384 protein-coding genes, 1 tRNA gene, 31 pseudogenes and 2 riboswitches (2 of these 418 only partly in view) are annotated in these 461,373 nt (G+C 70.0%); of the genes and pseudogenes, 224 read left to right on the top strand and 192 right to left on the bottom strand.

The window, feature by feature from the left end:
• The 5 genes from OG972_RS03350 to OG972_RS03370 all read right to left on the bottom strand — a co-directional run.
• Positions 1–420 carry the 5' portion of a thioesterase II family protein gene (locus tag OG972_RS03350; RefSeq protein ID WP_266978191.1) on the bottom strand. 354 nt of this gene lie to the left of the window's left edge, so the window shows 420 of its 774 coding nt (coding positions 1–420); it begins with the start codon at positions 418–420; the stop codon falls past the left edge of the window.
• Complete coding sequence (locus OG972_RS03355; protein ID WP_266978192.1) at positions 417–7,154, bottom strand: non-ribosomal peptide synthetase; 6,738 nt, start codon at positions 7,152–7,154, stop codon at positions 417–419. The genes OG972_RS03350 and OG972_RS03355 overlap by 4 nt, the downstream gene beginning before the upstream one ends.
• A gap of 80 nt (positions 7,155–7,234) precedes the next feature.
• Positions 7,235–7,912 carry a Crp/Fnr family transcriptional regulator gene (locus OG972_RS03360; RefSeq protein ID WP_266978193.1) on the bottom strand — a complete coding sequence of 226 codons (678 nt, stop codon included), beginning with the start codon at positions 7,910–7,912 and terminating at the stop codon, positions 7,235–7,237.
• A gap of 38 nt (positions 7,913–7,950) precedes the next feature.
• On the bottom strand, positions 7,951–8,835 hold the full coding sequence (locus tag OG972_RS03365; RefSeq protein ID WP_266978194.1) for a DUF6039 family protein: 885 nt from the start codon (positions 8,833–8,835) through the stop codon (positions 7,951–7,953).
• Positions 8,836–8,904: 69 nt separating this feature from the next.
• The gene (locus tag OG972_RS03370) at positions 8,905–10,083 is read right to left on the bottom strand and encodes a cytochrome P450 (RefSeq protein WP_266978195.1); all 1,179 of its coding nucleotides are present in this window, start codon (positions 10,081–10,083) and stop codon (positions 8,905–8,907) included.
• A gap of 156 nt (positions 10,084–10,239) precedes the next feature.
• On the opposite strand from OG972_RS03370, the gene OG972_RS03375 reads away from it, so the two are divergent.
• Positions 10,240–10,497, top strand: a complete 258-nt coding sequence (locus OG972_RS03375; protein WP_266978196.1) for a ferredoxin — start codon at positions 10,240–10,242, stop codon at positions 10,495–10,497.
• Here the strand turns inward: OG972_RS03375 and OG972_RS03380 are convergent.
• The 4 genes from OG972_RS03380 to OG972_RS03395 are packed head-to-tail and all read right to left on the bottom strand — an operon-like array spanning position 10,473 to position 16,594.
• A complete protein-coding gene (locus OG972_RS03380) occupies positions 10,473–11,711 on the bottom strand; it encodes a hydroxymethylglutaryl-CoA synthase family protein (RefSeq protein WP_266978197.1) in 1,239 nt (412 codons plus the stop codon). The genes OG972_RS03375 and OG972_RS03380 overlap by 25 nt on opposite strands.
• Positions 11,708–11,953: an acyl carrier protein gene (locus OG972_RS03385; protein WP_266978198.1), complete on the bottom strand. Its 246-nt coding sequence runs from the start codon at positions 11,951–11,953 to the stop codon at positions 11,708–11,710. Before OG972_RS03385 ends, OG972_RS03380 begins: the two co-directional genes overlap by 4 nt.
• Positions 11,950–12,927 carry an LnmK family bifunctional acyltransferase/decarboxylase gene (locus OG972_RS03390; protein WP_266978199.1) on the bottom strand — a complete coding sequence of 326 codons (978 nt, stop codon included), beginning with the start codon at positions 12,925–12,927 and terminating at the stop codon, positions 11,950–11,952. Before OG972_RS03390 ends, OG972_RS03385 begins: the two co-directional genes overlap by 4 nt.
• On the bottom strand, positions 12,917–16,594 hold the full coding sequence (locus OG972_RS03395; RefSeq protein ID WP_266978200.1) for an alpha/beta fold hydrolase: 3,678 nt from the start codon (positions 16,592–16,594) through the stop codon (positions 12,917–12,919). The genes OG972_RS03390 and OG972_RS03395 overlap by 11 nt, the downstream gene beginning before the upstream one ends.
• 129 nt (positions 16,595–16,723) lie before the next feature.
• Here OG972_RS03395 and OG972_RS03400 point away from each other — a divergent pair, with 129 nt between their 5' ends.
• Complete coding sequence (locus OG972_RS03400) at positions 16,724–17,440, top strand: PIG-L deacetylase family protein (RefSeq protein ID WP_266978201.1); 717 nt, start codon at positions 16,724–16,726, stop codon at positions 17,438–17,440.
• 77 nt (positions 17,441–17,517) lie between these two features.
• On the opposite strand, the gene OG972_RS03405 is transcribed toward OG972_RS03400, so the two are convergent.
• Positions 17,518–18,429 carry a DUF6039 family protein gene (locus OG972_RS03405; RefSeq protein ID WP_266978202.1) on the bottom strand — a complete coding sequence of 304 codons (912 nt, stop codon included), beginning with the start codon at positions 18,427–18,429 and terminating at the stop codon, positions 17,518–17,520.
• Between the two features lie 73 nt (positions 18,430–18,502).
• Positions 18,503–19,048 carry a DUF1697 domain-containing protein gene (locus OG972_RS03410; protein WP_266978203.1) on the bottom strand — a complete coding sequence of 182 codons (546 nt, stop codon included), beginning with the start codon at positions 19,046–19,048 and terminating at the stop codon, positions 18,503–18,505.
• Positions 19,049–19,265: 217 nt separating this feature from the next.
• On the opposite strand from OG972_RS03410, the gene OG972_RS03415 reads away from it, so the two are divergent.
• Positions 19,266–19,904, top strand: a complete 639-nt coding sequence (locus tag OG972_RS03415; protein WP_266978204.1) for a YbhB/YbcL family Raf kinase inhibitor-like protein — start codon at positions 19,266–19,268, stop codon at positions 19,902–19,904.
• 196 nt (positions 19,905–20,100) lie between these two features.
• Here the strand turns inward: OG972_RS03415 and OG972_RS03420 are convergent, their stop codons facing one another.
• The 6 genes and pseudogenes from OG972_RS03420 to OG972_RS03445 all read right to left on the bottom strand — a co-directional run bounded on the left by OG972_RS03420 (position 20,101) and on the right by OG972_RS03445 (position 26,883).
• A complete protein-coding gene (locus OG972_RS03420; protein ID WP_266978205.1) occupies positions 20,101–21,915 on the bottom strand; it encodes an ABC transporter ATP-binding protein in 1,815 nt (604 codons plus the stop codon).
• A 563-nt stretch (positions 21,916–22,478) separates the two neighbouring features.
• Positions 22,479–23,918, bottom strand: coding sequence for an NF041680 family putative transposase (locus tag OG972_RS03425; RefSeq protein WP_266977986.1), 1,440 nt, complete (start codon positions 23,916–23,918; stop codon positions 22,479–22,481).
• A 123-nt stretch (positions 23,919–24,041) separates the two neighbouring features.
• Entirely contained in the window at positions 24,042–24,590 is a 549-nt protein-coding gene (locus OG972_RS03430) for a DUF1062 domain-containing protein (RefSeq protein WP_266978206.1), read from the bottom strand.
• A gap of 211 nt (positions 24,591–24,801) precedes the next feature.
• Positions 24,802–24,957, bottom strand: a pseudogene (locus tag OG972_RS03435) (transposase); the annotation flags it as partial.
• A 139-nt stretch (positions 24,958–25,096) separates the two neighbouring features.
• Positions 25,097–25,759, bottom strand: a complete 663-nt coding sequence (locus tag OG972_RS03440; protein WP_266978207.1) for a response regulator transcription factor — start codon at positions 25,757–25,759, stop codon at positions 25,097–25,099.
• Positions 25,756–26,883, bottom strand: a complete 1,128-nt coding sequence (locus OG972_RS03445; protein WP_266978208.1) for a sensor histidine kinase — start codon at positions 26,881–26,883, stop codon at positions 25,756–25,758. Before OG972_RS03445 ends, OG972_RS03440 begins: the two co-directional genes overlap by 4 nt.
• Before the next feature lie 218 nt (positions 26,884–27,101).
• On the opposite strand from OG972_RS03445, the gene OG972_RS03450 reads away from it, so the two are divergent.
• The 4 genes and pseudogenes from OG972_RS03450 to OG972_RS03465 form a co-directional block, all read left to right on the top strand.
• A complete protein-coding gene (locus tag OG972_RS03450) occupies positions 27,102–27,509 on the top strand; it encodes a DUF6223 family protein (protein WP_266978209.1) in 408 nt (135 codons plus the stop codon).
• 400 nt (positions 27,510–27,909) lie between these two features.
• Positions 27,910–28,035: a hypothetical protein gene (locus tag OG972_RS03455; protein ID WP_266978210.1), complete on the top strand. Its 126-nt coding sequence runs from the start codon at positions 27,910–27,912 to the stop codon at positions 28,033–28,035.
• A gap of 7 nt (positions 28,036–28,042) precedes the next feature.
• Positions 28,043–29,407: a TerD family protein gene (locus OG972_RS03460; protein ID WP_266978211.1), complete on the top strand. Its 1,365-nt coding sequence runs from the start codon at positions 28,043–28,045 to the stop codon at positions 29,405–29,407.
• 128 nt (positions 29,408–29,535) lie between these two features.
• Positions 29,536–29,889 (top strand): annotated as a pseudogene (locus OG972_RS03465) (alkene reductase); the annotation flags it as partial.
• Positions 29,890–30,193: 304 nt separating this feature from the next.
• Here the strand turns inward: OG972_RS03465 and OG972_RS03470 are convergent.
• A pseudogene (locus OG972_RS03470) lies at positions 30,194–30,367 on the bottom strand (IS5/IS1182 family transposase); the annotation flags it as partial.
• Positions 30,368–30,604: 237 nt separating this feature from the next.
• Between OG972_RS03470 and argG the strand changes: the two are divergent.
• Positions 30,605–32,053 (top strand): argininosuccinate synthase, encoded by a 1,449-nt coding sequence (argG, locus tag OG972_RS03475; RefSeq protein WP_266978212.1) that lies wholly within the window; start codon positions 30,605–30,607, stop codon positions 32,051–32,053.
• A 505-nt stretch (positions 32,054–32,558) separates the two neighbouring features.
• On the opposite strand, the gene OG972_RS03485 is transcribed toward argG, so the two are convergent.
• Positions 32,559–33,077, bottom strand: a complete 519-nt coding sequence (locus tag OG972_RS03485; RefSeq protein ID WP_266978213.1) for a hypothetical protein — start codon at positions 33,075–33,077, stop codon at positions 32,559–32,561.
• A 69-nt stretch (positions 33,078–33,146) separates the two neighbouring features.
• Between OG972_RS03485 and OG972_RS03490 the strand changes: the two genes are divergently transcribed.
• The 3 genes from OG972_RS03490 to OG972_RS03500 all read left to right on the top strand — a co-directional run bounded on the left by OG972_RS03490 (position 33,147) and on the right by OG972_RS03500 (position 34,744).
• Positions 33,147–33,344: a hypothetical protein gene (locus OG972_RS03490; RefSeq protein ID WP_266978214.1), complete on the top strand. Its 198-nt coding sequence runs from the start codon at positions 33,147–33,149 to the stop codon at positions 33,342–33,344.
• 261 nt (positions 33,345–33,605) lie between these two features.
• Positions 33,606–33,833, top strand: a complete 228-nt coding sequence (locus OG972_RS03495; RefSeq protein WP_266978215.1) for a hypothetical protein — start codon at positions 33,606–33,608, stop codon at positions 33,831–33,833.
• 254 nt (positions 33,834–34,087) lie between these two features.
• Entirely contained in the window at positions 34,088–34,744 is a 657-nt protein-coding gene (locus OG972_RS03500; RefSeq protein WP_266978216.1) for a flavin reductase family protein, read from the top strand.
• A gap of 317 nt (positions 34,745–35,061) precedes the next feature.
• On the opposite strand, the gene OG972_RS03505 is transcribed toward OG972_RS03500, so the two are convergent.
• The 3 genes and pseudogenes from OG972_RS03505 to OG972_RS03510 all read right to left on the bottom strand — a co-directional run bounded on the left by OG972_RS03505 (position 35,062) and on the right by OG972_RS03510 (position 37,733).
• Complete coding sequence (locus tag OG972_RS03505) at positions 35,062–35,541, bottom strand: lamin tail domain-containing protein (RefSeq protein WP_266978217.1); 480 nt, start codon at positions 35,539–35,541, stop codon at positions 35,062–35,064.
• A gap of 949 nt (positions 35,542–36,490) precedes the next feature.
• Positions 36,491–36,604, bottom strand: a pseudogene (locus tag OG972_RS49540) (DUF6461 domain-containing protein); the annotation flags it as partial.
• Positions 36,605–36,767: 163 nt separating this feature from the next.
• Positions 36,768–37,733 carry a pirin family protein gene (locus OG972_RS03510; protein WP_266978218.1) on the bottom strand — a complete coding sequence of 322 codons (966 nt, stop codon included), beginning with the start codon at positions 37,731–37,733 and terminating at the stop codon, positions 36,768–36,770.
• A gap of 165 nt (positions 37,734–37,898) precedes the next feature.
• Between OG972_RS03510 and OG972_RS03515 the strand changes: the two genes are divergently transcribed.
• Positions 37,899–38,255, top strand: a complete 357-nt coding sequence (locus tag OG972_RS03515; protein WP_266978219.1) for a tetratricopeptide repeat protein — start codon at positions 37,899–37,901, stop codon at positions 38,253–38,255.
• Positions 38,256–38,571: 316 nt separating this feature from the next.
• Entirely contained in the window at positions 38,572–39,135 is a 564-nt protein-coding gene (locus OG972_RS03520; protein WP_266978220.1) for a GNAT family N-acetyltransferase, read from the top strand.
• A gap of 67 nt (positions 39,136–39,202) precedes the next feature.
• Here the strand turns inward: OG972_RS03520 and OG972_RS03525 are convergent, their stop codons facing one another.
• Complete coding sequence (locus tag OG972_RS03525) at positions 39,203–39,976, bottom strand: CbtA family protein (protein ID WP_266978221.1); 774 nt, start codon at positions 39,974–39,976, stop codon at positions 39,203–39,205.
• A gap of 28 nt (positions 39,977–40,004) precedes the next feature.
• A complete protein-coding gene (locus tag OG972_RS03530) occupies positions 40,005–40,223 on the bottom strand; it encodes a CbtB-domain containing protein (protein ID WP_266978222.1) in 219 nt (72 codons plus the stop codon).
• 3 nt (positions 40,224–40,226) lie between these two features.
• A riboswitch (adenosylcobalamin (AdoCbl) riboswitch) is annotated at positions 40,227–40,375 on the bottom strand.
• 126 nt (positions 40,376–40,501) lie between these two features.
• Between OG972_RS03530 and OG972_RS03535 the strand changes: the two genes are divergently transcribed.
• The 3 genes from OG972_RS03535 to OG972_RS03545 all read left to right on the top strand — a co-directional run bounded on the left by OG972_RS03535 (position 40,502) and on the right by OG972_RS03545 (position 42,244).
• Positions 40,502–41,080 (top strand): histidine phosphatase family protein, encoded by a 579-nt coding sequence (locus tag OG972_RS03535; protein WP_266978223.1) that lies wholly within the window; start codon positions 40,502–40,504, stop codon positions 41,078–41,080.
• A gap of 303 nt (positions 41,081–41,383) precedes the next feature.
• Entirely contained in the window at positions 41,384–41,878 is a 495-nt protein-coding gene (locus OG972_RS03540) for an Asp23/Gls24 family envelope stress response protein (protein ID WP_266978224.1), read from the top strand.
• Positions 41,879–42,088: 210 nt separating this feature from the next.
• A complete protein-coding gene (locus OG972_RS03545; RefSeq protein WP_266990254.1) occupies positions 42,089–42,244 on the top strand; it encodes a DUF6131 family protein in 156 nt (51 codons plus the stop codon).
• Positions 42,245–42,402: 158 nt separating this feature from the next.
• Here the strand turns inward: OG972_RS03545 and OG972_RS03550 are convergent, their stop codons facing one another.
• Entirely contained in the window at positions 42,403–43,842 is a 1,440-nt protein-coding gene (locus tag OG972_RS03550; RefSeq protein WP_266978225.1) for an NAD(P)/FAD-dependent oxidoreductase, read from the bottom strand.
• A gap of 117 nt (positions 43,843–43,959) precedes the next feature.
• On the opposite strand from OG972_RS03550, the gene trxA reads away from it, so the two are divergent.
• Positions 43,960–44,331: a thioredoxin gene (trxA, locus tag OG972_RS03555; RefSeq protein ID WP_266978226.1), complete on the top strand. Its 372-nt coding sequence runs from the start codon at positions 43,960–43,962 to the stop codon at positions 44,329–44,331.
• A gap of 74 nt (positions 44,332–44,405) precedes the next feature.
• On the opposite strand, the gene OG972_RS03560 is transcribed toward trxA, so the two are convergent.
• From OG972_RS03560 to OG972_RS03570, 3 genes are all read right to left on the bottom strand, one after another.
• The gene (locus OG972_RS03560) at positions 44,406–45,842 is read right to left on the bottom strand and encodes an aldehyde dehydrogenase family protein (protein WP_266978227.1); all 1,437 of its coding nucleotides are present in this window, start codon (positions 45,840–45,842) and stop codon (positions 44,406–44,408) included.
• A 293-nt stretch (positions 45,843–46,135) separates the two neighbouring features.
• The gene (locus OG972_RS03565; protein ID WP_266978228.1) at positions 46,136–46,441 is read right to left on the bottom strand and encodes a hypothetical protein; all 306 of its coding nucleotides are present in this window, start codon (positions 46,439–46,441) and stop codon (positions 46,136–46,138) included.
• A 56-nt stretch (positions 46,442–46,497) separates the two neighbouring features.
• Entirely contained in the window at positions 46,498–47,520 is a 1,023-nt protein-coding gene (locus tag OG972_RS03570; protein WP_266978229.1) for a LacI family DNA-binding transcriptional regulator, read from the bottom strand.
• 49 nt (positions 47,521–47,569) lie between these two features.
• On the opposite strand from OG972_RS03570, the gene OG972_RS03575 reads away from it, so the two are divergent.
• The 3 genes from OG972_RS03575 (at position 47,570) to OG972_RS03585 (ending at position 50,444) form a co-directional block, all read left to right on the top strand.
• The gene (locus OG972_RS03575; RefSeq protein WP_266978230.1) at positions 47,570–47,788 is read left to right on the top strand and encodes a hypothetical protein; all 219 of its coding nucleotides are present in this window, start codon (positions 47,570–47,572) and stop codon (positions 47,786–47,788) included.
• Positions 47,789–47,926: 138 nt separating this feature from the next.
• Complete coding sequence (locus OG972_RS03580) at positions 47,927–49,444, top strand: flotillin family protein (protein WP_266978231.1); 1,518 nt, start codon at positions 47,927–47,929, stop codon at positions 49,442–49,444.
• Between the two features lie 505 nt (positions 49,445–49,949).
• On the top strand, positions 49,950–50,444 hold the full coding sequence (locus tag OG972_RS03585) for a type II toxin-antitoxin system PemK/MazF family toxin (protein WP_266978232.1): 495 nt from the start codon (positions 49,950–49,952) through the stop codon (positions 50,442–50,444).
• Between the two features lie 98 nt (positions 50,445–50,542).
• On the opposite strand, the gene OG972_RS03590 is transcribed toward OG972_RS03585, so the two are convergent.
• Entirely contained in the window at positions 50,543–51,397 is an 855-nt protein-coding gene (locus OG972_RS03590) for a TIGR02452 family protein (RefSeq protein ID WP_266978233.1), read from the bottom strand.
• 148 nt (positions 51,398–51,545) lie between these two features.
• Between OG972_RS03590 and egtA the strand changes: the two genes are divergently transcribed.
• From egtA to egtD, 4 genes are read left to right on the top strand one after another with little or no spacing between them, the layout of a single operon-like run.
• On the top strand, positions 51,546–52,883 hold the full coding sequence (gene egtA / locus OG972_RS03595) for an ergothioneine biosynthesis glutamate--cysteine ligase EgtA (protein ID WP_266978234.1): 1,338 nt from the start codon (positions 51,546–51,548) through the stop codon (positions 52,881–52,883).
• Complete coding sequence (gene egtB, locus OG972_RS03600) at positions 52,880–54,214, top strand: ergothioneine biosynthesis protein EgtB (RefSeq protein ID WP_266978235.1); 1,335 nt, start codon at positions 52,880–52,882, stop codon at positions 54,212–54,214. Before egtA ends, egtB begins: the two co-directional genes overlap by 4 nt.
• Complete coding sequence (gene egtC / locus OG972_RS03605) at positions 54,214–54,969, top strand: ergothioneine biosynthesis protein EgtC (protein WP_266978236.1); 756 nt, start codon at positions 54,214–54,216, stop codon at positions 54,967–54,969. The genes egtB and egtC overlap by 1 nt, the downstream gene beginning before the upstream one ends.
• Positions 54,966–55,928, top strand: coding sequence for an L-histidine N(alpha)-methyltransferase (gene egtD / locus OG972_RS03610; protein ID WP_266978237.1), 963 nt, complete (start codon positions 54,966–54,968; stop codon positions 55,926–55,928). The genes egtC and egtD overlap by 4 nt, the downstream gene beginning before the upstream one ends.
• On the opposite strand, the gene OG972_RS03615 is transcribed toward egtD, so the two are convergent.
• The 3 genes from OG972_RS03615 to OG972_RS03625 all read right to left on the bottom strand — a co-directional run bounded on the left by OG972_RS03615 (position 55,871) and on the right by OG972_RS03625 (position 59,040).
• A complete protein-coding gene (locus tag OG972_RS03615; RefSeq protein WP_266978238.1) occupies positions 55,871–56,728 on the bottom strand; it encodes a 1-acyl-sn-glycerol-3-phosphate acyltransferase in 858 nt (285 codons plus the stop codon). The two genes, egtD and OG972_RS03615, sit on opposite strands and share 58 nt — an antisense overlap.
• Positions 56,725–57,582 carry a GNAT family N-acetyltransferase gene (locus tag OG972_RS03620; protein WP_266978239.1) on the bottom strand — a complete coding sequence of 286 codons (858 nt, stop codon included), beginning with the start codon at positions 57,580–57,582 and terminating at the stop codon, positions 56,725–56,727. The genes OG972_RS03615 and OG972_RS03620 overlap by 4 nt, the downstream gene beginning before the upstream one ends.
• A 198-nt stretch (positions 57,583–57,780) precedes the next feature.
• Positions 57,781–59,040: an extracellular solute-binding protein gene (locus OG972_RS03625; RefSeq protein ID WP_266978240.1), complete on the bottom strand. Its 1,260-nt coding sequence runs from the start codon at positions 59,038–59,040 to the stop codon at positions 57,781–57,783.
• Positions 59,041–59,239: 199 nt separating this feature from the next.
• Here OG972_RS03625 and OG972_RS03630 point away from each other — a divergent pair, with 199 nt between their 5' ends.
• Entirely contained in the window at positions 59,240–59,455 is a 216-nt protein-coding gene (locus tag OG972_RS03630) for a dodecin (protein ID WP_266978241.1), read from the top strand.
• A 92-nt stretch (positions 59,456–59,547) separates the two neighbouring features.
• Here OG972_RS03630 and OG972_RS03635 read toward each other — a convergent pair whose 3' ends face one another.
• Complete coding sequence (locus OG972_RS03635) at positions 59,548–60,621, bottom strand: hypothetical protein (protein ID WP_266978242.1); 1,074 nt, start codon at positions 60,619–60,621, stop codon at positions 59,548–59,550.
• Positions 60,622–60,875: 254 nt separating this feature from the next.
• Here OG972_RS03635 and OG972_RS03640 point away from each other — a divergent pair, with 254 nt between their 5' ends.
• From OG972_RS03640 to OG972_RS03650, 3 genes are all read left to right on the top strand, one after another.
• Positions 60,876–62,288, top strand: coding sequence for a polysaccharide pyruvyl transferase family protein (locus OG972_RS03640; protein ID WP_266978243.1), 1,413 nt, complete (start codon positions 60,876–60,878; stop codon positions 62,286–62,288).
• A 157-nt stretch (positions 62,289–62,445) separates the two neighbouring features.
• Positions 62,446–64,869 carry an excinuclease ABC subunit UvrA gene (gene uvrA, locus OG972_RS03645; RefSeq protein WP_266978244.1) on the top strand — a complete coding sequence of 808 codons (2,424 nt, stop codon included), beginning with the start codon at positions 62,446–62,448 and terminating at the stop codon, positions 64,867–64,869.
• Positions 64,870–65,412: 543 nt separating this feature from the next.
• On the top strand, positions 65,413–68,601 hold the full coding sequence (locus OG972_RS03650; protein ID WP_266978245.1) for a glycoside hydrolase N-terminal domain-containing protein: 3,189 nt from the start codon (positions 65,413–65,415) through the stop codon (positions 68,599–68,601).
• A 323-nt stretch (positions 68,602–68,924) separates the two neighbouring features.
• Here the strand turns inward: OG972_RS03650 and OG972_RS03655 are convergent, their stop codons facing one another.
• From OG972_RS03655 to OG972_RS03665, 3 genes are read right to left on the bottom strand one after another with little or no spacing between them, the layout of a single operon-like run.
• Positions 68,925–69,671, bottom strand: coding sequence for a succinate dehydrogenase/fumarate reductase iron-sulfur subunit (locus tag OG972_RS03655; protein WP_266978246.1), 747 nt, complete (start codon positions 69,669–69,671; stop codon positions 68,925–68,927).
• On the bottom strand, positions 69,668–71,617 hold the full coding sequence (locus OG972_RS03660) for a fumarate reductase/succinate dehydrogenase flavoprotein subunit (RefSeq protein WP_266978247.1): 1,950 nt from the start codon (positions 71,615–71,617) through the stop codon (positions 69,668–69,670). Before OG972_RS03660 ends, OG972_RS03655 begins: the two co-directional genes overlap by 4 nt.
• A gap of 1 nt (position 71,618) precedes the next feature.
• Positions 71,619–72,326: a succinate dehydrogenase gene (locus OG972_RS03665; protein WP_266978248.1), complete on the bottom strand. Its 708-nt coding sequence runs from the start codon at positions 72,324–72,326 to the stop codon at positions 71,619–71,621.
• Between the two features lie 95 nt (positions 72,327–72,421).
• Between OG972_RS03665 and OG972_RS03670 the strand changes: the two genes are divergently transcribed.
• The gene (locus tag OG972_RS03670; protein WP_266978249.1) at positions 72,422–73,342 is read left to right on the top strand and encodes a LysR family transcriptional regulator; all 921 of its coding nucleotides are present in this window, start codon (positions 72,422–72,424) and stop codon (positions 73,340–73,342) included.
• 28 nt (positions 73,343–73,370) lie between these two features.
• Here OG972_RS03670 and OG972_RS03675 read toward each other — a convergent pair whose 3' ends face one another.
• The 3 genes from OG972_RS03675 to OG972_RS03685 form a co-directional block, all read right to left on the bottom strand.
• On the bottom strand, positions 73,371–75,545 hold the full coding sequence (locus tag OG972_RS03675) for a bifunctional diguanylate cyclase/phosphodiesterase (protein ID WP_266978250.1): 2,175 nt from the start codon (positions 75,543–75,545) through the stop codon (positions 73,371–73,373).
• Positions 75,542–76,360 carry an SAM-dependent methyltransferase gene (locus tag OG972_RS03680; RefSeq protein ID WP_266978251.1) on the bottom strand — a complete coding sequence of 273 codons (819 nt, stop codon included), beginning with the start codon at positions 76,358–76,360 and terminating at the stop codon, positions 75,542–75,544. The genes OG972_RS03675 and OG972_RS03680 overlap by 4 nt, the downstream gene beginning before the upstream one ends.
• Positions 76,361–76,562: 202 nt before the next feature.
• Complete coding sequence (locus tag OG972_RS03685; RefSeq protein ID WP_266978252.1) at positions 76,563–77,540, bottom strand: SCO0930 family lipoprotein; 978 nt, start codon at positions 77,538–77,540, stop codon at positions 76,563–76,565.
• Between the two features lie 546 nt (positions 77,541–78,086).
• Between OG972_RS03685 and OG972_RS03690 the strand changes: the two genes are divergently transcribed.
• The 6 genes from OG972_RS03690 to OG972_RS03715 all read left to right on the top strand — a co-directional run bounded on the left by OG972_RS03690 (position 78,087) and on the right by OG972_RS03715 (position 83,228).
• Positions 78,087–78,218 (top strand): hypothetical protein, encoded by a 132-nt coding sequence (locus tag OG972_RS03690; RefSeq protein WP_266978253.1) that lies wholly within the window; start codon positions 78,087–78,089, stop codon positions 78,216–78,218.
• 15 nt (positions 78,219–78,233) lie between these two features.
• Positions 78,234–78,998 (top strand): DUF4239 domain-containing protein, encoded by a 765-nt coding sequence (locus OG972_RS03695; RefSeq protein WP_266978254.1) that lies wholly within the window; start codon positions 78,234–78,236, stop codon positions 78,996–78,998.
• 184 nt (positions 78,999–79,182) lie between these two features.
• On the top strand, positions 79,183–79,710 hold the full coding sequence (locus OG972_RS03700) for a hypothetical protein (protein ID WP_266978255.1): 528 nt from the start codon (positions 79,183–79,185) through the stop codon (positions 79,708–79,710).
• Between the two features lie 486 nt (positions 79,711–80,196).
• The gene (locus OG972_RS03705; protein ID WP_266978256.1) at positions 80,197–80,622 is read left to right on the top strand and encodes a hypothetical protein; all 426 of its coding nucleotides are present in this window, start codon (positions 80,197–80,199) and stop codon (positions 80,620–80,622) included.
• Positions 80,623–81,025: 403 nt separating this feature from the next.
• The gene (locus OG972_RS03710; protein ID WP_266978257.1) at positions 81,026–82,654 is read left to right on the top strand and encodes a transposase; all 1,629 of its coding nucleotides are present in this window, start codon (positions 81,026–81,028) and stop codon (positions 82,652–82,654) included.
• A gap of 112 nt (positions 82,655–82,766) precedes the next feature.
• Entirely contained in the window at positions 82,767–83,228 is a 462-nt protein-coding gene (locus OG972_RS03715; RefSeq protein ID WP_266978258.1) for a universal stress protein, read from the top strand.
• A 40-nt stretch (positions 83,229–83,268) separates the two neighbouring features.
• Here OG972_RS03715 and OG972_RS03720 read toward each other — a convergent pair whose 3' ends face one another.
• The 4 genes from OG972_RS03720 to OG972_RS03735 form a co-directional block, all read right to left on the bottom strand.
• Complete coding sequence (locus tag OG972_RS03720) at positions 83,269–84,903, bottom strand: substrate-binding domain-containing protein (RefSeq protein ID WP_266978259.1); 1,635 nt, start codon at positions 84,901–84,903, stop codon at positions 83,269–83,271.
• Positions 84,904–84,952: 49 nt separating this feature from the next.
• Entirely contained in the window at positions 84,953–85,873 is a 921-nt protein-coding gene (locus OG972_RS03725; protein WP_266978260.1) for a carbohydrate ABC transporter permease, read from the bottom strand.
• Positions 85,870–86,784, bottom strand: coding sequence for a sugar ABC transporter permease (locus tag OG972_RS03730; protein ID WP_266990256.1), 915 nt, complete (start codon positions 86,782–86,784; stop codon positions 85,870–85,872). Before OG972_RS03730 ends, OG972_RS03725 begins: the two co-directional genes overlap by 4 nt.
• Before the next feature lie 177 nt (positions 86,785–86,961).
• The gene (locus OG972_RS03735) at positions 86,962–88,101 is read right to left on the bottom strand and encodes an ROK family protein (RefSeq protein WP_266978261.1); all 1,140 of its coding nucleotides are present in this window, start codon (positions 88,099–88,101) and stop codon (positions 86,962–86,964) included.
• A gap of 97 nt (positions 88,102–88,198) precedes the next feature.
• On the opposite strand from OG972_RS03735, the gene OG972_RS03740 reads away from it, so the two are divergent.
• Together OG972_RS03740 and OG972_RS03745 are read left to right on the top strand one after the other, a co-directional pair.
• Positions 88,199–91,099, top strand: coding sequence for a glycoside hydrolase domain-containing protein (locus OG972_RS03740; RefSeq protein WP_266978262.1), 2,901 nt, complete (start codon positions 88,199–88,201; stop codon positions 91,097–91,099).
• A 246-nt stretch (positions 91,100–91,345) separates the two neighbouring features.
• Positions 91,346–91,912, top strand: coding sequence for a sigma-70 family RNA polymerase sigma factor (locus OG972_RS03745; RefSeq protein ID WP_266978263.1), 567 nt, complete (start codon positions 91,346–91,348; stop codon positions 91,910–91,912).
• Here the strand turns inward: OG972_RS03745 and OG972_RS03750 are convergent.
• On the bottom strand, positions 91,846–92,043 hold the full coding sequence (locus OG972_RS03750; protein ID WP_266978264.1) for a zf-HC2 domain-containing protein: 198 nt from the start codon (positions 92,041–92,043) through the stop codon (positions 91,846–91,848). The genes OG972_RS03745 and OG972_RS03750 overlap by 67 nt on opposite strands.
• A gap of 124 nt (positions 92,044–92,167) precedes the next feature.
• Here OG972_RS03750 and OG972_RS03755 point away from each other — a divergent pair, with 124 nt between their 5' ends.
• Positions 92,168–92,692 carry a hypothetical protein gene (locus tag OG972_RS03755; RefSeq protein WP_266978265.1) on the top strand — a complete coding sequence of 175 codons (525 nt, stop codon included), beginning with the start codon at positions 92,168–92,170 and terminating at the stop codon, positions 92,690–92,692.
• 22 nt (positions 92,693–92,714) lie between these two features.
• On the opposite strand, the gene OG972_RS03760 is transcribed toward OG972_RS03755, so the two are convergent.
• The 4 genes from OG972_RS03760 to OG972_RS03775 all read right to left on the bottom strand — a co-directional run bounded on the left by OG972_RS03760 (position 92,715) and on the right by OG972_RS03775 (position 96,558).
• Positions 92,715–93,905 carry a sensor histidine kinase gene (locus OG972_RS03760; protein ID WP_266978266.1) on the bottom strand — a complete coding sequence of 397 codons (1,191 nt, stop codon included), beginning with the start codon at positions 93,903–93,905 and terminating at the stop codon, positions 92,715–92,717.
• Positions 93,902–95,383 (bottom strand): cation acetate symporter, encoded by a 1,482-nt coding sequence (locus tag OG972_RS03765; protein ID WP_266978267.1) that lies wholly within the window; start codon positions 95,381–95,383, stop codon positions 93,902–93,904. The genes OG972_RS03760 and OG972_RS03765 overlap by 4 nt, the downstream gene beginning before the upstream one ends.
• Entirely contained in the window at positions 95,380–95,742 is a 363-nt protein-coding gene (locus OG972_RS03770) for a hypothetical protein (protein WP_266978268.1), read from the bottom strand. Before OG972_RS03770 ends, OG972_RS03765 begins: the two co-directional genes overlap by 4 nt.
• Before the next feature lie 63 nt (positions 95,743–95,805).
• On the bottom strand, positions 95,806–96,558 hold the full coding sequence (locus OG972_RS03775; protein ID WP_266978269.1) for a LytTR family DNA-binding domain-containing protein: 753 nt from the start codon (positions 96,556–96,558) through the stop codon (positions 95,806–95,808).
• 72 nt (positions 96,559–96,630) lie between these two features.
• Between OG972_RS03775 and OG972_RS03780 the strand changes: the two genes are divergently transcribed.
• Positions 96,631–97,290: an anti-sigma factor gene (locus OG972_RS03780; protein ID WP_266978270.1), complete on the top strand. Its 660-nt coding sequence runs from the start codon at positions 96,631–96,633 to the stop codon at positions 97,288–97,290.
• 6 nt (positions 97,291–97,296) lie between these two features.
• Here OG972_RS03780 and OG972_RS03785 read toward each other — a convergent pair whose 3' ends face one another.
• From OG972_RS03785 to OG972_RS03825, 9 genes are all read right to left on the bottom strand, one after another.
• Positions 97,297–98,157, bottom strand: coding sequence for an Fpg/Nei family DNA glycosylase (locus tag OG972_RS03785; protein WP_266978271.1), 861 nt, complete (start codon positions 98,155–98,157; stop codon positions 97,297–97,299).
• A 42-nt stretch (positions 98,158–98,199) separates the two neighbouring features.
• The gene (locus OG972_RS03790) at positions 98,200–99,054 is read right to left on the bottom strand and encodes an amidohydrolase (protein ID WP_266978272.1); all 855 of its coding nucleotides are present in this window, start codon (positions 99,052–99,054) and stop codon (positions 98,200–98,202) included.
• A gap of 1 nt (position 99,055) precedes the next feature.
• Positions 99,056–99,367, bottom strand: a complete 312-nt coding sequence (locus OG972_RS03795; protein ID WP_266978273.1) for an L-rhamnose mutarotase — start codon at positions 99,365–99,367, stop codon at positions 99,056–99,058.
• Positions 99,364–100,353: an aldo/keto reductase gene (locus OG972_RS03800; RefSeq protein ID WP_266990258.1), complete on the bottom strand. Its 990-nt coding sequence runs from the start codon at positions 100,351–100,353 to the stop codon at positions 99,364–99,366. Before OG972_RS03800 ends, OG972_RS03795 begins: the two co-directional genes overlap by 4 nt.
• A gap of 124 nt (positions 100,354–100,477) precedes the next feature.
• Positions 100,478–101,884, bottom strand: a complete 1,407-nt coding sequence (locus OG972_RS03805) for a wax ester/triacylglycerol synthase family O-acyltransferase (protein ID WP_266978274.1) — start codon at positions 101,882–101,884, stop codon at positions 100,478–100,480.
• Between the two features lie 160 nt (positions 101,885–102,044).
• A complete protein-coding gene (locus OG972_RS03810; RefSeq protein ID WP_266978275.1) occupies positions 102,045–104,111 on the bottom strand; it encodes a SpoIIE family protein phosphatase in 2,067 nt (688 codons plus the stop codon).
• 109 nt (positions 104,112–104,220) lie between these two features.
• Positions 104,221–104,976, bottom strand: a complete 756-nt coding sequence (locus tag OG972_RS03815; RefSeq protein ID WP_266978276.1) for an FAD:protein FMN transferase — start codon at positions 104,974–104,976, stop codon at positions 104,221–104,223.
• Positions 104,969–105,409, bottom strand: coding sequence for an FMN-binding protein (locus OG972_RS03820; protein WP_266978277.1), 441 nt, complete (start codon positions 105,407–105,409; stop codon positions 104,969–104,971). Before OG972_RS03820 ends, OG972_RS03815 begins: the two co-directional genes overlap by 8 nt.
• Before the next feature lie 23 nt (positions 105,410–105,432).
• Positions 105,433–106,785 (bottom strand): ferredoxin reductase family protein, encoded by a 1,353-nt coding sequence (locus tag OG972_RS03825; RefSeq protein WP_266978278.1) that lies wholly within the window; start codon positions 106,783–106,785, stop codon positions 105,433–105,435.
• 196 nt (positions 106,786–106,981) lie between these two features.
• Here OG972_RS03825 and OG972_RS03830 point away from each other — a divergent pair, with 196 nt between their 5' ends.
• Positions 106,982–107,716: a response regulator transcription factor gene (locus OG972_RS03830; RefSeq protein ID WP_323135844.1), complete on the top strand. Its 735-nt coding sequence runs from the start codon at positions 106,982–106,984 to the stop codon at positions 107,714–107,716.
• The gene (locus OG972_RS03835) at positions 107,713–109,137 is read left to right on the top strand and encodes a cell wall metabolism sensor histidine kinase WalK (RefSeq protein WP_266978279.1); all 1,425 of its coding nucleotides are present in this window, start codon (positions 107,713–107,715) and stop codon (positions 109,135–109,137) included. The genes OG972_RS03830 and OG972_RS03835 overlap by 4 nt, the downstream gene beginning before the upstream one ends.
• 23 nt (positions 109,138–109,160) lie before the next feature.
• On the opposite strand, the gene OG972_RS03840 is transcribed toward OG972_RS03835, so the two are convergent.
• Positions 109,161–109,613, bottom strand: a complete 453-nt coding sequence (locus OG972_RS03840; protein WP_266978280.1) for a hypothetical protein — start codon at positions 109,611–109,613, stop codon at positions 109,161–109,163.
• A 140-nt stretch (positions 109,614–109,753) separates the two neighbouring features.
• On the opposite strand from OG972_RS03840, the gene OG972_RS03845 reads away from it, so the two are divergent.
• From OG972_RS03845 to OG972_RS03855, 3 genes are read left to right on the top strand one after another with little or no spacing between them, the layout of a single operon-like run.
• Positions 109,754–109,969, top strand: coding sequence for a hypothetical protein (locus OG972_RS03845; protein ID WP_266991037.1), 216 nt, complete (start codon positions 109,754–109,756; stop codon positions 109,967–109,969).
• The gene (locus tag OG972_RS03850; RefSeq protein WP_266978281.1) at positions 109,966–110,475 is read left to right on the top strand and encodes a DUF1990 family protein; all 510 of its coding nucleotides are present in this window, start codon (positions 109,966–109,968) and stop codon (positions 110,473–110,475) included. Before OG972_RS03845 ends, OG972_RS03850 begins: the two co-directional genes overlap by 4 nt.
• A 37-nt stretch (positions 110,476–110,512) precedes the next feature.
• Positions 110,513–111,949: a lipase maturation factor family protein gene (locus tag OG972_RS03855; protein WP_266978283.1), complete on the top strand. Its 1,437-nt coding sequence runs from the start codon at positions 110,513–110,515 to the stop codon at positions 111,947–111,949.
• A 153-nt stretch (positions 111,950–112,102) separates the two neighbouring features.
• Here OG972_RS03855 and OG972_RS03860 read toward each other — a convergent pair whose 3' ends face one another.
• The gene (locus OG972_RS03860; protein ID WP_266978285.1) at positions 112,103–112,276 is read right to left on the bottom strand and encodes a hypothetical protein; all 174 of its coding nucleotides are present in this window, start codon (positions 112,274–112,276) and stop codon (positions 112,103–112,105) included.
• Between the two features lie 276 nt (positions 112,277–112,552).
• A complete protein-coding gene (locus OG972_RS03865) occupies positions 112,553–114,040 on the bottom strand; it encodes an SDR family NAD(P)-dependent oxidoreductase (RefSeq protein WP_266978287.1) in 1,488 nt (495 codons plus the stop codon).
• Between the two features lie 405 nt (positions 114,041–114,445).
• Between OG972_RS03865 and OG972_RS03870 the strand changes: the two genes are divergently transcribed.
• The 5 genes from OG972_RS03870 (at position 114,446) to OG972_RS03890 (ending at position 119,547) form a co-directional block, all read left to right on the top strand.
• Complete coding sequence (locus OG972_RS03870; RefSeq protein ID WP_266978289.1) at positions 114,446–115,336, top strand: RNA polymerase sigma factor SigF; 891 nt, start codon at positions 114,446–114,448, stop codon at positions 115,334–115,336.
• 344 nt (positions 115,337–115,680) lie between these two features.
• Positions 115,681–116,934, top strand: a complete 1,254-nt coding sequence (locus OG972_RS03875; protein ID WP_266978291.1) for a PP2C family protein-serine/threonine phosphatase — start codon at positions 115,681–115,683, stop codon at positions 116,932–116,934.
• The gene (locus tag OG972_RS03880; protein ID WP_266978293.1) at positions 116,927–118,552 is read left to right on the top strand and encodes a CHASE3 domain-containing protein; all 1,626 of its coding nucleotides are present in this window, start codon (positions 116,927–116,929) and stop codon (positions 118,550–118,552) included. The genes OG972_RS03875 and OG972_RS03880 overlap by 8 nt, the downstream gene beginning before the upstream one ends.
• On the top strand, positions 118,549–118,992 hold the full coding sequence (locus tag OG972_RS03885; protein WP_266978295.1) for a response regulator: 444 nt from the start codon (positions 118,549–118,551) through the stop codon (positions 118,990–118,992). The genes OG972_RS03880 and OG972_RS03885 overlap by 4 nt, the downstream gene beginning before the upstream one ends.
• A gap of 99 nt (positions 118,993–119,091) precedes the next feature.
• On the top strand, positions 119,092–119,547 hold the full coding sequence (locus OG972_RS03890; RefSeq protein WP_266978297.1) for an ATP-binding protein: 456 nt from the start codon (positions 119,092–119,094) through the stop codon (positions 119,545–119,547).
• A gap of 61 nt (positions 119,548–119,608) precedes the next feature.
• On the opposite strand, the gene OG972_RS03895 is transcribed toward OG972_RS03890, so the two are convergent.
• Complete coding sequence (locus tag OG972_RS03895) at positions 119,609–120,772, bottom strand: PP2C family protein-serine/threonine phosphatase (protein ID WP_266978299.1); 1,164 nt, start codon at positions 120,770–120,772, stop codon at positions 119,609–119,611.
• 80 nt (positions 120,773–120,852) lie between these two features.
• Here OG972_RS03895 and OG972_RS03900 point away from each other — a divergent pair, with 80 nt between their 5' ends.
• On the top strand, positions 120,853–121,365 hold the full coding sequence (locus OG972_RS03900; protein ID WP_266978301.1) for a MarR family winged helix-turn-helix transcriptional regulator: 513 nt from the start codon (positions 120,853–120,855) through the stop codon (positions 121,363–121,365).
• 258 nt (positions 121,366–121,623) lie between these two features.
• The gene (locus OG972_RS03905; RefSeq protein ID WP_266990260.1) at positions 121,624–121,956 is read left to right on the top strand and encodes an STAS domain-containing protein; all 333 of its coding nucleotides are present in this window, start codon (positions 121,624–121,626) and stop codon (positions 121,954–121,956) included.
• 45 nt (positions 121,957–122,001) lie between these two features.
• Here the strand turns inward: OG972_RS03905 and OG972_RS03910 are convergent, their stop codons facing one another.
• Positions 122,002–122,736, bottom strand: coding sequence for a (2Fe-2S)-binding protein (locus OG972_RS03910; protein ID WP_266978303.1), 735 nt, complete (start codon positions 122,734–122,736; stop codon positions 122,002–122,004).
• 210 nt (positions 122,737–122,946) lie between these two features.
• Between OG972_RS03910 and OG972_RS03915 the strand changes: the two genes are divergently transcribed.
• Positions 122,947–124,182: a DMT family transporter gene (locus OG972_RS03915; protein WP_266978305.1), complete on the top strand. Its 1,236-nt coding sequence runs from the start codon at positions 122,947–122,949 to the stop codon at positions 124,180–124,182.
• Here OG972_RS03915 and OG972_RS03920 read toward each other — a convergent pair.
• Positions 124,152–125,453, bottom strand: a complete 1,302-nt coding sequence (locus OG972_RS03920) for a transglycosylase family protein (protein WP_266978306.1) — start codon at positions 125,451–125,453, stop codon at positions 124,152–124,154. The two genes, OG972_RS03915 and OG972_RS03920, sit on opposite strands and share 31 nt — an antisense overlap.
• A 246-nt stretch (positions 125,454–125,699) precedes the next feature.
• On the opposite strand from OG972_RS03920, the pseudogene OG972_RS03925 reads away from it, so the two are divergent.
• The 4 genes and pseudogenes from OG972_RS03925 to OG972_RS03940 all read left to right on the top strand — a co-directional run.
• Positions 125,700–126,347: pseudogene (locus OG972_RS03925) on the top strand (LacI family DNA-binding transcriptional regulator); the annotation flags it as partial.
• Positions 126,348–126,659: 312 nt separating this feature from the next.
• Entirely contained in the window at positions 126,660–128,102 is a 1,443-nt protein-coding gene (gene gndA, locus OG972_RS03930) for an NADP-dependent phosphogluconate dehydrogenase (RefSeq protein ID WP_266978307.1), read from the top strand.
• A gap of 144 nt (positions 128,103–128,246) precedes the next feature.
• On the top strand, positions 128,247–129,320 hold the full coding sequence (locus OG972_RS03935) for a Dyp-type peroxidase (protein WP_266978308.1): 1,074 nt from the start codon (positions 128,247–128,249) through the stop codon (positions 129,318–129,320).
• Complete coding sequence (locus OG972_RS03940) at positions 129,320–130,117, top strand: family 1 encapsulin nanocompartment shell protein (RefSeq protein WP_266978310.1); 798 nt, start codon at positions 129,320–129,322, stop codon at positions 130,115–130,117. The genes OG972_RS03935 and OG972_RS03940 overlap by 1 nt, the downstream gene beginning before the upstream one ends.
• A gap of 28 nt (positions 130,118–130,145) precedes the next feature.
• On the opposite strand, the gene OG972_RS03945 is transcribed toward OG972_RS03940, so the two are convergent.
• Entirely contained in the window at positions 130,146–131,555 is a 1,410-nt protein-coding gene (locus OG972_RS03945) for a M64 family metallopeptidase (protein ID WP_266978311.1), read from the bottom strand.
• 255 nt (positions 131,556–131,810) lie between these two features.
• On the opposite strand from OG972_RS03945, the gene OG972_RS03950 reads away from it, so the two are divergent.
• Together OG972_RS03950 and OG972_RS03955 are read left to right on the top strand one after the other, a co-directional pair.
• The gene (locus tag OG972_RS03950; protein ID WP_266978313.1) at positions 131,811–133,457 is read left to right on the top strand and encodes a CdaR family transcriptional regulator; all 1,647 of its coding nucleotides are present in this window, start codon (positions 131,811–131,813) and stop codon (positions 133,455–133,457) included.
• Positions 133,458–133,563: 106 nt separating this feature from the next.
• Positions 133,564–134,946 (top strand): diaminopimelate decarboxylase, encoded by a 1,383-nt coding sequence (locus OG972_RS03955; protein WP_266978315.1) that lies wholly within the window; start codon positions 133,564–133,566, stop codon positions 134,944–134,946.
• 345 nt (positions 134,947–135,291) lie between these two features.
• Here OG972_RS03955 and OG972_RS03960 read toward each other — a convergent pair whose 3' ends face one another.
• From OG972_RS03960 to OG972_RS03975, 4 genes are all read right to left on the bottom strand, one after another.
• Entirely contained in the window at positions 135,292–135,924 is a 633-nt protein-coding gene (locus OG972_RS03960; protein ID WP_266978317.1) for an aspartate/glutamate racemase family protein, read from the bottom strand.
• Positions 135,924–136,277, bottom strand: a complete 354-nt coding sequence (locus tag OG972_RS03965) for a GNAT family N-acetyltransferase (protein WP_266978319.1) — start codon at positions 136,275–136,277, stop codon at positions 135,924–135,926. Before OG972_RS03965 ends, OG972_RS03960 begins: the two co-directional genes overlap by 1 nt.
• A 27-nt stretch (positions 136,278–136,304) precedes the next feature.
• Entirely contained in the window at positions 136,305–136,730 is a 426-nt protein-coding gene (gene panD / locus OG972_RS03970) for an aspartate 1-decarboxylase (RefSeq protein ID WP_266978321.1), read from the bottom strand.
• A 207-nt stretch (positions 136,731–136,937) separates the two neighbouring features.
• Positions 136,938–137,096: a hypothetical protein gene (locus tag OG972_RS03975; RefSeq protein ID WP_266978323.1), complete on the bottom strand. Its 159-nt coding sequence runs from the start codon at positions 137,094–137,096 to the stop codon at positions 136,938–136,940.
• A 359-nt stretch (positions 137,097–137,455) separates the two neighbouring features.
• Here OG972_RS03975 and OG972_RS03980 point away from each other — a divergent pair, with 359 nt between their 5' ends.
• Positions 137,456–139,144 carry a GAF domain-containing protein gene (locus tag OG972_RS03980; protein WP_266978325.1) on the top strand — a complete coding sequence of 563 codons (1,689 nt, stop codon included), beginning with the start codon at positions 137,456–137,458 and terminating at the stop codon, positions 139,142–139,144.
• Positions 139,145–139,348: 204 nt separating this feature from the next.
• Here OG972_RS03980 and OG972_RS03985 read toward each other — a convergent pair whose 3' ends face one another.
• From OG972_RS03985 to OG972_RS04015, 7 genes and pseudogenes are all read right to left on the bottom strand, one after another.
• On the bottom strand, positions 139,349–139,477 hold the full coding sequence (locus tag OG972_RS03985; RefSeq protein WP_266978327.1) for a hypothetical protein: 129 nt from the start codon (positions 139,475–139,477) through the stop codon (positions 139,349–139,351).
• Positions 139,478–139,571: 94 nt separating this feature from the next.
• Positions 139,572–140,048 (bottom strand): hemerythrin domain-containing protein, encoded by a 477-nt coding sequence (locus tag OG972_RS03990; RefSeq protein WP_266978329.1) that lies wholly within the window; start codon positions 140,046–140,048, stop codon positions 139,572–139,574.
• 100 nt (positions 140,049–140,148) lie between these two features.
• Positions 140,149–140,458, bottom strand: a pseudogene (locus tag OG972_RS03995) (MFS transporter); the annotation flags it as partial.
• A gap of 126 nt (positions 140,459–140,584) precedes the next feature.
• Positions 140,585–141,790 carry a globin domain-containing protein gene (locus tag OG972_RS04000; RefSeq protein ID WP_266978330.1) on the bottom strand — a complete coding sequence of 402 codons (1,206 nt, stop codon included), beginning with the start codon at positions 141,788–141,790 and terminating at the stop codon, positions 140,585–140,587.
• A gap of 266 nt (positions 141,791–142,056) precedes the next feature.
• Positions 142,057–143,655, bottom strand: a complete 1,599-nt coding sequence (locus OG972_RS04005; RefSeq protein ID WP_266978332.1) for an IS200/IS605 family accessory protein TnpB-related protein — start codon at positions 143,653–143,655, stop codon at positions 142,057–142,059.
• A gap of 308 nt (positions 143,656–143,963) precedes the next feature.
• Entirely contained in the window at positions 143,964–144,113 is a 150-nt protein-coding gene (locus OG972_RS04010) for a hypothetical protein (protein ID WP_266978333.1), read from the bottom strand.
• Between the two features lie 220 nt (positions 144,114–144,333).
• Positions 144,334–145,614 carry a NarK/NasA family nitrate transporter gene (locus OG972_RS04015; RefSeq protein ID WP_266978334.1) on the bottom strand — a complete coding sequence of 427 codons (1,281 nt, stop codon included), beginning with the start codon at positions 145,612–145,614 and terminating at the stop codon, positions 144,334–144,336.
• Positions 145,615–145,933: 319 nt separating this feature from the next.
• Here OG972_RS04015 and OG972_RS04020 point away from each other — a divergent pair, with 319 nt between their 5' ends.
• Positions 145,934–146,356 carry a pyridoxamine 5'-phosphate oxidase family protein gene (locus tag OG972_RS04020; protein WP_266978336.1) on the top strand — a complete coding sequence of 141 codons (423 nt, stop codon included), beginning with the start codon at positions 145,934–145,936 and terminating at the stop codon, positions 146,354–146,356.
• A gap of 509 nt (positions 146,357–146,865) precedes the next feature.
• Here the strand turns inward: OG972_RS04020 and OG972_RS04025 are convergent.
• From OG972_RS04025 to OG972_RS04040, 4 genes and pseudogenes are all read right to left on the bottom strand, one after another.
• Positions 146,866–147,881, bottom strand: a pseudogene (locus tag OG972_RS04025) (nitroreductase family protein).
• A gap of 33 nt (positions 147,882–147,914) precedes the next feature.
• Positions 147,915–148,361 carry a hypothetical protein gene (locus tag OG972_RS04030; RefSeq protein ID WP_266978337.1) on the bottom strand — a complete coding sequence of 149 codons (447 nt, stop codon included), beginning with the start codon at positions 148,359–148,361 and terminating at the stop codon, positions 147,915–147,917.
• Positions 148,361–149,179, bottom strand: a complete 819-nt coding sequence (locus tag OG972_RS04035; RefSeq protein WP_266978338.1) for a hypothetical protein — start codon at positions 149,177–149,179, stop codon at positions 148,361–148,363. Before OG972_RS04035 ends, OG972_RS04030 begins: the two co-directional genes overlap by 1 nt.
• Positions 149,160–150,434: a TIGR04053 family radical SAM/SPASM domain-containing protein gene (locus OG972_RS04040; protein ID WP_266978340.1), complete on the bottom strand. Its 1,275-nt coding sequence runs from the start codon at positions 150,432–150,434 to the stop codon at positions 149,160–149,162. The genes OG972_RS04035 and OG972_RS04040 overlap by 20 nt, the downstream gene beginning before the upstream one ends.
• Before the next feature lie 505 nt (positions 150,435–150,939).
• On the opposite strand from OG972_RS04040, the gene OG972_RS04045 reads away from it, so the two are divergent.
• From OG972_RS04045 to OG972_RS04075, 7 genes and pseudogenes are all read left to right on the top strand, one after another.
• Positions 150,940–154,641, top strand: coding sequence for a nitrate reductase subunit alpha (locus OG972_RS04045; protein ID WP_266978341.1), 3,702 nt, complete (start codon positions 150,940–150,942; stop codon positions 154,639–154,641).
• A gap of 1 nt (position 154,642) precedes the next feature.
• Positions 154,643–156,187, top strand: a complete 1,545-nt coding sequence (narH, locus tag OG972_RS04050; protein WP_266978343.1) for a nitrate reductase subunit beta — start codon at positions 154,643–154,645, stop codon at positions 156,185–156,187.
• On the top strand, positions 156,184–156,975 hold the full coding sequence (narJ, locus tag OG972_RS04055) for a nitrate reductase molybdenum cofactor assembly chaperone (protein ID WP_266978345.1): 792 nt from the start codon (positions 156,184–156,186) through the stop codon (positions 156,973–156,975). The genes narH and narJ overlap by 4 nt, the downstream gene beginning before the upstream one ends.
• Entirely contained in the window at positions 156,972–157,754 is a 783-nt protein-coding gene (narI, locus tag OG972_RS04060; RefSeq protein WP_266978347.1) for a respiratory nitrate reductase subunit gamma, read from the top strand. The genes narJ and narI overlap by 4 nt, the downstream gene beginning before the upstream one ends.
• On the top strand, positions 157,751–158,080 hold the full coding sequence (locus tag OG972_RS04065) for a hypothetical protein (protein ID WP_266978349.1): 330 nt from the start codon (positions 157,751–157,753) through the stop codon (positions 158,078–158,080). Before narI ends, OG972_RS04065 begins: the two co-directional genes overlap by 4 nt.
• Positions 158,081–158,147: 67 nt before the next feature.
• A pseudogene (locus tag OG972_RS04070) lies at positions 158,148–158,414 on the top strand (DUF6457 domain-containing protein); the annotation flags it as partial.
• A 277-nt stretch (positions 158,415–158,691) separates the two neighbouring features.
• Positions 158,692–159,036 (top strand): annotated as a pseudogene (locus OG972_RS04075) (polyphosphate kinase 2); the annotation flags it as partial.
• 14 nt (positions 159,037–159,050) lie between these two features.
• Here the strand turns inward: OG972_RS04075 and OG972_RS04080 are convergent.
• The 4 genes from OG972_RS04080 to OG972_RS04095 all read right to left on the bottom strand — a co-directional run bounded on the left by OG972_RS04080 (position 159,051) and on the right by OG972_RS04095 (position 162,663).
• On the bottom strand, positions 159,051–159,920 hold the full coding sequence (locus OG972_RS04080; protein ID WP_266978351.1) for a universal stress protein: 870 nt from the start codon (positions 159,918–159,920) through the stop codon (positions 159,051–159,053).
• A 5-nt stretch (positions 159,921–159,925) separates the two neighbouring features.
• Positions 159,926–160,948, bottom strand: coding sequence for a zinc-dependent alcohol dehydrogenase (locus tag OG972_RS04085; protein WP_266978352.1), 1,023 nt, complete (start codon positions 160,946–160,948; stop codon positions 159,926–159,928).
• A 29-nt stretch (positions 160,949–160,977) separates the two neighbouring features.
• Complete coding sequence (locus tag OG972_RS04090; RefSeq protein ID WP_266978353.1) at positions 160,978–161,880, bottom strand: universal stress protein; 903 nt, start codon at positions 161,878–161,880, stop codon at positions 160,978–160,980.
• Between the two features lie 162 nt (positions 161,881–162,042).
• Complete coding sequence (locus OG972_RS04095; protein ID WP_266978354.1) at positions 162,043–162,663, bottom strand: hypothetical protein; 621 nt, start codon at positions 162,661–162,663, stop codon at positions 162,043–162,045.
• Between the two features lie 245 nt (positions 162,664–162,908).
• Here OG972_RS04095 and OG972_RS04100 point away from each other — a divergent pair, with 245 nt between their 5' ends.
• A complete protein-coding gene (locus tag OG972_RS04100; RefSeq protein WP_266978355.1) occupies positions 162,909–164,627 on the top strand; it encodes a SulP family inorganic anion transporter in 1,719 nt (572 codons plus the stop codon).
• A 152-nt stretch (positions 164,628–164,779) separates the two neighbouring features.
• Here OG972_RS04100 and OG972_RS04105 read toward each other — a convergent pair whose 3' ends face one another.
• Positions 164,780–165,472: a response regulator transcription factor gene (locus tag OG972_RS04105; protein WP_266978356.1), complete on the bottom strand. Its 693-nt coding sequence runs from the start codon at positions 165,470–165,472 to the stop codon at positions 164,780–164,782.
• Between the two features lie 368 nt (positions 165,473–165,840).
• Between OG972_RS04105 and OG972_RS04110 the strand changes: the two genes are divergently transcribed.
• The 4 genes and pseudogenes from OG972_RS04110 to OG972_RS04125 all read left to right on the top strand — a co-directional run bounded on the left by OG972_RS04110 (position 165,841) and on the right by OG972_RS04125 (position 168,243).
• On the top strand, positions 165,841–166,239 hold the full coding sequence (locus OG972_RS04110) for a hypothetical protein (protein ID WP_266978357.1): 399 nt from the start codon (positions 165,841–165,843) through the stop codon (positions 166,237–166,239).
• Positions 166,240–166,434: 195 nt separating this feature from the next.
• Complete coding sequence (locus tag OG972_RS04115; RefSeq protein ID WP_266978359.1) at positions 166,435–167,043, top strand: CBS domain-containing protein; 609 nt, start codon at positions 166,435–166,437, stop codon at positions 167,041–167,043.
• A gap of 45 nt (positions 167,044–167,088) precedes the next feature.
• Positions 167,089–167,445: pseudogene (locus OG972_RS04120) on the top strand (iron-containing alcohol dehydrogenase); the annotation flags it as partial.
• A 345-nt stretch (positions 167,446–167,790) separates the two neighbouring features.
• The gene (locus OG972_RS04125; protein WP_266978360.1) at positions 167,791–168,243 is read left to right on the top strand and encodes a pyridoxamine 5'-phosphate oxidase family protein; all 453 of its coding nucleotides are present in this window, start codon (positions 167,791–167,793) and stop codon (positions 168,241–168,243) included.
• A 138-nt stretch (positions 168,244–168,381) separates the two neighbouring features.
• Here the strand turns inward: OG972_RS04125 and OG972_RS49195 are convergent, their stop codons facing one another.
• From OG972_RS49195 to OG972_RS04165, 8 genes and pseudogenes are all read right to left on the bottom strand, one after another.
• Complete coding sequence (locus tag OG972_RS49195; protein ID WP_323135845.1) at positions 168,382–168,762, bottom strand: universal stress protein; 381 nt, start codon at positions 168,760–168,762, stop codon at positions 168,382–168,384.
• Positions 168,763–169,175: 413 nt separating this feature from the next.
• A pseudogene (locus OG972_RS04135) lies at positions 169,176–169,478 on the bottom strand (pyruvate formate lyase family protein); the annotation flags it as partial.
• Positions 169,479–169,498: 20 nt separating this feature from the next.
• The gene (locus tag OG972_RS04140) at positions 169,499–170,554 is read right to left on the bottom strand and encodes a cytochrome D1 domain-containing protein (RefSeq protein ID WP_266978361.1); all 1,056 of its coding nucleotides are present in this window, start codon (positions 170,552–170,554) and stop codon (positions 169,499–169,501) included.
• A gap of 86 nt (positions 170,555–170,640) precedes the next feature.
• Positions 170,641–171,942 (bottom strand): Dyp-type peroxidase, encoded by a 1,302-nt coding sequence (locus OG972_RS04145; protein ID WP_266978363.1) that lies wholly within the window; start codon positions 171,940–171,942, stop codon positions 170,641–170,643.
• Positions 171,943–172,329: 387 nt separating this feature from the next.
• Positions 172,330–172,458 (bottom strand): annotated as a pseudogene (locus OG972_RS04150) (transcription antitermination factor NusB); the annotation flags it as partial.
• 90 nt (positions 172,459–172,548) lie between these two features.
• Positions 172,549–172,666 (bottom strand): annotated as a pseudogene (locus OG972_RS04155) (IS5/IS1182 family transposase); the annotation flags it as partial.
• A 373-nt stretch (positions 172,667–173,039) separates the two neighbouring features.
• Positions 173,040–173,393: pseudogene (locus OG972_RS04160) on the bottom strand (DUF6114 domain-containing protein); the annotation flags it as partial.
• Positions 173,394–173,588: 195 nt separating this feature from the next.
• On the bottom strand, positions 173,589–174,215 hold the full coding sequence (locus OG972_RS04165; protein WP_266978365.1) for a DUF6230 family protein: 627 nt from the start codon (positions 174,213–174,215) through the stop codon (positions 173,589–173,591).
• A 909-nt stretch (positions 174,216–175,124) separates the two neighbouring features.
• Between OG972_RS04165 and OG972_RS04170 the strand changes: the two genes are divergently transcribed.
• The 4 genes and pseudogenes from OG972_RS04170 to OG972_RS49545 all read left to right on the top strand — a co-directional run.
• Positions 175,125–176,162, top strand: a complete 1,038-nt coding sequence (locus tag OG972_RS04170) for an alpha/beta fold hydrolase (protein WP_266990262.1) — start codon at positions 175,125–175,127, stop codon at positions 176,160–176,162.
• 222 nt (positions 176,163–176,384) lie between these two features.
• Positions 176,385–177,815, top strand: a complete 1,431-nt coding sequence (locus OG972_RS04175) for a selenium-binding protein SBP56-related protein (protein WP_266978367.1) — start codon at positions 176,385–176,387, stop codon at positions 177,813–177,815.
• A gap of 692 nt (positions 177,816–178,507) precedes the next feature.
• Positions 178,508–179,818 carry a preprotein translocase subunit SecY gene (gene secY / locus OG972_RS04180; protein WP_266978369.1) on the top strand — a complete coding sequence of 437 codons (1,311 nt, stop codon included), beginning with the start codon at positions 178,508–178,510 and terminating at the stop codon, positions 179,816–179,818.
• A 102-nt stretch (positions 179,819–179,920) separates the two neighbouring features.
• Positions 179,921–180,457, top strand: a pseudogene (locus OG972_RS49545) (trehalase-like domain-containing protein); the annotation flags it as partial.
• A gap of 371 nt (positions 180,458–180,828) precedes the next feature.
• Here the strand turns inward: OG972_RS49545 and OG972_RS04185 are convergent.
• Positions 180,829–181,830, bottom strand: coding sequence for a helix-turn-helix domain-containing protein (locus OG972_RS04185; protein WP_266978371.1), 1,002 nt, complete (start codon positions 181,828–181,830; stop codon positions 180,829–180,831).
• A gap of 379 nt (positions 181,831–182,209) precedes the next feature.
• Here OG972_RS04185 and OG972_RS04190 point away from each other — a divergent pair, with 379 nt between their 5' ends.
• The 5 genes and pseudogenes from OG972_RS04190 to OG972_RS04210 all read left to right on the top strand — a co-directional run.
• Entirely contained in the window at positions 182,210–182,875 is a 666-nt protein-coding gene (locus tag OG972_RS04190; protein WP_266978373.1) for an HAD-IA family hydrolase, read from the top strand.
• Positions 182,876–182,922: 47 nt separating this feature from the next.
• Positions 182,923–183,039: pseudogene (locus OG972_RS04195) on the top strand (AraC family transcriptional regulator); the annotation flags it as partial.
• A gap of 52 nt (positions 183,040–183,091) precedes the next feature.
• Positions 183,092–183,508 (top strand): VOC family protein, encoded by a 417-nt coding sequence (locus tag OG972_RS04200; protein ID WP_266978375.1) that lies wholly within the window; start codon positions 183,092–183,094, stop codon positions 183,506–183,508.
• Positions 183,509–183,879: 371 nt separating this feature from the next.
• The gene (locus OG972_RS04205) at positions 183,880–186,264 is read left to right on the top strand and encodes an excinuclease ABC subunit UvrA (RefSeq protein WP_266978377.1); all 2,385 of its coding nucleotides are present in this window, start codon (positions 183,880–183,882) and stop codon (positions 186,262–186,264) included.
• Positions 186,265–186,348: 84 nt separating this feature from the next.
• Positions 186,349–186,516, top strand: a pseudogene (locus OG972_RS04210) (VOC family protein); the annotation flags it as partial.
• A gap of 811 nt (positions 186,517–187,327) precedes the next feature.
• Here OG972_RS04210 and OG972_RS04215 read toward each other — a convergent pair.
• A complete protein-coding gene (locus tag OG972_RS04215; protein ID WP_266978379.1) occupies positions 187,328–187,690 on the bottom strand; it encodes a DUF1330 domain-containing protein in 363 nt (120 codons plus the stop codon).
• A 230-nt stretch (positions 187,691–187,920) separates the two neighbouring features.
• On the opposite strand from OG972_RS04215, the gene OG972_RS04220 reads away from it, so the two are divergent.
• Both OG972_RS04220 and OG972_RS04225 read left to right on the top strand, forming a co-directional pair.
• Positions 187,921–188,094 (top strand): SpoIIE family protein phosphatase, encoded by a 174-nt coding sequence (locus OG972_RS04220; RefSeq protein ID WP_266978381.1) that lies wholly within the window; start codon positions 187,921–187,923, stop codon positions 188,092–188,094.
• A gap of 305 nt (positions 188,095–188,399) precedes the next feature.
• Positions 188,400–189,548 (top strand): glutathione-independent formaldehyde dehydrogenase, encoded by a 1,149-nt coding sequence (locus OG972_RS04225; protein ID WP_266978383.1) that lies wholly within the window; start codon positions 188,400–188,402, stop codon positions 189,546–189,548.
• A gap of 659 nt (positions 189,549–190,207) precedes the next feature.
• Here the strand turns inward: OG972_RS04225 and OG972_RS04230 are convergent.
• The 6 genes and pseudogenes from OG972_RS04230 to OG972_RS04255 form a co-directional block, all read right to left on the bottom strand.
• Complete coding sequence (locus OG972_RS04230) at positions 190,208–190,783, bottom strand: hypothetical protein (RefSeq protein WP_266978385.1); 576 nt, start codon at positions 190,781–190,783, stop codon at positions 190,208–190,210.
• Between the two features lie 920 nt (positions 190,784–191,703).
• Positions 191,704–192,831 (bottom strand): annotated as a pseudogene (locus OG972_RS04235) (cytochrome P450); the annotation flags it as partial.
• A gap of 35 nt (positions 192,832–192,866) precedes the next feature.
• A pseudogene (locus tag OG972_RS04240) lies at positions 192,867–193,049 on the bottom strand (ferredoxin); the annotation flags it as partial.
• Positions 193,050–193,221: 172 nt separating this feature from the next.
• Positions 193,222–193,899, bottom strand: coding sequence for a hypothetical protein (locus tag OG972_RS04245; RefSeq protein ID WP_266978387.1), 678 nt, complete (start codon positions 193,897–193,899; stop codon positions 193,222–193,224).
• A 225-nt stretch (positions 193,900–194,124) separates the two neighbouring features.
• A complete protein-coding gene (locus tag OG972_RS04250; protein ID WP_266978389.1) occupies positions 194,125–194,331 on the bottom strand; it encodes a DUF5988 family protein in 207 nt (68 codons plus the stop codon).
• Positions 194,332–194,492: 161 nt separating this feature from the next.
• Positions 194,493–195,584, bottom strand: coding sequence for a PP2C family protein-serine/threonine phosphatase (locus OG972_RS04255; protein WP_266978391.1), 1,092 nt, complete (start codon positions 195,582–195,584; stop codon positions 194,493–194,495).
• Between the two features lie 321 nt (positions 195,585–195,905).
• On the opposite strand from OG972_RS04255, the gene OG972_RS04260 reads away from it, so the two are divergent.
• On the top strand, positions 195,906–196,721 hold the full coding sequence (locus OG972_RS04260; protein ID WP_266978393.1) for a DUF427 domain-containing protein: 816 nt from the start codon (positions 195,906–195,908) through the stop codon (positions 196,719–196,721).
• A gap of 165 nt (positions 196,722–196,886) precedes the next feature.
• On the opposite strand, the gene OG972_RS04265 is transcribed toward OG972_RS04260, so the two are convergent.
• The 16 genes from OG972_RS04265 to OG972_RS04340 all read right to left on the bottom strand — a co-directional run bounded on the left by OG972_RS04265 (position 196,887) and on the right by OG972_RS04340 (position 213,285).
• Positions 196,887–197,081: an antitoxin gene (locus tag OG972_RS04265; protein WP_266978394.1), complete on the bottom strand. Its 195-nt coding sequence runs from the start codon at positions 197,079–197,081 to the stop codon at positions 196,887–196,889.
• Between the two features lie 94 nt (positions 197,082–197,175).
• Positions 197,176–198,273 (bottom strand): hydrogenase expression/formation protein HypE, encoded by a 1,098-nt coding sequence (gene hypE, locus OG972_RS04270; protein WP_323135945.1) that lies wholly within the window; start codon positions 198,271–198,273, stop codon positions 197,176–197,178.
• Between the two features lie 13 nt (positions 198,274–198,286).
• Entirely contained in the window at positions 198,287–199,411 is a 1,125-nt protein-coding gene (hypD, locus tag OG972_RS04275) for a hydrogenase formation protein HypD (RefSeq protein WP_266978395.1), read from the bottom strand.
• Complete coding sequence (locus OG972_RS04280; protein WP_266978397.1) at positions 199,408–199,728, bottom strand: HypC/HybG/HupF family hydrogenase formation chaperone; 321 nt, start codon at positions 199,726–199,728, stop codon at positions 199,408–199,410. Before OG972_RS04280 ends, hypD begins: the two co-directional genes overlap by 4 nt.
• Before the next feature lie 48 nt (positions 199,729–199,776).
• On the bottom strand, positions 199,777–202,182 hold the full coding sequence (gene hypF, locus OG972_RS04285) for a carbamoyltransferase HypF (RefSeq protein WP_266978398.1): 2,406 nt from the start codon (positions 202,180–202,182) through the stop codon (positions 199,777–199,779).
• Positions 202,179–203,099 carry a hydrogenase nickel incorporation protein HypB gene (hypB, locus tag OG972_RS04290; RefSeq protein WP_266978400.1) on the bottom strand — a complete coding sequence of 307 codons (921 nt, stop codon included), beginning with the start codon at positions 203,097–203,099 and terminating at the stop codon, positions 202,179–202,181. The genes hypF and hypB overlap by 4 nt, the downstream gene beginning before the upstream one ends.
• 3 nt (positions 203,100–203,102) lie before the next feature.
• Complete coding sequence (hypA, locus tag OG972_RS04295; protein ID WP_266978402.1) at positions 203,103–203,495, bottom strand: hydrogenase maturation nickel metallochaperone HypA; 393 nt, start codon at positions 203,493–203,495, stop codon at positions 203,103–203,105.
• A 252-nt stretch (positions 203,496–203,747) separates the two neighbouring features.
• Entirely contained in the window at positions 203,748–204,296 is a 549-nt protein-coding gene (locus tag OG972_RS04300) for a hydrogenase maturation protease (protein ID WP_266978404.1), read from the bottom strand.
• Complete coding sequence (locus OG972_RS04305) at positions 204,293–205,741, bottom strand: hypothetical protein (RefSeq protein ID WP_266978405.1); 1,449 nt, start codon at positions 205,739–205,741, stop codon at positions 204,293–204,295. The genes OG972_RS04300 and OG972_RS04305 overlap by 4 nt, the downstream gene beginning before the upstream one ends.
• Positions 205,742–205,805: 64 nt before the next feature.
• Positions 205,806–206,516, bottom strand: coding sequence for a DUF6084 family protein (locus OG972_RS04310; RefSeq protein ID WP_266978407.1), 711 nt, complete (start codon positions 206,514–206,516; stop codon positions 205,806–205,808).
• Complete coding sequence (locus OG972_RS04315) at positions 206,513–207,148, bottom strand: DUF5947 family protein (protein ID WP_266978409.1); 636 nt, start codon at positions 207,146–207,148, stop codon at positions 206,513–206,515. The genes OG972_RS04310 and OG972_RS04315 overlap by 4 nt, the downstream gene beginning before the upstream one ends.
• A 32-nt stretch (positions 207,149–207,180) precedes the next feature.
• The gene (locus OG972_RS04320; RefSeq protein WP_266978411.1) at positions 207,181–207,795 is read right to left on the bottom strand and encodes a hypothetical protein; all 615 of its coding nucleotides are present in this window, start codon (positions 207,793–207,795) and stop codon (positions 207,181–207,183) included.
• The gene (locus OG972_RS04325) at positions 207,792–209,576 is read right to left on the bottom strand and encodes a nickel-dependent hydrogenase large subunit (RefSeq protein WP_266990266.1); all 1,785 of its coding nucleotides are present in this window, start codon (positions 209,574–209,576) and stop codon (positions 207,792–207,794) included. The genes OG972_RS04320 and OG972_RS04325 overlap by 4 nt, the downstream gene beginning before the upstream one ends.
• Positions 209,577–209,688: 112 nt before the next feature.
• Positions 209,689–210,774, bottom strand: coding sequence for a hydrogenase expression protein HypE (locus OG972_RS04330; protein ID WP_266978413.1), 1,086 nt, complete (start codon positions 210,772–210,774; stop codon positions 209,689–209,691).
• A gap of 59 nt (positions 210,775–210,833) precedes the next feature.
• The gene (locus OG972_RS04335) at positions 210,834–212,618 is read right to left on the bottom strand and encodes an enoyl-CoA hydratase-related protein (protein ID WP_266978415.1); all 1,785 of its coding nucleotides are present in this window, start codon (positions 212,616–212,618) and stop codon (positions 210,834–210,836) included.
• Positions 212,619–212,760: 142 nt separating this feature from the next.
• Entirely contained in the window at positions 212,761–213,285 is a 525-nt protein-coding gene (locus OG972_RS04340; protein ID WP_266978417.1) for a DoxX family membrane protein, read from the bottom strand.
• Positions 213,286–213,493: 208 nt separating this feature from the next.
• On the opposite strand from OG972_RS04340, the gene OG972_RS04345 reads away from it, so the two are divergent.
• Together OG972_RS04345 and OG972_RS04350 are read left to right on the top strand one after the other, a co-directional pair.
• Entirely contained in the window at positions 213,494–215,509 is a 2,016-nt protein-coding gene (locus OG972_RS04345) for an NADPH-dependent 2,4-dienoyl-CoA reductase (protein WP_266978419.1), read from the top strand.
• Between the two features lie 28 nt (positions 215,510–215,537).
• Complete coding sequence (locus OG972_RS04350; protein WP_266978420.1) at positions 215,538–216,092, top strand: PadR family transcriptional regulator; 555 nt, start codon at positions 215,538–215,540, stop codon at positions 216,090–216,092.
• Between the two features lie 81 nt (positions 216,093–216,173).
• On the opposite strand, the gene OG972_RS04355 is transcribed toward OG972_RS04350, so the two are convergent.
• On the bottom strand, positions 216,174–217,139 hold the full coding sequence (locus OG972_RS04355) for a hypothetical protein (protein ID WP_266978421.1): 966 nt from the start codon (positions 217,137–217,139) through the stop codon (positions 216,174–216,176).
• The gene (locus tag OG972_RS04360) at positions 217,136–218,002 is read right to left on the bottom strand and encodes a phosphatase PAP2 family protein (protein WP_266978422.1); all 867 of its coding nucleotides are present in this window, start codon (positions 218,000–218,002) and stop codon (positions 217,136–217,138) included. The genes OG972_RS04355 and OG972_RS04360 overlap by 4 nt, the downstream gene beginning before the upstream one ends.
• A 162-nt stretch (positions 218,003–218,164) precedes the next feature.
• On the opposite strand from OG972_RS04360, the gene OG972_RS04365 reads away from it, so the two are divergent.
• From OG972_RS04365 to OG972_RS04375, 3 genes are all read left to right on the top strand, one after another.
• A complete protein-coding gene (locus OG972_RS04365; protein WP_266978423.1) occupies positions 218,165–218,794 on the top strand; it encodes a TetR/AcrR family transcriptional regulator in 630 nt (209 codons plus the stop codon).
• A 297-nt stretch (positions 218,795–219,091) separates the two neighbouring features.
• Positions 219,092–220,105 carry an SPFH domain-containing protein gene (locus tag OG972_RS04370; protein WP_266978424.1) on the top strand — a complete coding sequence of 338 codons (1,014 nt, stop codon included), beginning with the start codon at positions 219,092–219,094 and terminating at the stop codon, positions 220,103–220,105.
• Positions 220,102–221,001, top strand: coding sequence for a hypothetical protein (locus OG972_RS04375; RefSeq protein WP_266978426.1), 900 nt, complete (start codon positions 220,102–220,104; stop codon positions 220,999–221,001). Before OG972_RS04370 ends, OG972_RS04375 begins: the two co-directional genes overlap by 4 nt.
• 282 nt (positions 221,002–221,283) lie before the next feature.
• On the opposite strand, the gene OG972_RS04380 is transcribed toward OG972_RS04375, so the two are convergent.
• Positions 221,284–222,675, bottom strand: coding sequence for an MFS transporter (locus OG972_RS04380; RefSeq protein WP_266978428.1), 1,392 nt, complete (start codon positions 222,673–222,675; stop codon positions 221,284–221,286).
• Positions 222,676–222,762: 87 nt separating this feature from the next.
• Here OG972_RS04380 and OG972_RS04385 point away from each other — a divergent pair, with 87 nt between their 5' ends.
• From OG972_RS04385 to OG972_RS04395, 3 genes are all read left to right on the top strand, one after another.
• The gene (locus tag OG972_RS04385) at positions 222,763–223,392 is read left to right on the top strand and encodes a helix-turn-helix transcriptional regulator (RefSeq protein ID WP_266978430.1); all 630 of its coding nucleotides are present in this window, start codon (positions 222,763–222,765) and stop codon (positions 223,390–223,392) included.
• Between the two features lie 111 nt (positions 223,393–223,503).
• Positions 223,504–224,007: an NUDIX hydrolase gene (locus OG972_RS04390; protein WP_266978431.1), complete on the top strand. Its 504-nt coding sequence runs from the start codon at positions 223,504–223,506 to the stop codon at positions 224,005–224,007.
• Positions 224,008–224,062: 55 nt separating this feature from the next.
• On the top strand, positions 224,063–224,557 hold the full coding sequence (locus OG972_RS04395) for an FBP domain-containing protein (protein WP_266978433.1): 495 nt from the start codon (positions 224,063–224,065) through the stop codon (positions 224,555–224,557).
• A 6-nt stretch (positions 224,558–224,563) separates the two neighbouring features.
• Here OG972_RS04395 and OG972_RS04400 read toward each other — a convergent pair whose 3' ends face one another.
• Positions 224,564–225,859 carry a HAMP domain-containing sensor histidine kinase gene (locus tag OG972_RS04400; protein WP_266978435.1) on the bottom strand — a complete coding sequence of 432 codons (1,296 nt, stop codon included), beginning with the start codon at positions 225,857–225,859 and terminating at the stop codon, positions 224,564–224,566.
• Positions 225,860–226,004: 145 nt separating this feature from the next.
• On the opposite strand from OG972_RS04400, the gene OG972_RS04405 reads away from it, so the two are divergent.
• The 7 genes from OG972_RS04405 to OG972_RS04435 all read left to right on the top strand — a co-directional run bounded on the left by OG972_RS04405 (position 226,005) and on the right by OG972_RS04435 (position 233,512).
• A complete protein-coding gene (locus OG972_RS04405; protein ID WP_266978437.1) occupies positions 226,005–226,610 on the top strand; it encodes a hypothetical protein in 606 nt (201 codons plus the stop codon).
• A gap of 5 nt (positions 226,611–226,615) precedes the next feature.
• Positions 226,616–227,302 carry an ABC transporter ATP-binding protein gene (locus OG972_RS04410; protein ID WP_266978438.1) on the top strand — a complete coding sequence of 229 codons (687 nt, stop codon included), beginning with the start codon at positions 226,616–226,618 and terminating at the stop codon, positions 227,300–227,302.
• A complete protein-coding gene (locus OG972_RS04415; protein ID WP_266978440.1) occupies positions 227,289–227,954 on the top strand; it encodes an ABC transporter ATP-binding protein in 666 nt (221 codons plus the stop codon). The genes OG972_RS04410 and OG972_RS04415 overlap by 14 nt, the downstream gene beginning before the upstream one ends.
• The gene (locus OG972_RS04420) at positions 227,951–230,608 is read left to right on the top strand and encodes an FtsX-like permease family protein (RefSeq protein WP_266978442.1); all 2,658 of its coding nucleotides are present in this window, start codon (positions 227,951–227,953) and stop codon (positions 230,606–230,608) included. Before OG972_RS04415 ends, OG972_RS04420 begins: the two co-directional genes overlap by 4 nt.
• A gap of 29 nt (positions 230,609–230,637) precedes the next feature.
• On the top strand, positions 230,638–231,390 hold the full coding sequence (locus OG972_RS04425) for a response regulator transcription factor (RefSeq protein WP_266978444.1): 753 nt from the start codon (positions 230,638–230,640) through the stop codon (positions 231,388–231,390).
• 92 nt (positions 231,391–231,482) lie between these two features.
• A complete protein-coding gene (locus tag OG972_RS04430; RefSeq protein ID WP_266990268.1) occupies positions 231,483–232,145 on the top strand; it encodes a response regulator transcription factor in 663 nt (220 codons plus the stop codon).
• The gene (locus tag OG972_RS04435) at positions 232,142–233,512 is read left to right on the top strand and encodes a HAMP domain-containing sensor histidine kinase (RefSeq protein ID WP_266978446.1); all 1,371 of its coding nucleotides are present in this window, start codon (positions 232,142–232,144) and stop codon (positions 233,510–233,512) included. Before OG972_RS04430 ends, OG972_RS04435 begins: the two co-directional genes overlap by 4 nt.
• On the opposite strand, the gene OG972_RS04440 is transcribed toward OG972_RS04435, so the two are convergent.
• The 5 genes from OG972_RS04440 to OG972_RS04460 form a co-directional block, all read right to left on the bottom strand.
• Positions 233,493–234,302, bottom strand: coding sequence for a hypothetical protein (locus OG972_RS04440; protein WP_266978448.1), 810 nt, complete (start codon positions 234,300–234,302; stop codon positions 233,493–233,495). The two genes, OG972_RS04435 and OG972_RS04440, sit on opposite strands and share 20 nt — an antisense overlap.
• Before the next feature lie 189 nt (positions 234,303–234,491).
• The gene (locus tag OG972_RS04445) at positions 234,492–235,826 is read right to left on the bottom strand and encodes an amino acid permease (protein WP_266990270.1); all 1,335 of its coding nucleotides are present in this window, start codon (positions 235,824–235,826) and stop codon (positions 234,492–234,494) included.
• 369 nt (positions 235,827–236,195) lie between these two features.
• On the bottom strand, positions 236,196–237,002 hold the full coding sequence (locus tag OG972_RS04450; protein ID WP_266990272.1) for an aminoglycoside phosphotransferase: 807 nt from the start codon (positions 237,000–237,002) through the stop codon (positions 236,196–236,198).
• Between the two features lie 330 nt (positions 237,003–237,332).
• Complete coding sequence (locus OG972_RS04455) at positions 237,333–238,487, bottom strand: radical SAM protein (RefSeq protein WP_266978450.1); 1,155 nt, start codon at positions 238,485–238,487, stop codon at positions 237,333–237,335.
• A 919-nt stretch (positions 238,488–239,406) separates the two neighbouring features.
• Positions 239,407–239,940 carry a hypothetical protein gene (locus tag OG972_RS04460; RefSeq protein ID WP_266978452.1) on the bottom strand — a complete coding sequence of 178 codons (534 nt, stop codon included), beginning with the start codon at positions 239,938–239,940 and terminating at the stop codon, positions 239,407–239,409.
• Between the two features lie 227 nt (positions 239,941–240,167).
• On the opposite strand from OG972_RS04460, the gene OG972_RS04465 reads away from it, so the two are divergent.
• Together OG972_RS04465 and OG972_RS04470 are read left to right on the top strand one after the other, a co-directional pair.
• On the top strand, positions 240,168–241,295 hold the full coding sequence (locus OG972_RS04465) for a helix-turn-helix transcriptional regulator (protein ID WP_266978454.1): 1,128 nt from the start codon (positions 240,168–240,170) through the stop codon (positions 241,293–241,295).
• Between the two features lie 12 nt (positions 241,296–241,307).
• Complete coding sequence (locus tag OG972_RS04470) at positions 241,308–241,889, top strand: HD family hydrolase (protein ID WP_266978456.1); 582 nt, start codon at positions 241,308–241,310, stop codon at positions 241,887–241,889.
• A gap of 322 nt (positions 241,890–242,211) precedes the next feature.
• On the opposite strand, the gene OG972_RS04475 is transcribed toward OG972_RS04470, so the two are convergent.
• Together OG972_RS04475 and OG972_RS49550 are read right to left on the bottom strand one after the other, a co-directional pair.
• Complete coding sequence (locus OG972_RS04475) at positions 242,212–242,727, bottom strand: hypothetical protein (RefSeq protein ID WP_266978458.1); 516 nt, start codon at positions 242,725–242,727, stop codon at positions 242,212–242,214.
• A 663-nt stretch (positions 242,728–243,390) separates the two neighbouring features.
• Positions 243,391–243,801: pseudogene (locus OG972_RS49550) on the bottom strand (transposase); the annotation flags it as partial.
• A gap of 446 nt (positions 243,802–244,247) precedes the next feature.
• Between OG972_RS49550 and OG972_RS04480 the strand changes: the two are divergent.
• Positions 244,248–248,423, top strand: coding sequence for a carboxypeptidase regulatory-like domain-containing protein (locus OG972_RS04480; protein ID WP_266978460.1), 4,176 nt, complete (start codon positions 244,248–244,250; stop codon positions 248,421–248,423).
• A gap of 259 nt (positions 248,424–248,682) precedes the next feature.
• Here OG972_RS04480 and OG972_RS04485 read toward each other — a convergent pair whose 3' ends face one another.
• The 3 genes from OG972_RS04485 to OG972_RS04495 form a co-directional block, all read right to left on the bottom strand.
• Entirely contained in the window at positions 248,683–249,276 is a 594-nt protein-coding gene (locus OG972_RS04485) for a GNAT family N-acetyltransferase (protein WP_266978462.1), read from the bottom strand.
• Between the two features lie 326 nt (positions 249,277–249,602).
• Positions 249,603–249,803: a hypothetical protein gene (locus OG972_RS04490; RefSeq protein ID WP_266978464.1), complete on the bottom strand. Its 201-nt coding sequence runs from the start codon at positions 249,801–249,803 to the stop codon at positions 249,603–249,605.
• A gap of 845 nt (positions 249,804–250,648) precedes the next feature.
• Positions 250,649–251,635, bottom strand: a complete 987-nt coding sequence (locus OG972_RS04495; RefSeq protein WP_266978465.1) for an NAD-dependent epimerase/dehydratase family protein — start codon at positions 251,633–251,635, stop codon at positions 250,649–250,651.
• Between the two features lie 750 nt (positions 251,636–252,385).
• Between OG972_RS04495 and OG972_RS04500 the strand changes: the two genes are divergently transcribed.
• The gene (locus tag OG972_RS04500) at positions 252,386–252,814 is read left to right on the top strand and encodes a lamin tail domain-containing protein (RefSeq protein WP_266990274.1); all 429 of its coding nucleotides are present in this window, start codon (positions 252,386–252,388) and stop codon (positions 252,812–252,814) included.
• A 551-nt stretch (positions 252,815–253,365) separates the two neighbouring features.
• Here OG972_RS04500 and OG972_RS04505 read toward each other — a convergent pair.
• Together OG972_RS04505 and OG972_RS04510 are read right to left on the bottom strand one after the other, a co-directional pair.
• Entirely contained in the window at positions 253,366–253,974 is a 609-nt protein-coding gene (locus OG972_RS04505; protein WP_266978467.1) for an NIPSNAP family protein, read from the bottom strand.
• Between the two features lie 56 nt (positions 253,975–254,030).
• Positions 254,031–254,489 carry a helix-turn-helix domain-containing protein gene (locus OG972_RS04510; RefSeq protein WP_266978469.1) on the bottom strand — a complete coding sequence of 153 codons (459 nt, stop codon included), beginning with the start codon at positions 254,487–254,489 and terminating at the stop codon, positions 254,031–254,033.
• Positions 254,490–254,683: 194 nt separating this feature from the next.
• On the opposite strand from OG972_RS04510, the gene OG972_RS04515 reads away from it, so the two are divergent.
• Positions 254,684–255,640 carry a hypothetical protein gene (locus tag OG972_RS04515; RefSeq protein WP_266978471.1) on the top strand — a complete coding sequence of 319 codons (957 nt, stop codon included), beginning with the start codon at positions 254,684–254,686 and terminating at the stop codon, positions 255,638–255,640.
• 9 nt (positions 255,641–255,649) lie between these two features.
• Here OG972_RS04515 and OG972_RS04520 read toward each other — a convergent pair whose 3' ends face one another.
• Entirely contained in the window at positions 255,650–255,895 is a 246-nt protein-coding gene (locus OG972_RS04520; protein ID WP_266978473.1) for a hypothetical protein, read from the bottom strand.
• A 319-nt stretch (positions 255,896–256,214) separates the two neighbouring features.
• Between OG972_RS04520 and OG972_RS04525 the strand changes: the two genes are divergently transcribed.
• Positions 256,215–256,802, top strand: coding sequence for a histidine phosphatase family protein (locus OG972_RS04525; RefSeq protein WP_266978475.1), 588 nt, complete (start codon positions 256,215–256,217; stop codon positions 256,800–256,802).
• Positions 256,803–256,813: 11 nt separating this feature from the next.
• On the opposite strand, the pseudogene OG972_RS04530 reads toward OG972_RS04525, so the two are convergent.
• A pseudogene (locus OG972_RS04530) lies at positions 256,814–257,290 on the bottom strand (transposase); the annotation flags it as partial.
• Here OG972_RS04530 and OG972_RS04535 point away from each other — a divergent pair.
• The 3 genes from OG972_RS04535 (at position 257,290) to rox (ending at position 262,475) form a co-directional block, all read left to right on the top strand.
• Positions 257,290–258,210, top strand: coding sequence for an IS701 family transposase (locus OG972_RS04535; RefSeq protein ID WP_266990276.1), 921 nt, complete (start codon positions 257,290–257,292; stop codon positions 258,208–258,210). The pseudogene OG972_RS04530 and the gene OG972_RS04535 sit on opposite strands and share 1 nt — an antisense overlap.
• 1,870 nt (positions 258,211–260,080) lie before the next feature.
• Positions 260,081–260,263 (top strand): DUF6480 family protein, encoded by a 183-nt coding sequence (locus tag OG972_RS04540; protein WP_266978477.1) that lies wholly within the window; start codon positions 260,081–260,083, stop codon positions 260,261–260,263.
• 784 nt (positions 260,264–261,047) lie between these two features.
• The gene (gene rox / locus OG972_RS04545; protein ID WP_266978479.1) at positions 261,048–262,475 is read left to right on the top strand and encodes a rifampin monooxygenase; all 1,428 of its coding nucleotides are present in this window, start codon (positions 261,048–261,050) and stop codon (positions 262,473–262,475) included.
• A gap of 639 nt (positions 262,476–263,114) precedes the next feature.
• Here rox and OG972_RS04550 read toward each other — a convergent pair.
• From OG972_RS04550 to OG972_RS04560, 4 genes and pseudogenes are all read right to left on the bottom strand, one after another.
• A complete protein-coding gene (locus tag OG972_RS04550; RefSeq protein WP_266978481.1) occupies positions 263,115–264,509 on the bottom strand; it encodes an FAD-binding oxidoreductase in 1,395 nt (464 codons plus the stop codon).
• A gap of 131 nt (positions 264,510–264,640) precedes the next feature.
• Complete coding sequence (locus OG972_RS04555) at positions 264,641–264,862, bottom strand: PaaX family transcriptional regulator C-terminal domain-containing protein (RefSeq protein WP_266978483.1); 222 nt, start codon at positions 264,860–264,862, stop codon at positions 264,641–264,643.
• A 158-nt stretch (positions 264,863–265,020) separates the two neighbouring features.
• Positions 265,021–265,113, bottom strand: a pseudogene (locus OG972_RS49200) (PaaX family transcriptional regulator); the annotation flags it as partial.
• Positions 265,114–265,140: 27 nt separating this feature from the next.
• On the bottom strand, positions 265,141–265,905 hold the full coding sequence (locus OG972_RS04560; protein WP_266978485.1) for a TetR/AcrR family transcriptional regulator: 765 nt from the start codon (positions 265,903–265,905) through the stop codon (positions 265,141–265,143).
• A 92-nt stretch (positions 265,906–265,997) separates the two neighbouring features.
• On the opposite strand from OG972_RS04560, the gene OG972_RS04565 reads away from it, so the two are divergent.
• Positions 265,998–267,632 (top strand): amidohydrolase, encoded by a 1,635-nt coding sequence (locus tag OG972_RS04565; protein WP_266978487.1) that lies wholly within the window; start codon positions 265,998–266,000, stop codon positions 267,630–267,632.
• 237 nt (positions 267,633–267,869) lie between these two features.
• On the opposite strand, the gene OG972_RS04570 is transcribed toward OG972_RS04565, so the two are convergent.
• Positions 267,870–268,922: a LacI family DNA-binding transcriptional regulator gene (locus tag OG972_RS04570; RefSeq protein ID WP_266978489.1), complete on the bottom strand. Its 1,053-nt coding sequence runs from the start codon at positions 268,920–268,922 to the stop codon at positions 267,870–267,872.
• 130 nt (positions 268,923–269,052) lie between these two features.
• On the opposite strand from OG972_RS04570, the gene OG972_RS04575 reads away from it, so the two are divergent.
• From OG972_RS04575 to OG972_RS04600, 6 genes are all read left to right on the top strand, one after another.
• Positions 269,053–270,696, top strand: coding sequence for an ABC transporter substrate-binding protein (locus OG972_RS04575; protein ID WP_266978491.1), 1,644 nt, complete (start codon positions 269,053–269,055; stop codon positions 270,694–270,696).
• The gene (locus OG972_RS04580) at positions 270,693–271,646 is read left to right on the top strand and encodes an ABC transporter permease (RefSeq protein ID WP_266978493.1); all 954 of its coding nucleotides are present in this window, start codon (positions 270,693–270,695) and stop codon (positions 271,644–271,646) included. Before OG972_RS04575 ends, OG972_RS04580 begins: the two co-directional genes overlap by 4 nt.
• Positions 271,643–272,530, top strand: a complete 888-nt coding sequence (locus tag OG972_RS04585; RefSeq protein ID WP_266978495.1) for an ABC transporter permease — start codon at positions 271,643–271,645, stop codon at positions 272,528–272,530. The genes OG972_RS04580 and OG972_RS04585 overlap by 4 nt, the downstream gene beginning before the upstream one ends.
• A 5-nt stretch (positions 272,531–272,535) precedes the next feature.
• On the top strand, positions 272,536–273,543 hold the full coding sequence (locus OG972_RS04590; protein WP_266978497.1) for an ABC transporter ATP-binding protein: 1,008 nt from the start codon (positions 272,536–272,538) through the stop codon (positions 273,541–273,543).
• The gene (locus OG972_RS04595; protein ID WP_266978498.1) at positions 273,540–274,352 is read left to right on the top strand and encodes an ABC transporter ATP-binding protein; all 813 of its coding nucleotides are present in this window, start codon (positions 273,540–273,542) and stop codon (positions 274,350–274,352) included. The genes OG972_RS04590 and OG972_RS04595 overlap by 4 nt, the downstream gene beginning before the upstream one ends.
• A 440-nt stretch (positions 274,353–274,792) precedes the next feature.
• Positions 274,793–275,050 (top strand): hypothetical protein, encoded by a 258-nt coding sequence (locus OG972_RS04600; protein ID WP_266978499.1) that lies wholly within the window; start codon positions 274,793–274,795, stop codon positions 275,048–275,050.
• A gap of 280 nt (positions 275,051–275,330) precedes the next feature.
• Here OG972_RS04600 and OG972_RS04605 read toward each other — a convergent pair whose 3' ends face one another.
• The 6 genes and pseudogenes from OG972_RS04605 to OG972_RS49555 form a co-directional block, all read right to left on the bottom strand.
• Complete coding sequence (locus tag OG972_RS04605; protein ID WP_266978500.1) at positions 275,331–275,660, bottom strand: hypothetical protein; 330 nt, start codon at positions 275,658–275,660, stop codon at positions 275,331–275,333.
• Between the two features lie 50 nt (positions 275,661–275,710).
• Positions 275,711–277,006 (bottom strand): phosphodiester glycosidase family protein, encoded by a 1,296-nt coding sequence (locus OG972_RS04610; RefSeq protein WP_266978501.1) that lies wholly within the window; start codon positions 277,004–277,006, stop codon positions 275,711–275,713.
• A gap of 431 nt (positions 277,007–277,437) precedes the next feature.
• Positions 277,438–277,702, bottom strand: a pseudogene (locus OG972_RS04615) (RNA polymerase subunit sigma-24); the annotation flags it as partial.
• 12 nt (positions 277,703–277,714) lie between these two features.
• A complete protein-coding gene (locus tag OG972_RS04620) occupies positions 277,715–279,631 on the bottom strand; it encodes a bifunctional serine/threonine-protein kinase/glutamate ABC transporter substrate-binding protein (protein ID WP_266990278.1) in 1,917 nt (638 codons plus the stop codon).
• Between the two features lie 414 nt (positions 279,632–280,045).
• On the bottom strand, positions 280,046–280,375 hold the full coding sequence (locus OG972_RS04625) for a transposase domain-containing protein (RefSeq protein ID WP_353961641.1): 330 nt from the start codon (positions 280,373–280,375) through the stop codon (positions 280,046–280,048).
• Positions 280,272–280,550 carry a transposase domain-containing protein gene (locus OG972_RS49555; RefSeq protein WP_353961642.1) on the bottom strand — a complete coding sequence of 93 codons (279 nt, stop codon included), beginning with the start codon at positions 280,548–280,550 and terminating at the stop codon, positions 280,272–280,274. Before OG972_RS49555 ends, OG972_RS04625 begins: the two co-directional genes overlap by 104 nt.
• 474 nt (positions 280,551–281,024) lie before the next feature.
• Between OG972_RS49555 and OG972_RS04630 the strand changes: the two genes are divergently transcribed.
• Complete coding sequence (locus OG972_RS04630; RefSeq protein ID WP_266978504.1) at positions 281,025–282,314, top strand: histidine kinase; 1,290 nt, start codon at positions 281,025–281,027, stop codon at positions 282,312–282,314.
• A gap of 26 nt (positions 282,315–282,340) precedes the next feature.
• Here the strand turns inward: OG972_RS04630 and OG972_RS04635 are convergent, their stop codons facing one another.
• The gene (locus OG972_RS04635; RefSeq protein WP_266978506.1) at positions 282,341–282,985 is read right to left on the bottom strand and encodes a response regulator transcription factor; all 645 of its coding nucleotides are present in this window, start codon (positions 282,983–282,985) and stop codon (positions 282,341–282,343) included.
• Between the two features lie 94 nt (positions 282,986–283,079).
• Between OG972_RS04635 and OG972_RS04640 the strand changes: the two genes are divergently transcribed.
• A complete protein-coding gene (locus tag OG972_RS04640) occupies positions 283,080–284,771 on the top strand; it encodes an AMP-binding protein (RefSeq protein ID WP_266978508.1) in 1,692 nt (563 codons plus the stop codon).
• Positions 284,772–284,976: 205 nt separating this feature from the next.
• Here the strand turns inward: OG972_RS04640 and OG972_RS04645 are convergent, their stop codons facing one another.
• From OG972_RS04645 to OG972_RS04655, 3 genes are read right to left on the bottom strand one after another with little or no spacing between them, the layout of a single operon-like run.
• Entirely contained in the window at positions 284,977–285,780 is an 804-nt protein-coding gene (locus OG972_RS04645) for an enoyl-CoA hydratase (RefSeq protein ID WP_266978509.1), read from the bottom strand.
• Complete coding sequence (locus tag OG972_RS04650) at positions 285,777–286,841, bottom strand: enoyl-CoA hydratase/isomerase family protein (RefSeq protein WP_266978510.1); 1,065 nt, start codon at positions 286,839–286,841, stop codon at positions 285,777–285,779. Before OG972_RS04650 ends, OG972_RS04645 begins: the two co-directional genes overlap by 4 nt.
• Positions 286,838–287,983: an acyl-CoA dehydrogenase family protein gene (locus OG972_RS04655; protein ID WP_266990280.1), complete on the bottom strand. Its 1,146-nt coding sequence runs from the start codon at positions 287,981–287,983 to the stop codon at positions 286,838–286,840. Before OG972_RS04655 ends, OG972_RS04650 begins: the two co-directional genes overlap by 4 nt.
• Before the next feature lie 287 nt (positions 287,984–288,270).
• Between OG972_RS04655 and OG972_RS04660 the strand changes: the two genes are divergently transcribed.
• Positions 288,271–289,143: a LuxR C-terminal-related transcriptional regulator gene (locus OG972_RS04660; protein WP_323135846.1), complete on the top strand. Its 873-nt coding sequence runs from the start codon at positions 288,271–288,273 to the stop codon at positions 289,141–289,143.
• Between the two features lie 30 nt (positions 289,144–289,173).
• On the opposite strand, the gene OG972_RS04665 is transcribed toward OG972_RS04660, so the two are convergent.
• Positions 289,174–290,100, bottom strand: coding sequence for a LysR family transcriptional regulator (locus OG972_RS04665; RefSeq protein WP_266978512.1), 927 nt, complete (start codon positions 290,098–290,100; stop codon positions 289,174–289,176).
• 100 nt (positions 290,101–290,200) lie between these two features.
• Between OG972_RS04665 and mmsB the strand changes: the two genes are divergently transcribed.
• From mmsB to OG972_RS04700, 7 genes are all read left to right on the top strand, one after another.
• Positions 290,201–291,088: a 3-hydroxyisobutyrate dehydrogenase gene (mmsB, locus tag OG972_RS04670; RefSeq protein WP_266978514.1), complete on the top strand. Its 888-nt coding sequence runs from the start codon at positions 290,201–290,203 to the stop codon at positions 291,086–291,088.
• A gap of 88 nt (positions 291,089–291,176) precedes the next feature.
• On the top strand, positions 291,177–292,562 hold the full coding sequence (locus OG972_RS04675; RefSeq protein ID WP_266978516.1) for an MFS transporter: 1,386 nt from the start codon (positions 291,177–291,179) through the stop codon (positions 292,560–292,562).
• A 33-nt stretch (positions 292,563–292,595) separates the two neighbouring features.
• Positions 292,596–294,089 (top strand): aldehyde dehydrogenase family protein, encoded by a 1,494-nt coding sequence (locus OG972_RS04680; RefSeq protein ID WP_266978518.1) that lies wholly within the window; start codon positions 292,596–292,598, stop codon positions 294,087–294,089.
• Positions 294,090–294,092: 3 nt separating this feature from the next.
• Positions 294,093–295,274, top strand: coding sequence for a CaiB/BaiF CoA-transferase family protein (locus OG972_RS04685; protein WP_266978520.1), 1,182 nt, complete (start codon positions 294,093–294,095; stop codon positions 295,272–295,274).
• Entirely contained in the window at positions 295,271–296,860 is a 1,590-nt protein-coding gene (locus OG972_RS04690) for a methylmalonyl-CoA mutase (protein ID WP_266978522.1), read from the top strand. Before OG972_RS04685 ends, OG972_RS04690 begins: the two co-directional genes overlap by 4 nt.
• A 48-nt stretch (positions 296,861–296,908) precedes the next feature.
• On the top strand, positions 296,909–297,361 hold the full coding sequence (locus OG972_RS04695) for a cobalamin B12-binding domain-containing protein (RefSeq protein ID WP_266978524.1): 453 nt from the start codon (positions 296,909–296,911) through the stop codon (positions 297,359–297,361).
• Entirely contained in the window at positions 297,358–298,152 is a 795-nt protein-coding gene (locus tag OG972_RS04700; protein WP_266978525.1) for an ABC transporter ATP-binding protein, read from the top strand. The genes OG972_RS04695 and OG972_RS04700 overlap by 4 nt, the downstream gene beginning before the upstream one ends.
• Positions 298,153–298,271: 119 nt before the next feature.
• On the opposite strand, the gene OG972_RS04705 is transcribed toward OG972_RS04700, so the two are convergent.
• Complete coding sequence (locus OG972_RS04705) at positions 298,272–300,653, bottom strand: SpoIIE family protein phosphatase (protein ID WP_266978526.1); 2,382 nt, start codon at positions 300,651–300,653, stop codon at positions 298,272–298,274.
• Positions 300,654–301,067: 414 nt separating this feature from the next.
• On the opposite strand from OG972_RS04705, the gene OG972_RS04710 reads away from it, so the two are divergent.
• From OG972_RS04710 to OG972_RS49560, 16 genes and pseudogenes are all read left to right on the top strand, one after another.
• Positions 301,068–301,220: a hypothetical protein gene (locus OG972_RS04710; RefSeq protein WP_266978528.1), complete on the top strand. Its 153-nt coding sequence runs from the start codon at positions 301,068–301,070 to the stop codon at positions 301,218–301,220.
• 343 nt (positions 301,221–301,563) lie between these two features.
• On the top strand, positions 301,564–302,859 hold the full coding sequence (locus OG972_RS04715; RefSeq protein WP_266978530.1) for an MFS transporter: 1,296 nt from the start codon (positions 301,564–301,566) through the stop codon (positions 302,857–302,859).
• Between the two features lie 15 nt (positions 302,860–302,874).
• A complete protein-coding gene (locus OG972_RS04720) occupies positions 302,875–303,159 on the top strand; it encodes a carbohydrate-binding protein (protein ID WP_266978532.1) in 285 nt (94 codons plus the stop codon).
• A 126-nt stretch (positions 303,160–303,285) separates the two neighbouring features.
• Positions 303,286–305,022, top strand: coding sequence for a sigma-54-dependent Fis family transcriptional regulator (locus tag OG972_RS04725; protein ID WP_266978534.1), 1,737 nt, complete (start codon positions 303,286–303,288; stop codon positions 305,020–305,022).
• 71 nt (positions 305,023–305,093) lie between these two features.
• Positions 305,094–306,590: an aldehyde dehydrogenase family protein gene (locus OG972_RS04730; protein WP_323135847.1), complete on the top strand. Its 1,497-nt coding sequence runs from the start codon at positions 305,094–305,096 to the stop codon at positions 306,588–306,590.
• Positions 306,591–306,710: 120 nt separating this feature from the next.
• On the top strand, positions 306,711–307,823 hold the full coding sequence (locus OG972_RS04735) for an NDMA-dependent alcohol dehydrogenase (protein ID WP_266978536.1): 1,113 nt from the start codon (positions 306,711–306,713) through the stop codon (positions 307,821–307,823).
• 88 nt (positions 307,824–307,911) lie between these two features.
• A complete protein-coding gene (gene mftA, locus OG972_RS04740) occupies positions 307,912–308,088 on the top strand; it encodes a mycofactocin precursor MftA (RefSeq protein ID WP_266978538.1) in 177 nt (58 codons plus the stop codon).
• A gap of 14 nt (positions 308,089–308,102) precedes the next feature.
• Positions 308,103–308,405 carry a mycofactocin biosynthesis chaperone MftB gene (gene mftB / locus OG972_RS04745; RefSeq protein WP_266978540.1) on the top strand — a complete coding sequence of 101 codons (303 nt, stop codon included), beginning with the start codon at positions 308,103–308,105 and terminating at the stop codon, positions 308,403–308,405.
• Positions 308,402–309,592 carry a mycofactocin radical SAM maturase gene (gene mftC / locus OG972_RS04750; RefSeq protein ID WP_266978542.1) on the top strand — a complete coding sequence of 397 codons (1,191 nt, stop codon included), beginning with the start codon at positions 308,402–308,404 and terminating at the stop codon, positions 309,590–309,592. The genes mftB and mftC overlap by 4 nt, the downstream gene beginning before the upstream one ends.
• Before the next feature lie 61 nt (positions 309,593–309,653).
• A complete protein-coding gene (gene mftD, locus OG972_RS04755) occupies positions 309,654–310,826 on the top strand; it encodes a pre-mycofactocin synthase MftD (protein WP_266978544.1) in 1,173 nt (390 codons plus the stop codon).
• 36 nt (positions 310,827–310,862) lie between these two features.
• The gene (locus tag OG972_RS04760; RefSeq protein ID WP_266978546.1) at positions 310,863–311,648 is read left to right on the top strand and encodes a mycofactocin-coupled SDR family oxidoreductase; all 786 of its coding nucleotides are present in this window, start codon (positions 310,863–310,865) and stop codon (positions 311,646–311,648) included.
• Entirely contained in the window at positions 311,645–313,027 is a 1,383-nt protein-coding gene (gene mftF, locus OG972_RS04765; protein WP_266978548.1) for a mycofactocin biosynthesis glycosyltransferase MftF, read from the top strand. The genes OG972_RS04760 and mftF overlap by 4 nt, the downstream gene beginning before the upstream one ends.
• Entirely contained in the window at positions 313,024–313,743 is a 720-nt protein-coding gene (mftE, locus tag OG972_RS04770; protein ID WP_266978550.1) for a mycofactocin biosynthesis peptidyl-dipeptidase MftE, read from the top strand. Before mftF ends, mftE begins: the two co-directional genes overlap by 4 nt.
• 246 nt (positions 313,744–313,989) lie before the next feature.
• Positions 313,990–314,808, top strand: coding sequence for a hypothetical protein (locus OG972_RS04775; RefSeq protein WP_266978552.1), 819 nt, complete (start codon positions 313,990–313,992; stop codon positions 314,806–314,808).
• Positions 314,805–315,968 (top strand): FIST signal transduction protein, encoded by a 1,164-nt coding sequence (locus OG972_RS04780; RefSeq protein ID WP_266978554.1) that lies wholly within the window; start codon positions 314,805–314,807, stop codon positions 315,966–315,968. The genes OG972_RS04775 and OG972_RS04780 overlap by 4 nt, the downstream gene beginning before the upstream one ends.
• Before the next feature lie 502 nt (positions 315,969–316,470).
• Positions 316,471–316,803: pseudogene (locus tag OG972_RS49560) on the top strand (cellulose binding domain-containing protein); the annotation flags it as partial.
• 360 nt (positions 316,804–317,163) lie between these two features.
• Here OG972_RS49560 and OG972_RS04785 read toward each other — a convergent pair.
• Both OG972_RS04785 and OG972_RS04790 read right to left on the bottom strand, forming a co-directional pair.
• A tRNA-Pro gene (locus OG972_RS04785) sits at positions 317,164–317,237 on the bottom strand.
• A gap of 50 nt (positions 317,238–317,287) precedes the next feature.
• Entirely contained in the window at positions 317,288–319,912 is a 2,625-nt protein-coding gene (locus OG972_RS04790; RefSeq protein ID WP_266978556.1) for an AAA family ATPase, read from the bottom strand.
• Between the two features lie 107 nt (positions 319,913–320,019).
• Here OG972_RS04790 and OG972_RS04795 point away from each other — a divergent pair, with 107 nt between their 5' ends.
• Both OG972_RS04795 and OG972_RS04800 read left to right on the top strand, forming a co-directional pair.
• Positions 320,020–320,514 carry a DUF309 domain-containing protein gene (locus OG972_RS04795; RefSeq protein ID WP_266978558.1) on the top strand — a complete coding sequence of 165 codons (495 nt, stop codon included), beginning with the start codon at positions 320,020–320,022 and terminating at the stop codon, positions 320,512–320,514.
• Between the two features lie 81 nt (positions 320,515–320,595).
• Positions 320,596–320,982: a hypothetical protein gene (locus OG972_RS04800; RefSeq protein ID WP_266978560.1), complete on the top strand. Its 387-nt coding sequence runs from the start codon at positions 320,596–320,598 to the stop codon at positions 320,980–320,982.
• 12 nt (positions 320,983–320,994) lie between these two features.
• Here the strand turns inward: OG972_RS04800 and OG972_RS04805 are convergent, their stop codons facing one another.
• The 3 genes from OG972_RS04805 to OG972_RS04815 are packed head-to-tail and all read right to left on the bottom strand — an operon-like array spanning position 320,995 to position 325,093.
• Positions 320,995–322,239, bottom strand: a complete 1,245-nt coding sequence (locus OG972_RS04805) for an FAD-dependent oxidoreductase (RefSeq protein WP_266978562.1) — start codon at positions 322,237–322,239, stop codon at positions 320,995–320,997.
• Positions 322,236–323,633, bottom strand: coding sequence for an FAD-dependent oxidoreductase (locus OG972_RS04810; RefSeq protein ID WP_266990285.1), 1,398 nt, complete (start codon positions 323,631–323,633; stop codon positions 322,236–322,238). The genes OG972_RS04805 and OG972_RS04810 overlap by 4 nt, the downstream gene beginning before the upstream one ends.
• A 26-nt stretch (positions 323,634–323,659) precedes the next feature.
• Complete coding sequence (locus tag OG972_RS04815; RefSeq protein WP_266978564.1) at positions 323,660–325,093, bottom strand: FGGY family carbohydrate kinase; 1,434 nt, start codon at positions 325,091–325,093, stop codon at positions 323,660–323,662.
• A 388-nt stretch (positions 325,094–325,481) separates the two neighbouring features.
• Here OG972_RS04815 and OG972_RS04820 point away from each other — a divergent pair, with 388 nt between their 5' ends.
• Together OG972_RS04820 and OG972_RS04825 are read left to right on the top strand one after the other, a co-directional pair.
• A complete protein-coding gene (locus tag OG972_RS04820) occupies positions 325,482–326,489 on the top strand; it encodes a hypothetical protein (RefSeq protein ID WP_266978565.1) in 1,008 nt (335 codons plus the stop codon).
• Between the two features lie 67 nt (positions 326,490–326,556).
• Positions 326,557–328,086, top strand: coding sequence for an amino acid permease (locus tag OG972_RS04825; RefSeq protein ID WP_266978566.1), 1,530 nt, complete (start codon positions 326,557–326,559; stop codon positions 328,084–328,086).
• Between the two features lie 88 nt (positions 328,087–328,174).
• Here the strand turns inward: OG972_RS04825 and OG972_RS04830 are convergent, their stop codons facing one another.
• Complete coding sequence (locus OG972_RS04830) at positions 328,175–328,942, bottom strand: sulfite exporter TauE/SafE family protein (RefSeq protein ID WP_266978567.1); 768 nt, start codon at positions 328,940–328,942, stop codon at positions 328,175–328,177.
• A 559-nt stretch (positions 328,943–329,501) separates the two neighbouring features.
• Between OG972_RS04830 and OG972_RS04835 the strand changes: the two genes are divergently transcribed.
• The 6 genes from OG972_RS04835 to OG972_RS04860 all read left to right on the top strand — a co-directional run bounded on the left by OG972_RS04835 (position 329,502) and on the right by OG972_RS04860 (position 337,027).
• The gene (locus OG972_RS04835) at positions 329,502–330,668 is read left to right on the top strand and encodes a substrate-binding domain-containing protein (protein ID WP_266978568.1); all 1,167 of its coding nucleotides are present in this window, start codon (positions 329,502–329,504) and stop codon (positions 330,666–330,668) included.
• 102 nt (positions 330,669–330,770) lie between these two features.
• Complete coding sequence (locus OG972_RS04840; RefSeq protein WP_266978569.1) at positions 330,771–332,129, top strand: ABC transporter substrate-binding protein; 1,359 nt, start codon at positions 330,771–330,773, stop codon at positions 332,127–332,129.
• A gap of 45 nt (positions 332,130–332,174) precedes the next feature.
• The gene (locus tag OG972_RS04845) at positions 332,175–333,173 is read left to right on the top strand and encodes a carbohydrate ABC transporter permease (RefSeq protein ID WP_266978571.1); all 999 of its coding nucleotides are present in this window, start codon (positions 332,175–332,177) and stop codon (positions 333,171–333,173) included.
• Positions 333,170–334,048 (top strand): carbohydrate ABC transporter permease, encoded by an 879-nt coding sequence (locus OG972_RS04850; RefSeq protein ID WP_266978573.1) that lies wholly within the window; start codon positions 333,170–333,172, stop codon positions 334,046–334,048. The genes OG972_RS04845 and OG972_RS04850 overlap by 4 nt, the downstream gene beginning before the upstream one ends.
• A 46-nt stretch (positions 334,049–334,094) precedes the next feature.
• Positions 334,095–335,144: a hydroxyacid dehydrogenase gene (locus tag OG972_RS04855; RefSeq protein ID WP_266990286.1), complete on the top strand. Its 1,050-nt coding sequence runs from the start codon at positions 334,095–334,097 to the stop codon at positions 335,142–335,144.
• Positions 335,141–337,027, top strand: coding sequence for a DUF2264 domain-containing protein (locus OG972_RS04860; RefSeq protein WP_266978575.1), 1,887 nt, complete (start codon positions 335,141–335,143; stop codon positions 337,025–337,027). The genes OG972_RS04855 and OG972_RS04860 overlap by 4 nt, the downstream gene beginning before the upstream one ends.
• A 46-nt stretch (positions 337,028–337,073) precedes the next feature.
• On the opposite strand, the gene OG972_RS04865 is transcribed toward OG972_RS04860, so the two are convergent.
• The 4 genes from OG972_RS04865 to OG972_RS04880 form a co-directional block, all read right to left on the bottom strand.
• On the bottom strand, positions 337,074–337,706 hold the full coding sequence (locus OG972_RS04865; protein WP_266978577.1) for an LUD domain-containing protein: 633 nt from the start codon (positions 337,704–337,706) through the stop codon (positions 337,074–337,076).
• Complete coding sequence (locus tag OG972_RS04870; RefSeq protein ID WP_266978579.1) at positions 337,703–339,241, bottom strand: LutB/LldF family L-lactate oxidation iron-sulfur protein; 1,539 nt, start codon at positions 339,239–339,241, stop codon at positions 337,703–337,705. The genes OG972_RS04865 and OG972_RS04870 overlap by 4 nt, the downstream gene beginning before the upstream one ends.
• The gene (locus tag OG972_RS04875; RefSeq protein ID WP_266978581.1) at positions 339,238–340,005 is read right to left on the bottom strand and encodes a (Fe-S)-binding protein; all 768 of its coding nucleotides are present in this window, start codon (positions 340,003–340,005) and stop codon (positions 339,238–339,240) included. The genes OG972_RS04870 and OG972_RS04875 overlap by 4 nt, the downstream gene beginning before the upstream one ends.
• Before the next feature lie 137 nt (positions 340,006–340,142).
• Positions 340,143–340,868: a FadR/GntR family transcriptional regulator gene (locus OG972_RS04880; protein WP_266978583.1), complete on the bottom strand. Its 726-nt coding sequence runs from the start codon at positions 340,866–340,868 to the stop codon at positions 340,143–340,145.
• A 76-nt stretch (positions 340,869–340,944) separates the two neighbouring features.
• On the opposite strand from OG972_RS04880, the gene OG972_RS04885 reads away from it, so the two are divergent.
• Positions 340,945–341,097: a hypothetical protein gene (locus OG972_RS04885; protein ID WP_266978585.1), complete on the top strand. Its 153-nt coding sequence runs from the start codon at positions 340,945–340,947 to the stop codon at positions 341,095–341,097.
• Between the two features lie 7 nt (positions 341,098–341,104).
• Here the strand turns inward: OG972_RS04885 and OG972_RS04890 are convergent, their stop codons facing one another.
• From OG972_RS04890 to OG972_RS04900, 3 genes are read right to left on the bottom strand one after another with little or no spacing between them, the layout of a single operon-like run.
• A complete protein-coding gene (locus tag OG972_RS04890) occupies positions 341,105–342,148 on the bottom strand; it encodes a S66 peptidase family protein (RefSeq protein WP_266978587.1) in 1,044 nt (347 codons plus the stop codon).
• A gap of 48 nt (positions 342,149–342,196) precedes the next feature.
• Positions 342,197–342,979: a crotonase/enoyl-CoA hydratase family protein gene (locus tag OG972_RS04895; RefSeq protein ID WP_266978588.1), complete on the bottom strand. Its 783-nt coding sequence runs from the start codon at positions 342,977–342,979 to the stop codon at positions 342,197–342,199.
• On the bottom strand, positions 342,976–343,773 hold the full coding sequence (locus OG972_RS04900) for a class I adenylate-forming enzyme family protein (protein ID WP_266978589.1): 798 nt from the start codon (positions 343,771–343,773) through the stop codon (positions 342,976–342,978). The genes OG972_RS04895 and OG972_RS04900 overlap by 4 nt, the downstream gene beginning before the upstream one ends.
• 78 nt (positions 343,774–343,851) lie before the next feature.
• Between OG972_RS04900 and OG972_RS04905 the strand changes: the two genes are divergently transcribed.
• The gene (locus tag OG972_RS04905) at positions 343,852–344,442 is read left to right on the top strand and encodes a TetR/AcrR family transcriptional regulator (protein WP_266978590.1); all 591 of its coding nucleotides are present in this window, start codon (positions 343,852–343,854) and stop codon (positions 344,440–344,442) included.
• Here the strand turns inward: OG972_RS04905 and OG972_RS04910 are convergent.
• Complete coding sequence (locus OG972_RS04910) at positions 344,433–344,966, bottom strand: GNAT family N-acetyltransferase (RefSeq protein WP_266978591.1); 534 nt, start codon at positions 344,964–344,966, stop codon at positions 344,433–344,435. The two genes, OG972_RS04905 and OG972_RS04910, sit on opposite strands and share 10 nt — an antisense overlap.
• A 114-nt stretch (positions 344,967–345,080) precedes the next feature.
• A complete protein-coding gene (locus OG972_RS04915) occupies positions 345,081–345,311 on the bottom strand; it encodes a hypothetical protein (protein WP_323135848.1) in 231 nt (76 codons plus the stop codon).
• Between the two features lie 222 nt (positions 345,312–345,533).
• Here OG972_RS04915 and OG972_RS04920 point away from each other — a divergent pair, with 222 nt between their 5' ends.
• From OG972_RS04920 to OG972_RS04935, 4 genes are all read left to right on the top strand, one after another.
• Positions 345,534–346,481: a MurR/RpiR family transcriptional regulator gene (locus tag OG972_RS04920; protein ID WP_266978592.1), complete on the top strand. Its 948-nt coding sequence runs from the start codon at positions 345,534–345,536 to the stop codon at positions 346,479–346,481.
• Between the two features lie 225 nt (positions 346,482–346,706).
• Complete coding sequence (locus tag OG972_RS04925; protein WP_266978594.1) at positions 346,707–346,922, top strand: hypothetical protein; 216 nt, start codon at positions 346,707–346,709, stop codon at positions 346,920–346,922.
• 163 nt (positions 346,923–347,085) lie between these two features.
• Positions 347,086–348,867, top strand: coding sequence for a beta-N-acetylglucosaminidase domain-containing protein (locus OG972_RS04930; RefSeq protein WP_266978596.1), 1,782 nt, complete (start codon positions 347,086–347,088; stop codon positions 348,865–348,867).
• A gap of 997 nt (positions 348,868–349,864) precedes the next feature.
• Complete coding sequence (locus OG972_RS04935) at positions 349,865–351,097, top strand: CdaR family transcriptional regulator (protein WP_266978598.1); 1,233 nt, start codon at positions 349,865–349,867, stop codon at positions 351,095–351,097.
• 255 nt (positions 351,098–351,352) lie between these two features.
• On the opposite strand, the gene OG972_RS04940 is transcribed toward OG972_RS04935, so the two are convergent.
• Complete coding sequence (locus OG972_RS04940; protein WP_266978600.1) at positions 351,353–355,297, bottom strand: carboxypeptidase regulatory-like domain-containing protein; 3,945 nt, start codon at positions 355,295–355,297, stop codon at positions 351,353–351,355.
• 94 nt (positions 355,298–355,391) lie between these two features.
• Between OG972_RS04940 and OG972_RS04945 the strand changes: the two genes are divergently transcribed.
• Positions 355,392–355,610, top strand: a complete 219-nt coding sequence (locus OG972_RS04945) for a hypothetical protein (RefSeq protein ID WP_266978602.1) — start codon at positions 355,392–355,394, stop codon at positions 355,608–355,610.
• A 646-nt stretch (positions 355,611–356,256) separates the two neighbouring features.
• Here OG972_RS04945 and OG972_RS04950 read toward each other — a convergent pair.
• From OG972_RS04950 to OG972_RS04965, 4 genes are all read right to left on the bottom strand, one after another.
• Entirely contained in the window at positions 356,257–356,391 is a 135-nt protein-coding gene (locus OG972_RS04950) for a hypothetical protein (protein WP_266978604.1), read from the bottom strand.
• A gap of 704 nt (positions 356,392–357,095) precedes the next feature.
• The gene (locus tag OG972_RS04955; protein WP_266978606.1) at positions 357,096–361,241 is read right to left on the bottom strand and encodes a carboxypeptidase regulatory-like domain-containing protein; all 4,146 of its coding nucleotides are present in this window, start codon (positions 361,239–361,241) and stop codon (positions 357,096–357,098) included.
• Between the two features lie 885 nt (positions 361,242–362,126).
• On the bottom strand, positions 362,127–366,260 hold the full coding sequence (locus OG972_RS04960; protein ID WP_266978608.1) for a carboxypeptidase regulatory-like domain-containing protein: 4,134 nt from the start codon (positions 366,258–366,260) through the stop codon (positions 362,127–362,129).
• Between the two features lie 571 nt (positions 366,261–366,831).
• Positions 366,832–366,966 carry a hypothetical protein gene (locus tag OG972_RS04965; protein ID WP_266978604.1) on the bottom strand — a complete coding sequence of 45 codons (135 nt, stop codon included), beginning with the start codon at positions 366,964–366,966 and terminating at the stop codon, positions 366,832–366,834.
• Positions 366,967–367,673: 707 nt separating this feature from the next.
• Here OG972_RS04965 and OG972_RS04970 point away from each other — a divergent pair.
• Positions 367,674–368,864: an NAD(P)/FAD-dependent oxidoreductase gene (locus OG972_RS04970; protein WP_266978610.1), complete on the top strand. Its 1,191-nt coding sequence runs from the start codon at positions 367,674–367,676 to the stop codon at positions 368,862–368,864.
• Positions 368,865–368,874: 10 nt separating this feature from the next.
• Positions 368,875–369,810, top strand: coding sequence for a sigma-70 family RNA polymerase sigma factor (locus OG972_RS04975; protein ID WP_266978612.1), 936 nt, complete (start codon positions 368,875–368,877; stop codon positions 369,808–369,810).
• Between the two features lie 237 nt (positions 369,811–370,047).
• Here the strand turns inward: OG972_RS04975 and OG972_RS04980 are convergent.
• Positions 370,048–370,239, bottom strand: a pseudogene (locus OG972_RS04980) (integrase); the annotation flags it as partial.
• Between the two features lie 27 nt (positions 370,240–370,266).
• Positions 370,267–371,274: pseudogene (locus OG972_RS04985) on the bottom strand (IS200/IS605 family accessory protein TnpB-related protein); the annotation flags it as partial.
• Positions 371,275–371,394: 120 nt separating this feature from the next.
• On the opposite strand from OG972_RS04985, the gene OG972_RS04990 reads away from it, so the two are divergent.
• The 6 genes from OG972_RS04990 to thiE all read left to right on the top strand — a co-directional run bounded on the left by OG972_RS04990 (position 371,395) and on the right by thiE (position 379,458).
• Entirely contained in the window at positions 371,395–372,861 is a 1,467-nt protein-coding gene (locus tag OG972_RS04990; protein WP_266978614.1) for an SDR family NAD(P)-dependent oxidoreductase, read from the top strand.
• A 161-nt stretch (positions 372,862–373,022) separates the two neighbouring features.
• Positions 373,023–373,568, top strand: a complete 546-nt coding sequence (locus tag OG972_RS04995) for a GNAT family N-acetyltransferase (protein ID WP_266978616.1) — start codon at positions 373,023–373,025, stop codon at positions 373,566–373,568.
• A gap of 287 nt (positions 373,569–373,855) precedes the next feature.
• Positions 373,856–376,294 carry a SpoIIE family protein phosphatase gene (locus tag OG972_RS05000; protein ID WP_266978618.1) on the top strand — a complete coding sequence of 813 codons (2,439 nt, stop codon included), beginning with the start codon at positions 373,856–373,858 and terminating at the stop codon, positions 376,292–376,294.
• A 119-nt stretch (positions 376,295–376,413) separates the two neighbouring features.
• Positions 376,414–376,508, top strand: a riboswitch (TPP riboswitch).
• Positions 376,500–377,906, top strand: coding sequence for a cytosine permease (locus OG972_RS05005; protein WP_266978620.1), 1,407 nt, complete (start codon positions 376,500–376,502; stop codon positions 377,904–377,906). Its footprint overlaps the riboswitch before it by 9 nt.
• A gap of 68 nt (positions 377,907–377,974) precedes the next feature.
• On the top strand, positions 377,975–378,784 hold the full coding sequence (gene thiM, locus OG972_RS05010) for a hydroxyethylthiazole kinase (protein ID WP_266978622.1): 810 nt from the start codon (positions 377,975–377,977) through the stop codon (positions 378,782–378,784).
• Positions 378,781–379,458, top strand: coding sequence for a thiamine phosphate synthase (gene thiE, locus OG972_RS05015; RefSeq protein ID WP_266978624.1), 678 nt, complete (start codon positions 378,781–378,783; stop codon positions 379,456–379,458). The genes thiM and thiE overlap by 4 nt, the downstream gene beginning before the upstream one ends.
• Before the next feature lie 105 nt (positions 379,459–379,563).
• Here the strand turns inward: thiE and OG972_RS05020 are convergent.
• Positions 379,564–379,701, bottom strand: a pseudogene (locus tag OG972_RS05020) (CGNR zinc finger domain-containing protein); the annotation flags it as partial.
• A 450-nt stretch (positions 379,702–380,151) separates the two neighbouring features.
• The gene (locus tag OG972_RS05025; RefSeq protein WP_266978626.1) at positions 380,152–380,574 is read right to left on the bottom strand and encodes a MarR family winged helix-turn-helix transcriptional regulator; all 423 of its coding nucleotides are present in this window, start codon (positions 380,572–380,574) and stop codon (positions 380,152–380,154) included.
• 200 nt (positions 380,575–380,774) lie between these two features.
• On the opposite strand from OG972_RS05025, the gene OG972_RS05030 reads away from it, so the two are divergent.
• From OG972_RS05030 to OG972_RS05040, 3 genes are all read left to right on the top strand, one after another.
• Complete coding sequence (locus OG972_RS05030; RefSeq protein WP_266990287.1) at positions 380,775–382,403, top strand: transposase; 1,629 nt, start codon at positions 380,775–380,777, stop codon at positions 382,401–382,403.
• Between the two features lie 515 nt (positions 382,404–382,918).
• Positions 382,919–383,527: an NAD(P)H:quinone oxidoreductase gene (gene wrbA, locus OG972_RS05035; protein WP_266978628.1), complete on the top strand. Its 609-nt coding sequence runs from the start codon at positions 382,919–382,921 to the stop codon at positions 383,525–383,527.
• Positions 383,528–384,452: 925 nt separating this feature from the next.
• Positions 384,453–385,094 (top strand): Imm21 family immunity protein, encoded by a 642-nt coding sequence (locus OG972_RS05040; RefSeq protein ID WP_266978630.1) that lies wholly within the window; start codon positions 384,453–384,455, stop codon positions 385,092–385,094.
• A 227-nt stretch (positions 385,095–385,321) separates the two neighbouring features.
• Here the strand turns inward: OG972_RS05040 and OG972_RS05045 are convergent, their stop codons facing one another.
• The 4 genes from OG972_RS05045 to OG972_RS05060 form a co-directional block, all read right to left on the bottom strand.
• Positions 385,322–385,966 carry a DsbA family protein gene (locus tag OG972_RS05045; RefSeq protein WP_266978632.1) on the bottom strand — a complete coding sequence of 215 codons (645 nt, stop codon included), beginning with the start codon at positions 385,964–385,966 and terminating at the stop codon, positions 385,322–385,324.
• 131 nt (positions 385,967–386,097) lie between these two features.
• Positions 386,098–386,553, bottom strand: a complete 456-nt coding sequence (locus OG972_RS05050; protein WP_266978634.1) for a hypothetical protein — start codon at positions 386,551–386,553, stop codon at positions 386,098–386,100.
• 80 nt (positions 386,554–386,633) lie between these two features.
• A complete protein-coding gene (locus OG972_RS05055) occupies positions 386,634–387,347 on the bottom strand; it encodes an SDR family NAD(P)-dependent oxidoreductase (RefSeq protein ID WP_266978636.1) in 714 nt (237 codons plus the stop codon).
• 386 nt (positions 387,348–387,733) lie between these two features.
• The gene (locus OG972_RS05060) at positions 387,734–388,036 is read right to left on the bottom strand and encodes a muconolactone Delta-isomerase family protein (RefSeq protein WP_266978638.1); all 303 of its coding nucleotides are present in this window, start codon (positions 388,034–388,036) and stop codon (positions 387,734–387,736) included.
• A gap of 364 nt (positions 388,037–388,400) precedes the next feature.
• Here OG972_RS05060 and OG972_RS05065 point away from each other — a divergent pair, with 364 nt between their 5' ends.
• From OG972_RS05065 to OG972_RS05075, 4 genes and pseudogenes are all read left to right on the top strand, one after another.
• Positions 388,401–389,018: a TetR/AcrR family transcriptional regulator gene (locus OG972_RS05065; RefSeq protein ID WP_266978640.1), complete on the top strand. Its 618-nt coding sequence runs from the start codon at positions 388,401–388,403 to the stop codon at positions 389,016–389,018.
• A gap of 236 nt (positions 389,019–389,254) precedes the next feature.
• On the top strand, positions 389,255–390,286 hold the full coding sequence (locus OG972_RS05070) for a nitronate monooxygenase (protein WP_266978642.1): 1,032 nt from the start codon (positions 389,255–389,257) through the stop codon (positions 390,284–390,286).
• A gap of 165 nt (positions 390,287–390,451) precedes the next feature.
• Positions 390,452–390,520: pseudogene (locus OG972_RS49565) on the top strand (hypothetical protein); the annotation flags it as partial.
• Between the two features lie 82 nt (positions 390,521–390,602).
• The gene (locus tag OG972_RS05075; protein ID WP_266978644.1) at positions 390,603–391,394 is read left to right on the top strand and encodes a helix-turn-helix transcriptional regulator; all 792 of its coding nucleotides are present in this window, start codon (positions 390,603–390,605) and stop codon (positions 391,392–391,394) included.
• Positions 391,395–392,272: 878 nt separating this feature from the next.
• On the opposite strand, the gene OG972_RS05080 is transcribed toward OG972_RS05075, so the two are convergent.
• The 4 genes from OG972_RS05080 to OG972_RS05095 are packed head-to-tail and all read right to left on the bottom strand — an operon-like array spanning position 392,273 to position 399,182.
• Entirely contained in the window at positions 392,273–395,680 is a 3,408-nt protein-coding gene (locus tag OG972_RS05080; protein WP_266978646.1) for a tetratricopeptide repeat-containing protein kinase family protein, read from the bottom strand.
• Positions 395,681–395,699: 19 nt separating this feature from the next.
• A complete protein-coding gene (locus tag OG972_RS05085; protein WP_266978648.1) occupies positions 395,700–396,707 on the bottom strand; it encodes a MoxR family ATPase in 1,008 nt (335 codons plus the stop codon).
• Positions 396,704–398,866, bottom strand: a complete 2,163-nt coding sequence (locus OG972_RS05090; protein WP_266978649.1) for a trypsin-like peptidase domain-containing protein — start codon at positions 398,864–398,866, stop codon at positions 396,704–396,706. The genes OG972_RS05085 and OG972_RS05090 overlap by 4 nt, the downstream gene beginning before the upstream one ends.
• Before the next feature lies 1 nt (position 398,867).
• Positions 398,868–399,182, bottom strand: coding sequence for a trypco2 family protein (locus OG972_RS05095; protein WP_266978650.1), 315 nt, complete (start codon positions 399,180–399,182; stop codon positions 398,868–398,870).
• Positions 399,183–399,306: 124 nt separating this feature from the next.
• Between OG972_RS05095 and OG972_RS05100 the strand changes: the two genes are divergently transcribed.
• From OG972_RS05100 to OG972_RS05110, 3 genes and pseudogenes are all read left to right on the top strand, one after another.
• Entirely contained in the window at positions 399,307–400,875 is a 1,569-nt protein-coding gene (locus OG972_RS05100) for a class I SAM-dependent DNA methyltransferase (protein ID WP_266978651.1), read from the top strand.
• Between the two features lie 238 nt (positions 400,876–401,113).
• Positions 401,114–401,341, top strand: a pseudogene (locus OG972_RS05105) (IS5/IS1182 family transposase); the annotation flags it as partial.
• 58 nt (positions 401,342–401,399) lie between these two features.
• Positions 401,400–401,576, top strand: coding sequence for a hypothetical protein (locus tag OG972_RS05110; protein WP_266991039.1), 177 nt, complete (start codon positions 401,400–401,402; stop codon positions 401,574–401,576).
• Between the two features lie 37 nt (positions 401,577–401,613).
• On the opposite strand, the gene OG972_RS05115 is transcribed toward OG972_RS05110, so the two are convergent.
• Complete coding sequence (locus tag OG972_RS05115) at positions 401,614–402,696, bottom strand: hypothetical protein (protein WP_266978653.1); 1,083 nt, start codon at positions 402,694–402,696, stop codon at positions 401,614–401,616.
• Positions 402,697–402,983: 287 nt separating this feature from the next.
• Here OG972_RS05115 and OG972_RS05120 point away from each other — a divergent pair, with 287 nt between their 5' ends.
• The 5 genes and pseudogenes from OG972_RS05120 to cutA all read left to right on the top strand — a co-directional run bounded on the left by OG972_RS05120 (position 402,984) and on the right by cutA (position 409,196).
• Positions 402,984–403,682: a hypothetical protein gene (locus OG972_RS05120; RefSeq protein WP_265597985.1), complete on the top strand. Its 699-nt coding sequence runs from the start codon at positions 402,984–402,986 to the stop codon at positions 403,680–403,682.
• The gene (locus tag OG972_RS05125; RefSeq protein ID WP_266978657.1) at positions 403,679–405,661 is read left to right on the top strand and encodes a hypothetical protein; all 1,983 of its coding nucleotides are present in this window, start codon (positions 403,679–403,681) and stop codon (positions 405,659–405,661) included. The genes OG972_RS05120 and OG972_RS05125 overlap by 4 nt, the downstream gene beginning before the upstream one ends.
• Before the next feature lie 139 nt (positions 405,662–405,800).
• Positions 405,801–407,771 carry a hypothetical protein gene (locus OG972_RS05130; protein ID WP_266978659.1) on the top strand — a complete coding sequence of 657 codons (1,971 nt, stop codon included), beginning with the start codon at positions 405,801–405,803 and terminating at the stop codon, positions 407,769–407,771.
• Between the two features lie 305 nt (positions 407,772–408,076).
• Positions 408,077–408,280, top strand: a pseudogene (locus OG972_RS05135) (transposase); the annotation flags it as partial.
• 589 nt (positions 408,281–408,869) lie between these two features.
• Positions 408,870–409,196, top strand: coding sequence for a divalent-cation tolerance protein CutA (gene cutA / locus OG972_RS05140; RefSeq protein WP_266978661.1), 327 nt, complete (start codon positions 408,870–408,872; stop codon positions 409,194–409,196).
• A 66-nt stretch (positions 409,197–409,262) separates the two neighbouring features.
• On the opposite strand, the gene OG972_RS05145 is transcribed toward cutA, so the two are convergent.
• Positions 409,263–410,504 (bottom strand): helix-turn-helix transcriptional regulator, encoded by a 1,242-nt coding sequence (locus OG972_RS05145; protein WP_266990288.1) that lies wholly within the window; start codon positions 410,502–410,504, stop codon positions 409,263–409,265.
• 287 nt (positions 410,505–410,791) lie between these two features.
• Here OG972_RS05145 and OG972_RS05150 point away from each other — a divergent pair, with 287 nt between their 5' ends.
• Positions 410,792–411,145: an ATP-binding protein gene (locus OG972_RS05150; protein ID WP_266978663.1), complete on the top strand. Its 354-nt coding sequence runs from the start codon at positions 410,792–410,794 to the stop codon at positions 411,143–411,145.
• 62 nt (positions 411,146–411,207) lie between these two features.
• On the opposite strand, the gene OG972_RS05155 is transcribed toward OG972_RS05150, so the two are convergent.
• Positions 411,208–411,708, bottom strand: a complete 501-nt coding sequence (locus tag OG972_RS05155) for an SAM-dependent methyltransferase (protein WP_266978665.1) — start codon at positions 411,706–411,708, stop codon at positions 411,208–411,210.
• Positions 411,709–411,780: 72 nt separating this feature from the next.
• Positions 411,781–413,169 carry a Tat pathway signal protein gene (locus OG972_RS05160; RefSeq protein ID WP_266978667.1) on the bottom strand — a complete coding sequence of 463 codons (1,389 nt, stop codon included), beginning with the start codon at positions 413,167–413,169 and terminating at the stop codon, positions 411,781–411,783.
• A 261-nt stretch (positions 413,170–413,430) separates the two neighbouring features.
• On the opposite strand from OG972_RS05160, the gene OG972_RS05165 reads away from it, so the two are divergent.
• The 34 genes and pseudogenes from OG972_RS05165 (at position 413,431) to OG972_RS05330 (ending at position 449,712) form a co-directional block, all read left to right on the top strand.
• Positions 413,431–413,856, top strand: a complete 426-nt coding sequence (locus OG972_RS05165) for a DUF6415 family natural product biosynthesis protein (RefSeq protein ID WP_266978669.1) — start codon at positions 413,431–413,433, stop codon at positions 413,854–413,856.
• A 233-nt stretch (positions 413,857–414,089) separates the two neighbouring features.
• Entirely contained in the window at positions 414,090–415,970 is a 1,881-nt protein-coding gene (locus tag OG972_RS05170) for a glycoside hydrolase family 15 protein (RefSeq protein WP_266978671.1), read from the top strand.
• Positions 415,971–416,015: 45 nt separating this feature from the next.
• Positions 416,016–417,536 (top strand): ATP-binding protein, encoded by a 1,521-nt coding sequence (locus OG972_RS05175; protein WP_266978673.1) that lies wholly within the window; start codon positions 416,016–416,018, stop codon positions 417,534–417,536.
• Between the two features lie 75 nt (positions 417,537–417,611).
• Positions 417,612–418,130: a roadblock/LC7 domain-containing protein gene (locus OG972_RS05180; protein ID WP_266978675.1), complete on the top strand. Its 519-nt coding sequence runs from the start codon at positions 417,612–417,614 to the stop codon at positions 418,128–418,130.
• Positions 418,127–418,540 carry a DUF742 domain-containing protein gene (locus OG972_RS05185; RefSeq protein WP_266978677.1) on the top strand — a complete coding sequence of 138 codons (414 nt, stop codon included), beginning with the start codon at positions 418,127–418,129 and terminating at the stop codon, positions 418,538–418,540. Before OG972_RS05180 ends, OG972_RS05185 begins: the two co-directional genes overlap by 4 nt.
• A gap of 52 nt (positions 418,541–418,592) precedes the next feature.
• Positions 418,593–419,222 (top strand): ATP/GTP-binding protein, encoded by a 630-nt coding sequence (locus OG972_RS05190; RefSeq protein ID WP_266978679.1) that lies wholly within the window; start codon positions 418,593–418,595, stop codon positions 419,220–419,222.
• A complete protein-coding gene (locus OG972_RS05195; RefSeq protein WP_266978681.1) occupies positions 419,222–419,863 on the top strand; it encodes a GAF domain-containing protein in 642 nt (213 codons plus the stop codon). The genes OG972_RS05190 and OG972_RS05195 overlap by 1 nt, the downstream gene beginning before the upstream one ends.
• 86 nt (positions 419,864–419,949) lie before the next feature.
• Positions 419,950–421,203: an acyl-CoA dehydrogenase family protein gene (locus OG972_RS05200; protein WP_266978683.1), complete on the top strand. Its 1,254-nt coding sequence runs from the start codon at positions 419,950–419,952 to the stop codon at positions 421,201–421,203.
• A 95-nt stretch (positions 421,204–421,298) separates the two neighbouring features.
• Positions 421,299–421,823 (top strand): DNA-binding protein, encoded by a 525-nt coding sequence (locus OG972_RS05205; protein WP_266978685.1) that lies wholly within the window; start codon positions 421,299–421,301, stop codon positions 421,821–421,823.
• A complete protein-coding gene (locus tag OG972_RS05210; RefSeq protein ID WP_266978687.1) occupies positions 421,820–422,464 on the top strand; it encodes a hypothetical protein in 645 nt (214 codons plus the stop codon). Before OG972_RS05205 ends, OG972_RS05210 begins: the two co-directional genes overlap by 4 nt.
• On the top strand, positions 422,461–423,036 hold the full coding sequence (locus tag OG972_RS05215) for a DUF6624 domain-containing protein (RefSeq protein ID WP_266978689.1): 576 nt from the start codon (positions 422,461–422,463) through the stop codon (positions 423,034–423,036). Before OG972_RS05210 ends, OG972_RS05215 begins: the two co-directional genes overlap by 4 nt.
• A 74-nt stretch (positions 423,037–423,110) precedes the next feature.
• Positions 423,111–423,578 (top strand): DUF6082 family protein, encoded by a 468-nt coding sequence (locus OG972_RS05220; protein ID WP_266978691.1) that lies wholly within the window; start codon positions 423,111–423,113, stop codon positions 423,576–423,578.
• A gap of 126 nt (positions 423,579–423,704) precedes the next feature.
• On the top strand, positions 423,705–423,833 hold the full coding sequence (gene fxlA, locus OG972_RS05225; RefSeq protein ID WP_266978692.1) for an FxLD family lanthipeptide: 129 nt from the start codon (positions 423,705–423,707) through the stop codon (positions 423,831–423,833).
• 121 nt (positions 423,834–423,954) lie between these two features.
• Positions 423,955–424,071: pseudogene (locus OG972_RS05230) on the top strand (FxLD family lanthipeptide); the annotation flags it as partial.
• Positions 424,072–424,154: 83 nt separating this feature from the next.
• Positions 424,155–427,253: a lantibiotic dehydratase gene (locus OG972_RS05235; protein ID WP_266978695.1), complete on the top strand. Its 3,099-nt coding sequence runs from the start codon at positions 424,155–424,157 to the stop codon at positions 427,251–427,253.
• Positions 427,240–428,499 (top strand): lanthionine synthetase C family protein, encoded by a 1,260-nt coding sequence (locus OG972_RS05240; protein ID WP_266978697.1) that lies wholly within the window; start codon positions 427,240–427,242, stop codon positions 428,497–428,499. Before OG972_RS05235 ends, OG972_RS05240 begins: the two co-directional genes overlap by 14 nt.
• A gap of 19 nt (positions 428,500–428,518) precedes the next feature.
• Entirely contained in the window at positions 428,519–430,609 is a 2,091-nt protein-coding gene (gene fxlM, locus OG972_RS05245) for a methyltransferase, FxLD system (protein WP_266978699.1), read from the top strand.
• Position 430,610: 1 nt separating this feature from the next.
• Positions 430,611–431,756 carry a hypothetical protein gene (locus OG972_RS05250; RefSeq protein WP_266978701.1) on the top strand — a complete coding sequence of 382 codons (1,146 nt, stop codon included), beginning with the start codon at positions 430,611–430,613 and terminating at the stop codon, positions 431,754–431,756.
• Positions 431,757–432,136: 380 nt separating this feature from the next.
• Positions 432,137–434,077: an ABC transporter ATP-binding protein gene (locus OG972_RS05255; protein WP_266978702.1), complete on the top strand. Its 1,941-nt coding sequence runs from the start codon at positions 432,137–432,139 to the stop codon at positions 434,075–434,077.
• Positions 434,078–434,166: 89 nt separating this feature from the next.
• Positions 434,167–435,252, top strand: a complete 1,086-nt coding sequence (locus tag OG972_RS05260; protein ID WP_266978703.1) for an NUDIX hydrolase — start codon at positions 434,167–434,169, stop codon at positions 435,250–435,252.
• 178 nt (positions 435,253–435,430) lie between these two features.
• On the top strand, positions 435,431–436,837 hold the full coding sequence (locus OG972_RS05265) for an IS4 family transposase (protein ID WP_266977849.1): 1,407 nt from the start codon (positions 435,431–435,433) through the stop codon (positions 436,835–436,837).
• A 16-nt stretch (positions 436,838–436,853) separates the two neighbouring features.
• Positions 436,854–438,335, top strand: a complete 1,482-nt coding sequence (locus OG972_RS05270; RefSeq protein ID WP_266978704.1) for an NUDIX domain-containing protein — start codon at positions 436,854–436,856, stop codon at positions 438,333–438,335.
• Between the two features lie 59 nt (positions 438,336–438,394).
• Positions 438,395–438,973, top strand: a complete 579-nt coding sequence (locus tag OG972_RS05275) for a class I SAM-dependent methyltransferase (protein WP_266978706.1) — start codon at positions 438,395–438,397, stop codon at positions 438,971–438,973.
• 38 nt (positions 438,974–439,011) lie between these two features.
• Positions 439,012–440,184 carry a bifunctional class I SAM-dependent methyltransferase/NUDIX hydrolase gene (locus tag OG972_RS05280; RefSeq protein ID WP_266978708.1) on the top strand — a complete coding sequence of 391 codons (1,173 nt, stop codon included), beginning with the start codon at positions 439,012–439,014 and terminating at the stop codon, positions 440,182–440,184.
• A gap of 113 nt (positions 440,185–440,297) precedes the next feature.
• Positions 440,298–441,401 (top strand): hypothetical protein, encoded by a 1,104-nt coding sequence (locus OG972_RS05285; RefSeq protein WP_266978710.1) that lies wholly within the window; start codon positions 440,298–440,300, stop codon positions 441,399–441,401.
• Entirely contained in the window at positions 441,388–442,449 is a 1,062-nt protein-coding gene (locus OG972_RS05290; protein WP_266978712.1) for an enolase C-terminal domain-like protein, read from the top strand. The genes OG972_RS05285 and OG972_RS05290 overlap by 14 nt, the downstream gene beginning before the upstream one ends.
• Complete coding sequence (locus tag OG972_RS05295; RefSeq protein WP_266978714.1) at positions 442,449–442,898, top strand: hypothetical protein; 450 nt, start codon at positions 442,449–442,451, stop codon at positions 442,896–442,898. Before OG972_RS05290 ends, OG972_RS05295 begins: the two co-directional genes overlap by 1 nt.
• Entirely contained in the window at positions 442,895–443,596 is a 702-nt protein-coding gene (locus OG972_RS05300) for an HAD family hydrolase (RefSeq protein WP_266978716.1), read from the top strand. Before OG972_RS05295 ends, OG972_RS05300 begins: the two co-directional genes overlap by 4 nt.
• Positions 443,593–444,372: a class I SAM-dependent methyltransferase gene (locus OG972_RS05305; RefSeq protein ID WP_266978718.1), complete on the top strand. Its 780-nt coding sequence runs from the start codon at positions 443,593–443,595 to the stop codon at positions 444,370–444,372. Before OG972_RS05300 ends, OG972_RS05305 begins: the two co-directional genes overlap by 4 nt.
• A gap of 75 nt (positions 444,373–444,447) precedes the next feature.
• Positions 444,448–445,218: a phytanoyl-CoA dioxygenase family protein gene (locus tag OG972_RS05310; protein WP_266978719.1), complete on the top strand. Its 771-nt coding sequence runs from the start codon at positions 444,448–444,450 to the stop codon at positions 445,216–445,218.
• A 14-nt stretch (positions 445,219–445,232) separates the two neighbouring features.
• Positions 445,233–445,886 (top strand): L-threonylcarbamoyladenylate synthase, encoded by a 654-nt coding sequence (locus OG972_RS05315; protein WP_266978721.1) that lies wholly within the window; start codon positions 445,233–445,235, stop codon positions 445,884–445,886.
• Positions 445,876–447,993: a phosphoketolase gene (locus OG972_RS05320; RefSeq protein WP_266978723.1), complete on the top strand. Its 2,118-nt coding sequence runs from the start codon at positions 445,876–445,878 to the stop codon at positions 447,991–447,993. The genes OG972_RS05315 and OG972_RS05320 overlap by 11 nt, the downstream gene beginning before the upstream one ends.
• The gene (locus tag OG972_RS05325) at positions 447,990–448,850 is read left to right on the top strand and encodes a phytanoyl-CoA dioxygenase family protein (RefSeq protein WP_266978725.1); all 861 of its coding nucleotides are present in this window, start codon (positions 447,990–447,992) and stop codon (positions 448,848–448,850) included. The genes OG972_RS05320 and OG972_RS05325 overlap by 4 nt, the downstream gene beginning before the upstream one ends.
• An 88-nt stretch (positions 448,851–448,938) precedes the next feature.
• A complete protein-coding gene (locus OG972_RS05330; protein ID WP_266978726.1) occupies positions 448,939–449,712 on the top strand; it encodes a methyltransferase domain-containing protein in 774 nt (257 codons plus the stop codon).
• Between the two features lie 127 nt (positions 449,713–449,839).
• Here OG972_RS05330 and OG972_RS05335 read toward each other — a convergent pair whose 3' ends face one another.
• Genes OG972_RS05335 through OG972_RS05350 form a run of 4 tightly spaced genes read right to left on the bottom strand, consistent with a single transcriptional unit; the run spans position 449,840 to position 453,497 of the window.
• Positions 449,840–451,276 (bottom strand): amidase family protein, encoded by a 1,437-nt coding sequence (locus OG972_RS05335; protein ID WP_266978728.1) that lies wholly within the window; start codon positions 451,274–451,276, stop codon positions 449,840–449,842.
• Positions 451,273–452,481 carry an MAB_1171c family putative transporter gene (locus tag OG972_RS05340; RefSeq protein ID WP_266978729.1) on the bottom strand — a complete coding sequence of 403 codons (1,209 nt, stop codon included), beginning with the start codon at positions 452,479–452,481 and terminating at the stop codon, positions 451,273–451,275. Before OG972_RS05340 ends, OG972_RS05335 begins: the two co-directional genes overlap by 4 nt.
• Positions 452,478–452,990 carry a hypothetical protein gene (locus OG972_RS05345; RefSeq protein WP_266978730.1) on the bottom strand — a complete coding sequence of 171 codons (513 nt, stop codon included), beginning with the start codon at positions 452,988–452,990 and terminating at the stop codon, positions 452,478–452,480. Before OG972_RS05345 ends, OG972_RS05340 begins: the two co-directional genes overlap by 4 nt.
• 36 nt (positions 452,991–453,026) lie before the next feature.
• Positions 453,027–453,497, bottom strand: coding sequence for an XRE family transcriptional regulator (locus tag OG972_RS05350; RefSeq protein ID WP_266978731.1), 471 nt, complete (start codon positions 453,495–453,497; stop codon positions 453,027–453,029).
• 833 nt (positions 453,498–454,330) lie between these two features.
• Here OG972_RS05350 and OG972_RS05355 point away from each other — a divergent pair.
• The 8 genes from OG972_RS05355 (at position 454,331) to OG972_RS05390 (ending at position 461,184) form a co-directional block, all read left to right on the top strand.
• On the top strand, positions 454,331–455,230 hold the full coding sequence (locus tag OG972_RS05355) for a helix-turn-helix domain-containing protein (RefSeq protein WP_266978732.1): 900 nt from the start codon (positions 454,331–454,333) through the stop codon (positions 455,228–455,230).
• A gap of 2 nt (positions 455,231–455,232) precedes the next feature.
• On the top strand, positions 455,233–455,955 hold the full coding sequence (locus tag OG972_RS05360) for a hypothetical protein (RefSeq protein ID WP_266978734.1): 723 nt from the start codon (positions 455,233–455,235) through the stop codon (positions 455,953–455,955).
• Positions 455,956–456,103: 148 nt separating this feature from the next.
• Positions 456,104–456,745 (top strand): WhiB family transcriptional regulator, encoded by a 642-nt coding sequence (locus OG972_RS05365; protein WP_266978736.1) that lies wholly within the window; start codon positions 456,104–456,106, stop codon positions 456,743–456,745.
• On the top strand, positions 456,742–458,292 hold the full coding sequence (locus OG972_RS05370) for a hypothetical protein (RefSeq protein ID WP_266978737.1): 1,551 nt from the start codon (positions 456,742–456,744) through the stop codon (positions 458,290–458,292). Before OG972_RS05365 ends, OG972_RS05370 begins: the two co-directional genes overlap by 4 nt.
• On the top strand, positions 458,289–458,480 hold the full coding sequence (locus OG972_RS05375) for a hypothetical protein (protein WP_266978739.1): 192 nt from the start codon (positions 458,289–458,291) through the stop codon (positions 458,478–458,480). Before OG972_RS05370 ends, OG972_RS05375 begins: the two co-directional genes overlap by 4 nt.
• 87 nt (positions 458,481–458,567) lie before the next feature.
• Positions 458,568–458,795 (top strand): hypothetical protein, encoded by a 228-nt coding sequence (locus tag OG972_RS05380; protein ID WP_266978741.1) that lies wholly within the window; start codon positions 458,568–458,570, stop codon positions 458,793–458,795.
• Positions 458,796–459,040: 245 nt separating this feature from the next.
• On the top strand, positions 459,041–459,454 hold the full coding sequence (mobC, locus tag OG972_RS05385; RefSeq protein ID WP_266978743.1) for a plasmid mobilization relaxosome protein MobC: 414 nt from the start codon (positions 459,041–459,043) through the stop codon (positions 459,452–459,454).
• On the top strand, positions 459,451–461,184 hold the full coding sequence (locus OG972_RS05390; protein ID WP_266978745.1) for a relaxase/mobilization nuclease domain-containing protein: 1,734 nt from the start codon (positions 459,451–459,453) through the stop codon (positions 461,182–461,184). Before mobC ends, OG972_RS05390 begins: the two co-directional genes overlap by 4 nt.
• 26 nt (positions 461,185–461,210) lie before the next feature.
• Here OG972_RS05390 and OG972_RS05395 read toward each other — a convergent pair whose 3' ends face one another.
• A protein-coding gene (locus OG972_RS05395) for a sugar nucleotide-binding protein (RefSeq protein ID WP_266978747.1) crosses the window boundary here: on the bottom strand, positions 461,211–461,373 show its final stretch. It continues 653 nt past the right edge of the window; only the last 163 of its 816 coding nucleotides appear in the window; its start codon lies off the right edge, out of view; its stop codon occupies positions 461,211–461,213.

Below are 461,373 nucleotides of genomic sequence, written 5' to 3' on the forward strand. Positions count from 1 at the left end.
GAAGTCGCCGTCGGTGAGGGTGTGGCGGGGGGCGTGCCGTGCGGGCAGGTGCGGTGCACGGCGGCCGGAGACGAACAGGCGCAGCGGCGGGCCGGTCCCGCTCTCGCTGAACAACCGGGCCATCTCGTAGGCGACGATCGCGCCGAGGCTGTGCCCGAACAGCGCGAAGGGCCGGTCGGCGTAGGGCCGCAGGGCGTCGAACAGGGGCGGCAGCAGCTCGTCTAGCCGTTCGCAGGGCCGTTCCCTGACCCGGGTCTCCCTGCCGGGGAGGACCGCGGCGAGCACCCCGATCTCCGGGAGCAGGGGGTCCCGCCAGGGGCGGTAGAACAGCGGGCCGCCGCCGGCGTGCGCGAAGCACAGCAGCCGGATCGGCGCCTCCTCGAAACCCGGGCCGGTGGACGCCCAGACACCGGCGTTCATGACTGCCCCGGAACGGACCTGAGCACCGCGTGGCCGAGGGTGCCGGATGCTCCGGTCACATTGACCAGGGCGCGCAGCGGTGCGCCGGGGGCAAGCGGCTCCCAGTCGCGCAGAGTGTCCGCGAGCTGTACTCGTTCGAAGCCGATCAGCGGGCTGAGCGAGGCGGCCCGGACCGTCGGGGCGATCCGGCGGTGCTCGAACTGGAGCAGCACCTTGATGAGCTGGGAGAGCCCGGCCGCGGCCTCCAGGTGCCCGATGCCCGGTTTGACCGTGCCGACGAGCGGGCGGCCACCGGTGCGGAAGATCTCGCCGAGTGCGGTGATCTCGGCGGCGTCGGCGATGCTCGCACCGGCAGCGGCGCACTCGACGTAGCCGATGTCACCGGGGTCGAGTCCGACTCCGTGCAGGGTCTGGCCGATCGAGGCGGTCAGGGCCTCCGCGTTCGCCGAGCCGTAGCGGCCCGCCCCGCCGATGTGCCCGGTCCAGGTGGTCTCGATGATCCCGCGCAGCGGAACGCCACCGGATTCGGCACCGTCGGCCGGCCGGGGGCGCAGCAGGAGTGCGCCGATGCCCTCGCCCGGTATCCACCCGGAGGAGTCGGCCGAGAACGCCCCCGGCACACCGGCGGACCTGAGGAGGCCGCCGTCCTCCAGCAGCGCCAGGTGATAGGGGTGCGAGACGAGGCTGGCGCCGGTGACGACCGCCGCGTCGCACTCGCCCGAGCGCAGACTGCGTACGGCGAGGTGCAGTGCGGTCAGCGAGGAGGAGCAGGAGGTGTCGACGGCGATGCTCGGCCCGGTGAGACCGAAGTGGTGCGAGATCCGGTTCGGGATCTCGGACGCGCTGCCGAAGATCTCCGCCCGTTCGCCGCGCCGCCACGCGTCGGCGCCGGTGTGCTGGTGGTCCTGCCACATCGCCCCGGTGAACACACCGATTCGGGGCGCCGTGGCGCGCAGCGACGCCGCGGTCAGCCCCGCGTCCTCCAGGCATTCCCACACGGCCTGGAGGGTGAGCCTGGTCTGCGGGTCGAGTGTGCGGGCCTCGGTCGGCGAGATATGGAACAGCAGGCTGTCGAAGGCCTCGGTGTCCCGCAGATAGCCCGCGTCGGGTGCGTGCTGTCCCAGGGCCGCGCGGCGCGACGCGGGCGGCGGCCCGATCGCGATGTGTCCGGCGGCCAGGTTGCGCCAGTAGGTGTCGAGGTCGTCGGCGCCGGGAAAACGTCCGGCGGCTCCGAGCACGGCGATGTCGTCCACCGCGCGCGGTGCGTCAGCGGGGCGGGACTCCGTGCGCGGCCGCGTGGTGGCCCGCCCGGACCTGGTGGCCGCCCCGCGGTCCGGGACAGTGGCGGGGTACTGCGGCGCCGCGCCGTGGGATTCGTGGCCGGTGCGGGTGCCGCCGATGAAGGTGTGCAGCAGCCGGTGCCCCTCGTCGAGCCCGAACTCGGCCCGGATGGCGTCGAAGTTCAGCGAGCCGACCGGGCAGAGCCCGATGCCGCAGGTGGCCTGGGCTCCGGTGAGCAACTGGCCGATGTATCCGGCCTCCAACGCCAGGTACAGGTCCGCCTCCTGCCCGTACAGGGGGGTGATGCCGTCCCGCTGGCCGATCAGGAACAGCTCGAAGGCCGCTTTGTCGAAGACCGGCCGGTTGTAGAAGACATGCGCGGTGCGGTCGAAGTCCGGTTCCGGTGTGATCAGTTCCAGTTCGTGCCGGTCCGGCCGGTAGTAGTGGACGCCCCCTTCGACGCCGGTGACACGACCGGGCCGCACCCGCACATAGGCCTGGACGGCGTAGGTGTCGCCGGCCGACGGGTAGAGGTACCGGGGCCGTCCGCCCGTCGTCGTGCGGCGCAGCAGTCCGAGCAACCGGGCCAGGGATTCCGCGGGCAGGGGTGCGGAGTCGAAATCGCGCTGGGTGGACCGCCCGGCGTAGACCTCCTCGGCGAATCCGACGTCGGCGAGGGGGAGCACGCTGCGCGCGGGCGCGTGCCGGGTGGCATGGCCGGCGGATTTGAAGAGCTCCCGGTCCTCGGGCGAGAAGAAGTCCACGGCGGTGGGCCGCTCAAGGGCTTCGGGGATGTCCTGCGGTACGGTTCCGGGCTCCGCCCGAGCCACGGCGGGTTCGTCCGGTGCGTTCGGTGCAGGGGGCGGGGCCGGTTCGTCCTGCGCGGCCGGCGGCGCCACGGCGTCGGCGGCCCCGGGCGTGGCGGACAGATGCCGGGCGATCGATATGCAGGTGGCCTCGGCGAGCAGCACCGCGACCTCGGTCCGCCGGCCGTACCGCTCCTCGATGAGAGCGGATGCCTGCACCATGGTGAACGACGAGGCACCGCTGTCCCACAGGTCGGCGGCCGGGTCCAGCGTGTCGAGCCCGAGGAGTCCGGCGAAGACCTCGGCGATGTCCTCGGCGCGCACCCCTGCCGCGGTGGCGGGGGCGGCCGGCGTTGTCTGTGGCGCGGCGGGCGGCCGGGCGAGCGCCGCACGGTCGAGCTTGCCGTTGGCGGTCGCCGGGAACTCGGTGAGCTGCTCCACGTAGTTGGGCACCATGTAGTCCGGCAGCGTGCGTGCGGCGAAGGCGCGCAGGTCCCGCACCGCGGGCATCGTGCCGTTCGCGGGGATCACATGCGCGACCAGCTTGCTGTCGCCGTTCTGGCTGCGTACGACGACGACCGCGTCGCGTACGTCCGGGTGCAGCCGGAGCCGGTGCTCGATCTCCTCCAGCTCCACCCGGAAGCCCCGGATCTTGACCTGTCCGTCGGAGCGTCCGAGGAAGACCAGGTGACCGTCCGGCCGGTGCAGGGCGCGGTCGCCCGTCCGGTACATCCGCTCTCCCGCACGGGCGGCGAACGGGTCGTCGACGAATCGCTCGGCGGTCAGCTCGGGCCGCCGGTAGTAGCCCTGGCTCAGGCACTCCCCGGCGATGAACAGATCTCCTTCGGTGCCCGGTTCGCAGGGCCGCAACTCCTCGTCGAGGACGTAGTAGCGGGCGTTGTCGATGGGTTTGCCGTAGGGGATGCTCCGCCACTGGGGGTCGACCTCGTCGACCGGGAAGAAGTTCGACCAGACGGTGGCCTCGGTCGCCCCGCCCAGGCTCACGATCCGCGCACCGGGGAACACCGCGCGCACCTCGTCGGGCAGGGACAGCGGGGTGTAGTCGCCGCTGAGGAAGACCAGCCTGAGCGTGCCGGTGCCGGGGTGGTCCGCGTGGGCGGCCATTCTCGGCGCGAGTTGGGCCAGGGTGGTGGGCGCCGAGTTCCAGAAGGTCACAGGTTCCTCGACCAGGGCGCGGAGCAGCAGATCGGGGTCGTGCTGCTGTGCCTCGTCGGCGAGGTAGAGCGCGGCGCCCCGGCCGAGCAGTCCGAGGATGTCGAAGACCGACAGGTCGAAGCCGAGCGAGGTCACACACATGCCGAGGTCGCCGGGGGCGAACTCCCAGGTGCGATAACACCAGTTGAGGAGGTTGAGCACGGCCCGGTGGGTCACCGCGACACCTTTGGGGCGGCCGCTGCTGCCCGAGGTGAAGATGACATAGGCCGTGTCGGAGGGTGTGGCGTGGGCCGGTGGGTCGGTGCGTTCGCGGATGTCCGCGGCGAGCGTGGTCACGTCGACGGTGGTGACCGGGCTCTCCGCGGGCCACCGGCGCTGTTCCGGGCCGGCCACGAGCACGATTGCGACGGCGGCGTCGGCCCGTATGGATTCGGCCCGTTCGGGCGGCAGTTGGGGCTCGATCGGCACATAGGTGCCGCCTGCCTTGAGTACGCCGAACACCGCGGCCACCAGGTCGGGTGTTCTGGGCAGGGCGATGCCCACCGCCGTCCCCGGACCGACTCCGAGGTCCCGCAGCCGCCAGGCGATCCGGTTCGCCCGCCGGTTCAGCTCCCCGTACGTCATGGGCGGCCCCATGCGCCGGCGGACCGCTTCCGCGTCGGGCCGCCTGCGGGCCTGGTCCTCGAAGAGGCGGTGGACCGGGTGCGCGGCGGGGAAGTCGACGGCGGTGTCGTTCACCTCGCGTACGACGGGGTGAAGCGCCTGTGTGCGGTCCGGGACGTCACCGATGCGGGCGACCAGGTCACCGAAGGCTGCGAAGGCCTCGGCGAGCGCCTGCGGGTCGAAGGCCGAGGAGGCCACGTCCCAGCAGTAGTGCAGCCGGTCGCCGTCCACGGTCACGATGCAGTCGAGTGCCACCCCGGGAGTGCTGGTCAGTCCGGGACCGGGGGTGACGCCCGCGGGCAGGGCCGTTCCGGTCACGTCGTATGCGCTGGTGAGGACGACGGGGAGGGTGGGCGCGGGCCGGGTACGGACGCCGCGCAGGCCGGTCAGCGCAGAGGCGGTGTCCGCCGCGGTGTCCTCGTCGAGGATCCGCTGGTAGTGCGCGGCCCGCTCGTGCGACGGGAGGCGCGGTTCGGCCGGCAGCAGGCTCAGGGCCGTGTGTTCGGCGGGCCTCGGCGCCTGCGGCCAGCGGACCACTTCCAGCGGGTACGGGTCGGGGAGGAGTCCGGTGAGCGCCTCGGTGAGCGCGCCGAGCAGGACCGGGTCGCCCCGTAGCCCTTCGTCCCGCAGGGTCGCGGCGGCGGCGCGCCAGCCGGTGCGGACCCCTTCCAGACGGGTCCGCGGCCCACCGGTGTCCAGCGGTGCGGGTCCCGGCGGGAGTGCGGCGGCGCGGGCCCGCCAGTGCTCCTCGGCCCGGGTGTCGCGGGCCGGGGGCGGCTGCGGGGCGGGGGGTGTGTCGGGGTCCGGAGGTTCCGCGCCGTGCAGCAGACGCATCAGCCGGCGTCCGATGAGCTGGATGCTCAGCCCGTCCGCGGCGAGCAGGTCGACGGCGAGGTGCAGCACGGCGGGGCCGCCGTCCTCCCCGCCGGTGATCCGCAGGTCCCACAGCGGCCACCGGCCGGGCTGGAAGGGACGGGCGGTCATCTCCTGCGGCAGCCGCTGTGCCGCTTCGGCCGGCAGCACCGGGATGTGCAGGCTCCGGGGTGTGTGGGCACGTATGCGCAGCTTCCCGCCGGGTGTCACGTCCGTACGGAGCGCATCGGTGGATTCCACCAGCCGTAACCAGGCCGTCTCCAGCCGTTCCGGGTCGAAGCTGTCGAGGCGGAAGCTCTGGTAGACCTGGCAGCCCTCCCGGGCTCCCGCGAGCCGGTCGACGAGATAGCCCTGTTGCAGCTCGTTGAGGGCTCGCTCCTCGGCCTCCTCGGGATCGGCCAGCGCCACCAGCGCGCCCATGAAGTCCGCGAACAGTGTCCGGCCCGCGCCGGGCGCGAACAGCTCGGGCACCAGGTCCCAGCGCACCCGGAGCGAGCCGTCCTCCTCCCACATCTGGTGGTCGAGGGCGACGCCGGAGGTCTGGCCGACCGCGTACGACACCTGCCGGCCGAATCCCTCGTCGTGCCGCTTCGGCCGCAGATCGAGCATGCTGGTGAAAACGACCGGGAGCCGGGGGGCCGCGCTGCCGCGACGGCCGGTCCCGACCGCCCTGATCACCTCGATGCCCGAAGCCGAGGAGTGCCCGAACCCCTCCCACAGGCCGCGGTGCGTCGCCGCCGCCGACTCCGCGAGCGGCCGGGCGGGGTCGGGCCGCACCGGCAGCAGCATGGTCGAGGTGAGCGGCGCCACCAGTTCCGCGGTGGCCGCAGGGAGACGGACCCGGTCGCTGGTGGTCAGTACGAGCAGGAACTCCGGCCCGCCGCCCGCCCGTTGCAGTGCCTCGCCGAAGACGGTGAGGACCAGCGAGGTGGGCGACACCTCCCAGGCCGCGGCCTTTTTGCGCAGGGCCTGCCACTGCTCGGGGGCGAGGGTGGCCCCGAGCGGTTCGCGGCGGTGGCAGGACAGTTCCCCGCCGGAGGGCGGCCGGTCCGCCGCCAGAACGTCCGGGGCCGCGGGGATCTCGCGCAGCCGGGTGGTCCAGTAGTCGACATCTGCGGCGAACTCCGCTGTCCCGCGGTGTTCCTCCAGGGCCCATGCACAGTCCTGGGCGCTGATCCCGGCGACGGGCAGTTCCGTGCCGGGGGCGTGGTAGCACCTCCCCCAGTGATCGAGCAGGAGTTCCAGGCCGTAGCCGTCGGTCACCAGACCGTCGATGCTGAGGTGGACGACATCCAGGCCACCCGGTCCGTGGGACACCTCGATCGCGAACAGGGGCGCCATGTCGGGCGGGTAGCAGCGGTGGGACATCCGGTTCCGCACCGACGCCACATGGGCGTCGAAGTCCGCGCGGGAGCCGGAGCGCCGGTCGTGCGCCGTGATGTCCCATGTCCCGCCGTCACCGATGCGCTGACGGGTCCCGGCCACCACGACGCGCAGCATTGCGTGATGGCCGAGGACCGTGCGCCAGGCGTTCCGCAGCCGGTCCACATCGGTGTCCGCGAGCGTGAACTCGCGGTAGTGGTGGCAGCCGACGGTGTCTGGGCTCAGCTGCGGGTGCTTGCCGACCACGTACGACTGCTGGACCGAGGTGAGCGGGAACTCCTCGGCCCCGCCCGGTCTGCCCGGCGGGCGGGCCGGGACGTCCAGCTGTCTGATCCCGCCGGCGCGGCCCGGTGGTGCCCCCGGCCCGCCGGCGACCGCCCCGGCCAGCGCGGCCACGGTGGATGACCGGTCGAGCCGGTCGAGGGGCAGATCGACCCCGTACCGGTCATGGATCTCCAGCAGCAGCCGGGCAGCCATGATGGAGCTCAGGCCGATGCTCTCCAGCACATCGGTCTCCTCGATCCCGGACCGGTCCGTCAGCTCCTCCAGCATTCCGATGATTCCTGCCGTGACTCCGGCGGACGTTTCCTCACCGGCGGATATCCGTACGTGTGGCACCGAATTTCCCTTCATCAGACTGAGATGCCCACATAGTTCGCCAGTCGCTTCTCGTCGACGACGATGAATCCATTGCGGTCGAAGTTGAGTAAGCCGACCGCACCGAATCCCTTCAGGAAGAATCCGACCCTGGACCGGGTAGTCCCCACCATCTCGGACAGTTCTTCCTGGGTGAGCCGTTCGGAGATGCACAGGCCCTGCGGGTGCCGCCTGCCGAACTTGCGGCCGAGCTGCAGCAGTGCGGTAGCCAGTCGCAGCTTGCTGTCCATGGTCGCGAAACCGAGGATCACCTGCTGCTGTTCGGCCATCTGATTGACCAGGTACCGGATGAAGGCCTCCAGAAGTCCCTCCTCGCCCAGGGCGGCAAGGAATCTGCCGGCCGGCACTCTTCGGAGCACCGTGTCCTTCATCGCGCTCGCGGTGGCCTGCTGCTCGGGTTCGAGCAGGCAGCCCTCACCGAATATCTCGTCGGGGCCGTGCACGGACAGCAGGCAGACCTTTCCGTCCGGGGAGAACATCATCTGGTTCACCCGGCCGCTTTCCACGAAGTACACATGGGAATCGGCCTGCCCGCTGTTGTAGATGTTGGATCTACGCCGCACCCTGATCGGTGTGGCACCAATGCACTCACGGCGACAGATCGCGCCGATCTGGTCGGTAAGACACTTGTGTTCCGCGACGCTCAGGGCCATTACTCCCCCGTACTCCCCAATCCATCGGCCGACACGGGTCAGAAATCGGGATGCCACTGTTGTGGCGTCATCGCGGTGTCCACGAGGGTGCCCGGGAGGAACATCCGAGCCCAGGTGCCACCACCCTTTTCGGTGGAAATCAGTTCACGGAAGTACAGATCACGTACGTCCTCGTTCCGTACGTGCATTTCCAGCAGCCGGAAGTACGAGTCCATGGACCGCATGTGAATCAGCCAGTGCAGGTGGTCGGCGGGCCCGAAGGCCCCCTCGTACACGAATACCGACACGTCGTCACCGACATGACTGTTGATCGATTCGGCGACCTCCCGGGCGAACTGCCTTCCCTCGGAGCGCAGGTCGTAGTCGAGCACTCCGGTGCGGTGGATCAGCACACCGCAGTTGGCGGAGTTCAGCAGCCGGTCGAGCGGGATCGTGGTCTGCTGGTAGGCGGGGGGCAGGCCGGTGATGCGTTCGGTGCCCTGGAAGACGGCGGTCTGCTTGGCCAGGTCGCCTTCCGCGCTGGTGTTGTACATGCCCCAGAACTGGGGCAGCATGACGCGGTCCTTGACACTGCCGGGCACGAAGAGACGGCTCCACGGCTCGGGTCCGGTCGCCGCGGTCCGCATGATCCGCTCGTAGTCGCCCATCGAGCGCAGGTGGATCATCCAGTGCAGGCGCCCCTGCACACCGAACGTCTCGTCGTACACGAACGCGGTCGCCGTCCCGGGGTTGCCCTTGTTGATCGCCTCCGTGAGCTGGCGGGCGAACAGGTGGGCCTCGGTGGCGAGTCCGGCAGCGATCACCGCGGTGCGTTCGACGACGACTCCGGCATTCGCGGACTGAAGTACGTCATCGCCTGCGGCAGCCGCCTGGTGCAGGGCGGTGCGGTCGGTCGAGTCCTGGGTGTTCGGGGCTATCGACACTTTTCTGACTCCTTCCGTACGTCGTTGTACTGCGGGACAGATGCGGCAGGAACCGGGCCGGCCTGCTCGTTACCAGGTAACGGGCAGGCGGTGGACGCCGTAGACGAACATGTCTCCACGGAACGGAACCTCCTCGATCGATGTGGCCACCTTCAGATCGGGCAGCCTCCGGAACAAGGTGTTGAGCGCGATCTCCAGTTGTGCGCGTGCGAGCAGTTGCCCCGGGCACTGGTGCGGCCCGAAGCCGAAGCCGAGGTGCTCCCTTGCCCCCCGGTGCATGTCCCACCGGTCGGGGTCGGCGAACACCGACTCGTCACGGTTGGCCGAGCCGAGGACCACCAGCACGCCCTCGCCCGCCCTGATCAGTTCTCCACCTACCCGCACGTCCTCGGTCGCCACGCGCCGGGCACCGTAATCGGTGACGGTCTGGTGGCGTACGAGCTCCTCGATGGCGTCGTCCATGAGGGACGGGTCGGCCTTCAACTCGGCGAGCTGCTCCGGGTGCTGGAGCAGCACCAGCGTGCTCACACCGATCTGGCTGGCCACCGTCTCGTACCCGGCGACCATCAGCAGGGTGGCGATGCCGATGACCTCCTCGCGGCTGACCTCGGCCCCCTCGCGGCGTTCCAGGATGCGGCTGAGCAGATCGCCCGTGGGGTGTGCCTCCTTGCTGCTGACGAGCTCTTCCAGGAACGACCTGAGCTTGGTGCGCACCGTCATCCGCTCGGCTGTGCTGATGCTCTGGTCGCCGATCATGTTGGTGGTCTCGTAGAAGAACTCCCGGTGCTCGTCGGGGACGCCGAGCAGTTCCGTGATGATCACGAACGGCAGCGGCAGCGCGAAGGATTCGATCAGGTCGGCCGGCGAGCCCTTGGCGATCATCTCGTCGAGCAGCCGGTCGACGATCCGCTGGATCATCGGGCGCAGCTCCTGGACCCGCTTCAGCCTGAACTCCGGCACCAGCAGGCCGCGCAGCCTGGTCTGGTCCGGCGGGTCCATCCTGATGAACGTTCCGGGCCCCGGCGGACGGGACGTCAGCCGGGCCGGGAATCCCGGTCGGGTGAAGTCGGAGCTGAACCGGGTGTCGCGCAGTACGGTGCAGGCATCTTCGTACTTGGTGATCAGCCAGACCATGCTGTCGTCGAAGTCCAGCCGCACCCGCGAGATGGACGGCCGGCGGCGTAGTTCGGCGAGCTCTGGTGCGGGGTCGAAGGGGCACGTTCGGTTCATCGGGTAGGAATCCGGCACGACCGTTGTCACCTCTCCCAGGCGTATCTGAGACAGTGCGCAGCCTGACCCGGGTGGAAACCCGCCAGCCACTCAAGATTGAGCACTTTGTTCGGGTCTCGAAAACCTGCTCAATCCTGTTCAGCGGAGGCTCGACAGGATGCCTAGCCTGGCCGCATGCGTATACACGTGGATCAGGAGAGCTGCGTCGGAGCAGGCCGCTGCGCATGGGCGGCCCCGGAGGTGTTCGACCAGGACGAGGACGGTTTTGTGGTACTCCTCGACCCCGGCCCGCCGACGGAACTGGCTGACCGGGTCTACGAGGCCGTCACGATGTGCCCCGCCCGTGCCATCGATCTGGACGAGACGGCCGGGCAGGACGGAACGGATGGGGCGGACGGGCCTCGGTCTCAGTCGTCCGGCAGCCAGGCGTAGGTGCGGTGGTAGTCCTCGACACCCGTGAGGACGAGCATGTTCCTGTCGCCCATCGCCCTGCGGGCCAGCGGGCCGTAGCGGTCCAGGTCCGTGGTGCGGTGGGCGACGGGCGTCAGGCAGCGGGAGTTCTCGGCGAGCAGCGCCTCGTATTCCACGAAGCTCAACTCCACGCGTTCGCGAAGCCGTTCACCGATGTGCAGCGCGGCCAGTTCGGCTGCGGCGCCCGGTGCGAGGACTCCGCTGAAGAATTCCGAGGCGCAGCCCGAGCCGTACGAGAACAGCCCGACCCGCATGTCCGCCGTGTCCACGGCACAGTCGATGAGGCTGCACAGGGCCAGATAGACCGAGGCGGAGCAGAGGTTGCCGACCTGGCGCGGGTAGACGAGGGACGGGATCACCCGGCGTTCGAAGTCCTCGGCGATCTCGGGCTGCGCCGCGTCCGTGTTGTCCCGCATCAGCTTGCGGTGGGCAGCCCTGACCATGCCGGCGAACGGGGTGTGCATGGCCAGCTGACCGAAGGTCTTGCGCAGGTCGACCGACTCCACCTTGGAGGTGTAGTCGCGGTAGGAGTTCGTCAGGCAGTCGAGGTAGGCGAACAGGGAGCGGTCGGAGTCGGCGATGTCGAACTCCGGCCCGGGGCGGGCCGAGTCGAGCGTCTCGTAGCCGTAGGTACCGAAAGCGCCGAGGTCCAGCCGGAGTATCCGCGGTTCGTCACTGATCAGTACGGCGGCCGCGCCCGCGCCGGTGGCAGGTTCGGCGTACTCGGCGCGGGCGTCCACCAGTGCCACGTCGCTGCCGATGACGAGAGCCTTGCCGCCGGGCGAGGCGGCGGAGGCAAGATAGCCGGCGCAGAGCTGGAGCGCGGCGGTGGCCGCGTAGCAGGCCTGTTTGACCTCCACCATGCGGCAGTTGCGGCTGAGTCCCAGTTGCTCGTGCACATAGGAGCTCACCGACTTGCTGTAGTCCACGCCCGATTCGGTGGAGACGATCAGTATCTCGATGCGTGATCTGGCCTCGTCGTCGAGGGCCCTCACCAGCGGCGCGGCGGCGTTGACCGCATTGGTCACCGTGTCCTCGATCGGCAGGTTCACTGCCCGCTCGTCCATCAGCAGGTTCCCGAGCCGCTTGGGGTCGAGACCCCGCCCCTCGAACAGTACGGGGACCGGGATCCGGGCGGGTCCGCAGTACACATTGAGTGCCTCGATGCCGATCACTGCTGCCTCACCTTCCAGAGAAATCCGACGAGCGCGCCGATGTCCGGGATGTCACTGAACTCCGCCATCGGCCGGTCGATGCCCAGCCGGTCCTGGAGGGAGATGATGATCTCCACACGGTCGACCGAGTCGGCCCCCAGGTCCCGCAGATGCGCCGCGTCGGTGATCCGCTCGGGGGCGACGCTCGGCAGGATGTCCGTGATCGCCTCATGGACGAGGCTCCGCATCTCGTCCCTGGTCACTGTGTTCCCTCCGCCGTGACGTGCAGGGTGCTGACGGCGATGACCTGGCCGGTGCCGGTGTTCTCCAGCACCACGGTCACGATCTCGTCGTGGGGTGCGCCCGGCCGGACCCAGCCGGTGACCTCGACGGCCAGTTCGGCTTCGGGGTCCGCGTTGCCGAGGTAGCACATCCGCTGGTCGAGGACCGTACGGCCCATGAAGTCGTGGACGTCCCGGCCGAGCCCGCGCCAGTGGCGCAGCAGGGCCCAGTCGGTGATGGAGAAATAGGAGGCGAAGTACAGCAGCCCGACTCCGTTGATGTCACGGGTGGCGTCGACCGCGTACGTCAGCCGGGTGGGCCCGGTCGGCAGCCGCCCGGGGGGCTCCCCGTCGAGGAAGGTCCGGTTCGTCCGGGCGTTGCGGTAGTCGGCTCTCGGTGAGTGAGGGGCGGGCAGCCGGGGCAGTTCGGCGTAATGGAAGTCGGGGGGCGAGGAGCGCACCAGGTCCTCGTTGCTGCCGGTGCGCCCCCGACTGATCCAGCGGTTGAAGTTCTCGACGTACAGGCAGTCCTCGTCCTTGCCCGCGTAGAACGCCTCGGGGTCGAACGGGCCCTCGTCCACCGGGGTGTCGCTGTCCTGCCTGCGCACGGTGTGCAGGGCGAGCACCGATTCACTTCCGTAGTTGAACAGACCGGAGGTCACCCGCAGCCGGTCGCCGAAGTTCAGGGCGCCCACATGGAAGCGGCGCCCGGCCCGGATCCGGAAGTAGTAGAACGACAGATAGGCGGGCTCACCCTGCCGGTTCCTGGCGGCGAACACATCGACTCCGCACAGGGCGCTCACCGCCTCCCAGGTCCAGTCCCCCAGTTGCCCCACGAACAGACCGGTGCCGCACATGCCCGGGGCCACGGTGACATCCCGGCTGACCGTGCTGCGGTCCAGAATGCGCGGCGACGCCCAGCCCGGAAGTCCCGGCGTGCCCGTCTCATCCTTCATCTGCGCTGCCTTTGCGTCCGGCGACGGTGAGGAACCCGTGCAGTACGGCGTTGAGTGCCGCGGCACAGGTCACCGCCGGGAAGTGGCCCGCGTCACGGATTTCGTGGAAGCGGGAGCCGGGGATCGCCGCATGGAGCCGGCGGCCGGTCGCGATCGGGACGACGGTGTCCCAGTGTCCGTGCACGATCTGGACCGGAGCGGCGATGTCGGCCAGTCGGGGCCCGAGGTCGGGCGTTGCCGCGAACACATCGAGGTAGCGCAGCCCGCTGTAGGGGTCCATGCTCTCGGAGCGCAGCAGGTGGGCGCGGTGCGCCTCGCGCTCGCGGCGCAGCCGGCGTGAACCACTGCCCTCGGCGGCGTACGAGAGGTCCCGGTCGGCGACCACGTCGAGCCGGTTGATCTCGCCCTCGCGGTTGTTGAGGGTGGCCGAGCTGCCGATCAGTGTCAGTGACGCGGTGTCGTCGGGGAGTTCGAGTGCGAAGGTGAGGGCCACCAGCCCGCCGAACGAGGACCCGGCCACGTGCACCGGTCCGGTGACGCCGAGCCGGCGGACGGCGGACAGGTCCGTCCTGGCCATGCCGGGCAGGCTCAGTTCGGAGCCCACGGTCGACGCCCCGACACCGGGGTGGTGGACGCACATCACGGTGTACCGGTCGGCCAGCGCGGCGAACTGTTCCGCGAACACTCCGGCACCGATGTTGAACGGTGTCATCAGCAGGAGCGCGGGTCCCGAGCCGGCGATGAACACCTCGACATCGGCGTCCCCGATCCGCAGCAGCTCACGTCGTACGTCCGGCTGCCGCTCACGGAGCACGGCACCGTTGTCGTCCCCGGGCGCGTATCCCTCTTCCAGCTCCTGCTGGATGTCCTCGGGAACGGCTTCGCGCGGATGGAAGCCGCCCTCGCCGTCCACCGCCATCAGCTCCGGCACAGGCGTGGTCGAGGTGGCCAGGGCGACGAGTGCGTCGGCCGCGGCGTCGAGTCGGGCCGTCGGCAGCTCCGGGGGCACCGCGAAACGCACGAGCCGGTCACCGTCGTCGCCGGGTACGGGTCCGGCCCTGACGCCCGTCTCCCGGTAGATCCAGACGAGAGCGGAGACGACCCGGTTGCCGTGGTTGCTCAGCTGTGCCAGTTTCCCCAGGTCGAGAAGGACTTGGTGGCCGTGGCCCGGGTCGAGGACGGGCAGCCCGGCGTCGGACAGCCGGGCGCCGAGCCGGGCCACCGCAGCGGTCCGCCGTGCCACCCGCGCGGCGGACGCCCCGAGGTCCGTAAGCGCCGCGCACACGATCCGGCGGGCGCCGAGGCTCAGCCCCTCGCCGTACAGCAGGACCTGTTCGTCGATCCGTCCGGCCAGGGCGGCGTCGCGGCAGGCCAGCAGGGCACCGTAGGGAACACCGTGTTCCGCGGGCAGGGACAGCACCGCGACATCGGCGGTGCCGAGCAGGGCGGTGAGGCTCGCGGGCACGTCCTCGGCTCCGGCGGAGCACTCCAGCAGCCGGGTGGCGTCGAGCACCGCCACCCTGTCCGGCGGCGCCGCGGCGAGCGCGGCCCGCAGCTGTTCCGGGCCGTCCCCGGGTGCGGGCGTCACGCGTATGTACGGTCGGGGTCCGGGCAGGCAGCGGCCCAGCGCGGCGAATGCGGCCGAGCGCGAGGCGAACAGGGCGATATGGGGCTGCGGAATCCAGTCCGGGGGCGTCTCACCGACGGCGCGCGCCGCGAGCTCCGCCATCCGCTGAGCGTCCCCGCCGTCGCCGTCGTACCACCAGGCACCGGCCGCGAGATCAAGGCCGGGGAAGCCCGCCGGGAGCAGTGCGGTGTTGTGATGGTGTGCGGCGAGCAGCCGTTCGCGTTCGGCCACCGGGCCGGGCACGGGATCCTCGGCACGCACGCTCCGCGGACGGCGTTGCGGATCCGGGTCCGTCTGCTGGGCGGGGGCCGTGGTCCCGGTGGCGGCGGGAGTGAGCCGGGGGTCGGCGATCATCAGGATCACATCGGACACGGACGTGGGTTCCTCGTCGGCCGGACGGCACAGGTAGATGGGGGTGTTGAGCGGCCGGAACTTGTTCTTGAACTGGAAGTTCCCCTCACCGAAGATCCCGGCGGACCGGAGCTCGCTGAGGCCCTGCTCGACCTCCGGCTCGCTGGTCGCCGAATCGGCGATGCCCACTCCGAAGCTGGCACCGAAGCTGAAGATGTCGCAGCCCTCCGCGACCAGTTGCCCGATGATCCGTACGATCGCCAGGTCGAGTCCGCCGAGCGGCATCCCGGGCGGATAGAACTCCAGGTCGAGCAGGTATCCGTTGGCGGCGGGCAGATCGGTGACGATCACGACATTGACCAGCTCGTCATCGAGATAGGTCAGGAACGGGCGGTAGCGCGGGGCCAGTTGTCCGGACCGGATCTCCTCCTTGACCACGGAGACGTACGGATTGGTCATCTGTTTGTTGCCGGTCCAGGACTCGATCATCGATGCGATCCGGCCGTCGGTGGCGGGATCGCTGCCGCTGCGGTATTCGACGGTGCGCCACTCCCCCAGCCGTTCGGCGCGCCGGACGAGATAGCGCAGGCGGGACATGGGCCCGCCGCCCAGGCTGAACGAACCGAGGTTCTCGAGCCGTTGGACCGCGCCGAACGGCGTGGCGGTGAGCGGGACACCGCCCGCTTCGGCGAGCGGGATCAGCGCGAGGAAGTTGGCCTTCAGCCCGTTCTTCCGCGCGTAGGCCACATATTCGGCCGCGAGCGGGGCGAAGTTCTCGTCGCTGCCGACGTAGCTCCAGGCGAAGAGGTTTCCGTCCCGTTCGGAGAAGTTGAAGTAAGCCGACCTGCGGGAACCGAGGAAAGCCAGGGGGGCGATGTCCCGTCCGGCGAGCCCGCTCTCCACCGCATGCCGTGTGTGGAGATCTTCCAGGACAGCGGCCAGGGCGGGCTGGTCCATGAGTTCGCGTTTGACGAGGACGGCCGGCTCGCCGTCGGCCGCCGGGCGGACCTCGTCCAGCGGCTGCGGTGGCCTGCCCGCCGGTCCGCCACCGGCGCCGTCGGCCGCGCCGAGGGTGACCAGACCGTACCCGTCGGCCAGGTGAGCGGCGAGTCCGGCCACCGACGGCTGATCGAACAGCAGCGTCTTGGGCAGCGAGCCGAGGCGTTTCTCCAGGACGCTGATCATCCGGAGCATGTCGAACGAGGTGAACCCGTTGTCGGCGAAGGCGGCGTCCCGGTCGAACGCCCGGCCGGTGACCTCGGCGGCCAGCGCCGCCAGTTCCTCCGCGAGATCTCCGTCCGCAGCGCCGGATCCGGTACCGGTCGGCTCCTCGGCGCGATGGCCGGCGCGGGGCCCGGGCTCGGTCACCGTTGCCGCCACCGGTCCGTCCGGCGACCCGTCCGGCGGCCCGGTCTCCGGTGCGCTCGGCCCACCGGTCCCGGCGTCCCGCGCCGCCACCGTCTCAGCGAACAGCTTCGCCAGCAGTGTGACGGTGTCGTGGTCGTACGCCTCGGCCGCCTGCAACTCGACCCCGAGGTCCTGGCTGAGCGAGCGGACCAGCTCCATCCGCAGGATGGAATCGACACCGAGGTCGTCGAACGGCGCACCATCAGCGATGTCCCCCGCCGGCACTCCGATCACATCGGCGAGCCGGTCACGGACCAGGGTGGTCAGTTCCGTCGGCTTCATCGGCCACCTCCAGGGCCCGACAGTAACGACGGCGATCCGCACCGCCTGCCCAAATCTGAGCAGAGAGCGCGACCGACGGGTCGATTACATGGACCGTCGCACCACCCACACCCAGGGATGGAGAACACCATGGCCGACACTCTCGAACCGATGCCCGACGACTGGAGCAGGGCGCTCGCGGTGGTCGCCCACCCGGACGACATGGAGTTCGGCTCCTCGGGCGCCGTCGCGGCCTGGACCGCCTCCGGAAAGAGCGTGGCGTATGTACTCGTCACCCACGGAGAGGCTGGCATCGACAGCATGAGCCCCGCCGAGTCCGCGAAGGTGCGGGCCGACGAGCAACTGGCCAGTGCGCGGATCGTCGGCGCGGCACCGGTAGAGTTCCTCGACCACCCCGACGGGTCCGTCGAGCACGGGCTGCCACTGCGCCGCGACATCGCCGCCGCGATCCGTCGGCACCGGCCGGAGCTGGTGATCACCTGCAACCACCACGACCGGGCCATCGGCGGTGGCTGGAACATGGCCGATCACCGCAACACCGGGCGAGCGGTCCTGGATGCCGTGGGGGACGCGGGGAACCGCTGGATCTTCCCGGACCTCGACCTCGAACCGTGGGCGGGGGTCCGTTATGTGGCCATCGCCTCGTCGCCCGTTCCGACCCATGCGGCGGATGTCGGTGGCCATCTCGACAGCGCGGTGGCCTCGGTGGAGGCGCACGCCGCGTATCTGGCGGCGCTGGGACCGCGGTTCGCCGACGTACGGGGGCCGCTCACCGGATATCTCACCGCGACCGGGGCCCGTGCCGGACTCGAGTCCGCGGTGCCTTTCGAGCTTCTTGTGCGCTGAGCGGTTCGGCCGCCCGACCAGCGCCGTGGGCCCGTACACCGAGGTGTACGGGCCCACGGGGCTCGGCCGACGCCCGCTCAGCGCAGCGGTGTGGTGCGCTGATGCGGAATCAGCAGGGTGTCCTTGATGCTCGCCGGACGGAACAGCCGGTCCCACTTGCCGCCGCCCTTGCTCGGGTGCAGGCGCTCGGCACCGTACACCTCCTCGGCGGTACGGCTGGAACGGTCGAACTCCGCCAGTGCTCGGTAGTCCTCCAGGGTGCGCAGGTGGATCAGCCAGTGGATACGGTCCTGCTGGCCGAAGGTCTCCTCGTACAGCAGCGAGGTGACCCGTCCGGCCAGCTCCCGGTTCACATGGCCCTGCCAGTTGAACGCGAACTGGCGTCCCTCTTCACGGAATTCGTAGAGCACCTCCGCGCTGCGCATGACGATCGCACCCGCGTTGGCCGAGTTCAGCTGGAGCTCGGCCGGCTGGCTCAGCTGCGCCCCGGCGGGCGGAACGAACGTGCCGGTGTCCTCATGGGAGTGGTCGTCGTGGATCAGTCCGTGCTGGCCGAGCATGATCCGCTCCTGGAGCGAACCGTAGGTGAACATCCGCTCCCAGTTGCCGCCTCCCTTGGCCTCCGGCAGACGGTCCTCGTTGGTCGCGATGTCGAGGTACTTGTCGTCGTGCTCGACCATGTCGAGGAGCTTGCTGTAGTCGTTGGGTGCCTTCATCTGGATCAGCCAGTGAAGGCGGTCGCGGGTGCCGAACACCTCCTCGTAGCAGAAAGTGGTGCAGACGCCGAGCTGCGCCTTGTTGATGTGGTCCAGCAGGTCGACGCTCCACTGCCGGCCCTCGGTCGAGAACTCGTATGCGAGCTGACCGGTCCGGTGGATGATCATCCCTGCGTTGGCCGAGTGCAGGAGTTCCTCGATGGGGAGCGAGGTCTGGTCCAGAGCGGTCGGCGTCGGGCCGGTCACGCTCGGGGTGGGTTCGGTGACGGTCATGGGTAGCTGCCCTCTCGTCGGCTGAACCTGTTCTAGGCGATGGGCGGCCTTGAGAACCGCCCAGTATTGAGCGTCAGGACGCGCCCTTCCTGGCCGCGTCGAGAATTTTCACCACGGTGTGGAAGTAGCGCGTCGTCGCGTCGCGGCCCAACGCGCGTTCCTGAAAACCCTTGGCCGCGGGTGCCTTGCCGTTGATCAGATACCAGACGACAAAGGCGTCGTACGCAGTGCTGCCTATGATCTCCATGTCCTTCTTCGGGGAGATCAGCGGCAGAGCCAGGTCCGGATCGATCCGCTCGGTCGTGAACACCACGCAGCAGCGCATGTCGTGGGTGACCGTGACGTCCTTGAACGGGTCGAGCGCGATCAGCGCCTCCAGTTCCGGGACCGTACGCAGACAGACCGCGACCTCGTAGCCGAGCGTCCCTCTGAGATGGTCACCGATCTGAGCACTGAGCACGGCACGGTCGGTCTCGTCGGACTCGAAGAAGACGTTCCCGCTCTGGATGTAGCTGCGCACGGAGTCGAATCCCATGTCCGTGAACAGGCTGCGCAAGTACTCCATCTTCACCGAACGGCCCGGCACATTCATCCCGCGCAAGAACGCGATGTACAGCAAAATCCAACCACCTGTCCGCAAGAAAGGGGGAACCTCGGCGTGCGCCCGACAGCGTAGCGGTGACGGACGGACCCCGCCGGGGAGACGCGTACGACGGTGTACGGCCCCGCGCACGGTGCGCCTCGGGGCGCCGCTCAACTTTGGGCAGCGGGGAGCCCCGGCTTCCGGCAGGCTGCGCGGCGCAACGGACTCACGCCGGAAAGGACCAGACGTGCGCTTGAAACGGACGATCACCGCCCTGGCGGTCGCGGCCACCACCTCCCTCGTCACCACGTTCGCCGTGGCCCAGCCCTCCACCGGGGCACGGCATCACCAGGACGATGTCCTCACGGTGGCTCAGCGCCCGGCGCTGCCCGCGTCCCTCCCGAAGTTCTCCGTGACCCTGCCCGACATTCCGCCGGGCGGGACCTTCGGGCAGGAGAACCTGCTCGACTGGGGTGGCTGCACCGGCGGGAACAAGTCGCCCGCGATCCGGTGGTCCGGCGCGCCGGCCGGGACCAAAAGCTATCTGATCTCGCTGTTCGACCTGGACTCCAAGACCTCCAGTGGATTCTGGCACTGGTCCGTCTGGAACATCCCGGCCGGCACGACGTCGCTGCCCGAAGGCGCCGGAATGCCGGGCAATCCGGGTCTGCCCGCTCCCTCGGTGCTCGGCAGGACCGACTTCGGGATGACCGGCTACGGCGGGGCGTGCCCGCCGCCCGGGGACACTGCGCACCGCTATGTGTTCACCGTGGCCGCGCTCGACACTGCCGACATCCAGGTTCCGCCGGACCTGCCGATGGCCGCTGTCAATGTCGTCATGCAGGAGCACGCGTTGGCGGCGGGATACCGCACCGTACTGACCGGGCTCTGACGGTCCCCGCCCAGCGAGCCCGACGAAGGGCCGGGACGACACGTCCCGGCCCCCGTCGTGCGCACGGTCCCCGCGTGCGAGTGGATTTCCGGTCCGTCGAGGCAGCGGGTCAGTCCCCGGCGGCGTCGGGAGAGACGGCCGCTTCACCCTTCTGGGAAGCCGGCACGGTGCACCGCGGAGGCCACCGGGCTCGCGTTCAGTGCAGGTCGGCCTGCGGCGCGGGAGTGCCGTCGAGGAAGCCGCCCGACTGGTGCTGCCACAGCTTCGCGTAGGCGCCGTCCGACGCGAGCAGTTCCTGATGCGTGCCCTGCTCGACGATCCGTCCGCGGTCCAGGACTACGAGCCGGTCCATGGAGGCGACCGTGCTCAGCCGGTGCGCCACCACGAGCGCCGTGCGCCCATCCATGAGCCGCCACAGCGCCTTCTGGACGAGAATCTCGCTCTCGGAGTCCAGGGCGCTGGTCGCCTCGTCGAGCAGCAGGATCGGCGCGTCGCGCAGGATCGCCCTGGCGAGGGCGACCCGCTGGCGCTGTCCGCCGGACAGCTTGAGCCCGCGCTCGCCCACCATGGTGTCGAAGCCGTCCGGCAGCGCGTCGGCGAACTCCGTGACGTGCGCCGCCTCGGCCGCGCGGCGGATCTCGGCGTCGGTGGCGTCCGGCCGGGCGAAGGCGATGTTGTCCCGCAGCGTGCGGTGGAACATCGCCGGGTCCTGCGGCACGTAGGAGATCAGGCTGCGCACATCGGCCTGACGCAGCGTGCTGATGTCCTGACCGCCGATCAGGATTCGGCCGGCGTCGATGTCCGTCATCCGCAGCAGCAGCCGGGTGAGCGTGGTCTTGCCACCGCCGGACCGGCCGACGAGGCCGATCCTCGCACCGCTGTGCACGGCCAGGTCGAGGCGCTCGAAGAGCGGTTCCGCACCCGCGTGGGCGAAGGTCACCTGCTCGAAGCGGACATCGGCGGCCCGGGACAGCAGCGGCTCCGGCGACGACGGATCGAGCACGGTCGGCGGCGTCAGGAGCAGTTCGGTGAACTGCGCGGCCTCCGTCATCGAGCTCTCCAGGCGGCGGTAGATCTGGTTGAACTCGAACATGATCCGCGTGGCGTTGGTGTAGTACGTGAAGGCGACAACGACCGCCTCCACGCCGTGCGCACCCCCGCCGAGAGTAACCGCGAGCAGCAGGCCCATCGCGTTGGTCAGCACGGACATCGGCGCGACCAGCGTGTCAATGCGCAGGTTGCCGTAGTCCCACGAACGCAACGACAGCCGCCGCGACTCCGCGACGCGGGACCGGTGCTCGGCGGCCTCGCGTTCCTCGGCGGCGAACGCCCGAACCGTGTCCATGTTCATCAGGCTGTCGGCGACGTGGCCCGACACCCGGGCGATCGCCTCCTCGCGCTGGTCGACGAGCGACTGGCGGCGACGGATGAGGGGCGCCACACACAGCGCCGTCAGCGCGATCATCGCCAACAGACCGACAACGAGCAGCGGTTCGTAGCGCCACAGCACCACCGACCCGAACACCAGCGGCACGAAGCTTCCCACGACCGAGAACGTCAGCGTGTCGACGAACTCCTCGAAGCGGGAGGCGAAGCTCAGGACCCGTTTGGTCAGCGACCCGGCGAAGTTGTCGTGGAAGAACGCGGTGTCCTTGGCGAACAGTTCGTCCATGCCGATCACGTACAGGTGCTCGATGCCGAGGGCATCGAGGCGGTTCAGGAAGTGCAGGCCGATACGCCACAGCGTCTCCGCGAGGAGCAGCACTCCCGCGAAGGCAAGGACGTAGGGCAGCATCGAGCCGATGGTGGTGTCGGCGTCGCCGGCGATTCGGCCGACGAGCTTCGCGACGACCAGCGGCGCGATGTAGGCAATGCCGATGTTGCCCAGCGCCGGCAACAGCATCGCGGGCACCGTCAGCCGCCGGAGCCTGGCCAACTCCCGTCCGTAGTAACGAAGTGCGAGGAGCACCGAGCCCCTGCCCGGCGCTTCGCGCGATTCAGGCGATCCCATACCAACCCTGTGTGGTCGTGCGGCAGCCCGCCTCGTACATCTGCGGGGTGAAGCCGTTGCCTCAGTGGCCGCGCGGAGCTTCTGTTCGAATAAGTGCGTCGCTCGTGTCCTCGTGCGACAGGCGGGGCACGGCGGCAGGGCCCCCGCGCAGCTCGTGGCGACGCTGACGTGCGAGTACGGGGAGGCCGGGCCCGGAACCTCAGTGTCCCGCGACAGTGCCCGCGGAGTCCAAGCGTTTTTCTCAGCCGGCGGCAACCCCGCCCTTGGCGCTGTGCTGTCCGCGGGAAGTCGCGAGTGACGGCAATCAGGTTCGGGCGGGAGACCGCGCGCAGGGAGTCCTGTTCCTTGACGGAGCCACCGACCGTGTTGTCCCGTGCTCAAGCATGATGCCGCTTGCTGACGAGGAGACTGCTGGACGACGCCTCCTCGTGAGCTTCGTCTCCCCTCACTCTTTTCCGGACCAGCAACTGAATGGCGGTGGACGACGGCGGACAGGGTTCAGGGCCTGTCCGGCGGATCTTGCCGGACAGGCCCCTGGTCCCGAGGAGGGCTCAGCTTGATCTTTAAGGCTGCTGCTCGGCCCCGCCGCGTCTAGGCATATCCGTTTTGCGCTGTTTCTTGCCGACTGGGTGGCGGGGTGCGGGGGTGGAGGTGCGGCCCTTGGGGCGGCCTGGGCCGGGGTGGGAGGCTTTCGGCGCGCGGGCCGGGGTGCCCAGGATCCGCCGGATGCGGGGATAGCCGCGCCGGACCCGGCCGGGGGTGAGCCGATCCGGTGTCAGGGGCTTTTCCCAGGGGCGCCGGAGGTCCTCGGTCAGGGGGCGGGCGAGACGGAGTTGCGCGTAGGCGGCGAGGATCAGCCACACCCACCGGTCGGCCTGTTCGGGGGTGCGCAGGCGGGGTCGGGTCAGGCCGAGGGTCTGCTTGAAGAAGCGGAAAGTGTGCTCGATATCGAACCGTCGAAGGAAGATCCGCCAGAGGCGGTCGACGTCGTGCGCGGTGGCGTCGGGGTCGCTGTGCCACAGCCATAGCGGCTTGGGGGCGCGGTTGCCGGGCAGGTGCTCGACCGCCAGATGGACCAACGTTCCCTCGACGAGGGGGAGTTCGCCTTCGTGGTGGGCCCAGGAGCCGCGCCGGTCCAGCTTGGGGTGCAGGCGGCCCCAGCAGCGGGCGAGGACCTGGCCGAAGCGGTCGTGGACGCCGGCCGACTCCTGGACCGGGGCCGGGTGGGCGGCGGGGTCGGCGAGGCGGAACTCCGCTCCATGTCGGGGCGGGCGCCCGGGGTTCGTTCCGCGGCGCTTGCCGGCCGGGGCGCGCATCACCCGGTCGGCGCGGATGCGGCCCAGCAGCCGCACCGGCTCCTCGCGCAGCAGCCAGGTCAGGCGCACGAGGTCGTAGCCGGAGTCCAGGACGAACAGCACCGGCAAGTCGCCCGGTCGCCACTGCCCGGCCCGCTCCAGGCGGGCGACAAGGTCGCGGATCTGGGCGGCGGTGACCTCGGTGGGATCGTCCTCGGGCCCCAATCGCACCGCGTCCAGCGGCCCGGTCCACGAGGAGCGGCCGCCGCCGAGGGCCGCCGCGACCTGGTAGGGCCAGCCCGGGATGGTCTGACGCACCCCGTCGCACCGGCACGGACGGTGGCAGTGCAGCCGCTGGGGCGAACACTCGGCATCCGGACGCGGCCACGGAGTGACGTCCAGCGCGATGGACAGCTGCCCGTCCGCCCCGCGCGGCAGTACGAGCCCCGCCAGGGCCATCCGAAGCCGGGACACGTTGATGTGCCCCTGGGCCAGCGCGTCGTACATCGCTCCGTGCCCGCGCCGATGCACCCCCGACAGCGAGAGTTCCGGCAGGGACGTCACCGGCCCGTCGGCGCACAGCACCGCGTCCATGAGCTCGAACAGAGCATCCGCCCGCAACGTCAGGCACTCGTACAGCTCACGGCGAAACCGGGACAACCCGGCCAGGGCCTCGACGCGCACGGCGCCGTCTTGCAGACTGTCCATCACGGCCTTTGGTTGATCAACGTGTCTCTTGGCGGAAACACATGATCAAGCAGAGGCCGCCCAGCTGTCAGGCGAACGACAAACCCCACCAAGAAATGATCTTGGTGGGGTTTAAAGCCAAGCTCAGCGCTTGAGCATGAAGGTGAAGTCGCCGGAGAGCTTGCCGCTCAGCCGGACTGCCGAAACGAGCTTCCCCTCCGTGATCAGTCTCTCGACCTCGGCCCGCGAAAGACCGCATCCTTCAGCGATCAGTCGCACCGGCCGGACAGGGATCCGCGCCTCAAAGCGGACCGAGACGTCGATCACCTCGCGGTCCAGGTGATCCGATCCGCCGGTGTCGAGGCGCCAGGCGTTGTCCCAGTCGAGGGCGATGCGATTACGGCGCCGCACGACCGGATCCTGGAGCAGCGCAGCTGCCAGACCAGGGTCGTTGTCATGCAGCCGGTCCAGCAGCTCAGGCCGTACGGAGCGCACATTCATCCGCTCCAGGACCGTGAGCTTTGCCGTGTCCCCGCAAGCGGTACAGAGCACGAGGAGCCAGGCGTCGAGGAGCTTGTGGTGTGCGTTGACGCGAAATTTACCGTTTGCCCGGAAGCGCTCGGACGCGCACGCGTGGCAACGGCGGAGAACGGTCGGCAGGCAGGTGGGCATGACCACCCAGTTATTGAGCACAGAAGTACACCGGTTTCAGTGAGAAGTCCGCAGCAAAAAGGAGCACGGCGCACATGCGCGACGCGCGACACATCAGCTCTCGGGAGGTCTCACAGGGTGTACAACGGCACGTCCTTGCCTGGACAACTTGGTTCGGTAGCACGGTAATGGCGCACAGCGGCGCTGCTCCACTGGTTTTCGAGCGCCTCACCGTCAGGTTCCATGCGGCGGATCACGGACGAAGCCGGAGCCGGATCGCGGCGACGGTGACGGTGCCGTGGAAGACGTAGGCCCGCTCGTCGTACCTCGTGGCCACGGCCCGGAAGTTCTTGAGCCTGTCGATCGTCCGCTCGACCTCGCTCCTACGCTTGTAGATCGTCTCGAAGCCGGCGGGCGTCCCTGCGCGTGTCGCCACCAGTCGCTGTCCCAGAAGCGCATGTCCCTTGTTCAGGGCGGCGTTGAGGCTGACCTGTTGATCTGCACGCCCTAGGATCGTCGGCGGGCAGGCCCGACCGGGACCGTGGATGTCAGGAGTTGCGCGGGGCTACCAGGCCGGACTCGTAGGCGAGGACGACGAGCTGAGCGCGGTCACGGGCTCGGAGCTTGGCCATGGCCCGGTTGATGTGGGTTTTTGCGGTCATCGGGCTGATCACCATACGGTCGGCGATCTGGTCGTTGGACAGGCCCTGCGCGACCAGGGTGACGGCCTCGCGTTCGCGGTTGGTCAGCTCTTCCAGCCCCGTGTCGGTGCCGGCGTTGAGCGGCTGGGTGACGAACCTGTTGATGAGCTTTCGGGTGATCGAGGGTGCGAGCAGGGCGTCGCCGCGCGCGGCGACGCGTACGGCGTGCAGGAAGTCTTCCGGCACGATGTCCTTGACAAGGAATCCGGCAGCGCCGGAGCGCAGCGCGTTGAAGACGTATTCGTCCAAGCCGTAGTTGGTCAGGATGACCACATGTACCCCGGCCAGGGCCGGGTCCGCGGCGATGCGCCGGGTCGCCTCAATGCCGTCGACGACCGGCATCTGGATGTCGATGAGAGCGACGTCGGGCAGGTGTTCCAGGGCCAGGGCCAGGCCCTCCTTCCCGTCGGCGGCCTCGGCCACCACCTCGATGTCGTCTTCGAGGTCGAGGAGCGCGCGGAATCCGCTGCGAATGAGCGGCTGGTCGTCGACCAGCAGGACACGGATCATGAGGTCCGGTCCACGGGGAGTTCCGCCTGGACGGTGAAGCCGCCCTCGCCCCGGGGTTCGGCGCGCAGCCGGCCGCCGAGGGCGGTGATTCGTTCGCGCATCCCGAGCAGCCCGACGCCGGGCACCGGGGCAGTGTCCGGCCTCGCCTTGCCGTCGTCGTCGATGCGTATCGCGAGGGCGTCCGGACGGCAATCGATCCGGACCGACGCCGTGGTGGCGTCCGCATGACGGGCGATGTTGGTGAGCGACTCCTGAACGATCCGGTATACGGTCCGGTCCACCGCGGCCGGCACGTCGTGTTGCTGTCCCTCGATCGTCAGCGTTGTGTCCAGGCCGAACGTACGCGCCCGTTGCACCAGTTCCGGGACGTGGTCGAGCCCACGCGGCGGGGTCGTGTCGTCGTCGCGCAGCGCCTGAAGGGTCGCGCGCAACTCCCGGCTCGCCTCACGTCCGGCCTCCTGGATCGCCAGCAGGGCTTCCGGCACCTCCTCTCCCCGCCTGCGGGCCACGTGCACGGCGACTTCAGCCTGCACTTTGATGACCGAGATCTGATGGGTGAGCGAATCGTGCAACTCCCGTGCAATACGGAGCCGCTCCTCGTCGGCGCGGCGCCGCGCGGTCTCCTCCCGGGTTCGCTCGGCCTCCTCCGCCCGCCACTCGGCCTGCCGCAGGGCCTCACCCGCGGCGCCGGCCGCGATCAGCCAGGCCAGCTCCAAGGCGCCTCGGGCCTGCGCGAACGCCTCGCCCGTATCGTGCAGGCCCGAGGCCAGGGCCGCGAGCGGGAGCACGGCCAGCATGGCCACGCTCGCCGCCACCGTGATGATGCGGTGTCCCGCCCGTACAGCCGCGTACACCGCGAACAGGTACGCGACAGCAGGCACATCGAAACCGGCCGCCTGGTAACCGACCGCGCACAACCCAGTGGCGGTCAGGACGGCAACCGGAGCCCGGCGGCGCGCGACCAACGCCAGCCCGCCGACCGTCAGCAGCGCATACCCGAGCAAGTCGAAGGTCGTGGCAGGACGTTGCCCGGACAGCCCGGTGACCAGCAGCGCCGCCGCCACGCCGACAGCGACGACCCAGTCTCCGACACGGGCCCGGACAGCGGACTCACCTGCACTCATGCGCGCACCCTAGCTGGCTGCCGCCGCAGGCGAGTCCCCCTTGTTGACGAGCCGCCCGCTACCGCACACGCAGTACCTACGCGCCTCCTGCGACGTCCGCGGTAGCCGGATGAGGCATCGGTGGCAGCACGAAGTGTCTGCGTCCGCCGGACGACCGAGGGCGGGTCCGGCAGACATGCTCAGGCAACACCCAGTGGTAAGAGGAGAAGGAGCACTCCATGTCGGTCACATCTGCGCTTGCGGCACCGGCGGCCGCGCACGCCTCCGTCCAGCCGATCGCCGCCAGTGTCTACACCATGACCCCTGGGCGCCTGGGCGCCGCCATGGCCGCGCTCATCGGGCTGACCGGCCTTGTCATCGGGGGGCTGGCGCTGGCCCGTTCCGTCGGTCGTATCAGCACCGGCAACGCGCGAAGCAGGGCCCTTGTTGCCCTGGTGGCGAGTCTGATCAGCCTGGCCCTCGGTGCGCTGGTCGTAGCCACCGCCGACGGTGGGCTCGGCACCGGCAACGGGCTGGGCGGGGGCATCGTTGCTCTGCTGGTGGGACTGATCGGCACGGTCCTCGGTGGGCTGGCTCTGGCCCGCTCCCGCCGTACCGCCGTAGCGGCTGACCAGCCGACCGGCTGACCGCGGCGAGCATGAGCGCCCGTTCGGGTCTGCCTGTGGACCGCGAGCGTGCCGTACGCGCCCACCCCAGCCTCATGCCCGGGTAGCTGCCCTCACGGCCGTGAGGTAGCCGGCCCAGCTGTCCTGTGCCAGTGCCGCCCACTGGAGCAGCGGTGTTCCTGTGGGTCTCGAAGAGGTCGCTGAGGATGATCGGCGGGAGCTCTACCGGCCATGCTGACGGCGAACTGCGAGCGGTGATCCCGGCGGGTCGCAACCAAGAGGCACAGCGCGCCGGACCGGTGGCTGCCAGGCCGGCTCGGATGACGGCGAGTTCCCCCTCGGTGCCCTGTGGCATGATCCGTTCGCAGGACCAATATGCCGAGCAACAGGCCGAATTCGTCCCAGTGATGATGGAGGAGATGTGAGCGGACAGCTCCGCTGGCACGAGTCGATATCCAGCAACGATGAGGGCGGCGCACGCGCCGAGGCCGCGGCACGCCCGCCGGCCCCGCGCATGTTCGGCTCCGTACTGGGCGGACAGGGGTAGGCGCGCGATGGGGGGAATCATCAAGGGAGGCAACTCCTTCGTACCATCCGTGCCGCTGCGGGTCGTCGTCCGGCACGGACTGGACGTCTCCGCCTTGCTCCTGACGGAGCGCGGACGTGTCCGGGGGGACGGGGATGTCGTATTCCACAGTGCGCCGGTCCATCCTTCGGGCTCCGTACGGCTGGTCGGGGGTGAGGACGGCACGGAGTGGTTGGAGGTCGGTCTCACCGCGATCGAGGAAGACATCGTTCGCCTCCTCGTGGTCGCGTCGACGGAGAACGGCTGCGTGCGGGACGCGGACGGGCCGTCGGTGGAGGCGTTCGCGCCGGACGGTACGTCCGTCGCCCGGTACGACGTGACCGACGGTGGCGGCGAGACGGCCATGGTGATGGCGGAGTTCTACCGGCGGGCGGGGGGATGGAAGTTCCGCGCGGTGGGCCAGGGGTACCTGGACGGCCTCGCCGGTCTGGCGGCGGACCATGGCGTGGACGTGGCCGGGGACGAGCCGGGTCCGGAAACGATTCACACACCTGTGCCCGCGCCTGTGGCTGTGCCCGCGCCGATGTCGGCGCCGGCCCCTGGGACGGTGCCCGCACCCGCGGCGGTGGTTCCTCAGCCCTTGGTGTCGGGCGCGGGCGACCCATGGATGGACTGGTCGTTCGGCCCGGTCTTCGAGCCGTACACCGAGACCGGCCGGGACAACGATGTGATCACCGTGGACGGGCTCCCGCCGGGACCGGTCGTCGTCGAGCTCAACGTCGAAGGTGACGGGTACACGGGCCTGTGGACCCTCGACCGGCGCAACAAGCAGAAGGACAACATCGTCAACAGCACCGAGGAGAACTTCCGGGGGCGGCTGCTCGCGGAAGTGCCCGAGCGGGAGCCCCTGCGCCTGCGGTTGCAGGCGGAAGGGCCCTGGCGGGTACGTGTGCTGCCGCTGGCCGCGGCTCAGCGGCTGACGGAGGAACAGTTGGAGTACAGAGGGCCCGACGTCCTGCTGCACACGCAGGGAGTGGCCGACCTCGCCATCCACTACCGAGGCGACGACAACCTCATCGTCCACCTCTACGAACTGGCGGGACACGAGGACTCCACGAGCCTGCCCAGGGGGGAGAACGTCGTCAACGAGATCGGCAAGCGGCGGGAGACCGTGCCGCTTCCCGAGGGGCCGGTCATCATTCAGCTGGAGATGGCGGATGGTCCATGGCGGGCGCGGCTGAAGCGGCTGCAACCTCACAGCCGACCAGTCACCGCCGCACCCGTCCCGCGAACAGCGCCGCTCCAGGTCGCGGACGGCGGTTCGACCGGTGGCGTGGCAAAGGTGTCCGAGAACCGCAAGGTGCAGAAGTGGGCCTGGCGGGGAAAACGGTGAGCCCGTGGAGCGTCCCGGCATCGCGTTGCGGCTTGTGGCCCCCGTGACGGGACCGTCGGGAACCTTGCCGGGGTACGCATCTCGACGAGCTGGGCGTGCTTTCGGAGCTTGCCTCGGATCAGGGCGTGGAGACCGGCGCACCGTACGCGGCGCTCGTCGCCACTCTGGCCGATCGCGGCCTCGCCTATCTCCACGTGGGCTTCGCCGACCCGGACTCCCCCGTCCACCAGGACATCCGCAAGCAGTGGCCGGGCACGCTCATCGCCAACCCCGTCCTGCCCACCGACCAGATTCCTGCCGACGGCGGCGAGCACGAAGCCGGGCGCCTGCTGGCGGCCGACGCCGACCTCATCGCCCTTGGCCGCCCCTTCCTCGCCAACCCCGACCTGGTCGAACGCCTCCGCACCGGCAGCCCCGTCAACCTTGTCCGGGACAAGTACCTGATGTACGTGGGCGGGGAGACCGGCTACATGGACTACCCCCTTCGGCTCGTAACGCCGCCTCGTGCCCCCCCGTTGAGGCCGTCCCCGGAAGGGCTCGGCGCTGTAACCCACGAGGGTCTGCCCCGGATCCCCAAGCACCGCCACGGCATGACCAACGCATCGTGCCTGTCGGCGAACGGTTCAGGCCGGAGGCGGTCGCGGGAGGCGATGCCGGCGATGCGTCGCAGGCGGCCTGGTGCGCCTCGGCGTTGCCGGGCTGCCCCGGCCCGCCGGGAGAGGCCTGGACACGGCGCGCCGGGCCTACCTCTTCACCTTTGGGTGGGCAAACTGGGTCCAGGTCGGGTCATGGCCGCAGCCGCAGCCGGATTGCGGCCACGGTGACCGCTCCGTGGAAGACGCAGGCGCGCTCGCCGTAGCGCGTGGCCACGGCGTGGAAGTTCTTGAGTCGGTTGATGGTGTGCTCAACTGCGGTGCGGTGCTTGCAGGTCTCCTTGTTGAAACCGGTGGGCCGACCACCTTTGCGCCGCGGCGATCCTGCTCGCCGCCCACCAGGGCGCCTGTGCAGCGCCGGCCTCGCCCTCGGCGCGGCCTTGCCCGACGGGCGCCTCGCCGCCGCCGAGCAGGTCGACCCGGCACTGTCGGCGCCGCCGCCCGCAGCGTCCTGGACCTCCTCGGTGGAACACTGTGCGAGGTTCACACCGACTTCAGGGAATGTCGTTTTGCATAATCATGCGGATTAATACATACTCTTCCCATGTCTAAGGTTCTCACCTCCCTGCCCACCGGCGAGCGCGTCGGCATCGCCTTCTCGGGCGGCCTCGACACCTCCGTCGCGGTCGCGTGGATGCGCGACAAGGGTGCCGTCCCGTGCACCTACACCGCCGACATCGGCCAGTACGACGAGCCCGACATCGCCTCGGTGCCCGGCCGCGCGAAGACCTACGGTGCCGAGATCGCGCGCCTGGTCGACTGCCGAGCGGCGCTGGTCGAGGAGGGCCTGGCCGCGCTCGCCTGCGGCGCGTTCCACATCCGCTCGGGCGGCCGTGCCTACTTCAACACCACGCCGCTCGGCCGTGCCGTCACCGGCACCCTGCTGGTCCGGGCGATGCTCGAGGACGACGTACAGATCTGGGGCGACGGCTCGACGTTCAAGGGCAACGACATCGAGCGGTTCTACCGTTACGGCCTGCTCGCCAACCCCCACCTGCGCATCTACAAGCCGTGGCTCGACGCCGACTTCGTCTCCGAGCTGGGCGGCCGCAAGGAGATGTCGGAGTGGCTGGTCGCCCACGGGCTGCCGTACCGCGACAGCACCGAGAAGGCGTACTCGACCGACGCCAACATCTGGGGCGCCACTCACGAGGCCAAGACGCTGGAGCACCTCGACACCGGTGTGGAGACCGTGGAACCGATCATGGGCGTGCGGTTCTGGGACCCCTCGGTCGAGATCGCCGCCGAGGACGTGACGATCGGCTTCGACCAGGGCCGCCCGGTGACGATCAACGGTAAGGAGTTCACCTCCCCGGTCGACCTGGTGATGGAGGCGAACGCGATCGGCGGCCGCCACGGCCTCGGGATGTCGGACCAGATCGAGAACCGGATCATCGAGGCGAAGAGCCGCGGCATCTACGAGGCGCCCGGCATGGCACTGCTGCACGCCGCGTACGAGCGCCTCGTCAACGCGATCCACAACGAGGACACCCTCGCCCACTACCACAACGAGGGACGGCGCCTCGGGCGGCTGATGTACGAGGGCCGCTGGCTGGACCCGCAGGCGCTGATGGTCCGCGAGTCGCTGCAGCGCTGGGTCGGCTCGGCGGTCACCGGCGAGGTGACCCTGCGACTGCGTCGCGGTGAGGACTACTCGATCCTGGACACCACTGGCCCGGCGTTCAGCTACCACCCGGACAAGCTTTCGATGGAGCGTACCGAGGACTCGGCGTTCGGCCCGGTGGACCGGATCGGCCAGCTCACCATGCGCAACCTCGACATCGCCGACTCGCGCGCCAGGCTCGAGCAGTACGCCGGCCTCGGCATCGTCGGCACGGCCCACCCCGAGCTGATCGGCGCCGCCCAGGCGGCGGCGACCGGCCTGATCGGCACCATGCCGGAGGGCGGCGCCGAGGCCATCGCCTCCCGCGGCGAGGTCTCCGAAGACGACGAGCTGCTGGACCGCGCCGCGATGGAGTTCGGCACCGACTGACCGGTGCGTCGGCCCGCTCCGGGCGGGGAGCGGAGCAGCCGAACCCGGTCGCAGCCGGGAGGCCGGGGCCTCGGGCGGTTCGACGCACTGCGTGCGAACCGCCCGAGGGCCCGAGCCGCTGTGCCGTATGGGCCAGCAGCCCGCGTTCGCCCGCGCCCAGGCGGCCCACAGCTCCGTGAGGAGCTCCGGGACACAGCCACGGCGACCCATTCGTGGGGCCGACCACCGCGCCACTGGACCCATCCCGGGTCATCCAGCAGGAGCCGGGCGTCGTCGAGCCAGGCGCGGCGCAGGAACTCGATCACATCGAGGTCGCTGTAGGCGATGCCGAGGATGCGGGTCTCGCCGGGCGTCCGTAGGGAGACGCGGCGGCCATCTCGGAGCTGGGCCGGTGGAGGGTCATGGGCGCACTCATCTCTCCACCGTGCCCCGGGCCCGACCGCGGCGCCACCGCCGGTGACGATGGCGCCGCGCGCGCCCGCTCAGACGGTCTCACGAGTTCCTTCTACTCCTCGATATCGCCGATGGCGACGCGGAGGTCATGCAAGCCCTCCAGGATCGCGATGACCGATGCCTCCGTCCGGTCGAGAGCTCGTCGGGTGGCCCGAATGTCACTGCGCTCGAAATAGAGCTGGGCGCTGAGTGCGTCCGTAGCCGCCACGACGGCCGCCCAGGACGCCGCCCGGTGAGGAGGCCCCTCTCTCTCGGGCCCCATGAGCTGCACCGCGGTGAGCTGCAACCGGTTCGCCAGCACGACGGACGAAACCTGTGAGTCGGGTCCTGCCTGCTCCGTCCATCCGAGCAGCGCTTCGGCGACGTCCTGCAGCGGATGCCCGCCCATGCCGGTCGAGGCGGTGATTTCCAATTCTGTTTTGGCCAGCAGGGCGCCCAGCAGTCGCTGCCGGTCCTCGGCCTGCGGGCCCTCGGGCCACACGTCCGGATCCAGTACTGGTTCAGCCCCCAGGGCGACGAGGGCTGCGTAGATCTGCTCGGCACTCACCGGGTGCACGCTTCTGATACTCACGTCCTCAGCTTCACTGCACGAAGGCGGCAGCGCACGCACCGCTCGCCGGTCTCTGTCGAGGACATCGCGATGGTGCCCGCACCGCGGAGCGCCGACTGCTGCGGGATCACCAGCGACGACGCGACCCTCTTCCTCATCGAGTGGCGCGGGGGCACCGCCGGCCACCTCATCACCATCGGCCGAGCTGATATCCGCAGGTTCGTTCTCGCGCGGGCCGTCATTCACCTCAGCGGTGGACGTGGCCGGCATGCCCTCCGTCGGGCCTAATTCGCCACTTTCGGCTGCGACTACGTCCCCCTTGAAGGAGTTGAACGACAAGTCCAGGCGAGCGCAGCGCCCGGACGCCGGGGGCCCTCGTCGACGCCGCCCCCGCTGGGTTGCTGCTGCCGGGTGAGTCCACATCAAGTCCCGCCCTCATCGAGGCGGTAGGTCGATCGTCGGCTGCCGAACCCCTGTCCAGCACGTGAAGCCCGTTGCCCACACTGCCGCCGGGCATACTGACGACCGCGGTGTGGAAGCGATCCATGCATGACCGAAAGTGCGAGCCCCCGTACCTCCACGCCGCGGATTACCGTGCTGGGAGTACAGCCCGGTGATCCTCCCTTCCGCCTTGTGGAGATCGACGGAGAGGTCGTGAGAGCGGCAGAGTCGATGACGGACGTGCTCTTCACCGCTGCTGCCGCAGGGATCACGGCTCACGACCCGTCGTTCGTGGTGGCAGCCCGAGCAGACGGCCCGCTTGTCGAAGCAGGGTGAACATCTCCACCGGCTGCCGACGCAGGGACGTGGAACGCTGCGGGAAAGCGCCGAATTCCGCGGCAGAAGGCGTTCGAGGAGAGTTACGAACTCCAGCGCCCCGTCCGGGCCGCAGCGCGCGGAGCACCCGGCGCGCAACGAGGCCGGGGCAGGGAGCGAAGCGGACTGCCCCACCGTGCGGCACGGACCACGTAGCGCCCTGCCCCGCCACACTTCGGCACCTGCCGAAATATCTGGATCCTAGGCTCCGCACCATGAACGCCGCACCTCTCACCACCCTGCCCACCGACACGGCCGCCCCCCGTATAGCGATCGAGCCGAACATTCTGTACTTCGGGACTCCGGTAGTCCTCCTCTCGACAGAGAACCCGGACGGCTCGTCCAACCTCGCTCCCATCTCCTCCGCGTGGGCACTCGATCGGACAGTCGTGCTCGGTCTGGGTCGCGACGGGCAAACCGCACAGAACCTGGGCAGCCGGCCCGACCTCGTGATCAATCTGCCTGCCCCCGCCCTGTGGCCTGCGGTGGAGCGACTGGCACCGCTGACCGGCCGGAATCCGGTACCCGAGACCAAGGCGCAGGGCTGCCGCTACGAGCCGGACAAGTTCACCGCGGCCGGCCTGCACAGCGCGCCCTCCCACACGGTACGGCCGCCTCGCGTTGCCGAATGCCCCCTTCAGCTCGAAGCCCGTGCCGAGCAGGTAAGGCCGGACGCCTCCGGAGACTTCGTCATCGTTGAGGCCGTCGTACGGAAGGTCCACGCCGACCCCCGGATCGTCGTTCCCGGCACCGACCACATCGACCCTGCCGCCTGGAGCCCGCTCATCTACAACTTCCGCCACTACTTCGGACTCGGCCCGGAACTCGGCCACTCCTACCGCACCCGGACCCCCGCACCTACAGAGCAATGAGCCCCGGCGTACTTCTCGGCATCATCTTGGCGTCTGCTGCCGGACTCGGGGCGTGGCACCCGTGACGTGCCCCTCGTCACGGGTGTTGGGCCCTGTGGCGTGCGCACCTTCGCCCCCTCGGGATGCGTACGCCTGGGCCCTGGACCCTCAGACCAGGGCCCAGCAGCCTTTCCCCGGGTGCTGCGACCGTGCACCGTGCCGGGCGGTGGGAAACCGGGGCCCGGGTATACGAGAGCGGCGTGCCACCACCCTCGGTGGGTGGTGGCACGCCGGATCGGAAGGGTTGCACCCCGGGGGCGGAAAAGGTGCATCCTTGGTCAGCGGCGGTAGCCCCAGGAGTGGGTGTCCACGGTGCGGCCGCGGTTGTCGCGCAGGGTCGCCCTGTCGGCGTAGTTGCTCCAGATGTAGTCCCGGCTGCCCTGGTAGACGTCCCGACGGGTGTCACGGCCGAACCCGGTGTGGACCCGGACCGTGGCGCGTCCGGCCAGGCGCACGTCGTCGAAGCGGTACAGATTGCCGCTCCAGTCCGTGAGCGACCATCCGTCCAGGTCGACCGCGCGGCGGCCGGTGTTGGTGACCTCCACCCACTCCCCGTTCAGCGAACGGTTCGACCAGTCGTCACGACCGGGACTGTCGTACTGGATGTCGCCGAGGACAACGTTGGAGTACGACTGGTGACGGCCGTGCCCGTGGCCCTGACCGCCGTCGGCGGCAGCCGGCATCGCCGCCACGGCGACCACGGAACCGGCCGCCACAGCAGTAGCGGCAATACGGCGAACGATACGAGAATCAGACATTGATGTCCCCTCAGACAAGGGCGCCCAGGACCCGATCAAGGGCCATGCTGCGCGGTGCGGATCCCGGCCCCTCAGGCCGAGAACCCACAGCCTGGACCACCTCCCCCACCTCCAGCCGCAACTCCGATTCGCGTTACCAAATCCGGACATTTCCGTAACTTACGCCTGCATTGATCACGCACCCCCGGCGGGGCGTGCCCCTGACCTCGACTGCCGGATCCACGCACCCACCACAGCCGGGAGCAAGCCTTTCCATCTCCCCGCGCACCCCGGCGCACCACCCCGCAAACCCCCATCGAGCACACACGCATCGGTAACAGCCACAACACCACATCATTCAGACACACATAGAGGGGTCGAACGCCCGCCCACACTGCTCGTGGCGGTCGTGGCGCGCATGGTCGTCCCGGGCCGCCGGGCCGGCAGGCGACCACGCCATCGGGGCGGCATGCCTCCGAGCCGAGCGCTTGCGCCACCGCCCTACGGAACGGGCGCGGAGCCGCGCCAGAATCCCGTTGCCACGCACAGCTTCCTCGGCTGCTTGGTGTTCTCGTTCGGCATTGCCACGTCCACGTTCGCGTGTAGGGCACAGCCCGCCTTCGGCCGGCCGCCGGACCTGCGACACCGCGTCGGTCATTGACCGACGCGGCCTGCCCATGAGCGAGCACAGCATCCGGCATGCTTCCCGGAGACCTACCGCCCCCATCCATCAGCGGCCATCACAGGCACGGACCCAGTGAGCGCAAGCGAGGCCGGCGGGCCGTAAGGCGGTCATGCCACGGCATCCAGACGTCGCCTCCGTCCCCTTCGCACAGGACGAGCCCTACGCCCAGGCCCTTGCGAGTCTCGGGCCGCTCTTTCGGGCGGGTCTCACCGGGCCGATCTCGAGCGATGCCGGTGGCGCAGTGGAGTTGTCGAGGACTTCGGCGGTGACGCGCACGCCTGTGAGTTATTCGGCGAGGGCCATCTGTCCCGGGATGCCCAGATCCCCATCCTCTGCGTCAAGGTCGAACCCCACGTGGGCCATGGCGTCAACGAGCGCATCGGGGGTGCCGCCTCGACGCTGCCGTGGCCATCAGACCTGGCCACGGCCGCTGACACAGGCAAGTCGAGCGCGGTCCGTGAGCCGAGCAGCACCATGCACATCCGGCCCCCTCCGCAGATGCAGTCGAGGGGGCCGGCACAGACACTCGACAAGTGACTCGCGGCAGGCGCATCACCGCAGGTCAGCGCACCCGCCCCCGCGGCTTCAGAGCCACCGGCGGGAGCTCGGGTGCGGACAGCCGGTCCCCGTCGTAACCCTTCACCTCGCCGAAGCGGGATGCTTCCATCCAGCCCCTGCGGGCCTCTTCGATTTCCTCGTGGGAACGGCCGATGAAGTTCCACCACATGACGAGCTCCTCCTCGAAGGGCTCGCCCCCGAGGAGCATCAGCCCGGCGTCGGAGTCGGCACGCAGCGGGAGTTCGGTACGGCCGCAGCCGAGGTAGAGCATCGATCCGGGCAGCAGGGGCACGCCGTCGACCTCCGCCTCGCCGGACATGGACAGCACGGCGTACTCGAAGTCCGGATCGAGCGGCAGGCGCGCCTCGGCGCCACGGGTCAGGGCGATGTCGGCGCCGACGATCGGGGTGTAGGCGGTGCCGGGAGAGGTGGCGCCGTCCAGCTCGCCGAGGATCACCGTGGCGGTGAGACCGGGGGCGGTGACGGTCGGCAGGTCGCTGTGATGCTGGAAGTGCGGCTCGACCCGGCGGTGAGCGTCGGGCAGCGCAACCCAGAGCTGGGCGCCGTGCAGAAAGCGAGCGTGCGGCTTCGGGCTCTCCTCGGAGTGGCTGATGGCCCGGCCGGAGGTCATCAGTCCCAGTTCGCGCGGGCGGATCGTCTGCAGGCTCCCCAGGCTGTCGCGGTGAAGCACCTCGCCGTCGTGGAGCCAGCTGACCGTCTGCAGGCCCATGTGGGGGTGGGGCGGCACCTGCATCCCGGGTTCGTCGGCGATGTCGTCGGGGCCGTAGTGATCGACGAAGGCCCAGGCTCCGACCATCCGGCGGCCGAGATTGGGCAGCAGCCTGCGAACCTCGGTGGACTCGCCGAGCTGGACGTGACGCGGGTTGAGGAGTTCACGCACTGGGTCGGCGACGACAAAGCCCCGGCCGCCGCAGACGGAGAGTGCGGCCTGGCGATCGAGATTGCTCATGGCGCTCAACCTATTCCTGTGCCGGCACGGGCGGTCGGTACCCACGCCAAAAGTTTGGTGGAATGTTCAACCATAGTGGCGTGTTGTGGAAGCTGACAGCGGGCTGCGCGAACGACGGGACGCATGGCCCGACGGATCGCCGAAAGCCGCGACCGAGGAGGACAAGTGAACGACACCTATTACGAGTTCGGCACGGCAGCCGACCGCTGGGACCGCGCCCGGATGTTCTTCGAGGCCAAGGAGTACCTGACCGCGGCCCGGATCCTGGGCGGACTGGTCGAGGAGGCCCCGGAGCAGGTCGCGCCGCGGCTGCTGCTGGCCCGCGCCTATTACCACTCGGCGCGCCTCGGCAAGGCCGAGACGGAGCTGCGGGCGGTGCTGCAGCGCGACCCGGTGGAGCACTATGCGCGGCTGATGCTCGGCCGCACCCTGGAGCGGCAGGGCCGGCAGGAGGAGGCGACGCCTCACCTGAGGATGGCGGCGGCGATGTCCGGGGACTTCGGGGAGGACATGGGCAGCTGAGACGGCGGGGCTTCGGGACGGACGCTGTCCGACGGGGAAGCCCTGCCCTCCTTCCTGGCCGCTGTGGGTGCAAGGCGGTGGGCCCGGTCGGCGTACGCATGCCGGCCGGGCCCACCGCTGCGGACGGACCGTGTCCACGTGCATCGGCCGGGGAGGTGCCGGCGGCATCGACCGGGGCCCGTGCCGGCGGAAGGCCGCCGCGTGGTCCTCCGCCCACTGCGCGAAGGTCAGGGCACTGCTGCCCACCCCTTCAGGCAGCAAAAAAACCGATAATTCCGGTGCGCCGAGGCTCGCCGCCGTGATAGTCCGACGGGTCATGGGAGATCTTGTGACACCTCGACTCGTACTCCACCCGTTGAGTCCCGCCGAGGCGGAGAACGTAGTGGCCCGCCGTCCGGGGCCAGGGGCCCTATGGGCACCGGAGTACCCCACCGACGGCGACGCGGCCGGGGCCGGGCATTTCTTGGAGCACTGCGCCGACACCGGCAACCCCCAGCCGTTCGGCGCCTACGAGATCCGCCTCCGCCAGGACGGACACGCCATAGGCGGAGTGGGCTTTCACGGCGCTCCGAACGCGGAGGGTCAGGTGACGATCGGCTACGGCCTGACCCCTGCGGCGCGTGGCAAGGGGTACGCCTCCGAGGCGCTGCGGGCGCTGCTGGAGTTCGCCCGCGACGAGGGCATCGCCGCCGTGAAGGGCGATGCCGACCTCGACAACATCGCGTCCCAGCGCGTCATGGTGGCGGCAGGCATGTGTTTCGTCAGGGCGGACGACCGGGTGAAGCACTTCCTCATCGAATGGTCGGACACGCCGGAGGCGCCGGACACAACGGAGGTGACGTACATGGCTGAAGCCACCGACACCACGGACGCCGTATAAAGGGCAGAACCCGCCGGGCCTCTCCGGCGGGTTCTGCCGTCATACGGCCGACGAGTCGGTCGGCGCCTCAGCTCGCAGCGGCGGCCGCATGGGACGTGGTACCGCCCCCGGACGTCACCGCACCGGTCTTCGGCACCAGCAGCCGCTCGGTCAGATAGCCGAAGACCAGACCGAAGGTGGTCCACAGCGTGGCCTGAACGGCGAGAGTGGCGAGGCGGAACTCCCACAGCAGACTGGCCGGGAAGTCCTTTCCGACCTCATTGAACGAGGGCAGGAAGGCGTAGGCCAGCCCGATGACGAGCACATAGGCGGCGGACGCCGCAATGGACGCGTTCCAGTTGCCGAGGCGGGGAGCCAGCCGCTTGCCGAAGATGACGGCAGCGACGGCCAGCAGCACGCTGAGGGCGACCATCAGGAAGAACAGGGTGGTGCGTTGGCCGATCGTGTCGGGGTTTCCGACAGCCGGCGGATTGGCCGGGTACTTGAGGAACGGCACGACATACACGGTCAGCAGGGCGCCGAACGCGATCAATGCGGCCGTGGCCCTCGGGCCGAACCTGCCGATGCGGCCGAGGGCGTAGCAGAAGACCAGGGCAGCGATGCCGCCGATCGCCACACCGAAGACCAGGACACCGGTGGCGAGACCAGCAGTGGACTGCATGGTGCGGCTGACGAGTTCCTCGCCGCCGCCGTGGTCGTGGCTGTGGGCCTCTTCGAGCGCGATCGCCGCGTCCACCCGGGATTCACCGAGGAAGTAGGCGACGGCAAGAGCGAGCGCGCCCGCGACAAGTCCGGCCAGCATGCCGCGGACGAGCAGGGCTCTGACGGATATGGAGTTCATGAGGGGTTCCCCTGAGGTGCGCAGCGTGTCAGTGGCAGGGGAAACCGAGCAGGTGGCGACCGTCGTGAACCCACTCGTGGACACCTTCGCCGGAGATGACGGCGGTGGCACCCTGCTCGGCGCCGACGAAGTACAGCAGGACGAGCATGAGGATGCCGAAGAAGACCGCCCACGGGGCAATGGCCTTCAGCGAGATGGGGGTGACGGCGGGTGTTGCGACGCTTGCGGGGGCAGCAGTCTGTGCCATGGCAGAACCTCCTGGGGGAACACGCGTCCCGATCGTGGTGCCTGAGACGACAGTGCCGGGTCTGACTTCCCGTACGGGTACGGGTTCACAGTGGCGCGACCGTGCCGGATTCTCACCGGACTTCCATCACACCGTCGTCATGTTCGTCGCGACCATACCGCCTGCGGGCACGCGCCGCCATGGCGCCATCCGCGGGGCCGGGAGACCCGGACGCCATGGTGTGCTTACCCGAGAGGCCACAGTTCAGGGAGTTGACACCGGTGTTGACGGTACAGGTGATGTTGATCTCACCGGCGCTCAATGCGGCGCTGCGTGAAGCCCGTTTCGACGGCGACGCCCCGCTCGACGCGTCCGGTGTCCGGCGGGCGCGTGCGGCCGCGGACGCGGTGCCTGCCGCCGACCGCCGGGTATGCGGCGCGGACGAGCGGTGCGCCGGGACCGCCGAGGCGTTGGGGCTGCGGTCCGAGCCCGAACCGGACCTCCGCGGCTGGGACTTGGGGCGCTGGAGCGGGCAGCGGCTGGCTGAGGTGAGCGAGGCCGAGCCGGAGGCGGTGTCGCACTGGCTGTCCGGCCCCTCGGCGGCACCGCACGGCGGTGAGTCGCTGCTGGACCTGTGTACGCGGGTAGGCGGCTGGCTGGACTCGTTGCATCGGGACGGCGCCGGTGACAGCCGCGTGATCGCCGTGGTCGAACCCGCAGTGGTGCGCGCTGCGATCGTGCATGCGCTGGGCCTTCCGCCGCAGGCGTTCTGGCGGTTGGACGTCGCCCCGTTGACGCTGACCGAACTCAGCGGCCGGTCCGGCCGCTGGAACCTGCGCTGCGGGCGGTCCCTGAGCACCGGAGCCGACGCCCCGTAACCCGGCGTCGGCCTCCACCGCCGGACCGGCCCACCACGCCCGTGACGTCAGATCACAGCATCTCTCCGACGACCGGTCAGTCTGTTCGAGTTCGCCGACGAAGAGACCGAAGCGGTCGTGGAGGCGGAGCCCAGGAAGGCGGGAGGACGAGAAGGGGCAGTCCGCCCACCCGCCCCTCCTCTCCGCGTGGGGCCCGCCCGTGGGTCCGCCCACACACCCGTACCGCACGAGCAATGTGGACAAATGGTACGTAAACTGGCCAAGGCGTTCGAACCCACCTTCTCATCGGAAGGGCGACCGACCATGACCGATCAAACACAGGTGAACCGGCCCGAAACCACCCGCTCGCAATCCGAGGCCACGCACGCAGCAGGACCGCACGGCGGAAACCGCCGAACGGAACCTGGGTCGCGGGGCCGAACCACGATCGCCGACGGCGTGGTGGCGAAGATCGCCGGGCTGGCGGCCCGGGGTGTGCCCGGAGTCCAGGGCATGGGAGGGGGATTCGCCCGCGGTATGGGGGCCGTGCGGGAGCGGGTACCCGGAGCGGGAGGTCAGTCCGTCACCAGCGGTGTCAAGGTCGAGGTCGGCGAGGTCCAGACGGCAGTCGACCTGTCGATCATCGTCGAATACGGATACTCGATCGTCGAGCTCACGGGCGACGTCCGGACCGAAGTGATCGCCGCCATCGAGCGGATGACCGGTCTGGAGGTCGTGGAGGTCAACATCTTGGTGAGCGACGTGAAGCTGCCCGACGAGGAAGAGGAGCAGCAGGTGCCGGAGAGGCGGGTCGCGTAGCGGTTCGCCGGACCGGATCTCGCCTGGTCGAGAAGGCCCATCGGACCGCCTCGTCGGCCCGAAACCCCGGCTGTCACGCGTGACCCACTGCGGTCCCGGCCAGGGATTCCCGGCCTTGGACGGCACTACGGGCCAGAGCGGTCGTCCGCCACACCGAGACACGCCGTCCGGCGCATACTCGAAGGTGGCCCTGAAAGATTGGGGGACGCAATGATCGTCCTCGGAGTCATTTTGCTCGTGATCGGCATGGTGGCCGGAATTTCCATCCTGTGGACCATCGGCGTCGCCCTCGTGCTGATCGGTGCGGTCCTCTGGATTCTCGGTGCTGTCGGCCACGGGATGGGGGGACGGCGCCACTACTGGTGAGAACCGGAAAAAACGCTTCGCCCCGTGAGCTCGCTGGCACTTCGGGGACGTAGTTGCAGCGTGCACCTGCGCGGGACGAAGCACACCGGCGGCGGGTCCCGCCGTCCCTCGGAGGGACGGCGGGACCCGCCGCCGACGCACCGGCTCACCAGCCGTCCTCAGCCGCGGTACGCCTCCAGCAGGCGCAGCCACACCTCGCTGATCGTCGGATAGGCGGGGACCGCGTGCCAGAGCCGGTCGATGGGGACCTCACCCGCAACGGCGACCGTCGCCGAGTGCAGCAGCTCGCCGATGCCGGGGCCGACGAAGGTGACGCCGAGTACGATCTCGCGGTCGAGGTCGACGATCATGCGCGCGCGGCCCCGGTAGCCGTCCGCGTACAGTCCGGAGCCGGCGACGGCGGCGAGGTCGTGGTCGACGGCGCGGACCCGGTGCCCGGCGCGCTCGGCCGCGGCGAGGGTGAGCCCGACGGATGCGGCCTCCGGGTCGGTGAAGACGACCTGGGGGACGGCCGCGTGGTCGGCGGTGGCGGCGTGTGCGCCCCAACGCTCGGTCGACAGCGGCGCGGTGCCCTGCGCTCGGGCGGCGATCGCGGCACCCGCGATGCGGGCCTGGTACTTGCCCTGGTGGGTGAGGAGCGCCCGGTGATTGACGTCGCCGACGGCATAGAGCCAGTTGCTGCCCTCGACGCGGCAGCTGTCGTCAACCTTCAGCCAGGATCCGGGCTTCAGTTCCACCGTCTCCAGGCCGAGGTCGTCGGTGCGCGGGGCACGGCCGGTGGCGAAAAGGATCTCGTCGGTCTCGATGCGCTCGCCGTTGTCCAGTTCCACGGTGACCGGGCCGTCGGGGCCGGCACGCCGCACGGAAGTGGCGGAGACGCCCGTACGGATGTCGGCTCCGGCCTCGGTGAGGGCCTCGGCGACCAGCTCGCCCGCGAACGGCTCCATTTTCGGCAGCAGCCCCTTGCCGCGGATCAGCATCGTCACGTGCGCGCCGAGAGCCTGCCAGACGGTGGCCATCTCCACGCCGACGACTCCCCCGCCGACAATCACCAGTCGGCCCGGCACCTCCTTGGCGCTGGTCGCCTCTCGGCTGGTCCAGGGGCGGGCGTCGGCGACTCCGGGAAGGTCGGGAACGACGGCGCGGCTGCCGGTGCAGACGGCGACGGCGTGCCGGGCGGTCAGCCGGTGTTCGGAGCCGTCGGGGCCCGTGACGGAGACCGCCTTCGTACCGGTCAGGCGTCCCTGACCCCGGTAGAGGTCCGCCCCGATCCTCCCCAGCCAGGCGACCTGTCCGTCGTCCTTCCAGTGCGAGGCGTACTCGTCACGGTGGGTGAGGACGGCCGCCGCGTCCAGGGGGCCCTGGACTGCCGCGCTGAGTCCGGGGACCTTGCGCGCATCGGCGCGGGCCACCACGGGGCGCAGCAGCGCCTTGCTCGGCATGCACGCCCAGTACGAGCACTCGCCGCCGACGAGCTCCGTCTCGACGACCGCCGTGGACAGTCCGGCAGCCCGGGTCCGGTCCGCCACGTTCTCACCCACGGGTCCCGCACCGATCACCACGACGTCGTACACGGCGTTCTCCACAGCATCTGTCATGGGGGACAGTCTGGCCGGGGGTGTGAGCCACGGCCACATGGGCAGGCGGAATAGCGCAGAACCGGACACCGTTGTGCCGGACACGTCCGAACGGGCACAGGAAGAGGTAACGAGAGCATGAGCACCGTAGAGCTCACCAAGGAAAACTTCGATCAGGTCGTCAGCGAGAACGAGTTCATCCTGATCGACTTCTGGGCTTCCTGGTGCGGCCCGTGTCGGCAGTTCGCGCCGGTGTACGACGCGGCGTCCGAGCGCCACGGCGACCTGGTCTTCGCCAAGGTCGACACGGAGGCGCAGCAGGAGCTGGCGGCGGCCTTCGAAATCCGGTCCATTCCGACCCTGATGATCGTCCGGGACAATGTGGCGGTGTTCTCCCAGCCGGGGGCCCTGCCGGAGACGGCGCTCGAGGATGTCATCGGGCAGGCCCGCAAGCTGGACATGGACGAGGTCCGCAAGTCCATCGAGGACCAGCAGAAGGGCGAGAAGTAGGCAGCGCGAGCGAGCGACGCCGAAGGGGTCCGGCCGGTTCGTCGGCCGGACCCCTTCGGCGTGCCCGCCACCGTTTAGAAGGGGTGGCCGGCCGGTTCGCGGCGGACCGTCGTCCAGCGCAGGTCGGTGAAGGCCTCCAGGTTGGCCTCGCCCCCGAAGCGCGCCCCGGTGCCTGACGCGGCGATGCCGCCGAAGGGTGCGACCGCCTCGTCGTTCACCGTCTGGTCGTTGATGTGGGCGATGCCGGTCGGGATCCGGTCGGCGAGTTCCAGGCCGAGGGCTGTGTCGCGGGTGACGATGCCGAGCGACAGCCCGTACGGGCTGTCGGCGGCCAGCGCCGCGGCCTCGTCCAGGGTGTCGAAGGACCGCACGGGGGCGACCGGGCCGAAGACCTCCTCCGCGTATGCGGGCGTCTGGCCGTCGACGTGGGTGAGGACGGTGGGCCGGTAGAACAGGTCGCGGTGGGTGCCGCCCGCCGCGAGCTTCGCGCCCCGTGCGGTGCTCGACTCGACCAGCCGGTGGATCTTGCCGAGCTGGCCGCGGTCGATGACCGGGCCGAGATGGACCTGCTCACGGTGCGGGTCGCCGACCGCCAGCGCGTCCGCCTTCGCGACGAGCCGCTCGACGTACTCGTCGTGCAGCGAGGCGTGGACGAGGTGGCGCCCGGTGGTCATGCAGATCTGGCCCTGGTGGAAGAAGGAGCCCCAGGTCGCCTGGGCCACAGCGCCTTCCAGGTCGGCGTCCTCCAGGACGACGAGGGCGGAGTTGCCGCCGAGCTCGAGGTACACCCGCTTGAGGAGCCGCCCCGCGGCCTCGCCGACGGCGCGGCCCGCCGTGGTGGAGCCGGTGAAGGAGATGACCGGGACGCGAGGTTCGGCGACGAGCGCCTGTCCGGCCTCGGTGCCGCCGGGCAGGACGTGCAGCAGGTTTTCGTCGAGTCCGGCCTCGGCGAAGACCGCGGCGAGTGAGAGTCCGCCGCAGACCGCGGTGCGCGGGTCGGGCTTGAGGAGAACCGCGTTGCCGAGGGCGAGTGCGGGCGCGACGGACCGGATGGACAGAATCAACGGCGCGTTGAACGGGGCGATGACGCCGACGACGCCGACCGGGACCCTGCGGGTGTAGGAGAGCCGCTGGTCCTCGCTGGGCAGGACCTGGCCGGCCGGCCGGGAGGCGAGCGCTGCGGCTTCGTAGCACTCCTGGGCGGCGACGTGGAGCTCGAAGTCGGCCTTTCCGGGGATCGATCCAGACTCCCGCACGAGCCATTCGCGCAGCTCGTCGGCGTGGGCGGTGAACAGGTCACCGGCCCGGCGCAGGACGGCCGCGCGCACGAAGTGCGGGGTACGGGCCCAGGCGGACTGGGCGGCGACCGCGGCCTCGGCGGCTGCCGCGATGTCCTCGGGCGCGGCGAGGGTGACGTGTCCGAGGACCTCGCCGGTGGCGGGCTCGACGACGTCCGACTCACCTCCCGCGAGCGTGCGGGACTGCCAGGCTTTGGGGTCGAGCAGGGACATGAAGACTCTCCAGTCGATCGGTTCGAGGGGTGGTCCCATGCGGTGGGGCGCGCAAAGTGTGCGGCCGCGGCCTCGCGGGACTACGCGATCCGGCGCAGCCGTGCGAGCTGCGTTCGGCCATCGAACGTGATCTCGCCCGGTTGAACGTGCAACATCGTAGTCACGCCGCACCGAACGAAAAGGGAATTGATCGAACTGCTGCTCCCTTTGGCGCGCACGGAACGGTGCGGACGTCACACACAAGCGGGTTGCCCAACTCCAGCCTTGTGCAAAGCAGTTGCCACCATCGGCGGTCAGCTGTCGGCGGTCCGCTCCGAGATCCTGACCGAGAGCCCGATGTCCAGTTCGGCACCGTCGACAAGCAGCGCCTCCACGGTGTGGGTCGCCGGATCGATGTCCGCCACCATGCCTTCCCCTGCGTACCGGGGGTAGCCCGATGCCCCCGTCTCGCCGGTGGCCTCCACAACGGCAGAGCGGATAGGGGCCCCGACGGGCCGGGCATCGGCGGACTCGGAGGCGCCCTTGGCCTTCGGGACCTCAGCAGGGCCTTCGGTGAACTTGGGGACCAGCAGGATCTCGTAACTCTGCGGTTGGCTCATGGTCATGACGCTAAGCAAGCGACGCGCGACGCGCACGTTGCCGCGCTGAACCTGCCTCAGCTGGACTCTCGGGGGATCACCCGCGCCCTCAGCAGATCATGGCGCTCCGGCACGCCTCCCGGATGCCGCACCAGCCGGTCGACGAGGTCCGCCAGCGGCTGCGACGTCGCCAGTTCCATCCGCACACTGCTCAGCCGGGGCCTCAGCAGCCTGCCGAGCAGCAGGTCGTCGGCGCCCACCACGGCCGTCTCGGCCGGTATCTCGATGCCCGCGTCCTGGAGGGCCCGCATCAGGAGCATCGCGTAGGCGTCGTTGTATGCGAACACGGCGTCGAGTCCGAGCGTGCGCCACCGGGCGGCAAGCGCGCCGGCCGACTCCTCGTCGTACCGCAGGGGCAACGGTTCGATGAGGGCTCCGCCATCGGCCGCCACCCGCCGGGCCTCGGACAGCCTCGGTTCGGCGAACAGGGCGAGGCCCGGTTCCTCGGGCATGACGACGCCGATCCGGCGTCGACCGCGTGCCAGCAGATGTCCGGTCACGCAACTGCCGACCTCCCGCTGGTCCATGACCAGGGCGTGGGCGCCGTCCACCGGTTGCGGGCCGAGGGTGATCACCGCCTTGGCGCCGGAGCGTCGCAGTACGGATATGCCCTGCGGGGTGAGCGCGACCCCGCCGGGTGCGATTACGGCGACGGGACGGAGTTCGGCCCAGACCCGGGCGGCGTCGTCGGCGTCCAGACCGAGGCTCCCGTGCTGGACCACGGTGTAGTCGAGGCGGCGCAGCCCGGATTCGAGTTCGTGGAGGAAGCGGTGGTGGAGCGGACCGGCCGGGTGGTCCCCGGTGGGCATCAGCACCGTCCGGGTGTGTCCGGCGCGCAGGCTCCGGGCCGCCGCGTGCGGCACATAGCCGAGTTCGGAGGCCGCCTCCCTGACCCGGCGGCGGGTGGATTCGCTGATCCGGACGGTCGGGTTGTTGTTGAGTACGTACGACACGGTGGCCCGCGAGACTCCGGCGAGCCGCGCCACGTCGGCGCTGGTCGGGACGGGGCCTTCGGTGGGCTGCTTGGGTAACTGGCTCATGGCGTCGGGCAGTCTTCCAGACCGCTTCGAGGTGGGTACGCTCCGGGGCATGGATGACTCGTCGATGGTGGGGCTGCTCGGCAGGGTGACCGGGACCGTGGGGCCGGGGCTGGTCGGTGAGGTGATCGTTCAGATCCGTGGGGGCGCCGAGCACTTCCTCGCCCATCCCGCCCCGCCGGGGGTCCGCATCGAGCCAGGGACGGTGGTGACGGTGATCGAGTATCTGCCGCCGCGCACGGTCTATGTGGCTCCTGCTTACGACAGTTGAGGTGGGTGAAGGACCGGCGTCCGGCGTGCGGCAGTCAAGATTGCGGCAAGGTTGCGCACACCCCTTCTCCGCCGTCGCGCGCAGGAGAAGACTCCCTCTGTTCAGCAGTGCCGACGGGGTACTGCGATAAGGGGGCGCATGCCGATGGTCATCGGCGTCACGGCGGGTCTCGTGCTCGCTGCCATCATTGTGTTGATCGGACTGTTCAAGCTCATGTGGCGGGTGGCCGAGCCGAACGAAGCACTCGTCATCTCCGGTTCCAAGCACAAGACCGAGGGCCTCGGACAGGGCATGGGGTTCCGCATCGTCACCGGGCACGGCACGCTCGTCCTGCCCGGCGTGCAGGCGGTACGGAAGATGTCGCTGGATCTCAACGAAACGGAACTGTCCGTCGATTGCGTCACGCATCAGGGGATTCCGTTGCGGGTGCGCGGTGTTGTCATCTTCAAGGTGGGCGACGACTTCGTGTCGATCGCCAATGCGGCCCGTCGATTCCTCGACCAGCAGAAGATGATGTCGGAGCGGGTGCACAACGTGTTCGCCGGTCATCTCCGCTCCATCGTCGGCGGGTTGACCGTCGAGGACATGATCAGGGACCGGGAGAAGCTCACCGGCCAGACCCGGGCGGCGTGCGGCACCGAGATGGAGAAGCTCGGGCTGATCGTCGACTCGCTGCAGATCCACGAGATCGAGGACCCGACCGGGTACATCAAGAATCTCGCCATGCCACATGCCGCGGCGGTGCAGCGGGACGCACGGATCGCGCAGGCCGAGGCCAACCGGCGGGCCACCGAGGCCGAGCAGCAGGCCGCCGCCCGGATGTCTGAGGCGACCCGCGACAGCGAGATCCTGCAGGCCGGGTATCAGGCCGAGCGGGACAAGGCCGCAGCCAAGTCGCGGCAGGCGGGGCCCCTCGCCGACGCGGCGGCCAGGCAGGAGGTCGTGGTCCAGGAGACCCGGGTCGCCGAACTGGAGGCCCAGCGGCGCGAGCAGCAGCTGCAGGCGGACGTACGGAAGCCCGCGGATGCCCAGGCGTACGAGAAACGGACGCTGGCGGAGGGTGAGCGCGACGCCCGGATCTCCGCCGCCGAGGCGCATGCGAAGGAGACGGAGCTCGCCGCGATCGCCGAGGCCAACCGGGTCAAGACGGCGGCGATCGCGGAGGCCGAGGCCACGAAGGCGCGCGGCGCCGCCGCCGCGTCGGCGACTCGGGCGACCGGTGAGGCGGAGGCAGCGGCGGCGCAGGCCAAGGGACTGGCGCTGGCCGAGTCGACCCGCGCCAAGGGGCTGGCCGAGGCCGAAGCGATCAAGGCACGTGCTGCTGCCCTCGCGGAGAATCAGGAAGCCGTTGTCGCCCAGCAGTTGGCGGAGAAGTGGCCGGAGATCGTCGAGGCGGGCGCGGGTGCCTTCAGCAGTGTGGACCACATGGTGCTGCTGAACGGCGCCGACGGGATGTCGGAGATGTTCGCGAAGGCGCTGACGATGGGTGGCACGGGGCTGGGTCTGGCCCGGCAGCTGCTGTCCACGATGAGCGAGAAGGGCGGGACGCCAGGGTCCTCGGCGCCGGTCAACGGTGTCACGCCCGTCGTGCCGCCGTCGCCGCGCAAGGAGCGCATTCCGGTGACGGGTGATCAGGAGGGAAGCACACCCTCCTGACCGCTCCCGGTAGGTGTGGCCGGTCCTCGTCCGTCAGCCACGGGCGAGGACCGGCCACGGCACCGGGTCCTCGGCATGCGGCGCCCACAGCTCCGCGTCGACCACCCCGTGCCGACGGAGCACCGGCAGACGGGCGCCGCCGGCCTTGGCGCCGCCGGTGGCCGCCGTGGCGGAGGGGGCTCCGGCAGGCGCCCTCCCGGTCCAGTGGGGCAGCTGCGCGAAAGCGGCGGCGGGGTCCGACCCTGAACCTTCGGTTGACGTCGAGACCGGCGAGTATGAAGGCGCTGACGCTCCGACAGGCGCGGCCTGGAGAACGGCGTCACGACCAGTCCGGCGGCCGGGCACCTGCCCCTGCGCCGGGAAAGCCGGGCGCGGGCGTGCGAGCATGACGAGGGTGCAGCGCGCACGTGCGCGGGGCACGCGTCCGACGACCATGGTCACGGACTGCTGTCCGTTCGGCGGGCCCGGTCCACGGAATGCGCCGGGCAGCCCCTACGGTGTTCCGATGACCATCCCTCACCGTTCAGACCGCACGTACCTCTCGGACTCCACCCGCGCCGCCGACGGCTCGGCCGACTTCCCCGAGCGCTCCGGCCCCACCGCGACCGCCGAGGCGAACCCCCACGACGTGGGCCCGGTCCGCACCTCGTACGCCCCCGACCGCGACGGTGATCCCGACCCCGGCGAGATCGTCTGGACCTGGGTGCCCTTCGAGGAGAACGACGGGCGCGGCAAGGACCGCCCGGTGCTGGTAGTGGCCCGGGAGGCGGCAGGCACGCTGCTCGCCGTGCAGCTCTCCAGCAAGCAGCACGACCGGGACCGCGAGTGGGTGGCTCTCGGCGCCGGGCCGTGGGACAGCTCGGGCCGGCCGTCCTGGGTCGATCTGGACCGGGTGCTGCGGGTGCATGAGGACGGTATGCGGCGCGAGGCGTGCGCGCTGGACCGGGACCGGTTCGATCTGGTCGCCGACCGGCTGCGGGAGCGTTACGGCTGGCACTGACCGGCGGGGTCGGGGGGCCGCCCTGCGGCTGACGTTGACCCCTCTGGCTCAACGTCACCGTGTCGGTCGGTGTCCACCCCTCTGGCTCAACGGCAGGGTCAGGGAGTGCCCGGTCCCGACGGCCGCATCTTCTTTTCGAACGCGCGAGCGAATGCGGTACGAGTGGCCGATTCGGGACCGCGGTCGAGGATGCCGAAGACGATCTGCTCGAAATGTCCGGCGAACCGGCCCCCGTCGGTGAGCAGCGCCCGGAAGGCACGGGCCACCTGCGCCGGATCGTTGCGGAACACGCCGCAGCCCCAGGCACCGAGCACCAGCCTGCGGTATCCGCGCACCGTGGCGACCTCCAGCACCCGTTCGGCGCGGGACGCGAGCGCGACGGGGATGCGAGGGGCCTCCTCGGGGGTCCGGCTGCGGATCACTCCGGCGTTGGGTGCGGGCGAGGTGAGGAAGCCCACGGTGTACGGGATGTCCAGCAGACGCCCCCGGTCGTCCCGGAACACCGGTACACCGGGTGAGTGGATGACCCGGTCGGTGTAGAAAGCGCTGCGTTCGGCGCGGTGGTGGGCGTAGTGGTCGGGGGCGCGCAGCAGGGTGGCGTAGAGCGCCGAGCTGCGGCAGAGCGCCTCCTCCTGGGCCTGCGCGCCGTTGAGGTAGCCGCCGCCGGGGTTACGGGCGGAGGCGAAGTTGAGCACGGCGACCTTGCCGGGCCCTTCGCCCGTCATCCGGCGCGCGGCCTGCAGGCTGCTCTCGCCGGTGACCTCGACAACCGTGGCGCGGTCGGAGTCCAGAACGGCGACGGGGACCGGCTCGGGCCCGTACAGCCGGGTCCCGGAGAGCGCGGCGGCCAGAGCACGCTCGATACTGACCTCACGCCCCGCGGGCGTGTGGTAGAGCCCCTCCTCGACGATGGTCTCGGTCTCTCTTGCGATGGCGCGAAGCCGTGCGCTCATCAATACTCCCCCGTGTGGTGCATACGGGGCATGGTCGGTGCTTCCGAGGCCCGGATGCAACCGAATTTCTGTCGCACAGGGGCCCCCTTGTGCGATCTCCTGGCAAGGGTTTGGGTGGTACGGACGCACCGAAGAAGGAGGCCCCGGAATGTCACCGGACGCACCTGTCGGCCACGGTCCGGCCGAGTACAACCGGCCCCTCGGCGAGGGGGAGGCGGAGGATTTACTGCGATGTATCTGCTTCAAGACGGGCCCGCCCCGCACGGTCGGTGTCGAGCTCGAATGGCTCATCCACGACCGTGACCACCCCCGGACGCCGGTCTCTCACGACCGTCTCCACGCGGCTGTCGCCGCTGTACGCGCGCTGCCGCTGAGTGCGGCACTCACCTTCGAACCCGGCGGCCAACTGGAGCTCAGCTCGCGCCCCGCCGACTCTCTGATGGCCTGCGTCGATGCCATGACCACCGATCTGGCCGCCGTACGTGCCGCCCTCGACGCGGAGGACCTCGCACCCGTCGGTTTCGGCGTCGATCCCTGGCATCCGCCGCACCGTCTGCTGCACGAACCCCGCTACGACGCCATGGAGGTCTCGCTCGACCGGTCGGGTACGGCCGGCCGCGCCATGATGTGCACCACCGCATCCGTCCAGGTCTGTCTGGACGCCGGCGAGGAGGAGCCCGGGCCACTGGGCTACGGGCGGCGCTGGCAGCTGTCGCATCTGTTGGGTGCGGTGCTGGTGGCGGCGTTCGCCAACTCGCCGTACCGGCAGGGCCGGCCGACGGGACTGCGGTCCACCCGCCAGTCGATCTGGGCGGATCTCGATCCGGTACGAAGTCTGGCGCCGCCGGGTCATCTGGCCCCGCGGGACGCCTGGGCCACACATGTGCTCGACACCCCCGTGATGTGCATACGGGACGGCGAGGGGCCATGGGCCGTCCCGGAGGATCTGACCTTCCGCGACTGGATCCGTACGGGCGCGCCACGGCCGCCGGTGCGCGCCGATCTCGACTACCACATCAGCACGCTCTTTCCGCCGGTGCGCCCGCGCGGACATCTCGAACTGCGCATGATCGACGCGCAGCCGGGTGACGACGGATGGCTCGTGCCGCTCGCCGTCACCACCGCTCTGTTCGACGACCCGGAGGCCGCCGAGACCGTGTACCGCACCGTGAAACCGCTGGCCGAGACGGCGGGCCCGCAGTCGGCACCGCGCAACCCGCTCTGGACCGGCGCCGCCCGTGACGGCCTGGCCGACCCCGAACTGCGGGCGGTGGCCGATGTCTGCTTCCAGCTGGCCCGCGAAGCGCTGCCCCGGATGGGTGCGAACGATGCCGTGCAGGAGGCGGTGGCGAATTTCCACGACCGTCATGTCGCCCGGGGGCGATGTCCGGCCGACGATCTGTCCGGACTGCTGTCGAGGGAAGCGGTGCATGCGATGCCCGCGGCCACGCTCCGTCCGGAACCGGGAAAGAAGGCAGGCTCATGACGCACTCCCCCACCCCCTCGGCCACCGGCCTGGACACCGAGGCGCTCCGCCGGCGGGCTCTTGCGGCGCTCCTCACCGCCCGGGAACGCACCACGCTCCTCACCGACAGCGTGGACGACCATGAACTGACCGCTCAGCATTCACCCTTGATGTCGCCCTTGGTGTGGGATCTCGCACACATCGGCAACCAGGAGGAGCTGTGGCTGCTGCGGGGCGTCGCCGGGCGGGAGGCGATGCGGCCCGAGATCGACGGGCTGTACGACGCCTTCGAACATCCACGGGCGAGCCGTCCGTCCCTGCCGCTGCTGCCGCCGGCCGAGGCCCGCTCCTACGCGGCGGAGGTACGGGGCCGGGCCCTGGACATCCTCGACAGCACCGCCCTGACCGGTGGCCGCCCGCTCGTGGATGCGGGTTTCGCCTTCGGGATGATCGCCCAGCATGAACAGCAGCACGACGAAACGATGCTGATCACTCATCAGCTGAGGTCGGGTCCGGCCGTACTCACCGCACCGGAACCGCCACGGCCCACCGACGCGGCCTCCCTGCCCGCCGAAGTCCTGGTGACCGGCGGTCCGTTCACCATGGGAACGTCCACCGAACCCTGGGCCCTCGACAATGAGCGGCCCGCCCATGTGCGCGACGTCCCCGCTTTCCTCATCGACACGACACCGGTCACCTGCGGAGCGTACGAGCGCTTCATCGAGGACGGCGGCTACACCGAACGGCGCTGGTGGGCGCCGGAGGGGTGGGCCATGGTTCGCGAGCACGAGCTGACCGCCCCGCTGTTCTGGCACCGGGACGCAGGGCAATGGCTGCGCCGCCGGTTCGGGGTGACCGAGCCGGTGCCCGCCGACGAGCCGGTGCTCCACGTGAGCTGGTACGAGGCGGACGCGTACGCCCGCTGGGCGGGACGCAGACTGCCCACCGAAGTCGAGTGGGAGAAGGCGGCGCGCCACGACCCGGGCTCGGGCCGCTCGCGCCGCTACCCGTGGGGCGACGAGGACCCGACCGCAGACCGTGCCAATCTGGGCCAGCGCCATCTGCGTCCGGCGCAGGCAGGCGCGTACGCTGCGGGCGAATCACCGCTCGGCGTACGCCAGTTGATCGGCGATGTGTGGGAGTGGACGTCGAGCGACTTCCTCCCCTATCCGGGCTTCGCGGCGTTCCCGTACCGGGAGTACTCGGAGGTGTTCTTCGGGCCCGACCACAAGGTCCTGCGCGGTGGTTCGTTCGCCGTGGACGCGGTGGCCTGCCGGGGCACGTTCCGCAACTGGGACCTGCCGGTGCGGCGCCAGATCTTCGCCGGATTCCGTACCGCGAGGGATCTCTGATGTGTCGTCATATTGCTTATGTCGGGCCACCGGTTGCGCTCGGCACTGTGCTGACGCAGCCGTCCCACGCGTTGGTACGGCAGTCCTGGCAGCCCCGGCAGCAGAGGTACGGGACCGTCAACGCGGACGGTTTCGGGGTGGGCTGGTACGCGGACGGCGACCCGGTGCCCGGTCGCTACCGGCGCCAGGGGCCCATCTGGGCCGACCTGTCCTTCGCCGATCTGGCCAGGGTGGTGCGGAGCACGGCGCTGCTGGCCGCCGTGCGCGACGCCACCGAGCCGGGGTCGGACGGCGAGGCGGCAGCCGCGCCGTTCACCTCGGGCCGGCTGCTGTTCAGCCACAACGGCGCGGTGAAGGGCTGGCCCGGATCGCTGGCACCGCTCGCCGCCACGCTGCCCCCGGCCGAACTCCTCACCCTCACCGCCCGCTGCGACTCCGCCCTGGTCTGGGCACTCGTACAGCACCGGATCGCCCAAGGGGACGACATACCGCAGGCCGTCGCCGACACCGTGGGCGAGATCGCGGAGGCGGCGCCCGGTTCGCGGCTGAACCTGCTGCTCACCGACGGCACCACCATCGTGGCGACGGCCTGGGGAGACACCCTCTGGTACCTCACCGAGCCGGGCCGCAGCGCGGTCGTGGCCTCGGAGCCCTACGACGACGATCCGCACTGGCGCACGGTCCCCGACCACACCCTGCTCGTCGCGACCTGCACCGACGTTCTGCTCACCCCGCTCAAGGAGCCCACCGAGTGAGTCCCATTCAGCTGACCCGCACCCTGCCTGCGGACGCGACGGACGCGGCGCTGCGCGCCGATGTGCTGCACGGCCTGGCCAGGCACCCGAAGACCCTGCCGCCCAAGTGGTTCTACGACGCACGCGGCAGTGAGCTGTTCGAGGAGATCACCCGGCTGCCCGAGTACTACCCGACTCGCGCCGAGCGGGAGATCCTGGTCGCCCGCGCGTCCGGGATCGCCGCGGCGTCCGGGGCACAGACCCTGGTCGAACTGGGTTCCGGCTCGTCGGAGAAGACCCGGTATCTGCTGGACGCGCTGCCCGCGCTGCACAGCTATGTGCCGGTCGACGTGAGCGAGAGCGCGCTGCGCGGCGCGGCCGAGACCCTGCTCGCGGAGCGGCCGGACCTGTCGATCCATGCGCTGATCGCCGACTTCACCGATGGGCTCACCCTGCCGGACACACCGGGGCCGCGGCTCGTCGCGTTCCTGGGCGGCACGATCGGCAATCTGCTGCCGGACGAGCGGGCGGTGTTCCTGAAGTCAGTACGGTCGCTGCTCTCGCCCGGCGACGCGCTGCTGCTCGGCACGGATCTGGTGAAGGACGAGGAGACGCTCGTCGCGGCGTACGACGACGCGGCCGGGGTGACGGCGGCGTTCAACAAGAACGTACTGACCGTCGTCGACCGGGAGTTGGGAGCCGACTTCGATCCGGCGGACTTCGACCATGTGGCGCTGTGGGACCCGAAGCGGGAGTGGATCGAGATGCGTCTGCGGGCCCGCAGAGCTCTCACGGTGAAGATCCCGGAATTGGATCTGGTGGTGCCGTTCACGGCAGGTGAGGAACTGCGTACGGAGATCTCGGCAAAGTTCCGAAAGGAGGGGATCCGGGGCGAACTCGCCTCGGCCGGACTCACGTTGACTCAGTGGTGGACGGACTCCGCTGACCGGTTCGCGGTGTCGCTGGCCACGGCGGTCTGAGCGGTACGGGCAAGAGCACGGCGGCCGGGCCGGGTGCCCGCGGGGATCGGCGGCAGGACGCGGATCTCGGCGGTCAGCCCGGCCGCCGTGACCACCCGCCACAGCGAGGCGGCGAGCGGATCGTCACCCACGAACGCGGCGGCGCCGGCCGCGGGCCCGTCCGTCCGCGCCGTGCGGTAGGTGATGCGTACCGGACGGACCTCGGCGTACGCGTCGATCGCCGCCTGGAAGACAGCGGGCCGGAACCGGCCACCGGATCCACGCCCGCACCAGGTGCTGCCTTCGGGGAAAACCACCACCCGTGAGCCGCCGCGCAGTGCCCCCGCGATGGTGCGCACGGTCGTGGGCAGTGCCCGCAGCCGGTCGCGCTCGACGAACAGCGTGCCGCCGAGCGCGGCGAGCGGGCCGAGTACCGGCCAGCCACGGATCTCGCTCTTGGCGAGCATCCGGCCCGGGAACACGGCAGCGACGAGCGGGATGTCCAGCCATGAGATGTGGTTGGCGACGACCAGCGCGCCGGGAGCACCGGCGCGATCCGCCCCGGCCGTCGGCGCAGGGTCGCCGGTCACCTGAATCCGCACGCCGAACGCCCGCACGACCGCGTACGCCCACCACCGGATCAGCCGGTCGCGCTGCCCCGCGCCGAGGAGCAGCACGGGAACGGCGCACAGCACGCCGACGAGCACGAGGGTGCACCCGGCGAGCAGCAGGGCCGTGGCCGGGAGGACGCCGCGCACCGGGCCGTCGTGACCGGCGCAGGTGTGCGGCGTGCAGGGCGCGGTGGGCAGCCAGGCGCTCATGTCAGCGGGGCGAGAGACAGGAAGTGGCGCAGGTAGCGCGGGTCGGTGCGGCGCAGCGACAGCAGGACGTAGAGGTCGGCGACGTTGAAGTCGGGGTCGTGCGCGGGCGCCCCGCAGACCCAGGCGCCGAGACGGAGGTAGCCACGGAGCAGCGGCGGGAGGGCGGCGAGTCCGGTGCGCGCGGGGGTCCTGGCGGCTCGGCCGGCGCTGGTGGCGGCGTGGGGCTGCCAGAGGCGGTGCGGGGTGACCCAGTATTCCTCGGGGGCCAGGTACTTCGCCCGTACGGTGTCCCAGGAGTCGGCGGCCAGTACGCCGCCGTCGGCCAGGGGTATCGAGCAGCAGCCGGCCAGCCAGTTGTGTCCGCTGCGCTCCATATAGCGGGCGAGCCCCGCCCAGATGAGGGCGATGACGGCGCCATCCCGGTGAGCCGGGTGGACGCAGGAGCGGCCCACCTCGATCAGGTCGTCGCGGATCGGTCCGAGCCGGCCGAGATCGAACTCGCTCTCCGCATAGAGACGTCCGGCAACACGGGCCCGGTCGGGCGGCAGGATGCGGTAGGTGGCGATGACGTCGCCGGTCGCCACCTCCCGTACCAGCAGGTGATCGCAGTACGCGTCGAAGGCGTCGCTGTCCAGACCGGGTTCCGGCCCGTCCAGCCGGGCACCGAGTTCACCGGCGAACACCTGGTGGCGCAGCCGCTGGGCGGCCCGCACCTCATCCTGGGTGACGGCGAGGGAGACGCGGTAGAGCGGCGACGCGGGAGCTTCGGACCGTGCCGGGGCGGGCTGCTCCGGCACCAAGGAGGTGGAGGTGAGAGGGCCGACGACGAGCGATGGGGTGGGCAGCGCGTTCATGGCGTTCTCCGGGGACGGATCGGCAAGGGCGGCTGCCGGGCTGCCGCACTGCTGCGCCGGCCCGGCCCCTTACTTCTTCCGTGACCGGCTGGATTCGACATGACCGCTGCGGAGAGCCTGGATGTGCGACGGCTGAATCCCGAGGTGTCGGGCGGTGGATCGGGCGGGACCGACGGTCCGTCCGGCGGCGCGGCCCGGTCAGCTGCCCGCGAGCTCGGCGGTGATCCGCTCCGAAGCGGACTTCGCCTCGGCCAGCGGGTCACCGCCCTGCAGAACGGCCGACATGTAGGGCTTGATCGGGTTCTCGGCCTCGACCGCCGCCCACTGCGGCGAGTTGGGGGTCGCGCGACCGCGCCGGGCGCCCTCGGCCATCGCGGCGGTGCCCTCCTGGCCCTCGATGACATGTGCGAGGCTCGTCTTGTTCGGCACATAGCTCATGGTTCTGGCGAGGTCCGCCTGCCATTTCGCGCCCGCCAGCGCCTCGATCACCTCGATACCGGCCATACCGTTGTCCGCCTTCTCCGGAACGATCAGATCGGAACCGCCGGTGAAAACGGAACCGGGGTTCTTCGCGGTCTTGCCGGGTATCGGAAAATAGCCGATTTTTCCTTTGAGTTCGGGATTCTTCTGCTCGATGAGCTTGGCGCTGCCCGGCACGGAAATGATCTGCGCGACATCCCCCCTGGCGAACACATCGGTCTGCGGAGGGTGCTCTTCGTCGGCGTTCTTCGGGCCGCTGCCGAACGACTGGATTTCCTTGTAGAAGTTCATGCCCTTGATCGCGGCGGGCGTGTCGAGGGATCCCTCCCAGTCGCCGCCTCTGTCGGTGGCCAGATCGCCGCCCTCGTCCCAGATGAACCCGGCGAGTACGTACCAGTTCTGGCCCGCGAGAAAGATGCCCTGATTGCCGTTGCGGTTGAGCAGACGGCTGTCCTCGATCCACTCGTCCCGAGTCTTCGGCGGGCTCTTGATGCCTGCCTGCTCGAAGAGATCCTTGTTGTAGATCACCACACGGTTGGCCGCGTACCAGGGAATGCCGTACTGGACGCCGTCGATGCTGCCGGGATCGGCGAGGCCGGGCAGCCATTCCTCGCTGCCGAGATCGCGCATCGATTCAAGGGTCAGATCGCGCAGTTCGCCGCTCTCCGCGTACTGCGCGACCTGGGTGTTTCCGACCTCGATGACATCCGGGGTGTCGTCCCCCTGCAGGGCCGCGGTGACCTTGGGGCCGATTCCACTCCAGCTCTGAATCTTGAACTCCAGTTCGATGGAAGGGTGTTCCTCTTCGTATGACTTCTTGAAACGTTCCAGGAAATCGGCGGAAACACTGTCCTTCATCAGCCAGATCGTCACCGTCTTGCCGCCGGGGCCACCCAAGCCCGGGAGGTAGCCGCAGCCGCCCAGCGCAACGGTGGAAACAAGCACGGCGGCTCCTGCTGCGAGTACACGGTTCTTCACTGGGTCACCTTCTGCGAAAGGGCACGACGAAATCAGGACCCGGTGTGGGGGACTGCGGGCGGCGCTCGCACGGGCGTGGCTGGATTTTGGTATGGACCAATCATTTGGTCAAGGGCCGTTCACGCCGCATCCCCCAATTCGACCTCTCGCGTACCCGCACCAAGTGGGGCACCGTGGTATGAACGAAAGGGGACAGACGATGTCCAACAACACGTATCGGGTCACCGAAATCGTAGGAACCTCCCACGAGGGCGTCGACGACGCCATCCGCCGGGGCATCGCACGGGCGGCGGAAACGTTGCACAATCTCGACTGGTTCGAGATCACCCAGGTGCGTGGGCAGATCGTGGACGGCCGGATCGAGCACTACCAGGTCGGCCTGAAAGTCGGTTTCCGGCTCGACGAGACCACCTGACCCGGTACGCCGCGGTCAGGTACGCCCGCCGCCTTGGAATCGCACGCACCAGACCGCGTCCACTATCCGATCGAAGGGCACCCGACAGGCGCTCAGCCGATGAGCGCCAGACCGAGCACCAGCAGCACGGCCGCGGCGGCCGCCACCCCCACGGCCCGCAGGATCCGGCGCCGGGACCAGACCGAACAGACCTCGGGGCCGTTCCGCCCGGGGAAGACATAGAAGACATGGTCCTGATCGTCGCGGAGGACGACCTGGGCCAGCCGCAGCAGGCGGAGCTCGGCGCGCCTCGACACCTCGTCCCGTCGTGGAGCGAGTGCGGACTCGACGGCTTTGAGATGCGACGGATCCAGACCATCGGGCAGTGGTGCACCAGCCTCCGTCAAGGTGACGCGTTCCCAGGCGCCGCCGAGTGCGGTCATGCGCCGGACGCGCAGCGGCGGAGGCGGCTCGGGAAGGTTCAGTGAGTCGGGGCGGGTGGTGTAGGCGACCGTGCCTGCGGTGTACAGGGTGACCGTGCCCGTGCCATCGCATTCGTCGTGCCGGGAGGACCCTTCCCCGTCACAGTGTGGGCACTTCACGGCACCCGTACCCCGGCACGTCGTGCACACCTTGAATCCCTTTCCCTCGCAGCCGGGGCAGGCAGTGCCGGGCTTGTGGCACTGGGCACACCTGACGCGCGCGGGGGCCCCCGGAGTCGGGGCCCGCACCTCGCCGGTACGTCGCTTCCCCGTACCGTCGCACCAGGTGCACGGATCGCTGCCCTGGCACTTCGGGCATGCGACGCCCGTCTCGCAACGCAGCGTCCCGCGCGTCGAGCACCGCTTGCACAGGATCCGGCCGCCCACACAGATGCAGGGCGCCACCCGCACCGATCCGCGCAGGACGAACTCCACTGTCTTCGACCGCCCCGGGTCCGTCGGCGGATCGACCGGGCAGTCGCGCAGAGCGCCTTCGTACTCCGGCAGGTGCGAGAGGTCGGGTCTGCCGCCCCTGCGCACCGGCTTCGTGGTGCGGGTCTCGATGGACCGGTCGATGGTGAGGCCGAGCATCGGCACCGGGGTGATGTCCGCACCCTCGCGCCGGATCTGCGCTCCCTGTCCGGGCCGGCCGGTGTGCCGGGCCACCGCCTCGAGCACGTCGTCATCGGACAGCGAGTCGGCCATGATCGTCTCCCGCCTCCCCCGATCGGCGCACCCCTGCGCAGGAGAAGGGTAGGGCGGGCGGCGCGCGCTCTCAAGGGTGCGTCACCTGGGCCGAGTTGGCTATCTGCGAGGTCACGCAGGAACGGTTGGCGCGGAGCCTCCTGGCCGATCCGCGCCCGACGACCGGGTAGCCGGATGGTCACGATCCGCGTTCGCCGAAAAGGTTGTGCTGACCCAGATGGAAACTAAAACCTACGTAAAGCTAACCTTAATTCGTGGCATCTAACGTTACCGATGTGAAGCGAATACTCCTGCGCTCAGGGAAGAGCCCTTACGACGTCGTTCCTGTTGAGCGCGCCCTCCACGAGGACGTGTTCGCAACCAACTCAGGCAACCTGATCTTCAGCGATGCCGCGCACAAGATCCTTGAGACGCCGCGGACCAAGGTGGTCTCCAACGGCATCCGGACCAGGGTCGCCGCCGCCGAGCGGATCAACGAGGAGTACGACGCTTTCGTCATTCCGCTCGCCAATGCCTTCCGGCCGTCCTTCGAGCCCCAGCTCAAGCGGCTGACCCAGCTCATCTCGAAGCTGAAGATCCCGGTCATCGTGCCGGGCGTCGGCGCGCAGACCAGCACCAACTACTCCGCGGACCGGTTGCGGCCCATGGCGCCCACCGTACACGCGTTCGTCTCCGCGGTGCTGGACCACAGCGCTTCCATCGGGGTGCGCGGGGAGTTCACCGAGCGCTACCTGCGGGACATGGGCTTCCGTGACGTGGAGGTCATCGGCTGTCCGTCGATGTTCATGGGCGGCCGTGATCTCTTCATCCGTGAGAACACCCGGCCACTGGGACCCGAGTCGCGGATCGCGATCAACGGATCGCACGACGCCGTGAAGAAGTACAAGCTCGGGCGGATCATCGACCACACCCATGCGCGCTATCCCCATCTGCGCTTCATCGGGCAGAACCTGTCCGATGCCCGCCAGCTGCACTGGCGTGACCTGAGCCACGCGAACGCCGCCGTCACCGACATCCCGACCCACCCCGACCACCCGATGTTCGCGGAGGGCAAGGTCAGGGTCTATATAGACCCCAAGACATGGGTGGACGACCTGCGTGGCTTCGACTTCTCTTTCGGCTCCCGGATCCACGGCAACATCGCGGCGCTGCTCGCCGGAACGCCTGCGACGGTGCTCTGCAGCGACTCCCGGACGTTGGAGCTGTGCCGCTACTTCGACATTCCGCACCGGATGCTCGCCAAGGTGCCCGAGAACGTGGATCCCGCGGAGCTGTACGCCGAGGCGGACTTCGGGCCTCTGATGCGCGGTCACCACGAGCGGTTCGACCGGTTCATGAACTTCCTGGACAAGAACGGCCTGGAGAACACCTTCACCCACGGTGACGGGGGCGCGGCCTTCGAGTCCCGCATGAGCGAGCTGGCCTTCCCGGCGGGCGTCCGCCCCTGGACCGGCAGCGGCGTCTCCGAGATGAGCACTCGCCTCAACTGGCTCCAGTCCCAGATGACCGACCTCACCGACCGGAACACCCTGCTGGAACGGCGCCTCGCGAAGGCCAGCAGGCTGCCCGTCCCGCGCGAGAGCGAGGGGCCCGAGCGGCGGCCGTACCAGCGTGCCCGCCGGGTGATCCCGGGCCCCATCAAGCGGGCGCTGCGCAACGCCCGCTAGCAGGGCTTTCTCGGGCGGTGTTCCCCTCCCTGACCTGAGGGGTACGGAGGGGGACATCGGCGTCGGTGTTGCGGATCCAGGCACCGCCGACGCCTAGAATCCGACTGTTTGTCCCCAGCTGTCGGCCCTGCCCCCATCCGTACGGAGTTCCGCGCGCATGCCCACCCCCCACGATCCGTACGTCCGGGTGCGCGGCGCCCGTGAGCACAATCTGCGGGACGTCCACGTCGACATCCCGCGCGACACCCTCACCGTCTTCACGGGCGTCTCGGGCTCCGGGAAGTCCTCCCTCGCCTTCGGAACGATCTACGCCGAGGCCCAGCGCCGCTACTTCGAGTCCGTCGCCCCGTACGCCCGGCGGCTCATCCACCAAGTCGGCGCGCCGAAGGTCGGCGAGATCACCGGTCTGCCGCCCGCCGTCTCGCTGGAGCAGCGGCGTTCGGCGCCCGGCGCCCGTTCCTCGGTCGGTACGGTCACCACGCTGTCCAACTCGCTGCGGATGCTGTTCTCGCGCGCCGGGGAGTATCCGGCAGGGGCCGAGCGGCTGGACTCCGATGCGTTCTCGCCGAACACCGCCGCCGGGGCCTGCCCCGAGTGCCACGGTCTGGGGCGTATCCACCGCACCGCCGAGGAGCTCCTCGTCCCGGACCCGTCGCTGTCGATCCGGGACGGCGCGATCGCCGCCTGGCCGGGCGCCTGGCAGGGCAAGAACCTGCGCGACGTCCTGGACACGCTGGGCTACGACATCGATCGGCCGTGGCGGGAGTTGGACGCGCAGGACCGGGAGTGGATCCTCTTCACCGACGATCAGCCGGTGGTGACAGTCCACCCGGTGCGGGAAGCGGGCCGGATCCAGCGCCCGTACCAGGGCACGTACATGAGTGCGCGGCGCTATGTGATGCACACCTTCGCGGACTCCAAGAGCCGCACCCTGCGGGCCAAGGCCGAGCGCTTCCTGACCAGCGCCCCCTGTCCGGTCTGTGGCGGCACTCGGCTGCGTCCGGAGGCGATGACCGTCACCTTTGCCGGCCGTACGATCGCCGAGCTCACCTCGCTGCCCCTCGCGGGCCTCGCCGACGTGCTGTCGGCCGCGGGCGGCAATGACACCGCGCGGCTGCTGACGTCGGATCTGCTGGCCCGGATCGGGACGGTGACCGAGCTGGGGCTCGGCTATCTCAGTCTCGACCGCACGGCTCCGACGCTGTCCTCCGGCGAGTTGCAGCGGCTGCGGCTCGCCACCCAGCTGCGCTCGGGACTCTTCGGGGTCGTCTATGTGCTGGACGAGCCGTCGGCCGGTCTGCACCCGGCGGACACCGCGTCGTTGCTCGCGGTCCTCGGCCGGCTGAAGGAGGCCGGGAACTCGGTCTTCGTCGTGGAGCACCAGATGGATGTGGTGCGGCAGGCGGACTGGCTGGTCGACGTGGGTCCGCTGGCCGGCGAGCACGGGGGCATGGTGCTGCACAGCGGGCCCCCGGCCGGACTCGCGGACGTCGCGGAGTCGGCGACGCGGCGGTTCCTCTTCGGCGGGGGTCCGGTGCCTGCCCGGGAGCCGCGTACGCCCTCCGGGTGGCTGAAGCTGATCGGTGTCGACCGGCACAACGTGCGCGGGGTGGACGCCGCGTTCCCGCTCGGGGTGTTCACCGCGGTCACCGGGGTCTCCGGCTCCGGGAAGTCGACTCTGGTCGGTCAGGTGCTCGCCGGGGTCCTCGCCGACCGGCAGGCGTCCGCCACCGCCGGCCTTCCCGCCGCGCAGCCCATGGCCGGCTGCGCATCGGCGCAGGGGCTGGAGGCGGTGGACCGTCTCGTCCAGGTCGACCAGAAGCCGATCGGCCGTACCCCGCGCTCCAATCTGGCCACGTACACCGGGCTCTTCGATGTCGTGCGGAAGCTGTTCACCGAGACCGGCGCGGCGCGCGAACGCGGCTACAGGGCGGGGCGGTTCTCGTTCAATGTGGCGGGCGGGCGGTGCGAGACCTGTCAGGGCGAGGGGTTCGTCTCCGTCGAGCTGCTCTTCCTGCCGAGCACGTACGCGCCCTGCCCGGACTGCCACGGTGCGCGGTACAACCCGCAGACGCTGGAGGTCACCCTGCGCGGGCTGAACATCGCGCAGGTGCTGGATCTCACGGTGGAGTCGGCGGCCGGCTTCTTCGCCGGGACGCCCGCCGCCGAGCGCAGTCTGCGGACACTGCTCGATGTGGGGCTCGGCTATCTGCGGCTGGGGCAGCCGGCGACGGAACTGTCCGGCGGTGAGGCCCAGCGGATCAAGCTCGCCACCGAGCTGCAGCGCACCCGCCGCGGCCACACCCTGTATCTGCTCGACGAACCGACGACAGGGCTGCATCCGGCCGATGTCGAGGTGCTGATGCGACAGTTGCACGGGCTGGTCGACGCGGGCAGCACGGTCGTGGTCGTGGAGCACGACATGGCCGTGGTCGCGGGTGCCGACTGGGTGATCGACCTCGGCCCCGGAGGCGGCGACCGGGGAGGCCGGATCGTCGCGGTGGGGACGCCCGCGGAGGTGGCCGGGGCGGCGGACAGCCGGACCGCGGCGTACCTGGCGGCCGCCCTCAGGTCGGCCTGACAGCCCATCAGGTCCAACTGGCCTGTTTCCACGACTACGGTCCGGCGGAGACGTTCAACACCGCCGTGAACGCTTCGGCGTCCGCGGCCCCCGGCACGTACAGGACCACCGTGACGGCACCTCCGGCACGCTCACCCACTCGGCCACCTCCACACAGACGGTGCCCGGTCCGGCCCGCGGTACGGGCGCCCTGGTGAACGGCGACGTCGAGACCGGTTCGCTCGCTCCCTGGAGCTGTGAGAACGGCGGCGCGGTCGTCTCCAACCCGGCGCACGGCGGCGCGCACGCACTGGCGGCCGCGGCCACCGCGTGGCAGACCGGCGAGCGCAGGCAGACGCTCACCCTGTCCCGGGAGCGGGCGGCTTCCGGGACCAGGACCGACGAAATCAGCCCTCCTGGGGAGGGGGCGACCAGCAGAGACAGTGCCGCACACTCTAGACATCCGATCTGTCATCCGATGAAATGGCCTCGCTCTCGGCGTACGTCGACGCATCTCCCCCATATCTCCATTAAAGAACCGATCAATGGGCCAGGAGGTCTCTCGTGACCAATGAACCCCAACCGCAGAGACGAAGCATCCTCAAGTTCGGCGGTGCCCTCGCCCTCACACCGCTGATCACTCAGCTGACCGGGGGAATCCCTGTGGGACAGGCCGTTGCCGCCGGGGCCGTCGCACCGGCATCCGTCCACTGGCCGACCCTGTCGCGCAAGGCGCTGAAGTATTCGATCCCTGCCACGGACTGGCAGTCGCAGGCCCTGCCGATCGGCAACGGCCGGCTCGGCGCCATGCTCTTCGCCAACCCCTCCGAGGAGCGCGTCCAGTTCAACGAGCAGAGTCTCTGGGGTGGTGTCAACAACTACGACAACGCTCTCGCGGGCAAGCCGGACAGCGCATTCGACACCGGCATGACCGGCTTCGGCTCGTACCGGAACTTCGGTGATGTCGTCGTCACCTTCGCTCGCCGTGCGAAGGTCACGGCCCCGGGGGGACCGTACCGTACCTCCTCGACCGAGGGCGTCGACAAGACGTACGACGGTAACTCGAGCACCAAGTGGTGCATCGAGGCGCCCGGCTCGAAGGTGCAGTGGCAGGTCGAGCTCCCCGACCCCGTCGAGGTCGCGTCCTACCGTCTGACGAGTGCCAACGACGTGCCGCAGCGCGACCCGCAGGAGTGGACGTTCTCCGGTTCCGCCGACGGCGCCACCTGGACCGAGTTGGACAGCCGCGCTCTGGCGACGCCCTTCGAGAGCCGGTACCAGACGAAGGAATTCACCTGTGCCGACACCGCGGCCTACCGCTTCTACCGGTTCGACTTCGTTCCCGAAGCGGGGGTCAGCCACTTCCAGGTGAGCGAGATCGGCCTGTCCGGCGTCGACCTCGACGGGGGCGGCTCGATGTACCTGTCGTCGCCCAGCGGGCACTCCGAGGGATCCGGTCGGGCCACGGACATCTCGAGTTCGATGGACCGCGATCCGGCCACGGTCTGGCGGGTCGACGCCGTCGCACCGGCGGTCGTCTGGCAGGTCGACCTGTCCACCGCAACCGCCGTCACCTCGTACACGCTGACGGCGGCCCCGGACCGCCCGCACGACGACCCCCGGCGATGGGCGTTGGAGGCGTCGCAGGACGGGCAAGCCTGGGTGACCCTCGACACGCAGAACCCCGGCGCGCCTTTTGCCGGCCGCGGCGAGACCCGGACCTTCCGGATCACCAACAGCACGGCCTACCGCACCTACCGGCTCACGTTCACCCCCGGCGAGTCGTCCACCGGCTTCCAGATCGGGGAGGTCGTGCTGGAAGGCAAGGGGTTCGACACACGCATGCAGTCCACGTTCGTCGACTACCAGCGCGCCCTGGACTTCTTCGAGGGTGTCCATGTCACCCGTTTCGGCGCGCCGGGGCGGCGCGTCCTGCGGGAGGCCTTCGCCAGCCGGTCCGCGGACGTCATGGTCTTCCGGTACACGTCGGACAGCGACCGGGGACTCTCCGGAGCGATCTCGCTGACGTCCGGACAGGATCAGGCCCCGACGACCGTCGACGCCGACGCCCGGCGGATCGCCTTCAGCGGTGTCATGGGCAACGGCCTCAAGCACGCGTCCACCGTCCAAGTCGTACACACCGACGGCGACTTCAGCACCGACGGGTCGGTGTTGAAGTTCACCGGCTGCACGACCCTGACCCTGCTCCTCGACGCCCGCACCGACTACAAGCTCGACGCCGCCGCCGGGTGGCGCGGAGCCGATCCGAAGGCGGCCGTCGCCGCAGCGCTCGCCAAGGCGGCCGCCCGGTCCTACGCCGAGATGCGCGACGAGCACACCGCCGAGATACGCGCCCTCATGAACCGCGTCTCCGTCGCCTGGGGCACCTCCGACGACGCCGTCGTCGCCCTGCCGACCAACGCCCGGCTGGCGCGTTACGCGGCGGGCGGGGAGGACCCGACCCTCGAGCAGACGATGTTCGACTTCGGCCGATACCTGCTGATCAGTTCCTCGCGCCCGAAGGGTCTGCCCGCCAACCTCCAGGGTCTCTGGAACGACAGCAACTCGCCGGCGTGGGCCTCCGACTACCACACCAACATCAATGTCCAGATGAACTACTGGGGAGCCGAGACGACGAACCTGCAGGAGTGCCACGAGGCACTCGTCGGGTTCATCAAGCAGGTGGCGGTGCCCAGCCGCGTGGCGACCCGCAACGCCTTCGGCAAGGACACACGCGGCTGGACCGCCCGCACCAGCCAGAGCATCTTCGGCGGCAACGCATGGGAGTGGAACACCGTCGCGAGCGCCTGGTACGCGCAGCACCTTTACGAGCACTGGGCGTTCACCCAGGACCTGGTCTACCTCCGCACCGTCGCCTACCCGATGATCAAGGAGATCTGCGAGTTCTGGGAGGACCAGCTCAAGGAACGCGAGGACGGACTCCTCGTCTCGCCGAACGGCTGGTCCCCCGAGCACGGGCCGCGCGAGGACGGCGTCATGTACGACCAGCAGATCATCTGGGACCTGTTCCAGAACTACCTCGACTGCGAGGCGGCGCTCGAGGTGGATGCCGACTACCGGGCCAAGGTCAAGGACATGCAGGCACGCCTCGCGCCGAACAAGATCGGCCAGTGGGGTCAGCTGCAGGAGTGGCAGGAGGACATCGACAGCCCCACCGACATCCACCGCCACACCTCGCACCTCTTCGCGGTCTACCCGGGCCGCCAAATCACCCCGAAGACGCCAGGCTTCGCGGCCGCCGCCCTCGTCTCGCTCAAAGCGCGGTGCGGCGAGAAGGAAGGCGTCCCGTTCACGGCCGCGACGGTGTCGGGCGACAGCCGCCGCTCGTGGACCTGGCCCTGGCGGGCAGCCCTCTTCGCCCGCCTCGGTGACGGGCACCGCGCCCGGATCATGCTGCGCGGACTGCTGACCTACAACACTCTGCCCAACATGTTCTGCAACCACCCGCCCTTCCAGATGGACGGCAACTTCGGCATCTCCGGCGCCGTGGCGGAGATGCTCCTGCAGAGCCACGACGGCGTCATCCACCTGCTGCCCGCCCTGCCGGACGAATGGAAGGCCAAGGGTTCCTTCACCGGGCTCCGCGCCCGCGGCGGCTACGAAGTCAGCTGTGAATGGCGCGACGGGAAGGTCATGTCCTACAGGATCGTGGCCGACCGGGCGCGGAACCAGGGGAACGTCACCGTGCGGGTGAACGGCGTCGACACAAAGGTGAAGCCGATCAAGCCCTGACGTCGGCCGTCCGCGGACCGAAGCAGCGCGGCACGGGTCGTCGGTACAGCCGGTCTCCTCACCGGCTGTACCGACCGGCATCAGAACAGTCCTGGTGCCGTGACCGGCCATGTTTGCCCCATGAGGAGCGTCGTCCGGTGCGTGCGATCGCAAGGCGGCCGGACGTCCTTGGACGGGGTCTCCCCTGCTCGAACGGAGTTGAGACCTTGGGGAAGAACTACCAGGGCTTTTGGCCAACCCGGAAGGGGGTCCCCCTGGCCCTTAAGGCCTTGGGGGAGTGCGTGCCGGGCGGCGCGACGGGGCAAAGCTTGCCGGGCGGGGCACTAGCGTCGGACCTTCCGGGTCGCCCGCAGCCACTCCTTGTTCATCGCCGAGATCGACGGCAGCGGAATGCCCTTCGGGCAGGCCGTGGCGCACTCCCCGGTGAGCGTGCAGCCACCGAACCCCTCGCTGTCCATCTGCCCGACCATGTCGAGCACCCGGGTCTCGCGCTCGGGGGCGCCCTGCGGCAGGACGCCCAGGTGGTTGATCTTCGCCGAGGTGAAGAGCATCGCCGAGCCGTTGGGGCAGGCCGCGACGCAGGCGCCGCAGCCGATGCACTCGGCGTGCTCGAAGGCGAAGTCGGCGTCCGGCTTGGGCACCGGCGTGGCGTGCGCCTCGGGGGCGGTGCCGGTCGGGGCGGTGATGTAGCCGCCCGCCTGGATGATCCGGTCGAAGGCGGACCGGTCCACGACCAGGTCCTTGACGACCGGGAACGCCGAGGCGCGCCACGGTTCGATGTCGATCGTGTCGCCGTCCTGGAAGGAGCGCATGTGGAGCTGACAGGTGGTGGTGCGTTCCGGGCCGTGCGCGTCGCCGTTGATGACGAGGCTGCACGCGCCGCAGATGCCTTCGCGGCAGTCGTGGTCGAAGGCAACGGGGTCGTCGCCGGCGAGGATGAGCTCCTCGTTGAGAGTGTCGAGCATCTCCAGGAACGACATGTCCTGCGAGATGCCGTCCACCTGGTAGGTGGACATGGCGCCGGGGGCGTCGGCGTTCTTCTGGCGCCAGACGCGCAGGGTGAGCTTCATGCGTAGCTCCGCTGAGTGGGGTGGACGTACTCGAAGACGAGGTCTTCCTTGTGCAGGACGGGGGCGTCGCCGGTGGCCGTGAACTCCCAGGCGGCGGCGTACGAGAACTCCTCGTCCCGGCGGGCGGCTTCGCCGTCCGGGGTCTGCGACTCCTCGCGGAAGTGGCCTCCGCAGGACTCGGCGCGGTGCAGGGCGTCGAGACACATGAGCTCGGCGAGCTCCAAGTAGTCGACGATGCGGTTGGCCTTCTCCAGCGACTGGTTGAACTCCTCGCCGGTGCCGGGGACCTTGATGCGGCGCCAGAACTCCTCGCGGATCTGCGGGATCCGGTCGAGCGCCTTGCGCAGCCCCTCCTCGGTGCGGGCCATCCCGCAGTACTCCCACATGAGTTCGCCGATTTCGCGGTGGAAGGAGTCGGGGGTGCGGTCGCCGTCGACGGCGAGCAGCAGGTTCAGCCGGTCCTCGGTCTCCGCGACGGCTTCTTCCACGGCCGGGTGCGAGGCGTCGACCTCGCCGTGGTGCGGGTTGCGGGCCAGGTAGTCGTTGATGGTCGACGGGAGGACGAAGTAGCCGTCGGCAAGACCCTGCATCAGCGCCGAGGCGCCGAGCCGGTTGGCCCCGTGGTCGGAGAAGTTGGCCTCGCCGATCGCGAACAGGCCGGGGATCGTGGTCTGGAGGTCGTAGTCGACCCAGAGTCCGCCCATCGTGTAGTGCACGGCGGGGTAGATGCGCATCGGGGTCTCGTACGGGTTCTCCGCGGTGATCCGCGCGTACATGTCGAAGAGGTTGCCGTACTTCTCCTCGACCTTCGCCCTGCCCATGCGCTGGATGGCCTCCGCGAAGTCGAGGTAGACCCCCTGTCCGCCGGGGCCGACGCCGCGGCCCTCGTCGCAGACGTTCTTCGCGGCGCGCGAGGCGATGTCGCGTGGCACGAGGTTGCCGAAGGCCGGGTAGATGCGCTCCAGGTAGTAGTCGCGCTCGTCCTCGGGGATCTCGTTGGCCGGTCGGTTGTCACCCTTGGCTTTCGGGACCCAGATCCGGCCGTCGTTGCGCAGCGACTCGCTCATCAGCGTCAGCTTGGACTGGTGGTCGCCGGTGCGCGGGATGCAGGTGGGGTGGATCTGGGTGAAGCACGGGTTGGCGAAGTACGCTCCGCGCCGGTGGGCGCGCCAGATGGCGGTGGCGTTGGAGTTCATGGCATTCGTCGACAGGTAGAAGACGTTGCCGTAGCCGCCGCTGGCCAGCACAACCGCGTCGGCGAAGTACGTGTCGATCTTCCCGGTGACGAGGTCGCGCGCGACGATGCCGCGGGCCTTGCCGTCGACGATGATCAGGTCGAGCATCTCGGTCCGGGCGTGCAGCTCGACGTTGCCCGCGGCGATCTGCCGGGACAGTGCCTGGTAGGCGCCGAGGAGCAGTTGCTGCCCGGTCTGGCCGCGGGCGTAGAACGTGCGGGAGACCTGGACACCGCCGAAGGAGCGGTTGTCGAGGAGGCCGCCGTACTCGCGGGCGAACGGGACGCCCTGCGCGACGCACTGGTCGATGATCTCGACGGAGATCTGGGCGAGCCGGTGGACATTGGACTCGCGGGCGCGGAAGTCGCCGCCCTTGACCGTGTCGTAGAAGAGCCGGTGGATCGAGTCGCCGTCGTTGCGGTAGTTCTTCGCGGCGTTGATGCCGCCCTGGGCAGCTACCGAGTGGGCGCGGCGGGGCGAGTCCTGGAAGCAGAACTGGACGACGTGGTAGCCCTGTTCGGCCAGCGTGGCCCCGGCCGATCCGCCGGCCAGGCCGGTGCCGACGACGATGACGGTGTGCTTGCGGCGGTTGGCCGGGTTGACGAGCTTGGCCTCGAAGCGGCGGGTGTCCCAGCGTTCGGCGACGGGGCCCTCGGGGGCCTTGGTGTCGACGACGGGTGCACCCGTCTCGTAGTGCGAGTAGTCGGTCATGTCAGCTCACGACTCCGGTCATGACGGCGACGGGTACGGAGATGAAGCCCACCGTCAGCACCAGTGCGAGGACGTTGGCGATGGTCTTGAGAACACGGTCGCGGCTCGCCCTGCCCGCGCCGAGGGTCTGCGCGGCGCTCCAGAAACCGTGCTGGACGTGGAGTCCGAGAGCGAGCATGGCGACGATGTAGATGACGTTGCCGTACCAGGTGGAGAAGGTGTCGACGACGTTCTGGTAGGGGTGCCCCGACTGGAAGCCGCCCGAGTGGACGGTGCCGGTGGTCAGGTCGAGGACGTGCCAGACGATGAACAGGGCGAGGATGATCCCGCCCCAGCGCATGGTGCGGGTGGCGTAGCTCGCCCGGGGCTTCTTGTGGACGTACTTGCTGGGCCGCGCCTTGATGTCCCGGCGGCTCAGCTGGTAAGCCGAGGTGGCGTGCGCCACGACGGCGACGACGAGCACCACACGGACGATCCAGAGGGCCCACTCGTAGTGCAGGAAGGGCTCACCCATGACCCGCAGCCAGTGGGCGTAGTGGTTGAACTCCCCCGGCCCGAAGAAGATCTTCAGGTTGCCGATCATGTGGACGACCAGGTAGCCGAGCATGATCAGGCCGCTCACGGCCATGACCGTCTTCTTGCCGACGGACGAGTCCCAGAGCGTACGCGTCATGGACGGCCGTCGGTCCGTCCGTGTTGCCAGTGCCATGGACACGACGCTACGACCGAAGGTGCTCATCGGTCCAAGACATGACGTGGCTCATATCCATAGCCTCTGACTATGGAGCTGGCTAGGCTGGGTGTATGCAGTTTCAGCAGCTCATGTACTTCGTGGCCGTCGCCGAGACACGGCACTTCACCCGCGCCGCGGAGGAGGTGCATGTCTCGCAGCCGTCGCTCTCCCAGCAGATCAGGGCGTTGGAGAACGAGCTGGGGGCGGAGCTGTTCAGCCGGGCCCGCGGCAACATCGCCCTGACCGACGCGGGCGAGGCGCTGCTGCCGCTGGCCCGCCGGATCCTGGCGGATGCCGATACCGCCCGGCACGAGGTGCAGGAGCTGGCCCAGCTGCGCCGGGGCCGGGTCAGGCTCGGGGCGACGCCGAGCCTGTGCACGGGACTGCTGCCCGACGTACTGCGCACGTTCCACGACCAGCACCCGGGGATCCAGCTGCTGCTGGAGGAAGGTGGCTCGCACGACCTCGTACGGGAGCTGGCGCGGGGGGCGCTCGATCTCGCGCTGGTGGTCCTGCCGCTGCCGGCCGCGTCGCCTGCGCTGACCACGGTGGAGCTGCTCCAGGAGGACCTGGTGGTGGTGTCGGCGGCGGGGGCTCCGCGACCGGGGAAGGGCGGAAGCGTGCGGATCGCGGATCTGCAGGGCGAGCCGCTGGTGATGTTCCGGCACGGCTACGACCTGCGGGAGCTGACCGTGGCCGCGTGCCGGGCGGAGGGCTTCGAGCCGTCGTTCACGGTGGAGGGCGGCGAAATGGACGCGGTGCTCGGTTTCGTACGGGCGGGACTGGGCGTGGCGGTGGTGCCGAGCATGGTGGCGGTCCGGGCGGGGCACGACCTGCGGACCACACGGCTCGCCCCGCCGGGACTGCGGCGCACGATCGCGCTGGCGCATCGCAGTGACGTGGCGCCTCCACGGGCGGCGCGGGAGCTCCAACGAGTACTGCTGGCCAGCCGGCCGGACGGGCTCGGGAAATCGAGCCCGTCCGGAGGCTGAGGACGCGGCCGGCGCCGGGCCTCCCCGCTCAGACCGCGTCGGCCAGCAGCAAGGCGTGGATCCGGTCAGGCGCCCCGGGCCGCGCGTAGTACCACCCCTGGGCCGTGTCGCAGCCGAGCTTCCGCAGCTGCTCCGCCTGGGCTCCCGTCTCGACACCCTCCACCGTGACCGCCAGGTCCAGGCTGTGCGCCAGTGAGACGATCCCCTCGACGATCTTCAGATCGACCGGGTCGGCCGGATGCTGCTGCATCCCCCGGGTGAAGGAACGGTCCAGCTTGAGCACGCTCACCGGCAGCCGACGCAGATTGGCCAGGTTCGAGTAGCCCGTACCGAAGTCGTCGAGCGCTATGTCGACGCCCATCTCGGCCAGTTGCCGCAGCGGCTTGAGCAGATCGTCATCGGCTCCGATGAGCGCGGACTCGGTGACCTCCAGGCACAGCGCTCCCGGCTCGAGACCCGAGCGTTCCAGCACGTCGACGGTCTCGGCGACCAGCCGCGGATGGTGCAGCTGGGTCGGCGAGAGATTGACGTTGATCCGCAGGGGACCGCCGTCGCTGTGCCGCTCCTGCCAGAAGTTGGCCTGCCGTACGGACTCCTCCAGCACCCACCGCCCGAGCGGCACGATCAGCCCGGTGTGCTCGGCGAGCGGAATGAATCGGTCCGGCCCGAGCACCCCGTGCTGCGGATGGCACCAGCGCACCAGTGCCTCCGCGCCGTGGACCGTGCCGTCGCCGAGGTGCACGAGCGGCTGGTACTCGATGAAGAACTCGCCGCGTTCCAGGGCGGCGGGCAGCGCGGTGGTCAGCCCGTGCCGGGTGATGGCACGGGCGTCCGCCTCGGCGTCGGCTATTTCGAAGCGGTTGCCGCCCGCCGACTTGGCCCGGTACATCGTGATGTCGGCGCTGCGCAGCACCTCGGCGGCGCTGCGTTCGCCCGCCGGTCCTTCGACGACGCCGATGGAGCCTCGTACGGTCAGTTCGCGGCCGTCGAGCCGGATCGGCGTGGCGAGCACGCCGAGGATCCGGCAGGCCAGTTCGTCGACCTCCGACTCGGTGTGCGGGCCGGTGGTCAGCGCCACGAACTCGTCGCCGCCGAGCCGTGCCACCATCTCGCCCGGCGCGGTCGCACAGCTCTGCAGCCGGTCGGCGACCTCGACGAGCAGCCGGTCCCCTGCCGCGTGGCCCAGGCTGTCGTTGATCGCCTTGAAGCCGTCGAGGTCGAGATAGCAGAGCCCGAAGCGGCTGCCGTCGGCGGCGGAGAGCGCCTTCTCCAGCCGTTCGAAGAACAGCGTGCGGTTGGGCAGGCCGGTGAGCGCGTCGTGGGTGGCCTCGTACCGCAGCCGCAGGTTCAGCAGCCTGCGCTCCGTGGTGTCCTCCATGAGCGCCAGCTGGTACTGCGGCCGGCCCTCGGGGTCGCGGAGCAGCGACACCGTGAGGTTGGTCCACAGGACGGTGCCGTCGTTGCGGTAATACGGCTTCTCGACGCGGTAGTGCTCGCGTTCGCCGCGTACCAGCTCCTCGTAGTACTTCCACACGTGCGGCGAGTCCTCGGGGTGGACCCACTCGTTGACCTTGTGGCTGCGGACATGGTGGTCGAGGCCGCCGAACATCCGGGTCAGCGTGTCATTGACCTCCAGCACATTGCCTTCCAGGTCGGCGATCCCGATGCCGATGGCGGCGTCCTTGAAGACGGCACGGAACCGCGCCTCGGTGGCGTGCAGCGCCTCCTCGGCATTGGAGCGGGCGGTGAGCGCCGAGCGGGCGATGGCCTCCTGTTCGGCCAGGGTCCGCTCGCGCAGCGCCTGGGTGAAGCCGCCCGCCAGAGCGTGCTGCATGCGGGCACAGCGGGCCCTGCTGTCCTCGGTCGACAGGGTCACCGGGCCGTTGCCGCCGCAGTAGAGCACCAGGTACGAGTCGACGACGCCCAGTGTGGAGCTGAGCGCGTCCGGGTCCGTGCAGTGCGCGGCGACGAGCGCGGCTCCCACCTTGTTGGCGGGCGCGGGGTCGAAGGGACGCGCATGCAGGATGTCGTTCAACCTGCGGGCCAGCGGCAGCAGATGCTGTTCGAACTCCGGACGGGTCATGGACGTTGCCGTCGAGGGGAAGATGGCCCGGCTCCAGATGGTGGCGAATCTCCGGAGCCGGTCCTCGGCGCCGTCGGGCTCCGCGTCCGGCGCTCCGGACGCTTGGGCGGGAATGCTCACGCCTTGCGTCCCACTCCGCCGAAGCCCGAGAAGGCATATGGGTCTTCCTGCTCCTGCACCACGGGGGTGTCGGGACGCCAGTTGGGCATGGCCACGAGCCCGGGCTCGACCATCTCGTACCCGTCGAAGAACCGGCTGACCTCGTCGCGCGACCGCATGATCAGCGGGTTGCGGATGTTCCGGTAGACACCGACCGCACCGCCCGCCTCCTCCTGGGTGAGCGGGATGCCCTCGTACGAGGCGTGGGTGATGACGAGCAGGCTGCCGGGGGCGAGTGACTCGCTCAGCTCGGCCACGGCCACCTGCGGTTCGTCGGCGTCCTCGATGAAGTGCAGGACGGCGACGAGCAGCAGCGCCACCGGGCGTTCCAGGTCGAGGAGTTCGCTGACCTCGGGGCTCTTCAGAATCTCCTGCGGGCGGCGCAGATCGCCGGTGGCGATGACCGCGCGGTCGTTTCCTTCGAGTACGGCCTGGCTGTGCGCGACCGCAACGGAATCGTGGTCGACATACGCCACCCGAGCCTCCGGGTCGGCGGCCTGGGCGACTTCGTGGACATTGCCGAAGGTCGGTATGCCGGAACCGATGTCCAGGAACTGAGTGATGCCTTCACTCACCGCATGGCGCACCGCCCTGCGCATAAAGGCGCGATTGGCCTGCATGATCTTGGGGAGCCCCGGCATGAACTCCATGGCCTTGCGGGCCGCTTCCCGGTCCACCTCGAAATTGTGCGACCCGCCCAGATAGAAGTCATACATGCGTGACACGCTCGGCACTGAAATGTCAATGCCTTGCGGTGCCCAGGCGGGACGCTCCATCGATGTCTCCAACAAGTCGCCACGGCGATCCGGCCATGTTCATGGTCAGTGTTGACCAGAGGCTACTGACCGACCGCCAGGAGAGCGAGCGGAAACGGAAATTAGCGGTCCGTTATTGGTCACACACCAGTGGCATGTGCAACCGGCCCGTCGCTAACGGTGACATTCAGCGACGGGCCGGTCCGGAACGGCTGTTGTGGGGCTACTTCGGGGCGCCGACGAGCTTTGCCTCGGGGGACACCGCGTACCATGTGCCCCCGACACCCTGGCCGTTGGTGTCACCCGGTTTCGTGTCACCGGAGAAGGTATAGATGGGCCAGCAATCGATGGCCTGCTGCTTGAGACCGTCGGGGCGATTGAAGGTGACAAAGCCCTTGGTGGTGACGCCCTTCACATCATTCTTGGCCAATGGGGCGACAACCGGCCATTTCGAGAGGCAGGCACCGGTGCAGGCCGACTTCATGGGCCATGCCGTGTCCTTCTTGAACCGGTAGACCGTCATGCCGCGCTTGTCGACGACGATGTCTCCGAGTTTCGGGTCCTTGCGGACCGAAAGCCCCGCGAGATCGGCCTGCTCACCACCGCTCGGACCGTCGGCGTTCACCGCAGCCTTCTTGCCGTCCGGCGCGGAGGCGAACCATGTGCCGCCCACTCCCTGACCATTGGCGTCTCCGGGCTTGGTGTCCTTGGCGTACCGGTACATCGGCCACCCCGCAATGGTGAGTTGCTGCGCGCCGTCCGCACGGGTGACTTTGCCGATCAGTGCTCCATCGGTACCCGCGACGGCCGTGACATTGCCCGCGGGAACAACCGGCCAGACCTTCGCGCAGTCGCCCTCGCAATTCGACTTCGGCGGGCTCGCGGTGTCCTTGTCGAAACGGTAGAGAGTGAATCCCTCGCTGTCCGTCACGACCTTGCCGAGTTTCTTGCTGTCCCACACCGCGAGCTGTCCTGCCTGCTTGGACGTGCTCGCCTGTGCCCGGGAATCGGATCCGTAGTCGCCACCGGAGCCGTATCCGCTGTCGGTGCCGTAGCCGCTGCCCGCCTGACCGGCCGGGCTGGCATTGCCGACGTTCTGGCCGTTGGGCGCATCCGTGCCCTGCTCCTGACCGCACGCCGTCGTCAGCGCCAACAGGGCCGCCGCGGTGACCGCGAGCGAGGCGTTCCGCCAGGTGTTCATGTCAACTCCCGTGATTTTTCCGCCAGTTGTGACGCACGTCCGCGTCGTTCATGGCCCTAGGTACGGGCGACGGGTGCTTCCTTGTTCAACGCGTTCGCAGAAATTTCCCGATCCGCAAACCCTCAGTGCCCCAGGTCCCCTCCATCAGGGGAATCAGGACCGTGGTCCGCGTGCCGTCCCACCGGCCGGAACATGCTCCCCGTCGTGTACGGATCCCTCTTCGGGCGGCTCACCGCAGCCGTCGCACTCAGCTGGCTCCTGACCGCCCCGGTGCCCGCGGTGGCCGACAACTGCTCGTACGCCTCGATCGGGGACGGCGGCAGGAACTCGGCGGTCGCCACATCGGGTGACGGTCATTGCCAGGCGGGCCCGGCGCCCAGGCCGACCCCGCGGCCGACACCCCCACCGTCGGCCCCGCCTCCCCCTCCCCCGCTTCCGCCGCCCCCACCCCCACCGCCTCCGCCACCACCCCCGGCACCGGCGCCCACACCGCCGCCTCCGGAGCCCACCCCCTCGGTACACCCCACGCCACCCCGGCCGAAGCCTGTGGCGATCCCCACCTACCGCAAGGCGCCGCGCAAGGTCCCCCGGCGCGGTCCCTCCCTGGTCACCCTCACGCTGCTGATCACCGCTCCTGCGGTGTTCGCCGTCGCCGTGCTACGTCCCCGCTCCCGCTGACCCACGGAGAAGCCCATGTCGGAATGGCTCGTTCTCACCCTCGCCATGGCCGCGGCCTGCGCCGTCGTGCTCACCATCGCCGTCCTCAACAATCGCCGCGTCGGGGAGGACGACGACCCGTCCGAAACCCCTGACGTCATCGAATACATGACGATGATGATCGGCGTGGTGTACGCCATCGTGCTCGGCCTCGCCATCGCGGGCGTCTGGGAGGGGCGCAGCGCCGCCCAGGAGTACGTCCGCCAGGAGGCCCAGGCACTGCACGAGGTGAACGCCCGCTCGTCGGTCTACCCGGCCGAGGTGCGTACCCGGATCCGCGCCGATGTCGACGCGTACGTCGGTCATGTCGTCCACGACGAGTGGAAGGCGATGGCAGAGCGCGGCAGCCTCACCGACGAGGGCGCAGAACTTCTCGGCCGGGTACGTGCCGACGTCACCGACTACCGACCGAGGAACGACCACGAGGGGCAGGCGTATCAGCCACTCGTCGACCAGGTCGCCGCGGCCGACGACGCGCGCAGCGCCCGCGCCCAGAGCGCCGGCGCCACCATGCCGGGCGTGGTCTGGTTCGGTCTGATCACCGGGGCGCTGGTGACGGTCGGACTGATTTTCACCCTGCAGATCCGCCGAACCTTCCGGGAGCTGCTGCTGGCCGGGCTGTTCAGCGTGCTCATCGCCTTCCTGCTCTTCCTGATCTGGGACTTCGACTCCCCCTTCGGCCGCGGCATCTCGGCCACAGCCGCGCCGTTCCTTGACCTCTTTCCCAACGTGTCGGGCTGACCGGCGCCCTGACGGCCTGACGTCCGGATGGTGCGCCGCCCGGGGGACACCTGTGCCCCATTCGCCGGTCCCCGATCGCGAGCGATATACAGCACTTCTAACGTTTCCTCCATCGAGGTGCATATCTGACACTTTGTGGATATTCGTTCCGCAGTTGCTCCTCGGGGAACCGGAGGATTTCACGATGCGCGCCATAGGTGTCGCACCCGTCGCCCTGCTCGGCGCCGCCGCATTCGCCCTGACCACTCCGGCTGCGTCCGCGTACGCCGTGACGTCAGGGGGCGCGCCGGGCGCGACCGGATACACCGTTGCTCCGTCGGTGATCGCGCCGGCCGGCCAGGTAACCCTGGCCGCCCGGGGGTGCCCAACAACAGCAACGGCCAGCTCGAGCATCTTCGACAGCGTCACTATTCCCAAGGGAGGCAGCGCCTCGGCCACGGTCGAGCGGGATGCAAAACCGGGCGCTTCCTATGAAGTGTCGTTCATTTGCAATACATCGCCGCCCTCCACGGCGGAGATCGGTCTCACGATCTCCGCCGGCACCCCTAGCACAGGCGCCACGGCGCTCGTGCCGAACGGTGTGCAGGGTGATCTCGGCGGCATCGGCCGGATGAACGCCGCGCAACTGGTCGGCGGCACGGCACTGGCCGTGGCCGCGACCACCGGCGCCGTCTTCGTGGTGCGCCGGCGCAACGAGAGGTACAGCCACTGACCGGCGCAGACCGTCGGTGGTACGCCCGTCGCCCCGGGTCCTGGATCAGGACCCGGGGCGACGGGCGTACTGGGCCCGTGGCCGCGTTCGGCCGGCCGGATCACTTGATGACTCATCCACCGAAGACGCACGGGGGACACGCCGCCACCGATTGCCGCGACAGCGGCCCGGGCCGGCTCCGAGCTCAGTTCCGTGGAGCCTGCGTCCGTCGATCGGTCGATCCGACGGGACACCCTTGGGCATGACGAACCCTCACCAGATCCTTGATCCACCCCTTTTTCGGCACTGCTCAACCCCGGTGATCCGACCCACCGGACCCCTGCCCCGCACATCTGACGGAGACGCAGGTCATGGGCAGTCAGAATCCGCTGTCCGCACATTCGCCGATCAGGTGGGCCTTTCCGGCGGCCACCCATTTGCCCGTCCCTGATCGCCGCCGGGCCACCTCGCGCTTACCGTTCCCATCGTCGCAACGAAGGGAGAACCATGGGCCGGGATCACTGGCGCCCCGAGCGGACCAGACCTTCGCCCTGGGGCGCGATCGCCCTGGTGATGCTCACCGGCGTCGCACTGATGCGGAACGGTCCGGAGCTCCTGCCCGGTCCACCGCAGCCCCTTGGCGCAGCCTCGGCAGGTCGCCACCCGGTCTCCGCCGGGGCGCCTGTGGCCGGCGCCGCGGAGACGCCGCGGGCGGGTGCCCCCGCCTCACGCGTGGTCATCCCATCGATCCGGGTCGATGCCCCGCTCGTGGAAGTGGCCCCGGACAGGAACGGCTGCATCGAGGCACCGGCCCCGCAGGACCCGACTCTCGCGGGCCGGAACCGGAACGGGGTCGCACCGGGACGGGTGGGCATGTCGGTTTTCGCCGGCACCACAGCGGGACCGGCGGTCTCCACGGTCTCCGTTCGCTGAAGTAGGGCAGCCGCATCGAGGTGCCCCGCCACGACGACCGGGGCGCGGTGTTCGAGGTCCACGGTGGCAAGGTGTTCTAGAAGCGAGCGGTCGCCGGAGGTGAGCACAGCGACGTGGCCGATGTCGGCCGGAGCGGCATTCCGCGACCGGGCGGACTCCGGTCACGCTCCGCGACCAACCGGTCGCAAGTCGGTCGGTCCACCCCTCTCGACGACATGGGGTGCGAAGGGTTGCGAGCTGCCGTCGGTTTACTGAGCCGAAGTGAGTGGTGGCGTGCGGGAGTGAGTCCTGGCGGTGCATTCGCGGGGGTGGGAACGGGGGTTCTGGGGCCGAATGGGTGACCTTGGTGGCTGCTGCTCGTTGGGTCGGGTGGCAGGTGTCCGGCCCGGTAGGGGGTGATGTGGTGGGTGGTGTGCGGAAGTTGGCCGTGCCCTTCGTGGTGCCCGGGCCCTGCGGGGTGGCGATCCGGGACCGCCTCAAACACCTAACGCCCCAGGACGAGAAGGTGCTGCGCGCGGTCGGCGAGCACCAGGGTGCGCTGGCTTCCGGTGATCTCAAGGCTCGCTGTGCGGACGGTCTGGAGCACAGTGCGGACACGTGGGCGGCGCGTAAGCGGGAGCTGACGGCACTGTCGTCGTCGCGGATCGCGGGTGCGATCACCAAGGCCACGCACGATCAGTGGGCGCTCGCACGCCGTTGCCAGGCAGCGCACATCCAGAACCTGGCAGCCGGGATCAAGACGCTGCGGCACCGCCTGTCCCTCCCGATCGGGACGCCCGGAACGAAGCGGGCGGCGGGCGGTTACCAGTCGAAGGGCGAGTGGTTCCGCAAGTCCCGCCGCCTCGCAGCACTAAAGGCGCGGCACGCTGCTGCTGTCGCCGACTGGCAGGCCGGACGGGTGCGGGTGGTACGGGGCGGTAAACGTCTCCTCAACACCCGCCACCACCTCACCCAGGCCCAACTCACCGAGGACAAGTGGCGGCAACTCTGGGAGGCGGAACGCTGGTTCATCGCTGCCGACGGCGAGTCGGGCAAACGGTTCGGGAACGAGACGATCCGCGTCACCCCGGACGGCGAGGTCAGCATCAAGCTGCCATTCCCGCTCGCGCACCTGGCCAACGCCGGGCACGGCCGGTACGTCCTCACTTCCACCGTGGCGTTCGCGCACCGGGGCGCGGAGTGGGCCGACCGCATCGAAGCGCACCGGGCCGTCGCCTACCGCATCCACCTCGATACGGAGCGCGGCCGCTGGTACCTCACCGCATCCTGGCAACGCCCCGCCGTCAAGACGATCCCACTGGCCGCCGCATGCGCCCGGGGCATGATCGGCGTCGACACCAACGCCGACCACTTCGCCGCCTACCACCTCGATGTCCACGGCAACCCGATCGGCGACCCGCGGCGTTTCCCCTACGACTTGTCCGGGACCACCGCTCACCGCGACGCACAGATCCGCCACGCCCTGACCCGGTTGATCAACTGGGCGATGCGTGTCGGGGTCGCCGCGATCGGCATCGAAGACCTCGACTTCACCACCGAGAAGACCCGGGAGAAGCACGGCCGCCGCAAAAGGTTCCGGCAGCTCATCTCCGGCATCCCGACCGGCAAGCTCAAGGCCCGACTGGTGTCCATGGCCGCCGAACACGGCCTGAGCATGGTCGCGGTCGACCCCGCCTACACCAGCATGTGGGGTGCCCAGCACTGGCAGAAACCGCTGGCCACCCCACGCCGAAAGATGTCCCGTCACGATGCCGCCGGTATCGCGATCGGACGACGCGCCCTTGGGCATCCGGTCCGGCGTCGGACGGCACCGCCCCCACACGACCGGAGTGATCGTGCGGGGCATCGGACCGTCCAGGCCGGACCAGGTCACCGGGGGCGTGAGGGAACCCGCCCACCCACAACGGACCGGCCCCCTGGAGGACCGTCGCCGAGCGGGAAGCGAAAGCGGGAACCCAGCGCATCCAAAACCGCTCGGGATGCGCCCAGTACGCAACAGTGGGTCCAAGACTCACTTACGCACACTGGCTAGGAACGGTTTTGCACCCATTCCAGGGATCGCATGCGCGACAACCGGCGGCTCCGGTCAGGGCAGCGGGCCGCCTGGGCCGGGTGCGGCGCCGGGAGCGGCTAACCTCACTGCCGTGACAGACCAGCAGCCTCACCAGTTCGAACGTGGCACAGACGGTCCAAAAGTGATCGTCGCGGGCCTCGACGGGTCCGACTCCTCGATGCGTGCCGCCGCGTACGCCGCCGGGCTGGCCCGTCGGCAGAACGCCATGCTCGCCCTCGTCTATGTCCAGCCGGTGATGCCCGCGGGCGCCGCGCTCGGCGCACCGGTCGCCGACACGACCGGCGAGGTCGCGGAGGGCCTGGTGAGCGAGATCAGGGCGGCCACGGAGCGGCTCAAGGACATATGGAATGTGCGCTGGGAGTTCCACACCTTCCGCGGTGATCCGTACAACGGCCTGGTCACCGCGGCAGACGAGTTGAAAGCGGATGCCGTCGTGGTGGGCGCGTCGGAGTCGGCGGGACACCGGTTCATCGGATCGGTGGCGATCCGGCTGGTGAAAGCGGGGCGCTGGCCCGTCACCGTCGTTCCGTAGACCGTCGGCTGCGTTGCGGCGGGCCCCGCCTTCCGGACCGTCAGGGGTTCTGCTCGAGGGATTTCTGGTACTGCTTCTTCATCTGGTCCAGGCCCTTGGAGCCCCATTCCGACCAGAACGGCTTCCACTCGCTCATCCTCTTGCGCCCGGCCACGATGTCGTTGATGAGGTCGTTGGCCTCGGTCGACATACGACCGTAGTACTGGGTGTAGGCGTCGGAATAATGGCCGACGGCCGCGTTCGGAATGGCGGTCTCGATCAGCTTCTGCTCGACCCCGTAGATGTCGCGGACGTCGTCGGCGCCATGCGTGCCGGGAAAGAGCGAGGGAGCGAGCACGAAGGGCGATGTCGTCGCCGTGGTCAGGCCGCTGAACAACCCCTCGACCTGCTGCTTGCCCTTCTTGGTGCGCTGCGGGAAGCCCTGCTTGTCGTAGGTGAAGTCGGAGCCTTCCTCTCCGAATTCAAGGAACTCGCGCTCCTTCGAGCCGAACGGCGCCGCGAGGTAGTTGAGCACGTCGAGCAGCATGCGCACACGCTTCTCGCTGCCCTTCTTGATCGCGGTGTACCCGATGGTGCCGAACGCGTGGTAGTGGGCGTTGGCCTTGTGGCCGTCCGCGTCGAAGGGGATGAGGATCTCGGCGGCAAGGGAGGGGTCGTTGGTGCGCGTGTCCTTGCGGGCGCCCGCCGGGTTGGCGTAGACGACCGCGCCGATCGATCCCTGGGCCATCTTCAGATAGGCGTCGGCCATCTTCGGGTCGCCGGGATAGAAGACGCCGGCCTTCTTCAGCTTGCGGACGAAGTTCAGGGCCTCCGCGTACTCGTCCGACTCCATCCAGAAGGTGACCGAACCGTCCTTCTCCCGGGCCCACTTGTTGGGGGATCCGTAACACTGGCTCAGCACGCTGACGGCATTCGAGTAGATCGGCTCGAGCGCCCACACCTTGCCGCCGGTGACCTCCTTGCACTTGGCGAAAAACTCATCGGTGCTGCTCGCGGAGAATCCGTCCGCCTTGTCCCAGATCCTCGGGTTGCCGCCGTACACCTGGCCCAGGGCCGGGTACGGGCTCGGCGCGCCCCAGATCTTTCCGTTGACGACCGCGGTCTTCCAGTGCGCGGGCGTCATCGCGGCGAGGTTCGGATAGTCCCTGACCGCGTCCCCGGAGACGTACTCCGTGATGTCCGCGCATTTGCCCTCCAGCAATTGGGCGATGTGCTGAAGGCCCTGGTTCGGCGGTATCCACATCAGGTCGGGCAGATCGCCGCCCGCGACGATGGCGGGGAACTTCTCCTCGTAGCCGGGGTCGGTGCCGAGTATGGCGGTGAGGTCGATGCCGAGTTCCTTGTTGACCTTCTGCCAGTAGTCGTTGGTGCCCTTGGGGAGCGGCGGCTGGGTCCAGATCTCGGTGAGCAGCGTGACCTTCGAGCCGTCGCCGGGGGTCTTCGCGATGCTCTGGACGAGCTCCTTGGGGTAGGAGAGGAAGCCCGCGGACAGGCCCTTGCTGCTGGGCGCCAGGTCGGGCTTCACCTTGGTGAAGGGGATGTACGACGGAAGCTTCACCTTGGCCGATGCTGCCTCGCCCTTGCCTGCCGTGGACGAGCCGCAGCCGGTGAGGAAGGTGGAGGCCGCACCCGCCGCGACGGCGGTGCTCAGGCCCAGGAAGGTGCGTCGGGACACGCCAGTGATCATGAGGATTCTCCGCGCTGGGGACGAGGGACGGGAAGGGTCAGCCCTTGATGGCGCCGGTGAGCACGCCCTTGGTGAAGTACTTCTGCAGGAACGGGTAGAGCAGCAGAATCGGGATCAGCGCGAGCATGACGACCGCCATGGAGATCGACTGCTGGGGCGGCAGATGGGCCACGCCGAGCTGGTCGGCCGCCATCTGCTTGTTCTGCACCACATAGGTGCGCAGCAGCAGCTGGATGGGCCATTTGCCGGAGTCGTTGAGGTAGAGCATCGCGTTGAAGAAGGCGTTCCAGTACGTCACCGCGTAGAAGAGCCCGACGACGGCGATGACGCCCTTGGAAAGCGGCAGCACGATCCTGGTGAGGATCCGCCAGTCGCCCGCTCCGTCGATCCGGGCGGCATGGTACAGCTCCTCGGGGATGTTCATGAAGAACGCCCTCATCACCACCAGATTGAAGGCGTTGACCAGGCCCGGCAGGATTAGCGCCCAGTACGAGTCGAGCAGTCCGAGCTCCTTGACCAGGACGTACATCGGGATCATGCCGGGGGCGAAGAGCAGGGTGAACAGGACGAGCAGCAGAACGGGCCTGCTGCCGGGGACGCCGCGCTTGCTCAGCGCATAGGCCAGGGCGATGGTCGTCAGCAGGGAGAGCGCCGTGCCGATGCCGGTGATCAGGACGCTGACTGTGACGGCGCGGGTGACCAGTCCGCCCGAGAGGATGGTGCGGTACGCCTGCAGGGTGGGCTCGGTCGGGAAGAGTACGTATCCCCCGGCGGCCGTGACCTCCTCGCGGGAGGCGAGGCTGGTGGAGAGGACGACCAGGAACGGCAGGGTCATCACGGCCACGATGACGGTGAGGACGACGGCTTTGGCAGCCGAGCCCAGCCGGGTCGGTGGCTCCTCCCAGGCGGCCCTGCGGTCGGCGGGCCGGGGCTTCAGCAAGGGCAGTCCGATGGTCATTTGCTGTACACCCCTTGCTCTCCGAATGCATGGGCGAGCCGGTTGGCGCCCCAGATCATCAGTGCGCCGACCACGCCCTTGACCAGGCCGGCGACGGCGCCGATGCCCCAGTCGCCGTAGACCACGCCGTGGTAGTACACGTAGGTGTCGAGGACCTCGGAGGCCCGGGCGCCGACCGCGTCGCGCTGGAGGAGGAACTGCTCGAAGCCGACGGACAGTACGTCGCCGAGGCGCAGTACCAGCAGCATGATCGTGACGCCTCGGACGGCGGGCAGGGTGACGTGCCACATGCGTCGCCAGGGTCCGGCGCCGTCCACGGCAGCCGATTCGTACAGACTCTGGTCGACGTTGGCGAGCGCCGCCAGATAGATGATCATGCCCCAGCCGATGTCCTTCCAGATCACCTGTGCGGTGATCAGCATCGGGAAGGTGCCGGGATCGGTCATCACGTCGAGGGCCGAGAGCCCGTGGTCACGCAGGAAGTTGCTGATGAGTCCCGCGCCGCCGAGCACCTGCTGGAAGAGGGCGACGACCAGCACCCAGGAGATGAAGTGCGGGAGGTAGACGACGCTCTGCACGAACTTCTTCACGCGGCTGCTGACCAGGCTGTTGATGAGCAGCGCGAGGGCCAGCGGGGCGGGGAAGAAGAAGATCAGCTGCAGCGCGGCGAAGGCCAGCGTGTTGCGTACGGACTCCCAGAACGCCGGATCGGAGAAGAGCTCCTGGAAGTTGGCCAGGCCCACCCACGGGCTGCTCTTGAAGCCGATGAACGGCTGGTAGTCCTGGAAGGCAACGATGTTGCCCAGCATCGGCACGTAGAAGAAGACGGCGAAGAAGAGCAGGCCCGGGGCCATCAGGGCGAGCATCACCCAGTTGTTCCGCAGCCGGATCCGCAGCGGTACGCGCCGCAGCGGGGGCCGGCCGGTCTTCGCCCTGGGCGCTGGTGGGGACGCTGCCCGGGGGCTGCGCGTTGTTGCAGGGGATGTCACACGTACTCCCTGGCCTGACGGAACGACGAATTTAGAAACCAACTTTCGGAAAAGAGTGGCCACATCATCGAAGCGTCGGACCGGTACGTCAACAGCCATTCACTCCTGTGGAGTTGGACTTTTCTGCACCGTGTTCTCGATATGTTCCAGTACCAGCCGGGCTGCCCCGATCGCAGTTGACTCCTCGCCGAGCGAGGAGTTCTGGACATGCGGCGTGTTGGGGCAGAGGGCGGCGAGTGACGCGGCGAACGGCTCGCTGAGCAGCGCTCCGGCCCGGGAGATGCCGCCGCCGAGCACGACCAGCTCGGGATCGAGGGCGGCGACATGGGGCGCCAGGCAGGCGGCGAGCGACTCGGCGAAGGCGCGCAGCGCGTACCGTGCGCCGCCGTCCCCGGCCGCCGCAGCCTCGACCACGGCGCGGGCAGCGCTGTCCCGGGTGGGCAGCTCGGCGCCCTGGTGTCCGGCGGCCCAGTCCAGCAGCCGCCGGTAGGCAGCCGACCAGCCGTCCGGGGGCAGCAGTTCGCCCGCGGCGCCGCCGTGGCCCCGGTGCAGCCGACCGTGCAGCCACAGGCCGATGCCGGGGCGGTTGCCCACGTAGAGGTAGATGGCGTCCCGGACCCCGACGGCCACTCCCCCGGCGCATTCGGCGAAGGTCGCCAGCTGGATGTCGTTGCCCACCAGTACTGGGCCCGGGGCGCTGTCCGCGAGCTCGCTCCCGAGGTCGAGTCCGGTCCAGCCGGGCAGCGCGGTGCTCCGCACCACCCGGCCCGCGAGGTCCACCATGCCGCTGGTGCCGATGCCGGTGGCCAGCGGGCGCACCCCGGCGCTCTCCGGCCGGGCCAGGCACGCCTCGATCGCCCCGCGGACGGTGTCCAGCCGTTCCCGGGCGGTCATGGCGGGGGTGACGGCGACCCGTTCCGCGGCGACGGTGCGGCCGAGCAGGTCCACGGCGTGCACCAGCACCTTGTGCGCCCCGATGTCCACGCCGATGACATGTCCCGCCTCGGCCCGGAACCGGAAGCGGCGGGCCGGGCGGCCCACGGAACCGCTGTTGGCCTGCAGCTCCACCAGTCGGCCCTCGCGCAGCAGCTGCGCCGTGAGGTCCTGGGCGGTCGGCCGGGACACCCCGATCAGCCCGGCGAGTTCCGGCACGGTGACCTCGTCGCGTTCGCGCATCACCCGCAGGGCAGCGGCCGTGTTCAGTCGGCGCAGCAGCGAGGCGTCCCCACCCCGGTCCATGGCGTCTCCCTTGACAGCATGATCGTCGGATCTCCATGGTGTCCCATGGCGATTCAGCAACTTACCTAATAAATAGCGCCCTTGAGGGAGTGCGGACATGGGTGAGCAGGGCCATCCCGAGCTGCAGTGCGGGCTCGGTTCGTGGGACAGCGACATGTACGGCAATCACCGGATCCTGGTGCGCGCCCCCTCGGGCGGCCCCGTTCTCGGGGCGGAACTGCCGTGGCGGCGCAGGGATCCGGACCCCGGGGCGGTGGATGTCCTGGTCCTCGCCCCGTCCGGCCGCCGGGTACGGAACACGGTCCGGATCGAGGTGACGGCCGAGCGCGGCCGGATCGCGTTCGAGCCGGTGGAGGGTCCGGGCGACTACGCCGTGCACTATCTGCCGTACGCGCACACGGGCCGTCCCTACTATCCACAGGCCGCCTACCGTCATCCGACGCCGACCGCGGACCCCGACTGGGTGCACCGTTGTGGGCTGCACCGGCCGGACGGGGTCTGGGCGTCGCTGCCGCGCGCGGAGGCGTTCCGGTACGAGGCCGTGAGCACCGTCGACTCCTTCGCCCCGCTGGGGTTCGCGGCCACGGCCGACGAGTGTGCGGCGCTGACCGCTGCGCATCCCGACGAGCCGTTCCTGCTGTTCGGCGAGGACCGCGACCATCCGCTGGGCCGGTACGACCGGCTGCCCGCCCCCTGGGCCCACGCCGTGCCGTCCGCCGCGTTCACGGGTGCGGCGTCGCGCGGCGAGTTCTACGTGCTGCAGGCCGGGGTGTACGCGGTGGAGCCGCTGACGGAGATCCGTACCGAGGTCCGGGGACTGCCGTTCCCGGTCCGGTCGCTCAGTGCGGGCGGCACCGACGCACGCGGGGAGCCGTTCGAGAACCGGATCGATGTCGTCAGGGGGCATGTCCACGCCCTCTGGTTCGGCCTGGACATCCCGGAGGCCGCCGAACCCGGCACGTACGAGGGCGAGATCGCCGTACGCGCCCACGGCACCGGAGAGCGGGTGCTGCCGCTGCGGATCACCGTCGGTCCGCAGACCGTTGCCGACCACGGCGCCGGGGACCCCGCCCGGCTGGCCCGGCTGCGCTGGCTGGACTCGACGCTCGGCCAGGACGACGAGATCGTCCCGCCCTTCACCCCGGTGAAGGTGGCCGGACGCCGCCTGGAGATCCTCGGCCGGGCGGTGGAGATCGGCCCTGCCGGGCTGCCGCAGCGGCTCGCCTCGTCGTTCACCTCCGGGGTGACGGGCACGGACGGTCCGGAACGCGATCTGCTCTCCGGACCGGTCGCGTTCACGGTCGGCCACCCGCTCGACCACGGTCCACTGAGGCTCGACCGGACCGGACCGGCGCGCGTCCGCTGGTCCTGCGGGGCCACCGGCCCAGGTCTCCGGCTGCGCACCGAGGGAGCATTGGAGGCCGACGGCCTTCTCGTCGTACGGACGACTGTCGAGGCGGTCGACGAGCTCGCCCTCGACGTGCGCCTGGACGTGCCAATCCGGGCGGACATCGCCCGGTACGCGATGGGTCTCGGGCTGCCGGGGCAGGTCTGCCCGGAGACGTACGACTGGCAGTGGGACACCCCCGCCCACAACCAGGACGCGCTCTGGCTCGGCTCCCCCGCCGCGGGTGTCCAGCTCTCGCTGCGCGACGAGCACTACGCACGGCCGCTGAACACCAACTACTACCGCGAGAAGCCCCTGGTCACGCCTCGCTCCTGGGCCGGCGACGGCAGCGGCGGGGTCCGGCTGCGCACCGAGGACGGGGCGCGGACGGTGAGCGCGTACAGCGGTCCGCTGCGGATGGCCGCCGGGGAGAGCCGCTGCTTCGAACTGCGGCTGCTGCTCACCCCGTTCAAGCCGATCAGGCCCGGACTCCAGCTCGCCGAGCGCTACTTCCATGCGTACGCCGCCCCCGCCGAGGTCGCCGCGTACGGTGCGAACGTCGTCAACATCCATCACGCCACGCCGCCCAACCCGTACATCAACGACCCGCTGCTGGCCGCCGATGTGCTGCGGGACTACACCACCGAGGCACACCGGCTCGGCATCCGTGTCAAGGTGTACGACACCGTGCGTGAACTGACCCGGCACAACCCTGAGCTGCCCGCCCTCGCCTCCCTGGGCAGCGAGGTCCTGGCGCCGGGGCCCGGCGGCGGACACGCCTGGCTGCGCGAGCATCTGGGTACGGACTACGTCCCCGGCTGGGTGGCGCCCGACGTCACCGATGTGGCTGTCGTGACCTCGGGCGACTCGCGCTGGCACAACTCCTATGTGTGCGGAATCGACCGGCTCCGCCGCCGGATCGGGGTCGACGGACTCTACCTCGACGACGTGGCGTACGACCGGACCACCATGAAGCGGGTCCGCAAGACACTGGCCCGGTCCGGCGACACCGCGCCGCTGATCGATCTGCACTCCTGCAACCAGTACCGGGAGCCGGACGGCTTCGCGTCCAGCGCCAATCTGTACGCGGAGCTGATGCCGTACACCGACCGGCTCTGGCTGGGCGAGCTGTTCGACTACGAGGGGACCGACCCCGCGTACTGGCTGGTGGAGCTCTCCGGGATTCCGTTCGGGCTGATGGGCGAGATGCTGGAGGGTGGCGGCAACCCGTGGCGGGGCCTGGTCTTCGGGATGACGGCGCGCGCCCCGATGACCGATGTCCGGCCGCTGTGGCGGGCCTTCGACGCGTTGCGGCTGCCCGAGGGCGCCTTCACGGGATGGTGGGCGGACGAGCCGCCCGTGGCGACCGGCCGGGCCGATGTCCTTGCCTCCAGCTGGCAGGGACCGGGCGGGACGGCGACCGCGGTCGCTTCGTGGGCATCGACGCCGGTGGAGTGCGTGCTGACCGGCTCCGGCGACCCGGTCGCGGCATACGCACCCGCGATCGAGGGTTTCCAGCCGGAACGCTCGTTCGCGGCGGGCGAGCCGGTCCCGGTCGCGCCGGGCCGGGGGTGGCTGCTGTCCGTACGGCCGGCGCCCGCTCCCCGCTGACCGTCACCGACCCCGCACTCGGCCACGCCGCAGGCCCGGCCGAGTGCGGGATCGCGCGCGCCGCACGTCGCCCGCCCCCTGTCCGTTCAGCGCCCGGCCGACCGTTCACCGCACCATTCGCCGCTCCGTGCGACCGCTCGTCGCACGCCTCGGTGCATCTTCTGTTCGTCGCGGCCTCGATGCGTTCGTATACGGCGCAGGCAGCGGCGAGGCGGCAGGGGCCTCCGCGGGAAAGGGGCGTTCACGATGACCACGACGACCGATGAGCGGGCCCTCGCGGAGTTGCAGCGCGAACACGGTCCCGCGCTCCTCCACTTCCTGCTCGGTCTGACCTTCGGCGACCGGCAGCGCGCCGAGGATCTGCTCCAGGAGACGCTCGTACGCGCCTGGCAGCACCCCGAGGCGTTCGACAGTCCGTACGAATCGATGCGGCCCTGGCTCTTCACGGTCGCCCGGCGGCTGGCGATCGATGCGCGCAGGTCCCGTCAGGCCCGGCCGACGGAGGTCAGCGACCTCGTACTGGAGAGCGCCCCGGGCCGGGAGGACACGGCGGAGGCGACCGTCGCCGCGCTCGATGTCCGCGAGGCGGTCCGGACGCTCAGCCCGGAGCACCGTGCGGTGCTGGTCCAGATCTACTTCCGCGGGCTGAGCGTGGGCGAGACGGCGCAGGTGCTGGGCATACCGGCGGGCACGGTCAAGTCCCGTTCCTACTACGCGCTGCGCCTGCTCTCCCGCAACCTGCCCGGCTACTCCAGCAGGTCCTCCTCGCTCAGCAGGCCGAGCAGGGACACCGTCTCCGCGACCTCCACATAGTCGGCGGCGCATGCGTCGCAGTCCTGCAGATGCTGCGAGACCAGCCGGGCCTCCCCGTCGTTGAGCGCATCGAGCACATACGCGCCGAGCAATTGCCGCATGTGCGGTCCCTCCCCGGGATCGGCGGTCATCGCAACCTCGTGTCTGTGACGGATCGGGTCGGACGGATCCTGTCCTTCTGGCCACGCGGGGCGCGCTCCCCCGGTTCAATGCTGCGTGTGGCCCGGTGCCGAGATGAGGAAGAGGCGAGACGGGATGCGTCCGGAACGTACGGATGGAACCAGTGGGGGCGGGCTGCTGGTCCCGATGGCCTGGATGTACGCCGAGTACATCGCCGATGAACTGCTGCGGACCGGCGACCTGATGGAGCCGTCGACGCTGGAGTACCGCGCGGGGCGCGAGGCGCTCGCCCTGACCATCTTCCTCTCCGACGGGGCGGTGGCCGATGCGCTGCCCGCGACCCGGATGGACGAGCTGCGGCTGCTCACGGCGTACGGGAGTACCTGGCGCCGCTGGGTCTGCGAGCGGCTCGACGCGGCGCCGTCCGCGGTCCCCCCGCCGGACGGCGGCCGGGATGTTCCGGATCCCGATCTGGCGCTGGCCCGGCGTGCCTGGCGGTGGCTGGACGAGACGGAGCTGCTCGCCACCGATCTCGACGCGATCGGGCCACCACCGTGGGAGCCGCTCGGCACCGAGGGCGACGAGGAGTCGGTCCAGGTGTGGACGCCCGCCTGGCAGCTGGGGCTGCCACTGGGGCATCTGGCGATCCATCTGTACTGAGCACGGCGGGTACCTTTGCTCCTCACGAACCGTGCACCCCGGCGCGGTACTTCGGCAGCCGCACCGTGATCTTCATCCCGGCGCCGATGCCCGTCTCGATCACGAGCCCGTAGTCGTCGCCGTACACCTGGCGGAGCCGCTCGTCGACGTTGAGCAGTCCGATGCCGGTGGAGTGTCCTCCTTCGCCGCGCAGGATGTGCCGCAGCCGTTCCGGGTCCATTCCGGTGCCGTCGTCCTCGATGACGACTTCTGCCTCCGAGCCCGCGTCCAGCGCGCTGATGGTGATGCGGCTGCGGGTGACGGCGCCTTCGAGTCCGTGCTTGACGGCGTTCTCGACCAGAGGCTGGAGGCACAGGAACGGCAGGGCGACGGGCAGGACCTCGGGGGCGACCTGGAGGGTGACCGCGAGCCGCTCACCGAAGCGGGCCCGGACGAGGGCCAGATACTGGTCGATGGAGTGCAGTTCGTCGGCGAGGGTGGTGAAGTCGCCGTGGCTGCGGAACGAGTAGCGGGTGAAGTCGGCGAACTCCAGAAGCAGTTCGCGGGCCTGCTCGGGGTCGGTGCGGACGAACGAGGCGATGGCGGCGAGGGAGTTGAAGATGAAGTGCGGGGATATCTGGGCACGCAGGGCCCTGATCTCGGCCTCGATGAGCTGCGTGCGGGACCGGTCGAGTTCGGCGAGCTCCAGTTGTACGCAGACCCAGCGGGCCACCTCTCCGGCTGCCCTGGCCAGGACCGCCGACTCGCGCGGGGCGTAGGCGATCAGGGTGCCGAGGACTCGGTGGTCGACGGTCAACGGCACGGCGACGGCCCAGCGCAGCGGGCAGTCGAGGTCGTCACAGTCGCTGTGGAAGGCGGTGTCGCGGCCGCTGGCGAGAAGCCCCTGCACCTGGTCCATGACGTGTCTGCCGTGGTGGTCGCCCTCGCCGTCCCAGACGAGGACCCGGTCCCGGTCGGTGAGACAGAGCGCGTCGGTGCCGAGCAGGGAACGCAGTCTGCGGGCTGACCTGCGGGCGCTCTCCTCGGTGAGTCCGGCGCGCAGCGGCGGCGCGGCGAGCGAAGCGGTGTGCAGCGTCTCGAAGGTGGCATGCTCGACGGGGGTGCCGACGTCGCTGGGGCGGACGGTGCGGGCCGTGCGGCGGCCGAGCAGGAACCCGGCGCCGAGCAGGAGGAGCACGAACAGGACGAGGACGGCGTACGTGGGCCCTGTCATCGGTGCCTCCCGGGTATCAGGGCCTCCGGCAGATGGAAGCGGGTCATCGCGGCATTCGTGCCGACCGGTATGCGACCGGGAGTGGCGAGCGACACCAGGACCATCGCGAGGAAGCCGACCGGGACCGACCAGACGGCGGGCCAGGCGAGCAGCGTGTGCGGCCAGCCGGGCGGGCGCACCGCACCGCTGACGGTGATCGCGACGGACAGGAACGCGGAGCCGCCGCCGAGCACCAGTCCGGCGATCGCGCCCTGTGGGGTGAGCCGCCGCCACCAGATGCCGAGGACCAGCAGCGGGCAGAAGGACGACGCCGATACGGCGAACGCCATCCCCACGGAGTCCGCCACCGGCACCCGGCTGACCATGAGCGACCCGGCCAGCGGCACACACATGGCGAGAACGGTGGCCAGCCGGAAGTGCCGCACGCCGCGCGAGGGCAGGACGTCCTGCGTGATGACGCCGGCGACAGCCATCGTGAGTCCGGATGCGGTCGACAGGAACGCGGCGAAGGCGCCGCCCGCGATGAGTGCGCCGAGCAGGTCCCCGCCGAGCCCGCCGACGACGCGTGCGGGCAGCAGCAGCACGGCGGCGTCCGCGTCCCCGCCATGGATCAGCTCGGGGGCGTACAGCCTGCCCAGTGCCCCGTACACGGGCGGCAGCAGATAGAACACGCCGATCAGGGCGAGGACGGCGACGGTGGTGCGCCGGGCGTCGCGGCCGTTCGGGCTGGTGTAGAAGCGGACGACGACGTGCGGCAGTCCCATCGTTCCGAGGAACGTCGCGATGATGAGCCCGTAGGTCGCGTACAGCGGATGGTCGGCCCGGAAAACGGACAGCTGCTCGTCGAAGGTGACCCGTGGCCGCCCGTCACCCTGCCAGGCCAGCACCAGGAAGATCGCAGGGACCAGAAGCGCCGTCAGTTTCAGCCAGTACTGGAAGACCTGGACGAAGGTGATGGACCGCATGCCGCCCGCCGCGACGGCGACCACGACGACGGATGCGACGAGCACATCGCCGAGCCAGCCGGGCGCCCCGGTCAGGATCTTCAGGGTGAGCCCGGCACCCTGGAGCTGCGGTACGAGGTAGAGCCAGCCCGCCCCGACGACGAGCACGCTCACCAGCCTGCGCACCTGCCGTGATTCGAGCCGCCCCTCCGCGAAGTCGGGCAGGGTGTACGCCCCCGAGCGGCGCAGCGGCGCGGCGACGAAGACCAGCAGCACCAGATAGCCGGCGGTGTAGCCGACCGGGTACCACAGCATGTCGGGGCCGTGCACGAGCACCAGGCCGGCGATGCCGAGGAAGGAGGCGGCGGAGAGGTACTCGCCGCTGATCGCGGCGGCGTTGAGCCGGGGGCGCACGGTGCGGGAGGCGACGTAGAAGTCCGAGGTGGTACGGGAGATGCGCAGCCCGAAACCGCCGACGAGGACGGTGGCGAGAACGACGGCGGCGACGGCCACCACCGCGTACGTGCGGCTCACTGCGCGGGTCGGCCTTCCACGAGCCGGGCGAAGTCGCGCTCGTTGCGCTCGGCCCGCCGCACGTACCACCAGGCGATCAGGGTCAGCGGCGGGTAGGCGGCGAAGCCGAGGACCGCCCAGACGACGGCGGCGCTGTGCAGGGCGGCGAAGACCAGCGGCAGCGTGCCGGCGACGACGGCGAGAACGGTGAACGCGGTGAGTCCGGCGCGCAGCTGGCTTCGCATCAGCGAGCGGACGTAGGCGCCGCCGAGCGCGGTCTGCTCGTCGATCTCCGACTGGGTGCGGTAGCGGGGCAGCGGGCGCACCCGCCGGGGCTCCCCCGTCACCACTTCACGCCGGGGCGTCGACTCTGCGGACATGGGCCCGGAGTGTACGCAGCCGGGGACCCCTCTGGGAAGCTTTCGGACCTGGGTAGTCCCTGGTCAGCGGCCGGTCTGCCGCATGAGCAGATCACGCAGGGCGCGGGTGTGTCGGCGGCTCACGGCAAGCGACGCGGTGCCGATGCGGACGCTCATGCTGCCCGCGTCGAGCCGCAGTTCGTCGATCCGGCCGAGGGCGACGAGATGGCGGCGGTGAATGCGGACGAAGCCGCGCGAGCGCCAGCGTTCCTCCAGGGTGGTGAGGGGGATCCGGACGAGGTGGCTGCCGCCCGCGGTGTGCAGCCGGGCGTAGTCGCCCTGCGCCTCCGCGTACGCGATGTCGTCGATCGGGATGAACCGGATCACTCCGCCCAGTTCGACGGCTATCTGGTCGGCTGCGGTGTCCTGGAGGGAAGCGGAGCGGTCGCCGACCTGTTCGGCGACGCGGCGGACGGCTTCGGCCAGGCGTTCGCGACGGACAGGCTTGAGGACGTAGTCGACGGCCTTGAGGTCGAAGGCGTGGAGGGCGAACCCTTCGTGGGCGGTGACGAAGACGATGAGCGGGGGCGCTGCGAACCCGGCCAGCAGCTGGGCGACATCGAGTCCGGTGAGGCCCGCCATGTGAATGTCGAGGAAGACGACATCGATGGCGGACGGGTCGTCGGGACCGGCGTCGACGGCGCTGCCGATCCGGCGCAGCGCCTCGGTGGCCCCGGTGGCGCCTTCGGCGCTGCGGATGCGGGGGTCGGCGCGCAGGAGGTAGAGCAGCTCCTCCAGGGCGGGTGCTTCGTCGTCGACGGCGAGTACACGCAGCATGAGGCCGGAGTGTAGAGCGTGTCCGGCGGTGTTGGCTTGAGTGATTCACGGGTGCGTTCCGTACCAGACTGCATGCGCACCCCGGAACCTCATCGCCATGTCGGCGCCTATGCACTGGGCGTGCTGAGCGCTGCCGATGTCTTCCGCTTCGAGGAGCATCTGGCGCAGTGCCCGTTGTGCGAGATCCGGGCGGCGGAGTTCCGCGCGGTGACGGCGGTGCTCGGGGAGTACGCCCGGCAGACGCCGCCGGGGGTGGATCCGGTGGTTCGGGCGGGTCCCGAGCTGGTGCGGCGGGCGGTGGACGCGGTGGTGGCCGGGCGGCGCAGGAGCCGCCGCAGACGTCTCGCGCTGGTGGCCGCCGCGGTGGTCCTGGCGGTGGGCGGGCCGCTCGCGGTGATCGGCGCATCGGCTGGGCCTGCGGGAACGGTGCGGGCGCAGCGATGGGCGGCGACGGACCGGGCCACGGGGATGGCGGCCGTGGTCACGGCCGGGGCGAAGGAGTGGGGCACGGACGTCGGTCTGGAGGTGGCGCGGGTGCCGGAGGCGGGGGTGTGCGCGCTGGTGGCGGTCGGGCGGGACGGCAGCGAGGAGACGGTCACCACGTGGTCGGTGACCGGGCCGGACGAGAAGACGCTGGTGGTGCACGGCGGGGCCGCGTTGCGCCCGGCGGCCATCGACCGTTTCGAGGTGCGTGCCGCGGACGGGCGGCAGCTGCTGGAACTCACCCGCTGAACTGCCCTATTTGAGGAGTCGGGAGAGGCGACGGTCGGCCAGTGGCCTGCCGCCGGTCTGACAGGTCGGGCAGTACTGGAGCGAGAAGTCGCTGAACGAGACCTCCCGGATGGTGTCCCCGCAGACGGGGCACGGTTCGCCCGTGCGGCCGTGGACACGCAGCCCGCTCTTCTTCTCCGCCTTGAGCTTCCCGGCCGCCACTCCGCTGGAGCGTGCGACGGCGTCGCGGAGGGTGGTGCGCAGGGCCGTGTACAGCCGGGTGATGTCGTCGTCGGTGAGGCTCGCGGCGAGCGTGAACGGAGACATCCTCGCGGCGTGCAGGATCTCGTCGCTGTAGGCGTTGCCGATGCCCGCGATCAGGGACTGGTCGCGGAGGGCGCCCTTGATCCGGCGCCGTTCCCCGGCGAGCAGTGCGGCGAACGCGTCCCGGTCGAAGGAGGCGTCGAGCGGGTCGGGTCCGAGGCGGGCGATGCCGGGCACCTCGCCGGGGTCGTGCACGAGGTACACGGCGAGGCGTTTGGTGGTACCTGCCTCGGTGAGGTCGAAGCCGTCCCCGCCGGTGAGTACGGTACGCAGCGCCAGGGGCCCCTTGCCGGGGCGCGGCGGGGCGGCGGGGAAGCTGTCCTTCCAGTGCAGCCAGCCCGCCCGGGCCAGATGGGTGATCAGATGCAGCGGGCCGACGCCGATGTCCAGAAACTTGCCGCGCCGGGCGATGCCGGTGACCGTGCCGCCTTCCAGGGCGGTGAGCGGTGGGTCGTACGTCTTGAGCACACTGACGGCGAGCGGCAGGACGCGGGCGATCTCCTTGCCGGCCAGGTGCTCGTCGAGAAAGACCCGCAGCGCCTCGATCTCCGGTAGTTCGGGCATGGATCCCAGGATGCCGCAGCCCGCTGCGCCCTGCCACCGCCCTCAGAGGCCGTAGGTCCGCTCCGCGGTGGTCGCGAAGACCGCCGACCGCTCGTCCGCGCCCAGTCCGTCGGTGAGGGCGCGTGCGGCGTCGACGACCTCCGTATAACTCGCCGCGAGCCGGCAGACCGGCCAGTCGGAGCCGAACATCAGGCGGTCGGGCCCGAAGGCGTCGAGGACGGTGTCGGCGTACGGGCGGAGATCGTCGACCGTCCAGGAGCGCAGGTCGGCCTCGGTCACCAGGCCGGAGAGTTTGCAGACGGTGTTGGGCCGGTCGGCCAGCGCCCGGACGTCTTCCGCCCAGGGGTGCAGGCTCCGGGTGGCGATGGGCGGCTTGCCCGCATGGTCGAGTACGAAGGTGAGTTCCGGCAGCAGCGCGGCGGCCCTGACGGTTGCGGGCAGCTGGTGGGGCTGGACGACCAGATCGTAGACGAGTCCGGCAGCGGCCACGGCGGACAGTCCGCGCTGCACCTCGGGGCGCAGCAGCCACTCGGGGTCGGGTTCGCCCTGGACCTGGTGGCGGATGGCTACGAGCCGGTCGCCACCGGGGAGTTCGCGCAGGGCGGCGAGGGTGTCGGCAATGCCGGGCGCGGTGAGGTCGGTCCAGCCGACGACGCCCGCGACGAGGTCGTTGCCGTCGGCCAGGGCGAGGAACTCGGGGGTCTCCTCGGGGACGGTGACGGTCTGGACGAGGACCGTGGCGTGCACCCCGGCGGCGCGGGCCTCGGGCTCCAGGTCGGTCAGGGTGAAGGTGCGCCGGAGCGGGGCCAGTTCCTCGCCGTTGATCCACTCCTGGTCGCGCACCGACAGGTCCCACACGTGGTGGTGGGCGTCGACGATCCGTTGCCGGCCCGTCATGTCACAGCTCCCAGGCGACGGGGAGACCGGCTTCGGCGCCGTCCGACGAGTAGTCGTGGGCCACGTCGAGGAGTTCGTCCATCCGGGCCTGCCAGGCGACGTTGACGGGCAACTGCTCGAGCTCGGCGAGGAGCCGGGCGTAGTCCTCGCACTCGATGACGTGGAACAGCTCGGTGCCGCTGCGCCAGATCGTCCAGGAGGTGGCGCCCGCCGCGCGGATCGCCGCGGTGAGCTCCGTGGGAACTTCGCGGTGCGCCGCCTCGTACTCCTCGATCCGGTCGGCGCGGACCTTGGTGTGCAGGGCGATTCTCATGGCCGGTGTCCGTCCTCGGTGAGCAGGCCCTCGGCGCGCAGTTCGTCCCAGAGGGCGTCGGGGATCTCGCGGGAGAGCAGGTCGGCGGCGTCGCGCATCTCGTCGGGCGAGCGGGTGCCGACGAGCACCGTGGCGACGGCGGGGTGGGCGAGCGGGTAGCGCAGGGCGGCGGCGCGCAGCGGTACGCCGTGGCCCTCGGCGACGGCCTTGATGCGCAGGGCCCGGTCGAGAAGGGTCAGCGGGGCGGCCGTGTAGTCGTACGTCGCACCGGGGCGCGGGTCGGCGAGCAGTCCGGAGTTGAAGACTCCGCCGACGACGACGCTGCGGCCGCGTGCGGTCGCCTCGGGCAGCAGCTCGGCGAGCGCGGACTGGTCGAGCAGGGTGTAGCGCCCCGCGCAGAGGACGGTGTCCACGTCGGTGTCGCGGAGGAAGCGGGTGAGCATCGCGGTCTGGTTCATGCCCGCGCCGATGGCTCCGACGACGCCTTCCGAGCGCAGCTTCTCCAGGGCCGGGTAGGCCTCACGGAAGGCGGATTCGGCGTGGTCGTCCGGGTCGTGCAGATAGGCGATGTCGATGCGGTCGAGTCCGAGCCGTTCGAGGCTGTCCTCGATGCTGCGGCGTACCCCGTCGGCGCTGAAGTCCCAGCGGCGGCGGTGGGTGGCGGGCACGGCGAAGCCTTCGGAGAGGCCGTCGAACGAGGCGATCGGGTCGGCCGGGAGGGGGTCGAGCAGCCGGCCGACCTTGGTGGAGACCACGTAGGAGTCGCGCGGCCGGTGACGCAGGGCCGCGCCCAGCCTGCGTTCGGAGAGACCGAGCCCGTAGTGCGGTGCCGTGTCGAAGTAGCGGACGCCCTCGTCCCAGGCGGCGTCCACGGCGGCCGCGGCCTGGGCGGGGTCGACCTCACGGAAGAGATTGCCGATGGTGGCGGCCCCGAAGGACAGCTCGGTCACCTCGACCGCACTGGTTCCCAGCCTGTTTCGCCGCATGCCGCTGCCGCCCTCACCGATGATCGTTAATTCCTGCACAACGAATATTCATCGGATCACTTCGGCGCGTCAACACCCCTGACCCCACGAATTACCGCGCCGCCGCCAAAATCTGTCCGATCTATCAGGACCGTTGGGAGGGTTGACTGGCCGGCAGCAGGGCGAGGAGCTCGCGCAGCTCGTCCTCGGCGCAACGGGCCAGCCGCTCCAGGTCGGAGACCGCCTTGCCGTCGGCCACCAGGCCGATCTGCACCCGGCCGCCGTACGTGGACAGGGCGATGGCCAGTGACTGCCCGCGCGCCAGCGGCGCCATCGGGTAGACGGCGCGCAGCGGGCAGCCGCCCAGCGAGAGCGCCGAGCGTGGCAGGGGCACGCTGGTGACCAGCACGTCGAAGAGCATCCTGGCGGCGCTGCCGGCGAGCGGGGCGCCGAAGCGGTGGGCCAGTGAGGGCAGTTGATCGGCGAGCACCGCGACGGCGCCCGCACCCCGCAGCGGTCCGGCGGCCTTGTTGCGGTCCATGGCGGTGCGGACGATGCGCAGCCGCTCCCAGGGGTCGGACTCGGAGACGGGGAGCCCGAGCAGATAGGCGGAGAGCCGGTTCCCGGAGGCTGCGCCGGTGCCGGGCCTGCGCCGGGAGACCGGCACGAGGGCGCGCGGGTCGGCGACCGGCAGCTGCTCGCCGCGCTCCACCATCCAGCGGCGGAGCGCTCCGGCGACGACGCCGAGCAGGACGTCGTTGGTGGTCCCGCCCGCGACCCGGCGGATCCGGTGGACGGACTCGCCGTCCAACTCCGCGGTGGCCAGCCGCCGGGTGCCGCTGGAGATCGCGGTGAGCGCGGGGGCGCCGCGCAGATCGAGGCGGCTGGCCCGCACGACGGAGGCACCGACCCCGAACGCCCGCGAGAGGTCCTCGATCCGGCCCAGCGCGAATCCGGCCACCTGGCGCGGTCCCGGCATCCACGAGCGGGGCGGGACCGGGCGCGCCCGACGGGCGCTCGCACCGCCGCGTGCGCGGGCTCCGAGGGAGGCGATCTCGTCGAAGATCCCGGCGCCGATGGCGACGGCGCGCATGCCGTCGGCGAGCGCATGGTGCAGCTTGACGAGCACGGCGAAGGGACCCTCGTCGGCGCCGGAGATGACGTACATCTCCCAGGGCGGCAGCCCCCGCTCCAGCGGCCGCTCCATCAGCTCACCGGCGAGCCGGGTGGCCCCGGCCATGAAGCCGCCGTCCGGCGACTCGTCGTCCCGGGGCAGCAGCACGCGCTGGACGTGACGGAAGACGTCGAAGTCCTTGTCGGCGGACCAGGCGGCGCCGCCGACCGGCAGCAGGACGTCCCGTACGCGCATCCGCAGCCGTGGGATCGCCGCGGCGCGGGCGCCGAGCAGCTCCACCACGGCGTCCGCGGTGACGCCCGGCGCCGGGGCGGGCGCCGGCGAGAAGACGGCGAGCGCGCCGAGGTGCATGGGGTGTGCATCGGTTTCGAGGTGCCAGAAAGCCAGATCGAGAGGTGCCAGTAGTTCAGTGCCCAACGGTTCCTCATGTCATCGAAGACAAAGATTGCCGGAGTCAACGACTGCCGCAGTCGCAGTCAATCGCTCGCGATCGGTTACGGTCAAGTACATACATGTTACTTTCTGTTACTGTCGGGTAGTCCGCATCACGCCCGTCGGCGTCAACCCTCGCCACATGTCACTCGCGCCCCGGGACGATGAACTCGCACCACACGCACTTGCCGCTGCCGCGGGACTCCACTCCCCAGGCGTCTGCCAGCCGGTCCACCAGCAACAGCCCACGCCCGGAGACGCCGGACTCCCCCGCGTCACGAGGGCGCGGCAGCGCGCTCGACCGGTCCTCGACATCGACCCGCAGCCGCCGTTCCGGCCCGGCGAGCACCCGGACGGTGACAATCGCCCCGCCGTCGGTGTGCATCAGCGCGTTGGTGATCAGTTCATCGGCGGCCAGCTCGACCTCGTCCGCAAGGTCCTTCGTGCCCCAGGCCCGCACCGCCGCGCGGATCATGTGCCGGGCCGAGCTCAGCGCCTCCGGATCGTTCTGGGCGACATGCTGCTGGAGCCGGCCGCCGGGCTGCGGCGCGTGGGCGGCTTTGCGGCGCAGCAGCAGGACCGCCACGTCGTCCTCGCCGCCCCGCTCGTCGACCGTTTCGCACAGCTGGTCGGCCAGCTTCTGGAGGTCCTGCGACCCGCCCCGGATCACGGAGGTCAGTAGCTGCATGCCCTCGTCGAGATCGGCGCCCGGCAGCTCCACCAGGCCGTCGGTGTACAGCACCATCGTCTGGCCGGGGTCCAGCTCGACGGTGCTGACCGGGTATTCGAGCCGGCCGAACTCGGCCGAGAGCCCCAGCGGCAGCCCTCCCTCGGCGGGCAGCCTGCGGCAGCTGCCGTCGACGTCGCGTACCAGCGGCTCGACATGCCCCGCCCGAACGAGCTGCACCACCCCGGTGGTCAGGTCGACCTCGGCGTAGGTGCAGGTCGCGAAGCGGTCGGTGTCGAGCTCATGGAGGAAGACGGAGGCGCGGGCCATGACGGTGGCCGGGCTGTGCCCCTCGGCGGCGTAGGCGCGCAGGACGATGCGCAGCTGTCCCATGACCGCTGCCGCGTCCGTGTCGTGGCCCTGAACGTCGCCGATGACGGCGCCCACCCGGCCGCCGGGCAGCGGAATGACGTCGTACCAGTCGCCCCCGATGTCCCGCCCGAGCCTCGCCGAGCGGTACCTGACGGCGATCTGCGCGCCCGGCACATCCGGGACCCGGCGCGGCAGCATGGCCTGCTGGAGCCCCTCGGCGAGGTCGTGCTCCTGCTCGTAGAGCATGGCCCGCTGCAGGCTCTGGGCGATGGAGCTGCCGAGGGCGACCAGCAGATTGCGTTCGTCGCCGGTGAAGCCGTCCTTGTCGCCGTAGAGGAGTCCGAGGGCGCCGATGGGGCGGGCCTGGGCGATCAGCGGCAGATAGGCGGCGGAGGTGATGCCGAGGTCACTGATGTGCGGCCACAGGATCGGGTACGAGGCGGCGAAGTCCTCGGCGGACTCGATGAAGCGGGGCGCGAGGGTGCGGACCACTTCACTCATCGGGTACGGCTCGTCCGTACGGGTGTACCGGGTGCCCGGCACGAAGGACCCCTCGGGCCCGTCGGCCACCAGATGGATGCGCCCTGCCTCGATCAACCCCATGACGAGGCTGGTGGCTCCGAGCAGAACCAGCCCCTGGGAGTGCTTGAGCACGTCGATGACGTCCCTGACGGTGCGGGCGTGGGCCAGGGCGGCCGTGGCGCCCTCCACCAGCCTCGTGCGCCGGCGCCGCTCCTCGTCCTGCTCGTGGCGGACGGTGGAATCGGCCAGCTCCTGGGTGGCGTCCCTGACTATGCCGATGATCCGGCGCGGGCGGCCGGTCTCGTCACGGCGGATGAAGCCCTGGGTGTGGGTCCAGCGCATCGTGCCGTCGCGCCGAAGGATCCGGAAGTACGCGCCGTAGTTGCTCTCTCCGCTCTTGAGTGCCTGCGAGACCAGTGCGTCGAGGCGCACCCTCTCGTCCGGCGGCACACGGGGGGAGAGGCTCTCCGGCCGGTTGTCGTATTCATCGGCCCGCAGGTCGAACACGTCGAGCGCGGGCCGGTCCATGTGCATGAGTCCGCTGTCGAGGTCCCAGTCGAAGCTGCCCATACGGTTCAGGGCGAGGCTGAGATCCGGGTGGGCGGGCCAGTCGTCCGGGAGTGACGGGGCACCCGCTACCCGATCGTCCATGTGGGACACTTTGCCATTAATTGTCCGATTCCTCGAACGATCCCGTCCGACGGACGGCAGGGCGAAGCGCTTCCGTGAACAGGTCCGGGCCCACGAGTGGTTGTCGCGGCTACCAGCCGAATCCGCTGGTGCGCCACTCCCGGCCGTCGGGTGTGACGGCGAGCGCCTCGTACCCGTCCAGCGACTCCAGCCAGCCGCGTGCTCCACCGCCCATGGCGAACGCAGCCGTGGCAAAGGCGTCCGTCAGGGTCAGCGCCTGCCCGACCACGGTGATCGACGCGAGGCCCAGGGCCGGTGTACCGGTGTGCGGGTCGAGGATGTGCGCGCCACGTTCGGCCGTTCCGGAGGTGGCGACGGCCAGATCACGCCCGGTCACCACGGTGGCCAGCGCCCCGCGGCGCAGGGGGTGGGCGACACCGATCCGCCAAGGGGCGCCGGGGGCGGCCTCGCCACGCAGTTGGAGGTCGCCGCCGCCGTTCACACAGGTGTTGTGCGCGCCGCTCTCGTACAGCAGCTGCGAGGCGGCCTCGACCGCCCACCCCTTGACCAGCCCGGAGGGATCGAGGACACCGCCGGGTGTGGCACTGAACCAGCCACGGCTGACCCGGGTGACATCGCCGCACAGGTCCAGGACCTCACGGACCTCGGCCGGACACGTGGTGAGCCCGGACTCACCGCGGCCGAGCCGGCTGATGGCACTGTCCGGACGGTAGGTGGAGAACACCGCGTCGACGTGGTGCAGTCCACGCACCGCATCGTCGAGGGCGCGACGGATCGCAGGGGTGGGCCGGTCCCTGATGTCGAAGGAGAACACCGTGCCCATCACGTGCTCGACATGGCGCAGCCCGTACGCGCGATCAGCCACCGGCCCGGTCCAATGCGCTCTGCAGGGACTCCATGTAGCCCTGACTGGTGTAGCTGGCTCCGGAGACGGAGTCGATGTCCGCGCTCTGGGCACCCAGCGCCTCCTGGGTGAGCCGGGGCAGCGCGAACGCGGCGATCTCCTGGTCGCGGCCGTTCTCATCGGGCGCCCGGAGCACCCGCACGGCGGTGAGCTTCCCCTTGACGAGGGTCGCGGCGACCTGCACCGGTCCGTACCGCGTGTCAATCGGATCGCCGTTGAACGTGCCCGTCGCGGTGGTGGCACCGGGCGGAGCACCGGTCGACGTGCGCGGGGAGACCGTGGTCGCCGGGCGCCTGCTCGCGTCGAGGAGACCGGGAGCCTGGTGCGGTTTCAGGGACAGCAGGACCACGACCAGGGCACTGGTACCGGTGGTGGTGAGGACGGCTCGGCGCATGGTGGTTCTCCTCGGGGCACTCGTCAGAACGCGAACGACTCGTGGTGGATGCGGCGGCGCGGCACTCCGGCGTCGCGCAGGGCGCGGATCGCCGCCTCGGTCATGCCGGGCGGACCGCAGAGGTAGACGTCATGCGCGGCCAGGCCGGGGACCAGACGGCTGAGAGCCGGTGCGGACAGGGGGGCATCCCCGTCGACGACGTAGTGGACCGTGGTGCGGCGGTGAGCGGCGATGGCGTCGAGTTCGGCGCGCAGCGCCAGGTCCTCGGTCCGTCGCGCGCGGTAGACGAGGGTCACCGGTCCGGGCAGCGTCTCGAACAGGGTCCGCAGCGGAGTGATGCCGACTCCGCCGGCCAGCAGCAGCACCTGGCGGGCGGTACGACGGCGCGCGGTGAAGCTCCCGTACGGCCCCTCGGCCCAGACCCGGGTGCCGGGTGCGAGACGCGCCAGCGCGGCGCTGTGGACTCCGCCGGCCTTGACGGTGATCCGCAGATGGCGGGGGTGGGCGGGCGCCGAGAGCGAGTACGGGTTGGCGGTCCACCACAGGCCTCGGGTGAGGAAGCGCCAGCGGAAGAACTGCCCCGGCTCGGCCCCCAGCTCGTCCAGGCGCTCTCCGGTGAGGTGTACGGAGACGACGCCGGGGGCTTCGGTGTGGACAGCGGTCACTGTCAGCCGGTGCCTCAGTCCGCGGCGTACCGGGACCACGAACCGGTACCAGACGACCAGGGCGGCGGCGCCCAGGTAGAGGGCGTACCACGCCAGCTGCGCGGGTCGGTTGCCGACGAAGTCGGCGCCGTCGGAGAGCTGGTGTCCGAAGGCGAGGAAGATCGCCAGATAGGTGGCGAAGTGGAGGTAGTGCCAGGTCTCGTAGCTCATCCTGCGGCGGGCGGCGCGGGCGGAGACGGCACCGGTGAGGAGCAGGAGCAGAAAGCCCGCGGTGCCCTTGAGGAGGTCCGGGTAGTGCAGGACCAGGACGGAGGTCTGGCTCACCACGTCCGTATGGGCGCTGACGGAGTAGCCCCAGATGACGAGAAGGGTGTGGGCCAGGACCAGGGAGACGGTCCACCGGCCGCCGGCAGCGTGCAGGCGCGCCAGCCGGTCGGTGCCGATGCTGTGGTCCAGCAGGGGGACACGGGCCATCAGAACCACCAGGACCGCGCACGCATACCCGGCCAGCAGCCCGGTGATGCGCCCGGCGTTGGTCAGCCGGCCCGCCGCGCCGACGACGGCGGACGTGTCGCTCCACCACAGAGCGAGGACTGCTGCGGCCCCCGCGCCGATGACGGCGGACACAAGATGCGGGGCGACGCTGCGCGGCGGGCGGCGGTGACGTGTGCCCTTGCTCGCGTACGGCGAAGCGGGGGCTGTGGTGGTCATGGGGCTCCCCTCGTAACAGACCGCTGGGGCGGTCGACAGCGGCAAGCCTCGCAGCGCATCCTCTGCGTACCTTCTGAATGAGCGGCGGCCGCCCCGGTCCACCGGGATTCCAGAGGGAATGCAGAGGCAACTCAGAGGGAACTCAGAGGCCCCCGGCGGCCCGCCGCCGTCCGCGCCGGGGGATGCTGGACAGATCATGGACAACCACCGCGCACAGCCGCCCCTGCACCGCCCCGACGGAGGCCCGGTGCGGGTGCTGGTCATCGACGACGAACCCGATCTGACCGAGGTGCTGGCCGGAGCACTGACCGGCGAGGGCTGGCAGGTCCGTACGGCCGCGGACGGCGCATCCGCCCTGGCCACGGCGCGCGAGTTCCGGCCGGACGCCGTCGTGCTGGACTGGATGCTGCCCGACATGGACGGGCTGCGCGTGCTGCGGGAGCTGCGCCGCGAGGCCCGTGAGGTGTGCGTGCTGTTCCTGACCGCCCGCGATGCGGTGGAGGACCGTATCGCCGGGATCACGGCGGGCGGCGACGACTACGTGACCAAGCCGTTCAGCCTGGAGGAGGTCCTCGCCCGGCTCCGCGGGCTGCTGCGGCGGGCGGGGATGGCCAGTGCGCCGGGCCGGCACCGGCTGACGGTCGGCGAGCTCACCATGGACGAGGAGGCCAGGGAGGTCCGACGCGGCGGCGCCGTCGTCGAGCTGTCCCGTACCGAGTTCGAGCTGCTGCGCTTCCTGATGCGCAATCCGCGCCGGGTACTGTCCAAGGAACAGATCCTCGACCGGGTCTGGGCATACGATTTCGGCGGCCGCGCCCATGTCGTCGAGCTGTACATCAGCTATCTCCGCAAGAAGATCGACGCGGGCCGCACTCCCATGATCCATACGGTGCGCGGACTGGGGTACGTCCTGAAACCGGATCCGTCATGAGGCGGCCGCCGCCGCACACACTGCGCGGGCAGCTCACCACCGGGCTCGTCCTGCTGCTCGCCGCCGCATGTCTCGCGGTCGGACTCACCACCGCCTTCGCCCTCCAGGGCTTCCTGGTGCGCCGCTTGGACCAGCAACTGACGGCGTCCGGCGGCAGGTTCCCCGCCAGCCTGGAGCACGAAGCCGCGCGGGACGCCGACAACCGCCCCGACTCGCGGGGCCAGGCCGACTCCACCTTCGGCGCCAGACTGCTGAACGGCCGGGTGACCCAGTCCGCCGTGGTCGATGAGCAGAACGTCCGCACGGTGCCGTTGACCGCCGACGACCGGCGCACGCTCGCAGCCGTGCCCGACGACGGGGAGGGCCGGAGCGTACGGCTCTCCGCGCTCGGTGGCTACCGGGTCGCGGCCGTCACCGGCGACGACCGGGACGTGCTGATCACCGGACTGCCACTGCACCCCGTGGAAGAGACCCTGCACCGGCTCGAAGCGGTCGAGGGGGTCGTGTTCGGCGCGGCCCTGCTCGCCACCGGGGTCGCCGGAGCCCTGTGGGTGCGGGTCTCCCTGCGCCCCCTGCGACGCGTCACGAAGCAGGCGGTCGGCGTGGCCCGGCTGCCGCTGGCCAGCGGCGAGGTCGCCATGCCCGACCCGCTGCCCGTCACCGATCCTCGCACCGAGGTCGGGCAGGTCGGCACCGCGTTGAACCGCATGCTCGGACATATCGGGGACGCGCTCGCCCGGCGGCAGGCGAGCGAGGAACGGCTGCGGCACTTCGCCGCCGACGCCAGCCACGAGCTGCGCACACCCGTCGCCAACATCCGTGGCCACGCCGAACTCGCCCTGCGCCACCACGGCCCTGTGCCCGCCGGGGTCCGGCACGCCCTGGAGCGTATTCAGTCGGAGTCCGGGCGGATGAGCCACCTGGTCGACGATCTGCTGCTGCTCGCCCGGCTCGACGCGGGGCGCCCCCTCGACCACGAACCGGTCGATCTGACCCTCCTCGTGCTCGACGCGACCGACGACGCACGGGCCGCGAGCCCCGGCCACCGCTGGCTCCTCGACCTCCCCGAGGAGCCCGTGACCGTCACCGGCGACGCGCACCGTCTCCAGCAGGTGATCGGCAATCTCCTCGCCAACGCCCGGGTACACACCCCGGACGGTACGGAGGTGACGGTGCGGCTCCGGGCAGAGGCCGCCGAGGTCCGGTTGACCGTCACGGACAACGGGCCGGGCATCCCCGACGCGCTGCTGCCGGAGATCTTCGGGCGCTTCGTCCGCACCGACCCCAGCCGCTCAAGGGCCACCGGCAGCACCGGACTCGGCCTGGCCATCGTCCGCGCGGTGGTCACCGCCCACGGCGGCACGGCCGATGTCGTGAGCCGGCCGGGACACACGGCATTCTGGGTGGCCCTCCCGCGCTGACCCAGGATCCTCGCCCGCCCCCGCTATCCCTCGTCGAAGTAGGCGTACGGAGCCACGGACACGCCCTCCGCGACAGCCCGCTCGTCGTCCTCCGAGGCGGCCGGATCGAGATCTCCCGCGCTCAGTGAGTGCATGGACCAGACGGCGAAGCCGACGTGGAAGTCGTGGCCGATGCTGGAGGGGGTGCTCGTGTATCCCTTGGCGTGAAGCTCGGCAACGACGTCATCGAGAAATCGGTGGGTCAGCCGGACGCCGTCGTAGCGGGCTTCGGCATCGTCGATGCCGCCGTGGTGGGCGATCTCCACGAGTTCGACCGTGTCGTCCGCCGCGTAGGTGATCACCAGCGTGGGCGAGGTGGCGTAGACGGCGCGGTCACCACCGGGCCCGTGGTAAGGCTGCCCCACGCGCTCCTCGACCTGGGCACGCGGATCACCGACCTTGACGAGGTCGACGCCGCGTCCGGGAATGATCTCCATGCGGGACATCCTGCCTCCTGCGGCGAGCCTGGTCACCCGCTCCCCCGCTCCCCCGCCGCAGCCGTCTTGAACGCGTTCAAGAAAACCTCTAGGGTCGGCACGGAAAGCTACTTGAACGCGTTCAAGGCGGGGGATGCGGCATGTCCGTACTGGTCGACACGATCGTGATGCTGGGCATGCTGGTCGTCATTCCCGCCGGTCTGCGCCTGACCGGCGCGCCCGAGCTCGACCGGATCCGCCGCCTGCGGCCGCTCTTCGCCGCACCCGGCGCCGACTCCACCCGTACTGCCCCGACCCGCACCGTCCCGTTTCTCACCGACCCATTTCTCACCGATCACGGAGGCAGGACGTCATGAGTACCCTCACGTACCCGGAGGTCGGGGCCACCCGGCTCGGCCCGCTCCCCGACGGCTACCACCATCTCCACCACCGGGTCGCGGTGGGCCGCGGCCGGGCCGACTTCGAGGCAGCGGGCGCGGCCGTCACCGGCTGGCACATGCACCGCACCTCCGGCGCCCGGGTGCGGGCGTCGACGGCCCGCGCGGAGCCCGGGACCTCCGTGCGGGTGTCGATCGGGCTCGGTCCGTTCCGGTTCGCCGCGCCGTGCGAAGTCGTCTGGACCGCGTACGAGAAGGAGCGCATCGGCTTCGCGTACGGGACCCGGCACCGGCACCCCGAGCGCGGCGAGGAGTGCTTCGTGGTGGAGCTGGCGGACGACGGCACGGTGTGGTTCACCGTGCTGGCGTTCTCCCGTCCGGCCCGGTGGTACAGCAGGGTTGCGGGCCCCCTCGTGCCGGTGCTCCAGCGGTGGTACGCACGCCGGCTCGGCACCACGCTGGGACGGATCGTGTCGGAGGGCTGAAGCGCTCAGTCGCTCGGCAGCGTCGATACTGGAAGTGATGGAATGGTTCACCGCAGATGGCTACTGGCTCAGCCGGCTGATCTTCCAGCGGACTCTCGCCTGCATCTATCTGGTCGGGTTTCTCGCCGCCGCCCTCCAGTTCAGGGCGCTGATCGGCGAACGCGGCATGCTGCCCGTGCCCGAGTTCCTGCGGCGAACGGACTGGCGGCTCGCTCCCGGTCTCTTCCGGCTCCACTACTCCGACCGGTTCTTCGCGGCGGTCGCCTGGACCGGCTGCGCGCTCGCGGTCGCGCTGATCGCCGGGGTGGATTCGTACGTTCCGCTCTGGGCGGCAATGCTGCTGTGGCTGCTGCCGTGGGCGTTGTATCTGTCGATCGTCCAGGTCGGCCAGCTCTGGTACGCCTTCGGGTGGGAGTCGCTGCTCCTGGAGACCGGCTTCCTCGCCGTCTTTCTCGGCAACGCGGACACGGCTCCGCCGGTACTCGTGCTGTGGCTGCTGCGCTGGGTGCTGTTCCGGGTCGAGTTCGGCGCGGGGCTGATCAAGATCCGGGGCGACGAGTGCTGGCGCAAGCTGACCTGTCTGTATTTCCACCATGAGACCCAGCCGATGCCGGGACCGCTGAGCTGGTTCTTCCACCGGCTGCCCCGGCCCGTCCACCGGGTGGAGGTGGCGGCCAACCACGTCACCCAACTCCTCGTCCCGGTATTGCTCTTCACCCCGCAGCCGGTGGCGAGTGCGGCCGCGGGGCTGATGATCGTCACCCAGTTGTGGCTGGTCCTCTCCGGGAACTTCGCCTGGCTGAACTGGGTGACCATCGCTCTCGCCCTGTCCGCCGTCGACTGGTCGCTGTTCGTTGCGCAGCCCGCGCAGTCGGCGCCACCGCTCTGGTACGAGGTGGTGGTCATCGCCGTCACCGCACTGGTGGTCGCCCTCAGCTACCGTCCGGCGCGCAATCTGATCTCCCGCCGCCAGGTGATGAACCGCTCGTTCGACCCGTTGCATCTCGTCAACACGTACGGCGCGTTCGGCAGCATCAGCCGGGTCCGGCTCGAGATCGCGGTCGAGGGCACCGACGAGACGGTCCTCCACCCCGACACCGTCTGGCAGGAGTACGGCTTCCGCGGCAAGCCGGGCGATCCGCGGAGGCTGCCGCGCCAGTTCGCTCCCTATCACCTGCGCCTGGACTGGCTGATGTGGTTCGCGGCGCTCTCTCCCGCGTACGCCCATCCCTGGTTCGGACCGTTCCTGGAACGGCTGCTGGAGAACGACCGGGACACACTGCGGCTGCTGCGCCACAACCCGTTCCCCGGCACCCCGCCCACGCACGTCCGCGCCAGGGTCTACCGCTACCGGTACACGACCTGGCGCGAGCTGCGTGCCACCGGGAACTGGTGGCACCGCACCCATGTGCGGGAATTCATCAGACCGGTGACCCTCGCCCCCGCCCGCATCAGCCCGACCATGCCCCCTTGAGGACCCGGACCCCGGGCGCACGTGGACTCCGCCCGGTGCGGTGACCGGGCCGGGACACGCCGGAGCCCCGGACTTCCGTGGTGTCGGAAGGCCGGGGCTCCCTGGCTGACGGGCGTCGCGGACGTCGGGCGGGCGCGCAGCCGGGCCCGTGGCTCAGTCGATGCCGGGCAGGATGTGCGGCTCGGCGAGATCGTCCTCGTAGCCGGCCAGCCGGATCGGTGCGGACCTGGCCCAGACTTCGAGGTTCTGGAGTTTCTCGGGCCGACGGGCCCGCTCTCCCTGTCGCTCTGCCGGTCGCTTCTCTTGCTTCGTCAGTTCTGGTGTCACCGCGCACTCCTTTGTGTCGCGTAACCCCGGGCGTCGCCGACACTCCGGCCTCATTACCGGACATCGACCACCCATGTGGGGCGGGGCAGGAACAGTTCGGTCGCGGTGGCGCCGGGCGTGGGGCGGAACGGCGGCCTGGTTACAAGCCTGTCCCAGGACGGCCCGGGGAGTTTTGTGGATCCCCGGGTGGCGTCCGTTCACCCCAGCCTAACCAAATGAGCGCCATCCCGCTCGATGGAACGTGTGCGCTCAGTCACTTTCGGACAACGGATCGATCTACCAGCCGGCCGGCGCGTAGTCCTTCAGGAAGCAGCCGAACAGGTCCTCGCCCGCTTCGCCGCGCACGATCGGGTCGTAGACCCGGGCAGCGCCGTCGACCAGGTCGAGCGGGGCATGGAAGCCCTCCTCGGCCAGCCGGATCTTGTCGGGGTGCGGGCGCTCGTCGGTGATCCAGCCCGTGTCGACGGCGGTCATCAGGATGCCGTCCTTCTCGAACATCTCCTGGGCGCTGGTGCGGGTGAGCATGTTCAGCGCCGCCTTGGCCATGTTGGTGTGCGGATGGCCCGCGCCCTTGTAGCCGCGACTGAAAACGCCCTCCATCGCGGAGACGTTGACCACATAGGCACGACGCCTGGCTGCCGTCGCGGCCATCGCGGGACGGAGCCGGCTGATCAGGATGAACGGCGCGGTGGAGTTGCAGAGCTGGACCTCGAGCAGCTCGATCGGCTCGACCTCTTCGACCGTCTGGATCCAGCTGTTCGTGTGATGCAGGTCCGGTACGAGACCACCCGCGTCGATCGCGGTGCCCGCGGCGATCCGTTCCAGCGAGGCGGAACCGGTGACCAGGGCCAGTTCAGTGACGTCCTGGGCGCTCAGCCCCTCCGTGCGGGCGGCGGGCAGGGCGGCGACGCGGTCGACCGAGCCGCTGCCGAAGGTGCCGATGACCTCGGCCGCGGGGAGTTCACCCGCGGGCAGCGGTGCGGACTCTGCGCCGAGCAGTTCGCTGTACGCCTGCGGGGAGCGGCGTACCGTCTGCGCGGCGTTGTTGATCAGGATGTCCAGCGGCCCCTCGGCGGCGACCGAGTCGGCGAGGGCGACGACCTGGGCGGGGTCGCGCAGGTCGATGCCGACGATCTTCAGCCGGTGGATCCACTCGTCACTGTCCGGCATCGCCTTGAACCGGCGGATCGCGTCGTTGGGGAAGCGGGTGGTGATGGTGGTGTGCGCGCCGTCTCGCAGCAGCCGCAGCGCGATGTACATGCCAATCTTCGCCCGGCCGCCGGTGAGCAGCGCCCGGCGTCCCGTCAGGTCGGTCCGCGCGTCGCGGCGGTCCCGGTTCTCCTTGGCGCACTGCTGGCAGAGCTGGTGGTAGAAGGCATCCACCTCGACGTACCGGGTCTTGCAGATGTAGCAGGAACGGGGCCGCTGGAGTATCCCGGCGATCTCGGCGCCGGCCGAGGAGGACGGCAGGACACCCTGGGTCTCGTCGTCGATGCGGTCGGCGGATCCGGTGGCGGTGGCCTCGGTGACGGCCTTGTCGTGCGCGGTCTTGGCGGCCCGGCGCTCCTGGCGGCGGCGCTGCTTCACGGTTCGGTAGATGCCGGCGGTGGCGCGGCGCACGGCGATGGCGTCGGGGTGGTCGACCTCGATGCTGTCGAGTTCGTCGAGCACGCTCAGGCAGACGGCCAGCCGCTCCGGGTCGATACCGGGACCGAACTCCTCGATACCGGGAGCGAACTCCGCGCTGTCCTCTGTCACCGTCATTGCCGTTCCTCTGTCAGTCATGCCGCCGGGATTTCTCGGCGGCCCCCGGCGCATCGCCGTAGCGGGCTCACGAGGACCGACTGTCCACGGGGCTGAGGCCCGGCTGCGGGCTTGCGCGAAGCCGCCGCACTTCGGGCCGAACGCCCCGCTCAAGTCTGCCATGTCCGCCGCGCTGCTCCATCCGGGTGCGTGGGGCGGCACAGCGGGCTGCTGGAGGGGACGCCATGGACCCGGGCGACGTCGGCGGTTCGGGGGGCAGGACCCAGGACAGGACCGCACACGCATCGGGGCAACAGTGGGTGCCGTGACCGGGCCGGCGAAAGGAAATCCGGATCTTCGCGCATCACTCAGGGGAAGCGGGGCATGCGCCGTTCGACACATCCGACGAACAGGGAGGGCGACGACATGGTGACCGCTTCGGAGCGGACCAGCGGAGCAGGAACGCTGCACCAGGAGACCGGTGCGCTCACCGGTGCCGGAGCTGCTGAGCTGCCCTGGATCGAGGACACCGGAAAGGTCGCTCCGAAGGATGCGCGCCAGCTTTCCAAGCTCTTCCTCGACAGGCTCCAGGTACTCGAAGAGGGCACGCACGAATACCAGTACGCGCGCAACACCCTCATCGAGATGAATCTCTCGCTGGTGCGCTTCGCCGCGGCCCGGTTCCGAAACCGCGCCGGTGACGACACCGAGGACATCATTCAGGTCGGCACGATCGGTCTGATCAAGGCGATCGACCGGTTCGACCTCTCCCGTGACGTCGAGTTCGCCACATTCGCCGTGCCGTACATCGTCGGCGAGATCAAGCGCTTCTTCCGGGACACCACCTGGTCGGTGCATGTCCCACGCCGGCTCCAGGAGCTGCGTGTCGATCTCGCGAAGGCGAAGGAGCAGCTCTCGGCCGAGCTGGACCGCGACCCCACCGTCAAGGAGCTGGCCGCCCGTCTCGACCTTCCCGAGGAGGAGGTCGTCGAAGGCCTCGTTGCCGCGAACGGCTACTCGGCCGGTTCCCTGGACAGTCCCTCGGCCGACACGGAGTCGAGCAAGGAGCAGCGGTCGTACGCCGAACTCCTCGGTGAGGCCGACCCCGGCATGGAGACGGTCGAGAATCTCCACGCGCTGGCGCCGCTGCTGGAGAAGCTGGACGACCGCGAGCGACGGATCGTGCAGATGCGGTTCGGGCAGGAGATGACGCAGTCCCAGATCGGCGCCGAGCTCGGCGTCTCGCAGATGCATGTCTCGCGGTTGCTGGCGCGGATCGTCCAACAGCTGCGCGTGGGAATGTCCGTGGAGGCCTGACCGCGGTACGGAGCGTGAGAAGAGCATTCGGCCATGGATCTCGCTCCGCTCGCACCGGCCGTGCGTCGCCTGCGTGATGCCGCGGCCGCCTCCGACGGCGCCCGCGCGCACCTGGAGCCGCACGCGGTTCCGGCCGTCCGCGCCGGATCGTCCGTGGAGACGGCAGCGGAACTCACCGTGCTCACCGGGCAGGCTCGTCGTGCCCGCCCGACCGTGGCGTCCCGGCGGCCGATGGACCGCACCGCCGGGTACGTCAACGTGCGACGGCACGACGACAGCACTCGTTCGCATATGCTGCGGGACGACCGGAAACGACCTGCGCCGACCGCGCGAGGGGGTGGAGAGTGTCTGAGCCGCGCGCAAGCGCCTCGGCACATCCTGCGGCCCCCGTCGCCCTCCCGGTACAGCACGGCTCAGGACGTTCCGTATGGAATGTCGACGCCGCGATCCTGCTGGTCGAGGACGACGCCGGTGACGCCCTGCTCGTCGAGGAGATGCTCGCCGACAGCGAGCTGGACTCCGGACTCATCTGGCGCAAGACGCTGGCCGAGGGCCTGACATTCCTGCGGACCGTCAGCACTCCGGTCTGTGTGCTGCTCGATCTGCACCTTCCCGATGTGCACGGACTTCCGGCGGTCACCCAGATCGTGGAGACGGCTCCGGACGCCGCGATCGTCGTACTGACCGGACTCGCGGAGGCCGAGGCGGGCCTCACCGCCGTGGCCACCGGTGCGCAGGACTACCTCGCCAAGGGACGGCTCGATCCTCAGGCACTGTCCCGCGCCATTCGCTACGCCCTCCAGCGCAAGCAGGTCGAGCGGGCCGCTGCCGCGCTGCGCGCCAACCAGCTGATGGCCCGGGAGAACGCCCGTCTGGAGCGCGGGCTGCTGCCCGTGCCGCTGCTGCGCGACCAGAGCTTCGACGCCGTCGCCCGCTACCAGCCGGGCCGGGCGCACGGTCTGCTGAGCGGCGATTTCTACGACGTGGTGCAGACCCCCGACGGCACCGTGCACGCCGTGATCGGCGATGTGTCGGGGCACGGGGCGGCGGAGGCCGCGCTCGGTGTGTGTCTGCGTGTGGCGTGGCGTACAGCGGTGCTGTGCGACACCGATCCGCTGGAACAGATACGGCTCCTGGAAGCGATTCTCGTCGCCGAGCGTTCCGACCCGCATGCCTTCGCGACGGTGACCTCGCTCGTCTTCCCGCCCCACGCCGGGCACGTCAGGGTGGTGCGGGCCGGACACCCGGGGCTTCTGGTGCGGCGCGGCACGGAGGTCGAGTGGGTGGAGCCCGAGGGCGGCATGGCGCTGGGGCTGCTTCCCGGAGCCGGCCAGTGGTCGACGACCGAACTCGCCCTCCCAAGGGACGGCGGTGTCGTGCTCTTCACCGACGGACTCTTCGAGGGGCGCACGGGTCCGGACTCCCGGCTCGGAGAAGAGGGACTGCTCGCCATGGCGCGGCGCCTCGGGGATCTTGCCGCCCGCCCCTTCATCGACGCGCTGGTCGCCGGCGCCACCGAGGGCGCTTCGCCCTACGGCGGCCTCGCCGACGACGTCGCCGTACTGCATCTCGGCTGGAGAAAGACGCCCCATGAGTGACACAGCGACCGGACCGGCTTCGCGCGGGCGGTGGCTCTCGCGCCTGTCGGTCCAGAACTGGGTGCATCTGATCCTGGCCGGTTTCGTGCTGGTCGTCTGCGGATGTCTGGTGGTGGGGGGGCTCGTGCTGTCCCGGATATCGGACCGGACCACCGAACTGGTGGACCGCATCCAGCCGGCCCGCTCCTCCGCCTTCCAGCTGCAGAACGCGCTGCTCGATCAGGAGACCGGCGTCCGCGGGTTCGCGCTCAGCGGCGACAAGACCTTTCTCGAACCCTACGAGGCCGGCAAGCGGGACGAACAGCGGCGGATCGCCCGGGTGCGAGCGGTACTCGGTGACGAACAGCCGTTCAGCAGTGATCTGAACCGGATCGCCGAGGCTTCCGCGCGCTGGCGCGCCTTGAACGCGGAGCCCTTGATCGCTGCGGTCCGGCAGGACGGTCCGGCGGCCGACTCCTCCACCAGGATCCTGGAGAGCAAGCGGGAGTTCGACATCCTGCGCTCGCTGTACGGCACGCAGCAGAAGCATCTCGATGCCGCCCGGGACCGGGCGCGCGCCCAGCTCAACGACGCCCGGACCATACGCGACCGGGCCATGATCGCCCTGGTGATCGGTTTCGCGCTGGCCGTGATCTCGCTCAGCATGCTGTTCAACCGTGTGGTGGGCCGCCCGCTGAGCGTTCTCGCCGCCGACTCGGGGAAAGTGCGGGCCGGCGCATTCCGCCACCGCATAGAGGTGCACGGGCCGTCCGACGTGCGGGCGGTGGCGGCAGCTGTCGAGGACATGCGCAGTCGTCTGGTCTCGGAGCTCGACGAGGCCCAGGAACGCGAATCGCTGCTGGCCCAGCAGACCGAGGAGCTCCGTCGCTCCAACTCCGAACTTGAGCAGTTCGCCTACGTCGCCTCGCACGACCTCCAGGAGCCGCTGCGCAAGGTGGCTTCGTTCTGCCAGCTCCTGGAGAAACGGTACGGCGAGGAGCTGGACTCGCGAGGCAAGCAGTACATCGACTTCGCGGTCGACGGGGCCAAGCGGATGCAGGTGCTCATCAACGATCTGCTCACCTTCTCGCGCGTGGGCCGGGTCCACGACAGCTGGAACTCCGTGGACTTCGACCGCTCGTTGGACCGGGCCGTGGCCAATCTCGCGCTGTCCATCGAGGAGACCGGCACCACCCTCGTCCGGGAGAATCCGCTGCCGCAGGTGACCGGTGACTCGACGACCCTCGCGATGATCTGGCAGAACCTGATCGGGAACGCGGTGAAGTTCCGCCACCCGGAGGTCCCGTGCGTGATCACGGTCGGCTGTGTCCGGGAGGAGGACGAATGGCGTTTCACCGTGCAGGACAACGGCATCGGCATCGCCCCCGAGTTCGCGGAGAAGGTGTTCATCATCTTCCAGCGTCTGCACTCCCGCGACGAGTACGACGGCACGGGCATCGGACTCGCTCTCTGCCGCAAGATCATCGAGTTCCACGGCGGCCGGATCTGGCTGGACCCCGGTTACCGCGAAGGCGCTCGCATCCACTTCTCGCTGCCGGTCAGCCCCGGTACGGCGCGCCACCCGGCGACGGACCCCGCCGCCGCTCCTGGTCCCGAACTCTCCGGAGATGCCCCGTGAACACCCCGGTACAGCCCATCGAAGTCCTTCTCGTGGAGGACGACCCCGGCGACGAGCTCATGACCCGGGAGGCTTTCGAGGACAACAAGATCAGCAACACTCTCCATGTGGCGCGGGACGGTCAGGAGGCCCTGGATTTCCTCTATCGCCGCGGCGACCACGGCGACGCTCCGCGCCCTGACCTGATCCTGCTCGACCTGAACCTGCCCCGGTACGACGGCCGCCAGGTCCTCGAGAAGATCAAGAGCGACCCGGAGCTTGCGCTCATCCCGGTGGTCGTGCTCACCACGTCCTCCGCCGAGGAGGACATCCTGCGCAGCTACAAACTGCATGCCAACGCCTATGTCACCAAGCCGGTCGACCTGGATCAGTTCATCGCGGCCGTGCGCCGGATCGACGAGTTCTTCGTGACGGTCGTACGACTGCCGGGCCGCTCCTGACCACCCTCGTCATTCCCAGGAGTGGGATCTCATGACACGGGTAGATGAACCGCGAAGAAAAGGTCACCGACCTCCCCTGCTGCGCCCTGGCTGGAGCTCATGAACCAACACGCCCTCTCCCGGCCGGACGACCCGCATCCGGGTCACTGGCCCACCGAGGCACTGCACATCGCCGAAGTGTTCGGTGGTGAGCCGGGATGCATCGCACAGGCACGCGCACTGGCCGACCGCTTTCTGATCAGGCTCACCACGGAATGGCTGGCGGTGCTCGGCGAGCACACCCGTAACGACCTGATGCTGGCCGTGAGCGAGTTGGTCACCAACGCCGACCGGTACACCCACGGCCCCTACCTGCTGGAGCTTGAGGGCACCGCGCGGCGGATCAGCGTCACGGTCTACGACAGCAGCACGGCGCTTCCCGTCCTCTTCTCCCCCGACCCGAGCCGCCTCGGCGGTCACGGCATGGAGATAGTCGTTGCCCTGTGCGACCGCCTGACCGCCGAGCGGGTGCCGGTGGGCAAGCGCATCAGGGCCGAGTTCGAACTCAGCAGCTGACCCGGGAGCAGCCCGGCCCCGGTCCTGTGAAGAGCCCTCAGCTCCTGTCCCGCCAGAGCCCCTAAGACCTGCCGAACCAGTCGATGCACAGGACGAGGGCGTCGTCCAGCGTCTCCGAGTCCCGGTATTCGGCCAGCTCACGCAGCACGGCGCGCGGCACGGTCGCTGCCGGCAGCAGCCTGGTCGCCATGAGCGCACGGGTCAGAGCCCGTTCCCCGTACAGCTCCCCCAGCGGCGACGCGGCCTCGTAGACGCCGTCGCTGACCAGGAGCAGCCGGTCCCCGGGCACCACCTGGAACTCCTGGACGGAGTACTGGGACTCCTCGAACATGCCGAGCGGAAGCTCCGCCTCCAAGTCGATGCGGGTGACCGTTCTGCCCCTCAGCCGCCACAGCTGGGGAGAGCCGGCGTCCACGGCGCCCACCCGGCCGGTGGCCAGGTCGAAGTGGAGCAGCAGGGTGGAGACGTGGACACTGCCGCGGTGCAGCCCGTAGATCGCCTGGTCCGCGAGGGATGCCTGGTCGGCGATGCCGATCCCCGCCCGTCTGGCGTTGCGCAGCGCGTTCACGGCGAGGTTGGTGAGCAGGGACGCCCGGATGCCCTCGCCCATGCCGTTGGTCACGGCGACGGTCAGCTCGTCGGTGTCGGCGGACCAGTCGAAGTTGTCGCCGTGGATGGCATAGGCGGGCTCCAGCTGGGCACCGATGGCGTACTCGGCCGCCGTGCAGGCCCGAGCGGGAAGGAGTTGCCACTGCATCTCGGCGGCGAGCGTGAGCCTGCTGACCCGACGCGCCCGGTGGTAGAGGTCGGTGTCCCGTTCCGCGACCAGGATCTCGTGGCCGAGGAGGTCGGCCACGTGAGTCAGCTCGTCCACCGTCCGCGCGGTGGAGCGTTCGCCCGGCAGCCGCACGGTGAGAATGCCGAGCCGCTCCCCCCGCACCGTCACTGGGAGGTGATGATCGAGTGCCTCGTCGTGCCGGAGGGGCTGCTCGCGCGGTTCCTGGCTGCCGAAGGCCCGGCCCTCCGGACTGTTGTACATCGACAGGGGATCGCCGGGGCCCTCGACCGGGTCGACGGGCTTGAGCACGGTCATGCCGTAGTCCGCCAGCAGAAGCTGGACGTGGAGCGCACCGTACTCCCTCCGGAGCGCTTCGCGGACCGTCTCCACCAAGGCGTGCGGTGCCGCTGCCCGCAGCGCTCTTTCGATGTCCGGGCGGGCGTTCACGGTCTCTCGGTCTTCCTTGGAGCGGCGGCGGGGCCGGTTCCGGGCTGACAGACGGGTGCGCAGGGTGAAAGAGTGGACAGATGCCCCGCCCCACCGGTCATCCGCGCCCCCTTGAGCAGGTGTCCGCGGATGTCTGTTCCGCCTCCGAGTTGCTGGAGGTGTTGTGGTCGCGGGGGCAGGAATCGGCGGATCCGGGCACGGTCTCGCCCTCCCAGCTGCGGGCGCTGCTCGTGATCGAGCAGCAGGAGGGCAGCAATCTCCGGTCGCTCGGTGAGGCGCTCGGTTCGCGCCCGCCCTCGGTGAGCCGGCTCTGCGACCGCATGGAGGCCATGGGCCTGATCCGGCGGGAGCCCAGTGCCACCAGCCGCCGGGAGGTCGAGCTCCGGCTGACCAAGCAGGGACGCACCCTGCTGGAAGAGTACCGGGCGATCCGGACCCGGGAGTTCGCCGCGGTCCTGGGACGCATGCCGTCGGCCGCGGTGGCGGCCCTCGCAGAAGGTCTCGCCGCATTCAACACGGCCGCTGCCGAGCGGATCGGCGGGGACGGCGGTCCGACTACCCGGCTGCGCGACGATGTCGCGGAGAGCGCCTAGCTTCATCCGGCCCCTGTCCTGGGCGTAACCGAGCCGCACCCGACGTGGGTGCGGTCGTTGTTGATCAACTGGAAATAGATTGTTACCCAGGGAGAATGTTGTCAAGCGGCAACTATCCCTTTTATCGTTTGGCAGGCAGCCCACGCCGCAAGCCGGGGCGGATCGCGACCGAGCCGTCCGCCCACGACAGTCGTCCCCGTTCACCGAGTGCATCCCGAGGTGCCTTCCGTGCTTCCACCGCCCAGCGGAGACAAAGCCATTCGAATCGTCCCACGCCAGGAGCGGGGAGCCCTGATACTCGCCTTGACGGGCGATCTCGATATCGACAACATCGGCGTTCTCGGTACGGCGCTGGAGAACGCGGCACAGGATGGGCAGGCTCCGGTCGTCGTCGAGCTCTCCGCCGTGTCGTTCGCGGACTCCACGACGGTGAACATGCTGCTCCACGGGCAGTCCTTGCTGGGCCCCCGGATGCGGCTGGCCACGCCGTCCCCGTTCATGGCGCGGCTCATCGGTGTGCTCGGTCTGGACAGCGCGTTGCCGGTCTTCGACACCGTTGCGGAGGCCATCGACCCTCCGCTGCCCACCTGACTCCGGCAACGGCGGACGCCCGCCCCCTCGTGCGCGGTGTTTCGATCACCGGGGGGCGGAGTCCGGTGAGGGTACCGGCCGACGGTCGAGGACACAGTCCCCGCAGAGGCCCCCGCCCGGGCACCGGTAGTAGAGACAGCAGCTGCGTCTGCGGAACGCGGGTGTGTGCGGGGAGCCGGTGGCGCGCAGATCCGGGTGGTCGAAGAGTTCGGCGACCAGGGCCCGGGCCCGTTGCGCGACGTCCGGGCGGTGGTGGGTCCGCGCCCAGGCGATCAGTTCACGGAGCGCTCCGGCCAGGGCCGATCCCGCGTTGCCCCAGAGCAGCCGCGGAGCGAGGTGTCCGTCCTGTCGGATCGCCTCCGCCAGCGGTACGAGATGGCCGAACTGGACGACCTCGCGGATCCGGTCCGCGGTGCCGGGCAGCATGGCGACCGGCTCGTGCCACAGGTCGTCGGGGGCGGGGCGCCGCGGGTCCCAGTGGAGCGTGCCGGGGGACAGATCGGGAAAGCGGCCCGCGACGGCCGCCGGCCCCAGGGCCGTCGACCAGAGACGGGCGGCCAGGCCCAGGTGAGCGACGGACGCGGCAACTCTGCGCTCGGGGGTACGGAGCGCGGCGGCGACCGCGTCGATACGGGCTGTGAGCGATGCCGTCTCCCCCGCGTACAGCCGGGCCAGCGGGCGGTGTGCACCGCCGGGCACCGGTGTGCTGCGCAGAGCGAAGAAGCCGCCCACCGAGGCCACGTCCGACTGCTCCGTGCGCTGTTCCTGCGCGGGTTCCATCAATCACTCCTGGTGACGTCGCGGGCATCCCGGGTCCCACGGCTCGCCGTTCACCGTATCGCTGCGGGATGATCGTCCTGAGGCCCGTCGGGAGGAGGACTACCGTCGGGAGGAGGACACGCGGACCACTGCCGTACTACCAAAGCAGTACGTCGGATCGCAGTCTCAAGGACGACGACTCGGCGGCTTTGAAGGGCCATCGTGGTGCACATGAGTTTCCTCGCACTGTCGGTGCTGCTGTCACTGGTCTCCGCGGTCGCGTATGCGGCCGGGGCAATCGTCCAGGAGCGCGTCGCCACGGCCGGAGACGGCCGCTCGCTCACCCCGCTGCGCAACCGCGTGTGGTGGGTGGCGGTGGCATTGAACGGTGTGGGTGCGGTGCTGCACGTGCTGGCACTGGCGTACGGCCCCCTCAGCCTGGTGCAGCCGCTCGGTGCGCTGACGATCGTCTTCGCCCTGCCGATGGCTGCCCTCTTCGTACGCCGCCAGGCCGGGGCGACTGCCTGGCGCGGCGCGATCATGACGACGGTCGGCCTTGCGGGTCTGCTCGCGCTCACCGGCAGCGGCGAGTCACACACGCTGGACGGGCCGGAGCAGTTCATGCTCGCGACCGTGACGTTCGGTGCGGTGGCGCTGCTCCTCGTGGTTTCGAGGGGCATGCAGAAGCCGGTGGTACGGAGCATGGTGCTGGCCGGGGCGGCGGGTGTCGCGTTCGGTATCGCCTCCGTGTTCACGAAGACGGTGGCGATGGAATGGACGTCGGGTGCCGTGGGCGCGGGACTGCCCTCGCTCGTGGTGATCGCGGCGCTGGCAGGGGCCGGACTGTTGCTGTCCCAGGCCGCGTACCGGGGCGCCGGCCTCACCGCTCCGCTCGCGACGGTGACCGTGGTGAACCCGGTGATCGCGGCGGCGGTCGGCATCACGCTGTTCGGCGAGGAGTTCCGGCACGGCACGGCGGGCACGGTGCTGGCGCTCGCGTGCGGCGTGGTGGCCGCAGGTGGGCTGATCATGCTGACGACGGAGCGGATGAGCGCGGAGCAGCGGATCCAGGGCATCGGCGCGGCTGCGTCGGAGATGGATGCCGGGGTTGCCGCGGAGGACATGGCCGGTGCCACGGAGGACCCGGAGAGTGCCGTCGAGCCCGCTGCCGCGGTGAAGCCCGCCGGTGCGCTGGAGTTCGCGGGGGCACTGGTCGTACATCGGCCACAGGCGGAGCCTGCCTGGGTCACGCCCGCCGTGTCCGGGTCGGCCGCTACCGAATCGATTCCCTCGCTGCTCCCACCGCCGGTGACGCTGGGGGGCCGTCGGGCGGGGCGGGTGGAGTTCGGCCCTGCGCCGCGGCCGCGCACCGGTTCAAGGCGACGCGGCCTGTCGGCCGCCGAGCCTGATGACCCCGCGCAGCCGCTCGGCAGCGTTCAGACGCTGACGCCGCCCGCCCTGAGGTAGGTCACGGGGTCGATGTCGGAGCCGTAACCCGGGCCGGTACGAATCTCGAAGTGCAGGTGCGGTCCGGTGACATTGCCCGTGGAGCCCGAGCGGGCGATGCGCTGACCACCGCTGATGTGCTGGCCCTCGCGCACATGGAGCGCGGACAGGTGCGCGTACTGGCTGTACTTGCCGTTGCTGTGCCGGATGACGATCTGGTAGCCGTACGCTCCCGCCCAGCCCGCCGACACGACCGTGCCGGAGGCAACCGCCTTGACCGAGGTGCCGGTGGGGACGGGGAAGTCGATGCCCGTGTGATACCCACTGGCCCAGGAACCTGCCTGGTGGTACGAGGTGCCGATGCGGGTCGCCGCCACCGGGGCGGTGAGCCCGGAGTGCTTCTCGGCCCGCTCGGTCTTCCTGGGCTGGGGCTTCGCTGCCTGGTGCGGCTTCGGCTCTGTCGTGCGGTGCGGTTTCGCCGCCTGGTGCTGCGGTTCCGCCTGTTCGTGCTTCGGTTCCGCCTGCCGACGCGGCTTCGTCTTCTGCTGTGGTCCGGTGGACGTGCCCGGCTTGAGGCCGGTCCTCGAAGCGGGCTTCGGGGTCCGGGCCACGTCCACGGTGAGCCGCTGGCCGGGGAAGATCAGGTCCGGGTCGTCGCCGACCACCGTGCGGTTGGCCGCGTAAAGATGCTGCCAGCCGCCTCTCACATGCTCGGTCGACGCGATCACGGAGAGCGAGTCGCCACGCGCAACGGTGTACGACTCGCGCTTGCCGGGCACCGTGGTCGGCGTGACGGGCGCGGGTACCTTCTCGGCCTCCGGTATCGCCTTCTTCGGGGTGGGAGTCCCCTTCGACGAGGTGTCGACGGGACCGCCGGTCCGCTCCGCCTGCGGCTTGACGTCGGGGGCGTCACCGCCCCGTGTCAGGCCCGCCCGGGTGGAGCAGGTCGGCCAGGCACCGGGGCCCTGCGCCTCCAGTACCTTCTCCGCGATGGCTATCTGCTGTTCCCTGGTGGCCAGATCGGCGCGCGGCGCGTAGGCAGTGCCGCCGTAGGCCGCCCAGGTCGAGCGGGTGAACTGCAGCCCGCCGAAGTATCCGTTGCCCGAGTTGATGTGCCAGTTTTTGGTGGACTCGCAGGCGGCGACCTTCTCCCAGACATCCGTCGACGCGGCGCCCGCCGAGGCTGCGCTGATGAGCGGGAGCGCGATGCCCGCACCGCCTGCCGTGACCGTCAGCGAGGCACGGTTGATGCGGCTGGGATGGTATTTGCGGTGCCGTCCGTTCGCGGCCATGACTTGGCTCCCCCACTGGCTGTAGGACACGTCGCAAGCGGCCAACTTATGGGCACGCAAAGGGTGATGACAAGGGTTCAGCCGCGAACCCACCTGTCACGCACGGAACGGGTGCACCTCGGATCACAGTTCATCAACAGGGGCGATGCCGGGAGAAGACGCTGGATCCCGCACGCGGGAGAGCGCGCCAGGAAAACAGTGGCACTGCCCTGGCACATGGCGGCGCCCGCACGGACAACTCCATGACAAGGCAGCGCCGACGGGGCACTGATCGTGTCGACCTACGCGGACGACCCACTGCCGGCCATGCTCACGGATGCGGGCCTGCCCGCGGTGCTGTATGCGCGCCCCGCCCGGCCGGTGCGAATCAGCTATGTCGACCTCGCGCACGAGGACGGCGCGCGGCTCGCCGCCGAACACCTGCTGGCGCGGGGCTGCCGCCGTATCGCGACGATCAGCGGGCCGCTCGATCTGCCCGCGGGCCAGGATCGGCTGGCCGGCTTCCGCGACACGATGGCACGCCGCGGACATCCGTGCATCCCCGTCGCCGAGGGACGGTTCACGCAGGAGAGCGGCGAGGCCGCGATGGAGCGACTGCTTGCCGAACACCCGGATCTGGACGGGGTGTTCGCCGCCAATGACGTGATGGCCATGGGTGCTTTCCATGCCCTGCGGGAGCACGGCAGGAGGGTGCCCGAGGTTGTCGCGGTGATCGGGTTCGACGACAGCAGCGCGGCGTCGGCGTGCCGTCCACCGCTGACCACGATCCGACAGCCGGTGGAGGACATGGCTGCGGAGATGGCCCGGCTGCTTCTCGACCGACTCGGCCGGCCGGGCGGAACGGCCACTTCGGTGATCTTCGAACCGGTCCTGGTGGTACGGGACTCGGCGTAGCCGGCCCACGGCACACCCGGCCCATGGCTCCGGGAGGCGAGCCGGAGCGGCGCACGGGTGACACTGCGGGCCCGGCAGCCGGGGCCGCCGACGCGACGACGGGCTCATGCCCGTTGCCCGGACGGCAGAAGAACCTGCCCCGCGCCGAGAATCCCTGTTCCACCGGCCCGGTCCGGCCGGATCCTCACCTGACCGTACGGGCGTTCCACTGCGGCGGCGTGAACGGAACCCGGCGGGGTGAACAGGCCATGCCCGCGTCCCGTATCCATACTGGTCATCCCGGCATCCTCGACAGATTGCAGGAGCACACAGATGAGCGGCACTGCGCAGATCGGCGTCACTGGACTCGCGGTGATGGGCCGCAATCTCGCAAGGAACTTCGCCCGCAACGGCTTCACGGTCGCGGCGCACAATCGTACGTTCGCAAAGACCGATGCCCTGGTCAAGGAGTTCGGCGACGAGGGCACCTTCGTCGCCGCACGCACACCCGAGGAGTTCGTGGCGGCGCTGGAGCGGCCGCGTCGGCTGGTCATCATGGTGAAGGCGGGCGATCCGACCGACGCCGTGATCCAGGAGTTCGCCCCGCTGCTCGAGGAGGGCGACGTCATCATCGACGGTGGCAATGCCCACTTCGAGGACACTCGCCGCCGCGAGAAGGAGCTGCGGGAGCGTGGGATCCACTTCGTCGGTGTCGGTATCTCGGGCGGCGAGGAGGGCGCGCTGAACGGGCCGAGCATCATGCCCGGCGGCTCCACCCAGTCGTACGAATCCCTGGGGCCGCTGCTGGAAAAGATCGCCGCAAAGGCGAAGGACGGCACCCCGTGCACCACGCACATCGGCCCCGACGGCGCCGGGCATTTCGTGAAGATGGTCCACAACGGCATCGAGTACGCGGACATGCAGCTGATCGCCGAGGCGTACGACCTGCTGCGCCGGGTGGCCGGCTACTCCCCCGCGCAGATCGCCGAGACATTCCGCAGCTGGAACACCGGGCGCCTCGACTCGTATCTGATCGAGATCACCGCCGAGGTACTCGCCCATACGGACGAAGCGACGGGGAAGCCTTTCGTCGACATCGTGCAGGACCGCGCCGAGCAGAAGGGCACGGGCCGCTGGACGGTGCAGATCGCGCTGGATCTGGGGGTGCCGGTCTCCGGTATCGCGGAGGCGGTGTTCGCCCGTTCTCTGTCGGGCCACGTGGATCTCCGCGAGGCCGCACGGGAGTTGCCGGGGCCGTCGGCCGTTCCCCTCACCGGGGCAGGGGCGGCAGTCTTCGCCGACCAGGTCGAACAGGCGCTGTACGCCTCCAAGATCGTCTCCTACACGCAGGGGTTCCACCAGATCCGGGCGGGCAGCGAGGCGTACGACTGGAACATCGATCTCGGTGGGGTGGCGGCGATCTGGCGGGCCGGATGCATCATCCGGGCCGCATTCCTGGACCGGATCCGCGCGGCGTACGACGCGCGCCCCGGGCTGGTGAGCCTCCTCTCCGACCAGCAGTTCGCCGCCGAGATCGGCGCGGCGCAGGACGACTGGCGGGCGGTGGTCGCCGAGGCGGCGCGCCAAGGGGTGCCGACGCCCGGGTTCGCCGCCGCGCTCTCGTACTACGACGGGGTGCGCGCCGACCGGCTGCCCGCGGCGCTCACACAGGGGCAGCGGGACTTCTTCGGAGCGCACACCTATCGGCGTACCGACCGTGACGGCTCGTTCCACACGCTCTGGGGCGGCGACCGGTCGGAGGTCTCCACCGGCTGACGGGGGCGGTCGGTCGCCCGGTCGGGTCACCCCGGGGTGCGACGGGGCCGTACGTATGCGTAAGTAGCAGCGAGTACCGTCGGCGTCCCGCACGACCGGGATGCCCCCGCCGAGCTGTCGCCACCACCCACTCGGAGCCTTCGCATGCCCGACGCCGTCCCGGACCCGGCCGCCGCCCAGCCCGTCGTCGCGCCGCTGACCACCGCCGCCCTGATCCTGGTCGCCACGATCGAACCCGGTGGTGAGAGCGCCGTACGCGACGTGCTGCCGGACCTTGCGGCGTTCGCCCGTTCCATCGACTTCCGGGTGCCGGACGCCGGACTGGCCTGTGTGACCGGGTTCGGCTCGGACGCCTGGGACCGGCTGTTCGCGGGGCCCCGGCCGGCCTCGCTCCATCCGTTCCAGGAGCTGCACGGCGCGCGCCACCACGCCCCCGCCACACCGGGCGATCTGCTGCTCCACGTCCGGGGCGAGCGGATGGACGCGTGTTACGAGTGGGCCGCCCGCCTGCTCGACCGGCTCGGCGGAGCGGTGACGGTCGTCGACGAGACGCAGGGGTTCCGGTACTTCGACCACCGGGACCTGCTCGGTTTCGTCGACGGGACGGAGAACCCGGTCGGCGCCGGTGCACGGACGGCGGCGCTGGTGGGCCCCGCAGCCGACCCCGCCTTCGCAGGCGGCAGCTATGTCATCGTCCAGAAGTACCTCCACGACCTGGCGTCCTGGAACACGCTGGGCACGGAGGAGCAGGAGCGCGTCATCGGCCGCACCAAGCAGGACGACGTCGAGCTGCCCGACGACGTCAAACCCCCCAACTCCCATGTCGCGTTGAACACCCTCACCGCGCCGGACGGCACCGCGCGCGAGATCCTGCGCGCCAACATGCCGTTCGGCAGTTTCGAACAGGGCGATTTCGGCACGTACTTCATCGGCTATGCCGCCGATCCGGACGTGACCGAACAGATGCTCCGCAATATGTTCCTCGGAAATCCGCCGGGCACGTACGACCGCATTCTCGACTTCTCGACTGCCGTCACCGGCACCCTCTTCTACGCCCCCAGCGCCGACTTCTTCGACGCCCCGCCGCCGTCCCCCGTCCTGTCCGGGACCGAGTCCCTGTCGCAACCGGCGTCCGCGCCGGTGGCACGGATCACGGTTCCGGCGGATGCGCGGGACGGTTCGCTGCATATCGGCAGCCTGCAAGAAAGCGCCCAGTGATGAACAACCTCCACCGCGAACTCGCCCCCGTCACGGAAGCCGCCTGGGACCAGATCGAGGAGGAGGCCCGGCGCACCTTCAGCCGTCACCTGGCGGGCCGCCGCGTCATCGATGTGACGGATCCGGAGGGACCGTCGTTCTCGGCGGTCGGTGACGGGCATCTGCGGGACATCGACCCGCCGACGCCGGATGTCATCGCCCGGGCCCGTACCTCGGTGCCGGTGATCGAGTGGCGGGTGCCGTTCACGGTGACCCGGGCCGCCGTGGACGATGTGGAGCGCGGCTCCGACGACAGTGACTGGCAGCCCGTCAAGGACGCCGCCCGGACCTGTGCGTTCGCCGAGGACATGGCCGTCATCGACGGGTATGCGGCGGCCGGGATCACTGGCCTGCGCGACGGTTCCTCGCACGCTCCGCTGCCGCTGCCCGCCGATGCGCGCGACTATCCGGCCACGGTGAGCCAGGCGCTGACCCAGCTGCGGCTGGCCGGTGTGGACGGGCCGTACCGGCTGCTGCTCGGCGCCGACGCGTTCACCGAGGCGACCGAGACGTCCGACCACGGCTATCCGGTGGCCACGCATCTCGCTCGGTTGCTGGACGACCAGATCCTCTGGGCGCCCGCCGTCGCGGGCGGTGTGCTGCTGTCCACCCGCGGTGGCGATTTCGAACTGCGCCTGGGCCAGGATCTGTCCATCGGCTATCGGGACCACGACGCGACACACATCCGGCTCTACTTCCACCAGTCGTTCACGTTCCGGATGCTGACGCCTGAAGCCGTGGTCCCGATCATCGCCTGATCGCCGGGGCCGGGTCCGCGGCTGCTGCCTACCGGCGCCCGGCCGCCTCGACGGTCCAGGTGAGCGTGTCGGTGGCCAGGGCGCGGACCGCGGGGTCGCGGATGGCGTCCGTACGGTCCACGGCCTCGGCGGTCACCCGGTGGCCGCGGCCGTCCGCGCGCACGCCGAGCGAGGCCGGGGTGACGGCGGTGCGGCCGCGGGCGGAGACCTTCTCGACACCGTCGACGTACCAGCGCAGATCCGTCCGCGCGAGACCGGCCGCCGGGCCGGACCCGTGTCCTTGGCCACCGGTGCTTCCCAGGCCGGCGAGGGTGACCCGGATCCGCTTGCCGTGCGTGATCGCGACGCTCGTGTCGAGGGTGCTGCTCAGTGCGTTGCCCGCGCGGTAGAACCCGGCGATCATCGCCTCGCGTCCCGGCAGGTTGAACTCGGTGCTGGACAGCTCACGCATGAGCGAGGTCGAGGTCGGCCGGTAGATGCCGAGCGGATAGTAGGCGCTGCCTTCGTACGTGCCGACCGTCGAGCCCGTCGGGTCGCTCTCGCCCAGCCAGCGGTACCACTTGGCGCGCTTCTCGGCGAGCTGCGCGGGGGTGTATGTGGTGGAGTTGGGTCCGTCGGTCTCGCCGCCGGTCCAGGTGCCGAACGAGGGGTAGGTGTACTCGTCGTCCAGGAGGCCCACCGAGTGGCCTATCTCATGAACGGCGATCATGCTCGACTTGGCGTTGTCGGAGGAGAGCGTGGACACGCCGCCGAAGGGGTAACCCTCGGCCTGCAGACCGGAGTAGCCCGCACCACCGTACTTGGTGGAGTTGGCGATGACGACGACGAGGTCGGCGGCGGGCGCCTCGGCCGCGTACGAGGCCACCTTGTCGATGTCGGCACAGACGAGGCGCTCGATGTCCCCGCACCAGAAGTAGCTGGAGAGCGCGGTGTCCTTGACGATGTCGGCGCCGGGGTCGCCGCTGATGCCGGACTCGTTGGAGACGGCGTCGACGGTCCAGACGTTGAACAGGCCCCGGTAGCTCCGGTACGGCTCGACGGCGGTGATGTCGGCCCACTTGGCGGTGGCATCGGCGTGGAAATCGGCCTGCTGGTCGGCCGTGTAGCCGTCACCGATGATCACGACGTCGAGCCGGTCGTCGGTCGAGCCGGTCACTTGCTGCCTGCCGACCGCACCGTCCAGAGCGGCCTCGGCTGCGCTCAGGGACGCGCCCGCGCTCCGGCCGCTCTTCCTGGGTGCGGTGGCCGGGACCTCGACGCTCTTCCCTGCGCCTCCCGGTTCCGGGAAGTACTCGACGCGATGGCTGCCCTTGCCGTCGCCCCCGGTCGGGGCGGCCGCCGCGGGGGCGGCAGCGGCAGCGGTCGCTGCGAGCAGGCCGGCAACGGCAAGCGCCGCCACCGATCCGGTGGTTCGGCGCGTGGCCGGGCGTATGCGCATGTACAACTCCTTGAGGGGCTCCGACGTCGAGCGGACGCGCAACGGTGCGCGATCAGCTGCTAATCAGCGAATTAAATCGACTTAGGTCGACGCTTAACCTAGGGGTGGAAGAAGCACGGAACAAGACCCGGAAACCGAGCGGCCGGTGATCGAATCCGGTCAATCGCCGCTCATGGAGACCGGATCGGCACCCCTCGCCGACCGGGCACCGGGCGTACTCCTGCCATCGGCCGGTCGCTCGTATGCTCGGTTCCCATGACGAGGCGCGACGTGCCCGAGCCTGAGCGGGAGCCGCAATCCGGGGTCACGCTCCGCGAGATCCTGGCGTTCGACGACAGCGGCACACTCCGCCTGTTGCTCGCGCCCGCCGACCACGTCGTCGGCGTCCGCGGTGTGGCCGTCGGTGACGAAGGGCAGGCACAGCCACTCGACCGGCGCATCGTGCTGGCCGTCGGCCCGCCGGCCTCCTCCGCCTCTGCGGCGGGCCCGATCCGTGAGGCCGCCCGCCGCGGCGCCTGCGCCGTAGTGCTCCGCGATACGGAAGGGGTGCCCACGGCGCCCGAAGTACTGGCCGCCGCCGAGGAGTCGGGCATCGCCCTGCTCGCCCGTGCGGCCTGGGCCGACTGGACCGACACCGCGACCCTGCTGCGTTCCGCGCTCTCCTACGCCGAGGCAGGCCGGACCGGGGAGACGGCCACCACGGGGGACACGTCAGCCGGCGGGCTGGCAGCCCTCGCCTCGGCCATCGCCGAGAACACCGGGGGCTCCATCACCATCGAGGACACCCGCTTCCGGGTGCTGGCCCACTCCGCCACCCGCCCCGAGGCCGACGGGGTCCGCCGGTCCACGATTCTCGGCGGCAGGGTTCCCCAGTGGCGGGTCGCCGAACTCCGGCGCAGCGGAATCCTCCGTGCCTTGTGGACCTCCCGGGACGTCATCCACCGGGCCGCCGAAGGCGACAGCCCCGAGCGTCTGATCATCGCGGTCCGCAGCGGCTCCGAAGTCCTCGGCTCCATCTGGGCGGCCAGGGACGGGCGCGCGCTCTCCGCGCAAGCAGCGGATGCGCTGCGGCGCGGAGCGGAGGCCGCCGCCCCTCACCTGGTGCAGCACCGGCTGCGCGAGAGCGGGGCCGTGCGCCGGAGGAACCATGCGCTGAGCGGTCTGCTGTACGGGCGTGGGGACCGGCGCACCCACGCCTGGTCGCTGGGGCTGCCACCGGACGCGCCGTGCGCAGTCCTGGTGGCCGAACGTGACGGCACGGCAGGGGCGTCGGCCGACCGCGTCCTGGATGTACTCGCCCTGCAGGCATCCTCGTACCACCCCTCGGCGCGCGTGCTGCGCGAGAGGGACCGACTGCTGGTACTGCTGCCCGTCGAGCGCGGCGAGGACAGGGAAGTGCTGTGTCTTGCACGTGAGTTGGACGCACTCGCCGTGTCGATGCCCGGCTCCGCCCCGGTCCGGGTCGGGGCGGGTCCCGTCGTACCCACCGCCCTGCGGGCCGCCGCCTCCTGCGAGGAGGCGGCGCTGGTCGTACGGGTGCTGCGCAACCGCGCCGTGGACGGCAGGGAGCCTGAGCCCCTGCGGTACGCCGGGGCGGCCGAAGTCGGTGCCTCCCTGGACGTCCTGCGGGTCCTGGACGCCGTACGGCCGGTCTGGGAAGCGGGCAGCGGGCCGGTGCACGACCTCGTACGGTCCGACCTGGCGACCGGGGGCGAGCTGGTCCGCTCACTCGCCGCCTACTTCGACGCGTCGGGCGACGTCGGCCGGGCCGCCCAGAAGCTCGTCCTGCACCCCAACACCCTGCGGTACCGGCTGCGCCGCGCCCGGGAGCGGTACGGCATCGATCTCGACGACCCCGACACCCGGCTGCTCATCACCCTCGCCGTCCGGCTGAGCGGCTAGGTTTGTCCCTGATTCGTACGGTCGTTGGACCCGCGGCCAAGGTCCGGCGCCGATCCTGTTCTGCTCGACAGAGACCTGTGGGGCCCCCATCACCGACTCTCGCCGTATGCCTCTCACCACGCCCGCTCCGGGCCCTTCGTCCTCCGCGCGTGTCGCCGCCGCGGTCCGCCACGCCGTCGGCACCGGGCTGCTCGGCGAGGGCCGGCCCGTCGCCGGGTTCATCGACACCGACGGGGTGCGCCACTCGGTCGCCGCCCTCCATGGCGCGTTCACCGACACGCCCGCCACCGTGCTGCACACCTTCGCCGCCAAGGCCGCGTCCCTCGTCCCCGTGCTGAGGCTGCTCGCCGACTGCGGCATGGGATGCGAGGTCGCCAGCCCCGGTGAGCTGAGGCTCGCCCTCGACGCCGGTTTCGCACCTTCGACGATCGTCCTCGACTCCCCCGCCAAGACGCGCGACGAGATCCGTCAGGCGCTCGCGCTCGGTGTGGCACTCAATGCCGACGGCCTCGACGAGGTGCGGCGCATCGCCTCGCTCCGGCCCCGGAACTCGGTCTCCGTCATTGGGCTGCGCATCAACCCACAGGTGGGCGGAGGCTCCATCAGCGCGATGAGCACTGCGACGCCGACCTCCAAGTTCGGCGTGGCGCTGCACGACCCCGGCGCGCGCGAGAGTGTCGTCCGGGCATTCGCCGAACACGCCTGGCTGACCCGCCTGCATGCCCATGTCGGCTCCCAGGGCTGTTCGTTGGACCTGATCGCGACCGGGGTCGCGGAGACGTACCGACTCGCCGAGGAGATCAACGAGACCCTCGGTGCCCGGCAGATCACCAGCATCGACCTCGGCGGCGGACTGCCCGTCAACTTCGAGGACGACTCCGTACGGCCCACCTTTAGCGCCTATGTGGCGGCGCTGCGCGCAGCGGCGCCGGGGCTCTTCGACGGCCGGTACGGGCTGGTCACGGAGTTCGGCCGGTCGCTGCTCGCGAAGAACGGCTTCATCGGGGCGCTGGTGGAGTACACGAAGGACGCGGGCTCCCGCCGTATCGCGCTCACCCACGCGGGCGCGCAGATCGCCACCCGTACCGTCTTCATGCCCGAGTCCTGGCCGCTGCGGGTCGGGGCGTTCGACACCGAGGGGCGTCCCAAGGACGGTCCGCCGCTGGTCCAGGACATCGCGGGACCGTGCTGTTTCGCCGGGGACGTCGTCGCGCACGCCCGGGAACTACCCGAACTGCGGGAGGGTGACTTCGTGGTGCTGTACGACACCGGCGCGTACTACTTCTCGACCCCCTGGTCGTACAACAGTCTGCCGAGGCCCGCCGTATACGGTTTCAGCACGGCCGGCGCCGGGAGCGACAGCTCGGGCGAGGAGACCGTGCGATTCGCGCCGGTGCGTGACGCCCAGTCGTTGGAGTCGATCGCCGAGGAGAGCGGGGCGGGACACGCCGACTCCCTCCTCGGAATCGGCCCCTGTCACACCGAGTAGCCGTCCGGCCCTGACTCGTCATCCGGCGGGGTGGGGCGTGGGCTCCGGCTCCGGTACCGGTTCAGGGTTGGGCGACGGCGGCTGGGGAATCGGGTCCGGCGACGGACCGGGCGGCACCGGACCGGGTACCGGCGGGGCAGGTGTCGGCTCCGGCAGCGGCGAGGGCGGTCCGGGCAGAGGTCCGGGTGTCGGCGCCGGCGGCACGGGGTCGGGATACGGGTTGGTCATCTCGGGCTCCAAAGTGCGGGCAGATCTCCTGTCCACCGTCTCCCGGAGCAGCTGCCCGCGCCTGCCGAGACCATACGTCCGGGTTCCGTGCCACCGGACGAGAACCCGTACGGCGGGTCAGTGCGCCGCCGCGGCCGCGGCGGCGAGCCCGGGCCGGGGACTGGAGAGGATCGGGATCCGCGTGACCGTCCGGGTGACGGCATCGGCCATGGACGCCTGGGCCAGCACGATCACATCGGCGTCCGCCACCCGGTCGGCGGCAGCGGCCACCAGCTCCAGATAGCCGTCACGGTCGCCGGCTTCGAACCGCGCCCACGCCCCCTCGACCAGCACCGTACGGATGTCCGCGGCCCGATCACCCGCCTCCTCGGCCAGCAGGGCCAGGGTCGGTGCCAGGGTGTCCGCAAGCGCGGCGAGGACCACGACGCGGCCGCGGCCGACGGCGTCCGCCGCCATCGGCCGGTCGACCCGCAGGACAGGGACGCCGAGCGCCGCCGCGGCGGACTCGGCGACCCCGCCGATCGTCGAACAGGTACAGAGCACGGCGCTCGCGCCTTCGGCGACGGCGCCCGCGAGCAGGGCCTGGATCTCCCCCTGCACCGCTTCGGGCCCCGCATCCCGGGCTCGGGCGAGCAGATCCTCGTACACGAGGTGGCGCAGGGCGAGACCGGGGTGATCGGTGTCGCGCAGCGCCTCGAAGACCGGAACGTGGACCGGGGAGGTGTGCAGAAGCGCGAGTGTCCCGGGCATCAGGACAGCTCCGGGTGGGTCTCCAGCTGTTCCTTCGCCCGCTCCACCAGCTCGGCCGGGGCCACGGGGGCCTGGTCGGGGTGGTTCTGGGCCCACTTCGCCGCGTACGAGCAGAGCGGGACGACAGGCACGCCCTCGCGGTCCGCCATGGCGTAGAACTCCTGGGCCAGGGCTCCGGCGTAGCCCTTGCCCCTGTGCTCCGGTTCGACGACGGTGTGCACGGCGACGAGTGCCGCGGGGGCGCCGTCCATCACGAAATACGCGATGACTCCGGCGGCCACGTCGTCGACGAGAGCGAGCAGATTGCCGTTCTCCCGGTCGTCGAAGAATTCGAGCCCGGTGTTCTCAGCCATGACGGGGACTCCCTGGCGGTGGAACGGTCAGTTGGTGGCGGGCACGGCGTACGGGCTGCGCTCGGTGGCGGTGCCCGGCACGGGCGCGGAGGCATCGGCGCCGAGCGCGACGATCCGGTTATCCGCGTCGACGTGGACGATGCTCGGGGTCAGCGTGCGGGCCTCGGCGTCGTCGACCTGTGCGTAGCTGATCAGGATCACGAGGTCGCCGGGGTGGACGAGGTGGGCGGCGGCGCCATTGATACCGATGACGCCGGAGCCGCGTTCGCCCTCGATGACGTACGTCTCCAGTCGGGCACCGTTGTCGATGTCGACGATGTGCACGAGCTCGCCGGGCAGAAGATCCGCGGCTTCCATGAGTGCGGCATCCACGGTGACGGAACCGACGTAGTGCAGGTCGGCCTGAGTCACGGTGGCACGATGGATCTTGGACTTGAACATGGTACGCATCATTGAGGCACTCCCGGATCTAAGCTCCCTGCCTGCATTTTTGCAGGTCAAGGGCGGTTTCCTTACCCTAGTCGCGTTTCCGGTCAGCTTCCCCGGGGTTCCCAAGGACTGATGCTGACCAATTGCCGACTTTCCTGACGCACCGTCAGGTGGGGTCGGAGGTCATCCGCGGACTGCCAGCGTCCGTCCCACCGCGAGGACGGCGCCAGCCTACGCGACCACCGGGACAGGGCGATCGTGCCGCCCGTAGGTGGCGAAGAAGTTCTTCGGCAGCTGGGCCCCGCCCGGGCGCCCGGCTCGGATGGAGCCGCGCTCCTGTGCGCCGCACAGCCCCAGCGGCGAGGCGGCCGGCTCGACCGCACCCTGCACGCGATCGCCGACACCCCCCTCACGACCGCCTGCCTGGCCCGCAACGAGCCCGGCGGCGCCCCCTGGACACTGCACTTGAGCACTGCGGGACAGGATGTCACCCGACTCTCCCTTGTACGACGTCGGCCCGGGCGCCCTGAACTACGGCTCTGATCCACGTCACAGCCGAGGTCATCGGGCCCGGCCAGGGGACGATCACCCATCCGCCCACCCTTCCTGAGACCTGCCCTCGCCGCTCTCCAGGGTGCCGTCGAACGGGTTCGGCTCGTCGGGCATCCTTGGGGTGGGCCAGCGAGACGGTTAAGGGAGCTGTGGTGGACGAGCGCGCGCAGGATTCGCGTGAGGTGGAGACATCCGGGATGTCTCCACAACTGCGGCTGGATGCACTGCTGGAGGACCTGCAGCAGCAGGTGACGCAGGTTCGGGGGGCCCGGGACCGGGTCCACACGCTGCTGGACGCGGTGCTGGCGGTCGGCTCCGACCTGGACCTGGAGGTGGTGCTGCACCGCATCGTGGAGTCGGCGGTCACCCTGGTCGACGCCCAATACGGGGCGCTCGGCGTCCTGGGCGAGGAAGGCACGATCAAGCAGTTCGTCACGGTCGGCATGGACGAGAAGGCCATCGCCCGGATCGGGCACTACCCGCGCGGCGAGGGCATCCTCGGGCAGCTCATCCGTCACCCGGAACCGCTGCGCCTGGCGAACCTGGCCCAGCATCCAGCGTCCGTCGGCTTCCCGTCCGGGCATCCGCCGATGACCAGCTTCCTCGGCGCCCCCATCCGGGTCCGCGACCAGGTCTTCGGCAACCTGTACCTGACCAACAAGCAGAGCGGAGCGGAGTTCGACACCGACGACGAGGCGGTGCTGCGGACCCTGGCCGCGGCGGCCGGTGTGGCGATCGACAACGCCCGGCTGTACGAGGATGCGGACCGCCGACAGCGGTGGCTGGCGGCCAGCAACGAGCTGACGCGTAGCCTGCTGTCCGGTGCGGAGCCCGCCGCCGTGCTGGAGTCTGTCACGGCCACCGTGCGGGAGATGGCCGGTGCGGACCTGGTCACCTTGGCGGTGCCGGTCGGTGACCGCGGCGAGTTGGCCATCGAGGCCGCCTCGGGAGCGTTGGCCGAGGAGGTCCGCGGGCTGGTGCTGCCCGCCGCGGCGCTGGCTGCGAAGGTCTTCACGTCCGGGGAGAGGATCGCCAGTGATGCCGTGAGCGCCGACCCGCGCGCCGAGGGCGGCAGCGCCTCGGTGGTGGAGCTGGGGCCGGCGTTCTTCGTACCGCTCGGCACCCGGGAGCACGTCCGCGGGGTACTGCAGGTGGCGAACGTACCGGGCAGCGCTTTCTTCACGGACGCCGTTGTCGACATGGTCACCGGGTTCGGCAACCAGGCTGCGTTGGCCTTGGACGTCGCTGAGCACCGGCGGGACACGGAGCGCATGCTCGTGCTCAATGACCGCGACAGGATTGCCCGAGACCTGCATGACCTGGTCATCCAGCGGCTGTTCGCCGGCGCGCTGTCGCTGCAGTCCACGCTGGGCCGAGTGGCCGACCGGCCGCAGGTCGGCGAGCGGATCCAGCGGGTTGTGAACGACCTGGATGACACCATCAAGATCATCCGTTCCACCATCTACGGCCTACGCGAGCACGATCAGACCCGTCGCGGCAGCGGGCTGCGCGCCCAGCTGGTGGCGGCCACTGAACGGGCCACCGAATCGCTTGCCTTTGCCCCGGCACTACGCATGACCGGGTTGCTGGACACGGCCGTGTCCGCCGAACAGGCCGAACAGTTGCTGGCCGTGCTCGGCGAGGCCCTGTCCAACGCCGCTCGGCACGCGCACGCCACCACCGTCGACGTCAGCGTCGATGTCACCGGCGCCGCCCTGCAGCTGCGCGTGGCCGACAACGGCCGCGGGATCGACCCGGCGGTCACCCGCCGCAGCGGTCTGGCCAACCTCTGCAGGCGCGCGGAGGAGATGGGCGGCACGTTCAACCTGTCTTCGAACGAACCGAGTGGCACCGTCGTCGAGTGGGTCGTCCCGCTGGCTGTGTAACTTTTCCGTGGATGTCGCTTCGACGTGAGTTCAGGAGTCACCTGCGTCGGTTCCGCATGAATCAATGTCGGTGGTGAGAATTGATGTCCCCCGATTTGGAGCGCAGGGCTCGTGGAGCTCATCGCGAGCCTGCGGTTCGGAAAAGAGCCCGCCACACCTCAGTACCCGGGGGACCACGAACGGGCGCACCACCTTGTCGTGCAATCAGCGGTCCCGGTAGAAGTCGTCCGCCTGCCGGCCGCCGGTTCTGTGCAGCGAGCGGTCGTTCGAGACCTGTGCGCGGGTGAGGAACCAGCGGGTGCGCACCAGGGCGTCCGTCAGTTCGTTGCCCATACCCGCGTGGCCCGGATTGGGGCCGGTCTACGTGCTCACAGTGATGTCTCTCCTGAGGAAGACACTGTTGTGCACCCCCTGGAGGCGGTTTTGATCAGTCCGTGGCACCGGCCGGGAGGAGGGTGCCCACGCGGGCGCGGACTGCCTCAACGGCTTCCCATTCCTCGGTGCTGAGGTTGGCCAGGGCAGCCGGGAAGACGCCGTCCTGCTCCTTGAGGATGTGGTTGCGCAGCAGGTCGAGGGTCTCGATCAGGCGCTCCGGCCAGGTGGGATCGGCCAGGAACGGTCCCTCGGCCTCGGCCAGCACGGCCTCGATGCGGCGGTGCTCGGCCTCCAGCGCGGCGATCTTCTCGGAGAACTCGGCGACCAGGGCGGGGAACAGGCCGTGCTCCTCGACCTGGGTGTGCGGACCGAGCACGGTAGCGATCTCCCGGGCCAGCTCCGCCATGCGCGTGACCTCGCCGTTGCGGCGGGCCTCACGTACGTGGCTGATGAGGTTGACGACCCTCTCGTGCTCCATGGTCAACTCGTCGATGGTTTCCAGCGCCTGGCAACCGCAGTACTCGCACATGGTGTGGTTTTCTCCTGCTTCAGTTGGTCAGTGCGGCGGGGGCGCGGTGGGTGAGGGCCCGGCGGACGCCGCTGCCGGTGAAGGCCAGCGCGGCGGCCGGGGCCAGGGCGACGCCCAGGACGCGAACCGGGCCGATGCGGTCCGACAGCCAGCCGCCCACCGGACGCATCGCCACGGCCAGCAGCACGAACCCGGCCATGCGGTTGGCCGCGTCGGCCTGGGTGCGGCCGTAGCCGGTCTTCAGGTAGGTGGGCAGGTGGACGGAGAAGGCGACGTAGCCGCCGAATGCGACCGCGTACAGTGCGCACGCCTGCCAGGTGATACCCAGCTTGCACGTGGCAGCGGGCGAGCGGCTCGGCGGGCACCATGCGGCCGGGCACGTCGCGCAGCACCAGCGCGGCCATGACCGCGCAGGTGCTGCCCGCATCCAACCGCGGATGCGGGCAGCTCACTGCGTCGCCGAACGTCACCGGCCCTGATTCCCCGTCTTGTGGGCCTTGATTGTGTGCTTCCTGCCGCCTCGGCGGTCGGACGTTTCAGCCCTCGGCGTGGGCCAGCCACAGGTCGGGGCCGAAGACCTCGTAGCGGATACGGCGCGCGGGGATACCGGCCTGGAGCAGTTGGGTGCGGACGGCGCGCATGAAGGGGAGCGAGCCGCACAGGTACACGTCGGCGTCGGCGGGCAGGTCAAGGCCGTCGAGGTCCATCAGGCCCGTGCGGGAACCGGGTTCCTCAGCTGCGTCCTGTTCGTACCAGAACTCTGCCCGTGCATCGGGCAGTTGCTCCACGAGACGGCGGGTGTCGGCGCGCAGGGCGTGGTCGGCCGGGGTGCGGTCGGCGTGCAGGACATGGACCGGACGGGCGGAGCCGGTGGCCGCGAGGTGTTCGAGCATGGCGACCATGGGGGTGCAGCCGATGCCGGCGGATGCCAACACGAGCGGGGTGTCGGCGTCGTCGAGGACCACGTCTCCGAACGAGGCTGACAGGGTGAGTTCGCCGCCGGTCCGGACGGTGCGGTGCAGTTGGTTGGAGACCTCGCCCTCGGGTGCCTCGGCAACGCTTGCCACCCGCTTGACGGTGATGCGCCGCAGCCGGTCGCCGGGGGCGTTGGACAGGCTGTACTGGCGGGTCTGGTGAATGCCGTCGGGCATGAGGACCCTGACGCTGACGTACTGGCCGGCGCGGGCCGGAGGCACGGGGCCGTCGTCGGCCGGGCGCAGCAGGAAGGATGCCACGTCCGGGCTCTCCTCCCGCCGCTCCACGACGTTCCATTGCCGCCACGGGTGCCGGGGGTCGACCTGGGCTTCCTGGTAGAGCCGGGCCTCCTGGGCGATGAGGGCGCCGGCCATCAGCCAGTACACCTCGTCCCAGGCGGCGGCCACCTCCGGGGTGACGGCCTCGCCGAGCACGTCGCCGATGGCGCGGAAGAGGTACTTGTGGACGATCGTGTACTGGTCCTCGGTGACGCCGAGCGCGGCGTGCTTGTGCGCGATCCGGGCAAGCAGCGCGTCGGGGCGGGTGTCGGGGTCGGCCAGCAGCGCCTGGGCGAAGGACGCGATGGACCCAGCCAGGGCTCGTCGCTGCTCGCCGCTGGCCTGGTTACCGCGGTTGAACAGCCCGTCCAGCAGCTCGGGCTGCTCGGCGAACATGGTGCCGTAGAAACGCGCTGTGATCTCGTCCAGCGCCCCGCCGACGGCAGGCAGGGTGGCGCGAATGACAGCGGCCGACTCGGGCGAAAGCATGGCTCTCCTTTGCAATGCGGGCACATAGAGGGACGGCGCTCACCGTCACAGCCGCGGTCCGTGATGCGGATCTGACCGGCACATCGATCGTGCCGGTGGCGCCGTGATCTCGAATAGGGCCGAACTTCCCTGAGGACAGGGCCCATCGGGCCGGTCCGTGTGAGGCCCGTCACTGCCTCCGGGCGGCCTACTGGCACGCCCGATTCAGAGATGTCGGGCCTGACTTTCCGAGCGGGTCACCAGCGATGGGAGGAAGCAAACCGTTCCTATGGACTGAGCGGGAGTGAGTCCTGTTGCCAGAACCCAGGCTCAGCCGCGTGTCCCGAACGGTGCTGGGCACGCTGGTCACCCGCGTTCGCTCCGCGTCCGGGCGGCACGCATCTCGTGCGTGGTCCGGGAATGCGGGGGCGGGGTCCCTCACGCCCTGGGGCATTCGGTCCGGCCTGGGCGGTCCGATGCCCGTACCCATCGCTCTGGTGGGTACGGGGCGGTGCCGTCCGTCGCCGGATCGGGTGCCCGAGGGCGCGCCTGCCGATCGCCACGGCGGCGGCGTCGTGGCGAGTGGTCTTCCTGGTGCTGGTGGTCAGGGGCTGCTGCCAGTGCTGGGCGCCCCACCGGGAGGTGTAGGCCGGATCCACCGCGACGAGCGCGATGCCCTGCTCGGCAGCCATCGATGCGAGTCGGGCCTTCAGCCGGGCGGTGGGGAAGCGGGAGATCAGCCGACGGAAGCGCTTGTTGCGGCCGTGTTTCTCCCGGGACGTGCCGTCGGTGAAGTCGAGGTTTTCGATGGCGATCGCAGCGGCCCCGCAGCGGCGGGTGTGGTGGAGCAGCCGGGTCAGGGCGTGGCGGATCTGCGCGTCCCGATGCTGCGTGCTGCCGGTCAGGTCGTAGAAGAACCGTCGGGGTTCGCCGACCGGGTTGCCATGGACGTCGAGCTGCCAGGCGGCGAGGTGGTCGTCGTTCATGTCGACGGCGACCACACCCCGGGCCAGGGCCGCCTCCAGCGGCAGCACGGGGGCAGGGGTGTGCTGCCAGGAGGCGGTCACGTACCAGCGGCCGCGGACCGGGTCGTGGTGGATGCGGTAGGCCACCGCCCGGTTCGCGGTGATCCGGTCCGCCCACTCCGCGCTCCGGTGCTGGAACCGGACGGCCGCGTCCAGCACGTACCGGTCGTGCGGGGCGTTGGCCAGGTGGGCGAGCGCGGCCGGGAGCCGGACCGAGACCCGCCCGGCGTCGGTGACGCGGATGGTCTCGTTGCCGAAACGTTTACCGGACTCCCCGTCCGCCGTCAGGAACATCCGCGCCGCCTGCCACCGCTCCCGCCACCCTTGCGCGTCCAGTCCCGCCTCGTCCAGGTGGTGGCGCAGGCGGGCGAGCCGTTTGCCGCCGCGGAGCACGTGAACGCGGCCTGCCGACCAGTCCTCCTCCAGCCGCGCCAGCCGGTCCTGGAGGGTGTGCAGGCGGCGGGACTTGGCGTGCCACTCCACCCGCGACCCGTACCCGCGCGGCAGCCTGGCCCGCTTGTCGGCCCTGGCGCCGAGCGGGCGGCCCAGCCGTGCCTCGATCGAGGCGATCTCCCCGCGCAGCCACGCCAGCTCCCGCGCCTGACCGCGCCGGGCCAGCGCCCACTGATCGTGCGTGGCCTTCGTGATGCTGCCCGCCCACCGCGCCGACGACAGACCGGTCAGCTCCCGCTTGCGCACCGCCCACGACCCGGCATCATGCCCAAGGCCCTGCCGGGAGCGCACCGCCAGATCACCGGCGGCCAGCCCGCCAAGGAACGCCCCGACCTCGCACAGCACCGCCACATCCGCCGCCGACAGACGCAGCCGCGCCCGGACCGCCACCCCCGCAGGGCCAGGCACGACGAACGGCTCCGCCAACTCCCACAGCCCCGCCCCCGATCCCCGCTCCGCCCGACCGTCACCACCCACAACGACCCGACCACGAGAAAGGTCACGCGTTCGTCCGACAAACTCCCGTTCGCCCCACAGGGATCCCCGGCCTTGCAATGAGCCGCAGCGGGGACACTCACGCACACCAGAACTCACTTGGGCTCGGTCAAGCGGCAGCAGTTCCGAACCCCCCGCACGTCCCGTACGGGAGGCGGTGGAAGGTGGTCGGGCACCGCACTACCACCCGCGTGTCGGCGCCGGAGGTACTGCGTTGCAGCTCAGGCCAGTGCGGCCTTGAGTGCGCCGAAGGCCGTCTTCGGGTCGGCGAGGGCGTGGTAGATGCCGGGGATCTCCTGCGCGTCGAGGCCGAGGAGGCCATGGACGGCGTGCTTGGCTCCGCGCACGGAGTACTCGACGGTGCAGACCACGTCCTCCGGAATCTCGAGAACATCCCGAACCGGACGGCGCCGTGGAGATCGTCAGCGCGCCGAAGCAACTACCCGCCTTCCGCAGGGCTATGCCTTGAACGTGCCAAGGCGTCGAGACGGACCTGCCGGGCAGACGAGCGGCGGACCAGCCGGGTGCAGCGGCTGGTCCGCCGTGGTGAGCCGTGAGTTGCCCGTGCGAAACCCGTTCGATCCGTCGTTCTCACACCGTGGTGTGCGCGCCGTGGTGTCGCCCAAGGCCGGCACGCGGAGCCCGGTCACCGCCCTGGACGGCGGCCCGGACACCGGTGAGGGTGTAGCCCAGCGCCGCGGCGGCCACAACCGCGAGGAGGACGAGTCCGACCGCGTATGACCCGTACTCCCCGTACAGCGAGCCCATCACCAGCGGTGGCACGAAGCCGCCCAGGCCGCCCGCGGCGCCGACCACACCGGTGACCGAGCCGACCTTGTTCGCCGGGGTCAGCAGGGCCACCAGGGCGAAGGTCGCCCCGCTGCCCGCGCCGAGCGCACCGGCCATGGCCAGGAAGGCGATGGTTCCCACCGGGGCCAGCGACGGGGTGAACGACTGCACCACCGCCCCGGCGGCCACCACGGTCAGCGACGCGGCCAGCACCCGGACCGGGCCGATGCGGTCGGACAACCAGCCGCCGACCGGACGCATCGCCACGGCCAGCAGCACGAACCCGGCCATGCGGTTCGCAGCGTCCGCCTGGTTCAGGCCGTAGCCGGTCTTGAGGTAGGTCGGCAGGTAGACGGAGAAGGCGACGTAGCCGCCGAAGGCCACCGCGTACAGCGCGGACGCCTGCCAGGTGATGCCCAGCCGGGCGGTGGCGGCCAGGCGGCGTCCCAGCGGCTCGGTCGGCACCGTGCGTCCGGGCGCGTCGCGCAGCAGCAGCGCCGCGGCCACGGCGTATACGGCAAGCATCGCGGCGGTGATCAGGAAGGGTGTCGACATGCTGTGCGCGTCGACCAGCTTGACGGTGGTCAGGGCGCTGATCGCGGTTCCGCCCATGCCGGCGCCGAAGACGCCGATGGCCATGCCGCGCCGTGCGGGCGGGAACCAGGCGTTGACGAACGGCACGCCGACGGCGAAGGCGGTGCCGCCGATGCCGAGGAAGAATCCGCCGACCAGCAGGGCGGCGAGGGAGGAGTGTCCGGCCAGTCCGAGGTAGAGGACCGGCACGATGGTGGCCGCCGACACGATCGGGAACATCACCCGGCCACCGAACCGGTCGGTCAGCGCGCCGACCGGGATCCGCCCCAGCGAGCCGACCACGACCGGCACCGCCACCAGCAGCGACTGCTGGAACGAGGACAGGTCGAGGAAGTCCTTGAAGCGCGGACCGAGCGGGCTGAGCAGCGCCCATGCCCAGAAGTTGACGGCGAAACCGATGGTGGCCACGGCCAGCATCAGCCATGCCTGGCCCGGCACCGGCGCGCCCGAGACCGGCCTCTCGCTCTCCGTCGTCGTCGGCTGGTTCATGTTGTCCGTCCCTTCCCTCTCACGTTGGTTCGGTGGCGCGGGGGCGCATGGGAACCACAGGTTCGCTGCCCCACAGATCGGACGCCTCGCAGCCACTGTCCGCATCCGGGCGCCCGAGCGGCATGGGCCATGGGTCCCTACGGCCGGGCAAAGGGCCCTCAAGGTCAGATCCGACCGCCCGCACCTCCTTGGATCCGCGCCCCGGATCGCCCGCGCGACTCCTGAGGCCGTGCGGCTGCACCCCGCTCCTGCCGGGACACAACAAAAGAGGGCCGACCGGCCCTACCCCCTACCCGGCGCCCACAGGAACGATGACCTGATGTCCCCGAACGACGCCTTTCGCACCCTCGACCGGCAGGAGTGCCTGCGCCTCCTGGCCAAGGTGCCGGTCGGCCGTGTGGTCTACACCCGACAGGCACTGCCCGCGGTCCTCCCCATCAACTTCTCCCTGGACACGGACGCCTCCGTCCTGCTGTGCACATCGCCGGACTCGGACCTCGTACACGCCATCGACGGCGTCGTAGTCGCCTTCGAGGCAGACGAGTTCGACGCGGCAACCCGGTCCGGCTGGAGCGTGGTCGTCACCGGGCGGGCCACCGTGTTGACCGATCCCGCTGAGCACGAGCGGCTGTCGCAGACCGGCCCCAGCTCCTGGATGCCCCTGCGGAACGCGGTGTTCGTACGGATCGAGTCCGAGATGGTCACCGGACGCAAGCTCAGGGGAGCGCTTGGCACACAGTGAGGCGCAGCCCGCAGCGACCGCGGGCTCCGACTCCGGCCGCTCGGACACAGGCGCGTACCGACGGCGCGGAGTCACTCCGTCGGCCCGGTACCCGAATGACCGACCGCCGACTGCGGCCCTGTGCGGGAACCAGGTCGTGGGACGTCCACAGCAGGCCGCCTGGGTATGGCGTTCGAAGCGCAGGGCGGACAGCCGTGGCACGGGTAGCGCACCGGTGAGTCCCGCACCGGTGTCCGCCCGGATGCCTCCCGCAGACCCATGGCTGTGATCATCACCGGTCGCGCCACGGTCTGAACGGTCTGGCGGCGGAGCACGAAACGGCTTTCACGGACAGTCCGCGCCCCTGGGTAACAGCAGCGGACACCATGTTCATACGGATCGAGGCGGAGCTCGTCACCCGGCGCGAGCTCGGGGCTGCCTGCGGCGCAGGCTGACGGGCCGTCTTTGCGGCGGACAGGTGCGGCCCTGTCCGCCGTGTTCCTTGGACGGCGCCGGAAAAGACCGCGTCCTCAGCTCGTTTCGGTAGCGGTTGCGGGCGGTGCTGCGGGACGAACAGCGCAGTGCCCGGGCGCTCGCGGGGTGCGGCCGCCGTCCGGTCCGTAGCCGAATCTGATCAGCATGTGCGGATGACACCGCTTGTGTCCCGGGAGGGCCGTCGCCGCCCGCAGGTCGGGCCATTCCATGGCCTGGTGCAGGAGTGACGCAGCCCGTGGGCAGTGGCCGTGAGCAGGACGTACTGCAGGGCCTGGCCCGCCCGCAGCCAATCCTCCCGCCGGTCGTGGGACGTCCACAGCAGGGCCACCTGAACGTGGCGTTCGAACCAGAGGGCGGGCAGGCGGAGGGCGGGCAGCGCACCGGTGAAGTCCCGCACCGGCATCCGCGCGGCCGCGTCGGGCGGGCCGAGGGCGGTGACGGGAATCCCGTAGCGGGTGTCTGCTCCCGGGGCGGTGATCCAGGTTCGGGTTTCGGCGGTGCGCTCCGGGTGAGCATGGTCGCGTGCCTCGGCTGCGGCGGTCACACGCAGCAGCCGCCGTGTTCCGGCGATGTCCGGCACGTGCAGGCGTGCGCCGGCGGCGCACGCGGCCGCCGTCATCTCCGCCACGATCGGCTCAGGCACCGGTCGGCCGGTGAACGGCATCCGGCTGGTGTGCCGCCGCGCGATGGCCTCATAGAGGCCAGGGTCCGACGGCTGGTCGTCCGCACCGAGTCGACCGGTCAGTCGTACGGTGGCCAGCAGCCCTGGTTCGCGCGAATCCGGCAGCAGTCTTACCTCCGGCCGCCAGCCCCGGTGGACGGCGGCGAGCCGGAGGTTGAAGACCGCGGCGCCCACGGACAGATACTGGGCGCGGTGCACCGGGTCGGTCAGCGGCAGTGTTCGCTCCGGCGCCGAACGGACCTCCAATGCCTGGCTGTCGGGATCCAGGCGGAAGCGCCAGGGCTGTGTGTTGTGGATCGACGGGGCTGCCACGGCCGCCGTCAGGAGCGACTCCACGGTGGCGGCGTCCAGCGGGGCTTGAGTACGCATGATGTCTCCTCTTCTCTTCGTCGTGGCCACGGGTCAGGTGGCGGGCAGGGCGGTGGCCAGCAGGACGACGCCGAGCGAGCCGACGAGGGAGGCGACCGCCAGGATCCGGGCACGTTCGGAGTGGCCCTTGGCGTGGGCGATGCCGTGGCCACCCGCGGCGAGCATCACCACCACGAAGAGGGCGAGTTTGGCCGCCAAGGTACGGCCGTAACCGGGTTCGGCGAGCGAGGCCCAGGTGACACCCTTGTGCCAGGGCATGGCCCAACCGGTGGCCAGCTGGGCCGGCAGGAACACCGCCCCGGTCAGCAGGCCGAACCGGCGGCCCGCCGCGGCGGTGAAGCGGTCCTTGGCCTCCGGTGCGAGCAGGTGGCGGGCCAGCGGCAGGATCACCAGGGACAGGGCCAGTTGGCCGCCGACCCACAGGGCGGCGCCGGCCACGTGCACGAACCGCACCAGGGACCACAGGCCGACGGTGTCCATCAGCCGCTCACCTCCACCATGCCCATGGCCCCGGCTTCGGCGTGACGCATGTCGTGGTCGACGAAGGGGTAGTGGCCGGCCTCGGGAAAGGTGGTCTCGACGAACCCGCCCTGGGCCGGGGCCAGGTCGAGCACCTGCCATCCTCCGGAGTCACCGGGCTTCAGTAGGTCGGCGCCTTCCTTGTACACGGTGTCGAAGAAAGTGCCGACGATGTGGAAGGCGACGCCGTCACTCGGTCCGGCGGCGACCACCCAGAAGCGGGCCCGCTCGCCGGCCTTCAGCGTCAACGGTGCCTTGGCGTACTGGGCGGCGATGCCGTTGAACACCCAGGCGTCCGGCGTGTCCTGACGCATCTTCGCCACTTGGGCCGCGCTGCCCGGCGTGCCGAGGTAGAGCTCGGAGGAGACCAGCACGTACTCGTGGTCGACCTTCTTCAGGCCGGGTTCGATCCAGCCGAGGAGCGTGACGTGCACGTGGGCCGGCTTCAGCCCGGTGTAGTGCTGCGGGCCCGCCCTGCCGGTGGCCAGCAGCCAGCCCAGTACCGCACCGACGATCAGGGCCGCGGCGCCGGCCCGGTAGTAGTCGGCGATCGGGGCGAGCCGTCCGCCCAGCGCGCCCCGGCCCATGCGGACCAGTACCACAAGGTGCGCGGCGACCGCGGTGACCAGCAGCGCGCATCCGGCACCGGTCAGGGCGAGCACCACCCAGGCCACGACCAGGGCGTGGGCGGCCAGGTGCCGACTGCGCAGGCCGGACGCCTTGAACCTGCTGGGCGGGCGGCCACCTCCGACGGCCGTGTCATCGTTCTTGCTGTACACGGTGCTCCTTGCCGCCCGGGTCGGCGGTCGGACAGGGACGAACAGGCGGTTCCTCGTTGCCGCCGCCGGACAGCAGCGCGGCCAGTTCCCGCTGGTGCGGGAAGGAACCGGGCCGGTAGCCGCACCACGGCTCCTCGGCGTAGGGGTCGCCGGTGACGCCGTAGGCCCGGGACCGCGAGCCGCCGCAGAGCTGGCGGAACTCGCACCGCCCGCACCGGCCGCCCAGCCGTTCGGGGTCTCGCAGCCCGGTGAACAGTTCCGAGGTGCGGTAGATATCGGTCAGGGGTGTCTCGCGTACGTTTCCGGCACCCAGCGGCAGGAAGCCGCTGGGGTGCACGGTGCCGGTGTGCGAGACGAAGACGAAGCCGCGGCCCGCGTTGACGTCCAGCGGCGGGCGCCGCACCCGGCGCGTTCCGGCGTCAAGGCCCAACTCGGCGGATCGCTTGCGCAGTTCCCGGTACAGCGGCCCGAGTCCGAGCACGGCCACGTGGTCGTCGCCGCTGTTCGCGAGCACGTGGCGCTGCAGGGCGACGCGGCGGAAGTGGTGGGCTTCGGTGGTCTTGGCGGGCACGGTCAGGCCGACGTCGTAGACGAAGTTGAGGACGTCCTCGACCTCGGCGGGGGTCAGTGCGCCGAGGGTGCGGCCGCGGCCGGTGGGCACCAGGAAGAAGGCACTCCACAGCATCGCCCCGTGCTCGGCGACCAGGCGGACGATGTCGGGGAGGTCGTACAGGTTGTGCCGGGCGACCGTCGAGTTGATCTGCACCTTCATGCCGAGGCAACGCGCTGTGTCCCAGGCGTCCAGGGTCCAGCGGAACACCCCGGGCACCCCGCGGAAGGCGTCGTGCAGCTCGGCGGTGGAGCCGTCCAGGCTGAGCGAGAGCCCGGACGCGCCCGCAGCGTGCACGGCGCGCAAACGCTCATCGGTGAGCGTCGGGGTGCCAGAGGGGGAGACAGCGACCCGGACCCCGACTTCCCTGCCGTACGCGATGAGGTCGGTCAGGTCGGGGCGCTGGAACGGGTCACCGCCAGTGATCACGAACAGCGGGGCGGGCTGCCCGAAGGCGGCCACCTGGCGCAGCAGGTCCTGCGCGGCGGCGGTGTCCAGCTCCCGCGGGTCGCGGTCGGGCACGGCCTCGGCCCGGCAGTGCAGGCAGGCCAGCGGGCAAGCCCGGGTGGACTCCCAGATGACGATGAACGGCCGCTCCCCCGCGTCGTGCCGCTGGCGGCGGATGGCACGGACGGCGGCGCTCACCGCACAGCCCTTCCCAGCGCCCTGAGGCTGTGTCCGGCCGCCCTGGAGTCAGGGCAGACGAAGCGGGCGGCCGGACGATGACCGGCCCGGACCGTGCGCAGCACCCATGACGGGGGACGTCGGTGTGGGCCGCACGGATGCTGGTTGCAGTAGGACACGGGATACCTCCGGATCGGTCGCTGATCAGCATGCGGAGTCGGGACCGACGAGCGCGGCGGCCGACCAGTCCTTCCCGGTAGGCCGACAGTCCCTCGATCCGGCACTCGCGCCAGGGCCGGACGGCCCGTCAGCACGGATGCATCGCACCAGGTGCACGTAGGCCGCCCAAGCGAAATGATCAATGCTCAGGATGCAACTCCGGGCACACCCGACCCCCGGCCGACCGGACCCCAACGCCGGGACCATTGGGCCCTGTTGCGGCGGTCCAGACTGGGCCGGAAGGCCATCCGGCCAGGACCGCCGGCCCCAGGTGCACCAGGGCCCGCACCACCTAGCGTTCCCAGCCATGGAGAACGATCAGAACACACGGCCTCAGGCGTCGAGCGCTGGTGAAGGCTGGCCGCTGGCCGCCCGGCGACTGCTCACACGCCGTGAGGTGTCGGCCGACGGGCGCGCCGTGTTCGGCGAGAACGACGGCAAGTGGGAGGGCTTCTACCGCGACCGCTGGGCGCACGACAAGGTAGTGCGCTCCACGCACGGGGTGAACTGCACCGGTTCCTGCTCGTGGATGGTGTACGTCAAGGACGGCATCATCACCTGGGAGCACCAGGCCACCGACTACCCGTCCATCGGTACCGACTGCCCCGAGTACGAGCCACGCGGCTGCCCGCGCGGTGCCTCGTTCTCCTGGTACACCTACTCCCCCAGCCGGGTCCGCTACCCGTACGTGCGCGGCGCGCTGCTGAAGCTGTGGCGCGAAGCCCGGAAGCGGCTCGGCGACCCGGTCGCAGCCTGGGCCGAGATCACCGGCGATCCGGCCAAGGCGCGCGCCTACAAGCGGGCCCGTGGCAAGGGCGGCCTGGTGCGCGCCGGCTGGGACGAGGTGAGCGAGCTGGTCGCCGCCGCTCACGTGCACACCGTCAAGACGTACGGCCCGGACCGCGTCGCGGGCTTCTCCCCGATCCCGGCGATGTCGATGGCGTCGTTCGCGTCCGGCGCCCGCTTCATGTCGCTGATCGGCGGCACCCTGCTGTCGTTCTACGACTGGTACGCGGATCTGCCGATCGCCTCGCCGCAGGTCTTCGGCGACCAGACCGACGTGCCGGAGGCGGCCGACTGGTGGAACGCGGGCTATCTGATCATGTGGGGTTCCAACATCCCCGTCACCCGAACCCCGGACGCGCATTTCCTGACCGAGACCCGCTACAACGGCACCAAGGTCGTCGCGGTCAGCCCCGACTACGCCGACAACGTCAAGCACGCCGACGAGTGGCTGGCCCCGCACCCGGGCACGGACGGGGCCCTGGCGATGGCCATGGGCCATGTGATCCTGCGCGAGTTCTTCGTCGACCGCGAAGTGCCCTACTTCCAGGACTACATGCGCAAGTTCACCGACGCGCCGTTCCTGGTGGCCCTGCGCGAGCACACCGAGGGCGGCCTGGTCCCGGACGGTTTTTTGACCGCTGCCGACCTCGGACACGACACGGAACATGCCGGGTCCAAAACCGTTCTCCTCGACGCGGCCACGGGCGAACCGTTGGTGCCGAACGGCTCGCTCGGCTTCCGCTGGGGGGAAGCCGAGCAAGGCCGCTGGAACCTCGACCTCGGCGACGTGGTGCCCGAGTTGAGCCTGCTTGAGAGCGCGGAGGAGACGGTCGAGGTCGCTCTGCCCCGCTTCGACGAGGGCGCGACGGAGGGCGGCTCGGCGATGGTGCGCGGGGTGCCGGTCCGCAGGATCGGCGGGCGGACGGTCACCACGGTCTTCGACCTGATGCTCGCCCAGTACGGGGTGGAGCGGCCGGGCCTGCCGGGCAGTTGGCCGGCGTCGTACGAGGACGCGAGCGAGCCGTACACCCCGGCCTGGCAGGAGACGGTCACTTCGGTGCCGGCGGAGCAGGCGGCCCGGATCGCCCGGGAGTTCGCGCGCAACGCCGAGCGCACCAACGGCCGGTCCATGATCGCCCTCGGCGCGGGCACCAACCACTGGTTCCACTCCGACACCATCTACCGGGCCTTCCTGGCGCTGACGACAATGACCGGCTGCCAGGGCGTCAACGGCGGCGGCTGGGCCCACTACGTCGGCCAGGAGAAAGTCCGTCCCCTCACCGGACTGCAGCACCTGGCGTTCGCCTTCGACTGGCAGCGCCCCACCCGGCACATGGCGGGCACCTCGTACTGGTACCTGAACTCCGACCAGTGGCGCTACGAGGCGTTCGGGCCCGATGAGCTGGCCTCCCCGCTCGGGAACGGGCGGTTCCAGGGCAAGGCGTTCGCCGACTGCCTGGCGCAGGCCGTGCGGCTGGGGTGGACACCCGGTCACCCCGGCTTCAACCGCAACCCCCTCGACCTGACGGACGAGGCGGCGCGGGCGGGCCGGCCGGTCGCCGAGCACATCGTCGACGAACTGAAGTCCGGGCGGCTGCGGTTCGCCGTCGAGGACCCCGACGACCCCGCCAACTTCCCTCGCGTCCTGACGGTGTGGCGTGCCAACCTGCTCGGCTCCTCCGGCAAGGGCAACGAGTACTTCCTGCGGCACCTGCTGGGCACGGACGCGGCCGCCCGCTCCGAGGAGACCCCGCCCGAGGGACGCCCGCAGGAAGTGGTCTGGCGGGACGAGGCACCCGAGGGCAAGCTCGACCTGCTGGTCACCATGGACTTCCGGATGACCTCCACCAGCCTGCTCTCCGACGTGGTCCTGCCGGCCGCGACCTGGTACGAGAAGGACGACCTGTCCAGTACGGACATGCATCCCTTCGTGCACGCCTTCACACCGGCCATCGCCCCGCCCTGGCAGGCCCGCACCGACTACGACAGCTTCCTCACGATCGCCGACAAGTTCAGCGATCTGGCCGCCGAGCATCTGGGTACACGTACCGACGTCCTGGCGGTGCCGCTGCTGCACGACACCCCCGACGAACTCGCCCAGCCGGGCGGCGTGGTGCGGGACTGGAAGACCGGGGAGTGCGAGCCGATCCCGGGGCGCACCATGCCAAAGCTCGTCGTCGTCGAGCGGGACTATGCCGCGACCGCGCAGAAGATGCGTGCTGTCGGCCCGCTGCTGGACACCCTGGGCACCACCACCAAGGGCGTCACCGTCCACCCCGACCGGGAGATCGACGAACTGCGCCGTCGCTGCGGCACCGTCCGTGACGGCGTGGCCGCCGGCCGGCCCTCCCTGGCCACCGCCTCCGACATGTGCGAGGCGATCCTCGCCCTGTCCGGCACCACCAACGGACGCCTGGCCACCGAGGGCTTCCGCGAACTGGAGCGGCAGACCGGCAGCGAGGGCCTGGTGGAGCTCGCCTCGGAACGCGAGGCCGAGCGGATCACCTTCGCCGACACCCGCACCCAGCCGCGTGCCGTGATGACCTCCTACGAGTGGTCGGGCTCGGAGACCGGCGGCCGCCGCTATTCTCCGTTCGTCATCAACACCGAGCACAAGAAGCCCTGGCACACCCTCACCGGTCGGCAGCACTTCTTCGTCCAGCACGACTGGATGGCCGAACTCGGCGAGCAACTGCCAGTCTACAGGCCCCCGTTGAACACCCCCCGGCACTACGGCGACGAGCAGCTGCACGAGACCGGCCGGGCGGAGGTCACGGTCTGCTATCTGACCCCGCACTCCAAGTGGTCCATCCACTCGAACTACCAGGACAACAAGTACATGCTCGACCTGTCCCGCGGCGGCCCGGTGATCTGGATGTCCACCGCCGACGCCGAGAAGATCGGCGTCAAGGACAACGAGTGGATCGAGGCGTACAACCGCAACGGCGTCGTCGCCTGCCGGGCCGTGGTCACGCACCGCATGCCCGAGGGCACCGTGTACATGTACCACGCGCAGGACCGCAACGTGAACGTGCCCAAGACCGAGGTCAGCGGCAAGCGGGGCGGCATCCACAACTCGCTGACCAGGCTGCTGCTCAAGCCGACCCATCTCGCGGGCGGCTACGCACAGTTCACCTACGCCTTCAACTACTACGGCCCGACCGGCAACCAGCGCGACGAGGTCACCGTCATCCGCCGCCGCAGCCAGCAAGTGGAGTACTGACATGCGCGTCATGGCACAGATCGCGATGGTGATGAACCTCGACAAGTGCATCGGCTGCCACACCTGCTCGGTCACCTGCAAGCAGACGTGGACCAATCGCACCGGCGTCGAGTACGCCTGGTTCAACAACGTCGAGACCAAGCCCGGCGTCGGCTACCCGTGCCGCTACGAGGACCAGGAACAGTGGAAGGGCGGTTGGATGCTCGACAAGCGCGGGCGTCTCGTCCTGCGCTCCGGGGGGCGGATCAGGCGGCTGCTGTCGCTGTTCTCCAACCCCGACCTGCCCTCCCTCGAGGACTACTACGAGCCGGTCACCTACGACTACGACAACCTGGTCAGCGCTCCCGCCGGGCCGGACATGCCAGTCGCCCGGCCCCGCTCCGTCCTCACCGGCAAGCCCACCGCCATCACCTGGGGCGCCAACTGGGAGGACGGCCTCGGCGGCGCGCCCGAGCACGCCGGCGGCGACCCCAACCTCACCGGGGAATGGGCGGAGAAAGTGAAGTTCGAGTTCGAACAGACCTTCCTCTTCCACCTGCCGAGGCTGTGCGAACACTGCCTCAACCCCGCCTGCGTCTCCGCCTGCCCATCTGGTGCGATGTACAAGCGGGTCGAGGACGGCATCGTCCTGGTCGACCAGGACCGCTGCCGCGGCTGGCGGATGTGCGTGACGGCATGCCCGTACAAGAAGGTGTACGTCAACCACGCCACCGGCAAGGCCGAGAAGTGCACCTTCTGCTTCCCGCGCATCGAGGCCGGCCAGCCCACCGTCTGCTCCGAGACCTGCGTGGGACGACTGCGCTACCTCGGCCTGCTGCTGTACGACGCCGACCGCGTCGGCGAGGCCGCGGCCACCCCGGACGAGAAGGATCTGCTGGACGCCCAGCGCGGTGTCTTCCTCGACCCGCACGACCCCGAAGTGATCGCCGCGGCACGGGAGTCCGGCATCCCCGAGGACTGGCTGGACGCCGCCCGCCGCTCCCCCGTGTACGACCTGGTCTCCCGCTACAAGGTGGCGCTGCCGCTGCACCCGGAGTACCGCACCCTGCCGATGGTCTGGTACGTGCCTCCGCTGTCCCCCGTGCTCGACGCCGTCGACGCGGCGGGCGGAAACCAGGACGACCCCGACCACGTCTTCGCCGCCGTCACCCGACTGCGCATCCCGCTGGAATACCTGGCGGAGCTGTTCACCGCCGGAGACACCGACGTCGTCGCCGGAGTGCTGATGAAACTCACCGCGCTGCGCTCGTACATGCGCGAACGCACCCTCGGTGAGACCGGTGACGAGGCCGTGCTCAACGCCGTCGGGCTCACCGCCCGCGAGGCGCAGGACCTCCACCGCCTGCTCGCCGTCGCCAAATACGCCGACCGCTATGTCGTCCCGGCCGCGCACAAGGAGGACGCGGCCGCGCTGACCGCGATGGAGAACCGATGCCCGGTCGAATCGTCCGGCGACCCGACGGACGACGGCGGGCGACGGGTGATGCTCGGCATCCCCACCCTGCGCCGCCGTACGCCCGAAACCCCCGCCGGAGGCCACCTGTGAGCCCGCTGCCCGCAACAATTCCCGCCCTCGTCCGCACCCGCGTCCGGGCGGCCGTACGCCGTCGCGCCCGGCTCACGCCCGAGGAGAGCGAGGCGCGCATTCCACTGCTGCGGCTGTGCTCGCTGCTGCTGCAGTACCCGGACGCCGAACTGACTGCCGCTCGACCGGTATTGACGGCTGCCGTCGAGGCATTGCCGTCCTCGCCTGCCGCCGAGCACCTGGCCGCCTTCACCACCTGGTTCACCGGGCAGGAGCCCGAGGCGCTGGAGCGCCACTACGTCGAGATGTTCGACCTGCGCCGCAAGAGCAGCCTCTACCTCACCTACTACCTGCACGGCGACACCCGCCGCCGGGGCATGGCCCTGCTCACCTTGAACCAGCGGTACCGGGCCGCGGGCTGGGACACCGACGCGGGAGAACTGCCCGACCACTTGCCGGTCGTGCTGGAATTCGCCGCCCTGGCCGGTCCAGGTGGCGGCGAGGCACCACTGCGCCAGCACCGGCGCGGGCTGGAACTGATCCACCGCGCCCTGACCGACGCCGACTCCCCCTACCGACACGTCCTGGCCGCCCTGCTCACCCTGCTGCCGCCGCCCACCGAGGCGGACCGCGCGGCAGTGGCCCAGCTCGTCGCCGAGGGCCCACCGAACGAAGAGGTCGGCCTCGCCCCCTACGGGTCGTACGGGGACGGGGAGTTCGCACCTCCGGGCACCTTCGTGCCGCCGGCGCCGGCGCCGCCGACCCGCGTGCCGCCCGCTTCGACCAGTCGTACGGAAGGCCCCCGATGAACGCCGTACCCACCCACTTGGCTGCCGCGTCCACGAGCGGCGCCGACCTCCTCCTCTGGGTCGCCATCCCCTACATCTGTCTCGCCGTGTTCGTCGTCGGGCACGTCTGGCGCTACCGCCAGGACCAGTTCGGCTGGACCTCCCACACCAGCCAGCTCCTCGAACATCGGTGGCTGCGCTGGGGCAGCCCGCTGTTCCACCTGGGTGCCTTCATGGTGATCGGCGGACATGTGGTGGGCCTGGCGGTCCCCGCCTCCTGGACCGAGGCCGCCGGGATCAGCGAACACGCCTACCACACCACGGCCGTCTGGGCGGGTTCGGTGGCGGGCGTCGCCATGGTCACCGGGCTCGGCATGCTGTGCGCCCGACGGCTGTTGACCCGCCGGATCCGGCTGGGCACCGACCGCAGTGACAAGCTGCTCTTCCCGCTGCTGTCCGCCACCGTCCTGCTGGGCATCACCGCCACCGCCGCGCACAACGTGTTCGGCCCCGGCTACGACTACCGCACCACCGTCTCCGTGTGGTTTCGCGGCCTGTTCGTGCTCCAGCCGCAGCCGGAGGCGATCGCCGGAGCCCCGCTGCTGTTCCAGCTGCACGCCCTGAGCGCCTGCCTCCTCTTCGCGGCTTGGCCGTTCACACGGCTGGTCCATGTGTGGAGCGCCCCGATCGGATACCTGGCCCGGCCGTATCTGGTATACCGGCGGCGGGCCACACCGGCCGCAGCCCCGACGGCAGGGGGCCGGCCACGGTCGTCCTCCGGCTCCCGGCGAGCGGCATGAGTCACAGGCCCGCGCTCGCGACGGACGCCACGACCACCCGGCGCACGCACGCAGCGGGCGCGAGCCGCCGAACGGGCCTGATGATGCTGCTTACCGGTATCGTCGGCTGGCTCGCCTCCTTCCAGCTCACCGTGGACGACCGGCGGCTCCACCGCTCTGTTCTGGTACGTGATGCTGCACTGCCTGGAGCGGGAATCGTCCCCGTGCCCTGGGGTGTGCTGGAGGTCGTCCGGGACACGCACTGGCTACTGCTCGCCGCCTGGTACGGGGTGATTACGCTGCTCGTCCTCACCCGCTTCTGGCCGTACTGGAGCAGCCCGCTGTAGCCGACCACCGCACCCGCACAAGCCGCTCACAGGTCATACGGATGAGAGAACGAGGATCATGGACGACGTACTGAAGGAATGGACGGCCGCTGTGAAGGCCGACCTGGGCATCGACCTCGAAGTCGACCGGGCCCTCCTGCTCGCCCTCGCGGGCGATGCGGCTCATGGCGTCGCCCGGCCCGCCGCCCCGCTGACGACCTTCCTGGTCGGGTATGCGGCGGGGCGTGTGGGCGGCGGCCCTGACGCGGTGGCCGCCGCAGCCCGGCGTGCCGGAGAACTCGCCGCCCGGTGGGCCGGTGAGGCCGACCATGGCCCGGGCTCCAGGACCGCATGACGAGCCCCGCCGCCGGTCACGCCCAGGGCCCCTGCGCTGCTGATGTTGCGATTGGCCCGTTCGGACCCCTGCTCGACCGGTAGGACAACCGCGCGCAAGCCCGGGGCGCCATCCGTGATCTGAACGGACGGCGCCCCGGGCTACGTCGGCGCCATCAGGGGCAGGCCTCCCGTGGGAGCCGAACAGAATGGCCCGCAGCGCCTGTTCCGGCTGTTCGGGGTCTTCGGCGGCGGCGACCTGTCCGAGGGTGGCGACGAAGGTCTCCCGGGCGGCCTGTACAGAGCAGCAGGAGCGGTTCCGGCGCCGGCTGGACGATCCTGTGCGGCGCTGGAAGCTGTCGCCGATGGACCTGGGGTCGATCACCCGCCGGGAGGCGTGCTCCCGGGCCCAGGACGAGATGCTGGTGCACACGGACATCACCGAGGCGCCGTGGTGTGTCGTGGAGAGCGACGACGAGCGCCGGGCCCGACTGAACACGATCGCCCAGCTACTCGCTTCGGGCCGGCACCGCGAGGTGCCCCCGCACGTCCTGGAGCTGCCGGAGCGGCCGCCGTCGACCGGCTACCAGCGCCCGCCGCGCGATCTGCAGACCTATGTCCCCGACCACGCCGCGAGCCTCTGAGCCGGTCACGGCCCTCACGCCCGCTGCGGCACGACGGCAACCGGGCAGGCCGAGTGGTGCAGCACCGCGTGGGCGACGCCGCCGAGCTGGAGACCGAAGTGGCCCTCGCGGCGCCGGGCTCCCACAACGAGCAGGCCGGCGTCGGCCGACGCGTCGAGCAGTACCCGGCGGGCGTGGCCCTCGACGGTGCGCCGGTGGACTTCAACGTCGGCCGGGACGTCCTGCAAGGCCGCTTCCAGCTCCTCCACGGCCCGTTCCTTGTGCAGCCGGGCGGGTTCGCCGGCCATCAGGGGGTGATCGGTGGTCTCGTGCGCGGGGCAGCGCCAGGCTCGTACGGCCTCCAGCGGCACGCCACGGCGTTGCGCCTCCTCCACGGCGAAGCGCACCGCCGCTGCGTCCGCAGGCTTCTCGCCGACGCCCAGGACGATGCGGCGAGCCCCGGTGCGAACCCGGTTGTCGTGACTGCCGCGCAGCACGATCACCGGGCAGTACGCGTGGCCGGCCACCGTGACACCGACCGACCCGAGAAGCGCCTCGGCCAGACTGCTGCGGCCGCGCGAGCCCAGGACCATCGCGGTGGCGGTGCGGCTCTCCCGTACCAGCGCGTACTCCGGTTCCTCGGGCAGCACGTCGGTGGTGACCTTCACGTCGGGCCGGCGGCTGTGCGCACGGCGCGCGGCGGTCGCGACGATGTCCTCCGCTGTCACCTGTTCCTCGGGCTTGCCGAGGTCCTGCGCGAGGGAGGTGCCCTCGTACCGCTCCCACAGCGAGGCGTACACCAGCCGTAGTGACGCGCCTCGCAGGGCGGCCTCGTCGGCCGCCCAGTCGACGGCGCGCATGCTGGGCTCCGAGCCGTCGACACCGACGACGATCGGGAGGTCCATCGTCCTCACCGTCCCGCGCCGAGGTCGAAGACGACCCGGGCCTTGATCTCGCCGCGCAGCACCGCGTCGATCGACTCGTTCACGGAGACGAGCGGACGGGTCTCGTAGATGACCTTCGTACGGCCGGCCGCGTGGAGCTGGAAGACCTCGGCAAGGTCCTGTCGCGTGCCGACGATGGAGCCGATCACCGAGGTGCCGTTCAGGACGGTGTCGAAGATGGGGACCTGGATGGTGCCGTGTGCGGGCAGGGCCACCATCACGAGCTTGCCGCCGCGCCGCAGACCGGAGTTGACGGCCTCGAACGCGGCCGGGTTCACCGCGAGGGCGATCGCCGCGTGGGCACCGCCGTGCTCCTTCAGCTCCTTGCCGGCATCCTGCTTGCGGGCGTCAATGACGATGTCGGCGCCGAGCTCGGTGGCGAGCTGCAGCTTGTCGTCGGTGACGTCGATCGCGGCGACCGTAGCGCCGGCGATCTTGGCGTACTGCAGGGCGAGGTGGCCCAGGCCACCGACGCCGGAGATCGCGACCAGCTGCGCGGGCTTGATGTCGGCGACCTTCAGAGCCTTGTAGGTGGTGACGCCGGCGCAGGCCAGCGGGGCGGCCTCGAAGGCGGTGACGCCCTCGGGCACGGGCTGGGCGAAGTCGGCCCAGGCCAGCATCTTCTCGGCGTACCCACCGTCGCAGCCGTAGCCGGTGTTGACCTGCTGCTCGCACAGCGTCTCCCAGCCGGACAGGCAGTGCTCGCACCGCCCGCACGCCCGGCCCAGCCACGGCACAGCAACCCGCTGACCGACGCTCAGATGCGTGACGCCCTCACCGAGCTTCTCGACGAGGCCGACGCCCTCGTGGCCGGGGACGAACGGCGGGGTGGGCTTGACGGGCCAATCACCATGCGCGGCGTGGATGTCGGTGTGGCACAGCCCGGAGGCCTCGACGCGGACGCGGACCTGGCCGGGACCGGGCTCGGGGTCGGGGCGCTCCTCGATGACCAGGGGCTCGCCGAAGGCTCGTACGACTGCTGCCTTCATGGTCTCTTCTCTCTTTCTGCAGTGGCGCGTCAGTCGTGTGCGACGACGGCGACTGGGGCGGTGGCGTGATGCAGGACGGCGTGGGTGACGGTGCCGATGTGGGCGCCGACGGAAGAGCGGCGGATGCGTCGGCCGACGACGACCAGAGAGGCCTCTTGAGACGCGTCGATCAGGAGGTTGGACGGGCTGCCGTAGCGGGACTCCGCCACGACCTCGACGTCGGGGAACTTCTGCCGCCAGGGGCGCAGTTCCTCGGTCAGGACGGTGGAGTCGACCTCCGCCAGCTCCCGCTGGACCGCGGCCTCCAGGGCCATGCCGTAGGCGTAGTAGGGCGGCGGGTTCCAGCCGTGCACGACGCGCAGCGGCACGTTCCGCCGCGTGGCGGCGTCGAAGGCGAACCCGATCAGCGCCTCGTCGGGGCTGCCGACGTCGAGTCCGAGGACGACGGGGCGGAAGGGGGCGGTGGACGGGATGCCGGCCTTGTCCATCTCGTGCTCGTCGGTGGCCTGCTCTCCGGCGCGGACCAGGACGACGGGTCGCTCGGTGGACGCCACGACTGCGAGGCCGACCGAGCCAACCAGGAACCCGCCGAGTCCGCCCAGGCCGCGAGAGCCGAGGACGAGCAGTTCGGCGTCCTGCGCGGCGCGGGCCAGGGCCTCGGCGGGCCGTCCGGTGACGTGTTCGGTGGTCACCTCGACGCCGGGGTGGCGCAGCCGTAGCCCTTCGGCGGCCTGGCGCGGCACCCTCTCGGTCCAGTGCTGATGGGTCTCGACGCCGAGGAGCGGGGCCTGGGCCATGGGCTCCGGTACCGGTTCCCAGACCTGGACGAGCCTCACCGGTAGTCCGCGCAGCTTCGCCTCGCGGGCAGCCCATTCGGCGGCAGCCCGGCTCTCGGGCGAGCCGTCGAGACCTACGGTAATGGTGCGGGACATGATCTCCACCTCCTGAATCGGGGACCCGAAGGGACCCGATTCCAGCGTCGTGTTCAGGGGGTCTTTCGGGGCAGGGGCCACTGGTCCTTCAGCCGGGCCGATGGGCCTGTGCAGTGCTTGGTGCGACGGTCCCCGAACAAGCGGCCGTCGCGCGGTGGGCTTTCAGCGCAGCCAGGTGTGGTCGCGGACGATCGGGAGCCGCGCCCACAGCCGGCCCAGGCCCCAGGTGGCACCCGCGCCCGCGGCCGCCACGGCGATCAGTGCCACCGCGTAGATGACGTGGTAGTCGGCGAAGGGATTCGTCGACATGCTCGGCGACCCGTTCGACAGGTGCTTGGCCGGCGGCCACTCGGCGATCCACATCAACGCCATCACCGCCGTGCCCGCCACCGCCGCCGGTCGCAGAGCCACACCGGCCATGAGGGCCACGCCGATGCCGAGCAGGCCCAGCATGAACAGCCAGTCCGCCCAGGCGTCACCGGCCCACGAGTGGAACGTCGACTCCATCGGCCCGGCGGCAACGGAACCGAGGAAGCCCCTCGTCGGCGACCCGCCGTCGATCCAGCCCTTGCCGGACGCGGTCGCGTAGCCGAAGCCGAAAGTCTTGTCCAGGAACGCCCACAGGAAGACGAAACCGGTGAGCAGACGCAGGGACGCCAGGGCGTAGGCACCCACGGCGTGGGTGTCGGTGCGTGCCGACACGGCGATCGCGGAGTCGGTACGGTTCCTGCGGTAGGACAGGTGGAAACCTGGGCTCCGGTGAGGGTGCTCGTGCACGGCCATGGCGGTGATCCCTTCGGGGATGTCTGGTCGTTGTCCTGACACTCCTCACTCTTGTCGCGGGCGCCGCGCGCCGCCGGATGCCGAAGGTCTGCGGCCGTTGGGCTGAAGGTCCCTTTCTACGGGGCCTGTTGGAGCGAACGCGTCGTGCACGGTACGCGTGGGACCCCGTGGGCATCTCGTGGACCGCGCCCCCCAGCTGGAAGGATGGCGACGCTGCGGTGGATCCTGAAGGCGAAGGGCGGCTCATGACCGACGGCTCGGACGGGCACATTCCCGGGTGGCACCGCCTGATGCCCGGCCTCGCCGCGCTTCTCGGCTATCGGCGTGCGTGGCTGAAGGGCGACCTGCTGGCCGGAGTGACCGTGGCGGCCTACCTCGTGCCGCAGGTCATGGCGTACGCGGGTGTGGCCGGGCTGCCGCCGGTCGCCGGGCTGTGGGCGATCCTGCCGGCCCTGGCGCTGTACACGCTGTTCGGTTCCTCGCGCCTGCTGTCGGTCGGTCCCGAGTCGACGACCGCCATCATGACGGCCGCCGTGATCGGCCCGCTCGCCGCGGGGAACTCCGGGCGCTACGCCTCGCTGGCGGCCGGCCTCGCGGCCACGGTCGGGCTGTTGTGCCTCGTGGCGCGGACGGTGCGACTGGGCTTTCTCGCGGACCTGCTCTCCCGTCCCGTCCTGATCGGCTACCTCGCGGGCGTGGCCCTGATCATGATGGTGGACCAGGTGCCCGAACTCACCGGGGTGAGGACGACCAGCTCCGAGTTCTTCCCCCAACTGTGGTCGTTCGTCAGCCATCTGGACGAGGCGCACCCGACCACCGTCGTCTTCTCGGCCGTCGCGCTCGCCTTCCTCTTCCTGGTGGCCCGTTACGTCCGTGCGCTGCCCGGGCCGCTGCTCACCATGGTCCTCGGTACGGCGGCCGTGGTGGCCTTCGACCTCGACGACCGGTACGGCATCAAGGTGATCGGCAAGGTCCCCTCGGGGCTGCCGGACCTCGCCCTGCCCGACCTGAGCGAGCTGCCGCACCTGGTGCTGCCCGCCCTCGGCGTGCTCCTGGTCGCGTACACCGACTTCATCCTCACCGCACGGGCGTTCGCCGACCGCGAGGCAGATGGGCCCGGGCTCGACGCCAACCAGGAGTTCCTCGCCCTGGGCGCGGCCAACCTGGGTGCCGCTGCCCTGCACGGCTTCCCGGTGAGCAGCAGCGCCAGCCGCACCGCCCTCGCCTCCTCGGCAGGCGCCCGCAGCCAGGCGTACTCCCTGGTCGCCGGGGCGGCGGTGCTGGCCGTCCTGCTCTTCCTCAGTCCGCTGCTGACCCGCACCCCCGCCGCCGTGCTGGGCGCGCTCGTCGTCTACGCCGCCGTGCGGATGATCGACCTCGCGGGCTTCCACCGCCTGGCGTCCTTCCGCCGCCGCGAAGTGCTGCTCGCGCTCGGCTGCCTGGCCGGGGTGCTCGCCCTGGACATCCTGTACGGCGTGATCGTGGCTGTGGGCCTGTCGGTGGCCGAGTTGCTGACCCGGGTGGCCCGCCCGCACGACGCGGTGGAGGGGCTGGTGCCCGGCATGGCGGGCATGCACGACGTGGACGACTACCCCCAGGCCCGTACGATCCCCGGTCTGCTGGTCTACCGCTACGACTCGCCGCTGTTCTTCGCCAACGCGGAGGACTTCCGGCGCCGTGCGCTGGCCGCGGTCGCCCAACAGACCGATCCCGTCCACTGGTTCGTCCTCAACACCGAGGCGAACGTGGAGGTCGACATCACCGCCCTCGACGCGGTCGACGAACTACGCCGCGAACTGAGCGGCCGCGGCATCGTGTTCGCCCTCGCCCGGGTCAAGCAGGACCTGCTGGACGACCTGGAGGCGTACGGTCTCGCGGGCTCGGTCGGGACGGATCTCATCTTCCCGACACTGCCGACGGCGGTTGCCGCCTACCGTCGGTGGCTCGAGGCCCGGCCCGGCTGACTCCGGTCGCAGGTCAGCCGCCCGTGAGGTTCGAACGGATCAGCGTGCCCGACCTGCCATGAACGATCTCGTGCGCCGCGTCCAGAGCACCGATCGCGGCATGCCAGGCGGTGCGGGCAGCGGCGATTACAGGTCCTTCCGGCCCCAGGACTTCAGCGCCCTTCCTGCCTCTGCCGGTCCTGGACCTGGGTGGCCATGACCGCGGCCTGGATACGGCGCTCCACGCCGAGCTTGGCGAGCAGGCGGGAGATGTGGTTCTTCACCGTCTTCTCGGCGAGGTACAGCCGCTGGCCGATCTGGCGGTTGGTGAGGCCCTCGCCGATCAGGGCGAGGATCTCCCGCTCCCGCTCGGTCAGACCGAGCAGGGCGTCCGGCTCTTCTTCCTGCTGCTGCCCGCCCCGAAGACGGGCCATCAGCCTGGTGGTGGCGCTCGGATCCAGCAGGGACTGGCCGCGGGCCACGGTGCGCACTGCGGACACCAGGTCGGATCCTTGGATCTGCTTCAGAACGTATCCGGACGCGCCCGCCATGATCGAGTCCAGCAGCGCCTCCTCGTCATCGAAGGAGGTCAGCATCAGGCAGGCCAGCTCCGGCAGGCGCGAGCGCAGCTCCCGGCACACGGTCACGCCGTCACCGTCGGGCAGCCGGACGTCCAGGACCGCCACCTGCGGGCGCAGTGCGGGGACGCGCACCAGGGCCTGCTCCACGGTGCCGGCCTCGCCGATCACATCGATGTCCGGCTCGTCGTTCAGCACGTCGCGCACTCCACGTCGTACCACCTCGTGGTCGTCCAGCAGGAAGACCCGGATCGGGCTCTCGGGGCCGGGCTGCTTGCTGTCCGCCATCACTTGCTCCCTGGTTCCGCGTTACTCGTCGATGTCCACTTGGACCGTATCGGTCTCCGTGCCGGGATCTTTCCCGGGTCCGGGCCGAAGGGCCAGGGCCGGTCGGCCCTGTTTCCACAGAATCTCCCGCAGCCAGAAGCAGTGGTGCCGTGCGGGGACGAACTGGCGGGCCGGACACGTCCACGTCGAGGACCACGCCCCCCGGCGGCTCCCGGCAGCCGGTCGGACCCGCACTGCCGAAGGGCGAGTCCGGCGGCCCTGTAGGGGGAGGCCCTACGGCCCCGTTCCTGGGGCCTGACAGCCCTGGGCCCACGCCGGTCCTCGCAGAAGTCTGAAGCCGCTGCCCAACGATCGAAGGAGCGGAGCAGATGACTGCGAAGGACACCGGCACCCACGTCACCTCCACCGTCGCAGTACAGGTGCGAACGGAAGGCGATGTGGACGAAGAGGCACTCGCGTACGTTCGGACCAAGGTCGACACGGCTTTCAACCGGCCCGGAGTTCCAGACGTCAGCGGCGAGGTGAGGATCGCGAAGGCAGCGGCGCACCACGTCGAGCATCCCTGGTCTGCCGGGGCCGAGCTCGTCGTGGGGAACACTCTTGTGGTCGTGCACGCCCAGGAGGCGACGGCACATGAACTGGCGGACCGGTTGCAGGACCGCCTCCGCAGCCAGATGACTCGGGTCCTGCACCGCAAGGAGGCGGCCCGCAGGTCGGCCACTCCCCCACCGTGGCGTGGTGGCCAGGCCATCAGCGGGCGGGATTAGAGTCTCCCGGCCCTCCGGTGCGAGGCGGGTCGGTCCTCTACCAGGTACGTCTGGCCCTGCGCCGCGGCGCAGGGTGGCTGCGAGGCTGAAGGGGCGGCGAGGCGGTCGGCAGGTGCCTCGAGGTAGAGGCTCTGTCACCCAGCGGAGAGCAAGGCCTGCCCGCCTCCCGCTCGCACCGTGAAGGAGGGAAGCGCCATGAAGACGCGCACCGTCGGCGAAGTCATGACCAGCGAGGTCGTCTGCGCAAGCCGGCAGACGCCGTTGGACGACGTGGCGCGGTTGCTGGATCGGCACCGTATCCGCGCACTGCCGGTCGTCGACCACGATGACAAGGTGGTCGGGGTGGTCTCCGGCGCCGATCTCGCGCACGGCTCCGTGGCCACGACCGCGGGAGAGCTGATGACGACCCCGGCGGTCACCGTCCATCCGGAGCAACGTGTGTCGGATGCCGCACGGCTGATGGAACGTCAGGACGTCGACCGTCTGCCCGTGGTGGATGAGGAGGACCGCCTCATCGGTATCGCCACCCGCCGCGACCTGCTGCGGGTCTTCCTTCGTACGGACGAGGAGATCCGTCAGCAGGTGGTGGAGGAGGTCCTGGTCAGCGCGCTGGGCCTGCCACCCGGCGCCGTCGCCGTTTCCGTCCGGGACGGCATGGTCGTGCTGGAGGGACGCCTTCACCGCCGTAGTGACGTCCCTCTGGCCGTTCGGTCGACCTGGCGTTTGGAAGGCGTCGTCGGTGTGGTCAACAGGCTCGGGTTTGACATCGACGACTGCCGCCCTGCGCAGCCGACCGCGCACTGAATCGTCCTGAACCGGGCACCCGAGCGGCGACGGTCACGCCGCGAGCGCGTCACAATCGTCACCGACGCCACCATGACCCGCCTCGACTTCGTCGACCGTGTCAGCCGCATCCTCCAGCGCCGCCACGAACCGGTAACCGTGCAGATCATCGACAACGTCGAGCCGGAGCCGAGCATCGACTCCGTCCAGTGGGGTGCCCAGCTCATGCGGGCCTTCCGCCCCGACACGATCATCGCACTCGACGGCGGCTCGCCGATGGACGCGGCCAAGGTGATGTGGCTGCTGTACGAGCACCCGGACGTCGACTTCGGCAACATGCGGCAGAAGTTCTCCGACATCCGCAAGCGCGCCTTCCGCTTCCCGGTCCTCAGCGCCCGCGCCCGCCTGGTGTGCATACCCACCAGTGCGCGCCCGCCAACCCGCGGATGCCCATGCTCGACAACATGCAGGACATCATGCGCCCCGCCTACTACTGAGGTGGGCAGGGCCGGCCGGACGCGGACGAGGGTCGAACGGCCCTGGTACGAGGAGCTCCGGTGCAGTTCCAATGACCTGACCGAGCCTGCCCGTGGGGCCCACTTCACCCGGGTGCCACGGACAGGCAGCCGTCCACGGCTCGACTCGAAAGGGACGACTTACATGCCTGAGAGCCCCGGCCGTCACCACGGCGACCGGCCGCGCGACAGCATCCGCGCGTCGGCCGACGACACACAACAGTGAGCAACGAAAACCGTACGGAAGCCTGCCATGACCATCGACCACGCCCAGCCCCTTCCTGCCGGACCGCGCCGGAGCGTCGAGCTCGACAGTGACGAAGCCTTGCGGCTGCTGGGCTGCGTGTCCTTCGGGAGGATCGTCTTCACTCGTCACGCGCTGCCGACCATCCGCCCGGTGAACCACGTATTGGACAACGGCGACATCGTCATCCGCACTCACGAGGGCGCGGCGCTGACCTCGCGCGCGCGGCAGGCCGACGGCCAGGGCGTGGTCGTCGCCTACGAGGCCGACGCCATCGACCCGGACAGGCACCTCGGTTGGAGCGTGATGGTCACCGGTTACGCCCACCTGGTGACCGAGCCGGGTGAGCTGGCCCGCTACCGCGCACTGCTCAACCCCTGGGTGAACCAGACCATGGACTATGCGGTCCGCATCCGCCCGGACTTGATCACCGGCATCCGACTCACCGCCGCGAACACCTGATCACGGTCACGAACCGCCGAAGACCAGCCGTATGGCTCCTCACCGCGTAGGCAGCTCATGCCGGCGCATCGGCTACCACACGGTCGTCGACATTCCTCCCAGAACTCGCCGAACTCGGCCGCCCGGTATGGCCGAGTTTCACGGTTCCTGTGCCGCGATCGGTTCAGCGGCATGGTGCAGCACTGCATGGGTGACCGGGCCGATTGCGGCGCCGATCGGCAGCCGGCGCTCGCGGCGGCCGACCATGACCAGGGACGCATCGCGCGAAGCCTCCGCCAGGTGGGAGCCTCCCTTGCCGATCACGGCTTGCTCTGTGACCTCGACGCCGGGGAACTTGTTCCACCAGGGATCCAGGGTCTTGGACAGGGCGCCCTGTACCTCCCCCGTCCGCTCGGCGTGCAGTTCGGCGTTGAGGGCACCGCCATTGTCGTAGCGAGGGCGACGGACCCGATCAGGAACCCGGCGACGCCACTCAGAGCCTGTCGGGTGACCTCTGACCGGGCGGCCACGCCCTGGCACGCACGCTTCCCGCGTTGCCGAAATATCCTAGTAGCTCCGCTACGAGGACATCCCGCCGCCTTGGAATCGCACGCACCAGACCGCGCCCGCTATCCGATCGAAGGTCACCCGACAGGCTCTCAGGCCACGGGAGCCCAGCACCAGCAGATCGGCCTCCTCGGCCGCCGCGAGCAGGGCGGGGACGGGCTCTTCGGGAATGCGGTCAGCGATGATCCGCAGGCCCCGGTGGCGGTGCGCGATCTTCGCTTCTGCTTCGCGCAGCATGTGGTCGGCCCAGTTGCTCTGCGCGTCGGAGCGGAGGGACGCTTTGGTATCCCGCCCAGGGGCGCGTACATGTAGGGCTGCCACCGAAGAGCGTGGACCAGACGCAGAGGGACGTCGCGGAGCATGGCTTCCCGGGCCGCCCAGTCGGCGGCCTGGATCAGCCGGTCGGTGCCGTGCAGCGCCACGCGCCGGTAGTCGCCGATGATCCGGCCGCGGCTGTAGGCGTCGGGCAGCCCGGTGATGATCCCGGCCTTGCGCGCGGCCCGCATCTCGGGGGTGCAGGCGTCGAAAACGTCGTCGTTGTGGGTCTTGCGATGGGTGCCGAAGACCTTGGTGACGAAGGGGTCGGGCTCGTAGCCGTACGCCTTCAGGCCGTTCTCCACCATGGGCAGGCCGCCGCCCGGCATGATCGCCCGCTTCAGCGGGGCGTCGGTCTGCAGCCCGACGATCAGCGATGCTGTGCATCGCCGGCTCAGCTCACGGCGACGCCGTAGGGGCCGGCGCCGAGGGTGACAGTGGCGACGACCTTGCGGGATGCCGGGTCGATGACCGTGAGGGTGCCCGCTCCCTGGTTCGTGACGTAGACAGCGCGGCTGGTGACTTCCAGGTTGAACGGGTCGGTGCCGGGAGGGCCCAGGGCGATGGTTGCCGAGACGCGGTTCTTGCCGGTGTCGATCACGGATACGTTGCCCGGGCCGAGATCGGCGGAGTAGGCGAAGCGGCCGTCGGGCCCCATAGCCACGTCAAAGGGACCCTCGCCCACCTGTACGGCAGTCGCCTTGCCGGTACGGATTGCGACGGCAAGGACCTGCTTGCCCACTTCGTCGGCGACGTAGGCCGACTCGCCGTCCGGGGTGAGGGCTACGCCCACCGGGGAGCGCCCCGCGGGGAGTTGCCGCGCGACCCGGCGCGTGCGGGTGTCGATGACCGACAGGTTGCCCGACCCGGCGTTCGCCACGTAGGCCCTGCCACCGTCACGACTGAAGGCCACGTTCACCGGAGATTTTCCGACCGGGATGGTCGCGACCACCCGACTGGTTCGGGTGTCGATCAGCGAGACGGTGTTGGACTTGCCGTTGGTGACATAGAGTGACCTGCCATCGGGGCTGAGGCCGACACCGGTGGGACCCTTCCCGACCGGCACGGTTCTGACGATCTTGTTGCTCCGGGTGTCGAGGACCGAGACCCGGGCAGAGCCGCTGTTGGCGATGTACACGTGCTTGCCGTCCTTGGTGACCGCGAGGCCTCCCGGCGCCACGCCGGCCGGCACGGTCGCGACGACCCTGTAGGTTCGGGCGTCGATCACCGAGAGTGTGTTGTCCTGCTGGTTCGTGACATACACGCGGCCACTGGCGCCGGCGACGGGCGCAGTCGGCGCAATCGGCGCAGGAGCCGATTCCTTCTTGACCGAGGGGGTGGGCGTACAGGAGATCAGCAGGATCCCCATGCCCACGGCGAGTGCCGACCGGAGCGTCCTGCCGGGTCGCCGGCGGCCGCTGCCGGCTCGGGTCCGCAGGGCAGAGAACATCTCGCCTCCTGTGAGCAGTGCGATGGTTCGGTCCGGAACCGGGCGACATCCCGCCGACGGCTGCCCGGCAGCGGGATCGGATGAGGTCAGGTCAGGAGCCGGCGGGCGTAGTAGTCCTTCTCGTCCTGGACGCCCGGAAGTGCGAAGAAGTAGCCCCCGCCCCGCGGGCTGATGAATGGCACCAGTGCTTCGCCTTCCAACCGTGTCTGCATGGCGATGTAGGTCTTGAGTTTTTGCTGGAAGCAGACGAACGCATGCCCCATGTCGAGTTCCGGCAGGTTGGGGCTCCGGTCATAGTCGTAACTGCGACGCAGGATGGTGCTCGTCGCCGCGGTCTGCGGAGTCTGGGGATTGGCAAGACGGATGTGAGAGTTCAGCGGGGTGATCAGGCCCTGCGGGTCGTTGGTGTAGATGGGGTCGAAAAATTCCGGGGCGTTCTCACCCACGCCGTACATGGGTGCGCCGCTCGCCTTGCGGCGGCCGAAGATCCGCTCTTGCTGGGCAACGGGCACCTTCTGCCATGCCTCGATAAAAAAATGCACGATACGCACCACGTGGTACGTGCCACCCGCGGTCCAGGCCGGTTCGGCGCTCTTCGGCTGGACCCAGACCACCTGATTCATCTGGGCGTCGTCGGAGACGGCTGGGTTGGAGATGCCGTCCTTGAAGCCGAACCAGTCGCGCCGGACACCGACCGGACGCTCCGGATTGCGCTGGCCGTCGATGCGCCAGCGCAACTTCATCGCAGACTTGGTGTGGGTCAGGATGTCGAGCAGTGCATGCACCGTCGTGTCGCGGTGATCGGCGCAGATCTGGATCAGCAGGTCCCCCTGGCTCATCGCGGGGTCCAAGTCGTCATGGCGGAAGGGAGTCATCGTGACGAGCTGGACCGGCTTGCGCGGCTTGAGTCCGTAGCGGTCGTCGAAGAGGGATGCGCCCACTCCGACCGTCAGGGTGAGACCATCCGCCACGACCGTGGGTCCCAGGATGCCGTTGTCCGTCGGCGGTGCGGTCGGGGACGCCTTCGGTGGTCTGCCACCCGCCGTGAGGAAACGGGCTCGCGAGGTCAGCGTGCGGAACAGGTCGGTGAGTTTTGCTCGGCTCGAGGCGGTCACGTCGAACGAGACGAAAATCGCGTCCTGCTGGGGCAGAGTGGCGATGCCTGCCTGGTGATAGCCATGGAAGGGGATCACGCGAGATGCCGGTCCCATCTTGGGAACAGCCACTGTGTCGGCGTACGCCGTACCGCTGCCCAAGGCGACCGCGCCGGCCGCTCCGGCCAGGCTCGCGGCAGCACCGTGAAGAAACGACCGCCGGGCAAACGCACTCGCCGGACACCCTTCGCCGCTCCACCCTTCATCCGGGGTCGTGAACGTCTCGTCAGCCATCGTTCCCCTCAGGCAGGAGCCAGGTGGCAAGCCGCACCGTCTTGCCGCGATCGGATTCCGTGGGCCGGCCCGGCCCAGCAGGGGACGCCCCTAAGGGCTGTCCCAACCAGCGCTTGAAGGACCTTCAGTTTCATAACTGTCCACAAAACGGAATATATGCGACATCCTTGCTCGCGCCACTGGGAAGTGTGGCTCGAGGTAAGGGGTTTGGATCGCGTGCGGCGGCTTCGGCCGTGCCCGCGTGCTGTCACTGTGAGGCAGGCAGCGCGGCGGCTTCTCGGCGACCGGATCGCAGGCCGTCGACCGTCCCGGAGAGCTCCCCCGGACGGCTGACGGGCAGACCGGTGACTTCCGGAAACAGCCCAGTCGCGCCCGCAGGCGCGTGTTGAGCTCCCTGAGTCGGGCCGGCAAACCGTTGACGAAGGCTGGTGACTCGTCCGTGGAGCACGCTTTGGCGCGCTGCACTGCCTCGTCCAGGACGGCGGCGCCCGGCACCGAAGGCTCCGGGCAGAGCTCCCTTTCGAGCTCAGGTGATCAGGGAGCGCCGTTCACCAGGTGGCCCGGCAATTGCGCTACGCCCAGGCCGGCCCAGTGCCTGACGCGTCATCGGATGGCGAGATCCGAGCCGCCGGGGCCCGATCCCTTCACAGCCGGAACCGTGGACCAGGGCGAGCACGATGTGTTCGAACACGGCGAGGTTGGGGATCCGCCGGCGGTGGCAGCCGAGCGCGCGGCCGGGAGCGAACGCCTCGCGCACCGGCAGGCTCGCCTCCGAGCTGGGCACGGGCGTCGTCCCGAGCCGCGAGACAGTAAGTTCGGTCTCCGGCGCACGGGCGCCCTGGCCGGTGTGAACGCGGGATTCTTCGTCCTGCCCAGCGGCAGCAGCATGACACCCGGCCCCTGGCTCGCCGGAACCGAAGGCGACCCGGCCGGCACCACAGGCGTATTCGGCGGGTTCTCGCCCGGCGACGCAGCTGGGTATCCGGGCCGCCCCGGCTTGACCGGTCAGGCCGTCAGCTTTCATGGGGGCCCTCGCTCCCAGGAACGGTCACGGGTGACGAGGTCGCCGTGTGCTGCACCTCGGCCTCCGACGGGGAGGGGGCCCAGGCGCAGGCCAGGGAACCGCCGACAAGGCCGAAGAACAGTCCGAAGAAGAGGCCCCCGAAGTTGGCGAGGGGGAAGGAGACGAGGGTGAGCAGCAGGCCAGCGACCCCGGCGAAGACGCGCACCTGCTGATGGAACCAGAGCAGGACGCCCAGGGTCATGAGCAGGATCCCGATGATCAGTGATGCGGCACCGGCCGTGGTGGACAGTGCCACAGGGACGCCTTCCAGCGTGATGTGGACGTAAGGGAAGTAGATGATGGGCGCCCCCGCCGAGAGCATGAACAGACCGGCCCAGAACGGGCGTCCACCACGCCAGGTCCTGAATCTGCCTCGTGCGCCGGCGATCCTGTCGCGTCGTCCTGGGCGGGTGGCGAAAGGCTCGTTGATCACATGCGGCTTTCAGAGTGAGGGAGTGGGTGTCGCCTGACGGTCCGGTACGTCGAGTGCGTGCGCGTCCGGCCTCGGCTGACCGGGCACGGCTGGACTGGTCCACCACGGTGTGCCGGCGCGGCATCCGGGGCCGTAGCGGTGTGCCCGGAGTCAGAAGCAGTGCTGGTTGCCCTGCTTGAGACTCAATTCGAGGTCCGGGACGTTGAGGGTGGCAGCCGAGACCGCAACCACTTTTGAGCGCACGTCGGTCAGGGTGGTCGATACGGCCTGCTGTGCAAAGGCGTTGGGATCGAAGAACCCCGAGTCCCGGTCGCCCGGGTCGATCGGGCCCTTGGTGACCGAGCCCGCGGCAACACCGATGTCCATGTCATTGAAGGTCGCCCCAGCGGCCGCCAGGGATGTCGTGTCGATGAAGAGGTCCCGCGCCTCGACCGGCTCACCGCGGTCGCCGCCGGTGAGCAGCAGTGTGTACAGGCCCAGAACCGGAATCTCGACCGCTACGGACTGGCACAGGCGCTTGATCGTCGCATGCCTGGCGCCTGTGACCACGACGGGAACTTGGCGGCCCTCTCTGGTCACGTCCACCGTGCCGTAGATACTCAGACCGCGAGCGACCAGGGTGTCTGCAGCGATCCGGAACCGGGCGCCGGAGATGAAGAACGACGCGGCCAGTGCACCTTGCGCCATGCCAATGCCCAGGGCCGCGGCAGCCACCGTGCTGGGAAGCAGGACAAGAGCGAATCGCTTCCATCGGGTTCTGCCGCAGCCGTGCGACATGCCATGCCCCTCTCGTGTGAAGTGCAGGCCGCCCCCGAACGCCGTGCCTTTCGGACAGACTCGTCCGCCAGGCGGGACGGCGGGCATTCCGGTCGCGAAAAAAGCCTTGCAGGCACTTGGGGTCCGACATGGACCACGGCCCTGCCCCTTTGCTGGACTCTAGACTGCGGACAGGAAAACCCGTCAGCATGTCAGGCCGCCCAGACGGGTGAAACAGAGGCACCGGATCGCCGCTGCCCGCCGTGCGGTCGGGCCATCGCCAACAGGCTCGAAGCCGGACGGCACCTGGGCGGATACCACTCCAGGGTTCACCTCGACGCCTGCAATCGGCTGCCGTACCTGACCGGACAGCAGGGCACCAGCCCGCGCATCCGCGAGCTCCGGCGGCGGCGTGCCTTGCGTCGGCCCTGAGAGTCGAACAAGGCTCGCACCGCATCGGCCGGCGAAAGCGGGCCTCGCCCAGCTCCCGCGCCGCGTCCGCCATTTCTTGCGCACCGCCTCGGCCAGAGGGGCGCCGTAGCGGCTTCGCTTCTTCAACCGGGCCGTCAGGTGCACGGGATGAGCCCGCGCGTGAGTCCGGGTCAGGTGCGTCGGAACAGCAGCAGCGAGCTTGTGGGCTGGAAGCCGCAGGACAACGGCAAGCCACCGCAGAAGCGGCCTTCGACACCGTCTGGCGAGGCGAGTGACGAGGTCAGGGCCGGATGGCGAGCCGAGTCCGCACCGCCGAGCCCGTCAGTCGCTCGGTGATGAACCACAGATGATGCGCTCATGTAACCGAATCTGGAACTCGTGCCGACGACACATGACGTCAACGCGCGGTCGGCAAGAAAACCGATTCACCCGCCACGTCCGATTTGGCCGCTCGTTTGTCATGCATGAGCGTATAAAAGCCTTCACGGAAAGGTGACGATCATCGACAGGCGGACGTTTTCCAAGATTCTCGCCGTAGGGACAGCCGGAGCCTCGCTGTCGGCGCTCACGGCGACATCGGCCTCGGCACCCGACCGGGAAAAGTCGACGGTGCACCCCGTGGGTAAGCCGGGGAACACGTCTTTCGGCTCACTGAAGCAGATCAATGCCGGGGTCCTGAACATCGGGTACGCCGAGGCCGGTCCCACCAAAGGTCCCGCGGTCATTCTCCTGCACGGCTGGCCCTACGACATTCACAGTTATGTCGATGTGGCGCCCCTGCTGGCCGCGCGGGGCTACCGAGTGATCGTTCCGTATCTGCGCGGCCATGGCACGACGCGCTTCCTGTCGAGAAAGACGTTCCTGAATGCTCAGCAGTCGGTGTTTGCCCTCGACCTCATCGCGCTGATGGATGCGCTGAAGATCGGGAAGGCGATCCTGGCCGGCTTCGACTGGGGATCACGGACGGCTGACATCATCGCGGCTCTCTGGCCCGAACGCTGCAAGGCGCTGGTCTCGGTGAGCGGCTACCTGATCACCAACCGCGAGCGCAACAGGAAGCCGCTGCCGCCGGAGGCCGAGTGGGCGTGGTGGTATCAGTACTATTTCGCCACAGAAAGGGGCCGGCTCGGCCTTGCGAAGTACACGCATGATTTCGCGAAACTGATCTGGAAGAACGTCTCCCCGACGTGGCATTTCGACGACGCAACGTTCGACCGCACTGCGGCGGCCTTCGACAATCCGGATTGGGTCCCCATCGTGATCCATAACTATCGCTGGCGACTTGGCCTGGCCAAGGGTGACCCCCGATACGACCGTCTCGAAGAACGACTTGCCCGGAGCCCCGTCATCACGCTGCCCACGATGACCCTTGACGGCGAGTTGGATCCCTTCACTCCTCCCGGGGATGGCACCAGTTATCGCAGCCACTTCACCGGCCCATACGCCCACCGGACCCTGAAGGGCATCGGCCACAACGTGCCGCAGGAAGCCCCGAAAGCCTTTGCCGAAGCGGTCGTCGAAGTCGACGGTTTTTGATCGCGCCACCTTTACGCTCGGCGCCGCCGCTCTCGGGCGTGCCGGAGACGAGCCGCGCGCTGAGGCCGGCCCACGCTGCCGCCTTGGCAGTGCTTCGGGGCTGTGAAACGCTGATTCAACGGCATCAATGTCCGGCGTCTGCACATCGATCTCGAACGGGTGAGCCCGGCTGCCTGTCGGGATTCCCCAGGTCCAGGCTCCCGTTCGGGAGAAGGAACAGCCATGACGACGACCGATCACGCTCATGACCGCGACGACCACAGGGACCCCACCTTGTACCGCACTCCGGCGGACGCCGTCGCCGCACCCCCGGAGAAGCTCGCCTACGTCGTCGGTTTCGACCCGACCGCACAGCGCGCGGACGCGTTGTTCACCGTCGGCGCCGACCCCGAATCCCCCGTATACGGCCGCGTGACCTCCCACGCCGAACTGCCCGATCCGGGCAACGAACTGCACCACTTCGGCTGGAACGCCTGCTCGAGCGCGCTGGCGCATGCCGGTCATCATCACGCTGCGCGGCGCTACCTCATCGTCCCGGGACTGCGCTCTTCCCGGCTGCACGTCTTCGACACCGGACCCGATCCCGCCCGCCCCCACCTGGTCAAGGTGGTCGAGCCCGAGGAGTTGGCCGCCAAGGCCGGATATTCGCGTCCGCACACACTCCACTGTGGCCCCGACGGAATGTTCCTGTCCTGCCTGGGCGGCGCGGACGGTGCGGACGGGCCTGGCGGCATCGCGCTGCTGGACCACGAAAGCTTCGAAGTGCTGCGCGCCTGGGAGAGCGACCGCGGACCGCAGCAGCTCGCCTACGACGTCTGGTGGCATCTGCGCCAGAACATCGCCGTGACCAGTGAGTGGGGGAGCCCCTCGATGGTCGAGGACGGCCTTGTCCCCGAACTGCTGCTGGGTCGCCAGTACGGCCACTCACTGCACTTCTGGGAGCTGGACTCCGGCCGGCACCTGCAGCGCGTCGATCTGGGGGACGAGAACCAGATGGTGCTGGAGCTGCGTCCCGCGCACGACCCCGAGGCAACGTGGGGGTTCACAAACACCGTGGTCAACGTAGAGGACCTGTCGGCGTCTGTGTGGCTGTGGAACCGGGAGGGCGAGGACTTCGTGGTCCGCAAGGTGATCACCCTCCCTGCCGAACCCGCGCAAACGGAGGACCTGCCCCCGGCGCTGCAGCCGTTCGGATCCGTGCCCCCATTCATCACCGACATCGACCTGTCGGTGGACGACCAGTGGCTGTACGTATCCGCATGGGGAACCGGCGAGCTGCTCCAGTTCGACGTGAGCGACCCGTTCCGTCCGAGGCAGACCTCGTCCGTGCGTCTTGGCGGCGTGGTCGGCCGACACCCGTTTCCGGCCGAGCCAGATATTCCGCTGACCGGCGGAGCGCAGATGGTCGAGCTCAGCCGCGACGGGCGGCGCGTGTATCTGACGAACTCCTTGTACTCCGCCTGGGACGCGCAGCTCTATCCCGCGGGCATCGACCCGTGGATGGTCAAACTCGACGCCGACCCCTCGCACGGCGGGCTCTCCGTCGACAGCCGCTTCTTCCCGCACGGCCCGGACTTCCTCGGCTTGCGCGTGCACCAGACGCGCCTGCAAGGCGGCGACGCCTCCTCGGATTCGTACTGCTACCGCCGCTGACCGCTCACGCGCCGCGGGCGCCGGCGCCCGCGGCGGTTGCCGCCCCGGTTACGAAGAGAGCCATCAAAGATCTGGCCGTCCGACGGCGGAGCAGCGCGCACCCGGCAGGTGCAGCGCATCGAACTTTCCGTTCTCATCCCGGTGAGACCAGCCGAATTCATGAAAGCCGAGATTGGAGTGGCCCCCTCGTCTCACCGCTGAACCGCAGCGTGCCAGCCGTTCGTACCAAAGCCTGCGAGCCGTTCGCAGGAGTTCCGGGCGCAGACGGATCAGGCGCGGGCTCCGTGGTGGTCGCACCGTGGCCGGAGCCCGTCAGAAGCTCCCGGTGCGACGCGAGTGAGGTCTCAGCCGCCCACCGTCCGGTCCGGCGCATGCGCTCGGATCACGGAGCGGCACGGGGAGCCCACATCGTTGCCCTGACGGAACCCCCGGGGTGGGGTCGTGGGACTCCCGGAACACTTCAGCGACCTCCTGTTGCCGCTCCATGCCTATGAGGTTGTTCATTGGCTTACGCAAGTCGAGTTCGACTCAAGTGGTGACGAGTTTGTGATCGTGGCACGCTTCGCACTACGGGACAGCCCTTAGCGCAGCCATATGTTCCGACGAGGCGTTCCCCGGTCGGAAATTGCTGATGCGGCCATCCCTCAACACGATCATCTCTGACTCGCCGGCGCAGAGGCGAAGGAGGCACCTTGCCCACCGCGATCGTCCGCGTATTCCGGACGCCCGAACTGCGCAATAAGGTGCTCTTCACGCTCGGCATGATCGCCCTGTACCGCCTCGGGGCGCACATCCCGATCCCCGGGGTGAACTACGGGAACGTCCAGGCCTGCATCAATGCAGCACAGGCCGGCAGCAGCCGTCTCCTCGGTCTGTTGAATCTGTTCAGCGGCGGGGCACTGCTACATATCGCGGTGTTCGCGCTCGGCATCCTGCCGTACATCACCGCGAGCATCATTCTTCAGTTGCTGACCGTCGTCATCCCGAAGTTGGAAGCGCTCAAAAAAGAGGGCGGGGCGGGGCAGGCGAAGATCACCCAATACACGCGCTACCTCACGGTCGCGCTCGCCGTACTGCAGGGCACAGGCCTGGTCGCAACCGCCCGGAGCGGCGCCCTGTTCAGCGGCTGTCCGGTCGCCTCGGACATCGTGCCGGACAAGTCGAACTTCATGACCGCCATCATGGTGCTTACGATCGCCGCAGGTACAGCCTCCGTGATGTGGCTCGGCGAGCTGATCACGGACCGCGGTGTAGGCAACGGCATGTCGATCCTGGTATTCGTCTCGACCGCGGCCACCTTGCCCGGCACGCTGTGGGCCATCAAACAGAACGGCAAGATCGCCGGTGGCTGGATCAACTTCAGCAGCGTCATTGCCGTCGGATTCGTCATGGTGGGCTTGGTCGTCTTCGTCGAGCAGGCCCAGCGTCGCATCCCGGTGCAGTACACAAAGCGGGTGATCGGCCGGAAATCCTACGGTCACGCATCTACATACATCCCAATGAAAGTCAACCAGGCGGGAGTAATTCCGGTCATTTTCGCGTCGTCGCTTCTGTACATTCCACAGCTCATTGCACAGTTCTCCAGTTCGACCTCGGGATGGAAGGCGTGGATCGAACGTAACTTCGTCATGGGGGACGACCCCTACTACGTATTCGCCTATTTCCTGTTGACGGTCTTCTTTGCATTCTTTTACGTGTCGATCACGTTCAACCCCGAGGAAGTCGCAGACAACATGACGAAATACGGCGGCTTCATCCCGGGAATCCGAGCCGGCCGACCCACCGCCCAGTACCTGGGCTATGTCCTCAACAGGATGACGTGGCCGGGAGCTCTCTATCTGGGGGTGATCGCACTGGTTCCCACAGTTGCTTTTGCGAGTTATGGCGGTGCCAGCAGCCTCAGCGGAACAAGCATCCTCATCATCGTGGGTGTGGGTCTGGAAACGGTGAAGCAAATCAACAGCCAGCTCCAGCAGCATGATTACGAAGGCTTCCTCCGCTGATTCCCGAACCTCCTTTCCCGCCCCCGCATTTCAGGACGCATGGTCCTCATATCAAGGGTCGGGCTACGGCAGGGCAGGCGTCACCACTCAAGCCGGTGAATAATGAGAGAGGAAGAGGCGCGTCGTCGTTGCGCAGCGGTGAGGAGCCACCCGGGAGAAGTCCGCGCGACTCGGCCGCCTCCGGGTGAGAGGGCCATTGTGAGTGACCGGGCCATCTCCGACTACGCGCTGCTCTCCGACTGCCAGACTGCCGCTCTGGTCAGCAAGGAGGGCTCGGTCGACTGGCTGTGCCTGCCCCACTTCGACGTCAGTTCGGTACTCGGCCGGATCCTGGGGCCCGAGGCAGGACACTGGTCCCTCCAACCGGCCGACACCTTCACCGCCAAGCGGCGCTATCTGGAACGCACCATGGTGCTGGAGAGCGAATTCGCCACGCCCGCAGGCACGGTGACCCTGACCGACGCCCTTGCCTCGGGCTTGAATGAGCGAGAGCATGCGCTGGGGCAAAATGCCCCCCATCTGCTCCTGCGCGTACTCACGTGCACAGAGGGCACAGTCCGAATCGCCGGTGAGTTCGCACCCCGACCCGAGTTCGGTCTGGTCAGGCCCCTCCTCATCCCCATCGGCGGCGGACTGCGATGCCACGGAGGACCGAGAACACACCAGGACTGTCCTCGCCTGTTCCGTTCATCGTTTCCGACGCAGCACTCTGCCATTTCACGATGCACGCGGGCGAACAGGTGGCATTCGCGCTCCAGCACGTCCCGGCAGGCGGTATCCCGACGATGTGGAGCCAGGGCGAGATCCTCAGGCACCTCGATGACACCGTTGCCAGCTGGCGCTCGTGGTGCGGAACTCCATCAGGGCTACCGCGGCCCATGGGACGAGCTGGTCCATCACAGCGGTCGCGTACTCCAGGCGCTGACCTTCCAGCCGACCGGCGCGATAGTCGCAGTGATGCTTTCAGGTGCGGCGCTCCGCGGGCGGCGAGCGGGTGGGCCCGGGCGCTGCTACATCCAGTTCCGGCGGGCGGCCTGCCATGCCAGCTGCATCCGTGTGGTCGCGCCCGCGACGGCCATCATGGCCTGGATGCGTCGCTGCACGGTGCGTCGGCTCAGTCCCATCTGGCTGGCTATGGCCTTGTCGGCCACACCTGCGACAAGGAGTGACAGCAGCTGACGATCCGTCGCCGACAGCTCGTGTCCACGAGCGGCCTCGTCCGTGCCGTCGACCGTTCCGGACTCACTCACGTGCAACGGTACGGCGTCCACCCAGTAGCGCTCGAACAGAGCGACCAGGGCCTCCAGCAGGTTGCTGCCGCGGACCAATGCTGTGGTCGGCTCTTCGGAGCTCCCACCGGGGCCGCCCGGCACCAAGGGACAGATGGCAATGGCCCGGTCGGCAACGGCCAGCCGCAGCGGAAGGTGCGGGACCGCACGGGCCATCTCCCCTGCTCGTACGCCGTCGGCAACGTTGTCAACAGCACCGGGGTCGTCGAAGAACGCCCGTTCGTACAGGACGCGGTAACGCACCCCCCGGGCGAGAGCGTCGAACTCGGCCTGGTTGCTTCCCGAGGGCATAGCCACGTACTGCGCCTTGCAGAACCACAGCATCTCGTGGCGCGTACTGTCCTGGATCTGACGCAGATGCTGGCGCAGCCCTTCGGCGCCGGTGATGACTTCGATCAGCTGGTCGGGGTCCCTTCGACGCCTGGTACGCCGGTACGTCTCCAGCAGATCAGTGACCGCCGCGCGGGCCTGGTCAAGGGAGTCGGACTGCCTCTGGAGGTGCGGCAACAATGCGACGTCCGGAGGATTGGCAACGAAGCTGCGGGGCGTGCTGTCCATCCTGCTGGCCAATCCTTTGGCTTTGAGCGCCGCGAGCACGCGCTCAACTTCCAACGGCATCAGACCGGATTGCTTCGAAATGTCGTCAGCCGACGCGGTGGGCATCGTCACCAGAGTCCGGTAAACGGCTTCCTCAGCCGGGGTGAGACCCGCTGCCTCCAGCATCGTGTTCCTTTCCGCCCCTGCTGACGGCGTACAGGGTGAGAGGAGGAGTATGTCGGAAGCGCCCGACAACCGCGCCTTGCCGGAACGGGATCGACAACAGGCAACCGCACTATACGCCCTGATCGCGCCGCAACCGAAGGCCCCGAAGGGCAGCGGGGTACGGGGTCTCATGTGCCCCGGTGCCCGCCCCCGGCGGCCTCTGCCGTCGGTCCTGTCACGTCCTCTTCACCAAGCGAGCAGGCGCCACCGCACCCGCAGTCAGCAGCCCTCTCCCGCAGCCGAAAGCGCCACGCATGGCGCATGACGCCAGGCCGGTCCCTCAACGACCCAAGGCTGTCCCGCAACTGCTTGCTCGGTGCGCTGATGGCATGATCACGACGTGACCAGCGAACGAGCTCGACCTGTTCCCCGGAAGTACGTCCTGTTTGACGTCGACGGCACATTGATCGACGCAGTGGCGAATCAGCGGCAGGTCTGGGGGACTTGGGCGGTGCGATACGGACTGGACCCTGATGAGGTCTACCGGGTGGCGCTGCGGACGCGGCCGATGGAGACCTTCGCGGCAGTCGCCCCGGATCAGGATCCGCTGGAGTGCCTGGCGGCCTTGCACGCGCTGGAAGACGAGGACGTTCGGTCCGGTGTCTATGCCGCCTTCGACGGTGCGCCGGAGTTGCTGTCCGCTCTGCCCTCGGGTTGCTGGGGTCTGGTGACGTCGAACTACGAGCACCGGGTGCGCGGGCGGTTCGCCCGGACCGGTCTGCCGGTTCCTGACGTGCTGGTGGATGCCGCCGCCGTCGAGGAAGGCAAACCGTCACCGGTCCCCTACCTGCTGGCTGCCGAGCGACTCGGGGCCGGGCCTGAGCACTGCCTGGTCATTGAGGACGCGCCGTCCGGTGTGAAATCCGGGTTGCATGCCGGGATGACCGTGTGGGGAGTCAACGCTCCAGTTGCGGTGGAGGGAGTACACCGCCACTTCGGGAGCCTGCGCGAAGCTGTACCCGAAATCCTCGCTTTCACGACCGGAGCACGCGATTCTGCGGTCTGAGCGATCCGTCCGAGGGCGGCGCGCGCCGGCGCCGGACACATCGCTGGGGGTCGTTCAGCTCTCGCTTCACCGAGCCGGTCGGCGAGCGCCCGAGCGCGTACCAGGGCCGCTGCCATGACGAGGGCGCCGCCCTCCCGGCCTGTGTCGCCAAGATCCACACGTGACCGGTCAGAAATGGAGAAGCGAAACCTGGCCCCCGTCCGTAGCGTGAAACGCATGGACATCAGGCTTTCACAGTGCTTCATCGCCGTCGACGACCACGACAAGGCGCTCGCCTTCTACCGGGACGTTCTGGGTCTGGAGGTGCGCAACGACGTCGGGTTCGAGGGGATGCGCTGGGTGACCGTCGGCGCGCCGTCGCAGCCGGACGTGGAGATCGTCCTCGAGCCGCCGCTCGCGGACCCGAATGCCTCGCCCGCCGACAAGAAGGCCATGGCGGAACTGCTGGCGAAGGGCCTGCTGCGCGGCGTGATCTTCTCCACCGACGACTGCGACGCCACCTTCGAGCGCATCCGCGCCGCGGGTGGCGAGGTGCTGCAGGAGCCGATCGACCAGCCGTACGGCGTCCGCGACTGCGCCTTCCGCGATCCCTCCGGCACCATGCTGCGCTTCAGCCAGCCTCGCAGGCACTGAGCTCCGGTCCCACGGACCGGGCGCTACCCGGCCTGCGAACCCCGCGCCGCAGCCAGGCCCCGCGCGAGGTGAACGAGCTCCCCGACCGCGAGCTGATGCGCGACGGCCGCTGGTTGCTCTGACGCCTCGGCCGGGCGCGCCGCGTGGCCGGGTCCCAGAGGCGTCACGGGCCGAAGCGGCGTGGATGCCTTGGTTCTCGCGCCGAGCGCGACCCCGGCCGACACCGCCGATCTGGTAGACAGCGGACCGTTGCCGCAACCGCGCCGACGAGGAGAACCAGGAGTACTCCTCGAAGCTGGTCAGATCGAGCCGGGCGACGCCGACGGAGACCGCGAAGGCGGCCCCACCCAACAGATGGAGACACGATAAGCATGGCCAAGAGGACGGACACGCAGTCGACTGCGCTGCACGGTGCCGACAGCCACGATCTGATCCGCGTGCACGGCGCGCGCGAGAACAACCTCAAGGACGTCAGCATCGAGATCCCGAAGCGCCGGCTGACGGTGTTCACCGGCGTCTCCGGCTCCGGCAAGAGCTCCCTGGTGTTCGACACGATCGCCGCGGAGTCGCAGCGGCTGATCAACGAGACCTACAGCGCCTTCGTGCAGGGCTTCATGCCGACGCTGGCGCGTCCCGAGGTCGACGTACTCGAAGGGCTGACGACCGCGATCATCGTCGACCAGCAGCGGATGGGTGCCGACCCCCGCTCCACGGTCGGCACCGCCACCGACGCCAACGCGATGCTGCGCATCCTCTTCAGCCGACTCGGCAAACCGCACATCGGCCCGCCCAGCGCGTACGCCTTCAACGTCCCCTCGGTCCGGGCGAGCGGTGCGATCACCGTCGAGCGCGGTGCCAAGACGGCGGTCAAAGCAACCTTCACCCGCACCGGCGGCATGTGTACGCGCTGCGAGGGCCGGGGCACGGTCTCCGACATCGATCTCACCCAGCTCTACGACGACTCCAAGTCGATCGCCGAGGGCGCGTTCACCATCCCCGGCTGGAAGTCGGACAGCTTCTGGACCGTGCGGGTCTACGCCGAGTCGGGCCTCCTCGACCCGAACAAGCCGATCTGCAAGTACACCAAGAAGGAGATGCAGGACTTCCTCTACCGGGAGCCGACCAAAGTGAAGGTCGAGGGCGTGAACCTCACCTACGAGGGGCTGATCCCCAAGATCCAGAAGTCGTTCCTGTCCAAGGACAAGGAGGCGATGCAGCCGCACATCCGGGCGTTCGTGGAGCGGGCGGTCACCTTCACCACCTGTCCCGAGTGCGACGGCACCCGGCTCAGCGAGGGGGCCCGGTCGTCGAAGATCAAGCGGATCAGCATCGCCGATGCCTGCGCGATGCAGATCAGTGACCTGGCCGAATGGGTCAGCGGCCTCGACGAGCCGTCCGTGGCACCGCTGCTCACCGCACTGCGGCACACTCTCGACTCGTTCGTGGAGATCGGCCTCGGCTACCTCTCGCTCGACCGGCCGTCGGGCACGCTGTCGGGCGGCGAGGCGCAGCGCGTCAAGATGATCCGCCACCTCGGCTCCTCGCTCACCGACGTCACCTACGTCTTCGACGAGCCCACCATTGGCATGCACCCCCATGACATCCAGCGGATGAACGGCCTGCTGCTGCGGCTGCGGGACAAGGGCAACACAGTGCTTGTCGTGGAGCACAAGCCGGAGACGATCGCGATCGCCGACCACGTCGTCGACCTCGGCCCCGGCGCCGGGTCCGCGGGCGGCACCGTCTGCTTCGAGGGCACCGTCGAGGGGCTGCGGGCCGGCGGCACCATCACCGGCCGCCATCTCGACGACCGGGCCGCCCTCAAGGACACGGTGCGGACGCCCACCGGAACGCTGGAGATCCGCGGCGCGACAGCGCACAACCTGCGCGACGTCGACGTCGACATCCCGCTCGGGGTGCTCGCCGTCGTCACCGGTGTCGCCGGCTCCGGAAAGAGCTCGCTCGTGCACGGGTCGATCCCCGCCGGTGCGGGTGTGGTGTCGATCGACCAGAGTGCGATCCGCGGCTCGCGGCGGAGCAACCCGGCGACATACACCGGACTGCTCGACCCGATCCGTAAGGCGTTCGCGAAGGTCAACGGCGTGAAGCCGGCGCTGTTCAGCGCCAATTCCGAGGGCGCCTGCCCCAACTGCAACGGCGTCGGCGTCATCTACACCGACCTGGCGATGATGGCCGGCGTCGCCACCACCTGCGAGGAGTGCGAGGGGAAGCGCTACCAGACATCGGTGCTGGAGTACCACCTCGGCGGCCGCGACATCAGCGAGGTGCTGGCGATGTCGGTGACCGAGGCCGATGAGTTCTTCGGTGCCGGCGAGGCGCACACGCCGGCCGCGCACCGCATCCTCGGCCGGCTCGCCGACGTCGGGCTCGGTTACCTCAACCTCGGCCAGCCGCTCACCACGCTGTCCGGCGGCGAGCGGCAGCGGCTCAAGTTGGCCACCCGCATGGCCGACAAGGGCGGCATCTACGTCCTCGACGAACCGACCACCGGCCTGCACCTCGCCGACGTCGAACAACTGCTCGGCCTGCTCGACCGGCTCGTCGACTCCGGCAAATCGGTCATCGTCGTCGAGCACCACCAGGCGGTCATGGCGCACGCCGACTGGATCATCGACCTCGGCCCCGGCGCCGGCCACGACGGCGGCCGGATCGTCTTCGAGGGCACACCCGCCGACCTCGTCGCCGCCCGCCGCACCCTCACCGCCGAGCACCTCGCGGCCTACGTCGGTATCTGACCGAGGCTCTCGCGGACGCCGTGAGACGAGTTCTCTCATCTGTTTGAACTCGCCCCATTCGGTGTCCGCCGACGATCGGTCAGGACCGACGACTGCGACGCCACCTTCGAGCGCATCCGCGCCGTGGGTGGCGAGGCGCTGCGGGAGCCGATCGACCAGCCGTGCAGCGTCCGCGCCTGCGCCTTCCGCGATCCCTCCGGTACCATGCTGCGCTTCAGCCGGCCTCGCAGGCAGTCAACTCCGGCCCCGTGAACCGGGCGCTACCCGGCCGGCGAACTGATGTCGTCGCGCACCGCGTCGGCGTGGTGAGTCAGCGCGCGGCGTCTGCTGCGAGGCATCGCAGGGCGGAGGGGCGTCCGCATATTGGATGTATTCGGGCGTTCCGACAATGCGGCGAGGTGCCGTAGTCGACGCCGTGTGCCCGCCAGGGATGACGGGACATCCCGCATCACCAGCCTTCCCGTCCGCGCCGCGGGCCCGGCAGACGGACTCTTCCGGAACGCTCTGACGAACCGGCAAGGTGACCTTCGTCCGGAAACGCGGAACCCTGAGGAAGAGGAACGGAAAAAATGATGCCGGGCCACGCGAAGAGATAGGGCTCAGCCAAGTAGTGCCAGGTTTTATGGCTGTCGGCATAGGCGGATCGAGCAAATCCCCAAGGGGCCCCTCCCCCACCGGTTCGCCACCGATGCTCCGCTGTGGAGAAAGTCTCACCTTCTCCATCTGCTTGAGTCTTCCTGGAATTCCGCATACGGGAATTGCTGCTCCAACGATCACGTCTACCGCAGATTGTGAGAAAGCACTCCAGCAGGGTAGTCATTTCACGTACTCCTCACCCGGGATCGCTTCTCACCTCATCGGCGCGTCACGGATCGCTACAGCGGTGAAGCGGCACACCTTCCAAGCAAACCCCTCAGACGGACGGCAGCGACGGCGCCGAACAAGCCGCAACTTCCGGATCGACCCGTCAACGCACGGGTGCCGAGACCATCGAGATCGGCGTGAGGCCGGGGTACCGCAGGTGAACCCGCCCGTCTCTCGGCTCAGTACGGCACCGGCCGGATCAGCTGCCGCACTCGGCGGCCGCAATCGTCGCACGGAGCTGCTGCGCGTAGCCGGCAGCCGTGAAGTCCGAGCTGACGCCGTCGACCAGGACCAGATCACTGATGGTCCGGTCCGTGCGCAGATGAATGATCTTCTGATACTCCGGCGAGTTGTACCACGCCTGCGCCGTCTCCATGTCAGGGAACTCGATCAGCACCACCGAGCCCGGCCAGGCACCTTCGAGGACCTGCACCTCGCCGTCAATGGCGAGCCACTTTCCTCCGTAAAGCGCCGTGGTGGCCTCGACCTGCTCCAGATAGGCCAGGTTCTCCTCCTGCGGCATGCCAGGGATGCGCAGGTGATTGACCAGATACGTCGACATCGATACCTCTCCTCGTGGCGATGCTCAACACCGGAGGCGCCGGATGCCAACAGCATCACGCCCCGACCGGTCCAGGCGTGAACCCCCTTCCGCGGCAAGGCCGTCATTGCAACGCACGGACGACGACCAGAAGGACCAGCCGTTCCGTACGACACCGCGCCCTTCCTCTTCCAGTCTGCTCTCGAACCCCTGAGAAGGACCGCCGTCAGCGGGAGCGCCGACCGGACCGGGTGCGCAGCGCGGCAGCGGCCTACGCGACCGAAGGCCACGAGCCCGCGGCAATCATCGATCGCACCAGCGGGCTCCTGGCCGAACTCGATCCGGACCTGTTCGTGACGTCCTGCGTCCTCCGCTTCGACCCGGCCGACGACCTCTCTCCCGGCAGAGAGCGGTCTCGCGGCTGAGCACCTGGTGCTCCCGCCAGTCACCAACACAGCCGGACCTGCGCAAGGCGCTCCGTGATCGCTTTGACAGCCGTGTTCCTGGTGGGAGGGTGGACATAAGGAGGCGAATCGCCTCAGCGGACGGTGAGCCCCACAACACGGCAGCCGCATCGGCAGCGACAGAGCGCCCGCCCGCAGGGTCCCTCGCGCGGATTTGCTCGCCGGGTGCATTGGAGTTCGAGGTTTCGGCTGCGCCACAATCCGCCCCGCCCCTGGTGCAGGAGCGGACGCGCGCACGCAGCGTGCTGACAGCGAAGGGACCTGTCATGAAGGCACTGGTGTACGAAGGACCGCGCTCGGTGACGGTGAAGGAGGTACCGGACGCGAAGATCGAGCGGCCGACGGACGTCCTGGTGAAGATCACGACTACGAACATCTGCGGGTCGGATCTGCACATGTACGAAGGACGCACCGACATGGAGGCCGGACGGGTCCTGGGCCACGAGAACATGGGTGAGGTCGTCGAGATCGGTGACGGCGTGGACCTGGTGCGGGTCGGTGACCTGGTGTGTCTGCCGTTCAATATCAACTGCGGTTTCTGCCGCAACTGCGAGAAGGGCCTCACTGCGTTCTGTCTGACCACACCGGTCGACCCGACCATGGCTGGCGCCGCATACGGGTTCGCAGGAATGGGCCCGTACAACGGCGGGCAGGCGGAGTTCCTGCGCGTGCCCTACGGCGACGTGAACTGCCTGGTCCTGCCCGAGGAGGCGCGGGAGAAGCAGACCGACTACGTCATGCTCTCCGACATCTTTCCCACCGGCTGGCACTGCACCGAACTGGCGAAGGTACAGCCCGGCGACAACGTGGTGATCTACGGTGCCGGGCCGGTCGGCCTCATGGCCGCCTTGTCGGCGAACCTCAAGAGCGCGGCCAAGGTGATGGTCGTGGACCGTCACCCGGACCGCCTCGCGCTGGCCGAGGAGATCGGGGCCATCCCGATCGACGACTCCAAGGCCTCGCCCATCGATCAGGTCAATGAACTCACCAACGGCCTCGGGGCGGACCGGGGCTGCGAGTGCGTGGGCTACCAGGCGCACGACCCGCAAGGCACCGAGCACCCCAACCTCACGCTGAACAACCTGGTGCACTCGGTGAAGTTCACCGGCACCATCGGCGTGGTCGGCGTCTTCATCCCCCACGACCCCGGCAGCCCGGACAAGCTGTACAAGGAAGGCGAAATCGCTTTCGACTACGGGCTGTTCTGGTTCAAGGGCCAGTCCGTGGGCAATGGCCAGGCCAACGTCAAGGCGTACAACCGGCAGCTGTGCAACCTGATCGAACAGGGCAAGGCCAAGCCGTCCTGGATCGTCTCGCACGAGCTGCCGCTGGACCGGGCCCCTGAGGGCTACGAGCATTTCGACGCCCGCGACGACGGCTGGACCAAGGTTGTCCTCCACCCCAACGGCTCCTGAACCGCGACCGGGTGACCCTACGCACGCACTTCGCCGGCCCCGGATGCTTCCCGGGTCGGGGCTGGGGAAGGTGCGCGCGGAAGGTGACAGCGGCCGCCGGCCCCACCATGATCTGCGGGGTTCTCGAACCGACAGGCTCTCAGGCGTGTGGTGCCTGTTCGAAGCCGAGACGCCGGCCGGCCACAAGGGGAGCAGGCCCACCGGGACGCGGCATCCCGTTCTGCCGACACGACCCGCGACGGCGCGCCTGCTCGTTCTGTCGGCCCCATGACGCCTCACCCGAAACCCCGCAGCCGGTTTCGTGAGGCTTCAGCCGACCGAGTCCGCCCGGCGCGACATGGGGCACTCGGTCAGGCCTGTTCGGCGCGTTGTCGCAGTCGCCCACGTACGCCCAGTACGAGGACGGTCCTCCGCCTTGCGATGCACCGCACCGGACGCCGCTGGCTGATCCACGAAGATCGACCGGACAGGACCTCACACCTGGCACGACAAGGCGGATGTATAGGGCACCGAGCGCGGGTCGCGCACGTGCGCGCCGGTCAGGGACCGGATATCCGCCGAGGGGGGTGCCCCTCGTGCGGGAAACCCCGGCCCGATTCCGACGGGCCGGGGTTTCCATGTCATGCAGACCCTGCTCTACCTCCTGTGGAGGTGGCCCCTTACCACTCCTTGTCGAAGTGGTCCCGGACCACCCGGAAGCTGCCCACGACACCGTTTTTGACGAACACGCCGCCACGGATGTGCTGACGGGTGAAGACACCGTTGCTGGTGCTCCAGGGACCGACCGTCGCAACCGGGGAACCGTTGTCGCAGGTCGCCCCACGGAAGAACTCAACGGTCCGGCGGCTGTCGTTACGGACGTTGAAGCTCCGTGAGCCCAGACCGCTCACCACCGTGATGCAGCCATCCTCACCGCGAGCCGAGTACGACCGCTCGTTGATGAAGATCCGGCCCTCCTCCTTGTCGCCGTAACCACCACGCTCGTTGCCACCACGCTCGTTGCCGCCACGGTTGTTGCCGCCGCCACCGTAGCCGCCCCCGTTCCCTCTGCCCTCGTTCCCCCTGCCCCCGCTGTCGCCGCCGCCGAGGTGGGCAGCGGCGGGAGCGGCCTGCTGGACAGACGGAGCGGCCTGGGTGGAACCGACTGCCGAGGCGTAGGTGATGCCGGTGGTGGCGAGGACCGCTGCGCCCGCTACAGCGGCGGTAACGGCGAAAGTACGCGTACGCGTGGTCATGTCACTTCTCCCTGCTCTCAGAGACGCCGGCTGGGCAGCCGACCTGTGACGAACGTACTGACAGCCTGATTAGCTGTCATATCGGATATATCGAAGGCATGGCGCCAGAGAGCCAATCGGGTGTACGCACGGCACATGCCGCAAGGCGAGTTCAGATCTGATACTTCGTCAAAAAGCTGGGCAGTATGACCATCTGGCACATGATTAGGCTTTACGGGCGACATCCTGACGCCCGCTCACCCTGTCGGCAGCATGCCGCCGGACTCCGGCACACAGAAGACCCCGCCCCCAGCGCCCTGAACGCCCGTCATCAGCACCCACCGCGCCGCGTGGGCTTGAGACGCGACGACCTGCGGCATGCAGTGCCGGGGCAACCTCCGGGCCGTCCGCAGACACCCCGCATCACCGCAGGCAGGCACCGCCGGAGCGGTCGAGGCGGCACACCCGGCCCACGCAGGATCACCTCATGGACATGCGCCCATGGAAACCCGGAATTCGGCGGCGGAACGAGGCTCCAGTCCGGCGGTACACGCCCGGAACGCCCTGGGGCGGATGCATCGCGCGTGAGACCAGGTGCTCCTGAGGTCCGCCGGCTGCACGGCATTCTTCCGGGGTGTCGTGTTCGGCCACAGCCTGCCCGCCCCGGCACCGCGCAGACCGCCCCCTCATCGCCCCGTGGAAGGCATGCGCATACCGGTGCCCAGCTCCAAAGGGGCGGCAGCCACGACAACTCAGCAGAGCTGAAGGCCGCCGCCTTCCTGCGCCCCTGCAAGCTGGACGGCTGCCCATGCTCTTCAGCCCTCCGATGACGAATTCATCCGCCTCACGCCATGAAGATTCCGGGATACCGTCCAGGCGGACCGAGACGTCAGCGCCGGCCACCCCTCATCCGGCTGACGACATGACCGGAGAGTCGCTCCCTACGGACGGAGGCCGTCGAACGTGATGTTCAGATGACGGGGGCCGCGCAGGACCGCGTTCTGCCGGTAGGGGGGCGGGTCCTCCACCAAACGAGGGTTGTCGAGCCTGCGGGCCAGCGCGGTCAGGGCGAGCTGCGCCTCCAGCCGGGCGAGCGGCGCGCCGAAGCAACTGTGGATGCCGCTGCCGAAACCGAGATGCTGGATGTCCTTGCGGTCCGGGTCGAACCGATCGGGGTCCTCGAAGCGCTCCGGGTCTCGGTTGCCGGCGGCCAGGACGAGCCAGATCGACGAGCCCTTCGGGATGGTGACCCCGCGGACCTCGATGTCCGCGATGCACGTGCGCTGCGGCACCAACTGCACCGGAGGCTCGTAACGCAGCAGTTCCTCGACGATGTTGACGGCGAGGCGCGGGTCGTCCCGGAGCCGCTGGAGGACCTCCGGGTGGCGCAGCAGGGTGAGCATCCCGTTGGTGATCAGGTTGACCGTCGTCTCATGGCCGGCGATCAGCAGCAGGGCCGCGGTACTGAGCACCTCCATCGTGGTCATCGGGCCGTCCGGTCCATGGCTGGTCACCAGCTCGGAGAGCATGTCGTCACCAGGTGTCCTGCGGCGCTCCTCGACCAGCCCCGCCAGATACATGCCCAGCTGCATCCGGGCCTCGTGCGTGACCCGGTTCCGCTCGGTGGGGTCGTCGCCCGGAACCGGGTCCAGGCCGGCGGCAATGGTGTCGGCCCACGAGTGGAAGCGCGCCTCGTCCTCCCGCGGCACCCCGAGCAGCCGACAGATCACGGTCACGGGAAAGGGGTACGAGAACTGGTCGACCACATCGATCCGGTCAGCATCCCCGAAGCCGGCAATCAGGTCCGAGACGATCCCGGCGAGTTCGTCATGCATCGCGTGGACACGTCGGGGGCTGTGCGGTGGGCCGAACGGACGGTTGGTCATCCGACGCAGCCGGTCGTGTTCCGGAGGGTCGAGCCGCAGGAAGCTGGGCGGGAGAGCCGTCTCCTCCTCCTGCTCGGGCAACTCGTCACCGCCGCGCGCGGTGAGATTGGAGGCGTCTGAGCTGATCCGCGGGTCATGGAGCAGGCTCTGGATGTCCCAGTACGTGCTGATGACGAATGGGCCGCCTCCTCGCCCTGCGCGTCCGGTGCGTCCGGTGCGTCGACCAGAATGGCCTGGACGGGGCACGCCGCGACGGCGCGCACCACACTCTCGCGCTGTTCCTCGTCGGCCCGTGGGTTGTAGGTGAGCGCCTCCTCACCGTGCATGGCGAAGACGTCCGGCGCGAGAAACGCGCACTGCGCGTATCCCTGGCATTTGTTGAGATCGACGACAAGCCTCATCAATGATCCGCCCTTTCCGGCGGCCCGGTCCGGCACCCCCGTGCGTGCTCGGCGAGGGCGCCCGGACGGCGGTCATCTCCCCCACGCCAGCGTCGGAGGGCCGGTGGGCCAGCGCTCACCCAGGCGAGCCGAAGGAGTGAGCACCCGCGGACCCGTGGGGCCGGGAGCACCGTCAGGACGCGTCCGCGGCATCGGGCCTGGTGGTGCCGCCGACCACCAGAATGTAGCCGCTGACGATCAGGGACCAGGCCGGGAAGACCAGCTCCGCCCAGGCGATGTCGGGCGCCACGAAGAGCAGCGCCAGGGCGACGAGGAGGCCCAGAAGGGTGAGCCACCGCGGAAAGACCCCGAGGCGATGCCCCAAGGTCGATGTCGTGAGCGTGAACACCGCAGCCATCCGCATCGCGTAGTCCGTCAGCATCGTGTACGCGAAGTGGCGGCCGAAGTCCCAGGACGGCAGCCCCGGGTCGTTCCCGGACGGGACTCCGACGGACAGCACGCCTGCTGCGGCCGCGGCCGCCCCGAACAACGAGGCCACGAAGATCAGCCCGCTGCCCAGAAAGACGGTGGCGACGAACTTGTCCTCCGCTTCCCCGACGTGGGAGCGCAACACGCCCACGAACCACAGAAAGAAGATGCCCGCGAAGGGGACGAGGGCGAGCGCCGTCCTTACCGCGTTCCGGCGCGAGGAATCGTTGAATCCTTCAGCGGTGACCGCGCCCTCGTCCGCGGGGATCGCCAGCCGGATCAGGATGATGGCGGCCGCGAGCAGCACCGCGAAAACAACTCCGGCCAGCCCGGCCGCCCGCGGAGTCTGCAGCGCCTGCCCCTTCCTCCCTTGTGGCTCCATGAGCGCTCGCTTCCTCTCCCGGGGGGACCCTGGGACCAGCAAGCAGCCGCCTGCCCGGACGCGCCACCGGAAGGCGGCCGAACGGCATACATCGGCGGACTCTTCGACAGTGCGTGAGCCGAGCGGGAGATGCGCACGCGTCGGTCGGACCGGCAGTGCGTACGTTCGGACGGACAGTGCGTACGTATCGGGCGAGCGGGCGGGAAGCCCGTACCGGTGTGGCGCCTACCCCGGGATTTCCGTGCGTTCCCACCATTCATAGATGGGCAATTGACCCTCGGCGGTCTCCTGGTGACGCGTCGTTGCCTTGAAGTGCTCGTACCCACCGCGGAACGGGATCTTGAGGTCCGGCACGGGTGTGGTGAGGGGAACGATACGGTCGGGAAGGTCGTCGGGGCCGCCCTCAAGGACTGCCTTCGTTGCATTGGTCATGCCGAAAGTCTCCCCGGACAGGGGTCCGGCTTCTCCGTGACGCGCCGAAAGGCCCGCTCCACGTCCCCTACCGGCATCTCCGCAACAGCCCCGGGTGGCAGGGAGGGACCCGGTGGCGCCCGGAGGACGGGCCCGGTCGCCGGTCTCGCCGAGGACGCACGTCACGCAAACGGGCGGTGCAGGGCCAGAAGCGCCTGGTCGTCCTGGCGTCTGCCGCCCGCATGACGTCGTACGTCGCGGATCAGTGCGTCGAGGGTCTGTGACGGCGTGGCGGATGTTCCGGTGCGCGTGCCACACCGGAGCAGGATGGGCAATCGGGTGGCGGCGTCGTAGAACGTGCCGGTGGCATCCCTGGATTCGGTGATTCCGTCCGTGTAGCAGAGCAGGGTCGAGCCGGGCGGGAACGAGAAGCTGTCGATGGGGACGACCCAGTCCCCCAGCGTGATCATCCCGAGGGGTGGCGCCTCCTGCGAGGGTTCGAGGACCGTGGCCGTCCCCTGCGGGTCGAGAAGCAGCGGCGGTGGATGGCCACGGTTCACCACTCGCACGACATTCAGATCGGTGGAGAACTCCGCGACCAGAGCGGTGGTGAAGCCCTCCTGCTGTTCCAGGCCCCCGCGCCGTCCTCCCTCGCGCACCAGCGCACGCTCCAGCGCGCGCACGAGCTGACCGAGGTCCTCGGCCTCGTCCGCGGCGTACCGGAAGGCGCCGATGTCGGCGCAGACGGCGTTCACCGCGCCCAGCCCCTTGCCGCGCACGTCCCCGACCATGAGGCGGGTGCCGTGCGGGGTGCTCTGCACGACGTACAGATCCCCGCCGATCATGGCCTCGTTCTCGGCGGGCACATAGCGTGCGGCGATCTCCAGACCGTCCAGCCGTGACGGTGGGTGGGGCAGAACGGCGCGCTGTGCCACGGCCGCGATGTGGAGTGCACGCCTGGTTCTGGCGTTCTGACGGTGCAGAGTGCGGTTGATGAGGACGGCGAGCACGGTGACGGCGAGGAGAGTGACCTGGTTGGCGACGCCGCGGTGCCAGCCGAAGGTGCCGTCGACCCTCGCCAGTCCGGCGTGTACCGCCATCGACACGAGGCCCACGGCGACAATGCCCCCGGGCATCAGAAGCGGGGCGGCCGAGACCGGCGCTGCCATCAGCAGCGGGGCGGACGTCACATTGGGCGGTGTCGCCAGGTCGGTCACCACGGCCAGCACGATGACACCGAAAGGGATCCACGGGGCTCTCCTCTGCTGCACCACTCCCCCACGTTCCACGGAAGGCGCGCGCGCCGCATCCCGGACGGCGCGAAATGTGTCCCGTGCACGAGGGCCATGGCCACCTCCGGACGGTCCGGCCAACCGGGGGATCCGCAGGCGCCCGCGTGCGGACGTACGTACGCTGAGACAGCCAAGTCCCGTACCCCCTGGGCTGCGGGTGCAAGGGGACGGCCCGCCACTGGCCCCGGCCGGTAAACCGGGCCGGCCGGGCGCATGGAGCCGGCTCACGCGCCCCGTGACCGGTGGACCGCCGCAGAGACCAGGACGGGCACCTCGATCAGTACCCTCGCGCAGGAGGACCTCGTGACCACTCCACCCGCCCCTGCCGTCGAGCGCCGTCACCCGGTACCGGACGCCGTCCTCACCTGGGAGCCGAGCGAGCGCCGGGTGCGCGGGAAGAAGGGCACGACCGTCGTCGTCGACAGCCGCCGACCGGTCCTCGTGTGGGAACCCGGCCGTGCCGTGCCGCTCTACGCCTTCCCTCGGGACGACGTCCGCACCGATCTGCTCCGCCCGGCGGCCGACCCCGACGTGGGTGCGCACTCCGGCTCCACGGTCTTCTACGACCTCGTCGTGGAGGGCGTCGCGGAGCCCAACGCCGCATGGACCTTTCCGGGCGCCGAGCTCGCCGGACACATCGCCTTCGAGTGGTTCGGACGCGTCGGCGTGGGCCCTGATCACTGGTACGAGGAGGACGAAGAGATCTTTGTCCATCCCCGCGACCCCTACTCGCGCGTGGACGCGCTCCGCAGCTCTCGGCACGTGCAGATCGAGATCGACGGAACTCTGGTCGCGGACACCCGCAGCCCGGTGCTTCTCTTCGAGACACGACTGCCTGTCCGCTACTACATCCCCCGCGAGGACGTCCGCCTCGATCTGTTCACCCCGACCGGCCTGCGTACGGGATGCCCGTACAAGGGGACGGCCGAGTACTGGTCCCTGACCGACACGGACAGCGACGCACCGACGCATGTGGCATGGAGCTACCCCGACCCCATCCCGGCCGCGGGGGCGGTCAAGGACCTCATCGCGTTCTACAACGAAGCCGTCGACATCATCGTGGACGGCGAGCAGATGGAACGCCCGGCCACCGGCTTCACCCGGCGTCCGGGCCCGTGAGGACGCGTCGCATCGGGCTCGTGCGAGCCCGGTGCGGCGTCGTCGCCCCGGAGCCGGTGCCCGCGCACGGCTCGTACGCATCCTCCAACGGCAGCGGGCACGGGAATGGGATGCAAGGGATCATCGTCGGGCGTCCGCGCGATCCGCAGGAGCACGGCGGCGTGGTCAGGGCTGCGGCGGCCGGTCCTGACCCTGCTCCGAACCGAACTCGTCCTTGAGCTTGTCCTGGGCCGTGTCGACCTGGCCGGTGTACTTGCCCTGCGTCTTGGTGTCGATGGCGTCACCCGCCTTGTCGATGCCCTTTCCCGCCTGGTCCTCGTGACCCTTCAGCATGTGCTTGATCTTGTCCATCATGGACATGGGTGGTCCTCCTCAGCGAGTCGCCCCCACCTCTCCAGGGTCGCCACACGACGCCGCTCTCGCATCCGCGCGAGCGGTCCGCAGAACCGTCGGATCAGCAGATCCGCGGCAGCTGCTCCCCGATCGGCAGGTCGACCACACGCGTCCCACCGAGCCCGGTGCGGGCCACGACCATGCCGGGATGCGCCTCCACGGCCTCGCCGATCACGGTCGCCTCCGCTCCCAGCGGATGCGCCCGCATCGCCTCCAGAACGGCTTCGGCGTGCTCGCGGGGGACGAACGCGACGAGTTTTCCCTCGTTGGCCACGTATAGCGGGTCCAGGCCCAGGACGGCGCAGGCATTGGCCACGGCCGGCGGGACCGGAACGTTGCGCTCCTGAATGACGACACCGGTGCCCGAGGCCACCGCGATCTCATTGAGTGCCGCGGCCAGTCCGCCACGTGTGGGATCGCGCAGGACATGGAGGTCGGGGGTGACCGCGAGCATGGTCTCCACCAACCCGCCCAGGGCCGCGCAGTCGCTCTCGATCTCCACGCCGAACTCGAGGCCCTCGCGCACACTCATGATCGCCACGCCGTGCACGCCGATCGCACCGCTGGCGATCACGACGTCGCCGGGGACCACTCGCTGGGGACGCAGATCGACGCCGGCCGGGACGAGGCCGATCCCGGCGGTGTTGATGAAGATTCCGTCGCCGTGACCGGCGTCCACGACCTTGGTGTCACCGGTCGCCACCTCGACGCCCGCTCTGCGCGCCGCTGCGCCCAGCGCGTTGGCCACGCGCGCGACGACCGAGAGCTCGACGCCCTCCTCCAGGATGAAACCGCAGGAGAGGTAGGCGGCCCTGGCACCGCTCATGGCCAGGTCATTGACCGTGCCGTTGACCGCGAGGTCACCGATGCTGCCGCCGGGGAAGAACAGCGGCCGCACGACGTACGAGTCCGTGGAGAAGGCCAGCCGGGCGCCGCCCAGCGACACCACGGCGGAGTCGGCCAGTTGCGCGAGCACGTCGCCCCCGTAGGCGGGCGCGAAGACGTGCTGGACCAGTTCGGCCGAGAGTGCGCCACCGCCGCCGTGGCCCATGACCACCCGCGGCTGGTCGCGCAGGGGTGCGGGGCAGGTCCATGCCGTGAGGTCGAGTACGGGCGCCTCGCCGGGGACGCCCGCGGTGGCGGTGACAGTGGCGTTCAGTGCTTCGGTGGTCTCAGGCAACGGGGCTCGTCTCCCTGGGTGCGGTCCTGATGTCCAGGCGCCGGTAGAGGTAGTACGCGGCGCAGGCGCCCTCGCTGGAGACCATGGTGGCCCCGAGCGGGTTGCGCGGGGTGCAGGTGGTGCCGAACGCCTCGCACTCGTGGGGCTTCAGCAGTCCTTGCAGGACCTCACCGCTGCGGCATTCGGCGGGCTCCTCGGTGGCGATGCCGGTGACGGAGAAGCGGTACTCGGCGTCGTAGTCCCGGTAGCGGGTGGAGAGCCGCCAGCCGCTGTCGGGGATGGTGCCGATGCCGCGCCAGGCGCGGTCGGTGACTTCGAAGACGTCCTCCAGCATGGTGAGCGCCGCGGGGTTCCCGTCCGGGTGCACGGCGCGGGGGTACGCGTTCTCCACAGTGTGCTCACCGCGCTCCAGCTGCAGGACGGTCCGCCGTACGCCTTCGAGGATGTCCAGCGGCTCGAAACCGGTGACCACAATGGGGACCTGGAACCGTTCGGCCAGCTCCGGGTATTCCCGCATGCCCATCACGCTGCACACGTGGCCGGCGGCGAGGAACCCCTGCACCCGGCAGCTCGGGGACTGCATGATCGCCTCGATGGCCGGGGGGACCCGCACATGGGACACCAGCAGGCTGAAGTTGGGAATGCCGAGCCTGCGCGCCTGATACACCGTCATGGCGTTGGGCGGTGCGGTGGTCTCGAATCCGATCCCGAAGAAGACCACCTCACGGTCGGGGTTCTGCTGGGCGACCTTCAGTGCGTCGAGCGGCGAGTACACGATCCGCACGTCGCCGCCCTCGCTGCGGACCCGGAACAGGTCACGGCCGGTTCCGGGGACCCGAAGCATGTCCCCGAACGAGCAGAAGATCACCTCGGGGCGGGAGGCGATCTCCAGCGCCTTGTCGATGACCTCCAGTGGCGTGACGCAGACGGGACAGCCCGGACCATGGATCAGTTCGACCTGCTCCGGCAGGAGTTGGTCGATGCCGTGCCGGATGATGGTGTGCGTCTGTCCGCCGCAGACCTCCATCAGCGCCCACGGACGGGTCACGATGGAGTGGATGTCGTCGAGCAGCCGACGCGCCAGGTCCGGGTTCTGGAACTCTTCGATGTACTTCACTGCTGAACCTCCTGCGGTACGTCGGCTCCGCCGGTCGGGGACGTTCCGCCGGCCTCTGCGGCCAGTTCCCACGGATCTCCGAACTCCTTCTGGAGCAGACCGAGTTCGGCGAAGAGGTCGAGCGTCTTCCGTGCCGACTCCTCGTCGAGACGCTGCAGGGCGAACCCCACATGGACAATGGCGTATTCACCGACCTGGAGGTCCGGCAGATATTCCAGGCACACTTCCTTGACCACACCGCCGAAGTCGACGGTGGCCATCCGGGTACCGTCACGTTCCTCGATGTCCATCACTCTGCCGGGTACCGCCAAGCACATGGCTGCTCCTTGCTGTGGGGGCGTTGCCCGGCTCTGCCGGGCAGGACGTCAGTCGGCGGCGCCGGTGTGGGCCGCTCCTGTGCGGGCGGCCACCATGAGCTGGCCGAGCGCCAGTCCGCCGTCGTTCGGGGGGACTTCCCGGTGGCGCAGGACGGTGAAGTCGTTCTCGCTCAGCGTCCTGGCGCACAGGGAGGAGAGAAGGGTGTTGGCGAACACACCTCCGGTCAGGGCGACTTCGCGCAGGCCGTGCTTTTCGCGGGCCGCGGTGCACACGTGGAGCACGAGGTTCGCGACGGCCGCGTGGAAGCGTGCGGCGACAAGGGTCGACGCCGTACCGGCGCGCACGTCGTCGACGACGGCTGCCAGTACCGGCGACGGGTCCATGATCAACTGCTGGCCTTCGGCCGTGCCCGCCGGGCGCAGCGCGAAGCCGTAACCGGGTCCGGGGTCCGCGGCGGCGCCGACCGCGGCGGCCTCCAGCTCGACGGCGGCCTGGGCTTCGTACCCGGCCCGGTGGCAGACGCCCCCCAGCGAGGAGACGGCGTCGAACAGCCGGCCCATGCTGGAGGTGGGGACGCAGTTGAGGTTCCGCTCCAACTGCCGCAGCAGCACGCGCCGTTCGTCCGGCGGGCAGGCTGCCGTGCAGGGCAGGTCGTCCGTCCGGCCGATGCCTGCCGCGTAGAGATGAGCGAGCGCCATCCGGTAGGGCCGGTGCACGGTGGCGTCGCCGCCGGGCAGCGGAACGTACGCGAGGTGCGCGAAGCGGTGGTACGTCTCGTAGTCGGCCAGCATGATCTCGCCGCCCCACACCGCGCCGTCGTCCCCGTAACCGGTGCCGTCGAACGCGACACCGATCACTCGGCGGCTGCCGTCCCTTCCGTGCTCGGCCATCGCGGCCGCGATATGCGCGTGGTGGTGCTGTACGCGGACGACCGGCCGGCCGTCGGCCCGGCGCAGGGCCCACTGGGCGGTGCGGTAGCGGGGATGCCGGTCGGTGGCCAGGATGCCGGGCCGCACTCCGGTGATGGTCTCCACGTGCTGTTCGGCGCGTTCGAAGGCGTGCTGGGTGGCGAGGTCGTCCATGTCGCCGACATGGGCGGACAGCCAGGCCCTGTGGTCCTCGGCGAGGCAGAAGGTGTTCTTCAGGTCGCCGCCGGTGGCGAGGGTCGCCGGTACCGGGTGCGGCAGGGCGAGCGGCAGCGGGGCGTAGCCGCGTGAGCGCCGTACGATCAGCCGCTCCCCGTCGCAGACGCGCACGACGGAGTCGTCGCACGGCACATGGATCGGGCGGTCGTGCGTGAGCCAGGCGTCGGCGAGGTGGGCCAGTCGCTCCAGTGCCTCGTCGTCGTCCGTGACGATCGGTTCACCGGCCACGTTGCCGCTGGTCATGACCAGAAGGCGCGGTCCCGGCGGGTCACCGGGCAGGCCCAGCAGGAGGTGGTGCAGCGGGGTGTACGGGAGCATGACCCCGAGGTCGGGGCTGCCCGGGGCAACCGCGTCGGACGGCCATGGGGTGCCGGGGCCCGGGCGGGCGTCGGTGCGGCGTCGCAACAGGACGACGGGCCGGACAGCGCCGATGAGCAGAGCCCGCTCCTCGGCGCCCAGCTGCACGAGGTGCGCGATGTCGTCGACGCCGCGGGCCATCATGGCGAACGGCTTGTCGCCGCGCGCCTTGCGGCGGCGCAGCAGGGACACCGCCGCGGAGTTCTCGGCATCGCACGCGAGGTGGTAGCCGCCGAGTCCCTTGATCGCGAGGACAGCGCCGTCGGACAGCAGTCGGCGGGCCTCCACGACCGGGTCGCGTCCGGTTGCGGGCTGTGCGGGCAGTGCGCGGTCCGGCTGCCCGACGAGCAGTCGCAGCCGGGGGCCGCAGTCGGGGCAGGCGACCGGCTGTGCGTGGAAGCGCCGGTCGGCCGGATCGGCGTACTCGCGGGCGCAGTCGGCGCACATGGGGAAGCCGGCCATGGTCGTGTGCGCGCGGTCGTACGGCAGGCCGGTGACGATGGTGAAGCGGGGCCCGCAGTGCGTACAGGTGATGAAGGGGTGCCGGTGGCGCCGGTCGGCCGGATCGGCCAGTTCGGTCAGGCAGTCGGCGCAGGTGGCCACGTCCGGGGAGACCAGGGTGCGGGCCGGTCCGCCGGTCCGGGAGTCCTCGATGCTGAAGCAGGATCCGCCGGCGGCGGGGACTTCCCTGTGGTCGACGGAGTCCACCAGGGCGAGCGGTGGGGCGTCCGCCGCGATCCGGTCGCAGAACAGGGCCACGGCGGCCGGGGCGCCCTCGACCTCGGCGACAACGCCTTCGGTGGTGTTGGTGACGTGTCCGGCCAGCCCGAGCCCGGTGGCGCGGGCGTACAGGTAGGGCCGGAAGCCCACGCCCTGCACGACGCCGCGGACCACGACCCGCCGCCGCTGCACGGCTCCGCCGACGGCGGTCCCGGGCTGTGGGGTCGTCACGGGCGGTGCTGCGCCGCGGAGGCGGGTGCTGTCGTCACGACGAGCGGCTCGTCGGGGTGCGCGTGGGCGTGCGGACCGGTGTGCGGGTGATCGTGGGTTCCGAGGTCCGGATGCGTGTGCGTGTGCACGCCCGTATGCGTGTGGGTGTGGGTGTGCTGACCTCCGTGCGTGCGGTGGTCCTGGTGGGTGTGCGTGTGCTGGTGGGTGTGCGTGTGCTGGTGGGACGGGTGCTGCCGGGCCATCACCGGTGTGTGGACCGGGGCGCCTTCCCCGGCGGCCAGGGCCCGGTCGAGCAGCATGCCCACCCCCTCACCGCGGCGGGCGGCGGTGAGCACCACGTCCACACCGGGGTTGACCTGCTGGACATGGGCACGGAATGCGGCCTCGTCGAACCCGACGGCCTGCGCAAGGTCGGTCTTGGTGACCACGACGAGCTGGGCCAGTCCGAACGCGGTGGGGTACTTCAGCGGCTTGTCCTCGCCTTCCGTCACGGAGGCGAGGACGACCCTGAGCGTCTCCCCGAGGTCGTACGAGGCGGGGCAGACCAGGTTGCCGACGTTCTCGACGAAGAGGATCCGGGTCCCGTCGGGCAACCAGTCGTCGATGTGGCGGCCCAGCATCCCGGCCTCCAGATGGCAGAGTCCGTCGGTCAGCACCTGTTTGACCGGGGCTCCGGACCGGGCCAGGCGGACCGCGTCGTTCTCGGTGGCGAGGTCGGCGGTGAGCGCGGCGACCGGCACTCCCCTCGCCCAGGCCCGGCCGAGTTCGCGTTCCAGCAGTTCGGTCTTGCCGCTGCCGGGGCTGGAGAGCAGGTTGACGACGGTGGTGCCGCGCGCCGTGAGCCCGGCTCGCAGGCTGTGCGCCGTCGCGTCGTTCTTGGCGAGTACCGCCTGTTGCAGGTCGACTTCACGGCACATCGTTCATCGCTCCTGAAAGATCGGTTCGCGGGTGTGTTCGTGTTCGGGTCCGTCCTGCCAGTGCACGCTGACGATCTGCAGCTCGCGCCCCGACAGGAGTTCGGCGGTCGGCTCGCCGCAGGCCGGACAGCACAGCCGGGGCGGCATGCCGACCGCCCATTCGTCCGCGCAGGGCTCGCACCGCGCGCGGGCCGCCACGGGTTCGACGACGAGTTCGGCGCCTTCCAGAACGGTCCCGGCGCAGGCGAGTCCGAAGCAGAAGGACAGGGCGTCGGGAACGACTCCGGCCAGTTCGCCGACCTGGAGCCGGACGGACCCGACCGAGGCGGCTCCGCCTGCCTGAGCCGCCTCCTCCACCTGGTCGACGACGGCCATGGCGATCGACATCTCGTGCATTGCATCTCCGTCCTGCCGTGCGTCATTACAGCGGCGGGTGACGGGGGCCGGCGGACCGGCTCGCCGGTACCCGTACGGCACATACGCCATTCGGTTCAGCCAGGGGCCGGGACCGGGCGGCGGGCGCCGTCACATGCAGCGCATCCGCAGATAGCGCTTGACGTCGGGCAGGACCTGCGCGGCGAGGGCGACAAGAGCGGCGGCGGTCAGGCCGCAGATGAGGGTCTTCTTCATGGGGTGGGTTCCTTCTGCTCAGTTCATGGCGGGTCCGGCCGCCGTCCGCTGGGCGGCGGCCCCGTGGTCTTCTTCCTGTACGAGGTCCAGGACCATCCGTACGGCCTGTGGCACTGCTGCGGCCACCGGAGCGCTCAGCCCGATCCCTTCGTCGACGTTGTCGGGTTCGCAGCCGACGACGAGCGTGCGTCTCGGCGGTACGGCTCCGGTGCCCGCGCACAGGGTGCCGAGCAGTGCCAGGACTGCGTCGGGGGACATCCGGTGGCCGTCGAGCAGTGCGTTCTGCGGCTCGACTGCGCCGGGTTCGTCGACCTCGATCAGGTACAGGGTTCCGGGGGCGCCACCGCGCTCTGTTGCGTCGATCAGGACGAGCGTGTCGTATCCGTCGAGGATCTGGTAGGCGAGGTGGACGCCCCGTACGCCGATGTCGACCACCTCGAGATGGTCCGGGAGACGGTGCGAGGACAGTGCGCGCACCGCCTCGACGCCGAAGCCGTCGTCGCCGAGGAAGATGTTTCCGATCCCGGCGACCAGGGTTCTCGGACGTTCCCGCACGGGGGCGTTCACGCATCCTCCAGGGGGGCGATCTCGTCCGGCTGGAAGTACAGGAAGCGCCCCTGCTCACGGCGGATGTCCGCGCCCGGGTCGCCTTCGACCGTGACCGCGAGGTGCACTCCGCCGTCGACGTCGTGGAGCACTGCTTCGACCTGTGCGCTGCGGCCCTTGAGGAACAGGTCCTGGGCATCGGTGCGCCGCAGTCCCGGTCGTAGAAGGACGCGGCTGCCCACGCCCACGGACCGGCCGTCCACCAGGATCCGGTCCCGGGCCGGGTCGGCGGTGTCGTCGCTCGCGGGGTCCCACCACGGGGTGTCGGGACGGAGCACGCCGCGGGCGTCGATGAGGTCGGCGCCGTCCGGGAGTGGGTCCTGGGCGGCGGGCGGGGACGTGTCGGGTCCGGTGATCTCGCGCAGGGCCCGCACCGCGCCGTGCAGCCGCTCCAGGACCTCGGGGGGCATCGATTCGGCCAGGTCGACGACCGCGGCCGCCCGGGCGTCGGTGCCGCGGGCCTCGCGCTTCTCCTGGTCGGTCAGGGCCGCCGTGCGCAGGGCGAGGATCTCGTCGATCTCGGTGGCGTCGTACAGCGCTCCGGGGCTCTCGGGGGCGATGGCCGGATGGTCCTCCAGGATGATCGGGGACGACAGCATCAGGTCCGCGCGCCCGGGTTCCCCGGCGAGCACCGGCCAGGTGTGCAGGTTGCGGCAGGCCGCGACCGCACCCTTCGCCCACTCGGGCGGGTCCGTCATCGACAGGAACGAGCCCGCGCTGAGACCCATCAGGAGGTGGGCGGCGACCAGCGACCGTGGGAGCGCGGCGTCCCGATCGGCCTCGGCGGAGTCGGGCGTCCAGGTGCTGGTGTTCTCCACCACGGCGGTGAGCCTCATGACCCGGTAGGGGCCGTCGAGTTCGCGGGCGGACAGCCGCACCAGGCCGCTGATCTCCTCGCAGCGGCGGACCAGGCGGCCCACCGTCCGCCCGTCCGTGTCCAGGACGGGTTCGGTCTCCTCGCGGGCGGGCCTGGTGAAGGGGACGGTGACACCGTCCCCGGCCAGTTCGGCGACGTCCACGACCACTTCGACGCGTTCCTCGGCGCCCTCGTCCCAGGGGACCAGCACCCGGTCGGCGAGGTCGAGTTCAGCCACAGTCGCGAACGTGCCGTCGTCGCGGGCCTGTTGCACCGTGCGCCGCTGGGCGTGCAGAAACCGTGCTTCGACGGCGAGCGTCGCGCCGGGCTTCGGCTCCATCAGGCACTCGGTGTGCTGGAAGTCGTGCTCCTCGCGGTCGGCGCCCCAGCCGGGCGGCACGAGCACCCCGAACTGCCAACGGAGCCGGTTCTTGGCTGCGGAGGCCCGGTACGGGTAGAGCACATAGCCCTCGAAGAGGACGGTGTCGGCCACCTGCCGTGCGATGGCGAACCGGGTCTCCAGTGCGGGCGTGAGGAGGGATGGGGTCACGGCGCCGTCCTCTCGGTGACCCGGGGCAGTACAGCCCGGTGCACGGGGCGCTCAAGGGATGGGGTCACGGCGCCGTCCTCTCGGTGACCCGGGGCAGTACGGCCCGGTGCACGGGGCGCTCAGGGGACTGCGGAGGTGGCGTACCTGCGGTTCCGGCCAGGTCGATCAGGGCCTGGACGGTCGCCTCCCAGGACGGCAGGGCCTGCTGCGAGCGGAAGGCGAGCAGGGCGTTCATGGTGTCGCGCGGCAGCCGGATCCAGCCGCAGCCCGGGAAATGCTGCTCGATCATGTCCTTCCACACCGCGACCGGCATCCGGAAGGGCGCCTCCCGGTCCCAGGGAATCGGTTCGACGTGGAAGCCGCTGTCCCCGGTGAAGGCGGTGCCGGAGAAGAGCAGGAGGAGCGGCACCTCGCCGTCCTGGAGCGCCTCGAAGTACCGTGTCGCGGCGATGTCCAGGTCGTAGGTGCAGGGCACGACGAGGTCCACCTCGGTCTCCGTGGTGAACGACGGGACCATGAGGGAGACCTGCGCGAACTGCAGGGGCTGGAGCGTGTTTCCCCAGCGTGAGCGATCGCCGAAGAGGTCGTGCAGTCCGTCTGCCTCGCCCGGCTCGTAACCGCGCCGGGCCGGTTCGATACGGATCTGGCAGCGAAGCGCAAGGGCGTGCACCCGGGCTTCTCCCGACGTGGTGATGCGCAGCCGGAAGACCAGTGTGGGGCCCGCCGCGTACGCGTCAGCGCGTACTCCGGTGCAGGTGAAGGCGAATTCCGTCACCGGGACTGCCCCTTCTCCTGGGTCCGGGCGCGTCCCTCGACGTGCGCGAAGAACGCCTGGAGATCCGCCCTCGCCTCGGCGCCGCCGTCGAAGCCCTGCCACAGCAGGCGCATGCGTCCCACCAGCTCGTAACAGATGTCGATCGGTACGAGGTAGCACTCGGCCCGGCCCTCCGTACGACGCATCAGCAGGGCCTCGACATCGGGTTCGAGGAGGGCGGCGAGGCGACTGGCGCCGAGCACGGTCTGCCAGGTCTCCGGGTCGAGTTCGCTCTCGGTGGCTCCGGCCGGGCTCGGGTAGAGCGCGACCAGCCGGTCCAGCGCCGCGTTGCGGAAGAAGAACGCGACGCCGACCGGGATCTGCAGACGCTCCCACGCACCGTCGTCGAGACGGTGGTCCGCATCCGACAGATAGCGGTCCGGGACCGTTCTGAAGCGTCCGTGGGCTGCGCCGGGCCGCTCGAACAGTAGGGCGCACGGGGTGCACGCACAGGCCAGCGCACGCTTCTCGGTGTCCACGAGATGCCGGTGACCGCCCTCGGTCACAGGCACGCCGCACAGCTCGCACCGCTCCTGCCGGGGTTCCGGCGGCGCGGCGAATCTGCGCAGTCCTCGGGCGCGGGCAACGGGCACCGGGCGACGCTCGGCCCTGGCCGGGGGGGCGCTCACGGTGCCGTCGCGGCAACGGTCGCCCCGGCACCGGCAGTTCCGGCCGGCGGGCGGGTGGCAATCTGGAGCAGGGGTGGCTCCCGGTCGATGGTCACCGACTCCATCACCACCTGCTCCACTTCCGGTACGAAGCAGGCCAGCGCGTCCTCGACGCTTCGCTGCGTCGCCGCGCCCGTGCTCGGGCAGCCGCAGCCACCGCCGTCACCGGCCTCGGCCGAGGGGCGCAGCCGCAGGATGCCGGTCTCCTCGTCGAAGCCGACGACCTCGACGGGGTCGCGTACGGAGTCCAGGGCGCGCGTGATACGTGTGCCGACGTCCTCCGGGTGCAGATCGTGCAGGGCCAGCAGGCTCGATACGAGTTCGTCGTCGAGCAGCGCGGCGAGCGGTCCGTCGCCGGTTCCGCGGTCCGCGGGGGTGCCGAGGCGGCCGACGATCCGGGCCAGGCCGGCGCCGTAGAAGTCCACCAGGACCCGCACCAACTCCTCTGCCGCGACGCGCACTTCCTGGTCGCCGGTGGTGCTCAGACGGTCGAGCAGGTCCTCGACCCGCTGCCCGGCCTCCACGGCGTCGAGGGCCCTCGGGGGTGCGACGACCGTCGCTGCGGCGCTCATCCGGCCAGTCCGCTCAGCCCGGTGGGCACATGCATCTGCTGGACGGTCTTGCCGCCGCCCACGTACATGTGGACGCCGCACGGCAGACAGGGGTCGAAGCTGCGGACGGTCCGCATGATGTCGATGCCCTTGAAGTTCTCCGGGGTGTTCTCCTCGAAGATCGGTGTGTTCTGCACCGCGTCCTCGTAGGGACCGGGGGTACCGAACGTGTCCCGCGTGCTGGCGTTCCACGGGGTGGGCGGGTAGGGGTGGTAGTTGGCGATCTTGCCGTCCCTGATCACCATGTGATGGGAGAGCACGCCGCGCACGGCCTCCGTGAAGCCGACGCCGATGCTCTCGTCCGGCACCTCGAACTTCTCCCAGGTCTGGGTGCGTCCGGCGCGGACCTCCTCGAGCCCCTTCTCGGCACAGTGCAGCGCGATCGCGGCGGCGTACGCCTGGAAGTAGGTGCGGGCGCGGTTGCGTTCCAGCGCGTTGCTCCACTTCGGGATCTTCCACTCGAAGGTGGTCTCGGGCTTGGTCATCGTGCGCGGCAGGTTGATGACGACGCTGTGGCCGGTCGCCTTCACATAGCCGACGTCGACGAGCCCGGACAACGCGGTGGACCAGAGGCGGGCGATGGGGCCGCCACCGGTGTCCAGTGCCAGGTGGTCCTTGCCGTCGAACCAGCGCGGCGACATCACCCAGCTGTACTTGTCGTCGAAGTTCCGCTTCTGCGGGGCGGGGATCGTGTGCTGGTTCCACGGGTGGCGGGGGTCCACCGGGTTGCCCAGCGGGTCATGGGTGACGAACTGTTCCTTGCCCTCCCAGTCGTCGTAGTACGAACTGCCGAGCAGGATCCGGATGCCGAGGTTGATCTCGGTGAGGTCGTTGGTGACCAGTTTGCCGTCCACGATCACACCGGGGGTGACGAACATCTTCCGTCCCCAGTCGGTCATGTTGGCGTACGTGAAGTCGCAGTGTTCGGGGTCGTTGAGCGCTCCCCAACAGCCGAGCAGCACCCGCCGGCGGCCGACCTCCTCGTACCCGGGCAGGGCCTCGTAGAAGAAGTCGAACAAGTCGTCATGCAGGGGAACGACCCGCTTCATGAACTCCACGTACCGCATGAGGCGGCTGAGGTAGTCCGTGAAGAGCTGGACGGACGCGACCGTTCCGACGCCGCCCGGGTAGAGCGTGGAGGGGTGCACATGGCGCCCTTCCATCAGGCAGAACATCTCCCGCGTGTAGCGGCTCACTTGAAGAGCCTCGCGGTAGAACTCTCCCTCGATGGGGTTGAGGGAGCGCATGATGTCGGCGATCGTGCGGTAACCGTGCTCCCCGGCGTGCGGCGCCTCGGTGCGCTCGGCGAGCTCCAGGACTCCGGGGTTGGTCTCGCGGACCATTTTCTCGCAGTAGTCGACCCCGACCAGGTTCTCCTGGAAGATGTTGTGGTCGAACATGTACTCCGCCGACTCGCCCAGGTTGATGATCCATTCACCGAGGTTCGGAGGCTTCACCCCGTAGGCCATGTTCTGCGTGTAGACGGAACATGTGGCGTGGTTGTCGCCGCAGATGCCGCAGATGCGGCTGGTGATGAAGTGGGCGTCCCGGGGGTCCTTGCCCCGCATGAAGACGCTGTAGCCACGGAAGACCGACGAGGTGCTGTAGCACTCCGCGACCCGCTTCTGCTTGAAGTCGATCTTCGTGTGGATGCCGAGACTGCCTACGATCCGGGTGATCGGATCCCAGGCCATCTCGACGAGACCACTGCCGTCGCCGGCCGCCTTCGTCGTGGGTGCCATTGTGTGTGCCATGACCCTTCTGGGGAGTGGGAGTTGATGGAGGAGCGAGCGGGGCGGAAACGGGACGGTCACCGACCGCGGGGTGCGGGGCGCCCGGCGGACGCCGCGCCCGTCACCGGGGCGATCGGTACCCGGTGGTCAGCTTGGAGCCCTTGTGGCGCCACTTCGGTTCCTTGTCCACGGTCTTCGCCGTGATCGACCGGAGCCTGCGGACCACCGCCCCGTACGCTCCGCTGGCGGCGCTGGAGACCTTGCCGCCGGGCGGTTCGTCCATGAACGGCATGAACTTGTCCGGGAATCCGGGCATGGTGCAGGCGATACAGATGCCGCCGACGTTCGGACAGCCGCCGATGCCGTTCATCCAGCCACGCTTGGGGACGTTGCACTTGACGACGGGACCCCAGCAGCCGAGCTTGACCAGGCACTTGGGCGAGTCGTACGTGGTGGCGAACTGGCCCTGCTCGTAGTAACCGGCCCGGTCGCACCCCTCGTGCACGGTGGCTCCGAAGAGCCAGGCCGGGCGCAGCTTGTCATCCAGCGGAATCATCGGCGCGGATCCCACCGCCTGGTAGAGCAGGTAGGTGAGGGTCTCCGAGAAGTTGTCCGGCTGGATGGGGCAGCCGGGCACGCACACGATCGGGATGCCGGCCTTCGAGGTCCAGTCCCAGCCCAGGTAGTCGGGTACGCCCATGGCACCGGTCGGGTTGCCGGCCATCGCATGGATGCCGCCGTAGGTGGCGCAGGTGCCGATGGCGACGACCGCCAGGGCCTTGGGCGCCAGCCGGTCGATCCACTCACTGGTGGTGATCGGCTGGCCGGTCTCGGGGTTGTCGCCGAAGCCGCACCAGTACCCCTCCTGCTTGATCGATTCGTTGGGGACGGACCCCTCGACGACCAGCACGAAGGGATCGATCTCGCCGCGTTCGCCCTTGAAGAACCACTCGATGAAGGTGTCCGCACCGCCTACCGGACCGCTTTCGAAGTCGATCAGGGGCCAGTGAACCTGGATCTTGGGCAGCCCGGGCAGCACACCGAGCACGATCTCCTCGATGCTGGGCTGCATCGCCGCGGTCAGCGACACCGAGTCGCCGTCACAGCTCAGCCCCGCATTGATCCAGAGGATGTGGATCGGGGACTCCTCGTCGGCGGCCGCACCGTCTGCCTGGGCGCCGACCGTGTTCGCTGTTGCTGCACCCATGGGGATGCCTCCTTGGAGAGCTCTGCGATGAATGCCCGCTTTTCGGCGTTCATGTCCAGCTAACAGTCAGCCGGTCCGGGTGCGACGGCGAGCGCCGCCGTTGCGGTGACATTGCGGTCCCGGCCGGCGGAAGGATCCGCCCTGCGCGTGCCGGGAACGCCGGTGCCGATGTGGTGCGGAGTCCGGACCGGGGGTTCCTTGCACACGAAGGCGCGGCGCAGCAAGTGGTAGGGCGCATCCGGGTCGAAGAAGATGGACCGCATCGCGGCCAGTTCCTCCTGCCGGTGGACGGCCAGCGGCTTGACCGCCTCCTGGTGCTCCAGCGCCGTCTTCTTCCGGGCGATCCGTGCCTGTACGTCGGTCGACGAGGCCAGCCGGACGGCCAGTCGGAGGGCCTCGCCCGGGAAGTCCTGGGGCCGGCAGGCGACCGTCCGGTCCACCAGGCCGAGCCGTTCGGCGGCTTCGGCGCCGAGCGGCAGCGCTTCATGGACGAGCCGTTCGGCGACCTCGGGGCCCACTCGGTGCGGCAGAGTGCGGGTCCAGTACTCCGAGCCGGACAGTCCCATCAGCCGGTAGTGCGGGTTCAGGACCGATCCCTTGCGGCACCAGACCTCGTCGGCGGCCAGGGCGAGCATTGCTCCTCCGGCGGCGGCGTTGCCGCCCACGGCAGCGATCACCAGCCGGTCGGTGGTGGTCAGCACCGCCTGCACCAGGTCGTTGATGGCGTTGATGTTGGCCCAGGACTCCTCGGCGGGGTCGGCCGCCGCCTCGATGACGTTCAGGTGGATGCCGTTGGAGAAGAAGTCCCGGCCGCCACCCAGCACCAGGACCGAGGTGGGCCGGGAGCACGCCGTCCGGTAGGCGTCCAGGAGGCGCGTGCAGTGCGTGGTGCTCATGGCCCCGCCGGGGAACGAGAACGTGAGATGTCCGACGGCGCCGGTCTCCTCGTAGCGGATGTCGGTCCAGGTTCCGCGGCGCTCGGGTGCGTCCGGCGGAACCGGGTCCTCGGGCAGCGGAGGCAATCGGTCGCCGAGCGCCAGGACGGCGGGGAGTTTGAACGGGGCGGGCTCTCCCGGCCGCCGCCTGGCGCGCAGCTCCGGGATCCATACGGCGCCGTCGGCGGTCGCCCTGCAGACCGCGCCGGCCCGCGTGGCGAGCAGCTCGCCGGGGCGGCCGCGCAGCCGGTCCTCGGGGTGTCCCCCGTGCAGGAACCACTCGCCGCCGAGCAGTTCGTCCAGTACACCGGGGGACGAGTCGGCTGCCCGCAGCTTGCGCAGCACGGTCTCCGTGGAGTCGGACCGCCAGTCGATCCGCCGGAGTTGCTGGCGGAAGTACGGCCGGGTGCCGCCCATGGCCCGTGTGCCGTCCTGGGGTTGAGGTCTGTACGTTCCCGAAGCGAACCGGTCGACGGCGAGCAGCACGGCCGTCAGCGCCGCGTCGGAGACCTCGTTGCGGTACAGGTCGCTCTTGCCGACCTGCGGTACGGAGAACCAGACCGACGCCCAGACGTCTCCGGCGTCCATCTCCTCCTCGGCCTGCAGAACCGTCACACCCCAGCGGGTGACGCCCTCGTGGACCGCCCAGTCGAGCGAGGACGGACCGCGGTCGCCCACAGGTCCCGGATGGACGATGAGGCACGTGTGCGCCGACCACACGTCCCGCGGGATGGCCGTCCTGAGCATCGGAGCGACGATCAGTTCGGGTGCGAACCGTCGGACCGCGTCCCGCAGATGGTCGTCGGAGAGCGCGAGTTCGACCGCCACGCCGTGGCCGCGGTCCCGCAGCTCGGCGTGGACGCGCTGAGTGAGGCTGTTGAACGCACTCGCGACGAGCAGGATGTGCACGGCGGACTCCCAGCGGTTCTGCGGCTCCCGGCCGGAGCAGGTCAGGCCGGCTGCAAGCCTCGGACACGCGGAACGGGCGCCGTGGGCGCCGGGGCGGCGGAGTCACTCGAAAGGGAACGTCCTGCGGCCACTCGACAGGCTCTCAGGTCTCCTCGGCGTCCCTGCCCTGCCCCCTGGCCCGCCTCCCGACCACCGCGGCGGCCGCGGCGGCGCTGCCCGCGAAGGCGAGCGCGACCATCCACGGCTGGTTGAACACATGCCAGGTGACATGGTCGAGGGAGTAACGGCCGGGGCCGGTCAGTCCGATCGCCGCGGCGGTGAAACCGAGGAACGCCGGGTATTCGTACCCGCCGCCCTGGGCGAAGAAGCCCGCGGGCGCGTGCACGGCGGCGGCGCCCGCCATGGCGCCCGCCGCCGCCGCACCGGCGGCGGGAGTGGCGAGGCCGAGGGCCAGCAGGGCACCCCCGCCCGCCTCGCCGAGTCCGGCGGCGACGGCGCTGTGCTTGGGCGGGTGGAAGCCCATGGCCTCCATGCCCGCGGTGGTTCCTTCGATGCCCCCGCCGCCGAACCAGCCGAACAGCTTCTGGGTGCCGTGCGCGGCCAGGACCGCGCCGGTGCCGACGCGCAGGACAAGAAGGCCGAGGTCACGCCGGTTGACGCAGGTCATGGGCGGTCTCCGTGGGGTAGTGGGTGTGATCCGGGTTACGGATCCACTCTCCGCGCCTCGACGGGTGGACGTACCCCGGTACTACTCCGTCCGGGGGATGGCGTCGGGTGGTCGGCACGGTGCGACGAACGCCATTATGCAACTTGTTGCATAATGGCGTTCCGGTGGTCTACAACTGGCGCAACGACACTGCGCGAGGAGCCGCCGGATGACCCCGTACCCGAATCTGCTGAGCCCGCTCGACCTCGGGTTCACCACCCTTCCCAACCGGGTGCTGATGGGGTCGATGCATGTCGGCCTGGAAGAGGCCGAGCGCGGCTTCGAGCGGATGGCGGCGTTCTACGCCGCCCGCGCCCGCGGCGGAGTCGGGCTCATGGTCACCGGGGGCATCGCGCCGAACGATCGAGCCCGCCCCTATCCCGGCGGCGCCAAGCTGACCACCGAGGCGGAGGCCGAGCAGCACGCCCAGGTAACCGCCGCCGTGCATGCGGCGGGCGGCCGGATCGCGATGCAGATCCTCCACTTCGGCCGGTACGCGCACCACCCGGATCTGGTGGCGCCGAGCGCGATCCAGGCCCCGATCAGCCCCTTCACCCCGCATGCCCTGACGGACGACGAGGTCGAGGAGACCATCGAGGACTTCGTGCGGACCGCCGAGCTGGCACGGCAGGCAGGCTACGACGGTGTCGAGATCATGGGCTCCGAGGGCTATCTGATCAATGAGTTCATCGCCGCCGGGACCAACCACCGCACCGACCGCTGGGGCGGCTCGTACGAGAACCGCATCCGGTTCCCCGTGGAGATCGTGCGCCGGGTCCGCGAACGGGTCGGCAGCGACTTCATCCTGATCTACCGGCTCTCGATGCTGGACCTGGTGCCCGGCGGCTCCTCGCTGGAGGAGGTCGTGCAGCTCGCCCGGGAGATCGAGGCGGCCGGGGCCACGATCATCAACACCGGAATCGGCTGGCACGAGGCCCGCATCCCCACCATCGCGACGTCCGTGCCACGCGGTGCGTACACCTGGGTCACCGAGAAGCTGCGCGGGGCGGTCTCCGTACCGTTGGTGACCAGCAACCGGATCAACACCCCCGAGGTCGCCGAGGAGATCCTCGCCTCGGGGCGGGCGGACATGGTGTCCATGGCCCGGCCGTTCCTCGCCGACCCGGACTTCGTCGCCAAGGCGAGCGCGGGGCGTGCCGACGCGATCAACACCTGCATCGGCTGCAACCAGGCGTGCCTGGACCACACGTTCAGCGGAAAGATCACCTCCTGCCTGGTCAATCCGCGCGCCTGCCACGAGACCGAACTCACGTTGTCGCCGACCCGGACCCGTAAGCGCGTCGCGGTCGTCGGCGCGGGTCCCGCCGGGCTCGCGTGCGCCGTATCGGCGTCCGAGCGCGGGCACGAGGTGACGCTCTTCGACGCGGCCGACGAGATCGGCGGCCAGCTGAATGTGGCGCGCCGGATCCCCGGCAAGGAGGAGTTCGACGAGACGCTGCGCTACTTCCGCACCCGGCTCGCGGAGCAGCAGGTCGAGCTCCGGCTCGGTACGAAGGCGACGCCGGACACGCTCGACGGCTTCGACGAGATCGTCCTCGCCACCGGCGTCACACCCCGCTCCCCCGCGATCCCGGGCCTGGACCACCCCAGCGTGGTCAGCTACCTCGACGTCCTGCGTGACGGCGCGCGCGTCGGACCGCGAGTCGCGATCATCGGTGCGGGCGGGATCGGCTTCGACGTCGCCGAATTCCTGACGGACGGCGGCGATGCGGCGAGCCTTGACCCGGAGGTGTTCTTCCGGCACTGGGGGGTCGACACTGCGTATCGGGAGCGTGGTGGCCTGCGCCTCCCCGAGCGCCCGAAGCCGCCGCGCACCGTACATCTCCTGCAGCGCAAGACGAGCAAGGTGGGCGCCGGGCTGGGCAGAACGACCGGCTGGATCCACCGTACGGAGCTGCGGCACCGAGGCGTCACGATGATCGCGGGCGCCACGTACGACCGCATCGACGACGACGGTCTGCACCTGACGGTCGACGGCGAGCAGCATCTCCTGCCGGTGGACACGGTGGTGCTCTGCGCCGGTCAGGAGCCACGGCGCGAACTGCACGAGGAGCTGGTTGCCGCGGGCCGTACGCCGCATCTGATCGGCGGCGCCGACGTGGCCGCCGAACTGGATGCCAAGCGGGCCATCCGCCAGGGGACGGAGCTCGCGGCAGCCCTGTGACGCCCGGGCCGTCCCTAGGATGCTCTCCATGTCACTCCCGCACGCGATCCTCACCGCCCTGCTCGAAAAGCCGTCGTCGGGGCTGGAGCTGACCCGCAGGTTCGACCGGTCGATCGGCTACTTCTGGTCGTCCACGCACCAGCAGATCTATCGCGAGCTGGGAAAGCTGGAGCAGGCCGGGCAGATCCGGGCCCTGCCGTCGGCACAGCCGGCCCGTGGGCAGAAGAAGGAGTACGAGGTCCTGCCCGCCGGCCGCGCGGCACTGTCCGCGTGGGTGGCGCTCCGGGAGGACCCGAAGCAGATCCGCGATCCGCTGCTGCTGCGGATGCGCGCGGCGGCGGTGGTCGGCGCACCGGGCCTGGACGCGGAACTGCGCCGCCACCTGGAGCTGCACCGGAAGCAGCTGGCCGAGTATCTGGCGATCGAGGAGCGGGACTTCCCGCCGGAGCGGAACTCGGAGGAGGACCGGCTGCGGCATCTCGTACTCCGCGGCGGCATCGATCTGGAGAACTTCTGGATCGGCTGGCTGACACGGGCTCTGGACGGGATCCCGGCCACCGGGTCGAGCCCGTCGGCGGGGTAGGGGGATCTCCCCCGTGCCTTTGGGGTCATAGGGGAGATCGAGGAGGAAACAGCCGCCGGATGCCCCTCGGCGCCGGCCCCCTTACGGCCCGCCGACCGGCGTCCTGCCGAGTTCCGGACGCAGCGTCAGCTGATCCGTCGTCCGGGCACTGCCGATCACGACCCGCGACGGCACACTCGGCGCAGGCTCCGCCTCGATCCTGGCCCGGTACGCCGACGGCGTCGTCCCGTCCTGCGCCCGGCTGAGCAGTATGACTCCCCGCACCGCCGCCGCGGACCCCAGCAGCGCCGGGACCAGCGCGATCGTCCCGCCCTGGAGGCGTTCGCCGAGCAGCGCCAGACCTATCGTCGCGGCGGCAACGGGGTTGGCGAGGGTCACGACCGCGAGCGGCGCGCCGAGACCCCCCTGGTAGGCGGTCTGCGAGAGCAGCAGGCCCCCCATCGCGAAGGCCGAGACGAGCAGCGCCACCGTCACCAGGCGCCAGCTGAACAGCGGGCCTGTGTGGTCCGTGACCGCCACCGTCAGTGTCTGGGTGAGCGCCGAGGCGACGCCCGACGTGATGCCGGATGCCGCAGCATGCCTCAGTCCGGGGCGGGCCCCCGGCCGGCTGAGTCCGGCGACGACCGCCATGGTCGCCGCACCGACCGCGAGCGCCTCGACCAGGCTCAGCGTCTCGTGCGGTGCGGAGCCGCCCGCCGTCAGCAGCAGGGCGCCCAGGCCGAGCAGGGTGAGGATCGTGCCGCGCCATTCGGTCCCGGTCACCCGGCGCCCGGCGGCGCGCGCACCCAGCGGCACGGCGGCGACCAGCGTCAGCGCGCCGAGCGGTTGGACGAGGGTGAGGGGCCCGTACTTCAGCGCCGCGACATGCAGCAGCGCGCCACTGGCGTTGAGTCCGACCGCCGACCACCACGCCCCGCGCCCGAGCATCCGGAGCACCGCGGTGCCCGGATCGGTGCGTCCGGCGAGCCGGGCCTGAGCCACCGCCGCCGAGGCGTACGCGGCGGCGGAGACCAGGGAGAGGGCGACGGCGATCAGCGTGGCGTTCATGGCCGGCCCCCGGACGACGATGCGTACGCCTGGGAGACGGCCCGGTCGGGAACACGGGACATCGGCAGCGCGGCACGGGCGAGTTCGGGCTCGCCCCCTGCGCCGGAGGGCCACGGCAGATGCCCGCGGACCGGCTCCGTCCGCTGGAGCCGCAGCGCCGCGAGAGCGACGGCCAGCAGCGCGCTGACGACGATCGAGTCGAGCCAGTAGTGGTTGGCGGTGCCGACTATGACCAGCAAAGTGACGAGCGGGTGCAGCAACCACAGCCAGCGCCACCGCGAGCGCGTCGCGACGATCAGTCCGACGGCGACCATCAGCGCCCAGCCGAAGTGCAGCGAGGGCATCGCGGCGAACTGGTTCGCCATCGAGTCGGTCGTCGGAGTGTCTCCGTACACCGTCGGCCCGTACACCTGGCCGGTGTCGACGAGTCCGGCGGCGGCCAACATCCGCGGCGGGGCGAGCGGGAACAGCAGGTGGAGCGCGAGCGCGGCACCGGTGAGCACGGCGAGGATCCGACGCGACCAGACGTAATGGCGCGGGCGACGCCAGTACAGCCAGGCCAGGAAGAGCAGCGTGGCCGGGAAGTGCACGGTCGCGTAGTAGGTGTTCGCGAGGCGGATCAGCGTCTCGCTGTGCAACAGCGCGCCCTGCACGGCGCCCTCGCCCGGCAGGTGCACCGCGCGTTCGAAGTCCCAGACGTGTCCGGCGTTGCGGTACGCCTCCTCGACGTGACCGTTCGCGGCCTGCCGCCCGAACTTGTAGATCACGAAGAGCCCTACGACGAGAAGGAGCTCGCGGACGAGGGGCGGTCGGGCAGAAGTGTCCGGCTCCCGATCTGCGGGCTCGCTACGGGCGTACATCACCCGGTGCCCCTTTGCTGACGAAGCGCTGTTACGACGGCATGGTCCAGTCCATGCCGTATCGATACGCCAGTGTACCGATACGTTGGCGTATCGGTACACGCGCGTTTCGGTACACTGACGTATCGGAAGACCTCGTCGCACAGTCGCAGAGAGGGAAAGCACATGTCGTCGCACGATTCCGTGCAGGAACAGGCCCACGCTCCGCGCCGCTCGAAGATCACACCGGAGCGGGCGCAGGAGTTCTACACGGCCGTGCTCGACCTGCTCAGGGAGAGCGGATACGAATCGCTCACCATGGAGGGGGTCGCTTCCCGCACCCGGTGCGGGAAGTCCACGCTCTACCGGCAGTGGGGCTCCAAGCCCGAGCTGGTCGTCGCGGCGCTCCACAGCACCCGACGGATGTTGCTCTCGCACATCGACACGGGCTCGCTCGCCGGTGACCTGCGCGAGGCGGCCCAGGCCATCGGTGCGGGCTCCGGACGCGACACCCCGCTGATGCACGCACTCAGCCATGCCGCACTGCAGAGCCCGGAGCTGCTCTGCGCGCTGCGCGAGGCGCTGATCCTGCCGGAACTCGCAGCCCTCGACGCCATGGTCCGGCGGGCCATGGAGCGTGGCGAGATCCCCAGGGACAACCCCGCGGCGGAGTTCGTCTCCGCGCAGTTGCTGGGCGTGATGCGGGCCAGGCCGCTGCTGGAGGCGAAGATCGCCGATGCGGCATATCTCACCCGCTTCGTGGAGAGCGCCATCTTCCCCGCACTGGGACTGGACCCGGCCGACACCGGGTCCTGATGAACGTGGGCCGTCGTCCGAGCGGATGACGAGGGCCCGCCTGCGCCGCACCGTGGGGACGGGGGCGGCGCACTGTCCGGCCGGCCGGTGACTCCTTCGGGAGTCACCGGCCGCCCGTGCTCCCAGGGCGCTCACCGGCCAGTCCACCGAACAAACGATTGGCGGATTCATTTCGATACGACTGTGGCGCGGCGCCGACGAACGGGCGGACAAGCACCCGTCCGACCGTTCTCGTCCCCTTGACGATATCAACCGACCCCATTATCGTCTTCATGACGACAATGAGGGGGATTCGACATGGCCGACATCACCAAGCGGTTCGGCCGGCGCCATCTGCGCTCCGCACCCACCGCCCACATCCGCCACCACGACCGCGGCCGGCTCACACACGACGGACCGGGACTGAGCTTCTGGTACCGGTCGCTGCACGCCGCACTCTCCGAAGTGCCGATCAACGAACGCGAGTTGGCGATGGCTTTCCACGCACGCACGTCCGACTTCCAGGACGTCACCGTGCAGGCCACCGTGACATACCGGATCAGCGATCCGGCCGAGGCTGCCGCCCGGCTCGACTTCTCCGTCGACCCCGACACCGGCGTCTGGCGCGGTGCGCCGTTGGAGCAGATCGCAACCCTCCTCACCGAGACCGCCCAGCAGCACACCCTCGACGTGCTGGCCCGCACCCCGCTGGCCGGCGCGCTGGTCGACGGGGTCGCGGCGGTACGGGAACGGGTCGCCGCGGGACTGGCCGCCGAGCCCCGGCTGCCCGCCACCGGCATCGATGTGGTGGCGGTGCGCGTGGTCGCGATCCGCCCCGAGGCAGAGGTGGAGCGCGCACTGCGCACCCCGGCCCGGGAGCAGATCCAGCAGGAGGCCGACCGGGCGACGTACGAGCGCCGGGCGGTGGCCGTCGAGCGCGAGCGGACCATCGCGGAGAACGAACTGGCCAGCCAGATCGAACTCGCTCGCCGCGAGGAGCAGTTGGTCGAGCAGCGCGGTACCAATACCCGGCGCGAGGCGGAGGAGAACGCGGCAGCCGACGGGGTACGCGCAGAGGCCGAGGCGACACGCAAGGTGCGGCTCGCCCGCGCCGAGGCAGAGGCCGCACGCGAGGTCGGTGCCGCGCGCGCCGAGTCGCAGGCGGCCTGGCTGCGGGTGCACGGCGAAGTGAACGCCTCGACGCTGCACGCCCTGGCCGCCACCCGGCTCGCCGAGAACCTGCCGCGCATCGACAGCCTCACACTCTCCCCCGATGTCCTCACCGACCTGCTCGCCAAGCTCGGCCGGCCCGGCCCGGAGACACGCGCGTGAGCCTCGCCCCGCGCGCGGTGCTCGTGCACCGCACCACCGAGTACGAGGAGTTGCTCGCCCGGCACGGCACACACGGCCAGGCCGCGTTCTTCCTGTCCACCCGCGGCCGCTCCATCGAGGAGGTGGCGCGGCGGCACGGGCGGACGCAGCAGGCGCTCGCCGATGTGGCGGCGGCCGTACCGCTCCAGTGGCGCCAGTCGCGGGTCGAGCGCGCGGATCTCGACCGCTTCCTCTTCGGTCCGGAGGACGTGGTGGTCGTGGTCGGACAGGACGGGCTGGTCGCCAACGTCGCCAAATATCTCTCCGGCCAGCCCGTCGTGGGCATCGACACCGATCCCGGACGCAATCCGGGGGTACTGGTGCGCCACCGCCCGGGCGATGCGGCCGCACTGTTCCGGGCAGCCGCATCGCCCGGCGCGACAACGGACGATCTCACCATGGTCGAGGCCGTCGCCGATGACACCCAGCGCCTCCTCGCCCTCAATGAGATCTATCTGGGCCCGCCCGGCCACCAGACGGCGCGATACCGTCTCGGCCCCGACACCCCGGACTCCCCCGCCGAACCACAGGCATCCTCCGGGGTCCTGGTCGGCACCGGCACCGGCTCCACAGGCTGGCTGCGCTCACTGTGGCAGGAGCGCGGGAGCGCACTGTCGCTGCCGCGCCCGACCGACCCCCGGCTGATCTGGTTCGTACGTGAGGCGTGGCCTTCGCCCACGACCGGCACCTCGCTGGTGGCGGGCGAACTGAGGCGCCAGCAGCGGCTGCGCCTCACGGTCGAGTCGGACCGGGTGGTGGTCTTCGGTGACGGAATGGAGTCCGACGCACTGGAATTGACGTTGGGTCAGACGGTGCGGCTCGGCATCGCGGCGACCTCGCTGCGGCTGACGGTCTGAACACGCACCCTCCACTCGACACCCGCAATGGGCGTCTTCGAATCGGGCTGAGCCACCCCGCCCCGCCCCGGGGCACACAATCCCTCGATCGGGCCCACCGTGCGGGTGAACCGAACGTCGGATGGCGACCGCTCGCCAGTCGCGCCCCGGGATGGCCGACCGGATCCTCGTCCTCGACCGGGCAGGATTCGGGAGGAAGAGACCTTCGCTCAACTGGCCCACGGCGACGGTCTCTTCACCGAGCCGTACGCCGTCTGACGGTTCGCCGGGTGAGGCGCTGGGTCACGAGCGCGATGGCAGCCGCGATGCATGGGCCACGACGAAGAGGAACAGTCCGCAGGTGGCGACCAGGATCCAGCCCGGACGGGATGCGTGTGCCAGCCCTGCCGGGCCTGTACCGGCGACCAGTCCGCCGGCGATGGCAATGCCGACCGCAGAGCCGAACTGGCGTGCGGTGGACGTGATCGCTCCGGCCACGCCGGCACGCGTCGCAGGCAGTCCGCTCACTGCGGTGTTGGTGATCGGCGCGTTGGCGAACCCGAACCCGATGCCGATGAACAAGTAGGCCAGCAGGAGCAGTGGCACGCTCGTGTGCAGGTCGAGCCTGACCAGGCAGAGTCCGCCTGCCGTGATGAAGCCGCCGGCCAGGACAAGCGGCCGCCGCGCTCCAAGACGACCGACCAGCCGACCGGACAGGGGTGCGCAGACGATCGCTCCGGCAGCCATGGGCAAGGTCGCCACCCCGGCGGCCAGTGGCGTCCATCCCCGGGTGTGCTGCAGGTAGAGGGTGTTGAGCAGCAGCGTCACGTTCAAGGCGACGAAGACCGCCACGGCGCCCAGGACCGCACCGCTGAAGACCGGACTCCGGAAGAGCTGCGGATCCATCAGCGGCTCGCGTCGGCGGGACTCGACCCACACGAATCCGACCGCCGCCACGGCGGCGAACGCGTACGCGGAAAGTGCAACGAGCGACGTCCAACCGATGTGCGGCCCCTCGATGAGGACGCCGACCGAGATCCCAATGACCGCTGTCAGCAGGGCCTGACCTGGCATGTCGAGCCGCTGCGCCCGCTGCGCCCGGGACTCCGGCACGAACACCGCGCTCAGCGCCAGGGCGACTACGATGACCGGCGCGTTGACCCAGAACACCGAGCGCCAGCCGATACCCGCGATGAGTGCGCCCCCCGTGACAGGACCAGCGGCCATGCTGAGCCCGAAGACCGACGCCCAGACGCCGATCGCCTGCGCTCGCTCCCTCGGGTCGGGCATCGCGTTCACCACGATCGCGAGAGCCACGGGACTGAGCATCGAGGCGCCGATTCCCTGGACAGCACGGGCCGCGATGAGCACGCCCACCGAAGGGGCGATCGCGCAGACCAGCGAGGCCACGCCGAACACGACCAACCCGCACTGGAACACCCGTCGGCGTCCAAAGCGATCCGCCAGCGCACCGGAGGAGATCAGGAGACTGGCCAGGACCAGGGTGTAGGCGTCCACGGTCCACTCGAGTCGGCGAGTCCCGGCATCCAGGCCGCGCCCGATGGCCGGCAGCCCCACGTTGATGATGGTGGTGTCCAGACCCACCAGGAACATGCTCAAACAGCAGACGGCCAGCACCGTCCAGCGCCTGCGTGCGCTCAGAACGGGCTGAACAGCGTGAGTCGTCGCGGTCACGGCCTACCTCTCAAGTCCGGAAGCATCTGCCGGCCATGCTCAGGGCGGAGGACGACCGCAGCCCAGCAGATTTGCGAAGACTGCAAAATGGTCTCCGTGGACAAGGAACTGGAACAGATACTCGACGGCATCGGGCCCCGGCTGCGTGCGCTGCGCCGGGACCGCCGACTCACGCTGGAGGCGCTTGCCGCGACGACCGGGTTCTCGGTGAGCACGCTGTCTCGTCTTGAGTCAGGCAAACGGCGCCCGACCCTGGAGTTGCTCATCCCGCTCGCGCGTGCGCACCGCATCGCACTCGACCAACTGGTGGCCGCACCGGCCAGCGGTGACCCGCGGGTGCATCTCACCCCCTTGCGCAAAGGGCACGGCAGCACCCTCGTGCCCCTGACGCAGTACCCAGGCCGGGTGCAGGTGTTCAAGCAGGTACTGGCTCCCCGAGAACCGAAACTGGTCACCCACGACGGCTACGAGTGGCTCTACGTCCTCGCAGGCGAGCTACGCCTCATTCTCGGAGAACACGAATTCACCCTCGGCCCCGGCGAAGTGGCCGAGTTCGACACCGGAGAACCCCACTGGTTCGGTCCGGCGAGCACGAGCGCCGTGGAAATCCTTCACCTGTTCGGGCCACAAGGCGACCGAGCAGTCGTCCGCGCGAAACCGTCTACGGCCGATCCCGCCCCGGTGACCAGCACAACCCCACCGTCAACAGCGTCATGACGAGCCCGGACTCCGGGGTTTCGCAGTGGCCAGTTCCCACGAAGTCATGGATCCTGGACCGCCGCACCCGCTGCACACCGGGTGCAGCGGCCCCGCCCCTCGATGAGCACCATGAACGCCCGTCCCCAGGCGAACCCCACACGCAACACCCGTCCGCCCGTCGCCCAAGCGGCACTCGGTGTGGGCGTCATCGTGCAGGACGAACAGGGGCGCATCCTGCTCGGCAGGCACCACGGCGGCACCTGGGAGCTGCCGGGCGGGAAGGTCGACCCGACGCACGAGTCGATCGCCGCCGCCGCCGTGCGTGAGCTCCGTGAGGAGACGGGTCTCGACGTTCCCGAGGACCGGGTGAGGGTCTTCGCGATGCTCCACGACGTGGTTGCCGGCATCAACCGCGTGACCATGGCCGCCGCCGTATCGGTGCGGGACGCAAACCCGCGGGTGACCGAACCCCATCTGATCAGCGCCTGGCAGTGGACCGGCCTCGACGCCCTGCCGGGGCCGCTCTTCGACCCTTCGGCGCAGATCCTTACGGCCTGGCGCCCCGATCTGAACGTCGACCATCCCCCCGCACACCGCCTGGACATCAGGACCGCCACCGGAGACGCCTCATGACCTAGGCCCATTAATCATTTGCCTAGGAGCCATAGGCAAGTTTAGCGTTCTCGGTATGAAGGCCGTGGCTGAACAGGACATCCGCGCGTCGTTCGTCAATTGCTCGAAGGGTGAGGCGAAGCGTCTGCCGATGCCGCGCGATCTTGCCGAGCAGCCCTGGGACGACCTGGACTTCCTGGGGTGGCGCGATCTCGCCGCGCCGGGTCGCAGCTACATCGTCACCGAGCACGACGGCGAACTGACCGGCATCACTCTCCGGTTCCCCTCCCAGCAGCGGGGTTTCCTGCACCGCAGCATGTGTTCGCTCTGCCTGACCACACACCCGGGCAGCGGTGTCTCCCTGATGACCGCCCCCAAGACGGGCCCGGCCAGGCGGGAGGGGAATTCGGTCGGGGTGTACATCTGCACGGATCTCGCCTGCTCCCTGTACGTTCGCGGGAGAAAGGTCCCGGCCTCCGGCGGCCGCTTCAAGGAATCGCTGACGCTGGAGCAGCAGGTGGAACGCACCAGAACCAACCTCGCCGCGTTCCTGGGCACGCTCTTCGTCTGAGCCGGGTCACGCGGATCCGCCCAGCGGGATCAGCAGGGTGAACGTCGTGGGTCCGGGGTTCGCCAGGACAAGCCGGCCGCCCGCCGCTTCGGCGATCTCCCTGGCCAGTGCGAGGCCGATACCCGCTCCGGTGCCGGTCGTGTGCCCGCGGGCGAACAGCGCCGCCGGGTCGGTACGGATCGCACCCTCGTCGCGGACGTCGAGTGCGACCGCGTCCGCGAGGTCCCGCGCGCTCACCTCGACCGAGCCGTGGCCATGGCCGCGCGCGTTGTCGAGCAGGATGTCCAGGATCTGAGCGAGGGGCCTTCCCGGTACGGGAACGCTGCGGAGCTCGGGGGCGACGGGGAAATCGAGGCGCCGGCCGTCGCGGGCGAAGAGCCCGTGCCACCGGTTCTCCAGGTCGTCGAGCAGCCGCCCGAGCGGCTCAAGGGCTGCCGAAGCGGGCGCGGGCTGCTGTGTGCGGGCGAGCTGGAGCACCTCCTCCACCGTGCCGTGCAGATGCCTGGTGCGTTCCAGGGCCTCCTCCACGGCGGTCCGCAGGTCCGCGCCGGGGGTCGACAGCGCTGATTCGAGGCCCAGTTGCAGGCCGGTGATCGGGGTGCGCAGCTGATGGGAGGCGTTCGCGGTGAAGTCCCGCTCATTCTGCAGGAGCTGGGCCAGCCGCTGGACCATCTCGTTGTGGGTTCTGGCGACCTGGTCGATCTCGGCGACGGCGCTGGGCGCCGCACGGGCCGTGAGGTCGCCGTCCGTGACGGCCCGGCAGGTCCGGGAGAGGTCCTCCAGGGGTCCGGAGAGTGCGCGGGCCTGTCGACGGGCGGTGAAGACAGCCGCACCGAGGGCGAGCAGGGCGATGCCCAGCAGTGCGAGCCATGCCGTGATCACGCGTCGCCACATGGCGGCGCCCGTGTCGGAGGAGGCGCGCACCACTCCGATCACCTGTTCGTCGTGAGGAACGGGGACGGCCACCACGAGCTGACCACCGTCATGAGCGCGTACGAGCTTTCCGGCGGCCGCCCGGCGGACGGGGCCGCCCGCGTCGGCGGGTCCCGTGCCTGCCCGCAGCCGCATCCGCGCGTCGTACAGCCCCAGCTGGCTCCCCCTGCCTGCCGCGGGCAGCTCCACCGGGTCGCCGGAGGTGAAGTCCGGACTCACGCGCACGGCGGCGGCAAGCGCGTCGCGTTCCAGCGCGTTGAGCTCGTCGGCGACGAGATACAGCCGGATGGCGGCCGCCAGCGGCAGGGCGAACAGGACGAGGGCGACCAGTACGGCTGCGACGGCCACGCGGACCACACGCTGTCTCATGCCCTCATCATGGCGGGCTGCAGGCCCCGGTCTGCGCTGCCGTCTGCGGGTTTTGCCGTCGTCTAACCCGGAGCGGGCAGGGCCTTAACCGCGTGCTGCCTAGCGTCGCAGACATGACCGTCCGTCTCGCGAGAAGGGCATGATCATGCGCAGCAGAATTGTCGTTCCCACCGTCGGTGTGGTCCTTGTCGCCGCTGTGGCCGCCGGCTGCGGTGGCGGGGGCAGCAACGGAAGCGGCTCGGCGAAGAACGGCGGAACGACAGCCGCCGCACCAACCGAGTCCAACCCCCCGGGCGACATCCCCGACAATCAGGCATACGTCGCCTACAGCCCGCCCGGCAGGGGCTTCATCGTGAAGGTGCCGGAGGGTTGGGCCCGTACGTCCAAGGGGTCGGCCACCACCTTTACCGACAAGCTGAACCGGATCGAGCTCGTCCCCGTCCAGGTCTCCACCGCGCCTACTGCCAAGTCCGTCACCACAGAGACCGTACCCGCGCTCGGGCATCAGGTCCCGAAGTTCGCGGCGGGCAAGGTATCGGTGGTCTCCCGACATGCGGGCAAGGCCGTACTGCTGACCTATCGGGGCGACTCCGCCGCGGACCCGGTGACGGGCAAGGTCGTCCGTGACGCCTTCGAGCGGTACTCCTTCTTCCACAACGGCCACGAGGTGGACGTGACGCTGTCCGGCCCGGTGCACGCCGACAACGTGGACCCCTGGCGCATCGTCACCGACTCTTTCGCCTGGCGATGACCGTCATGTCCGACACGGAACACGAGGACGCGCTCGTCGCCCATGAGCTGTACCGGTTCTACCGGACCGGGGAGGAGGAGACACTCGCGCTGCGCGGGGTCTCCCTGCGGGTGCGGCGCGGCGAGACCGTCGCCGTCACCGGCCCGTCCGGCTCCGGGAAGTCCACCCTGCTCGCCTGTCTCGCCGGGCTGGACGAGCCGTCCGGCGGTGTCGTGCACGTCGCCGGGGTGCGGATCAGCCACCGGCCGGAGACGGAGCGGGCCCGGCTGCGGGCCCGGCGGATCGGTGTCCTGCTGCAGTCGGACAATCTCGTCCCGCATGTGAGTGTCCGTGACAACATCCGGCTGGCACGCGCGGCGGTGAACTCCGGGAGTCCCCAGGACATGGGCGAGCTGCTGGAGCAGGTGGGGCTGGGCCACCGCGCCCGCGCCCTGCCGCAGGAGCTGGCGGGCGGAGAGCTGGCCCGTGCGGGCCTGGCGGTCGCTCTTGCCAACGACCCCGATGTCCTGCTCGCGGACGAGCCCACCGGAGAGCTCGACGGTGTCACCGAGCAGCGCGTCCTCGCTCTGCTGCGCGAGCGTGCGGAGGCCGGGCGCGGGGTGCTGATCGTCACGCACAGCGCCGAAGCGGTGCGGATCGCCGACCGTGTGATCGCGCTCGACGACGGAAGGATCCGTGATGAGTCCGTCTGAGGTTCTCGTCGACTGCCGGGACGCCGCGCGGACGTTCGGGCGCGGTGCGGCGGCCGTGGTCGCGGTGCACGGCGCCACCTGCGCGATCCGCGCCGGAGCACGGATCGCGATCACGGGGCCGTCCGGTTCGGGGAAGTCCACGCTGCTGCATCTGATGGCGGGGCTCGAACAGCCCACCAGCGGCGAGGTGCGCCGGCCCGCGCTGGGCTCCTCGAGGGAGATCGGGCTGGTCTTCCAGGGGCCCAGTCTCATCCCGGCGCTGAACGTCGCGGAGAACACGGCGCTGCCCCTGGTCCTCGCCGGAATGAGCGAGCGACGGGCGGACGACATCGCGCGGGCGGCCCTGGGCCGAGTCGATGCGGCCGACCTGGCGGACCGGTTGCCGGAGGAACTCTCCGGCGGCCAGGGGCAACGGGTCGCCATCGCCCGGGTGCTGGCGTTCGCGCCCCGGCTGATCCTCGCCGACGAGCCGACGGGGCAGCTCGACCGGGCCACCGGCCGGCACATCGTCGACGTGCTGCTCGCGGCGGCCGACGAGACGGGCGCCGCGCTCGTCGTGACGACCCATGACCCCGCCGTCGCCGAGCGGCTGGCCACACGCAGGGTGATGCACGAGGGGCGGCTGCTGAGCACGCCCGAGGAGGAATCATGATCACCGCTTGGATCGGCGGGCTGCTGCGGCACCGTACGGGCAGGCTGTTCGCGACGGTCGCGGGCATCGCCCTCGCGGTCTCCCTCGTCGCGGCGCTCGGTTCCTTCCTCACGGCGTCCAAGTCGACGATGACCGACCGTGCGGTGCGCTCAGTCGCCGTGGACTGGCAGGTCGAGGTCCAGCCGGGCGCCGACCCGAACACGGTGCTCGGGGCCGTGCGGTCGGCCCACGGAGTGCACACGGCACTGAAGGTGGGGATCGCCCGCACCACCGGATTCCGGGCACATGCCGGCGGGAGCACCCAGAGCACCGGCCCCGGTGTGGTGCTCGGGCTGCCTGCCGGGTACGAGAAGGCGTTCCCGCATACGGTCCGTACGCTGACCGGGTCCCCTTCCGGGATCCTGCTGGCGCAGCAGACCGCGGCCAACCTCCATGTGGCGCCCGGCGGCACGGTCACGATCACCCTGCCCGGTGGGCACGGCGCACGGGTGCGGGTGGACGGAGTCATCGACCTGCCGCAGGCCGACTCCCTGTTCCAGAAGGTCGGCGCCCCGCCCCAGTCCCAGCCGACCGCCCCGCCGGACAACGTCGTCCTGATGCCGGCGGTCCGATTCGCCGCGCTGACCGCACCGCTCACCGCGGTGGACCCGTCGGCCGTCACCACGCAGGTCCATGTGGCCAGGGACGCCCGGCTGCCCGCCGACCCCGCCGCCGCGTTCACCGCCGTCACACAGGCCGCCCACAATCTGGAGGCGCGCACTTCCGGCGGCGCACTGGTCGGCGACAACCTCGGTGCCGCGCTCGACGCGGCCCGCCAGGACGCGCTGTACGCACAAATCCTCTTCCTCTTCCTCGGCGTGCCCGGCGTCGTGGTCGCCGCCGTGTTGACCGCGGCGGTGGCCGGCTCGGGCGCGGAACGCCGCCGCCGTGAGCAGGCCATCCTGCGCATCCGCGGGCTGCGGGCCGGGCAGGTCGGGACGCTGGCCGCTGCCGAGGCGGGCCTCGTCGGCGTGACCGGCGGGCTGCTCGGGCTCGGCGTGGCAGCGCTCGCGGGACACATCGTGTTCGGCACCGCATCGTTCGGGGCCACAGCGGGCTCCATGGCGGTCTGGTACGCGGTCGCGCTGGCGCTGGGGATCGCCGTCGCCGCCGCGGCCGTGCTCGTACCGGCTCTGCGTGATCTGCGGTCGGTCACCGTGACCGAGGCACGACGGACGCAAGGCCTTCCCCGCTCGCCCTGGTGGATGCGGTGCGGAGTGGACTTCATCCTCCTCGCGGTGTCGCTGCTCGTCTTCCGGGCCTCCAGCGGGAACCAGTACGCGCTGGTGCTGGCACCCGAGGGTGTGGCGAGCATCTCCGTGTCGTACTGGGCGTTCCTCGGTCCCGCGCTGCTCTGGTTCGGTTCCGCGCTCCTGCTGTGGCGTCTGGCCATACTCGCGCTCGCCCATGGCCGTGGAGTGCTGGTCCGGCTCGCCCGGCCGCTGACCGGCACCCTGTCCGGAACGACCGCTGCCACGCTGTCCCGCCGCCGGCGCCCGCTGGCCCGGTCGGTGGTGCTGCTCGCCCTCGCGCTCTCGTTCGCGGCGTCCACGGCCACGTTCAATGCCACGTACAAGCAGCAGGCCGAGGTCGACGCGCGGCTCACCAATGGCGCGGATGTCACGGTGACCGAGCCGCCCGGATCTCCGACCGGCCCGTCCGGTGCGGCGGCGCTCGCGGTGCGCGGAGTGCGCCACGTCGAGCCCGTCCAGCACCGGTTCGCGTACGTCGGATCGGATCTGCAGGACCTGTACGGTGTGCGACCCGGGTCCATCGCCGCCGCCACCTCTCTCCAGGACGCGTACTTCGCGGGCGGTACGGCGCGGCAGCTCATGGCCCGCCTCGCCCAACGTCCCGACTCGTTGCTCGTCAGCGCGGAGACGGTGCACGATTTCCAGCTCTCGCCGGGCGACACGGTGAAGCTGCGTGTGCAGGACAGCCGCACCAGGGCGCTCCGTACCGTGCCCTTCCACTACGCGGGCGTCGTGAAGGAGTTCCCGACCGCGCCGAAGGACAGCTTCTTCATCGCCAACGCCTCGTACATCGCCCGGACGTCCGGCAGTGACGCCATCGGTGCGTTCCTCGTCGACACCGGCGGCGCGCATCAGAAGGATGTGGCAGGGCTGCTCCGGCAGCGGCTGGGGACGACCGCGACCGTCAGCGACATCAGCCAGACCCGCTCCGCGGTCGGATCCAGCCTCACCTCCGTCGACCTCGCCGGGCTCACCCGTATCGAGCTGGCCTTCGCGATCGTGCTGGCCGCGGGTGCGGGAGGGATCGTGCTGGCGCTGGGACTGGCCGAGCGGCGCAGGACGTTCGCCATCGCCACCGTCCTGGGTGCGAAGCCCGGGCAACTGCGCGGACTCGTCCTCAGCGAAGCGGCCGTGGTCGCAGCCGGTGGACTGGCCGGCGGGGCCGTGATGGGCTGGGCGCTGTCGCAGATGCTCGTCAAGGTCCTGACCGGGGTGTTCGACCCGCCACCCGCAACGGTCGCCGTGCCATGGGTGTATCTGACCGTCACCGGGCTGGCCGCGGTCGGTGCCGTCGCGGCCGCGGCGCTGAACGGCGCACGCCGCTCGCACCGGCCCGCCGTCGAGGAACTCAGGGACCTGTGAGAGACGTCGTTCCTCCTACGCTTCGGAGCATGCGTACAGCGACAGCCTCAGACGGTCCCCGAGTCCTGGTCGTCGAGGACGACGAGACCATCGGGCGCCACCTCGACACCGGCCTCCGGAGCAGCGGATATGCGGTGACCTGGTGCCGCACCGGGACGACCGCCCTGGCCGAGACCGAACGCTCCCCGTACGACGTCGTGCTGCTCGATCTCGGGCTGCCCGACGGGGACGGGCTGGACATCGCCCGGCGGCTGCGTACCCGGTTCCCCGAGGTGCTCGTGGTCATCCTCACCGCGCGCAGCGAAGAGATCGATGTGATCGCCGGGCTGGACGCCGGGGCCGACGACTATCTGGTGAAACCGTTCAGCCTGACGGTTCTGCTGGCCCGTCTCCGCGCCCATCTGCGCCGCCGCCCCGCCGCTCCGCCGCAGGAGGAGCCGATCGAGCTGGGTGATCTGACCGTGGACACGGCCGCCCGGCGCTGTCTGCTGGCCGGACGGGAGATCGCCCTGCGTCCGAAGGAGTTCGAGCTGCTCGCGGCGCTGGCTCGGCGGCCGGACATCGCGGTGACCCGTGAGAGGCTGATGTCGGAGGTGTGGGACGAGAACTGGTTCGGCCCGACCAAGACCCTCGATGTGACGATGGCGTCGCTGCGCAACCGGCTCCACGCGGCCGCCGACGCCGCGGCGGCGCCCCTGCACCTGCCGCGGATCACCACACTGCGAGGACACGGCTACCGTCTGGAAACCGACGGTGCCGGTCACGATCACCGCGGAGCATGAGCCCGCCACTTTCGTCTACAGTCCTGTAGACGAAAGTGCTGCGACCGGGCTGCAGGCCCCCGACGAAAGACTCGACTGCCGTGACGGAACTTCTGCAACGCCGCGTCCTGGTTGTCGAGGACGACCACGGGCTGCGCGACGTGCTCGCCCGCGGACTGCGCGAGGAGAACTTCGCCGTCGTGACCGCCGCCAGCGGAGCCGGCGCCCTGCGCACCCTCGACGATCGAGTGGATGCCGTCGTCCTCGACATCGGACTGCCCGACTCGGACGGCCGGGACGTGTGCCAGGCCATGCGTTCAACGGGGCTGCAGGCCCCGGTGGTCTTCCTCACCGCGCACGACACGCTCACCGACCGGCTCTCGGGCTTCTCGGCGGGCGGCGACGACTACCTCGCCAAACCCTTCCACCTGGCCGAGCTGGCCGCCCGGATCCGCGCGGCGCTGCGCCGCGCCGGACCGGACCCCGTGGTCGAGCTGGCGGAGCTCCGGCTCGATCCCGTACGCCACCTCCTGGAGGTGCGCGGCAAGCCGGTGGCGCTCACTCCCACCGAGTTCCGCCTGCTGGCCGCACTGATGGCGGCGCCCGGAACCACCGTACGCAGACGGGAACTGCTGCGCGCGGCCTGGCCCGACGGGGCACAGGTCAGCGACAACACCCTCGACCAGTACCTGACCCGGGTGCGCCGGAAGCTGCGCGAGGCGGACAGCCCGCAGGGGATCAGCACGGTACGAGGCGTTGGGTACCGCCTGATATGAGGCGGCTCCGCGTCATCGGTCGCCTCCGCACCGCGTTGCCCCGCACCCTGCGGGGCCGCCTCGCCCTGCTCGCGCTGGCCTCCGCCACCGCCTGGGTCGCCGCGCTCACCGTCGCGTTCAACATCGCCCTCGCCGGACGGCTGAGCAGCCAGGCCGCCGACCTGCTGCAGACCCGTGCCGCGGCGGTGGCCGCCACCGTCGAGGCGCGCCCGGACGGCGGGATCGTCGTCCACGAGCCGGCCGACGACCGTGCCCTGGATGTCGGCACGTGGATCTACCGCGGCAGCACGGCCGTCGAACGGCCGAGCGCGCCCGCCGCGCTCCAGCGGCAGGCGGACGGGCTCGCCGGCCAGGGCATCAGATACCAGGAGTCGGGCGGCAGGAACGCCTCCCGGCTGTACGCCCTGCCGGTGCGCGCCGGCAACCGGCAGACCGGCACCGTCGTCGTCGCCGTCTCCCTCGACCCGTACCGCAGCACCGCCCGCGCCGCCCTCGCCGGTTCGGCGGTCCTCGGGCTGCTGCTCCTGGCCGGGGTGTATCTGCTCACCCGCACCATCGTCGAGCGGGCCCTGCGCCCGGTCGCCGAGATGAGCACCCGGGCGGCCCGCTGGAGTGAGCTCGGCGCCGCGGAACGCTTCGGCACCGGCCACCGCCCGGAGGAGCTCGCCTCGCTCGCCACCAACCTCGACGAACTCCTGGACCGGCTGGCCGCCGTACTGCGCCACGAACAGCTGCAGACCGCCGAGCTCTCGCACGAGCTGCGCACCCCGCTGGCCCGCATCGTGGCCGAGACCGACTGGCTCACCGCCCGGCCACGGGACGCGGCCGGACAGCACGCCTCCCACGAGGCGATCGCTGCCGCCGCCACCACGATGCAGCACATCTGCGACACCCTGCTGTCCGAAGCCCGGGCCCGCACCGAGCAGCCGCCCGGCCGGTGCCGACTGTCCGCTACGGCCCAGCACGTCGCCGAGCAGTACGCGCAGCAGCACCCCGACGCCCCGCCGCTGTCCGTACGGGGCGGCGCCGACGTCACCGCAGGGGTCTCCCCCGCGCTCGTGGAACGCATGCTCATGCCACTGCTCGACAATGCCCGCCGCTACGCCGCCACCGCCGTCACCCTGACGTACGCCCAGGCCCCGGCCGGTGTCGAGCTCGCCGTGACCGACGACGGCCCGGGTGTGCCCGCGGAGACCGGGGCGGAGGTCTTCGAGCCGGGCCGCCGCGCCGACCCGGACGACGGTCATGACGGGGCCGGTCTCGGGCTGGCCCTGGCCCGGCGGCTGGCCCGCGCGTCCGGCGGCGACATCGAGTGGGACCCGGCCGCCGCCGGAGCGCGGTTCGTGGTCAGCCTTCCGACGGGCTGACGGGAGCGGGGGTCGCGTCCCGCCGGGTCACCGTCAGATAGCTGACGAGGGCCAGGATCAGGACGAGGAAGATCGCGCTGGTGCCGACCGTACCGAGGCCGAGACCGCCGTCGGCGCGCGCCTGGGAGAGGTAATCACCGAACGAGGCGCCCAGCGGGCGGGTGAGGATGTACGCGATCCAGAACGCCGGGACGGCGGCGAGGCCGAGCCCGTAGTGGGCGGCGGCCACGGCGGCGATGAGCACGGCGAACAGCAGTGCGGACACCCAGTACCCGAGGTCCATCCGCTCCGCCGTGAGGTCGCCCGCCGAGGTGCCGAGAGCGAACGTGAAGAGGATCGCCGCCCAGTAGAACGCCTCACGGCGGACCGTGTGAATGGAGTGGATGGAGAGCGTCCGCTCGCTCCCATACCAGGCGGCGAACACCGCGACGAGCGCCACGGCGAAGACGGCCGTCGTCGTCTCCAGCGCCACTCCGAAGTTGTCCGTGAGGTTGTCGCTCACCAGCGTGCCGACCACGCTGATCAGCACCACGGCGAGCCAGTAGAGCCCGGGGACGTACTTCTTGGCCCGGAACTGGAACCAGAGCGTGCCGATCAGCAGCACGGCCATGACCAGCGACGTGTTCGTCAGCCCCAGACCGAGGTTGTCGTTGAGGAGATCGGCGGCGGTCTCGCCCACCGTCGTGCACAGCACCTTGATCACCCAGAAGTACACCGTGACTTCGGGGACCTTGTTCAGCATCTGCCGAGCCCCGGCGCGTACCGGAAACGCAGCTGTTTCGTTCGTCATGAAAGGTGAGGCTGGCACGGCGAACCTGAACACATCCTGACTGCTTCTCCGCAGTCGGCTTCGGCTCGGGGCAAGCCCGCATGCGGCTGCGAAGGACTGCGCCTGATCACCGCCAGGACGTCGAGCACACGCCTTCCGGCACGCCCGTCCACACCTGGTCGGCCCTCCGACCGGTCCCCCACCGAGGCGTCAGGCGCGCGCCTTGCGGGCCGACATCCATGCGTAGACCAATACACCCGCGAAGAGGAACAGCACGCCCTGGTAGACGGCGGCGTAGCCGGAACCCGCCAGGAGCCACATGGAGAAGGCGAAGGCGGCCAGTGCGAGCACGGCGTCACGGGCGAGTCGAGCCGGGCGGACCCGGTCGCGCCGGCCCGAGACCAGGAAGTACAGCTGGGCCGCCGTCGCCAGGAGGTACGGGACGGTCGCGGTGAAGGTCGTGACCAGCACCAGGATCTCGAACACCCGGGCCGTCCCGGCCATGTAGTTGTAGACAGTCAGCAGCGAGGCAAGGACGACCGTGGCGATCACGCCGAAGGTCGACACGCCCCGCCGCTTCACCGCGAAGCGTGCCGGGAACAGCCCGTCTCGGGCGGCGACGTACGCGGTCTGGGCGCTGAGCAGCGTCCAACCGTTGAGCGCTCCGACGATCGACACCAGCGCCGCGCACGCGACCGCCGCGCCGCCCCACCTGCCGCCGAACATGACGTTGACCGCGTCGGTGAACGGGGCGCTGGAGGTGAGCAGCTTGTCGTGCGCGACGGTACCGAAGACGGCGAGAGTGCCCAGCAAGTACACCAGCGCCGCGCCGAGCGTGCCGAGGACGGTCGCGCGCCCGACGTTGCGCCGCGGGTTGCGCACCTCACCCGCGCTGACCGCCGCCGATTCGACGCCGAGGTAGCTGAAGAGCAGGATCGCCGCGGATGCGGAGACCGCGCCGAGGGCGCTGCCTTCCGTGGCCTGGAAGGGACCGAGGTTGTCGGGGTCGAAGAAGAACAGCCCGCCGATCGCAACCAGTAGCAAAGGAACGAACTTCAGCACGGTGGAGACGAGTTGCACCGCGCCGACGTAACGGGTCCCGGCGAGGTTGGCGAGAGCCGGCAGCCACTGCACGACGAGTGCGGCGGTCATCATCAGCCACGGCGAGCCGTGCAGGGGCGGCAGCACGTCCAGATAGCCCACGGCGGTGACGGCGAGCGCAGCGTTGCTCACCCAGGAGGTGATCCAGTACGACCAGGCGGCCAGGAAACCCGCGAAATCGCCGAAGGCCTCGCGCACGTAGACGTACGGCCCGCCGGTGCGCGGGTCGCGCTGCGCGAGCCGCCCGAAGACGAGCGCGAGTGCGATGGCGCCGACGGTGAGCACACCGAAGGCGACGAGACTGATGGTGCCGTACGGAGCAACGGACACGGGGAGCAGGAAGATGCCGCCGCCGATGATGTTGCCCATGACCAGCGCGGTGGCGACCGGAAGCCCGAAGCGCCGGGCGTGCCGACTGCCCCCGTCCTGCTCCTGGGACGGAATGTGCCCCGTCTGGTCAGAGGCGGGGCCTTGGGTCGGGGCCGGAGCGGGGATGCCCGGGGCCGGAGCCGATTGCGAGTGGGCCCCTTACAGCGCGCTGACCTGCGGATTTCCTCTGACCTGCGCGAATGCTCAGCGCTTCGGCCCGTATCGCCCCGCCCCGACCCGTCCCGAGCCGTTTCGGCCCGCCGCCGTTTTCCCACGGGAAAACCATGGGAAAACAGCGAATGCGAAGTGCCCTGACCTGCGGTATCCACACCCGGGCTCCACGAGCCTGCGCCAGGCGCCAAGCTGGCCAAAAAACCTGTCTCACGCACGCGCGGCAGGCCCCGGCACCAACCCCTGGTGCCGGGGCAGTGGTCTGCCCGGGGCCTACAGGTCCACGCGGAGAGCGTCCCCAAGAGCGACCGCGTGCCGGGCCATCCCCTGCTTCCACTCCTCGCCCTGCGCCTCCTCGGCGATCTCCCGCCACAGGGCGGCCGTCGCCGCACCCAACGCGGCCAGGGCCTCCGGGGCCGCTCCGGACCAGGACGGGAAGCGGCCGGCGACCGCGAGCGCCGAGCTGACCGGGTGCCCGGCGTCCATCAGGCGCAGCGCCAGGGCGCCCGGGTCGATCCACGCGGCGCCCCGCGTCGGCCACGCCCAGTCGACGAGCCGGGCCCGCTCGCCGACGATCAGGACGTTGTCCGGGGCGAAGTCCGTGTGCAGCAGCGCGTCACCGTCGAAGTGCTGCAATGTCCCCGGCGGCGTGTACTCCGCCCACCGGTCCACGGCATCCTTGATCTCGACGTCGGCCGGGGCCGTGATCCCTTGCAGCTCGGTGAGCGCCGCTTCCACGAGCGGCAGGTCTGGCGAGCCGGGCGTGTAGTCGGCGTGGCGGCCGTCGACCACCTCGTAGCCGAGGAGGCTCCAGCCGTCGAGTTCCAGGTGCCAGTACAGGCGCGGGCAGGACTGCGGCAGGTGCGGGGCCACCGCCGCCTCACGGCGCTGCGCAGCGACCTGCGGGTGGTCGGCCGGGATGCCTTTCACGAAGACGCTGCCGCTGCCGGTTTCCATGACGGAGGCGATGCCGGAGTTCATGCCGCCGGGCGCGGTCACCGCCTGGTGAACGGCGCCGGTCTTGTCGGCGACGGCCTGGCGGACGTCGGCGGGAAGCTGCTCGAAGGGGATACGGGACATGGACACGCGCGGTTCCTCGGGTGCTCTGGGACAGGGAGTGCCACCCCGGCCAGAGTACGGCCGGGGCGGCACTCAGGGGCTGGAACGGGCGGCACGGGGTCCGCCCGCCGGGGGTTAGTACGGCTGGTCGTCACCGGCCGAGCAGCTGCACTCAGCGGCCTCGGCCGCCTCGTCCAGGTCGGCGAGGATCTGGACCTCGTCGTCCCCGATCGGGGCGACGGTCAGCGGCACCGGCAGGACGCCGGTCGGCCCGTCCGCCGGGCGCCGGGCGCCGGCCGATGGTGACCATCACCGGTTCGCGCGGCGGGGTTAGGGCTGCGGTGGGTGGAGTCATGATCCGTAGCCTCCATGCTGGCAGTAGAGATCTCGTCGGTCCCCCGCCTCCTGGTAGAGCTTGGCCAGCGGCCGACACGTACGGCACGTGTCCGCCATCGTGCAGCCGGAGCATCCACCGGTGCGGAGCTGTAGGGACTCGGCGATCGCGCCGAGTCGGGGGAGGGCTTCGACGCCCTCGGTGATGAGGTTCACGCTCGGGTCGCGGCCGACCTTGCAGATCGACGCGATGCCGTGCGGGTTGACGTGGAAGAACGTGTGACCGGCGTTGCAGCCGGTGAAGACGCTCCGGGGCTTGAGGTGGCTCTCCGCCTGCGTCGCCAGCGGGTTCGCCTCGCCGTCGATCGTGGGTGACATGTTCGTGAAGACCTGGTGCGGGAAGTCGTACGACTCCGCGAGGCGCACCATCGCGTCGACCTCGTGTGCGTTGTCGTCCGAGACGATCACGTTGAGCCGGATCGGTAGCGCGTCTTCGCGCGCGGCGTCCAAGCCCTGCGTGAACCGTGTGAAGGCGCCGCGGTTCCTCGTGACCGTGTCGTACGTCTCGGCGGTCGCGCCGTAGACGCTCAGGGTCAGCCGGTACGGGCGGTGCCGGGAAAACAGCTCCCGGATCGGCCGCTTCCGCAGCGACGAGCCGTTCGACGAGACCTGAACCATCATGCCGAGCTGGTGGGCGTACTCGTACGCCGCGCCGAACTCGCGGTCGATCAGCGCCTCGCCACCGGTGATCTGCAACCACAGGACCCCCACGTCCCGCAGCGTCTGGAGGAGCCGCTGCTTGCCATCCCAGTCCAGGCCCTCAAACCGCTTCTCGCCGAGGTAGCAGAACTCGCAGTCGTAGTCACAGCCGAGGTTGATCTCCCACGACGCCTTGCCGTACCCGTACCGGGACCGCTCGCGGACGAGGACTACGTCGCCGACCGGCGACGCGGGCAGCTCGGTGCCCCACGCCTTCGTCGCCGCGTCGGTCAGCCAGGCCGGGATCGGCCGACCCTCCGCGCTGGCCGCCGCCAGTTCCTCGTAGCGGACTTCGGGGATGCGCACGCCGGCCGCCTGGCCGGGCTGGACGAGGAGGTACTGGCCGAGGAACGGGCTGGCGACGAGCCGCGGTGCCGTGCCGTTCCGTGCTTCCTGGTCTCTGCTGGTGCTCATCGGTGCGGTCATGGGACCTCCACGGGTAGGTGCGTGCGACTGGAGCGGTCAGGCCCGGTGGTGGGCGGCGATCAGGGCTTCGATTCGACGAATGCACGGCAGACAGCAGTAGAAGGGGGCCTCCCCGTAACTCCAGGCTCTGGGCGGGCCCGAGCCACAGCACGGGAACGTCGGGCGCCTCACAGCGCCAGCACTGGCTGGTGATCCACGTCCTTTCCATGGGGCGGCTATCCGTCTTTGATGCCGAGGACCAAGGCGCCGAGCAGTGCGGCGAGGGTCACCATGTAGAGGACCTGACGGGTGCGCTCACTCACCGGGGGTCTCCCAGCCTCAGTGCGGGCGGGAGTCTCATATCTCTGTCCCGTCAGATCGGGCGGTGCATGGCAGCGAACGTGATCACCGCGTAAACAAGCACAAGCACGACAGCCGCGGTGATGAGCAGTCGCCTACGGGCCGGATCAGGCTCGGCCCCGCCTCGGCTCACATGAGGCCGCTCGGCTCGGCCGGTGGGATCGGCGGTGGGGGTGGGGTCTTGGGGCATGTCTGTTCCTTTCTCGTAGCGATGACGGAGACCTGCCCGTGGCCGATCGGCGCAGCCACGGGCAGGGGTTCATAGGCGGCGCACGCGCAACCGCTCGGCGCGGGTCTCCTGCAGCCAGACCAGGTCGGCGAGGACGTCATCGCCCCTGCCTCGCAGCCCACGGATATGAGCCGGACAGGCATACGTCCCGCCGACAGGCTCAAGCCCCCGCGCGGCGCCACACGTGATGCAGCTGGGGGCCCGGGTCACCGGCGGATCTCCCGCCAGGCGCGGCCGAGCCGAACAGCGGTCTTGCACGGCGCACCAGCACGGCAGACACCGCACGCCACGGTGTGGCCCACAAGCGTGCGGTACGCCTGCTCAGCACTCACTGCCGCCCTATCCATGACCGTCCTCGTCCGCCTCCGCCGCCCGGCGCTCCCCGAGGGCTCGCTGATAGCGGCCGTAGGCGACGAGCTGCGAGACCGCATCCGGGCTGCACAGGGCGCCGGGGCCGTCCATCGGCACACACCAGTAGGACCGGAACTGCTCCGGCTCAGTCCGCTGCGGGCGCGGAACACCGAGGAAACAGCCGGAGCCGAGACACTCGGCATCCGGCACCTTACGGTCAGCCCATTGCGGTAGCCGTGGCGTGCTCGCCGGTACGAGCGCGTAGTACCGCTGGGAGGACGTGTCGATGAAAACGGGGCCGTGGACCGCTTCGTCCAGATAGACGCCGATGCGCTTGGGATCCTCAGTGCCAGCGGCAGCCTGCACGATGCCGGCCGGGATGCGGATCGCGGCGAACAGTCCGCCGCACCGCAGGAGCGCGATCCCGGTCCCCTCCCACTCCCTGCGGGCCGCCTTCATGTCCTCGGCGGCCGCGAGGAGCCAGTGACTGACCGCCAGTTCCCGCTCACAGCGCGAGTGCACCAGGGCCTTCGGGCCCTTATGGAGCCGCAACTCCCCTGATGCGGTGAGCGGTGCAGCGCGCGTGGTTGACGCAGAGTCAACCGGCGTAGCGCCCTCGGGATCTGCAACGGTGCCCATTGCTGAGAGCCTCCCTCTAGGCTCGTCTGGTGATGACTACGACGGTAGAAAGCCGTGCTCAGCGCATGAAGTGACCGCGAGTACAGGTTGGTTGCCGTCAGCGATGGGGAATGGGGCAAGCCATGCAGTCGAGCCCGCCACAATCCCTGACCGGTGGTCAGGGTTCATCCGGACGCCCCCGTATGGGCGTCATCTCGGGCTACGTCTTCCGCGTGATACGAGAGCAGCAGGGGCGCACCCAGGAGGAAGCGGCCGAGCTACTCAAGGTGTCCTCAGACACGATCGCCGGATGGGAGACCGGGCGCCGCCCTCTCACCGCTGTGCCGACCGGACAGATGCTCATGCACCGACACCGGCTGATGCAGATGGGGACCGCCCCCACTCTCCTTCAGGCCCTTGAACGCGCGCTTGAGGCTGACGTCCTCCTCGCAAGCGCCTTAGACGAGGAGATCCCCGTCGAGGAGAGCCCGCTCGGCGCCTGGGTGATGCAACGCGACCTGGTCGAGGTGCTGGCCTGGCCCCTCAACGGCGTAGCGCCCCAGCCCGTGCGCGAACTCCCCCAACCTCCCCGGCCCCGCCGCGGCCCTGCACCCCCCGGGCCGGAGCTCCCGCCAACCGACCGGACCCGGTTCTTCCAACAGATGCGGCGCACAGCCGAGCACGCCCGTAGCGACGGGCAGTTCCTCCTTCGCCGCCAGGCCCTCTACCTCTCCGGATACGACGACCAGGCCGACACGTCGGAGTGGCTCGCCTACCAGCAACGCACCGAGAGGCCCCAGGACTGGCTCACTCGCTGGCTCAACGGCCGATCAGTGGCGGCCGTTGCCGCTAGACAGGGCGACCGCGACTGCATGAGCTACTTCATCGACAAGGACCTCACCGACGATGACGCGGGCGAGGCCGCAAACCTCAACTACTGGGCCTACTGGCTCGGTGAGACACCGCACCTTGAGCTTTCCGACGACTTCATTGCGGTCCGCACGCCCGGTCCATGGTCCGGCGAAAAGCTCCTCACACATCTGTCCCTCGGCCTCGCGCTTCATCACGGCTACGTCGACTTGAACATCCATACCGTGTGGTCACTCCTCCAGATCCGTCCCAACCTGCTGCGCTCCGGGGCCGCAGCCCGCGCCTTACGCGACCGCCTCACCGTGATGTTGGATAGCCGGGAGCTTTCGGCGCGTGCTCGTCGGGAGCTGGAGAGCATCCAGTACGCGATGCGCCTCGCCGAGGCGTGAGAGGAGTCCGAGGTGGCAGACGACCTGTCCGCAGTGGCGAGGTTCCTGTACGAGGCCGGGACGCTGAAGCAGACCAAGCGCACCGGGTGGTGGATGGCTGGCGTACGCGACCCCGAGTCGGTCGCAGAGCACTCCTGGCGCACCGCCCTCATCGCGTCGGTCATCGCGAAACTCGAAGGGGCTGACCCAGCGAGGGCCGCGTTCCTCGCGGTGTGGCACGACTCGCAGGAGACACGCACCGGTGACGTGAACTACCTGGGTAAGAAGTACGCCCAGAGCGCCGACCCTGAAGCGGTCACGGCCGACCAGGTCGCCGGCATGCCCGAGGTATTGGCGTCCGCTGTCCGGGAGGTCGTCGCCGAGTACGAAGCGAAGGAATCCCTGGAGGCGGTCTGCGCTCGGGACGCCGACAAACTGGAATGCATGATCCAAGGGATCGAGTACAAGACGCAGGGCTACGAGAACGCCCAGCGGTGGATCGATAACAGCCGCGGGCGCCTCACCACGAAGACCGCGAACGAGCTCGCCGACGCAGTCCTGGAGAGCGGATCGCTGGACTGGCTGCGCACCGCGCTGGGCGAGAAGCAAAGCTGACCGCTGCTCGTCGGTGGGCCCCTTCTCGGCGGACGGGGCGGGGCCCACGGCACGTTCCAGCACCACGGTGTACGCGCGTCGCATCATTTTCATCCCCCGCCCCTGCAGTTGGGGCCATGCCTTCCCGCCCCGGCCTCACGGCCTGCTGTGCCCTGTTCCCGCCCGGATCAACGCCCGCATCCGCCTGCTGATGGACGAAGAGCACAACCAGAAGCAGCAAGCCGAGGAGTACCGGGTAGGGGGCCGCATGAACGCTGTGATCTGTCGGATGCCGAGTGGCGCCTCGCCGACCGCCGAACACAGGGACAAGCGTTCTGACGGATCAGACGTGGCAGCGTACATTGACGAGCAGCGTGTCGCCGGGCAGTGCGAGGAGACAGGACTGAACACCCAGATGTTCGTTGCCGACGTCCGGCTCGTGGATGCACTCGGCACGCCCCTGGCACGCACCGTGCAGGGGCGCTTCCTCCAGTTCGTACCACGATCCACCTAGCGTCAGCACGTTGCGCGAAGACAGGAGGCTGAACTCGTGCTCGGCGGCCTTCGCTCGGAGGGCGTCGCGGAAGTCGATCAGCCCCCTCGGCCCACCTGCGCATATCCCGGGCAAACCGGGCTCCGGCGTGCCGTCCCAGCGGGCACGGTCGATGATCAACCGCGGGTCGTCCTCGTAGCCGGCCAGCACCGGCAGGCCCACGGTACCGTCGCAGATCCGGTAGTAGTCCCGCACATCCCGCTCCACGGCGCCCACACCGTCTCGCGCGAAAGGCGTCATCGCCTCTGCGGCCGCCTCGTCCACTCTCCCCGCGGCCGAACCGGGCAGGCACACGATGATCGACATTCCAGCTATCTCGGGATCGTAGGCAGGAAGATCACCGCACGCCATCCCATTGATTGGCAATGGCCAGACGAAAGGCGCAACTCACCGCAGCAGCGTGACCAGCTCGGGCACATCTCTTGGATCATGTCGCGCCCCACGACTCGGGAGACATGGCCAGCGGGTGACATGCTGCGTGGCGGGAAGATCACCGCTGCCCGTCTCATCTATTTCTGTGGAGTGAGCCGGATCGCCACCGATGCCATGGCCAGCACCCCAAGATCCGACGGATTCCGCAGGCACGAGTGAGAATGCACGAAGACGGCCGGAGCCCCCGCACGGGGGCCCCTCGCACCGCCCTGACCTGCGGTTCTCCTCTGACCTGCGCAAACGCTCAGCGCTTCGGCACGCTTCGCCCCGTCCCGGCCCGTCCTAATCCGCTTCCGCCCGCCGTCAGGTTCCCACGGGAACCGCGAACGCGAAGTTGCCCTGACCTGCGGGTACCCACCCCTGGGCTCCACGAGCCCGCACCAAGCCGGAGTGTCTGGATCCGATCGCTCGCACTCCCGATCGCCCCACCCGATCTCGTGCTCGCCATGGGAGTTCAGCGCTTCAGGATGCCGAAGCCCAGCGCCCCTGTCAGTGCTGCCAGGGCGACGACGTACAGGATCTGCGCGGTGCGGGCGCTCACTGCGTTCCCTTCCTTACAACGTGCACGTGCCGGCCAGCGGCCAGGGTGCCAATGGCGTTCCAGGTGTCGTCAGCCGGCATCGCCACGATCGGGACGATGGGGGCAGGATGCGCGACACCAGGGCTGCGGTGACGAGGAGGGCGGCCAGGTCTTCCGCGGTAGGACGCCGGCCGGCAGGCTGTTCGAGCACCGAACCCAAGGCGGTCTTGACAGCCGGCCATGTCGACGGAGTACGCAGCGGCACGCGGCCCGTGCCGATCTCCTGGCGAAGCTGAGCGTCCGTCAACGCCTCCGGGTTGATGCGACCGCAGACTCTCCGAGCTGACGCCGAGTTCCCGGGCGACCTCGGTCACCGTCCGGCCCGAGGAAACTACGAGCGCGACGTCATCGCGCTTGAACTCCTCCGGATAACGCTTCTGGTACTTGCTTCCCGCCTGGCTCTACTTCCTCTGGGCTCTCACGCCCCACTTTCCAGGTGTCCGTGATCAAGGAGAAGCTCCAGGCAGCGAATCGACCTGATTCGATGTCAGGTGTGTGTCGCCGTGGGGCCGGTGAACACCGGTACCGGCCACCGCGACAGATGCGGTTGCGGCACCAACTGGTACTCGGCGCCCGGACGAGCGGTCGGATCGCACCTTGCCGCACCGCTTCCGCGTCGGCGGGGAGAGCTTCTTCGGTGGTCCGGGCGGATTCGTGAGCCGCCACCGAAAGCAACTGCGTGTCCACTTCCGGAAAGTGCCCAGACCCGGACAGGCCGGGACCGGCCGAACAGTCGGGTGCACCACCAGACTTGCGTGGTCATGCACATGTCCTGCGTCTCATTCCGCGCCACCGTAAGTCGGAGGGAAGACCTTTGGCATCCCACGGAAGACACATCAGACGACTCGCCCGGCTGGTCGCGCTGGGCGTAGCCGCTGTCACGGCCCTGGCCGTGCAGCTGCCTGCCCAGGCGGCCCCGGGCAAGACGGCCGACCCCAGCTCCACTCGCGCGCCGAGTCCCACCGCTTCGGGTGATCACCCCTCGCACCGGGTGTGCGGCGCGCCCAAACACGCCGCGCAGATGGCCTGTCAGGCATTGGAACGCGACGATGTCAAGGTCCCGAAGGCGCAGTTGGCGTCCGGTACGGACCCGGCGGGTTTCGGCCCTGCCGCGCTGCAGAGCGCCTACAATCTGCCGTCGTCCTCCGGGGGCGCCGGTCAGACGGTCGCGATCGTGGATGCCTTCGACAACCCCAACGCCGAGGCGGAGTTGGCGGTCTACCGCCAGCAGTACGGGATACCGCCGTGCACCACCGCCAACGGCTGCTTCAAGAAGGTCGATCAGCGCGGTGGCACCAGCTATCCGGCCGCCGACAGCGGCTGGTCCGCGGAGATCGCCCTGGACCTCGACATGGTCAGCGCGTCCTGCCCGAACTGCCACATCCTGCTGGTCGAGGCGGACGACAACTCCGTCGGGAACCTGGGCGCCGCGGTGAACAAGGCGGTGGCGCTGGGCGCGAAGTTCGTCTCCAACAGCTACGGCGCCAACGAGAGCCCCGATGAGCTGACCGACGACGCGCAGTACTTCAACCACCCCGGCGTCGCCATCACCGCGAGCAGCGGTGACAGCGGCTACGGGGTGAGCTATCCGGCCGCCTCACCGTACGTCACCGCGGTCGGCGGGACGTCGCTGGTCAAGGACTCCTCCACCCGCGGCTGGAGCGAGACCGTGTGGAACGGCGCGGGCAGCGGCTGTTCGGCGTACGAGGCCAAGCCGTCGGTGCAGAGCGACACCGGATGCGCGCGGCGGACGGTGGCGGATGTCTCCGCGGTCGCCGACCCCAATACCGGGGTCGCGGTCTACGTGGCCGGCGCCTGGCACGTCTACGGCGGCACCAGCGTCTCCGCGCCGATCATCGCCTCGGTGTACGCGCTCGGCGGCACCCCGGCGCCCGGCACACTGCCGAATGCCTTTCCTTATGCCAAGCCGTCGGCGCTGAACGATGTGACGTCGGGCTCCAACGGCGCCTGCGGGGGCTCGTACCTGTGCAGCGGGCGTTCCGGGTACGACGGTCCGACCGGTCTGGGCACGCCCAACGGTGTTGCCGCCTTCGCCACCGGTCCGCACGCGGTGGTCGGCGGGACGGTCACCGACAGCGCCGGCGGAGCCCCGATAGCCGGCGCGCGGATATCGGCCGGCGACCAGAGCACCACCACCGACGCCGCGGGCCATTACCAGTTCTCTGTGCGGCCCGGTACGTACGACATCCAGGTCCTCAAGTTCGGCTACGTATCGAAGACGTTCCCCGCCGTCACCCTCGCCGACAGCCAGTCGGTCATCGAGAACGCCTCGCTCACCGCCAAGGCCAGGGTCAAGGTCACCGGACGGGTCCGCGACGCCTCCGGCCACGGATGGCCGCTCTACGCGGCCGTGCAGGTCAAGGGCGAGCCCACCAGCACCGTCCACACCGACCCCGCCACCGGCCGCTACAGCATCAACCTCCCGACCGACGACAGCTACACCCTGCAGGTCGACGCCGTCTACCCGGGCTACCAGCAAACCGGCCAGGACGTCACCGTCGCCGAATCCGACCTGTCCCAGGACTTCGGAGTCAAGGTCGACGCGGCCTCCTGCGACGCCGCCGGCTACACCGTGCGCTACGACGGCGACACCGAGTCCTTCGAGGGGGCGAGCGACGCCACGCCTCCGGCCGGCTGGACGGTGGTGGACAACAAGGGTAACGGCCAGACCTGGCGGTTCGTCACCAGCGACCCCGCAACCGGGGCGGCCGGCAACCACACCGGCGGCGCCGGCCAGTTCGCCATCATCGACAGTTACAAGTACGGGACAGCCGGAAGCCAGGACACCTCCCTGGTGAGTCCGGTGTGGGACTTCAGCAACCTCACCACCCCCTACCTCAGCTATCACAACGACTACCACGGAAAGTACGGGTCCGCCGACGTCGACCTGAGCGTCGACGGCGGAACGACCTGGCAGAACCTCACCCACTGGACCAGCGAGAACCGCTACGGCCCGCGCACCGAGAGGGTCGACCTGCCTGCGGCGGCCGGCAAGAGCACCGTACAAATCCGCTTCCACTACAGCAGCAGCTTCTCCTACTGGTGGGCGATCGACGACGTCTTCGCCGGTCAGCGCACCTGCGCCCCCACGCCCGGCGGGCTGGTGACCGGTCAGGTGACCGACAAGAACACCGGTGAAGGCGTGGCCGGAGCCAAGGTGGTCAGCACCGACAAGCCGGCGGACGGCGCCACCACCGTCGCCACCTCCGACGACCCGGCCCTGGATGACGGCTTCTACTGGTTCTTCTCCTCGCTCACCGGCTCCCACCAGGTCGCCATCAGCGCGCCCGAGTACACCTCCGCCACCGCGACCGTGGACATCGCCGCTGACAGGGCGAGCACCGCTGACGCCGTGCTGGCCGCGGGCCGGCTGCAGTTCACGCCGACCTCCATCGCCAAGACACTGGGGTGGCAGGGCACCGGCACCGCGAGGGTCACTGTCACGAACACCGGAAGCGCCTCCGCCCACGTCAAGCTCACCGAACAGGACGGCGGGTTCCGCATACAGGGGCAGAGCCCAGGCGCCGCGCTGCAGGAGATCCCCGGCACGTACGAGGCCGGTTTCATCCCGGCCGACCGCCTCGGCAGCCCGGAGACCCCTCCGGCCAACCCGGCCTCCCCGCCATGGACCACCGTGGCCAACTATCCAATAGCCGTCCAGGACAACGCCGTGGCGACCGCCGACGACGGCAAGGTCTACTCCGTCGGCGGCGCCTCCCGCACCGCCTACCAGTCCAAGGGCTACGTCTACAACCCGGAAACCACCTCCTGGAGCCCCATCGCGGACAGCGGCACTCCCCGCGAGGCACCTCAGGCTGCGTTCCTGGACGGAAAGCTCTATGTGACCGGCGGCTGGTCGCCCAGCGGCGCCACCCTGACAAGCACGCAGATCTACGACCCGGCCAGCGACAGCTGGACCACCGGCGCAAGCACCCCCAAGGGCTTCGCGGGCGCCGCCTCCGCGGTCCTGAACGGCAAGTGGTACCTCATCGGCGGCTGCACCGGCAATTGCGGCGCGACCGACGTCCAGGTCTACGACCCGGCCAGCGACAGCTGGACCACCGCTGCCGACTACCCCGAGGCCACCTCCTGGGAGGGCTGCGGCGCCATCGACGACGTGCTGTACTGCGCCGGCGGTTTGAGTACCACTTCCACCAAGCACGCATACGCCTACAACCCGGATGACGACTCCTGGTCGCACATCCCCGACATGCCCATCGACCTGTGGGGCATGGGCGCGACGGCGGCCAGCGGACAGCTGCTGCTGTCGGGCGGCATCACCAACGGAACGTCCACCCTCACCAATCGGGGCATCGCCTACTCCCCGGCCACCGGCACCTGGACGGACCTACCCAACTCCAACAGCACCACCTACCGCGGCGGCAGCGCCTGCGGCTTCTACAAGGTCGGCGGTTCCAACGGCGCCGGATTCAACCCGGCGAACTCCGTCGAGCTGCTCCCCGGCTACGGCGAATGCGCCAGCACCTCGGAGGCCAGCTGGTTGTCCGAGGACATCACCGACCTCACTCTCGCGCCGGGTGACTCCGCGGAGGTCACGCTGACGATGGACGCCTCTGCCGCCGCGGTCAACCAGCCGGGCACCTATGCCGCCAAGCTGGGCGTCTCGGAACACACGCCCTACCGCTACGCCCCGATCACCGCGGCCATGACCGTGTCTCCGCCGAAGAACTGGGGCAAGATCACCGGAACCGTGACCGGCGCCGGCTGCACCGGCAGCCCGACCGCCCTACAAGGAGCCACCGTTCGGATCGACGGAGGGTCGCAGAGCTTCACGCTGACCACCGACAAGAACGGCCACTACGCGCTCTGGCTCGACGCCCACAGCAACTCGCTGTCGCTGATCGCGGCCAAGGACGGCTGGACCCCGCAGGGACGCACCGTCAAGATCACCAAGGGGGTGACGACCACAGCCGACTTCACCCTCACCCCGGCCCGCGGCTGCACCTGATCTGCTGACCTTCGCTCGCCCAGCCCATGGGCGGGCCCACCCCGCGACCCTCGGGGTGGGCCCGCCCGCGTCTCCTCCTCGCAGCTCACAGCCAGTCGCGCTGCACCGCCCGAACCCCCGTCTGGAAGCGACCGGTGGCGCCCAGCCGGCCCAGAAGATCCTTGACCCGCCGGCACATTGTCCGTGCAGTCACTCAAGCTGTCCTGACCTCGGGGGGAACTACAGACACCCGGTCCACCCTGGGGACTGCCGGACCGGGTCATACATCCTTCTGGTTGACGAACCCGAGCGACGTAAGTCCTTCGGTCGCGCACAGGCGGTCTGATGCGCCGCCTACCTCGGTCTGTAGGAGTTGGTAAGCGGCACCGTGCTGGTGCCCCCAGTGCATCGCCGCGCGCCACAGGGCCCGACCATAGCCATGCCCCCGATGCTGCGGCAGCACCCCGAAGTACTGGGGCAGCAGCCGCGCGTCACCGCTGGGATCGGTCATGGTCTCCATGGGGCCGATGGCGCCGGCCACCTGGCCGTCACGCAGCATGGTCAGTACGGGGCCAACCGTTCCCGCCTGCATCTGTTCGTACAGGAACGCGAACGCGTCAGCGGCCATCTGTTCCGCGAAGTCCGCGTGGACATCCTCGGGGTTGTACTCCTGGACCGGCGCGGCCGGGGCCTTCCCGGGCCCGGTGCTGAAGTCCTTGAGCTGGACGCGGGTGCCCACACCGTGGGCGTACGCCTCGGGCTGGTCGGGACCGAGGAACCAGACGACGCGGGCCGTTACGGCTCCGTGGGCAGGGGCCAGCTTCCGAGCCAGGTCGGCGCCGGCGGAAAGGCTGTCGGGCGCGGCCCCGTACACGTGAACCTTGACCGTGCCTGCGCCGCGCTCGGCGAGGGTAGGAATCAGGGTCCGGCGCTGGTCGTGCTCGATGGCGTCGGTCAGGACGCGTTCGGTCTTGGTGTGGGACCAGCCGCACGCTACTCATCTCGCGTACGCGCCGCAGGCCTCGACGCCAAGACGTCGGGGCCTGTGCGTCGGTGGTGCCAGGGAACTTGCAGAACCCACCCTGGCCGCCCGCGGAAGGGGATCGACGGCGGCCTGGGCAGGAGTCATGAGGGTGCGGTGCACGGAGATCGGTCGAGCCCCGCCCGTAGACGATCGGCGTCACGTCCACGGGCGGGAGTTCAGCGCCGAGCCCGTACAGGCTCGCGTTCCACACCATCGAGCACCCGCCGGAACTTCATCTTGCTCCGGCTGCGCAACTTGCACTCCAGGGACTTGGGCGCATGTGCGTAGGAGTCCGCGCGGGCCGCAGACATCGAGTCGCCGAACGCGACAACGACATACGCGCCGGTGATCGCCCCATCGCAGTCGACGCAGATCATGACCGGACCCGCCTCCACTCCCGGTCCAGTCGCACAGCCTCCGGGCAACGATCAGTGCGGCATCCGGCGCACTCGGACGTATGCCCCACCAGGGCGCGGTACGCCTCCTCACCGCTGCTGAGATCCACAACTACCAGGTGCGGTGGAAAGACGGCGGCACACGGTCCGGTAGGTGGCAGTCCGAGCGCTTCGGCGACGAGGAGTCGGCTCAGGTCTTCAAGGAGGCCGTCGGTACTTGCAGGTCAGGGCGCAGATACGCAGAAACGGCCGGAGCCCCCGCACAGACGGTTCCGGTGTCGTACATAGGGATGGTGCGCCTTTCGTCGTGCTGGGTACCGTCGCCTGCCCCGCAGGGCAGCACCACGGCCCCCGGCCCGTGCAGCGGCTGCCCAGCGTGCGGGCGCACGCCGGCTGCGGGAACCGCCGGGGAATCCATCCCATGTTCAGTTATCGGACACTGCATACCAAATCGTCGGCGAATATTCGCCGAAGTGCTGGACGCGACCAAAAATCGGACGGAACTGGGCCCATGTGACCGCGCATCCTTCTCCACGGGTTCGAAGGTTCCAGCGGCCGCTGCGGCCGGCAGTCACCCGCCTGACGGGCCGAGGGGCAGCCCGACGCAACCGGTCGGCGTGGGGGCCTCGGAGCCGGCCGACCCCCTCACCGACCTCATTGGCGCCCAGGCCTTGGGGACCACCTCGCCGCCGCCGTTCCGGACCTCGTCGATCGCGAGCAGCTCGACCGCGCCGAAGCCGGCCGGCGGATCACCGACGCGGCCGACGCCGGCGACCCGTCGGATCCGCCACCCCAGTTCGACGGCGCGCGTGTCCCGCCGCGCCCCGCTACCTCAGCGCGTCCAGGAGAACACGCTCACGCTCGATACTCAGGCCGGCCCGGCGGGGTCGGTCCAGACCCTCAATTCGCTCCCAACGCAGCGTGTCCGCCAGCAGTTGAGCCCGGGGCCGGTGCCGCAGCCCGGCCGCGCTCGCTGCGGCACCGTTGCGGGCGCTGAAGCCGGCCCAGTCCGGGTCGGCCATCCACATCGCGAGCGACTCCGGGCCCATGAACTGGCCCACTTCCTGCCCGAGCAGCCAGTCGGGGTCGGCCTCCACCACCGGCCCGGTGTGCCCGCCGATCTCCCGCGACAGTGCGACCCACTCCCCGAAGGACACGATCGGGCCGACCGCGTTGTACGTTCCGGTCGTCCCCTTCTCCGCACAGTCGAGCAGCCACGCCGCGAGGTCCCGCGCGTCGACCGCCTGCGTCGGGATGCTGGGGGAAGCCGGCACCAGCAGCGGCGCCAGCGGGTCGCGCGCCGCACGGCTGACCCAGTAACCGGTGCGGCCGCTGTGGTCGCCCGGGCCGCCGATCAGTCCCGCCCGCGCGATGAGGAGCCGGTCGCCCACCGCGGCCGTCGAGGCTTCCTCACAGGCCACCTTGGCCTCCCCGTACTCCTCGCGGTCGACCTCGTCCCGCTCGGCCGCCGGGAGCAGTTCCGCCGCCTCGTCCGTGTCCGGCTCTGCCTGGGAGGCGTACGCGCTGACCGACGACACGTACGACCAGTGGCCTGCCCGCTCGCCGAGCGCCGCCAGCGCCCCACGGACGAAACCCGGCTGCCACGACACCTCCACCACGGCGTCCCAGTCCCGGCCCGCCAGTCTTTCGTATGCCGACGGGTCGCGCCGGTCCGCGGCGACCAGCGCCGCACCCTCGGCCACTTCGCCGCTCTCTCCGCGGGCCAGGCAGGTCACCCGATGCCCGCGTTCCAGTGCCTGCCGCGAGACCTCGCGGCCCACCCACGCCGTTCCACCCAGTACCAAGATCTCCATCGGCCCACTCAAACACGGACTATGAGCCTGCGCGCCCTGCTTCGCCGAGAGCGGAGCGGCCCGCGGGGAAGAGCTCTGGTCTCCGCACCTGGACCACCGCCTGAACCTCCCCACGCACGCGGCGCAGCACCGCAACGGCGACGTCGGGAAGATGTGTTGCGGCTGCGCTCCGGCACGCGGACACGGTCGACGCCCCGGTGGTGGGACAGCCGACAGCTCACCTCACCCGGACCAAGGAATCTGCGGCACCCTGGCCAGGGATGAGGACATCACCTGTCACCGTCGACAACGCGGCGAACTGTCGCGCGGATGTGTGACCATCGCGCTGCTGTCCGAATTATTAAGCATTGCACCTGTTACCCGATTTACGTGGCGCGAAGACAGAGCGCAGGATGGGGCAGCACGGTGCGCCGAGGGCCGGAAAGGGCTTGCCGCCGAACGCGGCCGGGATGGATGCCACTCCCAGTGAATGTCAGGGGCACGCTCACGCAAAGTGTGTGACCGTTACAGTCGCCGGTTACTGAAATGTCCGCATTGTGTAACGGGGGTCGGAGTCTCCGCCGGCGCCGGGGCGGGTGCTTCAGGGTGTGGGTCCTCGGCTTGTTGGGCCGGGACCCGTATCGCGCTGCATGGCCCTTGTCCGGGCCTGGGCGCCTCTGACTTGAGGGGACATCAGTGTCTGCTTCTCGTACCGTCCGTCGTCTTGTCGCCACCGGTCTGGCGGTCGGTTCCGCCGTCGCCGTGTCGGCGATGCCGGCGTCCGCCGACGACGGCCACCACTCGGGCCGTCACCACCAGGAGTACTCCAGGGTGGTGCTCGGTGACATCCAGTACAACAGCCCGGGCCGTGACGACTACTCCAACCGTTCGCTGAACGGGGAGTGGGTCGAGGTCACCAACACCGGTCGCCGGGCGGTGAATCTGGACGGGTGGACGCTGTCGGACGGGGACGGCAACCGTTACCGCTTCGATGACCTGCGCCTGGCAGGCCGGGCCACGGTCCGGGTCCACACCGGTTACGGCCGTGACACCCGCACCGATGTCTACCAGGACCGCAGCGACTACGTCTGGGGCAACCACTCCGACCGGGCCACGCTGCGCAACGACGACGGCCGGGCCGTCGACACCGAGTCCTGGGGCCGTGACCACCGCTACGGCGACCGCTGGAACCGCCGCTGACCTGACCCCCGCCCGCCACTGATCGCGGGCCCTCCTAGGGAACCAGGGCGTGCCGCCATCCCCCACCCCGGGGTGGCGGCACGCCCCTCGCGCGCTCACCGTTGTTCTTGCGGGCAGAGGATCGCCGGGGCAGCACGGACCGGACACGCACCGAGACCCTGGTGTGTGCATCCTGTGGGTTGGTACATAGCCGCGCACGCTACGTTCAACGACGCACGCACACGACAGGCACGGGGTGTCCTGCCGCACGCCCCGTGCAAGGACGCCCCTCCGCCTTGCGATGCCACCACATCCGACGCCGCGCCCTGATCCACCAGGAATGACGGGACAGCCCTGTGAGGTCCGCTTAGAGCCTGTCGGGTGACCTTCGATCGGATAGCGGACGCGGTCTGGTGCGTGCGATTCCAAGGCGGCGGGATGTCCTCGGATGGGGTCTCCCCTGCTCGAACGAAGCTGAGAGCTCGGGGAAGGAGCTACGAGGACATTTCGGCAACGCGGGAAGCGTGCGTGCCAGGGCGTGGCCGCCCGATCAGAGGTCACCCGACAGGCTCTTAGGACCGCCGCCCTCGGACGGGCTCCAGCCGTAGCTGCTGCGGAGCCGATTTCAGATGGGCCGAGAGGTCCGGAAGGGGTGTTGCCTCCCCTGCCGTGAACCAGAGCATGACGTCCTCACCGGTACGGACCGGCAGTGCGGGGAAGTTGTTCTCCGCGTGCTCGGTGCGGTGGACCGCCTGCGGAGGAGCTCCGGCGGCGGTCAGCCGGGGTCGCAGGTACTGCTCGAAGTGGTCAGCGAAGGCCACGTCCAAGGGGTGGCAGACGGTCGCGACGACCGGCTTCGCGGCGTCCGGAGCTGCAAAGCCCGGTCCGCGCAGCAGGAGGACGTCGTCCGAGTCCAGCATGGTCGCGTTGGCCGCCTCGCGGTGGGCCTGCCAGACGGGACCGTAGTAGAAGGCGTGCAGCGCTCGCGCCCGCGCAGTCATGTCCGGGAAGCTGCGCAGCCAGACGAAGCGGTCCGGGTCGTCCAGGTCCCGGAACCGGCCGCCGACGGTGATACCGACCGCCTCCTGACCTCTGACGAACTCCTGCTCGAAGAGGTCGACCAGCGTGTCCCGGGCGCCCGGGTGCAGGGTGTACTGCCGGAGTTCGACTATGGCGTTCATGGCCGGGAAGTTAGCAGCACTCCACTGACATCTCCTGTCAGTAGAAACGGGCATGCTCACGCGGCCCACGCATGACCGCAGGGGCCCACCCGGCCCGGAGCCGGACAGCCCTTGGCCGAGAAGGGCCGGGGCCCGCCGTCCAGCAGGGCCCGGACGAGCGGGGGTGAGGCTGTGCAGGACGGCGGTGCCGATCCGGGTCGTCGGCACCGGCCCCGCGTTGCGCAGCACGGTGGCGTGGTGCCGATCCGGGTCGTGGGCACCGGCCCCGCGTTGCGCAGCACGGTGGCGTGCCGACTGGCCGAGGCCAGGGAGACGCCGACGCGTTCGGCGAGCGCGGTGGTCGTCGCCGGATCGCGCACACATAGGAGGACCGCGGCGCAGGTCCGGCCGAGCAGCGGCCCGAGCACCCGGGGCGAGCCGGCCGGCGTGCCGGGAAAATGCATCGGTGGGGCGAGGACGGTCGACTCCTCGGGCCCGTACATGATCACGAGGCTCGTCGCGAACCAGGACGGCATGAGCAGCAGCCCCCGGCCGCACAGCGGGATGTCGTACGAGGAGCGCGACGGCAGGTGCAGGGTCGGCGGGTGTGATCGTCCGGGCGAAGCCTTTCGCCCAGACGTGAAAGGCCATGCGGTCGCGGGGCGCCCTGGGCATGCTCTCGAGCGTCCCCGAGCGGCGGGACCCACCCATGTACCCGGAGGTCGCAACGATGCCCGGCACCAACCGTCTTCTGTGTCTCGGCGCCTCGGTCCTGCTGGCCGGCCTGGCAGCCCAACCCGCCCCGGCCGTCGCGCACGATCTGCCGCGCACCTACGTCGTCGCACGGTCCCCGGGGGTATTGCCCGAGGGGATCGCGATCGACGGCGACGGCACGATGTACGTGTCCTCCGACGGCACCGGCGCACTGTACCGGGGGAACGTCCGCGCCCCCCGCCTGCGTCCCTTCCGCGCGGACGGCGTCGAGGACCGTACGAGCACCCTGGGGGTGCACACCGACGCCCAGGGTCGGGTCTTCTCGGTGGGAGGCGCCGAGCTGACCGTCCACGACCGCCGCGGGCGCCTGCTGGCCACGCTTACCGCACAGAGCGGACCGCTCGGCGCGCCCGACCTCAACGACCTTGTGATCACCGAGAACGCCGTCTACGTCACGGACTGGGCCAATCCCGTCGTGCACCGCGCCGAGATCCAAGGCGGCGAACTCGGGCCCCTGGAGCCCTGGCTCGACATCCGCTCCGCCTTCCCCCAGTTCCCGGCGCAGTTCTGGCTGCTGAACGGCATCGTGGCGGACCGGTCGGGGCGAACCCTGCTGGTGGCCTCCAACGGAACGGAGGCCGTGTGGCGGGTCGACGTCGCCACCCGAGAGGTAGGTCAACTGGATCTGGGCGGGGCGTCCTTCGGTGCCGACGGCATGCTGCTGCGCGGGCGGACGTTGTACGCGGTGCTCAACTACGGCGCCCCGAGCGGGGTCTACGTCGCCTCGCTCGACGAGGAGCTGCGCACCGGATCGGTGACCCACCGGATCACGGGCGAGCCGTTCGACCTGCCCACCACGCTGGCCCGCCACGGCTGCCGGCTCTACGTGGTGAACAGCCAGAACGACGACCCCCCGGGGGAGCCCCCGTACACCGTGAGCGCGATCGACGACCCGGTCTGCGAGCGTCCCTGACTTGATCTTTCACCTGCGCGGTGCGGTCGTGGGGTCGCTGACGATGACGTCCACTTCGAGGGCGACACCGTCTCCATCACGTTCGGCACATCGCCGGTCGTCCTGCCCGCGCTGTTGGCCGGCCTCGTCCTCGAGCTCGTCGCGACCCGCTGCGGCAAGTCCAGAATCGGCACTCCGCAGGACGTTCCCTGGCTGTTCCCAGGAGGACAGCCGGGACGTCCCCTCACCGACAGCCAGATCGGCAAGCGTCTTCATCAATCGGGATCCGTCCCGAACAGGACCGCTCCATCGCGTTGTTCACTCTCGCGACCGAAGTCCCGGCCGCGATCCTCGCCCGGATGCTCGGGGTCCACATCAAAGTCGCCGTCCAGTGGCAGCAAGCATCGGGCGGAGACTGGGCTGCCTACGCCGCCGATGTGAGTAGCGGGCACAAGAGCCCTGTTACGTCTGGACACTCTCTAACTCGCAGTCGGTGAGGGCGGGCTGCGCCCGCCCTCACACCGGCTCCGAAACATCGCTAGTGCCGCGCCAGGCAACGTTCGCCGGTATTCGATGTGGGATATCGTCCTCGGCCATGGGCGAGTTGATAATGATCAGGCATGGTGAGACCGAATGGAGCCGGACGGGCCAGCACGGCGGCCGCACCGATCTTGCGCTGACGGACACGGGCGTGGCCGCGGCCAAGGCGCTCGCCCCGAAGCTGGCCGGCCGCGACCTGGTCGCCATATTCAGCAGCCCCCTGAGTCGCGCGCTGCGGACCGCCGAGTTGGCGGGCCTGTCCGGCGTCACGCCCGACGCGGACCTGGTCGAGTGGGACTACGGCGGCTATGAGGGCCTGACTGCGGCGCAGATCCAGCAGATGCGGCCGGGCTGGGACCTGTGGCGCGACGGCGTCGTCCCCGGCGACGCCGACCATCCGGGCGAACAGCTCCATCAGGTGGCCGCGCGCACGGACGCGGTGCTGGAGCGGGTGCGGCCGATGCTGAACGATGGTGACGTCGCGATCGTGGCCCACGGTCACCTGCAGCGTGTTCTCACCTCGCGCTGGCTCGGCCTGGACCCGTCAGCCAGCCGACTGTTCGGCCACCCGCATCCAGGCACCATCAGCATTCTGGGCATGGAGCACGAGCAGCCGGTCGTGCTCGCCTGGAGCCTGCCGTAGCGGCTGGCGCGTCAGGCGACATTCGCTCTGGCGATGACCTTGCGCAGACTCGGGTCGGTGACATGCCCGTTGCGCCAGGCGATGTTGCGGCGGATCATGCTGGCTTGCACTCGATGGTTGGGATGGTCGCTGCCGTCCAGGGCGAAGTGGCGCAGCGCAGTGAACTGCAGCTCGATCCGGTTCAGCCACGAGCTGTTGGTCGGGGTGTAGGCGATCTCGACGTTGTTGGTCGCAGCCCAGTCCCCGAGCCTACCGTCCCTCTTCGTGGTCAGGTGGGGTGAGAAGTTGTCGCAGATGATCGGCCTGCGGGTTTCCACGGGGTGCAGGGAGCGGCAGAACTCCAGGAACTGCACTCGCTTCTTGCGCGGCTTGACGTGCCCGAACAGCTTGTCGTCGATCAGGTTGTAGGCGGCGAACAGATGCCGGACCCCGTCGTTGCGGTTGTAGGTGGCTCGCATCCGGGGCCGCGGCTCGCGGTCGGGGTTCTCTGGCCCGGCGGGATCAGCGAGCCAAGGGCGAGCTGTACCTGCGGGGGCTGATGCTGGACGGCAAGCGCAAGTCGATGCAGCCGATGGCCGAACGACTGGGCGTGGACCACCAGCAACTCCAGCAGTTCGTGGCCTCCTCGACCTGGGACTGGGCCAAGGTCCGTGAGCAGCTGGCTCGTTGGGCTGCCGCTCACATCTCGCCGAAGGCGTACGCGATCGACAATGTGGGCTTTCCCAAGGACGGCTACGACTCACCGGGTGTGGCGCGGATGTACTGCGGCGCGCTGGGAAAGCGCGGCAACTGCCAGATCGGCGTCAGCGTCAATCTGGTCAGCGACCACGCCTCCTCGGCGGTCAACTGGCGCCTGTTCCTGCCCGAGAGCTGGGACGACACCAAGAACACCGGCGATGCACTGCTGACCGGGGCAATCCAGCGCCGACGCGCCAAGGCGGCCATCCCCGACAGCGAGCGGCACAAGGAGAAGTGGCGCCTGGCCCTGGACATGCTCGACGAGGTCCGCGAGGGCTGGGAACTGCCCGGCCTGCCGGTGGTCGCCGACGCCGGATACGGCGACGCGACCGGCTTCCGCGAGGGCCCGACCGAGCGCGACCTGACCTACGCCGTCGCGGTCAAGGGCACCACCACCGCCTACCCGGGCGACACCGTCCCCGAGCGCCCGCCCTACAGCGGCCAGGGCCGCCCGCCCGGACCCGCCTACCCCGTCCAGCACAGCACTCTGCGCCAACTCGGCCTGAACACAGGGCGATCGGCGGCACGAACCGTGACCTGGCGCCAGGGCAGCAAGACCACGAAGCACAACCCCCGCGCCGACATGCGCTCACGGTTCCTGGCGCTGCGGGTCAGACCCGCAAACCGAACGATCCGCCGCGCCGCCGACGGCTCCCTGCCCGAATGCTGACTGCTGGCCGAATGGCCGCCCGGCGCCACCGAGCCCACCGACCACTGGCTCTCCACCCTGCCTGCCGACACCCCGCTGCGCGAACTGGTCCGCATCGCCAAGATGAGGTTGACCTTGTTGCAGGCGACGGCCTCCAGCGGCCCGTACCCGGGGGTCGGGCCGTCCCCGTCGGGCAGGTCCGCCCGCCGGAACCGCTGGTCCTCCGGGTCACGGAAGCGCGGGTGTGGGCGATTCCGTCAGGGCGAGTGGATGTCTGGGTGCAACGGCAACGAGGCGGTCAGCCGATGCACACAGCGACCAGGCAGATCTGCGTCGGAGATGTCGGATCACCCGGCGACGTGATCGGCAGAAGGTTCACAGCCGATGGTCCTGCGCCGCGGCGTTCGGCGGAAGCGGGCGCGGTCGTCTCCGGGGCCTGGGCCTGGGCCGGGGTGTCGGCGTTGCCGACGTGCGTCGCGTCTGCCGACTCGGGTGTGGTGTGCGGCGTAGCGCTCGGGACCGCGGGAGACGGGGCCGTGGCGGCGGCCTTCGGCTGCCGGCTCGTCGTCCCCGTGTGAGGCGCGGCAACGGTGGCGCTCCGCTGTCGGCTCGTTGTCGTGGGTGAGTGAGGGCCGGGTTGCCGCGAAACCTGGGTGTCCGGTTGCTCCGATACCGAGTCGGTGGTCGCTGTCCGGGGTGTGGCCGCGGTCACCGGCTCCGGCGGTGAGGCTGCGTGTGTGTGGCTGCTGGAAGGCCTGGTGGACGGCAGCGCGGCAACGGTCAGGCCGCCACCGACAAGGGCAACGGCCGTTGCGGCCGCGGCCCGACGCTTGTTCTTCTTCCAACGTGCCAGCTGCCGACGCCGAGCCGCCCGGCCCTGTCCGGTGGAGGCAGTGCCTTCGTGGCCGCTGATCGAACCAGCGCCCGAAGCATCCACCGCGTCTCCGAATGCGCCGCTGCCGATCGGTTCGGCATCGGAGTGTTGAGTGCCGAGGTAAGACCCCGGAGCGGGCATCTCCTCCGCGCTCCATGTCTGCCTGGTCGTTGCAGTAGAGGCGGCCGCGCCGGGGAGGCGCCGGGCGGGCGGGGCAATGTCGGGAGCGTATGCGCCGCACCCTGGACACACGAGTGCCCCATTGAGAATCCGGCGGCACGCGGAGCAGTAGTCCATCTGCGATCTTTCTGTGCTGGCTGCGCCGCCAGGGATGTCGGCGACCTGTCTCGGGTTTCGCACGCGGGATCGAGCGGGCAGCAACGCTACTGGGACCGGCCGAAGATGATGCGCAGCCCTTGTGACGCTGCTGCAAAGATCTACGGCGGTGGCGCGGCCATTGCATGGAGCGGGTGAAAGGAATCGAGCTCGGGCCCCGGGATCGGGAATTACCCTGCGGCTGCAGCGAGACAGCGCATCCGCAAACTCCTCATGGCGTGCGGGGCGGCCGCCGGAGCGCCGCCCGCCCCCCGCCTCTCGACGTCCATCGCCGTCATGGCATGGTCAACACGCACACGATCACGGCGGCCGAAGAGCGTGCGTGTGCCCGGACGTTGCCCAGCAGTTCCACCCCCTCGCCGCCGGGCCATGAACTTCTGCCCGAGATGCAGCCACCGGGGACAGCCGCTGACGCCGCGGACCTGGGGCAGGCGATGAGCGGGTCCCCGTAGTGATGGCCGGGGGCGCTCGGGCCGACGAGCTTCCCGGTTGGACATCTCCACAGCCTGCGTACCGTCTCCGACGACCCTGCAGGCGTGGCCCGTCCAGGCCCGAACCGCAGGAGAATCGCGCTCCTCGTCGTCCGCAGAGATACGCCCGCCGTTCCCCCGGCCGCGCGTACAGCGGGATCACTGCCCTGGGCCCAATGCGAACGGGATGCGGGCAGGAGAGGGTGGAGGCATGGCCATATCACTGAATCCCCCAGGGGAGACACCACCTGCCGAGGGCTGCATCAGCGAAGCCCACCAGGAGCGCCCGGACGGAGGCATCTGGGAACACCCCGCCCTATGGCTGGGACTCATTCTGCTGGGATCGGTCATCTTTGCCGCGTTCTTCATCGCGCGGATCTTCGGATACGGATGATCGGCCGACCCCGGCGCCGGCCGGTGACCGGACCAGGCCTCGGCCGGCGTCGACCGCGGTGAGCATCGGGCAGAGGGCCGGCGCCCCAGCGACGGTTGTCCGGTTTCCCACGGGGTGGCGTCCCCGTCGGCAGGCAAGGCCGGGGCAAGGCCGGTCCCGCCGGACACCGGACCCACCCGCTCGACGGACGCCCTCGCCGAGCAAGCACGGCCGGGCCCCCTGTACGCCACGGTGGCGGGGCTGCGTGGCGGACGGGCTGCTGGCGGCGGACGTGGTGGCGCTGCTTCGGATGCCGTAGGGGCGGCGGGTCCCGGAGCTGGAGCGGCTGCGCCGAATCGGATGGCGACGTCGGCGTGACCCGGCCGCCCCGACACCGACGAGGAAGGATGAGTCCCCAGGGTGTGCTCAGGGGGCGGCGGCATCGCCGTACGCGGCGCGTCACCGCTTCGGGAAGAGCTTGTCCGTTCACAACGGACGGCAAAAAGGCAAAGGCAAAGGCAAAGAAGTCACCCACTCCTTGCCACTCTCAACATATAGCGCACCGGGGGCCTTGCGGCAAGACCCGGGTCGTGCTGCAGAATCTCCGACCGAAGCCAGTACCTGGGGAAATCGGGGCTTCGCGAAGTACATGTGCTTTTGTCGACATGTGGGTCTCGCGGGACGCGAACCGTCGATGGGACTCGCGGTGCGGTCGCGGGCACTCGGCGCGGAGGTGCGGGTGTGCGCACCGCCGGGCTACGCGGAGCAGCTGGCCGAAATGCACATTTGTTGACTGGGGGGTTTCATGATTGACGTGATCGTTGCCGGCGGCGGTCCGACCGGCTTGATGCTGGCCGGCGAGTTGCGGCTGCACGGCGTGCGCGTGCTCGTGCTGGACAAGGATGCGGAGCCGACCGTGCAGTCCCGTGCGCAGGGTCTGCACGCGCGCAGTGTCGAGGTGATGGACCAGCGCGGTCTGCTGGAGCGGTTCCTCTCGCTCGGCAAGAAGGTCACGGTCGGCGGCTTCTTCGCCGGCCTCGGCCAGACGTGGCCCGAGCGGCTGGACACGGCACACTCGTACGTCCTCGCCATCCCGCAGCAGGTCACCGAACGGCTGCTGACCGAGCACGCCACCGAACTCGGCACCGAGATCCGGCGCAGCTGCGAACTGGTCGGGCTGAGCCAGGACGAGCACGGGGTGACCGTCGAGCTGGCCGACGGCGCGCAGCTTCGCTCGCGCTACCTCGTCGGCTGCGACGGCGGCCGCAGCACGGTGCGCAAGCTCCTCGGCATCGACTTCCCCGGTGAGCCCTCCACGGTCGAGACGCTGCTGGGCGAGATGAAGCTGACCGCGTCGCCGGAGGAGCTGGCCGCCGTGGTGGCCGAAGTCCGCAAGACCCAGGCGCGGTTCGGCGCCATGCCCCAGGGCGACGGTACGTACCGCGTCATCGTGCCCGCCGAGGGGGTGGCCGAGGACCGTACGACCGCGCCGACCCTCGACGAGTTCAAGCAGCAGCTGCGGGCGTACGCCGACACCGACTTCGGCGCGCACTCACCGCGCTGGCTCTCCCGCTTCGGCAACGCCACCCGGCAGGCCGAGCGCTACCGGGTCGACCGGGTGCTGCTGGCCGGCGACGCGGCTCATATCCACCCGCCGACCGGCGGGCAGGGCCTCAACCTCGGCGTCCAGGACGCGTTCAACCTCGGCTGGAAACTGGCTGCCGCGGTCAACGGCTGGGCGCACGAGGGTCTCCTTGACAGCTACCACGCCGAACGGCACCCGGTGGCCGCCGACGTGCTGGACAACACCCGCGCGCAGATGCAGCTGATGTCCACCGAGCCGGGTCCCCGGGCAGTGCGCCGGCTGATGTCGGAGCTGATGGACTTCGAGGAGGTGAACCGGCACCTGATCGAGAAGATCACTGCGATCGGGGTCCGCTACGACTTCGGTGAGGGCCACGAACTCCTCGGCAAGCGACTGCGGGACGTGGAGCTGAAGCGGGGGCGCCTCTACGCGCTGATGCACGGCGGCCGCGGACTGCTGCTCGACCAGACGGGAGGGCTCTCGGTGGCGGGCTGGGCGGATCGGGTCGACCACGTCGTCGACGTCAGCGAGGAACTGGACGTGCCCGCGGCGCTGCTGCGGCCGGACGGCCACGTGGCGTGGGTCGGTGAAGATCAGCAGGATCTGCTCAGCCGGCTGCCCAAGTGGTTCGGCGCTGCCGTCGGCTGAGCGCGCAGTCGTGGCTCGAAAGGGTGGGACCTGTCTCCGGCCGAGTTCGGCGCGGTCCGGTGCGTGACACCCGGTCCTGATGCTTGGGGTGGTGGCGGCCGCGTGGACGCCAGGCGGATTCCTCGGGATTTCCGGGGACCTCGATCCCTCGGTACACACACGGCCTTCCTCTGCGAGCCTGTGCAGGGCTTCGCGCGCCGAGGGCCGCGAGGCCGCCGCCGAGGATCCAGGGGTTTCGGCGGCCCGGAGCGGTCGGAGAAGTGGCCCGCAAGCGGGCTGAAGACGGTCGCGAAGTTCGCGGAGACGCCGGAGACGAGACCGGGGTTGGCCACCTTGTCCGCCGGGTCGACGAGTTCGACCTGGATGGGCAGGAGCACCACACCGATGCCCACGCCGACCAGGAACATCGCGGCGTTGGCCACCGTGAGCAGGCGTTGGCCACCGTGAGCATGGGCATCAACCGCAGCAGCGCGCGACCGCGAGTCTCGACGGGGCCGGCCGGTGCCGGTATCGCCTCGGCAGCGGGCTGCACTTCGGGGGTGTACATGCCGGAACTCCTCGGCCATGCATCCCGGTGGGGGCGGGCCTGGTCGCGCGAAGGGGAATCAGCGGGAGGGTGGGGATGCGGACGGCCGGGCGTCAGCTGTCGAAGCCGAGGCCGAAGCGGTCGAGCGTCCTGAGCCAGAGGTTGCGCCTGCCCTCGTTGCGGTCGGCGCGCGCCATCGACCACTTGGTGATGCCGATTCCCGCCGCTCGGACCGGCTCCGGCGGGAACGGAAGCGGCTTCCGGCGGACGAGTTGGAGCTCGGTCCGCGCAGTGCGTTCGCCCGCCAGAAGGTCGAGCATGACCTCGGCGCCGAACCGGGTGGCGCCGACGCCTAGGCCTGTGAACCCGGCCGCGTAGGCGACCTTCCCGTGGTGACTCGTGTCAAAGAACACGCAGAAACGGGTGGAGGTGTCGATGGCGCCGCCCCAGGCGTGGGTGAACCGGACCCCGTCCAACTGCGGAAAGGTCGTGAAGAAGTGCCGGGCGAGGGTGGCGAAGGTCTCGGGCCGCTGGTCGTGCTCGGCGCGGACCCGGCCGCCGTAGCGGTAGACGGCGTCGTAGCCGCCCCACAGGATGCGGTTGTCCGCGGAGAGCCTGACGTAGTGGAACTGGTTGGCGCTGTCCGCGAAGCCCTGCCGATTGCGCCAGCCGACGGAGGCGAGCTGCTGTTCGGTCAGTGGCTCGGTCATGAGGGCGTAGTCGTACACGGGGACGGTGTACGGGCGGTGGCGTCGGAGCAGGGAGGGGTAGGCGTTGGTGGCCAGGGCGACGCGCCGGGCGTCGATCCGGCCGTAGGGAGTACGGACCGTGATCCCGGCGCCGCGCTCGTCGAGCGAGGTGGCGGGTGTGTGCTCGTGGATACGGACGCCGAGGTCGAGGCAGGCACGCTTGAGCCCCCAGGCGAGCCGGGCCGGGTTGACCATGGCCACGTCGTCCTTGTTCCACAGGCCGCCGAGGAATGTCGGCGAGTCGATCTCGGCCCGGACGGCCTCGGCGTCGAGCAGCACCGGTTTGCCGCCGTAGCGGGTGAGGGCCTCGACCTCTTCCTTCAGGCCGTCGACCTGATACGGCTCGGTGGCCACGACCAGGGAGCCCGTGCGCTCCCAGGAACAGTCGATGCCGTGGCGTTCCACGGCGTCCTCGATGGCCTGGAGGTTAGCGCGACCGAGCCGTTCCAGGAGGCCGATCTCCTCGGGCCAGCGCTGGAGTCCGTTGTGCAGTCCGTGGGTGAGGCTGGCTTCGCAGAATCCGCCATTGCGGCCGGATGCGGCGCCGCCGGCCTCGTCCGCCTCGATGAGCACCACATCGGTGGACGGATCACGCTCCTTGGCGACGAGGGCGGTCCACAGCCCGGTGTACCCGCCGCCGACCACGAGCAGGTCGCAGGTGGTGTCGCCGACAAGGGCGGGTGCGGACTGCGGACGACCGGGGTCGTCGAGCCAGAACGGGGCCGGTACGGCGTCCCGGAGCGAGGCGAGGTGGTTCATGGGGCGGACTCCTTCGGATCGCGGAGGTACAGGCCTCCGAAGTGCCGCTATGAGACCGCCCGCGGGACAGCAAGGTCAATGGTGTTGACATAAGCGTCTCCCAACCGCCCCGCCTGCCGCCCCCAGGGGCTTCAGCCGACCTGCTCCCCCGCGAGCTCCCCACGGTCCAGGATCTGCTCTGCAATGTGGTTGGCCATGGGCTCGAACCGCCGCGCCAGTTCACGGAAGAGTGCCTCCGCGCGCGCGGCGGGCCACTCCTCGGGCAGGTGCTCGGCGGGGAGGTGGGGGTCTTCGCGGACCATGTCGAGCCAGTCGGTGTGGAGCCGGAGCCGGCGCCCCGGGCCGTCGCGCACCTCAGTGGGCGCGAGGCCGTCGCCCCACCGGGCCAGGAAGCGCGGTACCCCTCGGCGATCGCGTCGACGTCGAAGGCGGTACGCAGCAGGGGCCCGGCCTCGGTGGGTGCGGCGGCCTCACCGTGGAAGGCCCTGATACGGTCCCCGAGCCCCAACTCCGCGGCCAGTGGGGCGACATCGACCCGGCCGGGGGCCACCCACAAGCCGCTCTGCAGGGGGCCGAATCCGGCCCGGACGAGCCGTGAGCGCAGGTCGTGGCCACACCTCCTGGAACTCGGCTACGCCCGGTTCGCGGGCCGTCGGGCCCGGGCGCGACGGTCCCGGGAGCCGTCCGCCGGAACGCTTGTGGCGGGCAGGCGCGCCGCCATCGCGTCAAGCATCAGTTCCAGGGCGAAGGGATAGCCGCTGCCACGCATGTCGTCGGCGAGCAGGGGCAAGGTCGCGGCGATGTTCGGGTGCGTGGCGGCCGGCAGTTTGCCGTACACCGCGTGCCAGACCTCCGCGTCCGCTTCGTGAGCCGCCTGCGGAAGGGCGAGGGCGGCGGCGTCCTGGGCCGCGAAGGCGAGGGCCTGGTCGACGAAGGCGTGGTACATCCGCACCACGAGAGGGTCCGGAAAGTTCGCCGAGCGCAGGACACCGAGGATCGTCTCAACGGCCCGGGTCTCGTGGGCGCGCCCGGTCGTGCGGTGCGCCGCCAGAAGGGCGGCCTGCGGGTTGGACCGGTAGGAGGCATGAATCCGCAGACCGATCGCACGGAGGTCGGCACGCCAGTCGCCGGTGGGCTCCCAGCCCTCCTGTGCACGGCCGATGAGCTCGTCGGCGAGGGAGAGCAGCAGTGCGTCGGTGTTGCGGAAATACCGGTAGATGGCGCTGGGATCGGCGCCCAGTGCGGCACCGAGCCGCCGTACCGAAAGTGCCTCCGCACCGTGCTGCGAGACCAGACGCAGCGCGGTCTCAACGATCATCCGTTCGGAGAGGACGGCGCCCTGTTTGGTCGGCCTGCGCCGCCGCCGCCCGCTTTCGGGAACCACACGTTCGACCATCCGGCGACCTTACGACAACACCATTGACGTGTAAATGACCGAGCAGCTTGCATGGCGCCCACCTGATGTTTCCTCACGTTCTGGAGCACCGTATGACCACGGCCGATCTGGTCTTCACCCGCGGCGCCGTCTTCACCGCCGATCCGGCCCGCACCCGGGCCACTTCCCTCGCCGTCGTCGGCGACCGGATCGCCGCTGTCGGGCACGACGAGGTGCGCGAGCTCATCGGTCCCGGCACCGAAGTCGTCGACCTGCGGGGGAAGCTGCTGCTCCCCGGCTTCCAGGACGCCCACATCCACGCGGTGTTCGGCGGGACGGAGCTGGCCGAGTGCGACCTGACCGGCACCGTCGGCGTCGAGGAGTACCTGGGCCGGATACGGGCCTACGCGGACGCCCACCCCGACCATCTGTGGATCACCGGCGGCGGGTGGTCGATGGAAAGCTTCGACGGTGGCCTGCCGACCCGGCAGTTGCTCGACTCCGTGGTCCCGGACCGTCCGGTCCTGCTGTCGAACCGTGACCACCACGGCGCATGGGCCAACACCCGGGCGCTCGAGCTGGCCGGAATCACCGCCTCCACCCCCGACCCCGCCGACGGCCGCATCGAGCGCGAACCGGACGGCACGCCCAGCGGGATGCTCCAGGAGGGCGCCTCGGCGCTGGTCTCCCGCCTGGTGCCGGCGAGCACCCCCGCGGACCGGCTCGCCGGTCTGCTGCGGGCCCAGAAGCTGCTGCACTCCCTCGGCGTCACCGGCTGGCAGGACGCCCTGCTCGGCGTCTTCAGCGGCAGGCCCGATCCGTCGGACGCCTATCTGACCGCCGCCCGCGACGGCTCGCTCACCGCCCGAGTCACCGGCGCGCTGTGGTGGGACCGCGAGCGCGGTGCCGAGCAGATCGACGAGCTGGTCGCACTGCGCGAGAAGTTGAACCACGGACGGTTCCGGGCCGGATCCGTGAAGATCATGCAGGACGGCATCGCCGAGAACTTCACCGCCGCGATGACCTCCCCGTATCTCGACGGCTGCGGATGCGCCACCGCCAACAGCGGCCTCAGTTTCGTCGACCCGCGGGAACTGCGCAGCCATGTCACCCGGCTCGACGCCCTTGACTTCCAGGTCCATTTCCACGCGCTCGGCGACCGGGCCGTCCGCGAGGCCCTCGACGCGATCGAGGCCGCCGTCGAGGCCAACGGGCACCGCGGAAACCGCCACCATCTCGCCCATCTCCAGGTCGTGCACCCCGACGACCTCGCCCGCTTCGCCCGGCTCGGTGCCATCGCCAACATCCAGCCGCTGTGGGCCGCCCACGAGCCCCAGATGGACGAACTGACCATCCCCTTCCTCGGCCCCGAGCGCGCGGCCTGGCAGTACCCGTTCGGCGACCTGCTGCGCGCGGGCGCCACCCTGGCCGCCGGGAGCGACTGGCCCGTCAGCAGCCCCGACCCGATCGAGGGCCTCCATGTGGCGGTGAACCGCATGGAACCCGGGGCCACCGACGGCCGGGTCTTCCTCCCCGAGCAGCGCCTGGACCTGGCGACGGCCGTCGCCGCCTACACCGCAGGCACCGCCCATGTGAACGGCCTGGACGACACCGGCAGTCTGCGTCCTGGCAACCTCGCCGACCTGGTGGTCCTGGACCGCGACATCTTCACGGCGCCGCCGGAGGAGATCGCCGAGGCACGCGTCCTGCGGACCTACGTCGGCGGCACGCTCGTGCACTCCGCCTGAGCCTGGTGCCGTGACCGGCCATGTCTGCCCTATGAGGAGCGTCGTCCGGTGCGTGCGATCGCAAGGCGGCCGGACGTCTTTGGATGGGGTCTCCCCTGCTCGAACGGAGTTGAGAGCTTGGGGAAGGAACTACCAGGGCTTTTGGCCAACCCGGAAGGGGGTCCCCCCTGGCCCTTAAGGCCTTGGGGGAGGGCGTGCAGGGCGGTGCGACGGGGCATAGCTTGCCGGGCGGGGGCACTAGCTCGTACGCAGCGAGGACGCCCGCACCTGGAGCCGGGTCGGCACCAGCACTCCGGCCGGCCCGGCGTGCCCCTGTTCCAGTGCGGCGACAAGGAGTTCGATCCCGGCCTCCGCAACCTCTCGGGGCCCCAGGCTCAGCGTCGTCACCGGCGGCTGGGTGTGGACGGCCGTCGTGTCCTCGCTGACGCACACCAGGAGCAGATCGTCGGGTACGTCGTATCCGTTGCGGCGCGCCACCTCCAGAACGAGCGGTGGACTGACCTCGGCCACGACGAGCAGGGCATCCGGCCGGTCGGCCCCGGTCAGGGCGTCCTCCACGGCTCGTACGACCGGTCCGTTGCCGGCTGTGGCGGCGAGCACGACCTGCTCCGGCAGCCCCTGCGCGGCGCACCACTCGCGGTAGGCGGCGAGGACGCCCACGTGGAATCGCGTCGTACTGTCGGGCAGCACGAGTGCGGGCCGCCGCGCACCCTGCGCCTTGAGGTGGTCCAGTGTCTCGCACACGGCCGCCGCGGCGTCGACGTCCACCCAGTGCGCTCCCGGCCGTCCCTCGACGGAGCGGTCGGTGAACACCGGGATCCGGGCGGCGAGCAGGTCCTCCACGATCCGGTCGTCGGCGACCGGATCGGCGACGATCACCGCGTCGAGCGGCAGGTCGGCCCATTCGCCGTGCAGCTCTCCCGCGGGCAGCATCACCAGGGCGTAACCGCGCTTGAGTGCGGCCGCCGCGGTGGCGCTCGTCAGCTGGGCGAAGTACGGCGACTCCAGGAACGTCCAGGGGGCGCCGGCGAATTCGCCCACCACGTATCCGATCAGCCGGGCCCGTCCCGCGCGCAGTTGCCGCGCGGTGGCGTTGGGCCGGTAGCCCATCCTCCGCGCGGTCTCCCTGGCCTTCTCCCGTACGGCTGGGGAAAGCCGCCCGGTGCCGTTGAGGGCCGCCGAGACGGTGGTCTTGGACAGTCCGGCCTCGCGGGCCACGTCGACGAGCCGTACGCGCGGAGGTGCGGGTGGTGAGGAAGGCCCACCACGCCCTGAAGCAGCTTTTGTCATGGGCTGATGCTGCCACCCCCGCGACCTCAGCAAAACCGTTCCCGCAAAGGCTTGTGCGGGAACGTTCCCGCAACAATACTCGCTCCATTCCCCAGCGCCCGTCACTACACCCGTAAAGGGGTGGGTCTCCATGCGCATGCCCAGAGTCATCGCGCTGCTCGTCTGTTCCGTCGCCGTCGCGACCACCGCCACCGCCTGCTCCGGCGCCACGGGCCCCCGGTCCGCCGGCAACGGCGCCGGCCCCGCCTACCGGATCACCCCGACCTCACCGCCGGCGAAGGGCCCGCTGGACTCGTTCACCTGGTCCCTCTACGCCGAGCCCTACACGCTCGACTACGCCCTCGCGTACGACTACCCGCCCAACACCGTGCTCGCCAACGTGTGCGAGCAGCTCCTGCGGGTCACGCCCGACATGAAGATCGAGCCCGGCCTCGCGGTCAAGTACACCCAGCCTGATCCGAAAACCCTGGTGTACACCCTGCGTCCGGGGGTGAAGTTCCACGACGGGACGACGATGACCGCGGACGACGTGGTCGCCTCCCTCAAGCGCCAGATGGCCCCGGCCACCGGCTCGCCCTGGGCGTCCGCGTTCAAGAACGTCAAGGCCATCGACAAGACCGGCCCCCTGGAGGTGACAATCCGGCTCTCCAAGCCCGATGTCCTCCTCAACGAACTGATGGCCGCCTCCCCCGGCACCGTCGAGAGCGCCGCCTTCCTGGCCAAGGCCGGCAAGGGTTACGGCGGCCCCGGGGGCAAGGTCAACTGCACCGGCCCGTACGCCCTCACCGACTGGGCCCAGGGCGACACCATCACCCTCAAGAAGCACGCCGCGTACTGGGACCGGTCCCTGGCCCCGAAGGCCGACAAGGTGACGTTCACCTTCATCGAGGACCCGGCCGCCCGCTCCAACGCCTTCCTCTCGGGTACCGCCGACGGCGGGTACATGGTGCCCTCCGCCTCGCTCGCGCAACTGCGCTCCAGCGGCAAGGGAACCGTGCTGTTCGGCCCCAACACCGCCGCGGCCAACCTCGCCGTCCTCGACTTCAAGGGCACCCTCGGGGACCTCAAGGTCCGCAAGGCCCTGTCCATGGCGCTCGACCGCAAGAACATCATCAAGGCGGCCGCCGGCGGCATCGGCGTCCCCTCCAAGGCCCCCGCCGCGCGTGGCGCCTGGGCGCTGGCTCCGGAGAAGACCGACGCCTACTTCGACGCCCTGCCCGAGCCGGCGTACGACCTGAAGGCCGCGAAGAAGCTCGTTGTCGAGGCCGGCGCCACGGGCCGGAAGGTCACCGTGGCCACCAGTTCGCTCGCGCCCGAGATCAGTGTCGCCGCCAACGCCGTCCAGGCGGCCGGCCGGCAGATCGGCCTCGACGTCCAACTGAAAGCGGTCGCCCCGGAGGCGTACAGCAGCATCTTCGTCGACCCCGACGCCCGCAAGGGCCTCGACCTCGTCATCACCAACGGCTACGACAACACCCCCGACCCGCTGGAGTTCTACCAGTACCTGCGCACCGGCGACTTCGGGAACTACGGCAAGTGGTCGAACGCCGAGTACGACGTCGCGTTCGACCGGGCGAGCGCGGAGACCGATCCTGCCGCCCGCGCCGACCTGACCGCCGAGCTCCAAAGGATCGCGGTGCGCGAACTCCCGATCATCCCGCTGTACGAGGCGCCGTACTCGGTCTTCCTCGGCAGCCGCGTGACCGGCGCCCCCACCGGCATCGCGCAGCTGTACTACCCGTGGGCCGCGACGATCGGGGCCGCGAAGCCATGACCCGCTATCTCGTCGGACGGCTCCTCGGCCTCGCGACGGTGCTGTTCGTGACCTCGCTGGTGGTCTTCGGCACGGTCCACCTGGCCCCCGGCGATCCGGTGTCCTTCCTGCTGCACGGCCGCCCGGCGACGCCGGAGGCCACGGCGGCGCTGCGAGCCCAGTACCACCTGGACGACCCGCTGCCCCTGCAGTACACGAAGTGGCTCGGAGGCGTGCTGCACGGCGACTTCGGCCGGTCCGCCCAGTTCCACCAGGACGTCGGGAGCCTCATCGGTTCCCGACTTCCGGGCACCGCCCTCCTGGTGGGCTACGCGGCACTGCTGGTCGCCGTCCTCGGTGTGGGGGCCGGTCTCCTTGCCGCGCTTCGCCCCGGCCCGGTGGACCGCGCGGTGCTCCTCGGCACGGGGGTGGCCACGGCGACGCCCTCCTTCGTGAGCGCCATGGCGCTCGTCTCGCTGTTCTCCGTCCAACTGGGCTGGTTCCCGGGACCGGGCGGCACCCCGGAGGGTTTCCCGGACCGGCTCTACCACCTCACGCTGCCCGCCTTCGCTCTGGCGCTGACCTTCGCGGGACTGCTCGCCCGGGTGACCCGCTCGGCGATGCTCGACGAACTCGGACGCGACCACGTCGAGGTGGCGCGCGCCCGAGGCGTCGCGCGTCGGGCCGTGGTCCGCCGACACGTGCTGCGCAACGCGCTGGGCCCCGTCGTCACCGTCGGCGGCACCATGCTCGCCGGTCTGCTCATCAGCACCTCGATCGTCGAGACCGCCTTCGACGTGTCCGGCATCGGCTCCCTGCTCGTGCAGTCGGTGACGGCCAAGGACTTCGCCGTCGTGCAGGCGATCACCCTGCTCAGTGTCGCGGCCTTCGTCGTGGTGAACCTCGCTGTCGACCTGCTCGCCCCGGTCATCGACCCGCGGCTGTCCCTCCGGGGGGAAGGCTCCTCATGACCACCACAGCAACTCCCGCTGCCGGAACACCCGATACGCTGCGCCGCCGCCCCGGCCTGCGCGGCCTCCGGGTCCTCGGCCAGGGCCCCATGTTCAGCGCAGCCGTCGTGGTCCTGGCCGCACTCGTCCTGGTCGCCGTCCTGGCACCCGTCCTCGCACCGCACGACCCCGAGTCGCTCGACCTGTCGGCGAGTCTGGTCGGGACCACCGGAGACCACTTCCTGGGCACCGACCAATCGGGGCGCGACGTCCTGTCCCGGCTGATCCATGGCGCGCGGACCGGTCTGTTCGGACCGCTGCTCGTCGTCGGTGTCTCCACGCTTCTCGGCACCCTGCTCGGCGTGGTCGCCGCCTGGCGCGGCGGCTGGGCGGACACGGTCCTGTCCCGGTCGATGGACCTGGTCTTCGCGATCCCCGGACTGCTGCTCGCGATTCTCCTCGTGGCCGTGGTCGGCTCCGGCATGACCGCTCCGGTCATCGCCATGGCCGTGGCCTACACCCCGTACGTGGGACGGCTGGTGCGAAGCATCGCGCGCCAGGAGAAGGCCCGTCCGTACATCGAGTCCTACCGGGTACAGGGCTGGTCCGGCTGGACGATCTGCCTGCGGCACCTGCTGCCCAACATCGCGCCCACGGTCCTCGCCCAGTCCGCGATGAACTTCGGGTACGCGCTGATGGACCTGGCGGCGCTCTCCTTCCTCGGCTTCGGTGTGCAGCCGCCCACCGCCGACTGGGGCGCCATGATCAACGAGGGCCAATCGGCCCTCCAGCAGGGGGCGATGCTGCCCGCCCTCGCGCCGTCCGCGTGCATCGTGCTCGCCGTGGTGGCGTTCGGCATCGTCGGCGAGGGGCTCGCCGACCGGATCGCGAAGCGGGAACGGTGAGTGCCATGACCCAGGACAGCCCTCAGGTGCGAAGCACCGGGGACGGCTTCCCCGTACTCGACATCGACGGGCTCGGCGTACGGCTGCCGGACGGGCAGGCAGCCCGGCCGATCCTGGACGGCGTCAGCCTCCGGGTCCAGCCGGGGGAAACGGTCGGCCTGGTCGGCGAGTCCGGCTCCGGCAAGTCGGTTGCCTGCCGCAGCGTGCTGGGGCTGCTGCCCGCCGGGGCGCGGACGAGTGGGACGGTACGGGTCGCCGGCCGGGACGTGCTGACCATGAACCGTACGGAGCTTGCCGCACTGCGGGCCCGGCAGGTGGCAATGGTCTTCCAGGACCCGCGCGCCGCCGTCAATCCGCTGCGCCGGGTCGGTGACTTCGTCACCGAGGGGCTGCGCGCATCCGGCATGCCCGCCGCCGCGGCCACCACCCGGGCCGAGGCTCTCCTCGACGCCGTGGGCATCCGCGATCCGCGGGGCGCGCTTCGCCGCTTTCCGCACCAGTTCTCCGGCGGCATGCTCCAGCGGGTGGTCATCGCCGCGGCCCTCGCGAGCGAGCCCGCCCTGTTGGTCGCCGACGAACCGACCACGGCCCTGGACGTCACGACGCAGGCGGAGATCATCGCGATCCTCACGCGCCTGCGGGCCGAACAGGGCACCGGACTCCTCTTCGTCACCCACGATCTCGAACTGGCCTCGGCCATCTGCGACCGCGTGTACGTCATGTACGCGGGCCGGATCGTCGAGACCCGGGGCACCGACGAGCTGTTCGACCGGCCTCGCCATCCGTACACGTCGGGGCTGCTCGCCTGCACCCCCCGCATCGAACCGGGCGCACCGACCCCCCGGCCCATCCCCGGCCGTCCCGTCTCCCTCGCCGAGGCGCCGCCGGGGTGCGCCTTCGCGGCGCGCTGCGCGCACGCGCAGCCGCGCTGCTCCGAAGAGACCCCCGTACTGGCGCGGTACGGCGACGGTCTCACCGCGTGCCACCGCGCCGACGAAGGGATCACGCTGTGACCGGAACGACGAAGGGGCTCGTGGTCGACGGGCTGCGCAAACGGTACGGGGACCACACCGCGGTCGACGACGTGTCGTTCACCCTGGCACCGGGGTCCTCCCTGGCCGTCGTCGGCGAGTCCGGCAGCGGCAAGACGACGACCGTACGCATGCTGGTCGGCCTGGAGCGGCCGGACGGCGGCACCGTCCGCCTCGATGGCCAGGACCGGTCGGCCCGCCCCCGGAACCGATCCGAACGGCTGTCGCGCGCCCGTGAGATCCAGATGGTCTTCCAGGATCCGTACCTCTCCCTCGACCCGCGGGTGACGGTGGCCGGCTGTGTCGAGGAGGTCCTGCGCCTCCACACCCGGCTGAACGCGGACGCCCGGCGCTCCCGGGTCGCCGAACTGCTGAGCCAGGTCGGCCTCGGCGAACGGGAGGCCACGGCCCTGCCCCGACTGCTCTCCGGCGGGCAGCGCCAGCGCGTCGCCATCGCCCGGGCCCTGGCGGTCGAACCCCGCATCCTCATCCTCGACGAGGCGGTCGCAGCGCTCGACGTATCCATCCAGGCCCAGATCCTCGATCTGCTCGCCGCGATCCGGCGCGACTCGGGGATCGGCTACCTCTTCGTCACGCACGACCTCGCCGTGGTCCGGCACATCGCCGAGGAAGTCATCGTGCTCAAGTCGGGGCGGCTCGTGGAGGCCGGTCCGACGGACCGGGTGCTGGACGCCCCGGAGCATCCCTACACGCGCCTGCTCCTCGACTCCGTGCCCCGACGCGGCTGGAACCCGGCCCTCGCGGCACCGGGCCGCCGTGCCCTCGGCTGACGGACACCGCAGGGAACGCCGCCTCGCGGGACCGCGCGGCGGCGTTCCCTGCGTTTCGCCGGACCGCGTGCCCCGCGCCGACCACCGGTCGTGGGACAACCGGGCTTCACGCCGACGCGGTCAGACACGGCCTCCGACCTGCGTATCCGCACGTCGGAACGACAGGATCGGAACCTGCGCCCCCGTGGCCCCCAGGAGTGCGGGTCACCTGGACTGTCCACATACATCGAACCGTTCTGGGCAACGTCTGTGCACCGACATGCTCGCAGTTCGGTGGCGCGCACGGCGTGTGGTCCCCAACCGGGCCCCAGGACGGAGCTGCTGTCCAGCCGTCAGAGGCACAGGGCTTGCTGGTCCCGGCCCTGAGCGCTGTGCTGGTGCGTCCTTGTCGCCTCGGCTATGAGCAGTTACACAGTCAGGTCGCGCGGGAGGCCGGGACGGTGGACCAGCTGCTCGGCCGCCGGACGTTCGAGCAGGTCGATCGCGTGCTACAGGCCTCACGTCCTTCGGCAGTTCAGATCACCGCCGTGAACTGGACCGACCACGCCGGTCGGTCCCTGGCCACTCCCGAAAACGGTCGAGGGGCCGTGGTGACCAGCTGTTCCTGGAACGCCTCGATCATGCGCGTGATCGCTGCGGTGGCCTTGGCCAGGGCCAGTTCGAGACGGCTGCGCTGGCGGGTGGCGGTCGTCAGCTAGCTTGAGGTAGGCGTCGCGGTCGGCGAGCTGGGCTTCCAGCGCGTCGAGTTGGCCGCGCAGGTTACTCTCCCGGGCCCGCAGTTCATCGACCTCGAAGGCTTCCTCGCCCAGCTCCGCGAGAACGCTCGGACAGCCGAGGTCCCCGAGCGCCAGCGCGTCCTGCGGCTCCTTCAAGGACGTCCTCGTCGGCCCCGAGAAGATCACCATCCGGCACCGCATACCCGTGCGTGAGCACACCGCCGACGACCAACATCAAGATCAAGACGCTACGGAGGGTGACTCATGCCCGAGTTACCCATTGCGTTGGGGGCGCGATCGCCGATCCCTGCGGGGTCCCGCGATCCCGTTGCTGCACCGAGCCGTCCGCTTTCGCCAGCGGTGCCGCAAGCCACCGCTTGACATACAACAGGACCCATTTCCCGTCCGCGTCGACATGTCGCTCGACGGCCTCGAGCATCAGCTCATGGTCCACGCTGTCGAAGAACGCCCGGATGATGTCGAGATCGACAACCCAGTCGTTCCGCCAACAACGCCGCCGGCAAGTCTCCACCGCGCGGCGTGGCCCCGCGCTGACCGCCATGCCGAAGCCGTAGGCAAGACCGCTGGACAAGACTGGCCCGGGCCCCTTGGCCCGGGCCAGTCGCCACTGTGGTGGCAGCGTCAGCCCTTGCCGCCGCGGTATGGGGTGTTCATGAAGACAAGGGCGTCGCCGACGGCCCGCTCGGTTGTCCCGCTCGGCCGGTTGACCAGTGCGCCCTCGACCGACATGGCGGTGGAGCCGCCACCGTCAAGGTTGACCGCGTCGCGCATGCCCAGCGCCTGAGCGACAGCAGCAGTCTCGTCCATCGTGGTGCCCACGCTGGTGGTCATGCGACCATCGATCGTCGCAAGCACGATCTTTCCGTCTTGCGTCGTGCCGGCGATGGTACGGGGGTTGCGCGCGAAGAAGCTGCCCGAACCGGCCGGTACCACGATCTGCCCGTCCGCCGTGAGCCGGTAGCGGCCGTTCACACCGAACAGCCCCTTGCGTACGGGGAGTTCCTCACCCTGCTCGTTGATCAGGGTGGAGGTCACCTTGAGGCTGCCCTGTCTTGCGACCTGCAGCAGGGACGCCGCATCCCGGCCCATCGCCTGCAGAGACGTCTGGCTGTCCGTCAGCTCCGTGCCACGAGTCGTCGAGGTACGCACCACGCAGCCGTGCCGGTCGAGAACGACCTCCACGCCGGCCCCGGACGGGGTGGCGCTGGCGAACTCGGGGGTGAACTGAACCACATCGCCGGGCAGGGTGCACTGGGTCTGGTCGGTGAGGCCGGAGCAAGCGCCCGGAACCACCGGCGGGTGGTTGATGTACTCCAGCGGCAATGTGGCCTCGGTCTGCCGGTTCTGCACGCTACTGGACCAGCTCAGTTTGCCCATGAGGACCCGGTTGCTATTGGCGTCCACGACGAAGTTGACCTCATCGCTGCCTCGGGTGGGCTCGCTGAGGAGTTTCCCGCCGTACAGGCCAAGGCCCACCGGGTCGCCTGGGTACTGCATGCTGGCGGTGAAGGTGAAGAAGGAGGCATTGACCCCGGCCAGGGCGCCGGAGGAGCGGACGAGGTCCGTGGTCTTCTCGGTCTTGGCCAAGTCCGGCCCATAGGTGGCCTCCAGGTGCCCATGGGTCTTGTGGGGGTCGATCGTCAGTACGTTGACCACCCACGGGCCGCGCGTCGTGGTGTTGATCTGGCCGGCCTGAGCGGGCTCGGTCCCACGGACGATGCGGGTCAGTGTGACACCGTCGGCCAAGGTCTGGCTGCTGCGAGTCTCTTCCAGATTGGCATCGCCCAGCGGAAGGGATGCGTCAGCGGCAGCGGCTTGGCTGGTCGGGACAAGAACGAGGGACCAAGCGGCCGTCGCAGCTGCCGCGACCGCTGCGGCACGCTTGAGCCGGAAAGCATATCGGGAGTGGGAAGTCATGCCGACGAGCTTCTTTGGCTTGGGAAAACTTTACCGCGTTGGTAGTTGATCGATTGGCGGCAGGCGGATTAATCATCCAGTGCGGTTCTGTATTTTCATCGTTGGCATGCCTTTTAAGTGCCTGATTAGCTGACTCTTCGTTATTGCGGCGGGAAGAGAGGGTTGCACCGTTCCCGTAGAGCGTCCGCTTTGATGGCTCTTCGTAGATAAGCCTGGGTGAGCCGCTTTTCGGGCAGCCGAACCGTTGCAGATGGGTCACCTTCAGCGGGTGGGTCTATTGAGACACCACGCTTCCAGCGCGCCTGTCGTCGCTGAGCTTCCCCGTCGGCAACGCGTCGTGCATCCGGTCTCGACCTGCCTGCTCACTGTGAGGCGACCGCTCTGGCCACAGGGCCGCGCCAAGTGCTGCGGGAAAATCCGAGCGCGACCCGTCAGCGACACCGGCCGGGCTTGAGCCGGGCGGCCTGGCGCGTCAGGTAATCGCGCTCGGCGAGGTTGGGTGCCTCGTGGGCCGCCTCGGCGTACAGCCGTGCCGCCGTCGCCAGGTCGCCGTCGCGCTCGGTTGAGCCGGACGACCGGGCTGTCGGTCAGGCGCGCGAGCTCGTAGTACCGCTCGACGATCGGCACCCAGTCGGTCTCCTCGGCGGTGGGCGCGTCGGCGTGGAGTGCCGCGATGGCGGCCTGGGCCTGGAACTCGAAGGGCGGCCGTTACGGCGTCGGTGGGGTGGCCCTCAGGTCGGGGAGGTGCTTGCGGAGGGATTTGGTCCAGGTGCCGTCCGAGATCATCTTCTGCAGTGCGGTGTCGATGCGCTGCTTGAGGGGGCTGTTGTGGGGGATGCCGATGCCGTAGCGCTCGTCGGACATCTGGAAGCCGCCGAGCTTGAACCTGCCAGGTTCCCGGGCGGCGTAGCCGGCGAGGATGGTGTCGTCGGTGGTGACGGCGTCCACGGAGCCGTTGGCCAGGTCGCCCAGGCAGAGCGCATACGTTTCGCGGGGCAGGAGCTCTGCCTGTGGGGCGTACTTCGTCTGGATGTTGAGGGCGGAGACCGAGCCCGTGACTGCGCAGACCTTCTTGTCGTTCAGGTTCCCCGGCACCTGGATCGACGTGTCGTCCGCGCGCACCAGGACGTCCTGGTGGGCCGCGAGGTAGGGGCCGGCGAAGTCGATGCGCTTGTCCCGTTCGTCGGTGATCGTGTACGAGGCCACGATGAAGTCGACGTCGCCGTGCTCGAGTTGGGTCTCGCGCAGGCTGCTGGCGACCTCCTTCCACACGATGTGGGCGGAGTCGTAGCCGAGGGACGCGGCGACGTACTTGGCCACGTCGATGTCGAAGCCCGCGTACGTGCCGTCCGTCGCCCGGAAGTCGAGGCCGGGCTGGTCGGGCTTGATGCCGATGGTGATCTTCTTGCCGTCGGCCGGGCCGTTGCCCCCTGTGCCGCCTCCGGTGGCGGCGGGAGCGGTGCTGCCCGGCGTGCCGGTTCCGGTTCCCGGGGAGAAGCCGCCGCCGGCGTTGTCGTTGCCGGAACCGTTGCCGTCGGGCAGCAGGGCCCACAGGAGGACGCCGGCCCCTGCCAGGGCGCCGACGGCGTAGGCGTACGCGCGGCCGTTCCTGCGGCGGGCGGCCGGTGGCGTGGTGGGCGGTACGGGCGGCTGCGCCGGTTGTGGGTCGGCCGGGTGGGGTGGGGCGATCCGGTACGAGGTCGGGTCGGTGGCGGGGGCAACGGCTGTATGAGGAGCTGGGGTTGACTCCGGCCCGGGGGCGGACGGCGGTTCGTCCTCGCGGGCGGACGGTGTGCGGGCCTCCGGGGTGGCGGGGGCTCCAGCGGCGGGCCGTGCCGGTGTCCGGGGTGCTGCGGCCGCCTCCGCCTCCGCTTCCGCGAGCATCCGGTCCAGCGCCTCGGCGTCCGGGCGGGCCGCGGCGTCGCGTACTAGGACGGACGTCAGCGCCTCGGCCAGCGGGCCGGCCTTGCGCGGCAGCGGGACGTCCTCACTGAGGACCGCCGCGAGCGTGGCGAGGGTGTTGGCGCGGCGCAGCGGGTGGTGGCCCTCGACGGCGACGTAGAGGGTCATGGCCAGGGACCACAGGTCGGCCGCAGGGCCTCCGTCCTGGCCGGCGACGCGCTCGGGGGCCATGTAGTCGGGGGTGCCGATGACGGACCCGGCGGCGGTCAGCACGGTGGCGCCTGGGACGGTCGCGATGCCGAAGTCGGTGAGGACGGGGCGGCCGTCGGGGCGCAGCAGGATGTTGGGAGGTTTGATGTCGCGGTGCTGGATGTCCGCCGCGTGGGCCGCGCGCAGTCCGGCCAGCACCCCTCGACCCAGGGCGGCGGCCTCGGCGGGGGTGAGGGTTCCGCCGTCAAGGCGGTCGTGGAGCGAACCGCCGGGGACCAGTTCCATGACGAGCCACGGGTAGGTGTGCTCGCCGCCGTCCACGATGTGGTGGATGGTCACCACGTTGGGGTGCACGATGCGCGCGAGCGCCCTGGCCTCGCGCAGGACGCGGGCCCGCAGGGCGGCCGCCGCCTCGGGGTCGTACTCGGCGAGTGAGGGATCCGGCGGCCGCACCTCCTTGAGCGCCACCTCACGGTGCAGCGCCAGGTCGCGTGCCCGCCACACCAGCCCCATGCCGCCACCGCCGAGCCGCTCCAGCAGCTCGAAACGGTCGTCGATCACCCGCGCCACGCCGCCCCCCTGTGCCCTTGACGAGGGTCCCGGCCACGGTCGTCGTGCGCTTCCCGGACCCTCGGCCGATGCCCTGCCCGACTCTGCCACAGAAGTCAGGGGCCGGGCAGCGGGATGTGATCGGTTGCGGAAATGAGGCCTGTTCGCAGCCGTGATCTCGGTTTCCGCGACCGTCGAGGCCGGTCGCGGAAACCGAGATCACGACTCATCGAAACTCGTTCAGTCCGCCTGCGGGGCGTGGATCGCGGCGAAGGCCAGGAGGGCTGCGGCGGTCCGTGGTGGATCCTCGTACATGGGTGAGTGTCCGATATCGGGCAGCAACTCGGCTGGGGAGCGACCGGATTGGGCGACCGCCGGTCAATCCAGGTTGACGCCGATCGGGGTGGGTGGGAGCGCTGGGAGCGGGAGAGGGCTCCCAGCGCGCTCCCGGAAACGCTTCAGGGGCCGTTCGAAAACGGCCCCTGAAGTGCGACATCCGGTCGTACGGATCGCGCAGGCGGGTCCGCGCAGCAGGTCGAACAGGGCCCGCACCGGGCGGACACCGAGCCGGCAGCGGGCGTGCCACAGCGCGGTCGCGGTCACTTCAACCAGCGGGAGCCCCACCAGGGCGCCGGTGAGCTTGCGCCATACCTCGCGATAGCCGCAGTCCTCGAACAGGGCCGCGGCCAACAGCAGGTAGACCACCACCCCGTGCGGGCAGCTTCCGCAGCCGCTGCTGGACCGTTCCGCACTCGACAAGCACGGCATCGACCAGCTCGAACGGAACGATCCTGGTCAACTCGCCCAGGTGGCCCGGTGCATAGAGCCCTTCGGCCACCGTGACCACGCGCGTGATGGCAGACTGTCCGGACAGCGGAGCCACCGGTGAGTGAACGGTTGTCTTGGTCGACTGCCAGTTCTACCGAGGCTCCGCTTCCTACATCCGGCAAACCCACAGATCACAACCGCCTGGACCGTCGCACTCAAGCCGTAACTTCACGGCCTTGCCCTTTAGGTACCCGACAAAAGGTGCCTGACCTGGTCTTTCGCCCGTCAGGTGCCTTTGCTCGCCCCGTCAGGTCGGGGACCGGCCTACGCCGTGACTCCCAGTTCCTCCTAGCCCTGTCCCGTTCCTGACCAGCCAGGACAAGGCTCCGGGTGTGCCGAAGGCGTAAGGCCGCTGGGCCATAGGCCGCCCGCAGCCTGCCCCGGGGGCCTGACGTCGGCGGACACCTCCGACTGGGGGTGGTGATGTGACGCGCGCCACGCGATTGTGTCCGCAGGGCCGCTGCCCAGGACATCCCTGGCCGCCCGGCGCCCCCCGCACGTACCATGCCGACACGAGAGGGGCTCCGATATGAGCGGTCACAGCGGGAACGAGCAGGACGTCCTGGAGGCCCTGGACTTGCTCCTCCACCTCGACACCGAGCGCACGCGCCGGATCAGCCTCCTCGACACACACGCCGTGCTGCGCGCGCTGACCGACCGGATACGCCACGAGCACGGCTTCGATGTCGCCCTCGCGGGTCTGATCGAGGACCGGGACCTGGTTCTCCGCATCTGGTCGGGCACGCACCACGACACCTTGCACGATCTGAGCGTGCCGCTGGGGCTCGGGCTGGGCGGCAGGGTCGCCGCTGTGGGCAGCCCGGTCGTCGTGGGCGACTATTTCGGCTCCCATCACATCACCCATGACTTCGACGCGCAGGTGCGGCGGGAGGGCGTGGCCGGGATGGTCGGGCTGCCGATCGGCAGCGGCACCACACGCGGCGTGATCTACGGTGCCCACCGGGATGCGGCGAAGATCGGTGACAACGCCGTCGACGCCCTCGGGCGGCTCACCCGGCTGGCGACGCTGGCGGTCGACGTGGCGGACGGCGCGGCCACGCTCGCCGACAGCTCGGTCGCGGCGGAGCGCCGCCGGATCGCCGAGTCCCTGCACGACAGCGTCGGAGCGATGCTCTTCGGCATCGGCTCCTCGCTGCGCCGTCTGCAGACCGAGGCGCGCGAGACCCCCTCCGTCACCCGTCAGCTGGCCCGGGTGGAACAGCAGCTGTCACTGGCGAGCAGCTCCCTGCGCGAGTCGGTCTCCCGGCTGCGCGAGACGCGCTCCGACCGGGACCCGGGACGGCTGGCGGCCGGCGTCGCGGAATCCGTCCGCTGCTTCGAGCTGCGTACGGGCGTCACGGCCGGCTTCGTGCCGGTGGGGCGGGCTCCCGACCTGGACCCCGAGCGCGCCGCGGTGCTGGTGCGCGCGGTCGACGAGGCCCTGCTCAATGTCGAGAAGCACGCGCGGGCCCGGTCTGTGGTGGTGACCCTGGCCTGCGGTGACGACCGAGTGAGCGTCGCGGTCATGGACGACGGGGTGGGATGCCCCACCGTGGACCCCGCCGCCGACGGCCGGTCGGGGAGTCCGGGCACCGCTGCCACGGGCGCGGGGCTGCCCGGGCTACGCACCCGGGTGCAGCGGCTCGGCGGCTCGCTGCGACTGCTGCGGGACGAGGACGGCACCACGCTGCGGTGCGACGTCCCACTGCCCCAGCCGGCTGCCGGGGCGCCAGGCGCGGGCGAGGGGCCGGCGGCGCTCCACGGCGGGGACGCGGCCCCGGACGCGGCCCCGGACGCGGCAGCGGCGACCAACCTTTGACACGACTGGTGATCCCCGCCGGCGGGTCACAGAAGATACTCCTCGCGGGCCCGCCGGACCGCCTCGACCCGGTTGCGCGCCCCCAGCTTCTGCATGGCCGACTGCAAGTAGGTCTTGACAGTGTTACGGGCCAGCCCGAGGTCCTCGGCGATCTCCGGGTTGGTCTTCCCGGTCGCCGCCAGGCGGACCACCTCGTACTCCCGCCTGCTCAGCGACAGCTGGAACAGCCGCGCCTGGAGCAGCGCCCCGCCGGACTCCCGCAGGCGCGGGTCGACGACCCTTACTCCGGCTGCGATGCGCCGGAGCTGCTCGACGAGGTCCGTGTGCGTGACGTCCTTGAGCAGACAGCCGTGTGCGCCCGCGGCCATCGCCACGTCCAGGGCCGCGTGGTCCTCGAACGCAGTGAAGATCACCACCCTGGTGGCGGGCGAGACGGCCAGCACACGCGGCAGCGCCTCGCTGCCCAGCATGTCGGGGAGACGCAGGTCGAGCAAAACGATGTCCGGCCGGAGCGACCCGGCCAGCTCGATGCCCTCCCTGGCCGTGCGAGCCGATCCGACGACATCGAGGTCGGGTGCGTAGCGGACGAGCGAGCGGACTCCGTCGCAGACAACTGGATGATCGTCGACGACGAGGAGCCGCAGCGTGCGTCCGGTGGAGGCGTGCAGCAACTTGGTGAACTCTCCTCTCCACCTGGGGGAACCGGAACCGGCCAGGAGGATGAAATATCGGGGTGACGGTATCGAAACATTGAGGAGATGGGCCATGGGCTCGGTCGATGACTTCCTTTCCGCCCGCGACGTACTGCTGCGTCATCGCGTGGACTACGAGGCTGCACGCCGCGCGTTCCAATGGCCGCGGCCGGCGACGTTCAACTGGGCCCTCGACTACTTCGACCTTATGGCCGAGGGCAACGATCGTCGCGCCCTGTGGGTGGTCGACGGGGACGGTGGCGAGCAGACCCGTACGTTCACCGAACTGTCGCGCCGCTCGAACCAGGTCGCGAACCATCTGCGGGCCCTGGGCCTGCGACGCGGCGACCGTGTGCTGGTCATGCTGGGCAATGTGCCCGAACTGTGGGAGGTGATGCTGGGGGCCATCAAGCTCGGCGTGGTGGTGATCCCCGCGACTTTGCTGCTCAGCCCCGACGACCTCGCCGATCGGCTGGAACGCGGCCAGGTCCGTGCCGTGATCGCCGCGCACGAGGTGGCCGACCGCTTCGCGGGCCTGCCAGGCGCCGCACTGCGGATCGCCGTGGGCACGGACACCGAGCGTGAGGGCTGGCTGCCGTACGCGGCGGTCGACACGGCGTCGGAGACCTTCGCCCCGGAGGGCGAGACCCCGGCCGACGACCCGCTGCTGCTGTACTTCACCTCCGGCACCACGTCCAAGCCGAAGCTCGTGGAGCACACGCACACCTCCTATCCCATCGGGCATCTGTCGACGATGTACTGGATCGGACTCCAGCCCGGCGACGTGCATCTCAACATCTCCTCCCCGGGCTGGGCGAAGCACGCTTGGAGCAACCTGTTCGCGCCGTGGAACGCCGAGGCGACGGTGCTGGTCTTCAACTACGGCCGCTTCGACGCCGCCCAGCTCCTCGACGTGCTCGTCCGCTGCGAGGTCACCACCATGTGCGCCCCGCCGACGGTGTGGCGCATGCTGATCCAGACCGACCTGGAGAAGTACGACGTGAAGCTGCGCGAGCTGGTCGGCGCCGGAGAACCGCTCAACCCGGAGGTCATCGACCAGGTCCGCGCGGCCTGGAATCTGACCATCCGCGACGGCTTCGGTCAGACGGAGACGACCGCCCAGGTCGGCAACACCCCCGGCCAGCCCCTGAAGCCGGGTTCGATGGGCCGTCCGCTGCCCGGGTACCACATCGCCCTGCTCGACCCGGAAGGCAACCCTGCCGACGAGGGCGAACTCGGTCTCGACCTGGGACGCCGTCCGGCGGGCCTGATGCGCGGTTACCACGACGACGAGGAGCGCACCGCCGAGGCCATGCGCGGCGGCTTCTACCGCACGGGGGATGTCGCGTCGCAGGACGCCGACGGCTACATCACCTACGTGGGCCGTGCCGACGACGTCTTCAAGGCCAGCGACTACCGCATCTCCCCCTTCGAGCTGGAGAGTGTACTCATCGAGCACCCCTCGGTCGCCGAAGCAGCCGTCGTCCCCTCGCCGGACCCGGTCAGGCTCGCTGTCCCCAAGGCCTTCGTGATCCTCGTCGGCGGTCAGGAGCCGGGCCCCGAACTCGCCCGCGACATCCTGCGATTCACCCGCGACCGGCTCAGCGCCTACAAGCGGATTCGCCGTCTGGAGTTCGCCGAGCTTCCGAAGACGATCTCCGGGAAGATCCGCCGCGTGGAACTGCGCACCAAGGAGCAGGAGCACGGCGAGGGCCGCAACCCCCACGAGTACTGGGAGTCCGACTTCCCGGACCTCAAGAACTGACCAGTGGGGTCGTGCGGCCGGCGTCCGGACGAGCCGCCGTCCGCACGACCCCCACCGGTCCTGGGTCCCCGTCCGGTCCGTCCCCCGGATGGGGGCCCTGGAGCGGTGAACCGTTGCCCCCGTCACGAGCACCGTGGCCACGGCAGCACTCAGCCCGACCGTGGACGACCGTGGTCGTCCACGGCGTCCACGACGCGCGCCCGGATCAGCGGTGCGTGAACGACGGCGAGCGCTTCTCGACGAAGGCCGACATGCCTTCTTTCTGGTCCGTGGTGGCGAACACCGCGTGGAACAGCCGGCGTTCGAAGCGCACGCCCTCCGCGAGGGTTGTCTCGAAGGCGCGGTTGACCGCCTCCTTGGCCATCATGGCCACCGGCCGGGACATGCCCGCCACGATCTCCCCGACTGCCAGGGCCTCGGGAACGAGGGTGTCGGCGGGGACGATCCGGGAGACGAGTCCGGCGCGTTCGGCCTCCTCCGCGTCCATCGAGCGGCCGGTCAGGCACAGCTCCATGGACTTGGCCTTGCCGATCGCCCGGGTCAGGCGCTGGGAGCCGCCTATGCCCGGAATCACTCCCAGCTTGATCTCCGGCTGGCCGAAGACAGCCGTGTCGGCGGCGATGAGGATGTCACAGAGCATGGCCAGTTCGCAGCCGCCGCCCAGGGCGTAGCCCCCGACGGCCGCGACGGTCGGCGTACGGAGCTGACCGAGCCGGTCCCAGGCGGTGAACCAGTCGCTGAGGTACATGTCCATGTAGTCCCGCGTGCTCATCTCCTTGATGTCGGCCCCGGCGGCGAACGCCTTCGCCGAACCTGTGAGCACGACGCACCCGGTCTCCGGGTCGCGGTCGAGGGCCTCCATGGCCTCGACGACCTCGTTCATGACCTGGAGGTTCAGCGCGTTGAGGGCCTTGGGGCGGTTCAGGGTGAGCAGCGCGGTGCTGCCCTTGCGCTCCACGAGGATGGTCTCGTACGTCTTCTCGTACGGCGTCGTGGTGGTGGTCGTCATCCGGTCGCTCCGTTCTGTGCGGGTGTGGCGAAGGAGAGTTCACGGTCGCCCCGGGGAGCGAAGAACGAGGCCACGTGCTCGTCCGTGACGGCGCTCAGGAAGGCGGGAGACCATTTCGGCGCCCGGTCCTTGTCGATGACCTGGGCTCGGATGCCCTCCACCAGGTCGGGGGCGGACAGGGACGCGGTCGCGATGCGGTACTCCTGTTCCAAGGCCCGTTCCAGCGAGCCGAGTTCGCGGGTGCGGCGCAGCGCGGCCAGCGTGACCTTCAGCGCGGTCGGCGACTTGGTCAGGATCGTTCCGGCGGCCTCCTTGGCCTCCGCGAGGCCGGTGTCGAGGAGGCGGCGCACGATCTCTTCCACTCTGTCGGACGCGTAGCACGCGTCGATCCACTCCCGGTGGCCGGCGAGTTCACCGGCCGGGGCCTGGGTCGCGTACCGGGGCAGCACCTCGGCGACGGGTGCCGTGGCGAGATCGGCGAGCAGGGCGGGGAGCCGGTCCGAGGGGACGAAGTGGTCGGCGAGTCCGCACAGTCGGGCATCGGCGACGCCGATCGGCGCGCCGGTGAGCGCGAGATGGGTGCCGAGTTCTCCCGGGGCGCGGGAGAGCAGGTGGGTGCCGCCGACGTCGGGTACGAAGCCGATGCCAGTCTCGGGCATAGCGATGCGGGAGCGCTCGGTGGCGACGCGGACGCTGCCGTGGGCCGAGATCCCGACGCCGCCGCCCATGACGATGCCGTCCATGAACGCGACGTACGGCTTGGGGTAGCGCGCGATCCGGGCGTTGAGCCGGTACTCGTCGTACCAGAAGTCCGCCGATGCCCTGCCGCCCGTGCGGGCGTCTTCGTGGATGGAGCGGATGTCGCCTCCCGCGCACAGTCCGCGCTCGCCCGCTCCCGTGATCACGACGGTCTCGACGTCCGGGTCGTGCTCCCAGTCGGTCAGGGTCTCGTCGACGCGGCGCACCATGCCATGACTCAGGGCGTTGAGGGCCTTGGGGCGGTTGAGAATGACGTGGCCCACGCGGCCTTCCACGCGCGTGAGGACGGAGTCGTCGGTCATCGGCCGGCTCCCGTCAGTGCGCGCGCGACGATGATGCGCATGATCTCGTTGCTTCCTTCCAGGATCTGGTGGACCCGCAGGTCGCGGACGATCTTCTCGACGCCGTACTCGCTCAAGTAGCCATATCCTCCGTGGAGTTGCAGTGCCCGGTCGGCGACCGTGAAGCCGGTGTCGGTGGCGAACCGCTTCGCCATGGCGCACAGCTGGGCGGCCTGCGGATCGTCGTGGTCCAGTGCCGCGGCGGCCTGCCGGACCAGAGCCCGGGCCGCGGTGAGCTCGGTGGCCATGTCGGCGAGCCGGAACTGCAGTGCGGACGAATCGATGAGCCGGGTGCCGAAGGCCTCCCGGTCGGACAGATAGGCGCAGCTGCGGTCGAGAGCACTCTGTGCGCCGCCCAGGGAGCAGGCCGCGATGCCGAGCCGCCCGCCGTTCAGGCCCTTCATGGCGATGCGGAAGCCCTCCCCCTCCGCGCCGAGACGACGGTCGGCCGGGATGCGGACGGCGTCGAGGATCACCGGCCGGGTGGGTTGTGCGTTCCAGCCCATCTTCTTCTCGTTGGGCCCGAAGGACAGTCCGGGGTCGTCGCGTTCGACGACGAAGGCGGTGATGCCGCGGGGGCCGTCGTCGCCGGTGCGCGCCATGACGATGTAGACGTCGGAGGAACCGGCGCCGGAGATGAACTGCTTGACGCCGCTGAGGACGTAATGGTCGCCGTCCCGCTCGGCGCGGGTGCGCAGTGCCGCCGCGTCGGAGCCGGCTCCCGGCTCTGTGAGGCAGTAGCTGCCGAGCGTGTCCATCGTGCACAGGCCCGGCAGCCACCGGGCCCGCTGGGTGTTGTCGCCGAAGCGGTCGATTATCCAGGCGACCATGTTGTGGATGGAGAGGTACCCGGCGATGGACGGGCAGCCCACGGCGAGCGCCTCGAAGACGAGGACGCCGTCGGAGCGGGTGAGGGCGGAACCGCCCCAGTCCTCCGCGACGTACACCCCGCCGAGGCCGAGTCCGGCGGCCTTGCGCAGCACGTCGACGGGGAAGTGTTTGTCCTGGTCCCATGCGGCGGCGCCGGGGGCGAGGTGCTCCTGGGCGAAGTCCAGCGTGGTCTCCACGAGGGCCAGTTGCTCCTCGGTGAGGCTGGTGGTCATCATGTCGTCACCGTCCAGTGGGTCGTCATGGGGGCGCGCGGGACTCACACGCCCCGGGTGGGGCATGGGCGTGGGCGACGGTGTCCGGCCCTACGGGGCTCGCGGAGGCTTCTTTCGCGACCGGTGCCCGAGGCAACGGAACCTTCCGGCCAGTGGGAGGCTGTGCGATGCTGGCCTGCCACTGTCTCCCTTCCGGCCTCTCCGCCGTCACATTGCGGAGGCGTTACGGCGACTTATGCTCCGCGTCTCGCGCATGGCCGCATACCCCCGGAAAGGGGTAGGAGCAAATGCATCCATCTCCGGCTCTCCCCCTCGCGTTGATGCGCCCCGACGACGGGGACGCGTTCCGGCTGGCCTTGAGAACCGCGCAGACACACGCTGATCTGCCGGTGGTCTTCGGCGGCCCCGTGCGGGACGAGATCCTCAGCCTCACCCAGCTGATCGGCGTGCGTACGACCGGCCTGCGCGGGCTCAGCGTGTGCGCCGCGGCCGGACTGGGGGGACAGGTGCTCGTGCGCCGCCGCCCCGTCGGCGTCGCCGACTACAAGTCGGCCGACACGATCACCCACGACTACGACAAGCCCGTCCTCGGCGAGGGCATCCGCTCGATCGTCGGCGTTCCGGTGGTGGTGGCCGGCGCGGTACGGGGCGTGCTGTACGGGGCCTCGCGCGGCTCGGTCCCACTGGGCGACCGCGCCACGGACGTCGTGGTCACGGCCGCGCGGCGGCTGTCGCAGGAGCTGGCCACCCGCGACGAGGTGGACCGGCGGGTACGGCTCCAGCGGGCGGCGGAGACCGAGGCGGCCTGTCCGGCGAGCCGTGCGGAGGCCGAGGAGATCCGCGAGCTCAACGCGGAGCTGCGCGTCATCGCACAGGCCATGGAGGACGCGTCCCTGCGCGCACGCCTGCTCGACGCCTCACGACGGCTGGCGGCCCTGGGCGCGGTGCCCGCGCCTCGGGAGGTCTCGCCGCTGGCGCCCCGGGAGATCGACGTGCTGTCCCAGGTGGCACTGGGGTGCACCAACGCGGAAGCGGGGGCCCGCCTGTCCCTGAGCCCGGAGACGGTCAAGGCCTACATGCGCAGCGCAATGCGCAAGCTCGACGCCCGCACCCGGTTCGAGGCCGTGGTCACGGCGCGGCGCCAGGGGCTGCTGCCGTAGTTCCAGGCCGGACTCGGCGGCCTCGGTCGGTCATCCCGCTCCGCCCTGCGGCGGTCGCGGCGCCGGCACCGTGTCCTCGAACCACCGCGCCAGGTGCTCGCACACGATCCTCACCCGCTCCACGTTGACCAGCCCCGACGGGACGATCATCCAGAACGTGCGCGTGATCGCGATCTCGTGGGTCAGGACGGGTACGACGCGGGGGTCGCCGTCGGCGAGGAAGGAAGGCAGCAGACCCACGCCCATCCCGGCGGCCACGGCCTCCAGTTGGGCGAACACGTTGCTGCTGCGGAAGGCGAACGACGCCGCCTCGGAGACGACCTGGTCGATGACCCTCAGCTCCGGCAGGTCCAGCAGTGACTCGATGTACCAGACCAGCTCGTGCTCGCGGAGGTCCGCCGCCACGCGGATCGGCGCGTGCCGCTCCAGGTAGGCGGGCGAGGCGTACAGCCGCAGCGCGTACTCGCCCAGCGCGCGCGCCCGCAGCCGTGGGTGCTCCGGCCGGTGCAGCGTGACGGCCACGTCGAACTGGCCGGACTGGTGGCTGATCAGGGCACTGGTCGTCATCAGTTCGAGGTCGATCCCCGGGTGTCTGCGATGCAGCGGCGCCAGGGCCGGAGCGACGATCACCGATCCCGCCGCGTCCGTTGCGACGATCCGTACCAGGCCCGACACCGGGCGGTTCTCGTCGCGCGCTTCGGAGAACGCCAGCAGCGCCTCGGCCTCGATCCGCTCCGCGTGCGGCATCAGCCGCCGCCCGGCATCCGACAGGTCCCACCCGGTCCGCGTGCGATCGAAGAGACGGTGGCCGAGGGCCTTCTCCAGAGCCGCGACCCGGCGGGACACGGTGGTGTGCTCGACGCCGAGCCGCTCACCCGCCGCGACGAGCCGCCCGTGCCGCGCCAGAGCCAGGAAGTACCGGACGTCGTCGAGATTCACCTTCACGTCGCTGTGCATGTCTGCACAGTACCTGTGTGAAATTGCCTCTTGCTCGTGCAGCTGTGCAGGACCGACCTTTGACACCCACACGAACTCCACGGCACCAGGAGGTAACGGGATGAGCACGGTCGGCTTCATCGGTCTCGGCAACATGGGCGGTCCCATGGCCGCCAACCTCGTGACTGCCGGACACGACGTGCGAGGCTATGACCTCTCGCCGGACGCTCTCGCCGCGGCCCGGCAGGCGGGGGTCACCCTCGCCGGCTCGGTCGCGGACTGCGTGGCGGGAGCACAGGTCGTGATCACCATGCTGCCGACCGGGCGGCACGTACGGGACGTGGTCGTCGGCCCCGGCGGGGTGGTCGAGCACGCCGCCGCCGGCACGCTCCTGATCGACTCCTCGACGATCGACATCCAGAGCTCGCGCGCGGTACACGCGTCGCTGACCGCGTGCGGACTGCCCGCCGTCGACGCTCCGGTGTCCGGCGGTGTCGCCAAGGCGGCGGCCGGGACGCTGACCTTCATGGTCGGCGGCGAGATGGACGCCGTCGACCTCGCCCGTCCCTACCTGGAGGCGATGGGGGCCACCATCGTCCACGCCGGCCCGGCCGGTACCGGACAGGCCGCGAAGATCTGCAACAACATGCTGTTCGGCACCACCATGACGGCCGTCGCCGAGAGCTTCGTCCTCGCCGAGCGGCTCGGCCTGGACGCGCAACGCCTCTTCGACATCGTCACCACCTCGTCCGGCGACAGCTGGGCGCTCCGTAACTTCTGCCCGTGGCCCGGCCTGGTCGAGGGGTCCGCCGCCGACAACGGCTACCGCGCCAACTTCGCCGCGGCGCTGATGAGCAAGGACCTCCGGCTGGCACTCGCCGCCGCCGAAGAGGCCGGCGTGGAACTGCCGGTCTCGGGCCGCGCCGATGAGCTGTTCCGCGTGCTCGCCGCCACCGACGGGCATCTGGACGCCTCCGCGGTGATCCACCCGATCCGCGGCCGCGACTGACTCCTCCTCCCCTCCCCCGGCTCCGCTCGCCGGCCCCCTCCCGCCGGGTTCGGCACCCTGCACCCGCACTGATCGCAAGGACTCCACCATGAGCGCTTACCCGAGCCCGGCCAGAGGCACCCGGCCCCCCACGTCCCTCACCAAGGTCATCGGCGCCGGCGTCATCGGCACCACCATCGAGTGGTACGACTTCTTCCTCTACGGCTCCGCCGCGGCGCTGGTCTTCAACAAACTCTTCTTCCCCTCGGCCGATCCGCTCGTGGGCACCATGCTGGCCTTCCTCACCTTCTCCGTGGGCTTCGTGGCGCGCCCGATCGGCGGCATCGTCTTCGGCCACTTCGGCGACCGCGTGGGCCGCAAGAAGCTGCTGACACTCAGCCTGATGCTGATGGGCGGCTCGACCTTCCTGATCGGCCTGCTGCCGACGTACGCCACGCTCGGCGCCGGGGCCGCCGCGCTCCTCGTCACACTCCGCTTCGTCCAGGGCTTCGCCATCGGCGGCGAATGGGGCGGCGCCGTACTGCTGGTCGCCGAGCACGGCGGGCCGCGCCGCCGCGGCCTATGGGCCAGCCTCCCGCAGGCCGGGGCCCCGACCGGCAACCTCCTCGCCGCCCTGGTGCTGTGGATCCTGGCCCTGACGCTCAACCAGGAGGCCTTCCTCTCCTGGGGCTGGCGTCTGCCCTTCCTCCTGTCGGCGGTCCTGGTCGCCGTCGGGTTCTGGATCCGGGTCTCCGTCGACGAGTCCCCGGCGTTCCAGCAGGCGAAGGCCCGTGCCGAGGCCGATCGGGCCGGTGCGGCGAAGGAGCGCGCCCCGCTGCTGCGGGTGCTGAGGGACCACCGGCGCGAGGTGCTGTGCGGCATGGCGGCCCGGCTGGTGGAGAACATCTCGTACTACGTGATCACCGCGTTCTCCCTCTCCTACGCCGCCGACACACTGGGCATGGACCGGGACCTCGTCCTCGGCGCGCTGATCGTGGCCAACGCCTGCCATCTGGTCGCCATCCCCGCCTTCGGCGCCCTGTCCGACCGGCTCGGGCGAAGGCCCGTGTACCTGGTGGGCACCGTACTGATGGGGGCCTTCGGGTTCGTGATGTTCCCGCTGCTGCAGACGCGCGACGCGGCGGTGGTGACCGCGACCCTGGCCGCCGGCATGGTCGTGCACGCGATGATGTTCGGCCCGCAGGCGGCCTTCTTCTCGGAGATGTTCAGCACCCGGATCCGCTACTCCGGCGCCTCCTTCACCTACCAGGTCACCAACATCGTCGGCGGCGGACTCGCACCGATCGTCGCCCTCTACCTCCTGGACCGTTTCGACTCCTGGCAGCCGGTCGCCGTCTATCTCGGCGCGGCCGCCGTCGTATCGGCCGCCGGTGTCCTGCTGGCCCGCGAGACGCGCGGCAGCGATCCCGACGCGCAGACCGGCGACACGAACCCGCTTCCCGCCGACGCCCCCGCTCCCACCCCCGCCGGCTGACAGCCGCCCCCGACTCCGAAGGACCGAACGACCATGACCCTCCAGCAGACCTCCGCTCCCCTGTCCGAGCACCACGTCGGCGACGCACCGATGCTGATCGGCGCCGCGTGGACCGAGGCCGCCGACGGCCGGTGGATCGACGTCGAGAGCCCCCGCGACAAGACCGTGCTCGGCCGTGTGCCGCGTGGCGGCGCCGAGGACGTGGCACGCGCGGTCACCGCGGCCGCCGGCGCCTTCCCCGGCTGGCGCGACCGGCGGCCCAAGGACCGCGGCGATCTCTTCCGGCAGATCGCCGATGCCTTGGAGCCCGAGCAGGAGCGCATCGCACGGCTTCTCTCCCTGGAGAACGGCAATGCGATCCGCACCCAGTCACGCGGCGAGATGCAGTTCGTCGTGGACTGCTTCCGCTACTTCAGCGGGCTGGCCGGGGAGGCCAAGGGCGAGAGCATCCCCCTCAATCCGCTCGTCCTGGACTACTCGCGGCGCGAACCGCTCGGTGTCGTCGGGGCCATCGTCCCCTGGAACGCCCCGCTGATGCTGTCCGCCCTGAAGATCGCCCCGGCCCTGGTCTCGGGCAACACGCTGGTGCTCAAGCTCGCCGAGGACGCGCCGCTGGCCGTGCTCGCCGTCGTCCAGGTCTGCGCACGCTTCCTGCCGCCGGGCGTCCTGAACGTCGTCACCGGGTACGGGCGGGAGGCAGGCGAGGCCCTGACCTCGCACCCCGGCGTCGCCAAGCTCTCCTTCACCGGCTCCACGGCGGTGGGCCGCCGCGTGATGGAGAAGGGCGCCGAGCGCATCGTCCCCGTCTCGCTCGAGCTCGGCGGCAAGAGCCCGCAGATCGTCTTCCCGGACGCCGACGAGAACTGGGTCGTCGACGGCACGATCGCCGGGATGCGGTTCTTCCGCCAGGGCCAGTCCTGCACCGCCGGCTCGCGGCTGTTCATCCACGAGACCGTCTTCGACTCCTTCCTCGACAAGCTGGTCGCCAAGCTCAAGGCCCTCAGAGTCGGCGATCCGCTCGACGAGACCAGCGACATGGGCACGATCGTCAACGGCCGGCAGTTCGACCGGGTCTGCGAGTACGTCGCCAGCGGGATCGACCACCCCGGTGCCGACGTCGCACTCGGCGGCCTCCCGCCGACCGACGGCCCCCTCTCCCGCGGCTACTACCTCAAGCCCACGGTCTTCGCCACCGTCGACAACTCCTGGCGGATCGCCGCCGAAGAGATCTTCGGCCCGGTGGTGTGCGCCATCCCGTGGAAGGACGAGGAGGACGTCGTCCGCATGGCCAACGACACGCACTACGGGCTGGCCGGCTTCGTGTGGACCCATGACCTCGGCGCCGCGTTGCGCACCGCGCATGCGCTGGAGGCCGGCTGGGTCCAGGTCAACCAGGGCGGCGGCCAGGTACTCGGACAGTCCTACGGTGGCTTCAAGCAGAGCGGCATCGGCCGGGAGTTCTCCCTGGAAGGCATGCTCGACAGCTACACCCAGCGCAAGCACGTCTCCGTCAACCTGGAGCGCTGACCGATGAGCACCGCGACTGGCCCCCTGGCGGGCGTCGTCGTCGTCGACCTCTCCCGCGCCCTGGCCGGCCCGCAGACGGCGATGATGCTCGGCGACATGGGCGCTCGGGTCATCAAGGTCGAGGCCCCGGACAAGGGCGACGAGTCCCGCGGCTGGGGTCCTCCCTTCGTCGGCCCCGACGAGGCCCCGGAGTCGACGTACTTCCTGTCCTGCAACCGCAACAAGGAGTCCGTCACCGCCGACCTGAAGTCCCCCGAGGGCGTCGACCTGCTGACCCGGCTCGTCCAGCACGCCGACGTCCTCGTCGAGAACTTCCGCCCCGGGGTGATGGACCGGCTCGGCTTCTCCACCGCGCGCCTCCACGAGATCAACCCCCGCCTGGTGATCCTCTCGATCAGCGGCTTCGGCCACGACGGCCCCCAGGGCGGCCGGGCCGGATACGACCAGATCGCCCAGGGCGAGGCCGGGCTGATGAGCCTCACCGGGCCGGACGCCGACAGCCCCACCCGCATCGGTGTGCCGATCGGTGACGTGCTGGCCGGCATGAACGGCGCGTACGGCGTGGTGTCGGCGCTGTACGAGCGGGCGCGCACCGGTCGCGGCAAGGTGGTACGCACCTCGCTGCTCGCCTCGATCGTCGGCGTCCACGCCTTCCAGGGCACCCGGTACACCGTGGCCGGCGAGGTGGGCCGGGCGTCCGGCAACCACCATGTGGCCATCGCGCCGTACGGCCTGTTCCGCTGCGACGGCGGTGCGATCCAGGTGGCGGTCGCCAACGACGGCCAGTGGTCGAAGTTCGCCGACGTCGTCGGTCTGGACCCGCACGATCCCCGCTACGCCGACAACGCCCGGCGGGTGGCCCACCGTGATGAGCTGGTCGCCGACATCGAGAAGAAGCTCCTCGAACACTCACCGGCGCACTGGCTGGCCCTGCTGGACGCCGCCGGGGTCCCGGCCGGCGAGGTCCGCACGCTCGACCAGGTCTACGACTGCCCGCAGACCCGTTCGCAGGGCCTGGTGATCGAAGTGGATCACCCCTCGCTCGGCACCATCGAACTCCCCGGTCCCGCCGTGCGCTTCGACGACGGCAGCCGCGAGCAGCACAGCGCACCGCCGCGGCTGGGCGAGCACAACGAGAGCGTCCGCGCCTGGCTGCACAGTCAAACGAAAGTCGCACGCACATGACATCGACACCACGCCCCAGCGAATCGGGTCTTCCGATCGAGCCGGTCTATGGACCGGACACGCTTGACGGGTGGGATACGGCCGAGAAGCTGGGCGAGCCGGGCTCGTACCCCTTCACCCGTGGCGTCTATCCCTCCATGTACACCGGCCGGCCGTGGACGATGCGGCAGTACGCCGGCTTCGGCACGGCCTCCGAGTCCAACGCCCGCTACAAGCAGCTGATCGCCAACGGCACGATGGGTCTCTCCGTCGCCTTCGACCTGCCCACCCAGATGGGTCACGACTCCGATGCGCCGATCGCGTCCGGCGAGGTCGGCAAGGTCGGGGTGGCGATCGACTCGATCGACGACATGCGGGTGCTGTTCGGCGGGATCCCGCTGGACAAGGTCTCCACGTCCATGACGATCAACGCGCCCGCCGCGCTGCTGCTCCTCCTCTACCAGCTGGTCGGCGAGGAGCAGGGCGTCCCGCCGGACAGGCTGACCGGCACCATCCAGAACGACGTCCTCAAGGAGTACATCGCCCGCGGCACGTACATCTTCCCGCCCAAGCCCTCGCTGCGGCTGATCGCCGACATCTTCAAGTACTGCAAGGCCGAGATCCCGAAGTGGAACACCATCTCGATCTCCGGCTACCACATGGCGGAGGCCGGAGCCTCGCCCGCGCAGGAGATCGCGTTCACCCTCGCGGACGGCATCGAGTACGTCCGTACCGCCGTCGCCGCCGGCATGGACGTCGACGACTTCGCTCCCCGTCTCTCCTTCTTCTTCGTCGCCCGTACGACCATCCTCGAAGAGGTCGCCAAGTTCCGCGCCGCCCGCCGGATCTGGGCCCGGGTGATGAAGGAGGAGTTCGGCGCATCGAGCCCCAAGTCGCTGATGCTCCGCTTCCACACCCAGACCGCCGGTGTGCAGCTCACCGCGCAGCAGCCCGAGGTCAACCTGGTGCGCGTCGCCGTCCAGGGTCTCGCGGCCGTCCTCGGCGGCACGCAGTCGCTGCACACCAACTCCTTCGACGAGGCCATCGCCCTGCCGACGGACAAGTCCGCGCGTCTCGCCCTGCGGACGCAGCAGGTCCTCGCCTACGAGACGGATGTCACCGCCACCGTCGACCCGTTCGCCGGCTCCTACGTCGTCGAGAAGATGACGGACGACGTCGAGGCGGCGTCCCTGGAGCTGATGGGCAAGGTCGAGGAGATGGGCGGCGCGGTCAACGCGATCGAGCGCGGCTTCCAGAAGAACGAGATCGAACGCAGCGCCTACCGCATCGCCCTGGAGACGGACAGCGGGGAACGGGTCGTCGTCGGCGTCAACCGCTTCCAGCTCGACGAGGAGGAGCCGTACGAGCCGCTGCGCGTCGACCCGGCGATCGAGGCCCAGCAGGCCGAGCGGCTCGCCAAGCTGCGCGCCGAGCGCGACCAGTCGGCCGTGGATGCGGCGCTGGCGGAGCTGAAGAAGGCGGCGGAGGGCACCGACAACGTGCTCTACCCGATGAAGGACGCACTCAAGGCGCGGGCCACGGTCGGCGAGGTCTGCAACGCGCTGCGCGAGGTCTGGGGCGCCTACGTCCCCACCGACGCGTTCTGACCCGGTCCGCGCGGCAGAACACTGGACATCGGAGCAGGTGGGAACAAGATGACGACAACAGCCGGCCCCTTGCGCGTGCTGGTGGCCAAGCCCGGTCTGGACGGCCATGACCGCGGCGCCAAGGTGATCGCCAGAGCCCTGCGCGACGCGGGGGTCGAGGTGATCTACACAGGGCTGCACCAGTCCCCGGAACAGATCGTCGAGGCGGCGATCCAGGAGGATGCCGCCGGAATCGGCCTGTCCGTCCTGTCGGGCGCGCATCTGACGCTCTTCGCGCGGGTGATCGAGCTGCTGGCTCGGCACGAGGCGAGCGACATCACCTTGTTCGGGGGCGGCATCATCCCGGAGGGGGACATCCCGCCGCTGGAGCGGCTGGGTGTCGCCCGGATCTTCACCCCGGGCACGCCGACGCACGACGTCGTGGACTGGGTCAGGACGCACGTGGGCGCGCCGTCGCAGGCCGGTGCGTGCCTCGAAGGTCCGGCGGGAGACCGCGCATGAGGCGGTGTGTGGCCGAGCTGAAGGACGTGAGTGTGCTGCGGCCCTCCACCGGCCAGGTCATCCTGGACCGCGTCGACTGGTCCGTCGGCGCCGGCGAGCACTGGGCGCTGCTCGGGCCCAACGGCGCCGGCAAGACCACGATGCTGCGGCTGATCGGGGCGCTCACCCACCCGACCAGGGGGACCGTCGACGTCCTGGGGCACCGGATCGGCCGCGTCGACCTGCGCGAGCTGCGCACCGCCATCGGCTTCGTGTCTCCGATGCAGGAGGTGCCACACCGGGCGACTGCGCACACCGTCGTGCTCACCGGCGCGACCGGGACGGTGCAGCCGCTGTGGCGCGCGTACGGACCGGCCATCCGCGACCGCGCCCACGAGCTCCTCGCCGAGCTGGACTGCAAGGACCTGGCGGACCGTCCGTACGGCGTCTGCTCGGGCGGCCAGCGCGCCCGTGTCCTCATCGCCCGGGCGCTGATGTCCGATCCGTCCCTGCTGCTGCTCGACGAGCCGTACAACGCGCTCGACCTGCCGTCCCGGGAGGACGTGATCGACGCGGTGCAGGGTCTCGCGGAGAGCCGCGGGGAGCTGGCCACCGTCACCGTCACCCACTACCTGGAGGAGCTGCCGGCCAGCACGGGGCATGCGCTGCTCCTGCGGGAGGGCCGCGTCCAGGCGTCGGGTCCGGTCGACGAGGTGCTCACCGGTGAACGCATGACGGACTGCTTCCTGCGTTCCATCGAAGTCGAGCGTCGCGCCGGCCGGTGGACCGCGCGTTCGGGCGGCGGCCGCTGACCGGTCCCCGTCCCTTCCGAACCGCCGCGTCCCGGCCCGGACGCCTCCGCAGCCCTCCCCGCGGTGGCGTCGTCCCTCCCTGTGAGGCCGGGGCGCGGCTTCTTGCCGGTGTCCCCCGCTCACCCGGCGGCCGTCGGCCGTTGCTCGGCCCAGATCGTCTTGCCGTGCGGCTCGTGGCGCGTGCCCCATCGCTCGCTTAGCCGCGCGACCAGGAGCAGCCCCCGGCCACCCTCGTCGTACACCCGGGCGCGGCGCAGATGCGGTGCGGTGCTGCTCCCGTCCGAGACCTCGCACACCAGGCCGGCGTCGTTCCGGATCAGGCGCAGCCGAATGGGCGGGCGACCGTACCGAATGGCGTTGGTGACCAGTTCGCTGACCACCAGTTCGGTGACGAAGGAGGTTTCCTCCAGCCCCCAGGACCCGAGTTGACGCATCGCCAGCTTGCGGGCTCGGGACACCTCTGTGAGCTCCGGGGACAGGTCCCAGTCGGCCACCTGGGAGCCGTCGAGCGCGCGGGTCCGGGCGAGGAGCAGGGCGACATCGCCCATCGGATCCACCGCGCACGACACGTCCAGCACGTCGTCGCAGATCTCCTCGAGCGTGGGGGCCGGGTCCGCCAGGGCGTGGCGCAGCGGTGCGAGTCCGGTATCACGGTCGACCGCTTCGACGAGGCCTTTGGTGTAGAGCGCGAGCAGGCTGCCTTCGGCCAGTTCCAGTTCGGTCGATTCGAAGGGCAGGCCGCCGAGTCCCAGAGGCGGGCCCGCGGGCAGTTGAGGGAAGTCCAGGACGCCGTCGGGGCGCAGGACGGCCGGGCCCGGGTGCCCGGCGCGGGCGAGCGTGCAGCGTCGGGACACGGAGTCGTACACGGCGTAGAGGCACGTGGCGCCGACCTCCGAAGCGCCGGGCCCGCGCGATCGTTCCCCAGCCGGCCCGGATTGTTCGCCCTCGACCCGCAGGACGAGGTCGTCGAGGTGCGTGAGGAGCTCGTCGGGTGCGATGTCGAGGTCGGCGAGGGTGCGCACGGCGGTGCGCAGGCGCCCCATGGTGGCGGAGGCGTGGATGCCGTGGCCGACGACGTCGCCCACCACGAGGGCGACGCGGGCGCCGGGCAGGGGAATCACGTCGAACCAGTCGCCGCCGGCGCCCTCCTGCGAGCGGCCCGGCAGGTAGCGGAAGGCGACGTCGACGGCTGCCTGCTGGGGCGTTCGCTCCGGCAGCATGCTGTGCTGCAGGGCCAGGGCGGTGTTTCGTTCGCGCGTGTACTGGCGGGCGTTGTCGAGGGACAGGGCGGCCCGTGCGGCGAGTTCGGTGGCGAGGTGGAGGTCGTCCATGCGGAACGGATCGGGCGTGCGGTGCCGCAGGAAGATCACCAGGCCGAGGGTGGCTCCGCGGGCACGCAGCGGTGCCACGAGGTAGGAATGGATGCCGTACTCGCGGGCGCGCTGGGCACGGGCGGGTTCCCGGGCCAGCCACCGGACCATCTCGGGTGCGTCGATCCGGTGCCTCAGGACACGGCCGGTGGTGAGGGCCAGGCCCATGGGAGAGTCATCGGCGATGTGGTCCGCCCGACCCGTCGGGGTGGCGGCTTCCGGGCAGCCGTCGAGGACGGACCGCTGGGCGACTCGGTAGTAGGCGGTACCGCCGGTCACCGACTCCGGTGGCAGCCCGCGGAGCACGGATTCGTGCAGGTCGACGCCGACGAAGTCGGCGAACCACTCAGTAGCCACCTCCGCCAGTTCCTCGGCGGTCCGTGTGACGTCCAGAGTGGTACCGACACGCAGTCCGGCGGTGTTGACGAGGCTCAGCCGGCGCCGCGCGCTCTCTTCCTCGGTGACGTTCAGCACCACGATGGACGTGCCGCGCACCTGGCCCTCGGCATCGGTCAGGGGGTAGACGACGTTGGACCAGACGCGCGTCTGGCGATCGCCGGTGGCGCGGTCGGCAATGCGCGCCGTGACCGCCTCCCCGGAGCGCAGCACCTGGGCCGACAGCTCCTCCAGCCGATTGTACGGCGGCCGGGAGTGGATCTGCCCGAGTCGTCGGCCGAGCGTCCCGTCCTCGCGTACCGCCATGGCACGGCACGCCTCGTCGTTGGCGGCGACCAGCCGGTTCCGCCGGTCGAAGACACCGTGAGGCATCGGCAGCTGTGCGAGCGCCCAGCCCCGGAGCGTCGCCGTCTCCGCGCTGCCCGCCGGGTCCGTCGCCTTCGTGGCATCGTCCGGTCGGCCGGCCTCGGCGACCACGACCATCCATGCCGCGTCCGCCCTGCCGCCGAGCAGCGGTGTGACGTGTACGTCGGCTTCGACGTGGTGCCCGTCGCGATGACGCAGCTCGGCCCGGCCGCACCACTCTCGGCCCGCCGAGAAGCTTCTCAGGAGGGGTGCCGGGGGACCTCCCGCAAACAGCTCCGCCGCGGGGCGCCCGACGATGCCTTCCTCGTCATGGCCGAGCAGCCGCCCCACAGCCGGTGTCCATGCCGTCACCCGGCCCTGCGCATCCATGCATAGCGCGGCTCGAGCTGGAACGAAAGCCCTGCCGCCCGATTCGTCCACGGACCGCGTCCCGCCGTCCGCCTCGTCTCTCGCTGCCACCAGGGGAGCCCTGCCGTCCCTTACGTCGGACCAGCCCCCGTGCTTCTCATCCCAGCATGACGCCCGGGACGGCACGGCTCAAGCAGAGTCCCGGATCCATCCGTCCAGCGGGACCTCCGCGCAGAGCCGGACAACAGGGACCCGGCGGGCGGTCCGTCCCTGCTCGTCGACGATCGTGGTCGCGCTCGCGAAGAGGCAGACGCGGACGCCGGACCGTACGGCATGCGGGGGCCGTCGACCCTGCACCGCACGACGAACCCCTCGTCCATCAGGACGGGCCACAGGTCCGAAGCCGCGACGGGAACGGTGCGGCGGGGAACGACGATGCCGACGCCCGAGCTGCGCTCGCTCACGAGGTCCGTGGAGCGGCAGGCGGGGCAGAACACCCGCTGGAACATCGTGGACCGGCACCACGTACAGCGCTGGAAGAACAGGCCGGGGGCGCTGCCGGAATCCTCGGCGGCCTGTGCGGGGTGAGAAGCCGTTATGTTCCCGGCCACGCGCGCGTAGAACACGACGTCCGCTCCCTTCGCTCTTCCGGTCCGCGGTATGCGGACTCGGCGGATGGCGTCAAGTTAGGGCACTCCGATCCACGCACGAAGGACGCGCTTCCCCCAGATGGAGACGGTCGTTTCGCCGGCCCGGCGGCCACTTCCCCTCTCCAACTGGGGGTGTTGGTGTGACCCACGACACCGGATCGTCCATGTCACCCGCATCCCCAGAGCTGCGACGACGCCGTCGCCACATGTATCCGGAGCCGCACATGTCCCCCATCTCCGGCCGTTCTCCCCGGAAAACCGCCTCGCTCCCCAGAATCATCATGGTGAGCAGCGCCGGCTCGGCCATCGAGTGGTTCGATTTCTTCATCTACGGCACGGCCGCCGCACTGGTCTTCAACAGACTGTTCTTCCCGGCGACCGATCCCCTGGTCGGAACTCTGCTCGCCTTCACTACATTCGCCATCGGTTTCGTCGCCCGCCCGCTCGGCGGCATCGTCTTCGGGCATTTCGGTGACCGGGTGGGGCGCAAGCCGGCCCTGGTGACGGCCCTGTTCCTGATGGGCGGCTCGACCACTCTGATCGGTCTGCTGCCGACGTACGACACGATCGGGGTCGCCGCGCCTGTGCTCCTGGTGCTGCTCCGGCTGGTCCAGGGCATCGCGGTCGGCGGCCAGTGGGGCGGCGCCGTGCTGATCGCCACGGAGAACGCCCCGCAGGGGCGCCGCGGCCTCTACGGCAGCTTCGCCCAGCTGGGCGTGCCGGCCGGGCTGATGCTCTCCAGCCTGGTCTTCCTGCTGACCACGTCCTTGCTCGACGAGCGGCAGTTCACCTCCTGGGGGTGGCGTGTGCCGTTCCTGTGCAGCATCGCGCTGATCGTGGTGGCGGTCTTCGCCCAGTTCCAGCTGGAGGAGACGGCCGACAGCGGGCGGGCGCGGCAGAGCGGCGAGAACTCCGGCGCCTCGCGCTCGCCCGTGATCGAGGTGCTGCGCAAGCACCCCAGGAACGTCGCCCTGGCCGCAGGCGCGGTCATCATCATCGGCGCGGGCTTCTACCTCTTCGTCACCTACATGCTGGCGTACGGCACCGAGGTCCTCGGCATGCCCAAGAGCACCGTCCTCAACGGCGTCCTCGTCGGCGCCGCGCTCCAGGTGCCCGCGCTGATGGCCTTCGGCACGCTCTCCGACCGGGTCGGCCGGCGCAAGGTCTACCTGGCGGGTGCCCTCGGCATGGGGGTGTGGGCCTACCCGGCCTTCCTGCTGATGAACACCGGGCGCTGGCCCCTGGTCACCCTCTCCCTGGTGGTCGGCCAGCTGCTCTTCGCCGCGATGTACGGACCGCAGGCCGCCTTCTTCTCCGAGCTGTTCTCGGCGCGGGTGCGATACACCGGCGCGTCGCTCGGCTACCAGCTCGGTGTGATGGTCGGCGGAGCGTTCACGCCGATCCTCGCGACCTGGCTGTACGCGCGGTACGAGTCGTTCGTCCCGGTCGCGGGCTTCCTGGCGCTCGCGGCAGCGGTCTCCTGCGTGTGCGTGCTGGTCCTCAGCGAGACCTACCGCGAGGACCCGTCCCCCACTCCGGCGGACCCCGACACGGAACCGAGCCTGACGGCTCGCTGACAGCCGCCCCGCCCCGTGCCCGGGCGACCGCAGGCCGTACGCCGCGGTCGCCCGGGCCGCCGTGCGTTCGAGGTCCGGACTACCGCGTCCCCGCGGCCTCCGTCCGGCAAGCTGCGAAGCGCCGCCGGCGGAGGCGGAGGCACCTGCCCGGTCGCATGGAGCTCCGGCACGTCGTACGCCCCCGGCAACGTCGTCTCGTACGCGGGCCACAAGTACACCGCCACCTACTACTCCACCGGCGCCGTGCCGAACGGCCCCAGCTCCTGGGCGGTGTGGCGCGACGACGGTGTCTGTGCCTGACCCCGCCTCCGCGGTGTGACTCCGCCCGGGTTTCCGCCTCTCCATCCGGGGGTGGCGGAAGCCCGTCGGCCCGCGTAATCACCCTCAGTATGTGAGGCCGACGCAGGGCTGCGAGCGGAGGACGAGATGCGGGTACCGGACGACACTTTCATCACCGAGGCGGAGCTGCGGCCGGAGATAGGTCAGTCGTGGCGCCGGTCGTTGCTCAGCGGGCTGCGGCCGGACACCACGCTCCGGCTGGAGCCGCAGATCGACATCGACCTGCGCGGGCGGCTGCGCGTGGCGGCCGGGCCCGTGCTCGACCAGATCACGCAGGAGCTGGACGGCACCGGCTACGGCATTCTGCTCGCCGACAGCGGGGCGAGGATCGTCGCCCGGCGGTTCGGCGAGGCCCGCCTGGGCTCGGCGTTCGACCGGGCCGGGGTCGTCATCGGCAGCCGGTTCCAGGAGGAGACCACCGGGACCAACTCGATCGCCACGGTCTTCGAGCTACGGCGCGGCTTCGCGGTCCTGGGCGAGGAGCACTATGTCGAGTCGCTCAAGCGCTTCTCCTGCTACGGCCACCCCCTCTTCAGCAGGATCACCGGACGCCTCGAAGGGGTCCTGGACATCACCTGCCCTGCCGAGCTGGCGAATCCGCTGCTGGCACCGTTCCTGAGGCGGGCCGCCCGCGAGATCGAACAGCGGCTGCTCCAGGGCGCTCGGGAGGCCGAGCAGCGACTGCTGGCCGCCTACCAGTCGGCATCGGCCGGCGGGCGTCGAGCCGTGGCGGCGCTCGCCGACGGGGTGGTCATGGCCAGCACCGCGGCGATGGAGCTGCTCGACCCGTCCGACCACGCGGTGCTGCGGAGTCTCGCGGCCGATCTGTCCGCGGGCTCCCGTCCGGTCCACCGGAACCTGGAGCTCACCTCCGGGCGCAGGGTCGCCGTGACCTTGGAGCCCGTGATCGGCACGGGCGGTGTCCTGGTGACGGTGGACGATCGGACCGAACCCCGGCCTATGGTGCCGCGCAGCAGGGAACGCACGGTCTCGCCTGTGTCGGTGCGGGCCGCCGAGTTCGAACGGCTCCGCTTGGCCCGCAGGCCCGTGCTGATCAGCGGCGAGCCGGGCACCGGCCGGACGGCCACGGCGGACCTGCTTGCCGAAGGCCTCTCGGTGTGCCGGCTGGACGCCGTCGAGCTCAGCGGAACCGGAGCTGCGGAGCTCGCCCTGCGAATCTCCGCCGCGAACGCCGAGACGGTCGTGGTCGAGGATGTGCATCTGCTCCCTCCCCCGCTGGTCGCCCAGGTGGCCCGGCTGCTGCGCGACCAGGACGCCTGGACCGTGCTGACCAGCGCCCCGGTGGCCGGACTCGCTCCCGAGCACGCCGCCCTGGCCGCGCGCTGCCTGGCCCGGATCGAGCTGCCCCCGCTACGCGCCCGGCGCGAGGAACTGCCCTCTCTGATCGGCATGTTCACCGAGCGACTGCGGCCGGAAGCCCGGCTGCGGTTCACCCCGCAGGCGCTCGAAGCCCTGGCCGCGCATCCTTGGCCGGGCAATCTGCACGAGCTGCGCGAGGTGCTGCTACACGTCCTGCACCGCCGCTCGGCCGGCGACGTCACCCGGAACGACCTGCCACCGGTCTTGCGCGAAGCGGCCCGTGTACGCGGGCTGAGCCTGGTGGAGCGTGCCGAGTACGAGACGATCGTCGCCGCTCTGCGCAGCTGCTACGGGAACAAGGTGCACGCCGCTCGCATGCTCGGAATCGGCCGGGCCACGCTCTACCGGCGCATCCGCGCGCTGGGCATCGACGACGGCGTCTCGGCGCCGCCGGTGTCCCCGAACGCCCCGCTGTCTCAGATTGCGACAGTTACGGGCGGGTGAACGGGAGGATATTCCCTGTCATGCCCGTGTGACATCCGGCACACGGAACGTCCCTTTCCCTGGAGACTGGTGTGACTGACGCTTCCCGATTCCCTCTGCTGAAGCCGGTGCGGGACTTCATCGCGACCGAGCGGAAGCTGCTCATCGGCGGCGAGTGGGTGTCCTCGCTGAGCGGTGAGACGTTCGCGACGTACGACCCGGCCACGGGCAGCCGGATCACCGACGTCGCCAAGGGCGGTCCGGCGGACGTCGATCGGGCGGTGGCCGCCGCCCGCAAGGCCTTCGAGGAGGGCCCCTGGCCGCAGCTGACCCCGTCCGAGCGGCAGCGGCTGATCTGGCGGATCGGCGACGTGCTGCTGGAGCGCGCGGAGGAGTTCGGGCAGCTGGAGGCACTGGACAACGGCAAGTCGGCCGGAGTGGCACAGGCCGTGGACGTGGCATGGGCGGCCGACCTGTTCCACTACTACGCCGGGTGGGCCACGAAGATCGAGGGCCGGACTGTTCCGGTGTCGGTGCCGTGGGTGCCCGGTGGCCGGTTCCACGCGTACACGCTGCGCGAGCCCGTCGGTGTGTGCGGCCAGATCATCCCGTGGAACTTCCCGCTGCTGATGGCCGCCTTCAAGATCCCGGCCGCGCTCGCGGCCGGCAACACCGTCGTCCTGAAGCCCGCCGAGCAGACTCCGCTCACCGCGCTGCTGCTCGGCGAGGTGATCAACGAGATCCTGCCGCCGGGCGTCGTCAACATCGTCACCGGCTACGGCGATGCGGGGGCCGCGCTCGCCGCCCACGACGACGTGGACAAGGTGGCGTTCACCGGCTCCACCGACGTCGGCAAGAAGATCGTCGCGGCGGCGGGCGGGAACCTCAAGAAGGTCTCCCTCGAACTGGGCGGCAAGAGTCCGCAGATCGTCTACGCCGACGCCGACCTGGAGCTCGCCGTTCCGGGCACGGCCAACGCCTGGCTCTTCAATCACGGCCAGTGCTGCGTGGCCGGCACCCGGCTCTATGTCGAGGACTCCATCTTCGCCGAGTTCACCCGCGCGGTCGCGGACTTCGTGGCCCACGTGAAGATCGGTCCGGGTCTGGACCCGGCCACTCAGCTCGGCCCGCTGGTCTCCCAAGAACAGCTGGACCGGGTCACCGGCTACATCCGCGAGGGCCTGGCCGACGGCGCCCGCGCGCTGACCGGCGGCAACCAGGTCGGCGACCGGGGCTACTTCGTGGAGCCGACGGTCCTGGTGGACGTGCGGCCCGAGATGAGCGTCGTACGCGAGGAGATCTTCGGCCCGGTGGTGGTGGCCGCCCCGTTCAACGCGAAGCGGGGCGTGATCGCCGAGGCCAACGACTCGCCCTACGGGCTCGCGGCCGGGGTGTGGACCCAGGACGTCTCCAAGGCCCACCGCGTCGCGAGCCAACTCCAGGCCGGCACGGTCTGGGTGAACTGCTACAACGCGTTCGACACCGCGCTCCCCTTCGGCGGCTACAAGCAGTCCGGCTGGGGCCGCGAGCTCGGTGCGGCCGCGCTCGAGCAGTACACGCAGACGAAGGCCGTCAACATCCAGCTTTGAGCCAGGCCCTCGGGGCCGCCGTCACAGCCGGTCCCGAGCTCCCCCGCGTCGTCCGCACACATGCTCCCCCACCTGCCCGCGGTCCACGCCCGTCAGCGTCACCCAGGAGGTAGAGCCTTCATGAAGACCCGAGCCGCAGTCCTCACCGAGATCGGCAAGCCCTTCGAGATCGTCGAGCTGGACCTGGACGAGCCCAGCACCGGCGAGGTGCTCATCCGCTTCGTCGCCGCCGGACTGTGCCACTCCGACCTGCATCTGAGCGACGGCGACCTGCCGCCCCGCTTCCCCATCGTCGGCGGTCACGAGGGCGCCGGCGTCATCGAGAAGGTCGGCCCCGGCGTCACCAAGGTCAAGCCGGGCGACCACGTGGTGTGCAGCTTCATCCCCAACTGCGGCCACTGCCGCTACTGCTCCACCGGCCGCCAGAACCTGTGCGACATGGGCGCCACCATCCTCGAGGGCAGCATGCCCGACGGCACCTTCCGTTTCCACAAGGACGGCGTCGAGTACGGAGCGATGTGCATGCTCGGCAGCTTCTCCCAGTACGGGGTGATCTCCGAGCACTCGGTGGTCAAGGTCGACCCCGGCCTGCCGCTGGAGACGGCCGTCCTGGTCGGCTGCGGTGTGCCGACCGGCTGGGGCACCGCCACCAACGCGGGCGGCGTCCGGCCGGGCGACACCGTGGTGATCTACGGCGTCGGCGGCCTCGGCATCAACACCGTGCAGGCCTCGGTGGTCGTCGGCGCCAAGCACGTCGTGGCCGTCGATCCGGTGGGCTTCAAGCGGGACACCGCGATCCGGATGGGTGCCACCCATGCCGTCGCCACCGCCGAAGCGGCGCAGCAGCTGGTCGGCGAGCTGACGCGCGGTCAGGGTGCTGACCAGGCGCTCATCCTGGTCGGCACGGTCACCGAAGAGGTCGTCTCCGCCGCCTTCGACGTCGTCGGCAAGGGCGGAACGGTCGTGGTGACCGGACTGGCCGACCCCGCAAAGCTGACCGTCCACGTCTCCGGCGCGGTCCTCACCCTGTGGGAGAAGACCATCAAGGGCACGCTCTTCGGCAGCTGCAACCCGCAGTACGACATCAAGAAGCTACTCGGTCTCTACCAGTCGGGCCACCTCAAGCTGGACGAGCTGGTGACCCGGCGGTACTCGCTGGACGAGGTGAACCAGGGCTACCAGGACCTCGTCGACGGCAAGAACATCCGCGGCGTGCTGGTGCACGAGCACTGACGCGTCGCGGCGAGCGGGGCGCCGCCCAGGAGCGGGCGGCGCCCCCGTCCATCCGCCCCCCTTCCCACGAGCACGAATGAGGCACACCATGCGCGAAGCAACCGCCCACACCATCAACCACACCGAAGTCGACGCCGACTTCACGTCCGGGATCGTCACCGACGCCACCTCCGGCCTCGCCTCGCAGATCAACCTGCCGGCGGATGGGCTGGAGGACCTGCTGGTCGAAGAGGTCTCCATCGACGGCATGTGCGGCGTCTACTGACGGGGCACCGGGACGTGACCACCTTCGACCCGGACCTGCCCCACAGGTGCTCGCCCAGCGTCGCGCTGCGCCCGGAGCCCTTCGGCGCCCTGGCCTACCACTTCGGCACACGCCGGCTGTCCTTCCTGAAGACACCGGAGCTGGTCGAGCTGGTGACCGCACTGGGCGACCACACCGACGTCCGCACCGCCCTGGCGGCCTCTCCCGTTCCCCGGGCGCAGCACGGTGCCTACCTCGCCGCCCTGGCCGGGCTCCTCGAGGCGGGGACCATCGAACCCGCTGACCCCTCCTCGACCAGCGACGGAGCCGCACGATGAAACTCGTCGACCACTTCAAGCACGGCCTGACCTCACCGATCTGTCTGACCTGGGAGCTGACCTACGCCTGCAACCTGGCCTGCGTGCACTGTCTGTCCTCGTCCGGACGGCGCGACCCCCGCGAGCTGGACACCGCCGAGTGCCGCGCCGTGATCGACGAGTTGCAGCGCATGCAGGTGTTCTACGTCAACATCGGCGGCGGCGAGCCCACCGTGCGCGCGGACTTCTTCGACCTGGTGGACTACGCCGTGGACCACCAGGTCGGGGTGAAGTTCTCCACCAACGGGGTACGCATCACCCCCGAGCGGGCCCGGCGGCTGGCATCCGGCGACTACGTCGACGTGCAGATCTCCCTCGACGGCGCCACTGCCGAAGTCAACGACGCGGTGCGCGGGCGCGGTTCGTACGCGACCGCGCTCCGAGCCATGGACAACTTGGCAGCGGCGGGCTTCGGCGAGTTCAAGGTCAATGTGGTGATGACCCGTCACAACATCTGTCAGCTCGACGAGTTCGCCTCGCTCGCCGACTACTACGGGGCCCAACTTCGCCTCACCCGGATGCGCCCCTCCGGCCGGGGCGCCGACACCTGGGAGGAGCTGCATCCACGTCCCGATGACCAACTCCGGCTCTACGACTGGCTAGTGGCGCACGGCGAGAAGGTGCTGACCGGGGACTCCTTCTTCCATCTCAACGCGCTCGGCGAGACCTCACTGCCGGGGCTGAACCTGTGCGGAGCCGGACGCGTGGTCTGCCTGATCGACCCCGTCGGAGACGTGTACGCCTGCCCGTTCGCGATACACGAGCAGTTCCTCGCGGGGAACGTACGGGACGGGGGGTTCGCCGCCGTCTGGCGCGAGTCCGAGCTGTTCGGCCGGCTGCGCGCCCCACAGAGCGGCGGGGCGTGCGCCTCCTGTTCGGCGTACGACGCGTGCCAGGGCGGCTGCATGGCCGCGAAGTTCTTCACCGGACTCCCGCTGGACGGTCCCGATCCCGAATGCGTCAAAGGCCACGGCGCGGCTGCCCTCGCCACCGCGGACCGTGCGGGAGCACCGCGCCCCACGCGCGACCACTCGCACACCGGCCCCGTACGCGGCCGGCCGGTGGTACTCGGCATGCCGACGACCCGGCCCCTCCCCGCGGACCGCCTCTGCGACGAGAGCCCTCTGGCCGGAACCGGGCCGAGGTGAATCCCCGGACGGCCGGCTGCCCGCCCCGCCACCCCGAGCCCAGGAAAGGATCGGCACGATCATGAGTGGATGGTTCGAAACGGTCGCCGAGGCCCAGCGCAGGGCCGAGCGGCGACTGCCCGTGTCGGTCTACAGCGCGCTGTTGGCCGGTTCCGAGAAGGGCGGATCGTACCGGGACAACACCGAGGCGTTCGCCGAACTCGGCTTCGCACCGCACGTCGCCGGTCTGTCGGCCAAGCGCGAGCTGGCCACCCGCGTGATGGGCCAGGACATCGCCCTTCCGGTGCTCGTCTCCCCGACCGGTGTGCAGGCGGTGCACCCCGACGGAGAGGTCGCGGTCGCCCGTGCGGCGGCGGCCCGGGGCATCGCAATGGGGCTCAGCTCCTTCGCGAGCAAACCGCTGACGGAGGTCGTCGCGGCCAACCCTCAAGTGTTCTTCCAGCTGTACTGGATGGGAAGCCGCGACGCGATCCTGCGGCGCCTGGAGCACGCCCGTACCGGCGGCGCGAAGGGCCTGATCGTCACCCTCGACTGGTCCTTCTCCCACGGCCGCGATTGGGGCAGCCCCAAGATCCCCGAACGTCTGGATCTCAAGGCGATGCTGCGGTTCGCCCCCGAGTGCCTGGCCCGCCCCCGATGGCTGCTCGACTTCGCCAAGGGCCGGCGTCTGCCGGACCTTACGGCGCCCAACCTCGCCGAGCACGGCGGGCCGGCACCGGCCTTCTTCGGTGCGTACGGCGAGTGGATGGGCACGCCTCCCCCGTCGTGGGAGGACATCGCCTGGCTGCGCGAGCAGTGGGACGGCCCCTTCATGCTCAAGGGCGTCTGCCGGGTCGACGACGCCCGGCGCGCGGTCGACGCCGGCGTCACCGCGATCTCGGTCTCCAACCACGGCGGCAACAACCTGGACACCACCCCAGCTCCGATCCGTGTGCTGCCGTCCGTCGCCGAGGCGGTGGGTAACCAGGTCGAGGTCCTGCTCGACAGCGGTGTCCGCCGCGGCAGCGACGTGGTGAAGGCGCTCGCCCTGGGGGCGAAGGCCGTGATGATCGGCCGCGCCTATCTGTGGGGCCTGGCCACGAACGGGCAGGCCGGTGTGGAGAACGTGCTCGACATCCTGCGCGGCGGCATCGACTCCGCCCTGCTCGGCCTCGGGCGCTCCTCCGTCCACGAGCTCACCCCGGACGACGTGGTGGTACCGGCTGGCTTCACCCGTACCCTGGGCGGGTCCTGACATGGCGCGGAATGCGGCCGACGGGGCGGGACCACGATGAGCGGCCGCGTCGCGGTGGTCACCGGAGCCGCGCGCGGCATCGGTGCCGCCGTGGTGCACCAGCTCGCCGCCGACGGATGGCGCGTCGTGGCCGTGGACATCTGCGCGGATCTTCCAGGGCTGCACTACCCGTTGGCCCGCCGTGAGGAGCTGGCCGCGCTGGCGACGGCCTGGCCCGGAACGGTGCTCGACGTGCCCGCCGACGTACGCGATCCCCGAGCGATGGCCGACGCGGTGAAGCTGGCGCGCGACACGTTCGGCGGGCTGGACGCCGCCGTGGCCGCCGCCGCGGTCATGGCGGGCGGCTCGCCCCTGTGGGAGTCGACCGACGAGGAGTGGGACACGTTGTTCGACGTCGGCGTGCGTGGTGTGTTCAACCTCGCCCGAGCCGCCGTCCCGGAGCTGCTGGCCCGCCCGCAACCACGCTCGGGCCGGTTCGTGGCACTCGCCTCGGCGGCCGCCCACAAGGGGCTGTGGCATCTGGCCGGCTACAACGCGGCCAAACACGCCGTCATCGGCCTGATCAGGGGCCTGGCCTGCGATCTGCGCGGCACGCGGGTCACGGCCACCGCCGTCTCCCCCGGCTCGACTCGTACGGAGATGCTCCGGGCGACGGCCGACCTGTACGGCCTGGTCGACACGGCCGCGTTCGCCCAGCACCAGCTGACGGAGCGGCTGCTGGAACCGGAGGAGGTGGCATCCGCGGTCGCCTGGCTGTGCGGTCCGCACTCGGTGGCGGTCACGGGCACCGTGGTACACGCGGACGGAGGGTTCACGGCATGATGCTCATCCCCGACGCGCACCTGCGCGTCCTCGCCGACGGGCGGGTGCTGATCGGGTTCGCGCCGCTGCGGGTGCTGCGGCTGTCGCCGTCCGCCGCCCGGCTGGCCACTCGGTGGCTGGCGGGCGGGCCGGTCGGCGCCGACCCGGCGCACCAAGAGCTGGCCCGCCGTCTGGTGACCGCCGGGCTGGCCCATCCGTGCCACGCGCACACCCGCTGGGGACCGCAGGACGTCACCGTCGTGATCCCGGTCCGCGACGAACCACACGGCGTTCGGGCACTGCGGGACGCTCTCCACGGGCGACACCCGGTCCTCGTCGTGGACGACGGTTCGGCGGAGCCTCTCCCTGGCGCAGCGGCCCGGCACCCCGCGCCGCTCGGCCCAGCCGCGGCCCGCAACACCGGCGTCCTTTCGGTCACCACCGCCCTGGTCGCCTTCCTGGACGCCGACGTCACGCCCGGGTCCGGCTGGCTGGAGCCGCTTCTGGCGCACTTCGAGGACCCTCGGGTGGCTGCGGTCGCCCCGCGCGTCCGCAGCCGTCCGGGCCGCTCGCCCCTGGCCCGGTACGAACGGGCGCGCTCCCCGCTGGATCTCGGCGCCGCTCCCGCTGAGGTGGGCCCCGGCGCACGCGTCGGGTATCTGCCGAGCGCCGCCCTTCTGGTCCGCACGTCAGTCCTGCGCGAACTGGGCGGGTTCGACGAGCGGATGCGCTTCGGCGAGGACGTCGACCTGATCTGGCGACTGACCGCGGCCGGCCATCGTGTGCGCTACGAGCCGGCCTCCGAGGTGCTGCACCGGCCTCGTCCGAACTGGCCGGCCCTGCTGCGGCAGCGCTTCGGCTACGGCACGTCGGCCGGGCCTCTGGCCAGGCGCCACGGTCGGGCGGTCGCCCACGCACGGCTCTCGCCGGTGACGGCCGCCGCCTGGACAGCAGGGTTCGTAGGACGTCCGCGCACCGCGCTCGCCCTGGCGGGCGTCGACGCCGCGCTCCTGGCGCGCGAGCTGGTCCCGGCAGGCGTACCCGCTCGTGCGGCGCTGCGTCTGGCGGTGCGGGGTCAGTCCGCGGTGGGTCGCATGCTCGCTGACGCGGCGCTGCGCGCCTGGTGGCCGGTGGCCCTCCCCGCCCTGCTGACCGGCCGTCGGGGCCGTGTCGCCGTGGCTCTCGTCCTCCTGGCCCGGTTGCGCGGCAGGCCCTGGGCCCTCGACCCGATGACGTGGTGCGCGGCGGGACTGGCGGACGACCTGGCGTATGGCGCGGGCGTGTGGTGGGGTGCGCTGCGCGCCCGCACCGCCGTGCCCCTGCTGCCCGATCTGAGCACGCGGCCCCGAGGCAATGACGGACGGCGCACGGGTTTCGGCCCCCAGGGAGTACGACGATGAACGGGTCTCCCATGACATCGCCGCTGGTGCGTCGGCTGTCGCGGCTGACATGGCGGGAGGTCGACGGTGTCGATCCACGGCCGGTGCTCGTCGTCCCGCTCGGCGCGACCGAGCAGCACGGACCTCATCTGCCGTTCACCGTGGACACGGAGGTGGCCGTCGCCCTGAGCGAGCGGCTTGCCTCGGCGCGTCCTTCCGTGGTGCTGGCGCCGCCGGTGCCGTACGGATCGAGCGGCGAGCACGCGGGGTTCCCGGGCACCCTCTCCCTCGGCCGACAGGCCTTCGAACTGCTGGTCGTCGAGCTGGGCCGGTCCACCGACGCCTTCGCAGGCCTTCTGCTGGTCTGCGGGCACGGGGGCAACGCCGTCCCGCTGCACCGGGCCGTCGGGCGGCTGCGCGCGGAGGGACGCCGGGCTCGGGCGTGGTCGCCGGGCGGCCCGGACGACGACAGTCACGCGGGCCGGACCGAGACCTCGGTCATGCTGGCCCTGCGCCCGGAAGCCGTACGCCTGACCGAGGCGGAGCCCGGGGCGACGTCGCCTCTTCGCGAACTGATGCCCGCCCTGCGCTCCTCCGGAGTGGTGAACGTCAGCCCCAACGGCGTCCTGGGCGACCGCCGGGGTGCCACCGCCCAGCAGGGCGCGGAGATTCTGGACAGCTGGACGGCCGACCTGCTGCGCTCCTTCGACCACCACTTCGGCCGCCCGGCGCACTGAACCTCCGGACCTCCGACGCCGCTGTCTCACTTCGGGACAGTTACGGGAGCGCTTCACGAGGCAGAGTTCTCCCGCCCCGGGCCGTCTCGGCCCGGACGTTCCGTTGTCTCGCACGACACCATGGAAAACGGTGTGACAGACGCTTCTCAGTTCCCTCCCCCCGCCGCACCCCCGGGCCAAGCCCCTCAGGTGCCGGGACGGCATGCTCTCGGGGCCGATCGGCCGTCCGCCGACAGCCTCCGGACCGTGCAGTTCTCCTGCCAGCTGCTCTTCCGCAGGGAGGCCGAATTCGTCGACCACTTCTACGCATGCATGCTGGCGGTCGTGCCCGGTGTGCGGGAGCTGGCACCCCAGCACGGGCGACCGCTGTGCGACGGGCTGGTCCGTTCGGTGTTGTGGGCGGCACTGACCCAGGACACCCCCGAGGTGGTCGAGGCCACCCTGCGCCGAGTCGGTGCCTCGCACCAGCGACAGGGTTTCCCGGAAGCCTGGTACCGCTCGTCCGGGCGTGCGCTGCTCGACGCCGCGCACGAGATCCACAAGGGGGACTGGGGCTCGCTGCTCAGCTCCCATTGGATCGCGTACTACACCTGGCTGAGCAAGAGCCTCACCTCGGGCGCGGCGACGGCCCGCTCGCAGCCCGGGCACGCCGAGGCCCTGGGGCACACGGCGGGCTCGGGTGCGGCGGGCGACGCGCACATCGAGTCCCTCGGGGACGTGGTCGCCGAGCTGCGGACCCGATACTTCCCCGAAGACCAGCGTGCGCTCGCGGCCATCTGCACACGCGTCGCTCTGCGCACCGGAGCCGACCTGCGCAATCCGCGCCCGGACCAGCACGCGGAGCCGGCCGTGGTGCGCAACGTGCTGAACATCCTTCTGGTGCTGGGCTACTCGCTCGGCACGTATGTGTCCGACCGAGCGGCACCCCGCGCCTCGCCGCACGACGAGGGAGCGGTGCAGGCCCCCGATCGGCCCCTCGTGGGCGATACCGACGACGGGCAACTCGCCCTGGCGGACGGCATGCTGCGACGGTGGAAGCGACTCTTCAGCAAGGCGAACCGATGACTTTCTCCCCTCCCCCGGCCTCCGGCGTCGTCCGGGCCCATGCGACCGGACCGGCCGCGCAGGCGATGAGCCGGCTGCTCGCCGACATCGACCAAGGGCTGGCAGGACGCGCGGTCACAGCGCTGCTGTACTTCGCCTCCAGTGCCTACGATCCCGAGGTCCTCGCCCCGGCCTTCAGCGCCCGCTTTCCCGGCACGACGGTCATCGGGTGCTCCACCGCCGGAGAGTTCACTGATCTGCGCAACGGCACGGGCGGCATCGCCGCCGTGGCGCTGCCCGACGACGTGATCGCCCGGGCCGCGGCGGTGATCGGCCGGATCGGCGAGGCCCCGGGCGAGGGCACGGCGGCCGCCGTGCGAACCCTGGAGGAGCGGATCGGGGTCCAACTCCGCCACCTCGACCCCGCGTACCATCTGGGCTTCCTGCTGGTCGACGGCTTGCACGGGGCCGAGGAGCAGGTCAACGACATGCTGGGCAACGCGGCGCCGCTGCTGGACTTCGTCGGCGGTTCCGCCGGGGACGACTTCGCTCTGCACGCCACCTGGGTGGCGGTCGGCACGGAGGTGTCGCACGACGGCATGGCGATGATGGTGTGCCGCAGCGCCGTGCCGTTCCAGATCGTCAAGACGTGCTCGTTCACGCCGACCGGGACAGTGCTGCGCGTCACCGGCGCGGACGCCGCCTCGCGCACCGTCCACCGCTTCGACGGGCGCCCCGCGGCTCAGGCGTACGCCGACGCGGTCGGCGTCGCCGTTGAGGCTCTGGACGTCGACGTGTTCATGGAGCGCCCGGTGGGACAGATGATCGACGGGCAGCCGTGGATCCGTACGCCGCAGGCGGTCACCCCGGGCGGCGGGCTGCGCTTCTGGGCGCAGATCCTGCCGGGCACGGAGGTGGAGGTGATGCGCCCGGGCAACCTGCTCGCGGATACACGTGCGACCCTGCGCCAAGCACGCCTCGACCTCGGCGGCGCCTCCGGTGCGGTGCTGTTCAACTGCGGCTTCCGGCGTCTTGAGATGGACGCCAAGAACATCTCCGCGACCTTCCCGACCGCGCTGGACGGCATCCCCTCGGCGGGCTTCCACACCTACGGCGAGAGCTGGCTCGGGCACGTCAACCAGACGCTCACGGGAGTGGTGTTCGGGGTCGGCGCCAGCTGAGGCCGGAGCCTTGGCGCCGGCACCCGGCCGCCGGGTCCTGGGAACCGGGCGGCCGGCAGGTAACGGCGCACATGTTGCGGCCCGCCGTCCTTGCACACGGTCCAGCAAGGTGGATCCGTACGGTACGCCCAGGCCCACACCAGAGTCGTCCCTCGCCTGACTCCAAGGTGGACTGGACCAATATGGGCGTCAACCCCGGATCGCCCGAACACCGGCGGGCTCCTGCCGGATTCCACGGGGATTCCATTCGGATTCCATTGGCAGGGTCGAGCGGACGGCGCACCGGACCGCACCCGGCATTGACCGAATGATCCATACCAACTACCTTCCGATTGGCCCCGGTTCGGCGACCCACAGCCTGCACGCCGCCCCACCGTGACCACACACGGTCCCGCGACGCCTCCCGTCCACCCCACCGCGTCAGGGGGAACGCGTGAGAAGACCCGTCCGCGGTCACAGCAGACTGCTCGCACTGCTGGCCGCCCTGCTCCTGCCCCTGGGCGTGCTCACCGGCCTCGTCCCTCAGGCACACGCTGCCGCCGGTGTCACCGCCACCTGCACCAGCCAGGACAACGGCAGCTGGTGGAAGGGCACCAACGTCGTCCGTAACAACACGGCCGCTGCGCTCACCGGCTGGACCCTCGAGTTCGACCTCCCGGCAGGCATGACCATCAGCGACCACTCCAACGGCGACGCAACCGTCAACGGCAGCCACGTGACGGTCCGCAACGCCTACTACAACGGCACCGTCGCGGCCGGCGGAACAACCGAGCCGTACAGTTACTGGTTCGTCGCCAACGGTCCGATCGGCACGCCCACGAGTTGCACCGTCATTGGAGGCAAGTGCGACGGCAGCCCCGACAAACCGCCCACCGCGCCCGGCACTCCCCGGGCCACCAGCGTCACCGCACGCAGCGTCTCCCTGGACTGGAGCGCTGCGGCAGCCGGCGACTACCCTGTCTCGTCGTACAAGGTGCTCAGCAACGGCGCCGTGGTCGCCACCAGCAACGCCACAGACGTGATCCGGTCACGCGGTCAGTGCCAGTGGTGCTGTCCTTGGAGACCTGACAAGAAAGACGCGGCGACTGACCGTATGGCGCAGTCAAGTGCGCGGGTCCCCAACCGGTCCCCCAAAACGATCAAGGGGCCGTTTCAGATTCCTCTGAAACGGCCCCTGACCTGCGACTCTCACGAGTCGGGACGACAGGATTTGAACCTGCGACCCCTTGACCCCCAGTCAAGTGCGCTACCAAGCTGCGCCACGTCCCGATGCGATTCCGCCCGGTGTTCCCGGGTGGCCGCGCAGGACAAACATTACCTCACTCCGCGGACCTGATTGACGTCCGTGCCTGATGGGCGCGGGTCGCGAGCTCTTCGGCACCGCACGCCGTGGCCAGTTTCTGGGCCCGGGCGAGCTCGCGCGGGGAGCGGATGGCGATGCCGTAGTCGACACGGGCCAGGGCGTGTTCGTACGTGGACGGGGACGCCTCCAGGTGCCGGACCGCGTCGGCCAGCAGATGGTGGGCGTCCTCGGGGCGGGCGAACAGGGCAACGCAGCGCAGGGCCTCGCCGATCGCGGTGTCCGTGCCGAAGCGTTCGGCGTGCACCCGGGCCGAGGTGGCGAGCTGGGCTGCGCGGCCCGGGTCCTCGTCGGCCAGGGCGCGGGCGAGGTCGCCCGCCCATGGCGCCCAGATGCCGTTGAACCGGCCGCGCGGTTCAAGAGCCTGGCGGGCTGCTTCGAGTTCGGCCACGGCTTCCTTCGTACGACCTTCGGCGAGCAGGAGGCGGCCGCGGACGCACGGTGCGTCCGGAAGGACCATCGCGCTGGGATAGGGCATCCCGAAGTTGTACTGGTCAGCTATCGTGCGGGCCTCGGTGACCCGGCCCCGGGCCAGCAGTGTGTCGATGAGCAGGCAGGCGGCGTCCCAGTGGACGGGAAGGCCGCTGCCCACACGGTCGGCGAGCCGCAGCCCTTCGCGCAGGAAGCCCTCCGCCTCGGCCAGCCTGCCGCGACGGCGGTGGACGAGACCGAGGAGGGTGTGGGCGAAGGCGAGGTGCGCGCCGCTCCAGCCGGAGATCTCGAAGGCGCGGACGGCCTCGCTGAACAGCGCCTCGGCCCGGTCGAGCTGGTCGGTGAAGGCATAGGTGATCCCCACCGTGGTGGGGAACTCGAAGCCCCATTCGGTGTCGGTCCACCCGAGTCCGCGGGCCGGGCGCCCGTCGACCAGGGCGCGTTCGCAGAGATCGACGACGAGCTGGCAGTCCTCGCCCCGGAGCATGGCGTCGAAGGCACGCAGCGTGAGCAGGGCGCGTTCGGCGTTGTCGCGGCCGGTGAGGTGGTCGGCGTTGCCGGCGAGTCTGCGGGAGCGGCCGGGGCCGTCGTCCTCGGCGGCCTGCATGCCCTCCCACATGAAGTGCGCGGCCTGGAGCCGCATCCGGCCCGGTCCGGGGGCGGTGCGCCCGGTCTCGGCGGCGAGAGCCAGTGCCGCTTCCTTCAGCTGGTTGTTGTGGGACAGGGCGGCGGCGAGCCGGAAGGTGGCGTCGACGCGCACCTCGTCGGCGAGTCCGGGCAGATCGAGGGCGGCCCGCAGATGCTGCACGGTGGTGGGCGGGGAGCTGAGGAGTGTCGCGCAGCCCAGCTCGTACAGCAGCGTGGCCCGCACCTGGTGGCGTGGCGGTTCCTGCAGGGCGCGTTCCAGGCAGCGGCGGGCGGCTTCGGGGGCACCGACCGCGAGATGCTGGCCGGCTGCCTCGCGGAGCTGCTCGACCAGTTCCTGGTCGTCGTCCGGGTGGACTTCGAGGAGGTGGCGGGAGGCAGCGGCGGCGCCGAGTCCGGCGCGGGTGATCGCCCAGGCGGCGCGGCCGTGCATGGCGGTGCGGGTGGCCGGCGGGATGGAGCGGTACACGGCGGTGGCGATCAGCGGGTGGACGAACTCCAGCGGGTCGAAGCCGCTGACGATACGGGCGTCGCGCAGCCGCGCGGTGCAGTCGGCAGCCTCGGCGGGGCTCATTCCGGCGAGGGTGGCGGCGAGGTCCTGGGAGATGTCGGTGCCGAGAACGGCGGCGGCCCAGGCGAACCGGTTGGCGTTGGTGCCGAGCCGTTCGAGCCGGGCGACGAGTCCGCTGCCGCGGGCCGAGGCGCCGAGTTCACGCAGCAGTCCGGCCGACTCCTCCAGGGGCGCCAGTTCGCGGTCCTGCACCTTGGCGACGAGTTCGACCGCCTCGTACGGGTTGCCACCGGTGACGGCCCACACCTCGCGGCAGAACGGGTCGTCGGCGTGGTCGCCGAGAGTGGCCCGGACCAGTTCCGCGGTGGCGTCGGGCGTGAGCGCGCGCAGCGCGACCCGGACCTGGGCGGGGTGGCTGCCGCCGTCCCCCTTCCGCGCCGCCAGTTCCTCCGGGCGGTGCGCCTGGACGACGAGGACGGGCAGTTCGCCGAGGCGCGCGGTGAACGAGGCGAGCCAGGCAAGGGATTCGCCGTCCGCCCAGTGCGCGTCGTCGATGATCAGCAGCAGCGGACGGTGGCTCAGCCGGGAGGCGAGCCGCGACACGACGTGGTCGAGTCCGTCGCGCACACCCTGCGGGTCGGGCTGCGGGCCACTGGGCTCGGCGAGTCCGAGGGCGGGTGCGGCGACCTCGAACCAGGCGCCGAACAGACCGCGTACCTCGTCGGGCGGGAACTGGTCGAGTGCGGGCTGCAGGAGTTGGCGTACGACGTGGAACGGCACGGATGTGACCGTCTCGCCGCCGCGTGCGGACCAGATTGTGCAGCGGTCCGCGGCCATGGCCTGGATCTCGGTGAGCAGAGCTGTTTTGCCGATGCCTGCCTCACCGCTGAAGATCAACAGCCCCCCGGCTGCCTGGGCGCCGCAGAGGGCATCCACGGCTTGTGCGGCGGCAGCGAGTTCCGGTTCGCGCTCGTACAGCGGCCGGGACGGCTTCATGCCTACCCTCCCCTAGTGGTGCGGATGACTGCCGAGCCTAGTCGTGCGCGAGGGCCCGCGGACAGTGGTTCCGACAGTTCGCCGCAGGTGCGGGGCACAATCGACGGGTGGACGAGACTCGCAGGGACCGCGACGCCGAGGGCCGGGCGCGCAGTGCGCGCCCCCGTGACGGGCTGGGGCGCCCCCTGCCGTACGGGGCGCCCGGGGTGGAGCGGCAGCCGGAGGGGTTGGTGCGCTCCCCTGAGGAGACGCTGCTGGAGGCCCAGCGGCTGCTGGACGCGGGGATGCCGTTCCACGCGCACGAGGTGTTCGAGGACGCGTGGAAGTCGGGCCCGGATGCGGAACGGGAGTTGTGGCGCGGGCTTGCGCAGCTGGCGGTGGGGCTGACGCACGCGGCGCGCGGCAATGCGACGGGTGGGGCACGGCTGTTGCGGCGGGGCGCGGCGGCCCTCTCGGCGTACGGGGACGCGTCGGCGCACGGGATCGGAATCGATGCGCTGACCGGCTGGGCGCAGGAGCTGGCCGGGCGGGTGGAGACGGGTGGCGGGCGAACGGTGGACGCGGCCGAGGAGGCGCCCCGGCTGAGACGGGAGGGCGGATGAGCCGGATGGCGACGTTCGTTTTCGGCAACCGTCGCACGGAGCGGTGAACACGGCGCCGCGAAACTATTACCATCCCGCGTCATGAGCACTTCTGACCAGGACCAGTCCGTGGACACCCCGATAGCCGCCCTCGACAGCGACACGAACGGCACAGAGACCGACGCCGAGGTCGAGGTCGACGCCGAGGTCGGGGAGGCGGAGGCCGGGGACCGCAGATTGACGCCACGTCAGGCCAGACGGTTGCGGATCGTGCTCTCCTCGGTCGGCATGGCGGCGATGGCGGTCGTGCTGGCGCTGCGGATCGCGAGCCGGTCGTCCGTTCTGGTCGTCGGGGTGTACGGGCTGGCGCTGATCCTGTGCGGGATCGTCATCGAGCTCAGTCGTAACGGTCGTACCCGATTGGGGAGTTGGCTGCTGGCCGTCGGCCTGGTGGCAGCGATCGGTTCGGACTGGCTGCTGATCCCCTGACGTCCGGCCGGTTCAGACTGCTGTGATCCGCACGGTTCCGCCGTGCGGATCGACGCGATCGAGCCAGTCGGCGCGCAGCCGGAACGGCCGGTTCGGTTCGGCGGGCAGCAGCAGCCGCTGCCGGTGGAGTACGCGTCCGTCCTGGCCGACGACGAGGTGTGGGCGGGGCAGTCGCCGGGCGGTGCGCAGGATGAAGCGGCCCTGGAGCGGCCGGGCGCCGTCGGGGTCGAACAGGTTCGGTGCGATCCACTTCAGCGGGGCATCGACGGAGAGTGCGGGACGCTCGGCGGGCCAGCCCCCCGTCGCCAGCCGACGCAGGACGGGGGCGGCCACGGCCCGTCCCTCGGCTGCCGCCGTGCCCGCGCTCTCCACCGCATGCAGCAGATTGCCGACGGCGAAGACACCGGTCTCGGAGGTGCGGTACGAGGCGTCGTACGCGGGTCCGCGGGTCCCGGGGTCCAGGGTCAGTGCGCCGCGCCGGGCCAGCTCGTGGTCGGGGATCCAGTCCCCGGTGAAGACGACGGTGTCGCAGGGCAGGGTCGTGGTCCGGCCGTCGTGGTGGCGCAGGCCGACTCCAGTGAGCCGTTCCCGGCCGGTGAGCCCGGTGACGGTTGCGTGGGTGAGGAGCGGTGTGCGATGCCGCGCCCGCACGAGAAGCGGGGCGAGGGCGGTCGGCAGGGACGGTGGCTGGTCGGTGACCAGGGCGACCACGTCGACTCCGGCCACACGCAGGGTGTCGACGGCCGCGTGGCTGACGGCTTCGTTGCCGATGACGACCGCCCGTGTGCCGATCCGCTGGCGGAAGAGGTGGACGGCCTGCTGGAGTTCGCCGGTGGAGTAGACGCCGGGCGGCCGGGTGCCGGGGACGAGCCGGGCGCTGCGCGGCCGTTCGCGGGCGCCGGTGGCGAGGACGACCGCGCGGGCGGTGATGCGTTCGAGCCCGGTGGGTCCGGTGGTGTCGACGGTGCGTGGTCCGGCCCAGCCGGTGACGGTGATTCCGGTACGGAGTCGCGCTCCCGCCCCTACCGCGGCGGCCACGCACTGCCGGGCGTACCCGGGTCCGGTCACCGCTCCCCCGGCGCGACCGGTCCCGAATCCGCCGTGGAAGCAGTGGCGCGGGATGCCGCCCGCGACCTGTTCGCGCTCCAGGATCTCGACGTGGCCCGCGCCGGATGCGGCGAGTTCGGCCCCGGCGCCGAGGCCGGCCGGTCCGGCGCCGACGACCAGCACATCGACGGTTCGCTCGCGCCGGGTCATGGCGTGGCCTCCTCGATCAGGGCGCGGACCGCGGCCCCGCAGTAGAACCCTTGGCAGCGCCCGCCGCCGGCCCGGGTCCGGCGGCGCAGTCCGTCCTTCGACCGCGGCGGGACCGTGCTGGCCAGCGCGTCCCGGATCTCGCCCGCGGAGACGCCTTCGCAGTGGCAGACGAGGGCGCCGTAGGCCGGGTCCCGGGCGATGAGGTCGGCGCGCCGGTAGGGGCGGGGAGATGCCTCGCCCAGGTTGGGCATGGTCAGGGGCTCCAGTTCGGCCGGCGTGCCGAGGGCGAGGCCGGTGGCGGCCAGCAGTTCGGTGACGTACGCGGCGATGGCCATGGAGGCGGTCAGGCCGGTGGAGCGGATGCCGCCGACGGCGATGTACCGCTGGTCGGGGTAGTCCCGGATGCGGTAGTCCTCGTGGCCGGTGGCGGCGCGCAGTCCGGCGTAGACGGCGGTCACTTCCTCGTCGATCAGTTCGGGCAGGATCCGGCGGCCCTTCTCGCGCAGGAGGGCGAGCCCTTCGGCGCTGGATCCCGTGGCGGTCTTGTCGTCCAGCTCCTCGGCGGTGGGTCCGAGCAGGACGTTGCCGAAGACGGTCGGTGACACCAGGACGCCCTTGCCCGCCGCGGTGGGCACGGGCAGCAGGATGTGGTCGACCAGTGCGCGGGCGAGCTTGTCGAAGACGATGAGCTGGCCGCGGCGCGGGGTGACGGTGAAGGCGTCGTGGCCCAGTTGCCGGTCGAGTTCGTCTGCGTACAGTCCGGCGGCGTTGATGAGGTAGCGGGTGCGCAGCGGTCCGCGGGTGGTGGTGAGGGTGTGGATGTCCGGGCCGCTGTCGATCTGCTGGACCCGGCAGTCGAGGTGCAGATGAACTCCGGCGCGGACGGCCTGGGTGGCGTATGCGAGGGGGGTCGTCCAGGGGCAGATGATGCTCTCGTCCGGGATCTCCAGCGCCCCGAGCGCACCAGGGCCCAGATGAGGTTCGCGGGCCCGCAGTTCCTCGGCGTCGATGATCCGCGCAGCGTGGTAGTCGTTGCGCTCCGCCTTGGCCAGCAGGCCGGGGAGTGCGGCGAGTTGTTCCTCGTCCCAGGCGACGAGGAGCGCCCCGACGCGCTCGACCGGGATGCCGGTCGCGGCCGCGTACGCGGCGAGCCTGCGCTGCCCTTCGCGTACGAGACGGCCTTCCAGTGAGCCGGGGACGGCGTCGAAACCGGTGTGCAGGATCGCGGTGTTGGCCTTCGACGTGCCGTTGCCGATGTCGTCGGACCCGTCGACGAGGGCGGTACGGATCGGGTAGCGGGCCAGCTCACGGGCGAGGGCGGTGCCGACGACGCCTGCGCCGATGACGGTGACGTCGTACGCCGCCGCGCCGCCGTCGGGCAGGCTGTGGACCAGGTCTTTGGCCGTGGTGACCGTCGGCGTCACGCGCGGTCCAGCAGGTTCTCCACCGCGGCGCGGAATCGGGCGAGGCGATCGGCGGCCTCGTCCGCGCCGATCCGGGGTTCATACACGGCAGCCGGTTCCCATGCGGGTACGGCCTGCTGGAGCGATAGTTTCGGGTCGACGCCGAGGCGGGCGACGGCCCCGGCCCCGAGTGCGGTGACGTCCGGCAGTGCGGACACCTCGACCGGCCGTTGCAGCAGGTCGGCCTGGGTCTGCATGAGGAGCGCGGAGCGGGTCAGGCCGCCGTCCACACGGAGCGAGGTCAGCGGTCCGCCGAGGTCGGTGGCGACGGCGTCGGCGAGTTCGACGACCTGGGCGGCGATGCCCTCGCACAGGGCACGCACCAGGTGGCCGGCGGTGGTGTCCAGTCCCAGTCCGGTCACCGAGCCGCGCAGATCGCTGCGCCACCACGGTGCGGCGAGTCCGGCGAGCGCCGGTACGAAGGTGACCCCGCCGGAGTCGGGGACGCCCGTGCCGACGTGGTCGAGCTCAGCGGCACCGGAGATCACTCCCAGATCGGTGAGCCAGCGGACGGCGGACGCGACGGTGTAGACCTGCCCGTCTAGGCAGTAGCTGGTACGGCCGCCGAGCCGCCAGGCGACACAGCTGACCAGTCCGGTGGAGCCGCGGCGGGGCGTGGGCCCGGTCTGGGCGAGGAGGAAGGCGCCGGTGCCATAGGTGCATTTGGCGGTGCCGGCCTGCAGGGCGCCCTGGGCGAGCAGGGCGGCCTGTTGGTCGACGAGCAGTCCGGTCAGGGGCAGTTCGCCGCCGAACACCGTCGTCGTACCGACCGGGCCGGCCGCGTCGACGACGGACGGGAGCCGTTCGCCGGAGAGGCCGAAGATGTCCAGGGCCGCGGGTGACCAGCCGACCCGGTCGAGGTCGAGCAGCTGGGTACGACCGGCGGTCGCCGCATCCGTGACGAACGCCCCGGTCAGCCGGTGGACCAGCCAGGAGTCGCTGGTGGTGACGACACCCTCGCGGGTCAGCTCGCGGCGGATCCAGGCCATCTTCGGTGCGGCGAAGTACGGGTCGAGCGGCAGCCCGGTGAGTTGCCTCAACTCGTCTTCATGTCCGGCGAGTTCGCTGCAGACCGATTCGGCCCGGCGGTCCTGCCAGACGATTGCGTCGGTGAGCGGCTTTCCGGTTGCCGGGTCCCAGGCGAGCACGGTCTCGCCCTGGTTCGCGAGCCCGACGGCGACCACCGGTTCACCCGCCTCGCGCACCGCCTGCCGTCCGGCTTCGACGACCGATCCGAACAGCTCGGCGGGGTCGACCTCGACCACTCCCCCGGGCTCGTACCGAGGCCGCACCGGGGCCGCACCGGAACCGATCACGCCGCGTTCCGGGCAGATCACCAGCGCCTTGGTGCCGGACGTGCCCTGGTCGACGGCGAGCACCGGGCCTGTCATCGACACTCCTGCTGTGCGGAAGCTCTACGGCTTGAACGGAATCGTGATCAACGGTCGCTGACGCACAGACTGGTGCAGACCACCGCGTACGTCAAGCGCCTGCATTCTGCACCTTGCGGAATGACCAAATGATCGTCAACATCCTTCCATCTCGGGCGACTTGAGTAAGATCCGCGAATCGGTCAGGAGACCGGCAGAACGCGCTCTACACTCACCGCCGAGCAACAACCGGACGGTTTTTGGCAGTTCGTTTTTCAACAGCTGCTTCACCCCCCACGCCCTTGAGGATCGATGAGACCGACACCATGCCGCGGGCGCCGACATCGCGCATCCCGGGACGTCCGCTTATGCACGGATTCGCTGCCGTGCACCGGGGCGGGGGGAGTCCATGGCGACCAGTGATTTCCGGCCGGTCTATCACCCGGCCGGGCACGACAACGACTTACGTGCGGCATTACAGGACCTGCGCACCGGCCGCTGGGTATCCATGCGGAATCTGCTGGAAAGCACCCCGGACTGGACGCTGTGGACCCAGCGCACCCAGGTGCTCGGCGCGGTCGCCGCAGGCTCCGACGCGGTGCAGGCCTGGCTGGCCGAGGAACCCCGGAGTGTCGCGGCTGCCGTGATGCACGCGCGGGTCGTGGTGGAGCGTGCCGTGCGCGCCCACCGCGAGGGGCATCACGGGGCGCAGGAGTTGTGGCGGGAGGCCTGGGAAGCCTGCAGGTCGGCCGCCCACGCCACCCCCGCCGACCCGGTGCCCTGGGTGTGTCTGCTGGCCCTGTCACAGTTGGACGAGCGTCAGGAACTGCAGGAGCACCGGCTGCATCCGCCGGGGCCCATGCTCTTTCCCGGCCCGTGGGGTCTGCTGGCGGAGGCCGACCGGCGCGATCCCTGCAACCGCGAGGCCTACCACCGGATGCTCCAGTTCGTGTACGCGCGAAAGGCCGGCGGAACCCTCTCCGAGGCGGTCAACTTCGCGCAGTGGGCGGCCTCTTCGGCGCCCGAAGGATCCGCGCTCCATGCTCTCCCGCTGTACGTGCGGGTCGAGCGGTACCGCCGTGAGCACGGTCACGAGAAGGCGCTGGATCTCCACTGGATCACCGAGGACGCCGAGCGGGATGCCGAACGGGCCCTGCACCTCTGGTTCCACCGCACAGATCCGGCCAGGCATTCCCTGCTCGACGTCAACCATCTCGCCCACTCCCTGTGGGGCGCCCTGCAATTCGCCGACGCGGCACCGGTGTTCCGGGCACTCGGCCCGTACTTCACCACGCTGCCCTGGGCCTATCGCGCCCCCGACCCCCGCGACCCTTCGGGCGCCGAGGACGTGTATCTGCGCGCCCGGACCCGCTGTCTCGCCGCGGCACCCGAACCGCACTGGGGACCGCACGACTGACCCCGGCACGTTCTCCCCCGACAACAAACCGTCCCCGACCCCTTCCCCTTCACGGAGGTTTCCCCTCATGTCCATACCCACCTCGACCCAGCCGGGCGCGCAGGCCGCTCCCCAGAAGGACGAGGAGCAGCGGCTGCGCGAACTCGGCTACCAGCCGGTGCTGGCCCGTCGCATGGGCGGCTTCGGCAACTTCGCCATCAGCTTCTCCGTCATCTCGATCCTGTCCGGCTGCATGACCCTGTACGGCTTCGGCATGTCGGCCGGCGGCCCGTCGGTGATGCTGTGGGGCTGGGCCGGTGTCGGCCTGTTCGTCCTCTGCGTCGGCATGGCGCTCGCCGAGGTCACCAGCGCGTACCCGACGTCCGGGGCGCTGTATTACATGGCCGACCGGCTCGGCGGCCGCAAGTGGGGCTGGTACACGGGCTGGCTGAACCTGCTCGGTCTGCTCGGTGCGATCGCGGGTATCGACTACGGCGCCGCGCTGTTCACCGGCGCGCTGATGAACCTGCAGTGGGGCTTCACCCCCACCCCCGGCAAGACCATGATCATTTTCCTCTGCATTCTGCTGCTGCACGCCGTGCTGAACCTCTTCGGTGTCCGTCTGGTCAGCGTGCTCAACTCGATCAGCGTGTGGTGGCACCTGGCCGGCGTCGCCGTGATCGTCAGCGTGCTGGCGATCGTGCCCTCCCACCACCAGTCGCCGTCGTTCGTCTTCACCGAGTTCGTCAATGACACGGGCTGGGAGAACCCGCTCTATGTGGCGGCGATCGGCCTGCTGCTGGCGCAGTACACCTTCTGCGGCTACGACGCCTCCGCCCATCTGTCGGAGGAGACCTCGAACGCCTCGGTGTCGGCGGCGCGCGGCATCGTCCGCTCGATCTGGGTCTCCTGGATCGCCGGTTTCGTGCTGCTCGCCGGTCTGACGTTCGCGATCCAGGACTACGTGGGCACCCAGGAGAGCGCCACCGGTGTGCCGCCGGCCCAGATCCTGATCGACGCGCTCGGCACCTCGGGCGCCACTGCCATGCTGCTGATCGTGATCGCCGCCCAGCTGTTCTGCGGCAACGCCGAGGTCGCCGCCGCCAGCCGGATGGTGTTCGCGTTCAGCCGCGACAACGCCCTGCCGGGTTCGGCGCTGTGGCGCAAGGTGAGCGCCCGCACCCAGACGCCCGTACCCGCCGTGTGGCTGTCGGTCGTCGTCGCCGGACTGCTGGCGCTGCCGTCGCTGTACTCGGCCACCGCCTACGGTGCGGTGACCGCGATCAACGTCATCGGCATCACGCCCGCCTACGCGATCCCGATCTTCCTGAAGCTGCGCGCCGGGGACCGCTTCGAGCGGGGGCCCTGGCACCTGGGTCGCTGGTCCAAGCCGATCGGCTGGATCGCCGTGGTGTGGGTGGCCATCGTGACCGTACTGTTCCTGCTTCCGCAGTCGTCACCGGTGACCATCGACTCGATGAACTACGCGTCGGTCGCGCTCGTCGCCGTACTGGTCCTGGCCACCATCTGGTGGTTCGTCGCACGCCGTTCCTACAGCACGCCGTCGGCGTACGGGAACGCCCGCGAACAGGCGGAGATCGCCGCGGACATCGTCTGACACGACGGCTTCCGCGCTCTCCTCAGGTTTCTCCTCGAACCCTCCTGGACCGTCCGGTCCAGGAGGGTTCCGTCATGCATGGGTGCGGTCAGCGCAGCAGCAGCTGGAGTCCGCCGAGCACGGTCGCACCGAGCACCAGTCGCTCGAAGAGCTTCTGGTTGATCCGGTCCACACACTTCCGGCCGATGTACGCGCCCGGGACGACGAACAGCAGCATGGCCGCGTCCAGCAGCAGCGACTGCGCGTCGATGAGGCCGAGGCCCACACTGAACGGCACCTTGGAGGTGTTGACGATCAGGAAGAACCACGCCGATGTGCCGAGGAAGCCGAGCTTCCGGAAGCCCGCGGACAGCAGGTAGAGCGACATCACCGGGCCGCCCGCGTTGGCGACCATGGTGGTGAAGCCGCCGAGCACCCCGTACGAACGGGCCTTGAGCCTGCCTGCCCCGGACGGGCCGCCGGACTCGTCCGGAGCCACCTTGCTGTCGGCCCCGGTGCGGCGCCGCCAGACGGTGACGCCCGCCATGAAGAGCAGGATCGCGCCGATCGAGGTCCCCACGGCGTCGTCGTCGGCCCACATCATGAAGACGGTGCCCATCACCACGCCCACGGCGACGGCGGGGAACAGCCGCAGCAGCGTCGGCCAGTGGGCGTGCCTGCGGTAGGTGAAGACCGCGAGCGCATCGCCCGCGATGAGGATCGGGAGCAGAACTCCGGTGGACTCGCGGGCCGGGAGTACGGCCGCGAAGACCGCGAGACTGATCGTATTGGCACCACTGACGGCCGTCTTGGAGAAGCCGACGAGCGTGGATGCCGCGGCCAGCGCCGCCAGTTGCCAGAGTGTGAGGGTGTCCATGCCAGGACCAGATGCTAATCGCACGCACTTCCGAACCGCCAGCCGGTCCCTCTGCTCAACGTCCGCCTTTGCACCGACTCATCCGATGTGTTGACTCCGCGCACACGCGAGGCTCGCATCAATTGCCTTTATTTACCGCTTAGTTGCCTGCCCGAAGGCTTGACCCCCGATATCAGCATTGCAGGCATCGGATGTCTTCGTGAGTCGCTCCCTGCCTCCACGCGCATCGGCCCTCAGCGAGAGGCCCTCGAAGAGGCATGTCCGTCCCGGGCCGGGCGGACGCCGCGCCGGGAGCCACGGGCAGCCGGCGGCCAGCGGCGCCACGGACCACAGCCTTCTTGGTCTCCGGGCTCCCCTTCCTTTCCGATCGATCTCGAGTTCGCTGACGGTGGGTGGCGTCGAGCAGCGCTCGCGACGATGCCGCGGGGCCGGTGGCGCGTACGGGACGGACATGATCGGCCATGGACAGCGCGAGGTTGATCGCTATGCTGCGACCCAAGCGTTCGCAGGAAGCGTTCAAACGAACAATGCGCAGCGGCACGGCGAGGGGGCCATCAGCATGCGGGAGCCGGTTGAACTCAGGCGTCAGCGAATCCTGTCGGTGGTGCAGTCGCGAGGCGCCGTCAAGGTCAGCGTGCTCGCCGCCGAGCTGGATGTCTCGGTGGTCACGATCCGTCGGGACGTCGAGGAGCTGACCCGGGGCGGGAGGCTGCGGCGCGGGCACGGGGTGGCCCGGCCGGTGGTCGACGCGGCGGAACCCGTCCCGGTCCCGGCGGCGCGGACCGCGGAGCCGGCTGGCGACGGAGGCGCTGTGGCCATCGTCGTACCGGAGCGGCATTCGTATCTGTACGAGACGCTGCACGGCGCCCGGACCGTCCTGGAGGAGTCCGGGATGCGGATCGCCCTGCACATCGCGCCGCAGTCGGCCGGTGCCGAACGACCGCTGGTGGAACGGGCCCTGGCGGACGGGGCCCGTGGGCTGCTGATCGCCCCGCGCTGGCGCAACGCCCGCTCGGAGGAGCTGGACTACGGCTGGCTGGCAGAGGTGGGCGTGCCGACCGTGCTGATGGAGCGGCGGCCCCGGCCGGGCAGTGCGCTGCACGCCCTGGACTCGGTCTGCTCCGATCACTGGTACGGGACGCATCTCGCCGTGGACCATCTGGTGGCGCTGGGCCACCGCCGCATCGTCCTGGCCGCCCGTGACGACAGTCCGACGGCGCGCACCATCCGGGCGGCGTTCGCCCAGATCGCGGCGGACCGGCCGGAGGTGGAGGACTGGTCCGTGGTGCTCAGTTCACCGACTGCGGTGCCCGGGCCCGGACCCGGGTCGCCGAGCGCGGCGGTCCGCGTCCAGAACGCTCCGGCGCCGACCGAGGGCACCGCTCCCGATCTCGCCGCCCTGCTGCGCGAGCGGGGCGCCACGGCGGCCGTGCTGCACGGTGATGTGGACGCGCTGATGCTGGTGCAGCGGATGGCGGAGAGCGGGGTCCAAGTGCCGCGGGACTGCTCCGTGGTGGCGTACGACGACGTGGTCGCGGCCCTGGGCAGTACGCCGCTGACCGCGGTGGCGCCGCCGAAGGCGGAGATCGGGCGGGCGGCGGCCGAACTGCTGCTGTACCGGCTGACCGGGCCCGCCGGTACGACCGGACCGGTGCGCCGGACGGAGCTGCTGCCCGCGCTGAAGGTGCGCGGTTCGGCCCAGAGGGTCACCCCTGCCAAGAACTGAGCGTTTGACCGCTTTCATTTTCTTCTGAGCGATCTATTGACCCGTACCGATCAGCCGATCAGGATTCCCCGTGTCTTGAATCAGGAGCCGCGGGAGGCACCCATGCCTGGTCGACAGAGCCGTCGATCCGTGCTCGCCACGATCGCCGCCCTGCCTCTGACAGGCGCGCTCAGCGCCTGCAGCAGCAGCGACGGCGCATCGCAGTCGGGCAGCACGAGCAACGCCAACAGCACCGGCGCGAAGCGCGCCACGCATATCACCTTCTGGTCCGCTCTGCGCGGCAGCCAGCAGGTCGTGGACGCGTTCAATCGCACCCACGACCGCATCCAGGTCGACTTCCAGCAGATCCCCGCGGGAGGCCAGGGCGGGTACGCGAAACTCAGCAACGCGGCGCGGGCGGGCAACGCCCCGGACGTCGCCACGATCGAGTACCCCCAGCTCCCCGGCTTCGCGATCGACGGTGTCGCTCGCGAGATCACCGGCCTGATGAGCGACGGGCTGCGCGCCAAGCTGCTGCGGCAGGCGCTCGCGCTGACCACGTTCGAGAAGCGCACCTTCAGCGTTCCGCTGGATGTCGAACCGATGGTGATGCACTACCGCACCGACCTCTTCCGGCAGTACGGACTCCATGTGCCGCGCACCTGGGACGAGTTCGAGGAGGCGGCCCGTGCCGTACGCCGGAAGGGCAACGGCCGACGGCTGGCGAACTTCGCCACGGACGGCGCCCCCCAGTTCGCCTCGTTCGCCTGGCAGGCCGGTGCCCAGTGGTTCGACACCGCGGGAGGTGTCTGGAACGTCTCGCTCGCCGATGACCCGAGCCGCCGCGTCGCGTCGTACTGGCAACGGCTCATCGACCAGGACCTGGTCTTCATGAACCCCGTGGACGGCCGCCAGAGCGACGCCCAGATCAGCAACGGCCAGGTCCTCGTCCGGCTCAGCGGAGCGTGGGACGCCGGGGCGCAGATGAACGCCCGGCCTGCGCAGAAGGGAGCATGGGCCGTCGCGCCGCTCCCCCAGTGGGATACGGCCGCACCGTCCCTCGGCACCCACGGCGGCTCCACCTTCGCGGTGACGAAGGACAGCAGTCACCCGGAGGCCGCGATGGAGTTCATCGAATGGCAGGTGTCGCACCCGGATGCGCTGCGGGCCCGGCTCTCCAGCGGCACCAGCAGCCAGTATCCGGCCGCCCCCGGCCTCGTACCCGTCGGCCGCAAGGCCTTCGACCGGAGCTACTACAGCGGACAGGACATCTACCGCGTCTTCGAGGAGGAGGCGCACAAGATCCGGGACGGCTGGATCTGGGGGCCGCGGATGACCGCCACCAGCAAGGTGATGCAGGACGGCTTCGCGCGGGCGAGCGGCGGCCAGGGCTCATTGATCGATGCCGTACGCGCCGCCCAGAAGGGCACCATGCCGGACCTCAGGGCACTGGGCCTGGCCACCACCGAGCGCACCAGCTGACCGCCCCGTATCCCCTTCCCAGCAGCAGAGAGGCAGGTGACACCCATGACCAGCCCCCTCACCACCACCCCCTCCCCGATCGGCGCCACGCGCCCGGCCGACGCCCCGTCGTCCGCGGCGCCCGCACGCACCACCCGCCGGTCCTCCCGGCGGCGTGAACTCGGCGCATGCGGCGCCCTGATGACGCCCTTCTTCGTCCTCCTGGTGACGGTCTTCCTGATCCCCGTCGGGACGGCCGTCTGGCTGAGCTTCTTCAGCGACGACCAGCCGGGGCTCGGCTTCGGACCGGAGCACACCGTCTTCGTCGGACTGCGCAGCTACACGGCCGTGCTGACCGACCCGACGTTCCTCAGCAGCCTGGGCACGGTCGCGCTGTACTGCGTGATCTACATCCCGCTGATGGTGGTGTCCGCCCTCGCGCTGGCACTGCTGCTGGACTCCGGAGTGGTACGGCTGCGTGCATCGGCCCAGCTCGGACTGTTCCTGCCGCACGCCGTCCCCGGCATCATCGCCGCCCTCATCTGGCTGTACCTGTACACGCCCGGGCTCAGCCCGGTGATCGACCTGCTCGGCAAGGCCGACATCACCATCGACTTCCTCGGACTGCACACCGTCCTGCCGTCCATCGTGAACATCGCCCTGTGGAGCAATCTCGGCTACAACATGGTGGTCTTCTACGCCGCTCTGCAGGCCGTGCCGCGCGAGGTCATCGAGGCATCGGTCGTCGACGGCGCCGGACCGGTCCGTACCGCCCTCCAGGTCAAGACGCCACTGGTGCGCCCGTCCATCGTGATGGTGGCGATGTTCACGCTGATCTTCGCGCTGCAGCTGTTCACCGAGCCGATGCTGCTCGGCCAGGCCAGCCCGGTGATCAACTCGCGGTTCTCACCCAGCATGTACATCTACGACGCGGCCTTCACCCGGAACAACTACGGCCTGGCCGCCGCCGCCTCCGTCGTCCTGCTGATCTGCACCATCGCGCTCTCCTACGGCGTCACCCGCTGGACCAACCGCGCCACCGCCCCCGAGGAGGACGCCCGATGAGCGCGACGAGCACCACCACCCGCACCGCCACCACACTGCGTCCCCGGCTTCTGGGCCGCTCCGTCGTCAATCTCGTCGTGGGCATCTCGGTGCTCTACACGCTGCTGCCGGTGCTGTGGCTGGTGCTGGCCGCGTCGAAGGACCGGGACGCCCTGTCCGGCAGTGACGTCCTGTCACTGAACCACTTCTCCTTCGTGCAGAACCTCAAGGACCTGTTCGCGATGGACGGGGGACTGTACGGGCGGTGGTACGGCAACAGCCTCCTGTACGCGGTCCTCGGCGCCGCGCTCGGCGCCCTGGTGAGCATCGCCTGCGGCTACGCCTTCGACAAGTACCGTTTCGCGCACAAGGAGAAGCTGTTCGGGCTTGTCCTCGCCGCCGTCATGGTGCCGCAGACCGTGCTGGCCCTGCCGCTGTATCTGATGGCGTCCGGCACGGGGCTGGTGAACACCTTCTGGTCGGTGTTCATTCCGGTGCTCTTCAACCCGTTCGGCGTGTACCTCGGCCGGATATTCAGTCAGGGATACGTCCCCGACGAGGTGCTCGAAGCGGCCCGGGTCGACGGCGCCGGCGAGCTGACCACCTACTTCCGGGTCGCGCTGCGGATGCTGGGACCCGGCCTCGTCACTGTCTTCCTCTTCCAGCTCACCGCCATCTGGAACAACTTCTTCCTGCCGATGGTGATGCTCTCGGACCAGGACCTGTATCCGGTCAGTCTGGGGCTCTACACCTGGAACAGCTCCGCCACCGTCTCCCCCGAGTACTACCCCGTCGTGATCATGGGTTCGCTGCTCGCGGTCCTGCCGCTGATTCTCGCCTTCGCCCTGCTCCAGCGGTTCTGGAAGTCGGGGCTCACCGCGGGCTCCGTCAAGTAGCGGGCCAACCGGATCACGTCCGCGCCACTCCCCGACCAGGAGCATGATGCCCAGCACCACCCCGACCGTCCCGACCACCCCCGCCGCGCACCGCCGGCCACGCGCCGCCGTCGCCATGAAGCCGGACGCCGCGGCCGCCGTCCTCACTCCCGGAGCCCTGGCCGCACTCGCCGGGGTGTGCGAACTCGCCCCTCTGCCCGTCCTCGACGACTTCACCACCGACCGGGCCCGCGCCACGCTCGCGGACACCGAGATCCTGGTCACCGGCTGGGGCTGCCCACCGCTCGACGAGAGCGTGCTGGCCGCGGCACCGCGGCTGCGTGCCGTCGTCCACACGGCGGGCACCGTCCGCGGTCATGTCACCGAGGCCTGCTGGGAACGGGGCATCGAGGTGTCCTCGGCGGCGGCGGCCAATGCGCTGCCGGTCGCGGAGTACACCGTCGCGATGATCCTGCTCTCCGGCAAACGTGTTCTGGAGCGGGCCCGCGACTACCGTGCCGAGCACTGTCGCGACGACTGGCTGCGCACCTCGGCGGAGGTGGGTAACTACGGGCGCACCGTGGGCATCCTGTCCGCCTCGCTGATCGGCCGGCGCGTCATCGAGCTGCTGCGCCCGTACGACCTGCGGGTGCTGTTGCACGATCCGTACGTCTCCGAGGCGGACGCCGCCGAGCTGGGCGTGCGTCCGGTCGGCCTCGCCGAACTGTTCGCGCAGAGCGATGTGGTGAGCGTCCACACTCCGCTGCTGCCCGCCACTCTCGGTCTCGTCAGCCGCGAACTGCTCATGTCCATGCGCCCCGACGGGGTGCTCATCAACACCTCGCGGGGCGCCGTCGTCGATCAGGACGCGCTCACCGATGTACTCCGGCAGAACCGGATCCGCGCAATCCTCGACGTCACCGACCCGGACACGCTGCCGTCCTCGCACCCCCTGTGGGAGTGCGAGAACGCCCTGATCACTCCCCATCTCGCGGGCTCGCAGGGCAACGAGTGGCGGCGGCTGGTCGACCTGGCGGTCGGCGAGATCGACCGCTGGGCCGCGGGCGACGGCTTCGCCCACCCCGTACGACGCGAAAGGCTGGCATTCCTCGCATGACCTCTCCTCTTGAACTCCCTTCCGAAGGCCTCGGCTCGAGCCCGCACACCGGCTACACCCGGGCGCACTGGGAGGCGGTGGCGGACGGATTGCTGCGGGCTGCCTGGCAGTGGTCCACCCCCGGCAGCGCCCTGCTCGACCTGCCGGGGCGGCCGTCCGGCTCCGGGGTGCGCTCGGACGGTCTGGAGGGTTATGCCCGGACGTTCCTCGCTGCCGCGTTCCGGGTCGCGGGCGCGGACGGCAAGGACCCGCACGGCTGGCTCGACCGGTACGCGGACGGTCTCGCGGCCGGTACGCGGACGCCGGGCCGGGACGACCTGGAGTCCTGGCCGCTGATCCTCGACCACCATGTGCAGGGCCAGCCGATGGTCGAGTCCGCCTCGGTCGCCATCGGGCTTCGGCTGACCCGTCCCTGGCTGTGGGACCGGCTGGACGCCGGTGTCCAGGACCGCGCCGAGGAGTGGCTGCGCGGCGCGCTGCGGCACACGCCCGCACCCAACAACTGGTACCTGTTCCCCTACTCCGTGGCCGCGTTCCTGGAGTCGGTGGGCCGCGGTGACGCGGAGACGTCCCGGGCGAAGGAACGGGCGCTGGACCTGCTGGAGGGCTGGTACTGCGGACAGGGCTGGTACTCCGACGGGGACGGTCGCGCCTTCGACCACTACAACGGCTGGGCGCTGCACCTCTACCCGATGCTGGACGCGCATCTGTCGGGCGACCCGGAACTGTCCGCGCACTACGGCTCCCGGCTGCGCGAGCACCTGGACAACTACACGCTGCTGTTCGGCGGCGACGGTGCCCCGATCCATTTCGGGCGTTCGCTGACCTACCGGTTCGCGGCCGGTTCGGCGGTCGCGCTGGGTGCCGTCACCGGGCACACCCCGCTCTCTCCCGGCGCCTCGCGGCGGGTGATCAGCGGATCGCTGCGCTACTTCCTGGACCGCGGCTCGATGGGCACGGACGGGCTGCTGAACCTGGGCTGGCACGGCCCGCACGAGGCGACGCTGCAGCACTACTCGGGCCCCGCGTCCCCGTACTGGGCGTCCAAGGCGTTCGTCGCGCTGCTCGCCCCGGACGGCCATCCGCTGTGGACGGCGACCGAGGAGCCCGCGCCCAGCGAGGGCCCCGACCGGGTGCTGGCGTTGCCCGCACCTGGTCTGCTGATCCAGTCCACCCGGGCGGACGGCATCGTCCGGCTGCACAACCACGGCAGCGACCATGTCCGGCCGCACGAGGGCGAGTCGGGTGTGCAGGACGACCCGCTGTACAGCCGCTGGTCGTACTCCACGGTGACCGGCCCCACGTCGCGGGTGAACGCGGCGGACAACCACCTGGCCGTCGTCGTCGGCGGAGTACGCAGCGGCCGTCGCAGCATCCGCCCGCTGGGCGCGGGAGGGGGCGACGGCTGGGGCTGGGCGGCGTCCTGGCACCGCCCCGTCTTCACGTCCGGTCCGCCGATGGTGCCGGGGATGCGGGTGGAGAGCGTCACGGTGGTCCGCGGCCGGTACGAGCTGCGGGTGCACCGGGTGCTGGGCGCCCCGGACGGGGCGCGGGTGGAGCAGACGGGCTGGGCGACCGGCCCGGACGACTCCGTACGGTCCGAGCTGCACGGCCTGCACGGCTGGGAGACCCAGGACGAGGTACGGGCTCCGCAGGGCACGGCGTACGCCCGGTGGGCGGTGGTGCCGAGGCTGGGCGCGGACGCGGAGGGAACGGTTCTGCTGGTGTCGCTCGCGTCGCTGACGGCGGAGGCGGAGCCGACGGCGCTCGCGGCGGTCACAAGCGGGGTGAACGTGGACGGCGACACGGTCGAGGTCGGCTGGGCCGACGACGGGTCGACGACCCGTATCGCCTTCGAACCGCTGACGGTCGAGCACCGCTGATCGTAGGGTCCGCCGGACGGCCTCCTGGCCGTCCGGCGGATGCCCCCTACGCGTCGACGCGGATCACGACCACCAGTGTGCGCGGACCGTGTACCCCTTCGACCCGTTCCAGCTCGATGTCCGACGTGGCCGACGGCCCGCTGATCAGCGTCGTCGGGCGCTCCGGCACCAACCGTGCGACCGCCTCCGGAACCCCCACCTCGACGGCCGACAGATCGACGACACACACGTGCAGGTCGGGGACGAGCGACAGGGCCCGCCGGCCCTGGTCGGGCGAGCCGTCGAGAAAGATCGTGCCGGTCTCGGCGCAGCCGACGGCCGACGCGGTGACGACTCCGTCCAGCGCGTCGAGCCGGGGCGCCGGGATGTCGGCGGAGTCCTGCTGGACGTCACCGTCGTACGCGCCGAGCCACTGCTCGTCGAGCCCTGCGGGCACCCCGATCCTCCGCGCACCGAGCCCGTCCAGCACCTGGGCGATCACCTCGGCGGTGCGGGCGGCGGTGCAGGTGTGCACCTTCGCCTTGTAGTCGACGAGCCGGTCGGTGAAGAGTGCGAGTCGCTCGTCGTCGGGGAGCGTGCGGCCGGTCCGGTAGTCGCGCGGGATGGTGGTGTCCTGGGTGGGGGCGAGGGCCAGGGCGTCCCGGACCCGGCCGAGCACCGTGGCGCGAGCGGTCGTCACTTCTCCTCCTCCTGCTGGTTCCTGTCGTACTCGTCGGCGGCGGCCCGCATGGTCGCGGCGCCCTCGTCCGACGCCAGCCACGACCGGAAGGACTGCTTCGGCGGCGCCGCGGTGTCACGGCTGTCGCTCCATCCGTTGAACGGCGGCGGCAGATGGGAGATCTTCCCGTCCCGCCCACCGAGCACCCGGCCGAGCTCCGCCGCCTTCTGCGCGGCGGTGAACAGTTTCGGCCTCTTCATCACGCCGGCCGCCGCCTTCATGGCCAGCTTCTCCGCCGTCGTACCGGACTCTTCGGTGTGCTGGTGGCGCAGCTCGACCAGCAGCGACGGGATGTCGATCTTGACGGGGCAGGCGTCGAAGCAGGCGCCGCAGAGGCTGGAGGCGTACGGCAGGGAGCTGTTGGGGTCGTCCTTGGCGGCATGCATCCCGGCGAGCTGCGGCGTGAGGACCGCGCCGATGGGTCCGGGGTAGGTCGATCCGTACGCGTGACCGCCGGCCCGTTCGTACACCGGGCAGACGTTGAGACAGGCCGAGCAGCGAATGCAGTTGAGCGCCTCGCGCCCGATCCGGTCGGCCAGCGCGGCGGTCCGTCCGTTGTCGAGGAGAACCAGATGGAAGTCCTGCGGTCCGTCGCCGGGCGTGACACCCGTCCACATCGAGGTGTACGGGTTCATCCGCTCCCCGGTCGACGAACGCGGGAGCAACTGCAGGAAGACTTCGAGGTCCTGATAGCGCGGCAGCACCTTCTCGATGCCCATGACGGTGATCAGGGTGTCGGGCAGGGTCAGACACATCCGGCCGTTGCCCTCGGACTCGACGACGGACAGGGTGCCGGTCTCGGCGATCCCGAAGTTGGCGCCGGAGACCGCCACCTTCGTCGTCATGAACTTCTCCCGCAGATAGGCGCGGGCCGCGGCGGCGAGATGTGCGGGCACGTTGTCGAGCCGCGGGTCGACGCCGGGGATCTCCTTGAGGAAGATCTGCCGGATCTCGTCGCGGTTGCGGTGGATCGCGGGCACCAGGATGTGTGACGGTTTGTCGTGGGCGAGCTGCACGATGAGCTCGGCGAGGTCCGTCTCGTACGGGGTGATGCCGGCCGATTCCAGGTGTTCGTTGAGACCGATCTCCTGGGTGGCCATCGACTTGACCTTGATGACCTCCGTGGATCCGGTCGCCCGGACGAGCCGGGTGACGATCTCGTTGGCCTCGACGCCGTCGCGCGCCCAGTGGACGGTGCCGCCGCGCTCGGTGACCTGCTGCTCCAGCTGTTCCAGGAGCTCGGGGAGCCGGTTCATGGTGTCGGTCTTGATGGCCGAGCCGGCGTCGCGCAACTGCTCCCAGTCCGGGAGTTCGCCGGTGACGTTCAGGCGCTTGGCGCGGATCGTGTGGGTGGCCTTGCCCAGGTTGCGGCGCAGCTGCTCGTTGCGCAGCTCGTCGTGGGCGGCCGCGGGGAACTTCCGGTCGCCGCGCAGATTGCCCGTCCCGTACGGGGAGCGGGGCGGGGTGGCGGGCATGCCGAGGAAGGTGCTGCTCATCGGACGGCCTCCGTCAGGACGTACGGCGAGGTGCGGGTGGAGGAGAGGATCTGCGCGAGGTGCAGGGTGCGGGTACCCGACTTGATACGGGAGAGTCCGCCGCCAATGTGCATCAGACAGGACGAGTCCCCGGCGGTGCACACGGCCGCTTCCGTGGTGGCGATATTGCGCATCTTGTCCTGGAGCATCGCGGTCGACGTCTCCGCGTTCTTCACGGCGAAGGTACCGCCGAACCCGCAGCAGGAGTCCGCCTCGGGGAGCTCCACGAGGTCGATGGCGTCAACGGCGCGCAGCAGCTTCAGCGGCTTCTCGCCGACGCGGAGCATCCGCAGGGAGTGGCAGGTGGGGTGGTACGTGACGCGGTGCGGGAAGTAGGCGCCGACCTCGGTGACGTCGAGGACGTCGACGAGGAACTCCGAGAGCTCGTACGTCTTGGTCTTGACGGTGGCGACACCCGCGCGCAGGGCCGCGTCGCCGTACCGCTCGGCGACGATCTCGTGCTGGTGGCGCACGGATCCGGCGCACGATCCCGAGGGCATGACGACGGCGTCGATGGACGGGTCGCCGAACTGCTCGGCGAAGTTCCGCACCAGGGGGACGGGCTCGCGCTGGTAGCCGGTATTGACGTGCATCTGACCGCAGCAGGTCTGCTCCGGCGGGAACACCACTTCATGTCCCAGGCGGGCGAGCAGGACCGCGGTGGATTTCACCGCCTCGGGGAAGAGCGTGTCTCCCAGACAGGTGGCGAAGAGTCCGATACGCATGGGGCCTCTCCGATCGTTTCTCTGGCCTTTGTATGGTCGGACCATACTAGCCTCAGTCCGGAAGGTGAAGGGGCCGGGACATGCGAGAGGGGCGGTGCGCATGCACACCGCCCCTCGATCGCCCGATGTCCTGCGGGCTATTCCTTCTCGTCCACCAGCGTGCCGTGCAGGCTGCGGATGTGCCGCTCGACCAGATCGGCCGCCTTCGCCCCCTTGCCCGCGCGCACCAGCCGCAGCAGTTCGGCGTGCTGAGCGTTGAGCCCGGCTGCCGTGGCCGGCCAGTCCTCGGCCGCCTCCAGCGCCCGCAGAATCAGCGGACGTACGGACTCACGCACGGCGGAGGTGAGGGTGGAGGTCAGCTCGTTGCCGGAACTACGGGCGATCTGCACGTGGAAGCGGGTGTCCAGATCGTTGAACTCGGCCACGTCGACATCCGGCTCCCCCATGCGTACGAGCAGGCGCTCCGCCTCGTCCAGATCCTCGGCGGAGGCGTGGGTGGCCGCCGCTTCGAAGCTGGACCGTTCCAGCACGACGCGCGCTTCGAGGACATCCTCCAGGCTGTAGCTGCCGAGAGCGAAGTGCAGCCGCAGCAGCCGGCCGAGGGCGTCGTCGGGATTGCGCACAATCCGCGCCCCGGCATCCGGGCCGCGACCGGGCTGGGCGACGAGCACCCCGATCGTCTCCAGCACCCGCAGCGCCTCACGCAGCGCGGATCGGCTGACTCCGAGGACGGGCGCGAGTTCGCGCTCGGGCGGCAGCCGGTCGCCCGCCTTCAGCTCTCCCGCGAACACCCGCTCCTCGATGCTCTGGAGCACGAGCTCATGCGTACGGGACTGCCGTACGGGTTGCCACTCGACGGGCATCGTTCACCCCCCTGCCTCGGCTTTGCTCCCACTATGTCACACACGCCATGTGGTCGGACCAAAGATTCGGCGCATCGTGGCTGCCCCTGTTGCCTCCCGCCGCACACGGAACGCGGACGGCCTCGGCTACGCGACGCCCGGTGCGTTCACGGCAATGTTCCGCCGGACGCCGGGCTCGACCCCTTCGGCATACTTCGCCGACGGCGAAGGAGCCCAGCTCGGCAAGTGAGCTCCTCTTAGTAGGTGACGACGATACGGCGGGCGGGCCCGTCGACCCGGATGTGCCCGCCGTACGGGATCACCACCTGCGGGTCCGTGTGGCCGAGGTCGACATCGAGGACGGCCATCGTGTCGGGGGCGTACTCGCTCAACGCGCGCAGGACCGCCTTCCGTTGCTCCGCACGGAACCGGTCCCCCTCCTCGGCGCCGAGCGGCTGTGCGAACGACCAGCACTTGGCCCGCCCCATGATCAGCGCGGGGAACTGCTGGAGGAGCCCACGCTCTCCCATGCCCCGCAGAATCCTGTAGACCTCGTCGGCAGAGGGCATCTCCTCGGACGTCTCAAGAAAGAGCACGCTGCCGGTGTACTCGTCGACCGGCCGGATCTCGCGGTCGGCCATGAGCAGCCACGACAGGATCTCCAGGTTGCCGCCCCAGCCGGTCCCTTCGACGACCCGGTCGGCGTTGTGCCAGATCCAGCCGTCGGCGGGTCGCATCTCGGGCTCGGAGTCGAAGGTCCGGGGGTCCTCCCAGCGGCGGTTGACGTGGTCGGTCTCCTTGGCGGGAGTCAGTTCGTAGGTTCCCCGGGTGAAGAGGGCGGCTCGCAAGGAGTCGGCGGTCAGGGGGTGCATCGCGCCGGGGCGTCCGAGTTCGACCATCACCGACCCGCCGTGGTAGCCGACGATGCCCAGGTTCCGGAGGAGGACCAGCAGGTTGGTGTTGTCGCTGTACCCGAAGAACGGCTTGGGGTTGGCGCGCAGGAGCTCGCGGTCCAGGTGCGGAAGAACGGTGATCTGGTCGTCACCGCCGATGCTGGCGATCACCGCCTTGATCTCGGGGTCGGCGAACGCCGCGTGGATATCGGCGGCCCGCTCGGCCGGAGTCGATCCCATGGTGCGCGTCGCCGGATACTCCACCACTTCGAGCCCGAACTCCTCGCGGAGTCTGCGTAGCCCCAACTCGTAGGGCAGGGGCAGGATTCCGGGCAGTCCGGAGGACGGGGAGATGACAGCGACGCGGTCGCCGGGGCGGGGCTTGTCCGGGTAACTGGGTGTCGTCATCCGGCGAGCGTAGGACCAGCCCGTTCCCGGTGTCAGCCGGGTTTCGGCTCAGTCGGCGAACGAGCCGTGGCGGCCCGCACCGCCTCCGAACCGGTCGGCACCGGCCTTGGTCTCACCCGCGGTCAGCGGAACCAGTCCGTGCCGGTACTCGGCCGCCAGCGCGTCCGGCTCGCTCAGGCCGTGCTGCTCACGCACGGAGAGCCGGTCGTGACGCATGCACAGTTGAGGGAACGCGGCGATCTCCCGGGCGAGTTGCTCCGCCGCGTGGCGCGCCTGACCGGTCGGCACGAGCCGGTTGGCGAGCCCGATGTCATACGCCTCCGCCGCCGGGACCGGGCGGCCGGTGAGGATCATGTCCATGGCGCGGCTCTCCCCGATCAGGCGCGGCAGGCGCACCGTACCGCCGTCCACCAGGGGAACGCCCCAGCGGCGGCAGAAGACACCGAAGACCGCGTCCTCCTCGGCGACCCGCAGATCGCACCAGACGGCGAGTTCCAGGCCGCCGGCCACCGCATGGCCGGAGACCGCGGCGATGACGGGTTTGCCTAGCCTCATCCGGGTGGGGCCCATCGGCCCGTCCCCGTCGGCGAGGACCTTGTTCCCACGTTCCGTACCGATTCCCTTGAGGTCGGCTCCGGCGCAGAAGGTGCCGCCCTCGCCCCACAGCACGGCGACAGATGCGTCCGGGTCGGACTCGAACGTCCGGAAGGCGTCCGCGAGTTGATCTGCGGTCGGCCCGTCGACGGCATTGCGGACCGCGGGGCGGCTGAGGATCACCGTGAAGACGGGGCCGTCGCGCTCGATCCGTACGGCGGGGTGTCCGGTCGTCATTTTCCCTCCCACAGGGGGTCGCGCAGGGCCCGGCGGAGGATCTTTCCGACCGGCGAGTAGGGGATGGTCTCGACGAAGTGCACGGTCTTGGGCACCTTGTAGCCGGCCAGCCGGGCGCGCACATGGTCGCGCAGGGCCGCTTCGGAGACCGCGGCCCCGGGTCGCAGCGTGACGAAGGCGGTGACGGCCTCGACCCAGGTGACGTCGGGGGCACCGACGACGGCGCACTGCGCGACCGCGGGGTGGCTCGCGAGGGCGTCCTCCACCTCACGCGGGTAGACGTTGTAGCCGCCCGTGATGATCATGTCGCTGCTGCGGTCGACGAGGTGCAGATAGCCGCGGTCGTCGAAGCGTCCGAGATCGCGGGTGCGGATCCAGCCGTCGTCGGTGAGGCTCGCGGCGGTCAGCTCGGGGGCGTTGTAGTACCCGGCCATGGTGAACGGGGCCTTGACCCGGACCTCGCCGATCGCGCCGGGCGCCACGGGGGCGCCGTCCTCGTCGGTGAGGACCAGCTGCGCGTCGACCGCCGGATGCCCGGCGGCACCGAGCAGTTCGCCGCCCTCGGCGTGGTCGTCCTTGTCCAGCACGGTGAGACACAGCGGCGCCTCGGTCTGGCCGAAGTACTGGACGAACCTGGGGCCCCAGGCGTCCAGTGAGTGCTCGATGAGCGGGCGCGGCATCGGGCTGGCCCCGTAGACGACGGTGGACAGCCGGGCGAGGTCCGCGCGTTCGGCCCGCCCGTCGGCGAAGAGCATGCCGAGGGCACCGCGGCGAACCAGGTCTACGGCAAGCATGGCCGGGACAATAGACCCACCACATACAGTCCGTCCAGACTGTATATGACGGATCAGGCGTGCCGTACGCTCGCCGACATGCCCGCTCCGCGCCGTACCCAGCAACAACGCCGGGAGGAGACCCGGCTCAGGCTCCTCGACGCCACGATCGGCTGTCTGGTCGAGTACGGCTTCGCCGGCACAACGACCCAACGCGTGCAGGAGCGGGCCGGGGTCTCCCGCGGCGCGCTGCTGCACCACTTCGCCTCGAAGGCTGATCTGCTGGCGGCCGCGACACATCACGTCGCCGAATTGCGGCTCGCGCATATCCGTACGGAGACGGAGGGCGGCCCGCACGACCGCGAGAAGGGGCTCGCGCTGCTCCGCGCCGCGATGTCGGGCCCGCACTTCCTTGCCGGTCTGGAACTGTGGCTGGCGGCCCGCACCGACCCCGATCTCAGAGCGGCGCTGCTTCCGGCCGAGCGGCAAGTGGGCGCGGCCCAGCGTGCGGTGATGGCCGCCGTCCTCGGCCCGGAGACAGCGGCGCGCGAGGACTTCGCGCTGCTCTGCGAGTCGCTACTGGTCCTTCACCGCGGCCTCGCCCTCACCGGTGTGCTGCGCGAGGACCCCACGATCGACGACGCGTTGCTGCAGCTGTGGGCGGACCGGTTCCTGGGAATTCAGCCCTGAGGCGGCGCGCTCCGCAGATCGTGGACATACCAGTTGAACAAGGCCCCGTCAGCCTCCGGCACCTGCTTGACACAGGTGAAGCCCGCCCGCCGGGCGACCGCCACCGACGCACCGTTCTCCGGGTCCACCTTGATCACTCCCTGCGTCGCACCGGCGGCCGCCGCGTATCCACGGACCAGGGCGACGGCGCGTGTCGCCAGGCCCTGGCCGCGCCAGTCCGGATAGAGGCCGTAGGCGATGTTGACCTGCCCGGGCGCCAGGCCCGCCATGTCGAACCGCAGGTCGATGCTGCCTGCCAGCACCTTCCGGCTGCCCGCCCGTATCCCGAAGGCACGCAAGGGTCCGTCGACGGCCCACTGTTCCATGCAGTGCTCAACGTACTTCTCGACACCGGCCCGGGTGCCGGGACCGCCGCTGAGCCAGCGCACCAACTGGTCGTCCTCGCCCGCCAGATGGGCGTCGACATCGTCCGGGCACAGGGGTGACAGGGTGACGAAACCGTCCGACAGTTCCACGTCTCGCATGGCTTGACCCTCGGCTTCCCGGCGCCCTGATGCAATCGAATATCGCGACGCACCGGCGGAGGCCGAACCTCGCGTCGGGATCAGGCCTCCGCCGGGTGTCCCCGCCCGGCGCGGTCAGCTCGCCGTTCCGGCCTTCAGGTCGAGGGCGATGTCGGTGATCATGTCCTCCTGGCCGCCGACCATCTTGCGGCGGCCGGCCTCCACGAGTACGGCCCGGGTGTCGAGACCGTAACGGGCCGCTGCGTTCTCGGCGCTCTTCGGGGTCGCGGTGACGGTCCCGGCCAGCACAGCGCGGGCGGCATTCTCCGCGTCGATGGGGTCGGACTTGCCTCGCTGGCGGCGCACGCGCCGGTCCGGCAGGTTGACCTCGACCAGCCAGTGACCGTGCCTGCGCAGATGGAATGCGAGCCCGACGCCGTAGGAGCCGGTGCCCTCAACACCGAACGCGAGGACATGGCCGAACCGCCTTGCCCATGAGTCGAGTTGTTCGTAGACGGGACCCTTGACACCCGCAAGCGGTCATGTGGATGATTCACATCAACTTGACTAGATGTTGGGAACTTCCACATGAATGAAGAAGGCGTTCCCCCAGACGACTCCACCGCTGGCGTCCTGGTTCGGCTGCGCGGACTGCTGCCCTCGCTGTCGGTGAAGGAGCGGGCGATCGGGGACGTGGTGCTGAAGGATCCAGCCGGGGTGGCGCAGCTGAGCATCTCTCAGGTCGCCCAGCGGGCCGGGGTCTCGGACACCTCCGTGACCCGGTTCTGCCGCCGGCTGGGGCTCACCGGCTACCCCGAGCTGCGGCTGGGGCTTGCTGCGGCGGTGCAGCACGCGCACTCCGGGTGGCGGCTGCGTGTCGGCATGCAGGGCAATATCGAGCACGACGACACAGCCGCCGAGGTTGTGGTGAAGATGGCGCACGCGGACGCCGGCGCCATTCAGGACAGTGTGGAGCAGCTCGATACCTCAGCGTTGGACGCGGCGAGTCGGCTGCTTGCCCGAGCCCGGCGGATCGAGGTGTATGGCGTCGGGTCGAGCGCACTCGTGGCGGCGGACTTGGAGTACAAGCTGCAGCATCTGGGCCTGCTCTGCTCAGCGTTTTGCGATGTGCACCGTGCCCTGATGAATGCGGCCCATCTGCGGCCTGGCGATGTCGCCGTCGGTATTTCGCACTCCGGCCGCACCCGGGAGACCCTCGATCCGCTGCGCGAGGCGGCCCTGCACGGTGCGACGACCCTCGCGCTGACCAACGACGGTGGATCCCCTATCACCGAGCTGGCCGATCTGGTGCTGTGCTCTGCAGGACGGGAGGCCCCTTTCCGCACCGGGGCCACGGTCAGCCGCATCGGCCAACTGTTCGTCGTGGACTGCCTGTATGTGCGCCTGGCCCAGGCCAAAGGCCGTGATGCCGCCAACTCCGCGCTGAGCCACGCCTACCGCGCGGTGGAGCGGCACCGGACCGTACCCCACGGCGAGGACGGCACCAGCGAAGGAAAAGAACCACCATGCCCGTAAGGGAGAGTGCCCCGCCGCCCCTGGCTGAGTCGCGCTACCCGGCGACGCACGATCTGGACGAGCTGAGCGTTCCCCAACTCGTCGACCGGATCGCGGACCAGGACCTGCAGGCGCTGCAAGCCGTACGCGCCGCCCGCGGGGAGGTCGCCCACCTGATGGCCCTGGGCGTGGGCGTCCTGCGCGACGGCGGACTTCGCGATCAACAACGTCATCGCGCAGTCCTTCTTGACGATCCTACAGGTAGCCGGCGGGACCGCGACCTTCATCGGCCTCCTCGTGGTGACGGCGTTGGCCTGGCTGTTCATGTGGAGGATGGCCCAGGAGACCAAGGGGCGTCCGCTCGATGCCATCAAGGACTACTGGGAGAACGGCGGGTCCTGGCCCGCCAGCACCTCCGAAGCGGAGGCCGCCACGGACACCCCGGCGACGCCGTCGCACTGATTCCGGCAACACTCGTCCGCCACACATGGGAGTTGACATGAGATTCGACACAATAAGGCAAATATCCGGACGCGCGGCAGCAGTTGTAGTCGCCACGGGTGTGGTGGCGGGTTTGGTAACGGGGTCGGGTGGTGCGGCGGCTGCGCGGGAGCAGGAGCAGAGGGTGCGGGCTCCCGTGGTCTCGCCGACGCCGCAGCAGGAGACGGTGGCCGACACGTTCCGGGCGCCGGAGCGGGCCGTCGTCGTGCAGGACGCGGGCAGTGACCCGCAGGCCGTGAAAGCGGCGGTGGCGGCGCTGCGGGCGGCCGGGGTGCGGCGGGTGGAGACGGCCGGCTCGGCGCGGCCCGGCGCCTATCCGGTGTACGTCGACATGGCCTCGCCCTCCCGCGTCGCACCCGGCGCCGAAGGACCCGACGGGCTCGCGCCCGGAGGCTATGTGCTGGCCGTGACGGGGCGCGGCGCGGTACTAGACGGGGTGGACGCGGCCGGGACTTACTACGCGGCCGAGTCGCTGCGGCAGGTGTTCAAGAGGGACGGCGGCCGGGAGATCACGGGCGCGGTGGTGCGGGACTGGCCGGACTTCGCGACGCGCGGCGGGCAGGAGTCGTTCTACGGCGCGAAGTGGAGTTACGAGGACGAGCTCCGCGAGATCGAGTTCCTCGGCGCGCACAAGCAGAACACGTTCCTCTACCACCCGCGCATCGGGGATCCGCACAACGCGGGCGCGCAGTGGCGCGAGCCGTACGAAGGTGACCGGCTCGCCGAGCTGACGACGATCGTCGAGGAGGCGCGGGCGCGCCACATCCGGTTCATCTACCGCCTCGGCCCCGAGGCGCCGACGGCCCCCGGTCACGGCATCTGCCACACGTCCGAGGACGACCTCGCCAAGGTGCTCGCCCGCTTCCAGCAGCTGTACGACATCGGCGTACGGGATCTCTCCCTCGGCTGGGACGACGTGGGCAACAGGTTCGACTGCGCGGCGGACACGGCGAAGTTCGGCTCGGACGCAAGCCCGAAGGCGGCGGCTCAGGCGTATGTCACGAACTACGTCTATGACCACTTCGTCAAGACGCACCCCGGTACGCGGCTGATCACCATCCCGACCGAGTACTGGGGCGCGACCGCGTCGGCGTACAAGAAGCGCTACGACGCCCTGGTGGCGAGGGACACGTCGGTCTACTGGACCGGGCCCGCGGTCGTCTCCCCCGTCATCACGAACGCCCAGGCCGTCGCCGCCAAGGCCGCCTACGGCAACCGCAACATGCTGATCTTCGACAACTACCCCGTGAACGACTACGCGCCCAACCGCCTGCACCTGGGCCCACTCACGGACCGGGATCCGGCACTCGCGGGCACGGTCGAAGGGCTGACGACCAATCAGATGAACCAGGCCGCACCGTCGCTGATCGCCCTGTTCACGTCGGCCGACTTCACCTGGAACAGCGGCGCATACGACCCCGAGGACTCCTGGGACCGTGCGCTGCGGGAGCTGGGTGGGGCGGCGTACCCGGCGCTGAAGGTGTTCGCCGAGAACTCGCGCAGCGGGCCGCTGACGTCCACGAAGGATGCCGCGCGGCTGCGCGGTCTCACGGCGGCGCTGTGGACGGCGTGGGACGAGAAGGGCGACGTGAGCGGACCCGCCGCTCAACTCGACGCGTATTTCGGGGAGATGGAGCGGGCTCCGGAGATCCTGCGCGCCGGCATGCACGATGACGCGTTCGTGACCGAGGCCGGTCCGTGGCTGAACAAGCTGACGGCGTACGGGAAGGCGGGCGACGCGGCGGTCCGGCTGCTGCTCGCGGTGGCCTGGGGCGAGTCCACGGACGCGCTGGCGGACGAGGTACGCGCGCAACGGGCCGCGGCCGCCGCCCTGCCGCAGCAGCTGACCGGGGGCGCGATGGACGGCTTCCTGTCGCGGGCCTTGGCGGCGGCCTCGACGAGCTGAGCGCAACATGTGTGCGCGGTGAGGGAGTTCAGCGGGTCATCCCAGCGCGCACAGCATGTTTGACAGTCCTCCGTCTCTGGCGGAACTACGCCACCCTCTGTCCGCGATTCGATGTTGGCTTCCTGTGGCCCGCAGTTCAGCACCACCAACATGGGTCATCGCAGTTACCCCCGCGCGCCACCCAATCCCCGCGGCGGTCAGGCATCTGCGTGCCGTCGTTCCCCTCAGAGACCGGTCCTTACGTTGCGACGGTCACGACCCGCTGGAACATCCAGGTTCCCGGCGCTCCACCGTTTATCGCACCGTCCCGAGCGGACATCGGCGGCGCCGCTCGGATTGTTGTGTCGGGTTTCTGCCATGGAAGAAATCCGCCACTGACAATCGGTTGACCCATCCCCGTGTCGAGCTCAACCATCTACCCAATGCGGTGAGGATTGCCTTTGCCGCGAGAATGAGGAGGCACTTATGCATCCCCCGCCATATTCAAGGTGAACCCGAAAGAACGGCATCTCACGAGGCCTGGGCGATGAGGCATTTCGGGCGACGGTTGGTCGCCGCGGCCGCCGGCATCACCGCCCTCGGGGTGGCCCTGTCGACCACCTCGGCGAATGCCGCCAGCCCAGCCCCCCGCCCCGTCTGCCCCTACCGCCCTCAACCTGACCGCGGCCACGATGGCACGGGCGCCGGCGACGCGGTCCTCGCCGGCATGGAGTGGGGTGCCAAGGTGGTGAATTACCGGCGGCGCCCCGCGAACTGCGGTTCGCCGCCGACCAGAACGGTGGCCAGAGACTGACCGGGGCGGACCAGATCACTTCGTCGGTCAGTGATATCGCTGGCGCCCCTCCTGGCGTGACCGCCGCGTCGTCGATGTCATCGCATTTTATGATCGCGACCGGTGTGGAGGCATCGACAAGCATAGGAAGCGTTGCCACGCCGTGGCATCGAGCGCCCGAGTGCTCGACGACCAGCACGGGCTGCACCGCCCCGGAGGTGTTCCATGTACCCGAAGCTCCAGGACCTCGTCGACTCGCTGGCGGCCAAACTGTCACGCCCAACAACCCTCGAGGACCGCCGACAGCGGCTGGTGGCCTACAGCCGGCACAGCGAGCTGCCCGACGCGGTGCGCCATGCTTCGATTCTGCAGCGTTGCGTCTCTGCCGAGGTGCTGGCATGGCTGCGACAGTTCGAGCTGGCCAAGGCGCGACAGCCGGTCCGCATTCCCCACAACGCCTCACTCGGCATGCTGCCGCGGGTATGCATACCGATCCGGCACCACGACCTTCTCCTGGGGTATCTGTGGCTCATCGATGCCGACGAGTCGATGAGCTCGGAGCAGATCGCGCTGGCCGATACCGCCGCCCTAGACTTCGCTCTCGCCCTATATCGTGAGGTGCTGGTCGGCGAGCTCACGTCGGACCGGGAGACAGAGGCGATCAGGAACCTGCTGCTGTGTGGCAGCGATGTCCAGGCCTATGCGGCGCGCACCCTCATCGACGGCGGGCACTTCGACCCCTCCCTCGGCGTCGTCGTGCTGGTGGCCAGACCGGTGCTCACCCCCGACGCCGAGCCGGATGACCAGGTGCGGCTGGCCCTCGAACATGCGCTCGCCAACACCCGTCACGGGCTGCCCGCAAGACACGCCGTCCACCTTGTCTCTTCCAGCGACGGGTTGCTTCTCTTCGGTACGGAGGGGGAGGTCGACGAGCTAGCGGTGAACCGCTGTGTGTCCCACCTCGACCACGCCCTGCAGACCGCGTTGTCCGGACTCGAGCAGGTGTCGTCATCCGTGATCGGCGTCGGACAGCCACGGTCGGAATTGGCGCAGGCAAGTGGCTCCTATCTCGAGGCCTGCCAAGCCGCTCGTATCGCTGCTTTCATGCCCGACGTCAGCCGGATCGCCCGATGGTCCCAGCTCGGCATCTACCGGTTGCTCGCGCAGCTGTTCAGTCAAGACCTCGGCGAGTTCGTGCTTCATCCCGGGCTCGAGCGGCTTTTCACCAATCCGGAGGCGCTGCCTCTACTTAAGACGCTGGAGACCTACCTCGATCTCTCCGGGAACGCACTCGCGACCTCCGAACGCCTGAAGCTGCATCGTACGTCGCTGTACTCCCGCATTCAGCGTTTTGAGCACTTGGCAGGCGCCAACCTCAAAGACGGCAACGAACGTCTCTGCCTGCACCTCGGACTGAAACTCGCGCGGTTCACCGGCCGCTACCGGCCTGTCGGCTGAACCCTACGGCCTCGACGTAGCTGTCAACTTGACCCGGCCCCGAGGGACCGGGCTTGTGGGTAGGGCGCGACTGGCTGCCGCGTGGCCTCCCACGTCTGAGCCACCTAGGTGGTGGCTGGGACGCCTGGCTCACGCTCCGCTGTCCACGCTTCCTCGCCCTTGCGGGCGAGGTTGCGGGATGCACCATCGGATCGGTGGCGGGGCCCCGACCTGTCCGTGCGGGCCGGGGCCGGGCGGCCCGCACGAAGCGTCACATCAGGTGCAGGTGGGGTCGGGTTTGAGCGCGATGTCGACCGTGGTCGTCTTGCCCGGCCCAATCTTGGCCGACTGGGTCTGCGGTGCCCAGCCTTCCTTGGCCACGGTCACCGTGAACGGGTTGTTGTTGACGTGGAGCCAGAACGCGTACTGACCGTTCCGGTCGGTCTTCAGCGGGTAGCTCGCCTTCTCCGAGGCGATCTGCACGGTCGCTCCGATCAGTGGCGCCGACGTGCCGGTGCAGCCGACCCCGGTGACCGTCCCGGTGATCTTTCCCCAGGTCTTGGGCGGGTTCACCACGAACGTCACCGGCACCGGGGCGATCCGGTACGGGGTCTTCGCGCTGATCGACAGCTGCGCGGTGAACGTGCCCGGCTGGGTGATCTCGGCGATGTTCGCGTTGAAACTCACGTTGACGTTGACGCTCTCGCCCGGCTGAAGCGTCAGCTCGGTCTTGTCCTCTGACAGCCAGGGGACATCGGTTGTGGTGCACTGGTCATAGCCGGGCAACAGTTCCGAGGTCTGGACAGCGTAGAAGTTTCCGGTGGCACCACCGATCTTGTAGAAGCCGCAGGCGGAGCCGCCGCGGTAGAGAGTTCGGTTGGAGTTGGGCAGTGCGGTCCAGGTATCGGCACCCGGGTCGAAGGTGAAACCCCGGTTGGTGAGCGTGCTGCCGCCGTAGGTTATGCCACCGGACACGAGGAGCTTGTCGGCTGACACCGAGGAGCCCATCCCCCACAGGTCGATCGGCAGGTCGGCGACGGGAGCCCAGCCGGCGGACGCCGGGTCGTAGCCGTAGGCGTGCTTGGTGCCGCCACTGCCCGACAACCCGCCCGCGCAGTACAGCTTGGTCCCGATGCCGCCGCAACCGAGCCAGGAGATCGGCTCCGGATACGCCGCACCCGAACTCCAGGAGTCCAACGCAGGGTCGTACACCTGCACGTCCGTCTTGCCGCAGCCGGACGTGCAGCCACCGACGATGTAGATCTTGCCGTCCAGCACGGTCACGGCGGCGCCGGCGTACGGTTTCGGGTTGTCGGCGCCGGTGGACCAGGCGCCGGTCGCCGGGTCGTAGATCTCGGTCTTGGCCACCGGATTCCCGTTCCAGCCCCAGCCGCCGAAGACGTAGAGCTTGCCACCGTAGGCGGCCGCCTGTGGCGCCTCCCGCGCGACGCTCAGGTTCGGCAGGGCACTCCATGCCTGGGCGCCCGGGTCGTAGACGTATGCCTTGCTGAGGACATGCGTGCCGTCGGTTCCGGCGACCGAGTAGACCTTGCCGTCGATGGTCGCCACGGCGTTGTCCATGATCGGCGTGGGGTAGTCGGCTACCGTCGTCCACGGTGCCGCGTACGGCGTCGCCGAGGGCTTGGCCGCCGCCGTCTGCGCGGTCTTGCCGGGCCGGAATCGCAGGGGGCTGTAGTGTCCCTTCACTTCCTGCAGCGGAGCACCCTTCTGCGTCGCGGCGGGCTGGTGGCCGCCCGGCCACTCACCGATCTTGGCGGTCACCGGGGCGGTACCGGTGTTCTTCAAGGTCAGAGTGGAGCTGCCCTTGCCCTTCCAGTCGACGGTCTCGTTGAGCCGGGCCGGGCTGACCTCGATCCGGGGTGCGGGCAGGGCGAACGTGCCGTCCGATGCCTGGTCCGGGACCACGTTGACAGTGATGTCCTGTGGGCTGTAATAGTTCCCCGCCGTGGTGGTGAACCTGTGCTCCCCGGTGAGCGAGGAGAACATCCAGTAGAAGCCGTCGCCCAGGTTCGGGTCGTTCGGCGTCGCCGCCGAGGTCGTCTTCTCCGCGGGCTTGTCGGTCGACGTCACCGTGGCGCCGTTGATCCCGGCCCCGGTGTTCTTGTCGGTCACCCGGCCGAGGACCAGGCCGCCCGGTACCGGGTCACACGTGCGGTCGCCGAGGAAGACGTCGTCGACCTGCCACCACCACCCCCACTTGGCGGTGAGGTGGAACCGTACCTGGACGTTGGCCTTGCCGGCGGCCTGGGACAGGTCCACGACCTCGGTCCGCGGCCCCCGGGCGCTGTCCTTGGTGTGGTGCCAGACGTTGGTCCACGTCTGGCCGCCGTCGACGCTGAAATCGATGTCCCCGGTCTGTCCGAACGGGAAGCCGTCGTAGTCGGTGCGGAAGATCAGGGACGGGTGGCTTCGCCGGCTGAAGTCCATGACCGGGCTGATCAGCGAGGTGTCCTGCGCCTTTCCGTAACCGTAGTAGCTGCTGTCGACGATGGCGAAACCGCCGGACCCGCCGGTCTTGTTGCCTCGCTTGCCGGGGTCGGTGAACGCCCAGGTCTGGCCGTTGCCGACCTTGTCATCGACGGTCCAGCCCGCCGGCGTGGTGTAGCGGCTGAACGACTCGGTGGGGCCCGCGTACTGGAAGGCGTACCCGGCCGCGCTGCAAGTCGTCTGGTCGACCGGCGCGTTGACGTCATGCGTCACATCCGCCGAACCCACCTGCACATCCTGAGAGTCCCGCTGGTAACCCGGATACACCGGGTCGACCTGCAGGGTGTAGGTGTCCCCGGCGGGAACACTCAGCGTGTACTTCCCCGTCTTGGGGTCGGTGTAGGCGACCGCCGTCGGGTCATCCTTGACCCGCACGGTCGCATACAGCGGCCAGCCGTGACCGGAACCGTCATGGACCGTGCCGGTGACGTTGACGCTCGGCTTCGCGGTCAGCGCGAAGTCCTCGGTGACCTTCTGCCCGTCGGCGATCGCGACACCCGAAACGGTCTTGCCGGCGTACCCGAACTTGCTCGCGCTGACGTCATACGTTCCCGGTGGCACGGTCAAGGTGTAATGCCCCTGCCCGTCCGTCATCGCCGTGACGTCACCCACGGTGATCTTGGCCGAAGCCAGCGGAGCCGTGCCGTCGGTGACGGTGCCCGCGACGGTGCCGAGCGGCCCGGAACGGAACGCGGCGAGCCCGTTCGGGGTGCCGAGCCCGGTCGGCCCGTCATAACCCGACCCCGCATGACACAGGTAGTAGGCAGGCCAGCAGGTGCCGTTGCTTCCGGAGGTCACATCGTTGAGCGCGGACAGCTGGGCGTACGGGTAGGAGTTGGGCGCCGAACCCGTCGCCGGCGTCCCGGCCATCGCGTAGACCGAGGCGATGATCGGGGCGGACGCGCTGGTGCCGCCGAAGACCTGCCAGCCGCCGTGGTAGACCGCGACACCGGTGTTCGGGTCCGCGACCGCGGACACATCGGCGACCGCACGACCCGCGCAGCCGGTGTCCTTCTGGAACGACGGCTTGGTCTCATACGCCGAGCAGCCACTACCCGCACCCCACCATGCGCTCTCGGCCCAACCGCGGGTGGTGGAGGGGTCCTTGACCAGCGAGGTGCCACCGACCGCCGTCACATACGGTGACGCGGACGGGTACGAGACGTTGTAACCGAAGTCACCGCTGCTGACGGTGATCGCGACACCGGGGTGGTTGAAGTAGGCGTCGTCAGCCTGGGTCTCGTCGGGGTCTTCGATACCGCCGTAGCTGTTGGAGACGAACTTGGCGCCCTGGGCCACCGCCTGGTTCACGGCCGCGCCGAGATTGTCCAGGTAGCTGTCGTCGGCCTCGACCAGCAGGATCTTGCAGGTCGGGCATGTCGCGCTGACCATGTCGATGTCCAGTGCGATCTCCGCGGCCCACCCGGCGTCCGGTGACGGATAGTTCGTGCCGCCGCGCTGGTCGATCTTCTTGAAGCAGCCGTTGGCCGTGGTGCACGGCGGCAGCCCGTACTGCTGACGGTAAACGGCCAGGTCCGCCTCGGCGTTCGGGTTGTCGTACGCGTCGACGATCGCGACCGTCTCCGTGGAGCCGGCGGCGGGCAGGTTGTACGCGCTCTGCAGGTCGGACGGGCCGAAACCGCTGGGAGCGGCATCGGACTGGAGACCCTTCGCCGCGACGACATCGGCGCGGACCATGGCAAGGCAGGACATCTTGCCGGCTCTTGACGGCTTGGCGCACACCTGACTGGTGGGGTGTTGACCAGGCGAGGTCGGCCCGGCGGCCTTCGTGGTCGGGACAGGATCCTTGGCGGAGGTAGCGGAGGTAGCGGAGGTAGCGGAGGTAGCGGAGGTAGCGGAGGCGGTAGAGGCGGTAGAGGCGGAGGCGGAGGCCGCGGTCGGCACAGCGATCACCGTGAGTGCGGCGACGGCGAGCGCCACGACCAGCACGCAGACGCGTCCGGCCGTCGTGGTCAACGAGGCCGGACGCGATCTGCGGCGGGATGGTCGCGCGGCGGGGGGATGAGACATGTACAGCTCTCCTACGGGGTGCTTGCAAACCCGAATCGTGAATTCTTCATCAGGCAGATATCGGCTCAGTCGTATTTCTTCAGCCGCGACTCGTTTCCGCGGCCCAGCGTGCTGCAGTACGGACTGGGGTCCGTAATCACGAGGAGCTTGAGGCCCTATTCGGTCTCTTTCGGCCGGATGATGCCGGCCACGATCACGTAGGGATTTCCGTCGCCGTCATTGCCCAAGGCAGATTCCACGAGCACGTACTCACCAATCGCATCCTGATAGGAGAACGCGGCCGCATGAGGTCGTTTTCGACGACGGGGCCAGCAGATGCCTGTGCCTGAGCGGCCGCTGCCGGCAGGAAGCCGGATACTACGGCCGTCGCCGCTCCGAATACGATGACGAAACGCGAGAATATGTTCATTACCGTGCTTCCAGAAGCTGGATCAACCGGACGGGGTCGGCACTTTCCAGCCCCGAGGTGGTGCTCGGGGACACGAGGGTTTCGACAGGACACGGTGCACGAGAATTTGTTCGTCCCTTCTGCCGGACGACAGGTTCGCGCGGACTTTACGACCGGCGGCACAACCCCGTCATCGGCTGAATGTCGGGACGATTCCAGCGCCAGCCCGACGAATGTCGAATCGTGGTCGTTTTCACGCCAGACGGTGTCGCGGGGCGATGCTCGAGATCCGGGCACGGGCGGAGATCTCGGCGGCCGACAGGTGGGCACGACTGGTGACGACGATCGCGACCTGCTTGCTGATCGGCCGTCCGACCAGGTCGGTCACATCACGGCGGATGACTGCCCGTCAGGTGGCCGTAAGGCAGGCCGATGCCGTCGTCGATGGCGGTGGTCCACCGGTTGGTCCGCCCGTGGCCGGGCTCGCAGGTGATGTCATCGGGCACGGTGCCGATCAGTTTGCGTCCGATAGCGACGGCGGAATAAAGCCGCCAGCAAGCGCGTTGACGCACTGTCACTCAGCACCCGCACGCTCATGCAGCCTGCCCAGTCCGGTGTCGCCTTTCCTGAGCAGCTCCGCCGAACCGGTCGGCGGCTGCTCACGACCGGCCCAACCCGCAAGGGAGAAAAGCGACCTGAAGTTCCCCCTCTGGACTGGACAGCTTGATACTGGGACGGATGGTCCCGGAGGAAGCAGTCCCCATGCTCATGCTGCGCGCGAGCAGTTCGACGTTGAAGTCGACCATTGATCGAGCTGCCTGCAGGACCCGTGGCCTCGGGTATCCCGGCAGCGCGGTGTGGCTGCCCGCGTGCACGACCAGCAGTGTGGCGTTGTGCCGCAGTGCCTCCGGCGCCGCCCAGGTCAAAGCCGCCCATCCGCCCGGTGAGTCGCCGAGGCCGACTGCTCATCCACGCCCGCTGCGGACCGGGGGCGGCCGAGAAGGGTGGCGGCCCCGCCATCGGATCGGTGGCGGGGCCGCGACCTGTCCGTGCGGTATCGGGCCCGGGCCCGATACCGCACGAAACGTCACATCAAGTACAGGTGCGGTCGGGTTTGAGAGAGAAGTCGGCCATGGTCGCCACGCCCTTCGTAATCTTGACCGATCGGGTCTGCGTCCCCCAGCCGTCCTTGGCCGCGATCACCGTGAGCGGGTTGTTGCTGACGTCGAGCCAGAGCACGTACTGACCGTTCCGGTCGGTCTTCAGCGTGTAGCTGGCCGTCTTCGAGGTGATCTGCACGGTCGCTCCGGTCAGCGGCGCCGACGTGCCGGTGCAGCCGACTCCGGTGACCGTCCCGGTGATCTTTCCCCAGGTCTTGGGCGGGTTCACCGTGAGCGTCACCGGGACCGACGGGATCGCCCCGTACGGGGTCTTCGCGCTGACCGTGAGCTCCGCGGTGAACGTGCCCGGCTGGGTGATCTCGGCGACGTTCGCGTTGAAACTCACGTTGACGTCGACGCTCTCGCCCGGCTGGATCGTCACCTCGGTCTTGTCCACCGAGAGCCAGGGGACTGCTACGCACTGGTCATAGCCGGGCAGCAGCTCGGAATTCTTGACCGCGTCCCACCCTGCGGGGGAACCTCCGATCTTGTAGAAGCCGCAGGCGGAGCCGCCGCGGTAGACGGTGTTGTTGGAGTTGGGCAGCGCGGTCCAGGCGTTGGAACCCGGGTCGTAGGCGAAGCCCTGGTTGGTGATCGTGGTGAAGCCGTTGGTCACGCCGCCGGACACGAGGAACTTGCTGTCTGCCGCCGAGTAGCCCATTCCCCAGAGGTCGATCGGCAGGTCGGCAACGGCGGTCCAGCTGTGGGACGACGGATCGTAGCTGTAGGCGTGCTTGGTGGCGCTGACCGGGGTCGCCCCGCCCGCGCAGTAGAGCTTGTTCGCGATGGCGCCGCAGCCGAGCCAGGAGATCGGCTCCGGATACGCCGTGCCCGAACTCCAGGAGTCCGACACCGGGTCGTACGTCTGCACGTCCGTCCCGCCACAGTCGTCGGACGTGCAGCCGCCGACAATGTAGATCTTGCCGCCCAGTACGGTCACGGCGGCGCCGGCGTACGGTTTCGGGTTTTCGGCGCCGGTGGACCAGGCGCCGGTCGCCGGGTCGTAGATCTCGGTCTTGGCCACCGGCCTCCCGTACGGGTCCCAGCCGCCGAAGACGTAGAGCTTGCCACCGTAGGCGGCCGCCTGCGGCGCCGAACGGGCGATGCTCAGGTTCGGCAGGGCACTCCACGCCTGGGCACCTGGGTCGTAGACGTAGGCGTTTTTGAAATCGGATGCGCCGTCGGTTCCGCCGACCGAGTAGACCTTGCCGTCGATGGTCGCCACGCCGTTGTCCATGATCGGCAAGGGGTAGTCGGCCACCGTCGTCCACGGTGCCGCGTACGGCGTCGCCGACGGCTTGGCCGCCGCCGTCTGCGCAGTCTTGCCGGGCCGGAACCGCAGGGGGCTGTAGTGTCCCTTCACCTCCTGCAGCGAAGCACCCTTCTGCGCCGCGGCGGGCTGGTGGCCGCCCGGCTGCTTACCGATCTCGGCGGTCACCGGGGCGGTTCCGGTGTTCTTCAAGGTCAGGGTGGAGCTGCCCCGGCCCTTCCAGTCGACGGTCTTGCTGACCTGGGCCGGGACCGCGATCCGTGGTGCGGGCAGGGCGAACGTGCCGTCCGATGCCTGGTCCGGGGCCACGTTGACGGTGATGTCCTGGGCGCTGTAGGAGTTCCCCGCCGTGGCGGTGAACGTGTGCTTCCCGGTGAGCGAGGAGAACATCCAGTAGAAGCCGTCGCCCAGGTTCGGGTCGTTCGGCGTCACCACCGAGGTCGTCTTCTCCGCGGGCTTGTCGGCCGACGTCACCGAGGCGCCGTTGATCCCGGCTCCGGTGTTCTTGTCGGTCACCTGGCCGAGGACCAGGCCGCCCGGTGCCGGGTCACACGTACGGTCGCCGAGGTGGACGTCGTCGACCTGCCACCACCACCCAAAGCTGGCGGTGAAGTGGAACCTCACCTGGACGTTGGCCATGCCGGCGGCCTGGGACAGGTCCACGATCTCGGTCCGCGGCCCCCGGGCGGTGTCGGTGGTGTGGTGCCAGACGTTGTTCCACGTCTGGCCGCCGTCGACGCTGAGATCGACGTCCCCGGTCTCGCCCGGGACGCTGTTGTAGTCGGTGCGGAAGGTCAGGGCCGGGTGGGTTCGCCGGCTGAAGTCCATGACCGGGCTGATCAGCGAGCTGTCCTGTGACTTGCCGACGCCGTATTTCGCGCTGTCGATGATGGCGAAGCCGCCGGACCCGCCGGTCTTGTTGCCGCGCTTGCCGGGGTCGTTGAACACCCAGGTCTGGCCGTTGCCGACCTTGTCGTCGACGGTCCAGCCCGACGGCGCTGTGGTGCCGTCGAACGACTCGGTGGTGCCGTCGTAGTGGAGGCCGTACCCGGCCGTGCTGCAGGTCGTCCAGTCGACCGACGCGTTGACATCATGCGTCACATCCGCCGAACCCACCTGCACATCCTGAGAGTTCCGCTGGTAACCCGGATACAACGGGTCGGCCTGCAGAGTGTAGGTGCCGGAGACGGGCACACTCAGCGTGTACTTGCCCGTCCTGGGGTCGGTGTAGGCGACCGCCGTCGGCTCGCCCTTGACCCGCACGGTCGCATACAGCGGCCAGCCATGACCGGAACCGTCATGGACCGTGCCGGTGACATTCACGCGCGACTTCGCGGTCAACGCGAAGTTCTCGGTCACCGTCTGGCCGTCGGCGAGCGCGACACCCGAAACGGTCTTGGTGGCGTACCCGAACTTGCTCGCGCTGACGTCATAGGTTCCGAGTGGCGCGGTCAGGGTGTAATGGCCCTGCCCGTCCGTCATCGTCGTGACGTCACCCACGCTGATCTTGGCCGAAGCCAGCGGAGCGGTGCCGTCGGTGACGGTACCGATGACAGTGCCGTGCGGCGTGTAACGGAACGCGGCGACCCCGTTCGGGGTGCCGAGCCCGGTCGGCCCGTCATAACCCGCCGCTCCCTTGCACAGATACGCGGGCGTGCAACTTCCGTTGCTTCCAGACGTCACATCGTTGAGCGCGGACGGCTGGGCGTACGGGTAGGAGTTGGGCGCCGAACCCGCCGCCGGCGTCCCGGCTATCGCGTAGACCGAGGCGATGATCGGGGCGGACGCGCTGGTACCGCCGAAGACCTGCCAGCCGCCGTGGTAGACCGCGACACCGGTGTTCGGGTCCGCGACCGCGGACGCATCGGCGACCGCACGACCCGCGCAGCCGGTGTCCTTCTGGAACGACGGCTTGGGCTCGAACCGCGAGCAGCCACTGCCCGCACCACTCCATGCGCTCTCGGCCCAACCGCGGCTGGTGGAAGTGTTTTTGACCAGCGAGGTGCCGCCGACCGCCGTCACATACGGCGACGCGGCCGGGTACGAGACGCCGTAACCGTTGTCGCCGCTGCTGACGGTGATCGCGACACCGGGGTGGTTGAAGTAGGCGTCGTCGGCCTGGGTCTCGTCGGAACCTTCGTTGCCGCCGTAGCTGTTGGAGACGTACTTGGCGCCCTGGGCGACCGCCTGGTTCACGGCCGCGCCGAGGTTGGTCATGTAGCTGTCGTCGGCCTCGACCAGCAGGATCTTGCAGGTCGGGCATGTCGCGCTGACCATGTCGACGTCCAGTGCGATCTCTCCGGCCCACCCGGCGTCCGCCGGCGGATAGTCCGTGCCGCCGCGCTGGTCGATCTTCTTGAAGCAGCCGTTGGCCGTGGTGCACGGCGGCAGCCCGTACTGCTGACGGTAAACGGCCAGGTCCGCCTCGGCGTTCGGGTTGTCGTACGCGTCGACGATCGCGACCGTCTCCGTGGAGCCGGCGGCGGGCAGGTTGTACGCGCTCTGCAGGTCTGCCGGACCGAAACCGGTGGGAGCGGCATCGGGCTGCACGCCCTTCACCGCGGCGACATCGGTGCGGACCATGGCAAGGCAGGACATCTCGCCGGCTTTTGACGGCGTGGCGCACACCCGATTGGTGGGGTGCCGACCAGGCGAGGTGGGGCCGGCGGCCTTCGTGGTCGGGACAGGATCGTTGGCGGATGTGGTGGAGGCGGAGGCGGAGGCCGCGGCCGGTAAAGCGATCACCGTGAGTGCGGCGACGGCGAGCGCCACGATCAGCGCGCAGACGCGTCCGGCAGTCGTGGTCAACGCGACCGGACGCGATCTGCGGCGCGATGGCCGCGCGGCGGGGGGATGAGACACGTACACCTCTCCTACGGGGTGCATGCAAACCCGAATCGTGAATTCCTAATCAGGCAGATCTCGGCTCAGTCGTACTTCTTCAGCCGCAACTCGTTTCCGCGGCCCAGCGTGCTTTAGTACTGACTGGCGTCGTGATCACGGGGAGCTTTTCGGCCGGATGATTTCGGCCGCGATCAAGCCGGGATTTCCGTCGCCGCCATAGTCCGAGGCAGATTCCAGCACGTGCTCACGAATCGTGGCCCTCGCCACTCCTCATGCGATGAGGAAACGCGAGAATATGTTCATTACCGTGCTTCCAGAAGCTGGATCAACCGGACGGGGTCGGCACTTTCCAGCCCCGAGGTGGTGCTCGGGGACACGAGGGTTTCGACAGGACACGGTGCACGAGAATTTGCTCGTCCCTTCTGCCGGACGACAGGTTCGCGCGGACTTTACGACCGGCGGCACAACCCCGTCATCGGCTGAATGTCGGGACGATCCCAGCGCCAGCCCGACGAATGTCGAATGGTGCAGACCCCGACGGCTCTACACCCCCGCCTGAATATGCAGAAACACCTGGCCGGGCTGGCTGTCGGCCAGGTGTGCCCAGCGACCTGTGGTCCCGGCCAACTCGGCATGGCGTTCGAGCGGGGTCGCCACGCGCGGCATCGACCCGGTCGTTCCCCGGCCGCTCGTCGCCGATCAGCGGCCCAGAGCTGCCCTGCTCACCCCCGCCCGCTGCGGACCGGGGGCGGCCGAGAAGGGTGGCGGCCCCGCCATCGGATCGGTGGCGGGGCCGCGACCTGTCCGTGCGGGGCCGGGCCCAGGCCCGGCCCCGCACGGAGCGTCAGATCAGGTGCAGGTTTGTTTGAGAGAGAAGTCGGCCGTGGTCGTCTCACCCCCCTTGATCTTGACCGATCGGGCCTGCGGCGCCGAGCCGTCCTTGGACGCGGTCACCGTGAGCGGGCTGTTGCTGACGTCGAGCCAGAACACGTACTGACCGTTCCGGTCGGTCTTCAGGGTGTAGGTCGCCGTCTTCGAGGTAATCTGCACGGTCGCTCCGGTCAGCGGCGCCGACGTGCCGGCGCAGTCGACTCCGCTGACCGTCCCGGTGATCTTTCCCCAGGTCTTGGGCGGGTTCACCGTGAGCGTCACCGGAACCGACGCGATCGCGTACGGGGTCTGCGCCCTGATCGTGAGCAGCGCGGTGAACGTGCCCGGCTGCGTGATTGCGGCGACGTTCGCGTTGAAACTCACGTTGACGTCGACGCTCTCGCCCGGCTGGATCGTCACCTCGGTCTTGTCCTCTGAGAGCCAGGGGACATCGGTCGCGCAATAGCCGGGCAGCAGCTCGGATTTCTTGGTCGCGGCCCACCCTCCGGTGGTACCTCCGATCTTGTAGAAGCCGCAGGCGGAGCCGCCGCGGTAGACGGTGTTGTTGGAGTTGGGCAGCGCGGTCCAAGTGTCGGAACCCGGGTCGTAGGCGAAGCCCCGGTTGGTGATCGTGGTGAGGCCGTTGGTCACGCCGCCGGACACGAGGAACTTGCCGTCTGACACCGAGTAGCCCATCCCCCACAGGTCGATCGGCAGGTCGGCAACGCGAGTCCATGTGGCGGATGCAGGGTCGTAGCTGTAGGCGTGCTTGGTGGAGGTAGTGCCCGGCGACCCGCCCGCGCAGTACAGCTTGTTCGCGATGGCGCCGCAGCCGAGAAGGGCGAGCGGCTCAGGGTAGGGCGTGGCCGAACTCCAGGAGTTCGAGGCCGGGTCGTACACTTGCACATCGGTCTTGTAGGAGCCGCTCATGGAGCCGCCGATGATGTAGATCTTGCCGCCCAGGACGGTCACGGCGCCGGCGCCACGCGGTTTCGGCATGTCGGCGCCTGCGGACCAAGTACGGCTCGCCGGGTCGTAGATCTCGGTCTTGGCCACGGTCGTGTATGCGTCCCAGCCGCCGAAGACGTAGATCTTGCCGCCATAGGCGGCCGCCTGCGCCGCCATGCGGCCGGCCCTCAGGTTCGGCAGAGCACTCCACGCCTGGGCGACCGGGTCGTAGACGTATGCCTTGTTTGAGACGGAGAAGATTCCGTCGGTTCCGGCGATCGAGTAGACCTTGCCGTCGAGGGTCGCCACGGCGTTGTCCATGATCGTCGTGGGGTAGTCGGCCACCGTCGTCCACGGTGCCGCGTACGGCGTCGCCGACGGCTTGGCGGTCGCCGTCTGCGCAGTCTTGCCGGGCCGGAACGGCTCGGGGCTGTAGTGTCCCTTCACCTCTTGCAATGGAGCACCCTTCTGCGCCGCGGCGGGCTGGTGGCTGCCCGGCCACTCACCGATCTTGGCGGTCACCGGGGCGGTTCCGGTGTTCTTCAAGGTCAGGGTGGAGCTGCCCTGGCCCTTCCAGTCGACGGTCTTGCTGAGCTGGGCCGGGTTGACCTCGATCCGGGGTGCGGGCAGGGCGAACGTGCCGTCCGATGCCTGGTCCGGGGCCACGTTGACGGTGATGTCCTGGGCGCTGTAGTTGCTCCCTGCCGTGGCGGTGAACGTGTGCTTCCCGGTGAGCGAGGAGAACATCCAGTAGAAGCCGTCGCCCAGGTTCGGGTCGTTCGGCGTCGGCAGCGCGATTGTCTTCTCCGCGGGCTTGTCGGCCGACGTCACCGAGGCGCCGTTGATCCCGGCCCCGGTGTTCTTGTCGGTCACCCGGCCGACGACCAGGCCGCCCGGTACCGGGTCACACGTGCGGTCGCCGAGGTGGACGTCGTCGACCTGCCACCACCACCCAAGGCTGGCGGTGAAGTGGAACCTCACCTGGACGTTGGCCTTGCCGGCGGCCTGGGACAGGTCCACGAGCTCGGTCCGCGGCCCCCGGGCGCTGTCGATGGTGTGGTGCCAGACGTTGTTCCACGTCTGGCCGCCGTCGACGCTGAGATCGACGCCCCCGGTCTCGCCCGAGAAGCCCTTGTAGTCGGTACGGAAGGTCAGGGCCGGGTGGGTTCGCCGGCTGAAGTCCATGACCGGGCTGATCAGCGAGCTGTCCTGTGACTTGCCGACGCCGTATTTCGCGCTGTCGATGATGGCGAAGCCGCCGGACCCGCCGGTCTGGTTGCCGCGCTTGCCGGGGTCGTTGAACACCCAGGTCTGGCCGTTGCCGACCTTGTCGTCGACGGTCCAGCCCGACGGCGCTGTGGTGCCGTCGAACGACTCGGCGGTGCCGTCGTAGTGGAGGCCGTACCCGGCCGTGCTGCAGGTCGTCCAGTCGACCGACGCGTTGACATCATGCGTCACATCCGCCGAACCCACCTGCACATCCTGAGAGTTCCGCTGGTAACCCGGATACAACGGGTCGGCCTGCAGGGTGTAGGTGTCCCCGGCGGGCACGCTCAGCGTGTACTTCCCCGTCCTGGGGTCGGTGTAGGCGACCGCCGTCGGCTCGCCCTTGACCCGCACGGTCGCATACAGCGGCCAATCATGACCGGAACCGTCATGGACCGTGCCGGTGACATTCACGCGCGACTTCGCGGTCAACGCGAAGTTCTCGGTCACCGTCTGGCCGTCGGCGAGCGCGACACCCGAAACGGTCTTGGTGGCGTACCCGAACTTGCTCGCGCTGACGTCGTAGGTTCCCGGTGGAGCGATCAGGGTGTAGTGCCCCTGCCCGTCTGTCGTGGCCGTGACGTCACCCACGGTGACCTGGGCCGAAGCCAGCGGAGCGGTGCCGTCGGTGACGGTACCGCTGACAGTGCCGTGCGGCCCGGAGCGGAACGCGGCGACCCCGTTCGGGGTGCCGAGCCCGGTCGGCCCGTCATACCCCGGCCCCGCGGTGCACAAGTACGCAGACGTGCAACTTCCGTTGCTTCCAGACGTCACATCGTTGAGCGCGTAGGGCTGGGCGTAGGGGTAGGAGTTGGGCGCCGAACCCGCCGCAGGCGTCCCGGCTATCGCGTAGACCGAGGCGATGATCGGGGCGGACGCGCTGGTGCCGCCGAAGATCTGCCAGCCATTGTTGTAAACCGCGACACCGGTGTTCGGGTCCGCGACCGCGGACACATCGGCGACCGCACGACCCGCGCAGCCGGTGTCCTTCTGGAACGACGGCTTGGGCTCGAACCGCGAGCAGCCACTGCCCGCACCACTCCATGCGCTCTCGGCCCAACCGCGGCTGGTGGAGGTGTCCTTGACCAGCGAGGTGCCACCGACCGCCGTCACATACGGCGACGCGGCCGGATACTCCACCGCATAACCGTTGTCGCCGCTGCTGACGGTGATCGCGACACCGGGGTGGTTGAAGTAGGCGTCGTCGGCCTGGGTCTCGTCGGAACCTTCGTTGCCGCCGTAGCTGTTGGAGACGTACTTGGCGCCCTGGGCGACCGCCTGGTTCACAGCCGCGCCGAGGTTGGTCATGTAGCTGTCGTCGGCCTCGACCAGCAGGATCTTGCAGGTCGGGCATGTCGCGCTGACCATGTCGACGTCCAGTGCGATCTCCGCGGCCCACCCGGAGTTCGGTGACGGATAGTCCGTGCCGCCGCGCTGGTCGATCTTCTTGAAGCAGCCGTTGGCCGTGGTGCACGGCGGCAGCCCGTACTGCTGACGGTAAACGGCCAGGTCCGCCTCGGCGTTCGGGTTGTCGTACGCGTCGACGATCGCGACCGTCTCCGTGGAGCCGGCGGCGGGCAGGTTGTACGCGCTCTGCAGGTCTGCCGGACCGAAACCGGTGGGAGCGGCATCGGACTGGACGCCCTTCACCGCGGCGACATCGGTGCGGACCATGGCAAGGCAGGACATCTCGCCGGCTTTTGACGGCGTGGCGCACACCCGATTGGTGGGGTGCCGACCAGGCGAGGTGGGGCCGGCGGCCTTCGTGGTCGGGACAGGATCGTTGGCGGATGTGGTGGAGGCGGAGGCGGAGGCCGCGGCCGGTAAAGCGATCACCGTGAGTGCGGCGACGGCGAGCGCCACGATCAGCGCGCAGACGCGTCCGGCAGTCGTGGTCAACGCGACCGGACGCGATCTGCGGCGCGATGGCCGCGCGGCGGGGGGATGAGACACGTACACCTCTCCTACGGGGTGCATGCAAACCCGAATCGTGAATTCCTAATCAGGCAGATCTCGGCTCAGTCGTACTTCTTCAGCCGCAACTCGTTTCCGCGGCCCAGCGTGCTTTAGTACTGACTGGCGTCGTGATCACGGGGAGCTTTTCGGCCGGATGATTTCGGCCGCGATCAAGCCGGGATTTCCGTCGCCGCCATAGTCCGAGGCAGATTCCAGCACGTGCTCACGAATCGTGGCCCTCGCCACTCCTCATGCGATGAGGAAACGCGAGAATATGTTCATTACCGTGCTTCCAGAAGCTGGATCAACCGGACGGGGTCGGCACTTTCCAGCCCCGAGGTGGTGCTCGGGGACACGAGGGTTTCGACAGGACACGGTGCACGAGAATTTGCTCGTCCCTTCTGCCGGACGACAGGTTCGCGCGGACTTTACGACCGGCGGCACAACCCCGTCATCGGCTGAATGTCGGGACGATCCCAGCGCCAGCCCGACGAATGTCGAATCGTGGTCGTCTTCACGCCAGACGGTGTCGCGGGGCGATGCTCGAGATCCGGGCACGGGCGGAGATCTCGGCGGCCGACAGGTGGGCACGACTGGTGACGACGATCGCGACCTGCTTGCTGATCGGCCGTCCGACCAGGTCGGTCACATCACGGCGGATGACTGCCCGTCAGGTGGCCGTAAGGCAGGCCGATGCCGTCGTCGATGGCGGTGGTCCACCGGTTGGTCCGCCCGTGGCCGGGCTCGCAGGTGATGTCATCGGGCACGGTGCCGATCAGTTTGCGTCCGATAGCGACGGCGGAATAAAGCCGCCAGCAAGCGCGTTGACGCACTGTCACTCAGCACCCGCACGCTCATGCAGCCTGCCCAGTCCGGTGTCGCCTTTCCTGAGCAGCTCCACCGAACCGGTCGGCGGCTGCTCACGACCGGCCCCACCCGCAAGGGAGAAAAGCGACCGGAGAAGCGCATCCTGGGTGCGCAGTCGCACCCAGGATGCGGATCCGGCGACTGCCGTGCTCGATCACCGCGAACACGAACAGCCGCGCCCCGGACAAGGTGACCGTCTCCAGGAAGTCGCACGCCAGCAGGGCCTCGGCCTGCGAGCGCACGAAGTCCGCCCAGTACTCGAACTCCGTTCGGGCGAGGGGGCGACCCCGGTGTGATGCTGACCGATAGTTGGCCATCTCGATCCGTAGTTGGCCATCGCCCCGTTTCGACTGCCCAAGACAGGCCCAAGCGTCTGTCGGAGGCTCAGCTGCTCGCCTTAGTTCGGTGACCCGCGTCACACCCGACTCCTGTCAGTAATCGGGGCGCCGTCTCGTTCAAGGGGCACGCGAACGAGACAGGAGCAACGCCATGAAGCACCGCATCGTCGTACTCGGCGCCGGATACGCCGGGGCCTTCGCCGCCGGAAACCTGGCCCGCCGGCTCTCCCCCGCCGACACGGAGATCACCGTCGTCAACGCCGTGCCCGACTTCGTTGAGCGGATGCGGCTCCACCAGCTCGCGATCGGCCAGGACGTCGCGTTCCGCAAGCTCGCCGACGTATTCGCGGGCACCGGGGTGCGGCTGCGCCTGGCGCGCGTCACCGGCGTCGACCCCGAGCGCAGGACCGTCGCCGTGACCGGCGAGGACGGCGACGGCGAGTTCGCGTACGACACGCTTCTCTACGCGCTCGGCAGCTCCGTAGCCCACCATGGCGTCCCCGGCGTGGCCGAGTACGCCTTCGATGTGACCGGCCTGTCCTCGGCGCTGCGTCTGCGCGAGCGCCTGGCCGGCCTGGGCGAGGGCGGCACCGTGCTGGTCGTCGGTGAGGGGCTGACCGGCATCGAGACCGCCACCGAGTTCGCCGAGTCCCGGCCCGACCTCTCGGTCGCGCTCGCCGCGCGCGGCGAGCTGGGCGCCTGGCTCTCCCCGAAGGCCCGCCGTCACCTGCGCCAGGCCTTCGACCGGCTCGGCATCACCGTCCACGAGCACACCGGTATCGAAGCCGTCGAGCCGACACGGGCGATCGCCGCCGACGGTACGTCCATCCCGGCCGACGTGACCGTGTGGTCGGCCGGGTTCGCCGTGCACCCCATCGCGGCCGCCAGCGGCCTGGAGGTCGCCGAGACCGGCCAGATCGTCGTCGACCGCACCATGCGCTCGGTCTCGCACCCGGACGTCTACGCTGCCGGTGACTGCGCCTACGCGACCGGCGAGAACGGCCGGCCGCTGCCGATGTCCTGCGCCTCGGCCGGCCTGACCAACATGCAGGCGACCGCCGCGATCATCGCGCGCCTGACGGGCAGTGAGGTCCCGACCACCGGGCTGAAGTACTACGGCAACCACATCAGCCTCGGGCGGCGGGACGCGATCTTCCAGATGGTAGACGGGGACGTCCGGTCGAAGTCCTGGTACCTGGGCGGCCGGACCGCCGCGCGGCTCAAGTCGGGCGTGCTCAAGGGGGCCGGATCGGGCATCGCCCACCCGACCTTCGGCATGCCGAAGCGCAAGCGCCGCCTGGCCACCGCGCCTGATCGGGTCGGTGTGAGGGTCGCCGCATAGGCTGTACCGCATGGACAGCGCAGCCATCGATCGGTTCGAGGCCGGCCGGGACCGGCTGGCCTCGCTCGCGTACCGTCTGCTCGGCTCGGCCGCCGACGCCGAGGACGCCGTGCAGGACACGTTCCTGCGCTGGCAGGCCGCAGACCGCGAACGGGTCAAGGTGCCGGAGGCGTGGCTGACCAAGGTCGTCACCAATCTCTGCCTCGACCAGCTCCGCTCGGCGCAGGCGCGCCATGAGCGCGCTGTCGGAGACTGGCTGCCCGAGCCACTCCTCGAGGGCGACTCGATGCTCGGCCCTGCCGATACCTTCGAGCAGCGCGAATCGGTGTCCTTGGCTGTACTGACCCTCTTGGAGCGCCTCTCGCCGGCCGAGCGGGCCGCCTACGTCCTGCGCGAGGCCTTCTCGTACCCCCACGCCGAGATCGCCGGGATTCTCGACATCACCGAGTCCGCGAGCCAGCAGCATGTCCACCGGGCCCGGATCCGGGTCGCCGCCGAGCGCCGCGGCGGCGAGGTGGACCCCGCGTCCGCGCGCCGGGTCGTCGAGGAGTTTCTCGCCGCCGCCGCGTCGGGGCGCACCGATCGGCTGGTGGCGCTGCTCACCGACGACGTGACGGCGGTCTCGGACGGCGCCGGACTGGCCAGGCGGCTGTTGCGGTACAAGACGCGCGAGCGGGTCGCCTCCTACGTGCGGGCCGGCTTCAAGCCCACTCCGGCGAAGCGGCGGCTGGCCGGCGGCTCCCCCGCGATCCACGTCGCGCTGGTCAACGGCTCCCCGGCCGTCCTCGCCGTGGTCGACGACCGGGTCGTGGGTGCCGTGGCGTTCGAAGTCAGCGACGGCAAGGTCGCGTCCCTGCGCGGCATCGCCGCCGCGGACCGGCTCGCGCGCCTCAATGAGGCCTGGCGGCAGCACGAACCCGACGCGCCGGTCATCAACGCATGGTGACCAGAGCCACCGGAATCCAGTGACCTGAGTCGGAGCGAGGACGGCACCCCTTCGGCCCCCGCGCTGCACAGCAGCACGGGGGCCGAAGCACGTCGGTCTCCCGAATCAGACTCGGCCATGCAGTTCGGATCCCCGATGGCCAACTAGCGGTCGACGCAGTGGCCAACTACGAATCGTCACGGAGGGCTGACCAGGGCGGATCCGAGCGCCCCTGGCCACCTATCGCTCGAAGTCACACCCGGCCTCGTTCACGATCTCCCGTACGGTGGAGGCGGCCACCTTCACGCCGAGGACCATCAGTTCGCCGTGGAGTCGGCGATATCCCCAACTGGGATTCTCCCGCGCCAGGCGCAGGACCAGAACGCGGATGGAGCGCACCGTCCGCAGCCGTCCCGGTCGCTTCGGCTGGAACTCGGCAGCGTGGCGGCGGCTGGCTGCCGTTCGGCCTGACCGTTCCTAACCAGTGTGCGTAAGTGAGCCTTGGACCCACTGCTGCGTACTGGGCGCATCCCAAACGGTTTTGGATGCGCTGGGTTCCCGTTTTCGCGTCCCGCTCGGCGACGGCCCTTCGTGGGCACGGTCCGTTGTGGGTGGGCGGGTTCCCTCACGCCCCCGGTCACCTGGTCCGGCCTGGACGGTCCGATGCCCCGCACGATCACTCCGGTCGTGCGGGGGCGGTGCCGTCCTTCCCCAAGCTCTCAACTCCGTTCGAGCAGGGGATACCCCATCCCGGACCGAGTACCCAAGGGCGCGTCGTCCGATCGCGATACCGGCGGCATCGTGACGGGACATCGTGCGGTGGGAGGTGGCCAGCGGTTTCTGCCAGTGCTGGGCACCCCACAGGGAGGTGTAGGCCAGGTCGACCGCAACGATCGCGAGCCCCTGTTCGGCGGCCATCGACACCAGCCGGGCCTTGAGCCTGCCGGTCGGGATACCGGAGATGAGCTGCCCGAACCGCTTCTGGCGGCCGTGCTTCTCGCGGGTCTTCTCGGTGGTGAAGTCGAGGTCTTCGATGCCGATCGCGGCGACCCCGGCACGCACCGCCCAGTTGATCAGCCGGGTCAGCGCGTGGCAGAGCTGCGCGTCGCGGTGACCGGCGGTCCCGGACAGGTCGAAGCGGAAGCGGTGCGGGTCACCGACCGGGTTGCCGTGGACATCGAGCCGGTAGGCGGCGAAGTGGTCGGCGTTGGTGTCGACGCCGATCATGCCCCGGGCGCGGGCAGTCTCCAACGGCATGGTCTGGACGACGGGGCGTTGCCAGGACGCGGTGAAATACCAGCGGCCTCGCTCCGTATCGAGGTGGATGCGGTAGGCCACGGCCCGGTTCGCGGTGATGCGGTCGGCCCACTCCGCACCCCGGTGCGCAAACGAGATCCGGGAGGCGAGGACGTACCGGCCGTGCCCGGCGTTGGCCAGGTGCGCGAGCGGGACGGGCAGCTTGATCGACACTTCGCCGTCCGGGGTGTCAAGCAGATCCGCGACGCCCAGCTGCACGTGTTCGGCGGCTGCGGCCACTGGGTGCAGCTGGAGCGGCAGGCCGAGTTCGAGCGGCTGGTCACCGACTTCCTCCAGGAGCGCTGAGCCATGGCCACCCCGGCACCGTACGCAACCACGGAACCGGCCGCCCGCTGGCTCGACGGCGACGTCGCCCTGATCACCGGTGGCGCCGGCGGCCTCGGGCGCGCCGTGGCACTGCGGTATCTCGCCGAAGGCGCCCGCGTCGCGGTGTTCGACCAGGACGCCGAGCAGCTGACGGCCCTGGTCGGGGCCGCGGGAGGGCACGCGGACCGGGTGCTCGCCGTCACCGGTGACGTACGCTCGACGAAGGACCTGCACGCGGCGGTCGCCGGAGCCGTCGAGCGGTTCGGGAAGCTCGACATCCTGGTTCCCAACGCCGGGATCTGGGACTACCACCGCAGTCTCACCCGGCTGACCGGCGAGGAGCTGGCAGCGGCGTTCGACGAAGTCTTCGCCGTCAACGTCAAGGGCTATCTGCTCGCCGTGGAGGCAGCCTGGCGCGAGCTGGTCGCGACCCGGGGCAGCATCATCAATCTGTGGCGGAACGCGGTGAACGTCGACACCATGGTCGACACCCGTCCCGGCCACGTGAACCTGGCCCTCGCCCCGCTCTTCCACATCGGCGGGCTCAACGCCCTCACACTGCGCACCCTGACCCGCGGCGTCGTCGTCGTACGCCGCTCCTTCGACCCCGAGCAGTGCCTGGCCGACCTCGTGGCGCACCGGGTCACCAGCATCTTCGCGGTCCCCGCCATGTTCGCGGCGCTCACCCGTGCCCCTGGGTTCCGGGAAGCCGATCTGTCCGCGCTGCGCGCGGTGATCGTGGCGGGCGCCGCCGTACCTCCCCAGCTCATCCGGGACTACGCGGAGTCGCACGGGGTGCTGCTGCAGCAGGCGTGGGGGCTCACCGAGACGGCACCGTTCGCCACATATCTGCCGGCCGCGCGCACCCTGGAGAAGACCGGTTCGGCCGGTCTGCCGATGCCGTACACCGAGGTCTGCCTGATGGTCCCGGGCGGGGGCGGCGTCATCGACGAGCCCCAAGTGCGCGGTGAGATCTGCGTGCGCGGTCCCAATGTCGTCGCCGGCTACTGGAACAACCAGCAGGCGACCCGGGAGGCTTTCGACGACGCGGGCTGGTTCCACAGCGGCGACATCGGCTACCGCAACGAGGACGGCCACTACTACGTCGTCGACCGGCTCAAGGACATGATCATCAGCGGCGGGGAGAACGTCTATCCCGCCGAGGTCGAGCGGGTCCTGAGCTCCTTCCCCGGAGTCCACGAGGTGGCGGTCGTCGGCATCCCCGACCCGAAGTGGGGCGAGACCGTCGTCGCCGTACTCACCTGCGAGCCGGGGGTCGAGCCGACGCTCCAGGAAGTACGCGACTTCGGTTCCGGCCGGCTCGCCCGCTACAAGCTGCCCACGCGCGTGGTCCTCGCCCCCGAACTGCCGCGCAACGCAAGCGGCAAGCTGGTCAAGGGCCAGGTACGGGACATCGTCACCCACCAGGCCGGGCCGACCGGCAACTGATCCATCGCCCCGGCACCCACCGACCGGCCGGGACTCCTCCTCCCCCGGGCCACGGCCCGCCCGTCTCCCCCGACCAAGGGACGGGCGGGCAACTCCCACGGCCCGGGGCCGTCCCGGGCCCACCGCACGCCGGGATCCCCCCACCACGAAGGGTCGCGCCCATGACACTCACCACCGTCGGCCACCGCCCGCTGCCCGTGTCGGCGCTCCCCGGTCACATCGCCGGATGGTCACTGCGCGCCACCGGGTCCAAGCCCGTTTCCGACGCCGCCCCGTTCGGCCCGGCCCCGGCAGACACCGTCCGCGCGTACACCGCAAGCACCGGCCACGACGGGCCGCCGGTCGTGCGCGTGACGATCCATCGGGTGCTGCACCATCCGCTGCGCGGCTGCTACCCGGTAGGCGCACACGATCTGCTGCTGGAGCTCGTCACCACGGCGCCGCAGCCCCCGTCTGCCGCCGACGGCCCGGACACCACCGCGCTGCTCGACTCCCTGGTCGCCGCCCTCTTCGCCGCCGATCCGTCCTGCCGCCGCATCATGACGGCGCCCGCCATCGAGGACACCGCTGCTCAGGAGCAGTACGCCGCCGGGGGCTTCCGCCCGGTGGCCGAGGCCGATGTGCATGGAGGAACCGTGCTCCTGATGGTGGTCGAACCTGCGCAGGTCACCACCATCACCACGGCTCTGTCCGACATGCCGCACTGACACACCACGTCCGCAAAGCCGTATTGCCCCTGCCGTCGGCGGCTCCTCCTCGCCGTCGCCGCGCCCCCTGGCGGCCACGGCGACGGAGGTGACGCCCTTCGGCAACGATCCGAGGATGCATCTGTACGTCCCGGACAGCGTCCGGGCGCGGTCGGCCGTGCCGGCTGGGGTGCACCGCCGCGCGAGCTCCGGTCCGGCGTTCCACTCGGGCAGGGCGCGCTCAAGGAGTCGGGCACCACTCCGGTCTCTATCATGGGCAGGGGGAGGCCTGGGACGAGGTGGTGCCGGTGCGCGTACCCAAGGATTCCGGGGGCCTCGACGCAGGGTCGGGAGACCCGCTGTCGGGGGCGTGCACGGCCATCGCATACGTGGCGGGCAACGGCGCGATCTTCCTGTGGAGCCCGCAGGCGGAAGCGCTTCTTGGATACCCCGCGGAAGAAGTCTGCGGAAAGCCGGCGGTGGATCTGCTGACCGCCCGGGAGGACCGGGAAGCGGCGGTGGCTGCCCAGGTACGGCATACAGCCGGGCAGAGCTGGGACGGCGTACTGGGCATGAGGCACCGCGACGGGCACCAGGTGTCGGTGGCGGTGCGCGTGCGGCCGCTGCTCAGCAAGGAGGGCCAGGCCGGCTGGTCCGTCAGGGCCGCCGACGCGCGGGCGGTGGAGCGGGAGGAGGTCGACCGCGCGATCCTGGAGGCGCTCTTCAGCCAGTCCCCGATCCCGGTGACCGTCATGGACACCGAGCTGCGGTACCTGTGGGTGAACGCCGCGACGGAGCGCGTGACCGACCTGCCCTCCGAGCGGCTCATCGGCCGTCGCATCGGCGATGACTCACCGGACTCGGCCCCGACGATCGACCGGGTCCTGAGCCGGGTGCGCGACACCGGCGAGCCGGTGGTCGACTTCCAGGTGCTCGGGCGCCTTGCGTCCGATCCGGACCGCGAGCACGTATTTTCCGCCTCCTCCTTCCGGCTGACAGACGGGGCCGGCCGCGTCCTGGGAATGTGCCAGACGTACATCGACGTCACCGACGGCTATCAGGCCCAGCAGCGGCTGGCGCTGCTGACCGAGGCCGGCGTGCGCATCGGCACCACGCTGGACGTGATGCGCACGGCGCAGGAACTGGCTGACGCGGCCGTTCCCGGACTCGCGGACTTCGTCGCCATCGACCTGCTGGAGGCAACGGTGCGGGGCGAGGAACCGGCCCCCGGGCCGGTGGCAGGGGAGGTGCGTGCCCGCCGATCGGGACTCCGCTCCATCCGCGAGCACGCCCCGGAGGCCGTGTTCGTAGTGGGCGAGACAGTGGCGTTCCACCCGGGCACGCCACAGGTCCGGAGCCTGGCCACCGGGCAATCGGTTCTGGTGCGGAAACTGGACGCCGACGAGTGGTTCGCCCATGACTCCCGGCGGGCCGAGAAAATCCGCGCGTTCCGTTTCCACTCGTACATGACGGTGCCGCTGCGGGCTCGCGGCATCACGCTGGGTGTTGCCACCCTCGGCCGCAACCAGGATCTTCGGCCCTACGACGAAGGGGACCTGTCCCTCGCCGAGGACTTTTCGTCCCGCGCCGCGGTATGCATCGACAACGCCCGCCGCTACACCCGCGAGCACAACACCGCCCTGGCCCTGCAGCACAGCCTGCTGCCGCACGATCTACCCGATTACCCCGCCGTCGAGACCGCCCACCGGTATCTGCCCGCCGCCGCCCACGCCGGAGCGGGCGGGGACTGGTTCGACGTCCTGCCCCTGTCGGGAGCCCGCGTCGCCCTGGTCGTCGGAGACGTCACCGGCCACGGCCTGCACGCGGCGGCCGTCATGGGACGGCTGCGCACCGCCGTCCATACACTGGCCGACCTCGACCTCCCTCCCGACGAGGTCCTCACCCAGCTCGACGACCTCGTCATCCGTCTCATCGAGGAGGATCCCGACTGCGAGGGCGCCACGTGTCTGTACTCCGTCTACGACCCCATCTCCCGCATCTGCGCGTTCGCGCGCGCCGGTCATCCCCCACCCGTCCTGGTGCAGCCCGATGGTGCGGTGGAGATCCTCGACGACATCCCGCCCGGCCCGCCCCTGGGGCTGGGCGGTCTCCCCTTCGAAACCGCTGAACGCCGTCTCGCGGACAGCTCTGTCCTCGCGCTCTACACCGACGGCCTCATCGAAGCACCTGGCTGGGATGTCGACGCCGGGCTCGACCGGCTGTCCCGCACCATGGCCGGCCCCACCCGACCGCTCGAGCAGCTCTGCGATGCCGTAGTGGCCTCCCTGCTGTCGGAGCACCGGTCCGATGACGCTGCCCTGCTCCTTGCCCGCACCCGCGTACTGGGAGCAGGCCGGGTCGTCTCCTGGAAACTGCCGGTCGACCCCGCGCAGGTCGCCCACGCCCGCAACCTCACTACCCGTCAGCTTGCCACCTGGGGCTTGGAACCACTCACTTTCACCACCGAACTGATGGTCAGTGAGCTGGTCACCAACGCCATCAGGCACGCGCGCGGCCCCATCGTCCTACGTCTCATCCACGCCGCAGCCCTCATCTGCGAAGTCTCCGACGGCAGCCTCAGCGCCCCGCATCTGCGCCGCGCGCGCACCGGCGACGAGGGCGGCCGCGGCCTGTTCCTCGTGGCCCAGCTCGCCTCCCGTTGGGGCACCCGCTACGACCGCGACGGCAAGACCATATGGGCCGAGCAAGCTCTTTCTCCTGTCGAAGCACCGACTCCGGCGTTGTGACGCTCCAGCAGAGGCCCCCGTAAGCCGACCGCGCATCGGCACCACGGACGAACCCACCGCGTCATTGCCACGCACTCCTGCGTACAGGTGCTCACAGAGATGGGGTTAGTCTGTCCGTCGTACCGGACACGGGGTGCCCCACCCGAGGGCTGAGATCACACCCGTCGAACCTGAACCAGTTCGTACTGGCGGAGGGATGTCTTCCATGCCTTTGACGCATGTTTCCGGCGGGCTGCCCGCCGACGGCCGGCAGACCGTCTTCGACGGGCGGATGCCGGCGGCCCCCGGCGACCTCCGCGTCGAGACGCACGGCATCGAGCCGGTCCCCGAGAGCAACCGCTACGGCGGTCCCGGGCGCCTGTTCACCGTGTGGTTCGCTCCCAACCTGACCATGACCGGCGTGTTCACCGGCACTGTCGGCATCGCCCTCGGCCTGGACTTCGCCACCGCGCTCGTCGCCGTCGTGCTGGGCACCGTGCTCGGCGCGGTGCCCACCGCCTACCTGGGCACCTGGGGGAGCCAGACCGGTGCCGGGCAACTGCCGCTGGCCCGGCTCGCCTTCGGCCGGGCCGTGACGGTACCCGGCATCCTGCAGTGGCTGTCCTCGGTCGCCTGGGACGCGCTGATCGGGCTGTTCGGCGGGGACGCGCTCGCGCGGCTGTGCGGCTGGCCGTTCTGGCTCGGCGTCCTGGTCATGATGCTGGCCCAAGGCGCCCTCGGCGTCCTGGGTTACGAGGCCATCCACCGGCTTCAGATCGTCATGACCTTCGTGCTCGCGGCCGCGTTCGCGCTGATCGCCTGGCGGCTGCTCGACGATGTCCAGCCGGTCGGCTCGGGCACCGCCCACGGCGCCGACCAGGCCGGCGCGTTCGTCCTGACCAGTACCATCGCGCTGAGCCTGACCCTGTCCTGGGCTCCGTACGCCAGCGACTTCAGCCGCTATCTGCCACGCACCTCCTCACGCCCACGCATGTTCTGGTTCACGCTGCTCGGCCTTGTGGTGTCCTTCGTGGCGGTCCAGGCCCTCGGGTTGTGGGGCGCGTCCGTGCTGACCGACCAGACCGCCGCGGGTGTGGACAAACTGCTGGGCGGTGGCGCGCTGGGTGGGTTCGGGCTGCTCGCCGTGGCACTGGCGGCCCTCTGCAGCAACGCCATGAACGACTACAGCGGTTCCTTGGCCCTGCAGACCGTCGGGGTGCGCCTCCCGCGCCCGGCGGCCGCCGCCCTCGCCGCCGTGCTCGGCTTCCCCCTCGTGCTGTGGATGCACGCTGCCGACACCACTGCCCGCTTCCAGAACGTGCTGCTGTTCGTCGGTTACTGGATTCCCGGGTTCGTGGCGGTCGTCATCGTCGACTGGCTCGCACGGGCCCGGGCACGGGGCGGCGCCGCGATCGACCTCGCCGCCGAGACCGCCCGGCCGCAGTCCGGATGGCCCCCGTTGCTGGCCTTCGCCGTCGCCTTCGCCGCGGCCGTGCCGTTCATGGACACCAGTCTGTACGTGGGCCCGGTGGCGGCCGCCCTGCACGGCGCCGACCTCTCGTACTACGTGGCGTTCCTCGTCGCGCTCGCCGTCTACGCGCCGCTGCGTCTGCGCCCCCGCCCGCAGCACTGACCTGCCGCCGGCCCCCGACGTCCCCCGGCGCCCGAACACCCCTCCCCTCCCCCACGGAGCGATATCCCATGCCCCCGACATCCGCCGGTCACACCGCCTTCGCCCCGCAGGCCCTCGCCCGCGTCCGGGCGGACTCCCCTCTGGTTCAGTGCCTGACCAACTCGGTGGTCACGGGCTTCACCGCCAACGTCCTGCTGGCGCTGGGCGCCTCACCGGCCATGGTCGACATTCCGGAAGAGGCCGGCCCGTTCGCCCGGATCGCCTCGGGTGTCCTGATCAATCTCGGCACCCCGCACGCGGAGCAGCGCTCCGCCATGGTCGAGGCCGCGCGGGCAGCGACGTCGGCCGGTACGCCGTGGGTCCTCGACCCGGTGGCGGTCGGCGCGCTGCCGGTGCGCACCGCGCTGGCACGCGAGCTCCTGGAGCTGCGACCCACGGTGATCCGGGGCAACGCGTCCGAGATCATCGCGCTCGCGGGCGCGGGCGACGGCGGCCGCGGCGTGGACTCCTCCCACGGCGTCGAGGCCGCCGAGGAATCAGCACGCGGGCTGGCCCGTACAACCGACTGTGTGGTCGCCGTCTCCGGACCCGTGGACTTCGTCACCGACGGGGTTCGCAGCGCCCGGATCGCCAACGGGGACGCCCTGTTGACCCGGGTGACAGGTGGCGGCTGCGCGCTGGGTGCGGTGATGGCAGCCTTCGCAGCGGTCGACGAGGACCGGTTCGCCGCGGTGGTGGCCGCCGTCGCCGCGTACACGGTCGCCGCCGAGCCGGCCGCGAAGGAGGCCTCCGGGCCCGGCGGCTTCGCCGTCGCGTTCCTGGACGCGCTCGCCGCGCTGGAGGAAGCGGACCTCGCCGAGCGGGCGGCTCTCTCGTGACCACGACACCGGTGGATCTGTCGGTCTACCTGGTTACGGACACAGCCCAGTGCACGGCCCGCGGCCGGAGCGTGGCCGAGACCGTCGCCCTGGCAGTGGCCGGAGGTGTCACCGCCGTGCAGATCCGGGAGAAGCACGCCACCGGGAGGGAGTTCCTGCGTACGGTTCTGGAGGTGGCCGACGTCCTCCCCGAACGAGTGACGCTGATCGTCAACGACCGGGTGGACGTGTATCTGGCGGCCCGAGCCGCCGGCGCACGCGTGACGGGGGTTCACGTCGGCCAGTCGGATCTACCGCCGGCCGCCGTGCGCGAAATGATCGGAGAGCACGCGGTGCTGGGCCTGAGTGCGGCTACCCCCGATCAACTGCGCGCCGCCGCCGAGGAGCCGGCACGCGTCCACCACGTCGGCATCGGCGCACTGCACGCGACCCGGACCAAGGCGGACGCCCCGGCCCCACTCGGCCATGCCGGCTTCGCCCGCCTCGCCCGGCTCAGCGACCTGCCCGCCGTGGCCATCGGCGGCGTCACCCCGGCCGATCTGCCGCTCCTGCGGAATTCAGGGGCAGCGGGAGCCGCCGCCGTCTCCGGCATCTGCGCCGCCGAGGACCCTCGCGCGTCGGCCCGCGCGTACGCCCGGGCATGGCTCCGTACCCGAAGCGAGAACCTCACATGACCGCGTCGGCCCGCGTGCTGCCGATCGCCGGATGCGACTCCGGCACAGGAGCCGGAGTCCAGGCCGGCCCGCACTAGGAGTGGCACGTACGCAACCGGTCAAACCTCATTGGCTCACCGAAGCTGTTGCGGACGAACGTGACTTGCTCGCCTTCTTGCGAGCACGGTGAGCGGCCGCCTTCACCCTGTTTCCGCACGGGTCCATGGCACACCACTCACGGCGGCCGCCATGTGACTGATCGACCCGTCGACGCGGGGCGAGAGGGCCGACGAACTCCATGATGCCGATGGACTTGATCGCGCCCAGCGAGAAATTCTCGCCCCGGGGCCGAGTGTCGGCATGTGCCTCCTTGGAGGAGCTCACAAAATGGGCCGCCCGCCAGGGATTACGGGACAGCCCTTTGGGCTGAAGTGCCTTCACCAGGCTCCGACGGGAGCGAGCTGTCGTACGCGCGCCGAAGTGGGTTCTGAGGTGTGGTCAGCGCCGTCCTGCCCTGCGGGGGGAGGCTGGCCCGCCGTGCTCTGTGGGAGCGGCCGGGCGCGCGGTAGTGCGGTCAGTCGGCGGCCTCGGTGGCAGCGAGCGACCTTCGATGCGCGTCGCGCGGCGGATTTTCCGGGCCTGGACCAGCACCCCGCCGTCTCAAGGTCCACCCCGGACCACGGACACCCTTCGCCCCGGCCGGACGCGTCACGATCAGCTGTGGTTCGCCTGGCCGGCGGTCGCGACATGCCGGAGTGTGGCTGTGAGTTGGGTGAGGTCCTGGCCGCTGAAGTGGTCGACGAGGTGCCGTCGCACGCTGGAAAGATGCGTCGGCCAGGCCTGTTCCAGCCGGGCAAGCCCGACCTCGGTCAGTGCGGCGTTCCATCCGCGCCCGTCCTGGGTGCACTTGGCACGTTGGACCCAGCCTCGCTTCTCAAGTCGGATGACGACGCGGGTCATCCCGCTGAGGGAGAGATGGCAGGCGGCAGCGAGTTCGCTCATCCGCATCAGCTTCCCGGGAGCCTCGGACAGGTGCATCAGAGGCGTGTATTCGTAAAGCGGCAGCCCCGCTTCGCGCACCATGTCGGCGTCGACCACTCGTGGCAGCGCCAGCAGTACACGGCTCAGCGCACGCACGAACGCTTCCTCGTTCGGGTCGAGGGGTTGTGAGCTGCTGTCGGTTTGCTGCGCTGAAGTGAGTTGTGGTGAGCGGGAGTGAGCCCCTGTCGGCGGGTTCATGGGGGAACGGGGGTTCTGGGGTCGAATGGGTGACCTTGGTGGCTGTTGCTCGTTGGGCTGGGTGGCAGGTGTTCGGCCTTGAGGGAGGGGGTGATGTGGTGGGTGGTTTGCGGGAGTTGGCGGCGTCCTTCGTGGTGTCCGGGCCTGCGGGGGTGGCGATCCGGGACCGCCTCAAGCACCTCACCCCCCAGGACGAGAAAGTCCTGCGCGCGGTCGGTGAGCACCAGGGTGCGCTCGCTTCCCGTGATCTCAAGACTCGCTGCGCGGACGGTCTGGATCACAGCACCGATGCGTGGGCGGCGCGTAAGCGGGAGCTGACGAAGGAGTCGTCGTCCAGGATCGCCGGGGCCATCACGAGGGCCACCCACGATCAGTGGGGACTCGCCCGGCGTTGCCAGGCCGCGCACGTCCGTGTCCTCGACGCGGGTATCAAGATGGTTCGGCATCGGCTGTCCCTCCCGATCGGGGAGAAGGGCACCAAGCGCGCGGCGGGCGGTTACCGGTCGAAGGGCGAGTGGTTCCGCAAGTCCCGTCGCCTCGCAGCACTGGAGGCGCGGCACGCTGCTGCTGTCGCCGAGTGGCAGGCCGGACGGGTGCGGGTGGTGCGGGGCGGTAAACGGCTCCTCAACACCCGCCACCACCTCACCCAGGCCCAGCTCACCGAGGACCAGTGGCGGGCTCGCTGGGAGGTGGAACGCTGGTTTCTTGCCGCCGACGGTGAGTCGGGAAAGCGGTTCGGGAACGAGACGATCCGCGTCACCCCGGACGGCGAAGTGTCCATCAAACTGCCTGCCCCGCTCGCGCACCTGGCCAACGCCCGGCACGGCCGCTACACCCTCACCTCCACCGTGGCGTTCGCGCACCGGGGCGCGGAGTGGGCCGACCGCATCGAAGCGAACCGGGCCGTCGCCTACCGCATCCACCTCGATACGAAGCGAGGCCGCTGGTACCTCACCGCTTCCTGGCAACGCCCCGTCGTGAAGACGATCCCGCTCGCCGCCGCCCGCACCCAGGGTGTGATCGGCGTCGACACCAACGCCGACCACTTCGCCGCCTACCGCCTCGACCGGCACGGCAATCCGGTCGGTGACCCGCACCGCTTCCCCTACGACCTGTCCGGCACCGCCGCTCACCGCGACGCCCAGATCCGCCACGCACTGACCCGGTTGATCAACTGGGCGGTGCGTGCCGGGGTCGCCGCGATCGGCATCGAAGACCTCGACTTCACCACCGAGAAGACCCGGGAGAAGCACGGCCGCCGCAAGAGGTTCCGGCAGCTCATCTCCGGCATCCCGACCGGCAAGCTCAAGGCCCGACTGGTGTCGATGGCCGCCGAACACGGCCTGAGCATTGTCGCGGTCGACCCCGCCTACACCAGCATGTGGGGTGCCCAGCACTGGCAGAAACCACTGACCACCCCCCACCGAAAGATGTCCCGTCACGATGCCGCCGGCATCGCGATCGGACGACGCGCCCTCGGACACCCGGTCCGGCGTCGGACGGCACCGCCCCCACACGACCGGAGCGATCGTGCGGGGCATCGGACCGTCCAGGCCGAACCAGGTGGCCGGGGGCGTGAGGGAACCCGCCCGCCCGCAACGGATCACGCCCCTGGAGGCGTGCCGCCGAGCGGGACGCGAAAGCGGGAACCCAGCGCATCCAACACCGTTCGGGATGCGCGCAGTACGCAGCAGTGGGTCCAGGACTCACTTATGCGCACTGGTTAGGAACGGTTGCAGTGGCTGCTCTTCGGAGGGCATCCCGCCACTCTAGCTCCTTGACGGGTCAACGAGTTGGCATCCGCTTGTCGCGGCCGCGCGCACACCTCGGGCCCCTTTGCCGTCCGCCGGATGCGCTCCACCAGCCGGCCCGTCCACGGCGGATTCCTCGCCGACGGCCACGAGGTGCCCGGCACGGATGCGGCCATCGCCATATTGAGGGACACCGGCACCAGGGCTGGTCGAAGCCGATTGGCGCCACGGTACAAGCCCCGCGTGACGATCCGCACACCCTTCCCAGCGCCGACCCTGTACGTCGGCCGAGCCGCATCCGCCTGACGCCCCCGCGCGACTTCCCGCCTCGGCCGATCCGAGGCGGCGATCCGCCCTGCGGTGATCAGCCCCGTGGCGCCGCACACCTTTGACAGTTCTCGACCGGTCGTCTAGTTTTGAATAGTCGACCGGTCGGCTAGCCCATCGGCGACTACCTCCTCCACTTACCCCGCAACGAAACGGAGAGCCCCATGACCACCCCCGTGAAGCTCGCAATCGTCTACTACTCCGCCACCGGCACCATCACCGAGATCGCCAAGGAACTGCACGACGTCGGCATCAAGTCCGGCGCCGAGGTCCGCCTGCTCAAGGCCGCCGAGCTGGCCCCGCAGGCCGCCATCGACTCCAACCCCGCCTGGGCCGCCAACCACACCGCCACCGCCCACATCGCGGTGGCCACCCCCGAGGACGTCGAGTGGGCCGACGCCGTGATCTTCGGCACCCCCACCCGCTTCGGTAACGTCTCCTCGCAGCTCAAGCAGTTCATCGACACCCTTGGCGGCCTGTGGGCCCAGGGCAAGCTGGCCGACAAGGTCTACAGCGGCTTCGTCTCCACGGCCACCCCTCACGCCGGCCAGGAATCCACCCTGCTCGCCCTTTACAACTCCGTCCACCACTTCGGTGGCATCACCGTCACCCCCGGCTTCACCGACCCCGCCAAGTTCGTCGACGGCAACCCCTACGGCACCTCCCACGTGGACGCCCAGGGCAACAACCCCGTCAACGACACCACCCGCACCGCCGCCCGCATCCAGGCCGAACGCGTCGTGAAGATCGCCGCACAGCTCAAGGCCGCCTGACCGTCCACCGGTACGGGCCCCGACGTCGGCGCCGCCGGTATCGGGGCCCCGAGCCACCGCTTGCTCCGCACCGACCCGGGGGTCCCCTGCGGGCAACCGCGCCGGTGCAACGACTCCCCGAAGCCGCATCCGGGCTCTTCGGGTGTGCAGGGAGTTCGCCGCCGGTGGACCCGCCCGCGCACCGGACGCCCCACCCATGCATCGCCGAGGGCTGTCACCGAGGACTGCCGGTGAAGTCCGACGCCGGGTCAGTCCTCACAGGTCGCCGCACGAGAAGCCCGAGTCGCCCAAGCGTGTCCCACCCGCGAGCAGCAGATCGCGAGGGAGGAGTACGCCGCATCCGAGGCCCGCCCCGAAGGGCTCGGTTTCCGGGTCGGCGGGCGCGTCCACGGCAACACCTTCGAGCTCCACCACCTCCTGCACTTCCCCAAGGCCCGCGACCTCCAGGCCGAGCAGATGAATCTCGCCTTCCAGGTGAACTTCACAGAGGAGCGCTCGATCTACAACGAGGAGACCCTGGCGAGCATGGCGGTCTGGCTTCGTTCACTTCCACAGACAGCATTTGTTGATGAGTTCGAGCAGCGCTGTCGATCAAGGTGTGTGGTTTTTACTCGACGCCTGGACGGCAGGAGAAGCTCTCAATGCCGTAAAGGTGATCCACCGGTCCGCCTCCACCCTTGCTCGGCTCAGCCCCAGCACGCGGGCGACAGCGGCCTTGAGGTTGTCGTAGCGGACCTTGCTGCGCGGAACTCCTCTGATATGCGGGTCTCGATGTCAACCCACCGGTCGCGGTGAGGGGGCCCGGGTACCCGGTCTCACGCGATCTGGTCCGATGCCATCAAGGTTCAGCCCGCCGCAAGGTGTCAGTGAAGCTGCTCCGCGGCCCGAGGAAAGCATTGTCAGCGGCCGAGGTGATACTGACGTGATGAAGATGTCCTCCTCCACCGAAGCCAGTTCAGCCGAGCCTTCCCTCACCTGGGTCGAGTCGATGGGAGGCCCTCTGATCGCCGTTCCAGTTTCCGTATTGGACGGATGGCGTGGCTGCACGGAGTCGGGGATGGTCATCGGCGACGGGGACGTCCCGGACGACTACGACCGCGCCTGCAAGGTGGACGGCCTGGCCGGCGTGATTGCTGTCGGTGAGGAAGGCGCGCGAGGACTTGTCTTGGCAGACCAGCCCGCAACCACCTGCTATCTGCCGGAACATCACGCCTTCGTCCGGTGGCTCGGAGCCGGCTCCGAGGCCGATCTGATCGCCGCAGCCAAGGCTGTACTCACCGACCCCACCATCCCGTGGGAGGAGTGCGGTGTCTGGGAGACGAACGGCCCGGTGGTGCTCATGGATTCTGTCACCGCCGGAGTTGAGCTGGACGTCGAGTACCCCAACGGCGGAGGACTGCCGGAGCAGGCCTCTGTCCCGATACGACCAGGCCGCTGGACAGTCCGCGCCGTCCACGCTTCCCCGAACAACGACGTCTGGGTGGGGCTGGTCCAGCTTCTGCCCTCTGCCGGAGACTCATTTCCATCGGGACAGCAGATCAGGAGACTTCCTCATCAAGTCGGCTGAGGAGTCCGTCGAAGATCTGTTCCCGCGCCACCTAGAACCTTCCGGCGGCTCGGCACCGACACCCGGGTCGGGGCTTGTGGAGCAAGCTCCTATGACGGCACAAACGCCCGTCCGACCTCGTGCGTGGTGACGCCCGGAAGGCCGACAGATCCCCAACAGGACGGTCGAAACGTCAGCCGGTCGGCGGGTCAGACCCGCCTGCGGCGTCACCACGAACATCATCGCTGTCAGTCGAAGACGGGACCGACGGTGCGGCTGCGCTTGATCTCGTAGAAGCCCGGGGTGGAGGCGACGATGAGGGTGCCGTCCCACAGCCGTCCGGCCTGTTCGCCCTTGGGGGCGGGTGTGACGACCGGGCCGAAGAAGGCGACCTGGCCGGTGTCGGTGTCCGGGCCCGGTACGGCGATGATGGGACTGCCGACCTCCTCGCCGACAAGAGCGAGGCCCTTCCGGTGCGAGGCGCGCAGCAGCTCGTCGTAGGCATCCGTGTCACCGGTGTCGGCAAGGTCCGCGGGCAGTCCGACGTCTCGCAGTGCGGCTTCGACGGTCGGGCGGGTCCTGGGCTGCTGCTGCTGGTGGAATCGGGTGCCGAGCGCGGTGTAGAGGGGCTCCAGCACCTCGGGGCCGTGGGCTTGCGAGGCCGCGGTCAGGACGCGGACCGGTGCCCATGCCTGTCCCATCAGGACACGGATGCGCTCGGGCAGTTCGTCGAGGCGGCCTTCGTTGAGGATGGCCAGGCTCATCACATGCCAGGTGATGGCGACAGGCCGGGCCTTTTCGACCTCCAACATCCAGCGGGAGGTCAGCCAGGTCCACGGACACACGGGGTCGAACCAGAACTCGACGGGCGTGCGGGTGCGGGAGTCGTTCACGAGAGGATCCAAACGCGGTCGCGGAGCCCGCGGGACGGGCCAGGGATGGTTCAGCGGTCGGTGGGCAAGTCGGTGGACGCCGTCAGGTCGGCCCACGCGGCGAGGTCGTCGCCACTCAGCTGCTCCGGCCTCTATTCGATCAGGCGCAGGGCGTCGGTGCCGAGCACGAAGCGGACCGGCTGATTGTCGGCGTCCAGGACCCGCAGCAGTGCCTTGGCGGCTCGGGCCGGGCACCGGCCTGCCTGCCGCTTCGGGTGTGGCGGGCGGCACCGGATGGGATCGACGAGCGCCTCGTAGTCGGGGATGGTGCGCGGGACACGGGTCGTCGAGCGGCCGGCCCGGTCGGTGCGGAACGAGCCGAACGCGACGGGTCGGGGTCTGCGGGGTGTGCCCCTCTCGCGCCCGGCGATGGCCGGTGCAGGTTCTGCGGTCGAAGGCTCATGGCTCCGATGCGGGTGCCGGATCGCGGCAGGGGCGTGGCACGTGTCCCTGCCGCAGATCGTGCGGACCGGCCCGGCCACGAGTGCGGCACCCGGCCCGTGTGCCGCCCCGACGGGCCGGTACATCGAGCCCTGCCACCCCGGCATGCCGCGCCCGGAGTGCTCCGCGGCTGCCGGGACGGGGCCTGCCCCCGCACGGTCGAGGGACAGGTAGCAGGGCCTGCGGCTCAGTGACCGGCGCTCTGGCCGCCGTCGACGGGGAGGATGACGCCGGTGACGAACGGGGCGTTCTCGAGGTAGACCACCGCATCGACGATGTCGCTCACCTCACCCATCCGGCCGACCGGGTGCAGGCCGGCGAGGAACTCGTGGTACTCCTCGGAGTGCATGGGGGTCTTGATGGTGCCCAGGGCGACGGCGTTGCTGCGGATGCCGCGGGTGGCGTACTCGATGGCCAGGGCCTTGGTGGCGGACTGCAGGCCGCCCTTGGTCAGAGAGGCGAGTACGGAGGTCACCTTGGAGTCGGCCTGGTCGGCCAGGCTGCTCGTGATCTGCACCACGTGACCGCCGCCCTGCTCGAGCATGCGCTCGACCGCGACCTGGGTGATCCGGAAGAAGCCGTCCACGTTCACGCGGAGCACTGCGTCGTAGTCGTCCTCGGTGTAGTCGGTGAAGGGCTTCGCGATGAAGATCCCGGCGTTGTTGACCAGCGTGTCGATGCGGCCGAACCTCTCGACGCCCGCAGCGATGACGCGCTCGCCGGTGGCGCGGTCGGCGATGTCACCCTGGATGGTGAGGACCTCCGGGTCCTGCGACTGGGGAATGTTGCGCGAGGTGGCGACGACGGCGTAACCCAGCTTGCGGTAGGCGGCGACCAGGCCGGCACCGATTCCCTGAGAGGCACCGGTGATGACCGCGACCTTCTGACCCTGGCTGCTCATGATGACCTTCTTCAAAGGGGTGGGGAGTCTCGTACCGGTACTAGCCGACCGGTCACCTACAAAGTAGACGACCGGTCGAGAATCGTCAAAGGTTCGGCGTCGCGCGTCGATCCGCCCTGACCTCAGCACTGTCAGCTGGTACGAACTGCCAGGCGGGGGCGGATTCCGGATGCGGCACGCAGCGGCCCGAGCCGACGCGGCTGCGGCCCGGGTCACGTGAGCCCAGGGCGAGCGGAGCGCGCCGCCGGGTGTCACGACGGGGCGCCGCATCGATTCCTTCATGACACGTGCCTCGATGCGTGCGCATCAGGGCGGGACGGGGCGCGACTCTCCGCCGCGACCATGACTGGGCGGCGGGGAGCCGGGCGCGGGGACGAGGTGCACGGTCAGGCGGCGCCCCCGGTCCCGTCCGGGTCGTTGGGGTGCGACTGGACGGCGGTGACCACCGGGGTCATCCACGGCCACAGGGGCAGGGTGCCCAGCACCTTCTCGTACAGCTCGGCCTCGTCGGCGGCTCGCCACAGACCGACGCTGCGCAGTTCACCCACGGGGCGCCACAGCCTGACCAGATGGCCGGCGGCGGCCAGCTCTCCGGCCCGGACGGCTTCGGCGGCGCGACGGCGGTCGACCTCGGCCGGGTCGGTGCCCTCGGGGACGGTGGTGGTGAGCCCGACCAGAAACTCTTTCACGTACTTACCTCTCTCTGATGCTGTTGGGACTTCGGCGATGCCGGGAACACGCAGAAGGGAACGACGGTGCACTCCCGCGGCACACGGTCGTGCTCGCCGCGGCGAGCACGACCGGGCGGACGGCCGGACCGGCCGACGCACACCCGCGACAGGACCAGTGCGGCGGACCAGCCGCACCATGGGCGCGCCCCGGATGCCGTAAGAGCCCGCACAACGACATGCCGCTGGTTGTCCACGGCCTCACAGTGCGCCGGTGGCCCGGGGCGACGCCGCGACGGGCTCCCCCTGCTGGTAGGTGCACAGCATAGCGACCACTAGTCGACCGGTCTAGTAAAATATAGTCGAGCGGTCGTATACTGGCTTCATGGGACGGACCAGTGATGCCAAAGAGAAGATCCTCGGCGCTGCGCACTCGCTCATCGAGCTGCGCGGCTACTCGGCTCTGGGCGTGGCCGAGATCTGCAAGACGGCCGGAGTGCCGAAGGGCAGTTTCTACTACTTCTTCGAGTCCAAGGAGGCTCTCGCGCTGGCCGTGATCGACGAGCAGTGGGCCGTCCAGCAGAGCGACTGGACCCGCATCCTCAACAGCGACGCGGAGCCACTGCAGCGGCTGCGGCAGCTGTTCGAGGAGACGGAAGCCGACCAACGGGCCGGCCAGCAGAGCTGCGGGACCGTTTCAGGCTGCATGTTCGGGAATCTCACCCTGGAGATGAGCAACCAGACCGAAGCCGTCCGCAAGCACCTGCAGGAGATCTTCGAGGCCCAGGTCGAAATGGTCGACTCGGTCATCACCGAGGCCCTCGAGCGTGGCGAGGTCACCGTCACCGACACGCGTGAAGCTGCCCGATCCGTGGTCGCGCAGCTCGAGGGCCAGGTCTTGTTCGCCAAGCTCTACAACAACACTTCCCAGCTCAGCGCGCTCTGGACGAACTGCCTGGCGCTGCTGGGCGCTCGCACGGCGCAGGCCCCGGCCGACGCCTGACACGACAGCTGCAGACCTCGATCTGCAGCTGTCGCGGCCGGCCGGTGGGGCAGGGGCGGCGCCGGAAAGGCCATGGGCCCGGTGGCGGACTGCTTCCCGGGCCGGGCGACACGTACGACCTCGCACGACATGTCGGGGGCCGGACCGAAGACCGTCCCGCGTACCAACCGGAGTTCGGATCGCCGGGGGACCCGGCAAGGCGGGCATCGCCACCTCACAGGAAGAGCACACGCATCATGGACTCGCCACTGGCCGCTCTCGGGGTGAGCACCCCGGTTCTCGCCGCGCCGATGGCCGGCGGCCCCACCACGCCCGCACTGGTCATCGCTGCGGCCCGGGCGAACAGCCTCGGGTTTCTTGCCGGTGGCTACCGGACCGCCGACGCCCTGGCCGAGCAGATCGCCGAGGTCCGCTCCGACGGCGTGGGCTTCGGGGTCAATCTGTTCGCGCCCAACCCCGTCCCGGTTGATCCGGAGGCCTTCCGCCGCTACGCCCGGACCGTTGCCCCCGAGGCCCGGACCTACGGCATCGACATCCTGGGAACGGGAATCGTCGAGGACGACGACCACTGGTCGGACAAGATCGACCTGCTGCTGTCCGACCCGGTACCGGTCGTCAGCTTCACCTTCGCCGTCCCGGAGGCAGCCGTGATCGCCGCGCTGCGCGCCGCCGGGAGCCTGGTTGTCCAGACGGTCACCTCGGCTGCGGAGGCCGGCCTGGCGGCGGAAGCCGGCGTGGATGTGCTGGCCGTGCAGGCTTCGGCGGCAGGAGGACACTCCGGCACGCTCACCCCGCAGCACATTCCGGCGCCCGTTCCCCTGACCGACCTATTGGGCAAGGTGCGCCAGGCGGTGCCCCTGCCACTCGTCGCCGCAGGCGGAGTGGCCACCCCGGCAGACGTGACCGGGGCGCTCCATGCCGGAGCCGCGGCGGTCATGGTCGGCACCGTCCTGCTGCGTGCCGACGAGGCCGGCACCTCACGACCCCACCGGGCGGCACTGGCAGACCCGGCCCGGCGCCGGACCGTGGTGACCCGGGCCTTCACGGGGCGTCCCGCAAGGGCGCTGCGCAACAGCTTCACCGACCGCTACACCGACCTCGCCCCGGCCGGCTATCCCGCACTGCACCACCTGACCAGCCCGATGCGCAAGGCTGCCGCCGCCGCGGACGATCCCGAACGGATCAATCTGTGGGCCGGCACCGGGTATCGCCATGCCACCGCCGAGCCCGCCGGGCAGATCCTGCAGTGGCTGGCGTCCGGGCTCTGACCGGCGCACCGTGACCGACGCCCGGCACACTCCGGGCGACTCGAGCGCAGGGCAGGTCCGGCCCGGGCCCTGCCTCGATCACGGCTCCGGACACGGCGACGCCGTGGCCGCGCTCCCGTCGCCCGAAGCAGTCGACGTCGGCCCCGACCAGCCGGGGGCTGCCTGATCGGAAACTTCGGGGCCGAGGTCGCCGGCCGCAGCGAGACGATCCGCGCCGGCGTCCGCGAGTCGCTCGGCTACTGGGCCTCGATGCTCTCCGGCGCGCTCCTCGAGGCAAAGCAGGGCGGGGCTGCCCGCCGACGGCCGGGCCCGCCGCGTGCCCGGCCTGCGCCGCGACGAAGCCGCCCGTCTCGCCGGCGTCAGCACCGAGTACTACACCCGGCTCGAACAGGGCCGCGCGAAGAACCCCTCCGCCGAAGTCCTCGAAGCCCTTGCCCGAGCTCTCCAGCTCGGCTCCTCCGAGCGCGAACACCTCACCGACCTCCTTGCCCGCCCCGCCACGGCGCGCCGCGCTCCGGCCAGCCCCCAGCGGGTCCGGCCGGGCCTGCACCTGATGCTCCGCACCCTTGAGCAGGTGCCCGCCTTCATCCTCGGCCGACGCACCGACGTCCTGGCCTCCAACCGCCTCGCCCGGGAGGTCCTCACCGACTTCGACGCCCTCCCCGCACCTCGCCGGAACCTGGCCCGCTACTACCTTCTCGACCCCGAGGCCCGCGAACGCGTCGGTGAATGGGACCGGATCGCCGCCGAAACCGTCGCCGTCCTCCGCCTGGAAGCCGGCCGCCACCCCCACGACAAGCAGCTCTCCGACCTCGTCGGCGAACTCACCCTGCGCTGCCCCGAGTTCTCCACCTGGTGGAACGACCACCGCGTGCTACGCCGCACCCACGGCACGAAGTACTACCACCACCCCCTCGTCGGTGACCTGTACTTCTCCTACGAGTCCTTCCAAGCACCCGGCGACATCGACCAGACCCTGTGCGTCTACAACGTCGAACCCGGCTCCGCCACCGCCCAGGCCCTCCAGCTCCTCACCAGCTGGACCGCGCCCCAGCACGACACGCGTCAGCAGGCCGAACCCAGCACGCCGCCCGCGGGGGCGTCATGAACCGGAGCCGGCAACCGCCGACAAGGCAGCAGGCTGCACTGGGTGCCGACGTGGCGCATGCCCACGGGGCGGGGCAGGCGCACGCCCCTCGTTGTGCGACCTGACAAGCGAGGCTCCGACCAGCAGCGGGCGTCCCTCGTGGCCGGTGTCCGATCGTCGCTCCTCCACACCAGCCGCCGACCGGACCGGCCGGCGTGGCCGCGACCACACTGCGACCGCCACCTCCGCGGACGCACGAAAGGCCGCTCTCCCATGGATGAGAGAACGGCCTCCGACCTGCGAAAAGCATGGTCGGGACGACAGGATTTGAACCTGCGACCCCTTGACCCCCAGGAGTGGGGGTCAAGGGGATTATCGTGACATAGCAGATTAATCCTAGGCGCGAGTTGTGCGTGAACACCCAGCACGTTCGTTGTCGCGCACACCGTGTGGTCCCCAACTGGTCCCCAGAACGACTGTGCTTACGACCAGGCTCCTGCTTGCATACATCCGATCCGGCCGCGCGCGGGGGCGGGGATAGGCGTCCATCCCACCCGACTGGGTGCCGCCTCGTAGCCTGCCGACATGCCGTCGACTCAGGGATAGCTCCGCCATGTGCCACTCGGTTCTGCGTTCTGGCCGGAGGTTCCGATGCGACCGACCCATCACACATTGTCTTCAGCTGCCGTGCTTCGGCATCAGACAAGCACGAAACTCCAAGGTAGCCCCGAGCGCGGAAGAGTGCGATCCGCCACCTCCGTCAAGCAGATCGACTGCCTTTCAGCGAAGCTAGGCTCTGCGCGAACTGCCGGTGGCCGCTGTCGGCGAATATCCCCGTCTTGTTCCTCGGAGTAGCCGTGGTCGAGGTCGACTCCCTCTCGTCTCCGCCCGGCTGCCGACTACTGACCGGGTGCCCGCGCCGCAAGGCCCTCCATCCAGCTCTTTATGCGCCGGGACCACTCCTGAATCTCGAATGCAGCCCGGGCCCGTCCGCCTCCGTACTCGTCTAGCACGGCGAAGCTCGCGTCAATCACCCTCAGGGCGTCGTCGTAACGTCCCTCGTCGCCGAGCAGGACAGCGAAGTTGATCAGGCACTTGGCATGGTCCGTCCAGACACGCCGTGCCTCGTTCGGAGTCAGGGCGCCATAGATCTGTGTGGCCTCAGCGACGGCCGTCCGAGCCTCAGCATGCCGTCCCAGGTCTCCCAAGCGGCTGCCCAGGTTCGTGAGGCTCCTAGCCAGATCGCCCCCGCCCGCTGGCGAACCCAACTCCGCCCTTCGGCGACCGATGAGGACAGCCTCCTCGATAGCCTGGATTGCCTCACGGTGCCGGCCTGCCTCCGCCAGCCGGTTGGACAGGTTGTTCAGGGTCATGGAGTGGCCAGTGCCGAATACTCCGAAGTCCCCGCGCCTTAGCTCCCGGTACAGCGTCTCCGCTTCGGAAACCGCGTCGAGACTCTCCCCCGCCCGGCCGGCTTCGCCCAGTCGCACTGAGAGATTACTGAGGGCTTCGGCGAGACCAGACGAGAAGGAGACGGAGATACCCCCTACCGACAGCAGCTCTCGGTACACATCCACGCTCTCCCGGGCCGCAGCGAGGGACTCCTCCCGCTCCCCCTGGGAGGCCAGTTGGTTCGAGAACGTTAGGAGAAGACGGGCGAATTCCAGCCCGTAAATTCCGATGTCCCGTCCCGCCAGATCCCGAACCCGCCGGACATCCTCGGCGAGGACCTCTTCCACTACTCGGTCGGCCGTCGGGCCTCCGGACGCAAGGGCGAACGCCTCGGCCAAGGCGGCGGCGGAGGGTCTGCGGGCGGGGTCATGCTCCAAGCAACGCCAAAGAGTCCGCAGGAGCACCGCGCCGATCCCGGGGTTGCTTAAGGGACCATGTCCCGAGTTGTCGGCCCTGGGGTCGCTCCACCGTCCCGAGAGGAAGGCCAGCAGCAGCGCACCGACGGCGTACACATCGCTCTGCGGCGTGTGCGACCGCCCGTCGTCGTCCGCCTCCAGGTAGGTGTCGCTGAGGGGCAGCACGTCGCGGTGAGCGCTGTCGACTCCGTCGATCGTCGCGGTCGCCCATCCGACCAGCCGGACGTCGCGGTCGGTCACGAGAACGGCCAGGGGGGAGAGCGAGCCGTGCACGAGCCCCCGGGAGTGGGCGAGGGCAACGGCCTCCGTCAGACCCAGCCCGATCGCCAAAAGAAGCTCTTTCGGGACCGTTCCCCCGTGTTCGTCGAGAACGGCACGCAGGTTCGGTGCGGGCGGTGAGGACGGGGCGTCTGCGCGGCGGTGGACGCAGCTCGCCGCGACCCACGGTAACTCCCCCGTGGTGAGCGCCGCCACGCCGAGGAGTGCGGGGGCATGCGTGCCCTGCATGCGCGTCAAGCACTCGGCTTCCGTCCGGACGAGATCCCGCGCGGTTCCCGGGTCGCGGGTATGCAGCATGACCGGTGCCCGGACCGTGGCGCCGGTGCCGTCCTCGGCCTCGGCCAGGTACATGGTCAAGTGGGGCCAACCGTGGGCACTGCGTGCACGGAGCCGGAACCGGCCGAGCCGTACCGGGTCCTCCGGCAGGAGCTCTATCCAGCCGACTGGCGGGGCCCCACCGGGCGTGTCGTCGTACGCCTCATCGCTCTCTGCAGCTGCGGAGCCCTTGGTCCCGGCGGAAGCCCCGATCTCGCCCCGGGGGATTCCGCTTGGCCGCTCCGGCACAGGTGCCACCGGCCCGCCATCGGCGGACGGGATGCCGAGCCGCGTCAGCACCTGCTCCCGAAGCCAACCGAAGGAGCGTGCGGTGTCGTCGATGACGGCCGAGCCGTCCGGGTGCCCAACCCACGCCGGGAAGACCGGGGCGCGGCCGACGGCGACCTCAATGCGCCGCGTCACGGCCTCGGCGGTCCGCAGCAGTTCCCTCGGGGAGACGGCGCTGAGGAGAACCTGCCGGGCGTCGTCCGTGAAGTCGAACCGCCGGTGGTGCGGCAGCCGGTCCGCCCCGTCGTAGTCGAGCTCGTGCATCAAGCCGCCCAGGAACACCTCCATGAGGTGCCCAATGTCTGTCGGCGGCCCGAGGGCGCCCTGCACCAAGCGCATCACGGGCGGCGTGGCGGGGGCGACGGCCGCCACATGGGCCGCGAGCCGATACGCATCGGCTGACGCGGCCTCCCGGAAGCGGAGTACCTCTTCGACAGTGTCGCCGTTCCGGACGTCGGCTACGGTCCGGCTGGAGCCGGACCGACTGGCCTCCCACAGCGGGAGGAGCGCTGTGCAGCCGGGCGAGGAAATGAGCCACGCCCAGTCGGCGACGGCCGCAGAGGTAGGCGCGAGGACTGGGACTGGTACGGAGTCGAAGCGGACCAGGTCCGGCGGCAGGTCCGGGTCAGTGACGTGCCAGGCGCGGGTGGGGCCGCCACGGCGATGGGTGGTGACCTGCCAGTGCCGTGCGCTGATGCCGGTGCTCGCCCAGAGCCGAAACGGGAGTGCCTGGATGATCGCGGTGGGACCGCACCCTCCCCAGCGGTCCGTCACCTGGCGCATCCCGCCGTCCCGCCAGGCTTCGCCCACACCGTCGCTGACGACCAGGACGAGGGTGTTGCCGGTCGGGTCGCACAGGGCCTCCGGCCTCAGGACCCGACCGCGGTTGCAGTACGGGCTGGTCCGCAGGGACGGAGTGCCGCTGTGCGTGTCAAGTCCGTACACACGCACGTCTCGGAAGGCCCCGGCACGTTCCATCAGCGCCCGAACATCGGCGGCGAGCCGCTGCCAGAGGACCATGGAGACCCCGTCGTCAACCACGAGGGCCAGGGACAGCCAGCGAGTGCGCACCGCACGGGTGACGGTCTCGGGCACGCCCGTCTCAGCGATAGCGGCGACGGTCCGTGTGACGTCAAGTTCCTGCTGGCGCCGGTCGGGGAAACGCTGCCGCAGCGGCCGGAGGGACTTGCCGAGCGGGAGCTGCCCGGCGCCGAGGGTACTGCTGTCCGGGGCGCGGACTGCGACCGCCCGCGATAGGCCCGCGGGCGCCTGCGTGTCTTCGTCGGGACTGGGCTGCGCCGAGGCCAGGAGCGGGCGCGCAGATCGCTTCCCCGTGGACTCCGCAGCGGTCGGCTCTGGTGCGGGCTCTGCGGTCTCGGCCGCCGGCACTGTCGGCCCGTCGTGGTGGGTCTCGCCGTGCCGCTCCGAGGTCGCCGCGGCCGCGCCGGCGGAGCGCGCCAGGGGCCCGGAGTCTCGGGGCAGCTTCCCGGCGAGCCACATGGCATCGAGGAGTTCCTCGTGGGAGAGCTCCACCCCGTTCTCGGCAAGGGCCTTCATCACGCGCAAGATCACGGCGTCACACGGCTCCGCCGAGACGGTGTAGGACGCCTTGGAGGAGTGAAGCCGCGTCGAGGTTCACGCCGCCCTTGCGGAGGAAGACGGCGTTGAGCAGCTGATCGGTGGCCAGTTCGCCCTCGGTACGGCGTTCGAGGAACTCCCGCAGCAGGTCGTCCGTGTCCTCCAGGGCGTCGGGGCCGAGGTGCGCGGCGACGATGTCCCGAAGCCGCCGCTCGTTGGGCGGGGGGAGATCGAGGCGAACGCAGCGCCGCAGGAAGGCGGGCGGGAATTCCCGTTCGCCGTTGCTGGTGATGACTACAACCGGGAACTCACGGCAGCGGACGCGGCCGCGCGTGACCGGGGCGGTCTCATCCAGGTCGTCGGTTCGAACGTGTACCGGTTCGTGGCTCGCGGGCAGCCGGGTGAGTTCGGAGATGACGAACTCACCCTCCTCGAAGACGGTCAGCAGGTCGTTGGGTAGGTCGACGTCACCCTTGTCCAGCTCGTCGATGAGCAGCACGCGGGGGCGCTCCCGGGGCACAAGCGCGTTGCCCAGAGGGCCGAGCCGGATGTACTGGCCGATGTCCGGTTCGGTGCCGTCCGCGTCGCGCCGCAGGGTCGCCTCGCGCAGTCGGCCGACGGCGTCGTAGTGGTAAAGGGCGTCCTGAAGAGTTGATCGGCTGTTCACCGGCCACTGCAGGACATGATCGAGCACGAGTTCGTGAGCGATGGCGTGGGCCAGCGAGGACTTGCCCGTACCGGGCTGCCCAGTCACCAGGAGGGGCCGGCGCAGGTGGAGTGCCGCGTTCACCACCTCCACTTGGTCGGGACCGATGAGGTAGGGCCGTGGGTATGGAACCTTGTCACCGGTCACGGTCTCGTGCCGGTCGAACCGGCGCCACGGGGGTGCCGCAGGGAACGGCACCTCACGACGCTCGCCGTCTCCGCGGAACAGCCACCAGTCGGCGCCGCCGTTGGAGGATGAAGGCCGAGAGCTTGTCCCGGCCAGGGGCTCTGAGGTGGTCATGACGCGTGCGATCCTCTCCAAGGGTGCCTCAGTTGAAGCGACTCAGTCCGCGGGAGACGGCCTTCTGGTTCCCACACGAGGGAGGGCCGTGCCCGCCGCTCCGCCGGGCAAGCCGCCGAGTCGCTCCGGAAGCCCCGGACCCGCTCGGGAAGTCCCTCCAGGTCACCGGCGGGAGCCAGGTGCTCCAGTCTCCCTGCGTCCTCGTAGCCAATGGCCTCACGGTCCCACAGCACGACCGGGACGCCCAGGACGAGACATTTCAGCAACCAGGACCGACGCTCGTTGGCAGAGCCGTGCAGGACCACCCGCGCGGTATCACGATGCTTGGTCTTCAGCAGATTCACGAGCTGCCTGGCGTCGCCCGACGTCCGGCCGGTGACGAGCACCGACGCGCGTCCGTTCTTCCACCGGCGCTCCTGGTCGCCTTCGCGTTCCGGTCTTTGGTCACTGAGTTCCGGGCAGCTCAGGGAGACGCGGTAGTCTGCTCCGATCGGCCACGCCGGAAGGATGTCGTCGAGCGCTCCGGGCTCCCATTCGTCGACGGCCAAGTCGAGCCCCGCCCGGTCGACCACAACGCTCACCCACGGCACATGGTCGCCTTGCCCCGGCTCCTGGGCCGCGGCGAAGACCGCCTCGCTCAGGGTGCTCGCCGCCTCCCGCGGGGTCTTGGGCTCCGACTCCGCCTCCTTGAGCACACGGTACGACCCGTCGTCGCGGACGAGCAGAATCCGGACCCGGTACCGGTCGTCTCCCGCGGCGGGGTCGTGTGCCAACTCCATCACGATCCGTGACACCGGCGACGCTGCGCGCTTCGCCCACTGGGCGGCGTCTGCACGCCGCTCGCCCAAGGCCCCGGCGTGGATACCGAGCCGCCGGGCGGTCTTCCCCGCCCACGCGCGCAGGTCGTCGCCCAGCCCGTCGCCCGCGGCCGCCGCCACGTACTCGACGAGCCGCAGTAGCGCTGGCACCGGCGGGGCGTCCTCGGGACCGCTCACACCGTCGGACAGATCCTCCAAGCCCTCCACCACGCCACAGACGTCGTCCTCGCCGAGCTGCGGACGGGTAAGAATCTCCGGAAGTACGACGTACCGCAGCGCCTCACCGGCTGTTCGGGACAGCAGCCCCGGCTGCTTCTCGCAGACCCGGCACAGCAGGCCGATCAGAGCGTCATACTCCATCACGGAGAGCAGTGACCCGCAGTCGAGTGCCCTGGCCCACGAGAACAGATGAGTCAGAGCGGTGCGGGCCGTTCCCTGCGCGCCACTCGCGAGGGCTTCGCCGAGCGACGCGAGCGCCCGGGGATGCGCCATGAGGAGGGCCACAAGGTCGGCAGCAGAGGGCTCATAGCCCTGAGCCTCGTAGCCGAGTTCGCGCGCCAGGGTTCGGGCGTGATCGACTCGGACGCCGGGATGCGAGAACAACGGCGCAAGCAGTGTCTCCAGTTCGCGCTCCGTAGGCGTGCGCTCGGCTGCGGGCCCGGCCACGGGCAGGGGCGCACCGGTCACACTCAGCTCGGGAGACCGACCGGTTTGCTTCTCAACGTGGGACACGAACCCGCCGTCCCCGGCGAAGGAAGATACCGGCAGGGCGATCAGCCGACGGGCTCCGTAGGCATGGACCTCCTCGGTCACGACGCCGACCAGGTAACCACCGCAGAAGATCGCCGTGCCCGAGGCCCCGCCCCAGGCGTTCCCGCCGTCGGTACGGGCGGTGGGGGCCGGTACCTGGTCGAGGACATAACGGTTCTTGCCTCCGGAGAGAACAGGCAGGACACCGCGAAGGTGCTCCGGCTCCCGGGTCTCCCCTTTGGCGGCCCAGGGATAGCCGAGGCCCTGGTACGGCAGCGGTGCGGTGCCCGCAGGGCAGCCCCAGCGGACGGAGCTGGGCGGATCGATCTTGCGGTCGATGCGCAGTAGCGCAACGTCCAGTCCGTCCGGGTGGGTCCAGAGCAGCTCCGCGTCCACACGCGTCGTTTCGCCGTCGAGGGGGTGGCCTACGCGTACGGTGATTACCGGCCACAGCGTTCCCTTGTCGCGGTCCTCCAGCACATGGCGGGCGGTCAGCACGAGCTGCGGGGCGATCAGATAGCCAGAACCGATGGTTAAGCGCCCCTCACCGGTGCCCCCGCTGCGGATCAGCGCCAGTCTGCGGCGGTCCACGTCACTCCTCGTCCAGCGACCCGAACTCGTCGTCGCCGATATCGGGGCGCGCGCCCCCGAGAGCCCGGTCCTTGACCGAAAGCTTCAGCACCAGCTTGTGGGTACGGACGGTGGCTTGCTCGCCCCCCGCGCCAACGACAACCACGCCGAAGGAAAGCTTGCCCTCTCCCTTGGCAGACTTGCGCAGTTCGAGCTGCAGCTCGAGCTCCGCCTCTTCGACGCCGAAGGCGAACTGCTGGTTGGCGCCCAGCCGCTGCGCCTCGTACAGCTCCTGCCGCAGCTCCTCGATGGCTGCGGCCAGACCGATAGTCGACACCTTCGCCCCTCCCCCGGTTCAAGACACTCAGAAAACACTAGGTCCGCCGGTACGGTACAACGCTCGCGAGACACTTCGAACCTCGTTCATGGACAATAACTTGAGGAAGGAGCCCTCCACTGGCATGCCACCGCCCGACAAGAAGTCCACCGAGCAGGAGGAAACCTTGAGCGCCTCCACCCGCGAGGAGATCCAGGCGATCCTATGGAAGGCGACCGACAAGCTGCGCGGCTCCGTCGGCCCCGCCCAGTACAAGGAATTCGTGCTCGGGCTGATCTTCCTGAAGTACGTCTCCGACGCGTTCGACGAGCACCGGAACAAACTCGCCAAGGCGCTTGCCGAGGACGGCGTCCCGGACGACCGGATCAGCGACTTCCTGGAGGACTGCGACGAGTACACCAGCGCCCACGTCTTCTGGGTGCCGGAAGCCGCCCGCTGGTCGTGGATCGTCGCGAACGCCAAGAGCCAGGGGGTGGGCAAACTCCTCGACGAGGCAATGGACGCGGTCATGCGAGGGAACGCGGCGCTGACCGGCGTCCTCCCTAAGATCTTCAACCGCGACAACGTCGACCAGAAGCGTCTGGCTGAACTCGTCGACCTCGTCAGCGATGCCCGCTTTGGTAACAATGAGGAGAAGCTGGCGCAGGACGTGCTGGGCGAGGTGTACGAGTACTTCCTTGTCAACTTTGCACGGGCAGAGGGCAAACGGGGTGGTGAGTTCTACACGCCCCAGTCGGTAGTCCGGCTGATCGTGGAAATCCTCGAGCCGTACGAGGGGCGAGTGTACGACCCGGCATGTGGTTCGGGCGGCATGTTTGTGCAGGCCAGCAAGTTCATCGAGGCGCACCGGGGGCGCAGCCACAAGACCGACATCGCGGTCTACGGCCAGGAGTCGAACGAGCGCACGTGGCGACTGGGCAGGATGAACCTCGCCGTCCACGGCATCGACGGCAATCTGGGGCCTCGTTGGGGCGACACCTTCGCCGACGACAAGCACCCTGACCTCAAGGCCGACTTCGTAATGGCCAACCCACCGTTCAACATCAAAAACTGGGCGCGGGACGAGGGTGACGCCCGCTGGCGGTACGGGATCCCTCCAAGGAACAACGCCAACTTCGCGTGGCTCCAGCACGCCGTCTCGAAACTGTCCGACCGCGGGACGGCTGCCGTCGTCCTCGCCAACGGCTCACACTCCTCGCCCAGGATCGAGGCTGAGATCCGCCAGGCGATGGTGGAAGCTGACCTGGTCGCCTGCATGATTGCCTTGCCGCCCCAACTCTTCCGGACGACCCAGATCCCGGCCTCCGTGTGGTTCCTGACCAAAGACAAGTCCCCTCAGGGCGCGACACGCCTGGACGACCGACGCGACACAACCCTTTTCATCGACGCCCGCGGAATGGGCGAGATGGTTGACCGGACCGAGCGGAATCTGACAGAAACTGACCTCGCAAAAATCGCCAGCACGTACCACGCCTGGCGAGGCACGGCATCAGCACGGGAAGCAAACCTGGCCTACCAAGACGAGTCCGGCTTCTGCTTCTCGGCGGACATAGCGACTGTGCGCGAGCATGAATACACATTGGCCCCGGCGCGTTATGTCGGCGTCGGCTCTCCGGGGGCCCTGGATCCGCCAGCGGTCCCGCGGAGCGGGCCCGCCAGCCTGATGAAGGACCTGTACGCCATCTTCGACTGAGAACCGCCAGCGAGAGCCCCGGCATCGCGCACACCGTGTGGTCCCCAACTGGTCCCCAAGCCGCCCCCATGGAGCCCTGCAACGCCACCCCGACCTCGCCGCGCGCTCGCAAGCCTGAGACCACCGCTCCTCCGACCACTCGCTCACTGCAAAGCAGCCGCGACTTCGAACTGCCTCATCCACCGGGTCCTCTTCCTCCGGTGCCGTAACGCAGCACGTCTGGCCGTCCCAATCGTGGGTGGGGGAAGCCCGCCGATGAGAGAACCCGTCCCTCGTGATCATCGACACCCAGTCCATGCGTGCGGCCGCCGGTGTCCCGAGGACCACGACCGGACTGGACGTCAACAAGAAAGTGTCGGGCGCCGAGCGCGGGCTAGCCGAGGATCTCCTGGGCCTGGCCATCGGCGTGGTCGTCCTGCCGGCTTCCGTCCACGACAACACCGCCGGCATCGCCCCGCTCGACCAGGCCGTCGAGACGCCCCGACCTGCCCCAGACCGAGACGAGCACCGCCTACCACGCCATCGTGAACACCTTCAACCAGCACCCGGACCAGGCATTCCGGGCCCGGGAACTGCACGAACTCCCCGACATGCCCACCGACGAAGCGGCAGTCAACATCACCCGAAGCCGCCTTGTACGCCTCCTCCGCCAAGGCTTCCTCACCCAACCCGGACGAGGCCGCTACCAGAAACAGACATAACGTCCACTGAGATACCCGTCTGCCGGCGGAGCCTGGCTCACTGGTCCCAGTTCTCGTCACCGACGGCATGAGCGGCGAAGTCGCGGATGGCGTCTTCGACTTCGATCTGGTGTTCTCGGTCGAGCTTGCGGAAGTTGGCCTCGAACTCGTCCTCCGGCATCGCCTCAAGGCTGGTGGACAGGGTGACGACTAGCTGTTCCTGCTCATCGAAGCTCAGTTCTTCCGTAGCCAGATGCCCAACTCGTGGATGGTCGTGCTGCTCATGGACAGATCCCCGGAGTGTCACGCCGCCCTCTTCGTCGTCCAGCGCCGCGTGCAGCACGCTCATCAGTGCGCGCTCGGCTGCCCGTTCCTCGTCCTCGTCCACCTCCACACTCTCCCAACCCTCCGCGTAGCGCAGCACGTTGGTTAGCGTCTCGAGGTCGGCTTCGCCGCGCGGACCCTCGAATGGGGAGTGCAGGACGGTCGACAGTGCCCGGCGCGCCCAGCGCGCCACGGTGGCGGCGTCCCCCTCAGGCATCCACGGGTAGTACGGCATCCGCCCGATTTCGCCCAGCCTCTTCGTGAGCGCTGCATACTCCGAACCAGGTCGGAGGCCCGTCGCGCGGTCGAGCGCGTCGGCGAAGTCCGTGAGCAGCGTTAGGTCTGCCTCGGCGACCTCGAGGGTGGTCAGGTGCACCACGTTCCCGCCGTCGTAAGGACCCGTCAGTAGTAGCACATTGGGCGTGGGCGGGTACTCCTCCATGTGGCCGTCCGCGAACTCCTCCGTCCCCTCTGGCAGCGAGTCGCGTACCCGCCAGTACGCCTCAGTGACGTCCTCGATAGGCGCGCCAGGAACCGGAACCTGCCTTGACTCCCGGTACCCCGCCAGCACCCCCTCATGGTCCAGAACCATCTCCGCTCGAAGCCTCAAGAGGAGTCCGTCCAGTTCGAAGAAGCCAGCGAGGGCTTCCGCTACGAGAGGCAGCAGGACGCCGGCGGGGTGCTGCGGTTGCTGGCCGCCGGAGAGGGTGCGGTCGTTCGCCCGCATTGCCTCGGTGTACCGCGTACCCATGGCCTGGCTCTGCTGGCGGATCTCCCGTGTGCGCTTGCGCGACTTCCTGGGACGGCTCGTGGGCATGTCTGTCTCCATACAGCAGCGCGACCCACGCACACGCCGCTTTGAAGGCAGGCGAATTCCAATTGCACGATGCGTCGAAGGACGGCTTGGCCTACCAACGAGGCTCCGACGTGGGCGGAAGACCCCTTCAGCGGTCGGCGGTCGTGGCCGCCTGCACAGCAGCATACCGACCCGGCGGCAGCGGCACCAACGAACCCCAGACGCTTCCGCGCCAGAGCGGAGCGGTGCACAAATTCCCCTTGGTCACCCCATGGTCAACTTTGTGTGCCGATGGCTACGCTGTGGCGATGGATCACGAGGGGGAGGGGCCGGGGGGCCCGGTGACCAGTCGGGAGCAGGACGCGGTGCGCCTGCTGCTGCTGATCGACGGAGCGTGTGAGCCGCTGAGCGAGGCGGACAGGGTTGTGCCGCTGCTGGAACACGCGGTCGGAGTCATGCGCACGCAGGTCAAGCTGCAGAAGCTGGACTTCTGGCTGCGTAACCCGGACTACCTGGCCAACGAGCTGCTGACCGAATATGAGAACGACCGGGAAGAGGCACTGCTTGACATCGCCGACCGGATCCTCCGCTCTGAGGAACCGGAGGTCAGGCGGTACCCGATGCTGCGACACCACTTCGGCGCCTACGAGTGGCTGGACGATGCCCTGGCGGTGCTGCGCAGCGCTGGACTGCTGGTCCGCAGGCGCAGGGGCACGGTCAACCGAGTACGTCAGCACGACTATTTCCTCCTGGAAGAGGGCCGCCGGGTGTCCCGGGAGATCATCCGTGAGGCACCGGCCTTCGACTACTACGTGCAGCGGGTCGAGCTGGTCCTTCGGCTCGCGGGCGAGAAGTCCGGCAGCGAGCTGAAGAAGCAGCAGTACCTGACGCGTGAGTACGCCGAGACACCGCGCGGGACCCGGATCGCGTCGATCAGCGAGCAGGCCCGTCGGCGCCTGACAGCCATCCGGCACGAACTGCAGGAACAAGAGGCGGGGGCCGCATGAGCACGTTGCAGACCGAAGTTCTGTTGGAGACACGTATAGCGGACAAGGCGGGCGTGCCGGTCGATGACGTCCGCGACGTGTTCACCGAGTACGGGCTGCCGCTGGTCGTCTCTCCCGCGCGCCCACGGTCGCTGCGGGTGCACCGGCTGCGCGTGGTCGGCGAACGCACCGGTGATGTCGAACCAGGCCCCTTCAACACCCCTATGACTTTCTCTGCCGGTCTCACGGCCCTCGTCGCGTCCAACTTCCGCGGAAAGACCTCGGTACTGGAGCTGCTGACGTGGTGTCTTCGCGGCACCCCGCGCAGCGAGATGCAAAACCGTGTCCGCGGCTGGCTGCGCCAGGTGGACCTCGACGCGACGATCGCCGGCGAGGCCATGGGATTCCGGCTCGACCTCGCAGACGGAGAGATCACCTCGGCCGCCGTTCTGACAGGCAAGGATGCCGCCGCGCTGGCCGATGTCCGGGCTCCCGATCCCGCTCGCGGCGTCACGGCGCTGCTGCGAGCGGCCAGCACCGACAGCTACGCGGAACAGATCGCCGGACTGATGCTGGGCCGCATGGACCTGCAGCCGCTGGTCAACAGCTTCAAGGAGACCAGCACGCAGACGCACGGGTGGCCCGCCTACTTCGGCGCCGTCTACCTCCCGGCCGGCGGCGACAAGGCACTGCTGGGCGAAGTGGCCACCAACGGGTTGCCCGGCCGCCTCCTGCAGGTGTTCCTGGACCTGCCCGCCGCTGCCGCCCTTACCCGAGTCAAAGCCGTGCGCGATGTACGGGTAGCCGAAGCCAAAGCCCGCCGCTCCGCAGCACAGGCCGAAGCAGCGGAGCGCGCTTTAGAGCGAGAGCACCTGGAGACCGAACTCAGCCGGGCGCGTGACCACCTGGCCGACCTGCTCCCCGACAGCGAGAACGACACTCCTCTGGTCGACCTCGCCAGCGCCGCCGTCCAGCTTGCCCGGACACTGGCCGATGCCCAGCAGGCGTGGGACGAAGCATCCACAACCTTCCGCCGGGCCCGTACCGAGCGCCAACAGGCCGCCAAGCTCCTCAACGATGTCACCGAAAGCGCCACCGCACGTCTGCTCTTCCATGGCCTGAACCCGTCCAGCTGCCCACGCTGCGACCAAGCCATCGACGACACCCGCCGCCAGCAGGAGCACCAGTCCAGCACCTGTGCGGTCTGCGCCCGGGAAGTAGGCGGCGACGACGAAGAGCCACAAGAGGTGACCGACGAGGCACGGGAACGGCTGGCGACCAGCACAACCGTCGAAGTGACCGCCAAAGAGGCTCTCGAGCGGGCCGAGGAAACAGTCGACAGCCTGACCCGCGAGCTGGAGGCGGCAGAAACACAGTTGCGACGCGCGCAGTCGGCGGCCCAGCTTCCCGCACGCCTGGCCGCGCAGGAGAAGGTGCTGCGCCTGGAGGGCGCCCTCAGCGTCTTCCGTGAGCCAGAACCACCAGCCGCGGACACCGCGGAAGCAAGAGCCGTCACCATCCTCACGGCCGCCGCCTCTTTGCTGGACCAGGACAGCAAGGACGCCGCCGCCGCACTCTTCCAGGAGGTCAACCAGGAGATCGCGGAACTGGCGATCCTCTTCGGAGTCCCGTCCTTGGAAAAGGTGGCCATCGACCGCAGCGCTCGGCTGAGGATCTTCCCCCTGGGCAGCAAGCCGGAATGGTTCACGGAGCAGTCGGCGGGTGCACGCCTGCGGCTGCGGATCGCCGTCGTCATCGCCCTGCTACGCGTCGGCCGCCGCTACGGCGTCTCAACGCACCCAGGACTGCTTCTCATCGACAGCCCCAAGTCCGAGGAAATGCAGTCCGACGACGCCCGTAAGCTCTTCACAGAACTGGCGTCCGTCGCGGCCGAGAGCGACCTGCAAGTGGTCATCACCACCGCAGACTTCGATCTCGCCCAAGCCACGCTGCCCGCCCCCACCATCCGGCAGGCCGAGGTCGGTGCTTCCCTGTGGTGACATACGACATTGGCAGGAAAGGACGGACGCTGTGCCGCAACTCGCCGACCGGCTCTCCGTACTAGCCACCGAAGGCCAGCCCATCACCTTCCCCGCCATCGGTCTCGCTCTGGACACAGTCGCCACCCAGTCGCAGGACGTGGCCGCCGGCCCCTTCGCCGCCTACCTTGCTGAAGCCGTCGCGGACGCCTTCGACCGCGAAGACACCCAGTGGCAGCCCGCCGCCAGCGCCTTTCCGCAAGGTCTCGGCGCACAGCGCAGCGTCCTGCACCTCAGCGCATCCATCGACGCCCTGCTGAACAGCCCCGCCGCGGCCAAGGCTATGGGCAAAGCTTTGAACTCCGCCCTCCTCGACGATCTCCACACGCACATCGAACGCCTCCCGCTCCTCGCCGCCGCGCGTCTTGAAGCCGCACTACGGCTGGCCGTCGGCGACGCCGTCACGCCGTTCAAGGTGTGGCAGGCCCTCGAGGAAATCCCCAGTGGGAGCCCGGAGGACTTCACCGAGCGACTGCCCCGTCTGCTCGGGCTCTCCCTCGACCGTTGGGCTGGTGAGGACTCCATTGCCGACACGCTGCGCACCACCCTGCAGAGCCTAGTCCACGACGAGGCCACCGACGTGGACGCTATGTTCGAACTCGGGTGTGACCTACTGCGCCGCGCGTTGTCCGCCAATGACGTTGGCACCATCACTGCCTTCCTCACACAGGCCCGCAAGCAGTTCGAGACCGCCGCCCAGGCTGAAGAAGCACGCGACGACGCCCGCGCCTACGCCGCCGTCTGCGACGCCGTCCTGGCTTTCAGCCGGCACGACACCGTCACCATCGAACGTGCCGCCGACCAGATTGCCGAAGCCCTCGACCGGCGTGAAGCCTGGCTCAGGTGCACCCACGAAGCCGCGTGGCTCCAACCCCGGCGCTCGGCCGAGATCGCCTGGCACCGGCTCATCCTGCAACTGCGGGCCGCTGCACGAGCCCTGCACGAAGACGCCTGGCTGGACGCCTGGCAGGCCCTCGACACCGTGGTGAGCGCCTACCGCGCCGCCCGCACCGTTTGCCCCTTCGTCAAAGAAGCAGGACAAGGTATCAGCCGCCTGGTCCAGCCGGCGATCGAGGACCGCTTCCTGCAACAGCAGGCGTTCCTCGCTCAACTCCGCCGGGCTGCTGAGGAGAGCGACCAGCACGCCGTCCACGGCTTCGACACGGAGACCGCCGCCGCCCTGCTCAACGCCGTCGAAGCCGCCGCGCATCGGGAGAGCGGAACGGACGCTATCCCGGCAGCCGGGGACGGCAGCGATGACGACGACCCTGACGGAGGGCAGATCAGCCGCCTGCAAAGACATGCGCCCACACTCCTTCTCCTGCTGGGAGAACGAGCACTGAGTGTCGGCAGCGCACTCGACGACGGACAATTGCGTCTCGTGGAGGGGCTCGCTTACGACAGCGACGTCGCCCGCCTTGAGGCGACCGACCCACTCGTCGTGCCTCAACTGGACAAGATAATGACCGAACTGTCCAGGCAGCCCGCCTTCGTCGGCGAGACCCGCCGAACATTCCTCGCGCTGGTCGAGCAGACCCTCCTCTTCCTCAAGAGCCGCGCCAACATGACCCGTACGAACCTTCTGGGTAAAACCAAAAAGGAAGAACCGCCACCATTCGACTACCGGCGCAAGCCGGAGAAGGCGACGGACCGCAAAGCTGTCGAGGCGGACCTGCAACGCGACTACCACCAGTGGCTCCAGAAGGGACCGCTGCACAGCGTGGTCCTGGTAGAGACCGAAGACGACGCCATGGGACGCGCAGACGTCATGGTGCACTTCGGTTCTCTGCGCTACCTGACCGAGGTCAAACAGAACAGCACCAGCAACGACCGCACTTACCTTGAAAGCCGCTACCTGACTCAAACCACCGAATACAGCAATACCAACGCCCCGTACAGCCAACTCCTCGTCCTGGACCTCACACCCAAGACCGGCTCCCAAGGCAACTTGCGCCTCGACGAGGCGTCCTGGACGACAACCCACCGGCCCCACGGAGCGACGACAGACAGGGCCGTTGTCACAGGGATCGTCGCAGGAAATCGAGTGACCCCCTCTGTGTACTCGCGCTAGGTCGAGCGTCGGCACGTATCGGGCACTGAAGTCCCAGCGCGACGCGTACTCCCTGTCGCATGATCAGCGAAGCGAGCGCATGGACTTAAAGAGCGTTTGTCCCGACCGGGGTGCTTCATTGCAGTTCAAGGTGGCGGACCGCTTCGGGTCGGCTGGGGCAGTAGACGTCTCTTGTGGCAGATGTGGTGGATGACGGCCTTCGAGTGACCGTTTCGAACCCTTTGCTCCTATCTGATCCCAACACGCCTCCGGTCACGCCTGTTTGCGCCCTATGGCGGGGCGGCGGCCATCGGTACTACGGAAACATGCCTCGTCGACAGCGGCCCTACCCGAGTGACCTGTCCGATGCCCGTTGGGAACTGGTCGAACCAACCCTGACAGCCTGGCGAGCCGAGCGCAGAGGGAAGGGCCTGGACATCGGGCGGCCGCCCGAACACGACCTGCGCCGGATCATGGACGCCATCCGCTACGTCGACCGGACCGGGATCCCGTGGCGATACCTGCCGCATGCCTGAAGCGCGGCCACAACGTTCGTCACCCTGGCCGCCGCCGTGACGGCCGTAATCACCACACTTTTGCCCTGAGGGCACCACCCCTTCGCGGCTGGTGGCGGACCGGCGCGCAGGCGAACCGGGCTGCGCTTCAGCACAGACCAACTGCTCGCCAATGTGGCGAGCGGCTGCATGTACCGGGCACTGGTCCCCAGTCTTGGTCCCCAAGCCAGCACGGCTTCGTCTTTCTCGCTTCGGCACGCACGTCATGTACCTGCGGCACCAGCATTGATTTCGAGCGCGCAACCAAGGAGCTCGCGGCAACCATCCATTGGCGAAGCACGTGGCCGGGAGAAGTGCGTTTTAGCCAACCGGGGTCCCGAAGGAACGAGGCACAGGCGCTGCTGCCTGCCGATCTCGAACAGCCTTTACACGAGAGGACCTTCACCGTGGGGTAGAAGCGACGCAGCACTCCGAGTGACACGATGCCGTCTAACTGAATCAGGCGGTGGGTGAGTCCCGCCCATCTTCACTGGTAGCGACCGACTTTCGGCATGCGCTGGACGGCTGGATAGGGTCGCGGTACCCGAGATGGAGAGGTAGTTGCATGGCCCACGAGATTGTGATCGCGCAGACGACCAGTAACGATGAGGATCAGGCGAAGGCGCTAGCTCGGGGCGCGGTGGAGGGCAAGTTGGCAGCGGGCGTTCACATCGATGCGCCGATCACCGCCTTCTATTGGTGGAAGGGGAAGGTCGAGATGGCGCAGGAGTGGCGGATCTCGTACATGACTACGGCGGACCGCCTCCCGGTGCTGGAGGCGTGGCTGCACGAGAAGCACCCCTATGACGTCCCCCAGTGGATCACGCTGCCCGTGACCGGTGGGTCGGAGGCGTACCTGTCCTGGGTAGTCGAGGAGACGGCACAAGACTGAGAAGCGTCGGGCCGGCCATACGGTGTTCGCGTCCTGAGCTTGCTCGCCTACCGCGCGCAAGGAGAGTCAGGACGCGAACTGCCGCAGGTAGAAAGCGAGTTCCTGCTGGCTGTCGGGGAGGGAGGCTGCGATAGTCGCCGCACGCTCCTTGCCCATCGTGTTGGGCTTAGCCTGTGCCGCAGACGCGAACTGGCGTGCCACGTAGATCCCTTGGTCGACGTCACCTCCACGCAGGAGGGCCGAAGCGAGATCTCCGAGGACCACAACGCCTCCGTCCGGGAGTTCAGCTCCGAGACGGTGGACTGCGGTGTCGGCTGTAGCGGTGAGTTCGGGACGCCGCAACCGCCCGTATACGGAGAGAGCCAACGAGTCCATGCGGTACGGGGTCACGAACCGAACCCACGCCTGCTCGCTGGTGTGATCCGCGAAGTCGTAAGCGAAGCGCGCTCGGTCCAACGCCCGGAGCGCTCCCGTCTCGTCGCCGGCTGCCGCAGCTTCCTCCGCGTGCCTACCGAGGACCCAGGCGGCAGCAGTAGCGTTGCCGTGGCCTCGCACGTCGTTGGCCGCCTGGGAAAGGAACTCCAACTTCACCTTCGGCGTTGAAGCGCCGTAGCTGGCGTAGGTCAGGGCCAGGGCTCGGAGTGGAGGGTGTCCAGCGGTTGCCGCGCACTGCGACGTGACCTTGTAGTAGGCATCGGCTTTGTCGAGCTCGCCAAGGTCCCAGGCCACCCAACCAGCCAGGGCAGCCGTTTCTCCGGCTGCGAGGGTGAGAGCCCGTTCGTGCTCGCCGGCACGAGGCAGAGCGGCGGTGATCGCGTCAAGATGTGACTCGACCGTGCTTTGTAGTCGCCGGGCGCTGAGGTTGAGTTCCTGGACGTGCAGTTCAGCAGCCCGGTCGATGAGCGCGACGGCGGAGGGCGAATCGATCATGGACCCCTTACCGAGGGCGAGGGCGAGTCGCCCCCAGGGCTCGGCAGCCGCGCTCACGCCAATAGCAGCGCCACCCAGCAGTGTGCGACGCTTCACGGCGTCCTGGTCCTCCCCTGCATTGGCATACCCCATTCTCTTGCGAGCGCGGGCAGCCTTTGCCTCCCGACGTAGTTCCTCGAAGGGGACACCGCAGGCCGCCGCGATGTGGCCGATTGTGTGATTGGTAGGGACGTTCTCGAAGTTCTCATAGCGGCTGATCTCTCGGCGGGTCATGGTCTCGCGGCCGGAGACAGCGTTGATCGCATCTGCCTGCTCCTCCTGCGTCCGGCCCGCATCCTGCCGAAGCCGTAGGAGAAGGCCAGCGAACGGATCTGGCATGAGTGTGACCTCTATTGGTGGGCGGAATCCAATCATGACCTCAATTCCCCCTCCAGTTTCCCCCCTTGACAGAATTTTCCCCCGCGGGATTCCCCTGGTCGACGGCGTCTCCGCGCGATGCGATAGCCCCCATGACCAGGCTCCAAGAAGCACCCCCGCCCGACAGGGGCATCCGAGGCTCTGCGGCCACAGCAGGCGCGTCATACGTGAGGTCAGTTCAGGAGGACCGACGCAGCACATCAGCATGGGCAGAAGTACCCGCGGCATCCCATGCCTGTCAGGCGGCCTTGCTCCCTGATCTCAGGGTAGTTGCGGTGATGCGGCAGGTAGCCAGGGCGTTCCTGCGGCGGTGCCGTGTTTCGAAGCCGGTGGCAGAGTTCGTTGTACTGGCCGTCTCGGAGCTGGTCACCAACGCGGTGATTCAGGGTGAGGGCGAAGTCATCGTCCAGATCACGGTGGCCGGCGACGTAGTGCGCGTCTCCGTAACCGACCACAACCCGGTTCCAGCAGCACTCAAGGAAGCCGGACGCGACGGTGAATCGGGGCGCGGGATCCGCCTTGTCGACGCGATCTCAGACGTGTGGGAAAGCAACGGTGAGGAGACGTGGTGTGAGTTCCGGGACGCGAGGGCTGCGGCTTGAGTCAGACCTCCAGCCGGTCCTCGACCATGCGAATGACGAGTAGCACAACTCAGTCACTCCCGCTACGCAGAGCGCTCCGAGGGCCGTTCCGTTGCCTTCGCCCAGTAGTTCGGTTCAAGCATCTCGCCAGGCCATGCCGGCTGACAGATCGGGCCCCGAGGCCCCATCTGCTCGAAATACGGCGCCAGGTCAATCACCGGCGTCCCTTCAACGGCGTCGAGATCGGTGACCAAGAGGTCCCGACCTTCGACCTTCAGCAACCGCGGGTAACTGATCGCCAGTTGGTTGGGGCGCCGGTGGTTGCGGTGGACAAACGTACCCGTCGCCGGCCAGTTCTGGTTTCCCCGAGGACTGCGTGCATGGAGCTGGACGTCTTCGGGTTTCGCCAGGTGGAAGCGCCAGGTCACGACCAGGTGAGAGAACTCCTCAATTCCTTGCAAGGTCTCGAGCGGATACGCGTCGTCGAGCCTGATGATCGATTCGACCGCGCCTTGATAGTCGTCCTGAACGCGGGTGTGGCCCCCGACGACGGTTGCAATCGATTCGACCTCGTACGTCACCATCAGCGCTCGTTCCTCTCCCTGGGCGTAGCGCGTGCGGCGGCCTCCGGCCGGCGCCGCGGATCTGCTCGTCGGTCAGCCTATGGCGCGCAGCATGTCTCGCGCTCGCCGGTCCAGTTCGGCGATGTGGCGACCGCCGCGTTGCCGGACGGGCGAGAGGTCACTCTGCATGCGGACGATGACGTCGCGGGCGCGGCCGGACTGGACGCCGACCATGGCGTCGAGGGCCCGGTTCCAGGTGGCACACGCCTCGTCGAGGCGTCCCTGCTGTACCTGGACGGCGCCGAGGTAGCCGAGGGTCACGCTGTGGGTGCGGGCGTATTGCTGTCGGCGGCGGGTGGCAACGCTGCGCTGGAAGTGGATCTCCGCGTCCAGCGGCTGGCCAAGGTCGCGCAGGGCGCAGGCGGTCTCGTGGGCCAGGGAGGCTTCTTGGAAGAAGCCCACACGGCTGGGGGCATCGTTGTTGTCTGCGTGGGAGAGATCCCGCTCTGCACGGCTAATGGCCGCGAGGGTGCCGGCGCGGTCGCCGTCTGCCGCGAGGGCTCGGGAGTGAACGATCGCGAACAGAGCCCTCTCGCGGTGGCTAGCCTGGCCGTAGCGGTCGCGGGACATGGATGCTTCGGCCAGGGCGAGCGCTCGCCGAGGGTGCCCGAGGTCCACAGCTTGGTGCGCGAGGGCGCGCAGGATGTGACCCCCGAGCGGCCCGTCGCCCGCCTCGGCCGCGATGCGGGCCGCCAGGGTGAGATAGCGCTGGGCGGTGCGGTGCTCGGAGGCGTCGAAAGCCATCCACCCCGCCAGGTAGGTCATCTCCGCAACGGCCGAGTACGTGTCGCGACGGACCTGCTCCGTGCGGAACCTGCTGCCGAGCAGGGGCACCGTTTCGTCGCGAAGGTGGCCGGCGAGGGCCGAGCGCCCCGAGGCTCCACCGCGCTGCTGGTCCCGAGCGGAGTAGAAGGTCGTCAGGTCGCGGACATCATCGATGTCGGCCTGGGTCACCAGCCGGGGGGACACTGCTGGGCGCTTCGCCGCTGCGTTAGGGGCGGCTGCCCACCACGAAGCGGTGGGCAATGCGAGGCCGGCGGCCGAGTACGCGGTCGTCGCCAGCAGCTTGCGTCGGTGCATATCGAGGTCGTCGCTTCCAAGCTCGGCGAGCACGGTCAGAGGGTCGACGCTCCAGTCGGAACCGCTGTCGGTCGTGCCTGCCGGCTCGCCTTCCAGCCCGAGGTCAGCCAGGGTGAGGCGGCGGCCGAGCCTGCGGGACAGCGTCTCGCGAAGGATATGGGGCGCCCTTCCACTCGGCCGCGTGCCCTGGACCCACATGGCGATGTGCGAGCGGGAGATGGCCTCCAGCTCACGCGCGCCGCTCTCCGCGGCTACTCGGGCAACTGCGGCGGCTACTTGTGGCTGGGACCAGCCTGCTTCACGCAGGAGTGCGGCGAGGGCGACGTTTCGCGCACGGGCCATGGGCTGCCCCTCAGTTCCGAAATGATCTTTGACGCCTTTGACGGCCTTTGGGGCGGCGCAGGCATACCCCTCGGCAGGGATTCACGGTTCGCTCAACGTAGCGGTCGCACTACTCAAATTGCATGTCAGTCGTCGGTATTCCACGGCGAACCCCACTCAACTTTGGCTAATCCGAACGGGAGTTGTGCCATGCGTCTCTCGCTGGTCCTACATCGGGAACCCTATCTCCGCGATGGCCGAGGCAGGCGGGACCACTGCACCATGGGGCCGGCTGAGCTGACGCGCGATCAAGCGGTTGCCGCGGCGAAGACGGTGGCGCTCCTGCTGGGCGAGGAGTCACCGCTGCCGGAGAGCGCCAGCGATGTGGAGGAACTCGCGCGGCGCCTTCGTGGTCACATCAGCCAACTTGGGCTCGTCGTAACGCCGGGAGCGTCCGGGCTGCACGGCGCCCAGCAGCTCGCTTCGGAGGGCGTCCCTGACGGCTACATGCCCAGCAGGGTGCATCTGGTCAGGCTGGCCGAGGCCACCCAGGCACTCGTCGCGACCGTACAAGCTCACGGCTTTGTCCCAGCGAAGCCGAGGCGGAGACGACGTTGGTGGAAGCCGCAACTGAACGTGCTGCGCGGCTCGGTCTTCGCTGTCGCCTTCGCCCTCTTGGCCCTCGCCGCATCGGTACCCCGGACATGACCGTCACCGGGGCAGTTCTTATCGCGGTGGTTCTCGGCCCGATGGCGTGGCTGACTCTCCGCGGTGGCCGGGCAACCGGCCGCGCCGCTCCCCAGGACAGGGACTCCGCACCGGGGCAGAACCGGCCTCCCCCGCGCAAGTGACCACGGAGTCCTTCCTCATCTACCGTTCCCGGCTGCTGCTGCGGCCTTGATGCCATCCCCGGATCCGCGGGGTCTACGGAGATCCACACGATGACTCGTCTTCCGCGTATCGAGCAGTACGGCCTGATCGGCGACATGCAGACCAGCGCCCACGTCTGCGACGACGGCTCGATCGACTGGCTGTGCCTGCCCCGCTTCGACTCGCCGGCCGTCTTCGCCGGCCTGCTCGGCACCCAGAAACACGGCTCCTGGCAGATCACCCCGGCTGCCGTCCGATCCGATGCCGGAGCGGTCGCCGAGCGCCGGTATCGCGGGGACTCTCTCGTCCTCGAATCGCTTTGGCGCACCCCGACCGGATCGGGCCGGGTGATCGACTTCATGCCTCCGCGCGACGGGGCACCGCAGGTGATCCGGATCGTCGAGGGCGTGACCGGTGAGGTGGAGATGGTCTCGGCTCTGCGTCCGCGGCCGGGATATGGCAGCGTCAGCCCGTGGATCCACGAGGTCGGCGGCCGCATGGTGGCGGAAGCCGGCGCGGACGCCCTGTGGCTCGACACCTGCATCAAGCAGGTGGAGAAGGACGGCGTCATCGTCAGTACCTTCGCCGTCGCCGCTGGGCAGAGCGTGGCGTTCGTGCTCAGCTGGTGCCCCTCCCACGCAGCCGCCCCGGACGTTCCTGACCCGGAGGCCGCGTTGGCTGAGACGCTCACCTTCTGGCAGGACTGGACGCAGGGAGGCACCTACGAGGGCCCCTACCGCGAGCCCGTGGTCCGTTCCTCGATCGCGCTGAAGGCGATGACGTATGCGCCGAGCGGAGGAATCGTCGCGGCGCCGACCACCTCGCTGCCCGAGGAGATCGGCGGCGGACGGAACTGGGACTACCGATTCACCTGGCTGCGGGACGCCTCCACAACCCTTGCCGCGCTGCTGGGGACCGGGTACCGGCAGGAGGCCCAGGCGTGGCGGCGATGGCTGCTGCGGGCCGTGGCCGGTGATCCGGAGAACCTGCAGATCATGTACGGGATCGCAGGTGAGCGTGACCTGCGGGAGCGGCTGCTGCCGTGGCTTCCGGGATACGAGGAATCAACCCCGGTGCGGGTCGGGAACGGGGCGGCGGACCAACTGCAGCTCGATGTGTACGGCGAGGTGATCGAGACTCTGTATCTCGCGCATCAGAGCGGTGTCGCGCACTGCGCCGACACCGCGGTCCTGCACCGGCGGCTCATCGAGCACCTGGTCGAACGCTGGCAGGAGCCCGACGAGGGGATCTGGGAGATCCGCGGGGTACGCCGGCACTTCGTGCACTCCAAGGTGATGGCCTGGGTGGCCATCGACCGCACCATCCGCCTGGTAGAGGCCGGCGCCCTCGACATGAACCTGGATTCCCTGGTCGAGCTGCGCGAGACGATCCACCGCGACGTCTGCACTCAGGGGTTCGACCCGGTACGCAACACCTTCACCCAGTCCTACGGCTCGCAAGAACTGGACGCCGCCACGCTGCTGATCCCCCGCGTCGGCTTCCTTCCGCCCGACGACCCGCGCGTCATCGGCACCGTGGACGCGGTGCGCCGGGAGCTGGCCACGCCGGACGGGCTCGTGCGCCGGTACCCGACGGTCGGCGACCACGCCGGGGTGGATGGTCTGAAGGGCGATGAGGGCACGTTCATCCTCTGCTCCTTCTGGCTCGTGGATGCCCTGGCCTTGACCGGCCGCCTGGATGAGGCCCACACCCTGTTCGAGCGCCTGCTCGCGCTGCGCAACGACCTGGGCCTCCTCGCCGAGGAGTACGACCCCGTCCAGCAGCGTCAGCTCGGGAACTTCCCGCAGGCATTCAGCCACATGGGCCTGATCCAGAGCGCCCGGCTCCTTCATCAGCTGTGTCCACGCGGTCCTCCCCCCACCGAGGCGCGGCCTGCGTTCCTGCGCCCGGGTCACAGGAGCGCAGGCCGCGACAGACCTGCAAGGACCTGACGTCGCAGCACGCCTAGCCGCCCCACCCCACTGACGAGGAATCCCATGCTTGACAGCGCGTACCCGACACGGCCGGCCGCGACCGGCCACCGCCGACGGCGGCCCCCACGGACCGATGCCTTCACTGTGCACTGTGTTCGTCGTGCCGTGGTGCCGCCCCTGCTGCTTCTCGCAGCTCTGCTGGGCGCCGTCTTCACCGCCTGGTCGACGGCCGCGGTTCCTCTCGGCTGGCTCCTGGCCGGCCTGGTCTGCGGACTGACCGGCGTCGCGCTGGTGGCGGCCCGAGGCGTGCGAACGGCCGCGGGCACCGTGCAGGCAGCCGCAGAGGAACGTCGGACAGCGGAACTGACCGCGGTCGTAGGGGTTGCCGCGGCCGTCGAGAAGTCGGTGCAGTGGTCGGCGGACGAGCTGTGCCGAGGGGCACGGCCGCCGCTGCCGGACATGCAGATGCCGCAGCCGGCCAGTGCGACCGCGGAGATCGACAAGGCGTTGAGTGCACTCCAGGTGCAGGCCGTCGCCTCGCTGATACGCGTGCACGACGAGTCCCAGTCCGTCGTCCTACTGGAAGTGCTGCGCCGCCTGGCCAGGCGGGAACATGCCCTGGTCGGGAAAGCGCTGGCGGCACTCAGCCAGCTGGAAATGCTGACCGACGACCCGGAGCTGCTGACGAAGATCTTCGAGATCGATCACCTGGTGACGCGAATGCGCCGTCAGGTGGAGAGCACGGCGGTGCTGGGCGGGCAGTCCCTGCGCAGTGCGCGCCAGCCGGTCCCTGTCACGACCACGCTGCGCGGTGCGATGTCCGAGGTGGTGCAGTACCCGCGCGTGGTGGTGGCGGCCGGTTCCGTGGGCGGTGAGCTGGGTCTTCCCGGACACGTGGGTCCGGACCTGACCCACCTGCTGGCCGAGCTAATCGAGAACGCGTGCGAGTGCTCCGACCCGGCGACGAAAGTGACAGTGCGGGCGCAGCGGGTGCCTAACGGGCTGGCGGTCGAGGTCGAGGACCGTGCCATCTCCATGCATCCGCAGATCCGAGCCCAGATGAACCGTCTGCTGAAGGCTCCCGACCAGGTCGACGTCAGCGGCCAGGTACGAGCCGGGCAGCTCGGCTTGCTGGTCGCCGCGAAGATCGCTCAGTCGCACGGCCTGTCCGTTCTCCTGCAGGAGAACGTAACGGGCGGCACCACGGCCCTGGTCGTCATTCCAGCACGGCTCCTCGTGACGATTCCCCCTGTCGGTGGCGTGGGCACTCGCCGCCGGGAAGCACGCCCTGCCACACCCCCACAACGGCAAGCTGCCGCAGCGACGGCCGACCCCTCGGCAGGCCAGGTCAGCCACCCGATCGCCGGGGGCACGCCAGGAGCCGACGAGGCGGGACACGCTGCACCCGCACCCGACCTTCCCCGGCGTACGCGGCAGGCCGGTTCGTTCCCTCCACCGCGTGAGCGGGAGCAAGCCCCTGCGGCGGCAGCGACGCCTGGGCTCGCATCCGCCTTCCGCACCGGCGTCAAGGCCGGTGGGGCCGCCGGTTCTCTTCCCGCTTCGGCAGAGCAGCCCAGACCCTGACCAGCGCCCGCCCCTCCGCGTTCCCGGCCGCCCGGACGAATCCACCGGCCCTATCCCCCTTCTGGAGCGATCCCCATGAGCACCCACCCTGAGATGAATGACGTGACGACCGGCGTGACGCCCGCCTCCGAGGCGACAGCGAGCCATCAGCGTGACGACATGGCCTGGCTGCTACGGCAGTTCGTCGCCGATGTTCCGGGCGTCCTGCACGCCGTCCTCCTGTCGCGGGACGGGCTGCGGCTGCTGGACAGCGAAGTCGACAAAGACTGGGCGGACGAACTGTCGGCCGCGCTCAGCGGAGTGGCCTCCCTCGCGTCGAACACCACCGGCCCCAGCCACCAGAAGCGGCCGGCCAGGCAGGTCATCATCGAGCGCGACGACTGCCTGTTCTTCGTCCAGAGCGCCGGTCGCAGCGCGGCCTTCGAAGACCATCCCAGCAACGACCGCGGCGTGGTGGACACCGTCCTCAACGTCATCGCCGCCCCGGACGCCGACGCCGGCCCCATCGGATTCGAAACGGGACGCCTGATCCAGAAGTTCGCCCCCTACATGCAGATCCCCGTACGAGTCGGCACGGGTGATGAGGTCCGGTGAGCACTTACGGCGACGCGGCCGAGGATTCGACGTTCGTGCGGACCTACACGCTGACGCGCGGGCGCACCGAGCCCCGGCACCTGCTCGGGCTGGACACCGTGCTGGACCTCGGCCCAGGACGGCCTGGCCCGGGCCAGGCCGAGGAATGCGAAGAGATCCTCGCGCTGTGCCGGGAGCACCGGCGTTCGGTGACCGAGCTTGCGGGACGGCTCGGCCGCCCCATCACCGCCGCCAAGATCCTCGTCTCAGACCTCCTGGATGCCCACGCCCTGGTCGTTTCCGTCACAGATGCCTATGCCGCCGCCGACACCGACGCGGACGAACGCCCCACCACCCACCTGTTGGCCGCCCTCTCGGTGGCCCTGAAAAGGAAGTTTCCCGATGCCATCCCCTACCGCCAGGCCGGGTGACCCGGCTGTGGGACTGCGGACTTCGTCGCACTCGCATGCTGGTGCACCGACCGTGCTGAAGATCGTGATCGCCGGCGGCTTCGGCGCCGGCAAGACCACCGCCGTGGGCGCGGTCAGCGAGATCACGCCGTTGAGCACGGAGGAATACCTGACCGAGGCGAGCGCGGACGTGGACAGCCTGGAGGGTGTCGAGGCCAAGCAGACCACCACGGTCGCCTTCGACTTCGGGCGCCTCAGCCTCCCCGACGCGCCCAAACCTCTGGAACTGTTCCTGTTCGGCACGCCCGGCCAGGACCGGTTCGTCGACCTCTGGTACGACCTCTCCCGCGGAGCCGTCGGCGCGGTCGTCCTGGTCGACACCCGCCGCCTGGAAAACAGCTTCACCCCGGTCAGCTTCTTCGAAGACATCGGTCTGCCCTTCGTCGTAGCCGTGAACCACTTCGACGGAGCACACCTCTACCACCCCGACCAGGTCCGCGCCGCCCTGGACCTGCCCGCCTCTGTACCGGTGGTCACCGACGTCCCGACCGGCTGGGCAGCGGGAGCACGGGCGACCTCGTGGGACGCCCGCAATCCGAACCACGTCGCCGGCGTCCTGCTGACCCTCGTCGGCTACGCCGTGGAGCACGCATCGGAAGGCCCCGTTCACCCCGCATCCACCACAACTCTCCAGGACGCCTGATGTCATATCAGCCCAACAACTCCCACTTCGTGTCGCAGGCCACCCCACCCGCGCTGGCCTTACCGCAACGCGGCATGCGCGACGGCGCCCACGGGCTTTCCATCCCGGCAGGCGCCGCCGTCACCGGCCCGCACACCCAGCAGACGACCGAACTGGCGCAGCGGTACGCGCTGCTGGAGCGCCTGGGCGTGTCCCCCGCTGCCAGCGAGGACTTCGACGAGCTGGCCCGCGACATGGCTGAGAAGGCCGGGTTTCTGTACGGGTTCGTCAATCTGTTCCTGGTAGAGCAGACCTTCGTCGGACTGCACCAGCCGCCGGCGGACAGCGGGTACGTCATCGTCGGCCGCACCATGAGTCACGACCACGGCTGGTGCCCGGAGGTCGTGAAGCGCAAAAAGGCCCTCCCGCTGCATGACGTGCACGCCAGCCCCCGCTTCAGCGGCAACCACGTGGTCGACGCGGTCGGGATCCGCTCCTACTTCGGCGCCCCGCTCATCCACGAGAGCGGCGTGGTCCTGGGCACGGTCTGCGTCATTGACCCCGAGAAGCGGCCCCTGAGCGAAGCCGAACGGATCAGGGACATCACCATCAACTCTGGCGCGGAGGTGATGGGCAGCATCACCTCCGCGCCCGTCCGCTAGGCCCGCTCCACCGCCCCGCCCCGGAGCCGCTAGCGCTCCCCGGCCGCTCCACCGCGCGAACTTCAACCAGGGAGAGGGAGACGAGCATGCCAGCCACACCCGCCACACCGCCTCCGGCGCTGCGGCCCTATCTCACCGCCCGCCACGACCTGCTGTGGAACGAGGCGGACGCCTTCGCGGCCGAGCACGTCGCGCCGCGCGTCGCGCGGATGGAAGCCGCCCCGGGCAGGGTGGAGCGCAAGGTCGCCGACCTGATGGCCGCGCGGGGCTGGTTCGCCGTCACCGTCCCGGCCGCCTTCGGCGGTCTGGGCGCCGGCCATGTCGCCAAGACGGTCCTCATCCACCGCATCGCCCGTGTCTCGGCGGCTGCCGCGGCCATCCTGCAAGCCACCCTGATCCCCGTCGGCGCCCTGCTGCACTTCGCCACGCATGAGCAGAAGGGCCGCTGGCTGCCGCAGGTGGCGGACGGTTCGCTTCTCTTGTCGATCGCGGTGACCGAACCGACCGCCGGCGGGCACATCGGCGGCATCGAGACCACCGCCGAACGCGTCGGTAACCAGTGGGTGATCACCGGCAGCAAGGCCCACATCGGCAACAGCCACCTCGCGGGAGTCCACCTCGTGCTCGCCCGCACCGCCGAGGCGGGCGTTCGTACCTCGCAGGCGCTGACCGCGTTCATGGTCGAATCCGACCGCCACGGGCTCTCCATCGCCGACCACCGCTCCGGTCTCGGCCTGCACGGCTTCTCCGCCGGCCGCCTCGACCTCGACCACGTCCGCGTCCCCGCGGACAGCGTGATCGGAGAGCTCGGCCAGGGGCTCAGCGTGGCGCAGAGCAGCAGCATCTTGTACGGCCGCCCCAACCTGGCCGCGGTCAGCCTCGGGATCCACGAGGCTGTCGTCGCCACCACGACCGCTCGTCTCCAGGCACGCCCCCGCTACCGGGGCGCCCTGTCCGATCTGCCGGTTCTGCGGGACCGCGTCGGTGACATGGAGGCCCGCCTGCGCGCCGGACGAATCCTGGCCTACCAGTCCGTGCACCTCCTCGACCAGGGCCTGTCCTGCGACGGCGACCTGATCAACGCGAAGTACCTGGGCCACCAGTGGGCCATGACCTCAGCCCAGGACGCCATGGAACTGCACGGCGCCCAGGCCCTCGACCGCGACTACGTCCTCCAGCGCCTGTGGCGCGACATCCAGCACACCTACCCTCCGGCCGGGACCGGCGAAGTCCAGCGAATACGCCTCGCCGACGCCGCCTTCGACGACGACCCCATCCAGTGGTCCGAACGCCTCGCCTCCGAAACCGCCTGGGCGCAGCCCGACCCCACCGCCGCATGAACCCCCGTGCGCGGCACCCCGTGAATCCCGACCGCCTCGCACCGGCCCGTGTCGCCGGCCCCCGTCCCCCGCGGGGACCGGCGACACCCCTTCCGGTGACCGCCAAGCCAGCCGAGAAAGAGAAAGCCGTGTTCCCGTCCATGACGCCCAGCGCACCGATCACACCGCTGAAGCCGACCCACCAGATCGTCGCCCAGCATCTCGTGGAGGGCCTCACCTCCCAAGACATCGTCACGAGGACCGGGCTGTCACCCCACACGGTCCGTCAGTACCTCCGCGACATCCGGGTGAGCGTCCATTGCCCGCCCCGCTGCAAGCCGCAGGTGCTCGTGCATTTGCTGCTTGCTGCTGAGCAGGTCGCCCCGCCCACGACGGACCGGCCGGCGCCGGAGCTCAACGCAGAGCAGCAGCTGCTGCTGAGGGCGGTCGCGGAGCACAACACCCCCCGCGACGCCGCTCTCGCCGCCAAGATCGCCCCGGCCGATCTCGGATCCGCACTCGACGAGCTGCTCGACGGGGCCGGGGCCGCCGACGTCAACCAGCTCGTCGTCCTGGCCCACGCGTGGGGCCTGCTGGGCACCAGGCTGACCGGCACAGTGGAGAACGGAGCGGCTCAGTGAACACATCGCCCGCCGTGCCGGTCACCGAGCCTTCTCCCGCGCCCCTGCACGAGCGGGCGCCAGCAACCGTGTACGAGATGCGGACTCTGGGCACGGACGCCGAGCGAGACAAGGCCGTCGCGCTCGTCCAGGACCGTCAGCGCTGGCTCACCATGCGCGGCCTGTCGGTACCCGCCCGAGCCGATATCCCCGCCCTGTTCCGTGACTCGCAGGCGCAGCCGGCCGGACTGTTCGAGGACGGCCTGCTGCTGGCCTGCATGATCCCTCAGCGGACCCCCGACCTCGGATGGGGCCAAGGCCCGTGCCTCTTCCTGAGTTGCGTCCACACCCTGCCCGACCGCTCCGACAACACCGTCCAGCTGATCACTCTGTGGGCCTCCGACTTCGCCGCCCGACTCGACCTGCCGCTCGTGCGTGCCGAGGCTCTTGCCCGTCACCCCCTCGACGTTGATCCGATCGCCCCATTACTTCGTCGGCTCACCGACATGGGTTGGGACGTGCGCGGATCGGGCACTGGGCAGCACGAGGAGCGGGCCGCTCGCCTCGAACTCATCGCCGAGCAGCGTTCTGGACTGGGCGCACTCATCGGGTGTCGGGTCCACGAGCCGCAGTCCGCCGCTGACAGTCGGAGCATCGCGTGACGGCTTCCGATCCGCTGCGGCCGGACCTCGCCCGCGAACTCATCGTCCGCGCAGCGCAGTCTGCAGCGCGCCGGGCCAAGCGCGTGCGCAACCACCTTGACGCCGTGCAGCTCGGCCAGGACCGTCACGCCGACCACGCCGACACCAAGATCATGCGCCGCATCCTGGCCGAGCATGACTGGCCCGGCTACCGCCTCATCGGCCCCGACGCGGCGCGCGCCGCATGGAGCCTGGCTCTTCACGCCGACGGCGACGCCGACTTCCAGCGGGCGGCCACCACCCTGCTGGAACGCGCAGTCCAGGACGGCGACGCGCGCATCCAGCACTGGGCACACCTCTACGACCGCACCCTGGCCAACAGCGGTCGCCCCCAGGAGTTCGGGACTCAACAGGTCCTTATCGCAACAGGGGTTGAGCTGTGTCCGGTGCGCGCGCCCGACTCCTTGGACCAGCGAAGAGCCTCCGTAGGACTGTCACCGATCGCCGCGGCCCTGGAGACGGTGCGTCGCCGGCTCACCCAGGATCACCAGCCCGGCGACTCCTCGACCGTCGTGCTCGCGCAGGTCGCATGACCCGGCGAGCCCCGCTCACTCCACCGATCCGACCAACCCACCGATCACTCTTACCTGAAAGGGACCGCTGCCGTATGAAGCTCACCACCGCTGTCCTCGCCGCCGGCACCGCCGTCTCCCTCGCCACCGCCGTGGTCGGAGCCGCCCGGCTTCGGCAGCATGCGCGGCACCAGGCCGAGCGGAACGAGGCGACCGTCGCTCGGAACCAGCTCGACTGGTTGGCGCAATTGTCCACCAACCCCGGCCTGGCCAAGCTCTGGACCCCCGAAGACATGGACGTCCAGGAGTACATGCAGCTACTGAAGGCCAACCAGCTCATCTGCGCCCTCAGCCTGCGCGACCGCCTCGGCTTCATTCGCGACGGACAGCTGCCGTTCTTCGCCTCGATGGTCATGACCAGCGACGTCTGCCGACGGTACTGGGCCCGTTTCGGCGACCTCCGCGCCCAGGAGGCCGAAGGAGACGAGCGCGCAGAGCACTTCACCCGAGCCATGGAAGCCGCAGCGCGCTTCCAATCGGAACCCCAGACCACAGCGGTCTGACGGGCCTCAAGCATCCCTGACCGCTTCCAGTTCTCCGGCACAGCGCTCCATTCGTGCCGGCGCCGCACATGCGGCACCCCTTCAGCGGCGCTTTCTGAGCCGCACACCTCGCGAAGGAGATAGCAGATGGAAACCGACGAGTTCGACCTCGACATCAGCGTCGTCGAGTCCGGTGGGACGGCCGCAGTCGGTGTCGCTTCCGACGGCGGATGCGGCTCGACCTGCGGAACCAGTTGCGTGTCCAGCGGCACCTGACCACCCCAGACCACCGGCAAGGCGCCGATGCCGTGCCGGCGCCGCTCACGCGGCACACCCCCGGCGGCTCGATGGGAGCCGCGCACCCCTCTGAAGGAGACAGCACGTGGAGAACAACGAGTTCGACCTCGATATCAGCGTCCTGGAGTCCGGCGACGGACAGGCCACGCTGATCAACCTCACCGACGACGGCTGCGGCAGCACCTGCTCCAGCCCGTGCGCCACCAACGTGGCCTGACCCACAGCACGCACACGTGCCAGCCCGCGCGGTCATCCGCCGCGCGGGCTGGCACCCCCCACACCACGAACCAGGGAGGGCGCATGGATTCCAGGAAGGCCGGACCGCTGTACCGGTGCGCGGACATGGCACTCTTGCGCGCCGCCCGACACTCGAGGCTGCCGCTGCCCGCTTGGCCGGACCTCACCGATGACACCCCGGCCCGGCAGGTTCGGTGGCAGGCATGGCTGCGTGACGTCTGGTCGATGACCGAGATCGCCGACACCATCGAGCAGGCCAGCCCCGTGCTCGCGCAGCAGATCAACACCCTGTGCTCGGCTGCCGAACCCGAGATCCGTCAACTACGGCGCACGGTCGTGTCCGTCATGCGGTATGTGTTGCGGATGACGGGCCGAGCGACCCCCAACGGCCTGTTCGCCGGCATCGCACCCGCCTCCTTCGGAGCACAGCCGGGATGGACCTGGGGCACATGGCACCACACCGTCGCACGCGCCGACGCTGAATGGATCGCCGACCTGATCGCCCGCATGGAAGCAAAACCCGAACTCCTGCGGCAGCTCGCGGTGATGAGCAACAACACCGCCTTCGTACGCGGAGATCGGCTGATCGTGCCCTATCCGCCTCGCTCACGCCGCGCGGAGGACAGCCCCGCGGCCGAGGTGTCCCTCCGTTACACCACCGCCGTACGGATCGCTGTCGAAGCCGCCGCCTCGCCCATCCCCTTCGACACCGTCGTGGGACGGATCAAGGCCGATTTCCCCGACGTTTCACCTGACCGGGCAGAAGGACTCGTCAGGAGCCTGGTCGAGCGAGGCGTGCTCGTCAGCAGCCTGCATGCCCCCTCCGCCACCCTCGACGCCCTCGATCACCTGGTCGAGCAGTCCGAGGCCGTCGACGCACCGACGACCGCGGACCTCGTGGCCGACCTGCGCGCGGTCCGAGAGGCCATCCGTCAGCACAACCAACTTCTTGCCCCGGCAGACGGCCGGCGCTTGCGCACCGCCTTGCGCCAGAAGATGACGGCCTTGAGCCCCGCCAAGGCCCAGCCCCTCACACTGGACCTGCGCATGGACTGCTCGCTCACTCTGTCCCCGCAGGTTGCCCGCGAGGCGGAGGGGGCCGCCACCGTGCTGGCCCGGCTGACCGCGTACCCCTTCGGCACGCCGGCCTGGAAGGACTTCCACAACCGGTTCTTCGAGCGGTACGGCATCAACTCGCTCGTCCCTGTCCGGGACGTCGTGGATGCGGACGTCGGCCTCGGGTTCCCTGCCGGATACCGCGACGCGGAACCCGAACAGCGCGAGGCCCTGTCTCCCCGTGAACAGCGGTTGCTCTCCCTCGCCCAGGCGGCCGTGCTCGACGGCCGCGACGAAATCACCCTGGACGAGGAACTGATCCGCACGCTCACGGTCGGAGACCCGGACACGACGCAGGTGCCGGCCCACACGGAACTACGCTTCCGGATCCGTGCCACGTCACAAGCCGCGCTCGAAGACGACGACTTCACCCTCCACGGCATGACACTTTCCCGCGGGATCGGTACCACGATCGGCAGAAGCCTGGGACTGCTCACCCGAGAGGATCAGGCCCGCGCGGCCACCATGCTGAAGGAAATGCCGGTCAACGCGCCCGGCTCCCTGCCCACCCAGGTCTCCTTCGCCCCTCTCGAACGTGGCGACACCAACGTCACCCGCGTTGGTGAACTCCTGCCGGCCGTGATCAGTCTGGCGGAGCACCGCCCGGTGGACGAACGCACCGCCACGCTCGATGACCTTGCTGTGGGCTGCGACCGCCGCAGGCTCTACCTCGTCTCCCTGTCCCGTGCGCGGCTGTTGGACCCCATGACGCTGCACGCCCTCGACCTGCGCGGCCACACGCCGCCGCTCGCTCGCTTCCTCACCGAGATCAGCCGTTCCCAGACGGCTGTCCTGACCGCATTCCCGTGGGCGTCCGCCACCGCCCTGCCCTTCCTGCCGCGCGTCCGCTACGGCCGCACAATCCTCTCGCCGGCCCGGTGGCTGCTGGACCGATCGGAACTGCCCGACCGCCGGGCCTCCTGGGAGGAATGGCACAAAGCGGCCGACGAATGGCGTACGCGCCGCCGCGTTCCGGACGACGTCGCGCTGACCGAAGGCGACCAACTGTTACCCCTGGACCTATCCGAACGAGCACACCTCGGGCTGCTGCGCGCCCACCTGGACACCCACGAGTCGGCCGTATTGACCGAAGCGGATTCAGGAGGGGGCTGGTTCGACGGACGGGCCCACGAGATCATCGCCCCGATGACGGCCGCCCGCCCGCCGCAGTGGCCCGCCACCCCGCCCGTGACCGCTGACCGACTCCTCACCCGCGAACACGGTCACCTTCCCGGCACCACCCCATGGCTGCTGGTCAAGCTGTACGGGCACGTCGAACGACAGCCCGAGATTCTTACCGACCACCTTCCCCGACTTCTCGGCCAGTGGGACGAGCCGCCGACGTGGTGGTACATGCGCTACCGCGACCCTCGATGGCACCTGCGCCTGCGCATCGCGGTCCCCAGCGAGCAGGACTTCGCACTCACCGCGCAGCACGTAAGCGCCTGGGCGGCCGGGCTGCGCCGAGCCGGGCTCCTCACCGATATGCAGTTCGCCACGTCCTACCCGGAAACCGGCCGGTGGGGTACCGGGCCGCTGATGAGCCTGGCCGAAGAGGTCTTCGCCGCCGACTCCCGGGCCCTGGCCGTCCAGTTCGCCCAGCGCATACGACCCCGCCGACAGGCCCTCGCCGCCGCGAACTTCGTCGCCCTGGCCGCCGCCTTCACCGGCGGCACTACGGCCGGCATGAACTGGCTGATCACCCACGGCCGGATCACCGACCCACATCCCCTTGACCGGACGGTGCTCGGTGAGGCGGTACGTCTGGCCGATCCGACCGACGACTGGGCCGGCCTGCGCGCGGCTCCAGGAGGCGCGGCCATCGCTGCCGCCTGGAGCGAGCGCGCCGAGGCCCTGGCCCGCTATCGGCAGATGCTGAACGCGTCCGGCGACTTTGACCCGGACCTCGTTCTCGACTCGCTGCTGCACGCCCACCACATCCGCGCCGTCGGCATCGACAAGGACGACGAGCGGATGTGCGTACGGCTGGCCCACGCCGCCGCGACGGCCTGGACCCACCGAGGAGATCACCATGAACCTGCGTGAGAGCGCACGGGCCGCCGCCGACACCATCGCGGAACGGCTGGCCGCACCGCAGGACGTACGGGGGCTGCATCACCGACAGGGCTGGTGGCCGCAGTCACTCGCGCACGGCGCGGCCGGTGTCGCGCTCCTGCACATCGAGCGCGCCCGCACCGACCAGGGGCCGTGGCAGCGCGCCCACGACTGGCTCGCCTGCGCCGCAGCAGAACCCGCCATCGGGGGCACCGACAGCCACCTCTACTACGGGGCGCCCGCGCTCGCCTTCGCCCTGCACGCCGCCGCCGACCGCCCCGGACGCTACGCCCGCGCCCTGGACACCCTCGACCGGCACGTCACGGCAGCGATCCGTCACCGGCTCGTCAGCGCCCACGCGCGCACGGACCGCGGCCAGATGCCGGCGCTGGCCGAATTCGACGCGATCCGGGGCCTGAGCGGACTGGGCGCGCTCCTGCTGCACCGCGACCTCCACACCGACGGCCTCCAGGAGATCCTGACGTACCTGGTCCGGCTGACCGAGCCGGTCAAGCACGAGGGGGAACTCCTGCCCGGATGGTGGAGCCATCTCGCTCCCTCCGGCAAGACCTCCCCGGACTATCCGCAAGGGCACTCCAACAACGGCGTCGCCCACGGCATCGGCGGACCTCTCGCCGTACTGTCCCTGGCGGCCCGCCGCGGCATCACCGTGGATGGCCACCTCGACGCGATCACCCGCATCCTGGCCTGGCTCGACCACTGGCAGCAGGACAGCCCCACCGGCCCGTGGTGGCCCTACTGGATCACCCGCGAGCAGCTACGGTCCGGAACGCCCGGCCCCGGGCCCTCCCGGCCGTCCTGGTGCTACGGCACCGCAGGACTCGCCCGCGCCCAGCAACTCGCCGCCCTCGCCCTCAACGATCCCGTACGCCAGCGCATGGCCGAGGCCGCCCTCCTGCGCGCGATGACCGACCCCGGCCAGCTCGCCGCGACCGAGGACTTTTCCCTGTGCCACGGCTTTGCGGGCCTGGCCCACATCACGCGACTCGTCGCTGGCGACGCCATCTCTCCTGGCGTCACCGACCTCCTGCCCCGGCTCCTGGCCCCGATCACCGGCGCCGCCCCCGGCGCGCTGGCGGACTCCCTGATCGCCCCTCCCGGCGGCGGCGACATCGGGCTCCTCGAAGGGGCCGCCGGAACCGCCCTGGCACTCCACTCCTTCCACACCGGAACGCCGTCCGCGTCCGGGTGGGACACCTGCTTCCTAACCAACTAGCCTGCAAAGAGAGGGAAACATGGCCGCGGACGCATGGACGCAACGCCTTATCCAGTTCACCGACTGGAGCCACGCGGAGGCCACCGCCGTGGAGCATCTGCTCCCGGTACTGATCGCCCACGAGTCGGAACTGGCCCAGTGGTCCTTCCTGCGGAAGTCCCCCTGCTGGCGGCTGCGTTACCGCCCCGCCCACCCGGACTCCGCGAAGGCCCTGGATGCTGCCCTGGACGAGCTGGTCGATGCCGGCGACCTCGCCTCCTGGACGCACGGCATCTACGAGCCGGAAGAAGCTGCCTTCGGCGGACCGGCCGCCATGAAGATCGCGCACACCCTCTTCCACTACGACAGCCGTCATGTGCTGGACGACCTTGCCCGCCAGCAGGCAGCCGGCGACCCCGGGCTCGGGCGCCGCGAACTGGCGGTCCTCCTGCTCAGCGTGGCGATGCGCGCGGCGGGACTCGACTGGTACGAGCAGGGCGACCTCTGGGCGAGGATCGCGGCCGAACGCCCCGGCGAGGAGATCCGCAGCCCGCAACGGCACAGGGTCGCTGTCCACCGGCTGATGACGGTCGACGTCAGCACGACCAGCCTCAGCGTCATGCAGGGGCGACTCGCGCCGCTGGCCGAGTGGATAGCCACGTTCGAGTGGTTCGGCCAGCAGCTCGCAGACCTCAACCGCCAGGGCCGCCTGGAACGAGGACTGCGGGCCGTGATCGCCCACCACGGCATCTTCCACTGGAACCGTCTGGGCCTCCCTGCGGAGGACCAGCACACCTTGTCAACACTCGCGAAAGAAGCAGTCATGGGAACGAGCGACAACTCCGCGTCCACCCGAGCCGAGGGGGCGCCGAGCACTACGGTCACCGGGGTGAACAGTGACACCATCGAAGCCAGCTCCGCCGACCGCCTGCGCTCCCAGTTGATCGACCAACTGATCGAGAGGGGATCTGTGCAGTCACCCCGCGTCGAAGAGTCGATGCGGGTCGTGCCCCGCCACCTCTTCGTTCCACACGCCCCGCTGGAGAAGGCGTACGGCAACGCCCCCGTGAACACCAAGTTCGACGAATCCGGCGCGTCCATCAGCTGCGCCTCCCAGCCCGACATCGTCGCCATGATGCTGGAACAGCTCGACGTCCAACCCGGCCAGAAGATCCTGGAATTGGGGGCCGGCACCGGCTTCAACGCCGGACTCCTCGGCTACCTCGTCGGGGAGACGGGGCACGTCACCACGATCGACGTGGACCAGGACATCGTGGACGGCGCACGCGGCGGACTGGCCGCCGCCGGCATCCACAACGTGGAAGTGATCCTCGGAGACGGAGCCGTGGGCCACGCCCGCAACGCACCGTACGACCGCATCGAAGCCACCGTCGGCGCCCACGCCGTGCCCCACGCCTGGCTCGACCAGCTCGCCCCCGGCGGACGGCTCCTCACCCCGCTACGCCTGCGCGGCAGCGTCTCCCGCTCGATTGCCTTCGAGAACCAGGACGGAGCCTGGCGCAGTGTCGGCAGCCAGATGAACACCTTCATGCCGCTGCGGCAGGGCATCGCCGACGATCCGCGCGTCTTCGTTCCCCTGGACCCCGACAACACCGTCACCCTCGTCACCAACGGAGACCAGAAGGTCGACCCGGACGCCCTGCGCGACATCTTCCGCCAGCCGCGCACCGAAGTGTGGACCGACGTCACCCTCCGGGGCCCGGAGTCGCCGGAGTACCTGGAGCTGTGGCTCGCCTGCGCCATGCCGAACGGCCTGAGCAGGATGCCCGCCAAAGCAGAGGCAATCGAGAAGGGTCTGGTCACCGCGCCCTATCAGTCCTCGACCGCGGTCTTCGAGGGCGGCACGCTCACCTATCTCACCCGGCGCCCGTACGCGAAGAAGGCCCCCGACGGCGCCACCCTGTACGAGTTCGGCGTCATCGGCCACGGCCCCGACGCCGAGGCGCTCGCCGGAGACGTCGCGGACCAGATCCGCACCTGGAACCGCGACTTCCGGCCGCTCGACGTCGGGTTCGAGATCCAGTCGCTTGACGCAACCCCGTCTACGCCGAAGCCCGGCCGCTTCGCCTTCGACAACGCGCTGAACCGCATCGTCATCGAGTGGCAGTGATATGGACGTCGGCCAGATAGCGCAGCGGTTCCCGCTCGTTGCCCGACTACGTCCGGCCTGTCCGCCGCTTGCTGATCGGGTTAGCGAGATCAGCAACCTCGCTCGCGCCGCTGGGCGCGAGGGCAAGCTGAACTCCGCGACCGTCGCCTTGAACAAGGCGGCGCTGATCGCGAGCGACTGCGGAATGCCGGACCTGGCGCGCACTCTGTGCCGACGTCACGCCGAAGTCTTCCTGCGCGCTCAACCCCTGAGCGCGCAGGAGGCTCGGTACGCCCTGGAGCCCCTGGTCAACCTGGCACGTCTGCTCATCCGCGACGGCGACGGGAACGGCGCACACCAGCTGCTCGACTCCTTGAACCGAGCGGTGAAATCGAAGACGGACGCAGTCATCGACGGCCACGCATTACCCTTCACGCACCTCACGCAGTCAGCGAGCGACCACCAGCAAGTCTGCCAGTGGCTGTGGACCGTCCTCCTCGGCGATGGAACCCGCGCCCTCGTGGCAGCAGGCAATTGGGACCGCGCACGGGAACACAGCGAGCAGCACCGCGGCGTCGGCCAGCGCCTCTTTGACGGGCGCCAGGTGGAAGTGCTCGTCCGCTGCCTCGGTGGACGCCCCGCCGAGGCACAGGAGTACCTGAACCAGAGCACCCTGGTGGAGGACTGGGAGCACGCGGTCGCTGCGTGCCTCGCCGCTCTCTGCCGCAGCGCCGCCGGCGAGGACCCGACCGCCCACGTCGAAACGATGGTGAAGCACTATCTGGCCCTCGACACACCCCCCGAGCTTGCCCTCTTCCGCACCCGCGTCGGACTGACTGCGCTCGACCTCTCCCCACATGCCCGGCAGGCAGAAGCGGCACGCCGCCTCACCCGTGAGGCAACGGCATCCGGAGACGGGTACGTCGCGCGTGATGTCCTCGCTCATCCCGCCTGCCGCAAGAAGATGAGCTACGGCGAGCACCATGTGCTGTCGGCTGCCGTCGACTCGGCCGGCCTCGACAAGGGAAACATCCCCGCACCCCTGAAGAAGGCACTACGGGACGCAACCTCGGTCGCCGCCGAAGTCTGCGACCGCCACCTCAATCACCGACTCAGCTCCAACTCGCCCCGCTCGCTAAGGGAGGGAACGTCGAATGCGCAGACGTGACGCCCGACGCCCTCCAACTACCCCAGCCATCCGCTGAACTCGCCAGTCAGCTGATCCAGTTCGCCGCGGCCCGTACGCCGACCCAGCCCCGAGCCGATGATCCCCTCGATAGCCGGGCCTGCGCCGACGCCAACCGGCCGAGCGGATCGGTCGCCGACATGTCTCTGGCCAACTTCGCCCGGCCTGTTTCTCACAGTGTCGGCGTTTCGGCCATCTCCGGTTCGGAGCTGCTCCAAGCCAGGCCAAGGCCCCGGGCTCGCAGACCACCGTCACACAGGAAATAGGGGGCTTCCCAGCACGACCGAATGACGTGTGTTCGATATCGCGTCCGTGTCGTTAGACCTCACGACTCTGCCGCAGTGACCGTCCTAGGGGGAACGATGACCTCGGCCATTACACAGGACCAGCCGCCGCAACCACCGAAAGGGGCTTCGCCGGACGACGAACCGCAAGAGGTCAGTGTTCGAGAAGAGGAATACCTCTACCGCGACGAGTCACGGTTCCAGGCCGGCTCCCAGCTGACCTCCCGCACCATGGCGCGGCGCCTGCCCTCACTCGTACGGCGCTCGGTCCAAATGGCCTGGCGTGTGGACCGAGCAGCGACCATCGGACTACTGGTGTGCCAGATCGGGACGGGCGTCCTCGCAGCCCTCGGCCTCCTGGCCGTCACGGGCACCATCACCGCGCTGATCTCCTCGGGCGACATCACCGAGCGGCTGTGGGACGCCGCCCCGCAGCTGACCGTCATCGCCGCCGCCACCAGCCTGCGCGCGCTGCTGGGCATCGCGGTCGTCTGGCTGACCGGCCGTCTGCGCCCGGTGCTCGGCCGGGCAGCGGAGCTGACGATGGTCGAGGCCGCGCTCGGCGCGGAACTGGCCGCCAACAACAAGCCCGGCTACAACGACGCCTACGACATCGCAGACCGCGGCGCCCAGGTCACCCCCGACCTCGTCGAAGAAGCGCAGGACATCCTCGCGGCTACCGCCACGCTCGCCGCGAGCGCAGCCGTGCTGACCGTCCTGCACCCCGTGCTTCTTCCCCTCCTCTTCCTCGCGTGCCTGCCACAGGCCGCCGCTTACGTCCGCTCCGCCCGCGTGGTCTACCTCGCCGGTCTGGAGACGTCCGGGCGCCGCCGGATGCTGGGCAAGCTGCGCTGGCACATGGCCTACATGGAGTCCAGCGAGGAGATGCGGGCCTGCCTGGCCGGGCCCTTCCTGGTCGGCCGGTACCGAAGGCTGGCCGCCTCCGTCAACGCGGCCGAACGCCAGGCCGCGAACACCGGTGTCTGGATGGGACTGGCCGGAGCCGTGGCCGGCGGGGTCGCCTCGATCGCGGTGTGGGCGGCGCTGCTGTGGCTCCTGGCGTCGGGACGTATGAGCCTGGCGGCCGGAGGCGGCGCCGTCTTCGCCCTCCAGACCGCCACCAGCTCGGTGCGCGGCATCATCAACGGCGGGGCCCGCATGGTGCGAACCGGCTGGTACGTGCAGGACTGGCAGAACTTCCTCGACAACGCACACGGCCAGGCCATGACCGACTCCCGAGGCACCAAACCGCTGGCCGCCGCCCCGCAGCGCTTCGAGGTCCGCGACGTCACCTACCGCTACGACGGCGCCCCCAAAGACAGCCTGAGCGACGTCTCCCTGCACGTGAAGCGCGGCGAGATCGTGGCGCTCGTCGGGGAGAACGGCTCCGGCAAGTCGACCCTCTCGCGCCTGCTGTGCGGCCTACTCCTGCCCACCGAGGGCGACGTGGCCTGGGACCACGCCTCTACAGCGGACCTCGATCCGTGGGGAGCATGGGAGCATGTCGCGCTGGTGCCGCAGAAGTTCACGTACCTGCCGCTGACGATGCGCGACAACATCACGTTCGGGCAGGGCGACACCAGCGACGCAGCACTGCTCGCCGCGTGCGAGTCCTCTGGCGCCGCGGAGATACTGCCGGATCTCCGTTCCGGTCTGAACACCCTCCTGACCAGCGAATGGTTCGGCGGGCAGCAGCTCTCCGGCGGGCAGTGGCAACGCCTCGTTCTTACCCGCGCCTTCCACCGGCAGGCAGCGCTGCTGGTGATGGACGAACCCACGGCCGCCCTCGGCGCCCGCGCTGAGCACCGGATCTTCGCCGGCCTGCGCGAGCTGGCCAAGGATCGCGCCGTCCTGCTGATCACACACCGGCTCACCAACGTGGCCGTCGCCGACCGGATCGTGGTCCTGGACGAGGGCCGGATCGTGCAGGAGGGCACCTACACCCAGCTCACTCAGGAGCCGGGGCTCTTCCACTCCTTGTGGGAGCTGCAGCGCCAGATGAGCGGCGGCACCGCATGATCGCCCCCGCCCACCGTCCCGAAAGGCACCAACACGTGGCCTCCTCCGTCTCCCCCTCGGATCACGTCGCACCCGATATCAACCCGTCCGTGGCGCACTTCACCGCAGACCGGCACGCGGCGTGGATCGGCGCCGCCGCGATCATCACTGACGAGGTCGGCCGGGTCCTGCTGGTCCACCCCACCTACCACCAGGACGACTCATGGCTGCTGCCCGGAGGCGTCATCGAATCCGGCGAACACCCGCACGTCACCTGCCGGCGCGAGATCACCGAGGAGCTGGGCCTGGTGGACCTGCCCCTGGCGAGAGTGCTCGCCGTCCACTCCCTCCCCCCACACCACCCCGTCGATCAGCCCGGTACAAACTGCCCCGGAGAGATCCGGTTCGTCTTCGACGGGGGAACCCTCACTCCCGAACAGGTGGAGGCGATCCGCCCACCGCGCGAGGAGCTGTCCGAGTACGCCTTCCTGGAGACCCGGGACGCGGTGCGGCAGCTGCGGGCCGTGGACGGGCAGATCATGCTCGCCGCCTACCGTGCCCGGCTCGGCAACACCGCCACCGCTCACCTCGCCGACGGCCGGCACATCCTCGACGTACCAGCGCTCGATCGCCATGACGTCCACGTCCGCTACCGCCCCATGTGGGACAGCCCTCTGAACCGGACCCCGGTGCCCGACAAGCTTCCCGTGCAACAAGCCTGGGCGTGGTGCTTCGTCCCCGACGGCAGGGTAATTCTCGTTGCCGACCCCGGTCCCCGGGGCGCACTGCCCATGCTGCCCGGCGGCACCGTCGAGAAGGCAGACACCACCCCCGAGGACGCCCTCCATCGGGAAGCCGCCGAGGAAGCCCAACTCACCCTGGGCGATCCGGTGCGCCTGGGGTGGGTGCTGGACGAGACCGGCGAGGTCTACGGCGGGGTAGGGCCCAATGCCCGGCTTCGCCTGGCCGCCCGGGTCACCGCCATCGGGTCGGCGGCCGTCGACCCCGCCACCGGCCGCCCTTTCGCACGCCTGCTCGCCACCCCCGCCCAGGCAGCCGCCCTGCTGGGCTGGGGGCCGCCCGGAGCGCGGCAAGCCCAGCTCGCGGTGGAGACAGCACGGGAGCGGTGGGGCTTGCCCAGCGCTCGCGCCGCCGCCATCGAGGAGATCCCCGCGGAGGGGATGCAGCTGAGCTGACCCGAACGACCACCCCGCCTCGACTCGTCCCGCTCCACGCACCTCTGAGGTAGCCCATGCCGTCAACACCGTTGCGTTTGACCTCTGAGCTGTACGTCAAGCCCTGCTGAACAGCGCAACGGGACCACCTGATAGATCAACGATCGGCGAAGAAAGTCGATCAAGGTCAGGGATCCCGTTGCAGGAGAAGTCTGTCATCACGTCCACGATCGAGACAGCCCGGGGTGTGTTCGCGCCGGGTCATCTGGGGGAGTTGACCCAGGTCGTGGACTTTGCGCTGGTGGACGCGGTGCTGGAGGAGACCGGCCGGCGCGAGAAGCGCCTGCGACTGCTGCCTTCGCGGGTGGTGGTGTACTTCGTGCTCGCTCTCGCACTGTTCGAGCACCGCTCGTACCGCACGGTGTGGTCCAAACTGACCGCCGCCCTGACCCCGCTGGCCCTGGTGCGTCCCGCGGTCTCCTCGCTGACGCGGGCCAGGCGCAGGGTGGGGGCCGCACCTCTGCGGCGCCTGTTCGAGACACTGGCCGGGCCCGTCGCCCGCCCCGGTCAGGACGGGTCCTTCTACCGGGGCCTGCGCACGGTGGCCGTCGACGGGACCCTGCTGCACACCCCCGACGACGAGACGCTCACCTGGCGCTACCCCAAACGGGCCGGGGAGGGTCTGGAGTTCGGCTATCCGCTCCTACGGCTGCTGACCCTGGTCGAGTGCGGCACCCGCGCGCTCATAGCCGCCGCCTTCGGACCGGAGTCCGAGGGTGAACTCCCCTATGCCAAGCGGCTTCTGGCCGCCCTGGACAAGACGATGCTCCTGCTGGCCGACGCGGCCTTCGACGGCAACGAGTTCCTTGATGCCGTCCATCAGAGCGGGGCGCGGTTCCTGGTGCGCTCCGGGGCCCGCCGTGTCCCCACCCCCGCCGAGCACCTGGGCGACGGCTCCTACATCGCCCGCATCGGCTACGGCGTCCTGCGGGTACTGCTGCCGGTACGCGTGATCGAGGCAACCCTCACCGTCACCTTGACCGATGGCACCGTCCGCACCGAGCAGTGGCGGCTGATCACCAACCTGCTGGACCCCGTCCGCTATCCGGCCGCCGAGCTCGTTGATCTCTATCACCGCAGGTGGCAGGCGGAAACTACGTATTTTTCGATCAAGGCCACGATGCTCGACGGCCGCGTCCTGCGCTCCCGCAGCATCGATGGTCTCGACCAGGAGGTCTACGCCCTGCTCACCGCCTACCAGGCTCTGATCCGCGCCGGCGACGACGCCCTGACCGGTCGGCCGGAAGTACCCATGGAACGGATCAGTTTCACCGTCCTGCTGGCCGCCGCAACCGACACCGTCACCGCCGGCCATGGAATCTTCCCCAACACCCTCGTCGACCTGGTCGGCACGATCGGCCACGCGGCCCTGGACGCCCTCCTGCCCGCCCACCGACGGCAACGAGTGAAGGCCCGCACCCGCAAGAACCCCACCAGCAAGTACGGACCGAACGCCGGACAACACCCCACGACCAGCCAGAACTACACCGTCCGCACCACCGTCGCGTTCTTCGACCACGGCCTCAATAGCCGCTCACGGCGCTAACGCAACGGTGTTGCCCATGCCGTTGTCGCACGATCACATCCGCACCACCGTCGATACCTACGTCGCTCGCCACCCTTACGAGCGCGATCAGCTCGGCGCCCTCCTCGGCGCCCTCGACGACCCCACCGACATCGCCAGCCGTTCCACCTTCACCGGGCACGTCACCTGCGCCGCGATCGTCGTCGACCCGCTCGGCCACGTCCTGCACGTACTGCACCTGGCGAGCAAGAAGGTCCTCCCCCCGGGCGGACACGCGGAGCCCTCCGACGAGACCCTGCCAGCAGCGGCGCTGCGGGAGCTGCACGAGGAGACCGGGATCCCACCCCAGGCCGTCACGCCGTGGCCCGGCTACGAAACCGTGCCGCTGGACATCGACATCCACGACATGGACGCCCGCCCGAGCAAAGGCGAACCCGGACACGTCCACTTCGACCTGCGGTTCCTCTTCCGTCTGCACACCGCGGACGAGGTGCCGGTGGTGCTGCAGGAGGAAGAGGTGGGCGGCATCGAGTGGCGTCCTGCGGACCGGGTGTCCTCCCCGACCCTGCGCGAGAAGCTGCTCAAGCTCCCGCTCCAGGTTGAACCGGAGGCGGCCAATGCCTCGGCCCTGATCTACAACGATCGCGGCGAGTACCTGCTCCACCTGCGCGACTACTTCCCCGGCCTGATCTGGGAGCCGGGCATGTGGTCCCTGCTGGGCGGCGGCCGAGAGCCCCAGGACGCCACGCTGGAGGACACCGTGCGGCGCGAACTGGCCGAGGAAGCCGGCCTCGACATCGACGGCCTGACCCCGTTCGCCACCGAGTACACCTCCAACGACGACGGCGCGACCGTGCCCATCGCCATCCACGCCGGCCGCTGGAACGGCGATCCCCGCGAACTTCACCTGACGGAAGGGGTGATGCTGGCCTGGTTCACCCCCGACGACCTCCACCGACTACATATCGCAGACACCACCAGCGACCTCGTACGGCGCCACGCCGCCAGTCTCCCGGCCAACACCGCGCCCCGGAGCCGGCTCGCACCGCAGGAGGAGCGCCGAGCTTCTCCGCACGGCACGGTCCTCAACGTCATCGGGGTCCACCTCTATCTGGAGCGGCCCGACGGGACGGTGCTGCTCGGGCTGCGCCACCCCGACTCCGCGTTCGCGCCCTCCACCTGGCACGCCTTGGCCGGCCACTGCGAGCAGGAGAACGCCATCTCCTGCCTGATCAGGGAGGCGCGGGAGGAGGCCAGCCTTCACATCGAGCGCCAGGACGTCGAACTCGTCCACGTCGTTCACCACATCGACCATGCCGGGAATCGGCCCCGGATGGGCCTGTTCTTCCGCGCCCGCGTCTGGAGCGGCGAGCCGGAGCTGCGTGAGCCGGACAAGTGCACCCAGTGGAAATTCTGGGATCCGTCCGCGCTCCCTGACGACCTCGTCCCCTACACCCGGGTGGCCATCGAGAAGATCCAGAACGGGGAGCTGTACAGCGAGGGGGGCTGGGGCGCATGACCTGCACGCCGAGCGGCGCCCACCGCGACTGCCACCGACCGGCCCGAAAGGGGACGCCCGTGATCGCCTCCACCGCACGAAACTACTGGGACCCTCTGTGGGCCAACGGCCGCCGGTACCGGCAGCTCGCACCCACTGAGACCACGCTGTTGGCCGAACACCTCGGCCCCGGAGACGGACGTCCTGCCCTGGACATCGGAAGCGGCGACGGGGCCCTCGCACGCCACCTCCAGCACCAGCTCGGCTACCGCACTACCGGCATCGACTGCGCCCCCAGCGCGGTCGCTCTCGCCGCCGCCCAGGACACGGACACCAGCAATGGTCCGACCTGGCGCTGTGCGGACATCACCACCGACGGCCTCGACGTCCTGCCGGACACGGCGTACGCCGCCATCACCTGCCGCCTGGTCTACCGCTGGATGGACGACAAGCACCTGTTCCTGAACCGGGTACGTCAACTGCTCACCCCCGGCGGCTGCTTCTGGGTCGTCACCGAGATCGAAGGCCGTCGCGAAGCGACCGACAGCCTCAAGGGCCTCGGGATCACTGACGCCGAAGCCGAGACACTCACCGCCGGGTGGTCCATCGTCCGCACCGCGGACCTCGACGTACTGCGCTGCTACGCATTGCGGCCCTGACACCTGACCGCGACCGCCCACCCCCATCGGAGAGCCCTGTGAGCACACCGCCTGCCAACGAACAGAGTTGGACGATCTACGGCCAGCGGCAACTGGCCCGTGCCTACACCCCGCCCATCCCCGACCAGCTCGCCTGGACGCCCTGGGACGGGGTCGGACCGGGAGCCGAAGTCCTTGGTGACATCACCGGGCGCCGCGTCTTGGACGTCGGCTCCGGAGCCGGCCACCACGCCGTTCACCTCGCCCAAGCCCGCGGAGCACGCGTCACCGGGATCGAACTTTCTCCGACCCAGCACGAGCGCGCCATCTCCACCCACGCGGACGTTGAAGGTACGGAGTTCCTCCAGGGAGACGTAGTCAGCTGCCTGAACGAACTCGAGCCCTTCGAAGCCGCGTACGCGATCGGGACGCTCGCCTTCATCGACCCGCACCGTTCGCTGCCGGCACTGCGCGACGGGCTGCGCCCCGGCGCCCCGCTGATTCTCTCGCTCCTGCACACCGACCTGGACGGCCGCGGTCCGTCCACGGAGGTGGCGCCGCGCGAGCAGATGATCCTGCTGCGCGACGACCCGACCCTGCCCACACAGATGTGGGTCCTGGCACCACAGTTGTGGGAGGACCTGCTCACCGAGTACGGCTTCCGCGTCGAGGCCATCGACCTGTTCCCGCACCCCGACGAGAGCGCCGCAGTCGTCCAGCAGCTCATCCGCGCCCGGCGCCTGCCCGACCGGCCGGCGCGGGTCTCCAGTCGCTCCCGCAGCACCCGGCCGCCGGTGGCGCACGCCGCCGTCGGCGTGGGCGCCATCCTCGTCAGCGAGCAGGGACTCCTCCTCGGCCGTCATCGTCGCGGCACCATCGAACTGCCCGGCGGAACCGTCGAGGCCGGCGAGTCCTTCGAACAGACCGCGGTCCGCGAACTCAGTGAGGAAACCGGCCTGATCGCCCGCCTTGACGACGTCAGGCTCTTGGGCACGCTCGTCGACCACGTCGAAGGCATCCTGCGGGTGACCGTCGGCGCGCTCGTCCACGCCTGGCAGGGGCAACCGGCCACACAACCGGACGAGAGCGTCGGCGACTGGGCCTGGCACCCTCTCGATCAGCTTCCCGACGGCCTGTTCGTCTGCAGCGCCCACATCCTCACCGCCTGGCGGCCCGACCTAGCCATCGACCACCCGCCGGCGCACTTCACCCCCTTCGCCCAGGCCAAGTAGGCGGCGCATTCGCACACAGCGACGACCTCCCGCGACACGACGTAGGTGCCGCACCCCTGGCAATAACACCCCTGTTCAAGGTCAAGTTGGAGTCCTTCATGTCACGTCTCTCCATGCACCGACCCATATCCTCTGACGCCGCCGTCGGCTCCGAACGCCTGCATAACCTGGAGCGGGCTGCCCTGCGCCACGGAGTACCTGTCGAGGACGTGGTGCTGATCGCCGTCAACCTGTACGGGATCAGCTCCGACCAGGACCGTCACCGGGCCCGGGTCAACCTCCGCCTCGCGCGCCGCCCCGACGTCCCCTGGCAGATCATCGTCCCCCTGAACCGGCCGGCCAGCCCGTTCCGGCTCCAAGGCGACGAGCTGTCTCTGAACGGTGAGGTGGTCGCGCACGTCGAACGCATCGACGCCGACGAAGCGGTCGGAGGGTACTTCCGCAATGACGGCCGGGCCGCAACCCTCAACCCCAACGCGCGCAGCCGATGCGTCGGGTGCGGTTGGTGCCCCAACACCCTGGAAGCCGCCGCCGACCCACGGCTGCAGGAGGAGCAGGGGCTCGACGACCTGTTACGCGCCCTCGGCGAGCAACACCCCCGCCACAACCTGGCCGAACTGACCGAGGTCACCGTCTCCACCGGCTGCTTCGAACGGGAGGAGGCCGCTGTCGCGCACCTGACCGCCCTGCGGCCCGCTCTGGAACGGGCCGGCGTCGAAGCCCGGATCGGCTTCCTTACTTCCGTGCTGCGCAGCGATGAGGCGCTCAGGACCATCGCGTTGGAGGTGTCGCCGTTCGTGCTCAGGCTGACCGTCGAGCACTTCACCCGGCGGGAGGCCCTGATGAAGTCCACCAAGGCCGACCTTCGGCCGCAGGAAATCCCGGACCTGCTTGCGCGGGCGGGGGCTGCAGGGCTGGACACCTCGTACACGTACATCGTCGGGCTGGACCCGATGGAGGACCTCGTGCGTGGGGTGACCGCGCTGACGGATGTGATCAACGCGTTCCCGAACTTCCAGACGTTCCAGGCGCACACGGTGCTGATGCAGGGAATGCGGACGCCGGGTGCGGAGGGCCTGGATTACTACCTACAGGCGCGTACGGCTATCGAGCGGGCCATGGCGTCGACCGGGCTGCGGCCGGTGGGCTGGGAGTGCTACCGGCCGCTGTGGTACTTCACCTACGCGGGAGAGGACCTCGTCGATGGACCTCGATGACACGGTCATCGACCGGGTGCGGGTCGAGCGCCTCGATGACAGTGTGGGGGGTCCGTGGGAAACGGGCGACAGCCGCTTCGCGGTCGTGGTCGAGGCCCGCGGAGTGGCCGGGGTGTTCGCCCCGGTCGACGAGCTGCCCGCCGCGCTGGTCGCCACCCGGCTCGGACAGAGCGTGCTGCGGCACTCCGTGACCGACCACACGAGATTACTGCGCAGACTCTTGGCCGAACTCGGTCCACACTCGGCGGGGCTCGGGCGCTGGGCGGTGGGGGCGCTGGACTGCGCGGTGTGGGACCTGCACGGTCGCCTCGCCGACCTCCCGGTCGCGGCCCTGCTCAGTGACCGGCCCGCGCCGCGAGTGCCGGTATACGCCTCCTGGCTCTCCCTGGACCTGGCCGCCATGTCGGCCGCCATGTCGGCCGCCGAGTCGGTCAAGGCCACCGCCGGCGAGGGGTTCGCCTTCACCAAGTGGGCACTGCGCGACGCGGAAGCCGTTGAAGTGGTACGGCTGGCAGAGCGGGCGGCTACGTGGGCGGGGCAGAGCGTGGCGGTGGACGCCCTGGGCACATGGGGCCACCTACGGGCCATGGAGGTCGCGCCGCTCCTGGCCCCGGAGGCAGTGCGCTGGGTGGAGGACCCGCTCGCGCTGACCGACCGATCCGCATACACGCATCTGCGCGAGCGGGCGAAGGGACTGCGGGTCGCGTTCGGCGAACGGCTGTCCCACGTGGAGGACGTCAGGGCCCTGCTGGAGCACTGCCGGCCGGAAGCGTTCACGTTCGACGCGGTGTGGTGCGGCGGCATCACCGAAGCCCTGTCCTGGCTGGGCGCCGCCCACGACGCGAGGGTGCCCGTCCACCTGCACGGCCGGGCGTTCCTGCCCGCCCTGCACCTGGCCGCTGCCTTCCCCCGTGTGGCAGGCGCGGTGGAGTACCAGGTGGTGTGGGAGCCACGCCGCCAGCGGGCGCTGCGCGAAACGCTCCAGCCCGACGGCGGGCACGTCGCTCTGCCTGACCGGCCCGGTCTCGGGATGGAGGTGCGCCGGTAATGCCCATGCACACGGGCGAGCTGGCGGTACATGGCCGCCTGGAGCAGCGCGGGGGGCGGGTGTTGCTCGTCGTGGACGAGCGGCTGCACGGGCACGACACCTTTCTGTCCGCGACCCTGCGCCTCGACCAGCCGGTGCGCCTGCCCGAACTCCCCGTCCGGATCATGACGTTCGACGATGTCACCGTCCTTTCGCCTCTCGGCGCGGTCCTGCCGCCAGGGCAGGTCGGCGAGGAGTGGAGCGGCACGCTGCTGCTACCGCATGGCGCGCGCCCGCCGGCGATCCCCGACGACCTCGCCCAGGCGGCTGCCGAGGCCGGTGTCGACACCACCGGCTGGTCGCCGGCGGAGGCCCGGCAGCTTCTGACCTTCCTCGGGGAGGCCAGTTCCGGTCCTGTGCGCACCGAGCGGATCGGCATGATCATCGCGGCCCTGACGGGTCGTCCGTGAGCCCGGCGCCGCTCGTGCGACTGGTGAGCCTCGATGTCGGATACACCCTGGGTGAGCCGTCAGGGACGACGCTGACGCAGCGCCTGGTGGAACTGTCCCCGCTACCGGCCCGGCAGGCGAAGGAGATCGCCCAGCGGATCCTGCACGCCCTGGACCCGCACAGGGACGCGACGGGACCGCAGACGGTGTGCGCCGCCCTGGGCCTCGCGCCGTCCACCTTCCCCCACGATCACCGTCCGCCCGGCTTCGCCCTGTGGCCCGGCGCGGTGGAGGCGGTAGCACGGATCGCCCGAGTCCTACCGGTGGTCACGTTGTCGAATGTGAGCCACTGGGACGAACGGGAGACCGACGTCGCCGCCCTCCTCGCCCCCCACCTCCAAGCCCATCACCCGTCGTGGCAGCTCGGGTTCGCCAAGCCGGACCCCGGCGCCGTGCGGACTGTCGCTCGACTGCACGGCCGCGATCCCGCGGAGGTGCTGCACGTAGGCGACAGCTTCGACTACGACGTGCGCGGCGCCCTTGCCGCCGAAGCGCAGGCCCTGTGGATCACCTCGCGCCCGCCTTCGGCCGAAGAGCTCCGGCTGTTGGCCGAGCACCCCGGCCGGGTCACGGTCGTCACGGACCTCGCCTGCGCGGTCCGGCACATCGAGCAGACCCTCCTCCCATCAACTCGCACCACTAGGAGCGCTAAACCGTGAGTCAGTTCGACACCACCGCCCCGTTCTACGCCGCCTACCGGCCCGGCATTCCGGAGGAGGCCGTCCAGCTGCTCGCCCGTCGGATTGCTGGCAAGGAGCACCGGGCCCTGCTCGACCTCGGGTCCGGCACCGGGCAGGTCCCTCTCGCCTTGGCCGGAGAGATGACGGAGATCGACGTCGTCGAGCAGGACCCGGGCATGCTGGACGAGGCCAACAAGGCTCTCGCCGGGCTGCCGGTCACCGTCCGGCTGCACAACGCGCCGGCCGAGGAGTTCGCCCCGCCCGCCTCTTACCGGGCCGACCTCGTCACGGTCTGTCGAGCCTTCCACTGGATGGACCAGGACGTGGTGCTGTCGCATCTGGAAGGCATGACCGCGCCGGACGCGACCGTCGCTGTTATGGGCGACGGCAGTCTGTGGACCGCACGCGCCGAATGGACCGACGCCTTGCGAGCCCTGATCCAGGAGTACCTGGGCCAGGAGCGGCGGGCCGGAGTCGGCAAGAAGTACGCGGCGCACAACCGGCCGTACCGCGAGATCCTCGCCGAGTCCGCCTTCGGCCAGGTCGAGGAGCACACGATCGCCGTCGAGCGGGAGTGGAGCACTGAGTCGGTGATCGGCTACCTGTACTCGACCTCCTTCGCCGCCCGGCCGCTGTTCGGCGAGCGGGTCGACGACTTCGAGCAGCGCGCCCGCGCTCTGCTCGACGGGCACGCCGCCGCCGGCGGCCTGATCGAGCACGCATCCTTCCAGGTCGTCCTGGGCCGGCGCGGCTGATCCGCCCCTCGCTTCCTTCCGGGGCGGTTCCTTGCCGCCCCGGCCCTGTTCCGTCCTTCCGGAAGGAGATCCACCATGTCCCGACCCGTGACGTGGAACGACGAAGAGCGGCGCCGATTCATCGACGACGGCGTTCTCATACGCCGTGGCCTGGTCCACGGCGATCTCGTGTCCCGGGCCCGTGACCTCGTCGGCGGTTGGCTGAAGGAGGCGTACGACCCCGCGCGGCTCGCCGCCTACACCGAACGCAGCTTCGCGCCCGAGCTGGAAGAACACCCCGACGTCCTTGCCCTCTACCAGCGAAGCGGCTTGGCGGAGCTGGCCGGAGACCTGGTGAGGCCGGCGACCACGGCCCCCGTCACCCGGGCGCAGATCCAGGTCCGGCTGCCGGACGGCGTGCAGCAGCCGGTGAAGGCGATGCACGTTGACGGTGTCTCCTGCCCCCACCTGGAACCGCGTGACCTGCGCACGTTCACCTTCATCGTCGGCGTCGTCCTGGACGGCAGCGCCACCGCGGACGCCGGCGCGCTGCACTACGTGCCCGGCGGGCACCATCGGATGGCCCGATACTTCGCCACGGACTGGGTCCTGGGACAGCCGGCCCAGACTCCCAACGACATCGACGCCCAGGACGGCATCGCCCTCACCGCCGAGCCCGGCGACGTGGTCGTGATGCACCATCTCGTTCCGCACCGGGTCGACCTCAACACCAGCAGCACGCCCAGGGTGATGGCGTACTTCCGCGTCAGCCACGCCCAGCACCCCGATCTCGCCCTGCACGCTCTGTCGGATCCGTGGCTGGAGTACCCGGCGCTCGCCGCCCTCGCCCGCCCCAAAACCGTGTGAGAGGGAAGAGCACTGTGGACATTCTCAGCCCCGCCCAGCTCCCAGACGCGGTCCGGCTCCTCACTGCCGGGCTGGTGGTCGCCGTGCCTTCGCCCCGCTGGTACATGTTGTGCGCCCGTGCCGCCGATTCTGCGGCCACTGCCGCGGTCTTCCGCGCGAAGCAGCGTCCCACCGCCAAGCCGCTGCTGCTCCTGCTCGACACCCCGGCCTCGACCGAGACCTTATTCAACCTGAGCAGCGACGCACGCCTGCTGGTCCGGGGTCTGTGGCCGGGGGACCTCGCGCTGCGTCTTTCATGGAAGCCGGGCACCGAGCCCATCGCGGCGGTCGGCTCCCCCGCGCTCGTCGGGTGTCCCGACGGGATCCTGGGCCAGCTCGTCGCTCTGGCCGGCGAACCGCTGGCCGCCGCCGTGTGCAGCATCTCCACCCCCGCCGCCGGAGACGCAGACCATCCGGCGCTCACTGCCTCCCAGGTCGCTGCCTTCCAGCGGACCACGGGGGCCGGGATCGCTGCGGTGGTCGACGGCGGGATCTGCCCGCATGGCCGGCACATGACCATCGTCGACTGCCCCGCGGGCGCCGCCGCGCGCCTGGAGCGGGAGGGCACCGTCCATGCCCGCGCAGTCGAAGCCGCGCTCACCCCGGCAGGAGGACCGCATGTGGGCTGACCTCGTCCGCCGAACGAACCGCCTGGTGCCCGACGCGTCGGTGGCTGCCGTCGCCGACGCGCTCGACTACCTCTGTCTCGCCCAGCTCTATCTCCGCGACAACCCGCTCCTGGCCCGGCCCTTAACCCCGGCCGACGTCAAGACACGACCATCCGGCCACTGGGGGGTGTGCCCACCCGTCAACCGGATGCTCGCCGCCATGGGCCCGCTCCAAGCGGCCGTCCCCGACGGCTACGAGCTGCACGTCCTGCACGGCGCCGGGCACGCCGGGCCCTCCGCCCTTGCCCACGCCTACCTCACCGGCCATCTCGGCCGCGCCCACCCCGGCCTGTCCCAGGGCGAGGCCGGGCTGCGCGAACTCGTTTCCGGCTTCCCCCGGGCCGACATCGGCGGGGAGATCACCCCGATGATCCCCGGCCACCTGCACACCGGAGGCCAACTCGGCCCCGCCCTCGCGATCGGGCAGGGCACCGTCCTCGACGCGCCCCATAGGCTGTCCGTGGTCCTGATCGGCGACGGAGAGTGCGAGACCGGGACGACCGCCGCCTCCTGGCTCGCCACCCGCGCGCTGCACGGTACGGGCGACCACGGGACCGTCCTTCCCGTCGTCCTGCTCAACGGGATGCGTATGGGCGGGCCGAGTGTGCTGTCCGCCCTGAGCCGCGCCGAACTCACCGCCTATTTCACCGGACTTGGTCACCGGCCCGTGTACAGCGACGGGCTCGTCATCGGCCAGCTCCGCCAGGCGGTGGCCGAAGCGCTCTGCACCGCCCAGCCCCTGGGCATTCCGGGACCGTCGAGCGTCCTGGTCCTCACCCTGGACAAAGGCCACGGCACACCCGCCCACCTCGCCGGCACCCCGGCGGTCCACAAGACGCCGCTACGCGACCCGGCCGGTGTGCCCGCCGAGTTCGACGCGCTCGCCGACTGGCTGGCCTCCTACCAGCCCGCCCAGCTCCTCACTTCCGGCGGCCGGCCCCGGCCGCACCTGCTGCCCGCGCTCCCGCAGGCCCGGTCCGAGCCCGGCGGCCTCCCGGCCCCGCGCGGCTGTGTCGCCGCCTCGGCCCACGTCGCCGCCCACGCCGCCGGGCGCCCGTTCGCGCAGGTGGTCCCCGAGGTCCTGCGGGCCCGTGCCGAGCAGGGACCGTTCCGTGTGTTCAGCCCCGACGAGCTGGCTTCCAACCGCCTCAACCTCACCGACGAGGACGGGCGCCCGGTGCCGTGGGCGGCGGAAGTGCTCAGCGAGGAGTTGTGCCACGCCTGGGCTCAGGGCTACACGGAGACCGGCCGGCACGCGCTCGTCGCCACCTACGAGGCGTTCGCGCCCATCACGCTCAGCCTCATTCAGCAGCAGCTCAAGCACCGGTCCGTGCGCCGGCATGCCGGGCTCGCCCCGCTGCCCAGCTTGGTCTACCTCCTGACCAGCCTGAGCTGGCACAACACGATCACCCACCAGAACCCCAGCCTCACCTCGGCACTGCTGGCCAGCGGCGACCCCACGCTCCACGTCCTCACCCCCGCTGACCCCGCCCGTACCGCCGCCGCGCTCACCTTCGCCCTACGCAAGCTCGACCGGTGCACGCTCGTCGTCGCGGGCAAGCACGCGACCGTCCACCACCCGCTGGAGACCCTCGACGAGGAACTGCGGCACGGCATCGCGACCTGGCCCCACCTGACCCACCCTGGCCCCGGCGAGCCCGACCTGATCCTCGCCTCTGCTGGCGACCTGCCCGCCGAGGCCCTGACCACCCTCGCCCGGCGCCTGCGCGCCGAACGCCCCGGCCTGCGCCTGCGGTACGTCCACGTCCACGACCTCACGGCCCTCGCCGAGGACGGCAGCCGCCCCCTCGCCCTCGAACCGGACGCGTTCGCCCGCCACTTCGGCACCCGGGTGCCGATCGTCCTGGCCACCAGCGGACACCCCGCCGACATCCACGCCCTCCTCGGCCGCCGCCACCCCGGACCCCGGCTCACCGTCCTCGGTTACCGCGACCCCGGCCGCCCCGTCTCCCAAGAACACCTCCGCCGACTCTGCGGCCTCGACGACGCCGGCCTGTGGCAGCTCGCCACCACCCTCACCGACACCCCGAAGGAGATACCGGCATGAGCACCCCGTCGCCGCCCGCCGCGCCCGACGCCGGCACCCTCGACGCCTTCGAACGCGACGGGTACGCAATCATCCGCGACTCAATCACCCCGGACCTACGCGACCGGCTCCTGACCGCCGCCGAGGAACTGCTGGCCAGCGACATCACCCAGGGCCGCGACCGAGGAGGCGACGGCAAGGACGGCTTCCGCGGATGCCTCAACCTCGCCCCCGCCTTCCTCCCGCTCCTCGCCAACCCGGCCGTCCTGCCCACCGTCGTCCGGCTCCTCAGCCCGAACATCCACCTGCTCTCCGCCCACCTAATTGCCCTGCCCAGCGGCCCGCCCCGCACCATCCGCATCCCCGAACGCCACGGCTGGCACCGGGACATGTACGGCGTCGCCGCCGACCTCGGCTTCCCCCACACCCCCCGCATGGCCATCAAGGCCGCCCACTACCTCACCCCCGTCACCCCCGACTGCGGGCTGACCATGTTCCTTCCCGGCAGCCACCGCCTCACCGAAGAACCCGTCGTCCCCGGTGGCGCAATCGACCCACCCGGCGCCACCACCCCCCACATCACCGGAACCGACGCAGTGCTCTTCGAGAACCGAACCTGGCACACCGGAGGCATCAACCTTTCCGGCCGCCCTCGCATCGCCCTCATGCTCCAGTACGGATTCCGCTGGCTCCACCCCGTCGACGACCCGACCACAGACCTCCGCAATGACCCGGCCCTCACCCCCATCGAGCAGCAGCTCCTCGGCCTGCCCGACCGCCGACCGGACGGATCGCTCGCCAAAGGCAGCGGAGCCGCACCCATCCGCTCGTGGTGGGAGACCGGCCCGTGGACTTCCGTGGCGGCCAAGAAGAGCTAATGGTGTGACCGCATAGTTCCACCGGCTTGGTTGGCACGCTTAGCGTGCTCCCATGAACGATCACTGTGTTGCTCACGGTTTCACGTCGGTGGACACGCAGCCCCGGCCCGCTGAGTGGGTTCAGGTCCTGGACCGGCTGAGTGCGGAGCCCTTTTACGCCGCCTACAAGCAGCGGTTGCAAGAGTTCCTCCGGGCCGATCCCGGCGGGCTGTTCCTCGAGATCGGGGCGGGTACCGGGGACGCCGCTGTGGCCTTGCGCTCGAGCAGTGGGGCCGAGGTCGTCGCGGTCGACACTTCCTTGACCATGGCCGCGCAGGCACGGGACCGAGGGCTGTCACACGCCGCTGTCGCGGACGGGCACCGGCTGCCGTTCGCAGCGGATCAATTCGACGGCGCCTGGGCGGACCGGGTCTTGCAGCACGTCGTCGAACCGGCCCGGGTGCTGGACGAGTTGCTGCGAGTGGTTCGCCCCGGCGGTCGGGTTGCCTTGGCAGACCCGGACTACGACACTCAGGTACTCGACATCGACGACCAGGAGCTCGCCCGCCGGGTGCTGCGCTTCAGGGCGGATGTGGGCCTGCGCAACGGTTCCCTGGCCCACCAGCATGCCGGATTGCTCGCGGCCCGCGGCATCCACGACATCATGGTGGAAGCCCGGACTCTGGTCGTGCGCGACCCGTCGGCGGCCGACAATGTCATGGGCCTGCGCACCTGGGCGCACGCAGCCGCAGACCGGGGCTACCTCGACACCGTGGACGCGGACCGGTTCGTGGCTCAGTTCGACGATGCCGTGCACGCAGGTCGCTTCACCTACGCCGTCACGTTCATCCTCACGGCGGGCACGCTGCCCTTGTCAGACTGAGACACGGTGGAGCGCTGCACGACGTCCCGGTGACAGAACCCCGGGCCGCGCCAGCAACGCCATTTGACGACTCTGTCGCGCGACGGTCGCGCTCGTCCGCCGACCCGCGTGGTGCAGGCCACCAGAGTCAACGGCTGATTGCCGCAGCCGTCCCTCCGAGAAGCGCCGCCAGGTGTTCAGCCAAGGCGAGCAAGGTCCGGTCCGAGTAGGCCGATCCCACGAGCTGCACGCCGATCGGGAGGCCGTCCGCATTTCGCGCAGCAGGCATGACCAGGCTGGGCAGACCAACGTGGCTGGTGAGGTTGGCCCAGCCAGTCTGGTCGAAGAAGCTCCGCTCGACGCCGTCGACTGTGAGAACGCGGGCGCCAGCCGGGATGGCCGCGGTGGGCGCCGCGGGGGTGATGAGGACATCGTGCTCGGCATCGGCGAAGAAGCGGTGCCACGTCTCTCGAAGCCGGAGGCGCTCCTCGTTCGCGCGGAGCCAGGCGCGGTGCGTCTGCGTTCGGTGGCGCAGGAAGGTGGCCCGTGGGCTCGCGTCATCCTCGTGCACGTCACGCGCCGCAGCAAGTTCGGCCGCGCCAGCTTCGTCGTTGGTGGCGGCCGTTGCGGTGGCGTGGAGAAGCTGCTCGAAGAGGCGAAGAGAGTCAGCGAAGCCGACCGGTCCCGCGGTGCGGACGACGTTCATGCCCACGGAGGCCAGAGCCTGCTCGACGGCGGCGAGAGCGTCTGCAGTTTCACGGTCGACGGGGCAGGACACGTCCTCGGCCCACACCGCTACACGGAGCTGGCCGACTGCGCGACGCGCTGAAGGCAGCTTCACGAGCCAGGGGCTGTGCTCTGCGGGTGACGGTGTGGTCAGCGCGTCGAGGAGCAGTCCCAGGTCGCGGGGATGGCGGGCAAGCGGGCCGGGGGTGACCATGTCGCTGCTGGTGATCCATCCCGGGGGGCGCGGGATGTGGCCGCGGGCCGGAACGAGTGCGTGCGTGGGGCGCAGGCCGTAGATGCCGCAGTAGTGCGCCGGAAGCCTCAGTGAGCCGGCGAGGTCACTGCCGAGGTCGGCGGGGGTCAGGTGTGCGGCGACGGCGGCGGCGGGGCCGCCGGAGGAGCCGCCGACGGTGCGCTTGGGGTCGTGGGGGTTGAGCGTGGGGCCGAACAGGTTGTTGTCGGTGTGCAGGTCCTGGCAATACGCCGGGGTGTTGGTCTTGCCCATGATCACGGCGCCTTGGTGGCGGAGCCGGGCTACCGCGTCGGCGTCTCGTGCGGGTACGTGATCCGCCAGATCTTCGGCGCCGCTGGTTGTGCGCAGTCCGGCCGTCTCGAAGCTGTCTTTGATCGTGAGGGGAAGGCCGTCGAGGATTCCGCTGCTCTCGTTGCGGGCTCGGCGGTCGTCGGCCGCGTGCGCGGCAGCTCGGGCCGCGTCGTCGTCACGGGTGACTACGGCGTTCACGTGGCTCGCGTCGATCCGGACGAGGTGAAGGTCGAGCAGTTCTCGGCTGGAGATCTCACGGCGCTCCAGGGCCTGGAGCTGGACGTGAGCGGGCTGGTGGGTGAGATCGTTAGTCATGCGGAGACTCGCTCAAGGTGGGGGGCTCGTGCGGGCTGGCGGGGCAGGTGGCGCGCGACGTCGAGGAGAGCGTCGACGTCGTCCATGGGCCGGCTGGTCTGACGTTCGGAGTCGGCGAACTCGGTGAGCTGGTTGGGGGCTGGGCGGGTGCCTGCGGCCCGGGCAGCGATTCCGGCGAGGATCTGGTCGGCCGTGACGGCTGAGGACAGCTCCTGGCCGTGCAGCCCTCGGGCCCGGTGATGGGCTTCACTGGCCTCGCGGACCGCGGCATCGAGATACCGGCGGACCACGAACCGGCCGTCCCGGATCTCGACTGCTCGGCGATAGAGCCGGATCGAGATGCGGCGGAAGCGCCGCCTCTGGGCCGGGTCGACTCGGTCGATCGGCAGCTCGATCTCGGGTGCCTCGCTGTAGAACGCCAGCCACAGGGGGCGCAGCCGGTAGTAGCTGCGGTACTGCTTGATCCGGTGCTGGACGCTCTGGGCCTGGTCGCTGATGGTGGGCACGAGCCAGCCGATGAGTGTGAGCATGGCGCCGACGTCGCCGCAGGTCCAGGCGAAGCCCTCCCAGTCCGCGAGGGAGGTGTCGAAGGCGCCGGCGATCACGTCGCCGATGCGGACCGCGCTGTATCCGAGGGTGACGGTGGCGCCGAGGGCGACGATGCGCAGACCGTAGCGGACGGACCTGCGGGTACTTCGGCGGGCCAGGCGCCAGCAGGCGCGCGCGAGGAACAGTTCCCCGATGGTGTAGGCCGTGACGTACAGGGTGAGGTACGCGGCATACCAATCGTCGTGCGCGTAGTACAGCGTGAAGTCGATCGGATGCGGCGCGCTGGGCGTCAGCAGGGCGAACAGCACCAAGAGCCCGGCGATCACCGCGAAGCCGGCCCCGAGCCACCGGCGGCTACGCCGGCGGGCGACCTCAGGCGGGGACCCCCAGTATGTGAGGACCACCTGCTGGCAGGCCAGGAGCGCGACCACGCACCCCTGCGCGAGGGGCACGGAGAGGTTGACGGTGCCGAGCACACGGTCGAGGTAGTTCCACATCGGCGTGATGGAGAACAGGAACGACAGCCCTGACAGCAGGAAGACTGCGGCCAGGGCACCGGAGGCGGGATCCCGGCGGCGGGTCGGCACGTCCCGCAGGAGGCAGAGGAAGCCGAGCGTGGCGACGACGAGGCTGATCGGATGGAGCAAATCCTTCACGGTCGGGCCTCCCGTCGGCGCAGGAGCGTGTGCGTGACCCGGTCCTGTACTTCGTCCCCAGAGGACTCGTCACTGCGCAGCCACCGGTCGATGATGCGGCGCTGGAGCAGCGAGGCGAGGAGCTCGGTGTCCCGCTCCTCGTCCTCGTCGTACTTCGTGCGCCCCAACATCATCTCCACGGTGGCCGAGCCCACGCTGGTGAAGAGCGTTGAGGAGAGAGCGGACGCCGGGCGGGTTTTGTGATGGCCGAGCAGCAGGTGGCTGAACTCGTGGGCGATGATGTGGTCCTGGTGCAGGGAGCTGGTCCGCGGGTCGTAGAACACATGGACGGCACTCTCCATGACGACGCAGGCCCCGCACACGGAGGGTGCCTGCTCACGTGGCTCTAGGACCACCTTCCGCCCCGTGCGGAGTGAGACCTCGTCGCTGAGATCGCGAATATTGGTGACGTGCGGGAGCTTCAGCTCGGCCAAGAGGTCAGGCCGGCGCAGCCTACGGGCAGACCACATTTCTTTTCCTTGATCACTTACTGAACTAAGCCCGTTCTACGCACCAGTTGAGGGTGGCAACCCCTCGGATTTTCGTACGCTCTCAACGATGCCCAGGATGGCTTCTTTTCCGTCTGCGGAGACGTCGGATAGGCGAAGAAGAACGTTCTTGATCTTCGCGTCACGAAGCAGCGCGAGCAACTCAAGCTCCTGCAGTGTCTTTTCAGCGACGGCATCATCGAACCAGTAGGCGGGATCCACGCCGAAAAACCCTGCGAGCGCTTCGAGGTGACGCTTCGTCGGGTTATCGCGCTGCCCTGTCCGCAGGAGCCACAGGTACTGGGCCGACAGCTTACCCAGCCCCCGCTCCTCCATCAGATCGGCCACTTCAGCGTTGCTGAAGGGGCCGCGATTGGGCGGGTGCACCGTGTCGAACAGGCGGTTCAGGCGGTCCATGAACCCCTTGGAGTCCATCTGGCCTTCATTCGGCTCTTCCATGATCCTTTTCCGGGCGGGGTTCAATTTCACTTCAACCACCCTACCTCGCGATAAACACCAGTTGACGAGCCGATCCCGCGTATGGAAAGTTCTTCCTCACCAGTACGTTTCCATGTGGCACGCACCGCCTGTTTTCAGGTCAGCCTGTCCGTTTCTACCAACAGGAGTACGTCGGGCGACGTGGCGCACGCCACATTCCCTCAGCGGCATGCGTCACGCCTGACACCCGAGCAATTGATCTTCGACCGGAAAGCGCAGAGGCGGCCGTGGAAACACCCCATCCACACCGCATTTCCGCTGCGGGAAATATCAGACACCCGCTCCAATGCGGACACGATGGCACGCTCTCGACGTTCGGGGCAACCGCGGCAACGGTATTCCTCGGTGCCGAAGGGCGGCCCACGCCAAGCCCCACACGCGGCTCCGGCGGCAGATCACGCGGTGACTCTCTGCAACCAGTACAGAGTTTAAGAACCAAGTCTGGATCTTGACAGGGGTCCGTGCGTATGTTCGTCGTCCCCGGGCAGCCGCCCGCGACGGATGGACGTGAGGAGCCAGCAGGCACAGACAGGACCAGAAGGTCCACAAATAGCGACGGCGCCCGAGAGCGGAACTCACGGACGCCGAACGCTTAAGCGGCAAACCCGCCCCGGCAAGGGCGGCGACTGCCCACCATCACCACGCTGAGTCCTTCCGACGGGCGCACCAGCGTGGCAACACTGCAAAGGGGAGTATCGCATGCCTCCTGCCCTGCGCAAAAGGCCGTTCCCTACGGCCTGCGCGGCAGTCACTTCCGCCCCGGCGCCTCAGCGCCCCAAACCGGAGTGCCCCATCCAGGACCGCCCCGTCTTCGGGAGGGTCCGATGAGCGCCGAAACCCGCGAGTGGGTATGGGAGCACAGCTCCAGCCGAGGGGCCGCGCGCCTGGTCCTCCTCTCGATCGCCGACCGGGTGGCCGACGAGCAGTGCATCTCGTACGCCTCCCTCTCCAGCCTGGCCAAGCGCACACGCGCCTCGGTCTCCACTGTGCGCGAAGCCGTGGAGCGCCTGGTCCTCGCCGGCGAGCTGGAACAGCTCGACGACCTCGTAGGACCGCAGCGCAGCACGGTCTACCGCCTGCCCCTCGCCGCCGAGGCCGTCCTTCAGGCCCAGCGAGAGGAACAGGAGGAGGACGGCGACGCGGCGGTGTCCGACGAGCCCGCTGCTCCGGCGAAGCTCCGCCTCTCGGTCCTCCGGCGGTACGGAATCCGCCCCCGTGAGCTGCCGGAATCCCACGCGACCTGCCGGAAACCGGCAGTACCGGAGACCGGCAGGTCGCGACGGAAACCGGCACCCCGGCGTACCGGTAACCGGCACAGCGATGTACCGGCCACCGGCACACAGAACCGTAGTGAACCTGATTTGAACCGGAGGTACAGCGGTAGTGGTGCTGCCGTCACCTCGGCTGCCGAGTGGAAGGTCGACCCAGCAACCAACGCCTGGCTCCGCCAGCAGGGACACCTCGACCGCCTCGGCGAGCATGGCCTGCAGGCCGCCGACGCGAAGTGGCGAGCCCACCGCGCCGACTTCAAGCCGAGGCCGGCGGACGCCTGGGCCGCCGACTGGAAGTCCTGGGTCGCCCGAGAGCACGCTCCTGGCCGCCCGAACCTCCACGCCGTACCTGGCAGCAAGGGCAGCACCGCGCCGGGCGGAATGACGCGGGCCGAGGCCCACACCGCCGCCCTGCTCGCCGCCCTCGACGAGCCGACCGGAACGGAGGGCTGACCGTGGACCGCCGCGAAATCGCCGCCCTGCTGGCCTACATCGGCCGCCTCGACCCCCGCACCATCCGCACCGACCAGGGCGAAGCACGCGACCAACTCGCCCAGTGGCACGAGCTGCTCGGCGATGTGCCGATGGCCACTCCGCACGGCTGGGACGTCCGCGTCACCGCCCGCCAGCACATCCGCACCTCGCCGTACCCGATCCTGCCCGCGGACGTCGCCCGCCCATGGGAGAGCTACCGGCGCGACCGCCTGGCACGGCACTCCGACCCGACGCCGTCCGTCGATCCGGACGATCAGGCCGCCTGGACCGCCGAGCTGGTCGGCACCCGGCGCGCCGTCGCCGGCGGCACCACGCAGCCCGCCCAAGCCCGAGCGATCACCACCGGTCGCGACGGTGTCAATCCGAGGCTGGAGGCAAGGCTGCGGGAGATCGGCTCTTGCATACCGCCCGCCGCCCGGGCAGCCCTCGCGCCCTACCGGCCCGCCCGAGCGGCACGCGAGGCAGCCGTCGCGCAAGGTCTACCGGACGCTCTGAGTGTCCGGTGCGAGTGGTGCCTCGCCCAGCCCGGTGAGCCGTGCCGCCGCCGCAGGATCGGCCCCGACGGCGGTGCCCGTGGCACCGCCCAGTGCGCAACTCATCCCAGCCGCCTCGACCTCGCCACCGCCCAGCAGGCCGTGCAGGCCGAGCAGGCCGAGCAGGTCCAGCAGCCCGCCGCAGCCTGACCTGCGCGCAAGGCCGGTGCATCCCGTCCGGTGCACCGCCCCCACTCCACCGTCCCGCCCCGGCTGCGGCGCACGCTCTCGCGCCGCAGCCGGCACCCGACGCCGCGTCCGCCCCGACGGCCCCCGCGGCAGCACATCGGAGATCCCCTTGCGCCACATCACCACCCACGATGCGCCGGCCACCGGCCTGCGCGGCATCGGAGACACCAGCTGGCACACCCGCGGAGCCTGCTACGGCCTGGACGTCGAGGACGCCGAGGCGGTCTTCTTCCCCGGCCCCCGGGACCACGAAGAGATCGCGGAGGCGAAGGAACTGTGCGGCTGGTGCCCCGTACGACGTGACTGCCTCGACTTCGCCCTGGAGAACGTCCTCAAGGAGGGCGTCTGGGGCGGTCTCACCGAGGCCGAGCGGCGTCCCCTGCACGACGGTCTGGCCCAGCGCCTCGACTACCGAAGGGTGACCGCCTTCTTCCGGGGACGCGACGTCCATCTCACCGAGGCCGAGCGGCAGGTCGTCATCGACCACGCCTACGTACGCGGCTGGAGCCCGTACAGGCTCGCCGCCGCCCTGCAGATCAGCCACAAGCACGCCCGTGACCTGCTCCGGCAATCCGCCAACAAGGTCTTCGACCGCGACCACACTTACGGCGTGCCACGGCCCAAGAAGAAGCGGAAGAAGACCGCCCCGGAAGCAGGCGCCCCTGCGCCAGCCAGGCCCTGCACTCAGCAGCCCGTACACCGCCCGGCAGCGTCGACTACGGCGCCCGCCCCTCTCGGAAAGGCCGCATGACCCACCCCGTCCTGGCCCTCGGTGTCGCTCCGGACCTCCCTCTCCTCCTCGCCGCAGTCGTGCCCGCCGCCCTGGTTCTCGTACTGACCGCCTGGACGGTCCGGCGCCGGGGACCCCGTACGCAAAAACGCCTCGGCGGTCCGGCGGTCAAGGTCGCAGCCCTCGCCGCCCTCGGCTGCACCGCCTACAGCGCCGACACCAGCTGGCGCTTCGCCGCTGACTACCTCGACATGGCCGGCACCGCCGAGCGGGCCGGCATGTTTGCCGCGGCCGAGCTGGCGCTCTTCGCCACCGCCCTGATGGCCCGGCAGAATCTGGCCACCCAGGGCGCCCCCGGCCTGCCGGGCACGCTGGTCTGGGTGATCACCGGAGTGCAAGTGATCCCCGCCTACGCCGAGAGCGGTCTCGTCGGCGGCACCGTCCGGGCCTTCGTCGGGCCAGTCATGGCAGCGATGCTGTGGCACCTCGCCATGGGCATCGAACTGCGTCTGCACACCCCCGGCGCCGCCTCAAACGGGCTGATCGCCGCCCTGGGCCGGGAGGCCCGCGAACGGCTCCTGTCTCGCCTCGGCATCGCCGCGCGAGACCGCGACGCCGCACAGATCACACGGGATCGAGCAACCGCTCGCGCGGTCACCCTGGCCGCCAAGCTCGCCGAGCGCACACCCCAGCAGCAGCGGAGCCGGCGGGGGCGGCGGCTCACCCGGCGACTGTCGGCAGCGGTCGGCAGGGCCTCGGTCGGCACCGATCCGCTGCAGCGCACCCAGTTGCTCGACCAGCTCGCCGCACGACGGCACGCTCTCGCACTCGCCACGGTCCCGCTGCCCTCCCCCTGGTCCCCGGCGCCCAACACCGCATCCGCGGCCACCGTCCCCCCGCAGCCGACATCGAATACGCCGGTCCCCGTGAACGGTCCCGCCGGTTTCGACGAGTCGAACGGGGACCGGGGACCGACCCTCGTGAAAGGACCGGTCCCCGATGTCGAGACCTTGAAGGCGCCGGAACGCATGGGGACCGAGGACGGGGACGCGGGGACCAGCGTGGGGACGAAGACTCCAGAAGCAGGCGCGGTCCCGGGGACCGGTCCCGCCAAACCGGAGGAGACAACGGAGAACACCGCAGGCGCGGGGACCGACGGTCCCAAGCAGGAGGTGCCTGCTCAAGGCCCTGATTCGTATCGGGGACCGACTGCCGCCGAGTCGGGGACCGAACCCACCGGGGACCGGGGACACAAGGTCCCTCTCCGTCGGAAGCCGAATACGAAGCCCCGAACAAAGAACAAGGGGAAGCGCGGACGGTCCCGCGCTCCGCAGACGCAGCGTCCACCACGAGAGCTGGACCCGCCGGAGCATCAGCTCGTCCGGGAGGTCCGTCCCCACGTCCCCGGTCTGCTCGAACGGGATGGCAACGCGTCCGTCACCCGGGTCCAGCTGAGGGAAATCATCCGCCGTGAGGGCCTGACGGGCTGCCGGAACGACCGCATCACGCTCGTCCTCCAGGAACTGCGGAATGACGACGCCACAACGACAAGGAGCACCGCCCGATGAAGACCTGCCACCAGTTCAAGACCGTCCGCGGGGAGTACGAGCGGGAGATCGGCTACATGCTCGCTCACTCCAAGCGATACGAGGGCAGGCCGGCGGCGAAGACCAGTGCAAATCAAGCAGCCTCGGCGAAACAGCGGATGGCCCGGGCGCTCAACAGCCACGTCGGGCGCTGCCCCGAGTGCGGCTGAACCGGCAAAAGCCCAGTTCATCCCCCTATCCGTCTCAGATGGTCCGGCTCCGTGCCGGGCCACCGCCCCCGCTCCGGGAGACACGCCGTGATCCCTCGCTCATCCGAGCCCACCGCCGCGGAGGCCAGCGCCTGGGCGGATGTCCTGGTCCGACGACGGCTCCTGCACGCCGCATTTCTCACGCCGACCGGCCAATGGCTCGTCCAAGCCCAATCCGACGGGCTCGTCCGCGTCCTCTCTGGGCCGGCCGACGTCGTCGCGCTGGCCGCCACCATCCAGCACCGCACCCGCTCCACGAGGTCCAAAACCCGATGACGAACGCACCCCAGAACGGCACCACACCGGAACCTGCTCCCGACTCCAACTCGGTCTCAGGGCGAGCAAGTTATCGCAAGAGCATTGCTCCCGTCGGGAGCAATGCTCTTGCGTCCCCCGCCCCTGGAGTGGCGGGAGCGGATCGGCACCGGGGGGCGCCGATCCGTGAGGATGCGACCGAGCGCGGCTCGCATCCTGAGAGGCAGGACCAGCACACCTGCCACAGTGCGAACTGCACTCACGCCGTGTCTTCGAAGCCGCATGTGCAGCAGCGTGAGCGCCTGCGCGACGAGAACAAGCGCATACGTCAGCCCAGCTGCCGCATGAACGACGACGAGTACCAACTCCTCTCCCGTGCAGCCGCTGTGTGCCACATGAGCGTCGCCAGTTTCCTCGCCCACGCCGCTCTCAAAGCCGCCCACGATCTCGACCGTACGGCGGCGGAGATCGCCGCCCAACGAGAAGTCCACAACGAGCTCTTCGCTTTGCGCCGGCACCTCGGACACATCGGCAACAACCTCAACCAGGTAGCCAAGGCCACCAACTCTGGTGCCGACGTCCCGTACGCCGAAGCTGTACTGGGCGCCGTTCAGCGGGCCACTCAGCGCGTGGATACCTTCATCCAGCACTACCTCGACACCGAAACGCGAATCGGATGATTCCGCGCGTCCACAAGCGCGGTTCGCATACGTTCGGCCTGCTCAACTACCTCTACGGCAAAGGGACCCACGAGGAACACGTCGATCCGCATCTCGTAGCGGCCTGGGACAGCTTCGCTCCCGATCCCGGTCGCGATTCACAGGCCACAAAGAGACAGCTGCAGCAGCTCCTGGACCAGCCCGTCCAGGCGCTCGCGGAGTCGCGCCGCCCGGCCAAGCACGTCTGGCACCTGTCGGTCCGGGCCGCACCCGATGACCCGGTTCTCTCCGACGAGCAATGGGGCGAGATCGCCCGACGCATGGTCGCCGCGACCGGCATCGCTCCGGCCGCCGACGAATCGGGATGCCGCTGGGCGGCCGTGCGCCACGCCGACGACCACATCCACATCATCGCCACGCTCGTCCGCGAAGACGGCCGGCGCCCCCGGCTCAACAACGACGCCAAGCGGTCTCAGGCAGAAGCCCGGCTGATCGAAGCCGAGTACGGGCTCAAGCAGCTCAGTACCGGGGATGGGACCGCAGCGCAACGCCCGACCAGCGCCGAGCGCCACAAGGCCCGGCGCCAGGGCCGCGAGCGCACCGCGCGCGAAGAACTGCGCGAGAGCGTACGTGGAGCGGTAACCGGTGCCAGAAGCGAAGAGGAGTTCTTCGGCCGCCTCGCCGCCGCCGGCCTGTTGATCCGCAAGCGCAAAGCTCCTTCTGGCGACCTGCTCGGCTACAAGGTGGCCCTGCCGGACGACCGCAACAAGGACGGCGAACCCGTCTTCTACCCTGGCGCGCGCCTCGCCCCTGACCTGTCCCTGCCTCGCATCCGGGAGCGCTGGTCCGCCGATTCCGACCAGATCTCGTCGACAGATACTCCCGGCAGCGCATCGCCCAACAGCCCTTCCGCCGCGCGGCGCCGAACGGCCACAGCTGCGTGGGTGGCAATCGGGGTCGTCGAGCACTGTGACGACGCGGTCGCTGCCGCATACATCGCCGCGACCGGCGAAGTCCTGGACGCCCTCGCGCTAACGTCCGCCGCCCACACCCGCAGCGAACTACGGGAGGCCGCCTTCGCGTTCGAGCGGGCCTCCCGCTCCCACGTACGCGCTGTACGCGGACACGACCGAGCCCTGCGGCAGGCCGCCCGCGACCTCGTCCACGCAGGCCCGGCCCTCGGCCGGGGCGAGGACGGCGCCACCACCGCGATGGCGATCGACATGCTGTTCTTCCTCATCGCCGCCGCCGCCCACTGGCACGCGAAGAAGGGCCACGCCCAGCAGGCCGAAGCCGCCACCCGTGCCGCCGAACACCTGCGCAACGCCTACCAGCCCGCCGCCGCCCAGCCGCTCGGCGTGCTCTACCAGCGCGGCCGACGCCTTAGCCGGCCGGTGCTGCTGCGGCAGACGGTGCTGCTGCGCGACGCGCTGCCGAGGTTGGCCGAGCAGATCCTCGCCGAGCCCGGCTGGTACGCCCTGGCCGCGACCATCTCGGAAGCCGAAGCCGCCGGCCACGACCCGGCCGCGCTCCTGTCCGACGCTGCAGAGAGCCGCGAACTCGGCACCGCGGAATCCGTCAGTGACGTCCTGGTGTGGCGACTGCGGCGGCGAGCGGATCTACCGGCCGACGCTACGGGGATACCGAAGAACCGCACGGTAAAGAATCCGGCGACCGTGCGCCCGGCAACGGCCCGAGCCACCACCTCTGGTCGCCGTTTCGGTGAACAGGCACCCGGCCACACACGATAAGCCCCCGCCGCCGGTGCGACTGCGCCTCAGAGGAACTCGTGGACGCCGCGCAATGTCGTGCGCAGCTTCGCCTGGGTGGCCCGGCTGTCGAGCCGGACGTCGAGTGCGCCGGCAAGCGAGGAGCCGGCGCGGAGGCCCTCCGGCAGTCGGGAAGCATCGAGGCCGTCCCGCTCAGCGATCAGCACACCC

Source organism: Streptomyces sp. NBC_01669 (assembly GCF_026339735.1).
Taxonomy (GTDB): Bacteria; Actinomycetota; Actinomycetes; order Streptomycetales; family Streptomycetaceae; genus Streptomyces; species Streptomyces yanii.

Coding starts and splice junctions, on each gene's coding strand:
- OG972_RS03355 (WP_266978192.1), bottom strand. CDS start 7,154: ATGCTGGAGGAGCTGACGGACCGGTCCGGGATCGAGGAGACCGATGTG.
- OG972_RS03360 (WP_266978193.1), bottom strand. CDS start 7,912: ATGGCCCTGAGCGTCGCGGAACACAAGTGTCTTACCGACCAGATCGGC.
- OG972_RS03375 (WP_266978196.1), top strand. CDS start 10,240: ATGCGTATACACGTGGATCAGGAGAGCTGCGTCGGAGCAGGCCGCTGC.
- OG972_RS03390 (WP_266978199.1), bottom strand. CDS start 12,927: ATGAAGGATGAGACGGGCACGCCGGGACTTCCGGGCTGGGCGTCGCCG.
- OG972_RS03395 (WP_266978200.1), bottom strand. CDS start 16,594: ATGAAGCCGACGGAACTGACCACCCTGGTCCGTGACCGGCTCGCCGAT.
- OG972_RS03400 (WP_266978201.1), top strand. CDS start 16,724: ATGGCCGACACTCTCGAACCGATGCCCGACGACTGGAGCAGGGCGCTC.
- OG972_RS03405 (WP_266978202.1), bottom strand. CDS start 18,429: ATGACCGTCACCGAACCCACCCCGAGCGTGACCGGCCCGACGCCGACC.
- OG972_RS03420 (WP_266978205.1), bottom strand. CDS start 21,915: ATGGGATCGCCTGAATCGCGCGAAGCGCCGGGCAGGGGCTCGGTGCTC.
- OG972_RS03425 (WP_266977986.1), bottom strand. CDS start 23,918: ATGGACAGTCTGCAAGACGGCGCCGTGCGCGTCGAGGCCCTGGCCGGG.
- OG972_RS03440 (WP_266978207.1), bottom strand. CDS start 25,759: ATGATCCGTGTCCTGCTGGTCGACGACCAGCCGCTCATTCGCAGCGGA.
- OG972_RS03445 (WP_266978208.1), bottom strand. CDS start 26,883: ATGAGTGCAGGTGAGTCCGCTGTCCGGGCCCGTGTCGGAGACTGGGTC.
- OG972_RS03450 (WP_266978209.1), top strand. CDS start 27,102: ATGTCGGTCACATCTGCGCTTGCGGCACCGGCGGCCGCGCACGCCTCC.
- OG972_RS03460 (WP_266978211.1), top strand. CDS start 28,043: ATGGGGGGAATCATCAAGGGAGGCAACTCCTTCGTACCATCCGTGCCG.
- argG (WP_266978212.1), top strand. CDS start 30,605: ATGTCTAAGGTTCTCACCTCCCTGCCCACCGGCGAGCGCGTCGGCATC.
- OG972_RS03490 (WP_266978214.1), top strand. CDS start 33,147: ATGGTGCCCGCACCGCGGAGCGCCGACTGCTGCGGGATCACCAGCGAC.
- OG972_RS03495 (WP_266978215.1), top strand. CDS start 33,606: ATGACCGAAAGTGCGAGCCCCCGTACCTCCACGCCGCGGATTACCGTG.
- OG972_RS03500 (WP_266978216.1), top strand. CDS start 34,088: ATGAACGCCGCACCTCTCACCACCCTGCCCACCGACACGGCCGCCCCC.
- OG972_RS03505 (WP_266978217.1), bottom strand. CDS start 35,541: ATGTCTGATTCTCGTATCGTTCGCCGTATTGCCGCTACTGCTGTGGCG.
- OG972_RS03510 (WP_266978218.1), bottom strand. CDS start 37,733: ATGAGCAATCTCGATCGCCAGGCCGCACTCTCCGTCTGCGGCGGCCGG.
- OG972_RS03520 (WP_266978220.1), top strand. CDS start 38,572: ATGGGAGATCTTGTGACACCTCGACTCGTACTCCACCCGTTGAGTCCC.
- OG972_RS03525 (WP_266978221.1), bottom strand. CDS start 39,976: ATGAACTCCATATCCGTCAGAGCCCTGCTCGTCCGCGGCATGCTGGCC.
- OG972_RS03530 (WP_266978222.1), bottom strand. CDS start 40,223: ATGGCACAGACTGCTGCCCCCGCAAGCGTCGCAACACCCGCCGTCACC.
- OG972_RS03535 (WP_266978223.1), top strand. CDS start 40,502: ATGTTGATCTCACCGGCGCTCAATGCGGCGCTGCGTGAAGCCCGTTTC.
- OG972_RS03540 (WP_266978224.1), top strand. CDS start 41,384: ATGACCGATCAAACACAGGTGAACCGGCCCGAAACCACCCGCTCGCAA.
- OG972_RS03545 (WP_266990254.1), top strand. CDS start 42,089: ATGATCGTCCTCGGAGTCATTTTGCTCGTGATCGGCATGGTGGCCGGA.
- OG972_RS03550 (WP_266978225.1), bottom strand. CDS start 43,842: ATGACAGATGCTGTGGAGAACGCCGTGTACGACGTCGTGGTGATCGGT.
- trxA (WP_266978226.1), top strand. CDS start 43,960: ATGAGCACCGTAGAGCTCACCAAGGAAAACTTCGATCAGGTCGTCAGC.
- OG972_RS03560 (WP_266978227.1), bottom strand. CDS start 45,842: ATGTCCCTGCTCGACCCCAAAGCCTGGCAGTCCCGCACGCTCGCGGGA.
- OG972_RS03565 (WP_266978228.1), bottom strand. CDS start 46,441: ATGAGCCAACCGCAGAGTTACGAGATCCTGCTGGTCCCCAAGTTCACC.
- OG972_RS03570 (WP_266978229.1), bottom strand. CDS start 47,520: ATGAGCCAGTTACCCAAGCAGCCCACCGAAGGCCCCGTCCCGACCAGC.
- OG972_RS03575 (WP_266978230.1), top strand. CDS start 47,570: ATGGATGACTCGTCGATGGTGGGGCTGCTCGGCAGGGTGACCGGGACC.
- OG972_RS03580 (WP_266978231.1), top strand. CDS start 47,927: ATGCCGATGGTCATCGGCGTCACGGCGGGTCTCGTGCTCGCTGCCATC.
- OG972_RS03585 (WP_266978232.1), top strand. CDS start 49,950: ATGACCATCCCTCACCGTTCAGACCGCACGTACCTCTCGGACTCCACC.
- OG972_RS03590 (WP_266978233.1), bottom strand. CDS start 51,397: ATGAGCGCACGGCTTCGCGCCATCGCAAGAGAGACCGAGACCATCGTC.
- egtA (WP_266978234.1), top strand. CDS start 51,546: ATGTCACCGGACGCACCTGTCGGCCACGGTCCGGCCGAGTACAACCGG.
- egtB (WP_266978235.1), top strand. CDS start 52,880: ATGACGCACTCCCCCACCCCCTCGGCCACCGGCCTGGACACCGAGGCG.
- egtC (WP_266978236.1), top strand. CDS start 54,214: ATGTGTCGTCATATTGCTTATGTCGGGCCACCGGTTGCGCTCGGCACT.
- OG972_RS03615 (WP_266978238.1), bottom strand. CDS start 56,728: ATGAGCGCCTGGCTGCCCACCGCGCCCTGCACGCCGCACACCTGCGCC.
- OG972_RS03620 (WP_266978239.1), bottom strand. CDS start 57,582: ATGAACGCGCTGCCCACCCCATCGCTCGTCGTCGGCCCTCTCACCTCC.
- OG972_RS03630 (WP_266978241.1), top strand. CDS start 59,240: ATGTCCAACAACACGTATCGGGTCACCGAAATCGTAGGAACCTCCCAC.
- OG972_RS03635 (WP_266978242.1), bottom strand. CDS start 60,621: ATGGCCGACTCGCTGTCCGATGACGACGTGCTCGAGGCGGTGGCCCGG.
- uvrA (WP_266978244.1), top strand. CDS start 62,446: ATGCCCACCCCCCACGATCCGTACGTCCGGGTGCGCGGCGCCCGTGAG.
- OG972_RS03655 (WP_266978246.1), bottom strand. CDS start 69,671: ATGAAGCTCACCCTGCGCGTCTGGCGCCAGAAGAACGCCGACGCCCCC.
- OG972_RS03660 (WP_266978247.1), bottom strand. CDS start 71,617: ATGACCGACTACTCGCACTACGAGACGGGTGCACCCGTCGTCGACACC.
- OG972_RS03665 (WP_266978248.1), bottom strand. CDS start 72,326: ATGGCACTGGCAACACGGACGGACCGACGGCCGTCCATGACGCGTACG.
- OG972_RS03670 (WP_266978249.1), top strand. CDS start 72,422: ATGCAGTTTCAGCAGCTCATGTACTTCGTGGCCGTCGCCGAGACACGG.
- OG972_RS03680 (WP_266978251.1), bottom strand. CDS start 76,360: ATGGAGCGTCCCGCCTGGGCACCGCAAGGCATTGACATTTCAGTGCCG.
- OG972_RS03685 (WP_266978252.1), bottom strand. CDS start 77,540: ATGAACACCTGGCGGAACGCCTCGCTCGCGGTCACCGCGGCGGCCCTG.
- OG972_RS03695 (WP_266978254.1), top strand. CDS start 78,234: ATGTCGGAATGGCTCGTTCTCACCCTCGCCATGGCCGCGGCCTGCGCC.
- OG972_RS03700 (WP_266978255.1), top strand. CDS start 79,183: ATGCGCGCCATAGGTGTCGCACCCGTCGCCCTGCTCGGCGCCGCCGCA.
- OG972_RS03705 (WP_266978256.1), top strand. CDS start 80,197: ATGGGCCGGGATCACTGGCGCCCCGAGCGGACCAGACCTTCGCCCTGG.
- OG972_RS03725 (WP_266978260.1), bottom strand. CDS start 85,873: ATGACCATCGGACTGCCCTTGCTGAAGCCCCGGCCCGCCGACCGCAGG.
- OG972_RS03735 (WP_266978261.1), bottom strand. CDS start 88,101: ATGGACCGGGGTGGGGACGCCTCGCTGCTGCGCCGACTGAACACGGCC.
- OG972_RS03740 (WP_266978262.1), top strand. CDS start 88,199: ATGGGTGAGCAGGGCCATCCCGAGCTGCAGTGCGGGCTCGGTTCGTGG.
- OG972_RS03745 (WP_266978263.1), top strand. CDS start 91,346: ATGACCACGACGACCGATGAGCGGGCCCTCGCGGAGTTGCAGCGCGAA.
- OG972_RS03750 (WP_266978264.1), bottom strand. CDS start 92,043: ATGACCGCCGATCCCGGGGAGGGACCGCACATGCGGCAATTGCTCGGC.
- OG972_RS03755 (WP_266978265.1), top strand. CDS start 92,168: ATGCGTCCGGAACGTACGGATGGAACCAGTGGGGGCGGGCTGCTGGTC.
- OG972_RS03760 (WP_266978266.1), bottom strand. CDS start 93,905: ATGACAGGGCCCACGTACGCCGTCCTCGTCCTGTTCGTGCTCCTCCTG.
- OG972_RS03770 (WP_266978268.1), bottom strand. CDS start 95,742: ATGTCCGCAGAGTCGACGCCCCGGCGTGAAGTGGTGACGGGGGAGCCC.
- OG972_RS03775 (WP_266978269.1), bottom strand. CDS start 96,558: ATGCTGCGTGTACTCGCCGTCGACGACGAAGCACCCGCCCTGGAGGAG.
- OG972_RS03780 (WP_266978270.1), top strand. CDS start 96,631: ATGCGCACCCCGGAACCTCATCGCCATGTCGGCGCCTATGCACTGGGC.
- OG972_RS03785 (WP_266978271.1), bottom strand. CDS start 98,157: ATGCCCGAACTACCGGAGATCGAGGCGCTGCGGGTCTTTCTCGACGAG.
- OG972_RS03790 (WP_266978272.1), bottom strand. CDS start 99,054: ATGACGGGCCGGCAACGGATCGTCGACGCCCACCACCACGTGTGGGAC.
- OG972_RS03795 (WP_266978273.1), bottom strand. CDS start 99,367: ATGAGAATCGCCCTGCACACCAAGGTCCGCGCCGACCGGATCGAGGAG.
- OG972_RS03800 (WP_266990258.1), bottom strand. CDS start 100,353: ATGCGGCGAAACAGGCTGGGAACCAGTGCGGTCGAGGTGACCGAGCTG.
- OG972_RS03810 (WP_266978275.1), bottom strand. CDS start 104,111: ATGGACGATCGGGTAGCGGGTGCCCCGTCACTCCCGGACGACTGGCCC.
- OG972_RS03820 (WP_266978277.1), bottom strand. CDS start 105,409: ATGCGCCGAGCCGTCCTCACCACCACCGGTACCAGTGCCCTGGTCGTG.
- OG972_RS03825 (WP_266978278.1), bottom strand. CDS start 106,785: ATGACCACCACAGCCCCCGCTTCGCCGTACGCGAGCAAGGGCACACGT.
- OG972_RS03830 (WP_323135844.1), top strand. CDS start 106,982: ATGGACAACCACCGCGCACAGCCGCCCCTGCACCGCCCCGACGGAGGC.
- OG972_RS03835 (WP_266978279.1), top strand. CDS start 107,713: ATGAGGCGGCCGCCGCCGCACACACTGCGCGGGCAGCTCACCACCGGG.
- OG972_RS03840 (WP_266978280.1), bottom strand. CDS start 109,613: ATGGAGATCATTCCCGGACGCGGCGTCGACCTCGTCAAGGTCGGTGAT.
- OG972_RS03845 (WP_266991037.1), top strand. CDS start 109,754: ATGTCCGTACTGGTCGACACGATCGTGATGCTGGGCATGCTGGTCGTC.
- OG972_RS03850 (WP_266978281.1), top strand. CDS start 109,966: ATGAGTACCCTCACGTACCCGGAGGTCGGGGCCACCCGGCTCGGCCCG.
- OG972_RS03855 (WP_266978283.1), top strand. CDS start 110,513: ATGGAATGGTTCACCGCAGATGGCTACTGGCTCAGCCGGCTGATCTTC.
- OG972_RS03865 (WP_266978287.1), bottom strand. CDS start 114,040: ATGACGGTGACAGAGGACAGCGCGGAGTTCGCTCCCGGTATCGAGGAG.
- OG972_RS03870 (WP_266978289.1), top strand. CDS start 114,446: ATGGTGACCGCTTCGGAGCGGACCAGCGGAGCAGGAACGCTGCACCAG.
- OG972_RS03880 (WP_266978293.1), top strand. CDS start 116,927: ATGAGTGACACAGCGACCGGACCGGCTTCGCGCGGGCGGTGGCTCTCG.
- OG972_RS03890 (WP_266978297.1), top strand. CDS start 119,092: ATGAACCAACACGCCCTCTCCCGGCCGGACGACCCGCATCCGGGTCAC.
- OG972_RS03900 (WP_266978301.1), top strand. CDS start 120,853: ATGCCCCGCCCCACCGGTCATCCGCGCCCCCTTGAGCAGGTGTCCGCG.
- OG972_RS03910 (WP_266978303.1), bottom strand. CDS start 122,736: ATGGAACCCGCGCAGGAACAGCGCACGGAGCAGTCGGACGTGGCCTCG.
- OG972_RS03915 (WP_266978305.1), top strand. CDS start 122,947: ATGAGTTTCCTCGCACTGTCGGTGCTGCTGTCACTGGTCTCCGCGGTC.
- OG972_RS03920 (WP_266978306.1), bottom strand. CDS start 125,453: ATGGCCGCGAACGGACGGCACCGCAAATACCATCCCAGCCGCATCAAC.
- gndA (WP_266978307.1), top strand. CDS start 126,660: ATGAGCGGCACTGCGCAGATCGGCGTCACTGGACTCGCGGTGATGGGC.
- OG972_RS03935 (WP_266978308.1), top strand. CDS start 128,247: ATGCCCGACGCCGTCCCGGACCCGGCCGCCGCCCAGCCCGTCGTCGCG.
- OG972_RS03940 (WP_266978310.1), top strand. CDS start 129,320: ATGAACAACCTCCACCGCGAACTCGCCCCCGTCACGGAAGCCGCCTGG.
- OG972_RS03945 (WP_266978311.1), bottom strand. CDS start 131,555: ATGCGCATACGCCCGGCCACGCGCCGAACCACCGGATCGGTGGCGGCG.
- OG972_RS03950 (WP_266978313.1), top strand. CDS start 131,811: ATGACGAGGCGCGACGTGCCCGAGCCTGAGCGGGAGCCGCAATCCGGG.
- OG972_RS03955 (WP_266978315.1), top strand. CDS start 133,564: ATGCCTCTCACCACGCCCGCTCCGGGCCCTTCGTCCTCCGCGCGTGTC.
- OG972_RS03960 (WP_266978317.1), bottom strand. CDS start 135,924: ATGCCCGGGACACTCGCGCTTCTGCACACCTCCCCGGTCCACGTTCCG.
- OG972_RS03965 (WP_266978319.1), bottom strand. CDS start 136,277: ATGGCTGAGAACACCGGGCTCGAATTCTTCGACGACCGGGAGAACGGC.
- panD (WP_266978321.1), bottom strand. CDS start 136,730: ATGATGCGTACCATGTTCAAGTCCAAGATCCATCGTGCCACCGTGACT.
- OG972_RS03980 (WP_266978325.1), top strand. CDS start 137,456: ATGTCTCCACAACTGCGGCTGGATGCACTGCTGGAGGACCTGCAGCAG.
- OG972_RS03985 (WP_266978327.1), bottom strand. CDS start 139,477: ATGGGCAACGAACTGACGGACGCCCTGGTGCGCACCCGCTGGTTCCTC.
- OG972_RS03990 (WP_266978329.1), bottom strand. CDS start 140,048: ATGTGCGAGTACTGCGGTTGCCAGGCGCTGGAAACCATCGACGAGTTG.
- OG972_RS04000 (WP_266978330.1), bottom strand. CDS start 141,790: ATGCTTTCGCCCGAGTCGGCCGCTGTCATTCGCGCCACCCTGCCTGCC.
- OG972_RS04015 (WP_266978334.1), bottom strand. CDS start 145,614: ATGAACCAGCCGACGACGACGGAGAGCGAGAGGCCGGTCTCGGGCGCG.
- OG972_RS04020 (WP_266978336.1), top strand. CDS start 145,934: ATGTCCCCGAACGACGCCTTTCGCACCCTCGACCGGCAGGAGTGCCTG.
- OG972_RS04030 (WP_266978337.1), bottom strand. CDS start 148,361: ATGGACACCGTCGGCCTGTGGTCCCTGGTGCGGTTCGTGCACGTGGCC.
- OG972_RS04045 (WP_266978341.1), top strand. CDS start 150,940: ATGGAGAACGATCAGAACACACGGCCTCAGGCGTCGAGCGCTGGTGAA.
- narH (WP_266978343.1), top strand. CDS start 154,643: ATGCGCGTCATGGCACAGATCGCGATGGTGATGAACCTCGACAAGTGC.
- narI (WP_266978347.1), top strand. CDS start 156,972: ATGAACGCCGTACCCACCCACTTGGCTGCCGCGTCCACGAGCGGCGCC.
- OG972_RS04065 (WP_266978349.1), top strand. CDS start 157,751: ATGAGTCACAGGCCCGCGCTCGCGACGGACGCCACGACCACCCGGCGC.
- OG972_RS04080 (WP_266978351.1), bottom strand. CDS start 159,920: ATGGACCTCCCGATCGTCGTCGGTGTCGACGGCTCGGAGCCCAGCATG.
- OG972_RS04085 (WP_266978352.1), bottom strand. CDS start 160,948: ATGAAGGCAGCAGTCGTACGAGCCTTCGGCGAGCCCCTGGTCATCGAG.
- OG972_RS04090 (WP_266978353.1), bottom strand. CDS start 161,880: ATGTCCCGCACCATTACCGTAGGTCTCGACGGCTCGCCCGAGAGCCGG.
- OG972_RS04095 (WP_266978354.1), bottom strand. CDS start 162,663: ATGGCCGTGCACGAGCACCCTCACCGGAGCCCAGGTTTCCACCTGTCC.
- OG972_RS04100 (WP_266978355.1), top strand. CDS start 162,909: ATGACCGACGGCTCGGACGGGCACATTCCCGGGTGGCACCGCCTGATG.
- OG972_RS04105 (WP_266978356.1), bottom strand. CDS start 165,472: ATGGCGGACAGCAAGCAGCCCGGCCCCGAGAGCCCGATCCGGGTCTTC.
- OG972_RS04110 (WP_266978357.1), top strand. CDS start 165,841: ATGACTGCGAAGGACACCGGCACCCACGTCACCTCCACCGTCGCAGTA.
- OG972_RS04115 (WP_266978359.1), top strand. CDS start 166,435: ATGAAGACGCGCACCGTCGGCGAAGTCATGACCAGCGAGGTCGTCTGC.
- OG972_RS04125 (WP_266978360.1), top strand. CDS start 167,791: ATGACCATCGACCACGCCCAGCCCCTTCCTGCCGGACCGCGCCGGAGC.
- OG972_RS04140 (WP_266978361.1), bottom strand. CDS start 170,554: ATGTTCTCTGCCCTGCGGACCCGAGCCGGCAGCGGCCGCCGGCGACCC.
- OG972_RS04145 (WP_266978363.1), bottom strand. CDS start 171,942: ATGGCTGACGAGACGTTCACGACCCCGGATGAAGGGTGGAGCGGCGAA.
- OG972_RS04165 (WP_266978365.1), bottom strand. CDS start 174,215: ATGTCGCACGGCTGCGGCAGAACCCGATGGAAGCGATTCGCTCTTGTC.
- OG972_RS04175 (WP_266978367.1), top strand. CDS start 176,385: ATGACGACGACCGATCACGCTCATGACCGCGACGACCACAGGGACCCC.
- OG972_RS04185 (WP_266978371.1), bottom strand. CDS start 181,830: ATGCTGGAGGCAGCGGGTCTCACCCCGGCTGAGGAAGCCGTTTACCGG.
- OG972_RS04200 (WP_266978375.1), top strand. CDS start 183,092: ATGGACATCAGGCTTTCACAGTGCTTCATCGCCGTCGACGACCACGAC.
- OG972_RS04205 (WP_266978377.1), top strand. CDS start 183,880: ATGGCCAAGAGGACGGACACGCAGTCGACTGCGCTGCACGGTGCCGAC.
- OG972_RS04215 (WP_266978379.1), bottom strand. CDS start 187,690: ATGTCGACGTATCTGGTCAATCACCTGCGCATCCCTGGCATGCCGCAG.
- OG972_RS04225 (WP_266978383.1), top strand. CDS start 188,400: ATGAAGGCACTGGTGTACGAAGGACCGCGCTCGGTGACGGTGAAGGAG.
- OG972_RS04230 (WP_266978385.1), bottom strand. CDS start 190,783: ATGACCACGCGTACGCGTACTTTCGCCGTTACCGCCGCTGTAGCGGGC.
- OG972_RS04245 (WP_266978387.1), bottom strand. CDS start 193,899: ATGGAGCCACAAGGGAGGAAGGGGCAGGCGCTGCAGACTCCGCGGGCG.
- OG972_RS04250 (WP_266978389.1), bottom strand. CDS start 194,331: ATGACCAATGCAACGAAGGCAGTCCTTGAGGGCGGCCCCGACGACCTT.
- OG972_RS04265 (WP_266978394.1), bottom strand. CDS start 197,081: ATGTCCATGATGGACAAGATCAAGCACATGCTGAAGGGTCACGAGGAC.
- OG972_RS04280 (WP_266978397.1), bottom strand. CDS start 199,728: ATGTGCTTGGCGGTACCCGGCAGAGTGATGGACATCGAGGAACGTGAC.
- hypB (WP_266978400.1), bottom strand. CDS start 203,099: ATGTGCCGTGAAGTCGACCTGCAACAGGCGGTACTCGCCAAGAACGAC.
- hypA (WP_266978402.1), bottom strand. CDS start 203,495: ATGCACGAGATGTCGATCGCCATGGCCGTCGTCGACCAGGTGGAGGAG.
- OG972_RS04320 (WP_266978411.1), bottom strand. CDS start 207,795: ATGAGCGCCGCAGCGACGGTCGTCGCACCCCCGAGGGCCCTCGACGCC.
- OG972_RS04325 (WP_266990266.1), bottom strand. CDS start 209,576: ATGGCACCCACGACGAAGGCGGCCGGCGACGGCAGTGGTCTCGTCGAG.
- OG972_RS04330 (WP_266978413.1), bottom strand. CDS start 210,774: ATGGGTGCAGCAACAGCGAACACGGTCGGCGCCCAGGCAGACGGTGCG.
- OG972_RS04340 (WP_266978417.1), bottom strand. CDS start 213,285: ATGACCTGCGTCAACCGGCGTGACCTCGGCCTTCTTGTCCTGCGCGTC.
- OG972_RS04345 (WP_266978419.1), top strand. CDS start 213,494: ATGACCCCGTACCCGAATCTGCTGAGCCCGCTCGACCTCGGGTTCACC.
- OG972_RS04350 (WP_266978420.1), top strand. CDS start 215,538: ATGTCACTCCCGCACGCGATCCTCACCGCCCTGCTCGAAAAGCCGTCG.
- OG972_RS04355 (WP_266978421.1), bottom strand. CDS start 217,139: ATGAACGCCACGCTGATCGCCGTCGCCCTCTCCCTGGTCTCCGCCGCC.
- OG972_RS04365 (WP_266978423.1), top strand. CDS start 218,165: ATGTCGTCGCACGATTCCGTGCAGGAACAGGCCCACGCTCCGCGCCGC.
- OG972_RS04370 (WP_266978424.1), top strand. CDS start 219,092: ATGGCCGACATCACCAAGCGGTTCGGCCGGCGCCATCTGCGCTCCGCA.
- OG972_RS04385 (WP_266978430.1), top strand. CDS start 222,763: ATGGTCTCCGTGGACAAGGAACTGGAACAGATACTCGACGGCATCGGG.
- OG972_RS04390 (WP_266978431.1), top strand. CDS start 223,504: ATGAACGCCCGTCCCCAGGCGAACCCCACACGCAACACCCGTCCGCCC.
- OG972_RS04395 (WP_266978433.1), top strand. CDS start 224,063: ATGAAGGCCGTGGCTGAACAGGACATCCGCGCGTCGTTCGTCAATTGC.
- OG972_RS04400 (WP_266978435.1), bottom strand. CDS start 225,859: ATGAGACAGCGTGTGGTCCGCGTGGCCGTCGCAGCCGTACTGGTCGCC.
- OG972_RS04405 (WP_266978437.1), top strand. CDS start 226,005: ATGCGCAGCAGAATTGTCGTTCCCACCGTCGGTGTGGTCCTTGTCGCC.
- OG972_RS04410 (WP_266978438.1), top strand. CDS start 226,616: ATGTCCGACACGGAACACGAGGACGCGCTCGTCGCCCATGAGCTGTAC.
- OG972_RS04415 (WP_266978440.1), top strand. CDS start 227,289: ATGAGTCCGTCTGAGGTTCTCGTCGACTGCCGGGACGCCGCGCGGACG.
- OG972_RS04420 (WP_266978442.1), top strand. CDS start 227,951: ATGATCACCGCTTGGATCGGCGGGCTGCTGCGGCACCGTACGGGCAGG.
- OG972_RS04425 (WP_266978444.1), top strand. CDS start 230,638: ATGCGTACAGCGACAGCCTCAGACGGTCCCCGAGTCCTGGTCGTCGAG.
- OG972_RS04435 (WP_266978446.1), top strand. CDS start 232,142: ATGAGGCGGCTCCGCGTCATCGGTCGCCTCCGCACCGCGTTGCCCCGC.
- OG972_RS04440 (WP_266978448.1), bottom strand. CDS start 234,302: ATGACGAACGAAACAGCTGCGTTTCCGGTACGCGCCGGGGCTCGGCAG.
- OG972_RS04450 (WP_266990272.1), bottom strand. CDS start 237,002: ATGTCCCGTATCCCCTTCGAGCAGCTTCCCGCCGACGTCCGCCAGGCC.
- OG972_RS04455 (WP_266978450.1), bottom strand. CDS start 238,487: ATGAGCACCAGCAGAGACCAGGAAGCACGGAACGGCACGGCACCGCGG.
- OG972_RS04465 (WP_266978454.1), top strand. CDS start 240,168: ATGGGGCAAGCCATGCAGTCGAGCCCGCCACAATCCCTGACCGGTGGT.
- OG972_RS04475 (WP_266978458.1), bottom strand. CDS start 242,727: ATGTCGATCATCGTGTGCCTGCCCGGTTCGGCCGCGGGGAGAGTGGAC.
- OG972_RS04490 (WP_266978464.1), bottom strand. CDS start 249,803: ATGATCTGCGTCGACTGCGATGGGGCGATCACCGGCGCGTATGTCGTT.
- OG972_RS04495 (WP_266978465.1), bottom strand. CDS start 251,635: ATGGAGATCTTGGTACTGGGTGGAACGGCGTGGGTGGGCCGCGAGGTC.
- OG972_RS04500 (WP_266990274.1), top strand. CDS start 252,386: ATGCCGGCGTCCGCCGACGACGGCCACCACTCGGGCCGTCACCACCAG.
- OG972_RS04505 (WP_266978467.1), bottom strand. CDS start 253,974: ATGAACGCCATAGTCGAACTCCGGCAGTACACCCTGCACCCGGGCGCC.
- OG972_RS04510 (WP_266978469.1), bottom strand. CDS start 254,489: ATGCCGTCCTGGTTCGCGACGAGCCTCGTGATCATGTACGGGCCCGAG.
- OG972_RS04515 (WP_266978471.1), top strand. CDS start 254,684: ATGCCCGGCACCAACCGTCTTCTGTGTCTCGGCGCCTCGGTCCTGCTG.
- OG972_RS04520 (WP_266978473.1), bottom strand. CDS start 255,895: ATGAAGACGCTTGCCGATCTGGCTGTCGGTGAGGGGACGTCCCGGCTG.
- OG972_RS04525 (WP_266978475.1), top strand. CDS start 256,215: ATGGGCGAGTTGATAATGATCAGGCATGGTGAGACCGAATGGAGCCGG.
- OG972_RS04540 (WP_266978477.1), top strand. CDS start 260,081: ATGGCCATATCACTGAATCCCCCAGGGGAGACACCACCTGCCGAGGGC.
- rox (WP_266978479.1), top strand. CDS start 261,048: ATGATTGACGTGATCGTTGCCGGCGGCGGTCCGACCGGCTTGATGCTG.
- OG972_RS04550 (WP_266978481.1), bottom strand. CDS start 264,509: ATGAACCACCTCGCCTCGCTCCGGGACGCCGTACCGGCCCCGTTCTGG.
- OG972_RS04560 (WP_266978485.1), bottom strand. CDS start 265,905: ATGGTCGAACGTGTGGTTCCCGAAAGCGGGCGGCGGCGGCGCAGGCCG.
- OG972_RS04565 (WP_266978487.1), top strand. CDS start 265,998: ATGACCACGGCCGATCTGGTCTTCACCCGCGGCGCCGTCTTCACCGCC.
- OG972_RS04570 (WP_266978489.1), bottom strand. CDS start 268,922: ATGACAAAAGCTGCTTCAGGGCGTGGTGGGCCTTCCTCACCACCCGCA.
- OG972_RS04575 (WP_266978491.1), top strand. CDS start 269,053: ATGCGCATGCCCAGAGTCATCGCGCTGCTCGTCTGTTCCGTCGCCGTC.
- OG972_RS04580 (WP_266978493.1), top strand. CDS start 270,693: ATGACCCGCTATCTCGTCGGACGGCTCCTCGGCCTCGCGACGGTGCTG.
- OG972_RS04585 (WP_266978495.1), top strand. CDS start 271,643: ATGACCACCACAGCAACTCCCGCTGCCGGAACACCCGATACGCTGCGC.
- OG972_RS04590 (WP_266978497.1), top strand. CDS start 272,536: ATGACCCAGGACAGCCCTCAGGTGCGAAGCACCGGGGACGGCTTCCCC.
- OG972_RS04610 (WP_266978501.1), bottom strand. CDS start 277,006: ATGACTTCCCACTCCCGATATGCTTTCCGGCTCAAGCGTGCCGCAGCG.
- OG972_RS04620 (WP_266990278.1), bottom strand. CDS start 279,631: ATGGGGCTGGTGTGGCGGGCACGCGACCTGGCGCTGCACCGTGAGGTG.
- OG972_RS04630 (WP_266978504.1), top strand. CDS start 281,025: ATGAGCGGTCACAGCGGGAACGAGCAGGACGTCCTGGAGGCCCTGGAC.
- OG972_RS04640 (WP_266978508.1), top strand. CDS start 283,080: ATGGGCTCGGTCGATGACTTCCTTTCCGCCCGCGACGTACTGCTGCGT.
- OG972_RS04645 (WP_266978509.1), bottom strand. CDS start 285,780: ATGACGACCACCACCACGACGCCGTACGAGAAGACGTACGAGACCATC.
- OG972_RS04650 (WP_266978510.1), bottom strand. CDS start 286,841: ATGACCGACGACTCCGTCCTCACGCGCGTGGAAGGCCGCGTGGGCCAC.
- OG972_RS04655 (WP_266990280.1), bottom strand. CDS start 287,983: ATGACCACCAGCCTCACCGAGGAGCAACTGGCCCTCGTGGAGACCACG.
- OG972_RS04660 (WP_323135846.1), top strand. CDS start 288,271: ATGCATCCATCTCCGGCTCTCCCCCTCGCGTTGATGCGCCCCGACGAC.
- OG972_RS04665 (WP_266978512.1), bottom strand. CDS start 290,100: ATGCACAGCGACGTGAAGGTGAATCTCGACGACGTCCGGTACTTCCTG.
- mmsB (WP_266978514.1), top strand. CDS start 290,201: ATGAGCACGGTCGGCTTCATCGGTCTCGGCAACATGGGCGGTCCCATG.
- OG972_RS04675 (WP_266978516.1), top strand. CDS start 291,177: ATGAGCGCTTACCCGAGCCCGGCCAGAGGCACCCGGCCCCCCACGTCC.
- OG972_RS04680 (WP_266978518.1), top strand. CDS start 292,596: ATGACCCTCCAGCAGACCTCCGCTCCCCTGTCCGAGCACCACGTCGGC.
- OG972_RS04685 (WP_266978520.1), top strand. CDS start 294,093: ATGAGCACCGCGACTGGCCCCCTGGCGGGCGTCGTCGTCGTCGACCTC.
- OG972_RS04690 (WP_266978522.1), top strand. CDS start 295,271: ATGACATCGACACCACGCCCCAGCGAATCGGGTCTTCCGATCGAGCCG.
- OG972_RS04695 (WP_266978524.1), top strand. CDS start 296,909: ATGACGACAACAGCCGGCCCCTTGCGCGTGCTGGTGGCCAAGCCCGGT.
- OG972_RS04700 (WP_266978525.1), top strand. CDS start 297,358: ATGAGGCGGTGTGTGGCCGAGCTGAAGGACGTGAGTGTGCTGCGGCCC.
- OG972_RS04705 (WP_266978526.1), bottom strand. CDS start 300,653: ATGGATGCGCAGGGCCGGGTGACGGCATGGACACCGGCTGTGGGGCGG.
- OG972_RS04710 (WP_266978528.1), top strand. CDS start 301,068: ATGCCGACGCCCGAGCTGCGCTCGCTCACGAGGTCCGTGGAGCGGCAG.
- OG972_RS04715 (WP_266978530.1), top strand. CDS start 301,564: ATGGTGAGCAGCGCCGGCTCGGCCATCGAGTGGTTCGATTTCTTCATC.
- OG972_RS04725 (WP_266978534.1), top strand. CDS start 303,286: ATGCGGGTACCGGACGACACTTTCATCACCGAGGCGGAGCTGCGGCCG.
- OG972_RS04735 (WP_266978536.1), top strand. CDS start 306,711: ATGAAGACCCGAGCCGCAGTCCTCACCGAGATCGGCAAGCCCTTCGAG.
- mftA (WP_266978538.1), top strand. CDS start 307,912: ATGCGCGAAGCAACCGCCCACACCATCAACCACACCGAAGTCGACGCC.
- mftC (WP_266978542.1), top strand. CDS start 308,402: ATGAAACTCGTCGACCACTTCAAGCACGGCCTGACCTCACCGATCTGT.
- mftD (WP_266978544.1), top strand. CDS start 309,654: ATGAGTGGATGGTTCGAAACGGTCGCCGAGGCCCAGCGCAGGGCCGAG.
- OG972_RS04760 (WP_266978546.1), top strand. CDS start 310,863: ATGAGCGGCCGCGTCGCGGTGGTCACCGGAGCCGCGCGCGGCATCGGT.
- mftF (WP_266978548.1), top strand. CDS start 311,645: ATGATGCTCATCCCCGACGCGCACCTGCGCGTCCTCGCCGACGGGCGG.
- mftE (WP_266978550.1), top strand. CDS start 313,024: ATGAACGGGTCTCCCATGACATCGCCGCTGGTGCGTCGGCTGTCGCGG.
- OG972_RS04780 (WP_266978554.1), top strand. CDS start 314,805: ATGACTTTCTCCCCTCCCCCGGCCTCCGGCGTCGTCCGGGCCCATGCG.
- OG972_RS04790 (WP_266978556.1), bottom strand. CDS start 319,912: ATGAAGCCGTCCCGGCCGCTGTACGAGCGCGAACCGGAACTCGCTGCC.
- OG972_RS04800 (WP_266978560.1), top strand. CDS start 320,596: ATGAGCACTTCTGACCAGGACCAGTCCGTGGACACCCCGATAGCCGCC.
- OG972_RS04805 (WP_266978562.1), bottom strand. CDS start 322,239: ATGACCCGGCGCGAGCGAACCGTCGATGTGCTGGTCGTCGGCGCCGGA.
- OG972_RS04815 (WP_266978564.1), bottom strand. CDS start 325,093: ATGACAGGCCCGGTGCTCGCCGTCGACCAGGGCACGTCCGGCACCAAG.
- OG972_RS04820 (WP_266978565.1), top strand. CDS start 325,482: ATGGCGACCAGTGATTTCCGGCCGGTCTATCACCCGGCCGGGCACGAC.
- OG972_RS04825 (WP_266978566.1), top strand. CDS start 326,557: ATGTCCATACCCACCTCGACCCAGCCGGGCGCGCAGGCCGCTCCCCAG.
- OG972_RS04830 (WP_266978567.1), bottom strand. CDS start 328,942: ATGGACACCCTCACACTCTGGCAACTGGCGGCGCTGGCCGCGGCATCC.
- OG972_RS04835 (WP_266978568.1), top strand. CDS start 329,502: ATGCGGGAGCCGGTTGAACTCAGGCGTCAGCGAATCCTGTCGGTGGTG.
- OG972_RS04840 (WP_266978569.1), top strand. CDS start 330,771: ATGCCTGGTCGACAGAGCCGTCGATCCGTGCTCGCCACGATCGCCGCC.
- OG972_RS04845 (WP_266978571.1), top strand. CDS start 332,175: ATGACCAGCCCCCTCACCACCACCCCCTCCCCGATCGGCGCCACGCGC.
- OG972_RS04850 (WP_266978573.1), top strand. CDS start 333,170: ATGAGCGCGACGAGCACCACCACCCGCACCGCCACCACACTGCGTCCC.
- OG972_RS04855 (WP_266990286.1), top strand. CDS start 334,095: ATGCCCAGCACCACCCCGACCGTCCCGACCACCCCCGCCGCGCACCGC.
- OG972_RS04860 (WP_266978575.1), top strand. CDS start 335,141: ATGACCTCTCCTCTTGAACTCCCTTCCGAAGGCCTCGGCTCGAGCCCG.
- OG972_RS04870 (WP_266978579.1), bottom strand. CDS start 339,241: ATGAGCAGCACCTTCCTCGGCATGCCCGCCACCCCGCCCCGCTCCCCG.
- OG972_RS04875 (WP_266978581.1), bottom strand. CDS start 340,005: ATGCGTATCGGACTCTTCGCCACCTGTCTGGGAGACACGCTCTTCCCC.
- OG972_RS04880 (WP_266978583.1), bottom strand. CDS start 340,868: ATGCCCGTCGAGTGGCAACCCGTACGGCAGTCCCGTACGCATGAGCTC.
- OG972_RS04890 (WP_266978587.1), bottom strand. CDS start 342,148: ATGACGACACCCAGTTACCCGGACAAGCCCCGCCCCGGCGACCGCGTC.
- OG972_RS04895 (WP_266978588.1), bottom strand. CDS start 342,979: ATGACGACCGGACACCCCGCCGTACGGATCGAGCGCGACGGCCCCGTC.
- OG972_RS04900 (WP_266978589.1), bottom strand. CDS start 343,773: ATGCTTGCCGTAGACCTGGTTCGCCGCGGTGCCCTCGGCATGCTCTTC.
- OG972_RS04905 (WP_266978590.1), top strand. CDS start 343,852: ATGCCCGCTCCGCGCCGTACCCAGCAACAACGCCGGGAGGAGACCCGG.
- OG972_RS04910 (WP_266978591.1), bottom strand. CDS start 344,966: ATGCGAGACGTGGAACTGTCGGACGGTTTCGTCACCCTGTCACCCCTG.
- OG972_RS04920 (WP_266978592.1), top strand. CDS start 345,534: ATGAATGAAGAAGGCGTTCCCCCAGACGACTCCACCGCTGGCGTCCTG.
- OG972_RS04935 (WP_266978598.1), top strand. CDS start 349,865: ATGTACCCGAAGCTCCAGGACCTCGTCGACTCGCTGGCGGCCAAACTG.
- OG972_RS04940 (WP_266978600.1), bottom strand. CDS start 355,297: ATGTCCTGCCTTGCCATGGTCCGCGCCGATGTCGTCGCGGCGAAGGGT.
- OG972_RS04970 (WP_266978610.1), top strand. CDS start 367,674: ATGAAGCACCGCATCGTCGTACTCGGCGCCGGATACGCCGGGGCCTTC.
- OG972_RS04975 (WP_266978612.1), top strand. CDS start 368,875: ATGGACAGCGCAGCCATCGATCGGTTCGAGGCCGGCCGGGACCGGCTG.
- OG972_RS04990 (WP_266978614.1), top strand. CDS start 371,395: ATGGCCACCCCGGCACCGTACGCAACCACGGAACCGGCCGCCCGCTGG.
- OG972_RS04995 (WP_266978616.1), top strand. CDS start 373,023: ATGACACTCACCACCGTCGGCCACCGCCCGCTGCCCGTGTCGGCGCTC.
- OG972_RS05005 (WP_266978620.1), top strand. CDS start 376,500: ATGCCTTTGACGCATGTTTCCGGCGGGCTGCCCGCCGACGGCCGGCAG.
- thiM (WP_266978622.1), top strand. CDS start 377,975: ATGCCCCCGACATCCGCCGGTCACACCGCCTTCGCCCCGCAGGCCCTC.
- wrbA (WP_266978628.1), top strand. CDS start 382,919: ATGACCACCCCCGTGAAGCTCGCAATCGTCTACTACTCCGCCACCGGC.
- OG972_RS05040 (WP_266978630.1), top strand. CDS start 384,453: ATGAAGATGTCCTCCTCCACCGAAGCCAGTTCAGCCGAGCCTTCCCTC.
- OG972_RS05050 (WP_266978634.1), bottom strand. CDS start 386,553: ATGCCGGGGTGGCAGGGCTCGATGTACCGGCCCGTCGGGGCGGCACAC.
- OG972_RS05055 (WP_266978636.1), bottom strand. CDS start 387,347: ATGAGCAGCCAGGGTCAGAAGGTCGCGGTCATCACCGGTGCCTCTCAG.
- OG972_RS05065 (WP_266978640.1), top strand. CDS start 388,401: ATGGGACGGACCAGTGATGCCAAAGAGAAGATCCTCGGCGCTGCGCAC.
- OG972_RS05070 (WP_266978642.1), top strand. CDS start 389,255: ATGGACTCGCCACTGGCCGCTCTCGGGGTGAGCACCCCGGTTCTCGCC.
- OG972_RS05080 (WP_266978646.1), bottom strand. CDS start 395,680: ATGAAGGCCCTTGCCGAGAACGGGGTGGAGCTCTCCCACGAGGAACTC.
- OG972_RS05085 (WP_266978648.1), bottom strand. CDS start 396,707: ATGACCACCTCAGAGCCCCTGGCCGGGACAAGCTCTCGGCCTTCATCC.
- OG972_RS05100 (WP_266978651.1), top strand. CDS start 399,307: ATGCCACCGCCCGACAAGAAGTCCACCGAGCAGGAGGAAACCTTGAGC.
- OG972_RS05115 (WP_266978653.1), bottom strand. CDS start 402,696: ATGCCCACGAGCCGTCCCAGGAAGTCGCGCAAGCGCACACGGGAGATC.
- OG972_RS05120 (WP_265597985.1), top strand. CDS start 402,984: ATGGATCACGAGGGGGAGGGGCCGGGGGGCCCGGTGACCAGTCGGGAG.
- OG972_RS05125 (WP_266978657.1), top strand. CDS start 403,679: ATGAGCACGTTGCAGACCGAAGTTCTGTTGGAGACACGTATAGCGGAC.
- cutA (WP_266978661.1), top strand. CDS start 408,870: ATGGCCCACGAGATTGTGATCGCGCAGACGACCAGTAACGATGAGGAT.
- OG972_RS05145 (WP_266990288.1), bottom strand. CDS start 410,504: ATGCCAGATCCGTTCGCTGGCCTTCTCCTACGGCTTCGGCAGGATGCG.
- OG972_RS05155 (WP_266978665.1), bottom strand. CDS start 411,708: ATGGTGACGTACGAGGTCGAATCGATTGCAACCGTCGTCGGGGGCCAC.
- OG972_RS05160 (WP_266978667.1), bottom strand. CDS start 413,169: ATGGCCCGTGCGCGAAACGTCGCCCTCGCCGCACTCCTGCGTGAAGCA.
- OG972_RS05165 (WP_266978669.1), top strand. CDS start 413,431: ATGGGGCCGGCTGAGCTGACGCGCGATCAAGCGGTTGCCGCGGCGAAG.
- OG972_RS05170 (WP_266978671.1), top strand. CDS start 414,090: ATGACTCGTCTTCCGCGTATCGAGCAGTACGGCCTGATCGGCGACATG.
- OG972_RS05175 (WP_266978673.1), top strand. CDS start 416,016: ATGCTTGACAGCGCGTACCCGACACGGCCGGCCGCGACCGGCCACCGC.
- OG972_RS05180 (WP_266978675.1), top strand. CDS start 417,612: ATGAGCACCCACCCTGAGATGAATGACGTGACGACCGGCGTGACGCCC.
- OG972_RS05195 (WP_266978681.1), top strand. CDS start 419,222: ATGTCATATCAGCCCAACAACTCCCACTTCGTGTCGCAGGCCACCCCA.
- OG972_RS05200 (WP_266978683.1), top strand. CDS start 419,950: ATGCCAGCCACACCCGCCACACCGCCTCCGGCGCTGCGGCCCTATCTC.
- OG972_RS05220 (WP_266978691.1), top strand. CDS start 423,111: ATGAAGCTCACCACCGCTGTCCTCGCCGCCGGCACCGCCGTCTCCCTC.
- fxlA (WP_266978692.1), top strand. CDS start 423,705: ATGGAAACCGACGAGTTCGACCTCGACATCAGCGTCGTCGAGTCCGGT.
- OG972_RS05235 (WP_266978695.1), top strand. CDS start 424,155: ATGGATTCCAGGAAGGCCGGACCGCTGTACCGGTGCGCGGACATGGCA.
- OG972_RS05240 (WP_266978697.1), top strand. CDS start 427,240: ATGAACCTGCGTGAGAGCGCACGGGCCGCCGCCGACACCATCGCGGAA.
- fxlM (WP_266978699.1), top strand. CDS start 428,519: ATGGCCGCGGACGCATGGACGCAACGCCTTATCCAGTTCACCGACTGG.
- OG972_RS05250 (WP_266978701.1), top strand. CDS start 430,611: ATGGACGTCGGCCAGATAGCGCAGCGGTTCCCGCTCGTTGCCCGACTA.
- OG972_RS05255 (WP_266978702.1), top strand. CDS start 432,137: ATGACCTCGGCCATTACACAGGACCAGCCGCCGCAACCACCGAAAGGG.
- OG972_RS05270 (WP_266978704.1), top strand. CDS start 436,854: ATGCCGTTGTCGCACGATCACATCCGCACCACCGTCGATACCTACGTC.
- OG972_RS05285 (WP_266978710.1), top strand. CDS start 440,298: ATGCACCGACCCATATCCTCTGACGCCGCCGTCGGCTCCGAACGCCTG.
- OG972_RS05290 (WP_266978712.1), top strand. CDS start 441,388: ATGGACCTCGATGACACGGTCATCGACCGGGTGCGGGTCGAGCGCCTC.
- OG972_RS05295 (WP_266978714.1), top strand. CDS start 442,449: ATGCCCATGCACACGGGCGAGCTGGCGGTACATGGCCGCCTGGAGCAG.
- OG972_RS05310 (WP_266978719.1), top strand. CDS start 444,448: ATGTCCCGACCCGTGACGTGGAACGACGAAGAGCGGCGCCGATTCATC.
- OG972_RS05320 (WP_266978723.1), top strand. CDS start 445,876: ATGTGGGCTGACCTCGTCCGCCGAACGAACCGCCTGGTGCCCGACGCG.
- OG972_RS05325 (WP_266978725.1), top strand. CDS start 447,990: ATGAGCACCCCGTCGCCGCCCGCCGCGCCCGACGCCGGCACCCTCGAC.
- OG972_RS05335 (WP_266978728.1), bottom strand. CDS start 451,276: ATGACTAACGATCTCACCCACCAGCCCGCTCACGTCCAGCTCCAGGCC.
- OG972_RS05345 (WP_266978730.1), bottom strand. CDS start 452,990: ATGTGGTCTGCCCGTAGGCTGCGCCGGCCTGACCTCTTGGCCGAGCTG.
- OG972_RS05355 (WP_266978732.1), top strand. CDS start 454,331: ATGAGCGCCGAAACCCGCGAGTGGGTATGGGAGCACAGCTCCAGCCGA.
- OG972_RS05370 (WP_266978737.1), top strand. CDS start 456,742: ATGACCCACCCCGTCCTGGCCCTCGGTGTCGCTCCGGACCTCCCTCTC.
- OG972_RS05375 (WP_266978739.1), top strand. CDS start 458,289: ATGAAGACCTGCCACCAGTTCAAGACCGTCCGCGGGGAGTACGAGCGG.
- OG972_RS05390 (WP_266978745.1), top strand. CDS start 459,451: ATGATTCCGCGCGTCCACAAGCGCGGTTCGCATACGTTCGGCCTGCTC.